Below are 461373 nucleotides of genomic sequence, written 5' to 3' on the forward strand. Positions count from 1 at the left end.
AAATATTGCATAAAAGAATCATAAATCATAAGCTCTCGCGGGAGCACTATGCAATTGTTATTTCGCATGCAAATCAAGCTCTTAAGGAAATTGTTCTTCAACAGTTAAATGAAATAAAGGCAAAGAACCCTGCTAAATTTGAAGCCAATGTTTTGGAAATTCTTAAGGCGTTAAGATTGGATGTTTAATTGTGGTTCATTCGTGCTAGGCACTATTAAATATGCGTTAGGCGCAGTTACATCCCCACTTGTGGGAATCGCGGGAGAGCATTCAGCCGTCCCATTCGGAATCGTTATTTTTACAACCAGTTTACTGGCCATCGTTTCCTATTATGGTACTAGAAGATAGGGACTCAAAGCGATGGCATCAAAAAAGTTAAACAAATGCATAACTAATGGAGGGATTTAGAAAATGGAAATCAGAAGAGTAGGTTCTCAACCTTCAAGTAAAGGGCTATCGGACTATTTTACAGGTACTGTTCGCATCGATCCATTGTTTGAAGCAGCCGATCCTGCACGCGTAGCTGGAGCCAGCGTAACGTTCGAGCCAGGAGCACGGACAGCATGGCATACGCATCCACTAGGGCAAACGCTAATCGTAACGGCTGGCAAAGGGCGAGTTCAACGATGGGGAGGTCAAATCGAGGAAATTAGTCCCGGTGACGTGGTTTGGTTTCCGCCTGGCGAGAAACACTGGCATGGCGCTTCGCCTACCACAGCAATGACGCATACAGCCATTCAAGAACGGCTTGACGGAAAAGCCGTCGAATGGATGGAAAAAGTGAGTGAGGATCAATATAACTTTAAAAACACGTGAGTGTGTCATAAATATCCTTTATTGCCTAAAACTGCAGTAGATATTCAGATGTAACATTGCCGCGTAAATCGCGGCTTTTTTGTTTTATGAGATAAGGTTTCTTGTCAAAACCCTATGATAGGAACCGAAGCATTGTAGGAAAGGTAGAGTTCTTTACGATTAAACTAACGGGCAGGATAGTTCCAATAAAAAATACAGTGACAATATGAAAAGTGATAAGATTAAACCAAATATTTTAATAGAGAAATTGGAGGCCTTCTTTTGAAAAAGCCATTTGAAGAAAAAGCCTTGCCTCTCGATGTAAGAAAGCACTATAAAGAAAACAGGAATGTACCTTCTAACATCTTGGCCTTATTTGGAGGAACACTACCATGATGAACAGTTAGAGAATATGCAGCTCGCACTTTTTTTCAGCTTCATTGAGATTGAATGCGCGACCACAGTTTATGTCGATAAAGTGGGAGATGTCTTGAAAAAGGCTTGGGCAAGACTGGAAAGGTTTTCTGATTCTCCTCAAGTTGCCTCTTTCCTAAGAGAGTTAGAAAAGCTTGAGGGTCAGGAAAAGCGACGGAGAAATCGACTGGACAAGTTGCTAACGATGGATTTCGATTCATTGGACCTGAGTGAAAAAAAGGATATCGCCTATGAGCTGTCGGATTCCAAAAATATGGAATGCAAAGCCCTCGCGGCCCAGTATTTTCTGAAGTTATATCAGGAAACGAAGAACCTCCATCTATTCTGCAATTATGCTTCAACTCTCTTTCGCTCGGGCCAGAAAAGAGAAGCGATGGAAGCGTATGAAAGGATAGAGGAATTGTTCAAGACGGAGGCTTACCCTGACAAGGGTTGGGTCATGATGAAGATCCATGAAGATCGAATGGACTTCTTTAAGGAGGACCGACTTGCCTTCCGAAAGCATTGGGAATCAGCAAAAGCGGATCCTTACCTTAAACAACTTCCTTGTGATTTTCCAGGCTATCTTGGGTACGTGACCAGCTTTGCGGAAGTAAGCTTGCAATATGGCTATTTGGATATATGCAATGAGCTGGTGCCACTTTTGAAAAAGAAAAAGCTGCCAATTCCGTCAAAGGTGAAAGCGCACTACGGAGGGTGATTAAACTAACGGAGAACGATAGCGTAACAGCGGATGCCGATGCATCCGTTTTTTGTGCGTTGAGCGAACGGGCAGGATGATGCTAGGGTGAGTCCAGTTAATATCTGTATAATAATGGTAATCTATTTATTTATGGAAACTTTTCACAGTAATGAGCGTATCCATTTAGGTAGCTCAGGAGGTGAAAGTATGAATGTGTTCGCAACTTTATCATGGTTTAGTATAATTTATTACTTACTACTAGGTATTGGTGGTCCGATTTTCATCATTTGGTTCGCCGTTTCTTATGTTAGAGGTATGAAAGAGCGTAATAATATACTTAAGGAATTGGTCGAAAAATTCACTGATAATACTCGATAAAATACAGAGAATTATATAGTTGCTAACGCTAACGCAGAACAGAGCTCCATAATAAAGGCTACCTTCAGATAGGAGTGATGAGTAATTGAAAAAAATAATTATGAATTCACTTGGAGGAGCAGTTGCCTTCGGATTGGTTTGGAGTTTTGCCTATTTGATATTTGATAATACGCAAACTAATTATTCAGGCATTTATGGAGGCATATGTTATTTTGTATTTAGCAGCATGTTGATATCCCTTATTCGTAGAAGGACTTGAAAAACGGATAATAAGAGTTCCATTCTTAGGTACCAGGGATGCAGAACTATAGTTGAGGGGCTTTGCTTCGCGGCAGCTCCTTTTTTTGTTCATTCAAGTAACGGGCAGATTTGATTTGTTGAATATCTGCTAAAGATATCACATAATAATTGGTGTCATATGGGAAAGTAATAAATATGAATAAATATGAGCATAAATATGAGCATAACCGGTTTTTTCTGAGATAGAAGAAACTGCTGTTTCTGTATAAATCAAGTAGGATTCCGGAACCGCATATTCTTTATGTGATAATACTACTTCTTCACAAAATCCGTATTTTATACATATGTTGTTTCCAATTTCTAAATTAATAAGAATTCCATTATCGTCTGATACTCGTGAGTCATTCCGACCCAAATTCCATAAGATCTGGTGATTCTTGGTAAATGGCTTTGTAAAAAAGGTAAAACAACATGGTTTGGCACAGATATCCCGTTGACCGACACATTTACTTTTTGCCCTATAATCTTCAACTTCCTCGTCCGTCCAATTATTTTTTCTTTTGTTATACATAACCCAATTTTCATTACATTCTTTAAAATCTATAAATATTTCCTTGTCGTAGGTAATTCCCTCTGATGTTACATCTCACTAATCCTCAAAAATGTCTCACCCACTTTTAAATAATTCTTTCTTGCAGCTAACGTTCCGAGTTAGCGCAACGAATCTTTGTGAGAATAAAGTCACCCAATCCACAAAACGGTGTTTTCCGTTTTGAAAGCTAAAGGTAACTCTTTATTGAGCAAATCAATCCTTGTCACCATATATTCCAAATCATTATTCTCTAGATTAGCATGTGCCCATATTTTTAAATTTTTTAGTTCCAGAAGTGTAGATTCCAACTGTTCTTTTCTTAATTCTACTCCATTCTGAATACAATAAATTTTTAACTCCTCAATAGCTGGTTCCCAAAACTTTGTAAAGAATTCTTCATTAGAAATTGGTATTTCAAAACCTAGTTCAAATGAATTATCTTCTTGATTCATTCTAAACACACTAACTGACATTAATTAGCCTCCAAACTCCGCGCTAATTCTAGAAATGATTAGGCTATCGTTCTTCGTTAGCTCAAGTTTTGGAATACTTTAAACTCGAAATCACCACTCTCATATGTTCGAACTATATGTTCAAACCATTTTTGGAAATTGTTTGCAAATATCTCACATTCTTCCTAATCGTGCCACATAGTAATGATTTGGCCAATCTTACCTTCATTGGTTGGTGCTAAATCAAGGCAATGATGATCACCACAACCGTTATACGTTATTGGTATCCATGCAGGTTGCCACCATAAATTTGCTACCCCTTCTTGGGGCTCCACATCCCATTCCTTAAACGATTCTTTGTCATAGAGTTCTTTCCAAACAGTCCATTCATCCAAAATCCGTTGAGTAGAAAGCAACTCCCACCCCGCAATTAGCCATTGGGAGTCACCAGCTTGACCGTTATGAATACGTAGCGATTCTCTAAAGTCCTCTGGTAATTTCACAACCAAACCATTCTCTAATTCTAATATTTCGGACTCGCTTGCTCCAGGATTCAAATCCCCTAATACTTCTGGTGCATGATCTTTAAGCCACTGCTCCATTCTCTCCCAAAATAATTTCACTATTTTCCCATCCCCTTAAAGTTCTTTATTATCTTATTCGTTTTAACTACAAAATTCCCTTTATTTGGAACTATCCTGCACGTTAGGTGAGCGAAAGGCTGCCGATCGTGCCGGCAGCCTCCACATTACTTTATTGAACAAACGTTCCCAGTTAGTTTAATAATTGCAGTATTTTTCCATTCAACGACTCTGCTTCTTCATCAGTAATATTTGCCAATAAATCAATATGGTTTAACTTAATATTTCCTGGTCCCCAATTTATCATTGCAATTGATTTCACATGTATTTTTTGATTAAAATCATCTTTATTCACTAAGATAGACCCATTTTTAAGTGGTACTTCACGTATAAGAATTTCTCCTGAAATCACATAGCCTCGACCTGTTATTTTAAATACATCAACTACTTTAATCTCAAACACACTCTATCCACACCTTTTTTTGATTTAAATATCTTAAAATCCATACTTAAAGTATTCTCGATGTGATTGAGCTATCCTGCCCGTAGCACAATAGGTATGTTCAACTATCGTTCTCCGTTAGCTTAAAAATGCGATGTGGTTGACGATTCTCTGGGTTGTCTGCCTTTATGATTCAAAAGCGATATTTAATTATTTGTTATCTTATTAATCTGATCTTGAGTTATCTCTATATCCCACTTTCTATACCGTACAAAATTATTTAGCGTTTCAATATTAGCTGACCCTATAATATTATATTTTAGTGAATTAGGTACCATAATGCTCACTTCATATTTACCGGGTGCAACTGGTGCAGCGTTTTGATCCGTAAGATCCCAAGCAGGAAGGTACGCCTTATACCATGACATTGCAGGTATTTCACCCTTGAGATCAGATAGTTTATAACTCTTGACGATTTCCTTTCGATCTCCAATTACTTTGTTAATCTGAAACTCAATGGAGAGTGGTTCGATATTTAAGTCATTTTCGCTTTGATTTTTAAATTGGAGACTACCAGAAATGAGAGCTTTTTTGTTTTCATCTATGGAAGGTGGACCGAATGAAATGCCGGCAACATTATTTATTATTCCATCAGAAAAGTAATCTGAATTTGTTAGTCCCCACGAATCTTTGACTACAACTTCAAATGAGTTTGGTGTCCCTTGTGAAAAAATAGGTGCTGAGAAGTTCAGCGTGTCCCCGACTTTTGCTAATGAAATCCCCTCTGTTGTTATCTCCGCACTGGAACCCGTTATCGTCTTATTTGAATCTAAGGCGTGTATTTCGACAACTTTCTCTCGGAGTTCTTGATTTATTGTTATCACTCCTGATACGAAATAACTATTAGTGTCTGATGTGTCTGATGCGATGCTTTCAAGATTGCTGATGGAGACAAAATTGTCAAGGTCTCGTATTACACCTTTATCGTTATCCATCTCAGGAAGCTTGAACCAGACTGGCCCAAGCCACGATTCTGTGCGATACCAATCGCGCCACACTGCATTTACTTTTACTTTTTGGGGGCTCAACGCTGCACCCGTTTCCAACCCAGAGGGGGAACGAAGCAACTTTATCTCATTTTGGAGTTGAACCTCACGCACTACCTCCTCCACATCGTACAACGAATCGTAGCGTGGAGCGATCCACCTATCGCCCTTCTGTGTTTCGATCAAATAACGGTCTCCCCATTTCGACTTGACTTTGACGGTTTGTGGGGCTAATTGAATCCAAGTCGGATTAGTAAGACCAGGATCGAAGTATAACGGCTCAACACCGAATAATTCAAGATTCGCTTGGGACGGAACTTGCTCTCCAAGAGCCGCATTAAATGGCATAATCCACGCCTTGCCGACCCAAGTAGAGATCTGGTAGATAGGTACAAAATACCCTTCCCCATGCCCTACTCTCCTTTGTCTTGTTTTAAGAATTGTAACCGTTTGGGGAGCCAGCATTCCGAACGTATTCCCGTTATCGCTGAGCAGAGGCGTGTTTTCAAACAAGGTAATAGTGTTTTCTTTCGGAGTGTTCGTCTCGGTTGTCATGGCAAAGGCTGAGTACTTCTCCCAGCCCAAATTACCTAATGTTAAAGCCAGAGTTATTACAAGTACCAACCTCTTTTTCATGATCAGCTCACTTCTCCATTCATAATCTGTCTTACAGTTTGAATAATGCCTGATGCATACACTGCTGTACTTGCAGTTAAAGTAATGCCACAGCTTAAACCCAAAATAAACTTTCTCAAAATAACTCCTCTTTTTTATTGTTTGTAATGTAGACGATAATTAAATGAAATAGTTTCCAAAATATGGTCATTCCTTTAAAGAATTATAAGAAACATTATTCAATTAACACTCCCCAATAGCTTAATGAGGCTGCCACTCGCTTTCGCGGAGGCAGCCTCATTTTGTAGTATATTGAAGTAACGTTCTGCGTTAGTTTAATGTCTTGTTCATATTAAATGGGATTTCATTTTTATAAGCTGTAGTGTATTTCTCAATTAGTTCTATTTTTGCTTCTTCATTGGCAATTAAAATGTCGCCGTAAACAGGTACTAAGGTATTCCAATTCTCTTCCTTCAAATGTTTGGTTACAAATAAATATGATTGTCCTTCGTGAAGTAATTGGTCATTTTCAAATAGAATTAATTCATTTCTTTTGAATCCACCTTGTTGATTTACAATTACTGTTCCATTAAATTTACCCTTTACATTATCAGACACTTCTACCTTAAACTGAGTTTCAGGCGTGCTATCTAATGATTTAGTTCCATCCTGTTTTGTCACTTTCCCGACAAATACATTATCTGCCCATCCGACAAGCCTACGTGTATCGCTTACATCAAAAGCGTTGCTGGATGCGACTGTTCTTATAACAGGATTTTCTGGAGGATTGTTTGTAAAGTAGTTAGGTGCAAAAATCGCTAAAGCAATAGAGGTAACTATTATACTGCCTAGAACAAAAGACCAACTACTTTTTGAATTTCTCATTTCTACTCCCCCAGAACGAATTTGTAATTGTGCTATCGTTCTGCGTTAGTTCAACTTAAATTGTTCTTATTATGCAAAGCTAACAACACATTAAGAGGAACTAATCCATCAACTTTCCCACCGTGTTTAAATATTTCTTTCACTAAGCTTGAACTCAAAAATGAGTACTGTGCACTTGTAGGCATAAAAAGAGTTTCAGCAGTTGGGTTTAAATGGCGGTTTCCTAAAGCCATTTGTAATTCGTTTTCATAATCTGAAACCTCGCGAAGTCCCTTTATAATAAATGAAGCACCAACATCCTCGAAATGTTTAACTAAGAGTCCATTAAAAGTAGTCACTTTAACATTAGAAAGATGTTTAACTGTGTCTGTTAGCATCTCTTGCCGTTCCTCAAGAGTGAATAAATGGTTTTTGCTCGAGTTAATCATTGTGGTTACAAATAAAGTATCAAACAACCTCGAGCTTCTTTCAATAATATCCAGATGACCAAAAGTTACTGGATCAAAACTTCCTGGATAGATTGCGATACTGGATATGTTAATCACCTCCAAAATTTAATCTCTCAAGTATCACCAGCCCACCAAATTACTCAACTATTGTTATCCGATAGCGTAATAAAGTTCGGGTCCATTATGTGTCGATAGAGTCTGTCCCTCGTGTTTGGGCAGCTATTATCCGAGCATTATGTATTTTAATATTCTCCCTCTCCAGTTCACTTTGCCTCCGTTGAATCCTGGTTAATTTCCTGACTATGGTTTCCAGCCTGAAAACAACATAAATTGGTAAGAGTAAGGAAAGAAATACAACCGTCCAATTTACCACATCATCAACCTCCCTTTGTTTTTTGAAGAGTATAGTTTGTTATAGCATATGACGGCTACTCCACCACGCATAACTGCCCGTTAACGTAATGGAGGCTGCCGATCATGCTGGCAGCCTCCCATTGGTGTGTTTATTGAACAAACGTTCCCAGTTAGCTCAAAGGTGTCCACCACTGTTTAAAATTACTGGATAACGTTAATCATTATGGTTTTGCAGGATGCTTAATGCTCAGCAAATCCGCTCCCTTATCTAATGAGGTGTATTCATAAGTTGCCAGATACTCTTGATTTTCTTCGATGAGATTCCATGTGTTCTCATTATCTACTATTATTTTGAATTCTTGAGGTTGGCGAGAGTTAGGATCAATAGAACTAGCCCAATATTGCTTCCCAGTAATCCCCTTTTCAGTAATTTTTATATAAGATGTAGTATTTGATTTCGACTCCGAACATCCAGATACGAACGTTATCATCACAATTAGAGGAATCAGAATAAAAAAGCCCCATTTACCCATGGATGAACCCCCATACTCTAAGTAACTTCAAATTAAAATATTCGATTCTCCAATAAAATATCCTCTATTTTCCAGAATAGTTCAAGAAATCTGCCCGTTACTTTAATGAAAACAGGGAACAGCTGCCGTGGCAATCTGCTCCCTGTTTATTGTGCTATAGTGTCACGTTAGAATTCCTGTATGATGTAGAGGCAGGTGTCTCTGCCGCTGTCGTGCAGCAGTACTCGTCGCCGGTTTTGCTTTAGATGTGCATGCAGTAAATATCATCAAACTTGTTAAACAGCATGGGCACAACGATAGTCTTCTTCAAGCTCGTTATACGTGAGTGGCATGCCATAAACGGTTGGAAGATAACAAATGTTGCACGACTTGAGTCAAATTTTATTGACGAGCCGCAGGAGCCGGAGCCGCTCGCTGCGTTTGAATCAGGTTGTCTACATTGGACTGCGACTTATTAATTTGCTCTTGCGTCAACGGCTTGCCAACGCCGAAGCTCTTGACGATTTTCTTCAGCGTATCCGCATCGAAATCATCCATCGCATACATCTCCACCGTAAATCCCTTGTCCTCCCAGATAACAATTCCATTTGAAAAATACAGCTGGGTCCCATCGATCATTTCCGTTTTCACTTCGGCTGTCGTTTCAATTCCGTTCTTGCCGCCTTGCGAAATCAAGAAATTCACGGATTTTTCGCCTTGCGCGTATTGCACCTCTACCATCGTCTTACCGTGAATGACGGTGTTGACATACTTGAAGTCAGCCATCCAGGATGGAGCCGGGAAATTCATTCCCACGGCGGTACGGGCTTCGTCCAAGGTCATCGTCGGCCGCGGCGGCAGCTCCACTCTATCGGTTTCGGAACCTTGCTTCTGGGCGGAGGCATTTTTGGCAGACGCCGGAAGCTCCTTATCGACTTGAACGATGGCCATATTGCCTACATGAAACTTCGCCAAGATCGATTGCATCATACCTTGGGCGTAGGAGGTAGTAGATAGCACTCCGCCAATCAGCACTACACCAAGTACAGCCACAGTAGCCGTTTTCCATGTTCTATTCATCGTTGTCATCCCGTCCCTCATCGTATTTTTCGGTGAAATGGTTTGCGTCTCGATCTTATGTACCAGACGCCTGTGAATCCGCTCTTTCGCCAATGGATTATCAAGCTTTGTATTTTCAAGCAAATCGATCACATCCTCGAATGGTTTGAGGTCTTGTTTTTTTTTCATCCATCAACCCCCCTGTCCCCAAAAATTTATGCAGCTTCTTCAAGCTCCTGTAGACAATTACACCGATCTGGGATTCACTTACTCCCATGAGTGCCGCAATCTCAGAGTTTTTGAGACCGGCGGCAAACTTCATGGCGATGATGTTGCGTTCCTTGTCGCGCAACTTGGCAAACGCTTGAAACAGCGCCTGATGGTCGTCAATCTGGATGGCTAGCTCCTCGGGAGAAGGCTTCGGCCAGATCAACTCGGTAATCGAGTCCAAGGAGAAATGAAATCTCTTTTTCCGGGCGCGAAAGTAATCGGTGACGGCATTCCGTACTATGGCGAACAACCACACCTCGAATACGGCTTTTTCCTCCGAGAAGCTGCCATAATTGACAATAACCCGTTCAAACACTTGGCTGCAAACATCCTCCGCCTCATACTGATTCTGAATCCGGTAGTAAATATACTTGTACACGCGGTTAAAGTACTGTTCATAGATCCGGGAAAATTGTTCGGTTGACAGAACCTCTCCGGCAGCACGGAGTTTGTCCGTTCGCTCCCTGAATATGTTCTTGTTTACTCGGACGCTCTCCATTCACTTTCCTCCTTCCTATGCTTCTATTTCATCCAAGCAAGCCGGTTACGTATGTTAATACGCCGCTTAATGAAATCCATTAACAAGTAGCGGTCGTTTTTTTCTTCAAGTCACTATTATAGAGCATGAAAAAAAATGCGGGCACCAGCAATCGCTGGAAACCCACATCCACTATAACGGCGTTAATTTTTTTTCACGGATTCAAGATTTGATCCACATTCCGCTGGCTAAGTCGGTCCTCAGGGAACTCACCAGTTGCTGAAGGCTGCCCATGTAAGTGGTGTTGCCTTCGACTGGTCCGGTTCCCGCCATCGTTCAGCATCTTTTTGCCGTTACAGTCAGCTTGGGGAGGTCTATCATCATAAGGGTATTGTACTATCCCATATTGTAAGTATCCTGCCCGTTAGTTGAGAAAAGGCAGTCGATACACTGCTAATTGAAATTCTTCGACCTGAGCCATCGGGAATGAGATCAAGTTCTTGTCAAAATCGGGAATGGGATCAAGTTCTTGTCATTGGCTCGTGACAAGAACTTGATCCCATAAAAAAAAAAAGACCGCGTTTTACGCGGCAATTAATGGGACAATGTTCTTGTCACCCGACAATTTTAGGATATTTTTCCTGGATCTCCCAGGGATCACTGTTTCAAACGGAGCGGATAGTATTTGCATGAAACCGATCTCATCAATAACTGTAATCTTCTTTGTATTTATCGATAGGTTTACTGCCTTTAACGCAATATTTTCAAAAGCATCTATGTCAATCCCGTATCTCCCTACTCGTACTGAACTTTCACTACCAACACTTGCAATGCAAGAAGTTTCGCCATAAAGTGTGATGCAATTAATTCCAGTACGATTTGTAGAGTTGCGTATTTCTTCAGTGTAAAAACCACCAAAATATTCAGGACCAATTTGTTGAATAATTCGCTTTATCGCTGTTGATTTTCCTACTCGGGGTTTCCCAGTTAACAAAAAACATGGTTCCAACTTCTTCACTCTCCCTTTATCTAAATAAGAAAGTATTCGTTAAATGGTTAAATTTTCCTACCCAATAGCTTAAAGACAAAAAGAGCAGCTGCCGTGGCGATCTGCTCCCTGGTCTGTTTCAACTAACTTTCCTCGTTAGTTTAATGCGTAATGGTACTGAGTGTTAGAGTTTCTATCTTCCCATTGTATATTGTATTTTATAGTGAGTTTGAAAACGTCATCTGTAGTGAGTTTAATGGTAAAAAACATCTGCATTTGCCTCTGATGAAGTGTGAAAACTTCTAACTCCTTGTAATTCCTCTGGATAATTGCTTTCAAACTTATGTTGAAGTTTTTTGGATACAATGGGTATTGACTATTCCTTATAAATCAAGCTTTTTGTATATTGTGTACGATGAAATCACATTGATAATTTTGAGTTCGCGGTCAAATTTGTGGTCACAAAATTACAGCCTTCGTGGACAAGCTTAACTGTGGTAACAATAAAGCACTGACGAAACAAAAGGTCAGTGCTCTTTTATGTGTCATTTATGGTTTGAGGTAAGCAGTGGAAGAACGGTTTATTTTGTGCTACTGTAACACTTAGATTCCAGCAAGGAGTTACTACAGTCGGAACAATAATTTTTAATAATGTCACTAGTGGTAATACGTATGGTTTCACGGAACTGAGTGAATTCGATAACATCGATGTAATAGTAAATAACACTGCTCCTGGTACTTCTGCTGGAAGAATTAATATGTCTCTTGTAGTTAACTCAGCGTCCTAATCCCTCTTCATGACTGTCGTTTCGATCCACCGATATCGAAATTCACATTTCCACCAGCTTGAACCGTCAGTTGAAACAACTCGTATACTCTTCGGCGCTAAATATGTTACTTTAGTCCCCTCCACATTACTGCCCGTTAGTTGAGTAAAGGCAGCCGTTCAATTAGACGGCTGCCTTCTCCAGTGCTTATTCAACTAAAGTTCCTCGTTAGCGCAATGATTTATATATGATATGGTTCACCTCCACCATGTAAATTCACAACCGCTTGAGGTTGTGGATTTTTTTCTAAATCTATTCACAAGGACAAATCCTTGGTGGTACTATGAGTTTGTAAGAATCGGGATAAAAAGGAGAATCTGCAGCATGTTGCTCATCACTCTCAACTAAGCCGAAGTAACTTGTATAGCGTTCGTACACAGTATGAGAAAATTTGCCAAGGAATTGCAATCCTATACTTCGCTGCGGGTACTGCAATAACTGCGGTTGCGTTAATAGCTATGCTTCGCCCGAAGAAATGAAGCGATTGGGATACCATCAGCAATATGTGAAAAGGAGCAGTTGCCGCGCAGACTGCTCCTTTTATTGATATCTTTTTTGTTTATTGTTGCGTAACCTGCCCGTTACTTGAGAAAAGAAAGAGCAGGCTAGCCTTGGCTACCTACTCTCGATAATATTTTCAGCTATCGTTTCCCGTTAGTATAATGCAAAATTTACTAACCCTTTAACAATTCCCTTAATTTATTTGCAACTACTACAGGAATTTCATAACCTTGATTAGTATTTTCAAGGTCTACCAATAGCCCATTCATATCCCTATTTGTACCTAATGAAAGATCGTAAGTTTTTGTTGTTTGATCCTGAAATTTAATCTTCAAATTGTATTCTGCTGTATAACTAAGCATACCCGGTATTTTCTCTGCACTATCTAAAGCAGTTTTGAAGACTTGGAATGATTGGAGATCATTGAATTGCTGGTCTGTGCATTCATTTGTATTGTCCTGCCGACTACATATCAGATTAACTGAAACTCCACCGTTTTCCTGGATAGAGCCCTGGTTCTTCTCGTTACATCCAAGGATCATAATAAGAGTTAGCAAGAAGAAGGTAAGTAAATACTTTTTCACAATAATCGCCTCCTTAAAACCTCTAATCTATAGACGATATATGGAATTAAAAGGTTGCTAATAGTTTTTTGAGTTGTTCGACTATCCTGCCCGTTACTTCAATGAGCAATAAAGAGCCGCGTTAGAGCAGCTCCTGCGCACATGTTACCCGTTAGCATACCTTCTGGAAACAATTCGTCAAAGTTGCACACTAATTTCTATAACAAAGGGAATCAAACAAACTACAAATACATATAGATGCCTATAAAGTTTTTAATGACAATGTACTTGTTCGGTGCGGCTGTCGTGTCAATGCTGAACTTTTTTAGAAAACAACTTCTCTATCTTCCTGAACAGGTTGCAAACATTTCCGCAAACTTATGCTGCGAGGGAGGTAAGTAATTTGCCGTTTAAACCACATCCCAATAATACTGCTATTGTAATCACAGACCCACAAAATGACTTTATGAGTCCTGGGGGAAGAGGCTATCATCTGACTAAAGGAACTATTGAACGAAACAATACTATACAAAACCTTGAACTATTAATGAGAACTGCCATGAATAAGGGATACCAACTTTTCATATCGCCCCATTATTTATACCCTCATGATTATGGCTGGCAATTTACAGGAAAAGAACAAAAGATGCTATTAGGTCTTAGAATGTATCAAGTGGCAAATGCGTACACACCACCGTCATTTGGAGCTGATTTTGTTCATTCTTTCAAACCTTATATTTTTGATAGAAGAACCGTCATTGCAACTCCTCACAAGGTTGCTAGCCCACAAACAAATGACTTGGAATATCAATTACGACAACATAGAAAAGAGAAGATAATTATTGCAGGAGTACTTTCCAACGTTTGTGTAGAGTCACATATGAGGCATCTAATCGAAACTGGTTTTGAAACAGCTGTTGTATACGATGCCACCGCAACAATTAGTGAAGAGGATTTTCAAGCTGCCGTTACAAATTATAAAGCATTTGCCAGTGCTACTTGGACGACACAGGAGGCTATTTCAAACTTATAAATCAGTATCCCCAATGGTAATTTCCTATACAACTTGTCCGAACTGTCCCCAATTGGTTGCTTGGTCAGAATAACGGATGAATTTAGATAGCACAACCCCCTCCAATCCGTTCGGAGGGGTTATTCTTGCTTGGCACAAACATAAAGGAGCCATTTCCATTCTTCAACTAACCTGCCCGTTAGTTAAACGAGGCTGCCGATTCATTCCGGCAGCCTCTTCTCAGTCACTTTAATATGGTGTTCTGAAGTTATTCACTTCGAAGAGATCCTATCCAAACATTTCCCTTCTTTACTCGATAACATTTTTCTGTTGATTCACCGTTGTTACATGTTACATCTTCAATTATTACTTGAGATTTTTTACTTAATGCAATTTCTTCAGATTCAGTCAATTCATCAAATTTACGGAAGTAAAAATCCTCATCTAAATATGGGTCCCAAATAAATAAGTCCGTATTATTGTCAGTGTTATATTTATTTAAAGGAACGTTGATATCCTGTATTTGTTTATTAAAAGCTCTATCGTAAAAATGAAGATTCTCTCTTATTGCTACTACTACTTCTGAGTTAATAAAGTGAGGATCATATCACCAAAGCTTTAAATAATAGGGTTCTCTTAATTGTTTTAATTGGTTGTTCCAGCTTATATGAATCTCTATTTGAAAAAGGATCACTCAATATAATTCCTCCGAACTTGAATAATTTCCGATAACGTCTTTTTCGCGAACTTCGTAAATCCGCCATATCTAAGGTATTCGCGAGGCCTAGATCGGCAATCGGATCATATTCTTGACATTGAGAAGTGACAAGAATATGATCCGATAAAATAAAAAATCCGCTATTTAAGCGGATCCTAGTCGGTTCAAAGTCTTGTCACCCGACACGACGACACACACACAAACATATGACGTCACAAAATATTTTTAAAGTTTCAGGTAACCAATCTTTCCTTCGAAAACATTTTGATAAAACTAATTTAAAACGTATTGAACCGAACAAACCTCTTCTCATGATTTTCATAATTGGTCTCCACTATTTGATTTCTAATAAAGAGAACGCATTATATTTACTAGTTTTAGCATATATGTAATCTCATCATAATGTATTGGAGAATACTGATATGAACATTTAAATTCCTAATGAGTATTTACTCGCCCAAAAAAATTAAAATAAGCCTGATTCCTCAGGCGTTACTATTAAAGTTTTTGAGCACTATTCTTTGTTGAATTCCTTTGTACTTCTCACGGTGTCTATTGGGCGAACAATTGCTTCTATGGATGCACGTTTAGACTCTAAGAATGGAGGCAAAGATAACTTTTCTCCAAGCGTTTCATAAGACTCATCCCCCATAAAACCAGGACCATCCGTAGCGAATTCAAATAATATTTGCGGTGCCACTCTAGCGTATAATGACTCAAAGAAGTGACGATTTACATAACCGGATGTCTGGAATCCAAAACTACTCAACCGCTCAATCCATTCTTCTAAAACAGAGCGATCCTCTACACGGAAGGCCGCGTGGTGAACTGTACCAAAACCTTGCTGGGCTTGAGGTAGAACTGCATTGTATTCTACAATAACCGCGGCACCATTTCCGCCTTCTCCCACTTCAAATAAGTGGAACGGACCTTCTTTACCCGTTTCTTTAAATAACAGGACCTTTTCCAACATTTCTTTGAAGTATTCAAGGTCCGAAATACGGACAAAAATAGGTCCTAAACCTGTGATTGCATGTTCCAGTGGAATCGGACCTTTTTGCCATGGTACCCCTGAATCTACCCCATTATTGAACTCATCTGAAATCAATTGATATTGCTGATCATCAAAATCAACGAAAGAGAGAGTCCTCTTGCCAAATTGCTCTTTGATGCCAGTATGCATCACCTCTAAACGATCAAAGCGTTTAACCCAATAATCTAATGATGCATCACTCGGTACACGGAAAGATGTCTTCGAAATCTCATTCGAACCATGTACGCCCTTAGGAATACCGGGAAAATCAAAGAAAGTCATATCCGTGCCGGCGCTGCCTTTATCATCTGCAAAAAACAAATGGTAGGTTTGAATATCATCTTGATTAACCGTCTTTTTAACTAAACGCATACCTAACACATAGGTGAAAAATTCATAGTTCTTTTCGGCACTGCTGGTAATTGCAGTTACATGATGTATGCCTTTTAAATGGTTCATTCTAGTTAGCTCCAATCACAATCATTGTCATATCCATGTAAAATTCGTGGTTAGTCATTATTACAACAACCTTCGTCTTCGTTCAAGTGCCCGGACCGATTGATCTTCGTTTTCAAATATTTCTCGTTATATTCGGAGACATCTCCCCAAAGCTGCACCCGATCTTCTACATCCAGACCTGCCTTACTGAGCGCATCTAATTTTTTGGGATTGTTTGTGATCAGTGTAACCGGCTTTGTCCGAAGTGATTTTAAAACCTTTATCGCGTCGCTATAATCACGTGAATCATCAACAAAACCAAGTTGAAGATTGGCATCCACCGTATCGTATCCGTTTTCTTGTAAAATATAGGCAAGAGCTTTGCTAAAGAGCCCGATACCTCGTCCTTCATGATTAGCTAGATAAAATAACGCGCCGCTTCCATGCTCAGCAATATGCTTCAACGACTGATGGAGCTGATATCCGCAGTCACATCGCTTGCTGCCGAAAATATCTCCGGTATGACAGATAGAGTGAAACCGAATCAAGGCTTTATCTGCATCTTGAAAATCCCCATGGACAAGTACACTCGATTGTTGATATTCCGCTAAATTTGCAGAAGATAATTTGGCGACTATACACTCAAAGTCTTCAGTCACTTCGTTGCAATTGAGCCAGCAGTACCATTTAAACTGGACTGTTTCCCCGAATATGTTAACAGGCAGCTTAATGGGTCCGACAAGATATACAGCTCCTTCGTCCGTTTTGATCAGTTTTATTTTCTCTTGTAGGAGTGAAATCACTTTAGGATCAAATCTTTGTATTACAGGCATGGATACTTCTCCTTTTCAATCTGCATAGGAATTCCGACACAATCATCTTCACAACACAACAACCTTCAAATAAATGATTAGCACGATCGCCATGCAGCCAGCGAATTTGTAATTCGGCACGGCCATTTCAAATACTGGCTTCTTAAACAGACCGGCCAATAAATTGTTCACGGCTGAGGCTGGTGATGTAGGATTGGACAAGCTCCAGCTTCCCAACAATAGCACTGCGAAATACAACGGACTGATCTGCACACTCGCCGGATCAATGCCGCCTGCAAGGATAGTTACCGGTACGATTGGATGAAGGCCGATTAACGATGTTCCCGCAATGAGGGCTACCGTGAAAAGCGAAAATGTTAAGGATACCGATAGCGGTATTTGTTCCAGCATGGCCGGAACCGAGGATCCGAACCTGGTTGCCCCAATTGAACCGCTGAAGAAGCCGGCAGCCAAGAAAAGTGTAATTTCCTTCTGCAAGGCGGGTAACGTGACGGTAACATGATTCTTTAACTCTTGTCTGTACACGGCCATCGCCCCCTTAGCCATGCACCAAATTAACGGAAATAATACCGCTGCCATACAAATTAGCATCACCATCGGCAGCTCAATCAACCGCTCCAATATAAATATGGCGATTATAGCGGTTATTAAATATATGCCGAGCCCTATCGGGAAAACCGCCCCCCACTGCTTCTCAGCCAGTTCCTGTTGAGGTGGCTGAGTTTCAGCCTCCTGCAGTTCCCTGAAATCGACCGCTAAGCTTACGACAAGGCTTAGGACAGCCATTCCTAGCATATAAGGAAGAACGGAGGACCAAGGCAACTCAAGCGTTGATGTTACGAGCGTCATCGCAGCGAAATACGGCGACCATTGAATCGCCCCCGCAAATCCCCGGTTTAGCGCATTCGCAAGCAGCCGGGACATACCAGGTTGCGGCTTTACAAAGACTATTTGATATACGACAGGGATCGAACCGACGTTGATAAACACTCCCATAATTTGTGTAAGAAACTGAGTTCCTATGAATAAAGCTACTTTGCTTCGAAAATTTTCTTCGTAGTAACGCTTCAAGGCTTCGACGTATTCAGGAATCCGAACCGGAATCCCAAAAAGCGGTGCGAATAAGAACAGCGTAACGATCGTCACATTTATTCTCGCGGATTCGAACCAAACCGACGCCTCTACTTTTTGAAACAACATGAGGAAAGTCCCGATACCCATAAAGGATACTGTAAGCCAAAAGGTCAACCCTTTCAGATTCGGCAGCAATAAAGCGATTCCCATAAAGACAAGGCAACCCAGTACAGGAGTAAGTAACTCCAACTGCGTCAGCTGCTGTACAATATAAACCGCGGCAATGGAGAAAATGATTAACCTCTCCATTGCCGCTTTAAATGCGGATTTCATCCGATCCGTCCTCTTTCATTTAGCTTTATTAATTAAATTGCCAGCAGTTCAAGCTTAGATTGCCGTATTGGTAGCTGCGTTGAAGCAGTTTCGCCTGACGATTGGCGTCACCAGTTCCCATTGCGAGAAACAGCGGAATAAAGTGTTCATTCGTTGGCACGGCTTCTTGTGCATTAGGAGCCAGTTCATGATATTGAAATAGCGCTTCAGTATCCCATGACTCAAGCTTATTCTGGATCCAGTTGTCGAACTGCTCAGCCCACTCATCGTTTCCTTCAGACTGCCACTTCAATCTTCTTAAATTGTGGACGGTTCCTCCGCTTCCGATAATGAGAACATCCTGTTCCCTAAGTTCCGACAACGCTTTGCCAATTTGATACTGCTGCTCGTTACTCAGATGACGATTCACGGATAGCGCGACAACCGGGATATCCGACTCTGGATAAAGCAGCTTTAAAACCGCCCAAGCCCCGTGGTCAAGTCCTCTACTTTCATTCAGAACGCTCTGAATGCCTTGCTTTTCAAACAGCGCTCGAACATGCTCACTTAGAGCACGATCGCTCTTAGCCGGGTAGGTCATCCTGTAAAGCTCATCCTGAAACCCGCCAAAATCATAAATGGTTTCATACGTTTCAGCCGCGCTGACCGTCTGTACCGACTCTTCCCAGTGAGCGCTAAAAAGCACGATTGCTTTCGGTCTAGGTGTCTTATCCTTAAAGTTTTTAAGCAGTTGTGTATATTCGTTATCCTCAAGCACGATTGATGGCGCGCCATGCGCGAAAAAATAGGAAGGCATCATATCATTTTCACTCCTTAGTTGTAGTTAAAAAGTTAAACCAGCATCCTGCTTAAGCCAATACAGAAAATCAAATTGGTTCTCTTCTGAAACCCCATGGTCCGTCGGATATAAATGAAAGGCTAGACGCGGTGTCTGATCCTTAAAATACGCCGCGGTCTCGTGGCCGATCCGAACCGGGAACACGGAATCGTACTCTCCATGGGAAATAAATACCGATACGTCCTGCACACTTCTCAGTGGATAATCCGTCTTTACAAATTCAGGAACATACCCATTTAGCGCAACTATCCCTTTCAACTCGTCTCCCATCGTAAGTGCGAGTGTCATCGACAGAATGGCTCCTTGACTAAAGCCAAGCAAATACCGTTTGTCTGGATCAATTGGATACTTTTCTGTCACATCATATATGAATGCTTCGAGTTGTTTAACCGCTTCGTCAAACATCTCTCGGATGGGATTGCCCAGACTTTTCAAATCATAATACTGGTACCCGGCTCCAAGCGGTAAATTTCCACGAATACCGATAATGATGAAATCATCAGCCAGCGGAGCGACCAAACCTAACATATTCTTTTCATTGGAGCCTTTGCCATGCAGGGTAAAAACTACGGGATATTTCTTGTCCTGATCCATGTTGGCCGGTAAATGAACGTCATATTGATAAAATGAATTCATAATAATCCTCCTAAAAAGTAAGTTATGCTCAGCGTTTGTTCATAATAAGACGGTCGACTGAGAAAGTCGTCTGCTCAGCAAAAACCAGATGCAACAAAACTAATATAAATCCAAGATCCAACTCATAACCAGCTATTTGCCCATCTCCCAGAAGTCCTACCGAAAGCTTCGTTGTTACAATTGCACCAATTAGCATAATTACAAACAATCCTGATAAATAACGAGTAAACAATCCCACAATCAGCATAATACCGCCGACAAGTTCAAGTATTGCTACGAAATATGCCAAAAATCCCGGTAAACCGATAGAGCTGAACCACGCTTCGACATTGCTGAGTCCCATTTGAAGCTTGTCGATTCCATGAACCATAAAAATGATTCCCATCACCACACGCATAATAATTGAAATAACTGCTGCTTTCGTCATTCGTATTCTCCCCTCCACATAATATTAGTAATAAAGAAATAAATTTTATATAACTAATTTAAAACGAATTACATTGACTTGTCAACGTTAAAATTGCTAATATAAAATTATAATTCCTATTACTAATATTTAAGGGGTGCATTAGAATGGATATCGGCTCCACGATTCGAGCGATTCGGAAGAGAAAAAATATCACCATCGCTCAAATTTGCGAAGAAACCGGCTTGTCCCAAGGCTTCATGAGTCAGGTTGAAACGAATAAAACCTCCCCATCCATAGCAACGCTGGAACATATAGCGCAGTCTTTGAATGTGCCTTTAGCTTATTTGCTTCTAAAGAAAGAAGATCGAATGAATATTGTTCGAAAAAATGAACGAAGAATCACAACAAGCGGTTCCGAGAATCTGAAGGTTGAGCATCTGAGCTCTACAAAGAACGTAAAAATGATGCTTGTAGAGTTTCCTCCCGGGGCTTCGACGGGGGACGTCCCTCATGCTCATGAAGGTGAAGAGGTTCATATCGTCGTTAAAGGAAGCATATACGCAGAGCAGGGAGAGGATGCGGCTGAATTCGGAGAGGGCGATTCGTTCAGTTGGAACTCATGCACACCCCATGTGGTAAGAAATATCGGGGAAGATACGGCAATCGTGCTTATATCCATCTATACAGAAAGTGACAGCGGACAAGACCTTATCTAGATATGTAAGAGAACTATGACCCGCAAGATGGACACTTTAGAAGAGTGCCCTCTTACGGGTCATTTGTGTTTTATTCAAACTATGGGTTAGGGGCGCACGTCTTTATTATTTTCAAAAATCAAGTTGGAAATGCTTCGTTTTTGAAAACGCGTATCACTCCATATGCGCCAGGATAAAAATAGAGGTTAAAAGCGATGTGAACTGGATTGGTTCTTCGGAACGGTTACCGCCAATATTACTTTTTTCTCGTTGCCTGCATAATCCGTAGCGACGTAAGTAATGGTGTATACCCGTCCTCCTCCGCTTCCGGATCGCTCAGCCCTCAAATCAAACATATAATCCGGTGTGTCAAAGTCTGCATTTTGAATATCCTGCGAGGTGTCTCCGTCACCTATACCATCATCCGGCTCGTTGGAGGTGATGGATTTTAAAACAATGGACTGAATGCCGGAAATCGTGTCTATTGTGCCGTAAGTGCCTGCCGTTACGGTCACCATTTTATGATTAGCCGGCCACAGCTCGTTCTTATTCTGTTTCACTTGTATTTCCGGTGCTGTTTTATCTACTTTCACGAATACACTTTTTAGCTCTTCCGTGTTTCCTGCTTTATCTTTGCTTTGATACTCTATCGTATTCGTTCCTTCAGCCGAAACATCGATGGCGCCATCATAGATTAGCCATTGTCCACCATTGATGCGATATAGAACTTTATGGATACCGGATAACGTATCCGACGCATTTAAGGTCAAATTCACATCCGAATGATACCATCCGTTGGCATTGGCCGGAGGTAATCCAACTGTAGTGACCGGAGCCGTCTTATCTATGTTGATAGACACGCTCTTCGGGGATTCCGGGTTTCCGGCCTTATCGACGCTCATATACTCCAGAACGGTATTACCCTCAGCGGAAACGGTAATCAAATTCGAATATGGTTGCCACTGCCCGTCATTATTCCGGTATTGCGTGTTTTCGACACCGGATTGATCGTCAGTTGCCTCCAGCGATACCATTACATCTGTATTCTTCCAGCCAGAAGGCGCGTCATCTGTAGTAACCGGTGGAATCTCATCTTGCGCAGCTCCAGGCTGCTCATATACCTCAAATTCCCAAAGTGAATATCCGTAATCGGTACCTCTTTGTATACCCAGCATCCTTACATACCTTGCGCTAGTTGTCGAGAAAGAGATATCGTCTATGCCTCCATTCCCTGTATTGGTATTGTATACATCGGTCCATTCTACAGCATTGTCCGACACCTGAATCTTATATTCTTTACCGTATGCTGTCTCCCAGTTAAGTCTAACCCTGCTTACAGTCTTCATTGAGCCGAGATCCGTATAGATCCACTCATTGTCGGTATAGTTCGATCCCCATCTCGTAGTTGTCTTCCCATCGAATGCGTTCCCGGTAACTAAAGCAGCCGTTTTGGATGAACTGGCCGTAACCGGTCTGTCCAATGCGAGGTTCACTCCGTAAGTATGCACATTCTCCAAGCCAGCATTGACGATCTTCATGATATTTACCATATCCGTATAGGGCTGATCCTGTTGGTTTACTAAGCCAATATTAAAATTCTCGCCGTCTTTACGCCATGTAACCGCTTGATCGAAGTACGAAAACCAGCCTGAGCCAATAAACAACGGATGTGAAGTTTCGCTTTCCACGAAAGATTTGTAGGCCGTACCTCTATCCGCAATAGTAGCCACACTTGTAGTCCCATTTACGGGTGACAACCCACGCTGGGTAGTACTAAATGTATATTCCAGATTCAATAATGGTTTTCCGAAAGCTTCATATCTGGAAATCCAACTTGGATCGTTCGTGTAATTGTCCACTGAAAATGCATCTACAAACTCCATTGCCGCCGAATCCCATTCCAGACTGGTCCGCCAGGTGGGAACTACAGACGAACCTAGGAACAGATGGTTTGTATCATGTCTTTTGATAATATTTTTGATCGTTGAGAAATAGGTTCTGGACGCTAGCTTGATATATTCCGATACATCCGCAGCAGGCACCTTGGTTATATTGATCGAAATATTCTTTAACTCGTCAAACGATACCGCGCTCGTACCTAAAAGCTGGTTGACGGCAGTAATATCATTGTTGTACCTTGGTGCAAGAAAATTCACGAAAGCGCTTTTAGCCGCAGACGACGAATTATATGTCAGTACATCTTTTACAATATCGGTTGTCCATCCGGCCTCATTATCGTAATTATAACCGATTAGCCACGGGTCATTCTTCGCTTTATCAAGCTGAGGGGTCAATGCGGTCTCTATAATGGCTTCACTCTGCGGGTCAAAAACATCGTAAGTCCATTGAATCCTTTTTAAGTTGCCGGGGTCTTGCAGGACATTAATGTACGGAAAAGTTATATTTTGGGGTCTGGTCCACTTGCTGAAGGCATTAAAGCCCCAATCTAGCAAACGTTTCTTTGTGATATCCTCCCATTTCGACTCATAGTTGCTGCCGTATTTTTTCATAATATTGGCGACGACGAAGCTTACTCTTTCGCCATTAGAATCGTTTACATAGGCAGGAGCATAAGCGACTGGATCGGGAAGTTCCTCAAACACCCCTCTTGGAGTACCGTCAGCTTTTTTAAGCGCCGTACCGTATCCCCACTCCCATATACTTGTGGCATCCACGCCTTTTAGAATAAATTTATTCCCGTCCGGTGAAATAAACCACCATTTGTTATCGATTTGCTGAAGTCTGAAATAACCGCTGCTTGTATAACTTCCTCCACTTTTAATCCCGCCGTACTGATCGAATTTTGCAAGATCAAGTGAAACATTTGACAGTGCATTCGCCTCATTCGTATATTCCTGCTGCATCTGCTCGTCGGATGTTACCTTTCCAGGCCAGGTTTCATAAACCCACTGCCCGTACTTGTCTGCCATTAAGCCGTCTTTTTTTAGTTCGAGAGCCATTTGCCCCGCAGTAAGCGCCGGTCCAGGATTCACGCCTTCCTGTCCGGTCCCTTTATAAATTTGAACTTCGGTGAGGGGGATATGCTGAAAGGCATGAGGACGCTTAATATCGATGACAATAAATCTGGCCGTCTTGTTCGACATCGGTATGTTGACTGAATAATTCCAGGTTGAGCTTGGGCTCGTTGAGACTATTCCAGGTGTTCTGATGTGTTTGTCAGCAATATAATAATAATCCGTTACAGCCTCAGGGCGGTATTTTACCGTAAACTCTTTAAATCCCCAAGCCGAATTGGGTGAATTCAGGACGACGTTTATACGGTCAAGCGGGTAGTCCTTCAGCAGGTCAAATACTACTTGTATAGTTCCTGGGGCAGTCGCGCTCCCCGTCCATCCTGCATATGTTGTCGTTAATCCATCAAGCAGCACTCCATTGGTTGATGATACGAGCCCGGTTGCTCCTTTGTCTGGACTATTGCCTCCATTCGGGGCAACGCTAAAGTAATAATTTCCGGTTTTAAGCAAATTTTCTGCCAATAAGCTGTCTTTGTTCAGTTCGAGAGCCATTTGCTCAGCAGTAAGCGCAGATCCGGGATTCACGCCTTCCTGTCCGGTCCCTTTATAAATTTGAACTTCGGTGAGGGGGATATGCTGAAAGGCATGAGGACGCTTAATATCGATGATAATAAATCTGGCCGTTTTGTTCGACATCGGTATGTTGACCGAATAGTTCCAATCTGAGCTTGGGCTCGTTGAGGTTATTCCTGGTGTTCTGGTGTGTTTGTCAGCAATATAGTAATACTCCGAAGCCTCCGGGCGGTATTTTACCGTAAACTCATTAAATCCCCAAAACGAATTGGGTGAGTTCAGCACGACGTTTATACTGTCCAACGGGTAATCCTTCAACAAGTCAAATACAACCTGTACGCTCCCTGGGGTACCCGTGCCGCTACCCATGAATCCGGCATACGTTGTGGTTGATCCGTCAAGCAGCACGCCATTGGCTGAGGATATCAATCCGGTTACTCCCTTGTCCGGAGAACTGCCCCCATTCGGTGCGACACTGTAGCTATAATTGCCGGTTTTAAGCAGAGTTCCTGCCCCATGAACGCCTCCGGCAGGGATAAACGTTGCTGCCATGATGAGTGCCAGAAATACTGTCAAAACACGGGTTGGATACCATTTACGCCATTTCCCCATCATTTTTAACCTCCTCTTTTTCCTACAAGTTTTTAAGAATTCGCTTACAAACGAAAAAAACTTACTTCGAAAGCATCTGTTTAGTCATCTTTAATGAAAAATTGATTTTGATGCTGCATATCGATCACCTCCTCTCATTCCATCCAGAAATATAAGCGCTTACATAATATTGGGTTTAATCGGCACATCATCGATATCCTCGATTTCCTGCGCCGATTCAATACTTTACTCGTCTGTATTACTCCTCCATCTTCCGACCTTCAGAGTCAAATTGCTTAACATACGCAACCAGCTCAGCGAAATTCACCCAACAAATACCCACCTTTTGATCTGCAGCGCCATAAGACATAATCAGATCATCTCCTGCAATAATTCCACCTGTTGTAAACAAGCAGGGCGAAGGATAATCGCTCGGCATTTCCCAAGCCTGTTGAGCGTACATTAAACGCTCAGAGCATCGATGCGTCACAACCGGGAAGTCGTCACGGAAAGATACAGCTCCCCTTCCACTGGAAATATGCGCGGATCCTCGATGCAACCGTTGGAATAATCGCGCACCCGATTACCGTGTATATCTGTAATGTAGATGTCTTCGAACCCCTCATTCAGAGCAGGAGCAAGTGCTGGCCTGGAAAAGTCGGCATCCCACGTCTTGCCTAGGTCGCTGCTTGCTGCGTACCCCAGAAAGATCGGATATGGGTCGTACTTACCTTCCTTGTGCTTTTGAGACCAAGGACCCGTAGCCCGAAAGAGCATATGCAGCTTATCAGAAGCCGGATCTTTTACAATAGCTGGGTTTAGCACCATTTTGCTTGCCCACTCACAACCAGGAACCGGTTCGAGCACCGGCTGCGGGGAATATCGGAAATGCGGCTTCATGAAGATGTTCCTCCTGTTTTTGAGATTATGAAATCCACAGACTACAATGTGAGTGATCAAAACTATCCCTTGACCGCGCCAATCGTTAAGCCTTTGATGAAATAGCGCTGTAGGAATGGATACAAGAAGATGATCGGCCCGATCGTAATACATACCGTCGAAAGCTGAACACCTGACGCGGAAACTGCAATGTTAACATTCGCATTTAAATAATCCAGATTCTGCGCATTGGACACGATTCTTCTTAACATCATCTGCAACGGATGATTCTCCGGATTGTCAATAAACAACAGCGCATTAAACCAGTCATTCCAGTACGAAAGCGCATAGAACAGGGTGATGGTTGCAATGACAGGCATCGAGACCGGCCAAATAATCCGGAAGAAGATATACATCTCATGCGCCCCATCCATCGTCGCCGCCTCATTTAATTCAAACGGAAGCGTCCGGAAATAGGAGGTCATCAAGAATGCGTTAAAAACGGAGAACATATGCGGCAAGATCAACGCCAATAACGAGTCCCGTAAGTTCAGCCAGTTGGAGATGAGCAAATAATAGCCGACCAAACCGGGTGCAAACAGCAGCGTTAAATAAATATAAAAGGAAAGGAAATTCCGATATTTCACCTTCATATGAGAGGCGACATAGGAAAACATGGAAGTCATGAGCACGGCCCCGACGGTACCGACCACAGTAACGAATATGGAAACAAAGCTGCTTCTGTACACTTGACTGCCTTTAAATAAGAAAAGATAGGAATCAAGCGTAAATTCCGTAGGGAACATTTGGAAGCCTTTAACAATCTGATGCTCCGCTGTGAACGACCCGATATACACAAGCCAAAAGGGAATAAGGCAAATCAGGGCAAAAAAACCTATGAATACATATGCCACAGCGGACACGGTCCATTGAGATGCATCTCGTTGTTTCACTATCATACTTAAGCTCCTCTCTAGAATAACTTTGAGTCATTATCAACTCGGCGGACAATCCAATTGAAGAAAAGAATGGTGATAAAACCCATGGCCGACTGGAATAATGCTATTGCCGCAGCATTGCTGTAGCTGTTCATATTCGAGAAATCCCTTAAGGATCGGTACGTATAAGTATCAATGACATCCGTAGCCTTGTAGAGCAGAGAATTATCTCCAATAATTCCATAAATCAAGCCAAAATCACCGTAAAAGATCCGTCCCAAAGAGAGAAGCGTCAGAACGATAATGGTCGGCCGCAACAACGGCAAGGTAATATGCCAGATCTGCTGCCAGCGTTTGGCGCCGTCAATTCGCGCGCTTTCATAATATTCCTCGGAGAAGCCGGTTATGGTCGCAAGATAAATGATCGAACCCCACCCTGCGCCTTTCCACACGAATATGATCGTCAGCAACATAGGCCAGACCGAAGGGGTCTGAAACCAATCAACCGGCTGAAAGCCAACATCCTTCAGCAGCTGATTGATCATGCCGTCCTGCCCGTTAAAGAAATTAAGGACCATCAGGTTAACGACGATAATGGAAATAAAATGCGGCAAGATCACGAGTGACTGGGTCACCTTCTTGAAGAATACATGTCTTATTTCATTCATCAGCAGGGCAATTAATAAAGAGCTCACTGTACCTGCCGTAATGAACAGAAGGTTCAAAAATACTGTGTTTAAAGTAACCGCCAACCAATCCGGACCCGTGAAAAAAAACATGAGATTGTCGAGTCCCACCCATCTGCTCCCCCAGATACCTTTAACAGGTATAAACTGCTTGAAGGCCAATACATGAGCTGACATCGGTAAATAAGAAAAAATAAAAACGTACACAATTACGGGAAGCGCCATAGCATACAGCCACTTGTTCTTCCTGAGTTCCAGTATCATAATGCTCACCTTTCCTTTCGTATGTGACTGTATCTTACTCATTCGTGGAGCTGGCGTATAGTCTTGCTTTTATCAATGAGTTTGAACTGTAACAGCCCATGCAGGTTTGAATTCTATCACACACGGAAGTCCGGAGTTTACTAATATGAAAAGCCGGCGGACCTTGGGTCAAGGTCGCCGGCTCTTAGGGCAGTTCACTTCTTTTTACTGGCTAGGTACGCATCCAGCTGCTTTTGATACTCAACTTGGACTTTCTTGACATTAGCATAAGCCTTATCCTTAAACTTCGCTAAACCCTCTTTCGGTTCAATTAGACCCAATATAATTGGATCATACAACTCTTTACCCACATTGCTCAATTGTGCAATTTCATTGGATACCGGGCTTGGATCGAAAGTAAATCCGGCAAGAATATCTGTAGTAAAATTGTTAGGATCCCGCTGCCACTTGTTCAACTTGATAACATCTTCAGGCAAGCTGGCATCGATCCGATCCAACTTGGAGTTCCAGCCCCACGCGAAAGGAATACCAGCATAAGGGCTTTCTTTGATGGGTTTGAAAAGTCCCTCGCCCGAATCTTCCCAGTTCTTACCCTTTATTCCGTAGGCAAGCAAGTCGTAATTATCCTTTTGGTTTAACCAATTGACGAATTGAATGGCGCGTTCTTTGTTTTTGCTGACTACCGGGACGGCAATGAAGTTTCCTGCTTTGAAAGTTGAGGCCATCTTCATACTGGGATCATACAAACTGATTGCTTCTGCGGAAGCTCCCGGAACTGACTTTTCTAGAGAAGTTCGGGTGCTAAGAGCTACACCGAAATCATTGAAGGTTGATACAGCTGCTTTTCCTTTAGCAAACTCCGCATTTTTAAGAATGAGGGCATCTTTGGCAAGAATCATATCCTGGTAGAACTTGTGATTTTGTTCGAAATTTTTCATGATCATCGGGTCCATATTATCAAAGATATTATAGGCCTTTCCATCATTGCCTTTGGTATACAGTCCAGGATAATTCGAGATAGCGGCAAGATTGGCTTTCGGATCCAGCATACTTGCCATCTTCAAACCAGTATGTTCGGTGCCGTTCGGAATATACGGGGTGATATCCGGAGCCTTCTCTTTCACAGCGTACATAAATTTGACCAGATCATCGAAGCTCTTGATCGGAGCAATGCCTAGCTTCTCCCGGATGTCCTTGCGTATAACAAACGTCCATGGACGAATGAAATTCACTTCAAGCGGTACCGCGTACAATTTACCGTTCACTTTGTTGGCTTCTAGCAGTTGTGCAGAGCGGTTGCTCTTAATCTCAGGTCCATACTTATCAATGAATGAGTCTAATGGTTCGTAGAGCCCAGCTGCAATATTTTGATACGGGTTATTGTCCCAAATCAGATCGTAATCTTCCGCGGAAGACAATGCGACTTGGCGTTTCTGAAGGACATCCGCCCATGGAATAAACACCACGTTCAGCTTCACATTAAGCGAACCGGCAAGACGATTCTCCATCTCTCCCTTCACTTCACTCCAATTGGCCGGTGGATCTCCCGGGAACATGATTTTCAATGTAACTGGATCTAATTTGGCCAGCGTGGAAGCTGCTGGCTTGCCGGTTGGGGAAGTTGCAGCCTCCTTCGAACCGCAAGCGGCCAATGTTCCTGCCAGTATTAGTGATGTCAACATTAATAAGGTACTTTTACTTCTTAACTTCACTGTTTAACCCCTCCTGTTTTATGATCAACCGAGCAACCACATAACAATCGTACGCATTTTGGTTTCGTGTATCCGGTGTGCTCGGTTCGTACTAGATCATACCCGGATTGTTCAGCTTCCGTACAGTCCGGTATCTATCAATCGGTATGAAATGTTATAAAGGGGGGAGTATCAATTGCCCAACAATCAGAGTACGAATTTCAATGCTCTAAATCATGTTTTTCCCAAACGGTATTGGTTCGGCGTCATCCCGGTCGCTCGCTTGAATGCCGCAAAGAAGGTGCTCTTGGTTTGAAATCCGGACTGTTCCGTTATATCTGCAACGGTCCAATCGGTCGTTGTAAGCAGCTTGATGACATGCTCGATCCGTTGGTCTGTAATATAATCGGATAATGAGCAATTAAACTGATCCTTGAATATTTGTCTGGCATAGTTCACAGACATGGATACATGCGCGGCAATGTCATCCACGGAAAGCATCGGATTGTGAAGATGATTGCGTACATATTCAATCATCTCCGCAGCGACCTCATCCTTTCGGCTCGAGGCATTCTTCTTGCGGTTCTGTTCTATGGTCTGCAGCATCACCTGGTACAGCCACGCTTTCACTTCACCTAAGGTGGCGAATTGTTCCAGAAAAGAATGGATACTCTTCATCCCTTGAAATGTTTTATAATTTTTGAAGCTTTTCATGATGGAATAAATGATGTGAGTCAACTGCAGTTTGCATTCCTGATAGCTTAGTTCCTGCATATGCAAGGTGAGGTGATCCAAATACCCCTCAAGTGCTTTATCATTCTTAAGCTGAACAGATTGAATAACCTGTTTCAGCAATGCTTCATCGAGATCACTGTCTTTGCCTCGCTCATATCGTTCCAAATCATCAGAAGTAAACACCCTATCCTCATGATTAATGAATCCCATTAACGTCAGTTCGTAAAGCTGGTTATAGATAATCTGCAGATTCTCCTCAACATCAAGCACGGAACTGACAGCTGCATGCACTTCCAGCTTAAGCCATCGACTGATCTGAACCTTTACGTCATCCATCGCTCCTATTGCTAGTGCCATTTCTTCCTCTGAAATAGGCAAAGAAATGAGCGCCACAATGTGATCAGAGCCGAAATCGACTGTTTCCGCAACAAACCCGTGATTCGAAAGAACTTCGACCATAATATTCCCTAATGCAAAGCGCAATAATTTGCGCGAAGCAAAGTCAAACTGTTCTTCGAAGCGTCCGTACGATTCCAGACGAATGACCGCCATACGGAATGATCCCGTTTCGAGAATTTGCGTTTGGTTCCTAATAAACTCTTCAATTGGTTTGGATGACTTCGAATTAAGAATCCATTGACGCAAGAAATCATCTTTCACCAGAGCTTTGCTGCTCTTGATCGAAGAATCCAATTGTTCGATCTTCTCCACAAGCGAATGGAAACCGGAATGAATCCATGCCATTTCATTGCCCGCATTTGATGCTGCTTGTAGGATAGCATGTTCCTTGCCTAGCTTGCTTCGTATTTGTGCTACCAAGTCACTAAGAGGCTTTAAGCTGCGGTATGATTGCCAAAACAAATATAACAGCAAGGCTAACAGCATAAAGATCGAAGAACCAATAATTTGGATACGAATCTTAGCAACCTTTGCTTGCCATAAGGAGATCGGCGTCATGTGATATATATTCCATCCTTCTACAGGGAACCGTTCTGACTGAATGGACCAGGTTTCATTGACAGACTTCCATTTCCAACCCTCGTCTGCTGCTGATTTATCTATTTCCATTAACGCTTTGGTTAACGCAGGGTCCGTATTCCCCAGGATGAACTCTTTATTTTTGCCTTCAATATAAATTTTATTAGGATCATCTACTGAAATCTGCAGCATGTTCTCATTCAACAATGGTTTACTGAACAGAATTGCAACAAATCCCTGATAGTTCTGATTAGGTCCGGCAGCTGGTACGACAAGTGCAAGAAACGATTCTCCTCCCACTTCATGGTTAACATACTGCAGATACGGCGTTTTTTGATTCTTAATGTAGTCCAACATCGATTGGTCATAAAAATTCTTTGTCGTATAGATGCTCGATTCAGAAGTGTAGATTTGATCAATATTAAAGTTAATTAAATAAATGCCTCGAATGAAAGGCTCACTGCTCATAAATTCCCTTACACTCGTCGCTGCTTTATCCAATGTCAAGGGGGAATAATTGTCCTTTTCCATGTTCATCCAGAGCGCAATACTTTGATCCGAATAGATTCTTAGCGCAAACTGGCGTATTTTCTGCAGGGTAAATTCCGAAGTTTTAACGATTTGATTAATTTTCACCTGGTTGGACTTATCCATTTCATCCATTGCGCTTTTAGCGAACTGCTGGCTCAGAAACACGGTGAACACTATGGTTAGTAAGCTGACTGCAATGCAGGAATACATAAATATATTTAAATACATCTTCTTCGGCTTTATCCGGCTCCACATGGCACACCCTTCTTTCTCAGTATATCCCACGAAAACAATATGATAGGATTCCTGCTTTGTCCAGTATGAATCTTAACAAAGAAGTGTGAATTTTATTACATGAGCAGAGTTATCTTCGTTTAAATCATTCTACCAAATCCCCCTCATTTTCTGCTGTTGGGAGACAAATATAAGTTTTGAAGTACTTATTACAACAATGTCTGAAAAAATAGATAGCAAATAGATGGAAGCGAAAAATAACGAAAAACGTAGTTTCATTAGTTGCCTCGCATAACTGCCCGTCCCTCGGTTTAGTAACCTGTAATTAGAACAAGCACTAGGCCGGTGACAGGTTGGCCGGCATCTTTCCACATAATGTTTACTTGCATAATTTGCATTCGATAATTAATAACAACATAAAACGAACTCAAATTTGGTGTATAAAAACCCCATAAAGAGTCCTTTTCACAAAATTGAGCTATAGTTATCCGTTAGTTTAATCACCCTCCGTAGTGCGCTTTCACCTTTGACGGAATTGGCAGCTTTTTCTTTTTCAAAAGGGGCACCAACTTATCGCATATATCCAAATAGCCATATTGCAGGCTTACTTCCGCAAAACTGGTCACGTACCCAAGATAGCCTGGAAATTCACAAGGAAGTTGTTTTAGGTAAGGATCCTTTTTTCCACTCAGGTCCAATGAATCGAAATCCATCGTTAGCAACTTGTCCAGTCGATTTCTACGTCGCTTTTCCAGACCCTCAAGCTTTTCTAACTTTCTTAGGAAAGAGGCAACTTGAGGAGAATCAGAAAACCTTTCAAGTCTTGCCCAAGCCTTTTTCAAGACCTCTCCCACTTCATCCACATAAACTGTGGTCGCGCATTCAATTTCTATGAAGCTGAAAAAAGTGCGAGTTGCATATTCCCCAACTGTTCATCATGATAGCGTTCCTCCAAATAAGCTAAGATGTTAGAAGGTACATTCCTGTTTTCTTTATAGTGCTTTCTTATATCGAGAGGCAAGGCTTTTTCATCAAAGGGCTTTTTCAAATGATGGCCTCCAATTCGCTATAGCAGCTTAACTTCTTTTATGATATAGATAGTTGTTTATCCTAAAAGCCAAGCAAAAGGGAAAAACAACCAGTAATCATCAAAAATTGTAATACTAACAATCCAAAATAATATGCCAATAACTATAACGAATCCAGTATTTGAAGGTTTTTTAATCAAACGAAAGGTATGGGCAAATGCCAACGTCCATAAGGTAAAAGGAAAAACAAGCAGATATAGCCCAATTGACATACTGCCTAAAAAACTTGCAATATACCACAAAATACCTGTTAACCAACATAGTTTGGGTTTCACAGTAATTCCAACAATTGTCGTAAAAACCATCGTAATTACTCCAATAATAACCAATCCATAAAATATGATTGTAAACATTATTGTTCACCCCAGAATCTATTTTACCATAAAATTGTAAATCATCCCTATTAATTGCTCAGTCCATTTATTGAATAATCCCGCCTGTTACTTTAATAAACAAAAAAAGGAGCTGCCGCGTGGCAAGCCCCTTAACTATCGTTCTGCGTTAGCGTAACGCACAAGCATGTTACCCTTTGGTTAATAGTAAAAGAAAATAATTGTACCAAATCGTGCTAAGAAGTATATTTATATCCACGTTTGAAACGATTTATTGACCATCTTTACATTGTTCATATTTGCCCAATTCTTTAAATCCGTGATACCTTTATCTTCATCCCTTGAATACCTAAATGCCATATCTAATGGGACAATCTTCCTCCTGTGAGGTAAAATCCCGATTGCAGGTTTAAAGTATCCCTTAGTCATTATCACTTTAATATCCACCGAATTAATTAAAATTCCATTTAATATGATTTGGTCATTGGATAAGCATAACTCGGTTGGTTTCTTGAAGAATGTTCTGTACAATGCGAGTAACAGTACAACTAAACACAGAAGAATCACCGTTAACGAAGCGTAGTATACACTTTTATGATCCCATGATCTCACTACAAGAATAGATTGACTACATATAATAGCAATCATGCCTATAATGGTTCCAATCCTTGAAGGACTCTTAACCAAATGCTTTACTTCCCTCAACATAGCACCTCCCTTGTTCAAATCCCTCATCTAAATATACCGTATATTGGAAGTAATCTACCCGTTACTTTAATAAACAAAAGAGGAGCTGCCGCGAGCAAACCCCTCAACTATCGTTCGCCGTTAGCGTAGCAGTTAGCATGGTATTCAATTTCGATTCAAAATGAAAATTGTTCAGCTACTGTTCCACCAAATAAAATTCCACTAATTGTTATAATACATATCCCCAATATAAACATCCCCCACCGAAAACCAGTACTCATCCCTTTGAAAAAAAATATTTAAGCAAAGACAACAAATAATATATCCAGACCATATAACTAAACATATAAACCATTCCAACTCAGTTGGTGACGGTCCCATAAAATGAAATATAAAGGTAAATCCTAAGATAAAAACAGTTACTGAAAACATTCCAATTATCACATTTAGAATAAGAAATGTTACACACTGAATGTAGAATAAATTAGTCATAATCGGATGAGAATTATTATTCAATAACTTCACTCCCCAGTAAATTTTTCCTGTCTTAATTCTTTCTTACAACAGAACTATACAGTATTTGGGGTTAATTAATTAGTACTATTTTCTTCTAGTACCTGCATCACAAACTGCCCGTTAGCTGAGAAAAGGCAACCGATCATTAGGTCGGCTGCCTTCTCTTGTTGTTATTGAACTAACGTTATCCGTTAGCTTAATGATGCAATTCTGTTAGTTGGTGCTGAGTTGTGCCTGACTCATCTTCCCCGAAATTCCTCGTGCAGACCGTGGGGGCTAGCCCGAAGGATGAGTACAGGGTTATCTGATGCCAATGCCTTCTTGAGATACTTTTTAAAATGTTGTGTTTAATCGTTTCTTCCCCCTTAGATAGATCCTATTTTAGGGGGAAGGGTCTACCGGCCGCGATGCGGTTAGGTGTTCCATTTATTATTTATCAAAATATATTTTTAGTATTTCTTTTCTTGCAATGATTTCATAGGTTCTTATAAAAAACCAAGTAAATCCCACATAGAACCCTATGAACGGATATCTAAATGATGCTGGGCGATTCCCTTCAAAGTAAAAATGTCCTATCCAAGACAATACATAATGTGCAATTGCCAAAATCAAAGTAATCCACAAATTAATAAATAGAAATATCCAACCTAGAAATCCACACATAAAAGCAAAGTAATGTAAGGTTTGATTATTCTTATTCTGATGAGCTTGTAAATAATAAATCATGTCTCTTCTTATATATTTAATCATAATAACTCCTCATTATGGTCTTTAAACGAATTCTCTTCTTGATTTATAAGAACCATGGTTTGCCAGGCTTTTATATAACCTTCTGTTTACGCACTTCACAAATTCTCCAACATTTGAAGTATTCGTGAAGTTATTAAACTATCCTGCCTGTTACACAGTAAAATAGGGATCGTCTGACTGCGCGACAGCCGGCGATCCCTATTTAAGTAAAGTTTCCCGTTAGTTTAACGAACAAAGATATAGGTATTTATCGTGGTTTTAGAATTCTGTTTCGAATAAATAAATAAGTCATTAGTATTGCTGCAAGTAAAATAAACATTGGAATTATCGCAAGAAGACCTATACTTCCCATGTTTGGTTTCCACAAAGAAACAAGAGGTAAACTCAGAAGCAGACTAATGTACATAAAAATTGCCTTTTGAGTAACTGATGAGATTATTGAAAGTAAGCCCGCAGGAATCAATATTGCCGCAAGTCCTCCTATGTCTGACCCATTTTCAATTCTAATGACAATAAACAAGACAATTGTAATAGCCGAAGCAAGAAATCCAGGATAAGAAGCAAATTTATCAATAGGTATTTTACTCATCACTCAAAACCCCTTTCTTTACAATAATACCCATATATAATACGCGTTTATCCGTATATTTGTTGCTGGAACACACCTAATAGTAAAACCTAAACAGCTTGCTACCACCAAGCTCTACTGCCCGTTAGCGGAAAGAAAGGCTGCCAAGCGGCAGCCCTTCAAATGTTTAACTAACGTTTTCCGTTAGTTGAAAAAACCATTTTTCTTGAGATTATTTACTGATTCAGATAATGACTCGCTTGTTTTAACTTCTATTACCACAGACAAATCATTCTTCTGAGCAAAAGCTAATCTCTTGTTTAACGGTACGATTCCTGAATATAAAGATTGATGGTCTGACTTACCATTAAAATCGTGTAGGTGCATATGTCTGATACGATTAATAAAATGTATGAAGATTGGCTCTTCTTCAAAACCTGCAACTGCATCGTGACCGACATCCCAGGTAAGGTAGAAATTATCAAAAACACTTAATTTATCAAGAGCCTTACGAATAAAAGGAATATGAAAATTCCCAGTATTCTCAATACAGAGTTCAACTTCAAAAGAATTAGCTAAATGATAAAGTTCAAGATAAGATTCATAAAGTAATTCTAGAAATTCTGATTCATTCTGTTCATTAATCCAGACCTTTTTTTGTGGGAGGGTGAAATAAACTCCTTTATTCAAGTGCATGTTCAGTGTTTTTATGCCTGATAAATTAGCCCATTCCATTGTTTGTTTACAGCGTTCTAAATGCCCCTGTCTTATTGAAGGGTGAAATGAGGATAAATCCATTTCTTCAGGGAGATGTATAGTAAAATCTAATTCGAATTGTTCTCTAAAATATCTTAGTTCCGAAAAACTTAATTTTTCTGGTACGCATATAGGAAGATTCATATTCAATTCGATAAAGTTCAATCCGAGTGTTTTACACAATTGAACATTCTCAAATATGGATGTATATTCAACCAAAGTAGGCATTCCTAGCCTCATTTTAACATCCTCCTCGATTCGTTCTTTAGTTAACCTCCCTTCAAATTATACCATCAAATGGAACTATCCTGCCCGTTACTTCAACAGACAACGGCAGCGGATCGTGTGCCGGCTGCCGTCATGTCGTGATTGAACTTCAGTTTTCCCGTTAATCATTTTTTTTGGTAAGTGATTCCTTTTGGAGTTTTCATACCCTATCATCTCTGTAATTACGCTTTCTAATTCACCCAACGTAGTTTCTGGTGGAAATTCCTTTATTTTGGTGAGATGTATGAATAAACTCTCCTTCTCATTCCCACATGTAATATCAAATTCGACTACAATTTTGCTCATAATATCAACTCCTTATTACAGCCATTATTGGCATACAAGCATTAAACTAACCTGCCCTTTAGCTTAATAGGCTGCGCTGCAGCCCGTTTTCATGGAGTTCTCCTATCCTTAAGGATAATAAAGCAATCCGTTGATTGCTCTAATACATCATTTACAAATGCCCTATAACGGACAAGCACTCTCCTGATAACTTCATCATATCTTTAAATAACCCAAAAACGCTCATAATCAGTTTGGAATTCATGAATCCTTCCTTTATAACACTTAGTAATATCCTCAATTAATTGTCCTGTTTCAAGGTACATTTTATTAATACAGACTCTATATTTCGAGTAGTTCCTTATCCTTTTCGTTTGTAACATCTATATTGAAGAGTGCATGATCCTGATTTCCTCATTCGACTCGAACATACCAACGCTCCTACAGGTATGACCCAAAATAGTGTAATATAGATATATATTAGCACGGAAGCCAGATACGAAGGTTTCCCTCCGGAAAATTCATAATGCAAAAAGTAAAGGGGGATCTGCGCATGGAGATCATGACATTAAAAAATCATTTACAAGTCGTGCTGAAGCCAGATTCGTCTTCGCGCAGTGCGGTCTTTGCCTACGCGATTAAAGCAGGATGTAACATGGAAGTAGGCGTTCCTGCCGGGACTGCTCATTTTCTCGAACATATGCTCTTTAAAGGCAGCGCCACGAAAACGGCAAAAAAGATTAACCAGGATGCCGCGGACCTCGGTACGCTTCCCAATGCCTATACCTCGGAGGATGAAACCAAGTACTATATCCAGGTGCAAAGCAAGTACGGCATGGAGGCGCTGGACCTTCTATCGGACTTTTTTTGGCAGCCGGCGCTCCCGGAAGAAGAAATCGAAAAAGAAAAGCAGGTCATCATCGAAGAAATTCATATGTATGCCGATCAACCGTCTTCGGTTTCCGGCGAGGTGCTCGAAGGTCTGTTGAAGCGAAGCTCGCTTCTGGGTACTAAGAAAAGCGTGCGGAAGATCCGGCACTCACATCTCCTTCAGTTTTATAACGCGCACTATCACACAGGCGCTGTGATCTTTGTAGCGACGGGCAATTTTGATAAATTTGCGGTGCTCTCCTATTTGGAACGCCTAAAAGTTCATCAGCCGAAGGATCGTGCCGAGCAGGAGAGGCGTGAATATGATCTGCAGCAAAAAGAGGCGGTTGTCAAACGCAGCGTCAAACAGGCGCATATTTCATGGGCAATTCCGGTAGCAGGTTACGGGAGCGGCGATGAGCCGGCGCTTGAAGTTATTGCCACGATTTTAGGAGCGCATGGAAATGCGTCTTCTCGTTTGTATGATGAGATTCGTGAAGAAAAGGGACTCGCGTATGCGGTCGATGTGGATTACGAGTCTTTTCATGACCACGGCTACCTTTTGGGATATATGGGACTGTCGGCAACGTACGTAAACGGGGCAACAAAAATTCTGTTTAAGCACCTGGCGGATCTGGAGACAACTCTCGTCAGTGCTGCGGAGCTCCGCCGCGCCATTGCCTGTTTGACCGGACAGCTGGTAATCGGTATGGATGATGTGCTCACTCAAAATGATTCTCTGAGTTATAGCACACTGTATGGACTGGAGTTTGATGTTGATGCTTTCGTAGCCAAAGTAGAGGCGGTGACCGCAGATGAGGTACTGCGGGTGGCGCAGAAATATGCCTTGGCTGGGAACGTCTATGTGGCATCCGTGGTGCCGAAGACATGGAGCGCCATCGAACAACTTTCTTAAAACCCTGTTAAAAATCGGTGTGATTTATCGCTCCCGTCTTAATCGTTTTTCAATATGGAATAACAACTGAACAACTAATATTGGATTTTTATTAAATACAACTTCTCTTATTGATAATACTGCTGTGTTCTCTGAATCATTGAATTTCCATTTCTTCTTTATCATTTAACTATTAAACTCCCTCTAACAATACCCTTTTTGTTTGAACTAATCTGCCCGTTAGCACAATAGCTGCACGCAGCAGCCTTTTTAAGTTTGTTCAACTATAGTTCTGCGTTAGTTTAATGAACCCCGCCTTTGTTTCTCGGTTTGGCTCTTTAATTACTCGTTCGGTTGCCATATTTTGAGTTTATTTCCGTCCGGGTCACAGAAATCGAATTCTCTAAACCAGCTATGTACTATCAAATCCCCGATACTAATACCTAACGTACGGACATGCTCGTATAATCCATTAATATCGGATGTTCGAAAACAGACAACAGGCATTTCATAACTCTCGCCATCAGCCAGCCACTCGCTTGTGCGAAAGGATAAAACCTGCTGATCTAACCGCTCACGTAGGAATACTTCCTGTCTGCCGGCAAGCAAATAATCTCCGCCATGCTCCATCCCTAGGTGCTCAATATACCATTCTTCGGACTTCTTTCGGTTAGTAACAGGGATATAGACTCCGTCGATTCCGATCAATTTACCTCTTTTTTCTACTTGCTCCATAGTGGATCCTCCTCATACGAAATACAGTTTATAACTATATTCCAAATAAACCAATAATATCCTTTATTTGCACTAATCTGCGCGTTAGTTGAGAAAACGGCAGCCATTTATGCAGGCTGCCGTTCTTCGTTTGTATTGAGCTATCGTTACCCGTTAGTTGAGCGAAGTAAAAGTATTTATTTGCAATTACACTTGGTTGAGCGTTTTTTGTTGACAAAGCATTTATTAAATATACACTCAATCCCGTTCACTTGATTGCACGGGATAATTTCTCTTATATAGGCGGTAAATTGTGGTTCGTCCTCCGAATCTATCCGTATTATTTCAACGAAATCTTTACCTACACGAACAAATACAGCTGTTCTGATTGCAAAGTTAGCGAATACGATTGCGAGTCTGTTTATAATTTTTTGTGCAATGGCAACATCAAGTTCCTGCAAATTATAATCAATAATATTTGAAATTCTCAGTCTGACGCTCCTTGTAGTTTCTCCAAGCGTCATTACCAAGAATGTATTTCCCACCGACCTAATGACACCCAGAAATTTCCCTCTGGTCTTGTGGACTACCTCCACACCTTGCCTTCCAATAAAATTTCTAAGACGTTGTCGAAGTGTTAGATTAGTGGTCACAGGAACACAAAACTTTTTACAAACCATGTTATTCGCTTCCCCTCATGGATGGTTGGTTGCCCTGTCACTTTATGCATAACCATCCATTTGGAGGCACGGCTTATACCTATGGAACGTTCAACTTTTATTAATGGCTCCTCAAATTATGCACTAACACCGTGCTATACTGCACGTTACTTGAATGAACTAAAAGAGTTGCCTCACAGCAAACTATTCGTTTCTCGTTAGTTGAGCAATTTATATATATATTAATTGATCCAATTAGTATCATTATAAATCCAACCAAACCAATCAGTAATGCCCAGATACGGGGATGATTCCAAATGACTGAGTAAGGGAATACAAAAGGACGGCTATCTATAGCCGCCCTAACTGTAAACTTAAATTAAAGGCAACGTAATTAACCACTAAAGTTAAAATAGAGCGGTTTATTTTACTGTCAGTTAACCTACTTGCTCGGTTTTATCTCAACAGTGTTGCTTCTTATAGTACCCGTATTATCTGTAAATTCGACATACGCATAATAGGTTTTTCCGTTCGTAAGTCCCTTGATGTGCGCGCCTTTGGCGTTGTAATTGATATTGCTGTATTCGGCGAATCCTCCATCCTGGCTATTTGCTATAAACACCTTATAACCCTTGCCGTTCGCTGATACAATGGCAAAATTCACATTGCCCTGCCCATTACCCGAGGACACACTTGTAATCGTCATGCCAGGAGGTTGAGTAGGTATGAGCGGTTGTTGCTTAATCAGCACCGATGCCTGACCCACAGAGGCTGCTGAATAGTATTGTGCATCGCCACTATATGTAGCTGTAAAGCTATGTTGGCCCAACGCAAGGTTAGTTGTCGTCAACGTCGCCGTGCCGTTCACCAACGTCACAGGGCTGCCGATCGTCTGGCCACCGTCTAGGAAAGTGATCGTCCCTGTTGGCGTTGGTGCTCCACCGCCGTTTGTCGATGCCACTACCGTCTGCAAAGTGACCGCACTGCCGTAGACTGCCTCGCTTACGGAAGTTGTGGTCGTGACCGTAGGCGTCTGGCGCGCGACCGTCAGTCCAATCTTCTGTGTGCTCACTACAAAATTGTCGATCATACGTGTCATTGACGCTGTCGGCGCCGAGTTGTTGTAGTTTTCCAGCATGATCGTGTTAATCCCATACTCGCTGTAGTTGCCTACCCAGTTCAGATTCGTTTGTCTTGACTGCAGCACATCGTCCACCCAGAACTCGAAGATGCCATTCGACTGCCCCGCATCGTTGAGCTTGATGTGCGCTTCTACAGCCTGCCATTTGTCCCGCATGTCCGTCGCGAAGAACGGCACATTGCCTGGCAGCTTCCCTAGCCAGCGCAGGTTGTTGAAGTCATTGTACTGTGTCGTCTTCAGCGTCCCTGCCGCATCGGTCCCTGATGCCGGGTCCTGCGACAAGTAATTGTTGTCTGGGGCAGCTGACCAGATGTGGCCGATCATCGCCTGCTTCCAGTCCGCGCTTGCCATGATGGTCGCCCGCGACAGCTTCTGCGCCCCGTTCACCGTCCAATTGGGACCGTTCTTTACGTAGAACCGCCAGTAGACCTCACGATATTTCTCGGTCCCCTCGTCAACGGCCTTGAGATAGGTATCCGGTGTCCGACCGAACGCTACCTTCAGGTTGCCCGCATCGCCGCTGCCGCCCGACCATGTCGCTTTCATCCCTTTAGAGCCGGATACACCTACGCCATCCGCTCGCACGAACTTGCTTGTGCTCTGATATTCGAAGTACGAGCTCAACCGGTCGCTTTCGAAATCATCGCACCAAATCCACCCCGCTTGCTTATTGCCACACTCCTGCGTGACTAGACCGGCTCCTGAGCCGTAACCGGTTACAATTAGCACCGATGCCGTTGCTGTCGTCGATGCTGAGTTATACAGCGTATCCCCGTTGTACGTGGCGGTAATGTTATGCCGACCGAAGGCAAGATCGGTTGTCGTCAATGTCGCCGTGCCGTTCACCAACGTCACTGGGCTGCCGATCGGCTGGCCGCCGTCCAAGAAAGTGACTGTCCCAGTTGGCGTCGGTGCTCCGCCGCCGTATGTCGATGCCACTACCGTCTGCAAAGTGACCGCACTGCCATAGACTGACTCGCTTACGGAAGCAGTCGTCGTGACCGTAGGCGTTTGGCGCGCGACCGTCAGTCCGATCTTCTGTGTGCTCACTACAAAATTGTCGATCATACGTGTCATTGACGCTGTCGGCGCCGAGTTGTTGTAGTTTTCCAGCATGATCGTGTTAATCCCATACTCGCTGTAGTTGCCTACCCAGTTCAGATTCGTTTGCTGAGCCTGCAGCACATTGTCCACCCAGAACTCGAATATGCCATTCGACTGTCCCGCATCGTTGAGCTTGATATGCGCTTCTACAGCCTGCCATTTGTCCCTCATGTCCGTCGCGAAGAACGGTACATTGCCTTGCAGCTTCCCAAGCCAGCGCAGGTTGTTGAAGTCGTTGTACTGTGTCGTCTTCAGCGTCCCTGCCGCATCGGTCCCCGATGCCGGGTCTTGCGACAAGTAATTGTTGTCCGGGGCAGCTGACCAGATGTGACCGATCATGGCCTGCTTCCAGTCCGCGCTTGCCATAATGGTCGCTCGCGACAGCTTCTGCGCCCCGTTCACTGTCCAAGTAGGGCCGTTCTTCACGTAGAACCGCCAATAGATCTCCCGGTACTTCTCGGTCCCCTCGTCAACGGCCTTGAGATAGGCATCCGGTGTCCGACCGAACGCTACCTTCAGGTTGCCCGCATCGCTGCTGCCGGCCGACCAGGTCGCCTTCATCCCTTTAGAGCCGGATACCCCTTCGCCATCCGCACGCACGAACTTGCTCGTGTTCTGATATTCGAAGTACGAGCTCAACCGGTCGCTTTCAAAATCATCGCACCAAATCCACCCTGCTTGCTTATTGCCGCACTCCTGCGTGACTAGACCGGCTCCTGAGCCGGCAGTGGGTTCCTCGGCTGCAACTGGTTTCGCAGCGAATGGAAATGGACTTGCAGGCGCGAGTAACAAAGCCACCATAACTAAAATGAATATTCGACTGTACAATTGCGGAATGCCTGGAACATGTCTCAAGGGACCTCTCTCCTCTTTCATTCAGATGTAAGTTTACGAGACTGGACGCCTTAATTATAGAATTAGCCCTACGACACCTGAAATAAATCATTTGTTACTAATCCATACCAATGTTGACATTGAGAAGTAGGCTCAATTTAAGTAGAGGTCTGCACTGGACAAAAGCAAATAAACCAGCTTCAGTAAGGTCGAAGCTGGGTTAAACAATAAATAAGATTTGCTTAATCGACTCTTCGATACCAAGGCAGTCGAGAAATAGGGACATCAATTTCTAGCCTAGTCGGACCCACTACATTTACACCGTCATCACCCAGCCATTCCCCTGGTGGAATGAAGACGATGCGCCTACGTTGTCCCTTATTCACGATTGGAGCTGCCATCAAATGACTGCCAAGCAGAAATTGATCCGACACTTGTTCATAGTCTTGACCGGGAAATTCATAGGCTAAATGACGTAGAATCGGTTCCCCCTTCCTTGCCGAATGCTCGGCAATTTCGACAATCTCAGGACCGAGCCTCACATGTAGTTTGGCCGCATCCATGCAATAATCCAAATGCTCTGGATCTAACACCCGCCATGGAGCTGCGGAAAATTGCATCATCGGGAACAGAGCCGAACACTGGGCATAACGGACAAACAATTCCGCATCCAAGCTATGTTCAACTGAAGTGAATTGGATATATTCGCCTCCACCAATCATATCAGGGCATATAAACGAGTAGCCCAGTAAGCCTTGAGCTAACGCGTCTGGAATCAAAGCCCCTAGGCCGTCTACCTCCCAGGAATGCTTCTTGTCTTTTAAGCGTTGTACCAATGGTTTACCTGCCAACTTCCAGCAAGCTCGAAATTCATTCAACGCATAGGGCAAACCGACTTGAGCCCAGGCTTCACAATGACCATTGGGATGACATGGAGCAGCACTCCAATCACTTTCTTCGTAGAAATTAGGATCCCCAGCATCGAATTTGAAGCCGTCAATTCCATATTTCTCTTGCAGAAAACGTAATTTCAAATGGATCCAATCAACCGCACCTTGATGCGTACAGTCGAGGACGGCGCTATACCCATTCCACCATTTTCGAATTGCGATTTGACCGCTATGATCCTTCAGTAAAAATCCAGTTGGTTCCAATTGCCGGAACGTAAGGCTGTCTGGGCTAACAAATGGGCAAACCCACAGCATGATTTTAAATCCCATCCGATGCAGTTCATCTACCATCGCTTTCGGATCGGGGAATCGACCGGAATGGAATTCCCATGTCCCATAAGGTTCATGCCAATTATCGTCGATCATGATGACTCCTGGGTCCATCCCAATCTCCACTACATCCCGTGCATATTGTAATACCTTCTCTTGGGTAGGGGAGTATAAAAGTTCAATCCATAGGTTATATTGTGGGGCTGTGAACAGCAGACGCTCCGGCATAACGCCAGCAGGAGGGAAATGGGTCTTCGACGACGCCAAAAAAGCTCCACGAAGATCAAGATGCTGATCACTGTAATAGAGTGAGGCACCACAGACGCTCTTCACCTTCAATACTCTGTCTTGAATGGAAAAGTCGAATGGTTCCTCGCTCCAAATATACCTTCCTTTGTTGGATAGGAGCAGCGGACAAGCTTGGTTGGCTAATAAATCGCCGTTCAAGCTTGCCTGGAACTCATGGTCCGCATATGGCATGTGCTGTCCATCGGACACTCTCCCACCCCACCAATATTCGTTAGGCAATAGCTTAAGGCTTATTTCTCTTTCTTCCATGCTTCCCGCTCCTTATCCGTGCCAACAACCTGAAGTCCTTCTCCCGCTCCATCCACCATATCACCTATGTTTTGCCGTCGTAGTTGTTCTACAAACTCTTTCATTCGGATGGTCTGCCCAGTCAGACGAGACTGTTCTGCAGCAAAGGCAATCAGGTGGCTCTCAGCAGAAATCATGCCATAAGACCGCGATGGTTCAGTCTGACCGCTTTGATGGTGATTACGCCTAACGATTTCCCGCATGAGCATGGTATCCGCCCCGCCATGTCCCCCATCCACACTGGCCGGCACGATACGCTCTCTGTGTCCGTTGAAAAGGACCATCTCTAACTCTTCACTTTTGCGATGTCCCGTAATTTCCCCCAATGTGCCCATAATCTTGAAAGTACGCGTGATTTCGCTTGAAAAGGCGGAAATATTGAAGCTGACTGTTACCCCGTTGTCGAATTGCATATTAACGGCCTGATGATCTACAACATCATTATCACAGCGGAACACACATCGGCCATATGGACCTTCCTGTAGCGCTTTCCACCGGGTCGGCAGATCGTTCTGCAACGAGACCACATCCTGAGGCCAGCTGTTACTATCATTGTAATATAGTTTGAGCGCGGAATAAGGACACTCATGCTCAACCTGGCAACCATCCGTGCAACGATCGGTAGATCCTACAGGTGCATGGCGCTCATGAAAATAGGATAAGTCCCCGAAGGAGGAGACGGACTCGCATTGTCCCCCTGCCAGCCATTGAAGCAGATCGAGATCATGACAGCACTTGGCCAATATCATGGCGCTTGAAGAGTTTGACTTCCGCCAGTTGCCTCTAACAAAGCTGTGCGCGAAATGCCAATATCCAATATTCTCACTCCATTGAATGGATACAATATCACCGATTTCTTTCCGGTCCACCAGCTTCTTCAATGTATTGAAATAGAGATCGTATCTAAGCACGTGACATACCGTAAGTCCACGATTCAATCGTTCGGCTTCTTCCGCCAGTCGAAGCGTCTCGAGTGGATCCGGCGACATCGGTTTTTCCAAGACGATATCATAGCCTGCTTGCATGGCCTTCATAGCCGGTTCATAGTGATCCGCATCCTGCGTACAAATGAATAGTGTGTCGCATTGTTTCGGTTTTGAAAGAAAATCATCCCAGTGGACATATTGTTGTTCTAACGGGATTTCATGCAATTTTGCAAAATGAGTTCTTTTCTCTTCATTCGGGTCAGCAACGGCGATAAATTGAATTTCGTTGGGATGTTTTGACGCATACGCGCCATAAGCGAACATACCTCTGCTGCCCGCTCCTATTAGAGCTGCTTTCATCTAAATAGTCTCCTTCCATCTTAGTCATTGCGCTATGAAGCTTGCTGTGGGAGATCTAGAACAGAGGGCCCCATTCATAAATACGGGGAACTCTTTTGCCTACTGAGCAAACAACTTCATAATTGATCGTGTCGATCCAAGAAGCCATTTCATCAATGGAGAGATGTGCTCCTTGCGACTGACCAAATAAGACCACCTCGTCGTCAAGTTGTACATTCGCAACAGTAGTTACATCCAGCATCGTTTGATCCATGCATACACGTCCGACAATGGGAACCCGCTGTCCCCTTACAAGAACAAATCCTTGATTAGACAAAAGCCGTGAAAGTCCATCTGCATAACCTGCAGGCATTGTGGCAATCAGGGATTGTTGCTCGGTTCGCGCCGTACACCCGTAGCTGATCCATTCATCAGTTCCCACTTTTTTTAAGGATGATATAGATGATTTGAATTGCATTGCTTTCTGGAATTCATCGGTTAAGGGATGTTTGACTTCATGTGAGGGTAATAACCCGTATAAGCTAATGCCTACCCGCACCATGTCCAGATGCATCTCCGGAAATTGAATGGTCGCGGCACTGTTACAGCAGTGTTGAATAGGGATTTGAATTTGATGTTGTTCGAGATAGTCGATAACGGATCTGAAGCGTTCAAATTGGTGACGGGTTCGAGCGCAATTTTTACTATCCGCATTTGCGAAATGAGTAAAGATGCCCTCCACACGCACATAGGGGCTAGACACCGCTTTAAGACTTAGGGACAATACTTCTTCTTTGCTGGTGCAGCCTAATCGGGACATTCCCGTGTCCACTTTGATATGAATTTGTGCGGGCTGGCTTAATCGTGCAGTCACCGCAATCAGTTCATCTAAGCTTTGCTCGGAAAAAACGGTTAACGAAATTCGATGTGTCACAGCGATCTCTAAGGAACGAGTTGGGGTACATCCTAGAACGAGGATAGGATGTTCAATTCCAGCTTTTCTAAGCTCCAGGGCTTCGTCGAGAAAGGCTACACCTAGCCAATGGGCACCTGCCTGAATGGCTGTTCGTGCTACCTCAACGGCACCATGCCCATAGCCATCGGCTTTCACTACAGCCATTAGACGACATGAGCTGTGTAGATGAGATCTGAATAAGCTAACATTATGAGAAATGGCATGTAGTGAAACTTCTGCCCACGTATTTCGGAAACCAATCTTAGGAATATCGTTCATATCTTAAAAATTCCTATGATCCGGGTGAGCGCTAACACGTTGATTAATGTTCAATTCGGCCATAAGTACCATGTCTTCCTCACTTAGTTCGAAGTCGAAGATGTCGGCATTTTCTCGTATGCGAACAGGGGAAATAGATTTAGGAACCGTTACGATATCTTGTTGCACAACCCAACGCAATATGATCTGAGCTACACTTTTCCCGTACCGGCTAGCCAGCTTCAACAACAGTGGATGATCCATCAAGCGGCCACGCATTAAAGGACTGTAAGCCTCCAGCTGAATGAAGTGCTGTTTGCAGAATTGGTGCAGGTTAATGGAAGCTAGACTCGGGTGATACTCGATTTGATTGACTGCAGGTTGAATGCGACTCGTCTCCATCAATTCCAACAGGTGGTGCTCCAGAAAGTTACTGACGCCGATCGCCCGCACTTTCCCCTCTTCATACAGCTGCTCCATTGCACACCAAGTGTCCTTATTCATCCCCATAACCGGCCAATGGATCAAATATAAATCTACATAATCCAATCCCAGCCTTTCACGACTCTTCTCAAAAGCCTTCAATGTGGAATCGTAACCATGGTCATTATTCCACAGCTTCGTGGTGACAAAGAACTGTTCGCGTGGAATGCTAGACTTCTGAATAGCCCGGCCTACCCCTTCTTCATTACCGTATGCAGATGCGGTATCAATACTGCGATACCCGCACTCTGCAGCACAAACTATCGCTTGCTCCAATTCCTCGCCGTTACCAGCCTGCCAAACTCCAAGCCCTAGCAACGGAATCTCTACACGATTGTTCAAGGTCACACTGCGCTTATGCAAGTATAGAACCTCCTCATCTTAGGCTTCGCTTAACTAATCTGTACGTCCGTATTTTTTCAGCCCCTATCTATTTACTCCAAAACCACAACCCAGTCAAGCATTACAGGTGGTACAGGCAATACCCATACTCCCTCATCGTCTGGGCGAATGTCACCGATGACATGGGTACTGCCATTCCGAGGATCGATAAAACTGGCTCGGTACGATAAATGAGGATCAAGCCCTCTTACGCTCACAGGATCATTCCAAGGGGTTAACAGAATCGGAACATAGAGCAGAATCGCTTGCCCCGGAATTACAGCGCAGTAAGGGTTAAAGTATTCTTCAGACCCGGCACTAGGCTCAATTGACGCTTGACTAGGCTCCAATCTCCACCAATCAAACCGCTCCAGAATTCGTTTCCCCGCGCCAACATGCGCCGAGCCTAAGAAGTGAATAGCCTGCTCCCATACATGATCATCCCACATCGTTCCGCTAGGATGGGACCCGAATGTGCCATTCTCTGAATTGGTCAACGCTACAGCAATCGTGCCATACGTATGCCCTGCCGACCCAGAAATCAGGCTGCTCCAGAATAGAAACCGCTGCACATCAGCGAAGTTACGGCCCATAATGCCCTCATAGAACGCTTCTGCACTAATAACCGGTACCGAAGGCTTCGCACCTATTATATCGATATAATGCCGTGCAGCTTGATGCAGCTCCGTATATCGACCGGTATCACCATGCCCAGCCTGAGGCAATTCAAAATCCAACAGCGAGCCGTCCTCAAGCTGACTTCGAGATGAGTGAAACGCGTTAGAATGTGTGGTCACAGGGTGTCTATAAGGGTCGGTACGACTCACATAAGCGGCCACATTCGTCCATTCTCGCTTCAGCATGGCGACATCCTGACCTCGCTCCGGCTGCTTGCTCCCATAGAACGGCATGTTGCACTCACCAGCGAGACACCAGAATAGGGGATACCCCCCATAGCGAGCGATTAAGTAACGCCAATGCCGCTCCATCTTCTCGGTTCCCATCCATTTCAGGTAATATCCCCATGAACCGATGAGGCAAGGTACGAGACCGGACTCCACAATGTACTGAATCTTTCGGTCGGCCTCGTCGAAGTATGAGGGTCTAATTCTAGTGAAATCATCTTCCCATGGATACCCGGCTTCGTTCTCATCTCTCGGATCGAAAGCCGGGGTCTCGGGTCCCAGTCCAATACTAATTTCAACGACGGAGAATCCTTTTTCCACTCGATCCGCTATTAGCGTTTCTAGCATACCCGGGGAATCCATGCGCTTCGTCAAGCATGTATACCATGTATCCGCCAGCCACAAGAATGGTGTACCGTCCGCATGCTCGAAATATCGACCATTGGTGCTAACTTGAATGGCTCCGCGCCGAAGCAACGGGCTCAGATGGGCATCATCGCTTGAAACCTCAAGCATCCCATCTACACCATGCAGCTCGTGATTATTCATATCCGAGCAGATCGATCTGAACAAGTAACGCCCCGCAGACGGAGGTGTGAACCGAAGTTTCCATTCACTGGCTCCTGTCCAAAATGCCGGTACTGTCCAATGTTTCCCCTCTTCATCCGTAAGCATCACATCCAGTTCAATCTCATTGAACGGGTCTTGATAAGTTTGTTCGGTTACATACGACCACTCGGCAATCTGATTTCGAATCCCTTGAACCAGAATCATCCTTATCTTCCTCCCCCTGAATGTCCCTACCCTTTTACAGATCCAATCATAACGCCCTTCACAAAGTATTTTTGCAGGAATGGATATACCAAAAGGATCGGCAACGTACTGACAATAATCGTGGCATATTTCAATGACTCGACTACAATGGTCTCGGAACCTGACTTGGCCGCAGCTGTGGATGCGATCGAATCGGCGTTCGAACCGGCAATAATTAAGTCCCGCAGGATGACCTGTAAGGGCAATAAGTCCGGGTTCCTAAGATAGAGCAGCGCGCTATAGAAATTGTTCCAGATCCCTACGGCTACGAACAATCCAATAGAAGCATAAACTGGCTTCGATAGAGGAGCGACGATCCGGGTGAATAATCCAATATCATTCAACCCATCCATTCGGCCCGCATCCTCCAATTCTTCCGGAATGCCCTCGAAGAAGGTACGGAATATCAGCAGGTGAAACGTATTTACCGCCCCAGGAAGCACCATCGCCCAAATCGAATTGACGATCCCCAGTTCTTTAGCAACTAAGTAAGATGGAATCATACCTCCACTGAACAAGATCGTGAAGATGATGGCAAGCGTGAATTGCTTCCCGAAGATCATCTTCTTCTTGGAAAGGGCATAAGCGGCCATCGAGGTAACCGTCAAGGAGATCAAAGTACCTAGTACGACATAAAGTATTGTATTACGATATCCGATCCATATTTTCTTATCGTGAAAAACCAGCTCATACCACTGTGTAGTGAATCCCCTCGGCCAGAAGGATACCCGGTTCTGCAGTACATAGACTTCACTGCTCAGAGATACGTTGATTAAATATATGAAGGGATACAGAGTGACGAAGATCAGGCACAACAAGATGAAGATATTGATGGCGTCGAACAAGCTGAATCTAGTGCGCTTCATCATTCTCACTCCCTACCACAGGCTGACCTGTTTGATTTTTTTCGCTGCAAAATTAGCCAAATACAGCAAGATGAAGCTTGTAATGCCATTGAACATCCCTATAGCCGTTGAATAACTGAAGTTCCCTTGCAGCAAACCAACACGATACGTATACGTCGAGAAAATATCTGCTGTTGAGTAAATAAGAGGATTATAGAGTAAGTACACTTTCTCAAAGCTAGTAGACATCAAACTACCCACATTCAGAATTAATAGAATGAAGATAACGGGAACAATACCAGGAAGGGTAACATGCCACATCTTTTTCCAACGTCCAGCCCCGTCCATCTCTGCCGCTTCATATAAATGAGGATCTATGGCTGACAAGGCAGCCAAATAAATAATGGTTCCCCATCCTACCCCCTGCCATATCCCAGATGTAACGAAGATCGTCCGGAAATATTCAGGCTTCGAGAGAAAATAGATCGCATCCCCTCCAAACCATTCTACGATCTGATTAATCAATCCGCTTGTGGGCGATAAGAACATAATAATCATGCTCACCATAATGACATTCGAGATAAAGTGGGGCAAATAACTTACTGTCTGCACGAAGCGTTTGAATACTGTGGAACGAAGTTCATTTATAAGCAATGCTAGCAAGATTGGTGCTGGGAATCCGAATAAGATACTGTAGAACCCGAGCAGAAGTGTATTCTTAAGCAAGACTAGAAAATCTGGATTTTGGAAGAAAAATGAAAAATATTTAAAGCCTACCCATTCACTCGCCCAGATGCCCTTGAACGCATTATAGTCCTTGAAAGCGATCACGAGCCCGAACATCGGCAAGTAATCGAACAAGATATAGAACACCATTGCCGGTGCAAAAAGGATAAGCAAGTATTTCGCATCCTTGAGTCGCTTCATAAATGATTTGCGATCTCTTATAGCTGCGGGGTGACTACGTTTAGCAGCTTGGATCTCTGTGTTGTTCATCAGGCTCAGCCCCTACCAGTAATTGAATGCCCTCCCTCATCAAGAGGGAGGGTTACTCTCCAAGATTATTTCTTCTTCACGCGTGCATCAGCATTCGTATACATCTTGACCACATCACCTAAACCTAGCTTTTGCAGGCCTTCCACATATTGAGGCCATTCACTAAGTGGACGGCTGCCAATAATGAACTTGGAGATATTCTCTTCCATGTACTTGTTGATAGCTTCACCCTTCAAGTTCACGATCTCTTGTTCAGCATTGTTGAATGCTGGCAGCAACGGACTTGGGCCTGCGAACTTGACTGCTTCGCTTAATGCCGTCTTCGTCTCTGCAGACATCAGGGACATCCCTGCTTCTTCATCTACCCAGATCTTCGTACCAGAGCTGCCTAGACCGTAATTCTTAGCTGCAATCGCAGTCGTTGTAATTTCTGGCATGAACTTCTTCGTGCCATTAGTCTTCGAATATGTTACGCCTTCCAATCCCCAGCTCAACACTTCTTTAGCTTGATCTGTATACAACCAGTCAATCAGCTTCAAGGCAGCATCGAGATTCTTAGATGTCGAGGATACCGTCAGACCTTCGTCGTAGTACGAAGATGTTCCATGGAACGCTTTGCCTGTTGGTCCTTTAGGAGGAGCCATGTGCGCCATTGTAAACTCAGGCGTTGTCTTGCGTACGTTATTGTTGAAGTTATCCAGATTACTTAAATAACCATTGAAGATGAAGCCCTTGCTGTTGGCGATGAAATCGTCACGTTGCTTGCTGTCGAGTGATAGGAACTCGGTCGGCACCAGTTTTTCCGCGTACAGCTTATTCAAATATTCAATCATCTTACGGTAGCTGTCTTCACTTGGGCCGTAAGTCCAAGCTTTGGTTTGCTCATTGAAATAGTAGCCATGGCGCGTATCCCAGCTCGGGGAAATATAATTCAGGGTTGCCAAGCCTTTCTGCCAAACCCATGGTGTACTATCAGGATACAGCTTTTTCAGATCCTTCAAGACCGTATAAAGCTCATCGAAGGTAGCAGGTGCCTTCAGGTTGTTCTTCTTGAAGATATCATCGCGATAGAGCATGATCCCGTTGCCTACTGGTGATGTTGCCCCAGCCGTAGGTGTCAAGAATAGTTTTCCTTCGTTATTGAGCGGCAGCTTTGATTCAACCGGGTGCGTCTCCATCCACTTCTTGAAATTCGGCATTTTGTCCATATGATCTAGGAAGTTGACGAGTGCGCCGCCACCACCGAACTTCTGCACGAAGGAGTAGCCGGACATCCACATGATATCAGGCATTTCATTCGAGGCAATAATGAGCGGTATCGATTCCCACCAGTTGCCTTGGTAACCTGAAACCTTCAGCTTCGTATTAGCGGACTTCTCGAACACTTGCCAAATTGCCCAGTCATCTTTCAATGGTTGTGCGGGATGATTCTGTACCATCATGCTGAGTGTGGCTGGCTGTGTGTTTGTGGACTTAGGTGTTGTGCTCCCTGCTGGTGTCGCGCTGCCTGCTGATGTGGATTGTGGTGTGGAATCGCTACACGCCGCGAGTACACCAGTTAGCAAGGTTGCAGCTAAGATCGTAGAAATCTTTTTCATTTGATTACACTCCCCTTTTAAATATAAGTCTTCGTTAAGACTTGACACCTTAATTATAGGGTTGACTCCTGATCACTTTAAACAGTTCAGTTTTGACTAATGCTAACCAATCTTTACTTATATCGGAATTAGTTCAATTTTCTTGCAAATGAATGGATTGCGCTCGGATTCGGATGGAAGGATCTTCTTGCAGCGAGAACAGCTGTGTGTCCTTGTGCGCAATTGTGCCGACTGGAACAGCATATTCCTTCGAGGAGCGCAATTCCCGGATCCTTTGACAGGATCGATCTGTCTGCAACTGGAAGGAGACAGTCCTCCCGCTCTCATTGGCTACATACACCAGATCTTCGTGCTTACGACGAACGAGTCGAGCCTCTAAGCCTACCACACGATTGCCCTCCAGATCCGTAACCCGCAGCGGACGATCGACCTCAGCGATATTGTACAGTTCATCCAGGAGTTCCATAAGTGATTCATCAGACGGTGTTCCAGCAGCGTACCATACCTTCCCAAGACCGATTTCATGCTGGGATAACATAGTCCGTCCCTCACGGTCCCGAACCATACTCTCCCCTTGAATGAGTTCGACTCTCTGGATTAACCCAGAGTAAGACAGCTGCCCTAGAGTTTGAAAAGCTGGTACAAACTCAGCAGCTTCAGCATCCTTGCCATTCTCATAATAGACCGTCCGCTGTAAATTCTGATCATAGCGCTGCTCCATCTCGCCATAATGGGCGATATCCGGAGCTATCGTCTCCATAATACGAATGCCCCACTGCTGCAAGTAGCTCTGCGGACGACAATACTCATCCCCTATGAGCGACTCCGGCAGGACCAATACATGTCCTCCTGCGCGTACATAACGGTCAAGCGAAGCGAATACCTCCTCAGGCATATACTTGGCAGCAGGTAAGACGATCAGCTTGTATCTTGGTGCAATCCCATTGACTAGCTGCCTCTCGCTTATGAAGGTGACACTTGTATCCAAAGAACGAGCTGAAGCATAGCAGCTGCGCAACGAAGTTAAGTAAGGTGTCGAATCGGCACGCAGTAGTTCAGGCGGCACTTGAAGCATATTCGTCTTCGAATACAGAATCGCTACCTCTTTTGGCATGTCCCAGAACGCCGTGATCTCCTTATTCAATCTGCGGACGTCAAGAGCGGTATAGAGCATCTCAGCCACCTTCTCTGAGGACATATCCCCATGAGCGGGCGAGTTCATCGTACTCATCGGAAATTGACGTGACGGTTGCTTGGGCCACCAGAACTTCGAGATTGAAGTTTTGCCATGCAAATAGTTGAGCAGCCATCGAGAGCTATCCCCTTCCTGCTCAGGATCTACCATAGGCTTGGGACTATCCGCCAATGCTCGGAGAAGGTCGATGCTGAGGAGATCATTGCCCTCGTGCAGAATCACATCGTCTACTTCGTTAATGATCAGCTCCTCATCGATGCCAGTAGTCCCGTTATCCGGACTCATCATGCTATGAGTGCCACCAGCACAGATCGGAATCGTCGCGTGAAACTTACGGATCGACGCTTTCGTCCGAATCAGGTGGTCTGTAAATCTTCTTGTATTCCAATTGGTCCAATCCAGCCATGCGGCTCGGTTAACGTCAAGGTTAGGAGCGAATCCATGGGTCGGAGGCGGTACGATCTCGCTGAACGCTACATACTTCGTGCCCCATCGTTCATTCAATCGATCCAAGCTGCCATGACGCTCCTGCAACCATTCCCTGTACCGCGCTATCGAAGTATTGCAATAACACATATAAGTTAATTCATATCCCAGGATGATATACATCAGGTTGGGCATGCTCAGCCACCCTGGGGCATGTTCAGCATTATACTGATCGATGGCTTCCATGATATGCTCGTTCTCCAAGCAAATAATCACATTTTCCTTCCGACCGCCCATGGCCCACTGATCCTTAATCAGGTGACCGCACCAGCCCTTCCAACCCACCCGTTTCGTGTCTTTATGGCGATGGAACGCTTCATAAACCGGGGACCACTCTATATCGTAACGGGAACCGCCCCCTACGGCGAAAATTTCGGTTTTATGCTGCTCAGGTGAGAAAAACTGCATCAAGGCTCCATCATTATGATAGCTTACTGAACAGATCAAGACTGGGGTCTCTGATGCATCTACATAAGCATTTCCTTTAATGGTTAGCGACTTGAAATCAGGAATCGGCTTCACAAGCGACAGAGGCACATTGGCGTCATCCTCGTCATCCTCGAACTTCTTCGAAGTGGTGAAATGCTCGAGAATCGTCCTTTGCTTGATCACCTCGACCATGGCTCCTTGCATGTTACGCAGCTTGGCTTGAGGTGCGAAGTGCCAAGCAAGCATAGGTCGCAGCTTGAGGGCTATATCAGCCATAAGCTTAGCTGCACGAGCATAATGTGTCTGCTTCCCGTTGATCTCAGCAATCTCGATCACCTTCACCAACCGCTCCAGTTCGTGTTCCAGTTCTTGCTTTAGTTGGACTACCTCTATAGGATCGACATAGTTTTCGGGCTCATACGTATAGCAGTAAATATCCAGATGCTTTAAGAAAATGATGGAATCGCCTGGCTGAACGCATTCATGGCTATCCACCTCTTTTCGCTGATCAGACAGCCGAAGGGAAGAAATGGATATAGGTTCTTCCCCTGTCCTGGGCTCTGGCATGCGAAGCACAACCTTTGCGATTTGTTGCAAATTCAACATGCGGTCCCCTCGTTGAGTCTGGATTGGCGCAATCTGAATGATCACATGTGTCAAACCTTCGCCAAGCATCAGGGCCCTGCCTCTGTCCACTACATCACCAAATTCACGATCCGGACTCGCTAATGATTGCTGGTCGAGCAGCTCAATTCCACCAATAGCTACGCGATCCCAAGGGTTGTAAATCATAAATTGCAAGGACTGGTACCCGCTCCAATCCGCTTCTAATCCAACTGTCTCTGCGATACCTCGGATCGTTCCTCCAAGTAATCCATTCGGAAGCTTCCCCATCCCTTTGTGCAAGTTTCCGGTCCAAACCGTACTCCCTTGCACAAAATCCTCTAGCAAATGCGCCATCATGTCTCGCTCTCCTCCTACTATCTCTATCATGCAGGCTAGGATGCCTAAGCTGATTGTACATTGTCGCCTCTTCCTTCTGGTACTAACGGTTCTTTACTCCAATAAACTACTTTTTACTTTAGTAGAACTCGGTTTACAATTGACAAAAATGGTTTATATAATACGCATTTACAAGTAATCATACAGGAAGGGCTGTCCCAGAAGGTCATCATAGACCTACGAGCCAGCCCTTCTTGTTTTATAAAGACTTATCACGATATTCCTGCGGTGTCATACTCGTGTATTTCTTGAAAAACCGAGCGAAAGCGATGCCCGACAAATATCCAACTTCCTCTGCAATCTCGTGAATTTTCATAGGTGTTCGCAGCAGTTCCTTGGACTTTCTCAATCTAACCTCCGCAATATAATCAGACAGCTTATGTCCCGACAGCTGCTTGAATAACCGGGACAAGTAGGAGGGGTTTATATGGAGATGCTCGCCAAGTTTAGTTAAGGACAGATCACTGCTAAGCTTCTCCTCGATATAGACCTCGATCTCACGAACAATCCGATTCGTGCGCTCCGATAGATTGGAAGATGAGGATGCAAAGACCGTGTCGGCCAACTGCTCAAAGAAATTCAAATACTCCTCCCAACGGCGTTTGGGGTCATAGCCGAATAGCTTATCTACGTTCATCATCGCTGACAGATCTGTGAAAAGCTGCATGCGATTCATGTAGGTAATGAACATAGAAGATAAGAAGTGATAGATCTCCAATTGGGCAGATATGGACGCAGCATTCGATCGGGTATGCTCACACAGTTCACGGTACAGATGCATAAATTCCATTTGCTGACCATTCTGCAACAAATCGATTAACCCACCGTATTGCCCTGGACGAAATTGAAAAGGAATCGCCGTTCGGTGCTCCTGCCCTTCCCCTTCATCTAAGTTCATCTGCTCGAGCTCGCTATCGGTAAACAGCATCCCTGGCGTTAAGCCAAGACCCTGCTCAGCCAATAGCTCCAAGCGGTGGAAGCTGTTGGATAAAGCACGCCACTCCAAAGACTCTGCTCCTAAGAGAAAGGAAACTTCCAATTGGAGCAAGCTCTTGCAAGTATCCTGAACCGACTCCAGCATACCGTAAATATACAGTGGTGCCCGATTCTCCGCGAAGCCCTCTTGCTCCTGACTTCGGAGTTGAAACACGCAAAGCATTTGCACCCGATTGTAAACAATGGTCCTCAGCACGACGGTATCCCGAAAGTATTCATCCATCACATTCTGGGCCGCATCTAGTAACAGCATCCGATCAGACGGATTAAGAGACTGCTTCCAACCATCCAGCCTTGCTAGAGCGATGAAGATCGGAGCTTCATGATTGTACGGCATCTCCAATTGCTCGAATTGCTCTCTCAAGGCGCTAACCGACCACTTTCCTTCAGCCATTTCGTACAAGTACTGCTTCTGCAAAGAATGTATGGCCAGTTTGAACTGATGCTTTGTCTTGTGATTCAGAAATTCCGCTTCCAGCTCGGATTGCAAGGATAGAATCGCCCTGGATACCGAATCCTGAATTTTGGCATCGCCTTCCGTCTTTAATATGTAATCGAAGGCCCCTAAAGAGTACGTCTCTCTCGCATAGTTGAAATCATTAAATCCAGTAAGGAAAATCACCTTGCTTCTTGGCCAGAGTACCCGAATTTCTTTCAATAAATCGATACCTGTCTTGACGGGCATCATAATGTCAGAGAGCACAATATCAATCTTGGTCTTCTCGAGAATCTCCAAAGCCTGCGGTACCGAATAAGCCTTATAAATCTCCAACTCACACGCTTCCTGCTCCTCGAACATTTCGGCTAATCCATCTACGATGATCGGCATGTCATCAACAATCAGCAGCCTGTGCATGGTATCAGTCCTCACTTATCCGTACTTTTATTTCTACACGCAGCCCGCCTATTTCGCTCCGACTGACGTAAATACCTGATCCGTTCCCATATTTAATCTGAATGCGGCGGTGTACGTTAATGAGTCCTGTGCTCTCAGCGGTGCCGTCCGAAGCATCCGCTAAGCTGTTATGAAGCTTCTCGATGGCAGCATCCGAAAGCTCATTTCCGCTATCCTCCACAACAATAGACATACTCCCTGGCAGCGCAACGAAATCAATGTTCAACTTGCCGCGTCCTAACACATGCTGGAATACATATTTGTAGCAATTCTCGATGACAGGTTGAATAATAAGTCTCGGGACAAGCTTGCTTTTCAGCTCATCAGGTACCTCGGCAAATGAAATAGCTACAAGCCCGCTATAACAGACGGATTGAATATCGACATACGTTCTTGCATGTTGAACCTCTTGCTCTAATGAAATCTCTTCCTCGGCATCCCGGGTTACGAACTGAAAGTAGTGCCCCAGAAACGTAGAGAATTTAGTTGCATTCTCCTGATCCCCTCTACTGATCAAGCGAGAGAGTACGAAGAAGTTATTGTATAGAAAATGCGGATTGATCTGCGATTGTAGCCGCTTCAGCTCTGAACGTTGGCTACGAATCTTCTGTTCGTACACTTCCTCAATCAGCACATTCAAATTTTGTGTCATCGTATTGAAGCGTTTGAACAAGTAACCGAATTCATTGTCTTTTCCTTCATATGGAATAGAGAAGTCAAACTTCCCTGTCTCTACCTTTCGAAAGGCGCCTAACAAGGTCCTAAGGGGCTTATGTACAATTCTATAGCTCCATAATAGGAACGCCACCACCACAACCAAGGATATGATCGACATGGCGAGAAATAGAAAATAATACGTTTTCAGTGAAACATAGAGCTCTTCCTCTGGGATGTGAGCTACTATAATCGTGTCATATGTCGGGGAATATTCCATGACTACGAAATGCTTCTGGCTATCCAATGTGATCATTGCGGTTGCACTGGTCTTGCGGGAGAAATCTTGCCCCATTACGAGCTGCTTCAAGGTTTCACTCATCTTGGAGTTTTGGATTCCACCTATTTCCCAACCTTGACTCGGATGAACAATGAAAGCGCCGCTGTCCTTGTAGCCAATAATATTGTCCAGAATGAGGCTGATCTGATCCGGGTATAGCTCAGCGGCCAGGATGAATAATTCATCCATGGTTTGTTGGTTGCTGGTACTTGTATTCGTGTAAGGGACGCTCATGTATAACCGGTTATCGTAGTACACGAAGGGACTATCCGCTGTCTTTTTCTGAAGCCCTTGGAAATCCTCCATGTTTATGGATGGAACCAAATTCTCAACAGATAAAGTTCCCCTCAGATTCGGCAAATAAGCGGTTGTAAGCCTAATAAATCGGCTTGTCCGCTGAACATAATCCAGCTGCTTGCGAATATTCATGACCATGCTTACCCGTTCTAAATCATCTGTGGGGTAGCCAGGCGTTTCTGCATTCAGAACGGCAATCTCGACCGCACTTTGCCTGAGCGCCGTGGAGATCCGTTGGATATCGGTTTCCCATATTTTATTGATGGATTGCACGGAACTAATGAGTGATTTGGTTAGTTCTTCTCGATTTTTCCTAACGCCCATCTCATTCACGGCAAAATTCAAGCCATATAAAATAGTAATAATAAGTAGGAAAATGATCATTAGCTTAGAAAGTATCGACACATAGGGAATTCGAATCATCCTGGATTCCTCTCTTCAACAGGCGGTCTTGCCAATTAGCCGTGTATTTTAAGATATCTCATTATACAATGGGACGAAACAAACCGATATCTACTTATGCAAACCTTTTATTACATACCGATGAGAAAACAAAAAATCGTTCCAATGATGAACGATTTAGCGATTGTTTTATCAACTTTATCTAAGCTCATAAACTTTGTTTCCTTTTACGTAAGTCGCTTGAACTTCCCAAAGCTTATCGACGATAACAAAATCGGCATCTTTGCCGACGGCTATCGAACCTTTGCGATCGTAGTCGCCAATTTGCCGGGCAGGTACCTCCGTCAATGAAGGCAATATCTCCTCTGGCTGCAGTCCCGTGAAATCGAGCATGTTTCGAAAAGCTTGGATCATGGTCAATGAACTACCGGCTAAGCTAGTACCGTCAAGCAAAAGCACTTCCCCGTTCTCCATCTTGACGTGACCGTAAATGCCGTCCGGCATGCCGGCACATCCTACTGCATCCGTTACCAGGCAAACCCTGTTGGCGCCTTTCATCTCAAACAGGAATTTGGCAACTGCTGGATGGACATGGATACCGTCAGCGATCAGTTCGGTGGTCAACTCAGGAAGCATCAGCCCCGCTCCCGCCACGCCAGGTTCCCGATGATGAAATGGGCTCATACCATTAAAATGATGGGTTGTGTGGCAAGCACCATCCTCCACCGCTTCGTATACTTGTTCAAACGTGGCGTCCGAATGTCCGATCGATACGGTAATACCGCGTCCGACAAGCCAGCGAACCATGTCCATAGCGCCCTCTACTTCGGGTGCAATCGTTACAAGCTTGATTGAATGGTCCGCGGACGCATGAAACTGTTCCATTTCAGCAAGATCTGGGAGGCGAATGTTTTCTTGATTTTGAGCGCCGCACCGCTTTAAGTTAATGTAAGGACCTTCCAAGTGGACGCCAAGCAATTCAGCACCTCCGACACTGCGCTTTATCGCGTCTGCTGCATGCGAGAGCGCCTTGCTTATTCGTTCTGCTGAATCGGTATCCGTTGTCGCCAAAAAGGAGGTCGTTCCGTGCTGTGCATGAAAACGGCTCATGCCGTCCAGACTCTCGTAGGTGCCATCCATCATTTGATAACCGCCGCCGCCATGCACGTGCACATCAATAAATCCAGGCAGCACGGCATATCCTGCCAAATCAATCGTATCCATGCCGTTAGGCAGCGCAAGCTCTTCCCCGCCTACAGCTACGATAGTCCCGTCACCACTGATTATCATGCGTCCTCGATTCAGAACGCCTTGCGATGTGTAAACCGTTGCATTTATATACGCTAGTCTAGCGATTCTTTCCCGAATAGCATTCATTTCAACTTAGCCTCCATCGAATATCAATTAATCATCAAAAAAGTCAAATCAGCTGTATGGCGCCATGAAGTCCAGCACTGTCACCGAGCAGTCCGGCACAAACGGGCGGGCTAGATTTCTTGCTAAAATAACCGTTTTCCAATACCGTGCGTATCGGAGCAAGTAGAATTTCACCAGCTGCTGCTACGCCACCGCCAATAATAACAATATCAGGGTCAAGTATATACAGCACTGAAAGCAATTTACGTCCCAGCAGGTTACCTACCCTGTTGAAAATCCCGCAGGCGACAGGATCCCCCTGCATGCTAGCATGGTAAACATCAAGGGCAGTCAATTGATGCACACTTCCACCGAGAGCAAGTGAAGTAACCTCTCCCGATAGGACCGCCTCCCTGGCGAGTCGGACAATACCGGTAGCTGAGGCCACCGTCTCCAAACAACCCGTATTGCCGCAATTACATGGATACGGAATGCCTTCTACAGGTTCATGCCCAATCTCACCAGCATTCCATCTGCCGCCTCTTATGATCCGGCCATCCACGATAAGTCCGGCAGCAAGCCCAGTGCCAAGCGTTAAACATACGATGTTGCGGTACCCCTTACCCGCTCCGGCGATCGCCTCGCCGAGTGCATAAGCGCGTACATCGTTTTCTATCAATACGGGTACGCCGAGTCTACTGCTCATTTCTGCTGCTAATGGAACATCATACCATTCCAGATTGGATGCAGCTTCGACGATACCTCGGTCCATATCGACTCTGCCGGGAACTCCGATTCCAACTTTTACGATTCGTCCATCGCAGTTGGACTTGACTGCCAATGTGCGAATCGATTCGGCTAGCCGGTCGTAAAACTCGCGCGGATTATTCGTTCTCACGAGTCCTGTTGATTGTCCTTCGAATGTAGGAATCGTTGTTTTCGCCATAAGATTTCGATCCTTATCGAATAAACCAATCACTGTATTCGTACCGCCGATATCAATACCGACCCAAACTTGCGTGACATCAGCGCTCATAAACTTTGTTTCCTTTTACGTAACCATTTCATGTGATTTATCTCCATTTTCATTTAGTAACTTCTCTGAATTCTCCGCTCCGCTGTCACGGAGATACAGTCAAAGTGCCGTCATTATTGATCAATAGAACATTAGACGGTTCATCGGACGACCGTCCACCTGTGTTGTCCCATGCCCATATGTCACGGAAATACCAGCGTGCTTCCGGTCCAAGACTGGCTATAACCTCTGGTGAAACATGATTATCACGGTGCCACCTCATACCCACATTGACGAAAGAGAAAAACAACGACACGCGAGGGTGATTCGGATTTTTCCAAATCGGTCCGGCATGACATGTATTTTCACTAAAAAAGAGTACTGAGCCTGGAGAAGCGTCATAGCTTTCAAAGGGAGGTTCATAATCTTTTTTCTCACGTAATGATTCGGGGATAGGGAAATTAGCTTTGTGACTGCCCGGCAAGAATACAGTCCCCCCGTCCTCCTTACTTACTGGATTAAGTTCAATGACCATCCGAACCATACCCGCACGGATTTTTCCATTGGTAAAGTGATAATGGAAATGGGGGTTTGACATCGGCCCTCCCTGATGGGGCCCAAGATTGTGACCCATTCCACGTTCTCTCCACACAGGAAATGTGCTGTCTAACCGGAAATCCGGTCCGATTAATTCCTTCAGCACACCCTTGACTATGGGATTCGAGAACACAGCTTCCGTGGCGCCTCCAGGAATTCCTGGAACATCACCTTTCGCTTTATCGGGGTGTTTCAGCTGATAGACCTGATCCTTCATTGCTTCTACTTGTATAGTGCTGAACACATCGGGTATGAGCAGGTAGCCCTTAAGGTCAAATAGAAACTTCTGCTCTTCCTTCATGACAAATTGAGAGAAATCCATTGTAAACTCCATTTGCACTCCTCCTTTATTCGTAGTTTAGCACTTCCTATTTGGCTTAGTAATAAACCCCTTTTTACATTCCGATACAACTTTCGACTTGGTCCATTAACACTCAACAAAAAAAGTACAACTCCCAGTGGTTTTGGAAGTTGTACTTTTATCATCTGTTCTAATTACGTCCCTGTCGTTGTTATATCCACTTTATCGGTGCTTATGGTATATCCTGTTGAACTACTGTTTTTTGTACCTATCACTCTTACCTTAAGCGTATGCTGTCCGTTTGTCAGAACCGGGCTGGTATATAACAGCACTTGATCTGATCTGGTTGCCGCATACGTATCAACATTGGTTTCTGCTCCGCCATCTATCGAAACGGCCATGATTCCCGTGTGCGACGCTTTTGCAGCATAGACCTTGATTTGCGTTCCATAAAAACGTACCTGGTAATAATTATTTGTGGTGCTCGAAGCATGGTCATCATCATTATACTTGCCAGCTCCTGGCCAATAATCCCAAGTACCTGTATATTCAAACTGGTTATTCCCGGTTCCTATCGTGTTGTCATTCACAGTTGCTGTACTGAATGTGGTTCCCCAAACTTCCGTTTCGTAAATACTGAACCAGTTAGAACCCTGGGAGTTTGCTGATGTCATGGACACCCTTACATATCTCCCATTCATATCGGTAACATCTAAGGTTTGCAGCGCGCTGGTCAATGTCGTTGAACCACTCCATACCTGTGTATAGGAAGATCCGTCACTGCTTACTTCAACTTTCACAGGATATGTCCTTGTTCCTCCGTTATACGTCATCAGCTTAAGTTCTTTTATTATCTTGACCGAACCCAGGTCATAGCGTATCCATGCATTTGCCAGTGTTTCGTCATTTGTCCATCGGGTACCTGTGTCTCCGTCATAGGAGTATGCTCCTAGACCACCTATAAGTTCAGCCCCTACCGTTGAACCCGATATGGTTAATTGGGATACATCGGATGCCGTTGTTATATCCACTCTATCGGAGCTTATGGAATATCCTGTCGAACTACTGTTTTTCGTACCTGTCACTCTTACCTTAAGTGTATGCTGTCCATTGATCAAAACTGGGCTGGTATATAACAGCGCTTGATCTGTCCGGGTTGCCGCATAGACGTCTACGTTGGTCTCTGCTCCGCCATCTATAGAAACGGCCATGATCCCATGGTGTGACGCTTTTGCAGCGTAGATTTTTATTTGTGTTCCATAAAAGCGTACCTGATAATAATTATTTGTGATGCTCGAAGCATGGTCGTCATCATTATACTTGCCAGCTCCTGGCCAATAGTCCCATGTACCTGTGTAGTCAAACTGGTTGTTCCCGGTTCCTATCGTGTTGTCATTCACAATTATTGTATTGGGTGTCGGTGGTGGTGTTGGCGTTGGTGTGGGTGTGGGTGTCGGTGTGGGTGTCGGTGTCGGTGTGGCTGTTGGAGTGGCTGTTGGTGTAGCGGTTGGTGTTGGCGTTGGTGTCGGAGTTGAGGATCCTAGAAGACTGATATCTGCACCCATGTCTTTTCCATCACTGGCAGCGGTTTTGCCGGCTGAACCTGCTGTCAGCGAATAATCCGTAATGAGATTCATCGTACCGGAACCATTGGAAAAACTCGGTGCTCCGGTTATCGACTGACTATCTTTCCCCGAAAAGGTCTTCCACGTTGCTAAAGTATAATTGATTCTATTATTGGTAACAGCGGTTCCGGTTGGGTATAAATTATTATTGAGAGTATTCGTTTGCCAAGTGGTACTGTTTGAATATTGATAGACAAGCAATGGATTGATATATAGATTGTCGCGAATAATATTATTTAGAGCCCTGCCATCTTCAGGATACAGACTCATAGATCCACTATAAATCGTATTATGCGTGATCGTGTTATTATCTCCATTAGCGCCGCCGTTAGAATCATTAATCTTAAACTCGGCGTTATTCTTTCCGATCAGGTTGTCATGGATACTAGCATACGAAGCATTCAAAGACATTGCAAACCTACTGGTATCATGTAAATAGTTGTAAGCGATTTCAATACCTGTGTCGGATGAAGGAAGGAATTGTCCGTGCTTAAAGTAGATCCCTATCGGTACATTGGATATTTCGTTTTTTAATATTTTCAGTCCTTGGGCACTGAATGCTATAATGCCCGCAGTATTAAGATGTACGCCCGAAGTCCCTGGTCCGATGATCCGGTTATTTCTAACTATAATATTTTGCGCAGGACCGTTTACGTACACAAATCCTACATTATCGCCATCTACATAATTATGAGCGTAGTTATTTTCGACAATTCCGCCGTCAATTGTAAGATCTTGCCCAAACTTAAGTATCGTATGGCCGCCTATAAACTCTAAATCTCGAATGATGTTCCAGCTTTTTTCAATTTTGATGACTTCAGGAAGGGTGCCTCCATCAATCTTTGCTTGTTCTTCAGGATAACTTCTAAAGGTGATTGGTTCTGCAGCCGTCCCGCTATACCCATAAAACTTGGTCCAGATCGTTGATGTAACCGAGTAAGTTCCGGCCCGGAAATTAACAGTATCTCCTGCTTGTGCCTCTGTCCAAGCTTTTAGAGGCGTAGCCCACGGGTGACTGATATCGTTCTGATCGCGGGTATAACTGTCACTCCCGTTAGGGGCTACATACAAAGATTTGCCTGCGGCTTTTACAGTAATACTGTAAGATAAACTGGCTGATAGAATAATGGCAACTATCAAGAGAAATAGATAACTCTTCTTCCCTAACCCTTTCATGTGATTTACCTCCATTTTTATTTAATCCGTCAACTGAGAGAAATCCATTGTAACTCCGTTTGCCCTCCTCCTTTATTCGTAGTCTAGCACTTCCTATATGGCTTAGTAATAAACCCCTTTTTACATATCTATACAACTTTTGACTTCGTCCATCCAAACATAGTCTCGGCATGTCAAAATAGGCTATATTCACCTAAGGAGAAAAGTGATTGTAACCTATCGCTCTGTTCATTATTTTGAGAAAGGTTTGAAGCCCATCTTTTTATTCAGAAACATGGATAGCAACTTCATGCTGCTTACAAGCCTGCTCGAACCGACTTTCCGGTTGCATATTCGTGATAACTCCACTCGCTTTATGTAATGGAATGATCGTAAACAAAGCGGTTTTCTTCAGTTTGCTGTTGTCAAATACCGCGTATACTTCGCTAGAGCGTTCCAGAAGCAGCAGTGCAATGCGGGCTTCCAGCTCAGAATGCATCGTGAAGCCATGCTCCAACGAGACACCATCTACCCCTAGAAACATTTTGGTAATGTTAATCTTCTCGATAACACTTTCTGCAAGAGGGCCTATGAGCTCGTAGCTTTTGGCCCGCATTACGCCGCCGATGACAACGACCTGAATATCTTCCGCATCAGCAAGTTCAGAAGCTATGTTCACTGCGTTGGTGACGATTGTAATATTGCGATGCTTTTTAAGCGCTCTAGCAATAAAGAATGTCGTCGTTCCGCCCGTTAGGCATACGACATCCCCCTCTTCAACCAATGTCGCAGCCAGCTCAGCAATTCTCTCCTTTTCTTGCCGCTGGAAGAAACGCTTATCGGCAAAAGGGAGCTCAGATGTCGGCTGCATGAGTGCCCCTTCATAAATCGCTCCGCCAATCGTACGAATAATTTGCCCTGATTTCTCTAGTACATCCAGGTCGCGTCTAGCCGTCGCTTCTGAGCAGCCGATCGTTTCAATAATTTCTTGTATCGATATTTTACCATGCAATTTTATAAGCTCCAGTGCCTTCGATCTACGAAGCTCACTTTTTGAATATTCCATAGATATCTCCTTTGTCAAAGCGCTACCCTAATTCGTTCTGAACTAATTTTGGCTGAAATTGAACTGGATTGCAAGCGGATTCTATATGCGATTTCACCACACTGTAAATGTTCCCCTTCGTTCGCTAAGGAATAACAATCAGTCACAGCCTCACAAGGCTGTGACTTGGATCTCCTTTAGATACGATTGAAACAACGAGTACTCAATATGTCCTGCTTTATCCGACATCGCGTTTGCAGCAGCCGAGGCCGCTGCAAATCGAAGCTTCTCCTGGGCGGATAAGCCGCGCTCATCCGCGAACGCCATGCCTGCCATGAAAGAATCACCACAGCCGACCGTATTCACAGCACGAATGCTTGGCGGGATAACCCGATACCCCCTGCCATCGATAAACGCAACCGCACCTTGCCTGCTGAGCGTGACGCACACTTGGGTGATGCCTTGCTCTGAAAGTCTTGATACAGCTTCCATATAGTTACCTTTTGCAAAAGTTTCCGTTCCAACCCATTGTTCGAGCTCCTGCTCGTTGGGCTTCACGAAATCTGGACACGCTTGCAAGCCGCAGCTCAGCGCCGTACCACTCGTATCAAGAAAGGCACGAGCATTCTGCGCTTGTATAATGCCGATCAGCTCGGCATATAGATCGGCAGATGCACCAGGCGGCAAACTTCCTGAGAGCACGACAATGCTGGAATGCTGGGCAAGGCGGTGAAGCATTTGTTTTAAATCCGAGATGTGTGTTTCGCTGACAATCGGACCTTGCTCCAGCAATTCCGTCGAGATTCCGCTCGACTCATCGATAATGTTTAGACAAACACGAGATTCACCTGGTACACGAACGAACGATGTTGTGATGCCGCGCTCTGTGAGTTGTTCTTCTATGAAAGTGCCGCTGCTTCCGGCAACGAATCCTGTCGCTGTCACTTCACCACCAAGGAGCCGGATGACCTTGGCGACATTATTTCCTTTACCGCCAGGCTCGGCGAGATGCCGTGTTACTCGCTGCACTTCACCTAGGCCGAATTGTTTCACATAATACGTTTTATCAACAGCCGCATTCAGCGTGACGGTTGTAATCATCGCAAATCTCCAGCTCTGCCAATGCATCCGCAGAGCTGCATCTTCTCAATTGCCAGACGCTTCACCGCTTCTTTGGCCGGAACCATATATTTGCGCGGATCGTTCTCGTTTGGATTTACGGTAAATACATGCTTGATCGCATCCGAGAAGGCAATACGCAGCTCAGTCGCTATATTCATTTTGGCCATGCCGAGTGAAACCGCACGTTTCACTTGCTCCGCTGGAATACCAGAACCACCATGTAGTACCAAAGGAACTTCGACACGATCAGCAATTTGTGCGATCCGCGTGAAATCGATGTTCGGTTCTCCTTTATAAATGCCATGGGCCGTACCAATAGCTGGAGCCAAAGTGTACACGCCTGTACGTTCAATAAATTCACGGCATTCGTCCGGATCAGCTAGCAAAGCGTCGCGTTCTTCTACTACGATATCATCCTCGACACCGCCGACTTTACCAAGCTCCGCCTCTACGTTCACGCCAGCCGCTGATGCTACCTCCATCACCTTAATCGTTCGCTCCACATTTTCTTCGAATGGGTGCATGGAAGCATCCATCATAACGGACGTATAGCCTGCACGAATACATTGGATAATCAATGAGAAGTCGGTGCAATGATCAAGATGCAGCGCAATCGGAACCCCTGCTCGGTTCGCTGCAACTGTTGTAGCTGCAGCAATGTAATCCGGTCCAAGATGTTTTACTGTTCCGACAGTGGTCTGGACGATTAATGGGGACTGAGTTTCGATTGCCGCTTCAACGACCGCTTGCAGCATTTCGAGTGTATGAATGTTAAAAGCTCCGACAGCATATTTGTTTTTTCTGGCGAGACGCAACATCTCAGTGGATGAAATTAGCGGCATATAATAACCCTCCTAAAATTGACTGTTTATTTCATTACGTGATTACAATATTATTAAAATATGATTTTTTCAATCTTTTTTTTAATTTATACGCAAATTCATCTTATTAAATAACTTAATTATGATAATAAAAATCATTATTTGATTATAAAAATCATTTTTGTTGTTTTCTTTATTCTTATGTTTTAAACTATGATTACACTCATTTTTTCATATTAGGAGGTAATCGTTCATGAGCTTGACCTACAGTGAAGTTATTCAGCAATATGCTGCCTTGCAGCAAACTTACGACTACATGCTGTCCAGGAGGGACGAAATCGTTACATTCGTCCGTGAACAATCCGTATCATCCATAACTTTCATAGGATGCGGCTCTAGCTACTGCTTGAGTGAATCTGCATCTTTCTCTGCCCGATTGCGCGCAGGTTTGCCGGCTAGCAGCCTCGCTGGAGGCGATCTCATGCTCCACACACAACGATACCGTGGATTAGTAGCGAATACGTTGCTAGTAGCACCATCTCGCTCCGGTTCTACAAGCGAGGTGGTGGAAGCCATCCGTCTGATTCAGACGGATAAGCATGTCCCTTTACTTGCACTTTCTTGTGTTTCCGATTCACCGCTTTCCAAGATTGCCGATTTGTCGCTTGAGTTACCTTGGGCTTTTGACCATAGCGTTTGCCAAACGAGAACCGTAACGAATCTATATACAGCTAACCTACTGCTGGCAGCTTTTCTCGGAAACGACGAGTTGCTAATCGAAGATATCTTCAAAGCAATTCAACATGGCGCTGCCTACATGACACGCGTTGAAGGAATGATTCGCCAAGCGGTCAATTTCACGTGGACAAATGCTATCCTGCTTGCTGACGGAGAATTGCAAGGACTCGCCTCCGAAGGAGCTATTGCCTTAACCGAAATAGCCCAAGTACAGGCGCATTCCTTCCATCTCTTGGACGTCCGACACGGCCCGATGGTTACGATTGGATCAGATACGCTTGTTATCGCCGTTTTAACTGGAGATGGAACATCGCATCAGAGCAATTTGATGCGTGATTTGAAAAATAGAGGCGCGAAGATCATCGCTTTTGCGGATCGCATCGAAGTCATTCCGAGAGAGTACGTAGATCTTGCGGTAACAAGTGACATTGAATTGGATATTGCTGCACAGGGAATTCCTTTCATTTTCATACCGCAAATTGTTGCTTTGTGCAGCGCTGAGCGTCAAGGCATCAACCCTGACCAACCGGATGGCTTGGAGGCATGGGTGAAGTTGTAATTGACCTTTGATTCTTAAAATCTATATTAGGCTGCTTTGTTCATTTTCCTCTTCGAAGTGAAAGATGAAGCAGTCTTATATTTGTTTAACCTTGGTATAGAAAACCATTAAATTAGCCTCTCGGCATTCGGAAGGTTAAATGAACATAAACCAGACTAACTATGGTACAAATGAACGGGAAATCTCTGGTTCAACATGGTGAAGAATGATGGTCCATTTTGTAACTTCTCCCACTTATTGCAGCTATCGTTCACCGTAATCAAGTTAGACGGTGAAAATTTAAATCAGTGTTTTGTATACTTTTCTTTTAACTCCTTTAGTTTCGTATCTGGTTGATCTAGGTTTATTTTTAGTGGACTATTGCCATTAAATTTTCCATCTGCATTCAGATTCATTAATCCAGCGTCTATGACTGCTTGTGCGATATACATCCTTAGTAAAATAAGTTTTAGACTAACCCCAATAAAAGAAACAGAGGCAGCCATGGACGCGAAAATAAAGTCCTAGACTGCCTCTGTTTTACTGAACTATCGTTATCCGTTAGCGGAACGAACTCTTACTTTACAGTACTGTTTACATACCAAAAATATTCTTGTCAGCTTTGGCTTTGGATCTGTTCAGGCGTTAAACTTGGTACACGAAGATTAGAAGTAAGAACATCCCTATGGATATACGCGAGGCCTGCTTACGTGTCATACTGCCGGATTTCAGGAATTTCCAAAATAAAGATGGTTTGAAAATAGCGATCAGTGAATAGATAAAAACAAAGAATACTAGTACGCCTATCATGTGTAGGTACTCCCCATTCGTTATGTAGTTAAAAAATCCCCAGCGATAGTTCCATACGTATTTACTAAATATCATACAATCATTTGAAATTGATAAAAATAATGCATGAGCATGCATTTAAGATGAATTTTCCCGAGTGTTTCAACTATCCTGCCCGTTAGGTGAGCGAAAGGCTGCCGATCGTGCCGGCAACCTCCCGTTGCTGTGTATTGAACAAACGTTCTCCGTTAGTTTAGCAACGCCACCTGTTAATTAAGCACGAAATAGAATATCAATATCCCCATTTACAAACCCAATCCCAATTGCAGAGGCACTTTTGAGGATGTTTTTGTACTCACCTTCTTTAAGATAACGTTCTACTAACATCGTAATGTGACTTAAACCTAGTTCCCAATGTTGAATATCTTCTGTTCTTTTTATGTAGCAAATATCTTCTTCCGAATTGAAATAGTCGGTACAAGCCCAGTCTGAGTCATTCTGATTAAATTCATATGAACCAATTAATTGTATATCGTAAGTATCATCTGAACCTTCATATAAGTTAAAATTGAATGCTTTTATTCCTACAGGGATGTTTTGCTCTAAAATCTGATTTAACCAATTAGAAAACAATCTATAATTCTCCAAATACATTCCCTCACTTTTAATGATGTTATATCGTGTGAAGGGCTACCATGCGGCAGCCCTTCACTGTTTAACTATTGTTCTGCTTTAGTTTAATTCTACCCAACCTTGGAAGATTAAAAGAATTTCCCCTAAGTTTTTAGGACCACCAAACCCATCGAAGTACCCTTCTTTCAACCTGCAATGTATCCAATCATGCTCGGTTCTCTCTTTGACTAAACCTTCAAAAAGTTTGTTTTCTAAAGTAGTTTCTCGCAAATTAATTTTGACACTCCAACCAGGATTATCAAGCGTACTGATTTTCAATCCATAACAATGTTCCCAATCGCCATCACATTGGGATAAGTACCACTCTTCTAACCATTGAATAAGATCCAACTGATTACAATCCTTTGACTACTTTACGGCGATAAACAACCACTAGTTCTGTTTTTAACTCCTAGACTTTAAACAATTGTTGCACAGTAACCTGCTTCCTTACCTTTTTAACTGCATTGATATAACCATCAAAGTATCGTTATCCGTTAGTTCAACAACAACTCCACGCTTGCGATGCTTCAGGCAATCATTCATTTTTGTGATGAATTGTATACCGTATACGATTATAAAAAAAAAGACACCGTGCACATTCCTCAGTGTCATAAAAGTGAATCCAAGTTTACTCATTTAATAATAACCAATCCTTAAAGAAAACATCGTCCTTCATCGCAAATAAGCTTTTGTAAATCTAACAAATTCCTTTGTGTTGACCTGTTTGAACTGGTAGTTAGACCAATAAGATTGCAAAAACTTTATACCCTGTTCTCTGCTAATAAAATTTTCAATAAGCGTCATATATTTCATTACTGGTTGAGCGTATAGACTGTTAATGATATCCGATCCCTGGTAGGTTGATAATGGTAAGTTCGAAGCTTTGGCATTACTTCCATAAAATTTCTCAGCGAATGAGAAATCGTCTAAATATAAAGACGTGGCTAATTCCGATATTCCTTCGTCCAACCATCCATCATGAGAAGGATCATTGCTAACAACACCATAGAACCATTGATGCGCTATTTCGTGAATGAGGCTATGCTTGAGCCCCCCTGTGTTTTCCATTAAACCTACAGTAATAACACCAGGATATTCCATAGATGAAGTTTCACCTACGATCAGATCTAACTGCTTATGTGGATAATGACCAATATGTTGATCAAAGAATTCGAATGCATTTGCTGCAATATCAATCGCATCTTTCAACTTATCTTGATCCTTCGAGTCTCCCCATGCCCTGATTTCAATGTCACCTACTTGTTTAGAAATAGAGGTCATGTCCTTGGTAACAGCTACAAACAATTCTTTTACATTTTCCATACTTAACTGACCAGATGGGCCTGAGGGATCCTTATCGGATGAAGTGATAATCTTGTACCCTTCTGGAAGTCGATAACGTAAAGTGAAATTACTAAAATCCGTTTGATAGGATTCGCTAATCGGGATGTAGGGTTCTTTGTTCCACCCATGGTTGTAGGTTGCTAACATCGGATACCACTGCGCAAGCAAATACGTGTTACCTTGTTTTGAAAAGCGAATTCCATTCTCCGGCACCCTAAAATTATAATTTATCTCAATTGTAGCTTTTCCGTTCGGCGATAGCTTTTGTGGTAAAAGTATAGTCAGTGTATCTCCGTCTAGCTTATAGCTAGTATAATGATATTTCCATCTGGCTCTTTGAATGTGAACTCAGATAGATAAGGATATGTTAGAAATTCCGTTATCATATCAGTTCCTAATTGTTTGATATATTGATGGTGGATTTCCTAAAACATCCGTTACCGATTTATTACTTGAGCTGCTCGCTCAACCCGACGATGATGCCTTCGGGACCGCGGATGTAGGCGAGTCGATTCGTGTCCTCGTATTGCACCACTTCGCCGACCAGTTCGGCGCCATGGGCAAGCAGGCGCGCGACCACGTCATCGATGTCATCGACGGCGAACATGATGCGGCGGATCCCGAGTTCGTTCACCGGAGCCTTCTCGGGCCCAGTTCTGATCGCATCCGGCGTGTGGAACTTGTCCAACTCGATCCGTCCGTGGCCGTCCGGAGTGCACATAAACACGAGGGTAGCACGGACGTTCTGAAGGCCAATGAGACGATCTACTGAGGAGCCCTCGACGGTCGTTTCGCCCTCCAACTCGAATCCGAGTTGGAGAAAGAAGGCTTTAACGGCTTCGAGGTCGTCAACGACGATGAGGACGTTGTCCATTCGTAGTAATTTATTTTTTGTCATAGTTTTATCTCCTTATGAATTAAAAGTAAAGTCACAATCCTCAATTAAGTTTATGTCTAAGCGTCTCTGTCATAAAGTTGCGCATAACGACTTATTTACGAACTTAGTTGGTAATCTCCGCCATTTATCACTCCCTCATAATTATGGTAAATTCACCCATGAATGCAGTACCGAATACATGTTCGCTTGTAAAGAAGATATTTTAATTATCACCACGCATAACTGCCCGTTACTTGAGAAAAGGCAACCACTATCCTTAGGGATGGCAGCCTTTTCATGTTGTAATTGAATTATCGTTCTCCGTTACTTTAACAAGCACTATAAAATATGACCAACCGTGTCTTTCTTGACATAATTAGGCTTATATTTCTCACAAAAGCTTGAATCTGAGCAGATGATCGGTCAAATGTTCCCTCTTTAAGATTTCAATCTGCTTGTTCCCTATTAGGTCGTAATGTGGATATTCATCACGAAGATGTACGTAAACTGGATTTAAACCATTCGCCAAGCACCATTCCTTCAATCGTTCCAGATCACAGCAGCCCACCTTAGTGATCGTCTTCACTCCTGGAAAGCGAGGTTCTACCCAATAATGCGTTAAAAAGGCAATTTTCCCCTGTGAGCATTTGCTTTTCCATTCATTCAGTTCATGTCTGGATATTCCGAAAGCCATGTCATCAATCTCCTATTCGGTGCAAACGTCTTGGAGCATATATGCCCCAATAATTTCATCGGATGGTTTGCAACCTGAATAACACTAAATTCGCTACCCAGACTCCTTTTAAGAGAGTTCTGTTATATTACCACTTGCAAACCGAAATCTGCTAAAAGTATCTCACCATTAAACATAACAGCGGCTTCTTCCTTCAATAACTGAATATCACCAAAATGAGGCAAATGTGATAACAGCAACTTCTTTACATTTGCCTTCGAAGCTAACTTCCCTGCTTCATATGAATTCATATGGCCATACTGAGCTGCATTAAAGTCTGCATAAAAAGAAGATTCAGTAATAAGTAGATCCGCGTCTTTAAGATAAGGTACAAGCGTCTCATCGTAACGAGTATCAGCAGTATATGCTAATACTTTTCCTTCAAATTCAATCCTTACTCCTAAACAATAACCATCATGATTGGTTCGGAAGAAAGTTAACTTTAATCCATCCTCAAATGTTACAGTAGCACTTTCATTAACTCTCATTTCATGAGTGCCTTTCATAACAGGAACTGACCATTCTTCTTCAATCTCCTCCGAAGTTAGGAGTCTCAGCGGCGTATCTCGACGTTGTAGATCCATATCAATTAAACATGCATACTGAAGGCAACCTAAGTCTGCCATATGATCATAATGTCGGTGAGATAGAAATACAGATGTTAAATCTCTTAAGTCAATAAATTTCTGTAAAGCTGCCAATACTCCGCTTCCACAATCGAGTAAAATTTTGTGATTTCCTATTTCTAACAGATAGCCTGAAGTCGCTTCACCAGCTCTTGGAAATGCACCCCATCTTCCAATGACCCTTAATCTCATTTGGTTACTTCCTCTCACTTTTCTATGTCTTTGTGCGGCTGATACCGAAAATCTTAGAAGAACCCCTTCAATAACCCCTGAAGTCCTTCTATTAATTGAACTCTCTTCTCCGTTAGTTTAATCCCATTACGCTACGTTCATCTTACTAGACAATTAGGTTTATTTTAAGTTTTCGATTGCAACTTTAATTTTTCCATCAATTTCGTTGCTTTGATCCTTCCCATAGACATAAAGTATTAACACATTATGTATTTCGAATGCTCTATGTTTTACAAAATCAACAGGTTTATCGTAAAAATCTTTGTAGGCCTTTATCCGTTCTTTCTCTGACTTGAAAATATAAAAATGAATTACGCCTTCGGACAATTGGTAAAGCTTGGGATTACCCCGTTTATTCCTTGTTGGAATATGTTCTCTGCGTTTTCATCTGCTTCATTGAGTTGTAAACCCTCATTTTCAAAAACTTCTAGTAGTTGCTCAAGGGTCAATGCCTTGTTTGAACTAGTACACCCTACGATTATTATCAGCTGGCTAATTGCTGTGCTCAATTCAAAATGCAATACAATCCCTCATTTCATATTTAACAATAATTAATTTTACCATAAATAGGAAAAAAGAGGAGCTGCCACGAAGCAAGCCCCTCAACTATCGTTACCCGTTAGTTCAATGATTTACTCTACGCACCTTAATTAATAAATGAAACAAACAAAACGCCGCCCTGCATGGGCTATTATAGTTTCTAACGTTTCTTTAATCCAATACAACTCTTTCCTTATCCCTTGCCGATTTCAAGATGGCATCGATTACGCGCATATTCTCGACGGCATCCTGCGGTTCGAAAAGTAAAGGCTGTTGTCCTACAACGCTGCGGGCAAATTGGTCGGCTTGAAACGTATATTGATTCAAGTAATCGGACCGAATTTCCCGGCGGTTCCCATTCACGATAACGATATAATCGGCGTGCGCAGGATCAGGACCAAAAGCGCCCGGAATTTCAATCCGGCCATTGGTGCCCAATATTTCGAAAGTACTTCTATAGTCGGCCCACATTCCGCAATCGAACGTCAAGGCTACCTCATCGGTAAATTCGATTAGACCGGAGCACATCATATCGACGCCATCGTGCTCGGCAGAGAAGAAAGCATGCGCGGTAACGGCGACAGGTTCGCTATCCATAATCATGCGAGCGAAGCTAATCGGATAACAACCGACATCGTAAATCGAGCCTCCACCATAGTCTGCCCGGTATCTCACGTTGTTTTTGTCTTGTGCGTTATTATACGTTAAAGCACCGTGCATGCCACGGAGTTGACCGATTTCTCCGGAACGAATGACATCTTTGATCTGCTCCATCCGTGAATGATGACGGTACGCAAAAGCTTCAGCCAGCATGACGTTCGCTTCGGCGCAGGCATCGACCATCTCCTGCGCTTCAGTCGCATTCAGAGCCAACGGCTTCTCGCAAAGCACGTGCTTGCCTGCCTTGGCGGCGTGGATCGTCCATTCTTTGTGCAAATGATTCGGAAGTGGGATATATACCGCATCGATCCGGTCATCTTGGAGGAGCTCTTCATAGCTGCCATAAGCCGTCTCGATATTGAACTTCTCCGCTGCCGCGGTCGCCTTCTGCAAATCTCTGCTTGCAATGGCAATTACGCTCCCCGTCGATGAAGCTTGAATGGCGGGTACTGAGAACTGGTTAAAGAAGGCGGCGCCGATGATGCCCCAACGCAGTTTCTGCTCCAAATGAACTCCTCCATTATTTAGTGTCGTTTTCATTAATTAATTCGGTATTATTCAGATCTATTCTTAGCTTAATAAATTGTAAAAGTACAGGATAGAACAAAAAATCCACCAAGGTCCAGGGCAGGTTTCTTTTCCGCGCCAATTCTTGTAATAAAGCAATCTATGTAAAGATGGCTTCGGCTTCGGAATAAACAAGCATGCAAATAAGCGAACTCAAACGCTACGTGTGAGTTCGCATTTTTTAACGTTGCACTGTTTTATGTATGCATTGCCATCCATCGAGCCCAATGGGAGTATGTTCTGGAGGTGCTCCAAGAAATACTTGGACTTCCATCTCTTGTGTGGATATAGCTTTGGGCAGCGTCCGTTAAGTCTTTATAATTCTGTGCACGGGAATGACTTGAACAGTAGGGAAATGGGTAAGGTTCATTGTACTGAAGATAGGTCCTAATGTGTTTTGAAAGAAATCTTGCTGAGCTTCAGCGGATTCCCAAACTTCAATCACTTGCCATCCTCCATCGTTAGGTCCGGCAAAATGAACGGAACAACCTACAGGAATACCGTTTTGTAGCGCAAGTTGTTGTAAAACGTACTCATATTGTTCTTGGGTAAATCCAGGGTTATCAACGATGACAGCAATTGCCATGTATAATTCCACCTTTGCACCATTTTAGGACATGTGTCCTACTTCAATCATATCGTTTTGGTTTAAAATTATACCAACAATTAAACAGCCATTGAGTAAAGCTAACGGAGGCTACACACCTGTGATTACACTATTGTTTTCCGTTAGCTTAATCAACTCTTGTTCAAGTGTTGACCGTAGCACTGGATAAAATGGACGAAGTTATAAACCTCCGCGAATTCAATAAGTTAATTGTATGCCCAAACTTGTGAGGCGGTCATTACAAGTGTCACGTTGGAATGGAGATTAGATCTCTTCATAAATCTTAAGGTTTTCTTACAAGATTCTTTACGAATAACCTTTATCATAAAGGATGTCGTCGATGACAACCACCCAATAAAAGGAGAGTTAACTATGAAAAAACTAATTCTATCAGCATCTCTTGCAACATTAATTCTAACTACTGCAGCCACAGCCTTTGCCGCAACGAATCCCGATGAATCAACTGCTCCTCTCGCACCATCTGTTCAAGCCCAAACGAATGATTCGAATGTCATTGGATATATCTATAAGGTAGAGAACGATGGGACCTATAAGAAAACGCCACTGACACTAGGAGAATTCAAAAGTACTAGATTAGAGCAAACGCTCGGCATTTACAGCAAATCGATCATCTTAGGTCAAATGTCTCAACAACAATATGATGAAATTAGTGCCCGATTAAAAACGGAATTCGCGAACTGGGACGGGAAAACAAGTACAATTTCCTATGTTGGCATGGATGGCAAAACCTATACAGTGCCGCCATTTAAACAGTGGAATCCAGGAGATCCAGGGGTCGGATAAACTATACGTAGACAACAATAACAAGGACGCAGTGAAACGAACTGCGTTCTTTTTTATTTAAACCTTAAGAAAAACTTATGAATTAGTTAAAAGAAAATTTAACTTATGGTGTTACCCTAACGTTAACAAATAGGTAAGATCGGAGAATTAGATGAATGAAAACGATTTTGGTTGTAGATGACGACAAGGAAATTGCCAATTTGGTTTCGATTTACATGCAGAATGAAGGGTTTAAAATCTTGCAGGCGTATAACGGTGAACATGCGTTAATAGCACTGGAGGAGAATGCGGTCAGTTTGATCATCCTCGATGTCATGATGCCGGGCATAGACGGAATGGAAGTGTGCCGAAAAGTGAGGGAGAACAGAACGATTCCCATTCTCATGTTAAGCGCGAAAACACAGGATATGGACAAGGTGCTAGGATTAATGAGCGGTGCCGACGATTATTTGATAAAACCTTTTAACCCATTAGAACTAGCTGCAAGAGTGAAATCGCTTCTTCGTCGTTCGTTTCAATATAACACCGTACCTAATACGGATGCTGAACATGTCTTGAAAATACATGCCATTGAGATTAACAAGGCAAACCACAAAGTGACCGCGGATGGCAAGGATGTTCCCTTAACAAATCGGGAGTTTGAGATACTTCATCTCTTGGCTGTTCATCCGGGGAGAGTTTTCGGCGCGGAAGAGATCTTTCAGCTCATTTGGCAGGAGAATTATTATTTCTCCAATAACACCGTTATGGTGCACATTAGCAATCTTCGTGACAAATTGGAAAAAGAGCTAGGTTATAAGTTGATACAAACCGTATGGGGAGTAGGATACAAAATTGAAAAATAACCTTTACAAACGAATCGTTACTAAACTGATCATTATGCTTACAATCAGTGCGGTGAGTACGCTGATCTTTATTTTTTGCATCTATATGACATTAAGAATCTTTTTGTACTACGGTGTTAGAACCGTTTGGCTATATTTCAATATTATTGATGAAAAAATCGGTATTCAAAGCTGTTATTTCCTTTTAGGATTTCTATTTTTTATAGGTATTACCCTGGTTTTGAGCTTTAAACCTATTCATTGCTTTATGCGAATCATAGAGAGTGTTAGGGAAATTGAAGCAGGTCATTTCGATCACCGGATTGCGATAAAATCAGATGATGCTTTAAGTCAATTGGCTATGGGGATTAACCGGATTGTTGATAGGCTGCAACGTTCACAGCAAGATGAGCTAAAAGCGGAACAAACAAAAAATGAGTTGATTACGAATGTGTCTCACGATTTACGCACACCTCTTACTTCCATACTTGGATATTTGCGATTAATTAGCGAGGATCGTTACAAAGATGAGGTCGAACTAAGGTATTACACCGACATCGCTTACACGAAGTCACGCAGACTAGAACGAATGGTTAATGATTTGTTTGACTACACGCAAATGAGTTATGGGCAGAGCAGATTAAATCGTTCCAAAATTAATATCACCGATCTCATCAGTCAGTTAGCGGCAGATTTCTCTTTCCAGCTGCGCGAAGCGAATATGGAAATTCGAATGTCGTATCAGAAGGAGTTAGCCATGATCCTTGCTGACGGAGATAAGCTGATGCGCGCTTTGGAAAACCTCATATCGAATGCGATTCGGTATAGTAAGTATGGGAAGTTTATTGATGTCAGTGTTAAACAGAGTACGGAACATGTTATTTTACACATCATGAATGATGGAATGCCAATTCCTTCTGCTGATTTACCTCATATTTTCGAGCGCTTCTACAGGGCAGAAAAGTCTCGTTCGGAGCAAAACGGAGGATCTGGACTTGGTCTAGCGATTGTAAAAAGCATCCTAGATGCACATGAGGGAACAATCACTGTTTCTAGCAGCGAACAACACACAGTGTTTGAAATTAAGCTGCCTTTGTAATTCTAAGTTAAATTAAATGTGTGGGTCGATCTACTTGAAAACCAGGTATACCGAAAACACAAATAAAAAGATCACCAGGATTTACATGTTGTGAATTCATTTTGATACCAGCTATCTTAACGTTCACATCACCACGTACTTCTGGCCGATAGATTAATAACACCGAGGATTTTGCCAATCTCTTGCCAATCCCTCACTCTTGTAATCCTTTCGTGCTGAAACTCTTGATTATATGGCTTATCAATCAACAGTACATTAACTCCCCCTTCAGCTATCGCTAATGCATGAGCTGGATGGTCTTCAATAAAAAGCGACACCCCATTTAATATTGCACATTCTATCTTCCCATTCGGGAATTGTGATGCACATAACGATGATTCAATCATAATATCATTTTCTGTAATCCACTTATTAACGCATTCCATCCATTCAACTGGTCTTCCAGTCATAATTGTAAATTTCACTTCATTGGCGAACCTAGAAAGTGTTTCTTGTAGGAATGGATATGGTTCAATGAGATGTAATTCATCTTGATTACTGACAAAAAATTCTTGAAAATCTTTAAAACTTTGCCCATATAGTTCTGATATTTCATAAATAAGACGGTCGCAGCAGCAGAGAAAACGCGAATAGAATTGCTTAGAGAGGCGGGTCTTGACGAAAAAATACTCGCTTACAAGTCCTTCGAGGCTCTTGCAGAAATTGCGAAAGGTTCTGCGAACAAGGTCTTCATTCCTTCCAAAGTTGTGGAAACACTTGGAACTGTTGGAGCAATTGGTGAAATGTTTAAATCTAAGGAATAAGTACTTATTAAATAATATCCCTGAAATGAAATAAGCTAAGTCAAAGTAGCAGAGCTACCTGACTTAGCTTATTGAACTATTGTTTCCCGTTAGTTTAATTCATTCTTCTTTACAGTAATTCGTAAGTTATAATTTAATTTTTCATAGTTTCAATTATTTTTTTTGATATTATTTCATGACCTAACTCGTTTGGATGCACATCTCCAATCACTGGTAGAAAGTCTCCGTAGTTATCTCTAAAAATCTCATCTGTTGTTACAAATCCCGCCTCTTTCTTTAAAGCTATTTCTTCAAAATTCGTATTAAGTTCTGTATAATCATGATTATATTTTTCACTAACATCGTTTATTTTCAGTGGAAGTAAGTTGTAATACCCGACAATGTAAATTTTAACGGATGGATTTATCCTTTTTATTTCATCAATTATATCAGCAAGATTTCCACTAATTGTTTTTATTACGTTTTGTGTATCTATCACTTTTCGATTATAGCTTTGAAAAAGGTCATTAGCTCCTATTCCGATTGTGACTAAGTTTGCTTTCTGTAATCTATTTCTTATTGGTTCATTCTCTTTGCTGGTATTATTTCTTATATCATTTAGTAAATCTAACGTTGTACTCCCTGGAACTGCATATTTTTTGGTGTATTCTATTTTCCCTTTTTGTCCAAGATACTCTGAAACGAAATCAGGATAGCTTTTTTCATATCTAGTTGATGATGTACCTGAGTATGGCGAAATTCCTGCTGGAATTGAATCCCCCAGAGCAAGATAACTAATCTTATTAACCTGTTTATTGTTGAAAACAAATGCAATTGCTACGACTATAGAAAAAGAAATAAATAAAAGTACATTGATTCTGATTCTCTTTATATTCTTCAACTCCGTTCACGTCCCTTTATATTTCCTATCGTTCTTCTAAGCAATAATAACATAAAATGGTTATCTACTCGGACAATCAATCCTGTAATCTGCCCTATACTTTAATCAAAACAGGGAGCAGCTGCCGCGGCAATCTGCTCCCTGTTTATTGTACTATCATTCTTGCCTTAGCTTAACGTTCTATCGTTACTCAGTATGTAGCTTGAATTTAAGGTGTTACAAACATCTTCTTCTCTTCTGACCATACTTTCCAAAGTACCCCGTCATTACGAACCATCTCTTTCTTTTTCCACTCCTTGATGATGTAGCCCCAAAGTCCATTACGGTGAACTTCATCATCTGTTGGCTCAAATGAACTAAAACTTATTTCTCTTTTCATCGCCTTCTTATTTATATCTTCATATTTTTCGAACTCCACGAAGCATTCAGAACATTTAAATATAAGTTGAGTATGATTTTTCACATGTTTTTTTTATCTCAATCCAGCCTTGATCACAAACGTTGCACCAATCAACCTTGAAATTATATTTTTCCTGCATAATTAACCCCTACTGTTAGAGTATCGTTCAGTAGTTTTCTGCGTAGCCACCACGTTAAACTGCCCGTTAGCTTAATGAAGGCTGCCGAATCATTTGTTCGGCAGCCTTCAAGTTGTTTATTGAGCTATCGTTCCCCGTTAGCTGAATAAAGGATAAGGAATTAAAGAATATCTTGTCAAAATCGGGAATGGTATAAAGTTCTTGTAAATTGGCCATGACAACAACTTTATCCGATTAAACAAAAAAAACTGCGATGTAACTCCCTGTATGTGGGATCAGCTAACTTACGGAACTAGCATAGGTTAAATCGGAAAGGATCAGAGTTCCTGTCCTGCGACCAGTAAACACTTTATCGCTTCAAAATCAGCGTTTATGTTAAGAAAGTTATCTCTCTTGTACATTGATTATAGGCGACTTTATACGTCTTCCCAGCATTAAGTCCCAGCCTACGAATGTTAAGTGGATTTAGGCGGAAATCGTTATTAAAAATGTCCGCTATACGAACATAACGAAGCCGTAACCGCGTTGCACCGTGTTTCAAAGTTAGAAGAGCTCCCCCATCTAAGTAGTTACCCATCGAAATCGCCAGTCCGTCTCCAATAGCTACGTTTCCTAACCTTATATTCGAACTGGAGGCTACCAATACGTTACGGACCGTCACTGGTTTTCGACGCAAGGTTAATGTTTTGTTCGCAGGATTGTATGTCCCTACGAAGCGTGTATTAGGTTTGAATTGAAATGTTTCTGCTAAAACCTTACTTACAAACATAAAGTTAGCAACACATTCACCTGAACCTTCTTGTTTAACCGTCACCTTGCGAGCTATCGTTCCGCGACGCAACGTAATAACGGCACCGTCAGGAATTATACTCAAATTATTTTCAATGGCACCGCCACATTCTGTATCAAGAAGTACTTGCGATTTGAAATCGGTTGCTCCGACGAAAACATCTATTTCTCCGGAAACTGTCTTTTGGACTTGTTTGATTTTTGTCGCCATAGAATTACCCTCCTTGGACATTTCAAATTTCATTACCAAGGATAAGGTATGCATTCTTACAAGGTGAAGCGTGGGATTTAGTTATGGTTTAATCAAATTCGGGTAATTTTTTTCATACTCTCTTTAGGTATCGTTATAAATGACCACTATCAATTTTTTCTATTTTCACTGCAAACACCCTTGACAAAATTATGCCGTATTTATCATAAAGGGTTGCACTAATCTGCCCTTTAGTTCAATAACAAAAAGAGACCCACAGCAACGGGCTGCGGGTCTAAGTTTATATTTTAAAGGGGGTCGGTTTTTATTATAAACTTTAATGATTAATACCAAATGAAAATAAGATTTCAATCGTGTGACATGTACTCAACTCTCGTTCACCCTTAGTAACGATATCTCGAACACCCTTGGCGAAATGCCGATCGCGCGGTGCAAATCCTATTTCGAACTTCTTCGGTTTCTGGAAAAGACCACGAGCGCGGCGATTACCATCGCACCGAATCCCATGGTTTTGGCTGACTCGGATTCCATTCCCAGCAACATGCAAAGATTGGTAACCAAGCTTTTCGTTAGGAGTGCAACCACAATCAGAATGATAGGACGAATAATATTGTACTTTTTCATATGTGCCACCCTTTCTTATGTGTCTGCTAATTTAATTCTTTGCTTCCATTATTTAGCTTGTACATTTCCATTTGACCATTTATCAAAAAAACCTGCCCATTTCTATTATAAACAAAAGAGGAGTTGCCGCGAAGCAAGCCCCTCAACTATCAGTTTCCCGTTAGTTGAATCAACTGGTGGTTATATAATCTGTTTGCACGATTAGATATTGTTGAGAAATTAGCATCGATATATTCAATTAAGTCTTTTGTTAAAAAGTCTTCATAACGTCCTTCATAGCGTTTGTTTGAGCCATCCTCATTCTGACTCCAAATTCTACTTTCTAATGCAGAATTTATACCGTAGCTCCCCTCGTATTAAGGTGCTACAACAATAAGTGGACCGATTTTCTTTCCTCCAATAAGCTTATCAAGTACACTTTCCATCCCGTGAAGAATTAGCATGCTACTTTGATTTCCTGAAAAACCATGCAGCAGATAGAGAACAGGATATACCTCTTCTTCATTATAGAATTGAGGTAAGTAGATTAGAGCTTCCATGTCTTTCTGTAATGAACTACTGTAGAATCGAACCTTTAAATTTTGCGACCTCGTTTTAATAAAATTTTCAAACATAATATGCAGCTCCCCTTTGATAATTTGAACCCCTAATCTGCCCATTTTTAATGTAATTAAGGCAGCCGATCCATTGTAATCGACTGCCTTATCATTCGGTGATAAACTATCGTTATCCCGTTAGTTTAATCATAAGTGAGCAAAAAGCTTTAGAAAATCGGGCTATCTAATGCCTGCTTCCGCCAACTTCTCGTCCAGCTTCACCTTCTGGCGCAAATGGTGCCTGCTGTGCATACCAACCATCTCAAACCAATCACGCGCGTTTAGCCAGCCAAACCAGCCATGGCGCACCTTGCAAGCCGGATTCGCCTCATCTACGCAACCCGACCAGTATGCTAACTTCTCTAGCACCTGCTCCAGGCCAGCTATGATTTCATCCTTACTCTCTGGGTTGCATGTCGCGTTGGGCGGTTCCTCAAGTTTCACTCGGATATTTGGCCACTCTTTTTCGGCAAGCGCCTTGGATCCGACTTCCGCCTTGCCTTCAGGCTCTTCGTGTGTTGCCTTGGTGCATGTTTCAATATGCCCGATGTACTCTTTCGCCACTTCGATAACGTGGATATACATTTGCCCGACCGACCATACGTTTTCTTTGCATTTAAATCGCAACTGCTCTATCGAATATCTGTCCAGATTACGCATGTATTGTTCGATTATAGCCGAAGAATCGTCCAACATCCAGATCCTCTCCCTGCTAATCCTAATTCATTACGCTATTGCGCAATCTCCCACACATGCCCGTCCGGATCGGCAAAACAAGCCGTCCGCCGCCGCCAGGGCCGCGTTATTGGTCTATTCCCTATATAGGATTGTAGTTGTTACTCCGTTTGTGATAACATTTCTCATTAGCGTAAAAAATACGACCAGATCGATCTCGCCACGTCCTTATGCAGTTTTAGAGATGAACTATCGTTCCTCGTTAGCGTAACAACTGGGGTTTGATGAGATCTTTGCCAATAACATTAGCTGACACAGGCTTTTTGCCAACTTCTCTCGCCCAGACCGATAGTTGGCCAATATGGTGGATTTCATGTGCGATTATGTGACGCATTACTTCACCCCACGCATCGACGGCCATTTTCCCGTCCGGTTGGGGATCGTAAAATGGGCGAGTCTCCATACCTACGTCCCAGGAATGTACAAACGGTTGCACTTCAGGCCGGAACGCTGCATCCAGGTTCCGGACTTTCTCCAAACTACTGTAACTTTCAAAACTTTCTTGAAAATCTGATTTTCCCTGCAGGGAACGAATCCAACTCCACTCCACATCGATTATGTGAAAAAGAGTATGCAAAATCCCCCCGACTCCACCTGTACGAGTACGAAGCAGTTCCTCCTCCGGTACGTCCTCACACCACCGGTACCATTCTTCCCTGACCAACCAATTGTAACGGAACATAATTTGCATGATATTCCTCCGCTTCTCTCACGATTTAATTTAAGCTTACTATTCTGTCGAACAAAGAACCTAAGTTGAATCGTCCTTCTCGTTATCTATATATTACCACTTATTGGAACTATTTTCCCGTTACGTTAACGAGGCTGCCTGTTCATGCCGGCAGCCTCATCTTGAGTTCTTATTGAACAACGTTCACCGTTAGCGTAATCCTATATTATTGTTATTGGGACGTTAACCGCTTAAATCCTTGTTCACTAATTATTATTCACTTTAAATACCCCATTATTGGGGGTAATTGATAACATTGTCTTGCATAACACCTTCTGACTATTTCCATCTATGACAGATAAGCTTATCGTAAAGGATTTTTTAATGTCTTCTACTTTTCCATCCTCAACTGCGCTCCATAACACAGATTCACCTTGATTTTTAACCTCTTTCTCATGAGAAGCAAAATCACTAGAAAACTCTCCTTCTTCAGCAGACCAATGGTACTCTAAGTTAGTATAAAGTTTGTTGGATTGAAAATTCGGTGTCATATTAATCCCTCTTACGATAGACATCTCGCTCATATAGAGATTTCTGTCTGTAATAATTTCAACTGTATTATTAGCAGCTTTTTCACAACCAACGAATATAAACAATATTGCTATTAGACATAAACATAAAATCAGCTTTCTCATATTTATCACCTTATCTTACTTTTTACCGCCACTGCACCAATTCCCATATATTAGGACGCTGTAAATAAGTAATCGTTGCGCTCTACTGTCCTTTAGCTTAAAGAAATGGAGCAGCTGCCGCCGGGCAAACTGCTCCTTAATGGGTTGAACTAACGTTATCCGTTAGTTCAATGACAATTACTATTCTAATATTATTTTTCCATCGAACTTTTTATAATCTTTAAATACCCTTTCGTGATGCTTTGCAAAAAGCTCAGTTGAAGCTTCCGGTAGATTATCTAGTGGGTAAAACTTAGCATCCACACTTTCATCTGTCTCTTTTTCAAGTGTCCCCTTCCATTCATCGACTCGAAATAGATACTCTATTATGTGATGCTCGTTACCCCAACGGTCTGTAAATGTTTGTGTTGTTGGAGAAGAATAAATAGCAATTAATGTCGCCTTAAGAACGACAAGCCCTGTTTCTTCTTTAACTTCACGCTTCATCGCATCAAATACTGATTCATCTAGTTCCATGGCTCCTGCAGGCATACCCCACTTTCTATCACCACTACGGTTTATAAACAATGCATGACCTTTTTCATCAAGTAAGATTGCCCGTACTGAGTTTGCGATTATCTTTTGTGTGCCAATGACTTTGCGGAGTTTGCCCATATAAGAGTCGTGCCAACCACTCATTTTTCTCACCCTTTGGATTATTCTGGATGTGATTATAATAATGTTTTAAACCTATCAATAAAACAACTAATTTTAGATGGATTCGTTCTAATATTGATATTGAAGACCAACCACTTTTGTTGAATTTGTATCAACTAACCTGCCCGTTAGCTTAGAAAGGGCCACCGATTCACCGGCAGCCATATTATGGTTGTCTATTTAGCTGTCGTTTCTCGTTAGAGCTTAGCTGCTAAGCATGAGCCAACTTTGGTATACAAAACGCTGGTAGCTTTCCCAAATTAAAAAGCGGTTTAATGAACAAGACATCTTCATGCTTACCAAAGGGTTCTATATAAGCTTTGTCAATGAGTTGATCTGGCGTAAAATGAAACCGAACTTTCCTTGTTTGTTTCGTGGTAATTCGCGAAACCAACGCTTCAATGTCTAACTGTTTGTCGCTAATAACATCGTACAAATGCAGCAACTCACCATCATGCTTGTAAACGATAATGGCATCGTCAGTTCGCGAATAGTATAGGCATTCGGGGAATACGTTCAAAGCGTAAAATTGAAATAAACCTTCGTTGTTTGTGATACCAAAATGTTTTGAAATTGGTTTACGGGAATAAAGCATTTGTTTAATTGAATTCCAATGGTCTTCCTTCGAAATATCCAGTTTATCCAGCAAATTTAGTTTATCTTTAGGTTGAGAAGATAAGTTTAAATAAAATTGATGTTCAGGTAAGGTAGTAAATCCAAATTTGGGATAAAAATCGAGCACAGTGCTGTTCGCAAATAAGTAAAACAAATCGCATGTATCTTCGTAGGCTTCCATTACATACTCCATAAGTTGTTTTGATAACCCCTTACCCCGGTGCTCGGGATGAGTCATTACAGTTCCAATTTGTAGAGCCCTCTTGCTTTCACCATTAATGATCAAGTCCATCTTGCTTACTGAAACATTAGCAATTATTTGGTTATCGGCAACGATTGAATGACAATTATAGCTATCGTCCCAGGCTCCCTTTTGATACCATGCTTCGAAGTCAATACCAAATACTAGCTTGGAAAGTCGATTGAAACTTGCTCGGTATTCATCTCGGTTTTTGAAATCATTACTATGTATCATCATCGAAAGTGTTATCCTCTCTAGGTAAGCGTACTTAATGTTATTCGAGTGATTCCGCATGGTTCCTTCTTCATTGCACAATTTTGCCATTAGTTGAGAATAAGCACCCGATAATCTTGCAGGCCGCCTTCTCTACCCACCACGCAAATCTGCCCGTTAGCACAGAAGGCTACAGATCCATTTCGGTCTGCAGCCTTCACCTGTTGTTTATTCAGCTATAGTTCCTCGTTAGTTTAAAGGATGTTTTGCCATTTGTAGTAAATTGTAAACATATTTATATTCGCAATTGAAAACGATTGAGAATCAAAATTATCTCTACAACTTGGAATTTATCAATTTGACTTTCATAATAGCATTTAACATTATCAATTGTTTTTTACTTTGTATTATGCTCATTTTGTTCGCTCTACAGAATACAGAAAAAATTCCATATCTATATTCCTAAAATTCTTAGTATCTTTATCAATAATATTCATACCGTTTCGAACAGCAACTTTTTGAGAGGCTATATTTGTGTCCCTAATAATAGAATAAACCCTATTTGCATTAAGAACTGAGAAAGCGTATTCCTTGCAAGCATTGCCGCTTCTGTTGCGTAACCTTTGTGCCAATACGCTTTTTGAAACAAAAATCCTATTTCCAAAATTTCTTTTTCTCTCCAGACTTGCTATGTCAAGCCACATTGACCAATCATTTCGTTTGTTTCTTTTAATACAACAGCCCAAAGTCCAAAACCATACTCTTCATATCTTTTAAGATGTCTGTTAAGCCAATTTTGTGCTTCTTCTAAGTTGAATGCACTTTCATAAGCAGCACGCATTACTTCCTCATCACACAATATTTAGTTGAGAAAAGGCAACCGGATCCAAAAGGGTCGGCTGCCTTTTCTTGTTGTTATTGAACTCTCGTTATCCGTTAGTTTAACGACGTACTGCCATCAACGTCAAAAAACTGGGGGTTGTATACCTTACTTTTTATTTTTTTTCGTTTGGTTTAAAATGTTTTGAAATCGTTCACGCTGCTTTGCACTTAATTTCGGATTGTTTTCATTTAAGGCTTCATGTATGGAGATCAACTCCATGTTTTGTATAAAAAAACGATCCCTCTAAATTGGCATATCACACTTATTGAATAATACTGCCCGTTAGCTTAATGAACAAAAAGAGGAGCTGCCGCTAAGCAAAGCCCCACAATTATAGTTATCGGTTAGTTCAATCAATGAAACACAAATTCTGCTACCTGCTCTTCTTATAAAGGTGGCTCAAAAATCGCTCTTGCCGCCGATTTACTTCCCTTTGCTCACCCAGAACGTAATACGGTCGCCATTTTTGACTGCAGTTCCGGGAGTGAGGTCTTGCTTGAATACGACTCCTTTAACGGCGGCGTTCGATTCCAGAATAAACTGGTATCGAAGCCCAGAGGCAATTGTCATCTTTTCGGCATCCTCCCTTGTATGAGCGACCAAATCCGGGACGACGCCAGCCTTGGCTTGTACCCCGTCATCGTCTGCTGGCTGAACTTCGGAGTCTAATGGTTTAGCCGTCGGTGCGTCCATTGGAGTCGGCATCGCGGATGCTGATGCGGAAGGCTTCGAAGTCTCTGTTTGATTCATCAATACTTTCGTGGACTCTGGCGTCGGAATTGTCTGCAGCTTAGAACCGTTCACATGCTCCGAGTGCGGCAGTGACAGCCAGAGTAGCAGAACGAGCACACTGAAGCCAGCGGTAGCAAACAGATGCCATTTTCGTAGCTGGAACGATTCGAGGAACATCCCGCGTAGTTCCGCTATTTTGCGGTTAAAAGCCACATTGATACGCACCTGAGGCTCACCTGCAGTTCGCTCCTCGGCCTTTCTCTCCCTGGTTTTAGACTCTACAAACGCATGTGACTCAGGTACGGCGGTTTTCCGCTTCCGCCTGCTTGAAGCCTTCATATCGTACGCAGGTAAAGCAGATGTAAGTAGTGGCTCCTTCCTTTCGCTGCCGATCCCGAGCAGTACTTCCAGCTCCTGCTGAAAATCGGCAAGCGTGCAAATCCCTTCATATGCCTGGCAGGCCAGAGCTACGGCACGTTCCCGAGTTACATCTGATAAATCCGCAAGCAATCGGTTCAGCTCGAATGAGTAGGCACTAATAGAGGATGTCGGGATATCCGTTTTGGCACCCAACTGATACAGAAGCAGAGCCAGCCCCGGCACACCGCGTCGCCCGTTCTTACCTTCCGTCCAAAAGTTCATGATCCGCAACCTGCCGTTATCTTCAATCCACAGATTATCCGCGTCAACGGAATATTCTGGCAGTCGTTTACGGCGAGTTTCTCGAATGCCCTTTGCTAGCTCGTGCACATACGTGAGTGCCTTGTGTCCGGTTATCTCCAAATCACTCAGCCGATCTGACAAAGGACTTCCCGTTACCGCCTGAAGAACGGCGAACAACGTTCCGTCTTCAGAACCGGCATCCAGAATGTGCATGAAATGCTCGTCGGACATCTGGGACGCTTTTCTCAGCCACCGCAATGCTTCCTGATGCGCTGATTCGTCGGTCTCTTGGAATGTATATAGAAGAACATCACGTTTGCAGGTCAAATCCATACCTTTTAACAACAGCCCATTCGTCAACCGCTTAATCGGTTGATCATGCATATAGCGGTTTCCGATGTTATCCATAGACGTGTTCCCCCTTATACTTATAGTGTATTCGCCTAATATCCATTCTTTAAGTCACTAAAGGTTAAAATTCCAAAAAATACGTTTAATAACGAAGTTCTGTCCAATATTGATAAGAGGTACAAGATCTTGTCACAGGAAAATGACAAGTTCTTATACCTATAAAGAAATAAACCCTAATTTTTGGCGGGTTTTAATCAGCATATATTTTTGTCACTAAGTTGTTGGAAAAGGCAATCGATCCAAATAGGTCGGCTGCCTTTTCTTGTTGTTATTGAACTCTCGTTCCTCGTTAGTCTAATGCTTTTTCCGAAGTCGAAAATAAACTATTTATATAATATCTTAATGTTATTCAATTCACATTTTTGTTGTGAACTAACAACAATTAATCCTGTCATCATTTTGTACAAGGTAGTAACTTCCCTGCCGTAAGTTATGACTAATTTAACTTCCAATTTAGTATTATCATTGGTGCTTTCCAAATCATAATTTAAAATATCTCCTAAGTTAATATCTTCAAAAGCTCGTCCCTCTATCGTCCAGAGCTCTTCTCCTAAGTATTCTACTCTTCCAACAATGAATGCTTCAATTCCATTCATACCGTTAGTTTCCTTCCGTGAGATAGGTTATTAATAAAAAAGACCTCATTACACAGAGAAGGCAACCAGTCTCTTCTCCTATTACTATTGAACTCTCGTTCTTCGTTACTTTAGCCATCAGCCTAAAGTAAGTAAGGATTTACGTACTTATTTAATTTTATAATCTTTTCAGGCTCTCCTTTTGTATTAATGACTTCAATGACTTCCCCAGACTCACTCGTCATGTACTTTCTTTTAATTTTGAATACCGTTCCTTGAAATTCGATGTATTTGGTATGGTCAAGTATAACGGGGCTTGTTACAGACATAAACTGTTTATGGTTAGGCAATTTGAGATTATAACCAATACTCATAAAATCCCTCCCATTATAATTGCCGATAAGATCTTTCAAACTATCGTTCGCTGTTAGTTTTGTTCCCAAACTGTTCCTCAAAGTTGCTTGCCTTATTTAGTTACTCTTTCAGATAGGAATCAATTGGCCCAAAATCTCCGCAAGAAATTATTAGCTCAGCACTGTTGGGCATGGAGAAAAAGCCCATTGTTTGAGAAACATATCCGTTCTCGCTGGGATCGACATGTACGTGATAGCCGTTTGTAAAATCATTATGAGCCAGTCTTAGTAATTCCTGTGCAAAACCAATTAATCCATTTTTACTTAAAGTGATCATCACTCGATTATTACTGATAATTTCAACCTGTCCTACGTTATCTTTGTTTGTAAACTCGGGAGTGTCATCATCAATATATAAATTAACCACTACGGAATCCATACTCTTCACCCCTATACAATGAAAACATGCCATGTATCTCATTTTATCACAATTGAGCGTTGAACTAGTCTGCCCGTTAGCGTGGAAACAGCAGCCGATCGTCATGGCCGGCTGCCGTAATGTGATTATTCAACAATCGTGTCCCTTTAGTTTAACTACAATCTTAGTTTACCTTTAATTACCCTCATCGAGTTCAGGAATAGAGGGTAGTATTCCATTAGGAGCAACTGATACTTTTAACAAGGTCCATTTAGGAAATAATTTATGGAAATTTGATTGGGTATCTACTTTCATATATACATGAAGCGGTCTATTTCCGAAGATGGTAGCTAAATAACTAATTTCTTTGGAACCTCCTTGGAAATCTGTAGTATTGTGTGCCTTCGTATTATTTGGTAATTGTAAAAGATATTCATCTGTTGGTTGATCTAATGAAATTGTTTGAATTTTAGCAGGATCATGTTCATGTATGATGTTTTCTAGTTGATTACTTAATGCGAGTTTGGAATCAAATTGACCAAAACGATATAAAACATAGAAAAATGCTATAACAATAACAATGAGAACGATACTTAGGGTTTTTCTCAATATTTTTTCTCCTCTATAGTAGCTTATGTGATGCTTTAGTTTATTGTTTAGTTGCAGACTGACTCCTCGTCGCTAAAATTCTACGTTGGCGGAATCTATTATGCTCTATCCTTATAATACCATATATTGGAACTTTACTGCCCGTTACTTTAATAACAAAAGAGGAGCTGCCGCGAAGCAGCCCCCTCAACTATCGTTATCCGTTAGCGTAACATTCTAGCTGTGAAATTCTTTAACACGCGTACCTTGATAAGTGAGTTGTAGTCGCTTACTACAATACCGTATCTATCGCTTCTTACCTACATATTCAATGCATGTACGGTTAACTAATTCAAAAGTCACATAGTAATTGGTAGTTTAACTGGATTCCCAGACAATGTTAAAAATAAAGCCCCAAAAAAGTTTGAAGAGTAGAGGCATTTCTTTTATAATTCCAAAGAAGCCAGGTTATCAGGGTATCCACTCATAATATCTCTCCTCAACCAACCATTAGCTCAATTTTCCCCTTATCCATTTTACGCTTCCACAACTTGAAAGGTTGTATCCTGCTCGTTCGTAACAAAGACTGCCGGTAATTTTCCTCCTGCCCATTCGTTCAAAAAAGAGGACGCTCCTTCGCCTACGCTGGGTTACGTCCTCTACATGTTATCAATTTAAGATCATACTCCTCAACCACTTCTACTTCTTAACATTTAGCATACGAACGATCGCCGAAGCGGCCTCCCCGCGGTTGGACAGTACTTGCGGCGCAAATTTATTGCCTGTAATGCCACTCACGATAATGATGCCGTTCTTCTCGGCCGTTGATACGGAGGCTTTTGCCCACTCCGGGATAATGGCATCGTCAGCGTAGCCGGTTGTCTGTGCATTATCAGTGGGGAGACCGGAGGCGCGAACGACCATCGAGATCATTTCGGCATGGGTAATATTCGCGTTCGGTTGGAATGTACCGTCCGCATATCCGCTGATGATTCCGAGTTTCAATGCTAGTTCCACCGATGGAACCGCCCAAGCTTCAATATCACTATTATCCTTGAAGGAAAGTCGTGTACCTTCTCCCATTGGCTTTAGCCCTCTCATGAGCATACTCGTGAACTCCGCACGTGTCACACTCGCATCCGGCCGGAAAGTACCGTCCGGATAACCGCTCACGGCTCCTAGCTTCACTGCGATCATGATATCCGAACTCGCCCAATGTTTATCAATGTCATTAAATTGGATCGTAGGTGTAGCCGTGGTCGGTTTCTGAATATCCGCTACAGTTACGATGCAAACAGCAGTAAATTCCCCACTTTCTGCCTTCACTGTAATTTTTGCCGAACCGGGTGATATGCCCGTCACTTTACCAGCATTATCGACAGTAGCGACTCCCTCATTTTCGCTGCTCCACGTCATCTTCTTATTGGCTGCATTCGAAGGTATAATAGCCGCGATTAGCGCTTCGCTCTCCCCCTGCTTCAGATGGATTGCTTTTTTATTTAACGTGATGCTACTGACGGCCACTTTATCAATATCCAAGATATACATACTCCACTTTTTGGTAAAATCAAGCTCAATTTTCACTTTATTATTGTCAGGTTCAGTAATTCTAGGAAAATTGGTTATGGCGTCGATTGTATCCAGAGGCCTTTTTTGCGCAATCGTTTTTGCTAGCACACTGACAACTCCCGGTCTATTGCTGTCCAGTATATTGAATTGATCAATGACCGGTAGCACTGAGTAAGCGTAGATTGTACTTGTATACTTACTTGTATCTTTGTCGACAAATCTGAGAGGACCCCTATGATCCATCGTATCTTTTACGTAAAATATTTTTGAACCATCAGGCCCATCCCTTGTAATCTGGTAATACGATTCCATATTCGTATTATCGGTCCAATCCAGTAAGATTGTACCATCCGTATTCGCCATTGAAGTTAAATCCGTGATTGAACCAGGCTGCAAAATTTGATATGGGCCGATCTTCACCTCAGAATAGCTGTCGGAGCCGATAACCGGCGAGAAGGAAGCACCTACGCGGAAAATGGCCGAAGTCAACTGTGGATCGATTGGAAAAGTAATTTCATATAAATTATAATTACTGCTTTTTAGGAAATGCCATGTAAAACCGTTATCGGTGGAATAGTCTGTTTGAACGTCCATGTCTGTCGAAATAGCTCTATCGGTAGTGAAGGAAACATAATGCGGTTGGCCTGCGATTAAATAGGAGCTCGAGTTATTGATAGTGAGCTGGTAAATATTCGCTGTTGCAAACGTATGCGGAATCGGTCCTATCGTGCACATAGACATCATATAGACTAAGGCCAGTGCAAGAGACTTTTTTACTGAACCCATTGTTTCTCCTCCCTCAACCGATTTCACATAGCCGTAATATCAATGCTGATCTGCGCTTGCTTGCAGTTGGCTTCGTCATTCGGATCCTTAATGATGTTGATTATTAATTGTCCGGACAACTGCGTTTGGGCTTTCAGAGCTTCGCTTTTATAGGTGTATTTATGCATCTTTGTAGTAGCGTCTTCTTCGTCTTTGATGAATTTGGCATCTTTGGGCAGGAATTGCTTGATGAACGTGAGCGCATCTTCTACGCTCACCTTTTCTTTGCGATCCACGTATGCATTGTAAATCGTATAAGCGATTCCAAAATTCTCAAGAACCCGAAGCTTGCCATCCATATAACCGATGGTCGATTCGTTCTCTTTTTTGACAACGGTGCCGAACTTGGAATCGAAATAGCTCAATTTCGCGCCAAGTACCGCGTCGTCTAATCTACCGGCCTCACTTGAATGAGATGAACTAATGTTTGCGGTTTTTGGCACTTGACTCGCCACAGCTTCCGATACAGACTGGATATCATTGCCTCCACAGCCTGTGATCAGGGTTCCTAAAGTCATTATGATTAGTCCTAAAGCAACTGTTTGCCGTTTCACAATTGCACCTCTTTTTATAGGGAATATTTGAAAGATCAATGAATTAACAGTGCAATAATAAGTAGGCTTAGCCCGATCAGTCCAGCAATCAACCGTACAATATGCCACTTCCACCAGTCATCACGCAATCTCATCCAATCTGCGGGAGGATTATCAAGCAACCAAGACATTATCTTTGCATTAATGGGTTGATTCAGGAAACGTGTAATGATGCCGGCAATGATTAGAAAAATCGCCGAAGCAATCATCATCAACATCCTATAACGATCATCTCGGGAAAGAACAGCTGAAATGACAGTGAGTACGATACCCACTGCTGCCAATAACGGCAATTTAACATTTAAAGATCGAATTAACTTCTGATGATGTTCCAGATAAGCGGGATATGACATTTGCGTAGGATTTATACCAAACCAAACCCCGAACATAGTCCCGACCACAAGTGCCACTAGTAATAAATTAACGGTATAGATAACTGTTTTTATCATTTTTCCTCCTGCATAATAAATAGACTCTCGGCATTTGCCAAGGCAGATGGGATAGAAGATATCCTAGTTACATCATAAAGAAAGAAGCGCTTCAAAAGCGCTTCTTGGTTAACTTTCGCGATTATGACTTTAACTTCAAATAACAATCTATTTCCTTCAAAATGGTTTCGGTGATGCTTTTGTGTTGTGTGACTTCGGCAGCAAACTGCGGCATTGGACGCACCACGGCGGCGACATCGCATAAACCGTTCATTTCGCTGCAACGTACACGATATTCTTCTTTACCTGACTTTCGGTAAAGCTCTTCATTCAAAGATAGCGCATTGATCCGAAATTCTGAGGATTCGGAATTCAACTTCCACATCGCATAGTAAATGGCTGCCTGTTCCTGCTGATCGGAATACTGCTTCAGCAATTTATGAAGTTGCTCCAAGGCCTCAATCGGGTTTGTTCGCCTTAACCCCGCATTCAAATGCAATAAAAGCTTGAGTTGCATATCTCGACGATTAAGCTTATTAGCGATCTTCAGTGCTTCTTCCGCAATTTCCACTGCATGATCGTATTGATTCTGGTGATAACTCTTCACACTCATGAGATAGAGCGCATTACATTCAAAAAAAGGAGAGCGAAGCTGTCGGCTCAGTCGAAGCGAGCGATCAATGAACGGATTCGCTTCCTCAACTCGAAACTGCAACAATAAGTTATGGGCTTCCCATCCGAGCAAGTTGGCAGTAAAGCGCCAATCCTTGACAGCAATTGACTCTTCGAGACAAAAGGCGATGCACCCAGCCGCTATCGTGTGTAATCCCAGAAATCCATAATATTTGCCGAGCATCCCCAATGCGATCGTCAGACCCATACGATCACCGATCACTTGGCTGATTGCAATCTTATCAACGATGCAGTCGAAAGCCAAATCCATTTGATCGGTGTCGAGATAGACAAGCGCCAATCCGCCCAAGGCTTTCGCGATCGCATTCTTATCACGATTTTCAGTTGCGAGCTTGAACTGCTTCTTGTACGCATGAATCGCTTGGTAGAATTCACATTGATGATAGAATAGCCCCCCCATAACGCCGTAGAAACGGCAATCCTCCCTCGTTCGATCTCCGGAAGAAGGCAATTCCATTCTTACTGTCAAATACTGAAGTGCCTTGTCGTTATTTCCCATGTAGTAATGCAACATACCAAGCGTTCCATAGGCAAAGCCAAGACCGGAATGGTCGTCAATCAGCTCAAAATGGCGTCGAGCCCGTTCCAAATGAAAGCTTGCTTCCTCATATCTCCCCTGCAATCGCAGGCAATTGCCCAGCGCAACGTCGCAGAAAGAGCGTTCCTGCAGCTCAGTTGAATTCCCTTCTTGTTCAAGCCATTGTCTGTAAGTCTCCTCCGCTTCGTTCCAATTTCCCGTAATGATTAAAGCATCGCCGAGTTTCATTAGGGTTGGTAGCATCTGTTCGAGAGGCAACAAGGAGATGAGCTTCCGATAACACTGTATCCTGGTTTCATTGGCATATATTTTGTCTGCAACAGATGCAGCCATTTCGTAATAGTGAATAGCCTCTTTTTTCAAAACCGCAAGTTCGTAATGAAAGGCGATTTCCGCAGCAACGGCTTCAAGCCGCTCTTGATGAAAAGCAATCAATCCAATTGCGATTTTCCGGTGGTATTGGCGGCGCAAGCTCTCATTTTTCAGTGTATACGCAGATTCCCTTAGGATATCATGAGTAAAGTCGTACTTCTCGACTTCTGTCTCTTGCATGACTTTCGATTGTACTAAGTACTCCATTTTTTCAAGCATCTCTTCCTCACCCGAGCCTGACAACTTCGCCATAAGTGCTAATGATACAGGTCTGCCGACAGCGGCGAAGATGGATACAAGATGTCGATTATCCGGCGAAAGCTTCTTTAATCGATTTAAAATGATGGATTTCACCAAAGGCGAAAATCGGAATTCCATTTTGTCGCTACCCGTTTGCCATTCTTTCAACGTTTCCATTATATACAATGGATTACCGCCGATTTCCGCATATAATTTGGACGAATGGCAGTCTGCCAACTCATCGCCAACAGTAGCGGCCATCAGCTGTTTCGTTTCGTCCTCACCGAACGGTGCTAGCTCGATTTCCGTCAGCTTCCGTTCGTTTCGAAGCCCGGAGACAAAATGTCCGACGGCATCGCCCGGAGAATCCTCCGTTCTCATTGTCGCGACAACTAACAGCTTTGACTTGGTATCTTTGCGGAGTAGATAAGAGAGGAATTGCAGCGTCTCTCCATCGCTCCATTGAATATCGTCAATGAGGAGGAGTAGCGGTTGCTGACCCAGCAGCATCAGCTCTATCGCTTCATACCATTGGTTCAATTGCCAGTTGTCCTGAATGGGATCCGGCTTCGGCAAGTCCGGGTATCTTTCAAACAACTCTGGCAGTAAACGAGTCAATTCCGACAGCCGGACCGGACCGATCTGCGGTAAAGGAACACTCCTGAGCCATGCTGTGATCGGAGTGTAGGACAACGATCTTACTGACGGGTAGCATCCGGCAATGGCCGTTTGATACCCTTGTCTCTCTACCCATGCTTTAAATTCCAAGGTCAATCTGGTCTTGCCGATTCCCGACTCACCCTTCAATAGCAGGAGGGAATTTCTTCCGATCGTTGCCTGCTTCCAGTCGCTAACAATGTTTCCCCATTCGTTGATTCTGCCGACCAGCGGAGTCTTGCTTTGTTCAGCGGTCGATGACTCGCTGCTTATTTTCGTGAGCCTTTCTACAAGCTGTAAAGTTTCCTCCGCAGGACCAATCCCTAGCTCGTCTTGCAGGATGTTGCCCAGTTGCTGATAAATTAGCACTACGCCCGCCATGTCATTATTCAAGGCATGAAGCCGCATCAGCGTACGGTAAGTTTCCTCCCTTAATTTATTCAGTACAAGCATCTTATTCGCAAAAAATAGGGCCGACGAGTACTCCCGCTGATTTTCCATAATAGAAATGAGCTTGTCGAGTACAGACGAATACGTTTGCGCCAACTGATCCCGCTTCGCACCAAGCCATTCCTCTTGAAGCCCGGGTAGAAGCTCTCCCCTGTACAATTCTTCCGTTTTGCGAAGTTCGTAAAGGGTTTTTCCTTCTGCCCCCTGTTCAAACTCGCGCACATCCAAATAAATGGGTAATTCAAAATTCCACTGAATGTATGCTGGAGTAATTTTGAGATATCGATCGGTTTGTGGAAGACATTCCCGCAGATCGTGAAGGAGTTTCCGTAAATTGGATAGGGCTTGTTTCTCTGTGGAGTCCGGCCAGAAATCAAAGGCAATTTGTTTCCTGGTTTGCGGCATGTCATAAGCTAGAACTAAGTATGCCAGCAGCCGGGCCTTTGCACCGGATGTAGTCGTCGTAAACTCTTCTTTGTCAAAGGTGATTTTAAAACCGCCTAATAGATGAATGCTGCAGCCTGCCAAACCGTCCCCCTCCTTCGCAAATCTTCTCTAAACAATTTATTCTATTTTTGTATCCAAATCCCTCGTGTCAAAAATCGACTCATTTCGAGCCGTCACCATTAAGCTAAAGAAGACTATCACTTTTCTAGTGGCTCTGGCAGGCTAATTACAAAGTGGCAACGCATAGCCTCATCTACGGATCACAAAATAGCCACCAAATTATTGACGACCACATGGTGAAACAAGTCATCCAGATGAACTGCCCCTCAACTATCGTTATTCGTTAGTTGAACGTAGCCGACGACCAGTTATTTCATTAACGGCAATAGGAGAGCTGGTTTCCCTATTCAAGCCAAGCTCATCGGTATTCCGTTATTCTTTTCCGTTATGTGTCGGTAGAGTTCCCGTCCCTCGTTGTTGGTCAGCTATTATCCGAGCATTATGTATTTTTATATTCTCCCTCTGCAGTTCACTTTGCCTCCGTTCGATCTTGGTTAATTTCCTTACTATAGTTTCCAGCCTGAAAACCAAATAAATTGGAAAAAGTAAAGACAGAAATACAACCGTCCAATTGACCATATCAGCAACCTCCTTTACTTCTTTTGGAGAGTATATTTTGTTATAGCATATGACGGCGACTCCACCACACATTACTGCCCGTTACTTCAATAGACAACGGCAGCCGATCGGGTGACCAGCTGCCGCTATATTCAAACCATTTCGCCGAAATATGGAACAATTTATAAGTTTCAAAATATCGGAGCTAAACAGCTCTTTGGTTGAGAAGCGTGCCGATTCTTTTTCTTTCGGCAGCCTTCTAGTTTTGACTATTGAGCTCTCTGTTACTAATGCTTATAGTACCTCAATAGCTCATAACCTGCCCGATTCAACTATCGTTCCCCGTTAGCGTAATCCACTAATGATCTATTCATTTTTTCCCTGAGAAAATAAAACTAAAAAACCGCTCCTCTTAGCATTGATGCAATTAGATTTCCCATCTCACTAGTACCGAGCAACTTTTTACGATCATCACCTTCCCCAAACAAATCTTTTGTACGATAACCCGACTCAAGTACCGTTATAACTGCTTCCTCTATACTTTTAGCAGCAACCTCATCATTAAATGAATAACGTAACATCAATGAAATACATAGAATTGCACTAATGGGATTTGCAAGATCTCGACCGGCAATACTTGGTGCAGAACCATGTATTGGCTCGTAAAGTCCAAATGTTGTATCCCCTAAACTTGCAGAAGGAAGTAACCCAATCGATCCTAGCAATACAGAGGCTTCGTCAGAAAGTATATCCCCAAAAATATTATTAGTGAGAATGACATCAAATTGCTTTGGATTCAATATGAGTTGCATTGCCGCATTATCTACATGAAGGTAGTCATTTTCAACATCTGGATAGGATTGAGCGACTTCATTTACTACTTCTCTCCATAAAATACTACTTCTTAATACATTAGATTTTGCGACTAGAGTGACTTTTTTTCTTCTTTTCTTTGCATACTCAAATGCTTTAAAGGCAATTCGTCGTATCTCTGATTCTTTGTATGATTCAACATCGGAGTACTCTCTTTCGTTATTAATAATCCGCTCTTTTTTTTCTCCAAAGTAAATACTTGATGTCAGCTCTCGAACTATTAGTATATCTACATTGTTTATGATTTGCTTTTTAATTGGAGATAGATGCAATAGGGAATCAAACACTTTTGTTTCTCTAAGATTGGTGAAAAGGTTGAAGTGCTTTCTTAGTGGAAGTATAGCTCCTTGTTCTACTCCAGACCACTTGGGGTGATTTACTTCTTCAGGTGGTCCGCCGAATGGCCCTTTGATTAATGCGTCACATTTTTCTGCTATTTCTAATGTAATAGCAGGGAGATGTGTCCCATATTTATCAAATGCACTTCCACTAGCTTCTAGAAATGTAATTTCAAATTCGTACTCATGCTTTTCTTCGACTACTTTCAATATTTTTAAGTAAAATGGTTTATATTCCCATTTTAACTCAATTCTTTGTTTGACTGAAATATATAGATATAATAATATTTATAGGAAAAAACTATAAACACTAACTATCCTACCCCTTACTTGAATAACTAAAAGAGGAGCTACAGCGTAGCTATCCCCTCAACTATCGTTACTCGTTAGTTGAATGAAAGCAGCTTAACTTTTCTTATGATAGATGTTTATCCTAGAAGCCAAGAAAAAGGGAAAAATAACCAGTAATCATCAAAAGTTGTAATACTAAAAATCCAAAGTAATATACCAATAACTATAACAAATCCAGTATTTGAAGGTTTTTTAATCAAACGAAAGGTATGGGCAAATGCCAACGTCCATAAGGTGAAAGGAAAAACAAGCAGATATAGCCCAATTGACATACTGCCTAAAAAGCTTGCAATATACCACAAAATACCTGCTAACCAACATAGTTTGGGTTTCACAGTAATTCCAACAATAGTCGTAAAAGCGATCGTAATTACTCCAAGAATAACCAATCCATAAAATATGATTGTAAACATAATTGTTCACCCCAAATCAATTTTACCATAAAATTGTAAATTATCCCTATTAGTTTCTCAGCCCATTTACTGAATAATAACGCCTGTCACTTTAATAAAAAAAAGAGGAGCTGCCGCGTGGCAAGTCCCTTAACTATCGTCTCCTGTTAGCGTAATGTTCCCAGTTAGCGTAATAAGACTCCGATCGATAAAGTAGCATTCAAGAGGTTTAATTACCCTTCGATATGCTCCAAATCGCTTCCTGAATATCCTCATATCGGCGAAGTGAATTTTCAAACTGTTTTTTCTGGTTTAAGATCTCGTTGTTCATTTTTACATAGTCTACAATTTTACTTACGTCTGTCTTTAAGATGTACGATTTTTCTTGATCAAGTTCTATAAATACTGCTTTTTGTTCTGTATTAAATTTATTGAGTCCATTCTCAGTATCGATTAGCTTTTGTTTCAATAATGCTCGGGCAATTTCGATGTCAATCAAATGATGTTTCCACAAGATCTGAATAGCTAGTATATCCGTATCTTCAAAAGGATCCATCGTTTGTGCAACTTCACTTAAACTTAAATATAATTGAGAGACAAGTCTCGTTTCCCATTTAATTACAAGTTCTTGTAGAATGTTGTATATCCAAATAGTATCCCTTTGTGTCAAAATAACTTTGATTTGTGGGATAGTCTTCTCCGAGTATTTGAGTAGTGTGCTAACGATTTCTGAGGCCACAGGCCAATTCATGTCTTGTAACCATATCAACAATTCTGGTATCAAGGTGATAACTGCTTCCTCATCTAACTGAATCAGTGCTTCAATACTTTCTATATCGCTTTTATTTTTTGGAAGATACTTATGGAATTGATCCATATAACACACACCCCAATACCGCATTAATTGCAGAATCCCCTATTACTTTATCATCCATTTATTGATATTGGAACTATTCTGCCCGTTAGGCTGGAAAAGGCAACCGGTGTAGTCGGTTGCCTTTTCGTGTACTATTATGAATTAGTACTATCCATCAGTAAGATTGAGTCAGTATAATCAAATTGACAATTAAACTGGGGGTGGAGCTAACCAATTAAAAGCTGGAATATTCCTCAATACTCCAAATGTAGTGGTCAATGATATCATTACGGCCATAATTAGATTGCTTGTATGCCGCATTTGTTTCTTATTTGCCAATGTGTAAGTTACATATAAAGGGAGAATGAACAACAACAAGGGATTATACCTATAAGCCTGAAGGAAGTCTAACTGAAACAAGGAAAAAGCAGCCCTCGTTATTCCGCATCCTGGACAATAGAACCCTGTTAACGCGTGAAAAAAACAAGGAATACCGATTTTTGTTATCGGTAACCATACTTCTAGATACAATAGCCCACCAACGAAAAGCGAGGAACCCCAAACAAGTTTGGAGTTGCTCTGTGTAATCATCTTAAACTTATGCAAGTTTATTGATATCCGATTGAACCAATGCATAGGTTACGATCCCCAATCCGAAGATTGTAAGTATAAGGTAAATAGCTGAATTATCGGATACGAGCGCACCGCGTTGACGCTGTGCTTCTGCGACTTGTTTACCAATTTGATAAGCCCAGACGAAACTCCAAATACCACAAGTGATTAATGATAGGAGAAAGTGCTTTCCACCTGTAAATGAGGAGTCTCCACTCAATTTACCAGTATCATTCGTCATAACAATGAACCAATAGATACCGTAGATACCGCATGTGATAATTGATAGAACGATTGCTAAGCCAACACTTCTTTGTTGAATCATGACACACCCCTGATATTTTATTATTTCAATTATCAAATTCATGCCACGAAATCGAACTCTGTATATTATATACAACACATAATGGCAAAAACCGACACTATTATTATATGAATATATGTATACAAAAACCATAAGTATTTTCACCGTAAGGCCCGTTACAGAGATCCGTATCACAAAGGGAGCGATGATAAATCGTCGTTTCACCACGCTCTACTGCCCGTTAATTGAGAAAAAGCAGCCGTACCATAAAGGTCAGCTGCCATCTCTACTATTATTGAACTCTCGTTCACCGTTAGTTTAGTAAATAATATCGTGTTGTTCCCCTTCTTTTGGGTCGTATATCACAATCCACTGTTCCTCAATTACCTTGAGTTCCTGATTACAATAAACCATAGCTTCATCAAGTGTTTCAAACCATAAGTCCGCGATTCCGCTCTTATTCTCTTGTGTATCATACAAAAAAGCATAAACGCCATTCTCTGAGTCGTAAATCATTACCTTCCTAATGTTATCAACTGGTTCTCTAAGAAGGGCGTACATTCGCATTTCAATACCTCCATAAGGTTCTTTTACCAACATTTTACCATTAAACTATCCTGCCCATTAGTTTAACGAAAAAGGGAGCATCTGCCGCGAGGCGATTTACCCCCTGATTATTACGCTATAGTTCCCAGTTAGATTAACGACCGATAGTTGTATTAAAGGTTACTTTTCTAAATGCTTTGAGACAGATGGAAAACTATTTAATTGAACCCATTTGCCAATACCTCTATCAGTATACTCGTAAGTTATACCTGGCTCATCAGTAAAAACTACAAACATCACATACTTCGGCATCTTACTTTTCTTACCTTTAATACTGGCGATATCGGTTTCTTTATAATTTTTCTCATAAATGAGATAGTTTTTTAAATCTTCTTCCAAAGCATCTATTTTCATTTGAGAGCTAATTGATGATATGACTGGAATTAGTAAAATAACTGTTATCACTATCCACCATGTTTTAATCTTTCTCAATTAATATCCTCCAAACTATAAAGTTGCCAATCAATCACGCGACAGAGCTATCGTTACCCTTTAGCTTAAAGACTGCTTTCCAAATAGCTATTGAATAATGTTAATGAGTGCTCTTTTCCTTCAGTCATAAGGTTTTCTGCAATCTGTTTAATTACTTCTTTATCACGTAGCTCAATTGAATTTGGAACTAACAACTCCAAGGGTGTTATCCACTTAGAATCAATTATTTCACTTAAATCTAATTGAAGGGAGCCCCCGATTATTTCACCAAGAAAATGAAACAAAATAACTTGATGATTTGAACTGCTAATAAAATTATAAATGCCTGTTGTACCCGTAAGTCTAACATCATATCCTGTTTCTTCTTTTGTTTCTCTACGAGCCGCATCTAGAATATCTTCGCCATACTCAATTCTTCCAGAAGGAAAGTTCCACTTATTTTTAACCGATGCTTTGTTTTCTTTGACCATAAGTACTTTTTCTTCACATATTATCGAAACACTTACAACTAGTACAATCCCATTTTGAGTCATGTTAAGAACCCTCCAATTTCAAAGAAACACCACTACAACAGTTAGAACATATGTTCTTTTGTTTGTAAATGTGTACATCAGTTCTTGCCAAGCTAACCTGCCCGTTACATTAATGAAAACAGGGAGCTGCTGTGGTAAGCTGCTCCCCGTTTGTTAGTGTACTATCGTTCCTACGTTAGTTTAAATGACAAGTGCTATTTGAAAATTTTAAAATATCTGCTTTGGGATGATAGTGTAAGAAATGAATCCCGGTGTTGTTGGTATGGAACCAGACATTATTATTTGAAGGTAACTGGAGGAAATTTTCAATGAGTTTCGTAATAGTTCCTCCGTGAGATACAATGGCAACTCTTTTATATTGGCTGCTATTCTCTTTTATGTAAGAAAAGATTTGTTTGATTCGCTCATAAAATTTTATGTCGCTTTCATCAACTTCCTGCTCGCATAGATTATCAAGATATCTCACTTCACAATCAACGATACTCGCTAAAATATCCGCCGTTTGCCTTGCACGTTGAAGTGTACTTGACCAAATAAACTCTGGTGGAAATTCTTTTGAAACACGTGCAGACATTTTTTTGCTTTGCTCAATTCCTAAGCTTGTTAACGGTTCAAGTACATTTACTTTCTCATCCTCTGATTCTCCATGTCGAATTACTAATATCTCCATCATTAGTTTCACCTCAATTAATTGCTTTCACTAATTTTACCATCTGGATGAAATTGTGATCATTATCTTATCAGACCCTAGTTAATCGTACATTACATCTGGATTCTGATTAGAAAGTATTCTGCTTCCTTAGTCAACTATCCTGCCCTTTAGCTTAATGGCCGTGTGAATAATCCATTACAAATCCAACCTTTAATATCACCGCGATTATGCGCATATGTTTGTGTCGCAAAACGATTAAGCACCTATGTTTATGTCGTGACCTCGCGACACAAACATAGGTGCTTTGAAATAAAAAATCCCCTATTGGCGGGGATCTAAAAGCACTCATGTTTGTGTCGCCGGACATTAGAACGGCACCGGAAATTGTTTTAAGCGGAATAAAATTACCATACTGCATTCGGGTGCTACCAGATTTGTCTGCAGCCGATGTGTCAATTTCTTCTCTGGATACCAAAGAATCGATGTAGCAGCCATACACGTGTTACAGTTTTCTGACCTGGAAGTCTTGCATGGTGCATATAGCTTGAATCTGCTGCAAATCATTCTCTAAACCTTGCCCCATTTGGATATCAGTGATCTTTTCCATTGCAATCCCCCCAGTCTTACAGGTTATTTTATCCAATACCTGTTTGACTTTTCAGTTTGAGTGGATATATGCAAAGCAACTATTTAAGAGCATTAAAAAAAGGATAGCTCCGTAACATTCATAAGGGCTATCCTTTTACTATATAATTGGATCATTAAGTATGCCGTCGCATTTGCTTTTGCTATAATTACATGGCATCCAAGATGATGCCTGCCGTTTCCTCAATGGCTTTTTCCGTGACATCGATCACGGTACATCCAAGCTGCTTAAACAAGCCGTAAGCATATTCCAGCTCTTCCGCCACTCTTTCAATTGCCGAATACTTAGCGCCAAATGGCAGCCCTAACGTTTTGAGCCGTTCCGTACGGATCTTAACGAGCTGAGCTGCGCTCATCGTCAAGCCGATCAATTTGCTTTTGTTCAGCGTAAACAAGTCTTTCGGCGGCTTTACTTCCGGTACTAACGGATAATTGGCCACTTTATACCCTTTGTGAGCAAGATAAATACTTAACGGTGTTTTCGATGTCCTCGATATTCCAAGAAGAACAATATCTGCTTGTTTAAAAGCACTAGTGTCTTTTCCGTCATCGCATTTAACTGCAAATTCAATGGCTTCAACCCGCTTATAATAATCTTCATCCATCAGGTGCAGCAAGCCCGCTTGCTTTTTAGGAGAATCTTTAAAATTATCAATGAATGCTTGCATAACAGGACCCAAGACATCTATGCTAGTCACGTTTAAACGAATGGCTTCTTGTCGCATCATCTCTCTTAGTTCTGGAAGAACGAGTGTATAGACGACAAAACCGCTAACCCTTGAAGCTTCTTCCATCATCAATTGAATTTCATGCTCCGTACGCATGGTCCCGAAACGTCTTACATGAACTTGACTAGCGTTAAACTGACGAATCGTCGCTTGAACGACTGTATTTGCCGTTTCTCCAACCGAGTCTGAACAAACGAATATGGTGCGTACTTTCTCTTCCACCCGTGATTCCTCCTAATTCGCTATAGCTACCTTTCTTTCTCCAGGAACGCCGTGTAGAATAAATGCTTGTGCTGCGGCTATTCGTGCCAAAGGAATTCGGTAAGGGGAGCAACTAACATAATCCAATCCAGTTAAGTGACAAAAGAATATTGACTCTTTATCTCCGCCATGTTCCCCACAAATGCCTGTTTTTAATGAAGGCTTAACGATGCGTCCCATATTTACGGCGATGTCAATCAATTGTCCGACGCCTTCCGTGTCGAGCACCTGAAACGGATTATGCGGCAGAAGCTTCTGCTCGACATAATGCGTTAGAAATTTCCCTTCCGCATCGTCACGGCTGTATCCGAATGTCATTTGCGTTAAGTCATTAGTGCCAAAAGAGAAGAAATCGGCATGAGCCACGATCTGGCGCGCCGTTAGGGCTGCACGTGGTACTTCGATCATGGTCCCAACCTTGTAAGTACACCCTCGCAGTTTGTCTATTCCCAGCACCTGCTGAGCAACGAATTCAACAAGATCCCTCATGATTTTCAGTTCATTGGCATGACCAACGAGTGGAATCATGATTTCCGGAATCACTTGGATACCTTTGTCGATACAGCGTGATGCTGCACGGAAGATAGCCTCAATCTGCATATCATAAATTTCCGGATATACAATCCCCAGTCTGCAGCCTCGCTGTCCTAGCATAGGATTCGTCTCGTGGAGAGCTTGCACTTTGCGGAGAAGGTGTGCAACCTCATCTTTTTCCTCGTCTGAGCTCCCTTGATCATACGTTAGTTGCGCATGTCTTTTTTGCAGCTCTTCCAGGTTAGGCAGAAACTCATGCAGTGGAGGATCGAGTAGCCGGATCGTCACTGGGAGGCCATCCATTTCCTCGAACATGCCTTCAAAATCAGACTGCTGCATTGGGAGCAGCTGGGCAAGAGCCTTCAAGCGTTCCTCTTTATCCTCTGCCAAGATCATTTGTTGAACAACAGGCAGACGAGCTGGTGAGAAAAACATATGCTCTGTACGGCATAAACCAATCCCTTCTGCTCCTAATTCTCTCGCCATTTTCGCATCATACGGATTATCCGCATTCGCGAACACCTTCAGGGTGCGAATCTCATCTGCCCATTTCAGCATAACGAGAAGTTCATATGTCATCCTGGCTTCGTGTAATGGGATAGCACCAATTATAACCCGTCCAGTTGCTCCATCCAGTGTAATCCAATCGCCTTCTTCAACGATCCTACTTCCTGCCATCATTCGCTTTTCATCCAGCGCAATTCGGACGTCTTCGCAACCGCATACGCAGGGTTTACCCATTCCCCTTGCAACAACAGCGGCATGGCTTGTCATCCCGCCTCGGCTGGTGAGTACGCCTTCTGAAGCGATCACGCCATGAATATCTTCGGGTGTCGTTTCGGTTCTAGCAAGTATGACCGCCTTGCCGGCACGGCTCCACTCTGCTGCCGTATCGGCGTCAAATACTAGCTGACCAACCGCTGCGCCCGGTGAAGCAGGAAGACCTTTTGCCAGCACATCCTTTATGGATTCTTCGTCGATACCTCTATGCAAAAGCTGATCGAGGTGCGACACTTCGATGCGCTCAACGGCCTCTCGTTTCGTCAATACACCTTCATGGACCAAATCGACGGCGATCTTGAGCGCAGCTTGTGCGTTTCGTTTACCGTTTCGTGTTTGCAGCAGGTAAAGCTTATTATTTTCCACCGTAAATTCGATGTCTTGCATATCTTTGTAATGCTTCTCAAGCTGCTTGGAAGCACTAAACAATTGCTCATATATGTCGGGCATTTCGTGTTTCAGTGCAGCAATCGCTAGCGGCGTTCTTATCCCTGCGACAACATCTTCCCCCTGAGCATTGATCAGGTATTCACCAAAAAACGTATCTTCACCCGTGGATGGATTTCTCGTAAAGACAACGCCGGTACCGCAATTGCCGCCCATATTACCAAATACCATGCTCTGAATGTTGACCGCTGTCCCCTGTTCATCTGGAATTCGATTTATTTTGCGGTAAATCTGAGCACGTTGATTGTTCCAGGACTTGAATACAGCTTCTACCGCCATGCGCAATTGCTCATAGACATGCTGCGGGAAATCAAAGCCTGTTTTCTTAAGAATACACTTTTTGTAATTTACGATAAGGTACTTCCAACCTTCAGCAGTTACATCTTGATCGTTATCCACGCCTTCTTTCTCTTTCAAACGGTGCAACAGCTGTTCGAAATGGTATGATTCGATACCTAGCACTACGTTTCCAAACATCTGGATCAAACGGCGATAGCAGTCGTAAGCGAACTTTTCGTTTCTTGTAAGCGTCGCCAATCCTTGAACAGTTACATCATTGAGCCCGAGATTCAAAATGGTGTCCATCATCCCCGGCATCGAGCTTACAGAACCTGAACGGACGGACACAAGCAGCGGATTGCTTCCATCTCCGAACGTTTGTCCCTTCTGTATTTCTAGCTGCTGGAGAGCTGCTTCGACTTGTTCAAGCAGTTCTTCTGAGATCTGATTGCCGAGCTTAAAAAAGTTTAAGCAAGCCTCCGTTGTAATTGTGAAGCCAGGAGGTACTGGTAAGCCGGCCCGTGTCATCTCAGCAAGATTGGCTCCCTTTCCGCCAAGTAAAGCTTTCATTGAAGCATTTCCGTCTTGAAAGGGTACCACTTGTTTCTGGGTCATCATTTGTTCGCCTCCTTATTTTTATCTATACATTTATTGCACAAACTATAAAATTTCTTATATCCGTTCGTTGGTAGCGTTGCAATCACTTCATTACAGGATTTACAGATGATAACGCCTAGATCATTCGGACGAATGGCAGCCAATGTTACTTGGTTTGTATTAGACATTTCGCTTCCCCCTTTAGATGTGTGCTTTCCGCATGTGACATATAAGAGATTAAATCAATGACTCGATTTGCGTAACCCCATTCATTGTCATACCAAGCTAACAGCTTGATTTGGTTTTCCTGCGTCATTATGCTTAGACCGTCAATAATGGCTGACTTCTCATTGCCGATATAATCCGTAGAAACAAGCGGCAATTCATTGTAGTCAACATAGGTTCCAATTGGTCCGGCAATCGCCTGTTTTATGGCCAATTTCACTTCGTCGACATCTACTTTACGGCCGACTACGACTTGCAGATCGAGCAGTGAAACGTCCTGCGTCGGCACACGTACAGAGACGCCTTGAATATGGGATGCGAGATGAGGAATAACATCAATAAGTGCTTTGCCAACCCCAGTAGACGTCGGAATAATAGAATTCGTACATGCCCTAGCACGGCGAAGATCCTTATGCGGGTTATCCATATGATTTTGATCATTCGTGTACGCATGGACCGTTGTCATCCACCCCATCTCGACACGAAAAGATTCATCCAGAACACGAAGAACAGGTGCGATACAGTTGGTCGTACAAGAGGCTGCGGAAAGTAAGCGATGCTGCATGGGATCATACCGGTCTTCATTCACTCCCATGACAATAGTCAAATCCATGTTCGTACCCGGTGCAGTAATCAGAACCTTCTTGGCTCCCCCAAATAAGTGTCGTTCGGCTCCTTGCCGATGATTGAACTTTCCTGTTGCATCTACGACTAAGTCAACACCATAATCCTCCCATGGCAGTAAATCTGGTTCTCTTTCGCAGATGACAGGTATTTGCTGCCCATTAATTCGAATTAGGTTGTCATGTAACACTTCGATTTTCGCTTCCCAAGTGCCATGAACCGAATCATATTTCAACAAATGGGCTAACACATGAATGGGACTTGTTGAGTTGATCACTACCACTTCGAAATTCTGCTGATTGAGTGTCAATGCTTTTCGTAAACACAACCTGCCAATTCTTCCTGTACCACTAATACCAACTCGCATCTCCATCCCCCCAACCTTATTTAGTATGTCATAAATGTACCACAAGGATTAATAGTACACAATATATAGTTGTACCCTGTAACGAAATCGACACTATTTATTCTAATAGACATAAATATCTTTATATATGACGTCATATATTATTAAAAAACCAGTCAGCAAAAAGACATTGCTATACTGGTTTTTCACACAAATTAATTTGCACCTAATATGAATTTAAGACGACTAATCGGTGTGAAACAGTTCTTCCATCGACGCCCACCACTCGCCACACCTATTGACCCTACAGTATCATGTAAAAGATATAACTTTATTCTCGCCAGGTTTTAAGCAAACTGTCCGGCATTCGAGCCGGGCACTTAACTCCTTTGTTTCAGAAACCTTATTAGAGTGTTCCGCTAGCACTTTGACCTCTGCTTCAAACGATGTGGAATTTGACAAGCGAACGAGGAAGGGGGAATCGGAAACCTTAACCGCCTCCACATGATCGATGGCCATAACAAGTCCAGTATCCAATTGAACATACACGCCTCATGTTCACCCGTTCGCACATCATGCCAGCTGGCAGCTGAACTGGAGTTTCGTCCCAGGACAAGATCGGCCGATCTTCTCTTGACAAATATTGCGGGAGATTATGGGCCGTCTCCCGGATCATTTTAAGATAGAAAGCATTGCCGGTATAACGAAATAGCTTGAACAAGCTATCCCCCGACAACGTACATATACCTGGAGCACTATGTTTGTTCTGCACGTTGGCGATGTCCAATGAATCGAAATCCATCGTTAGCAACTTGTCCAGTCGATTTCTACGTCGCTTTTCCAGACCCTCAAGCTTTTCTAACTTTCTTAGGAAAGAGGCAACTTGAGGAGAATCAGAAAACCTTTCAAGTCTTGCCCAAGCCTTTTTCAAGACCTCTCCCACTTCATCCACATAAACTGTGGTCGCGCATTCAATTTCTATGAAGCTGAAAAAAAGTTTGGTTTAATCAAGTTATCCGTTAGTTTAATGACAGCAGCTTAACTTCTCTTATGATATAGTTAGTTGTTTATCCTAAAAGCCAAGCAAAAGGGAAAAACAACCAGTAATCATCTAAAATTGTAATACTAACAATCCAAAGTAATATGCCAATAACTATAACGAATCCAGTATTTGAAGGTTTTCTAATCAAACGAAAGGTATGGGCAAATGCCAACGTCCATAAGGTAAAAGGAAAAACAAGCAGATATATCCCAATTGACATACTGCCTAAAAAGCTTGCAATATACCACAAAATACCTGTTAACCAACATAGTTTGGGTTTCACAGTAATTCCAACAATAGTCGTAAAAACCATCGTAATTTCACCAATAATAACCAATCCATAAAATATGATTGTAAACATTATTGTTCACCCCAGAATCTATTTCACCATAAAATTGTAAATCATCCCTATAAATTGCTCAGCCCATTTATTGAATAATCCCGCCTGTTACTTTAATAAACAAAAGAGGAGCTGCCGCGTGGCAAGCCCCTTAACTATCGTTCTCCGTTAGCGTAACAATGTGACCAGAAGGTTCTATTAGCAATATTATATCCATTACTACATGCCAAAAGGTGATGATGAAAAGCTATACCGAAATGACTTTCCACTATCCTTTTTTACAAAAATCCAAGGAGCTGGCATATCATCGGGTACTCCTTTAGCTTTATACAATTGAATGCCCTCGCCGCTTTTTTCGTATGTATCAAAGTTATCTGAAAAAGTTCCATTGTACATAAGCAATTGACCTTTTATATGAACTGCCGGGGCGCACCCTCCGAGAGGTTGCAACATTTAGTACCTCATATTGGAACTAAACTGCCCCATAGTTGAAGCAGGCAGCCCCTTCTGATGTAAGCTATAGCTCCCTGTTAGCTGAATTCCTTAAGTAGAAAATTCACTCACTCCTAAAATCATATTTCTCATCTGGCAATCTTAAACCGTGACCGTTAATTCTAACATTATCATCGTCAATCCATTCAATAGATGCATTCTTTTCTCTATAATTCCAATAAATATTCTTTTTCTTCTTAGAGCTTTTGTTGAAAACAAGTTCTGCTCTTACAGCAAAGGCAGTAGTTGCTCCCCCACTAGAAACGTATGCATTAATTGTATATTTTCCGTTTGGAGAGTTTGATTGTTCAATTAAATCACCCGTCGGGAGCCGATTCATGTCAAAGAAAGCCCAATAAATTCCATAACCAATTAGACCAATGAACAGCAATCCAATTGAAAGTAAAAATTTAAGCATATTTCTTTTGGTTCTCTTAATTTCAATAATATTATTTTGGTCATCGTTTGAATGTTCCATTTTCCTCCACTAATAATAACCTTATGCTTGTTCTACTAATAGAAAATTATACCATGCAGATAATGCTCTATCCAAGGTAAATATATCAACGATCGACGACAGGGCACCACGTTAAACTGCCCGTTAGCGGAGTGAAGGGCTGCCACGTGGCAGCCCTTCAAATGTTATTAACTATCTTTTTCTCGTTACTTTAATCTTATTTCATTTCATTGTATAAATCTGCAAGTACTTTTGCTAAAAAGTCCACAGCTCTATATTCCTCCTCAAGACTATTTTCTGGACCTCCAATCTCCATAAACACTGAGTTTGGAGATAAGTCTTGGTTATATGAAAAACTTCCATCTGGTGCTTCTTTTGTTAGAACACCTTTTGACAATCCAGGATATAAATTTTCTAGTTTATTATTAATTTTATTGGCGAATTCCAAGTTTTTATAATAATTCGGGTGAGATTTCGCAATTACAAACTGAATGCGGGCTATTTCTTTATTATTCATATTAACTGTTGTTTTTTCGCGTTTTAGTGAATCTCTATGAATGTCAAATACCATACGTATTTCATTGTTAGTTTTTAAAGTGTTAAGTAATACTTGTCTTGAATATTTGTAAGAGTCTGCATAACTGAAATTTGTTGTTGTCGTGTAGTCTGTTTGGTCCTGAAGCGTATCTATACCAAATTCATTAAGTTTGGTCGAAAGGTATTTTCCAACAAGGGTTATATTTACATCTTTGGAGTTAGCTTTTTCCAAATCCTTTTCATTGGGTATTTCTGGTAAAAAAGATTCTTGATTATGACTATGGAGGATATAGATGAGTGGCTTGTTTTTAAATGCGGTGACATCGTCTCCCTTGAAGAGAGATAGTCCACCACTCACAGTTTTACTAATTACTTGTTGACCATTATAAAAACTAACCCAAACAATAAGGAAAAGCGTTATGATAGCAGAACAAACAAAAGAAAACGTCCTTACAGTACTTCTCCTTTCGGTCATCTCTTTCGCTCTCTGAATTAATTCAATTTCAGTTTTATTTATGAAATCAGGACTAGCATTAACATTAGGAGAACTTTTAAGTGCTTCAATAATGGTTTCTTCATTTATCAAATCCGTTGCCCCCCAACACTGAAAATATTTTATTTTTAAGCGTATTCAAAGCACGATGATAATCTACTTTTACCTTAGATTCACTGCAATCTAATATTTCAGCGGTCTCCTTTATTGACATTTCATTGATGGCTCTAAGTATGATTACTGCTTTATGGTTCTGTTTCAATTTAGACAATTCGTTATGTATGATTTCCAAGGTCTCCTTTTTTTCAACTACTACATGCGGTAAATCTTCTTTTGTAATTAGTTTCTTAAAAAAATCATCTGTGAACAACACGAAGAACTTTTTTCTCCGATAGTGGTCTATTGCAACATGCTTAGCAATTGATAAAACCCAAGTTTTGAAATTAGAGCGTCGGTCGTATCGTGTAATTGATTTTAGAACCCGAATAAATACTTCTTGTGTTAAGTCTTCTGCATCGTTCTTATTTCCAGTGAAACAGGCAAGAAATTTGTATACATCTTTATGATATTGTCGATATATATGCGAGATTGTAATTTGCAAATTTTCCTGTCCAATAACATTGGGAATCGTGTATTCAAATTTTTTTTCTTCAAACAATTCATCCCCTCCTTATCCTTCTTTTGAATTTAACTTCAATTATTTAGTCGTTCGAGTGAAGCAATAGGTTACAATAAAATGTAATTTTATAATCGTTATCAATTGTAATAAATCTTATTTACAGATGAATTCCTTTTACCTGAATAATACAAATAGGAGCAGTCGCAACAGCAAATGCTCCTTTCGTTAAACTATACTTCTCCTGTGCTAATTTAACTAAAGTTATCCGTTAGTTGAATGTCTGACTCATTAAGAACTGACTTCCTCTATCAGTAATGAATAAATTTTTCTCTCCATCATACTGAATATATTCATTTCTTAATAGGAAAGTTCTTGCATTAATCATTCGATTTCTATATGCATATTGTCTTCCGCACTTAACCAATTCTTTCGTATCTTCCTCCGATAGAACAAACAAAATAACTAAATTATTTATTATTGCATCTGTAGTGTAGAGTCCTCGATCATTTAGTAATTGAAGGAACGGAATTACGAAGTCCCTATACGAGGGGATGCCAGACATTTTAGTTCCTCATTTCAATAAAATTCATACGTCAGTTTCCTGGTGTAGCTTGAATCGGAAAATATTTACTTAGCAAAACTGCCCATTAGTTTAAAGGCATCATTAATGTACTCGTCAAGAAACGCGTTATTAAAAAGAGACATATTCTTGCGCATGATTAAATAAGTATGCTCGATCCCAATCTCCTGACTCTTTGTCATTTAAGCCCAGGTTGATTTTATCGACTATATCCATTAATGCCGATTCAATTAATTCCACTCTAACAGGACCCCATGCGTCTTGTTTTAATCGAGGGTAGCTGATGCTTTCAACCAAGGTCAGACCTTTTATTCGCTGGAAAAGTGTTGCCCACTTCGTCAAATCTCCTGTTAGGCTTTTAGTTGAAATCTCAAATTTCCTGAAACCAACTAATCCAATATTTGTGGAAATCGCAATTAACCCGCAAATATCTGTCTCTTCTCGAAGCTGCAACTTTTCTCTAAACTCATGATCAAATCGAAAACATTCTATTCGGGTAATCCTGCAGTTCTGTAAATTAGCCGAACCTTTCAAATCATGCAAAGCAACATGAAGGGAATGAATATTCGGGTTATACTCAACTTTCTGTTCGATCGTATTATTGTTAAGAATCATAATCTGCATATTGTCCTGTTCCTCCTATTTCAATGTTCATTCCGTACATGAAAGCAAAAAATGACCTTCTCTATAATAAGAGAAAGGTCATTAGCATTCGAAGTCATATCCTCACTCTTATCTCCCAGATTCGCTTTGCAAAGCGTTTCCGCAAGAATTAGCACCGTGCATTCCTTTGTTTAACAAAGGTTTGTCGGTTGCCGGGTTTCATCGGGCTAGTCCCTCCACCTGCTCTTGATAAGAAAGTTCCATATATTCAATTATTTCAATAATACTATAAAGGCCTTTGATGTCAAGAAATTTAAGCATTATCATTAATTGCACTATTCTGCCCGTTAATTTAACGGACAACGGCAGCCGATCGTATACCGGCTGCCGTTGTGTTGTGCTTGAACTATAGTCCATCGTTAGTTCAGCGAAAATCCTAATCGTTTGCAAATTGTCAGAGCCCTGGTCGCTTGAATTCGATACGTGCGCGTTCAACACAGCGATCCTTCCCGTGCATTGTTGATGACAGCCTCAATTTTGCTGCGATGCCAGACGATGCCTTCATTCTTGAGTAAACGATCGACGTCCCGCTGAGAAAAATGCGCAATCCTTTCGAAATCGAAATGATGGACTGCTGCGCTCGGAAGTTCTCTACGAGGATCGTACGCCAGCTTAGTCCGGATTGAAAACCTTCAAGACTCAATTTTTCGAACAAGTGATGATCATGATTAACGGGAAAACCCCATTCCATATCATGACCAATCGATGAATCTGATTCGCGAAAAAGGATATGTTGCAATTAGGCAATTAGGTGTGACAAAAGCAAGCATTTTACGATATCCGTATTTTTTGATAAAAGACAGAACATCATATTTAAATACATTAACTAGAAGGATGGGAACAACACAATGAACACTAACTTTACAGAGCATCGCATCGATCGTGGACAAAGCAGCATCTATGCACGAGATTATGCAGGTAAAGGCGGAAAAATCTTATGAACCTAGACACCACAAAGGCGGCAGGAGCCGCAAAATTGGACCTAGCACCGTCGCCAAAGATGGAGATTGACGAGTTGCAGGTCAATTCGGATATCAAGCTTCGTCATTTTGTCTATCGTCCTGTCCATCCAAAGGCTACGGTGTTGTTCCTACACGGCTTCCCAGAGTCGATGTATTCATGGAAGCCGATTGCCGAATCTCTGTCCAGCGATTATGAGGTTCATGCGTTTGACTGGCCCGGTTACGGACAATCCTCACGTCCGAGCGCCGATCGCTTTTCCTACGCACCGAAAGACTATGCCCAGGTGCTGGAACAATATATCCGCGCTTCCGGTATCGACAGCTCGAAGCTGGTGATTTACGCGACCGATATTGGGGCTTTGCCGGTGTTGCTGGCCGCCCTGGAACAGCCACATATCGCGAGGAAGATCATCGTCGGAGATTTTGCGCCGTTCAACCGGCCGCAGTACATGTGGGAAAACCTGGCGGCCCTGAAATCTAAGCCCTCGTCCGATGTCGTGCGTGCTGCGATGAACCAGACCCGAGATGAAATCCTGGCAAACACGTTCTTCCGCGACAATCCGACAGAAGAGCGCTACATGTTGCCCCAGGAGTTTAGGGATGATATAGCGAAAGGGTGGGACGGCGATATCACTGCGGCCGACGCGTTCTATCACTACTACTCTCACTTCACCCGCGACCAGGATTATTTTGAAGCCAATATGACGAAGCTTAAAGTGCCCGTGAAAGTCGTGTGGGGCGAAAAGGATAGCTACGTCATGAAGGAAATGGGCGTCGAGTTCGCTGAGCGTAATAATTTAAAGCTTACGATTCTCCTTGGTCTCGGCCATTATCCGCATCTGCAGGCACCAATGCAGACCGCAGATGAGCTTCGAGCCGAAATCGAGGGTTGATGCTGGCCAAGCTCGCAGCGCGCGCGGACTTTCCGCCACAGGCTTACGCCGATTGCGCCGTGTCGAAATGAGAGCTCTGCCAAACAGTCCCGAGAGCGGACGTCCGTCACTGGCGGGCCATGTGAAAGCAGTCCGGCCGTGCATGACAGATCGCGAGGAGCGGCTCAAAGTTGAAGATTTCTCCGCATTGCCATTAGCACAAAAAAATATAGCAGCAGCTAATTTGGCACAACTTTTTTATTGTGGCTAAAAAATATTCAGCCCTTTACCAACAGGTTGCACCGTCTCTAGGACACGATTGGTCATTTCTGATCCTATTAATGTTTTGATGACCCAGGATGATAGATCCTGTCCTGCGAGACATCCAGCTGCTGTGCTGATGTTACCGTTGTTTACAAAGCTCTCATTGACCACTTCCACTCCAAATGAAGCTAATTGATCTGCAACAGTCGGATACGTTGTAGCCTGTTTTCCAGTTAAGAACCCCATGGCCCCTAATAACAAAGCTCCTGAGCACATGGATCCAATTAATTGCTTGTCTACTGAAAGTTTAAACCGACTAAGATAGGAAGGGTCCTGAAACAACTGCTGGACACCTTTTCCACTTCCAAAGAGAACTGCATCAGACGAATTTGCTTCCTCAATCATCCCATGCATGGGGATTTTAAGACCTGCCGTCGAAACATGTGATGTTTCTGTTCCAAGAATCTTTACTTCCCAATCAGCAATGCCACCTACCAATCTCACCCTGTTTAGCAAGTCCCATGGTAGGAATACATCAAGGTCTGTAAAATCGTTAAAGCAAATTATAGATATCTTCATCACATCAACTCCCTTAAACTCTTACATATATATAAAAGGACACTTCAATAGTTTCTTATATCTTTATTTTAGTTTGAAAATTAGTGAAGTAAAAGATCCAATAATTTATTAAATTTAATGTACCATTTTTAGTTTCTGCCCGTTACTTCAATAATTGCATCCAAATCACTACTCGAATATATTTTCTTGATATTGGAAAATCTAATTTCGATGAAAGGAGGTACATCTATGGTTGAGTACACTAACATTCAAGACAACTCCGAAGAAATAATGAAGTGTATTGTTAACTGCGACACCGAGCAAGATCAGAAAAGTAAAGATAAAAACCTTTTGAACAGCATTCCGAATGAAGAAGAATATATTGATGAACCGTAATTCGTTAACTCTCTAAGATGACGGATATTTTGTGTCGAAAGTTAAGCACTTGGTCACTCTCCTGTTATATTCGATCAATCAAAATAACGTCTTAAATTTTTGCTAACAGTTAAATTGTAAAATATTAAGAGGCAGCTAGGAACATAAAATCAATGTACCTGGCTGCCTCTTACATATTCAACTATTGTTTCCCGTTAGCGTAATGAACTCTGAGAACTCTGTCAAATGCCCCGAAGCATGAAACATGGTGTTATCTGAAGGATACGGCTTCAATGAACTACTAACTCGTACTGCTTCTTTTATTTAGCTTCTTAAAAGCAGAATATTCACGATTTGATCTAATAAAATTTAATATCAAATTGGCGCATTCATCTGGACTCAAGGTTTCAGTATTTAGTTCAAGGTCATACTCATTAAGGCAATAAACTTTATCATACTGTGAGATTGCTAAACCAATCTCTCTATCTCCCCTTAGTTTTTCTCTCCTAATAAGCTCTTCTTTCGAGCAAGTTACTCCTACAAGCAGTACAGGATGATCCATTAATAAACCTAGAAATGTATTAAATCGATCGTCAGTATCATTTACTGTATCTACAACGATATTCGTCCCCATTACCGACATAAATTTAATTGTTGAATAAAACAAAGTAATCAATGGTTCAATAATTATATGGGTTGGGCCTTGCTCATCTTCTGCATATTTGGTGTTAATGAAATCAATGTAGTCATGAAACAATCCATTAAAAAAATCATCAATTGATAAATGATAAAACGAGATTTCATTTTGGTTTAATAGTTTAGTCGATATGGAAGTCTTTCCGGAACTTGAAGTTCCATTTAGAAAAACTATTATCCCTTGCTTCAATTTAATCATCACCTCTTCAAATAATAATCATTGCTTATCTTTCAGATAACGTCTTTTTTGCGAACATAGTAAAATCCGTCATATCTAAGGTATTCGTGTAGTGATTAAGCAATCCTGCCCGTTAGATGAGAAAAGGACTGCAACGTGGCAGCCCTTTTGATATTGAACTATAGTTCCCAGTTAGCGTAATGACTTTTGACCAATGTACATGAGATGTTCTGCTAAACTCATAAATTCTTCTCTTTCACAGACTTGTTCCGCTAAGTCAAGCCATGCTTTTACCACTTGCGGAGCCTGCTGCAGAAGTTCAGGCTCGCGTAAATATAAGAAGCTTTCGCAATTAACCAGATGCAGATGTTCCAAGTCAAATGGCTGGAAGAAGGGAAGTACATCTTTTGGACGGATGAAAAAATTCTCAGAGAATCCGTGTCCCGTAAAACAAAGATCATCCACTATGGTGTTAAGTTGAACTCTTCTTTCTTCGTGTAGGATAAAGCTTGGATTCTGCGTTAAATAGTCCCAAGCGAAAGAGTAGGATGACACAAAGGCTACATAGATTTTTCCGTTTGGTTTCAACTTCTTTAAACATTCATTAATGGTACGAATTCTATCTTGTTCGTTTATTAGATGATACATGGGACCCATACAAAGGATGTGGTCGAATTGCTCATCTTCAACCGCTGATAAATCACGACTGTCTGCACAAAAGCCGTTTAATGGGAGTCCCATCTCAACAGCTTTATTTAAAGCAAAATCAACATTTGTCTGAGATAGATCAGCTAATGTAACGTCGCAGCCATATTCCGCTAGGTGAAGTGAATACTTCCCAGGACCACCTCCAAGATCCAGCACTTTTTCATTGGGCTTCACATAACGATGAATGTATCTCTTTGTAATTTCAAATTCTATACGATGACGATCCAACCGTTTCCACTCATATTTTACGGAGTCATCATAAAATTTTCTAACGATATCTATGTTTTCCATGTTAATCGCTCCTTAAATTGTAGTTCTTCAACATTTGCGACAAACATACGTAAACAACAAAAAAATCCCACCCCCAAGACAATAGTCTCAGGGACGAGATTTAATTCATCGTGGTACCACCCAGGTTTGCTAAAATGTCACCATAATAGCCTCTTCAAGTACGCTATTCTTACGGAATAATTATACTCTAGCCCTATAACAGGAGCACCTGTCACACCGTCCCCATTCAATCAAAAATGGTTCCAATGTGAAGCTCTGAGGCTTTTTTCAATAAAGAACGCTTTACTCCTTTTCACCAGCTGGAGCTCTCTATGAAAGCATTTCATTATCTACTGTCCTCTTCATTGCCTTTATAATTTATTGAAGATATTACCAAGTGATTGAACTTTTGTAAAGCTGTAACTTAATTATGCCCTTTGGTCCAAATCAATCCATTCGGGTAGCCCCAACACTTCAAAGGTAACAATCTTGCCACTTTCATATGCCACAACAGTCCAGGCTGTGAGGTCTGTGCCGCTGCCGATCGCGATGTGCTTAGTCGGTGCGGATGTGTCCCGGGAATTACTTCCTCGTCCCTTGTTTTCCAGGACTGAGGGTCGCCAAGACCCGGAGCGTGAATGCGGTGTTTATATAATGCACCAGACTTCTTCGAGATACTTTCACACTGCTTTTCTGTTTCTATTTTTATTCTAGTAATGTATATTTCAATTAAGTCTTCTTTTAAACGTCACTTATTTATTACCGAGTTGTTCCGCCAAACCGATTAGAAGTCCTTCAATTCCACGAATGTAGCAGAGCCGATACGAGTCCTCGTACTGAACCACTTCGCCAACGAGCTGAGCACCATACTTAGTGAGTCTGGATACCAATTCGTCAATGTCTTCAACGGCGAACATGACGCGTAGATAACCTAGGGCATTTACAGGAGCAGTTCGGTGATCTGATATAGTAGGTGGGGTGAGAAATCGCGAAAGTTCAAGTCGGCTGTGGCCATCTGGGGTAACCATCATAGCAATCTCTACACACTGTGAACCCAGCCCGGTTACACGACCAGCCCATTCACCTTCGACAGTAGCTCGCCCTTCGAGCTTCAAGCCAATCTCCTCGAAGAAAGAGATTGCGTCATCAAGGGATTCTACAACGATGCCAACATTGTCCATTCTTAGTAATTTGTTTTTTGCCATAGTTTTATCTCCTTATGTGTACAAATTTATTACCTGATCATCTTCATATTTATTCTATCAAGAATTACTAATTCCTTCCAAACGATTAACATCTTGTCACAGTTCTGATAACAAAGATAAGTCACAGTATAGTAAAATGTGAAATTTGGTTTTCGGATATGTCATATTAACTTGTATTCTACGAAATTCAATTCGTAGTTACTTTAACAAAATATCTATTCAATATGATCTTCTACTAGTTCAATAATCTCTAAAGTGTCGTATTTTTCTTTAATTTTTTCAGACAGGGACTTCACACCAAAAATCTCTGTGAAAGTGTGACTTCCAACGATCAGGTTCATTTTAATGAACTTTGCATACTGGATTGTGTATAAGATTTTCTCTCCAGTAATATAGACATCGCATTCTGAATAATGGGCATCACGAAGACTTTTTGTAGAGTTTCCTGCCCCTGTAATAATCCCCACTCTTTTTATTGACTTTTCGGAGTTTTTCCACGATTTTATGGTTTCGCTTAGTACCGTACTAACCCGTTCACTTAATTCTTGAAAGCTAATAGGAAACTCGAACTCTCCAATACCAGGCAGACTCCTACCCTCGATTTCAATTGACCGTTGGATAACATTAGTTATTCCAATTGCCTTGAATAATGAAGTACACGTGCCAAATTCAGCATAATCCAATGGCAAATGCACAAAAAAATGACTGATTCCATAGGATGCCAGAAGTTTATGACACGCTTCTTTCATTCCAAAGACAAAATCCCATGCATCATGGTGGGTAACTATAAGATCAACTTTCTTTTGTGCGGCTTGTTCAATAAGTTCGGGAGTAATATTTGTTGCATACCCAATTCGATGAATTAATTCAGGACCATAGTTATAAAATGCAAATTCCTCTCCATATTCAGATTGCTTTAGGAGTCCACCAAATAGGGTTTCGATTAATTCATTAAATTGTTCTGTATTCACTCGTATACCCCCAATAATTAACATTTCATATTAATACTTCTATTCGGCGAAATACTCAACAAACCTGCCCGTTAGTTGAGAAAAGACAGTCTCTCCATTGGCCATTAAAAAAAGTCTCCGACCTGGAGCCGTCGGGTATGAGATGAAGTTCTTGTCAAAATCGGGAATGGAATCAAGTTCTTGTCATTGGCTCGTGACAAGAACTTGATCCCATAAAATAAACGCGAGACAAAACTTGAATCACAGTTTTGTCTCGCGTTTTTACGTTAGCCTATTCATGGGAATCAGACACCCACGCGGGAAAATACCCTATTCGGTGATTTTATAAGTGGCTTAATTCATATAATGCTTTGGCGTAGATGGCTGTCGCTTTGATTAAATCATCGATTTCTATAAATTCATCAATTTGGTGAGAACTATCTACCTTACCAGGGAAAAGCGCACCGTAAGCCACCGCATTTTTCATTAACGTCGCATACGTTGCCCCGCCCGATGTTAAAAGTGTGGGTTCATCTCCTGTAATCGATTGATAAGCCGATTGTAGTGTTTTAATCATTGGATGATCGGCAGGGATATAATGTGTAGAGAATTGCCGCGCATCAGCGATTGTGAAATGGCAGGTCTCAGCTTTTTTCGTGATCATTTCAATGGTATGTTGGTAATCATTATTTAATGGGAAGCGAATGTTCAACTGAATTGAACCACCATCTGCATGATTGTAATTGAAAATGCCGGCATTAACCGTTAAAGGTCCGAGCACATCTTCACTGTATTGGATTCCCAACTTTTCCCCAAAAGGATCTCTATATAGGCAGTTTTCGGCAAATGTGATAAATGATTGGTCACTACCCGCAAAGCTTAATGTGTTTAAGAAATGTAGGCACTCAAGTCCGGCATTCACTCCATTTTGCGGTTCCATACCATGCACGGTTTTACCGTAAAGTGTTAAAGTAATCGTTTCATCGGACTTGCTGACCTCACCATGTAGCCCCTGTTCCTTACAATATGTTTTAAAACGATTCATAAGTTCCTCAGGTTGATTCGTTTTAATTTCAGCATCGACTTGTCCAGGTACCATGTTTCCCCTGTCACCCGAAGAAAAGTTAACTAAAATTGTTCCATGTTGTTCTTCTTCACTGCCACTTAAAGTCAGTTTTACGTTAATTTGCCCTTTTTCGGCGTACACCATCGGAAATACATCATCAGGAGAAAAACCGTAAGTTGGCGCGGGCTCTACGTCAAGATAATGTTTCACACAGCGCATATCACTTTCCTCATCTGTGCCATAGATCATGCGGATCTTCCTTTTTAAAGGAAGGTCAAGGTCCTTCAATATCTTCAACGCATAAAATGCAGCCATTCCCGGCCCTTTATCATCAATGGTACCGCGGGCATAGAGCTTTCCTTCGCGAATACTTGGCTCATAAGGTGGTGTTGTCCATTCTCCGGGAGCTGGAACCACGTCGACATGGGCAAGTACCCCAATATAATCTTCAGACTCTCCCCATTCAGCAAACCCGGCAAAGCCGTCTAAGTTTTTAGTTTTAAAACCCTCATTTTGGGCTAATGCCAAAACATAATCCAATGCTTCGCCAATCTTTTCCCCCATTGGATATTCGGGAGTACTCGTTGTTAAATCCTTAACACTCGCAATACGCAATAAGCCTTCCAAGTCCTTTAAAAGATCATCCTTTCTTTTTTCCACTTCTGCCAGCCAATTGATTTCCATTACACCCTCAACTCCCTTCTCAATTATTTTAATTTTATCAAATTATTTGAAGGAACTGTTTAAAAAATACTTGTTTAAATAAAAGAATATCAAAATAAGGACAAGATCTTGTCCATAATTAATTCTCGCCCATTTCCCTCTATCTTTTTGTCGAATTAAGGATTATAGTTCCCTGGTCGAGCTAATGTCGACACAAGAGCAGCGGAAATAGCCAGGTCATAGAGGTTTCTTAGAGTGTCTTCGGGAACTGTTCTTCTTCGGTAAAGGATTACACTGGAATAATGCAGTAGCATCCTTTTTGGACTCTTCAATATTAATGAGAAACTATAATTCGCTACAATGTAGGTTGATTTGCGCATTTTCAATGGATACAAATCCCCTACATTAAAAATAAATAGCCTGATTTCTCAAGCTTTTCTTCGATATATTAACAGAGAGACTAGAATTTAGCTCTTATTTATCCATTTGTTGCTGCCTAAATTGCACTGGGGTTAAGCCAGTATAACTGCGAAAATGCTTAGTAAAATAACTGGGCGACGTATACCCGATCTGGTCTGCTACAGCATTCACGGGGAGTTCGGTGATGCGCAGGAGTTCTTTCGCCTTCTCCATCCGGCTAAATTGCAGCTTCTCTCGAAAGGTCACACCATAGTAACTCTGCATGAGGCGTTCCAACTGACGTTGGCTAATGCCTATTTGAGCCGCAAGCTCCTTGGAACACATAGCCTTATGCGGGAGTCGGAAATAATCATCAGCCAGGAAGCGTCTGGAATCATTTAGCAGTTTCTTGGGGATATGGTAGGTGGAACGCTTCTCCCCCGTAAAGCTACGTACCGCATTTACGATAATTTGGGTAGCGAGGCTTTGAATCACGGCATATTGACCGAGCCATTGTAGTTCAAATTCGTGCATAATGCTACGAAAAAGATGGACCGTGTCCCGCTCATCCTGTCCGAACCAGAAGGATGTGTTCAACAACGTATTCCATATTTCTTTAGTTTCTTGGGTCAGATACGTGTCGTTCTTTTGCGGTTTCCGCTTTCGCAGTCTTACTTCGAAATTAATACAAAACTCATCCATCGGATTTTCGCTGTCAGCAAGCTGCCGATGATAGACACCCGGACCTGTTAAATAAAAAGTACCCGGCTCTATGCGGAACGTCTTTTCCGATACTTCCAGCGTGCCTTTTCCTCTAGTAATATAGTGCAGCTCATAGCTGCTATGACAATGGTTTGGATATCCCCAAGAAGCAATCGGCGCTTCATAGTTAATATAGATTAGGTTGATCAACATGGGGCCAAGCGTAATCTTAATATCCAGATCGGTATGGCGAATCGGTAATTGTGGCGATTGATGAACTGTGGTAATTATAATCAGCCTCCTCGTATATCTACTATAACAGGGGCGACAATTTTACGGAACAATGTCGTTTCTGTCTCTTTTCAACTAGAGTGTGAGTTTGTATGCTGATAATATCAACTTTAACTAGGAGGCTCACTTACTCATGCTACCCCAATTTCGCTATTCGCCAACGCCTGCGCTCGTACCTCAACCTAGCTGCGACTGGGCTAACAAAATGGTGCTCAACCCCGCTATCGTGCAAGACCCTAAGTCTGACCGGCTTCATATGCTGTTCCGGGCAACCGGACCGTGGTCACAGGCGCGTCAGGAAGGCAAGCATGACCCCTATCCGATTTTTCTCGGATATGCATTTAGTGACGATAATGGACTAACTTGGCAAGCAGACTTCTCTCGTCCTGCTATTATTCCAGGTTTGAAGCAGGAGAAAGAAGACATCTATATTACCGATATTCACGGTAACCGTGTGCGTGATTATTCGAATGGTTGTATTGAGGATCCGCGTATTTTTTATATCGAAAACGAACTCTATGTATCTGTTGCTTGCCGGATGTTCCCTCCAGGCCCTTATTGGTTGGAAGATCAGGATCCACCTATCACAACCAGGTATGAGTATGTGCCGGATTGGGTCCATGAAGGTGAGGATGCCTTCACCCAAACAGCTCGTACGAACGACACCGTAACCGTGCTGTATAGATTGCATCTCGATAAACTTATCGAGGGCGCGTATGAGGATGCGTTCCAGTACGTGTGCCCGTTATCTGAGGGGCATGTCAGTGATAACCGTGACGTATTCTTATTCCCTGAGAAAATGTTGATCGACGGTAAGCATCAATACGTTATGCTACATCGTCCGATGAACCCTAAGACGTTCCCGCAAGGCGACGAAGTGACTCGACCGTCGATTTATTTGGCGGCTGCAGAGAGCATCGAAGATTTCGCATCGCCGAAGGCAACCCATCGGTTGCTAGCCACAACTCTTTTCGATTGGGAGGCTAACAAGGTAGGGGCGTCTTGGCCACCACTTTCGATTGGCGAGAGGGAATGGCTCGTTTCGTATCATGGAAAGAAAGATATTTACTTTGGATATACCCAATCTTTCATGATCGTAAAGGAGCAAGAGAATGACTTCCCTGTCGTGACGCATCGGTGTCCAGATCGGCTTATGTACGCCCAGCAGGATTGGGAAATGCCCTCTGATTACCCGACTCCGTGCTTATTTACAACCGCCGGTATCTTTGTCGGCGAACAATTGATTATGGCTTATGGTGCTGCCGATCAGAAAGTAGGCATCTCTTGGGTAAACCGCGAGGAGCTTATCGAGCACATTCGCCACTACGATTCACAAGGCATTCGAATATACAAATAATAGCAAGGGTGTATACTCAAATGAGCATACACCCTTGGTTTGTTTTGCATTGACACGCTCGATGTCTGACTTAGAGTCAAATTCCTTTATTAGGAAATTAAATTATCCTGCCCGTTACTTGAGAAAAGGCAACCGATCCGCTTGGTCGGCTGCCTACTCATCTTGTTTTTGAACTCTCATTCTCCGTTGAATAGCAAATCACTTGGGCCATCCACCCCATATATCGAGTTTATTACCGTCTGGGTCGTAGGCATAAAAATTAAGGCCACAGCCCTCGTTATCTTCAATCTCCGACACATTAGCTCCATTGTTTTTCATTTGGCTGTAGAGTCCGTGAAAATCATTGACTTCCAAGGTAAGTGCACTTTGTTCTATTCCTTCGGTTTGTGTGTAGTTCAGGGTTGTCCTCACAGGAGTTCTAATCAAAAATATTGCTTGTCCCGAAGGGATACGGAGCTGAGCCTGATTTTCATGGACAGGTCTCATTAACTCCATACCTAAGTTTTGCACATACCATTGGGCCGATTTTTCTGTATCCGTTGTAGGGATGTAAATGCAGTTAATCTCTTTTACAATACTCACTACGTCCACTCCTTGAAATTGAATTGTTACGACTTTTTGTATATCTCACCTAATTCTATCGGATATTTCCATTTTATGGAATAGGGAATACCTAGGGTTTATTCAACTATCCTGCCCGTTAGCGTGGAAACAGCTACCGATCGTCATGGCAATGTATTATCTGTAGTTCTCAACCAGATAAACCGTCTTGTATAAAGGTACAGACGGTTTATTAACAAACAACGAACAAATGAACTGCCGAGCAGATATCGGCAGTTCATTTGTAATTAATCGGGCAAATCTACATTCTCTCGGAAGCTTGAAGCAGATCATGAAGCACTTTCGCCGCTGCCTCACGTGTCGTTGCGTCTGCTGGCCGGAAATAGAACGTGCCTTCCGATTCGTATCCCTCCATCAGTCCAAAATCGGATACGAATTGGATGCTGTTCTCCGCATAATCATTAAATTGTGATGCATCGGCATAAAGATGCTTGCTGGTTTGATTCGGTTTTTGCAGGCCGATGAGTTTGATCGCTCTGGCCAGCATCACCGTCAAATCTTGACGGGAAATGATCTCGTTCGGGTTAAAATGTCGATCATCCATACCTGTGACAAGCCCCGCCTTGTAGGCTGCCGTTACGTCGTGAACGAACCAGTCGCTGGCTTGTACGTCTATGAATGGACTAGCCTCCGCTTGCGCTTGTAAGCCAATTACCCGGACGAGCATGGACGCGAATTGAGCACGAGTCACGTCAGCTTTAGGCGAGAACGCATCATCGGACGTGCCGTTTAGCAGGAATTTGTTGGCGAGCGATTGGATTTTATCACGTGCCCAGGATGAATCAATATCGCTAAACTTTACTTGTCTCTTTGCAGCTGCATATGTTGAGAAGCCTGGTCGGCTTATCGTTACTATGGATGACCCTTCGCTTGAAGGCGTAACTTTAGCGGGTACCGGATAAACGGTTCCTTTGTCTAAGTACAGTGCACCAGCCCCGCTTCCGTCAGTGCCCTTCTCAATCAGGAACGATCTCTTCACGATTTGATCTGGATTCAGCACAAGCGATGCAGAAACGCCGCCTTTCACGCTACTTGCTTCGAAGACATAAGGCGTCCCAAGCATATAAGCACCTTGTGCCTGCTTCGTGAATTCAGATTTGCTATCTGCATTCTTCTTCATTGCGATCACAATGTCCGCATCAGCAGGTAGCTGCTCTAACACCGAAAGTGGCAATGCAACAGAAGCATCGTTCCAAGTGAAAGCAATGGCGCCCTTCAGATTAGCTTCCTTGATCATAGTCGCTTGCTTAGACGTTACTTTCAACTGCGCACTATCGACTTTATCGGAAAATGTCGCTATGGTAAGCGCTACAGATGGTTGCTTTGCTTGATCCAGCACTTTTTGCAGCTCACCATCCGCAATGGACACAGACAATTGGCTGCCTTCCAAGCTCGATTGCGAAGCAATCGCAACACTGGATTGCCCCTTCGCTAGCACCGATGCCGCAACTTCCTTATTATAAGGTGCTTCGCTCGGCTTCGCAGGATCTGGAACATAAACAGGTGGTACGTATGGCGGATTCGGCGGGTTAGGTTCGCTTCCCCCTCCGCTGGAATCTCCGCTCATATAGAACGTTTTAAAAGCTACCGCTTGGTCCACAAGCAGGTAGTTCTCATCATAAATCGATCCGACGAGAGCAAATTTGTATCGACCTTCCGGCAAATACTGCGTAATCTTATTACTGGTGAAATTATCGATGCCAATGGCATAGGACCCGTCAAACTCAGGAATGATGATGTTGGCCGGAAGAGGATTCAACCTGTCCTTTTCTTCATCCAAATCAAACAACTCAGCGACAACTCCTAGCACCTCATTATTCATGTCTAAGACCGCAGCGTATAGGTGATTAATTTCCCTGGTTGGGAGGAATGCCGTAATATCGGTTGGCGCATCATTGTAAACTGTTGTACTGCTGAGCGTCAGATTCTGAATGATGAATCCGTTACCGTCGGACTGGTCGCCTACGTGGATGACGAATGGCAGATGCAAGGAAGGATGCCCATCGCTCTCCAATAGAACCTCCCCCTCGTAGACGCCAACAGGTGCATTCGGAATCGCCTTCCCTGTGAGACGGAAATCATATTGACTTCCCGCATCCACCGTAATTTGACCCGCCACGACCCCGTCCAACCCCATGATGATCGCGCTGGAATCCGGCGATGGAATGGGATGATTCGGATCCGAAGTGACGGATGGGTGCATAACGACTTTCGTTTTGTACGTAACCGGAATATTCGACAAGTTTTTCACGCGAAGAGGCTTCTTCTCCGCTTCAGTTCCGGGATACAGCTTGCCGAAGCTCACACTGGACGATTGACTCGGGATCACTGTCGGATTCATCCGGTCGTCATAAATGGTAATCTCATCGAGTGATTCGATAATAGCTGGTGTATCGATCGCGTTCATGACGTCGACCCGACCCGCTCCCTGCGAATAGACGTCGTACTGCGTACCATTCTCGTCGTGGATTTCTTGTGCCGTATTCGCCAATGCCGCACGAATATCGAACGGTGTCCATGCTGGGTGCGCTTGCTTGAGCAGAAGGGCAAGTCCTGCCACATGCGGTGAAGCCATACTCGTGCCGCTCAATTTGGCATAAGCTTTGTCATAACTTGCATTTGCATTTACTTTCCCGTAAGCGGGTACTGTAGAGAAAATCTGAACCCCAGGGCCGCTTACATCTGGCTTGATGCCGTAATTCCCATCTGAATTGGGTCCTCTGGAGCTGAAATCTGCCATTCGATCCCCTGCTACAAGGATCGATGTAAAATCGTTTTTCATCGTGAACTTCAATTTTTGATCAGGATGAGCCAGTAGTTCGCGAGCTAATGCTCGTCCCATCTTCCCCGGCATATCAAATGTCGGAATATAGTCGTAACCGTCGCCAAGGAACGCTACCGGTCCAATTGGGCCATCACGGGCTGGTATTTCCTCGGACAAGTCGGGCTCGTTACTATTACTTGAAACCTTGTTATTGCCATTGAAAATGATGGCAGCCTTCGCGCCGTGCTTAGCCGCCAGCTTCACTTTCTCGTCGAAGGTGAGAACACCTCTAGAAATAAAAACGATTTTGTCAGCTAAGAAATTCGAATCAAGATCCTCATAATCAGAATCCGCTCCAAGACCGACATACACACCTTGAATTGGTGTGGTGCCAAACATCTGATTAAAGTTTTCTTGACCCGTTGTCCAGCTTATCAAACTCATGTTAACGTCATAAGCTTGGGATGGCACGCTGCCATATACCGCCGAACTAACGGAGCTGTACACAGATCCCGTAACACGATTACCGTCGCTGGTCGCTGCCCCGACAGAAATTGCCAATTGTGAAGATGCCGGCGATCCCATGGAGTAATAGTAATGCTGACCTGTACCTGCATTGCCATTCGCTACGACAGCTACGACACCCGCCAAGACAGCGTTATTCACTGCAATGGCGTCAGGCGAGTCAGGATCTTTCTCCTGATCGCTCCCTAGGGAAAGGTTGATGACATCCATCTTGTCTTCGACGGCATGCTCGATTCCGTCAATTACTTGGGCAGAAGTACCGCCTTCGGGCCCGAGCACTTTGTAGGCATACAATTTCGCGTTGTAGGCAATACCTTTCTGCACGCGGTCGGACGTCGGATTCGAGGCAGTTCCGACGATGGTTCCAGATACGTGCGTGCCATGATGAGAGCCTTCGTAGCTGTCTTTCGGCAAATCTTCGTACGGATCGTCGTCTTGATTGATCGCATCATAACCGCCTGTTTCATAAACGCCGGCGAGATCAGGATGCAGGTAATCGACGCCAGTGTCAATGACCCCGACTTTCAAGCCTTCGCCCGTAAGCCCGCGCTCCCATGCCTTCAGGACACCTATCTGCTCAAGCGGTACCGTATCAAAATTTGTTGAGCCGAGTACCGCTTGATAGCTGTCAAACTCGGCGATCGGATGATACATGACGTTCTTATGAATGGATTTCACGCCTGGTAACTTCGCCAACTGCGGAATCAGATTTGAACGGATCGTAATCTCCATCCCATTCAGAACGGTATTGAATCGCCGGTCGATCTTAAACGGGATACTGCTGGTCTGTGCGCTGCGAACAAAAACGTCCTGCTCTGACTGTACGGTAGCATCGCTGGCTTTCAAGGCCAAAGCGCTGTAACCAAGTCTAGCTGCATACTGCCCGACCGCCGTCGGCTGGCCGCTCAATTGTATGATTACATTGATTTCTTCTGAGGAAGAGGTATTGATATCCTCAGCAACATGCGCTTTATTCGGAACCGTATTTATTGCAACGAGTGGATCGGCTTTCTGCAGCAATCTGGCGATCGATTGTATTCCCTCCTTGTCTATGTATGTGGTATTTTCCCGAGAAGCAGCGTGTGCGGCAGGCAAGCACGTCGTGACAAGACTTCCAGTCAGTATCGAGACTAGCGCGAGCTTTAGCGATTTTTGAATAAGTGATCGATTCACGTTCAGATACCCCTTTTCGGATGAGAATAATAAATTCCTCACAGGCTAGCGTAAATTCAGGACATCCAAACCGTCGATGGCGACGATGCTGTTGCTCGACTTGGGATTAGCTTCCCCTGCATGCACGATCTTGATCTTATGCTCGCTATTCGACAGTTCGCCGGATGTGAAAACAGGCACCTGGTAACGCAGATTCTCGCTGTACAAATCGATCGGAGCAGGCGTCACGGATACGCCGTCGATGTAGATATTTGCCTTGCCACGATTGCTGCCTGTGGTGGACCACAGCGTGACATTCGTGCCCGTGAACGTGAATTCGACGTAACTGCCTGGTGTCGTGGTATACGTCTGTACGCCATCAGGATATTTTATGCCGTATCGATTCGCCCATGGGCCAACATAGTCGGCGGAAGCATGCAGCGGAGATAGTAATCCGGAGACGACGAAGGCATCCACATTAATGCTCTTCTTTTGTTCCCCGCCGCCTGAAGATCGAATGATAACGTCGTGATGCCCGTTAGGCAGCACCATTTTGAACAGTGACTGCTTAGAGAGATGAACCTTGCTGTACAAATCGGCGTAACCTACGATCGATCCGTCAATCCAGATCTCGCCGATGCCCTGCGCATCGTTCTTCGAACCAATCCATTCAAACAGGTTGCCTCTAAAACCAAATTGGACGTAACCTTCCCCAGTGAGCTGTTTCAAGGTTCCATTGGAAAAAGAAGTGCTTGTTTGCGATGTCCAGATTCCGTCGTAGGTGAGCGAGGTGTCATTATCTTCGAGTGGTCCCGACGAATTGCTGTACTTCACATTCAACGAATAGTTGCCTGCGCCAGTCACGGCGTGGGCATTGATGTAATACGTGCCTGCCTTGGTTGCTCGAAACTTGATCGATTCGCTTGACTTACCCGCCGTTTCGGAGATAGCGACCATGCCTTCTCTGCTTTGTACTGTCTTAGCAGATGATTCGTACAAGATGAGGTCGAAATCCGTTCCAGCTGCCCCTGTCAGGGAGATAAGTGCTTCTTCACCCGCATTGAGCTCAATTGCATACACATGATTCGGATCATTCGCGTGATCGAGTCGGGCTGTGACGGAAGGATCTATCAATGACATGCCAGGGATGTCCTTATTCCACAGCGCGTGGTAAGCACTAATCATTTTTCCGCTCACCGTATTCATTTTAAGATCACTGAGCGACTTGCCACTGGTCACGATGCGCTGCTTGATGTCCCGAACGCTCATTTCCGGATTCTTGCTTTCTATCAGTGCGGCTACCCCAGCAGCATAAGCAGCTGCGTATAACGTGCCTTGCGAGTAGGAGTAATTGCCGTTGCTGTTCTTCAAATTGATTTTGGTCATCACGGGATTATTACTGATGACGGTGTCATAAAACAGGGAGAAATCCATTAATTTATACGTTTGACCGTCATAGATTGTGCCTGGAACTCCCCAACCTTTAAATATGTATCCGCCTTCCTTCACGAGCTTAAGTCCTAAAATATTAAGCACGAACGGCGTGTTCAAGCTTTGATCGATGGCATCTTGCCCCGTAAGCATTAAGTGGCCGCCGCTATTGAGATAGCTGGTCAAGTTGGTTTGATCACTATCCGTAAGCAGCTTTTCATTGTTAAAGGTCCCTGCCGTACCAGTGAACCAAACGACGACATTGTACTTCTGCAGCTCCACAAGCGGAGGTCCGTCGAAGGTTTCGTCCTGCGTCTCAAACGTATCATAGGTATAGCCAGCATTTTCAAGCAGTCCTCGATATACGGCCATTGGATCACTCTCGTATAAAGGACCAATGCCTCCGCCTCCGCTTCGTCGACTGTCGTTAACGAGTAAGATTTTGGGTGCAATGCCGCTCGCTGGTTTGAGAAAATCCATCGATCGATTGAACATATCTTGCCGTTGACCGGCATATTCTGGTTGATCTATTGGAATCTCCTCAAAGCCGATGCCATTGTAGTACGCCTTATATGTGCCGTTATCGATTTGTGCCGCATAGCCGGCATTTACGTCGGGCACTGTCGAAATGATTAGTTCAGACGGAGCGGCAACATCAACGGATGCCTGTCCTCGAGCGGCGCCTAAAGCCAGTGTCCCGAGGATATTGACGCCAGTAACGGACAACATATTCGAACTCGGATAGGCTGCTGGATACACAGGCGCGACATCCGCATTCAAAACGTCTCCGTTACTGTCGCCAGCCGGAGCCACGAATAACATGTCAGATGCATCGATAGCATCTTCAATCAGCTTGCTTCTGTAGGTGTAAACGATTCCTAGCGTTGCGATCTTGACGCCTTGCTCTTTAGCATAATGTATAGCTTTAACGACATCCGTGAAGTAACCGCCTTGCTCGGAAGCCACCTTAATTGGCAGCACTTTCACATTAGGTGCGACACCGGCAATGCCTTCCTCATTGTTCATTGCAGCTGCAATTTGCCCGGCAATCGTCGTGCCGTAAACATCGTTAAGACCATCAATTGTATCGAACAGTGTATTGTCGCCATGAGCGAAGTCCCAACCATTTACATCATCGATAAGTCCGTTACCGTCATCATCTGTGTTGTTATCCGAAATTTCCTTGTCATTCGTCCAAATTTGCCCGACCAAATCGGGAACATCGATTTTTACTCCGCTCCCGATAACAGCGACAGTCACGTCTCTGCTGCCCTTGGTAATCTCCCAAGCCTCAGGCAGGTCCATGTCAATATCAGGAGGTCCCCCAGGAACCGCGCCTCCATTGAGATCTTGTCCCGTGTTGTGCAAGGCCCATTGCTCTTTGAACAGTGGATCGTTTGGAAGTTTCGAAGTCCCTCCAACTCTCTCTGCTGATACAGAAGAATTATTCGACAAATCGACCGGGTGGAACGTCTGCGGATTCAGCGCGAGAGATACTTTGTAATCGGGTTCCGCATAAATAACGTTCGGATTTTTAAGAAGGTCTTGAATAACACTTTGAACATCGGCTCCAGACGCGAGCTTCAAAAGCTGCGTATGTGGCACTGCCAACGGGCTGACATCTATGATTTGGGAAGACAACGAATCCGATTTTGCCAATGAGGAAGCCGATTCCGACCGATACTTGATGATGACATGATCGGCAGCATAATCTGGCTTAACAGGTAGCGTACTGATGAAGGCAGGTTGTTGAGGGAAAACTTGAGGTGCAGTATTCACGTTCGAATCATGATCATTTTCCGAGGACTTCACAGCTTGAGCAGACGTTACAACTCCAAATAGGAGCATCATTGCAAGGAGAGCGGGGGCCATTTTTTTCGTATTTCTGGTCAAATCTTGTCACTTCCTCTGCTGAATTAGTTAAAATTAACTAAATGAATTGGTACTAACCGACTAGTAGGTAAGTGTACTTCGACAATAATTCCTTGCACCGCTTTCTTCACACAGTTTAATGGATGCATAACCAGCAATTAATTAACCGCGTGTCAATTTAAGGCGATTGGTAATATTGAAAACGCTTTCTTAACGCAGTTTAATAGAGGTACATCCACCAATTAATTAACCATTTGTCAATTTAAGGCGATTAAAATTACTTATTTACCTGCTAGTAAACAAGTGTATGAGCTGCAACGTCACTGCTCTCACATTTTGCTCATTGGATTCGTGATATCCCCCCCTCTTACTATTTTGCTCTTTCAGAATTTAACGATATGTAATTAAAAGTGACATATCGTTTTCCAAATTCTGAGATGATTATATATTCACTTTTTATATCGAGTCAATAAGTTTATTTTTAGTAGACTAAATGACCATTATGTTATATTCTTTAACACTATCAGTTTGGAACACAAAAAAAATAATCTAAAAATTTTTCTAGGAGGGTGCAACCTTTCATTTTCGATAGCCGTTTAATATCATGTGAAGCTAATTAACACCCCATAATACGAGGTGATTTAGTATGAAAAGAATATCAATATGATTGCTCTTATAATAGCAACTGCTTTCAACTTTAAGGATTTGGAGTTTGTTGCGGCAAAAAGTAAGTTTACACTAGTCAACGGTTTCGAACTCCCCCAAAAATCTCCACCCGAATGCAAGCATTAAACTTGAATAGTTTATCCTAAAAATCACCCGTGCAGATTCAGCTGAAGATCATCATGCCCGCATAAGCGGTTATTCTCTTTGATATATAGCAAAAAAAGCGATGACACTTACCTGTGCCAACGCTTCATACTCACTGTATTACCTCCTTTTGTGATACACAATCCAGTATCACGAATCCTTCCTGAACAATTAATAAAAAAATGCTAATGCTGTTCACGATCGCGGATACGAACTCTGCTCTTGTCGTCTTGATGTAAGCTAACACGCCAAGCTCCTTCAAAGCGACGACAGATCCTTTCGCCCACGTTGGTATAGAATTGTCATCCGTGAAGCCTGTTGACGAATTTGCCTCGCCAGGTGCTTGGAGCGCTCTAGCGACCATGGCAGCCATCTCCGAGAGGTGATCAGCATATCCGGACAGAAGGTATTGTCGGTATAGCCATTGATGATTCCGACTTCAACGGCTTGTGCGACCGCCTTCTGCGCCCAGTCTCCGATCTCCGCCTTATCTTCAAAGGTGGTTGTCACCCCTGCTTTGGTCGGTTTAAGCGCATTCATAAGCATGACGGAGAATTCCGCGTGAGTGACGGAATTCTCCGGCTTGAACGTACCGTCAGTATAACCGCTGACGACTCAGAGGATGACCGCCTGCTTGATACTTGACTCGGCCCAGTGCTTAGCGATGTCAGTGAATTGGATCTCAGGTTTAAGCGTCCATTCGGCGTACAAGATTAGGTTAGACTCGCCTATGGCTAGCTCGGAACATTCCGCATAACTTTCGCCGCTACCGTCCGCCGAAGTATTCCAGCCTGCCATTACCAAGATAAGTCATCTAGACTGTCTTTTCTATGCTGTTCTTCTCTTGTATCTGACCACTCTGCCTTGCCAATCGATAATCTTTTTTCAATATTCCTTATCTCTCCCGTTTTCGATTTGTTTACTCCCAACCTGCTCATTATTTTCTGCTGGAAGTCTGTTATTTGTAGTGCTATAGTTCCTAGTTAGCTGAACGATAGAATTCGTTGGGTTTCACTTCATATTTTTCTTTGCATGGAACAAAACAACTGCTTGAGGTTTAATAAGAGTTCCACCATGTTCTTCAATCGCTGCTTTGATATCACTAAACAATTCAAATCGCACATCTTCGGGAATTAGTCTATGTCTAGAATTAGTGTTTAATAATGAGATATATTCATTTGCAGTATAGCTGTGATTACAAATGTATTGCTTAACTTCCAATTCCTTAAACAACCCATCCTTTAGAGTTAAAACTGACCTTTCTTCAATAATTTTTTCAATGGTTGGTTTTTTGGAATCATCTAATTGAGGTGCAGATCGCTTGTAACTTTCTCTAATTCGATTAGAGACATCATCAAAAGACGGAACATGGACGGTCCAAAAAAATGCAATAGAACCTTCATCACTGAGTAAGTCGAAGACCTTGCGATAGCCATCTTCTTGTGGCTGAATAAAGTGAAATGCTGTACCTGATATAACCAAGTCAAAGCTACTTTTTTCACTTTTCCAAGTTTCAAATGGGGAATTGATTATGTTAACGTTTGGGCTGTTTCTTAATTTTTCACGAGTAAAACGATTCTGGCGTCCCTCAACGGACAACGGCAGCCCATTGTGTGCCGGCTGCCGTTTCTTCATGTTTATTGAGCTATCGTTTCTCGTTAGATGAATAAAATATTAAAATTCACTACAATTATTTGAGTTTCTTTTTAAACCCTCTATTAGTTTGTGGCGTATAACCTACTGACTCATAGAACATACATGCGTCAATCCTATTACTTTCTGTTACAAGTATAACTTGGGTACAATTCTTCTTAATAGCAATTTCTTCAAGCTTGGATATTAATGCTTTCCCTACGCCTTTTTTCCTGTAATTCTTATCAACTATCATGTTTTCAAGAACTAAAAAAGGTTTACAATCACCATATAGTTCCTCACATACCACTCCCATAACAGAACCAATTAGCTTGTTATTTTCTATCGCACTTATGAATATGTACGAATTATTTTTTTGCAATTTATTAAACTGCTTCTGCATTGTTTCAATACAAGATTCTTCGTCCCAAAATTGTTTATATAACTGTGCAAGTTCTGTAATGTCATCTGCAATCATTTCTCGTATAATCATTCTTTTTGCCTCCAACCAATATAACACTCTTATTGGCTATTGATCTTACACTATCGTTCGCCGTCAGCTCAATGGCTTGGCTTTATACCATTTCACTTACTTGAATCCGGCCATTCATCTCCTTCTCTTCTGCTAACCCAATCAAAATACATTTCGGAGCCAAATGGTTCTGTTGCCATCTTTACCCCATTCTTTGTAATTTCAAAGTCTTCAAGGGTAATCTGATCGGTTAAATAAACAAGAACATCATGGATTCCACCATCGCGAGCAGATTGAGCAATTAGTGCAAATACCTCTTTTTGCTCAGTAGTTAGCTCGCCTAAGACTTTGTTGACCTTTTCATTCTCAACCGTTTTAGGCCAACCACCTCCCATTATCCAGCGAGGGAGCACACCTGGGCGTAGCTTGACTAAATCATCAATGAATGTTTTATAAAGTTCTAGTGCTTCCTTGTCCATTCGCTTATCCCCTAAGTTTATGTAGTATCAGGTCTTTGTACTTCTGTAGCACTTATATTCAGCTATCGTTCCCAATGAGCTTAGTAAGTTGACTCGATGCACCAATCATATTACTTCATAACTTAACTGCATTGAAAAATAGTTTTTACCGGCTTAGAGTCACATTTTTTACAAACAAAAAAGTATGTTTTCCCCATATCGCCAAAAGAAAGACCAAGAGGTGCTTGAATGATAACCCGTTCTTCGTAAGGGATACTCCAAAAATTAACGATTTCATTAGGACACCATCGTTCATATGAACCACCATCAAACTCTGTTTCTGAAATGGTGAGAAGAAGCTCCATTTTATTTTTACAATTACATATCGGTGTTTCATCAGACTGAATCCAATTTACATACCCACCGACCTTAGTTCCATCGGCCACACTTAATTGATATTCGTAAATGGCCTCATCTTCTTCATTTTCTTCACCTTTTCCTGATTGCCATTCCATAATAGATCTGCCAAGAGGCTCGTTAATAGATAGTAACTTCTCAATCGAGGGATACTCAAATACAGTCTCAGGGTTTAGCGAAATACAAGTATTATAGCTATATAATCCTTCAGAATTACCCCATACTGCTTTAAATCGCGGGTCTTCTATTTCTTCATGAATTTTTGGGCACGTGAAAATACACAGTAAATCGTGTTGAGTTGGGAAGTCAAGGTCAGGGTAATCTGATTTTAAAATTTGAAGGAGTGGAATATATTGTACCTGGTGTTCCTTACAGGATACCTTGCTTATTACTAATGGTACATTTTCTTTGCTATCATTAGTTCTAACAGGATGTAGTCGAATTGTTTTTTTTCGATACTGAGCTAATTCTGGGAATATATTTTCAATATTATATTTTGGTTGTCGGGTTGTTCTCAATTTATCACACCGCCAGTTACAAATTTTATGTCAACATAACAATTCAATTTTTCAATCATATTTCCTTCTGGAATTAGAACCATTACCATAATGGTTCGATTGAACTAATCTGCCCGTTAGTTGAGAAAACGGCAGCCATTTATGCAGGCTGCCGTTTCTTCGTATTTATTGAGCTATCGTTCTTCTTTAGTTTAGCATTCGAAGCAATTCCACAATTGGATTTACAACAGCGCCACAATGTCCTTCTCTATCTTCTCCGGGGTATTCTTCGGGGCATACCGTTGGATGACTTGCCCTCTCCGGTCGACGAGGAATTTCGTGAAGTTCCACTTCACGCTACTCGTCCCGAAGATTCCCGGCTTAGCGTGTGTAAGATGATCGAATAGCGGGTGAATTCCTCTGCCCCGAACCTCGATTTTGGCATGCAAAGGGAACGTGACGCCGTGATTTAGTTGGCAATATTCCGAGATTGCCGCTTCATCTTTATACTCTTGATTGGCAAACTGGCTACTCGGAAACCCAAGCACGACGAATCCCCTGTCCCTGTACCGATCATATAGCTGCTGCAGCCCGGTATATTGCGGAGTAAAGCCGCATTTGCTCGCAGTATTGACGATGAGCATCACTTGGCCTTTGTAAGCGGACAAATCCTGCTTTTCCCCACGAATTGTCCGTACTTCGATGTCATAGATGGACATGGCGAACGCCTCCTTTAGTAGACCTTATTGACGCTGAGCGTCTGGGAACTTTATCCCTATAGTTCAACAGTGGTTTCGAACTATCCTGCCCAATAGTTGAACAAAGGCTGCCGTTTATACCGGTAGCCTAATTAGGATAGTTCTTCTCCGCATCCATCGCAAATCGCTTAATCCGTTCCATAATTTTGAGCAGACCGGTAGGCCCCTTACCGATAACAAAGGTTTGCTTTTCCGTTATCCCCATAATCGACCAAGTTAGTGTATCCGTCCATCCATCGCACACCATCCCTTGTTCCAGACGCGTATCAACTTCCTGCTCCCACGGGCGGGACAGAATAACCTTTGAAAGGTTTTGGTAGACTCGCTTGGAGGCCATCCAACGGTGTCCGTTTGGAAGGGCGTACGGCAAGTCCTCTCCGTCGCAAGTGTACTCCATCATACCGTCGGGTTGATATCGCAATTTCATGTATCCGTAGGGATAGCCCGCGAAAAACTCCAGTTGAATCCATTCGATACAGCATCACTCCCTCTTAACCAGTAATTCGAGAATCCGTGAGGATCGCAAGGATCGAACTACCCTAACTCAGCTATCCTTTTCATAGTTTCAAAATAACAAGCCCACTAGAAGTAAATCTCCTAGTGGACTTTGTGCTAAGCTCTACTGCCCGTTAGTTTAATGTCACCGCATTTACTATGCCTCCAACATAGTAATCAATTTTTCATTTCCTACCTGCTTTGCGAAATCTATTGGTGACCTAGCCGCATTATTCTTTGTAGTTATATCAGGAGTTTTCTGCAATGATTCATTCCGTTCCACCTTAAGATATCTTAGATGAATATACATTCGGGCAATCAGCTTTTTCTGGTAAACGTGTCTTGTTCAATCCTTTCCCTCCGACCAGCGTAGCGCCTCGATCAGCTCTACAAAATGACGACCGCGCTCTTCAAAGTTACGGTATTGGTCAAACGCAGTGCATGCAGGGCTCAGCAGCACAGTGTCGCCCGGTTCGGCCAGCTTGTGCGCCTGCTCCACTGCCTCTGTCAGGCCTTCGCAACGAACAATAGGCGGGCAACTCGGCACTTTGCGCGCCGCAGCCTCGATTTGACTGGCCGCTTCTCCGATCAACAGCAGCACCTTGACATGATCAGGCAGCAGCCTAGCCATCTCGTCAAACGGTACTTTCTTATCTCGCCCGCCGGCGATTAGCAGCACTCGGCCCACATGTGCATGCAACGTGGCGACGGTACGTGCGGGGCTGGAGCCGATTGAATTGTTGTAATAATGCACGCCACCCACAGTTGCCACCCACTGGTTTCGGTGCTCTACCCCGCCGAAGTTGCGCACCGCCTCCAGGATTGCCTCATCCGACACGCTCCCCCGCACGGCGGTCATAGCAGCCATAACGTTTTCCACGTTATACCACCCCGGCAAACGAATGTCACTGATGGGTAACAGACCGTCGATCACGCCATCGTGGACAGTGTGTCCACCAAAATACTTGGTTCGCCCTCGCCCGTGCAGTGCGGCGGTCGCCGGATTGTCGCCGTTTAGGACAGCAAAGTCATTAGCACTCTGAAAATCCAGTATCCGTCGCTTGGCGGTGATATATTCATTCATGTCGCGGTGCCAGTCGAGGTGATTGGGCGAAAGGTTGGTAATCACTGCCACATGAGGAGAGTGGGTCATGTCCATCAGCTGGAAGCTCGATAGCTCGACCGCGCATACATCCAGCGACGACATCTCGCCCGCGCGCGTCAGCAGTGGCGTACCAATGTTTCCGCCCAGATGTACCGTACGCCCCCCGTTAGCCAACATGTCTGCAATCAACGCCGTGGTGGTAGTTTTACCGTCCGAACCGGTCACTCCGAAAATGGGACAAGGACACAGTGCAAAGAACTCCTCCATCTCACTGGTAACACGACTACCACCAGCGCGGGCAAAGTCCAGCAACGGATGGTCTGGGCGCATGCCTGGAGTGCGGAATACCACGTCACCCACAATGCTATCCAGATAATTCTCCCCTAGATACAACCCGACGCCTAGATCGTCCCACTCCTCCCGGGGCAGGGCCGAATTGCGGTCACGGACACTGACGTTCGCCCCGGCCGAGCACAGCATGCGAATCAGCGGTGAATTACTGACGCCGGCGCCGATGACGGTCACTTCCTTACCGGCAAACGATTGGATATATTTGTCAAAAACAGGATTCATAAGTGCCTCCGCTTAGAAAATGTTATTAAATCAAATATACCATATACTGGGACTATTCTGCCCTTCAGATGTTTAACTATCGTTATCCGTTAGCTCAATTAGTTAGTATTCAATATTAGTTCCATTGCTTTATTAAAAGTAGAAGTCAACCCAAATTGTGTATCCGCCTTTGTTCCAATATACAGATTATGTTCATAAAGTAATATTGGAGTTTATTAAAAAGCGCACTATAAGCTGTGGGAGGAAATTATACTATGACTGTAAATCCAAGATTCCCTGGATGCCCGCTTCCACAAAACATATTATTACGAACAAGACTTCAACAGTTTATTGACCGAGATGTTTTTGTAGTTGCAAGAACGCCTGGTACGAATCACGGCAACGGAACAATCATAAGGGTTGGGGATGATTTTGTTACTATTGACTTTAAAAGAGCTTTAGAGCCAGGTGTGAAAACAATAAAGTTTTCTGAGTTAATCCAGCTTAATGTTGAGGGATTGACGCGCGTACCTCAAAATTTAACACCAATTGAAAAATTAACAGGTCCTCGCTTCCCTTTTGGATATGTATTTGGCGAAGAATTTGAGTTATTTCTGGTGCGCATGGGGAAGGATTATGCTGAGTTAATTGTTAACGATACGTTTGCAAGTTTAATTAATCGAGTGATTATAACTCGCCACTCCATTAGAAGCCTGATATGTGAAGAACACGAAGAGTAGGATTACGTTTATTAGTTGATTAAAGGTCAAAAAGGATTAATCGCTTACAAAAGAAATAAATATAGGAGGCTCTTTTCGAACATATATTGCTCAGATTAAGACATTTTTTATGAAACAAAACCCACCAATTATTGGCGGGTTTTATTGTGCTTTTTAACTATCGTTCTCCGTTAGCTCAATAACTTAATTTAACGAGTGCTAATTAACGGCAACAAGATGACCCTTTTCATATTTATAATGATTATATGATGTCAACCTGATGCACATCTCCTAAACGTCAAGCAAGGCCACCGATTGCTCCCGCTTCAAAAGGCAGCCAAATACTTCTCAATTGAAAAGGAATACTCTCCTTAAGAATCTCAAGAAATTAACGTCCTTAAAAGAATCCATTTGCTTGCTCAGATGGTGAAGCTCCCATTGTTTTCCTGCAAGATGCTTATTTATTTCAGCTATCTCCTTATCGAATTGGTTGAGTTCGTTATTCAGGTTGATTCTGGCAGTATGTTCTTCCCTCTTTAAGAAATCATACTCCAGACTATAGGTTTGTCTTATTTTAGATATCATGTCCTGCGACCTGTTATGATAAGTTTGTTCTAAGTTATTCAATATTGATTTCCTGTCCTTAAATTTTGATTTTATGGCTGTGATTTCACTACGAGGAACGGATTGGGGGGTTTTAGTCCTATACTTGCGTTCTATCTTTTTTTTCCAATCTACCAGAGCTTTCGCTTGGGATGGACTCATTCCTACATGAACCGAGCCCCCGTTTTTTAATATCATATACACCTTTTCAATTTTTTTGCGGCCATAGGACTGGAAGATATTAATGTCCAAAAAATCAGCCGGCGTACGAATTCCGCTCGATCTTAAACGCCGTTTGATTTCGTCGTCTATATCCGGTATTTTTTCTTGGCTAATCCTATGGTTCATTAATTGATCTTCAAGCCAAGTTTTTTGGAAAGAGGCCAGTGCTCCGGTAAGCTCGGTTTTTTCCTCCTGATCTATGATTTGTCTTTCACCCACGATTTCGCTTATATGACTCTGGAGTTCCTTCTGCAATTTTTCCGTTTCATTCTTTTCTCGTTCCGATACTTCCCCTTGCCTTCGTAATATATCGTTTACCTTGTCTTCCTCCATTTGTTGGAAGTTATGCTTTATATCGTTGACTTCCTTCAATTCGCTTATCAGATCGGAAACAACATATTCAAGCTCCTTTATTTTTTCAGGCGTGGTTCTCTTTACTTTAACAATGGGAAGTTTCACATAACACCAGCTTAAAAAGGCCATCTCCACACCTAATCCCAAAGTCGTGCAGGATACTAAAGCTGAAACCGGAGCGTTTCCATACATAACAGTTGCAGCCGATGCTGCGGTAGTTACTACCAATAATGAAATGGTTCTTTCCAACACGAACCTATCTTTTGACAAAGGCTTGCAAGGTAATGCTTCCGTTGTGAGATAATCCAGTACCCACGACGAACCAACAGGATACGATATTTCTGGTTGTGATTGGACAACGGTTGTCCGCATCTTCCTAGAGAGCCAATCAGAGAAGGTTGCTAGATGAGTAATTAATTTCGTTGCAGAGGCGGCTGAGATAGAAGCGGCTAAAGGTTGCTCGGCATCAACCAGTGATTCGGGATCAGGGGGCCGAGGCACCTGCGGCATATCTATTGCCGTAACATCACGAAAGGCGTTTACTAAAAAACGTAACGTTTCATCATCAACAAGTTCCAGAAATTCAAAAGCGCGAGATGCGCCTGGCGAGACAAAGTCTTTCTGACGAAAGAGGAGACATTCTTCACCCTCTCCCGCTCCAAGCGAATTCCATAATGAAGCATCCACAGAAACGGTTGCTATTGAAATCAAAATGACCCACGCTGAAAAGTTATCGATATACAGCCCAAAATGTTCTTCGTTTCTTCCGGGGTGTTGATAATTTCTGTGACCGAGCTCGTTGCTTTTCATGCCGTTTAAGCCTGGTACATACATACCATCATAATCGATTAGAATAATTTCATCATTGTGAATCAATATGTTACCATGCTGCAGATCGCCATGCGCAATATTTGCCATGTGCAGTTCAGTTAGCATTTTTAGCCATTTATTTGCTAGTCCTTTCAATATGTCAACGTTATGCAAATTTCTTTGGATATAATGAAGCAGCGATTCCCCCTCAACCCACTGCATTTTAACGACTGGAAACCAATTGCCGTTTATTTTAATGCCTTCAGAGAGGTACTCAAAAGGGACGATATAAGGGAGATTAACGGAGCTTAAATGCAAGCTGATGGCATCGTAACGGACCTTTTGATCCTTCACGTTATTGGTAAAGCACCTGACCGCCCACTCCGTCTTTCCGCACTTTATTTTGTAAACACTAGCGAAACCTCCCGAAATAGGACGAGGAAGTCCAAACTTATCTAATTCAGGGACTCCAGACTGAAGTACCGGGTCCTTGAAACAAATTTGCGGATTTTGTATCGCTTCCCTATAATCCTGTGGAGTGGGCCATAACATCACCTCACATCCCTTTACAATAGATTTACGCGAATTAATGTAACATCATCATTTTTTAGATAAAAGCCGCCGTCACTGTAAATTAACTTCCTTTCGGACTGAACTAAATTTATGAATTCATGTTCACCGGCTAACCCTTGTATTTTCTTTATTACGCTTGGGTCTTCCTCGTAACGGGTTAATATCCAGCATGCCAGGGCGTCGGTCATTAACAAAAAAGTGTCTCCAGTTTGGGCAGTACCGGTCCATTTATTAATGAACATTTTAAGGTGAATGTTATTGGCTGTGTTACTCGATATAAGAACCGGCCTATTTTGAAAATCATCGATGGAGCTCAAAGGAAAAAAGGCGATAATTTTATCACCCCGAACTTGAAATATACAGCTGTCACCGATCGCTACTGCATCAAACCCCGCGGATGAGGCATCCGTCAAATGAAAAGTGATTCCCGCTAAAGTAGAGAACGCCCCGCTTTTTAGCTTCTCCTCAGCGTACCAAGGAAGGTTTTTGGCATTTAGTTTTCTCTTCCATGCCTTTGACAATTTGGAAACGGATTTATCGATATGTTTACTTTCAAATTTGCCATTGCAATAACCGCTTGCGAGCAAATCAGCCCATATGTCGGCAAACGAAGATTCACTAGCCCCATCGGCTATGGCGAATCTATAATACGCAGTATCCTTACTAACAAAAATGCTGCTATTGAAGGCATCTTCATATTCATCTTTGCGGTTTCCCGCCTTTGGAAATGAAAAACATGTGTATTCTATTTTCACCATAGCCCCCCCCCTACCTAAGATTGGCGGGACGCGTTCCAATGTCAAGCGCCTGGATCACAAGTGTTAGATCGGCATTTAAAACAAATCCCCTTGCTCCATCCGAAAGATTCAATTCATGTTCTTGATTGGCCACCTTGATCATAAATGGTGTCAGCATGCTTGAGCCTTCGTAGAGCATCCTGGAATATTGGTCAGGCAGTCCATCCGAGGTTTCCGGAAAACGCAGTTCAACTGCATTCGGACTGCCCGAGATATGCAAGTTGAACAGCAATACATTTCCATCGTCCGTAGCAAGTAGCCTTATTTGTTCCATTGCAGCAGTCGGATCACCGTCGGTGGATTCTCCGTCGGTAATATGAATGACCACCGGTGGAAAACAATGAACGTATTCACTGATCCATTGACTCAAGATGAGATGGGCTGTATTCAACGCCTGGCACATTGGAGTACCGCCGTTCGCGACAGGATCAAACCAAACAGGAAACTTAACAAGCTGATCTACAAGCCCGCCTGCCCCATCCGGAACTTTCTTCAGACGCTTTTCCAATCTTGACGGATTATCTGCTATTTCACTAATCGGCACTAATTCCTTTCCGGCTAATACACCGCCGAATGCCGGCCCAACGCTGGCGCCATAGCCTATCACACCAACATGATAGTAGTCGCGTATACCTTCCGACTTTGCACACTTTATACTAAGATTTTGTAATAAACGATTTATTGCATCGGAAACACTTCCGGCTTTTGAGCTAGCCCCTAACGGGTCGGACATCGATCCGGACTGGTCAATAATAAACAGAAAACAAGACGGATCTGAACGGTTGATTTCTGCTGAATACATGATTTTTCCTCCTCAAACAATGTACATATTCCCATCATATTCCGACAGGAACGGAGATTTGTACTTTTGAGGAAAAAAAATATTGGATAGTTCTTTAACCCGAGATTAACGGCAAGCGTTTTCAATTAGCTTAACTATCAAATTTGCTTATTCATTAGGAACGTAGTGACTCAAATCAGCTTCGGTAATCCCTTTTTGCTTTCCTTCATCTAAAATTCTGTATCCAAATTGTAGTACGTCATTATGTGCAAAATAAATATATTCAACAAAGGGTTCATCTTTAAAAACAACAACAGCATAAAAAGGTGGTAGTTTAATTCCCCAAACTCCCTTTACAGACTTTATATCCTCCGTTTTGTAACCTTTTTCGTCAATTAGGTAATTCGTTACTCTGGAATCATAAACCATTTTGTTTATTTGAACATATAAAAAAGGAGTAACAATAAGTCCTAATGAAAAAACCAAAACACTTGTAATGATGAATTTTCTAGTTTTACTCATAACTTTGCTCCCCCTTACAGCTACATTTTAACACAATTATCCATTTGATTTAGTAGCCTTAATTTTCGATGTTTTGGTGGGAACTTCACTTCACTAACTGCCCGTTAGTTGAGAAAAGGCAACCGATTACTGGGTCGGCTGCCTTCTTTTGTTGATATTGAACTAACCTTCTGCGTTAGTGTAGCGGTAGCGAGGTCTTATCAAGAAACTCCTTGATCTTCTGCAACATACCAAGTGTGATCTGGTGATTCACTTTCGGATACTCCATCAATTGGATGTAATCTGCTGATTTACCCGCATTTGACATTGCATTAACAAAATATCTCTGGCTATCAATAGGAACCGAAGTGTCATCTTGGCAATGAAGAAGCAATAATGGCTTTTCTAGATTCATGTGAATAATGGAAAGTGGATCGTTTTGTCGTAACGTCTCTTTGTCACTGGCTTCCATTTGATTCAAACCGAGTTTTTCACGATACAGCTCTTCAAATCGAACCCAAGCACAAGACCCATTAATAACAATTGCGGAATGAACCTGTTGATGTTTAGCATATGTTCCTGCAGTAACGAAACCGCCTGTTGAATGACCAATCAATATAATCGGAGTATCGCTATTTTGTAACAGCTCCGTTACGATTTCCTCTGCTTCTTGTACACCTTGAAAAACGACGGGCCAAAAATGAGCTTGTAACGTTATTTCATCAAAATAATTAAGACTTCCACGCTCTCCATGGAAGGGTAGTTCAGGTACAATCACTCTATATCCCCAGTTTGATATCAATGATGCAAAGAACTTGTAGCTTTCAATTGTAGATCCCCATCCGTGATATAATACAACTTGGCCTACCGGTTCCGATGTAGGCTGTAGTACGATGCTTGGCACTCCACAAATGTTGCGATTTTCAAAGTGTTCCATCTTGTTGTCCCCTGTGATTAGTTTATATTCTCCCTTATTTTACCACAGCTCATTGGTATACTCACTTGACTTTCTATAATTTCCTCGAAATAACTTCCATCTACATTGTGCTTATAAATTCTTGAACGTGCTCGTCCTCCTCCTCCACCGCATTCAATATTAATTTTTTCACCATTTTCATATGTCTTTTTATTGAGCAAATCTGCCCGTTAATTTAAATAAACAAAAAGGAGCCCTGCCGCGAAGCATGCTCCTCAACTAAAGTTCCTTGGTAGTTCATTGGATTACCATCAGTATTTAGAACCAACAATATCGTCAAACCGAGCAGTGAAAGGAGGGATATAAGTGATTGATGTAGGTGGTGTTAGAACGTAAGATTGAGATTGATCTGTGTTAATTTGTTTTGGTATAACACATTGTTCTCATATCTATCTCTCAGAGTAATAGGACTCAAAATATAGTGAGCGTTCGCCCCAACTCCCCATAAAGTTCCGTCCAGCATGAGAATTAGGGATTGCCGTCTGCCAGCTTCCACTAACTTGACTGATGGTAGGTTAGGCACCTTTGTAGGTTGTGCTATGCTATCCCCGAACACCATGCTTCCGAGTTGTCCATACTCGTTATCACCCCACGAAAACAGATTGCCGTCTCGATCCACTGCTTGAGCATGGTCATGACCCGCATCAACCTGAATTATATTCGTAAGACCTTCGACACGTTTCGGTTCAGGATTGTCGGCGTTTCCGAAACCGAAGATGCTCTTAACACCCCATGTCCATACGGTGCCGTCATTTTGGAGAGCCACTGCAAAATTATTGTAGTTTGAAACAGCAATGATATCGTGCAAGGTACTCAATTGCTTTAGTTCAGATTTTGTTGGTTGTGTTTGCCAAACAGTACCGTCATTCTTGAGTACTACTGTAAATTCAAAGCCTGGGCTAACAGATCGGACATTTGCCCAAGGCGTCTGATAAGGTTTCTTATAGATGATCTCGCTCATCTTGTACGTTTGCCCCAGCTTACCGTTGTAGTTCGATCCCCATGCGAATACGCGACCGTCGCCATCAACCGCAAAAATACCGGAATGCTTTATTTCTACAGAAACAATATCTTGGAGTCCCTCTACTTGTCTAGGGAGGACGGTTGTTTCATATTTTTGTTCTCCATTGCCCCATAGACTCGCGTTGTTGAAGCCCCAGACCCAAACTGTACCGTCCTTCTTTAAAGCAATACCAGCATCGCTATCCACTTGGGCGTCCACGACATCCTGAAGAATACGGGTCGGCTTCTCGTAAAACTGCCCCCACGTCCATAAATCCCCTTCGGTTGTTACGATCACAACATTGGTACTGATGATGTTCATTTTATGTATTGAGGCGGGGGGAGTAGTTGCTTGCTTTGCCCAGAGACCCTTGTTTTTCTGTATTGCATCGGCCTGTAACGGGTCGAGTTTGCTAGCTAACCCATCTTTTTGAAGATCCAGACTTTTCACTGCATATCCCTCTTCTACAAGCTTTGCATTTAAAAGGGTGTCATCTTTCAAGTACACATTTACATGTAGGTGCTTGTTCCGATCGCGTTCACCCAGAATTTCAATCGACACCTCCGCACCATTCGAAAGCAGCGACCTTAGATATCCCGTTACCTCTTGACCGTTATGAATAGGGGAAATGCCCGCAAAGCGCACGGTATCTTCGGTTCCTTTTTCGGCTCCGTCGGTGTAGCGGATTGTAAGATACATCCCGTCTAAAACTTGCTTGACTTGGATATTACGCTTCACGGAATATTCGATGGATACGGTACGACTAGCCTCATTCCATTCAACCTTCGCTCCCATTGCTTCCGCAATAAAGCGAACCGGCAACAAGGTAGACCCCTCGACAATGCGCCCTTGCGTTTCCAGTCTAAGTTCGGCATTGTTCTTATAAGCGACCTTTTCTCCGATTGCATAAATGAGTTTGATATCACCAAGTTGAGCCACTACAGTCTGAGTCTCTGGGCTCCATTGGATTAATGCCCCCATTCCCTCCAAAATGCTTCGCATGGGTACCAAAATGCTACCGTTGTCCTCAATTGGTGGGGTTTCAAAGCTAAGGGTCTTTCCGTTTAATAAGACTGATATGGGGCGTGGTATTTCGGAAGCCTGTGATTTTGAGATTGGAGATCCTCCGATCAGAAGAATCAAAACGAAAATGAAGATTCGAGTTTTCATAGTAGCGCTCCTAAGATATTTTGGGTAAAAATGTATTATAGTTCTCCGTTAGTTCAATGCCAATCCCATTCCGAGTAATGGTGATTATTAGTCCCTGTTAGAGCCTCGCGAACGTGATGTAATCGACTTGGACAGGCTCTGCCGATTCGATCCGGAGTGCCCGGTTGATCTGTCCCCGGTGATATTGCCCATGTAAGAGGACCTGCAACAGGATGTCCCGAACGGACGTTCGGAACGGAACGCCGCTCTGGTTCGCATAGTCGATCATCTCGTCCAACTCGGATTCCTCGAGCCCTTTGATATAGACGCGATATTGCTCGGCGTTTTCTTCGAACATTGTCCGGATCGCAATCAGGTCTTCCGCTTCTTCCCACAACGAATATTGTTCGCTGCCCTTGCCCTGCAATCGGGACAGCCAGACTCGTTCCGCGACCGCGACGTGCCGAACCAGCTTCAGAAGGTCCTTGTTCTTTGTCTCACTCTCCTCGAGAGCGTACAAGATGCGTCCATCCGCCCAGTACAGGTGGTCCATCATGCACTTGATCGTCTTCATTTCGGTTTCCCCCTCTTCGTCTCATCGCTTACTTAACCTACTTATTCAATGATGCTGGCGAGCCATTTGCATTTCCAAGACGCGGCTTCTGGTGTCGGCAGGTCTGTAGTGTTTTAAGAACCCGTTGTCATAAGTGAAAAATGCATAAGCATCGTTATTGCCGATTTCAATGAAATGCTTCCCCTCCTCCACAAAGAGGGATGAGTAAGAAGGTTCTTCGTTAGGCGTATCAGGGAATAGGCTACTATCCCATTGAAGAACTGTCGTTTCGAAACGATCATATTCTGCGACCCAACGATCGATCTCCAGAGCAGGCGGCACCCAATCCGTCTGGTTTCCGACCCATTCAGGGACACCATCACTGTCGAGATCCATCGGAATGACGGGATGTCCTTGAAAATCTACTATGTTCCATGAATCGGTATTGTGGTGATAAATTAGTAACACATTTTTTGCACCTATCGTGCCAATAGGGATTTCAATAGCCGCGCCAGATACATCCCCGTTTAAGAAATTCAATGGATCGATCGAAGATTGTTTTTCATTAAAACCGGACAAGTCACCCAACTTCCATTCAGTATTTCTCCCCTTGAGAAACACAGTATATCTTGGGGTGATATCACCACCAGTTTTATAAATTTGAACTTCCGCCTCAGAGTGAGATAGAGTTAAGCTTTTGAAAAGCTTTGCCTCAGAAGGAGGTGTACCTAACTCTAATGGTTGTTCCCAACTTTTGCCGAATGGAATAATTGTAACCTCAGGAAACAAGTCAGGTCTATAGACCAATTGATGGTCACTATGTCGAGAGTTTGCTGTTGGCATACTGTTTTGATGAACCTGATCGTTATTACAAGCGAGAATGCCAAGCAATAACGGTATCAATATGGCGGTAAGCCGGATTATGTTCTTTAATATATAAATCTCTCACTTTCCTCTTTGTCTTTCTCATTAAATAATATCCTTTAATTACAAAAAAAGGATGGACTAAAAGGACCATCTTATTCAACTAATCTGCCCGTTAGCGGAGCGGTTAAGTTTCTTTTGTTGGCAAGTGAAAAACTTCTTGAGTGATCCGTTCCGAAAATTGATCTTTTATTTTGTAGGTGAATTTGTCTCGCAAGACTACAATGTTGGGAGATTTGTGCATTTTTTGATGACACAAATCCTCCTACATAAAAATAAAAATGCCTGATTCCTCAGGCATAGTGTCATATAGCACTATTTTTCATGTAATTATTAAAATAAGTAATCAATCCTAATTGCGCTTGCTACTTGTAGTACAAATTATTCTTCATTAAGCTCTGTTTAAAAACAAATTAACATGTTCGGCAAATAAATCTGCATATTGGAACAAGAACCCATGACCTGAATCCGGATAAATAATCAATTGCGCATTCGGTATGCGTTGGGAAACAATATAAGAATTGATAGTCGGAATCATAATGTCATTATTTCCATTAGATACAAGGACGGGCTGCTTGATCTCCCCGAGTCTGTCAAAAGTCGAATCCTTCCCCCACGCCACAACCGATTTTATCTGCGCTTGAACCGACTCAGCCCTAACTAGTGGCGCACGGTCGTCTTCTCTTCTATTAGCAAGCCGGTCTAGGTACTGTAATCCTGACGCTCTGCTTGTTTCTGTCGGTTCGAAGAACAAGTAAAGGAAATCTTCCGGCTCGTTCACCGGCTTAAAAGCAACTTTGAACACTTCAGGCTTACCAGATTGCGTACCTTCCCCGGTCCCGCCCCCTGTTCCTGCCAAGATTAAACGACGGATCAAATCAGGGCGAGCCAATGTCACTATTTGCGCAATGTAACCCCCCATAGAGAAGCCGATGAGATCCACTTGTTTAAGACCAAGCGCTTCAATAAAAGTAATTGCATATTCCCCTGTTTCAAAGAATGATTCTGCAACTTCTCCCGATGTCAATCCGATACCTGCACTATCAAACAGGATGATCGTACGTTCCTCCGCCAAAGCATTGACGAAGGCAGGATCCCAGTCATCCATCGTACCTCTAAAACGTTGGCAGAACACTAGCGGCACTTCAGATGGTTTGCCGAATGTCCGGTATGCGAATCGAATTCCTTTAGCATCAATATATGATGTTTCGACTGTTTCTGCTGTTACTTCAATTGCATTCATGGTATCTTCTCCCTTAGATATTATTTGAATAAACGTTCCTAAATAGTCCAGACGGTTACACGATTTCATGTGTAATGTCTTTATTTAAGATCGATCAGTCAACTATTTTATTTGTACATACAATGAATCACCAATTAATTACTGTGCGACAAAACACAATATGCAAGCCCTGGCAATGCTCCGACGTCGTGATGACAGGCCTCGGGCTCGTCTCGTTAAATCAAGTTTAGAGCCGGTTTTCACTATCGAGATGATTTCGTCAGGGATTCGACATCACCTGCCACGTTTTTGTTATTTTACCCGTGATGTTCCATTTAATTCGGAAATCGAAAACGCGCGGGCGTCGGAAAAGCTTCCGGCGAACTTGCTGCAAGCGCATCGTGATTACTTCGGCGCGCATACGTTTAAGCGCGTTGACCGCGAAGGCACTTTCCACATCCAGTGGATGGATAGTGACAAGTAAAAATGAAAGGTTGCCCTTTGCCATATACGGCAAAGGGCAACCTTTTTTTGTAAGATTTGATTACTTCATCGGTTGAATTGGATTGCTAATCAAGATTTCTTCCACTTCTTGGTAGCCATCAGGATAGGCAAAGTTATAGCGTGCCGGAAGTGCGAACACGTATTTGTCATTGCGCGTCAGTTCGCTTGGGCCGATAGGCGCTGCGCCGATGTGGAATTTATCTTGCTGAAGCTCGTTCCATTGGTCAACAGTAAAGACGAGAATAGGGATGTCCTGTCTAGGCTGTTCAGCGGTCCATTCAGGATGGCGGATGCTGAGTTTCGCACCGCTTTCTACGACCTTTTCGCCTTGCGCATCTCCTACAGAAAGACCCTCCCATTTGTCCGTTACGATCGTGTACCTTTTCCAACTGTCCGGCAGCGTGAAACGGAAGCCATATTGGGTATTCTCATAGACGGTTTGGCCTACTTGACCCGTTTGTTCGCCGACGGGGATCATCGGTTGAATCGGATTGCTCTTCAAGATGCCTTCCACTTCTTGGTAGCCATCAGGGTAGGCAAAGTTATAGCGCGCCGGAAGTGCGAACACGTATTTGTCATTGCGCGTCAGTTCGCTTGGGCCGATAGGCGCTGCGCCGATGTGGAATTTATCCTGCTGAAGCTCATTCCATTGGTCGATAGTAAAGACGAGAATAGGGATATCCTGTTTAGGCTGTTCAGCGGTCCATTCGGGATGGCGGATGCTGAGTTTCGCACCGCTTTCTACACCCTTATCGCCTTGCGCATCGCCTACGGAAAGACCCTCCCATTTGTCCGTTACGATCGTGTACCCTTTCCAACTGTCCGGCAGCGTGAAACGGAAGCCATATTGGGTATTCTCATAGACGGTTTGATGCGGAGTAGGGTGGACGAATTTAAGCGTGTTAAAAATCATCTCAGCGGCTTGCGCGCGTGTAATCTCCGCTTTCGGATGGAATTTGCCGTCTGCGTCGAGCGTTGCAATTCCATTGTAAATAGCGGCTTGGACCGGACCGAGATCGTCAAGGGCAATTTCGTCCTTGTCTTTGATCTCAATTGCCGGGAGCTTCATCATGTGCAAAATGTTATGACCATCAAGCGCAATGAGCAATTCTTTGGTGAAAGTCTCCTTCGTCCATTTCTGATCCGGATCGAGATCGTTTGGAAGCTTCAGGCCGTTATTCGCCGCAATAATGAAACTTTGCGAGTACCATGCGTCATTTTTTGCTTTTGCAAAATAGTCGGTAGCCTGCGGCGCTTTTACAAATCGGATTGCATCTAAGTTCAAACCAAGCGCCTTGACAATCAATTGAATGCCTTGTGCAGCTGAAAGAGTAGCATTGGGCTGAAACAGGTCATTGCTGACACCCGATACAAGGCCCTGTGATTGTAGAGAAATAATTTTATCTTTGGCCGCAACCTGGTCCAGATCGGTGAAAGCTGCAGTTGCAGCAAGGCTTTGCCCAGCTAAAGTAAGAGACAATACGGCAGCAGCGGATAAGCTAAAAAGTTTTTTACGGGATTTCACTGTATATCACCTCGTTGAGTTTTCGCTTACAGTACCTCAAACGTATGATTGGTTGAAATTGTTGCAAAAAAAATGAACTACCCGTTTGCAGTAATTTTTGGGAATTGTTGTGCTAAACTGCCCTTTAGTCTAATAGCCACAATATAAAATAGACCAACTGCGGTAGCAGCTGGTCTGATGTCATTTCAGCTATTGATCACTATAGGACTGACTTTCTTTCGTTATTTGTGTTAATCAAACCAAGCACAGCTTCCCCCCAGAACCTGAACCTAAAACTTAAAAAAACCGGTATACGTCATCCACATACCGGCTTCTCCACTATCTCTTCAACTCCGCGACAAGGCTTGGAGGAATTTCCCCCTGCAAGCCCTTCACCAAATTTTTCGCAGCAAGCATAGCCATATCGAAACGCGTCTGAGGAGTAGCCGATCCGATATGCGGCAGGGTTACGACGTTAGGCATATGCAATAGCTTGTTATCCGGATCTACTGGTTCTTGCTGGAAAACATCAAGACCTGCTCCGCGGATGCTTCCTTTTTCCAAAGCTTCAATTAGTGCTTCTTCATCCACAGTTTGCCCACGGGACGCATTGATAAAGATGGCTGTCTTCTTCATAAGAGCCAGTTCTTCACGGCCGATGAATTGAGTTGTTTCAGTTGTTAATGGTGTCATGACCACTACAAAATCAGACTCTTGCAGCAGCTCCTGCAAGGAGCGGTGGACAACGCCAAGCTTCTGCTCGGCTTCCGTTTTTCTGCTTCGATTGTAGTACACGACATCCATATTGAATCCGAACTTCGCCCGTCTGGCAATCGCTTCCCCAATACGCCCCATACCAATTATCCCAAGTTTAGAATGATGAACGTCTATACCGAAAATGTGCTCTTCGCTTCCTTTTTTCCATTTGCCAGCCTTCACGTAAGCATCGAGCTCCGGAATTCTTCTCGCTGTGGCCAAGATAAGTCCGAAGACCGTATCCGCCACCGTTTCATCCAATACACCCGGAGTATGAGTCCCCATTACGTCCTTGGCCTTCATTGCCTCTATATCGAAATTATTGTAACCAACCGAGACATTACTAACAATTTTGAGCTTCGGTGCATGTTCCAACAGTTCCTGATCAATGCTTCCGCCGGATATTAGTAGTCCATCCGCATCGGACAGCTCCTCTAAAAGCTGTTGACGAGGAATTTCCTCTACCCTGTCCCACATCCGATAATCGCAGTGCTGAGCAATGTACGCTTCCACTTCACTTGGAACTTGCTTTGCAAGAAATACTTTTGGCCGCATCTCCAAAACTCCCTTCCAGTCTATGCATGCATCATACCAAAAAATCAATATTCATAGAAGTTCTTTTTGCCGATCATAAACGGTGTACCATCTCCTAGTAGAAGGTCAGCCAGCCGCAGCCTAGGTTTTGTAGCAAAGTCTCATAATTGAATTTTTAAAATATTTGCCTCTTCCAGGTTCTACTGCCCGTTAACTTGAATGAACAAAAAGAGAGCTGCCGCGCGGCAAGCTCCCTCACTATCGTTTTCCGTTAGTTTAGTTCTTACCAGAGAGAATGATAAAGTTAATCCAAGTTATTATCGGGATAGAAATTACTAATACATAACGATTATAAAAATCAATTCCAAACAATTTTGATTCCTCGTTTAAGTTGTACAGGAACCAATATGCTAAACCCAATATTATTGTGTTGATAACAAAAGCTGATAACATTCCTAACCATTTGCTTTTCCTGTTCCTCATTATAAAGATAGATAAAACCGTTGAAACGATGAAAGAAATTGCTATGATAATGAAGTTCAACCCTGCACCACCTTTTGATTTAAAGAGATTAAACTAACCTGCCCGTTAGCTTAACAAACACAAGGAGCAGCTGCCGCGACAGAACTGCTCCCTGCTTGTTCTACTATAGTTTTCCGTTAATTTAACGCGGGGGAGGGGCTACTCCCCCGATGCAATAGCAGTAATAATTCGAATAACTTGGTATATCATAAATGAGGCAAATACAAGGACAGAGATAGTAGCAGATATTCTCTGAGGGTTTTGATACCACTTTGGAAAATGGTTGAGCCTTTTGGGAACTTGGAAACCCGAAACAATATCGACATGTTTGATTACATTGTTAAAGGGAGCCCTATCTTCAAGGGAATTCGCTTCGGTTTTATTCACACTAAGGTGAAGCGTCTCGTCATCAAATGGATTATAGGAAGTATTTTTCATTTTAGACCTCCTCAAATTTCGCTATCCATATTATAACATTTTTTACAAGTGACAGTAAGGAACTAATAAACGAATCTGCCCGTTAGCTCAACAGGCTACCGCAGATTTTAATCTCGGTAGCCTGTTTTGGTTTATTGAAGCTATCGTTCACCGCTTGCTTAAACATCGATTAACTGTAAATGAACAAATCAAAATCCACGTCCGCATTTATTGAATATGCAAAGCTCTTTTTTATCCCCCAATACCGATCGCTCATTAATCTCATCTAATTTTTATTCCACTAAACTCCCTTTTTATTGAACAAATCTGCCCGTTAGCTTAGTCAAGGTTCGCGAGATTGTTCATGTATTTTAGGAAAAAAGAAACCGATACAATAATTGCGAAAATAACTCTTATAAGCTTTGCTTTGTTTGATTTTCTTTTAAGAAATACAAGTGCAGAAAGAAAATATATAAATACGCCCAATAAGGAAACTGTAATTGTTACAAAAGGAACTCCCCAGAGAACCAAAATTACTTCCCCCTTTATTTTTAGGCTATGTTAAATTTAAGTGTTGATTTTCCTTTTATTGATTGCTCTTAAATGGGTCTGTTTCAACCTCGCCATTGAGATTCAAATATAGTTTTCCTGTCCTATCATCAAAACTCCAAAATAAAGTATTTTAATTTGAAATAGGTTTAAATTTTGAAAAGAATTGATTTCAAGTTTAACTTTGAATCCCTCCGATTCGATTCTTCTAATTATATTTTTCGTAAGTGATAGGTAATTTTACGGTTTCAACTTTATCAATTGAGTGAAATAATACTGCGAATTGTTGTCAATTTTCGTCTGCAAGGTTTCAATTTTCTTTATTCCCTATAATTAATCTTGAAAGGATGGTCTGTATGGATTGGCTTGATCGCATGAACAGCGCAATGGAGTATGTAGAAACACACCTGTCTGAAGCAATTCATTACGACCAAGTGGCTCGAATTGCCTTTTGCTCAACTTACCATTTTCAGCGGATGTTTTCGTTCATAGCCAGTGTGCCTCTTTCTGAGTATATTAGGCGCAGACGGCTGACTCTTGCCGCATTTGAACTGCAACAAAGCGATGTAAAGGTCATCGATCTCGCTTTGAAGTATGGTTACGAATCGCCAGAGGCATTTTCTAGAGCATTCAGAAAAATGCACGGTGCGATGCCAAAGTCCGCGCGCGACAAAGGCGTGGCACTAAAGGCCTATCCTCGGTTATCCTTTCATATTTCGATTCGAGGAGATGTGGAGATGAATTACAAAATCGAGGAAAAACAAGCTTTTGAAATGTTTGGTGTATCGACTGTAGTCAGTATCGATGGGTTTATTGAAATACCCGCTTTTTGGACTAAGTGTGTTTCCGATGGGACCGTTGATCGAATTCGTACTGAAGCGGGCTTGGGTGAAAATGGTCAGATTCATGGGGTGAAATATAACAAAGGCAAGAATTATTCCTACATGATCGGTTATTTTTTACCTCAGAGTGGCCTGCAGGGAGGGTTTGAAAAGCTTCATATCTCACCTCAAACCTACGCAATTTTCTCAACCGGCATCAACCCAGACGGCCAGAGTGGTATTCTTGAATTGTGGAAGCGTATTTGGGGGGAATGGTTTCCAACCTGTAATTACGAACTCGTAAATGCCCCCGAGTTTGAAATGGTTTACGATAGGGGAAACAACATGTATGAAACGGAAATTTGGATTCCTATCGTTAAGAAACTTGGAGCTTAGAACACTGAGAGCAACACGAGTGCATACCACCCGTGTTGCTTTCCTCATTCGCTTTGAACTATTCTCCCGTTACTTGAATGAAAACCAAAAAGAAGTCGCTTCAAAGTAGCAGCTCCTCTTCCACTAATGTTTCTCGTTAGTTTAATCCTTTTTCCGAAGTCGCAAAATAAACTATTTATATAATATCTTAATGTTATCCAATTCACATTTTTGTTGTGAACTTACAACAATTAATCCTGTCATCATTTTGTACAAGGTAGTAACTTCTTAGGATGTTTATAGCCCGTACAAACATATTTAAACCAACTTGAATAAACTGGCTTATGACATTTGATATAAGGAGGAGATCACCGTGCATGTTCATATCTCCCATTTCTTGATTCAAATTGCGGTGCTCATCATATTTGTTATTTCTGCTTATAGAGCCATAAGTTCAGTGAGTACTTGGAAATTATTAGATTTCTTTTTCAATGCTTCAGTAGCGATTGTAGCTTTTGCGTATTTATTTAATTAACGGGGGTATTTCGTTAATCATGTATTTCAGTATTCAAACGCGCCAGTTAGCTTTGCCATAATTTGGCGTCACACTTATTGGAAGCATCCTGCCCGTTACTTTAACGAGGCTGCCTATTTTTGCCGGCAGCCTCTTCTTGATTTCTTATTGAACAATTGTTCCACTTTCCGTTAGCGGAACGGAACTAAGCTGAATTAGGTGTTACGTGTTTTAACACCCTACTTGAAATTAATCGGAATATTATTTATTCTCCATCCCACCCCTAGAACATAGATATAATCAAGAATTACTTCGGCAGGCGGATAATCACTCTTCACAACAAGTGGAACTGTAAATTAATAAGCTATTGTGCCATTTCCCTCATTTATAAACTAGAATAACTAACCACTTAAATTAATTACCGACTAAAACCAATCCAAGAATTACTCAAGAATCCTTATAGCCAAAGTACAAGCTAATTGCTCAAATCCCAGCGATTTAGCAATTGCTACTGACGAACTATTGGACATTAAAGTTTGATAATGCATCGTGAAACCATCTTCTAACCCTTTCCTAGTTAAAGCACTTACAACTGCTTTGGCGTGTCCTTTACCTCGATAATCTGGGTGACTTAAAATACATACGCTAAGAAAACCAGATTCCTCTACTCTCCAAGAACCTGCTGCTACAATTCTTTCATCAGATATCCTTGCTAGTATTGGTTGTCTATTGATTTCTATGGAGCTATGCTCCCACTCTGTTTCAGAGCAAGATTTACGTAAATCATTAAGTAGAGATAGTTGATTTGAAGTTACAAGTTCTACGACTTCAAGGGAAGATGCTTCAAGAAATGAAGCCCTATCCATGTATCCCTGAAATGCAGGACCAATAACCTTGTATTTACCTATATCAATTGACTTTACAAGAAAATTCGCATCAAAAGTTTCCATAGGATGTCTACCACTGATGGCCCTTTTTATATATGAGGTATACTTAGTGGGAGACGATATAATGCTTGTCGTTCCATTAAAAAAGCAATAAATACCATTATATCCTTTCAAAGTCTTGGAGTGTTCACGAACTATGACGTTCGGAATAGTCATTGATGAAATATCACAATCAAATCGCTCTGCCCAATCCTTATTTACTTTAAATCTGGTTTCTTCATCCAACTAACACACCCCCATCTGCTATTTACCCCACACTTCTTCCTTCCTTTCAACCTATACTTTAACGTAAGGAAACGTTCCCCTACTTGGAAAAAAGCCCCTTTTATTTAAAACAGGATTCTTGCCTTTAAATTAAAGTACAGATAGGTACCGATCAGCCGAAATAATCAAATGAAGTTAACCAATCCAAAAGCAAATTTTTTATCACTTCTTGATTTCACAAGAACCTCCAATTTTTTAGAAAAGATTATTTCAGAGAAGTCCTTTCAATAATTGAAATTCTTCCAAAACGTTTCAAATCCCCTCTTCCACCAACCCCCCTTGGTTGAACAACGAAAAAGATGGTCGCGGCCGCAAGCCCATCTTGTGGTAAGCACCCGTTAGTTGAGAAAAGGCAACCGCTCCAATAGGGTCGGCTGCCTCTTGTTGTTATTGAACTCTCTTTCACCGTTAGCATAACAAAATAGCACGATTTAGGATTGTCATGATTGTCAGTCTTATAATTAAGCAGAAGTTGAAAAATAAACTGTAATTATATCGGTAATTGGTTAGATAATTGATACCAACCCTTTGTCCCAATGGAATGTAAAAGTAGTTTTTTTACGGAATCATCAAATTTATCATAGTTATATTCCGACCGCATCTTAATCTCTTTAAAATAAGTTTTGGTTTCGGAGCCCCTTACATAGACAATATCTTTATATTCAGATACATCATTTTTCACGTATTCAAGTTGTAAATAATACACTTCAGTAACATCATTAATCGGAAGTTCTACAGCTTCTCGCATTTTTAGCTTTGAATCGTATTCCATAATTTCATTACGTTCGGAAATCACCGTCACTAGCATTGGTTGCGACTTTACAGAATGTTTAGAGGAGTATAGAGAAACGTTGATGGTTTTTAAACTAGATTTTTCATTAACATCTTTTCCTGTAATTTCACTTGTAGCGGTTTGGTTCTGAGTCACCGTTACCCCTGGATTAATGGTTGAAGACGAACAACCAAATATAAAGAACAGTGTCGTAATGATAAACAACAGATTTTTCACTGGAACACTCCTATCCTAACACCCCATTAGTAATTATTTTCTTCATTATATACTTTGACGCTATAAACCAACGTTCAGTTCTCGATGATTCTATAGTTCACCTCACTTGGGAGAACTCGCTCAAACCGAGGTTAACGATTAAGCCTGGCGACATGGTTACTATGGATTGCCGGGAAGCATCAGACGGTTATATCCGACCGGATCGTCCTATCGAAGAAATGCTCGGTCCGAGGGAAGCGAAAGGACATCCATTAACAGGCCCCATTTTCATTGAGGGTGCAGAACCGGGAGACAGTATCGACGTGGAGATTCTAGGGTTTCAACACAAGGGTTGGGGATGGACCCGTTGTATTCCGTTCGGTGGTCTTTTGCCAGGCGAGTTCACGGATTATATCACCCTATGGGAGCTGAAGGAAGATTATTCCGATTTCAAGCCAGGAATTCGCATTCCTTTGGAACCGTTCTGCGGCTGTATGGGTGTCGCGCCTGCCGAATCTGGTCCGCATGACACAACTCCGCCTCGAAATTCAGGAGGAAACATGGACATTCGCCATCTAGTGGCAGGCTCCATACTCTTCCTTCCGGTATATGTGACCGGTGCCCTTTTCTCTGCCGGAGACTGCCACGCTGCTCAAGGTGATGGCGAGGTCTGCATCACCGGCATCGAGGCACCTATGCAGGTCACAATGCGATTTCAGCTCCGTAAAGGTCATACCATTCCTACACCTCAATTTATTTCGCCTAGTCCACTTACAAAAGCTGACACCAAAGGCTATTTTGCTACGACTGGTATCGAACCTGACTTAATGGAGGCAGCAAAGCAGTCAATCAGATATATGATAGATCATCTTGTGCAAACCTATAATCTGACGCGGGAGGAGTCCTATCACCTATGTTCCGTTGTTGTGGATCTTAAGATCAGCGAGATCGTCAATTCGCCTAACTGGATTGTTTCGGCCTACTTACCTTTAAGCATTTTTATTGAGGTTGGTTCAGCGTAGTTGTGAACCCCGACAAACAACCAACCTTGATTACATACACACGTTAACTGAATTAGGCTGCGTTGCATTATCCTCTCATTAGCTTAGGATGGTCGCCGCGACAACAAATTGAACTATCGTTCGCCATTAGTTAAATCCCTTACTCTACGTTCATCTTACTAGATAATTAGTTATTTCAGGATTGTGATAGCAACTTTAATTTTTTCATCCATTTCGTTGCTTTGATTCTTCCCATAGACATAAAAAATTAAAACATTATTTATAATGAACGCTTTGTGTTTTACAAAATCAACAGGTCTATTGTAAAAGTCTTCATGACCTTTTATCCGTTCTTTCTCTGACTTGAATATATAAAAATGAATTACGCCGTCTGACAATTCGTAATAGCTCGGGGTTACCCCGTTTATTCCTTGCTGGAATATGTTCTCTGCATTTTCATCTGCCTTATTGAGTTGCATTCCCTCATTTTGAAAAGCTGCTAATACTTGCTCAAGGGTCAATGCTTTGTTTGTACTAGTACACCCTATTATTACCAGAAGGAAAAGAGAGATAATTATATGAATTTTCATTTTACCTCCAGAATAGAAGACCTCAATAAAAGTGGATTATTAAGCAATCTGACTACCTCGAATAGGAGCTTGCCCTTATCTATACATCCCGTCAATGCTAGTAATATTACTCTTGTAAAGTAATTTTCAATTTCACTCCACTAATCTGCCCGTTAGCGGAATAGGCCACCGAATTTATCACCGGCTGCCAACTAGATCTTGTTATGAAGCTATCGTTCTGCGTTAGTTTAATCGGCGGAAGTTTCAAGTTCCTCTGGTGAAGGTGGCTCGAAAATTTGAATCCATTCTTTGAGTTTAGCTTTGGGTATAAAAAAAGTTCCCTCTGGGTTCATCACATTTCTAGCTTCTAGACGTTCAAACAATACTTCTTCAGGCACATCAACAAAATGAATTATAAAGTCAGCCCCAAGCTTATTAGCTCGAGAACGAAACTCGTCTCGTTGACTTCGAACCCAACACCCAAAATCCAGAATAACATCAACACCAAGAATTAAAACTCTAGATGCCACTTCCCACATTAGGGATTCCACAGAATCATGTCTAGAGTCATGCTTTGTTTCGTCAGACTCCGTCATGTTATCCCCGAAATCATGCCCAAATAAACGGATATGCCATTCATCGGGAGTAAGGCGAAGTGCAGAGTATTTCGTTTCGAGTTGACGAGCCAAAGTAGTCTTACCGCTACATGGGAGACCAACCATTAAATGAAGGGACGCCACGAGATTCCATCTCCTTTTTTAAAACATTGAATTAATCCGCGCTTTACGCCGGCAGCATCGCCCTGATTTCTTATTGAATAAACGTTCTGCGTTCGTTGAATGACTAAATTTCTTGTTTCCAGGGAAATGATGTTTCACATGTTAACATTACTTTTTTAATATACCTATATATTCTTTCCAAGGCCCAATGTCCGCCCTGTATCTATCGGCCATTACCCGTACGATTTGAGCAATGTGCGCTAAATCATGAACAACCCAGGTAGAAAGTAATTCTCTTAACTTCACTACACCTAATCTAGGGTGTAAACCTGTCAATTCAAGATTCAATTCAGTTTCAATAAGAACCTTAAGTTTGGTTAGATTTTGTGTTCTAAGCGTTTTAAATTCAAGTAACTTTTGTTCAATCGATGATATTTCATTTAAATGAGAATAGCGATCAAATGAGGGGAATGGTTTACTTTCACCTTCCTGAAGAATATATTCTAACCTTGGTATCCAAGTATCTTCCTCTAACTCAATAAGGTGTTCAATTACTTCAGAGACATTCCAGGTTCCTTCGCCTTCATTGCATTTCAACCATGTATCAGATATACCAGATAAAAAAAACTCCAATGCTTGTGGTGTACGTTCCAGAACCTCAATTGCTTCTTTCATATTAAAATTCATATAACTACTCCTTTCTATAATATATGAACAAACCAGCTCGTTACTTCAATAAAAAAGGAACAGCTACTGGCTGAGGCAATCTGCTCCATTATTTTAACTATCGTTCTGCGTTAGCTCTATGTTCAAACTCTGTCTCTATGCCAATTGTTGCGCAATCTCCCATGTATGTCCTGCTGGATCAATGAATGAAGCCGTTCGTACTCCCCACGGCCGGTCGATCGGACCGTTAAGAAGAGCAACCCCGTATTTTTCTAATTCAGCACAGATTGGATCCACTTCATCCACTCGAATGGTTAGCAGGAATCGGGATCCGGATTCACGTGTTGCGATCGTTCCCGGCTTCATCAATTCATATGACTCGGAAATGTCCAGGAGGTTCACGCTCATATTCCCGAAATTAAAAACCGCAGAAACCTCGTCTTCATATACAGCTTGAATTCCGAATACTTCTTGATAGAACGCCTTAACTTTCTGAATATCCTCAACAAACAGCGTAATAACATCCACATTCATTGATCCTAAAGTCCTCATCTGTACACCCTCTCCATTTAAAATTGACATTAAATTTCTAGCATTTGTTCGAGTTCGGCCTTCTGGCGCAGGTGATGGCGATAATGAATGTCGACCATTTCGAACCACTCCCGCGCATTTAGCCAACCAAAACCATCGTGTCTCTCTTTATAGTTGGGGTTAATCGAATCTACTCTTCCTTAAGACAAAACTCCAGGCTCTGATATAACGCATCACATCACCTTTCCACTTGTAAATTTATGTAATCGTTACTATCATACCATATATGAAAATTGACATTTCTTATGAATTGCTTTGTTACATCACGAACTTCACCATATCTACCTACCGCCTAATGTGATGAATCCTATTCCTGTTAGCACAAAAAGGCTGCACGCGGCAGCCTTTTAAGTTGTTCAACTATAGTTCACTGTTAGTTCAATCCATTGAATGCTCCTAACGCTCCAATTCTCAGCGGAATGTACCCTTCATGTTTGTCTTCTTATTTAACAAAAGGGCCATTTCGTTAAAGAACGAAAAAAACTGTAGAATGGTTTCTACAGTTCTCAATAAATGCCCAAGGACAAAAAAGTTTATACAAAAAAGTAAAAAGACAAGAATCAAAGGGCATCTGTTTTTTATAAAAGAACTCTCTTACCAACCTGTCTGCAATCATTAACTAATCCACTGCACAATATCCTTCATGTCTTTTCTTCCTCTAGGGAATACAGGCTCATTTGCTCGGTATCCAAATGCGACCATAGCCGAAACAGCTAAGTGACCATCCTCTAGTAAGTTTTCTTCCGCAAGGAGTTTTTCTACCTTATCGATATAAAATCCTTCTATTGGACAAGAGTCAATTCCTAGTAACGCTCCTACAGTCATCATATTGGCAAAGGGAAGAAAGGTTTGTCTTTTAGCCCAATCCAACGCTTTTTGCTCATTTTCAAACAGATTTTGTTGGTTTACTTGGAAATTTCTAATACCCTCTATTATTTGATCGGATTTTTCATCTGGAACACCCCAAACATTAAGCCAGTGATTTTTTACATATTCTGAGTCGTACCTTGTATCCTTGCTTGTTCTGGAAAGAATGATAACGAAATGGCTCGCAGTTGGCAGATGACCTTGTGCGCCTGGAGAAATTTCTTTTAACTTTTCTCTGAATTCCTGATTTTGGACAACGAGGAATTTCCATGGTTCAATGCCACATGAGCTCGGAGAAAGTCGGGCTGCTTCTAAGATTACATTAAAATCTTCCTCTGAGATTTTTTTAGTTGGATCAAAGCTTTTTATAGCACGTCTAAAATTAAACGCATCAAGAATTTCTTGTCTATTTATCACTTTTTGTGTCATATTCATACACTTCCTTCTTAGTTGTTTTAGATAAGTTAGTCTTTATATGCATTTCATCGATAAGAAAATATATACGATTATATTTACCTTACTTTTGAAGAGATTGACTTACTCATCCAGTTAATCCAACATCTTTTGTTTAAACAATGGATGTTGTATACTCGATTGATTCTAAAGTAGATTTCATTTATTCTCAATCATCAGTATTGGTGTTTTATCGCCTAAACAACAAACAAATTAAATTGTTGTCTATTCACAGAAAAGAGAGGGATAAATATGGAAGAGATGAAAGTAGATCCACCTATTATTCGGACAAGAAAATTGTTAATGGATGCCTCCATTACAGAAGAAATATTAGAAAGCATTGTGAAACACTTGAAGCATTACGATAGGTTACGGAGCATCTGTGGATTGGGAGAATAATAGTTCACTTTCAGCAGAACAATATATAAAAAAAGCCTTACCTTTTATAGTGACGGAAATAAATAATTTAAAAGGATGATTATTGACCGTTTTTTATCACAATCATTGTTTTATTGAACTTGCGTTTGCTAACTTGATTTGGAATTAAGTACCATTACTTTGACGCAACATATAATGGGTGATTCACATAAAATGATTTGTTTCTTAAAGCTTTTCCATAAAAGCTAGCACATGTTCTTTCACCTGTGCTTTTTCTTCCTGTGTCATATTATTTAATTTTAAATTCATTGCATGGTCAGAGGTTATAAGGATTGTGGAGGGATCTTGAAGTTTTCCTTTAAGGGTATTTCCTTCTTCAGTAAGCAACAGCTTAGATTTGTTTGCATAGGAATGGATTATTTCTGTTTGTATATAATTACCTTCCATATCATAAAAATCCTCAATAGATTTAATATCCGATTTCTTATGGGTTTTCCCTTCCTCAATAGTGGTTATTGCATTCACTATCTTGTAACCCGTTCTTTCAAAGAATCCTTTATCATTTTGATTATCATCAAGTGTTTCTATTGCAAAAACTTCAATGGTTTCATATTTCTCTGTTTGACTACATGCACTTATAAGCAGAAAAGTGAACATGAATAAACAAATCTTCACCATAATAATTAGCTTTTTGTTGAAATACATTTCTTCACTCCTATTATGGATTAGTTCTGCATTTTAGATTCCTATTATACCATATTATGGGTATTAATGGTTTTGAAACTCGATATATAGCCTGATATTCCGCTATCCTGCCCAATAGCTTAATGAATGAAAACAAGGAGCAGCTGCCGCGGGGGCTTAACTGCTCCTTGTTTGATTGAACTAGAGTTCACCGTTAGTTTAATCCAGTAATAATTACATTGAAAGCTATACACCCAATGTTTTTGTATGTCATTCAGATTTGTATCATTTCAAGTATGGATAAAATAGTTCGCAGAATAGCTACATACATTTCCAATTAAAAGGAAGGGGATTTTTATGGACTGGTTTTCGGAAACGGAGTATCCTTTTGCCATGTTTACTCCACAACATATTCTTCCGCTTGTTGGAATAGCTTTACTGGTTCTGCTGCTATATCGGTTTAAAAACTCGCTTCGCCAAGACGCCTGGAAGAAAAGAACCAGGTTTGGACTTTGCACACTCCTCATCGGGTTTGAAGTCTTACTGTACGGATGGTATTTTTATTTCGAACAATTTTCCATTGAGCAGTCCCTTCCCCTTCAGCTATGCAGTATCAGCTACATCTTGACCATCGTCATACTGCTTTTTCCATTTTATCGGATTTATGAATTTTTATACTTTGCAGGTGCCGGCGGTGCCATACAGGCATTGCTGACACCGGCGGCCATCCTGTCCGGATTTCCCCATTTCACTTATTTTTACTTTTTTATCGGTCATGGCGCCATTGTATGGGTTGCCTTGTATATGACCTGGGTACATGGCTATCGGCCAACGTGGCGTTCGATTTGGAGAGTGCTTCTGTTTATGAACGGTCTTTTGGTAGTCATCATCCCTGTAAATTGGATAACAGGAGGAAACTACCTGTTCGTCGCAGAAAAACCGTCCGGTGATACGCTTCTTAATTATCTGGGTCCTTGGCCTTGGTACTTGTTATCCCTTGAGGGGGTGGCGGTGATTATCTTCATTTTTATGTACCTCCCCTTTCTGCGCCTTAGGTCTAACACCTAAGCTTCCGCCGATACTTTTTCCAGGCCTTAAGCTCGGTCTTAGCAGAATGAATCTGACCTTGGAATTTAGTCGATTACTTCCTCTTTATTGGAAAATGTAACAAAAAATCTGCACTTCCACGTTCTAATGGTGAATGTATCTTCGAATACATCTCGAACCCATGAGTTCCTGCTTGTTCGTACTCTGAATTCTTTATCCATTCATACAACTCCCCATATGCATCACCAGCTCTGTCAATGTCTCCTTGGTATTCTAAAACAGCATATGTCGCTTTAGGAAGTTCGTATGAAATCATGTCTACTGGCGGTTCTACATCATGTTTAACTTCAACGCCAGCTATCCATGTAAACAGATCAGTATTAGGATTATAATTTGGCGGGTCAATGAAAACTCCATATGTAATCGGAAATCCTACGGTACCATTTACCTCTTCTAATCTTTCATTGAAAGATTGTTGGAGTGTTGGAATTATCATTTGCTCTCTAGTGTCTTGCAGTAATGTTTCCAGTTTCATTCCTATGATACGGGTTTGTTCTCGTCCAATGATTTTTATAGCCATCCTAGACCTCCATAATTAATTCTCAATATTACTTTATTGAACTATCCTGCCTTAGTTGAGAAAGGCAGCCGGTTTATTCGGCAGCCTCTAGTTGATAATCATCTATTGCGTTAAACTGCCCTTTAGTTGAACTGGCTACCGAAAAGCTTGCCATTATTTATTTCTCTATTATGTGAGATTTCAGGGTAGATTTAACGGTTTATATTCAAACGTTTCCGCACTTTCCTGAAGTAATCGGCAAAAAGAACGGTTATGGCCTATGTAAAAGGATGAAAGATCAAATCGATTCCTTGCTGGTTCAAAGGATACTAATACTCGATGGCGCATACGCTTCATGGTTAATTGTATGAATTGCTCAGCTTGCTCTGAGGCTATGATTGTAATATACGCATATAGGGAATGGTCTTCTGGCTCATCTAGCGGGCTAACTCCCGCACAAGAAAACTCAGTCGCTATGTCTTTCTGCTTAAGGGATGTCAACGCGGGAAACAATTGCTGATCCACCTGGACATCTTCAAACAGAGTGGTCATTTTCGCCTGTTTGCGCTTTTTGTCTCGATCTATCCATTGCAGTAATTCCTCCCCGCGACGATGCCACTGTGCTTTGGTTTGATGGCTCATAATGATTTCTCTATCTTCATTGGCATTCGTCCTCATCAGAAATCCAGACCTCCTTTGAATATCTCTTATTCGACTTCTTCAGCAAGCAGAAAACCCGGATATTATAGTCAGGAATCTCCAAGTTAATCTTATATTGTGTTTTACGATGAACAAAAGGCTGCAACGGCACCTTACTAAGATTAAATCGTTTTCCCGTACATAAAATCACCATTAATCGAAAATTATATAACAGTTGTTTAGTACAAATACATTATCTTGGAGGTTCGAAAATTGGCACAACAAATTGATCCAAACCAGTTGAAGAAAGCAGAAGCAGCAACAACACTTGCTAAAAGTCTTATTAGTCAAGCTATTGAACAATCAGCAGCTAATCCTACACTTTGTGAAGAAGCTCTAAAGCAAGCATCAAATGAAATAGCACAAGCTCAAACAATGATTAGTCAAGCTCAATCGACACTACAAAGTTCTTCTCAACAATCTGTGTGAAATAAAAAATATGAGAACATTTACTTTGTATGTAGGTTAACTTAAAAGATTATCTAAACCGTATAGGTTGTCATGCCTACTTAACTGAATATTTCTAAACGTTAATCTGCACGTTATATAAAAAGACTGGTGGGAACAATGTACGTCCCTTCAGTCTTTATTTTTAGTCACAATAACAAGCAGTAGTGAAATGAACTAACGTTCTCCCGTTAGCTCAACAACCTATTTTATCTTATCTTCATATTTTTTTCCATGGGTTTCCCAGTTAATAACGATTGTTACTCTGTCCTCCTCTATAACATCTAATGTAGTAAAATCATTGTCAGATTCCATCAAGGCATATTCGATGATAAATTCATTCGTATTTCGCTTTTTGATTTCATCAATAATAATCCCGTACTTCTCCTCGTATTCTTCCTGATATTCTCCTTTGTTTATCAGTTTCGCTTTATAAGACGGATCATAAATATTTATTATTTGTGTTCCAAATTCAGTCCCTTGTGCAAAGGAAATCATTTCTACTTCGTGAAGATCATCCAAATCACCGGTTGTATTTATACATAATATTAAAAAAATGCGTTCCATCGTGTTCAATAACTTTTTTCTGAATTGTGGCTTTCCATTGTTCACCCTCGGACTGAAAAATTATTTTATCCTCAATTGGCTCTCTACTTGAACAGGTACTTAATAAGAGCAACAAAAAAACACACAAACTTAGTTTTTTCATGAAATTGCTCCCTATTACATTTTCTTACATCATCTATAAAGTTAAACGCTCACACCTTGTATAAGTTTCGTCTTACAAATATCCTTCCCTTTACGTCGCAGTAGATCTCCGATTGATTACCGTAGTGTTGATCTGAACTAAACTGCCATTAGCTTACATGATAGTGTCGGAAAGTCTATTGGATTCGTCCAATCAGACATCTTTTTATAGTCATATATTAGTATGATAGAGATTCAAAAGGAGGTACCGCATTTATGGGGAGTGTTATTCTAGTTAAGAAAGCCATTGAGTCCATAGGTATCAAAAAAATCAAAGAGATTGAAATAAACTATTTATATGGGGATAAATTTGAGCTGTCTTTCAATAAAGACGAAGATGAGGATGAAAGAAAGGATGAACTCAAGACCTTTCTAGAAAGTATTGATTGGAAATGCGTTGTGGAAGTGAAAATAAAGGTTTACAACGGAGATAAGATAAAAATTGAATTTGATGTTGATGACGATCAACATCATGATAAACGGGGGCGAACAGGTCCGACTGGTGCGACAGGTGCTGCTGGAGCCACTGGTACATCAGGTGCTACTGGAGCAACAGGTGCGACAGGAACTACAGGAACTACAGGAGCAACAGGTGCAACAGGTGCAACAGGTGCTACAGGAGTTACAGGTGCTACAGGAGTTACAGGTGCTACAGGAACTACAGGAGCAACAGGTGCAACAGGTGCAACAGGTGCAACAGGTGCAACAGGTGCTACTGGAGTTACAGGTGCTACAGGAGTTACAGGTGCTACAGGAACTACAGGAGCAACAGGTGCAACAGGTGCAACAGGTGCAACAGGTCCTTCTCAGTTACTTGTAAATCAGACGGCATTTGTCGATTCTATGTATGGTAACAACGCAACGGCCATGCTTGATGATATGACAAAACCTTGGCAAACGGCAGCTGCGGCTGTGGCTGCCGCTCCTTCGGGCACAACAATCATAGTACGTCCCGGATCCTATACAGAGACGAATTTGGCTAAAGACGGGATCAGTTGGGTATTTGAAAAGGGAGCCATCGTCACAGCAGTTGCAAATCTTTTTGATGATCTAGGAAGCACGATTGATTTTGATGTACTTGGTGAGGGTCTGTTTTTGAGCAATGCAGCAACAGTTGCTGGCAGTTCCATTCTCCAAAGCACCGGTGCCAGCACGATCCACTTTGATTGTGAATCCATGAGTGATACGGTCGGCATCACGATCAATCTCACCGGAGGAGGCAATTACACCATTAACGTCCAGGAGAGTATCACGAACGGCTTCATCGGAGGTTCTGCTCTTGTAATTTCGAGTGGTACGTTATTTATGAAAGCTTTTGAAATTACAAATGATACCAGCGGTACAGATGACCTCATCATGTTTACGGGGACAGAACCGATAAGCGTGAATCTCGAAGCCACGATGATCACTAGTGGTGGCAGGGCTGTCTTGGTGAACAACAGTGCTCCGAACCAATTGTCGGTTATCACCATGCGAACCCGAATCATACAGGCCAATTCCGGGCTCATTATAGATGTCACTCCTGTATTTGCCGGAAGCTTTATCAGTTACTCCTTAGCTTTAGTAGGCGTTTCTAAAGGGGTATCTATCCAAGGCGGTTCGATTAGTTTGGATTCATTTATTTTGGTCGTGATTAATCAAGGAGCTCCAACACTCTTTCTTGGCGGGTCTGCTCAATTCACGGGTGATTTTGATAGAATATTTAGTCAAGATGCATGTATTTTAATGCTAAATGGAGAGGCAGTTATCCATACCAAAACTATGAACTCCTTCCAGACAATGAGCCCCGCCATCGATCTTCAAGGCGGTCAAATGAGATTGCAGGTAGATCTTATTTCCAGCGAGTCTGGCTGTATTCAAGTAAATGGGGGCAGTCACAAGCTGACAGTTATGCAGATGTCGACCAATGGACAGACGGTTCCGGCAGTACGCGTGGCCAATAATGGCATCTTATTTCTCAATTTCCAAGAGATTACCGGCTCTGTTAACGGACTTATTACTGTGGAGAGCGGTGGCAATTTGAATATGATCGGAGATCGCATCAACACCAACGATACCGGCAGCGGCTTAAAGACAGCCTTACTTTTAGTCGATGGTCAAGTCGATGCGAATGTTAATGTGATCTCTGCATTTGGAAGCTGCATCCATCTATCGTCCGGCGGCGGCAACCCCAATCTGCGTTGTTACGTAAATGAGCTATCCAGCACAGTGAACCCAGACCCTATTTTTGCGGGAACTAGCTTAATTCTTCAAGAAACAGGCAACGCCATCATTCGATTCGATCGGATGGCTGCTTTCTTTTCATCGCAAATGATACGAGTTATAGATGGCAATCTTGAAATAGATGGAGAGCTTATATTCAACCCCTCTGCACCCTCCTCTACAGGAATCGTGGTTTCCGGAGGGACTTTTAATGGCAACATAAAAAAAATTCAACTTGGCACACGGGCATTGGAGGCGAGCTCAGGCAGCGTAACGCTCACATTTGTCGAGATTTCAGTGTTTCAGCCCGACTCAGAACGTATTATCATTGCGCTGGGAGGAAATGTTGCAGCCCGAATCGTCGGCGATTTAATACAGGGCGGTACGGATTATGCAGGAATTATTGTTTCGGACACGGCATTTCTAGAGGCGCATATCAACGAAATGAGAGTGGCTGGTACTTGTCTTCAATATAATTCTACAGCATCTTCAAACTTCTTTTTCGATGTGCTTACTGTAGCGAGCGGTGTAACGCTAATGGATACAGCAGCCATTGCTATGTCCACCGGTACTTTGCAGGTAAAGGGTAGCAGGATTGAAAATGGAACGGGACTTATCACCGGATTTGGTATTCTTCTTGCTAATGATGCCAATTTTATCGGAGATATCGATTACATTCGCTCTTCGAACAATGGGTTACGAACCTCCAGCACAGGCAGAGTTCAATTATATGCAGATGAGGTAGAGTCGTTTGATGTAGGAACTATTCAAATTAGCAACCTGCCTAATGGTAACTCTGCGGACTATACGTTTAAAGGTTTATATCGAACCTTTGGTCCCACATCAACGGTTATAATTGACAGTCCAGAACCGCCAAATATACTTCGGTTCATCAATACGACTCTTATTAGCAACGTTTCCCCTTCCATATTCTCAACAGTTGCTGTAGTAGTCAAGAACTATGGCATTCTTACATCCACGTTTCCAGAGGATGCTACTGTCTCATTCTTATTCCCCATTTCGGTTAATATTGATCCCGCAGTTAATTAAGAGCATATACGTAATGGAGGCTGCCGTTTGTTCCGGCAGCCTCCATTCGCTCTGTATTGATTTATCGTTCACCGATAGCGTAATCGTGAGGTCAAGCTGAATAGTTGTAACCCATTAAAAGAAGGTTTTCTTTTAATAGCTTCAAAACAATCCTCTGTACTTGCGTGTTTTCCTTAAGGTATACCTGGAGTAATTTAATTGCTTGAGTAGCTATACCTTTATTCCTATATTGATAATTACCAATAAGTACGTCCATTTCATATGTCACCAACAATAGTGGTAAACCGTAAATTCCTTTTTCCTTCAGTTCCAATTGATTCCTCATATTCTGTATTCTCGTTGCCTACTTCCTTACTAGTTCAACACCAACTTTGCCATCTTGCACATTCACCTTATACGTTTTTACCCAAATCTTGTCACTAAATAAAGATTTACCTGTTCGAATATCGAATTCCCAGCCATGCCAAGGGCAGCGGAGTATTTCGCCATTTTTACCATACTCATATTCATATACGTCCGAAGGAAGCGTAGTACCAGAAACGAGTCCTGCACACATCGGCGCCCCTTGGTGGGGGCAATAATTGTTTAATGCGAAATATTCGTTGTTTATCCGGTAAATGCCAATGCTCTTCCCTTCGATCGTAACGACGGCATGTCCGCCTTCGGAGACAGCATCTATATCAAGCACATAATGTACCGTCATAAATTCCTCCGTGAGTTAAAGATTATAAAGGCTTTTAGCATTTTCGTAAAAAATTTTACGTTTCGCCTCAGGTTTTAGTCTCCGCAGAATCATACTTGGCGAATCAAAGTCCCAATGCGGATAATCGCTCGAATACAAAATCATATTCTCGGCATCAATCATATTGAACAAATCTATCAAATGCTGTGGATTGTCCGGTTCCTCAATGGGCTGTGTAGTTAAATAGCAATGCTCTCGAATATACTGACTGGGCAACTTCTTAAGCCAAGGGACAGTGGAACGTAAAGCCTTGTAGTTCTTATCCAACCTCCACATCAGGTGTGGCAGCCACGCTATCCCCCCCTCTGTAAGCACCACTTTCAATCTCGGGAACTTCTCAAACACACCTTCGCATACCATGCTGACGAGATGCGCCATAAACATTTGCGACAAGCATGTATGCCACTCGATGTATCGAGAAGGATAACCTGCTGCAGTAGGGGCCGTAGAGCTGCCCCCACCTTCTGCACCAGGATGAATCGCAATAGGTAAACCATTTCGCTCCGCAGCTTCATAGATTGGATGATAAAATCGCTGTCCGAGCGGCGAACGAGCCGCACTAGAAATCATCACTTCAACGATATCGGGATGCCCCCCGACGCGATCGATTTCTCTCGCTGCAAGATAAGGGTCTTGAGTAGCGACAGCCATGGCGCCCTTGAACGCCTTATGCTTACCAAGCCATTCACCAATCAAATAGTCGTTATAAGCTGAACAAATCACTGCTGCATAGTCGGGATCGTGCGTCGTCGAAATATTGTACACAACCCCGGTTAGCACGCAGTATTCAACATTGTAGCCCTCGAGCAGCTGCTTAATCATCAAATCAGGGTCTGAGCCAGCTTTACCACCACCGGCAGGAATGGCATCCTTTTTCATGACACCTACAGGCGAATAGTAGCCAGAACCTGCATATCCAATGCCAGTTGCCGCTACCCGTGAACGCCAAGGTTCAGCCAGATACGGTAGCAAATCTATATCATTTTGTTCATTATGGACATCCACATCAATAACTTTGAAATCTTCAGCCATAAGATTCCCTCCGATCCGGTGATTAAGTAATGTTCACTTCATTACAAAAATGATTATTTCTTCCCGTATGTGCGCGAATAGGAAGCATTGTACATGGCTAGCAATTCGTCAGCTCCGAGTTTCTTTGTCTGATCGATGAATTCTTGATACGTCTTATCGTTGATCGGAGTTTTACCAGAGACGAATTCGGTTAGCTTCTGTTCCAGGTATTTGTTTAGGTTGTTTAGCTTCGATTTCTCCAGCTCCAACTCATCACTTGTCTTAACAATCTGTTTAGGTGCCGGAATAATAAATGGTTCGTATCTCTTGTTAATATCCTTACTCTTGTCGCTTAAGCCACGCTCCCACACCTCACGAGATTTGGCATTATCAAGTGTAACCATGTCGTACCAAACGCCCCAATCCTTGCGTAGTGTTGTGAATGGTGAAGCGCCAAAATCTTTATTGTAGACAGGTTTACCGTTTTCCATCGTATAGGTTTTGCCCTCTATTCCCAACGATAAATAGTTGGAGCCTTCTGCTCCCAGTAAGTAGTCAAGAAATTGAACCGCTCTGTCCTTGTCTTTGACCTTTGCTGAGATTGCCCGGCCGGTAGCACCAACAACCGAACGGGAGAACTGGTAGTTCTTGATGCCGTCTGCAGCAAACTGAGGAATTGCATCGAGTGTGTAATCCGCAATGCCTGCTTTACGCCCTTTGTCCATGAGCGTCTCCAAGTCAGCCTTCCAGAAATACGTGACAAGTGATTTGCCTTTAAGAAGTCGCTCTTCCCACTGTGCTTGCGTAATCATTGAGAATTCAGGATCTAACAGCTTCTCGTTAAACAATTTATTCAAGAAAACAAGTGAATCCTTAAATCCTTTATGATAAGGAGCAAACGCGTACTTATCATTGGATGGGTCGACGTTAAAGAAGCCTTGAATGCCGGTGAAAGCTCTGCCGAAAGTCGTAAATAACCCCGTGTCGCCGACTAGCGCATTATTGATGAGCGGGTAGGTATCTGGCTGTTTGTCTTTTAGCGTTTTAAGGAACTGGTAAAATTCATCCACGGATGTCGGAGCCTTAAGTCCGTACTTATCCATAATGTCCTTACGTGTATACCAGATGAAGTTAAAGCCCTTCCCTTCCGCGTCGCCTTCGATGACAGGAACCGTATAAATACCACCATCAACGCCAGTTGCAACTGCTTTGGCCTCTGGGTATTTGTCGTAGAACGCCTTTAGGTTTGGTGACTTATCCAAGTAATCTTTTAAGTTCAAAAACACTTTATCCGGACCGTGCTGTCTTCCCTCTAAGGTATCTACCTGAATGAAGTCCGTGACTGAATTTGTCGCAATCATAATTTGCTTCTTTTCCTTTAAACCTTCCTGACTAACCACTTGAAACTCTACCTTAACGCCGGTCTTTGTTTCGATTTCCTTGAAAATATCCCAGTCCTGGCGCACTTTTCCTTCCGGGCGGTCGTAGGCCAGCCATGTGAAAGTGATTGGTTTCTTTGACTCGTCTGGTTTCTTTGTTTCTCCTGCTGCGGGAGTACTATTCGGTTCGTTCGAGCAGCCTGCTGCTACAATACCCATGAGCATAACCGTAGTCAATCCTGTTCCGATAGTTCTTTTTTTCATTTGAAAACCTCCCTTTTATGGTGAAAAACATCCATTCCATCTATAGCGATAGATTCCGTAGAATCTAGAACTATCCTTTAATGCCGCCAATCATGGTTCCCTGCACGAAGTATTTCTGAATGAATGGATATACACATAGAATCGGAAGCGTGGCAATGATGATGATGGCGTACTTCATTGTTTGCAGCAGGCTTAGATCCCCTTCACCTTGAATTGTAGTTCCAGCTACAAGAATGTTTCGGAGCATAATTTGCAACGGATACATTGAGCGTTCGTTCAAGTAAATGAGCGCGTCGAAGAATGCGTTCCACTGGTTTACTGCCGTGAATAAGCCAATCGTCATCATTACCGGCAGAGATAGCGGAAGTACGATACGTAACAGTACTTGTAACGAAGAACAGCCATCGATCGTCGCTGCATCTTCAAGTTCTTCCGGCAATGCCTCAAAGAACGTCCGCATAATGAACAAATACCATGTACTAATCAGTGAAGGCAGGACAATGGCCCATATCGAATTCAACATCCCCAACTTTTGTACAACGAGAAACGTTGGGATCATACCACCGCTAAATAGGAGTGTAAAAGCAGCCATCATCAGAATGATTTTACGGCCAGGGAGCCACTTCTTTGCAAGGGGGTAAGCCATTGCCGAGGTTACTAGCAAGGTTAGTATCATTTGAACGATCGTATAACGGATCGTATTCCAATAACTAATCCATAGATCTGGATTGGTGACCAACTGCTTATAAGCAATTAGCGTCACCTCCTTAGGCAAGAGAAGTACATCCCCGCTTGATACAAGGGCGTTATCGCTAATCGAAGCGCTGAATATATAAACCAGTGGGTAGATCATTACGATCATCAACAGGATCATGATTACATAGTTGAAGGTATCAAATACCCTTGAAGCCAGCGATTCTTTGATTTTCAATAGGCTTCCTCCTTTACCATAAGCTCGTTTCTGAATATTTTCTTGCAATACGGTTAGCACAGATCACAAGAATAAGTCCGATCACCGACTGAAATAACCCGACCGCAGTGGCGAAGCTGAAATCCGCATCCAAGATCCCGCGCCTATACACAAACGTGTTGATTACATCCGAAGTTTCATAGTTCATAGAGTTATAAAGCAGCAATATTTTTTGGAATCCTGTTTCCATAAAATGGCCAAGCGTAAGGACGAATAGGATGATCATGACTGGTACCATGCCGACGAAGGTAATATGGCGCATCTGTTGGTATCGGTTCGCCCCATCCATCTTAGCCGCTTCATAAAGTGTTGGATCAATACCGGCAATGGCAGCCAAATACAGAATCGTTCCCCAACCGATTTTTTGCCAAATTTCAGAGCTGACATAGATTGTTCGAAACCAAGAAGGTAACCCTAGGAATAGGACTGGCTCCATCCCAAACATTTTGACAAGAAAAAAATTGATTATCCCGGTTTGAGGAGAAAGAAATGTGACGAGAATTCCGGCAATGACAACCGTTGATAAAAAGTGAGGCATGTAGCTGATACTTTGTACAATTCGTTTGAATGTTTTGTTCTTAAGCTCGTGGAACAAGATGGCTAAGATAATCGGTGCAGGAAAACCAAATAGCAGATCATATACGTTAAGCATGACGGTATTTCGGATCAGCTTCCAGGAATCTGGATTTACATAGAAGAATTCGATAAAATGCTTCAGTCCTACAAACTTACTGCCTAAAATCCCTTTACCGATCGAGTAGTCTTGGAATGCAATGATGATTCCGTACATGGGTACATATTTAAAAATGATGTAATACAAAATCCCAGGTAGCATTAGTAGATATAGTGCTCTGTGTTTCTTTAACATGTACCACATAACATTTCGCTGTGGCATATCACCCACTCACCTCTCTCGGCAGTATTACATGCATCAGTTGATAGCCTAACTATACAGTGTCTACTCCCACCTCCGTAAAGGATACATAATTACCGAACGTCTCATTTTTTGCGTGTTCAGTAATCCTAGGGTTGCCACGCTATATTGAGGGGATGGAAGAAAAAAAAGAGACTTCGGAAAAAATGAAGTCTCTTTTTTTTAATTATGAATCGTCCTATATTTTGCCGGTGTAATGCCCTCATATTTGCGAAATGTTCGAATAAAAGAGTTGCGTCCCCAGTAGCCTACCTTTTCCGCAATGTCATCGATTTTAAAGTCTGTCTCCAGTAAAAATTGCTTAGCCATCTTCAGCCTGTATTTCGCTATATATTCCACGTACTTCTCGCCTACTTCATCTTTGAAGGTGCGGCTGAAATGACCGTTGGACATGTTCAAGAGCCCAGCAAAATATTCGATCGAAAGCTCCTCATTATAATGCGCATGAATATACTCTAAAATCTCAGTAAACTGCTTTGTTCGCTGATCAGGCTCTTCAGTCCGAAATAGGACACTATGTATATCTAGGAAACAGTCCTTCAGTTCATTGCTGGTCATACTGCGGTCAAGCCGCTCGAACAACCTTGAAAAAAACAGCACATTAAAATCATCATGCTCGTTTTCTATAGCACGGATCCAAGTATTGAGAACGTCGGTACATAAATATTTGATTTGGATGGCAGTAACATTCTTTCGTAAGCCGTCTTCCAGCATATCTAACGCGAATTGCAGCAGCTTATCGTATTCACGCGTCTTGTATTGGTTGAAGATGCGATTTACATCCTGAACAGATAAGAAGCTGTCCCAATGCGCGCGATCCGATACGTATGGTCCTCTGCATATCTCCACATCGGAATCAAGTCGCCGATTTTGTAACACGGAAAGCGCAAGCTCATATGACTCATGAAGCACCTCTATGGCGTTCACCGTCTTACCGATGCCTACCGTTGCTTTGAAATATTGGCTGTACTGTTCCAGAACGACGCTGATAATATTACCTGCCTCTTCGGCGCCGAAGTGCAGAAATGGATCATGCAACACGACGCATGCCATGACGTCTGGCTTCGTCTGGCAGAGCCAGACCGGTGATGGGGATGAATGGCATATACGTTCTTTGAGTTCTACGAACAGGAATGACTTCGTGGTCTCCGATAATTGTTCATAGGCCGAATTATGATGAAAGGCTATGCAAAGAACCGTGCGTATCGCATTCTTGTTATATGCAAACGCGATTTCCTTTGCATAATTTTCGATGGTAAGCTCATCCCGATATTCGCCTATAAGCATCTTGGTTATGAAGAGCTCATGCAACACGGGGGACATCCCGCTCACTCTTTGAGACAGTTCTTCATTCGCTTCTGTTATTTCCTTAATCGGACGGTATACACGTCGGCTTAAATAATATGAGATGATGCTGCCCACGACGAGGAAAAAGAAAAGAAACGCCCAGCTGATCATCCGTGTAATATGTGCAGGCTTCATCAGTGTACCTAGATCCGCTATGGTCACGTAATACCACGAATCGTTAAAGCGGGATTTCACAAGCGACATTGCGACTTCGTTCGTGATGAGAAATTGCGAGCCCTTGGAATTAGAGCGTGTATGCTCCAGTACGGCTGCCCCTTCCCTTTCTGTCAGTCCAACCTGATTCAGAATGAAACCCTGACTGCTTACAATTGATGTTCCCGTCACCCATTTTTCTGGATTGCTGATCAACCCCTTCAGCTTGTCCTGATCGAAATCAACGACCAAATATACCTCTGGATTATTGGTGTTAAACGGATAGCTCATAACAGCAGACATGCCATGCGTGTTCGGATCGGTAAAGTCCATCATCTTTTTCCCATTTAAATGAGACAGGTAAGCCTTTCTCTGCTGTTCATCTAACGGATAACTGAAATCAAAGTAATACCTTTTGTCCGTATATATATCTTCATCGACTACCAGGTCGTGATTGACAAAGTATAAGAACACATTTGATACTAATTCATCTGATTGAAGCTTATTCAACTGCTCTCTGAGAGCATGAAACTGCTCCGCGCGCTGTTGGTTTTCTTGCGTTTCATCTACGATGTTGAGCAAACTCGTTAAATTGGACGAGCTTAGCATGTTGATCATATTGCTTTTGAGCGAATCTAATGCTGTATCCGCCTGCTTAGAAAATTGACTAATGATGACGTCGTTCAGCTTCTCGGCATCGTTCTCAATCGTGCGGATCACAAGAACATGAGCTAAAATGCAGGCGACAATAACCGGTACGAGAATTACGATAAAATAGTTGGTGAATAGCCGCCAGAAAAGAGCTAAACGGAATTTGTACACCTTTGACATCGTCATCGCGCTTACCTCCCACTACATATAAACGTTCGCAAAGAGTTACTAGTATAGATACGTAAGTGTAGAATTATTGCTGACTGCAAGATTCGTATATGATTAATAAAACCTCTATCAAGGTCATTCAAGGATGAGCGACCATGTCTAGAGGTTTTATATTATTCATTATTTAAGAAATATAGTTTTATGCCACAAATGATTGAGTTTGATTCGATACCAATTTAATATTAACGAAATATGAAAAGACGGTCAATACTTTTCGGAATATTATGTTAATTTATTGTATATTTTTAATTTTTTATTTTAAAATAAAAATAACGGTTCTTGTGCAAAAAATAGAAATGATATCAACTATCCGACGAATTTACAATGAACAGTTCTTCAATTATTACACTATCCTGCCCGTTAGTTGAGAAAACGGCAGCCCTTATGTCGGCTGCCGTTTCTTCATGATTATTTAACTATCGTTCTTTAATAGTTAGTCCGAGGTTAATTTTCGTAGTAAAAAAGGTACTGCCCTATTATGTGTCATTTATCATTTCCTTTCATTCTTCGGAGTCTTTTGATATAGAATACAATTATCAGAAGGCACACTATCAAGATGCCACCCAAGATCAATACATCATAGTCTTTAACCGTCATAAACCACATTTTATATTCCACATTCACCTGATTTATTGGAGTAATTCCCTCACCAAATTGCTTGTCTATCTGGTTAAGTGACTGTATTTCTTTAACTGGAGCACAAGGACTATTCACTAACTCTCCGTCGAGATTTTTTGTATATAGTAAGTATGATTTTCCTTTTTCAAACGGAAACCCCCAAGAATAATCTGTTGCCACAATTATTTGTGAGGGAACCTCAATGTTCCAGCTTCTTTCAACATCAACCAATATGTATTTAACATACTCCTTAGGACCAAAAAAACCTTTTTGCTTGATATCTCCCTTAATCTGAATTACTTCACCATATACTGCTCCTCCGAAAATCTCCAGTCTCTCCTTATACCCATCTACCTTAACACAAGATAATGCATTCACATCATTTTTTGGGGAAACAAGAAATATAAGACTAACTATTAGTAAAGACAACCAGATTTTAAACTTCAATCAACTCAACCCCTAAATGTGTAAAGTACTTTAAGGTTAAGACGAGACCTCTATCAATATGTTTCAAAAATTATAAAAAAAATCTTTTTGCACTATCCTGCCCGTTAGCTGATAAGGCAGCCGATCTTTTTTCGTCGGCTGCCTTCACTTGTTGTTTATTTAGCTCTCGTTTCTCGTTGTGGCTTAACCAACTTCATTTCCTGTGGTTCCTTTGTAATGATGAGTATGTGGATGCATGCCATTTACAGTTGTAAATCCTTCAAAATAATGAATATGTCCGCCTGTGGGAAGATCGATTGCTGGACCTGTTGCTCCTTCAATAATATGAGTGTGACCGTCATTCATAGAAGTAATTGTATGATAACGATGAAAGTGAGGGACACCTGTCGGAGCTGGTTCAGTAATGCCAATGTATTCGTGTACATGCCCATCATTTAATGATGTGATGCCTGAAAACATGTGCCGATGCAGATATGGCCTGCCATCCCAAGAGGTAATATACAATCCATGCGAATGATCTGATAATGAGTCATTTGAGTGAAATATAAAACCTGTTACTGGTATCTTGTTCATTGACTAACTCCCTTACCCAGTTTAAAACACATTATGACTGTCTAAAGGGTTTTGTGTTCGTTGAAAAATGAAGTTATAGATTGGAGTTGTTGATCCCAAGCGGGTTTTTAAATTACAAAATCGGTATCCTTCGTAAAATAAATAATAGACTAACTAAAATAACAGAAACAGCGTTAGCCATTGACGAGAAAATAAAGTCCTAGACTGACGCTGTTTTATTGAGCTATCGTTTCCCGTTAGCTCAGTGCCCGTGCCCGGATAAGAATTTTTCACTCTATCGCCAGGCAATCCCATACATATAGAAAAAGTGCAAAAGTTTCAACTAAAAATACCCTCAACAGTCTTATACATATCGAATCCCGTGTTCATGAACATGAATAAAATGAAAAGAAAAGTTGCAATACCTGCTCCGGATAACTTCGAAAAAAGGTAAGGTACTACTCGTTGTCCGCGTAGAATGTCCATCTTGATCCCCACTCCTTAAATGGAAGTAGATGTTCAACATTTTCTAAATTTGAATCTTGAAAATAATCCTATTACGAGAATACTGGCTGAAAATAATACTCCAAGAAAATATAAACTTAAATTATCAAATTTAACTGCGTATCCGACCCTAAAGGATTGAATTAACGGGAAATAATCCAAATTGTCCAAATATAGATGAATTACAAATAACGAGAAAAAAGAAAACAGAGTACCACTTACGATGGATATTATCAATATGCTGCCAGTCTCCCCTGCCTTTAATCTTTTATAAAAGACAGAAGGCATAATCAAAACGATTGGGAAGGCACACCAAAAGTAATAAAAAACTGCACCAATATATGGGTTGCCAAATTTATTAGAAAATATAGCCGCTCCAATAAAAAATGATAGTATGAACGATATTAATACTGAGAAACAGCTTAAAAGTAAAACAAAAATTGTAATTTGAATGAATTTATTTCTTTCAAGACCCATTGGTTTTCACTCCTGATACTTTGTTAATTCTATGATAAAAAAGCAATTACTCTCCAAATTCAGAAATTGTACTGCTTCAACGGACAACGGCAGCTAATCGTGCTGGCTGCCGTCGTGTCGTGATTAAACTATCGTTTTCCTGCTAGCTCAATCGATTTTTCACTTAAAATATTTTAGATATCCCCAAAGAAGTAAAATCGGGATAGCTGCAAGAAAACATGCTATAGAGATACTGTCCCTTTGTTTTTTATCATTGGTGGTTTCTGTATTATCATTAGCTCGTTGGCGGTCACCTGATATCAGTGCGCCACTTGTAATAATTGTAGAGATTATTAGAATTAAACCAATGCAGCCCGATATTCGTTGACTAAAGCCACTGTTTAGAAATAATGACAAAATATAAATAATTAAAGTAGCAATGAGTCCACTTAAAAGAGATAATTTAGCGAATTTCAAGTTTAAACGCCTCCCCTAAGCCTTTATCCTCATATTACCACATATTGGAAATAAACTCCCCATTACTTCAAAGAACAACGGCAGTCGTTTGTGTGATGGCTGCTGTTATTGTCTGCAGATGTTCAATTCCTAAATAAGAATAAGTTATCACTTCGCTTTTGGGATTCTGTATGAATGATTCCTTTATTTCTACATCATAATCAACCATGACCCTAATAGCCTTTCTGATAATTAACACCTCCACTTGGTCATGAACCTATCCACTTATACTTGTTCGATAATAGTATGATAAATCATACCCATTTCGCAAACTGCCCAATCGGGATCGGACACAACATTAGTGGCGTCGTCGAAATAGGATCAGGAGTGTGTCTGGTCGTGTCCGGCATTACTTATATCTATTATTTCAGTGACTGTAAGAGTAACGGAAGAATAGTTTTTCAGTGAACCTACATCAACACTGACGGTTTGGATATCACCCGATTTCATCAACTGACCAGTACCAGCTCCTTTTTCAATTAATTTTCCATTTTCATCATAAAAATACAACGTGTAATGTACAGAAGACAAAGGAAATGGAGAATCCTGAAGTTTAAGTTGTGCGGTTACATAATTTGGATAACCATGCACGATTTTTTTCAATTGCAAATTTCCGATACTAACTCGATTTTCCTTTGGGTCTTTAATTAATAATCCGCTATCGGTTGGATAATACATGATATGAATCCATGGTGGCGAGCTCCCCTCCGATTCTTGGTAACTTACAGTCGCCCCCATATTTTCAGCAACCCAACGAATAGGTACATACGTGTGACCATTATGGTTCATAACAACATACTCATTACTATCGACTTCTTTGTTTTCGCCATTAAGCACGAATTTTACTGGAAACAAGTACGCTTGAATTGAGTCAGAGGCATACACGGCAGTTGTCGCTGTTAAACCAATTCCGCAAATTAGACCTATAACAAACTTTTTCAAATTCATCACTCCCAATATTAATTTCTATTGAATTAGACGAAGCGAATAAGTTAAAATGTTCCATTATTAACTTTCTAACTTTCTTACACTAAGCAATATCACTAAACTGCCCGTTAGCGGAGTGAAGGGCTGCCACGCGGCAGCCCTTCAGAGGTTTAACTATCGTTCTGCTATAGCTCAACACATGAGTTGAACTAACACGGGTAGATCTAGATCCCACAATGAAACAAATAAAATGAGCCTTGAGATAATCGATTTGCAAACGAGACAATTTTACCAATTTTATCAAATTGCTTCTGGACTTCATTTGTATTGAAAAATAACTTTTGATAGTGACCAGAATTGATTTGGTCTACATCATCAATAACGAATCATAGTAACCACTACGACCGAATACGCCTCCATTATGCTCATAAAATTCAGGAAGCAGCTGGAATTGCCCGTGAATTGTCTGGATCCAGCTGCCATTGGGCATTGGATGCTTTCCCTTCATAACTTCCCAATTGGTATAGTTTTGTCTTCCGTTGGATTCGATCAAGCCCATGGAGAGTCCGGGCACAGGTAGTAGATGCGCTGCAAGATTCTTATTCCAATCAAGCATAATCGGATTCGCGGTCAAGTCAGCGCAGAAGCAAGGAATACCATGTTCACTTGCTAACTTCGCAATTCGCAAACTCATGCTCATCGTCTTAGCCACCGGCTTTAAGGCAAAGGCCCCGTACCCCATTTGGATTCGCTCCAAAGCATCATTTTCATTATGCACACTTTCATCGCCTGCCACCCTTACCGGAATATCTAATACATCCAAGTGGACATGCTCTGGAAACGGCTCTTCCACCAATAAAATGTGCTCAATAGCCCCTATTCGTTCTGCAGCGTCAACCAACCTCCACAGAAGCTCCTTACTCCCATACCGTCCGTTGATGTCTAGGTAATAGGCAATTTTTCCGTTTGCAGTATGAAGGCAGGCACGGTTTCCTGCTATACGGTGAATCTCTTTCAACCGTTGAATATCCCATTCCATCATTTTCTCGGGATCTCCATCCTGATTCGGATCTGAGCCCAATTTAATTTTCAGCACAAAATAACCCTCGTCAAGCAACGCCACGACATCCGCCTCCGTCATCCCATAAGAAACGACTGGCGTACATGCAAGCCGTTCATGCCGAGACGTCAGCATGGACCTGTACTCCTCAGGGATTAGTTCTGTAAAGAGGGCGCCGGGTGATTTATTGCTTAGCAGCATCCAAGCTGCAAAATCAACAGGAACTAGTGCGTTTAGCGCAAAGGTAGCCCTGAGCGGGTCCCCGCCCCAGACTCGGGAAGCATATTCATAGGCCTGCTCCACCAGCAGATCCAGAATGTCCATAGGTGTATCGAATGGGATATTCTGAGCTGCTAACAACGCATATCTGGTAATCTCATTCATGAATAAATTGCCTCGTTCATTGCCCCATCGTGTATAGACCTGTGGATCAGACCAAAGTATGCTCTGGACACCTAGCCCCACACCAATATCTCCCTCCAGATCCTCCAATGAAACGAAGGATTGCCAGAGCTCATTCACATAGCCGCCTTTGAAGCCGAATGGTGCAAGTAAAGGTTCACGTTCAACCATAAGATTCGTTTTCTTAATCGTTATCATCCTAATGTCCTTTCACTTTCATCCGATACTGTGCAGCGAAAGCGGCCCCTTCGTAACCTTGATCTTCTTCAGATAATTGCTTTAAGGCTACTTGCTGCCCTCCCGACAAGAAAGATTTTCTCACTGCCATCGCAGCAAGTTCCACCTCTAGCAGTTGACTAATTGAAACGAAAGGTTCCGCATCCCCAGTCAAGTAAGGCAAGCTTGCTTCCAAAAAAGAACGATATAATCGGCTGCTATCCACTTGCAGATGCTTAACAGTATGCTCGGTCACAATCGTCGCATAGAAGGGCAAATATCCCTGTGTAGTTCCGACGCTTAGGAATCCCTTGCGCCCATCCTGCCATATAAGTTCAATTTGATGCTGTAGATGTATTCCCGTGGATCGTACGCTTTCGATTCCCGGTCCCATGATCGCTTGCAGTAAGTAAAAAGCATGTATGCCGTAATTAAATTCATCTACGGAACAGCCCGCCAGCACAGTCACGATCTGGTCGTTCGGATCATGCTGCTGATGCCATTCTTTGGCCTCTTCGCATACGCTTAATGAAGAACCGCCTGTAATACGAACACCCCTGCGTTCCCACTCCAGGAGTTGCCGAATATCACGTATGTTACCTGCCATAGGCTTATCAATCAATATAGCTTTTCCCGCTTCGACAAAAGGACGTGCACGTTCAACATGCAAGTCCCAATTGACGCTATGGATAATTACCGCATCTACATGTTGCACCATTTCTTCCAGCGATTCACAAACAACCTTGATTTCGTGCCTCTTGGCAAATTGTGAGGCATACCGTTCCTCATGAACAGTTCCCCCATCAAATACGGCAACCACCTGATGGCCTAATTCCTTGATGATAGGTACCCAATTGTCCGGATGCGATGTGTCCAGATCTACAATGCCAATTCGTAGAGTTTGCATTCTTATGCCTCCTATTCAAGTCTCAATTCGCCGTCACTTCGAAGTTTTTATTCTCTAATCTTGACTTTTCAGCGAGATGGCACATCAAATGGCTTTGAATAGAGAGGTCGATATCACTACTTCCTTGTTTACCACTTGCAACCATCCCTACAAAATCCCTCATTAGAATCTCATCGGCTCCGCTATGCCCGGATTCCGGATGACTCACCTCATACAAGTCTATAGCGCCGCTTGCAAAATGATGAACTTTAATCGTATTATCTTCCATACTTCCAATGATCTCACCCATGGTTCCCATGATGCGAATATCTCTTCCGGTTCTATGTGAAAAGGCAGACATGGTTAACATAACGGTGATATTGTCTTCCAACAATATATTTACGGATTGATGGTCAACTGCGTCATTACCGCAACGATAGACACATCTCCCATAACGCCCTTTTTGCAAAGCTTCGGTTAAATCAGTGAAACCTTCTTTTTCACAAGCCAATTTTCGAAAATCTTCCATTTCACTGTAAATTTTTATTGCATTATAAGGACAGGAATCCTTCACCTTGCAACCATCGGTACATCTTTCCGTACTGCCTTCCGGAGCATTTTCAGGCCTAAAATGTGTCAACGCCCCATAAGAGGATATACTTTTACATGTCTTGCCCGTTAAATAGGCCATCAAGTCCATATCATGACAGCATTTAGCCAATATCATTGGACTCGAAACGGATGTATCACTCCAGTCGCCTCTTACAAAGCTGTGTGCATGATGATAAAAACCCACACCCTCAACATGTATAATATTGATAATATCCCCAATCATTTTGTTATCTAAGAGCTCTTTCATCTTTCTGAAATAAGGTGTATATCTTAAACTATGGCACACTTGAATGTTTACATTATTTTCTTTGGCTGCTTTTAAAAGTTTATAGCTATTTTCGATATTCGGATCAATTGGCTTTTCGAGCAAAATATGTTTGTAACCTTTCTTTATGGCCAAAATAGCCGGTTCAACATGCTGGGTGTCCTGCGTACAGATGATTATGCAATCTGCAATCGGGTCAAGTTGTAACAGATCCTCCCATGAGTGAAACGAATATTCTGGTTTAATTTGATACGTTTTTTCAAATTCATCTCTTAAAAAACCTCGGGTCTCTGCAACTGCAACAAACGCCAATTCAGTAGGGTTTTGAAGAGCGTATGGCGCATAAGCATATTGCCCTCTTCCCCCTGCCCCAATAAGTGCTGCCGTTATTTTTTTCATTGTTCCTCCGTCGTCGTTATTCGTTTATGGGTACAGATCGGTGCTTAAATATTTCAATCCTGAATCGTTAATGGTCAATACAATCCGTGCGCCCTTCTCTCGCGACTTCAGCAGTTGCAAGGCTGCAGCAACGTTGGCCCCGGAAGAAAAACCCGCAAAAATTCCCTCTTCGCGCGCTAATCTCCTACAAGCTTCAATCGCCTCTTCATCGGTAACCGTCAAGAAATCAGAAATCAAGTTTCGATCAACCAATGGCAACTCCATACTATAACCGCCGCCTTGCAGCCTGTGGTTCGGATTGTTCTGCGTTCCACCCGCCAGATAGGGTGACCCTTCTGGTTCTACCAAATAACTGCGAATGACAGGATTATAGGCATTCAACCTTTTGGCACAGCCAGCAAACGTTCCACCGCTTCCTGCAAAGTCAAGAAACACATCGAATTCGCCACTCGTTTGCTCCCATATCTCTTCTGCTGTATGTAACTCATGAGCGAGCAAACTCCCGCGATGATGGAATTGATCCGCACGGAATGCGCCTCGTTCTTGAACGATATGAAGGGTTTCTTCATCTACAAGCGCAAGATCATCGCCAGACACTTGTCCGGGTATTGATTCAGTTGCTTGTTCGACCAGTACGACCTCAGCTCCTAGCGCACGCATCATCCGCGCTCTCTCCATCGAATTCCCTTTCGACATAACAGCAACAAACGGGTACCCTTTCACCGCGCAGACGATCGCAAGCCCAGTTCCGGTATTGCCGCTAGTCAGCTCCACGACGGTCTGACCTGGCGTAAGTGTGCCATCTAGCTCAGCTTCTTCTATGATTTGAAGCGCAATACGGTCTTTCTTGCTAAAACCAGGATTGAGGTATTCGAGCTTGGCATAAATTTCTCCGTCTAATTCCTTGGTTAACCGGCTCAATCTAACCATTGGTGTGTTTCCTATCGCTTGATGAGCGCCATCCAGAATTGCTCTACGATAGTCGACCATTTGCCCCACTCCTTCCCAACTATTTTTCGTAGATTGCATTCTTATGCCTCCAATTCAAAGCTCTATTCGTCCAGGCATGCACCGAGACTCTTCTGATCGACGGAAATAATCATCCATCAGCTCCAGCCCAAACTCTGCAATGATATCTTTCACATTCAAGTCCTCAGATTCGCTAGTTAACAGTACACAACCCAGAAAACCAGGGTCATGAATCTTGACTTTCGTCCCATATTTCTGTTTGATCTTAAGAAAATGTTCACTATTCTCATCAATATGAATGACAGCGTAATCCAAATTGACCTTGGTTGTAATAAATGAGTAGTAATTCGTGCTCTGTGCCGCCACCTCTCCCAATGGCGTTATAACTGTGCAAGGCAATCCCGATATCGCGCCGGCAAAATAAGATCTGCAGGAATAAGCCCAATAGTTTTGCATAATCCCACCATGATACATGGAAGGAAATACGATCAAATCCGGCTTAGCTTTCGCATACTGCTGCCGAAGCTCGTCAAAGTTCAAATCAAAGCATATCGCTGATGCAACTCTCCCAAAATCACATTCAAAGATGGGGGCTTCCTTCCCATACAGAATATGATGCTTGTTATATTCATCAGGAACCAGATAGTTTTTATGGTAGGCCCCCATCACTTGACCCTCGCGATCAATCAACTGCATCGCATTGCGCCAGCTGCCGTCCTCAGCTTCTATATGTGCTGGATACGTAATATAACAACGGTGCTGCTTGGCAACGCCCGCCAGAAAATCGCGGATTTGATTTTTTCGAACCCGATAATAAGCTAATTTTTGATCTTGCGGGAATTTCCTTTGATCCGGCCTGTCACAAGCTTCATGCAGAATAATCAAATCTGGACGATCCGGGAGCACCTGGTCCAGCTGACTCTGCCAATGTTGGATCATCCGTTCCACCACCTCTTGGGCAGGAGTATCTGCCTCAGTAACCAAAGGTCTAGGACCTAAACAACTTATCGTTACATAATTTGCCATAGTTACTCTCCACCTTAAATGAAAAATTGAACAATCTGAAATCATGTGTCCGTTTTATGCCTCGGAGACCCACCAAGCCTTCGCTGTATGAGGTTCCATAATTATTTCTTCTTCTAACACAGGTATAGGTTGCCTGCTCCAAAATTCTTCATGCGATCCTTTCATGCCGGGAAACGGCTGAGGCAGCTTCCTTGGTATATAATCATCGCTAAGATTGAATATGGCCAAAAGTTTGCGGCCATCCCCCTGTGCAACCACAATCGGCAAATCATCTCCATCGTAATCGAAAAGATTGATTGGCACTCCGCGTTTGACCGGTTCCTGAAGAACAGTGGAAAGATGAGCCAAACCCGTTTCATTTAAATGGTTCAGCGCGTCTCCGAGAACCATATCCCCACCGGTCAAATAGCAAGCAAGCAACAGTGTCTGCGCTTCTGCCAAATTCATCTCTCGTCCGGCATACCAATTGGCACCTGATTGCCAAGGCTTTTTGGGCACGCGCCGACTTAGAAGGACATCGTCCGTGGTGCGATCGCACCTGACAATAGCGAAATCAGGATCGGAGTTCCCTACCGTTCCCTGCATCCACCAACGCGCTAGCATCGACCTTATATTTTGCCGGATGTGGCTCCAGTAATGGTGAATGTCTCCCGTCGTTCTGTGGGAATCGGCAATGCCGATGACCGCCTCGTAAGGAGCGCCGCAAGTAAGAAGGTATGCATCTTCCCCAATCGATCCGCGAATAAGACGGAATAGTTCGCGAAGCATGCCGGCCGGCGTAATGTCGTCACGCGAGAAGCGGGAAGCGCCTAGCAGCAACTGTGTAAAGTCGCATTTGAAGTAAGTAAAGCCTGCTTGCCGCAATTGGGTGTATATCGTACATATATGCTCCTGCACTTCAGGTAGGGTGATGTCGAGTTGAGCCATGGAGCCGTACCCAATGCTTACCAGATAAGGGTTACCGGCTTCATCTTCGACAAACCAATTCGGATGCTCCCTATATAAGGAGGTATAAACATTTACCATGAGCGGAGCCGTCCAAATCCCCGGTTCGAATCCTGCCGCACGAATCGTTTCACAAAGCGACTTCAGCCCATCGGGGAATTTCCATCCCGCGTCCCAAATCCCCCACTGGCATTGATATCCTTCGTCGATGACGATATAGCGAATGGTGTCTGCAAATTGTTCTTGTGCCGCACAAGTATTCTCAATGATATCGCGCTGTGAAATAGCGCCAGCGTAATAATCCCATGAATTCCAGCCGGTTACCCGCTGTTTACTCAACAAGGATTGAGGAAGTCGATTTCGCATGAGCTCCGAATACTGTTCCAACAAGTTATTCCCGTCCTTGCCGTAAAGCATGATCAAGTGAGCCAACGCCACCTCATCGTTCGAAATAATTCGGCGAGGCGCGTCTAATTGAACGCTTAAGCCGAAAGCACCGTCTCGATGCACGCTTTCGTGCAGAATCGGGAGGCTAACGAAGCAATCTTCAAATGGTGGCAAAGCCCCAAGTAGCAACGCTTCGCCAGGCAATCTGCGAGATAACACGGTTACCATGGATGAGGCTTCGGCAGGATCCGACCAATCGTTGGGACGATGCACCGGACGTACACCCGCTATCTTTTCGAAACATTGGGAATGATGGAGTTGAACATAGCTTCTGGCATCCAAGTATGGAGAGACATCCATGGGTTTCCACTCCAAACTGATATAACGCAAGTGAATGTCATGAACGCCAATATTTTGAACCGTAATACTTCTGACGACCTGATCTTGACTACAAGTCATAGAGACAACCAAAACATCCCATCGCCATGTCTGTTGGCCACTGTCTTCATCTTCCTCAATAAGAGCGTCGCCACATGTAAACGTTCGACCGGAGCATTCGATCCGCAAAGAAGCCCGATTGAATTGAAACTTATTTAGTAGTTGCAATACCATGCCCCCCATTCATACACACATCCAACATAAACTGGAATACTAACAAAAGAAAAGTGCAAGATCTGCACTTTACTCTCTTATGGAACTGAATGTTAAAAAATCTGACTGTTGAATAACGGCGGTTCACTAAAATATAAATTATGCAGCTTAATTCAGGAGTAAAGTACGGATATTTGACTTTTTATTATTTGGCCTATTGGTAAGTTAGAAGTATGGATATTATCCATAACAATTTATCAAGGAGGACTGTGTAATGCGAAAAAAAACGAAGCTTGGGTATGGCTTGGCGTTAACGTTGACGCTAGGCTTTATCGGCGGGTTGCTGCCCGCACCAAGCGCATTTGCTGCTGCAACGACCTACTACGTAGCTCCGAACGGAAATGACGCTGTAGCAGTGAACTCAGAGGCGACCCCATTCAAAACGATCAATAAATGCGCCCAAGTTATGCTGGCCGGGGACACCTGCATCATCGCATCAGGTACGTATCGCGAGATGGTTACTCCAGCTGCGTCTGGAACTAGCGGCCAGCCCATTACCTTTAAGCCAGCCACGGGCGCAACCGTAATTGTAAGCGGTACCGAGCCGATCAGCGGCTGGACGCAACACGCAGGACAGATTTATAAAGCAGATTTATCTTGGAGCCTCGGGAAAGAAAACCAGCTTTTCGTCAATAATGGCTCGGCTGTTGCTCCTCTTTGGGAAGCGCGTTGGCCAAATATCAGCGAATACACACTGCCTGGCTTAAAAGCAGGTGTTGCCACCGCTGACTCCGGATCAGCCACGTCGATTGTTGATTCGGATCTGACGCAGCCTAACGACTTCTGGAAGAACGCTTTGGTCTGGGAAAGAGGCGGGAATGCCTATCAAGGCATGACCAGCAAGGTAACAGGCTATAATAGCGCGACTCACACCCTTACGTATGAACCGATTACTGGTGACTATCAGGAACTGTATCCCCGATTGGGCAGCACGTACTTCCTTAGCGGAGTTTTGGGCGCATTGGATGCTCCTAACGAGTGGTATGTGGATGAAACGGCCCAAAAGGTTTATTTGTGGGCACCAGATGGCGGGGTTCCCTCCAACGTTGAGGTTAAAAAACGCAAGACCGCATTCAATTTGAACGGAAAATCCTACATCCAAATGAAGGGGATTCGCACCTTTGCTGCTAACATCACGATGAATGGTTCAAGCAATAACGTTTTAGATGGCATACAGGCTGATTATTTGTATTTCTCGAATTATTCCCAGAATACGACGAATGCCGATCAGCTTAATGGCGGAATTAGCATCGTCGGGGATAATAACGAAATCAAAAATAGCAAGATCGCCTACTCCTCAGGAACATTGATCAATATTGAGGGCAACAGCAACCGCATTGTGAACAATTACATTCATGATGGCAGTTATATGGCCTCCTACGATCCCCTGATCAAGCTTTCAAGCGGAACTAGCAACCTAATCAGTTACAACGATATTCGGAATTCCGGAAGATTCAATATTTATTGGAGATCGGGCAGTGGAGAAATCTCCTATAACGACATCTCGAATGGGATGTGGCTTTCCCGAGACGGTGCACTTCTATATAGTTGGGGCCTCGATATGGGTAACAGCAACATTCACCACAATCTGATTCACGACAGCAAAGGCTCTGATATGAGCGTCGGCCTCTATTTCGACAACTATGCGAACAATGTGGTGGCGCATCATAACGTCATCTACAACAACGACGTGGGGATTCAGATGAATACGCCGGGGAATTACCGACTCATCTATAACAACACGGTTGTGAATCATAGAACCAGCAGCATAGGCTTCTGGGGATCTCCACCGTATAACCAAGAGTTGTTTGGATCTAGGGTGTATAACAACATTTTTACGAACAGTGTCGCCTTAACGGCAGATACGGCAAACGGGTACAACACTACTTCGAACGCTGGCGTGAATTTTGTAAATCCAGCTGCCAATGACTTCCGACTAAATGCTGGTTCAACGGCTATTAACACAGGCGCGGTCATTAAGGGAGTAACGGACGATTTCGTAGGTATTGCCCCGGATGCAGGTGCCTTTGAGTTTGGCGGTATTAATTGGAAGGCAGGGCCGGATTTTGTCAATCCTCCAAGCGTGGCCTACACGCAGATCGACACGCCTTATATGAACCTAATTAAGAATAGCGGCTTCAACGGGACGACTGATAACTGGCTGAAATGGACGACGAACGGCACCACTGATGTCCAATCAGTACCCGCATCTCCAGACTGGCAAGTACGAGGTAGGCAATACCGCTTGAAATTGGGACCTGGCGGAGCCGGTGTGGAACAAAAAATTACGGGTCTTAAACCAGACACCGAATATAAATTTGTGGCTTGGGTGTACAATGAGCCTGGGGAATCCATCGTTCTCGGCGTATTTAATTATGGCGGAAATGCAATCGATGTGACCTCGAAAGATACCCAATTTGTTCGCAAAGAGATTACTTTCCGAACAGGCGCTACAAATACGGATGCACGAGTGCGCATTTATAAGCCTGGATCAGCCGTAGGCCTTTCATACGCGGACGATACTGGTTTGATTGAAAACACGCCGTTCGATGCTGGCGTAAGCCAAACCTTCTTGAAAGAAGTCCAGTTCACGACACCGGTAAATCTCTTTACTGTTGGAGAGCAAGGGATCTTGAATTTGACCGGAACACAGCAAAATGGCTCGCCGGCGGATCTGTCTACTGCCGATATCCAGTTGGTCTCCAGCGACCCTCAAGTGCTGCGTATTAATAGCGTAAGCAATGGCTCCGCTTCCGTGACAGCCCTTGCAGCAGGTCAAGTCACCGTATCGGCAACCGTCTCCAAGGACGGCATTACGAAAGCGGCAACACAAATCTCGACGGTCTTCCCTACCGGCGGAACGGATACTGGGCCGGAAGGCTGGGCTCTGAAAACGTACGGTTCTCATAGCAAGGGCTTCGTCACGACGAATCCCGAGGGCACCTATTCGCTCGTAGGCGTAGGGGACAATGTATGGGACAAAACGGATGATTTTGTCTACCTTAGCAAAAACGTTCATACCGCCGATCCTAGCGCTAAAGTCACGTTTACAGCAACAATAGACTCCTTCGATTTCCCGGATCCTGCAACGATCGGCTTGATGTTCCGTGCTAAAGAAACGGCGGATTCGAAGCATGTTCAATTCCGCACGGACGGAACCGGCAAGGTACTAAGGTATGTATTCCGCAACAACGAGAGCTTGCTGGATGCACAGAATCCGCCTGCTCAGCAAAAATACTGGGGCTCGTCGACAGGCCTGCTGCTGGACTATGCGGGCAAAAGCATTAACGCCCCATTCCAAATGAAGTTGGTTAAGGAAGGCAATAAAGTTACTGGATATTACTATAAAGATTCGCAATGGTTATCCATCGGTTCCACGACGGTGGAGTTCGAAGGAAACGACTTCCTTGCCGGGATCGGGATGTTCTCGGGAAGCGGAAAACCGCCGGTGAAGGCCGTCATCTCGCAGTTGGACATACAAGTTGAAGATGTGCTTTCTTCCGTTTCGATGACAGCGGATAAAATGTTTGTAGGAGCTGGAAGCCCGGCCCAATTGTCAGTGACCGGCTATGTTTCTGATGGGTCTCTTGCAGATCTAAGCCAGGCAACATTCTCGTACAGAAGCGACAATAGCGCAGTGGCAACTGTCGATAGCAATGGAATCGTATCCGCAACTGGGGAAGGCATTACTTCCGTTCATGCTTCGGTTACCCTTGGCGCTGTAACGAAGGAAGCGAGCGTAGGCTTCCTAGCTGATCTAAGAGCTCCAATCACAGTAGCTGAGGCTGTCTATGGGACACAGACGATGGTGGTAGCCCTCTCATCAACCGACAATTTGTCAGGTGTCGCGAGAACCGAATATCAGATTGATAACAGTGGGACTTGGAGCACGTATACGGGACTTATTTTATTCGACCAAATCGGCACACACACGGTTCAGTATCGTTCTGTCGATAAAGCGGGCAATACAGAAGCAGTCAAAACCATTGTCGTAGGCTTAATGGATCGGACAGCTCCGGTTCTGACTGTGGCGCTAAGCAAAACTTCGATTTGGCCGGCGAACCATAAGATGGTCGCTATTAATGCCACCTTGAACGCAAGCGATGCGGATTCGGGCGTAGCGTCGGTCATCTTGAGCTCCATTACAAGCAGCGATCCAAACAGCAGTGTAAGCGACATCCAAGCAGAAATCGGTACTCCCGCTACATCATTCAGCCTGCGAGCCGAGAAGGATCGCACCTATACCATAACTTATACGGCTAACGATTACGCAGGCAATAAAACCGTTGTTTCAAGCGTTGTTACGGTCGGGAAATAGCAAAAATTGAAAAGAAACACCCTCGTATCGGATTCGAAACGAGGGTGTTTACTTTGTAGATAGTTATACTTCTTTCTTCCACTCTCACTTTGACATCAAGCTGTTCCAATCAATCTCCAAAGAATGCCCCGAGTCCATGGAAGTATCGGCCCGAAACCCGACAAGGTGACCGACGATACTGTGCTCCAAAGACGTGGAAAATTGGGCGGAAGTGTCTCCTCGCACAACCCGCACAAAATCTTCGACGAGGCGGTGATCGCCGCCGCCGTGCATATCCCGGCTAACCGGAATATCGACGCGGTGCTCACTATAAACGCGGCCATCTCGCAGATGCGGGTGTCGTACCACGAAGAAACCTTCTTCGAGCTCCCCATAGATCTCGCCCTTCGTTCCCGTAATATGCACGGTACGACAGGCTTTCGCCGCTCCGCCAACCAGATTGTGAACGGCAGTGCTTCCGTTCTCAAATTCCATCATCACCGCCTGGTGATCGACGATGTCGTTATCGCACCTCCAGACGCAGCGGCCGAATGGGTTGTCCGTGCGCAGGCTCTCTAGCTTCTCCTCGTCGCTGAGCCGCACGCCGTCCAAGTAACGTGGCCACACATAAACCGGCCACAGCGGCTGGTCAACGTAGAGCTTCTTCGCCGAATACACACAGTTCTCTTCGATTGCGCAGTCCGCCAGGCAGCGGGAGCCCGATCCTTGAGGGGCCCGTGACTCACGAAAATAGGAGCGGCCGCCATAGCTGCTCACCTTGACCGGCCGCACCTTTGATTGAAACCAGGTGATGAGGTCGAGGTCGTGGCAGCATTTTTGCATGAGGAAGGACGAGCCTCCTCGTTCCTTATTCGCGAATTTGCCGCGAACGAACGCTGTAGCCATGTGGTGATAGTCCACATTTTCTTCGGTCTGAATGTGGAGGATGTCCCCAATTGTCCCGGCCTCCAGCTCCCTCTTCAGCTCCACGTAGAACGGGGCATATCGAAGCACATGGCAGATCATGACCTTGCGGCCGTACGCTTGCGCCATGCGATGCAGCTCCAACACCTCATCCTCCGCAATCCCGATCGGCTTCTCCAGCAGCAGGTCGTAGCCTTTCTGCAGCAGCGGCAAACTCGTCGATACGTGCTGCGCGTCCAAGGTCCCGTTAATCGCTGCGTCCGCCAGCTTTGGCCGTGCTACAAGTGCTTCCACATCCGCGAACACCATATCCTCCGCCAATCCATAGCGTTCAGCCGTATGCGCGCGCCGAAGCGGATTCGGATCTACCACCCCAACCACCCGCATCTGCTCCGGATGCTTCAGCGCGTAGCTCGCGTAATTCATACTGCGGCTGCCTGCTCCAACAATAATGACCTCTATCGGTTTATTCTCAGCGTTCATTGTTCTCTCCCCTTTTAATTAACTCCGATGCATCGTTTATCGCCCGATTGACCCGTTCCCGAAGCCCAAGCAGCCATTCCGCATCTGACGGATACCGGCTAAAGCTCAATGGCACTGTAAGTCCCTCTTCAATCAACGTCAGCACCCGCTCGCGCCCGACCAAGTTTTCTAGTAGCTGCAGCGCCCTAAGGTCCTGCAAGCCCTCATAGAATACTTCCATGCGGATCGACTCTACCGGCCCTTCCTCTCCTGGATAGACCAGAAAGGCATCTCCAGATGGGAAGCTGCGGCCAGCGTCTGTCACGCGATAAGGATCGATCGCTTGCAGGGAATACTGCGTATTCCAGAAGTTGTAGCCCCAATGCAAGAAGCCGGCAATCTGGAACTTATATAGCTGAACGCCGATCACTCGATTGCGGGCGGACGGCATGTTGAAGAAACGGTTGGATACTTGCCGGTACTGCACGCAGCAGTAATAAGTCCACAACTCCGGCACTTGTCGCTCTAAGAACGTTTCGATGTGGTCGTTCGCCGGAATCGGACCCTTCACCAGCCCCTGTTCATAGTACCCATAATTGGTCAGCGCATCGATAATCGGAAAGTTACCTAAGTGCGCCTGCATCAGCTCGCTTGCGCTGCGATACCAGGGCATATGCTCAAGCAGCGGCTCATCCGAAATATGGAAATAGCACCGATTCTCAAGTCCTCGCTCTCGAAGTAACGCCGTCAATGCGGGCAAGTATTGAGACAGGAATGACTTATATTCCTCCCCAGTCGCATCTGTTTCCCAGCCGAAAATGCGACGCATCTCTCCCTGCTCCTTTGCGATCACCTTCGGAGCGTGCTTCGCGCCCCATTGGGTGAACAGGTGCGAGAATTCAAAATAAAGGATACCCACCCGATTGCACAGCTCGATCCAACGAACCAGCCGGCCGAAGCCAAATTGGTACGTGCCGTCCGCCTCCTTCCGCACATCCACCAGCTGAACTGTCAGGCGCTCACCGCCCACCTGAGTATCCAGTGGTGGCGTGAAGTGCGGTGTGAGCACCATGTTCATGCCGTGCCGCACGGCGGTTTGCATGTATTGCTCGATGAGCAGCCAATGCGCATCGCTAAAAACATCAACCTTGTAGTAATTCGCCAAGCAATCGACATGAAACCACTCCGTGTGAATCAATGTCTGTGGCGGCAGCACCGCTGGAATGACCTCTAAGTGAAAGCTCTCCTCGCCAATGCTCTCCCCCGTTATCGCAGCAAATTGCACAGTCACGGAATACTCTCCCGCTGGCGTCTCCTCATTCAGCTCTACAGTGACCCATACGCATCTCCACTGATAATGGATCCCCACAACACCTCGTTCTCCATCGATAGGGTACAACGGATCGGGGTAAAGGCCCGGAGTGACCCTCAGCACATTGTCGTCATGGCGACGCTGGCAGGGGAGTTCCGACGGAGCCAAGCCGACCTCCCGCAAGGTAATGACCGCCTGCAAGGTCGAAGTGACGCTCACCCGGATCGGCTTGGTCAATGCAGGCGCCCGATAGGCGACCTGAAAATCGAAAGTCTCTCCGCGTAAGGCGGAGCCCCGTGTATAAGACTCAGCCTGAAGCTCCTCGTCCGGAAATACTTTTACTAAGGAATGGAGACAGCGTGTCTCAAATTCAAATTCATCCTGCATGTGAATTCCCCTTTGTTCTCTCGACTTAGGAACAGCGTAACCCCCAGAAAAAGCAAAAGAAAGTGCAAGATTCGCACTTTCTTTCACCAAATCAATGAACAATTTGAACTTTTATGCACGATGAAGACTCGAAACGGTCTACCTACAACGACAGCGATTTCTTGATGCGGTAATCCTTCGGCGTCGTGCCGAAGCGCTTCTTGAACAGCTTGAAGAAGTAGCTCGGCGAGCTGAAACCAACTTTCTCGGAGATTTCGTTCACCGGCAGGTTATTGTTCTCGAGCAGCATGATCGATTTCAGCAGCCGAATTTCATTGATGTAATCCGCAACTGAGATCGTCTCCTGCTTCTTGAAGATGCGGCCGACATACGCAGAGGACATCCGGAGCATATCGGCAATCTCCTGCAGGCTTAGATTCGGATTGGAGTAATTCGCCTGAATCACATCTTTGATCGTATCGATGATAAAATGATCCTTCGTCTCTGTCCCGCGTTTCTGATCCTCGAAGATCGCGCTGAGGATGGCGCCGAACTCCGCAAAGATTTCGTCTAGCGTCTCCTTCTCGAATACAAGGCGATCGATGGAGCGAAGGTCGATGAGCACCGGCGACAGCTTGTTCTGGTTGATTTCGCGGACCGTCTGTTTAATCAGGATGCCGAGTTGAATCACGGATTGTACGACGGCGTCGGAGCTCATCCCGGCAATTAGTCGACGCAGGTGCTCCAGCTCATGGAAGACGCTATCCGGATGGCTCGCCTTAATCGCCTCTGCGAATTTCCGTTCGAGCTCAATCGGGATCTGCGCCTCAAGATTAGCGAGGTTGCTCTGTACCATCTCCGGCGTGATCACGGAGCCGTGGCCAAAATTCATTTTGTATAGATGGTAATCCAATGCTTTCTCGTAGCGGGCCGTCAGCTCGTGATAGTGGGACGCGACATCACCCAGCGCTACCGTGAAAGTGACGTGGTAGTAATCGCCGATGACTCGCTGCGCCTGCTGCAGCAACTTCGTGATTGCCGTGTAGCTTTCCTTGGGGCTCGCGCCGGCTTCGAAGACCAGCACCAGATGCTCGCCGCGAATGTCGACGACGTCCCCTCGCAGCTCCTCTGAAACAAATTCCCGAATGATATTGGACACGGCAAAATTCAGCAGATTCATGTCCACACCGAGCATTTTTTCCTTCAGATCTTCGTAACGATCAAATTTAAGGACCCCTACGATGCTCTCCTTTTCCAAATCGACGTTCACATATCCGCCTCGCACACACTCGGCCAATTCCTCAGACGTGAAGGCTCGGCTGTCGGTCACGAGCTTGCGCAGATAGTAAGAGCGCACGATCGCTTCGTTGCTGTCGTGCTTCGTCTGTTCGTTCATGAGCTTCTCGATCAAATGATTGTAAATATGCGAGATGTAGCTGATCTCGTCCTGCTCGTTCGTGCGGTCCGGCTCGCCGCCTGACAGCCGCTTCGTCTGTTTGAGCAGCCCATTAATCGGCGAGTATAGACGGTTCGAGATGACCAAAGAAGCAAAGACGGCGATAACGAGACAGATTGCAGCGACCGTGATGAAGACGATCTTCAGCTTATCGACCGCAGCGATCACGCCGATATAAGGTTCGACATCGACGATCACCCAGTTGACGGAACGGTTCACGATGTAGTTGACGATCTGCTTCTCGCCGTTAACCATATACGTAAACTGGGACACCTGGCGGCCCGAGGAAGCGATTTGCCGATACACCTCGTCCTTTAGGTTCCCCAGATCTTGGTTGTCTTTAATGTCCGGACTGTACATTTCTTTATTCTGGTCCAGGACGAATATCCGGTTGGCCCGGTTTGAGGATTGGCGGTTCATCAGCTCCAGTTTCTCAAACAGCCATTCTGGTTTAACATTGATGATCAGAGAGCTCTCTTTCTTCGTATATGCGTCTAGCGAGTCATACATAAACAGGGAGAATACTTGCTGCGAGCGCTCCGGATGCTTGAGGTCTGGGACGTAGCGGAGCGGCATCATTTGCATTTTGAAAATTGGCTTACCACCACTTAGAAATTCACCGAGTCGATTCATTAGATTGCTGGTTGAGCTCGTGATCGCGTCGTCACCGCTCATGAAGAACATGTTTCGCTTGCTATTGTAGATGACAATGGAGTGAATAAAGGAGTTATATGCGATGGTCTTGTTCAACTTGTTTACACGGTTGGTGTCTTCAAAGGTTTCCTGTTCGCCGCTGAATAACAAATGGGCCATATCTGTATCGTAGAACATGGAGATGGCGAAATTTTTCACTGTGTCATTCATGTAAGTGATATTGTAGTTAATCTGTGAAAGCACCTTCTCGTTGGCTTCTTGCTGCGAATCTAAACTAATTTTTTTAGAATACAAGTAAGCGGACAGCAAGGAGGCCAGCATAACGGATATAATAAGCAGATTGATTGACAGAATGATACGCATGAAATATTTCCGTTCCCGGTACTTACGCAAGTAGTTGTTCATCGGTGCATCCCCCCATCTCCAACTTCCTTTCCAGGTTCCAATCGTCTCAACGTCTAGTCCACGCTTAGTTGACCTTTACATATTTCAACATCTAATGCGAATTTCCTTTTCATAGATATACACCCTTCGGATGACCGAAGGGTGTACTTTGGTTAGGCGGGATCTACACTTAGTAATTACGTGTGAGCTGTAGATCCGTTATGATCGCGCCGCCCGGCGCCGGAGTACAGCGCAATCCCCGCGTGAGGGGTGAGACCGGCTCAGTATCCTGATTCGACGGTTGTACGTAGATTAACTGGAAATAATACAGCTACTTTCGTTCAAATCGCGAGAATGGGACCGATAATTGGAAAATATCCAGTTAATTTCTACCCTTTTTACGAGAATGGCGACTACCCTTGAAATTAGCTACATAAAATCCAGTTACTTATTCCATTTCGCATAAATCACCATGATTACCTGTACATTTACCATCTATTTTGGTAGTTGGGGAGCTAGCGCCGCAGATGCAACTCAGACGTTCGACTTCAAGCCAGCAAATGCATCTGCTCTTCTCGAACTTCTCCACACAGGGGGCGACCGTCGAGATACGCCTGCAGGTCGTTCACTACCGATTTCGCGATGCGGCCCATGCCATTATTGACGGCGCCTGCGATATGCGGGGTCAAAATCACGTTCGGCAGCTTACGAAATGGATGTTCCACTTGCGGCGGCTCCGGATCCGTAACATCGAGACATGCGAATAATCTTCCCTTGCTCAATTCAGCTGCGAGCGCCTCCTCGTCGATGACCGAACCGCGAGCCGTATTAATCAGCACACAGTCGTCTTTCATCATCGCCAGCCGTTCGGCGTTAAACATGTGATACGTTTCCGGCAGTGACGGCAAGTGAATGGATACGACATCGCTCACTCGCAGCAGGTCCTCCAGCTCCAGCTTCTGCGCGCCCATCTCCCTCGCTCGCTCTTCACTGACGAACGGATCGTAGAGTGCGATCCTGACATCGAACTGCCGAAGCAGCTTAATGTAGTGGGAGCCGGCACGCCCTGCTCCGACGACCCCGATCGTGAGACCGTATACTTCGCGCACACGCGAGCCATCGCCCCAGCCGCCCGCAGCTGACTCCCGGCTGAGCCGCCACATGTCTTTAAGCGACACAATGGTAAAGCCGAGTGCCGTCTCCGCCACCCCTTGGCCAAGTGCTTCGGTCGCGTTGGATACGCGAACCCCGCGCTGCCACAGCGCCTCCGTCACGATCGGCTTAACAGTTCCAGCCGCATGCAGGACGAGCTTCAAATTCGGCGCGCTCTCCAGCACCCGCTCCGTCAATGCACAGCAGCCCCATGAAGTGATGGCCACATCCGCACCAGCAATTAGTGCACGTACTTGCTCCTCGGTCGGGTTTCCGTTTTGTTCATTTAGTGTAACTTCACCTATTTCGCGGAGCTGAGACAGATGTTCGGGCCCGAATACACGCTCCCGCATGTCTTTTCCTTGCAGTAAGGCAATCTTCACTTGAAGTCCTCCCTTATTCTCTTGTTCCAGATGCTGGAGCAAAACCCATGAAACCTGGACTATTCCGGAAAACATTGCTGTTTTAGGGAGATAGCCCAGGTTATCCACTGGTTCGTTCGCGAAGCTTACTTCTTGCCGTTCGCCTTCAGCCACGCGTCGAGCTGCTTCTGACGCTCAGCTACGATCACATCAGCGCCGGCTTTCTTCAGTTTCTCTTCATAGATAGGCAAGTATTTATCCGTTTCGAGCGTACCCGTTGCAAGAGCGGCATAGTACTCGTCGTTGACCGCTTTGACGTTCGCAGTTTCCGTTTTAACAGGATCCGTATTGAAGACAAATCCAGTGAGTGGGGAAACTTCGCCTTCAGCGTTAACTTTTGATGTCTGCTCCAACTTGTCAGCAGGTGAGCCTTCCGGCAAATACTCGTTGATGATGCTGCCGAAGATCCAGTCCGTGTTCGTGAAGTATCCAGCATCCTGATTAATTTTGATAAAATTGCCTGTTGTCTTCGTATAATGCTTGCCTTCGATACCGTAAACAAGTGTGTTATACAGCTGCTTATCTGTATTCACCAGTTCAAGGAACATCGTCGCTCTCTCTGGATTTTTGGAAGTCCGGCTGATCGCATTCAGGGTGCTCGCCGCACCGCTAAAGACTGCCTTAGCCAGCGGAACAAGCACAACATCGTTGCCGCCGTTCGCTGCCTTGAACTCAACCTCGGAACCCGGTTTGCCAGTAAAGTCGAACCAAACTGCTGTGGTACCCTTGTTATATGCGTCTGCCGCATTTTTCAACGTAGCAGCATCTTTATTAATGTAGCCCTTGGTGTACCAGGAGTTCGCAAGCTTGAAGTTGGTTCTCATTTCATTCGTCACATCTGGAAGGACTTTGAAAGTCGTGTCATTCTTGTAAACCGGCCCTTTCGGATCGATGTTATAAAGGAAGCCTGTATAGAAGCCACGTGTGGTACCGAACGGGACGATCCCTGGCTCGTTATCTTTAATTTGCTTCAGGAACGGCTCGATGTCTTCCATCTTCTTGATGCTGGTTGGGTCCAGTTTATACTTATCTGCAAAACGCTTCTGAACGACTAGCCCCACCCGGGTAGCCGAGATTTGGTAGTTTGGTACCGCGTAGATTTTGCCGTCCAACTTCGCATCGTTCCAGAATTTCTCTTCCATTGTTTTGTATAGCTTCTGTCCTTGGTTCTTCAACAAATCGTCGAGCGGCTGGAACACGCCTTTCTTCTGATTCTGATCGAACTTAAACAGCCAGTTCGACGTCCAGATAATATCCGTCACTTCGTTGGCGGCCACAATCGTGTTCATCTTCTGCTCGTAAGTACCGAAGTCGATGGGCATTAACTTGATCGTTGCGTTGATTTTCTCTTGTGTAATCTTATTAACTGCATCATTTACCAGTTGCAGGTCTGGATTAGCCTTGTTCTGCGGGTAGTACCAAGTTAGCTCGACAGGGTCAAGCTTTTTAGGGGCCGCCGATGCAGATGGAGCTGGTGCTGTACTGCTTGACGGAGAAGGAGTGCTAGTATTGTCTGAACTACTGCCACAGCCGGTTACGGCAATGGCGAGTGCGGAGCTAACTGCTAGTGTGGACATCCACTGAAACCGTGATTTTATGATCTTTTTCAATGAAGAAACCTCCCTTAATATGATTATCAAGCTTATTTATGAAAGCGGTTGTGAAAAGCCGATTCCTACATCCTCTTTGTCCCTCCTTTCAGGCTTTCCCCATCCGAGGCTTGCAACTTAACCTTTAATAGCGCCGATCGTCAGTCCCTTTACGAAAAACCGTTGAAAGAACGGGAATACCAGCAGCATCGGACCAGCTGATAGAACAGCAACAGCAAATTTAGCAGAAGTCTTCGGAAAATCACCCATATCGACATTGAGCGTAACCATGGCTGTGGCGAACTCGGGACGCGATGTGATGAAGTCAAGTGTATTCATGGTTCTCACGAGCAGCAGCTGAAGCGGAACCAGTTTCTCGTTGTTGATAAACAGAAGTGCGTTGAACCATTCGTTCCAATAGTTGAAGAGAATAAACAATCCTAGTGTAGCTAGTGCTGGCTTCGAGAGCGGAAGAATCAACTCCGTGTAAATCCGCCACTCCCGCGCTCCTTCTACTTTCGCCGACTCAATAATCTCGGTCGGGATTTTTGCCATGAAGCCCTTCATAATTAGCACGTAAAATGGACTAAGTAATCCAGGCACAATGAGTGCCCATATTGAATTTTTTAAATGCAGCATCTGGGTAATCATAATGTAGAACGGCACAAGACCACCGTTGAACAGCATTGTGAAGAACACATAGAATGACGTCACACGCTGCAGACCATAATCCCTCCTCGACAGCACGTAACCCATCGTAGAGGTTAGAACTAGACTGATGCATGTGCCAATAACAGCGACGAGAATCGTTATACTGTAGGCCCGTAGGATCGTTTCCGGTGTTTTCAGAAAGTAATGGTACGCCGCAGCACTGAACTGATCCGGAATAAGGCGGAAGCCATTATGCAGAATCGACTGTTCATCAGAAAACGAGATAACGATAACGAGGGCAAATGGAACCAGCATTACGATCGTGAGCAAAATGAATATGGTATGTATGATGAGTTGGCTCCATACCGCTTTGGACTGTTGGACTACCACGAAATGTTCCCTCCTTAGAACAGAGAATTGTCCTCATTAATTCGTCTAACGATTAAATTGGCGCTGACTACGAGAACAAAACCGACGAACGACTGGTACAAACCTACGGCCGATGCCATACTAACGTCCGCAATTTCACTGAGCGCCCGATAGATGTACGTATCGATAATATCCGTTGTCGAATACGTCATTCCGTTGTTGTTCGGGATGAAGAAATGTAAGCCGAAGTCGCCTCGGAACATATTCCCGATACTGAGGATAAGCAGAATAATAATGAGCGGCGTCAACTGCGGGATCGTGATATTCGTCACCATCTGTATCCGCTTCGCACCGTCAATCCGGGCGGCTTCATACAGTTCTCCATCAATTCCGAGAATGCCGGCGTAGTACACCATCGCCGAGAAGCCGATCGCTTTCCACAAATGCACAATGTTTAGAATGTAGGGCCAATATTGGGCTTCGAAGTACCACGAAATTTTTTCCATGCCAGCCGATGCCAGCCAGCTGTTAATAAATCCATTATCGTGATCGAGAAACGCCTGAGTAATGTAGCTCATGACGACCCATGAGAGAAAAAAGGGCAATATCAACGATGTCTGATAAATTTTAAGCCACTTTTTTGCAATTTCATTGAGAAGAATGGCTACGGTGAGTGCTGCGATCGTCGTTAGCACCATATAACCCAGGTTATACACGACCGTGTTGCGGGTGATTCGAAATGCGGTTTCGCTTTTAAACAGAAACTCAAAGTTTTTGAAACCGATCCATTCACTTCCCAGAATCCCCTTGTCATACTTATAATTTTTAAATGCAATGACGACGCCAAACATCGGAATGTACGCCATGATAAAAATATAGATGACTGCGGGAAGCGAGAGCGTAAACAGTTCGATGTTCCTGCCGAAAAACCGGAATGCCTTCTTGCGCCTCATGGGATGCCTTCCTCCTTGCCTGTTACGATTTGCTTGGCTTGCTGCCTGAGATCAATTTAGCTGAAATATCATCTATAAAACAGTGTAAAAACTGTACTTTTGTCGCCACTTCGAGTAAACGATCTGGATTTTACTCACTGAAGTCCAAGCGTGCCGCAGAAATGCAAAAAGGCCGAGAACAGTACAGTGTGATTTACACTGTCGTTCTCAGCCTTACCTAGATACACTTGCGATTACTTCTTTCTTTTCGACTTCAGCCAGTCGTCCAACTGCCTTTGTCTCTCGGCCCTAATTACTTCACTGCCTGCCCTGTTCAGCTTATCCTCGTAGATCGGTAAAAACTTCGCCGGGTCGACCGTTCCGGTGGCGAGTGCAGGATAATACTCGTCGTTCACTGCTTTCACATTGGCTAGTTCCGCCTTCAAATCTTCCGTTTGGAACACAAAATCATAGTAAGGGGATACCGTCGCCTCTTCGTTGATGCGAACCGTCTGTTCGATCTTATCCGCTGGTGCGCCCTCCGGTAAATATTCGTTGCGGATGTTGCCGAATACCCAATCCGTATTCGTGAAATACCCGGAATCCGGATTCAACTTGACGTAGTTGCCATCCGCTCGCGTATAATGCTTTCCTTCAATCCCATAGACGAGCGTATTGTACAGCTGCTTATCGGTGTTCACCAGCTCGAGCAGCTTCATCGCTTTATCCGGATGCTTCGACGTTCGGCTGATCGCGTTCATCGAGCTGACTGCACCGGTGAACGACGGCTTTGCGAGCGGAAGGAGTACGACGTCGAAACCACCGTCGCCAGCCTTAAATTCCGCCTCGGAGCCCGGTTTTCCCGTAAAATCAAACCAAACGGCCGTGTTGCCCTTCTTGTAGACGTCCGCAACGTTCTTCAGGGTAGCCGCATCCTGATTGATATATCCCTTGTCGTACCAGGCGTGAACCAAAGCAAAGTTCTGCCTCATTTCCGGCGTGACATCAGGAAGAACTCGGTGGTTAGCATCGTTGTGATAAACCGACACACGCCAGTCAATGCCATAGATGTGGTTCGTAAAGAAGCCTCTCGTCGTGCCGAATGGAACGATGCCCGGTTCCCCTTCCTTCAGTTGCTTCAAGAAGGGTTCGATATCGTCGATCTTGCGGATCGCACTTAGATCGAGCTTGTATTTATCCACGAACCGCTTCTGAATGACCAAGCTCGGGCGCATAGCGGCAATTTGGTAGTTCGGCACGGCAAACTGCTTGCCATCCAGCTTGCCGTCGTTCCAGAATCGCTGAGGCATCGACGCCCGCAGCTTCTGCCCGTTCCTCTCGAGCAGCTCGTCCAGCGGCAAGAACACACCTTTCCTGGCATTGGCCTCCCACGAGAACAGCCAGCTTGAGGTCCAGACAATATCCATCGGATCACTTGCCGCCACGAGCGTATTCAACTTCTGCTCGTAGCTCGCGAAATCGACGGGCAGCAGCTTGACGTTCGCATGAATTTTATCCGCAATCAGCCTGTTGACCTCGCCATTCACCAGCTGCAAGTCGGCATTCGCCTTGTTCTGCGGATAATACCAGATCAACTCGTCCAGCTCAGTGCCGCCATCGCCGTCCGCCTGCTGCGACTTCGTGCAGCCGCTCACGACGAACATCAAGAACGCAACTAAGCTCAAAATCCCAAACAACCTAAAACGATGTCCAGGAACCGTGCCCCGAATTCTCCCGACGTTTATCTTGTTCAAGGCCATTCTCCCCTCTCCCACTCCGATCTCCAGTACACTACTTCTATTATAACCTGATCTTCTCCTAGTGGACACAATTTGAATCTGATCTCAGAAGCTTCGAAAGGAATAGTTCTCTAACACACACACTTTTTCTATGGGTCGGACATATATTAGATACCCTCCATCATTAGTCTGATGTAATAAACCAATCCGCTTCTTCCGCAATTACCCTCATAATAAGTTTCGCCCCACACCTGCTGAAAAATGTTTTCCGCGCTGAAGACTTTCTTCGGATAACTGGCTAGCAGATACAGAATATCAAACTCTTTCAGAGTTATCTAAATTATCTCACCATAAAGGCTAACGATTCGTTGTTCCGGATTAATGACCATTCCACCTAATCTTATCAAGGTCGGTCGATTTTGCGCTTAAAAAAATGATAGGCAGATGATACTCGGCTCGAATTTGCCATGTAGCTTCATAGCCATTCAATATCGGCATCATAATGTCCAAAATCGCCAAATCAATGGAATGCGTCTGAATAACTGAGATGGCTTCCTGGCCATTAGCTGCTTTCATGCAGTGGTAACCCTCTTTTACTAAATGTAACGCAATCAAATCGGCAATCTCTGGATCATCATCGGCAATCAGAATGGTGATCGACTTTATTTTTCCCATCCTAATCCACCGTCACAATGACACCATCCATATTGTTTCCTGATATTTGATAGCGACCATTCGCTGGCACGGGGATCGTTGTATTTTTGAAGACAGGATAGTAAGAGATCATATAGGTTTGATGATCCACAATCGTTGTAATGGACTTCTTTTCTTTCAAGTAATCCAAATATTCTTCGAGGACAAAATTATTCTCTTGCATAATTGCGCTGTGCGGCAAACCAACATAACGAAAATGCCATGGCTCTGACTGAATACCTGTGATTGCAGTCTTGTCACTTGGATAACGCAAGATAAACCCGTAACGCCATGCGTTTTTTTTCAGCCACTTTCCTTCTGATGCTTTACTCATCTCCGCTTGTGTAGATCCAATATCCAGCGATAACCCCAAATTATGTTCGCTATAGCCTGCTGGCAAAGCATAAGCAGGACCCATTTGTTGATATAATTTATTTTGTTCTTTATTATCCCGATAACCGCTGCTGATTAAAAATCGGTTAACGCCATCATTTTTTGCGGCTTCAATCATTTTTGAAAATTTTTGTACCAAGCTTGGCGACAGCTGAATCGTGTTATCTAGCACAACGAATCCATTCATTAGTTCCTTATGCTGAAAAAGATTGACCGCTTCGGTCTCTTCGCCACCTGGGGGTACAGGATTGTCCTTATTGACCAGCAACAAATCGCCTTTGTAAATTTGATCTTTAGTTACTTTAAACTCTTTCATTTGAGGAGTTACCACTTGAGCTTGATTAGCTACATCCGGTTGCATCTTCTCGTTCATGACATCCTGTTTATATTGAGTAACTCCATAGCCAAGCAGTAAACATATAACAAGCCCAAAAACCCACTTCTTCATCCTTAGTTTCCTCCTAACCATTCATTCACTCTAGGATAAGAAAAACTATTAAAAAAGAAGTGGGGTAAAAAATAAAATTTCCCTTAAACTTGTACATCCATCTTTACAAATACAAAAGAGGAAATGCCGCGTAGCAAAGATAAAAACAAAACAAAAACCGATATTCTCCTTATTTAGGAGCCATCGGTTTTTGTTTGTTTTGTTTTTCACTTTTTGATTAAGCTATTATGTCCCAATAGCTAGATTTAACCGAAGCGTCGACAATGTTTCGGGCATTGTCGAACATTTTTTTGCGATAAGATCCGTATCGTTTTTTTTACATCGGAAACATTGAGGAATGAGGCGTTCTGCTCTCCATCATACATTGCTTTCACTCTTACCCTGCACCAAATTGCGCCGAAGATGCTATTGAATACACCTGGAACATTAGGAGTAATATTTTTTACTTGAACGACTTTTTCTTCTCTGAACTTAATGCCAAAAGACTTTAATATACTTCTGACGATCCAAAGATCGCTCGGGCTTTCCGTATCGGGCGAACCAGCTACGAGCCTAAGACTATTACTGTTGTTATGTTTTTTGATGACATTGATAGCGGTTATATTAACACGTTGCCTCGCAACTCTGGCTAAAATACAACTTAACATACGATCTTTTGCTAAAAAGCTAAATTGTGTACGGATGGAATAGTTGAACTTCAATTCAATCACCCCTATGCATATTTCTGTATTCATCATATGAAATACTGCTAGTGATGATTGTACAAATGAATTGAAAATTTGTTTGGTCATTTGTTGCAGACAATCGTTGTAAGAATGCTGCCTGTTAGCAGAGCGATTAAATTCCGTTATCCCCTTAATCGACGCAATTTCATCAAGTTTGTCCTGATTTAAAAGGGTATGAGTTGCAGTGCTTTTTTCTGAACAAGTCCTTCTAAGGAATGCCGGTACTCCGTCGGAGAAAACTTGTAATACTTCTTGAACACTTTAGCAAAATGAGCATATTCATGGTAGCCGACCGAATAGGCAACCTCATACACCTTATTGTTCGGATCACTCAATAGCTCGATCGCCTTGTCCATTCGTAATTTGGCTATATATTGTGTGTAACTAACACCAACTTCTTCTTTAAATGACTTACTGAAATACGTAGCCGACATCCCTGCAAGTTCAGCTGCGTTCATCATGGAAAACGATTCGTTCGCAAAATTCTGATTGATCTGTTTCAAGGATTCCAACACATTTTTATGCGAACCCCAATTCCGAATACGCCGGATTTCTTCTATTGCACATTGCAGCACCAGCTCAAAGTGAGGTTTCAATTGCTCCGTTTGACCGTTCCATTCATAGTCGGTCAGAGATTTTATTTGAATTCTGTTGCCGCTCAGAATAGCTATTTCCGCTTGCAGCAAGTAAAACAAGTGTATAAACATCTCCTTGAGTCTCATTGAATTGGCTCGATATGTCTGCAAACGTTCGTGTATACCTTTAAGCTGCTCCCAAACGGCAGCCACGTTGAGGACCCACATGTGTCTCGCCATTGTCTCCGCTTCTACCTTACACACAGCGATCCATTCACTCCGCTCAATGATGCCTTTACGTTCATTGCTTAGTTTCTTTTGGGTCAAAGAAAGTACTTTTAATACTTCGTCAACATCAAGCGGTTTAAGCAGATAATTGGACACGCCATGTCGGAGTGCCTGTTTGGCATAGTTAAAATCGCTGTATCCGGAAATAATAATCACTTCAGTGTGGATCCCACGGCTTACGATCTCCTCAGCCAGTTTCAATCCATCCATTACCGGCATTCGAATGTCGGTAATGACAACGTCCGGTAAGGAGTCGCAAATGAGATCCAGCGCTTCTTGACCGTTCTCAGCAAATGCACTTACTTCAAATGAAGAAGTCTCCCGCTCAATGATCGTCTTCAAACTGCGTTTGACTGATGGCTCATCATCCACAATGATTACTTTATACATGCCGTTACCTCCCTGGCTGGCAATGTAATATCCATATGTGTACTGTTTGGCATGTTTTACATGTTAGACATGCTCCTTTAAGTTTTTTTGTATAAGTGGGAGAACCGTTTTGCCAAATCGTTCAGCTTCTTCCACATGTGGAAAACCAGATAAAATAAAATGCGTAACACCAAGGTCGATGTATTCCTTCAAACCTTCCCATACTTGCTGAGGGGTGCCAACAACAGCTGTTCCTGCCCCCTTGCGCACTCGGCCGATGCCTGCCCATTTATATTTATCAAAGCGATAATCGCCCTTAAGCAGTCCGTTCATTCGATTCTGTGCAACCGAATCAGCTTCTTTGAAATAAGCCGCCATCTTGGCCTCAACTTCCGGCTCAATCCCTTCCATCAATTGCTCCGCTGCCTCCCATGCTTCTTCTTCTGTCTCACGAACAATGACATGAATGCGGATGCCCAGCTCGATTGGGCCTCTTTGGTAGGTTTCCGCTTTGCGTTTCAGCTCCGCAATCTGCTGCTTAACAATAGCGACCGGCTCGCCCCACTGGAGATAAATATCTGCATGCTTTGCCGCTACATCCAGCGCTGCGGGGGAGGAACCACCGAAGTATATGGGTGGCTTGCGACCATCAACATGTGAGGGAATGAGTGTGCTTTGCCGAAGCTTGAAGTAGTCACCGTCATAATCTACTGCGCTTTGCTCCCATAGCTTTCGGATAACACTCAAGAACTCATCCGTCCGGTGGTACCTCTCATCATGCTCCGTAAAATCACCATCTTGACCCAATTCATAGGGAGATCCCCCTGTGACCACATTGATCGTTAACCTTCCTTTACTGAACTGATCCAGAGTTGACGCCATCTTTGCGGCCAGAGAAGGAGCTATAAATCCGGGTCGAAAAGCAATCAGCGGTTTCAATCGCTTGGTGTGATGTACGATGGCTGACCCCACCATCCAGGAATCGAGGAACGGTATTCCCACAGGTACCAGAATACCGTCAAAGCCTTGTTCCTCCACGGTCTGCGCAACCTTAACTAAATAGTCAAGTGTCGGCGCTCGCTCCGGTTTTTTCAAACCTAGCTGACTGCCATCTCCATTGGATGGCGCAAACCAATAAAACTGTACTTTCATTCATTTCCCTCTTTTCATAAAAAAAATAGACGCACCCCCTAATGGGGAATGCATCTCCAGTCATCTGGTAGATTCATTTAGAGTTTTGTTAATTTGCATATTTCCGATGTAAATACTGTGATTTAATATTTATTAGTATAACTATAGCATCTTGCAAATTTCTTCGTCAATTCATTTTCTTTTCAGGGGCATCCTTTTTCTCTCAAATATTATTATGTAAATTTAACCACCCACTGCTCAGCAGACTGCATTTTTCTTAACGGCTTTAATTCTGGAGGTAAAGGTAAATTCTTTGAACTTGTTTGTATTAATAGGACAAAACTTTTAAGTTCTATCGCTTCGGGTTCAGTAAGAGTTTCTAAATACTTGGAAGGTGCAACAGCATCATTGAGTTTTTTTATTACTTCGCCTGTTATCCATGCCGGTTTTTGGTCCACAATACTCTTTATCTGATTCACCTTAGTATTTTCTTTTTTTTCTTTCTCACTTTCCTTTCGCTTATTGTAGTTTTGCGTTGATTCCACTCTGTAATTATACATCCCTGTGGCTTTATTTATATTTCCTCTGTCTTCTTCTTCTCCATAATGAATTGTACCAAAATCTTTGGAAACAACTGATGGGGGATCTATATAGTTTATGTCAATGTCGATACCGGGCCATCGGTCTTTAAATTTTCGAGCTACAATCTGGCAAGATGTACATGAACCTTTTGTACTTACCAGTGTTAATTCCCCTGTAATTGCCGAATTATTCTCTTTTACAAGCACATTATCAATTTCTTGAAAAATCTGTACCTCCGAATCATTTTTTTGCGTCGGATACTTCCCTTTCCCAGCAAATTCACGGTAGTTAAAACCTTCTTTCACCGGCTTTTTGACCCTACCGCCGCTTTTATAGACACCTGTATCAAAACTAGTTTTTTTCTTTTTAATAACCGTGTACTCAAGCTTACCTTTTGCAAAATTGTGGCCATCATCATGACCACTTGATGCTTCGACTACTTCTTTTTTTAGTTCCTTCAAATACTCATCTTGCTTATCATTCGTATTTTTCCCACCGACACGTTGAATAACCGTATTGGATTGGGCCGTTAACATTTGCATCGTTCTTCTATTACCAATTGTTTGCTGTAATTGATTTATAAAACTGCTACTTCCAGTCGCCGCGCGCTGAATGAAAGGATTAAACGAGCTACTTTCAGATTGCGAAGCGGTGTTTTTAGGCTGCTGTTGAAACATAAAGATTTCACCCCAAATCAAGAGTTTTTATCTAATGTTTTGCTTTACGAGATTTAAGGATTCCAGCAAGATAAGATTATTCCATATAAACAAGTGAGTGTATAAGTGTCTCCCCTTCTAACGTATCCAACTAGTTTTCTCCTGCGAGTGACGCTATATTTTTTACCTTATATTTCCTATTGTACCACTTCGGAGCAGAAAATAAAGTATTAGACTGACCCTAGAAACTGAAACAGCGACAGCCAAGGACGAGAAAATAAAGTCCTAGACTGTCGCTGTTTCACTGAACTATCGTTTTCCGTTAGTTCAACAATCGTCGAAGTTTGCAAATAGTTGGTCAATTCTTGATCTATCGTATGTTAATATCCATTCGTTATAAACACTATATATGTTTTTTAACGCTTCTTTTGATGAAGCGACTACATCACATCCCCTGTCATCATAAACATGAAATATGGTTCCAGCGGAAATATTAACAAAAAAAACATCATGAGAAATCGAAGGTCTAATTGCAACGTCATGATTACATATTGCCTTAATCAAACTTCCATATTTAATGTTCCTTCCTTGACAATGTAAAATGAACCGATGTGTTTCAAAATCATCTATCTCATAAACATCAGCAAAAACATAAGGAATTACATTGTGCTGTAAATTTTTCAATACCTCTTTTTTGTCTATATATCTTCTATAAACCTTGGGTTTTCGTCTTATTGGATCAGGTTCAGCGGCAAAATGCGCATTAGTTACAATAAATATTTCATCATTATCTTTATGTAAGTGCCTGTAGATACTAATTGCCCTATCATAAACTTGTTGCATATATAATACTTTATCAACCTTGAGCATCGGTGGGTTTCCAAGTTCAAAACGAATGCCATGTTCCCAATTATAAAAAAGAGGTGGACAAAGCTTTAAGTTGGGAAAATACTTCTGTAGATAGTCATACAAAGCCATCTGACACCTCATTCGTTTAGCGGGTTGAAACTTCATAAATCTTTGCAGCATCGCCATTAAACATATAACCAGTAGTTAAATGAGTCCAACCATTTTGAACCCAATTTATTGCCCCTTAACTGGATTTTTTCCTCAATATTACAATATAACCGAAAAAACATCACAATAATAATTCGATATAACTAAAATACCAAACTTTTGAATATAATCTGCCCGTTAATGGAGCGAAGGGCTGCCACGCGGGCAGCCCTTACAGATGTTGAACTATCGTTCACCGTTAGCGCAATGAAGTTCAGTTTATGTGCTTTCAGAAGTAGGCGGATATCGCCCAAGCGCACGCCCCCACGACAGCAATGCATGCCCAAAAAAGGCCGTAAGCCCTCCGAAACGAAGGATTCGCGGACGCATTTCGTAGCAAAATCTCGTTCACGATGATAAGGATGATTCCGATAACTGGATATCCTCCCCAAATCGCAAGCAGCCTAATAGCTGGCTCGCCGGTATCGATGAATAAAAAAGCGAGGGCGAGCAACAGTAGCGCGCCGAGTGTTGCGAGCACAAATATCGCGCGGGTAAAGTAGGCCAGCAGCTTCATGTTTACCTCCATAGACAACATGTCTTTTAATGATACATCTTATGATGCTCTTATTGAGCTAAAAGTACCGCGTTAGTTTAGTCTAGTAACTCTTTTCTAAATGATATTAACCTCAGTTGCTCATCTTCCTTGAAGTTATTACATTTAGACAATTCAACATCAAAGAACTCGTCGTCTCTTTCATGCATTCGAATTTATATCGCTACTGATTATTTGTTTAATATTATATAATTGCTTATTATCAAAAAGATATTGTCCCAGTTTTTCAGATTGTATCATCCCTTCTTCTATAAGTCCTCTTTCACTCCATCCACCACGATAACCATCTTCATCTTGACCATGCCTAACAAGATAGATTGCCATTGATCCTCCTTGAATGCTGCTGAATTAAGGGCTGCCATGCGGCATAAGATGTTTAACTATCGTTTCGATAGCTTAAGATTTGTGGCTTTTAATAATTAAAGTAGAGGGTATAATTCTTGCCTTTGAACCGGAGTACCACTTTGAAGGATTACTGGTATCATTATCATCCACTTTTGAATCCTCGATTACTTTATCTATAATAAACCCAACTTCAATTAGCTCATTACTAATATACCGCCAGGCTTAAGGCTTTGATAAATATTCCTTAGCGTCGACTTCAAATTCACTGTCCATCCAAGAGCATATATGGATATGGCTTTATCGAAGTAATTAAGAGGGAGTCCCGGAATTTCCTCCATTGGAGATTCAATAAATTTAATATCTGTATTCAGATTTGAAACAACTTGTCGTGCAGTCTCAATTTGTTTGCTAGACAAATCTACACCCCATAATTCCTTGGCTCCACGTTTAGCCAAATATTCTAACGTATGCCCACTTCCACATCCAACTTCTAAAATGGTGCTATTATTAATCTCACCAAGTAAATCTAATTCTTCTTCCGTCGGAGCAAACTGTCCGTAGTCTAAAATATCAAAAGAACCCTCAAAAAATTGCTCAGCAACCTTATTCCAGCCATCTTTGTTTATTTGAATAATTTTCTTTTGCTCTAGCATTGTATAAACACCTCATACTATTGTTATTCCCTATATATTTCCACATTTGATATAGCACACCTCCCGGTAGCGGAGTGAAGGGATGCCACGCGGCAGCCCTTCAGATATTTGCTGATATAAACAATGTCGAGTAAAATATTGGAATAACTTTCATTTAAGAGTTGAGTGTTATTCTTCTTAAATAAAGCAATGGAATATTTGTCCACATACTAGACGTATAATAAAACTGAATGATATCGTTAGGGGAGAACCAATCCAATGGAGAGTTCATTACTTAGTGCTTTAAGTATTTCGTTTCTGCTTGTTGCTATGTTAACACCTATTTTAATATGGGCGTTACGTAGTTTAAACCTAACTCAACCTATTAGAGTAGAGTTGCCACCTGACCATCAAGCAAAACGTGGTACCCCGCTGATGGCAGGCATTATCCTACTTATAGGGGTAATTACATCAACATACTTCCATCCTAAGCCACTGGTACTTTTCCTTGGAGCAACTTTTGTTTTATTTGGCATATTGGGGTTCATGGATGATTTTAAAAAGGCTGCTTTTCAAGACCCCTCTGGTATCTCAGGAAAAACGAAACTGATTTTTCAATTCGCTTTCACTATCGTATTGTTATTTGCATTACTTTATCAGTTCAATTTGAATTCAGAAATCACCCTAATTAAAGGCTTTAACCTCCACTTACCAATTTTCGCATATCTAATACTAATGATGCTATTTATTGTGGGGTCAGCCAATGCAATAAATTTTACTGACGGGCTGGATGGACTTCTAATAAACGTTGCAATACCAACTTACTTTTTCTTTTTTGTGATTTCGGAAAGAATTGAAGTACAGACTTTTTCGTTAGTGATGATTGGCTGCTTGTTAGGTTTATTTATATATAATATTTATCCAGCAAAAGCGTTTATGGGGGATACTGGGTCTCTTGCAATAGGTGGTTCTCTTGCTTTCTTGGCTGTAATTGAAAAGGTTGAAATTTTGATTCCGATATTATTTTTTGTTTATTTAGCAGAGCAACTATCAGTCATTTTGCAAGTTTGGTATTACAAGAAAACCAAATTGAGAATATTCCGAATGGCACCTATTCATTATCACTTTAGTTTGAAGTATGGCTGGAGTGAGAATAAAATAGTGATGGTATTCGGATTCATATCTTGGATATCAGCATTTATTTCTTGGGTTATTTGGAAATACATACTATAAATTTATTGATCGTGAATGCAGTGCTAGGGCAATGGTGCACCTACTCTTCTCCACTCTTACTAACTACATTGTAACTCAATTAACTAAGCAGGTAGCCGCGCGCCTGCTTTGTTTGTCTGTCTTTATGCAACTAACGTCATCCGTCTAATCCTATTTCTACTAGTGGCTAGGGCTTTCTTGTTATTCACCCACACCGAGTCTTTTGGTTCCTCATATGTTGTGAGAGTACACACCAATCGAATTGAGGGAGTGATAGCTATGCCTGGACTGCTACGTACAGTCAACGGAACGACCACCCTTTTTGCAACAGCAAGCATAAAATCCAAGCAAGAAGGCATCTTAAGCGCGAATATCGAATTGGTTTTAAACGCCAGTCGAGGTGTCTCCGACATCTTCCTAAACATCACACAGAATGCATGTAACTTAGTAACTTTCAAAATACAATCTCTGAATCGCATAAGCAGCAGACTCACTGCTTCCTTTGGTAAACAAGTGAACGGCGTCTCCAGTGCCAACATCATTCTCCAAGATAAGAACAGCAATATCACTGCTAGAGGATTCATTAATAAGAAAGCAATCGTTCCCGTTAGACTTGAAAGCGGCTGTCAATGTGGTTGCTCTTGCACGCGTACACAAAAAATAAGATTCAAAGATGGCACAACATTAAAGATCAGCATCGATAAATCGCTCCAACTTGCGCTTAAACGACTATTTACTAAACTTGAGCGTGTATTAAAAAAGCTAACTCCGAAGAAAGGCAATGGCGCGACCGCTGATCCCGAATGCAATGCAAGATGTATTCGGATTGGAAACTCTTGCAAGGCTGCATGCGGCATCTTCGCTGTCTTATGCACTCCAATATGCTTGAGCGCGCAGGCGGTTTGCCTCATTAGTTGTTTGCCGACATAGTGGTTGAATCTCACACGTTGCTAAACTTGAACAGGCTGCCAGCATACGGCAGCCTGTTAGTATTGTGCTATAGTTTCTCGTGATGAAAAAGGAAATACTGATCCCCTTAGCTATGTCCCTTACGTCTCTCTTTTCTCTTGTAAAACCTGTCTATGAGAAGGATTAAGATATGTACCATGGTTATAAGCATTGCCATCTGTACAGCCTTAATAAAACTAACCCCTACAAAATAATAAACCATAAGCAAAATGGCACAAAAATTAAAAGCAATCCCTAGAATTGATTTCATCATTTTTACCTCGCTATTGGTAAAGCGTATTTACAATGTTTCTCAGTTATATACCTTCAAATTCTAATTGGCTTAAAAGTTCGTCCAAAGTTAATCCATCTTTTGGGATGAATTTCCGCCAATATTCAACAGACACTTTCATTGTATTGATTATGTCCGTATTTATTTCTGCTGTACCTGAGAAAATCTCAAGTGTAAGGTACAGCGTCTCACATTTAGGAGGCATTCCTTCTTCCGCAGCAGTATCGTATGATTTCTTAATTGCTTGCAATATCCTGTCTCCCTTTATGATCCCTTCCCTATTCGTTTCGTTTGTAAATGGTTTATGTCCTGAAGATTTTCCATCCGTTTGTTGAAGGTGAATAATTGGGGAATAACACCCTATTTTCTCAATCCATAGATAAGGATCTCCATCCTCATACTAAGCGAAAAAATATGGATGCGCCTCCATTTCTTGTTCCATAACAGAAATAATAGCATCTTCGTTATCTGAATTCTTTTGAGCAGCTTGATAAAACATTTCATATCCTGTCTTAGGTCCAAGCCATAAACCACTAATCTCCGCTTCTCTTCTATACGTTGCTAATAGTTCCTTTATTTTGTCTGTATTGGGTCGTAAAAACTTTCTCTGCCCTGACTGATGTCCTGTATCCAGCGTTATATACAATGGACTGTTTCTTCTGCGATATACGTCTTTTTCAAATATTCTGCACCATTGATTGTCCAAGGAATCTGATGCGGAGTGTACATCTGTTCTACTCCAATAGGCGCTATCACGTAACCTAATGTCCGTATGAGCAAGTCCAAGTGTGGCATACGTACCATGCCCTGAATATAAATTAATAACTTTAACCCTTGTTTGTTCTGACCATTGTTTAATTTCAGTTACCCAGTTAGCCAAATATTCGGGTGTCGTATATAATGGCTCACACTCATTATCCGCACTTGCTTCTACATAATTCACGCCTAAGGATTGTATGACTTCCATCCAATGTTTAGGCTTAGTCCAGCGCTTCGATGCAAAACAATTGTCCACAGCCAAATAAATCTTTGGTGATAGCAAAATGTTTATCCCCATTTCATACAGAATTATTAATTAGGTGAAAAAAATTCTACCAACTCTGTTTGTAATATGATCAACAGCATTCAATTTATAATGTTGTTTTCTTATACAAATCGGAATACTTGCCTCATAAATTAGAACTCCCAAAGTTTTTTCGATATCCTTTTTCTTCCATGCTAGTTAAGTAGCATGGTTGGGAAATTTATTTTTTCAAGTGTAAATTCGATGCTATTTCGCATAATTGCCCGTTAATTGTGAAAAGGTTTATCAGGAAAGTCTTTAACCGGACCCGTCGGAAATGAGATAAAGTTCTTGTCAAAATCGGGAATTGGATCAAGTTCTTGTCATTAGGCTTTGACAAGAACTTGATCCAATAAAATAAAAAAGCCGCGATTTACGCGGCATTTATTCAGATAATGTTCTTATCACCCGACAATGATTTACGATCTCCAGTGACGCATTTCTTCGTTTATCAACTGGACTTACTTTACAACCTCACGACGGATTTCATCAATAACAAAGTAAGCGGTGGTTCTTCGCGAACAATGGATGCTTTAAATTTGCTTACAAGTTGCACCAGCGTATTGTCATTTCCAACATTGCCAGGAACCACACAATAAGGAATTTATCACCTATCATTCGTCTGCTCATCAGGTGCATCAACAACCCTCGTCCGGATGATATGTCTGCTGTCATAGGTTCTCCTCATGCTGCTATAGGTCGTATAGGTCGGTATTTTGATGGGTCCATGAATGCTACAGCACCCCGTATTTTTCATAGACTTCCCGAAGCAGCTTGCCTTCCAGAAGCTCCCGGCGTGTGTGGTTTTCTCTTTCGACCTTTAGGATCGCCATCTCTACGGATTGCTCGAATACAGCCGAAGGGATGACGGCTACCCCGTCGTTGTCTGCAAAGATGACATCCCCCGGATGTACCGGCACGCCTCCTACCACAACCGGGCAATCGTAGTCGATCACAAGACCTCTTCCCTTGGAATCGACGGGCTTGCAACCGGTGCAGAAGACGGGAAAGCCCATCTCCAGTATTTTCTTCGTGTCTCGGATCAATCCTTCAACGATGGCCCCCCGGCCTCCACGCATACGGGTTGCGGTCGACAGCAGCTCTCCCCATATTCCATTATTCTGGGATTGGTTGGTGCATACGATGGCCACCTCGTCCGGCTTAATGCTGTCGATAGATCGGATTTCCATTTCATACGGATTCTCATGGGCGTGATACACATCGACAGCCAAGATCGTTTTGGCGCGGCCGACAACAATCATCTCTCTCGTAAGCGGCCGTATTTTCTCATTCATCGCTTGGTTCCGGTATCCTAATTCATCCAACGTATCGCAGATGACTCCCGTGTATAAATGTTCCTCCATTAGCTGAAACAACTCCGCGTCCTTTAAGCCACTAGTCATCAATGAGGCCTCCCTCTCTCGATAGCCGCCTCGTTCACCTTCGTGAGTCGAAGGCTGGCTATTCTTTCCGACGATCCGGACACGCATTGCCTGCCCGTTCGGATACTGCTGTTCCATGTTCACATGGCGCATCGCCCAAGGTGGGTTCGTCACAATGACCGATCGCATCATTCTAATGCCAACTCCCGGCTTCAGGAATTGGGATATACTTCATAATTGAAAAGGTAAGATAGCCGTTTGAAAGTCAACTCTTTTTTTGCTTTCCCCCTGTCGATAAATGAAACTCAACAAATGCTTCAGCCATTGCCTCGACTACTACTTTTAAATACTGATCGCCATGACTGGCACTTCCCCGGTCAGGGCTATCGGTGTAGCCATCGATCTCCTTCCAAAACCCGTGTGATTCTATCCGGGTACCTCGATTAAATCCTCGCGGGTCTGAGCCGGTGACGTTATCACGGTGTGGACAGGGTCCCCTCACCAAGTCCGGACGCAGAGCCATTATGACCGAAGTCTCAAAGAAGCCCGCATGACCAGGGAGATTTCCGGGAACGTGAGCTTGTTCGGCTACTAGGGCGTCCCATGCTACTTTCCAATAAGAAGCAGCGGCCAAGTGAGAAGGATACCTGAGCGCCAGATCTCGGGCTACAAGTTGTACTAATTCATCATTTCCTCCGTGCCCATTAACAATAAAAATCCGTCGAAACCCACTTATGATGAGGGACTCTGTCAGATCATAGATCGTTCGGTAAAAGGTTTCAGTGCTCAGCGACATCGTGCCGCCAAAGGGTAAATGGTGATGAGAACACCCGAAGGGCATCGTGGGAGCCACCACAACGGGAATCTCCTGTGCAGCAATGCCCGCTGCAGAACGAGCGATATACTCCACGGTAAGGGAATCGGTTCCCACCGGAAGGTGAGGCCCGTGCTGTTCGATGGCACCGACGGGCAGTATAATAATGCTCTCAGAGGCCATCACTCTTGCTTCTTCACGGTTCATATCTTGCAATAACCGATAATACATAGATTAAGATCGCCTCCTATTACTTTTTTTGGAAATGGTTAGTTTTCCGCTGCCCATGGGGCGATACGGACGTTGGCTTCGTCAGCTTCCAAAGGAAAACGAAGCGAATAGCTGACTTGCGTCTCAAAGCAATCCTGCAAAGGATTGTAAACCTGGACCATCATCTCTCTGGTTTCGAGGGTGTAGGTTACGATGCGGTAACGCCCTTCCCCTCCTTGGTCCGTAAACTGCCAATTTTGAAACGACTGGAATACAAGATTACCGAGCTCCCCTTGGTCAATGCGGTAGCTTACATTTTCGTAGATATGATGACCCGAATAAATGCTGTGAATGTTTTTTTTGCCTTTCAACCATTTCATCCACATGTCTTCGCCATCGTTCGCTCCGTCTGCGCCCTTGTAAGCTTTCGGATTATGATCGTCACCCAGCTGAGTGCGATTCCCAAACATGTACATATAAGTGTGAGTAGTGATGATCGCTTGATGGTCGGGATGTGCATCCAGAACTTCACCTACCCAGTTCATCACGAAATCGCGGGGGCCAAATTCCAATGCGAAAACCAAAAGCTTGATTCCGCCAATGTCCAATTTAGCGTAAATATTCTCTGCCTTCCCTTCCTTCAGTGCTCCGCCGAACCAGCTTTTATCTAGAAATCGATCCAAGCCAAAGTATCGGTTAAACATTGACGCGTTTCGATCGATGGCAAGCAGATTGTCGTAATCATGGTTTCCTATGGAAATGAGTAGAGGGAGCCCGCTGTTCCATATCGGATCGAAGGCTTGCTTTGCATGCTCGAACTGCTGCTCTTCTGCACTGCCGTTATGCACTACGTCCCCTAAGTGAAGTACCATTTTAATATTCAAGCTTTGGGATTGTTCCAGAATGCGCTGAGTCATCAACCTCAATACCTCAGGGTGATTCTTGGCAAGTATTTGAGTATCCGGGATTACAACAAGGGAGAAACTTTCAGGTCCGTAAGTTATGGTCATAGTTTTCTCCCCATGGCCCAACACCTGCCAGGTGTATCAGTTAGAAACGCTTCAATGTTACCTTGATCGGAGACTGTTATGTAGCAAGTACGACCATCCTCTCCGCCGAAGGTCAAATTCGTGCAATTTTTCCCGTGAAGTGGGATTTCTCTCAACAGTTCCCCTTCGGGAGACACAACTGCAATAACCCCTTTACCCCACCGAGTTACATACAAATTGCCATTTAAGTCACAACGCATACCATCCAAACCGAAATCGTCAAACTCAATCAACAATCGTTTGTTTAGTATCATAAAATCCGTTGTAAGATCATATTTCCAAATTTTACGCTGAAAGGTTTCGTTCACATACAGCGTTTTTTGATCGGGACTGACTTCGATCCCATTGGTGGTTCCCATGTTTGCTTCTAAAAGAATGGTGCCCCCGTTCGAACCAATCCGCCAAAGCTGTCCGCTGCCTTCTCCCCAATTCGGATCGCTGGCGAAAATGATCCCGTTATCCGTAATTGCGATGTCGTTAGGCTGATTCATGGCCGTTTCATGAGCATGAATACAAACCTGTTTCGTTTTCATGTCTACTTTCAAAATATTATGATTAGTATAGTCGGCAATAAACATATCTCCACTCTGATTGAAGCGGATACCGTTCCCGATACTCCCGTCCGGCAATTCCAGAAAAACGGAGCATTTCCCATTGGGTGTGACTTTACCGATCGTATGCTCCCGCTCATAGTTCACGGCGTAAAGATTTCCCTCCCGATCACAGGCCGGACCTTCTATGCCGGAAGTAAATCCACTTGGTTCGGTAAAGCGTTTACTGACGAAAAGTTCCATTTAAATACTCCTTTCGCTTCTACACGTAAGCGACTCTTTATAGACGGTCCTTATCTCCATCCCCGCGAATTTCTATTGCACTTAAATTTGTGCTTCCAGTTTGCTGCTTGCCGCATACAAAAACTCGACATCATGTCTACCCTCTGGAACGTAACAAAAAAACCGGTCGATGCCGTTTTGTTTCCGGATGACACAGTTGTGCGTTTCTCCGTCGAGAATGTACCTCGCTTCATCTACGCTTTGTTCAAGAACAGACATTTTCACAAAAACGCCGCTCTTGCTGGCGGTTTCTACCGTGAAGCTGGCGGATTCTATTTTTCCATGATCCGAACGGCTAATCGCATAATTTTCAACGACAGTCTCGGATCGTTCATTCCACCATAAACAGAGCTGATTAGTGGAGAAGTGTAATACGTTATACTGCTTTTCACCGATGTAACGAAGAATCTCATCTATAGCAGGCAGGCAGTTCTCGTTCCATCCTTCGCCTGCAATGTAAATCGGATGTAGGAATACGTTCATGGTCCAGTTAAAATAGCTGGCGCGGTCGAGTGCTTGCTGGATTCTGCCGACATCTTCAGCGTGTGTCTCGGCAAATATCCGAGGCTCATAAAAGGCGATTGGGATATAGGTGTATGGAATCCGCTTATTACCGTGCTCATGATCGTCATATACGAAATGTGGAAATACCGTACCGAATCCAAAGCCAAGCAGATTAATCGGATTATATGGGGGTGTAAAAGAATGGATGCGGGAATTATCGCCTTTTACCCCGTATTTTGAAGCCCATCGTGCCTGTTCCACCCAGCCGGTATGTGTCGTGAAATGATTAACAGTTGCAACCGGAATTTCACCGAACGCCTCAACATATTGGTCCAATTGTTCCCTGACATCCGCTTCGGTGAAATGATTATGAGGCGTGGCAAAATCATAATGCAGCGATAAACTGTGACCATTGTTTTGGATCGCTCTGTATTCTTCAGTGCTGATGGCAAATTTGCCTTCCTTATCCGGCATGATATTCATGTGATAACCGAGTCCTTTGTCCTTCATATAGTTCGAAGCTTTCACCTGAATGCCGGGCGTGCACTCGTCATCACCGCCGTAATGCAAAAGCATATCCGGAACCGATCCGTCCGCAAGAGGCGGAAGCTGGTGAACGATCGGCTGGGGTATCTCCGTCAATACCCGTTCGAGAAACTGCAGCCAATAATCCGCATAAGGAACCTCCAAACTGATAATTCGGCCTAGTGCAAGAGAATCGCCGACACGATAGTAGCCGTCGCCGTCAATATCTCTAACCACCGGCCTTCCCTGATGCATCGTCCAAAGGGTTTGCAGAAGATGGAAGGTGAAATAATATGTCTTTCCAAGACCGACACTGCGTTTCACAATCGCATCGCCGCCTAAGCTCTTCTGAACGGCATCAAACAAAGTACCGAGGCTTTCGCCGCCTTCTACTTCCACGATTTCGACATCCGAGATGATCGGAAGCTTCGCTCCTTCATAGGAATAATGCGTATCAGGACTGATACCATCATTGGCATTGAAGCGGTAATAGGCAGATACGGTAAATTCATCGTCGGGCTGCTTAAGTGTTCTAATCCGTTTAATCCCAAACAGGTCGTCCGCATCCTTCGTAACAAAGCCAAGCAATACGCCCCCTGCTTCAACCCAACGTTGCAAGACTTGCTTGCTATGGTTGTTCAGATTGAAATCACCGAGAAAAATATACATATATGCAGAGAGGGTCTCATCATTTTCGAGGTCGTTTAGGGAAATTTTAGACGCCCGCAGCCCCATTTCATCGAACATTTCTTCCACGTATTTATACCAATAATTGTTTCCCTTGCGATTGGCTTTTTCACAAAGTGCTTCTTCATAAACATAGGCGGTTAACGAAATATGTTGAGTTTCCATGAATACAGCCTCACTTTCTGACTTAGCTACAAGTGATACCTAAGCCACCAATATTTCAATCTCAGGCGATCCTTGCGGGACGAAGCACATCAGCTATTTTTTTGTGCTTCTTCATAAACGTAACCGGTCAACGATAATAGCTGCTCCATTCGCCATTACACTCGCTTTCTGAAATCGGGTACTTCCTTCAGCGAGCCGCCTTCGTTCGACGATTCCGCAGCTAAAATCGCAGGCGCTGCTGTTTCCACCGCTTTGTAGACATCCATTCCTACTTCAGTGTCTTTCAAAATCGCCGTAATGAAGTTATCGATCGGCCATCCGTCGGAACCGGCATGACCGCTTTCTCTAATGAAATCGCTTGCGCCATCGACTTTCGTACTCCAGTCCATGTCTTTCCAATCCTCGTCGCCTAGCGACCACATTTTCGGGTTGTCGTGCTTGGATCTGCTCCACTCTACGGTGCGCTGAGTACCTTTAACCTGATACCAATGATAGCCAGTTTCCTTTCGCGGGCCGTGCGGAGATGTAAAGCCTGCGGCTACGCGAAAAATCGTATCATTGCTCGTGTGCATCAAAGCAATTTCCATATCCCTTGCCTCGTAATCTTCGACAAAATAGCTTTTCGGCTTAGTCCCCATACAGGAAACACGAGTGACCCGCCCCCCCGTAATACTGAGCAATGGACTGAGCGTATGGGGAAGATAATAGATTGGATTGATGAAGGTCTTGTTGCGCCAAGTCGGATCTAACTCACGACCCAGCGGAGGCTTGGTGTGGCCGTAAATTCTTTCGCCTGTTTTAGGATCGATAAAATAGTCCCAGTCCATATAATGAAGATATTCGCCTTCAGCATAAAGGATCTTTCCAAACTCATTCCGACGAGCCATCTCGCGCCATTCCTGGATGAACCCCCAGTATCGGGTCTGCTCCGAAAGCAGATATTTCACGCCTGTCTTCTCCACAGTATGGACCAGGTCCCAGCACTGCTTTAGTGTATAAGCCGCAGGCACCTCGGTGGTCACATGAATGCCTTTCTCCATGGCGTAGCAAGCAAGATCCACTTGCATGTTCGGCGGAGACGCGATCAGTATGGCATCCAGCTTCTCAGAGGCTATCATTTGCTCAAAGTCCGTATAGAGCTTGACGTCAGGATTCCCAAGCTGAGAAGCGGCCAGCTCAGCGGTTGCCTGAATACGATCGCATATAGCTGTCACTATACAGTTTGGATGGGCGTTATACAGCTTCATCAAACCTCTACCTCTCGGACCCACGCCGACAACACCCAGACGTACTTCCTTCTTTCCCATGTTTCGCCCTCCCTAAGTAACGCCGTATTTGTCTCAATCATCCTTTAACATTTTCCTTGCAAATGTTCGGTTCCAGCATGGTTTTTCCGAGCTGATTAACTTGTAATCTCATACTCCATTCTTTTGCAGAGTCTGAGACTATTGATTCCATCGAGGGCTCCTGGCACACATGGCTCATTGTTACGTATGCTGAAAACAAATCTTTTTAATTGCTCTCGGAAGCAATAGACGCCCCAATCCTCATCTAAAGATACGGTTTCGGTCTCTATACCCGTTTGCAATTTTACGAACATTTGGAATCGATCGAATTTGGCGATTCCTTTCGGACCTACGATTTCGAATTCGCCTTCGGGAAACTTCGGAAAAAACCAGCCAATTTCCACTTTGGCTATATCCCCATTTGCGAATCGGATTAAGGAAGCGTCATAATTCGTTGCAGGAAATTCCTCTCGTGATTTTAGTCCGAAAGCCTTAACTTCGGTAACCGGTGAATCCGCCAAAAAATATAGGAAGTCCGCTACATGCGCGCCGTCGTGAATGGAAGGCGAGCCATGCTCCATGGTCAAGCGGATGCGTTCATAATGTTCGTGATTCCCCGTCGGGTCCCAGATCTCATCAAAGATGCCAAGGCGATACACCAACGGGGAGCCTAGCCTTCCGTCCCGTATCCAATTTCTCAGCGTTTCCATCAGCATGCCATGACGATAGGTGAATCCCAGTTGAAGCTTAGCTCCCGTTTCCTTCTCCGTTTCCATTACTTTTATGGCTGTTTCTTCATCCACTGCCATCGGCTTTTCACACAAAACATGCTTGCCTGCCCTCAAAAAATCCATCGTTATGTAAGGTGTCACCCAGGGAGGAGTGGCGACGATGACAGCATCCAGCATCCGATCCTCCAACAATTCCTTATAGCTGGAAGTGAAATGGGGCACGGAATACTTTGCGGCTAATCGTCCGGCTCTGGTAAGATCTGTATCGCATAGCACTGAAAGGTTCGTATCCGGATTGGCGATGATCGTTGGGATATGCATGGCGGCGGCAATATCCCCGCATCCGATGACTCCGATATTTAGCGGGTTGTTCATTAAATTACCCCCTTACCGCCACGCATTCTATTTCTACCAGCATACCGTTCAATTGGCAGGCGACAACGGTGCGCGCCGGATATGGTGCTGAAAAATATTGGCCGTATACCTCATTAAACGCTTCCCAGTGGGTAATATCGGCTAAATAAACTGTCGACCGGACGATATCATCCATCTGAAAGCCATTATCCTCCAACAAATAGCAGATATTTTTCATGGTCTTATGGGTTTGAGTGACGATATCATCGCCCACCAATTTCTGATCCTTATCAAAAGGACCCTGACCAGCCAAGTAAAGCGTATCATTCTTGAGAATTGCGGATGAATAATTGCCGAACACGGGGGGAATCCGCTCGGATTGAATGGCTGTCTTCGTCATTATTTTTCAAATCCTTTCGTTTGACTGGGTGTATTTAATGAACCCGCATCGAATTTAATTTATCAAAGTCGAGAGTTACACCAAGACCGGGGCGATCGGAAATCTGGAGGCAGCCGTCCCTAATGACCAATTCTTCCTGAGTAACATCCTCTTTGTAACCAGTAAATCCTCGTATATCCGATGCGTGAGAGGCTGCCAAATTCGGCATGGCTAGGGCAACATGCCCAGAAGCGGCCGCTCCGATCCGTCCCTCCGGCATTGAACCAACCGTGCATTCCTTGTCATACAAGGATGCGAGCTCAAAGATCCGTCTCGACGGCATGATTCCGCCCGCTTCAGTAATGTACACATGCAGCATATCTGCAGCATCATTTTCAAGATATCGCTTGGCGTCCTTTACATCCCAAACACCCTCATCAATTAAAATAAATGCCCTTGTATTGTTTTTTAACCATGCTAAATCCGACAATCGATCGTCCGGCATTGGTTGCTCTACAATAGTGACGCCAAGATTGACCATCTCGTCGATCAATTCTTTCGCCCTTTTCGCATTCGTCCAAGCCATGTTTGCATCTACGCGTAGCTTAACCGCATCGGGAACTGCATTTCTAATCCTACGAATCGTCTTGAGATCTCTGTCCTCATCCTCGCCGACTTTCAGCTTTAATTCTTTATAGCCTTCTCCTACCTTTTTCATCGCCCCCTCGACCATATAATCAATCGAGTCATTCATCGAAATGCCGCCGGTCAGAGGAATTTCATCTCTTAGCTTTCCTCCAAGAAGCTGATAGACTGGCAGATTTAACGTCTTGCCGATCAGATCCCACATCGCCATTTCGACACCTGCTTTAGCCAACAGGTGCCTCTTTGAAAAGCTGCAGAACTGGTCCAGTACCGCACTTATTTTCGACATATCGCGGACATCCATTCCAATTAACCGGCATGCCAAATAATCGTTTACCTCTTTGCAAAGACCATGAGCGCCTCCGAACCAGGCAAGCGCAATTTCTCCAGCGCCATATTCCCCTGATTCACCGTGAATAACCACAATCCCATGGTTGGAGGAACTATAACTCCCCCAATGATCCCGAATTGGAGTCATAAATGGTAGATTAATAGGGATAGCCTCAACAGAAACAATTTTCATTGCACTCCCCCCATCATTTGAGACCAAGGATCTCAGGCGTTGACCGGCCAATAATCTTCTCAATGACCCTATCGGGTATACGTGGCAGATTGGTTCCCTCTACCATTTTATTAAGATTATGCAAAGCATCGATCGAACGGTTGACCGTAAAGAAAGGAAAATCCGTACCGAAAAGCAGTTTATCTTCAATTCCATACTCGATCGCTTCCACCAAGGCGTTATACATCTGCCAGGGTCGAGAGCCCAGCGCAGAGATATCCGTGTAAACATTCGGATGCTTTCGCACAACACTGATCGCTTCACCGATCCATGGATGGCCGAGATGTGCAATGATCATTTTCAAATCCGGGAAAGCTCTGGCTACGGGATCTAAATCAGCCGGACGTGATTTCTCAAGTGGTCCTTCTGGAACAAATGAGGTTCCTTGGTGCCACATAATCGGCAGTTTGAGCTCCTGTGCCTTGGAGTAAAGAGGGTAACAGATCCGGTCGAGAGGATGAAAGTTTTGATAGATAGGGGCCAGCTTCAGCCCTTTCAAATTCAACTCGTAAACAACAGACTCTAGGATCCTCTCGGGACTGCTCCGATTTGGATCTACGCTGGCAAAACCGAATAACTTGCCGGGCGACTCCGCGACATACTGAGCAACATATTCGTTTGGCACATTAAAGCCAGCGTAGGGAGCATCTACTGCCAGTACAATAGCACCCGTGCACTCCTTCATGGCTTCCCGATGTTCATCCAGCGTGCAAGCAAAACGGAAGTCGTCGCCCCATGCTCGCTTTGCCGCTCTTAAAAATGAACCCGATATGTGATTAGCTTCCGCAACGTGAGTATGAAAATCGAAAAGCATTATGATCCCTCATTTCAAATCGATCTTCGTCTACTAGGACTCTAATAATTGGTTAAAAGTCTTCTGCAGCCATTGTTCCGATTTTGGAAATTCCCTGTAATTGACGATGGATTGCAGGCGCTCATCATCAGGTCGTATACCTAGCGTTTGCAGAAGTGCATAATCTTGCATGGATTCAGCAAATATTTCCCATCGAATCGAATCAATAGGTCCATGCTGCCCGGGGTAGACAACAAATGCATCGCCATAAGGCAACCTCTGTTTACCGGACCCATCAGTAAATGGATCCAACAGTTCTTGGGATTCAGGATCAAACCCCCCATTAAAGATGTACCAGAAATTATAGCCCCAATGTAGGAAGCCCAGCGTGCGAAGCTTATAAAAAACCCAGCCCTGCATGCGGATTTTATAAAGCGGCGTGTCGAAAAATCGGTTGATATAAGGTCCTAGCGGACTGCAGCAATAATACACCCAATGCGGAATACCCTTCTCTACATAGTTATCGGCGCCATTAGCAATCGGTACCGGATAATCGGTAAGGCCTTCTACGGCATACGCCTCGCTGAATACGGCATCCATTACCTTGATATCAGGAGCGATCTGTTTCAATATTTCCCGGGCTCTTCGATAATTTTCCATATCCTCAGGACGATCGCCCGGCTCATCCGAAATATGGAATAGCGAGCGCTCCAAAATTCCTTCTTCTGATAGAAAACGCTTAAACTCCGGCAAAAACTGACTAAGAAAGTTACGGTACTCTTCTCCTCCACCATCCATTTCCTCCGGAAAAAGCAACTCCAATTTGCCGTTGCGCTCCGTGTAAATCCCAGTGGGTGTTGCCGCTGAGGCAGCGCGATCCTTGTTGTGGCTGTATGCCCATAAATGCGTCCATTCATAATAGTCGAACCCTAACTCTTGGGCCATCCGAACAATCTTGCGAACCCAGTCCCAATTAAACTCATATTTGCCCGGTGCCAGCTCCTTCACCTGCAGAAGCTGTGGTGGCCTTTCCATAATTTCTCGGCGATAGTTAAGGATCGGCATATAGATCACGTTATTTCCATGATCGAGAAGATTCTTCAGGTAGGCCCTGACTCCCCGAAAAAAATCGTCGCCGAACCTGTCTTGTTTATTCCAATCGTAAATACAGTCCGGGAACCACCAATGGGTTATCGGGAAGCTTTCTCGCTGCCTCAGCACAGGCTGTTTAATGTCGATCGTAGCGGTGAGTTCAGCGTTCTGTTCGAAGTTCGTACTCTTAAATACCACTTTCAAGGAATATCTACCCGGATTAATCTCGGCAGACACTCTGATGGTGATCCAAAAGGACTGGTTCGATAAGGGCCACACCTTCGCATGTGTTTCCGGAAATAAAGGGTCCGGCACAAGCCCGGGGATGTATTCCGAGCCCTCCAACTCCTCAAGAGGTGTATGTTGGGACGGATAGGCTTGGGGTACCCAGCCCACTCGCCGCACCTGAACCTGTATTCCTTCCGTACCTTCGACCTCGCAAGTAACATCAATCGGTAACATACCGTTATTATGAAGACATGCCTGGAAAGAGAGCCTGGCATTGCGTGGTGAAACAAGCTCCAGCAACCGTCCGCCTTCAGGCGGTGACTTGGGGTATACGCGTCTCATGGTGCTCTGAAGCCAAAAGCTGAGCTGTGAAGGCTGCGATTCCGTGCCGTAAGGATAACCATTTTCAATCTGCATCAGCAGAGGGGTGGATGATGTTGCGTTCAACAACTCCATACGATCCGACTTCCCTTCTTAACAACTGGCTTCAGCCTTTAATGGAACCAATCAGCAGACCTTTCATAAAATACTTTTGCAGGAACGGATACACCATCATAATCGGAAGAACCGTAACGACCGTCATCGCCATTTTTAAAGACTGCGGTGTAATATTTGGAGTTTTCTCAAATTGAAACTGTTCGATATTCGTAATCGTCTGTAGAGAGTTATAAAGAACATATTGCAAAGGGAATAATTCTGGATTCATTGCATTATAGAACTGTGTATCTATGAATGAATTCCATTGTCCGATGGCGGCGAACAAGGAAACAGCTGCGATGACTGGCCGGCTAATTGGAAACATGATCTTGAAGAAGAGATAAAGATCGTTTGCCCCATCAATCAAGGCAGCCTCTTCCAATTCCTTCGGTATACTTTCAATATAAGTTTTAATTAGAATCATATTGAAGACATTGACGGCCGTCGGAATAACATACACCCAGAAGGAGGAAGTCAGACCCAAACCTTGGATGAGAAGATACATCGGAATAATCCCGCTTGAAAAGTAAAGAGTAATGACAAAGAATTTTCGAAAAAAATTCACCCCGATAAAATCGTCGCGCGTTAAGACATAACCGGCCATGGAAGTGAACAGAATCATCGTCGCTGTTCCCAGCACGGTCCGTGCCACGGAAATAAAAATTCCGTTCCAAATAGCGGGATCTCTCATAAGTGTCGTATAAGAATCAAAAGTAGGATTAATAGGGAATATTAGAAACCTTCCGCTGACTTGAGCGGGATCGCTCAGAGAGTAGTTGACTATGTAAAGAAAAGGAAAAATCATTACAATCAGTCCCAGAGTCATTGCAAGATAATTGAAGACATCAAAAGTCCGGTCTGCATACGAAGTTTTATTCACTTAGGACCGCTCCTTGCCTTTTGGTTAGAAAATAGACTTTCCCGTCGCTTTTTTCGAAATTGAATTTACAAGTGTAAGTATAACGATACTTACAATGGTTTTGACCATACCAACCGCAGTCGCATAGGGGAAATTCAGCTGCTTCAAACCGAATTTATAAATATACATATCAAAAACTTCCATGTTTTCCCAATTAGTCGGATTCGTAAACATAAAGAATAATTCGAAATTTGAGCTTAGGATCCATCCGCTATTTAAAATCAATAATACAATCAATGTCGGCACTAAGTTCGGGATCGTAATTAGCCATATTTTCTGAAACCGGGAAGCTCCGTCTATATCAGCCGCCTCATATTGTTCTGAAGGAATAGAAGAGATTGCCGAGATAAAGATAATGCTGCAATAACCTACGGACTTCCATGCTTCTAACCCGATAGCCAGCACCCAGGAATATTTCTTATCTCCCAAGAAGTTCAGGCCCTCGGAAATTAGGCCAAAATTGACAAGTAATTCGTTCAGGATACCGGTTGACGAGGATAGGAACGCATACGCAATCGAATAAATGATGACCCAGGATACAAAGAAAGGAAAAAAAGAGATCGTTTGTACCGTCTTCATAAAATATTTGGATCGGATTTCATTTAAAAACACCGCAAAAATCAAACCCAAACCAAGATTGATAATGATCATTCCCAAATTCATGATCAACGTGTTCCGCAATAAATAGACATAGTCCTTGCTTTGCGAGAAGAAAACCTTGAATTGATACCAGCCGCTCCACTCTGCGCTCCAAATACTAAGGCCGACTTGATAATTCTTGAAAGCAATCATCCAGCCGAACAGCGGTATGTAGCTGAAAACAAGTACTAAAATAAACGCCGGGGCGAGCATGAGCATAAGATATCGTTGTCTGAATAACTTTTGAGCCATATGGGTGCACCACTTTCTAGCATGGTGATATTTTGCGAAACCTGCCTTAACAGGCAAGTTTCGCAGCATTCAAACTTTACTATTTCGTAAGCTTGCTGACTTCTAGCTTATATTTCTTGTTGTATTCATCGATTACGGTTTGCGGATTTAGTTTCTGATATTCTGACACCAATTCGTTCCAGATCTTCTCGAATTCTGCATCATCCTTGGCCGTTATTAATTTAGGTGTGTTTTTCACCCGGAAGTCGGTCATTTTGGTTTGCGTTTGACCTAAAGGCGTATTGGGATCAATAGTGATGGTATTGATCAAACCGGAACTCGCCCCCTTACTGTTGCTCTTCCAAGGGTCTACCGAAGTTTTCCAGCCTAACTTTTCGACCGCTCTTTTGGTTTCAGGAGTAAGTTCAATCTGATCACGATATTCCCAATCCACGAGGAAGCTATAAGGCTTGCCGTTAGACTTAGAGATCCGTTGGTCGTTACCTAAGAAACTAAAGATGCCGTTAAATCCGACCAGAGAGTCAGGATTTTGCTTTTCCTTGAAGAACAGTTCAGTCGGCTCCCTCTTGCCGTTCTTAACGGTGTAATGCTTGCCTTCGATACCTGCCTGTAGAAGGGTCTGCCCTTCTTCCGAGGTGGCCCAATCAATGAGCTCCATAATCCTTTTGGGATCCTTTGCATTTTTCGTGATCACCGTGTTTCGGTATGGAACGGTATCCAACTCCATAATCAGTTGGGGTTCATTTCTTTTGATCTGGGTCATGCTGCGTACCGGCATGGTAATATATTGCTGCTCCGGGTGACCCGCTGCAATCAACTTATTGTTCGTTGACAATCCGGGTCTAACATACCAGGCACTGAGAGCACGGCCGCTGTCAAATTTCTCCTGAACTTGAGGAATCCGGTCTGTAAAGCTTTCCTTATCCAAGATCCCTTCACGGTACATAGCGTTAAAGAATTTGTAGGTTTCATATACATATTCGTTTAAGAAATAATCACCGAATTCATTCTTATCATGATTGAAGATAACACCCTGATTTCCGGCTATCCCCGTATATCTTCCACCTTTTTCATAGAGTATTCCGGAGATCCCCGCCATTCCCCAAGACTCTCCGAACGGTGCTGTCATGCCTATTGATTTCTGACCGTTAGTCGTCGGGTTGTCTTTAAGAGCCTGTTTTAGGAACTTTATCCAGTCATCTGTAGAAACCAGGTTCGGCCAGCCCTGCTTCTCAAGCAGATCGACCCGAGTCGCAATATCGTTCGTTTTCAGGTTCGTCATGTAATCACTTTGGTCTACTTCCCATTTGTATAGCTTGTTGTCTGGAGAGAGCAGTCTCCATAAAGGGATCTGCTTCTCATATCGTTTCGTGAAATTCGGGGATGCGGCCAAATAATCGTCCAAGGAAACTACTGCGCCTGCTTTCAAATATTTTTGAAAATCATCATTATATTGAATCCATAGGATTTCCGGATAATCTTTGGCTGCTAGCATCAGATTGACTTTTTCTCCCCAATTGCCCCCATAAGGAATAAATTCGAACACGATATTGAATTTATCTTTGATGATTTTACCTATTTCAGTCTCGTCTGACTTTTTGAACTTATAGGCACTGCCCGGATACAAATATTTAATGGTATAAAGGTCTTTTGGACTAGTGGTGCCTGTTGCCGTTTCAGAATTCTTAGTTCCGGTGTTGTTTGCTTCGTTCGCTCCATTGTTGGATGATGAACATGCAGCAATTAATGATGCCAGCAATACGAATATAAGCATGACCGGTAGTAGCTTATTTCTCGTATGATTCATTCAACCACTCCCCTTATTTGAATCTTAATCTTAAACTTAATGGCGTTAACGATTTCAAACTTAACGAAATACTGAACATAAAAATAATCGAACAGATGGCTCATCAGTAACTAGCGTAATAAAAAATAATCAAGGAAGGATTCAATTAACGTTTAAATCGTATCAGACTCCCCAGTCAGTTTTTTTTCAGCCCAGCCCCTCCCTTCACCAAACAACCTCCGTTCAGCACTCAAAACAAATTATGAAAAATTGTTCAAATTTAGAACAAACTCATGAAACCACTTTGTCAATGTTCTGAATACATATATTAAATTCGATGCAAACAAGTATTTTTTACTTTAATATGAGCATATGTTAAGTATGTTCTATATCCAGAACAACTTTCTGAAGGGGGGTCATATTCATGTCTACTCAAAACTCGAAATACTCCGTTCCAGCCTTGGAAAAGTCATTCGCTATCCTTGACTTTCTTGCGCAGAACAAAACGGGATTTTCACTATCCGAACTCAGCCATGAATTAGATATACCAAAAACCAGCGTGTTTTCCATTCTGAACACGTTGGAATCGCATAATTATGTAAGGAAGTCACCTGAGGGTTTATTTCAACTAGGCTTGAAGCTATATAATTTAGGCTTGGCAGCGATTAACCACATTGATATCAAGCAGGTTTTTGTTCCGTATATGGAACGACTGAGAGATGACACACATTTCACAGTTCATATGTGTATTTACGATGACGGGCAAACGGTCTGTATGGAAAAAATCGACGGACCAGGCATGATTAGCTTCAAATCTTTTGTCGGAGAAAGAAAAAAAATGAATACGACATCTGTAGGAAAAGCAATTGCCGCGTATTTACCTGAGAAGGAATTACAAATTATGTTCAGTAAAGGCTTACAAATCTTAACTCCAAACTCCATTTCAAAGGAAAATGACTTTCGGGCACACTTGCAGCAAGTTCGAACATTTGGTTATGCCGTTGATGATGAAGAAGGTGAAATCGGAGTTCGCTGTTTAGGTGTCCCAGTTTTTATTGATGACGGTAATATCTTTGGAGCGATTAGCTTGTCTACTCTAAAAAGCAATCTACCTATGCAAAAGCTCCAGGAATACGGAGAGAAACTAATAACAGTCGCTAACGCGGTCTCCATGCAGCTTGGCTATAAAGGTCCATACCCAAAAAAAGAAATCAAGTAAGACTCCCGTTACTTTAACGAGGCTGCCGATTGATGCCGGCAGCCTCGTCCTGGTTTCCTATTGAACAAACGTGTCCCGTTAGAGTAATCAACGGGGGTGTTCAAGTTCCGTTTTTGCACATCAAACGAGACCGGTTGACGTTTGCAAAGATTTACTCCTTCTTTGCTCTTGGCGTGTTTTCGAAGCCGATCGACTTGTGCGCTCCGTCGCAGAACGGCTTGTTGTTCGATCCTCCGCACCGGCACAACGAGAACGATTCTTTGTGCTCAAACTGGTTACCTTCTGCGTCCACCAACTCGACTGGCCCAGTCACCCGAAGCGATCCGTTGTCGTTCACTTTAATTGTTACTTTGATTTCATCTGCCATTTTTTTACCTCCAATGTACGATAAGTTAATATACAAGTATATCCAGTGATCACCTGAATAAGACGAACCAATCTTCACTTATGGTAGTTCGAAATAACAACCTTGCATTCAACACACATGGAAATAACTGGATTCACCTGAAGCGTCGACAATTTTTCGGGCATTGTCGCACATTTTTTTGCGACAAGATCCGTATCGTTTTTTTTACGTCGGATACATTGAGGAATGAGGCGTTCTGCTCTCCATCATACATTGCTTTCACCCTTACCCTGCACCAAATTGCGCCGAAAATGCTATTGAATACACCTGGAACATTAGGAGTAATATTTTTTACTTGAACGACTTTCTCTTCTCTGAACTTAACGCCAAAAGACTTTAATATACTTCTGACGATCCAAAGATCACTTGGACTTTCCATATCGGGAATGAATTGAAAATTTGTTATATAGGTAGGAAAAGGAAGATAATGAGGCTTGAAGCATAACTTTGCCGTAGCTGCAAGGTAATGCTTTGAAGTACCCGCGGCAAGGTAATGCTTTCAAAATCACAATAATAACGGGATCCGCAGCTGCAGATCCCGTTTCAATTTCAGTGAACTATCTTTTACGCTAAGTTCAGCTTATGTACTTTCAAAAAGAGGCGGAAATCGCCCAAGCGCAGCCCCCAACGACCGCGACGCATGCCCAAAAAATGCCGTAAACCCTCCGAAACGAAGGATTCGCGGACGCATTTCGTAGCAAAATCTCGTTCACGATGATAAGGATGAGTCCGATAACCGGATACCCTCCCCAAATCGCAAGCAACTTATAAGCTGGCTCGCTGGTATCGTTGAATAAAAACGCAAGGGCGAGCAACAGTAGCGCGCCGAGTGTTGCGAGCACTAATATCACGCGGGTAAAGTATGCCAGCAGTTTTTTCATGTTTACCTCCACAGACAACATGTCTTTTAATGATACATCTTATGATGCTTCTATTGAGCTAAAAGTACCGCATTAGTTTAGTATTGATGATATATTCACTGTCGATTAAAATATTGGGAATAACACTCATATAAGCGTAGTTGAGTGTTTGTCTCCTTAAATAAAGCAAAGGAATATTTGTCCACTTACTAGACGTATAATAAAATTGAATGATATCGATAGGGGAGAACCAATCCAAAGGAGAGTTCATTACTTAGTGCTTTAAGTATTTCGTTTCTACTTGTTGCTATGTTAACACCTATTTTAATATGGGCGTTATGTAGTTTAAACCTAACTCAACCTATCAGGGTAGAGTTGCCACCAGACCATCAAGCCAAACGTGGTACCCCGCTGATGGCAGGCATTATCCTACTTATAGGGGTAATTACATCAACATACTTCCATCCTAAGCCACCGGTACTTTTCCTTGGAGCAACTTTTGTTTTATTTGGCATTTTGGGGTTCATAGATGATTTTAAAAAAGGCTGCATTTCAAGACCCCTCTGGTATCTCAGGAAAAACGAAACTGATTTTTCAATTCGCTTTCACTATCGTATTGTTATTTGCATTACTTTATCAGTTCAATTTAAGTTCGGAAATCACCCTATTTAAAAGTTTTAACCTCCACTTACCCATTTTCGCATATCTGATACTAATGATGTTATTTATTGTGGGTTCAGCCAATGCAATAAATTTTACTGATGGCTTGGATGGTCTTTTGATTCCGATATTATTTTTTGTTTATCTTGCAGAGCAACTTTCTGTCATTTTACAAGTTTGGTATTTCAAGAAAACTAAATTGAGAATATTCCGAATGGCACCTATTCATTAACACTTTAGTTTGAAGTATGGCTGGAGTGAGAATAAAATAGTGATGGTATTCGGATTCATATCTTGGATATCAGCATTTATTTCTTGGGTTATTTGGAAATACATACTATAGATATTATGATCGTGAATGCAGTGCTAGGGCAATGGTTCATCAACATTAGCGACTCTAATCCATGGTTTTAATGCGAATTTTATTTCCCCATTCTCCCCATCCAAAAACCTTTGTATAAGCTTTATTTGTTTTCCTTCGTTACCCATTAACATCCAGGGGCTTGAAATAAATAGTTCCTGATCTTTAAGTCGATATCCATTTTCATCAAGATACCAACCATCATGTTCTTCCTCTAACTCCATAAGTTTTTCTTTGATATTATTATTCCAGTTAGAGAATTTTCCCTCAAGGTAGTATTCATTATGTTCCCCTATTAATTCAAACTCAAGACGTCCAGAATAACATAATTTATACTTTTCCAATTATAATCCCCCCCTTTTATAGCGCTTTCTTCATTTTTCGGGTTTCCTCCAGGTTGCTTATTAAATTGTTGTAAACACAACTGCTAATTATAGGTATATATACATTATATTACAATTGGTAAAATGATGGATTCTTAATGCTGGGAATACGCTTTTAACTAAACTTTCCTTTACTAATTTAAGTCCCTATAATGACAAATCAAATATAGTCACAGCAATATGCTGTGACTATATGTTAAATAGTAGGCAACAAAACATCTTCCAAGAGAGACGATTGGTGAATAATTACTTAGATTTCAATATTTTATCTTTCTCGACTGTCCAAAGATTATTTTTCTTTTCAAAATGTTGTCGCATTTGTATGCTGCCCAAGAATGTTTTTCTACTTGTAAGTTCAACAGTGCCGTCAGATATGAATCGGATATTCTCCAAAGCAAGCGACATCCCACCAAATTTACTTTTTGAAAGATTAGTTTCAATGTCAGAATACGTACCCTCGCTAACTTCAACCCCACTTATTTGTTTGATATAGCCCAATAAATCATTTTTTTCGTCAGTCGTAAGTTCATCCAAATTATCTGTTCTTACATATAAGTATGTCAATCTTGAATCGTTATAGAAACTTGCTTCTTGCTCAAATATATTTTTAAAAGCAAGTTTATATATATCTAAATGTTCCTCTCTATCTATTTGGATGTCTTTAGAACACCCAATCAAGATTAGTATCGTTGAAATGAATATTAGAACTATATTTTTCATTTATTCTTAAACCTGCTCCTCGCCTATTTCCATTTATTGTTGATTTATTCATCCTTTTTAGACGCGTAAAATGTTGTGTTTACTCGTTTCGAATATCTAAAATATAAAATCCATATTACTCCTACAGTGCTAATTAGCATCAACTCAAGAACATCAGATTGTCCTCTATTTGATAAAAAGAAATCAATTATAGCAAATATTATCGTTATTAACTCAGTTATGATTGTAATCAATGGCGCACTTTTGTTCTTCGATAATAAATTAAAAAGAGACACGATAATAAGAACTTCAAGTAAAATGTATGAAACAACATCATAGACACTTTCAACATTCCATTCTATTGTCTCTAACATCTTGAGTATGTTATATGGATTGATCAGAACCCCAACAACTGAAGTAATAACATAGAATAGAAGCCAGCCTCTTATACCCACTAGATTTTTCTGGTTTCCTTGCATGTGGACTCTCCCTTACGTAGTGTTCCCGTTATTGTTTCAACAGCGAAATATCCTTTCTCGAATCATAGCAGCAAGTTTGGCAATTTGCACTTCTTGTAAGGCACCCGATGCAATTGATCGAGCAGCAGCAGGTACATACCAAGACTTTATCTCATCTTCTGTTACCCCAGACGACTTACAGTACTCGTCAATGAAAATAAGATATGCCTCTTTACGATTTGCTTGAAAGAATTCAACGACGGCAGCCGGTGTTTCCGGTGGCAAAACGGCATATTCGATCATTACGCAAACTTCCGCGACATCCGCTGCCGGATTGCCAAGAGAGACATGCATCCAGTCAATCATGAACGGGAGGTTGTTTTTTAGTATCAAATTACTCGCATTCGTATCACCATGACAAATATTCGTAGTTGCTGTCTTCATCATCAAAATCAATCTTTTGGAAAGAATACAATCCTTCAAATAACCGATTTATGATTGTCTCCCCGACTATCTTTTCGAATATAATTCCAGGACGACCTTCCCAACTCACTAACTCAAACGGTCTAGCGGCTGGCAAGCCACTCTTCCAAGCCGCGATGCTGTTACGATATTCGAGTTGAACGGCTTCTGCTGGAGTGTTAACATGAAACAGTTTGACGACTTTGTGGTCGCCACCCCATTCATACACTTCGCAACTCGAACCAGTTCCTACACATTTTCCTATCATCGTTTACTGGAGCCCCCCTCAAAACATGCCATATAACACATAGGCTACATTCAAATGGAAATTATTTCTTAAATTAAACTTACCATAATTTAAATTAACCTGTGAAAAGATTTCTTGGGGTTAACTCTTTGTTCTAGTTCTGAAGGAAATAAGATCTAGTTCTTGTCAAAATTGGGCAATTGTACGGATTAAGGCAGAAGTGTACCTATCCACGCTCAGAATTTATCTTATATAATCGGTCGTGTGCAAGTGCGGTAACGCTTACATAAAGAAATCAGTTCAACGACAAAGGAGACAAGTGAAGATGAAAAGCAGATTGCAACGCCGAAGAAAGCTCTGGCTGGGATTGCTGCTCGCCATGTTTGTCATCGCTCAGCTTGGCTACGTCCCGACTGGCGAAGGTACGGTCAAAGCAGCCGACAATGGCTTGGCACAGAAGCCGTATATGGGCTGGAGCAGTTACAGTATGCAGGTCTACGACGGACCATCTGGCAATTGGATTTCCGAAGCAAAGCTTAAGAAGATGTCTGACGCCATGCACGAGAAACTGCAGGCACATGGATACAACTATATTAATATTGATGCGGGCTGGAACGGCAGCATGGACGAGTACGGCAGACCGGTGCCAAGTACGACGTTATATCCGGGAGGTTTTCAGAATCTCGTCGATTACATCCATGGAAACGGGCAAAAAGTCGGCCTGTATCTCATCCCTGGCGTCTCGCCTGACGCGGTAACCCAGAACTTGCCTATTTATAACGCACCTGGCTGTACGATAGGTAATATTGTTGTAAAGCCTTATAAGTACGCTGATTACTGGAACATCGGCTACAAAATCGATTTCAGCAATCCGTGCGCCCAAAAATATGTTGATTCCGTCGCGGATAAGATCGCATCCTGGGGTGTGGATTTTATCAAATTCGATAGTGTAACGCCTGGTTCCGGGCACAATGATGTCAGTATCGATGCACGTGACGACGTCAAAGCCTGGTCAACAGCGCTTAGTAGACACAACATTTGGTTTGAACTGTCCTGGGCTCTCGATCACAACTACGTGGATTACTGGAAAAAATACGCCAATGGCTGGCGGGTCGATTGGGATGTGGAATCTTACGACCCCGAGGTTGGCATGACGCAATGGGCTAATATTGCGCGTTTGTTCCCCGACGCTGCGCTCTGGTGGCGCGATGCCGGACCGGGAGGCTGGAACGATTTTGATTCCTTGAATGTCGGCAATGGCTCTACCTCCGGTTTGACCAAAGACGAAAGACAAACGGCGGCAACATTGTGGGCAGCTTCATCCGCTCAGTTATATACAGGTGATGACCTGTCCAACCTCGACGCCTATGGTCTTGACTTACTTACGAACGACGAAGTCATCGCTGTCAATCAAGCCGGACGACCCGTACACCCGGTATCTACCTCGAGCAACCAACAAGTTTGGTATACCAATAACGGCGATGGCACTTATACGGTAGCTCTTTTCAATCTTGGAAACAAAGCAGCGCCTATTACCGTTAACTGGAGCGACATCGGTCTGAGTGGTTCGGCCTCCGTTCGCGACTTATGGAGCCATACCGAACTTGGCACTTATGCTTCTGGTTATGGTCCAGTTTCCTTGGAGCAACACGCCTCGCGTTTATTCAAAGTAACGGCGCTGGGAGGTAAATCCATCGTCAATGATGATGACACTGGCTTGAGATACACAGGAACATGGACACGCAACGGCGGTAAAGAACTGGCTCGCGACGCCCAAGACTTGTCCATTGCCGTAACAGACTCCTCTTCCGCTACTGCTGCTCAGAGCGAAAATAATGTTTCGGCGCAAGCAAATGTTGGTGACGCTACGGTCACTCATGCCGTCTATCTTAACGACACGGATCCGTTGATCCAATATTCAAACAAATGGGGACATCACGGCGGAAGACCTTTTGGTGACTACCAGGGTGACGTTCATTATGGAGAATCCGACAGCGGCACAGAGCCGGAGTTCAACTTCTCCTTTACGGGTACCGGCATTGAAGTATTCTCTGAACAAGGCACATCCAATGGACGGATGGACGTTTACATCGATGGGCAGCTGAAAGGCACTGTGGACACAGAAGGTGCACAGCAGTCGGGGCAATATTCAGTCTATCGTATCGCCGATCTTCCGCAAGGTGCGCACACATTGAGAGTGGTAAGAAACGGCAGTGGTCAACATTTCCTCATTCTGGACGCTTTGAAGGTGACAACCGAAACGCTTTTAGGTCAACCTTCCGCGAACAATTTTAACAAAGATCAACCTGCTGACATCACCACGAGACTTATCTTTGGTGATAGCTCGCTGACTGGCATCAAGAATGGCTCAGCTTTGCTGCAGCCAAATACAGACTACACGATAAGTGGTGGCAATCTTGTAACGATTAGAAAAGAATACCTGCTCAAGCAGTCTTCAGGGAGCACGCTCCAACTAGACTTCACTTTTGCCGGCGGTGACTCGCAATCGCTACCCATCGCGGTTACTGGAACGTCGCTTAATCCTTCAACCGCCGTCTTTGACAAGAAAACATCCGCACAAGCGGACGTCTCTGCCACGCTAACACTTGGCGGCAGCAACACTCTGACAGGCATTATGAACGGCGCAGCCGCCTTAACGCCTGGACAGGACTATACGTTTACTAACGGTGTAGTGAAAATTTTGAAATCCTATTTGACCCAACAGCCTGTTGGACTGACAAATTTGACTTTCGCGTTCAGTTCGGGAAATCCGCAAACGCTGGCTATAACCATTAGCAACTCGGCATCCCCTGGAAGGTTTACCTACATCAACGACGACAACCCGGATATTCACTTCACTGGGGCTTGGAACCGCAGTACAAATCGTCCTTTTAACGATTACGGCAAGGACGTTCATTATGTAGAGCAAAATAACGACTATTTCACCTATACGTTTAATGGCACTGGCATTACCTATATAACCGAAGTCGATCAGGGTCAAGGCGATGTGGATATCTTTATAGATGGTCAATTACACGGAACTGCTCATACTTACGGAGCGAATTCGCATAACGTTGCCCAACAGGAAGTCTATACCGTTATGAACTTGACGCCTGGCATTCATACGCTGAAAGCCGTCAAAAAGTCTGGGCAGTTCATGCTGCTTGATGCGCTTAAAGTACAGCAATCCGACCTGATTGACGTCTCTGCCGCCGACTTCAACAAAAAAGCAGCTGCAGATGTGAGCATTAACATCATTGGCAACGCACAGAGTTTGCGCAGCATTTCCAACGGTAACACTGCACTCGTAAATCCGACCGATTATGAAATTAACGGCAATAAAGTGACGATTAAAAAAGAATATCTCACTTATCAACCTGTCGGTAACTTGAAGCTTTCTTTTGCTTTTCAAGGTGATTATGCGGATGATGTTCATGCAACGTCCGTGAATGGAGACTCTTTCCTCTATACATTCACAGGAAGCGGAATTGAGATCCTTTCACCAACAGGGCCGGAATTGGGTGACATTGACATCTATATTGATGATCAGTTGAAGGATACTATCCATGCCCATTCGACCACTCGGAGTGCTGGAAACAGTCTTTACCACATCTCGTCTCTTTCCAAAGGCTCTCACACACTGAAAGCGGTCAAAAAATCAGGCAGCTATATGCTTGTAGATGCGTTCAAATTCGATATTGCCACGGTTGACAGCACACCTTCCGCACCGCAAACTGGCGGCGGCTTTGTAAGTGGCAGTACTGACACCAGCGCAGTTAACATCGTGCGTACGACACAAGCTGATGGCTCGAGCAAAGAGGCAGTTAAGCTTTCGGGAGACAATACGAAAATATTAATACAGAAGTCCCAGACTTCTGGCGCCAAATCGGCTGTCATTTCCCTGCCCGATGACAAAGATGTCGTGGCCTTAACCAATGTTGTAGTGAGTAAAGATTCGCTAAGTTTGCTAAGTGAAAGCGGGCTTGGCCTAGACCTCAATACAGCTAATGTCAAAGTCCAAATTTCGAACGACTCGCTGAAGAGCTTGAAAGACGAAATTTATTTCAACCTTGTTCCTGTAAAAGCTTCAGGTGCAGGCAAGGATTTGGAACAGCGCGCCAATGCAGCGACAGTCGTGCTGAGCGTTGCCGGAGGCGGAAAAGCCGCTCTGGTTGGCCGTCCGGTAGACATTGTGACTAACCTGCAAAATCATGAGGTAACCCTCATTCTCCCGCTTCCCGGAGATTTGAGCGATGCCGATATTCAGCAAATCGGTGTGTACATTGAACACAGCGACGGGACTAAGGAGTTTAAAAAAGGTACCGTCACAACGTTCGAAGGCGGCCGTGGCATTCAATTTACGACGAGTAAATTCAGTGCGTTTGCTCTCTTGAAGGTCGATGGCAAGACATTGTCCTTCTCGCACGAAGCGTACATCCAAGGCTACGAAAACGACTTGTTCCATCCAGACAACCACATTACTCGCGCAGAAATGGCTATGATTCTCTCGCGCATAGCGACCAAGCGGGCATCAGGCAACAGCAGCGAATATGTTGACGTAACCCCAGATGATTGGGCGTACAACGCCATCGCCACAGTCTCACGACTGGGATTAATGCAAGGTTACGCAGACGGCACCTTCAAGGCAGAGCAACCGATCACCAGGGCCGAAATGGCCGTACTTGCTGCTCGGTTCGCGGTGAGCCCTAATGGAACTGGAGCTGGCTTTACCGATACGGCCGGTCTTTGGGCCGAAGATGCCATTAAAGCTGCCCAAGGTGCGGGCTACTTGAAAGGTTACGCAGATGGTACGTTCAGCCCTGCCAAACCGCTCACTCGGGCAGAAGCGGTCACCGTAATCAATCGTGTACTCGGTAGAGGACCGCTTTACGGAGTGAAGCACTCGCCTTGGACCGATGTCCCGGACGAACATTGGGCAGTTTATGACATTGAGGAAGCATCCGTCAATCATTCGTTTGAGCCGTTAGCAACCGGTGGAGAAAAAACTGTAGAGTAATCCCAACAGCTATGCAAACATCAGAAAGAGGCAGCCGATTAACTCAATCCGGTTGCCTTTTTCTTATACTCGAAATTCATGTGGTCGTTTAGTACCGTTAGTTCAATGAATCTTGACCTGGTCGAATAAATGAACTTTAACTTTATCCACTTCTTCAGGAGTCCGATGAACGTTTACACATTCATTCACGTCAAATTTATTGCCATCTAGATCATAAAATACAAAATTAATTCCACAGCTCCCGCGATCCACTAGCCCGTCGATTTGTACGTCAGTTGTTTTTAGATGGTCATACAGCACTTCGATCTGCCTCACTTCAAAGGTCAACCTGAACATTTCATACCCCGCTTTATTCGGAAATTGATTGTCGATTGGACCTTCAGTCTCTACCAAGTGCAGCCATTGTCCGTCTGACAACTTTAAGATGACTTGAGCCTCCGCTTCATTGTAAGGAACTGCATACTCTAGCCCGAAATTTTGCTGCCACCATTTCGCAGACTTTAAAGGATTTCTAACTGGTACGTAAATGGAACACACGGCTTTCAACGCATTTCTTAGTATTCCCGACATGCCGATCATCCCCTCATTGTTATTATGACTCCATTTCAAGAAACGTTGAATGAAGCTAAAACCAAACAGTCCCAAAATATTTATTTTGAAATGACGTTGAATAGATTACCGTCAGGATCTCTGAACGTAAAGTGCAACTGCCCGTTTAATGCCTTAAGCTGTGCGAGATGAATACCCTCTTGCGCTAGTCCGATATAAGCACGATATATAGCTTTTGGATCGCATCTTTGAAAAGCGTCAACCAACGCATCGAAATCCACATCAGTTTCCTTTCTTAATTGAACGGCTCTTTTCGTCTTAATTACAGTTGACTCTTGAGCTAACTTTTTTAGCTTAAGTCTAGCGCGTCCTAAGGATATTTGTACTGTGGCTTCTCTCATCTTTACGAACACCGCGGTCTCCTTTGCCGTAAAATTAAATACATCCATTAACAGCAATATTACGCACATCAGCGGTGAAAGTCGTTCGGCTAACTGCTCTAATAGCTCTCGGCTAGATAACAAGAAATCAGGAGCCACTGCTTCATGATTTTGTTCAAACGGTACAGTTCGGATTTTAAGTGCTCGTTGACTATCAATCCATGCATTCTTCGCTATACGGTACAAATAGGCTTTCGTAACAGGTCTTTCTGGGTTCTTTCGAACTGCCTCAATCACTTTAACAATCGCATCTTGCGTTAAATCCTCCGCGTCCCATCGATTGCCGGTTATCCTTAAACTGTACTTAGTCAATATTTCTTTCCAGTCTATTCTTATTAATTCGATCACGGATTTCCGTTCCCCTTACTATTTCTCTTCGATTGGTGTATAAATCTCTAGCTCACTTTCTGGTGATGTCGGATTAAATCTTTCGTCCATCAACTCCACTACCCAACCTTTACTATGTTTGTAGCCATTCTCTTCAATCCAATGGTTAAGAGAACCATAAGCATCACCTATTTTCCAAATCTCACCTTTGTGCGTATAGACAGCATAAGTGCACATAGGAGTAGTCTGGCTTACCATACCTTGTGGAATAGAACCAATCTCTGTGACTTGAGCGGTTGTATAGTAGGTTCCAAGATTGTCGGGTGCATAATTACCTGGTTCGTATAGAGCCAATTTTTCACCAGTTCGATTTTGGATTTCCTCCATACGATTTATTAAAGAATCAAATGATAGCGGAATTACGGTTGGGTATTCTGAATACTTCGCTTCATGCTTTGTTCCAACTGCTGAGAATCCTCTTTTAACCACTCTACACGTGTTATCTTTAGCGCCTAGTTCGCTCATTTCGTTTCTCCTTTCGGTTTTTGAATTGTATAAAGGAATAAATTAACATTTCAATTACTATCTATATTATTCCCTGCTAAAGCACGTCAACCCTTTATAGCAGAACTAACCGTCAGAGCTCTCTCCACTTGTTCTGTGAAAATCAGGTATAACACGACCATCGGCAAGCTCGCAATCGTCATAACAGCACCCATTCCGCCCCAGTCGGTCGCATGAAGCCCTTGGAAATAGACGAGTCCAATCGGCAAGGTCATTAATTGTTCGTTGGTAATCAAGATCGACGCCAAAAAGAATTCATTCCACGTCCCCATAAACTGAAGAATAACAATAGTTGCGATGGCTGGAGTAAGGATTGGCAGAATGATGCGAAAGAAAGCGAGATAAATCGAGGCGCCATCCATACATGCTGATTCTTCCAGCTCTTGTGGAATCCCTCGCAGGAAGCCGTAAAATACCATCGAGGCAAAGGGTAGCCCGAACGCCACGTAAGGGATCAATAGAGCGCCGTACGTATTCGTCAAGTGAAAATCTTTCACGATAATAGCCAAGGGAATGATGATGACTTGAATTGGAATAAACATGCCGATAATCATGTAAATCCGTACCGATTCACGAAATTTCCAGCGAAGTCTGGCAATTGCGTAAGCAAACATAACGGCGAAGATGACAACACCGATTGTCGTAATTGTTGACACAATCACACTATTGGCAATATAGGTGGGGACATTGAATCTGCTCCATGCATTTACGTAATTCTCGATTCTGAAGTTCGTCGGTATTCCAAATGGATTGGTTACGAAAATTTCATCGTTATTTTTCAACGAATAAAAGACCATCCAAATTAACGGATATACGGAAATCACGAAGTAAATCCATAAAAAGGACTGCAGGACGATTCCTACGATTTTGTTCATACTATGACTCTCCTTTATCCCTGTTCCAATCCAGTTTCTCTGCTATCAAAGGCTTTGTTGATAATAATAGTGACGATTAGGCTAATCACAATCAACAATACCGAAATGGCACAAGCATACCCATATTGATTGCCCGAAAAAGCGTTCCGGATGATCATGAATGTAATCGTATAGGTTGTCGTGCCCGGGCCGCCATTCGTCATAATCGCCATCTGCACGTAAGCACCAATCCCTGCTGTAATGGCAATGATTGTGCAAAACTTGAACGTTTCCTTCATCAGTGGGAGCGTGATGTACCAATGCGCCTTCCATTTACCCGCTCCGTCGATTCTAGCTGCTTCCGCATAATGCTCAGGAACGGATTTCACGCCGGCATAGAGCAAAGCAAACTGAAAACCCATATACTGCCAAGCATTGACGAACGCAATCGCAACAATCGAGAAGCTCGGTGAGTTCAACCAATCTTGACGGTAGTCCATCCCTAGTGCCTCAAATAATTTATTGATGATGCCATTCACCGGGTCATACATGGAAAGCCAAAGTTGACACACGACGGTGACCGATAGGACAACGGGAATAAAATAGGCTGTTTTCAGAACTTTTCGTCCTTTCACCGTCGGGTCAGCGCAAATAAGCGCCAATATCGTACCTAGACCAATTTGGAAAATGACCAGAACAATGGCGAATAACATCCCATTACGGAGCGAAGTGGTTAATAAATAATCTTGCGTAAGAACGATATAATTTCTGATGCCGATAAAGGTCGCGGCGCTAAGCCCATCCCATTCAAAGAAGCTACGGTAAAATACTTGAAGAATGGGATAAAACACAATAACGCTATATAGAACAATTGCCGGTGTTAAAAAAATGATAATGGCCTGTTTGTTTCCAAGGTATTGTTTCATTTCCATGCTCCCTTTCTTTAAAAAGACTCACACCGACTTACAAGTCGATGCGAGTCATAAGGTACTGAAGGTATTATTTCTTCAGGATTTTATTAAGGTTCGTTACAAATTGATCCGCTGTAAATCCAGCAACGATTAAGTTCTGTGAGTTGTCGTCAATACTCAGATTAACGTTCGTATCATTCTGCACGGTCGCGAAGCTTGTAATATTCGGGATCACTTCTTTGCCAAGGCGCGTCAACATCGCAGGCACTTGCGCAGTGATTGCCTTATCGACTTTGACGGATACGATCGGTGTGCCAACTTGTGTATATTTGTACTCCGCATATTTACGTGCCATGAACGCAGCTACTTTAGTCGCAACTTCTTTGTTTTTCGTTTTTGCAGACACGGCGAAGCCTCCAGGACCCCCTGCTCCGTTCATTGCAAACTTTGCTTTTTCATAGGTCGCTTCATCTTTCGCTGGGAAGTTCATGAAATCTACGTTGTCTCCCAGATTCTTTTGCGAGCTCGGAATTTCCCATTGGCCATTAACAAACATGGCTGCCTTGCCTTGGTAAAATAACGAGGAAGCTTGATCATAATTCGTTTGGGTCGCATTTTTTGCGAATAATCCCGCGGCTTGCAGCTCCTCTACTTGCTTAGCGGCCAGCTTCAGTGCTGCCGGCGCCTCCATTGCGCCATTCAGAGCGCCATAGCCTTTCGATTCCTCGCGAGTCATGAAACCTTGCAATAGCGCATTGCCAATCCATTTTTCTTTGGAGAAAATCGCAAGCGGAATGATTCCCTTTGCGTTGAATTTTTTAGCGGCATCCTTCAATTGATCAATCGTTTTGATTGGTGCCTGTACGCCTGCTTCCGCAAATAGTTTCTTATTATAATATAAAATGATAAATTCAGTGCCAGCATACGGATATCCATATACGTGACCGTCTGGTGCAACCAATTTTGCTTCATTACCTTTGTTCAAATCTTTCTTGAACTGTGCCGTTTCAGGCGCATCATCTAAAGTCAAAATATTATTCGATTTGCTGCCGATCTGCATGATATCCCAAGAAGTATCGATGATATCAGGCAAGTCTCCTGTTGCCATTTGCGTTTTGAGTTTTTGACCATTATCTTGCAACCCAGGAACCAAAGTAATTTCAACGTTTGGCATTTCTTTTTTCAGCTCGGCGACCGCATAATCATACGGTTTAGATGTGTCATCGTCGAAGTGATTGGTATAAATACTAAGCTTAACAATTTGGCTTGCAGGTGTTGCTGCTGCGGGTGCAGTAGTTGGCGTTGCAGCTGCTGGTGCGGAAGGAGATGGTTTTGCGCTTTCTGCAGTCTTCGATTCCACTCCACACGCTGTAAGTGAAAGTGTCATGATCATTGCGAGTGAGATGCTGCTTAATTCCTTCCAGTTCTTCACTTATTACCCTCCCTTTATAAATTCCAAATTTTTAAAGCGCTTTCATTGTTGATTCTAGGGTAAAATCACGTTCTCAGTAAGGTACGTTTACGTCTTATTGCGTACAAATACGCCGTTTTCCGGGGTACATTTTTCTTTTGGAGGTCCATTAGGTAAGAATTGCATATCGCCAAGGTATCAAATAAGCTTTTTTGTAAAACCTAATTGGTGATGCATGGTCCATTTAGATAACAAAGAAAAAGCAGACCAAGTGTGTTGGCCTGCCTTATCTGTCTGACTTAATTAAGCTTTATTCAAGAAATGATTCACTTCTCCAGCAAATTCGTGTGGGTATTGGAACAGGAAGCCATGATTTGCTTCTGGATAGATGATCAACTCCGCGTTAGGGATGTGACCTGCGAGTAAATAGGAGTTCACGGTCGGAACCATAATGTCGTTGTTGCCGTTAGCGACGAGAGTCGGTTGCGTGATTCCCGCAAGACGTGCTAATTTGCCCATATTGGGAATACCCCAGTGAATAATGGCTTCGTCCTGCGCATCACGCGTTGCCAATGATGGCGTCTCATCTCGATCTTCTGACCGAGTAAAGATACGTCCCACGAATTCTTGGCCTTTGGCTTGACTGTTCTGCGTTTGAGCAAAGAATAGGTAGTAGATGTCTTCAGCGCCTTGAACATCTTTAATCGCATGACTGCGAATGTCATTCTTCCAACCATGCATGTCTCTACCGCCTTCTGGGCCAGTTCCGGCAAGAATCAATCGGCGAACAAGATGAGGACGTAGAAGTGCAACTTCTTGCGCGATAAAACCACCCAACGAGAAGCCGAACAGGTCGATCGTTGTCAAGCCAAGAGCATCAATGAAACCCAATGCGCCGCGGGCCATTTCGGTTATCGTCCTCGGCGTCGTTCCTGTAGAACGTCCTACCCCGCTATTATCAAAGAGAATGACTTCACGTTCAGCGGCAATGTCATCGACTAGCGCCGGATCCCAGTTGTCAATATTGCCACGAAAATGCTGTAGGAACACGACAGGAGTCGTACCAGCTTTGCCAAAACGGCGATAAGCATAGTTAGTTTGGTTATTAGATGTGATCGTTAAAGTTGGAGCAGTGTATTGGGACATGGATGTAATCTCCTTTAATTTGTAATAGATAATAGGCTAACTAAGCAATTAAGCGAATTAAGCAATCGTAATATCTTGGATATCGACAATAATCGGGATAAAACTGCGGTCTACAGTACCGTCTGGATTGCGCGGGTAAATAAGGCGTCGGGTTGGAAATACCATTCCGTCGAACGTTTTGTATTCCTCAATGTAGTGAGCGATAACTGCGTCACCGTTTACGTCCACTGTGTAGTCCATACGTTTAAGCATACCTTCGCTGTCATAATAAAAAGTCTGTTCTGCCGTATGTGTGGCAATGGATTTAGGGAAGGTTACGTGCAGTCTGCGCCATGTTTGTCCGTCCTCATCCCAAGGCTCGATCTCGCGTGTCTCTACACCTGGGAAAGTGAACAAGTATGGTGTAGTAAGGTAATTCCACATCGCGTAGCTAAGGAAATAGCCGACTTGCAATTTGTCCCAAGGTGTGAACATGTCGTAGCCTTCGTATGAAGCACGTGGGTTAGTACGGCTTTCTACTGTCTGACCGTCGGCATATTGCAAGGTAACTCGTTCAGCTTCACCGTCAAAGATTAATTTCTGGTCGGACTCGACCCAGGGTGTAAAAACAGTGTGCTGGCGTTGGACATCGATTACCAAAGTCTCATCCAAGAAAGCGTCTTTGTAGCCTTTGAGTTCCCAGAATGGGCCGCTTGCAGCGAGCTTTGTCGTAAGTGTTTGAATATTCGACCACCGTTTAAGCCCGCCAGAAGCCTCGAGTACTAGTTCTAGCAAGTCATTTTTATGTTGCATGTTGTTATGTTGATTCGTCATGTTTAATTTCTCCCTTTTATTAAAATAGTGTATTGAGAATGATCGTTCTTAAATTGTTAAAAAAAATTATGTCTTCTTTATCATGGACATTGTCGTTTCGATAATTTTATTTAGTTTCTCTTTGTCATCTATCGTCTTCGACATCACTAATAGCCCGGTATATGCATTGTTAAAATAGTAGGACAACATTTCGGCATCTAGTGATAGATCCAATTCACCAGACTGCTGACCTGCCTTAATTAACTCACGTATCAATTGCTCTGAGCTTGTAAAGTTCTGTGTAACCCATAATTTCGACTCAGGATCATGAGTTGCCATCTCTACGGCCGTATTTACCATTAAACAGCCTTTTGGAAGTTCATTTTTATCCTGATTGACAGCCATTTCCAATAACAAACGAATACCTTCTTCGGCTGAACATGCGCCATTGACCAGGCTTCTAACGGATTTCTCTATCATTTCATTGTAGCGTTTTAACGCTTTGATATATAAGGAATGTTTATCGCCATAGGTGTCATACATGCTTCTCTTGTGAACGCCCATTTGTGTGACTAGGTCCATCATGGATGTTTTCTCATAACCCTGCTCCCAAAATAACCGCATGGCTTTAAGCAAAACAGCATCTTCATCAAACTCTTTGGTTCTGGCCATTCCAACGCCTCCTCCTTATGAAGAGTATCTTACCATATTGAGAACGATCGGTAAAGAATTATTTTGCACCGATCGTTCTCATTATGAATCTAATCATCAAAAGCTAGTATATTTGCGTGAAACTATAGGGAAAATATCGTCATCAGTGTTTGTTTATTTCGCGGAGGTTATTCAGCGTCCTCTCTTTTCTTGAAACGAATATATAATAAAGGACCGAGAAACCCTAAGGTTCCCGGTCCTACCTATATCTAATCTATCATTCATTTAATTTAGTTTTTACCGGCTAGCAACGGAGGACCAATGATCCATGTGTCATAGCTTTCTGATAATTCCTGCCAACCTTCGGGCGGAGTAAGCCCAATTTTGGTGAAGAAATCGTCTATCCCGCCAGGTGCAAAGGTAAATAGAATGCGTGCCGTTTCAGATCCGATATTTGCCCATGTATGAGGAAGTCCGCGAGGAACCACGACACTTGTTCCTGGAGTGACATCGAATTCTTCATCGCCGCAATGAAAGCGGAATGTTCCCTCTAGTACTTCAAAAATTTCTTCCCTATCTTTATGAAAATGCTTAGGTGGTCCGCTTAAGGCTGGTACGCGTGCTTCCATTATCGTCACGGCCCCGCCAACCTGGCTGCTATGAATTCGTATAGCCATTTGCTCCCCTGGCATTGTAGTAAACCATTCTAAATCTTTACCATGCGTGATTGCCGCTTGCTTGGTTTCGTTGTTCGGATTCATAAAAAATAAGCTCCCTCATATTGCTGAATTTAAGTGAACCGAGGTTGTCTCGTTCGCTTGGCACACAATATAACTGGGTTTTCGAGCATCCGTCAAATGGGAGGAATTAACGCAAAAGAATAACAAACATTGAATTTGATCGTTTTATTTTCAAAGTACATATAGTAGATTGTCATTCAATTTCGATAGGTTTTTAGTTCATATTTTCCATTATTTACATCCTAAAATACTTCTCTATCTGAGTAGAGTTTGACTTTTGAGAGATAAGCGAATATCAGACAATGCTCCAAACAACATCGGTTAATAAACAAGCGAATACCGTGGATTTGCGGTGTTCGCTTGTTTTATTCTTTAGCCTTAATCTTGGAATGAGTAATGAACCCCTGTCAGCTTCTCAGAAATCTGCCATAGCTTCTCTGAAACATTCTTATCAAACAGCTTATGTATTGAAGTATCGATTGCTGGATGTCCTTTCTTTGCCCCTCGGCCATCAGGTCCAATGTATTCCCCTCCCAACAACGAAGGTTCCGTCGCGGCGTACAAGGTTGGAAGCGAACCCATCGCTGCAGTTTGGAACAACGAGCTCATTATTTTATTTAAGAACTTCATTTCGCGCCCCGAACCCCGGGAAGTGATATTTGTTGCTGCAATGCCAGGATGACATGCGATGCTCATTGTTTTCATCTTGGATGCACTAAGCCGTATCTGCAGCTCCTTGGCGAACAACAGGTTTGCCAACTTACTCTGCCTATAAAAAGGGAATCCTCGATACCCTTTTGCACCGTCCAGATTATCGAAGAATATACGCCCTTTCATGGCAGCTAAGCTGCTGAGCGTTACCACACGAGAGTGTGGTGTGCTGAGCAACTTCGGGAGTAGCAATCCGGTTAATGCAAAATGACCCAAATGGTTTGTACCGAACTGCAGCTCGAACCCGTCCTTTGTCTTCTGGTAGGGCGGCATCATGACGCCGGCATTATTTATTAATATGTCCAAGCTTGAATATTGCTTATTAAAATCTAACGCAAAATTGCGAATGTCGTTAAGATCACCCAAATTAAGCTTCATGACCTTCACGTTTGCCTTTGAATGAAGCAAATTAATTTGTTTTGCCGCCTCCATTCCTTTCTGTTCATTACGAACGGCAAGAATCACTTCTGCACCTCTACAGGCGAGCGCTAGCGCAGTTTGCAGTCCAAGTCCACTGCTGGATCCAGTAATTATGATTGTTTTCCCCGATTGATCAGGTATTGACGTTTCATCCCATTTATACACCATAATATCTCCTGCTCCCTTAATAGTAACAATACTTATTCATTTATATGGTCATCATTTGTTTGTTAAACCATCTTCATGAGCTTGCACTGATCGTCTTCATCACTTCTTTATCATTCAAGCAAATGCACAAAAGTCCTTCCAGATTAATTGATCTAAATGAAAAACGGCATTCAGACATAAGTCCGAATGCCGTTTTTAGCTCATAAATCGAATATTCAATGACTTAGGACAACCCATTCAATGCTTGATCCAAATCATTGATGAGCGAGTCTACAGATTCCAATCCGACCGAGATCCGGAGAAGCCCACGTGGAATGCCCGTTGTTAGTGAATCTTCTTCACTGATGCCGACACCGGGATCAATGATTAAGCTTTCAAAGCCGCCCCAGCTCACGCCATATTCGAAATGACGAAGCTTAGGAATCATATCCTTAATTTCCTGATCGCTGGCCCGAGGGAGAAAGCTGAGCAAGCCGGTATAGCCTGTAAGCAGCTTTCTGCCTAACTCGTACTGCGGATGGCTCTTGAGACCTGGATAATAGACTCGCTTCACCTTGGGATGTCTTTCCAGAAATTTCGCGATCTTCATGGCATTCTCCTGATGCTGCCGCATGCGGACCGGCAATGTGCGCAGTCCCCTTAGCAGGAGCCATGACTGGTGCGGATCCATAATAGCGCCGAATAACGCCCGCTCCTCATAGGTGATCTTCTCCATTGCATCTGCCGTGCCTATTGCAATTCCGCCAACAATATCACTGTGGCCCCCCAAGTATTTGGAAGCGGAGTGAACAACCATATCGATTCCGAATTTTAGAGGTTTACAATACAACGGAGTCGCCCATGTGCTGTCGATGATGGTACTCACGCCATGGGCTTTCGCCAATTGAGCGACCGCCTCTAAATCCTGCATGACAAACAGATTAGAGGAAGGACTTTCCAAGTAAATCAGCTTTGTGTTCGGCCGAATGGCTTGTTCGAAATCTTCAATCCGGTCTCCGTTCACGAAAGTAGTCTCTATGCCAAATCGGTTCAGATATGAATACAAAAACTGCCTTGCTGGCCCATAAGCGCTGCGAACGCAGATAACGTGCGCACCGACTGACACAAAGCTCATGATTGACGCCGAAATGGCTCCCATACCAGAAGAGAAGCATTTGGCCGCTTGCCCTTCCTCCAAGGCGGCGATTTTGAGTTCCACGATCTCTGTTGTCGGGTTACTGATACGGGTGTAAATGTATCCGTGATCCTTTTTTTTCCTCGTAAACAAGGAGCTTTGAAATATTGGCGGAACGATAGCCCCTAAATACCGGTCATAATCATCTCCAAGATGGGTTAAGATATCTTCTTCGTTCATTCCGTCTCTTCATCTCCTATACGGCTAATGGAACCCACTCCTAATCGGATATTCGATTGAATGGTTGTGGAGTAATGCCTAAGGATACAAGACCGGAAAGGCGTCACCTTCAAATAAATCCCCTTCATTTCTATTCAACAGTTTTACGTTAAAATGGAATTCGCCTTTACTGTGTTTCTTGTAACGCGTATCTCCTGTCATCAGATGTACAGCCATAGACCTGCGTGGGTCAGCAGCGTTATTGGCTCCGCTCCCATGAATCGTCAACGCATGATGAAAGCTCACCTGTCCCGCCTTCATGATCAATGGAACCGTCGAAAATATTTCATTCTCAGGTATATCCATTTCCTGCTGTTGCTTTTCCAAGTTCTGCTCAAAGAAATCGCTGACGTTCAGCAGCCCCCACTTATGACTGCGAGGTACGACCTGCATACAGCCATTGCTCAAATCAACATCGGTGAAAGCAACCCAGGCGGTCACCAGCGTTGGTTCCTCTGCGCATTGCCAATAGGAGAAGTCCTGATGCCAGCCCACATTCGCAGTTTCCTTCCCCGTACCTCTTCCCGGCTTATAAAGTAGCTGATCATGCCACAGTCTAATGGTGTCAGCTTTCATCAGACCGGCGACAATCGCTCCTATCGTACGATTCGTAGCCACTGACATCAGTGTTCTATCCGACCAATGTGAATTGTCCGTTTTGCGAAGCGCACTTGGATTCTCCCCTTGCAGCCAGTTGCATACGGGGGCACGTCCGGTTTCATAGCTTCCCTCGTACATCCTATCTTGGTGGTCAATAATTGCTTTTATCTGATCTTCTGTAAAAAGAGGGGGAGATACCCAGTATCCGTTTTGTTCAAAAAATAGGATCCCTTCTTCACCCGGCAAACATTCTTTACGTAATTGATCATCCACGATATGAATCATTCCTCTCCTAGAACACTTGGAATTGTGGCCGAACTCCTTCTATTACAATTTCTGATATTTGAACTCCAGACGCTCTCGGTACTGGGTTGGAGTAATTCCATATTGATTTTTAAACACCTTAATGAAATAACGGTAACTGTGATAACCGATTTCTTCGCCGATTTGAGCTACGGACAATCGGGTCGTTTCAAGCATGCCGAGTGATTTCTCGAGACGGAGACGAACCAGAAAATCAATGAAGCTTTCCCCTTGGGACTTCTTGAAGATCGTGCTGAAATAAGAAGGACTGACACCGACATATTCCGCAATGCTCTGCAGAGAAATATCCCGATGCAAATTCAGCTTCAAGTATTCAATCGCTTGAGCAATTGGATTGCGGCCCACCGCCTCTTGCCCCATCGTCCTTGTGATATCAGTAATTAACTCTTTAACTAATAACTTCATTTCTTCGAATGTTTCAATAGGAGCAAGCATATTGGCATAGCTCGCCATCTTGTCGCTTGGGACAGGAAGAGAACGCAGCTCGCCGAGTTGTTTCAACAATTGGAATAGGAGCTCGCTAACGAGCAGCAAAATCGTTTCTTTCTCTACATTTTTAGCTAGAAGTCCGAACCATTCATCCAAATCGAGAAAAGCGGAATCCATATCGTTCTGCTTTAGACTCGAAATCAGGCGTTTCTCCAGCTCAACCGGAAATGGAACATCTCCCTGTTTCGATACGGCATCTCTATACGTGTAAATCTTGGATATTCCATGGTAGAACTTTGACTCCACAGCTTTCACAGCCTGATCGAAAGAGTCCCGAAGGTGCTCCAAAGTCTCAGCCAGATTGCCCGCTCCCACCGTAACGGTAATTTTAAAAATTTTCATATACTCACGGATCATCTCTTGAAATTGGGTTCCCAAGTCGTTCACGAACGAACCTATGTCTCCCGATTCCGAATCATAATGAAACCAGAACACAAACTTTTTCGGCTCCAGGAAAAAAGCCTCCACACAACCGTGGTTGTTAGCTATTTCTTCCATAATGTTAGAGGCCATCGCTATACAAAGCTTTTGATCTTCCAAGGAGTAAGTCTCGTTATACAGCAGGTAATCATCGATTTCGGCTACCACGATTAAATAAGGCGGCTTAGAAAGCGTAACGCCCAGATAGCTTAAATGGCGTTCAATCGGCTCATACTTCTTCTTACGGGCAAGCCATCCACCCAGCAATTCAGCCTTAGCTCTCCTTGTTTGCTCGTTTTTCAACTGGTTCGCCAGCAGACTTTGACTAGAACTAAACTGCTTCTCATGAAGACGGTTAACGAGCTTAATAAATACGTCTGTGAGTTGCTCTTGAGTAATTGGTTTAAGCAAGTAATCTCTAACCCCCTGCTGAAGGGCCTGCTGAGCATATTCGAATTCCCCGAAGCCGCTTAAAATGACGATTTCCGGTAAGAGTCCGTTCTCTTTTATTTTTTGCAGGAGTTCCATCCCACCCATGAAAGGCATCCGGATATCGGTCATCACTACATCTATCGTACGATCCTCAAGCAGCCGGTTAAGAGCATCTACCCCGTTGTCCACGATTGCGACGAGCTCGATGCCGAGCTCCTCCCACTGGATTTTCCTGGAAAGCCATTTCCGTGTAGAGTATTCGTCTTCAGCTATTAGCAACCGATACATGCTTGATCTCCTCCTGATGCAAAATAGGCAGTCGTATAATCACCGTTGTCCCAATTTCCTCATTCGACTCGATGTTTAGTCCATACCTTTCGCCTACATACAACTTGATCCGGTTTTGTACGTTAGACAGTCCTACACCTTGATATTCCCCAGTACCGTTAAGGATTTCGTCAACGACAGCCGGAGACATTCCAATTCCGTTATCCCTAATGCGAATTTCCACTGCATTGTCTTCTATTTTGCCGTCAATCTGTATGATTCCCTTTGATTTATTTGGCACGAGACCATGAAATATGGCATTTTCCAAAATGGGCTGCAGGATGACCTTAGGCGTATAAACCGGATAAATATCCCGATCAATTCTCCATTCAATCTCATAAGAGTACCCAAATCTGTGCTTAATAATTTCCAAGTAGCAGCGCGCATGATAAATCTCGTCTTCCCATTGAATGAATTCTTTTCCCTGTGAAACCGAAATTCGAAACAAGTCCGCTAGAGAAGTAATCATTTTCACGGCCGTATCCCGTTCATCCAGATCGATCTCGTTCTTAATCGAATCCAATGTATTGTACAGAAAGTGAGAGTTGATCTGATTTTGTAAAAATTTAAGCTCCATTTCACGCTTGTTAAGTTTAACAATATAATTTTCATTGATCAGATTGCCGAGATTTTCAATCATGGAATCAAAGCTCCGATCCAGCACGCTGATTTCATCGGTTCCCGTGTAGACTAATTCAGGTGTATTCAACTCATTGCTGCGGCCGATTCGCAGCACCTTCTTGTGCAGCATTTTCAAACCATTCATGATCTTTTTTGTTATCAAATACGAAACAAGGAAAAAAGCAGCCGTACAAATAAATAGCGTAATAATCAACGTATTGCGGAATTGATCGATTGAGCCAAAAGCAGCTTGCTTAGGCACCAAAGCAATGCTGTACCATTCCAAAGAAGGAATCGGCTTCCACAACACCAGATATTCTTGTTCATCCATCGTATAGGAAGTATTCATAAAGCTCTCATTGGCTTGAACGAGCTCGGTCAAAGCAGGATCGACTCTTGATCCCAGCTTATTTGCATCCGGATGTAGGACAACGGTCCCTTCACGGTTCATAATGAATGAATTTGTGTTCACTTTGCCGAAATCAGATGCGTTATATCCATAATCGTCCGTATTCATAAATAAGGAAGGATCTACTACGATTTGCACATACCCGATTTTATCGAATGTTTTGATGCTGAAAATCGGCTGCAAGAAGGACAAGTAGTGTTTATCTGAAAGCGGATCCGCGATCAATTTCCAGCTCGGCTCGGACACGTTCGTTTCTTCCTGGCTATAAGTATGATTCAAACGGCTCATAGGAAAAATAAATCTCCCATCCGAGGGCACTTGCTCCGACCTGTGAAATAACTGAACGCTATGGATACCAGGTTCACGCAGCGCGTACAAATAACCGATCAAACGATCAATTTCCGTATGCACCATGTAAATATTTTTATCTGCTAACATTTCCGCGGTGCTCTCAAGCAGCTCTTGAATGATAGGAGACAGCACGAATTGAACAGCTAAATTTTCATAAATTTGTTGTTTGTAAAGAATGTTTTTATTTTGTTGTGAAAGCACACTGTCATAAAACTGGCTCAAGTTGCGGGAGGACATTCTCTCGTTGGTGGTGATGAAGTAGGCTGATAAAATCGTCGTGATCAACAGATTCATTAAGAAATAAACGATCATTAATTTGCGATGAATTCTCATGAAGTCTCCTCCTAATGATGCCTGACTATATTGAATTCATTCGCCTTTTTCCTTGCTTTATCCTGCCTGTCATTTCTTTGTGCCAATCCACGTCTTTCCAGTATCCTGTGAAATGGGGGTGACAAAAATTCGAAGTGCAATTGAACGCATATCCGTATGTATTCCCCATTTGGACGCCGATTTCAGCGGTCTCCTTGATCCAATTCCAATCGAGGAACGGATGATCCGCCCAAAAAATCGCCCCCCAACCCTCTGTATTCCCGATCGGCAGTGACCACTGATCCGCAACTCTGCACATCTCGGCAATTTTGCTATCTAGCCATGATATATAATTGGGACGATTCGACTGCCATTTCTCCTGTGTGCGCTGATAAATCGGTCCCCATTCCCGATCTGAATATTGTGCCGTCAAGAATGGATCCGCGTTAGACAAATCCGGGTTATGCACGAACCAGAGATGGATATCCAGCATATCAAAGCCGCTGTAATTCATGTCGATATCCTCAGTCCATACATTTTGAGTTTGGCTGGCGAACCAGTCAGTATCAGGCCAACGTTCCCGTAGGGAGGTGAGTACATGGTGGATGATGGGACGGTAAAATTGTTTTTGCGTGTCATTGGCGGTTCTGCCTTGAATAATAGGTTCCTTCATGGAAGCCATCGTATCTTTGATCCATTTGAACCCGTGAAAATAAGGGTATTCGTTCAGCACATCGATGTACATAACTGGACCTAATGCTCCTTGTTCATCAAGGAAAAGCATCGTTTCGTCCCAGATTCGGATCAGCTCATCAGCTCCCATCAGCACTTCGCTGCGAATCGGATCAGATTCGATCATCCATGTCGAAAGACCTACCCGAATATTCCTTGCTTCGCAAGCCTTTAAGAATAAGACTAACTCTACACGAGGGCAAATATCGACTGTGAAGCTATTGCCCCAGAAGGTGAAGCCGAAGTTTCGCGGATAAATTCGGAAAACCATATCGATATTCCCATTAGAGTCACTAGCGATCATATGTGGGAAGGCATCGATCCTCAAGGCGTTATATCCTCGATCGACAAGCTCATCCAATGCCTGTTCCCAATTCTCGAAACCTCCTCCGCAATATCGGCGTGTCAGCCAGGAGAAATCCCACATCGTTATGGCCAAGGGCTCCTGCAAGGTCGAACATTTCAACATATTGGCATTCGCCTCCAGATGCTATTGACTTCTTTTCTGTGAAAAAACAAGTCGGTAGGTTTCAATTTTCCAAGGTGCCATTTGAAGATCCAAAGTGTGACTGAAAAAGCTGTTGACATCCTCCATGTCTTGTTCGTCCAGATCGACCTTTACGACTCCTGCGAGCTCACGGAAGCAGAAGAGCTTTCCTTCCGCCACTTTATCGGATAAATTGACGAAACGAATGATCAAATCCCCCACTCCACGATCTGGACTTTTTATAATACTGACGCAAATATGATCCGAAACCAGGTTAAAGTAGCTTACCGGAGCTGGAAGTCCAGCCTTATCACCGGATTTCACTGAGAAATAACGCACACCAGCCTGCATCAGATCCTGTAATCGAGTGAGATCCGCAAAAGTCGTATCCGATGATAGTAATCGCAGAGCAAACTGGAAACGTAATGGACCTATCAACTGCCCGCCTTCCTCCCCGTTCGTCATGACAGTTTGCCGGAAGGTGCGGAACATCGTAATCCGGATAGTGCCTTCGGGATCGTCATCCACTGCGCATTCGTGCAGGCCAGAACGTGAAACGAATGCCAATCCAGTTCCACTTTTTGCACGTTTTCCGACGATTCCACCCATTTGCTTCTCTGGTACGTCGCATTCCCGCCAAGTCGCAGTTTCCATCCTGATGCCCGCCTGTCGCTCCACAAAAGCAAAAGGCTGCTTGACGAAATAAGAAGTCTCTTTGATTTGCGTTGGCAGAATTAATCTCAGCCTATGATCCTTAGCGACGTTAATGATTGTAGTCTCAATATCAACTTGCCGAGCGTCCTTTGAGAGTCCGATTCGCGATTCGATTGACAAAATCACGGTATCATCGGATCTCTGGATGCCGTTACGGTCATACACCATCTCGCGTGGCACCCGCATTCGTTTCACGATGCGGAATACAGCACGTACAGGTCCGTTCTCTACTCGCTCCACGATGCATTCACATCCAGCATCACTGATTGTTCGGTCACGAACAGGCCCTGCGTGGTACCAGCCGTCCCCAATTTCACCATCATCGACATATTGCAGCAGTTGGTCATAAACAATTCCGTTAGCTTTATCCATGATGGAAATTGTTCCGTTATCCCGAATTGTGAGCTTCATAAACTCGTTTTCGGCTTCCCTTTCACTACGCGATAGGTAGGACAAGTAACGAGAAGCTTCTTGAAATGGGACTATCGCATACGCAGCCATTCCCATTGCAGGTATATCGACCTCGAAGGAAACGGTATGGCGCGTCACGGTTTCGACATGCTGGTTGTGCCGTCTTACTTTCCAGTTGCGTTTCATATCAACTAATCCGTAAGGACACTCATTTCCTAAGTGATCTACGATTTTGAAGCTATTTTTCAACTCATATCCGAACGGCTCTTGGTAGGTGGTTGGATACTGATGTGGAAAATCCAAATCCATGGTTATCACTTCTTTGCGTGTAAAAGGCAACGGATTGCTGATCAGAATGGTTTGTCTTGATCCATCTTTTGAATCTTGTTGGACTTTGCCACGCCAAAATTCCAATACACGGGATACAGCCTGCTGACCGATCTCCATCGTTTGATCAAACCGATAGCCCATATCTTTATGCACTTGATCGATCGAACAGCCGCAGATCGAATCATGGGGGTGATTCTGCATCAGATGGCTGTAGGCCAGGTCCACGTAGGACCGCTGAATGCGGAGGCCTTCCAGTCGCGAGACGGCAAGCAAAGGCTCCACCCATTTCTCGAGCAGTGCCTGGCATTCATCGTTAGCTTGCTTGAGCGGGTAACGACTGGATAACGTATGTGTAATCAAATGCAAATACGGCGCCTTCATTTTGGCCGGCTCGTATAATTCTCCGGTTCTGGCTGGCATTCGGTCCTTATAGGTCTCCAACAGATCTCGCATTACCGTCAAATCCGCATGATGGATCGCAGCTTCAGGATACAACCGTTTCAGCCGCTCAATAAAATTCGGTGTTTCAGGATGAATCGGTTCATGGTCAAGCCCGTCCATCAACACCACAACTGGCACTGAGCTGCGACCACGTTCAAATTCAATATGAAGCCTCAGCCTCTCGTCCAGCTGTGCTTCAGTCAATTGCCCTTTGGCCGCTGGAATCATAACGTCTGAATAGAACGCTCCATATCCGAAATAATCTGGAAGCTTGAACGTGAGACATTCGCTGCCATCCGGACTACGCCAGCGGAAATGGGCTTCTGTCGTATGTTCGTTTGTTCCGCGTCCCAGCAGAGCATTCCGTATACCAAAGCCGGCGAAAATTTGCGGCATTTGGGCGATATGCCCGAAAATATCACAAATATATCCGTATTTCCATGGTTCCACTCCCCACTCCCTGCACTTCTTATAGCCAGTCGCCAGATTGCGAATCAAGCTTTCCCCGGACAACAGCAGTTCATCAGGCATCACATACCAAGGTCCGATCACTACGCGACCGTCTCGAATCAGCTTGGCCAGTCGATCACGTTGTTCCGGTTCAATTTCCAAATAATCATCCAGCACGATGGTTTGCCCATCCAAATGAAACACTTGAAAAGCCGGATCGCGCTCCAAAACATCGATCATTTGGTTCATCACGTCCACCAACCTCCAACGGAACCCCTGAAAGGTCTGATACCACTCTCTATCCCAATGGGTACCTGAATAGAGGTAGACGTTTAATTGATCGCTCACGGCTTTCCCTCCTTAATGGATTTTAGAAAAAGACCGTCCGGATCGCCGGACGGTCCTTGACTGTATCAATCAGTCTTATATTTGGTAAACGGATCCTTCTTGTCTTCTTCCGTTGCCCATTTCTCTAGCTCTTTAATGCCAGCTTTCTCCAACTCGTTTCGCAGGTTGTTAATCAGCTTCTTGGCCTCTTCTTCTGTTTTTGCATAGTAAGCCTGCTTGGTGACCGGATCGATTTGATCCAACACTGGCTTCAGCTTCTGGTAATCTTTATACTCCGCAATTGCCGGGTTTCTGCCCTGCAGGAGCTCTACGCCATTTTTGCGCATGATCTTCTGAGCGTCCGTTATACGTTTGAACGTTTCGTCATACTGGTACCCGAATGGTCCGCCTGCCAATGAGTACGTGCGGTTCAGACCAGCCATAAATGTATAGATACTTTGATTGCCAAAGCCTTCTTGAAGCAGCGTTCCTGGTGTCGCTTTTTCCTTTTCTACCCATTCTTTCTTTGCTACAGGTTTGCCGTTTACCATATCGTAGTGCACGCCTTCGACTCCGTAGTTGGTTAGCATCCAGCCTGCGTCAGATGCAAGGAACTCAAGCAATCGCAAGGATGCTTCTGGATCCGTATTTTTTTTCGTTAGCGCTACAAGATTGTCGCCTTCTGCTTTAATGGTATGGCGATATGGATCGCCAGCTGCATTATTAAGTGGTCCAAGCGGAACGTAAACCGCATTAGGATTGTCTTTTTCAACAGTTGAAATAATTTTTCGGTTAACTAGATTATACAAGTGTGCAGCAATGACCGCGTAGCGTCCTTGAAGTGCCTTTTCGTCCGCGATCGCCGTCGTTTGTGTATATGCTTCAGGGTCTACTAAGCCTTCGGAAATCAATTTGCGCATGTACAGAATCTGCTTCTCTACTTCCGGCGTCATGAAGCCGTATTGCGCAGTTCCGTTATCCATCTTGAAGCCCAGGAAGTTATAGAACATCTTGTTGGTTAAGAACAACGCCCATCCGTTCGCAGCGGATCCAAGCGGTATAATTGTTTTGCCTTTTTCCTGAATGTTAGCGTCTTTAATTTTCTTGAGGAAGTTGTAAAGCTCTTCAGGCGAGTGCACGCTTTGCGGGTCCACTCCAACCTTCTGTGCAATATCTTTTCTCACATATAAGCCGTGTAGCCAATCCTTAATATCCTCAGGCTTTGCCGGATAACGGTTGTACATGAAGTATTGCTTGTTATTCGCAAAGCTATGATAGGAATTAAATATATCTTTAGGCATTAAGTCATTGCTAACGTTCTTCGTCAGGGTTGGATACTTGCCAAGCTGATTGGAAATTTCGACAATTTGACCCTGCTCTGCGGCTTTTTTCATAATATTGAGCTCGTCGCCCCATGCTGGTCCAACATAGATGTCTGGAAGATCGCCTGTAGCGAACATCGTGTTCAACTTCTCAATGGTAGAAACCTTGGTTACTTCGATTTTTAAAGTAACACCTGTTTTCTCTTTGATCACTTTAGCCACTGGATTGTTGACTTGATCCTTCGAAAGAAACGCATCCCCACCTGGCCAATTCGCCATCACGGTCAAAGTAACGTCTTTCGGCTTGTCAGAAGCTTTCGGCGTATTTCCCGTACTTGGTTCAGGAGTAGCAACTTCATTGCTGCATGCAGACAACATTGTAGCGAACAAACCGAAAATCAGAAGAAATATCGTGCTTTTCTTTGCCCCTTTGCTCACCTTTCTTCCCTCCTTGTTGGTATCAGCTAAATATATGATAATATCCTCTGGTAGAAAGGATCATTATCCTTTGATCGAACCAATCATAGCCCCTTTTACAAAATATTTCTGCAGGAACGGATACACACACATGATAGGTAATACGGCAATGACAAGTGTAGTCATACGCAAGGCCTCAGGCGTCGTCGTCATCGCATCTGCGAATTGCGCTGAAGCGGAACTGTTAGTCCCTGCCGCCGCTTCCGCTAGAGCCTGTGATTGTGTTAGCAGCTGCTGAAGCAGCGTTTGAACCGGAATCAATTTTTCATTATTTACGTAGAATGTACCGGTAAACCAATCATTCCAGTGTCCTACCCCGACAAACAAAGCGATCGTAGCCATAACCGGTCCGGACAGAGGAAGGATAATCCGGAAGTAAATACCGACTTCATTACAGCCGTCGATCCTCGCTGACTCAATCAATCCTTCGGGTAGCTGGTCAAAGAAGGTTCTCAGAATGATGATATGGAAGAAGCTGTACAAGGAAGGAATGATGTAAACCCAGAAGGTATTGATGAGTCCGAGTTCACGGAACAGAATGAAATGTGGGATGAATCCAGAATGGAATAGAACTGGCAAAAAGATCAACATGACGAAAATTTTTCTTCCCGGCATGGAATGCTTGGTCAATGCGTAAGCGAACAAAGCATTTAAAAACACATGCAAGAACGTGCCGATCACGGTTCGGGCTATCGTAATATAATAGGCCTGTAAGATCTTTACATCTTTCATAACGGTAAAATAATTGTCTAGCGTGAATTTCCTGGGCCACAGATAAATTCCGCCTCTCATGGAGTCTGTCCCTTCATTTAACGAGTACACAATGACATAAATGAAAGGATAGAGCGTTGTTACAGAAAGAATGATAAGAAAGGCATAGATTAGAGTATCGCCCAAAGTCCATTTATTTCTCATATAATCCTCCTTACCAGACGGATACTCCGTTTACTCGTTTGCTTATTCGGTTTGTTATGATAACTAGAATAAGACCGATAACACTTTGGAACAGCCCCGCCGCAGTAGCGTAGCCAAATCTGCCTTGCTTCAATCCTGACTGGATGACATGGGTATCAAGAATCGTTCCAATTGAAGCAACGGCCGGATTGCCAAGCAAGTAAAGTTGCTCATAACCGGCATACATGAGCCCGCCTACATCGAGAATAAACAGTGTAACCGCAACCGTCTTTAATCCTGGCAAAGTGATGTGAATCATTTGCTGTAATCGGCTTGCGCCGTCAATTCTGGCTGCTTCATACATTTGAGGGTCGATTCCCGCGATAGCGGCCAAATAGATGATGGAACCGAAGCCAATTCCCTTCCATACGGATGATAGAATGATCATCGGATAGAAGTAGCTTTTTTCCCCCATAAAAAAGATTTTCTCAAATCCTAACGAGGCAAGCAGTTCGTTGACTGGACCTCCATCTGGCGTAAAAATCCGAATCATGAGCGTTGCCACAACTACCCATGAAATGAAGTGAGGCAAGTAGGAAATCGTTTGTACGCTTCTTTTAAAAATAGCGTGGCGAACCTCGTTCAGCAAGATCGCGAGAAATATCGGTGCCGGAAATCCTATCAAAAGCTTCAATCCGCTGATCACGATCGTGTTGCGAATAATTTCCTTGAATTGATAGAATACAAAAAATTCATGAAAGTACCTGAATCCAGCCCATGGGCTGCCGAACATGCCAAGATCGAAATGATAATCTTTAAAGGCCAATGTAAGCCCATACATCGGAACGTATGCGAATATTAGAAACCAGACAACGCCAGGCAGCATAAACATATAGAATACTTTGTGCTTCCAGATCTCTTTTAACAACTTTCCTTTATTCAGGGACAACCCTCTTGTCTGTTGCAATGTCCTTATTTTCTGCAGCATGTTACTTCTCCCTTCTCTCTAAGTTGAATCCGCTTGCATTACTAACTTTATTGTATAGGCGGGTCGTCTTATCTAACAGTTACATTATTTATCGATCAGGTGACACTTTCTTATTGTTTGACCGATTACAGATAGTCGATGTCTACCCCTTAATCTTTCTTCTCGTTCCCCCAAAGAACCGGGCTCCCACCCATAAATTCTCTCCAAGCGTGCCTCCAACGGTGAACATCCCTGGTTGTAACCTCTGGCATGTTCTGCCGTAATATTTTTCCTGGAATAGCCGGGAAAATACGATGCGGCTCTGTCTGGTACCAATAGGAAACGGTGCACAAATCAAGCGTCAGGTTGTTATCATGCCCGTGCTCGATGCTTGCTTTAAGCGATTTTTCGAAGAAAATGGGGTCCTCGAGAAAAAAACGGTAGCAGTGCGTTCTTCCCATCCATCCAAGCTTATCCGGAATACGCGCATAGCCAAAATAGGGATGCTGATAAAGCTCGTTCGGACACCATGAGCTGTTGAAAAAGTCCTCAGTTCCTGTTCCATGCAGTGACCCAGGCCAATCTTCCCCGTCAATGATCCACATATCGTCCCCTTCGCCGTACCACATCGGACCTGGATTATCGACATAATAATGGATACCCACGAAATGCCCTTTGCCGGCAATATCTGCAAAAACATAATTGTTTTTATCGGACTGGTTGCTTCCTTGCGGTGCAATAAGGCCCCATTCCGTCTCCCCCTCGGAAGGATGAACCTCGGTCAATTCCCGATTCCACCAAGCATGAAAACGACCTTCTTCAGCAGGTATAGACTCATGCCGCTCATAATCGATGTAGTAATAAAAGCTTGAAAAAGCGGCATCGGATTGATTTTCGATCGTAATCCTCGCGCCATCTTGAAAAGGCATCGGGAAATAGCAGTTTAGAGCTTTCCCCTGCTTGGGTGCCGCAGCAAACGGAAGCGACAACAGGGAATACTCTTCCCCCCAGCCTTGTCCGAAAAAATCCCCAAGAGGTGCTTCCACGCTTGGATGCTCCTCTCCATCCCAATACATGCGGATGATGCTGTTTCGCCGCATTAACGGGTCAATGCTTCGAAACGTTATCCATATATGCTTAATGATGCCTGCTCCCGAAATATCTGCGATAACGGCGGTTTCTCCTGGTTCAATTTGAATACAGTCTCGGTTGCCTCCGGTTTTGTCATAGCTAGAAATACGTTTCGTTTGAATTCCGTCTTGCAGTCTGGATATTCCGCTTAGGATTCCTTTCATGCTTGATTCCCCTTTCCAGATTTCTTTTGTCCGAAATGCAGTTCCCCAAGTGCAGCTGCAGCTGCCCCATTACCCCAGTCGAAAATCGTGAACTCTCCGATTCCATCAACCGCCGTACGATCATGATGGTTAAAGTTCTCCATGTGAAAGCCGTAGTCCAATTCGTTGAAATGAGGGTGTACATTCTCGTACATTCGCTTCACGATCGGATTCTCTGGACAATACATCATATAGAAGGACGCCTTCATCGCCCAAAGACCTCTTGCTTCGTAAGACGGATTGCCTGTGAGCCTGAAGTAGTCCAAATAAGTGAGGGCAAATAAGCTTTGTCGGGCATCGTTCCATTCATCGTCACAGTTCATAACCCCGAAGCCGCCAATCGTTGGTACTGGGAAGTATGGAGGCTGCCAAATTTGCTGGTACAACGACAATTCAGCCAATACCTGTTCCCCTAGCTCCAAATAATGACGATTGGACGTGACAAGGAAGAGCTCTTTAAAGCCTTCTGCCGTCCAATACATGCCGAAAGTGCACTGATTGTACAGTCCGCTCCTAGAGTCTAACTCGCCATATTGCTTGCCGTCCCACTGCTTGGAACAGGACCAGTAGGTTTCGAAATCTTCCCATCTTCCCTGTGGAAGTATGTGATTACTTATGAACTTTGCCGTATTCTCAGCAGCTTGAATAGCATTAACATCTGGACGTATTTGATGCCACAAGCATAATAGCTGCATGTGGATCGAGCTTTCCGGACTTTCCTGCAAATAAGGCGATGCATACGAAGTGTCCGGATCGATCCAGGCGGGGAAACTGCCATTCTCGTTCTGTAAAGTCATAAGCCGATTGATATAAGCTTCAACATAATCTAGAATCCGCAAGTCTTGCTTCAAATCTCGGTACCATTTTAATAACCAAATACAAGTCCATGAAGAGTCGAGCAAATGAATGAAATTCTCGTGCCCTTGCGGCCTTCTCGGAGGAGACATGATCCATTGCCCACTATCCCAGCGTTGATCTTCTCCAGCCCGGTAATAACCGGGAAACAGCCCGCCTGATTGGGGAGCCTGCAAGGCGAATTCCAAGGACAGCAGCGCTTTGTCTATCCAATCCTGCCTACCTTTGCTTTGTCCCCATAAGTAATAGCCGTAGGAGCTTCGCAGGCTGCAGAACCATGCCTGATTCCATAAGCTTTTGGGTTCACGCCAAATGTGTTCCTGGCCGAGGCCCGGCTTTTGTTTGGCTTTTACGATGAAAACAACGCCGCCAACCTCGTTTCCGTTGAGGGTGAATTGCTGCCAGCAAACATCCTTCCAGCGGTCGAATGCCCACGCATAAGTGTGCATGGCATAAGGCTCTAAATCAGGCAAGGACGGCATGCCGTTATCCAGCATGTTCCCCTTTCCGAATAGCTCCCATAGAGCTTGCTCAATAGGCCGCAAATCTCTTGAGGTGTTAGGGGACTTCGCCCATTCCGCCAAGTAGAAGCGCAGCGTAAGACAGGTGTTGTCCTCTGCAAACGTATGGGGGGTCGGAGTCATGTCGTAGTAGACATGACCTTTCTCTATATAATCCGAGCACCCGTAAAGGAGATAATGACCATCTAATACATAGTCCATAATATTCGGGATCTTTCGATTCTTTGCGAGGTGATCTAGATCTGGAAGCAAGGCGGCAATTCTATTTTCATTCTCCACGACAATGGCAGGGGAACGAAATACCTTGTCTCCGATTGTCATTCCCTCAGTCGGACATAAATGCGGCTTCCAAATACATGACATCGTACCGTCTACAGGAAACTCAGCTTGGATGGCAGCGATTTGCATCGATGCGCCAGGTGTGACATGGATTTCCACAGCGGACATATGTAGTGCACCCGCAATGAGCTGCTCATCGGAGAAAGCTATTCGGTATACCGCTCCATCCGATGTTGTTCCGTAATTGGCATCCGGTTCTGAAGACGACAGTGCGATTCGCTCCCAATGGCCATCCATATAAGCGTTTACCCTCAATTGATCGCTAATCCAATTCGGCCTCATGTTACGCTCCTCCCTGCATGCCCCTCTTGAAACTCTTCCATCAGCCTGTGTAAATTGCTCTCCAGCTCCTTCAAATCCGGTTGGCCAGATAAGTTGACCAATTCCATAGGGTCACTGTCCATATTGTGCAATTGAGCAATTTGTTGCTTGTTGTACCATATATATTTCCATTCGCGCAAACGGACCATGACAGAAGAAAGCCCGGCGTGCGTTTCGCAATAGACGGGACGTTCAGCAGCTTCCTCAGGGTGCTTCAGCAGATCGACTAGCGACCTTCCTTCTACCGAAGGTGGCACTTCAATACCGGCCGCTTCCAGAAATGTCGGAGCCAAATCTGCGAGGCTTACTGGCATTCGAAACGTCTGGTTCCCTTCCCAATGCCCCTTCCACATGGACACCATTGGAACACGTGCCAAATCGTCCAGTGGAACTGGAGGGTCCTTAAGCAACCTTCCGCGATGTCCTAGAAATTCTCCATGGTCGGAAGTAAACACAATTAGCGTGTTGTCGAAATCGACATGGTTCAAAATTTGTTCGATATAATCGTCAATATGAGTGATCGAGCCATAGTAATACGACGTAATTTTTTGAAGCAAGCTTTCGTCCAGCCCCTGCAAATTATAAACTCCGTTGGATGAGCGAATGTTGAAGAACGGATGTGTGTGTTCCGGCAGCGACTCCCAGCCCTTCGACGGATCTGGAACGTTCAAGGAAGCCTGAGGGTACATCTTATCGTATGGTACAGGCGGATTGAACGGATGATGAGGCCTTAGGAAGGAAACCCACATAAAATAAGGCTTCTCGCTCTCTTCTTGCAAATAACGGACTGCTTCATCCCCGATCCAAGACGTACTGTGGAGCGGTTCTGGCAGTTGGAACGGTACCGCCTGCAGGTTCTGTCTGTATTCTTCTGAGGCATTTACGAATCGACTTGGGAACTGCCATTCCTCTTGGATATCCTTCAACCCCTTCTCTGCCAGCTCCCGATGATAGTCATCGTCAACGAAGCAACCAGGCTGGTGCGGGTCGTGTTCAGCAAGTCGCATGACATCAAACCCGTGATCTGCGTACATTGGGAAGAAATGCATCTTGCCAATTGCAGCTGTTCGGTAGCCAGCATCACGCAGCTCACGGACAAATGTCCACTCCCCTTCTTCTAACCCGTTCCGTCCCGCAGTCGCAAAGTTCACCTTATGCGTCCTTCCATACAGTCCGGAAAGAATGCTTGAACGAGCTGGACCGCATACGGGGAACGTCGTATAGGCCGCTTCGAATTTCACGCCATTTTCGGCTAATCGATCTAGACAAGGTGTCCTTACCTTGGTTCGGTCGTCGTAACCGATTGCGTCGTATCGCTGCTGATCGGTAGTAATGAACAAAATGTTGGGCCTTTGATTCAATGACATGGGTTTCCCTCCAGTGCTGGCATATGTTTGCTAATTTCCGATCCGGAAGCTGAGCGGACTGATATTCATACTGTGGCATCGCTGGATCCAGAATTCTGGCGATTCGCCAGTCTTGCTGGCTTCACCCCAACTCACAAAATATCTGAATTCATAAAAGCCGCCGATCGAAGCTTTAAAATTCGTTTCCCAATAGTTATTGAGAACCCAAGAATATAACTGTGCCCTGTCTTGTTCAAGCTCTGGATGCCCTTGCAGCAACCGAGGTCTATTCTCAAGCGGTCCTAGCTGGATAATCGGTGTATCCGGCGTCGCTATGCACAAGCCATGTTCGTCCCCTACAAATGCCAGTCCTTCTTGAATGCAATAAAAGTCGGTTCCTGTTCCTGGCAATTGATCTTTGCGCGGTCGCAGAACGGAGCCTGTTTTCTCAATCCAAAGCTCCGAGGATTTGGAGTCTCCGCTTCGGAAGGGCAGCGCGATGTACAGGTTCTCAGGCTCCCACACGCTGTCCTTATGGAGTCTAACGGCTACATCTACTCGTGGCGAATCCGCATAGGTGGTGAGCAGCATAGAGTAATGGCTGGCTCCTGGCACTTCATACAGCAGTTCCACGGTTCCGAACAATGGCCCGATTGCCGTACGTTTGGCCCGAACGAGACGTCCTGTAGTTCGAATCGCATTGTTGCCCTTACGGTTGCGGCCCATACGGAATCGGACGCCCGTCATGTCATTGGCATGATCGGCTGGGGTTATCTCATAAACCGGCGTAAACGGATTATGCTCCCGATCGTTGCGCAGTAATGATATGTCAGCTTGGACATTGGTCCATTCTGTTATCCCTAATCCGATCTCCCAGGATATACGAACAAAGGGAGTTTCCAAGCCGGTTTCAGTAATATTAAGTTTCGGCTTCACATGAATGCTTGGCATCGGGTTCAAATCCGACACGCCGTCAGCACCATGAAGCACGATGTTGTTCGTTGTAGTCGTCGGGTGTTCGGGTGAAGGTTGGATCGAATACATCTTTTCTTCTCCAGCCTTTAAGCTTACTTGCACGCATACGTTTTTTCCGCGGGCTACTGAATGTACCTGATGAGCTACTACGCTTCCGCTCCCTTCGGATTCCTCCGTGACCTTTAGCCCTTGCTTCAGCTTGGGGAATTCCCAATAATCGATCGGCAGCTGTACGAGATCTTCACATGCCCACGGATGCGGATTCACCACCTTAAAACGCATCGGCCTAGCCAGCTCAGGGGATATTTCCCCTTTGGCAGCTAATACTCGATCCAAAGCAATGCCAGACAATCGTCCGGCTTCAGCAGCATAAGCGTCCTTACGGAAATTAAGAGCTTGTACCAGCGGGTTCCAAGGCTCGTAAACGGATGAAGAATATCCCCAGGTGTGTTCAGCATACATCATGACATTGTATTCGGCTTGGGCCACAGTGCCTTCTCCAGCTACGGCCGACTGCGGGTCCAACTGCCGTACTGCGCGCAATGTACGCTGTGCCTGCCTCATGACCTGAGTGTGCGCTGCCGTGGAAGACACTCCGTCCGCCCACCAGTCCGGCCAATCCCCTTTATGGGTAGGAATGTCGTTTCCGTATTGGCGCAGCAGATCAAAAAACGATTGAAGCGTGCAAATTTGCATCTCCACCTGAGTCTCGTTTCGGCTGTTCCATTCCCTTACGAAATCTACGATTTGACCGTTAGGTGGAGCATTGTCAGTAATCAAGCCAGACACCATGACCGGAACGAAATCCCAAGCGTAGCCTTCGGCATCTAAATTGTTTAGGTACCGAGAAATGCGGGTTTCCGCAATATGCCAATGGTTTTCCGGCTCAGGTGGCGGCGCAAGCTCGTCTCGGATGTTGTAGGAATGGACGGCTAGTGGAGCCACACCTAGATCATTGCCCAGCATATAGTGATCTCCGCTCCATACCAGTACTCGGTCGCCATTCTTTGTTTCCCACCAAAAAGGTGTTTGCTTTCGGAAAAGTGGAAACATCCCGTGATGGGTATGCACGCAGGAAAATAGGTTCTCCATGCCTGCATCGGCCAGACACTGGGCGAACCCCCAGCTATATCCGTTGATATCTGCCGTCATGGCACTCTTCACTTCCACATCCAGAGAGCGTCCATAATCGCTCGCTTTCTTAAGCATGCGGGTTAAAATAGCGTCGTCAATCAATTCCGTCATGTTCAAATATGACCCGGACAGCTCGATGCTGCCTCCCCGTACCGAATTCTCGAAACGGCTGATCCACTCCGGCGATGCTTTTTCTAGGAATCGTTCCACTGCCCAAAATGTTTCACAAGTCCAACGAAATTGGGATCTATCTTCTTTTCCCTCGGTCTCTGCTTTTTCCGCCAGCACGATCGCTTGTTTAATAAAATCCACGTGATAGCGCTCAATCTTCTCCTGACGGTCGGTATACCCGATGTCTGTATGGGAATGGTGAATCAAGAGCAACGTGCGTTTGTTCTGAACATTCAGCATCTAGTTCTCTCCTCATGAAAAAATGTGCTTATAGTTAGGGCTAATACCCTAACTATAAGCACATCATCCGTAAAACTATAGTTATAAAATTTTATGATTGCGTGTCATTTATTTGCACTGACCTACAACTTGAGCTTGATGATGAGGCACACCTATTGGCCGGCGCCTTCAATTTCCATTAATTCCTCATCGTTTGACCTGTAGTAATACCAAAACAACGCCACTGCAGCAATGCAGACGAAGGAGCTGACCACAAACCCTGAACGGATGCCGAACCAGCCGGCGTACAGTCCGCCTAACAGCGAACCCAATGTACGACTGATGGCGTTCATCGTCAAAGAATTCATCATTTGGCCGCTAGCTTTCAACTCTTTGGGCACATGTGTGCTCACGTACTCGGCGAGACATAAGTAAAACAGCATGAACGTCCCGCCGTGCAACACCCACGTTGCCAAATAGACGGCCGGGCTTAGGGAGCCGCTGAACAGTAACCACCGAACGGCTAGGATAATTCCGGAGCAGAGCAAAATTTTAAAGATCCCGAACCTTCGGTAAAGTGGTTGAAAAAACAGCATGAACGGAAACTGACTGACTGAACCTATACTGACCCCAAGGCCGATCAGCGCCGTGCTTAGTCCCTGCTCCTTACTGTAGACAGCTTGAAACGTCGTAAAAAATCCCAGTGTACAGTTTACCACCAGCGTGTACAAGTAGATTAGTACAAGCTTTCTGCTGGTAAACAGTTGTTTCAATTCCACTTTCGCCTTGGTCTGATGTCCTTCCACCTTAGGGATGCTCCAAGCGAGCAGGAAGGCGACGAATACGAGCCCCGAGAACAACGGGAACATATAATGCAGGTTACGGTCCAGCAACCAGCCAGCGATAACTGCCATCAGGGCATAACCGACAGATCCTGCTGTACGGATGCGTGAGAAGTTAAATCCCAACTTGCGGGAAATTTCCAGCGTAATCGTATCGCCGAGCGGGTTGATCACGCATTGAACGGCGCCGAACACAATTGTGCACACTAATAGTAGCCAGAATCGATTACCTGCTGCCGGCAGCGCCCAGACGAGAATAGAAGTCAGCAGCAAGGCCATAAGGAGCAGATGGTTTTTCGATGCAGCTCTATCTGCTGCCAATCCCCAACGTGGCTGAGCGATCATCGCGGTAATCGCTCCCGCGGTCGAGAGCAGACCAATCTGGAAATGATCAAGCTGGATGTCGTTGTAATAGATCGGAATATAGTTACTGAAGGCACCTAGCGCCATAAATATCAGCGAGTAATAGACGGACATGTACACGTACGTTGATTTTACTGCCATCGGATGTTTCGCCTTCCTCATGTTTTAGTAGGTAATGTCTTTACACGGAATTAGCTGTTCTTTTATAGTAACATCTTACATATTCAAACGCGTGCCACGCAGCTGCTTCATATATCATTTTATTTGGTAATTCTTTTTCCTGAATCACTAGATTCATATGTTTATCCAGTGTGTCCCTAATACCGCTAATAATTTCACGGATGGAATCTAAGTAGGTGAAATAGTCCTTTAACAACTCTTGCGCTTGTTCACTACCCTCATGAATAACTAACATCGCCTCGTCTTCTGTTATTTGATAGCATTCTTTCAGAACATATTTGATGCCATCCAATAACTCGGTGTATTCGTCCTCTTGTAGAGTCGCTAAAACGAAAGTCATGCTATGCCCACCTCCGAATGTCTGTAATCCTTATTTCTGTAAGCAATATTGTCACCAATAATGACTACAACGTATAATTAGATGGTATCGACACTACTATCATAGCTTATTTTTTGGTCAGAAAAGTTATATTCATCACTCACAAAATATCACTCAATTGATATTTTTAAAAAGATGGTTGGATGGTGATAAACGTTGAAAAACATAAATCAAATGGATGAACGTGCACAAGTATTTCATGTTCTAAACAACCGAGGGATACGAATTAAATATAGAGATGTTTCCTTAGAGTGTCCCCCCATTACTTACCATTATCATAAAGGGATTGAGGTCTTATTTGTCCATCAAGGAAAAGGAACCCTGACACTAAATCGCAAGATTTACAATTTAGAGGCAGGATGCGTCGTGATTTTACAACCCTTCCAGCTACACCGTATCCAATTTGATGCCAATCCTCAAAATCCATATGTACGAACAGTTTTAACCTTTGAACCCTCCATTGTTGCACCATATCTAAAAAACTTTACTGTGCTGTCTCGTTTTTTTGAGCAGGTATGGAAGGGTCAAATGTCCAATCAGGTGTTCCGTGAGGAACGCGAATCGATTTACTTGTTAGGCGTTCTTGAACGATTCAATGACTTGGTTTCAGTTTGGAACGAAAAGGATGAAGACCACGAGACTGCGTCCATGCTGATTCTCAACATTTTAGACTATCTGATCTCACTACGTATTGGAGGATTTGGAGGAGTCGCACGTCCGGATAGCCATGCTGAAAAAATAATGAATTGGGTCGAAGAGCATTATACGGAACCTTTTGACTTAATTGAATTAGGGAAGGAACTCCATCTATCTAAGAACCATGTCTCTCGGTTATTTCGGAGCGAAACAGGGGGAAGCATCACCGAATATGTGATCGCGCGAAGAATAAGACAAGCTTGCTGGTTGTTAAAAACAGAATCAAAATCGATAGAACAGATCGGTTCTTTGGTTGGCATACCTAATTTTCCTTACTTTTGTAAGATTTTTAAACAGATAACGGGATTTACTCCCATTCAGTATCGTAAAAGCCAGTTAAATTAATTAAATAAGCGTTCACTCTATTGAGTGAACGCCTATTTAATTTCAAAACATATTTGTCAACCAATAAAACAGTTATAGTAGCGATTCAGCGCCGTCAATGAACAGTTCCGTGCCAGTGATATGGTTAGAAACTTCTGAGGCAAGGAAAGCTACCAGATTGGCTACTTGCTCAGGCTGTCCAGGCGCGTGTTCCAATGGCTGGTTACCTTGTGGGTACTTGATTGGAATTTTAATTTTCTCAAGCTCCGGCGTCGGCTGCGTATTTTCTCCAATATTGGTCTTAATTGACCCCGGGCAGATGGCGTTGACGCGTATTTTGTACTGGGCCAATTCTAACGCGGCCATTTTTGCAAATGCAACTTGCCCTGCCTTTGATGTGCTATAGGCTGTCATCCCGAACCCCGAGAAGGAGCGACTTCCGTTAATGGAACTCGTGATGACTATACTGCCGCCAATTTCTTTCATATGAGGAATCGCATGTTTAACGCAAAGGAACGTCCCTTTTAAATTGACAAAAAGCGTACGATCCCAGTCCTCTGGCTTCATGTCTTCGATTGGGGCCAAAACCCCATTGATGCCGGCATTGGCAAAGACAAAATCTAGCCGTCCCCAGGTCTTTACCGTTTGCTCGAACGCCTGTTCAACGCGGTTCGGATCGGAGATTTCGACGTCTACCGTTATAACCTGGCCGCCTGCTAATTCTATTTCTTGTTTCGTCTGCTCGAGCCGGTCGTCCTTCAAATCCACAAGGCATACTTTCATTCCTTGCTGCGCCAATAACACGGCGGCAGCCCGACCAATACCGGATCCTGCTCCGGTAACCAATGCCACCTTGTCCTTTAAATCCGGCAATACCATCAAAGATTTCTGTAATGTTTGCACGCTTGTGGGGGTTCACTCCTAACCTGTATTGGTTGTGCTTGAAAGCAATCCTTCTTGGTTTACCCATTCAGTGCGAAAAACATGTAAAAATATCAAATTATTTCCTTTTTCCCCGATTGCAACAGGATTTCCTGCATGTAATGTAAGTTCATTTAAGCGGTAAAAAAGCCTGATTCCTCAGGCATCATGAACCCACTACACTTTGGCTGTGGACCACATCTATAATACCAAGTCCAGCAGTTTTGGAGAAGGTCATTACTCTCCCGTTATACTCCACACCACCAACCACTATATCTTGAAGCATCATTAACGGAGCATCGAAATCGCAGCGGGTGATATTCTTTTTACTAGCAGCAAGATGAGCTGCAGCAGTTACAGCCACTCGGGATTCGATCATGCTGCCCACCATGCACTCGACACCGAATTCTTCTGCGATATGATTAATGATTTGCGCTTTGTAAATACCGCCGGATTTCATCAATTTAATATTAATTAGGTCCGCTGCACGGAGTTTCAGCACTTCAAAGGCCTGTGCAGGAGTAAAAACACTCTCATCTGCCATAATCAGAGTTTCCACATGATCTGTGACCAATTTCAATCCTTCGATGTCGCCTGCTTTCACTGGCTGCTCAACCAGCTCAATATCAATGCCTAAGTCCTCCATACGGCGGATGGTGCTGATAGCATCTTTCACTTGCCACCCCTGATTCGCATCTAAGCGAATTTTTACACTGTTGCCAACGCAGCTGCGGATTTCCTTGATTCTTTCGATATCCTCATGGATGTTATCTTTACCCACTTTAATTTTCAGTACATTGAAGCCATCCCGCACATAACGAATCGCGTCTTCTCCCATTTCCTTAGGCGAATTGACACTCACCGTGAAGTCCGTTTCTATCTGATCTTTATAACCTCCAAGGAACTGGTACAAGGGCAACCCACAGTACTGCGCGACCAGATCGTATACAGCCATATCCACTGCTGCTTTAGCACTGCTATTGCCCATCATAGATTGTTGAATTTCCTGCAGAATGCGTTCGTAGGCCAGCAGGTTTTTGCCAATCAATAAGGGGGTGAATGTATTTACGATAGCCGATTCAATACTATCCATGCTGTCACCTGTTATGACAATGGTCGCCGGTGCCTCTCCCCAACCTACTCTGCCGTCGTTGGTCTTGATTCGAACAATAATAGACTCCGTTTTATACACGATTCGCAGTGCTGTTTTAAACGGCTTCTTTAGCGGAGTCGACTGCCTCATGATTTCAACACTTTGAATGTTCATGTTTGTTGCCTCCTGAAAGTTTTGTGCAGCTACGCAATCGAAGCAGGCATATGTATGCTAGTTAGTTTGAAGGCCATCCTTTGACAGATGGCCTTTATTTTATAGAAAATCGATGTATGAGTTTATTTCAATGTTGCTTTATAAGCATCAAATTGCTTTTGCATCTCAGCGATAACCTTATCCGATCCTGCAGCTTTTAATTTTGCGATCGCCTTCGGCAAGAACTCATCTGGATCAACAGAACCAGTAAAGAGTGGCGCTTTGATCTCAGCGGATATGTTCGTAATTGCAGCGATCTCATTCTGAACCGGAGTTGGATCGAAGGTAAATCCTACAAGAGGAGATACGATTGCAGAGTCATTGAACTTCTTGAATTGATCCCATTTGTCTATCGGATCGGCTTCGGTCAAGTAAGTCAAGAAACCGTTTCCGAACATATACCATCCTGGTTTCCAGCCTTCACTATATGCCGGAAGCAATTTGATAACATTTGTGGAACCAGCCATTTTCTCATAATGCGTGCCTTCAATCCCATAAACAAACAAGTTGTGCAGGAACACATCCCCGTGCAGTAAATTAATAAACATCATAGCTCTCTCCGGGTCCTGTGAAGTCGTCGGGATCGTGAGCATCGATCCTTCAATGGAAGATGTGTTAACGACAGGTTTTTCAATTGGCGCATACGATACATTAAGTCCTGTATTATTCGACCAGATCACATCAGCCGCTGGGATCCCGAGCATAAGACCAGCTAACCATTTCCCAGCCTTGTCTTCACCCGCTGGGCGTTTATACGTTGCGATATCCGGGCGAATGTAACCTGCCTTGTAAAATTCACGCGATTGGGCAAGCGCCTTCTTAGCTTCAGGCGTTTCCCACATATTAACGATCTTGCCATTCGTCGCCATCGGCTCATACACCATACCAAATGGGACAGCATCATTAAGCACATAATCAAAAGGGATATACCATGAGAATCGCCCATTCGGTTCCAGCGCGTACATCGTTGGATCTTTCTCTTTCATTTGCTTAAGGGCAGTACCCAATCCCCCAATCGAATTAACCGATGACACATCGATGCCATCTTTTTTAGCTAGATCTGTATTAATACGCCAGCCAAATTGAGAAGCGATTTCCTTTGGATTCTGAATCGCATAGTTCTTCCCATTTATCTTAGTCAATTCAAGGAACTTGTTGTACATCGACTTCTGAGCATCCGGCCCATATTTACTTAGCAGATCATTAACAGGAGTTAGTGCTCCCTTGGAGGCCAGAGAAGAATAATAGCCATTATCCGTAAAGAGTACGTCAATTTTCTGACCGGATGCCAGCAAAACCGGAATCTTCTTGCTTACATCTCCGTATGGGACGAAGTTAATCTTTACCGTTGCGTTAATCTTTGACTGAAGATATTTGTTGACTTCTTTCTCAACAAGCTCTGTATCTCTCGGTTGATTACCTCCAAAATAAAGCTGCAATTCATAAGGCTTTAATGTGCTTGGATCTGCTGTTTTTGCAGCTGTCGTCGCAGCCGAGCCTTCTGCAGCCGGACTTGGGGCTGCTTCTTTGTCAGAGCCGCAAGCGCTTAGAATTGTTGTTACTATCAACAATGGAGCTAAGATTCGGCCAATATGTTTCTGTTTGCTAATAATCATGAAATAACCTCCTTTTTTAGTGTGAATCCTTTAAAGCCGGGCTGCTTGTTGCTACCGGTACGTTAAATTTTATCCCTTAACGGAACCTACTGTTAAACCTTGGATAAAGAATCGTTGAAAAAATGGATATGCCAGGAGGATCGGCAGCGTTGCGACGACCACCATAGCCATTCGTATGGATTCCTGTGGCAATTCATCTGCCACTTTCATCGTGTTAATCGTGTTTGTATTCTCTAGCAAATACTGCAAATCATTTTGAATTTTGGTAAGCAAATATTGAAGCGGCATCAAGTGCGGATTATCGATAAACAGCATGGCGTTGAACCAATCGTTCCAATAACCTAATGCGCTGAATAATCCAATCGTTGCAATACCGGGAAGCGAAATAGGCAGCACCGTTTTCACTAAAATCGTGAACTCACCAGCACCATCAATCCTCGCTGCTTCAATCATCCCTTCAGAAATAGTCGTTTTGTAGAAGGTGCGCATGACAATAATATAGAAGGCGTTGACACTAAGAGGGAGAATAAGAGCCCAAATCGTGTCTTTTAAGTGAAGCAATTGTGTGACAACCATGTAGAAAGGGACAATTCCTGCATTAAAAAGCATCGTAAAGAACGCAAGGAAAGTAAAGAATTTACGGTAAGCAAATTCTGGTCTAGAGATCGCATACGCGTAGGGTAGAATGAACAACAGACTTGAGATAACGCCGATCACGGTAACGAGAATTGTAATGAAGAAAGAATTCAACATTTCACCGGAATCCTTGAACAAATAGGTATATGCGGAAATACTCAATTGCTCAGGCCAGAAGCTATAGCCGTTTAAAGCCAGCATCTGTTCACTTGTAATCGAAATCATGATGGTAAACACGAGGGGAAATAAACATGCCAGAACGAGCAATGCAATGATCATATTCCAGAAGACGTTCCATCCTCGCGAAAATGCCTCATGGTTGGTTACATTCGTGGTATGCATACAAGAATCTCCTTTCATTTAAAATAAAGCATCGTCTTTGCTGATTTTTCGAACCCCGTAATTGGCGACTAGAACCAGAATACAACCTACAATGGATTGATATAGTCCTGCGGCAACGCTCATACTAAACATTCCCATTTCCTTCATGCTTCGATATACATAGGTGTCTATAACGTTCGTGACTGGGAATAACACTCCAGATTCTCCAGGCACTTGATAGAACAATCCGAAATCAGAATTAAAAATATGACCGACAGCAAGAATGGTTAGAATAATCATTAGTGGCTTTAAGTGTGGGATGGTTACATGTATAATTTGCTGCCATTTACTCGCACCATCGATGACGGCTGCTTCGTAGTAGGTTCTGTCGATACCCGCAATGGCTGCTATGTAAATGACACTGGAATATCCAATTGTTTTCCACACTTGCGCAAAGGTTAAAATAAAGGGCCAGTATAACTTTTCGGTATACCACATTTTAGGTTCAAGTCCACAAGCTGAAAGAATATTGTTAATGATCCCTTTATCCATGCTCAGGAAAGTAAATGCAAAATAACTAACAACGACCCAGGAAAGAAAATGCGGAAGCATTATACCCGTTTGATAAATCTTAGACATGCGCTTATTTCTTAGACCATTTACAACAACTGCTATGGTAACCGGAAAAACAAGTCCCAGAACAATAAAAACTAAATTGTACAGCAATGTGTTACGAGTAATTATAAAAGCATCATTGGACTGAAACAAAAATTTAAAATTGTCAAATCCTACCCATTTCGCATTCCATATCCCGTGAAACAATCCTTTGCTATCAAACCTGAATTGTTGGAAAGCGATCAAATTCCCGTAAATGGGCAGGTATTTCATTACGAGAAACCAGATTGTCCCCGGCAGCACCATCAATAGAAACGCCCTGTTCCTCAATAACTGCTTCCATGCCAAATGCATTTGTCCACTCCCCTCTTCCTATCTAAGCAGCCTAAGTTGTTGCAGTGATTTCCAGTGAGCCTTTCAACATGCTTTTATTATCCTACGGGATCTTACTTTCAGAAAGTGGAATAATCTAATACGAACCGTTCGATTCTAATAAACCTCATGTAAAAATAAAACACCGACGCCGTATTTTACGGACGCCGGCATATTTAGAAATTTGTTTGATGAAGATTTCGGAAATGAGTCGGCGATACCTCGACTAATTTGGTAAACAGTTTATAGAAATAATTCGAATCCATATACCCGACTTTAGAGGCAATTTCATTTGCTTTAAGATCCGTGTTTAAAAGCAGCTCCTTGGCGATCTGAATCCGATATTGGTTCATATAATTCGTAAAGCCGATGCCCATTTCTTTTTTAAATAATTGGCCCAAATAAATCGGATGAACATGATAACGATTTCCCAATGTTTTCAAGGATAGCTCTGATTCATAATTCGCATGAATATCTGAAACCATTTTGCGTATAACCGGACTCAAATTTTTGTCTTCGAAGTTAATAGCTTCCAACCGCTTATCGACGTATTTCAAGACGAACTGACGTATTTGTTCAAAGTTCCGAATTCTGAAAAGTTGAGAGAACGTCTCCATGAAATGATTCATACCGACTTGTTTACCGATAACGATCAGCAGGTCCAGCGCTCCATCCTGTACATCTGCTAGTGAGATGTCTTTGTGCTCTTTAAGCCTATCGAATGAGTCATCGATCCATCTGTGTATCCCTTCCTGATCACGCTTAGCGAGCAAAGAGGTAAAAGCAAGACGATCCTGAAGCAGCTCAATATTTGGTTTCTTGGCGTATGGCTTTTCACCGTCAAGTATCGTGGCGGCACCTTGAATAGAGCTTCGAATCTGTTGTTCCTGAGCCGTGCGGTAACTCTCAGGCACCTCGGTATGACTTTGAACTGTTGGTCCAATGGAGAACCTCATGCCCACCTGCCACCTATCCATAATAACCTTATGAAGCTCTTTCAACTCTCGATAAAGAACATCGCGCTGCAGGAAGCCATTGGCATCTGAGAATAGAATGACAATATCGGCCTCCTGATTGATGAACCACTGGTTTGTATAGGATAAAAAGGGCTTGGCAGATAACACTTGCGCCTCACCCAATAGTTCGGCTATCATTTCGTTGCGAACTACCTGAGAGAAGGCTTCACCTTCTTGCTCAATCCTTAAAAGGCTCCCTATTACAACTGCATAGGATCGTTCATAAAGCGAAATGTCGATCATTTCTGCTCGATGCATCAGTTCGGACATTGAAATCGACTGACTCATCCAGCGATTAAATACATTATTGCGTAATATTTGCTTCTCTTCAGCGGATCGATTTCTGCGAAGTCCCTCTTGCTCCAGCTTCAGTACGGAGGCTTCGAGCGTTGCTTCCAGTTCTTTGACATCAATCGGCTTGATCAAATAATTCTCAATTCCGAGGCGTATGCCTTCCTTTACATATTGAAAATCGTCATATCCGCTGAGTACGATAAATTTGACGTTTGAATCTAAGGATTTTACGGTTTCTATAAGCTGCAGTCCACTCATATCCTGCATACAAATATCCGTGATAAGTATGTCTACGGGATCTTCCAGAAATCGCTCGAGTGCTTCCTCGCCGCTTTCAGCCTGAGATAAAATGCGTAGCCCGTGACGATTCCAGTCGATAATCGCATGCAGACCTTTTAGAATTAGCGGTTCATCATCGACAATCATTACTTTATACATAGCCTTCTACTCCTTGCTGATATGAGGAATTTTCATAGTTATTGTTGTTCCCGTCCCGCTTGCACTTTCGATACTAATACCATAAGCTTCGCCGTACAACATTTGAAGCCTCATGTTCACGTTATGAAGTCCGATAGAATCCGTTACTGCTTCAAGCTCACTTCTTACCTTCAATGACTCACGAAGTTCCATCAATTTGGTCTCCGGAATTCCTTTGCCATTGTCCTTAACTTCGATCATAATGATACCGGAATCTATGTCTCCCTTAACATGAATCCAGTTATTCTTGCGGTCGCTTCGAAAGCCATGCAGCACGTAGTTTTCGACCAACGGTTGAATGGAAAGCTTTAAAATTTCTTGCTGCTCAATTTCTGAGGCAATATCGAACTGAACCTCTAGACGATCCGGATAACGAAACTGGAACAACTCCAAGTACAAGCGGCAACGCTCGATCTCATCGGCTACTTTTACAATCATTGCACTTTTCATCGAAGTACGGAATAACGTAGCGAGAAGATAAATCATATGACCAACTTCGGGAGCTCCGTGTGCAACCGCATTCATTCGAATCGCCTCTAGCGTGTTGTACAGAAAGTGAGGATTAATCTGCATTTGCATCGCGACAATTTCCGCATTCTTCTGTTTAATCTCTGAGACAAACTCCTTCTCAATATAGTGGTTCACTCGTTCAATCAGTTTATTGAAGTTAGTCGCAATCTGGTATAATTCATCACCTTCGGTTAGCGGAATACGTACACTCCTTTGACCAACGTCCAGATTCTCCATCGCTCTCACGATCACCTTAGTGCGTTTCGAGAACCTTTGTATCAATGTACTCGTCAAAAAAATAGAAGCACAAATAAATGCGAGCGTAAGAAACGCTATCCACCTTTTAACCCCCTTCGTATCGACACTTAGCTCTTCAGGTGAAACTACCTGCGCGACCATAACACTGGCCTTGTTATTCATAGATACCGTCGCGTACAAATTCTGCTCGGAAATCAACCTCCTGTCAGACAAGTCGTTTTCCAACAAATCCGTTACTGGAAATCTGCGGCCGTACCACGTATTGGAAGAATCGTAAATGACATCGCCATTTCGGGTCGTTACCAAAAGATCTCCTTTCAATTCGTTCTGTATGCGCACGTTGGGCTCTATCATGTCATTGGATCTGAATAAGAACATCATGTTGCTAAGATGCTCCAAGGTTTTCGGATTTTTCAACTCAGCTGCAACCGCGTATAGCGGCTCGTGTGTACCATTTGTTTCAGCAGAAATAGGGTAAATCTGACTTTGGTCGCCCCCCACTCCTTGAAAAGGAATCTTATATCCCGTCTCTTCCGGTGGAATAATCTCCAGCGAGAATTGATCATTAACCCGATACAATTCCCCATTCTGCCCCGAGAAAATAATCGATTCGATATTGAACCCGCTATTAAAAAAGGTGGAAAGCTCTTTCAGCGAATTCGTGAGGGACGAATCAACGCTGAGAAATTGATTTAATGTGTAATTTAAATATTCGGAATACCCCTTATTGAGCAAAACCGAAAAATTCTGAAGGAAATAATCGTTGGAATTAAGACTCTGCACGATCATTCTGGAAGCATCTATACGTTGGTCAATATAAGCGTTTACATTTGAGACAGCCTCACGTTCCCGCGCTGCTTCCTTATTCATCATATATTGCGAGAAATACTGATACATAAAAAAAGACAAAGCAACCAACGTAAGTATCACAATTAACGAGTACATCATGAGAATCTTATTGAACATCTTCTGGGCAAAATATTTCTGGTATCCCTCTGTGAGCCGCTTTCTAACTTTTCGTATCATGTTATTCCCCTACCAAATGTTCAGCTTATTCAGAAATGAACAGTTATATTTTCCAATGTAAACTCCCAGTTTCCGTTACAATAATCAATCTTGTGAATACTGGTATTTGATGCTGGGAAAAACTTATTCTTATTCGTCCACTCTATGCCTCTTAACATATGATAAATGATATTTATTACACCGCCATGAGTTACAACTACTACGTTCTCGGTATGGTTTTTTCTTGCTTGGTCATTACATATATCTTCGAAAGTTTCCTTTATACGCGTAAAATTTTCAATTGGACTCTCACCACCAGGATATTTTTCATCCATCTGCAAACTTGAAAAATATAAACCTGGATATTTTACATTCGCTATCTCATTTGGCATCCCTGCCAATACACCATTGTTGGTTTCTCGCCAACTTTCCGAGCTTGTAACCGATAAACTAAGTTTTTGTCCAATAATACTAGCTGTTTCGAATGCCCTTCTCAAATCGCTACTGATTATTTGTTTAATATTATATATTTGCTTATTATCAAAAAGATATTGTCCCAGTTTTTCGGATTGTCTTATTCCTTCGTCTATAAGTCCTCTTTCACTCCATCCACCACGATAACCATCTTCATCTTTACCATGCCTAACAAGATAGATTGCCATTGTTTCCTCCTTGAATGCTGCTGAATTATGGCTGCCACGCGGCAGCATTTAAGATGTTTAACTACAACGGACAGCTTCAAATGTAAGTTAGAATTAGGCTCGTGTTCCCGTTATCCAATTCTAGGTTTCACCAAATCTCTAACATCGAAAGCCGAAAGAGACTTTAGGCCAATTTTATTTAGATAAGTTAAACGTAATTCCAAAACATTAATCAATTCATAATAACGATCTGACACTTGCGTGCCAAGACCATTACGTAAATTTTGGACAAACATTATCGATTCTGAAATCGGCATTCTCAACACATCTGAAAGAGAATTCCCCATAATCATTCGTTCTAGTTCCAACATTCTTCCTGTACAATTTGGGCACTTATCATGTTGCGAGAATAATTTTATTGCCCAAAGGTTTCCTTTACTAGTTGTTCCTGCATCACGCATATATTTCAAATCATATACGCACCCATGATAATAGTTTTGGTGTTTCTTTTTCTTGTGAACGTACGTTACAAGATCCTTTTCATATCCATAAAGTAAAATATCGGTAAATTGCTTATCCTGCTCTGCTAGTGGCTTTTCAAAGTCAATTCCGATCATTTTAGCCAATTCTTTGATCTTTACAACAGGTCCGCAGTTAGTACCCGCCCATAAAAGCACAGCTCCTCTTTTAAGCGAGAGTTCAGTTGCGACCATACGACTTGGATCAATATCACCAATGACCGTGCCTGTGCCGTTACATGTAAGGCATATTGGAGTTGTTTCCTGTTTAGTTACTTTTTTTTCCATGGATTCCTCAATATTCGAATACAATAACGATAGATGTTTTAATACTCCAGTAATTGTGCTAACAAGGGACCCTGGTCTTTTAGTGTTAAACTTGTTATGGGAAAGTTCAAATTCCAATTCATAACCCCCTTGACTATTGTTCTGAACCCCTTTATTATACCGATCACTTATTAACTCTGTAAATATTTACCTTTAAACTATCCTACCCGTTCGTAGTGAGCACGATAATGCGGTTCAAGTTCATATGTGCTTTGAAATAATAAATCCAATATTAAATGCAAAAAAACCGCCGAGTAAAAGGCGGTTAATAATCTCAATCTTATTTTAATATTCAGATTACAGGTTATTACTACTCACATGCCACTCCATCACCATCACGATCGAGTTTACTGCTGTAACCTGGATCATTTTTATATAGTGGTGCCTTGCCTGCCGCTTTCACTGAGGTACAATTTTGATATGTAACATTACCAGGAGTATCCGGTCTTGGAGAAACTTCTTGCGCAGGTGTAGTTGTTGGAGCAGCCGACTGTTCTAAATCAGCCCAAACCCCTCTTTTCGCATCTCTAGCAGTGGTTTGCAAGTAATTAAATAACTCTACCCAACGAACGTTAGGCGGGTATGTTGCCATTTTAGCAAATCCCTCACCAGCTAATGCCGCGTTATATAATGAACCATCTTCTAGGTATACATAGCCAAGTAAACGACCATATTTATCTCGCTCTTCAACATCAAGTTCCACATAAACCGTCTTCCCTGTCAATTTACCTTTAGAAAAGTTGGATGCCAATAACCCGCCATCTGGAACAGGATTGGTCGGATGCACTATCTCAGGTGTATCAATACCAATCAAACGAATCTTTTCCGTATTACCATCCCATGTCACTTCAAAAGTGTCACCATCGACAACACGATTAACTGTGACTTTTTTCTTTGTAATCGAACTAATCGTTATTGTCCGGGAAGCTCCTTCCCATCCGACAGTTGCACCGAGTGCTTCACCTACAAAACGGAGTGGAACAAGCGTAGAACCATCTATAACCTGACCTGCAACTGGGATAGCAGCTGCTTGTCCATCTTTCGTATAGTAGTCATTTCCGACCGTATACACAATAACATTAGTGCCCTTAATTGCTGTTACCGTCTTAGTTGCCTGCTCCCATTCTACTTGAGCGCCCAGAGATTCAAAAATCTTGCGTAACGGAACTAATGTGCTCCCATCAATTATCTGGGGATCTACCTCAAATACTAACCGTTTGCCGTCTAAGAACACAGAAGGTGCAGAATTGCTAGCTGCGCTTAGCACTGGAACAACGGTCAATACCAACGCAAGACATAGGATTAATGGAAATAATTTTTTGAACAAAATAAGTCACCCTTTCTTGAACCTCCAATAGTATTAATTGGAGTTCACAAATCCTATAATATCATACCCTCTATTAATCTGGGTGAATTGGGTGATATTGGATTAATGACTTAAGTGGATACATAAAAAGGTCTCGGTGCCTGTTCAGCTTTGGTAGTATGGGCATAAGCAACGAATTCGTTGTCCCCTTTGCCCTCTACAATGCCAAGCTTCTTCATTGTCTATATACTGTTCAGTATAGGTTTTTTTCCACATGCCATTACAAAGTTCATCATCGCATATGCATCAGGAGAATTATTTATGTTCTCAGAAGCTTGGTTTACCTGATTGAATTCTTCCTTATTGAGGATCCCGTTCTTATAAAAAGCTATAAAACGATTAACATCAAATTGCCGTTTGAAACCCTCAATCCCATGGACGTCACTATGCTGCGTTACGGTATCGAAATCTAAATCAATATAACCTGCTTTTGCGAGAAGTCTAGGCAGACTCCTCCCGATATACCGATTTCCCCCTTTTGATGCTTGATACTTCGCTAGTTTCTGTATAACAGAAGATAGCAAAGTAAAATTGGGTTCAACCACTCCGAAAATTTGGTCATCTATATCTATGATGACCAGCTTCCCTCCAGGCTTCAGCACTCGAAAGATTTCTTCAGCTGCCTTCTCTGGATAATGTAAATGTAGAAAAAGCAATCTTGCAATTGCAAAATCAAATGTATGATCAGGCAATCCAGTATCATATACAGACGAATGCACAAACTGAAGTTTTGATGATGGTATATTGTCTAACCTGCTTTTAGCTACTTCCAAAAGGTCTGTATCAACTTCGAGAGCTGTAATCTTGCTATCCTGTAATTCATTTAAAAGTTGTTCAGTAACAAAACCTGGACCACTTCCCAGCTCTAATACGCTCATGCCGTTCTGTAATCCATACCATCTTAAATTACGGAACTCTTTATCCCAACCCATCATTGCTTGGACTTTCAACCTCTCTACTTCTGCTTGAAAACCTAACTTTGCATTTGCAATATTGTAAGTAGAATTGCGTTCTTTCATTTTTACCCCCTGTTATGAGACACCGCAACCAATCCGGTTATTTCACCCTGAAGGTGCGATGACCGAATCGGCGTACGAGAATTAACGCGGCGGCCAAGTAAACGAGTGTTACAATCAAGACTGCTACAGTGAAAGGGAGCGCCGGGGCTTTCACTCCTATACTGATCCCGCATGCCGCTGACACCAGCAAGTTCACGATATAAAAGATAGGACTTTTCACATTGAGTTCGGTCGAATAGGGCTGAAAGATATAGTACATCAACAGGTGATGGACGGAGAAAAAAACGGACAGCATCAGCAGGCACACCCACAGCAGAAGCAACGCCAGATTTACCGCTGCGCCGGCTGCCAGGGCAATAAGCGTCAGCGCGGCTCCGAGAGCGGCGGCGATCGTCATGTTCAGCCCCATGATTCGGTACAGCCTGATGCGGAAATGCTGATTCGCGGCATTCCGGTAGAAGCTGTAATGCAGCAGGCTGAGATCGCAGTTGTAAAATATAGCGCGGCACACTCTTTCTCCTACAGTCAGGAAGTTCAAAATTATAACCAAAAAAGGAAGAACAGTCTCCAGGTTTGAACTCAGAAGAGCGACCCGTTGACTGTCCAGCGCTGCAAAAACAATGCCGGAGACACCCAAAACGCCAATAATGGCTAGTCTTTTGTAGACAGGTTGTGTGATCAGGCTGCGATGCCGTGCGAAAAAAAGCGCATTCAGATAAGCATAACCTTCCTTGGTTTTGAACTTGTCGGCCTGCATCGTCGTCAAAGCGTAATCGCTGTCTTTGGATCGAACACTCGTTTTCTTCGCATCCGACATCATGCGCCCGATATCCAGCAGCGGGTCGTCCCGTTTCGTTGCGACGTCAACCGCCGTTCGGTAATCGGGATACCGGGCTAGCCGCATCGCAGCGAAAATGCCTAATGCCGCAATGACGAGAACTGCAGGAAAATCAATTAGCATCGAGCCACTATTTGGCGTCCAATTGAGGAGTAGCGGTGCATAAGCGGCCGCACTGCCAAGTCCGATCGTCAACCAGACAAACATGGTGTTTCGGATCAGCTCTATGCCGGTTTTCTCAAACAGCTTCAGATGCAAATATTCGCAGAATACCCGCCAAAGCGTGACTGCAGCCGTCAACGTCAGCGCTTGCAGGATGGAGGCACCCAACAAGGAAGTAAAGAGCAGCAGTGCAGGAATATTATAGATAAAATATGTGCAGTAACGATAACTGAGCAAAGTCCGCATATACGTGGTCGGCGACAGCCGCATCAGCTTCACGGCGATGTATTTCTCCCGTTTCGGCTCCAGCACGGAGGCAGTTGTGCCACCTGCCACCACAAAGCTAAGCAGCAAAAAAATGTGCAAAAACAGCTGCAGTTGGTCTTCCTGAGGCAGCGACCGATTCAGTGCAACGGCAGGCAAATAGACGAGCAGACCTGTATATGCCAGCTTGGAAAACAGTCCCCAAAGCACGTTCAAAATGAGTGAGATAACGGTAACGGTTTTTTTGACATGCAGATTGGCGTAAACGGTGTCCGGTATCCGTCTCCCAATAAGTGGAAGCATTTGCGCATAATAAATAAACCGATTGGCTGCGGAGGATGTCCGGATGGCGAGCAACTTATTAAACGTTCTCAGCATGGCTTTCATCCTTTAACAAATGAATAATGCGCTGTTCGAATTCCGGACTGTGTAACAGCTCAGCCGGAACGTCGGACAGCCGGCCATTGTTCAACACAATAAGCTCATCGCATAGATCGGAAGCCAACTGTAAAATGTGGGTTGAGAAAATGAGGATATGATCGCGCTTCATCTCACGCAACATATTTTTCATCTCCAACGCCACGATGACGTCGAAGGAGGTGAGCGGCTCGTCGAGTAGAATGATCGGTGGTTTCGTAATCAGGAACAGCAACATCTGAATTTTGTTTTTCATCCCGTGGGAGTAGCTTTTGATCAGCCTGTGCCGGTCATCTTTCCCCATGCTCATAATGTCGAAATAAGCGTCAATGCTTAGGTCCGGCTGCAGGTTGTCCCGGTTAATATCCATGTAGAACTTAACGAATTCATAGCCGGTCAGAAACTCGGGCAAAATCGGCAGCGAGTACACATACCCGACATCCTCTTCACGGAGCTCCCGCACGACGCCATTTTCCTCAAGGAGAGCTCGTCCCCCGTCCATTTTCGTCTCGCCGCTCAAACAGTTGAACAGCGTCGTCTTCCCGGCTCCGTTGCGGCCGAGCAGTCCATAAATTTTTCCTTTTTGAAATCTGAATTCAACGCCTTGAAGCACCTTTTTATCGCCGAATTTCTTGACGATTTTGTCCAGGGTCAATTGCAAGTATAACGCCTCCGTTCGCTTCGTATGTTATGCCTTGTCTTCCTTACTTTTTCGATCTTCTGGCTCTCAACGCCAGACCATACACCAGCAACTCTTTGGTACGCACCGGCTTACAAAAAGTTTCTGAACTACCACCAGTAAGGTCATTAAAAATCGTCCTAAAATGAAAAGAACTTGCTGTATTTATAAGCAGGGACTAAACCCTTTTCTTCATCTGCTGGAACTTTCATATCAATAACCAAATCAATTTCTTCACCACTCACGAAGTCGAAACCCAGAAAATTAAAAGCCATATTCATCCCTCTTTTATCCAAAATTTAGATTATGAAGAGATTGACTTATTCACCAACTTGAAGTAAATGGGAAGATATTACAATATGTTTTCTTATTCGGTATTGCGTTTTCATATTCCTTCATTTGTTACGTTAATCTACCCGTTACTTCAATAAACAAAATAGGATCTGCCGCGAAGCAGATCCTAAACTATAATTATCTGTTAGTTAAGCAAACTTAGGGGATTAAATTGTTTGTTTGGATAAGGCATCGAAATATTCTACAACGACCTCACGAAATTCAAGAGCAGCCGGCGATATGTATCGACTCCTGTGCCACAATAATGCGATTTCCCGCACCACTTCGTGCGTCTCTACCTGGAGATATTTGATTTGTGCTCGATCATTCCTTGCTGTACTTGGTATGAAGGCTATGCCAATTTCGGCTTCCACCAGATTGACCAACCTTGCCGGTTCATCCCCCTCGTATACATAAAGAGGTGCAAATCCCATCGATTTGCATACCGCGTCCATTAAATCACGCGTACCGTAGCCGATCTTTAACCCGACAAACCATTCATCCCTCAGCTCAGTCAAGGATACGCTGTTTCGAGTCGCCAGCCGATGCCCCTCTGGAACAGCGACAAGGATGGGGTCGATGAACAGGATTTGACATTCGATGTCCTCCCGTTCGATAGGTGGCGAGGATAAACAATAATCTACCTCACCTCTCTCTAGAAGCATAACCATTTCCTGTGTCGTCAACATTTGAACATGAAATTGAATATTGGGCCGCTTTTTTCGAAATTTCCGAAGAATGTGGTGTAATACGCTTGCGCTAGTCACCCCTAGTTCAAGTGTGCCGTGGTCGGGGCTGGATAAATCGCTAAGCTCCAGCTTCCCCTGTTCCAATTCGAACAAAGCCCTTTCTGCACGCCGAAGAAATCTTCTTCCGAACTCATTTAATTGCAGCTTCCTGCCTACTCGATCGAATAGCGAGACCCCTAAATCTTCCTCCAGGCGCTGAATCGTTTTGCTTAATGACGATTGCGTAACGTGCAGACTCCGGGCTGCTTCGGTCACATGTTCCGAACGAGCTACCGCGATAAAATAGTGCAGTTGAAGAAGTTCCAATTTCGTACACTCCATTCATTCCTTCTAATCAATGTGATTATAGCATGTAATGCGTTGGAATAAATAATCGATTTCAAGTAAGATGACAATTAGATTTAGATTTCAATGAAAGGAATGAACATCATGAATCGTAAACTTCTTGTTTATATTGTTGCGTTTGCTGCATTTCTTGGGCCGTTCACACAAACGATTTACACCCCGGTGTTACCCGAGGTTGCCAGTCAACTACACTCCACCTCATTCGTCGTAAACTTGACGATTTCAGTGTTTACCTTATTTCTTGCCATCATGCAGATGATCTATGGTCCGCTCACTGATTCGAAGGGGCGTCGCAAAGTCATGCTTTTCGGAATATCGCTGTATGTTATCGCTTCGGTCGGGTGTTTCTTCTCCGAAAGCATAGAGCTGCTTATAGTATTTCGAGCTTTGCAGGCTATCGGAATTGCTGCGGGATCAGTTGTTGCCGTTACGGTCATAAGCGACTTGTTCGATGGAAAAGAACGCGGTCAAGCGATGGGAACCTTTCAGATGTTGGTTTCGTTAGGCCCTGTTCTTGGGCCGGTCATCGGAGGTTTTCTTAGCGGGGTGTTCAATTTTCACTCCGTGTTTCTCGCTCTTGCCGCAACGGGTATGGTTGTGTTGATTTTCAACTACCTATATTTGAAGGAAACGAAGCCGGACAACGTGAAAGCTGGCCGCTTTCAACTGCGGGATTTTGCAGCGATTCTTCAGAATCGGATTGGATCGTCCATTATTTATCTAGGATTTATTCAATATTATGTATTTTACGATTTTCTTGTCTTTCTTCCGAACATTTTAAGCGATCGTTACGGCTTGTCGGCCGAGCAAAAGGGACTGGTATTTCTGCCGATGTCGCTTGGCATCGTAGTTGGCAGTTATTTAGGCGGAAAAATCCAAGCAAGGGTAGATGGAGAAAAGCTGCTTGTTCTGACAACTTATCTAAATGCGATTTCGGTTTTGTTTTTCCTCATCTTTTACTCAATTTCATTACCATGGCTGCTGGCCGGAATTATCTTCTTCGGGTTATCCCTTGGGCTTTCGCTCCCGGTGCAGACGACGCTGCTGACTGGAGCTTTCACGAAAAACCGTGCGACAGCCGTCGGAGCGTATAATTTTTTTCGTTATATGGGAATGGCATGTAGCCCGATTGTTGGGAGCCTAATCTACCATATCGGTGGCTATATCCTGTTGTATGGTTTTATAGTGGTCGTATTTCTGGCTTTTGCCTTGCTGTTGTCGCGGCGTCACCTTGGCGCACAAGCAAATAGTCCGTCCCTTGAAAAGGGATGAATTCGGAATTGCCTTGAGTCAGTAATACAATGAATTATTGTTATTATCATCCCACAACCATCGTTTCTAATACGACGATAGTTTTTTGTATCCTTCATGAAACAAATACTGCCTGATGGAGTGACTACGCTCTGGCGGGATTTGTTTTCGCATACTACGTATCTACAAACTAATTGTCAATATCATGCTCATTTACTCAACGCGGCAGGCGTGTTGGATAACGATTTAACACCTATACAAAAAAACCTACAGCATTTGCCGCAGGTTTTTTTATTTGGGCTTGATCAACTATATAGGAAAAATCCTTCTATAGAATGCAACAGTTGATACGAGGGATACGATTCTTGAATATTATGGGTTCACAGCGACACTTCTTGGATTTGATCCTACTGGAATCGTTGCTACAACCGTATTTGTAATTCCGTTAATAACGGAAACATTGTTACTGTTAAAGTTCGCTGCGTAAATTGCGTTTGTTAAAGGATTGACAGCGACACCGAATGGGTGAATTCCAACTGGTGTATTTACAACCACATGCGTAGCCCCGTCTATAATGGAGAGATTGTTGCTGTTGTTGTTTGTTACGTAAATACGGTTCGTATTAGGATTGGCAGAGACACCTTCTGGATTTAAGCCTACTGGAATCGTAACTACAACCGTATTGGTAATTCCGTTAATAACGGAGACATCGTTGCTGTTAAAGTTCGCTACGTAAATCGCGTTTGTCAAAAGATTGACGCCAACATCTCTTGGATTTACTCCAACACCAGGAGAAGCAATAACTGTATTCGTTGCCCCGTCTATAACGGAGACAGTGTTGCTGTTTTGGTTCGCTACATAAATACGGTTCGTGATAGGGTTGACAGCGACTCCAAATGGATTTCCTACTACTAGAATCGTAGTTACAACTGCATTCGTAGCTCCATCAATAACGGAGACATTGAAGCTGTTTATGTTTGCTACGTAAATACGGTTCGTATTGGGATTCACAGCGACACCGAATGGAAGTTGTCCCACTGGAATTGTAGCAATAACCGTATTTGTTATTCCGTTAATAACGGAGACATTGTTGCTGGTTGCGTTTGTTACGTAAATACGGTTCGTGTTAGGATTCACATCGATGCTGACAGGCTGTAATCCAACTGGGATGTTCGTAATGACACTATTTGTAAACCCGTTAATAACGGAGACAGTGTCGGCAAATTGGTTTGTCACATAAATTCTATTAACAGAAGTAGGAATAGTAGGACTCGCCGGTCCTATTGCGCCAGTTGCGCCAGTTGCTCCTGTTTCACCTGTTGCGCCAGTTGCTCCTGTTGCTCCTGTTGCTCCTGTTGCACCTGTTGCACCTGTTACTCCAGTTACCCCAGTTGCTCCTGTTTCACCAGTTGCACCTGTTACTCCTGTCGCTCCAGTTACACCAGTTGCGCCCGTCACGCCTGTCGCTCCTGTTTCACCTGTCACTCCAGTTGCGCCTGTCACTCCAGTTGCGCCTGTCGCTCCAGTTACACCAGTTGCGCCCGTCACGCCAGTTGCGCCTATTTCACCAGTTGCACCTCTTACTCCTGTTGCGCCAGTTGCACCAGTTGCACCTGTCGCACCCGTAGCTCCTGTCGCACCCGTCGGACCTATCGGATATTCAGGAAATTCGATTTCAATTTCTTGTCCATTGTAAAGTTCAATCTCAATTTCCTCGACCTGAATCCAATCAATGTCTTCTAAAAAATCCTCAAGTTTGATTTCTCTTTCAGTTGAGTCAACATCTTCATCGAACTTCAATTTGTATTCGACACCATTAAAATACTCGATCTCAACTTTTTTGATTTTAGTAATACCCGCATCTATTATTACTTCTATTAACTGAGCAAGTTTACTCAAAATCCCAGCACCTCCCTTAGTCCATCATACGTATTCCTATCATATTTGTTTGGACTTAATGGTAATAGAATAGTAAAACCCAATAAAATGCCTTTGACTATTCATATATAGTAAGGTGCGGAGCCGAGTAAACGTTTACGAAATCAAAGAAAGAGTAAAACCCGGGCGTACCCCCAAACAAAAAACACGCTACCAGTAGTAGCGCGGATCATTAATCATCATATAGACTTTCAGTATCTTTGTTTGTACATGAATTCTTTAACACTACTTGAAAAGATTAATACCACGCTTGTTAAAATAGAAGTGACTAACATAAGTATTGTTATGACATTCAATATCATGGGAGCGTTTGAAGCTACTTCTCCTGCAATTAATGTATATATCAAAGTGAAAATATTTAATGTATTTACAACGATGTATATCCATTTAGCAATTTGTCCTCCGTTATAAATAAAAACACAAAGGATAGTCATAATTATTAATCCTATCATATTGTGGGATATTCCATTAAGTAAACTCATAACTAATATCATAATAAAAAGGATTAGATTAGTTAATACAAGTAATTGGAGAATTCTTTTGCCCCTTATTTCCTGCTTCTGAATGAAATCTTCAACTTGCACCCTCGTCACACCCTTCTTTTAGCTCTCGTTAGCTGAATGGGTTGAGCGTTCCTGATTCATGATATTCTCTTGAATAAACGGTAATACACATAAACGCTAATGAAATAAATCGGAAATAAAATTAGCCCTGCAAAAGCAGAAAACAAAACAAATTCAACCTTTTTACTTTCATTATCTGAATCAAAATTTATAAATCCATAAACAACCAAGAAAAACCATAATACGGTTAGTAAATATCCAATTATATAAGGCAGTTTCATTTCTTCACTTCCTTTAGAAATAAACTGGAGAAAGATCTCATTTTTGATTTGAGATATATTTTTTTTCGTAAATACCATGTCAAACAATCCTACCAGTTAGCGTAGTGAAGGGCTGCCACGAGACAGCCCTTCAAATGTTTATAAACTATCAATTCACCATAAGTTTTCTTGTAGAGCGTTACCCGGTCGTTTGAAATACGTATAGTGGCCAACACGATGATCCGCATCACGGTCGGGCAAAATACGTTTGCCTGTAAAGAATCTTTTATTTGGATGGAATGTAAATATCAATTTGACTATCTTTGTTTTCTAATGAATGAATATCGTTCCAATATTCGATATCTATAGGTCTACCACCATACGTTTTATTGATAAAATCATATGTAGTTCCAATTTGGGATTCTGCTCCTTGATGAATAATTTTCATAAAACGTCCAGCCGGTAATGTGTAAGTAATCATATCGTTAGGAATTCCATCGAAAGTTGTCACAGAGTAGGCAATCACATGTTGATATGGTACATCGGGAGTCCAGTGACCGTCATGAGGATATATTTGAATTAAATACATCCCTGAGCTTATCCTATTTTCTATTTCAAACTTTCTTTTATCTAATTCCTCACGTAGAGTTCCGCCAATTCTCGATTCGATGACCTTGTTTAGACTTTCCTTTATTGAAAAGCCAACCAACTTAATCTCTTCTCTCTCCATAGCACTGACTTCGTAAGTAATAATAAAAAATCCCTCCTTATAATGGTAAATATATCCATAACAATTATATGAAATATTTGACACCATGCAAAGATAAATATTTGAGATAGACTGACATTTTAGGATATTGAATGAATAATGTGTTTTTCAAAATAAAGAGCAGGCTGCCGTAGCACCTGCTCAACAAATAGTTGTTGTTAGTAACTTTTTCGTTTGGAAATTGGATGATCTTCTTTCAGCTCTAACAAATCCCATAGGTTACCATATAAATCTTTAAATACTGCAACAATTCCATACGATTGTTCTTTTGGTTCTCTCACAAATTCAATTCCTCTTGAGATCATTTCATTATAATCTTTCCAAAAATCATCAGTGTTTAAAAATAGAAAAACTCTACCACCTGTCTGGTTACCTATAAATGCCTCTTGTTCAGGTTTAGATGCTTTTGCAAGTAATATGGTGGTGCCGACTGAACCTGGTGGAGATACTACAACCCACCGTTTATCTTGTTCTGGCTGATAAGTATCTTCAACTAATTCGAAATTTAGCTTCTTCGTATAAAACTCAATTGCTTCATCATATTCAAACACAACTAGAGCGATATGTACGATTGATTGAACCATTTATTAACTCCCTCCAGTTTGTCCTCGTTAATTTAATAATAAAATAGCTATTTACTAGCTAAAATAGTAAATTCCCATGGAATATTTTCATTATTCCAACCACGATGTTCATCAAATTTTTCTAATTTGAAACCTGAAGTGATTACTGAATTAATAATCTCACTAAGTGTATATAATCTAACAGATACATCTGGAAAATGTTGCTGTTCATTCTCATCAAAGAAACCCTTATATGCTAGGTCTCCATTTCGTAATTCCTTGTCAAAATAATTGACTTCTTCACTACCGGTAACAATACATTTCCTTAAAGGATGGAAATCACTTAAGACCATTTTCCCTTCGTTTTTAAGCAATGAATAAAGAATAGACATGAATTTTTCAATATCATTAAAATAGTGTAATATTCCTCCTTCTAGATAAAGCATGTCAAAATAGCCTCCATATTTTTTTAAGTCTATATCATAAATATCAGTGACTATATAATTAATAGAGGTCCCTGCATATTCTGCCAGTTCTAAAGCATATTTTTTATTTTCTTCTGAAATATCAAATACAGTTACTTCTGCTCCTAATAAAGCTATTGGAACTGCTTTTCTCCCATTTGACCCACAAAGATTGGCAATCTTTTTTTCTTCCATGTATTCGAAATACTGTTTATGCTTTTTAAGACATGCTTTTGGGTTTTCTAATATTTGATTAGCTTTATCTTTAGGAGTGCCGTGACTATTATTCCAAAATTCATATGCTCGATATTCCCAAGCCTTTTTATTTTGTTTGCTTTGCTCATTCATTTTAAATATCCCTCCCTTTTCACAATTGCCCACACCATTTAATTCCATATATCATTGAATTATCCTGCTCATTTTAATGAGCAAAAAGGAGCTGCTTCAATGCAGCTCCTGCGCTATAGTTTTCCGTTTGCTCAATGGCTTGGCTACTCATTACACGCAAGAATCACCCATGGTTGCATAGCTAATGATATGCTGCTGCAAGACTTCTTTACTTTGCTGCCCAACCCAAGTCTCTAACTTATATCCATCTTTAAACAGTATTAAGGTTGGAACACTAGAGACACCGTATTCAGCTGCGAGTTCTTTTTCCTGATTGATATCAACTTTAGTAACGGTAGCCTGATATCTTACTTCTTGAGCCAGCTTCTCATCAATGGGAAGCTGTTCTTGACAAGATTTGCTGCTAGGCTCATAAAAGTCAACGAGTGTGATTCCATGATCGATCTGTGCCCTAAAAGTTTCTTTGCTCAATGAATGGATTTCCATCCCGTAACCTCCTCATAAATTAATTTGTTATTTATAGTTCAATGACTGATCCATCGATCGTTGTTTCAGCGGCTACTTTTATTGCCAATATGAGGACATTGAAAACCCCGCTTTCGACAAGCGGGGTTTTTGAGAAATGAATCGTTAGCCAATCACATTCGATATGACTTCGATATTGCCTTGAGTTGCTCTGGCATAAGGACAAACTTTATGGGCTTCATCGACAATTTCCTGAGCTACACTGATATCTACGCCCTTTACGGTAATGTCGAAATGAACTGCAAGTACATAGCCGTCATTCGCATCCTTACCGAGTGAAACATTTGAAGCTATTGAGATTCCTTCCGTTTTAATTCCTTTTTTCCTAATAATAGTTCCCATTGCACCTTCGAAACATGCAGCAAATCCAGCAGCGAACAGCTGCTCTGGATTGACTCCGTTACCTGGGCCGCCAAGCTCTTTCGGATATCTCAAGTCCAAGTTAAGATTGCCATCGCTCGAAACTGCTTTACCTTCTCTTCCACCTTCAACATTTACAGTAGCCGTGTACAATTTCTTTTCCATTGTTATCATAGTAACATCTCCTTTTGACTGGTTTATTTTTCACAATTTTTGCGCAGCTTATCCAACAATATTCGTTAAAACTTCGTTATTGCCGCGTGCTTCTTCAACTGCACGATCATCGTTTCCCATGCAGGCAGCTCCCACTCCTCATCCCAGTCACGAAGCACATGCCCCAAATGCCAATAAAGGCTGGTGTTAAACCCTTCCGGGATGACCATGCGTTAATTACCGAAAAAATCGTTTAACAGTTTCACGGTTTCTTGTGGGCTCTGCTCTGCGATCCAATGACCCGTTTTATCTAATCTGACCATTTTCATGTCAGGTGCATATTGTTTCAGAAACGCTTCAAGCGTATGAGAAGTGGATTCCGAACCACCAATACCGAGTACAGGTACTGACAGCTTTTTATAGGTTTTCAAATCATCAATATCTTGTCTGAATGTTTTATACCACTCGTTACTTGCACGAATCGCATCAGCATTTGAATAGGCCGCATAGTAAATATCTTTCGTTTCTTGAGTCATAGGCGGTTTGTCATACGCCAGATAATCAAAGATCCAATTCTGATAAATACTCATCTGATTGCCTTTCAACAACAGCTCCGGCAATCCCGGTACCGAATTGAGTGCAAACCACCAAGGAAAAATAGGTCGTTCTTTATTGCTCATATCGTAAACTCCCGGAGGCGGCAAGAGAGGAATACCCAGAAAACCTTCGAATGGATGAGGAACATCCATCATTGCTAGTTTTGTCGTAGCCTCTGGGTATTGAGCTGCGTAAGCATAAGCAACCTGTGCCCCGATATCATGTCCCACCATATGAATCTTGTCATAACCAAGCTCTTTTACCAAAGCATGAATATCTGAAGACAATGTCTTCTTATCATAGCCAGATAGAGGCTTGTCGGAGCTGCCCATTCCACGATATTCAACGACATACACATGATATTTCTTTGCTAGTTCCGGCATAATTTTGTGATACGCATACCAATTCTGCGGCCACCCAGGAAGAAGGAATAGCGGGTCACCCTTACCACCTTCAACATAGTGAAGCTTGACTCCGTTTACCTTTTTGTATCCGTTTTTGAATCCGGGAACCTTCTTAATGAGCTCCTGATCAGAATACATGTTTGTGTCAACTTCGGGTTCGGTATAATGCTGTGTAATGCGAACCATTGTTGGTTGTGTATCAGACATTGTTGAAAGCAGGGAACTTGAAGCCGTCACATTCTCGTAGCCTGCGCAAGCTGAAAGAAAAAACGCCATCATCAGCATACAAGCAGCCAACAATCCGAACACTTTTGCATTTCCGCTAAACATCACAATTCCTCCGCATAAGCGCATCTGTAGATGGCTATTTTATTGATTTTTTTGCTGCCTTCCAGTTGCAACACCATTATTATTGGAAAGATGCACCGTTGTTATTACAATGAGTTCATTATTCCGCTGCTCGCTCTAATTTCGTCGGATTCTATTAGATTTAACCACACATAAACGACAAATAAGGAGCAAACAAGTCCAATACCTTGTCTGCTCCTTTATTTTTCATCAATGCTACTCATATACAAATTCTACCTCTTTGAGCTGAATAATACCCACCATGGATAGGCAGGCACTGGAAATTAATTCATACCCCTGCCAGAGTTCACAATAATAATTTTTCTTTAATTTGTTTTATAGTCAATCCTTCTTCTTCTTTCATTACACGAATTTCCTCGAGTCGCTTTAGTGCTAATTCACGCGGGTATCTTCTTGTCAATCTTATATCCTCTTGCTCAAATGAGATCATATCCTCTTCCGTGTAATATTTAATGGTGCTGTATCGAACTCCAGAAAGTTCAACCAACTCACTGATACTCACATACTCTGATGATAAAATTTTATCTAAGCTTCTTTTTCTCCCCATATTTTTCTCCCTTATGTTACTGCAATACTTGAATCTAATATCCAGAATCAATACTTTGGATAGCTATATCAACCGTTCTAATTTTTTTATAAATGTCCTCTTTACGCAATATCTCTAGTTTTTGCTTTAACGTTTTTTGTTCGTAATCAGAAAAATAATCGTTTAGCATACTTTTAGTGTTTAAAAATAACACCAAGGCTATTGTATGTTCTTCTACATTCCCATGTTCTAATAACTCAGCTCGAATTTTCTCCACGATGTGGTTCCGTGTATTTGCAACATCCGAATATTTTTTTACTGGAACAACAAATAAAACTTCCGTATTTTCAATCTCTAGAACTCCTTTATCTACAAGGCTTTCTACAACCATTTTATAAATTTCTTTGTTAAAGTAAAAGTAAGAAACCCACTTCTTTAGCTTCTTTGGTTTCTCAGCGGCAATAATTTCGAGTAATCTGTCAAGATATTTTTCACCTGTGGATGCTGAGTCAGAAATTCTGACAGTATCATCGTCTTCAAATGTAACGTTGCCATTTATAGAAAGTTCCATAATACAAGCTATAACTGTATACAAGGCAACATGCATACGAAAAATAGACTTTAGTTTATTGGTTTCACGATCTAATGCGAGTAAGACAAACTCTTGGGGAATTGATAAATTTTTTAACATGATAGTATCATCCTTTCGAAGACTTTTAACTTACTACTTACTACTTACTACTTACTACTTACTACTTACTACTTACTACTTACTACTTACTACTTACTACTTACTACTTACTACTTACTACTTACTACTTACTACTTACTACTTATGTTATTGTACTAAATACAAAAAGTCAAAAGGTTTTTTAAACAATTTTCAAATCACATAAATCCTTTTATTCGTCATAACTGCCCGTTACTCCAACGAAATTAAAAAGAAGCCTGCCAACAAGCAAGCTCCTCCAATATCGTTCTCCGTGAGACTAACTCTCCTGAGCAATTAAACTAATCTGATCAAAACGCTTCGCCATTAGAATACTTTATTTAACTCTTGTATGTTTTTTTAATTAACCTGAGATCAAAATAGCCTCTCGGTTTCACTAATAACTACTCGATAACGTACTTCTGTATAATCTCTTCACGGAATTTCAGCCCATGCCCGGGGCGATTCCAAACGGTAACCATACCGTCCTTGATTTGAGGAACCTCTTCAAACAAATCATCGTACCAATCCATGTACTCTATGTAGACTCCGTTGGGAATGGCGGCAAAAACCTGGATTTGAAGTTCCCACGCCAGATGAGGAGTGACCGGGATTCGATGTGCGCTTGCCATATTGGCGATGCGGAGCGCTTCGGTAATCCCCCCTGCTCTGAGGTTGATCATCAGAATGTCTCCGGCTTTCCTGTCAATCAGGTCACGAAACCCATATCCTAAATACTCGGTTTCGCCGGTCGTAATCCGGATATCCAGCGCTTTGGCGATCTCCGCATGACCAATGATATCGTCTGCAGGAACTGGTTCTTCGAACCAATATACGCCCAACTTTTCCAACTCTCTTCCGAACTGAATCGCTGTTGCCACATCAAGCCCCTGATTCACATCAACCATAATGTCAATATCCGCACCCAACGCTTTTCTAACGGCGGCCACCCTTTTCAGGTCGATTCTTAAATCCGGGAACCCTGCTTTCATCTTGAACGCTTTAAATCCACGAGAAATATACCTTTCTGCTTCCTCGACGAGCTCCCCCTCAGTTAATGCCATGAATCCAGCGCTTCCATAGGCTTTAACTTGATCCGTAAAAGGCCCAAGCATCGCATGAATTGACGTGTTCTGAAGCTTCCCTGCCAAATCCCAGAGGGTGATATCCACCGCAGATATCCCGTAAAGTGCAACTCCCTTGCGGCCAATCATGTTGAGCGCCCACCAAAGCTTCTCCCATATCTTATTCCGATACAACGGGTTTTCGCCGATTAGCAAATCGGCAATATCACGATCTATGCATGTTTTGATCGTTTCGCTGCCTTGACCCAGAATGGGCAAATATCCCATTCCAGTTATTCCTTCATCCGTCTCAATCTCAACAATGATTGCATTTCTTTTAGTAATGAAAAACGTCGATACTCGAATGGGGGTCGGGAATGGTACGGAAATAAGCTTTGTTTTAACGGATGTGATTTTCATAGTAACCTCCTGCTTAATAAAAAATAGGCCGTTTTTCTGTCCCTACCTCGGAGCCGTACTTTTATTTACGATATACTTTAAATAAGCCAATTCTATGCCTAATTATTTCAATGTGGCGCAACTGTTCGTTACATCAACGAGGCTGCCTATTGATACAGGCAGCCTCGTTCTTTTATGTATTAAGTTTTAGTTTTAAATAATTATTTTTTATGTAATTATATCCTGAATATACAGTCATGATTAAAGCGAGATACATAAGTAATTGATCTACATGAATGTCTGTTATAAAACTAAATGGACGGTTATTTAACAATACTGCTGTAATTGCAACTACTTGTAACACCATTTTAATTTTACCGAATCGATCCGCTTGCAAAGCAATTTTTTGTGAAGAAGCTACTGTTCTAATTCCCGTTATAATGACTTCCCTGGCTATTATAACTAAAGCAACCCATGTATATAGTCTATGCTGACTTACAAGTAGAATCAAAGCTGCAGCAATAAGTAATTTATCTGCCAATGGATCAAGCAATTTACCGAGATTTGTAATTTGATTGTATTTTCTTGCAATATGTCCATCTAATTTATCTGTTATTGAGGCAATTAAGAATACCAGCGTTGAATAATATATTCCGTACAAATCAATATGCTGAATGAATTTATACTTATTAATTAACCAATCTGGGTGCGTGGGAAATAGGAGAATAAAAACGGGGATTAAAAATATCCTTGCGATGGTTATTTTATTCGCCAAATTCATAAAGTACCTCCATAATTCTCAAATAGTAAATACTTACTTATAATACCATATTGGTCACTCAGGGAATTATTGGATTTAATGTTTTAAACTTATCAAATTCTATTATTGTATAAAGTTTGTATGGACTTTCTGTATTATCCCGTTTGAACATCCCCATGTATCCAACATTTTGAAATACAACATACTCTATAAAAGAAAAATCATCTTGGTGGTTAGATTGCCAATAGTAATGTAATTCACGCGGTGACTTATAATATAACCAATCTAAATCTTCAATTGAATAACCTTTATGAGATAAAACCCAAATTCTAAAAAGCACATGTGGATCAATATTAATTTCTGATTTATTATTTTTGTTTTTAATTTCAAGCGCTTTATTATTCAGTAAAATATTAATTTCAGAGTTAGACTGATAGTTATAAACTGAATTTACTTGATTAAATTGACTTGAATATTCTGCAATTCGTGAAATCTCTCTTACTTGATTGACGGTTACCTTCGGCATATAAAAAGTGATTATTAAACAAGCTAGCCCAAAAATTAGTGATCTAAGTAAGAAATTATCCTTAGTTCTAGAAATATAAATAAATCCCACAATTGCTCCCAGCGGAATTAGTAGTCCCAAAACGTCTAAATATAAACTACATATAATATACCCGAGAATGATTTTAATCCATGCTTTAGCATTTAGACTCTTTCTTTGATCGATGTAGGATGATATCAGTAACAGGAATAAACTCAAGGAAATAATCCAATTCATAAATTCCTCCTCTTTTCATTTTATAAAGGCGTATCCTTCAAAATTTAGACGCTAAATTTCCAGTTAAGTTCCATTTAAACACTAATTTAATCCATTTTCAAGCCGTCGGGAATGAGATCAAGTTCTTGTCAAAATCGGGAATGGGACCTCCACCTCATTCATTTACATCATAACCAATTACTTGTTTCGTAAAAGGATTAAAATAAACTGTTATGGGACCTTGTAAACCTTCATAATCGGTATGAAACAGCACACGAACAGCTTTATCCCCGTTAATCCATAACAAACTACGATTAATTTTTGCAAATGTGGTTCTTTTAGGAAGAAACAATTGCTTGATATGTTTTTCTTGTAAAGAAGTAATAGATACTTCGCCTTCCTGCCAATTAATAATGTGTTTATTTTGATTAGTTTCATCCCAAGACCGTTTCAAATAGGCTTTTTCATCAATGAAAGTTGTTGATATTAAGATATAAGCACCAATAAGAATTACCAAAACAGATGAAAACCAAAATGGTTTCTTTAATCTCAAAATAGCCACCTCCGTGGTAAACTAACAATTTTAATGTCTTAAAAGTAAACTGTTTATTTCAACACCATTATTCAGTATCCAATTTTGGAAATCCTTGAAACTTTCTCACTGTGATTTCGTAAAATTAATTGTTCGACAAAGGAGGGTTAAACTTGTCTAGTAACGTTGCATTTAGCTCAGGTATTATTTTATTATTTGTTTTATCATCCTTTGTGCTATTTTTGGCACACATCGTTTTATGCGTATGGGCATATCGAGATAGCATACGAAGAGGTAAAAGCACGGAATTTGCATTAATTATTCTGTTAGCAATGTTGTTTTTCCCAATCATAGGACTGATTGTTTATCTAATAATTCGTAAGGATTAGTTCCAAATCAAAACAAAACGGCAGCCAATGGCTGTCGTCTCTTCGTGTGGATTGAACAATCGTTTATCGTTAGCTTGAAAATTCTATTTAACGCAAGAATGAATGATTTCTCTTCATTTATTCTTATTTTCGTTTAAAAACTATTCATATATTTCACTAAAAACAAATGAAACAAATTAGGATTGACTAGTAGCAAATGTTGTTGCATCATGTTGTAAATAGGTTTTCTGAATGCATTAAGAATTAATAAATTGAATTAGGGGGCAAACGTTTGAAAAATCTTTGGTCTGCGGCGATGTCCGAATCTTTCATGCTACAATATCCTCTTGTATCTGACATGCCATTTCAAAAGAGTCGATGCTGGAATTACGAGAACGGTTGTATTTTAACCGCTTTTGAGCGGATGTTTCACACAACAGGGGAAGAACCCTACTGGCATTACATTAAAAATAACATGGATTTGTTTATTCAAGATGACGGTTCCATTGCTACGTACAATTTAAACGAATACAACGTCGATATGATCAACCAGGGCAAAACGCTTTTCCTTTTGTTGGAGAAAACCGGGGAACCCAAGTACCGTAAGGCTATTGAGTTATTGGTGACGCAATTGAAGGGGCATCCCCGCACCAAAGAAGGCGGTTTATGGCACAAAAAAATCTATCCGTTCCAAATGTGGTTGGATGGCGTATATATGACATCTCCTTTTTTAGCTCAATTTGCACACGTGTTCAATGAACATGAATGGTTTGATGATATCGCCAATGAAATTTTGCTGATGGAGCGCGTCGTCCGCAATCCACAAACCGGACTGCTCTACCACGGATGGGATGAGAGCCGAGAGGAACGCTGGGCCAATAAAGTAACAGGCTGCTCCGAGCATTTCTGGGGACGTGCTATTGGCTGGTACGTCATGGCGATTGTTGATGTACTTGACTTCCTGCCGCTTGATCATCCGCAGCGCGGTCAAATTATCGGTATTTTCCACCGTTTGGCAAAGGCTATTGTCAAGGTGCAAGACTCCGAGAGCGGTTTGTGGTGGCAAGTAATGGATCGTGGCGGTGAAGAAGGAAATTATTTGGAGGCTTCCAGCACCGCGATGTTTACCTACGCACTGGCTAAGGGCGCAAATAAAGGCTATCTTGAAGAATGGGCAATTGAAGCGGCTCGTAAAGCCTACGAAGGAAGCCTAACAAAATTTGTAGAGCGCGATGCTGATGCTTCTCTGCATCTGAACGGCATTTGCAGCGTAGCAGGCCTAGGTAATACGCCGTACCGCGATGGATCATATGCCTATTACATCAGCGAACCGATCCGACGCGACGATCCGAAGGGCTTTGCGCCGTTTGTCTTGGCCTGCCTGGAGATTGAAGCCTCTTCGAGAAAAGCGTAAAGACAAATGGGCCGTCCCATATAGGATAAATGGCCGTCTTGCCGTGTTTGAACAAACGTTCTTCGTAAGCGTAATGCTTAAATACATAATTCTGGGATATTATTCTTAATCTTACGAAAAATTACCACCTTATGCTGTGTCCAGAGGGACGACTCGAAAAGCTGCCGAATACTCGGCAGCTTCTTTTTTACAGTCATCGATAGCGAGACTTATTTCCATTCAGATTTAATATTGAACTATCGTTTGCCGTTAGGTTAATGCCCCAATGCCCTCATTAGCCACTTACTAAATCAAAGCTTCCCTCTTGTTCATTTTTATAAATCTGTATTGGTTCATAACCATGTGCACTACCAAGTCTGTAGATTCGTGTTGCTTCTTTAAAATACAGACGCTTAGAACAAGTGCAAAGTTTTGCATTTTGGAAAATTACTTACTTCAAGACTTTAATGTCTACAAGTTTAGCTTTCAACAAAATATTGAGGTTGAAATTACCTTAGGATAGTGCTCTAAAATAATCGAAAGCATACGTAGATGTCCAAATGGTTTTAAGGGTAAATTCCCATCAATTTGTTGTCCAAGTATGACTTTTCCACCCAAAGTTTGGAATTCATCTAAAGTTATTGTTTCGGAGCATAGACGAATAACTTCTTTACGAGTTAAGAGCATTAATGCTTTAGTCTCCATACTGGGTACTGGTTCGTCGTCTGATGATGCCAGGAAAATAGGAGTTACGCTTTGTACTGAATTCTGATGTCCCACAATCAATGGACGTGGTTCAGTGCTTACATTTTGAAATTTATCAATAGGTTCCAACTATATTTCAATGTCAAACCTAGTATTAGGACAATAAAAAGTCATTGAAGGTGTTAAAGGAGTTATACGCATCTGAGACTCTTCAAAAACCTCACGTTGGGCACATTCCCAAGCCGTTTCGGCCCCTTCTCTATGCCCGCCAAGTCTAACAATAGCAAGTGCCGATTGATCCACAGTCGGTCCCATCATAAAAGCCATTCTTTTATTGGTTAGTACAAACGCTCCAGCTTTCTGAACAACCTGATCATTCACACTGCCACGCCCCCCAAAAGTGAGTCCAGAATCCCAACAAACAATTTTCAACTTCTGCTTTGGAATGTTGGGGTTAATATCCAGTTCGTCCAATAATCCCAAGTCTTTAAACGTAGGGCTTTTCCATGTCCTACTCCTTCAACCAAAAGCAGATCAGTTTTCTTCGCACCGACAGCAATTAATTGGTTATAAAAATTCTCTGTATGGAAGGAACGAATCGTCATGTCTTCCTTCCCATGAACTAAAAGTAATTTACGATTACGAAGGGTTTCTATATATACAGACGGATTTAGAACACTTTTTCCTTTTAAAAATTCACTCCACTCGCCCTCATCAATATTCCGAAAAACATTTTCATGACATCTCTTTAAATATGGCAGGAGTGTTGTTAGGTCATCTTCAGGCTGAGTTGTATCTGAATTTTGATTCGCTGGTTCAAGTAAGGGGCAAAATATAACCGCAGCTTCAGCTAAGTCTGTCAATGCAAGCGTACTTGCAGCTACTCCTCCACCATAACTATTCCCTACCAACACAAGTCGATTGTATGACCATACGACCTCTTTTTCAGTAGCTAAATCTATTGTTTTTCTTTTAGAGAGAAGTTCTACTCCTTTAATTGCTCCTTCTATTGAGCTTGAAGGACCAAACTTTCCATAACTTTGCCAACTCCCTGGGTACCTTGCTTGTAAAACAAGAAATCCAGCATTTGAAAGAGGAACAGCCATATCTTCAGCTATAGGTGTATTGGGTAAACCTGGGCACCAAACGATTCCAACTCCATTTGCATTCTCTGGTTCGGGTAGAAACAAATCGCCAAGAATGTCGTCATTTCGTACGAACGCATGCAAGGCTATATACACCTCTTTCAAAAAAAATTACATTCATTGTATACTCCCTCCTCGAGCTATCTTATTTCATAACAGTATAAATTCCCAATTATCACCACAATTTCCTGCCCGTTTGCGTAGTGCGTTTATAGAAAATTGAAGCGTTATATATTCGCAAATATGTGCATATGTTTGTGTCGTGCAAACAATTCCGTGTGGGCTCTGTTCAGATATGTTAAAAAAAGGGAGTAATTTCAACACCTGTGCCATACCTGTCACTTTTATTTCAGAGGAGGATTTATGGAACCAAGAGCGCCATACCCCTATTTCAAACCCCGTCGGGTCGCAAGCTGGTGGAGCACGCTGGAAGACATCCTATGGCCCCAAAAGTCAATCAAGGACAAAATAAAACGCCGAGCGGAAGGCTTTGCCGAAGCTGGAATCGACACGGCTCTGAATTTCGGCTTCCATATTCGTTTCGATTTTTCCAACTATTTTGGCCAACTGCACGGTTATTTGAACAACGTCTGCGAGGAATTGCATAAGTACGACATCAAGTTTCTTGACCACTACTCCTGCAACACGATAGAACGACCAAGGGATCCGGTGGAATTCTTGAAGCTGCACATGGCGCAACGGCATCACGTCCTACTCCATCATGATCCGATCGCCGCCGAGTACGCCGGGTATGTCGGTTACCGGTTCAACGACCTATGCCAGGTTGACGTGCGAGACGGAAGCCGGGGCTACAGCCCGTCCTACCAAGCGGAGCTGTTCTGCCATAACAATCCGAATTTCCTGGAAATGCACGGCAAGTACTTGGAGCGGCTGCTCCGTGAAGTCGATCTCGACGGCGCACAGATTGACGACATGGCGGACTACGGCTGGTTCTCGACGTGCGCTTGTGGATATTGCCGTGAGCGGTTCATGCGGGATTACGGGCACGCGTTGCCCGACTTCAGGGACAAGTCATTCTGGGGCGACACGTCCGGCACTCCCATCACTTGGGGCAACTACGACAATCCGGTGTTCCGCGACTGGGTCAGTTGCCGAACGGATATCATCGCCGATCACGTGAAGTTGATCAAGAGCTACTTTCACGACAAGCCGCTCACGACCTGCTGCTCTAGCACCGGTCCGATTATTCTCAATGCCGTCTCGCTCAATCTGGAGAAAATGGTGCCCCACCTCGATTTGGTCATGCTGGAAAATTGCGGCATCGGCACCGGCAGCGTGCACTGGGCCCGCACCGACGCCGAAGCGCTGCAGCAAAAAGACATCGCCGCCCACATGGGCAACGCCCCGGCTATCGCGCTCAGCTACACGATCTATGACAAAGGCGGCTACTTGGGCTGGTGCCTGAGCCGGTTCTGGGGCGTCGTGAACTGGAGCAGTACGCTTCCCGGCCGACTGCAGGAAGATCCATCTGAGATGAAAGAAACCCATGCGATCATCGGACCGATCAACAACTGGGAGAAAGCCTACAGCGATCTGGACGGTCAAGTGGGACGAGACGTTGCGGAGGTGCGGGTCGGGAGCAACAGGTACTGCCGCGACAACGGTTGGCGCGATGCGGAAGGCCGCGAGCACTGGGACTGTGTGCTGCGTTGGTCCTGCGTATTCGTCGAGCGGAACATCGGCTACCGCATCGTACGGACCGATGAGCTGGCCGATGCGGCCGCGCTTCAGCAGGAGCGCACCCCGCTCGTGCTCGATGGGGTTGGCTGCGTCTCCGACGCTCAATTCGCGGCGGTGACGGGGTTTCTGGCCGAAGGCGGTGAGGTGTGGCTGAGCCTGCCGTTCGGCACGCACGACGAGCGCGGCTTCCTGCGCGCTCAACCGCTGTCGGACGCGCTGCTTGCCGCGTCCTTTCCGAGCTTGCGCCTGCTGGATGCGGCAAGCGAGGCCACAGCTGCGGCGGCGCTGCAGCAGCTCATCGCGAGCGGCGCGTTCTCGCCGCGCATCCGTCAAACCGCCGGCGACACCGGCTGGGCGCTGCGTTTGCGCGTGCACGACGATGGCCCAGTGCTGCATCTGTTGAACCGCTCGCTCGAAGCGATTCCCGATCCGCAGCTCAAAGATGAGCACAACCATGCTGTCGTGCTGAAGGACTTTCGCTCGCTAAGCACGAATAACCGGCTGAGCTACGAGATCGACTTTTGCGGCACCGGATGCGTGCCATGGACGAGCGCTATTGTCCGCAGCCCCGAGCTTGGGGCGGAAGCACGAGATTTGGTTGTGGAGCGCCTGTCCGACACGGTAGTCCGCGTTTCGATCAACTTGGATGGCGTCGACCTGTATGGGGTAGTTGGGTAAAAAGGGTTTAGACATGACGACCATTAGGCGTACACAAAAGAGCATGCTGCGATCGTAGGCAGCATGCTCTTTTATTATTGGACTTACCAATTAAATGGCTAATTTCATTCATGTTTAACTCTTCTTTTCTCAATGTCATATTCGCTTAACGCATGCATACGAATTCCGAAAATATACGTTAATCCTTCCGTTAAAATAACGTTTCACGCTAGCGGAATATTCGATTTCTATATCCAATCTTCGAAATGATCTGTTACAAAACGAATCTCACTCTCATAGTGCGCCAAATGACCCTCATCAATCATTTTTTGGAAGGCTAGATTCCCGTCGCTGGCACCATTTCTCAACGTATCACACAGTACTGTCAAACGTTGTATAATCCACTCTCGCAGATTATTAGGGTTGGGAATTCCATACGATTCAAAAAACAAATGAATTCGCCGACGGCGCTCTGTGGCGTGTAATTTATATTGGTATTTTATCGTTGTTCTAGAAGAATGGTCTGGTGCAAAACTCGCAAGCGGTACCGATGTGTAAAGGGTGTATGCAATGTCCCACATACGCGGACCTAGGCCTGCCATGTCAAAATCAATCAGCGCTACAGGTTCCCCCTTTTGAAATACAACATTATATAACGCTGCATCATTATGACAGATCACTTCGTGCTCGGCATCGTCTGAATAGCTAAGCTGCCATCTGTTCTCAGTATTGGGAGTGAACGCTTTAGTCACATCATGGAAATGACGCAAAAGGCGTGCCAAACTCACTAGCGTTTCGTCCGACCACATGTACGGTTCAAGTTTTGGATAATCGTTTCCTGCGACTTCCCCAGAAATAAATGTCAATATTTCACGACCAGAGTCATCGATCCCAAGAAATCTTGGTGCACCCTCAAATCCTTGTTTTTCCAAATGTTTGAGTAGTTCATGAACACTCGCACTCCAATAACCTATAGGGCGGCGAACCGTGTTCGCCATACGGACTATTTGATTTACATTACCGCCTTGTAACACTTCTTCCTGACTCATAAGATATCTTACCTCGCTTTTCAGTGCATTATCTATTGCAGATTTTTGCTTGTTAGTTATGGGAGCTACTTTCCTAATAATAACAAAATGTTATAAGTCATTGCTTATAGAGAACAATTATAACTAAACTCCCGCTATCGGAATAGGCCACCGAGCAATTCACCGGCAGCCTAAAAGAGTACATTTCTATGGAGCTATCGTTTCTCGTTAGCGCAATAATACATTAACTTGTCACTTAAAATTGAACTTTAAGCGTAATTCCAACAAAAATTCGGCTTACCACGCTCTACTGCCCGTACTAGCGCGGTTCCTAGCTTTTATTTCTTGACTAGCTCTTCAGGCATTATCCAAATTTGGTTTGTTTTTGTAATTTTTAAATGGAGTGTCTTTTGTTCACCATTCTTTAACCTTTTATAAGTGGTTCCCATACTAAAGATACTTCTTCCTGGAATGAATTGTAATCCACTAACTTTTCTATTTGTATGTACGGCTAAATATTCGTTAGCTTCAATTTCACCACCCGCAACAAGGTTATAAGCAGATTTATTCCAATCCATTTTTATAATCTTTAAATAAGTAGACACTTTGTCTCCAATAATGTTCTGTTTACCTGTCCCTTCAACTAATACTTCTACATCAGCTGGCGTTGAAATAAAATCATAAATACCTAATTCTTGATTCGTACGATCAAGAACTATCAATCTATTCAATATGAAATAAGTTCCGATAAGTGCACATAAAATGAGTGCTAATGTAATTATTGATCTCACACACAAGGTATTCCTCTAATCTGCCCTTTAGCTCAACGCGGCTGCCGATTCATTCCGGCAGCCGCGTAGTTTTTTGATATATTAAAAAGTTACGGGAACTTCCACCAAATCTTGAATGCTGCCGTCGCGGGCGCTGCGTGTGTACACCATCAATGTACCGTTTGGTGTAGTGGGAGATTGATCAAACTGGAGCTGTACGTCGAATACTCCAAAGGCTGGAGCGCCTTGTGCTGCTGTTGCAGCTCGTTCTTTCGTAATGATACGCCCCATCGCGTCGTGAATTTGGTAATTTATCGTCGCTTCGAACGCTCGAGCGCTACCCGTCAACTGCTGTCCGGGAGCAATCCTCGTTCCAGGCAAAGGCTCTAACACTACGATATTCGTCGAGGACGGAAGCGGCACGACCAAACGGAAACCGGGATAAATGACATCAAGTGAAAATCCCTGGCGGTTTCGGTTGGCTCGAATCAATTCGCTCAGCGGTGTTCCGAAACGGCGGGAGATCCTATACAGTGAGTCTCCCTGCTCTACTTCGTATACGAAGGCCGCAATAAATAGCAGCTGAGCGACTCGGAGAATGTCCGGATGCTGTATTTGGTTGAGTCCGGCCAACATATCAACGCTTACAGAGAAACGTTCGGCGATCCTAAATAGTGTATCTCCCTGCTGAACCTGATATAAAACAGAGCTTTGCTCCGCCATACCTGGCAATCTAGCAAGAAGTACTTGACCTGGAAAGATTCGGTTGGGGTCTGAAACAGATGGATATAACGCATTAATCTGCACTAACGACGGTACGTTGGTACCCAATTGTTCAGCAATCGTATACAAGGTGTCACCCTGGTGAACTGTATACAGCAAGTGGGTCCCTGATGAAATCGGCATGGAAACGCAACTCCTCTTCAAGTAGGTTCATACCCATCATATGCCGTATTCGACCGCTAACGTGATTATCGGGGTTCAAACCGTTGCGTAAATCTGCCCGTTACTTAAATGAAGCACAAAAGAACCTCCCGCGACGGAGGCTCCATCTTTGTGTAATTATTTTCTTAACAGTTTCCGAAATATTATTGATGCTTAGGCCATATTGCTTCCAATTGAATGCCATTGTTATCGAAAAATCCGAAACTTCTTGTCGGTCCATTGCTCATCAGTGCGGTCATTTCCACACTTAATTCCTCCAACCTGCTCCTCATTAGCAGACCGGCAGCTTCATCCTGAAGCGCAAAAGCAATATGCTGCAAAGCACCTGGAATAAAGGTTAAGCGCTGCAGCGCTTCGGGATGCGAATGAATTTGCGCCTCAGCGAGTTCGAAGAAATGTAGCCCCCAAGTTTCAGCAGTTGCCCCTGGCTTAATGAAGGCATGCCTCCCGTGAAAGGGATTTTCCGGGAAGATGTTGCTTGATTGCATGCCCAATACTTCCGTATAAAATTGGATTGTTTTTTCTAAATCTTTAGTAGCCATTGCGATGTGGTGAATGCCATACCACTCCATTGTTTCACGTCCTTTATCGATATGTTCGAACCGCGCAAATATTTTAAAGTCAGTATAAATTGTGTACTCGGAGAAGTCTGTCGATTGCTGGATGTTCGTTCGCTAAAGTGGGATCTGCTTGAGTTGGAAAAAACAAAATAGGATCTGCCACGAAGCAGATCCTAAACTATAGTTTACCGTTAGAGTCTAATGTTTTACTGCAATCCGCCGCGTGAATATGGTGTTAGGTGAAGGTCTTGCTTCCCTCATTTGATTTACTCACACAGTTAATTAATAAATAAATCGTTACATACACGGTTCCAATAAATAAGCCAAATAATAAACAAAAGAAAATCGAATTACTTGTTAAACTTCCTTTTATGATTCCACTTACTTTACTCCAATCAGTTAATGCTTCCCAGCTATTTAATCGATATTCTCTTCCTAACAAAATTCCATACCCACCTGCAACTGAAGCTATAATAACAAAACACCAAGATATTATCTTGTTATATAAACTCATTAAAATGTATTGAATTTGATAAAGTGAGATTGCCCCAAGTAACAAACTAGTCCAAGAAAATAAATTTATTACTATAAAATCAAACCAATAAGCAAAATCGATATTCCCATTATTTGTATATGTATCCTTCCTTACAGTTAAATGAATGAGGTCAGTTATAACGTACGGGGAATTCGGAAAGAAAAGTAACCATAGCATCCCTAATAAAACAAGAAAAATAGACTTCACTTTACTACGCTTGTAAATAAGATACACCAAACTAGACAGAACAAGAGGAATCCAAGCCAAAAATAAATTCCAGTTCAAGAAATCAAAATAGGACTTATTTCTATAACTAATATAAACAACAACGTTTACTAAAGACAGAGTTACTAGAAAAATAAATAGGTTTTTATGGTTTAGATCCTTCATTGAAACCTCCTTCAACAATTAATCGTAATTCCAAACTAGCTGACCTTTTCTAATTTTGGCAGCATAGATGATTTGTCCTGTATGATAATGGACCTCTCTAAACATTGCCATCATAAGATTCAAAGCAGTCGTCTCGTTATTTACCTGGCTATATGTAAGAGGGGGCAGATTAAGGAAGGGTTGTGACATTAATAACTCAGGAGAGGATTTGAGATGTTCAAGATATTGTATAAGAATATCAAAAGAATCTCTGGCTTCTGTTATCGCTTGTTCTTTAGACATGTTCAGCCCTTTTTCAAATTCCTTATCTCTATCTCTTGTGTCAGGAATATTTAGGAGAATTGTTTCAATTCGTGAGTGTACCGCACCTCTAATATGAGCAACTAAGTTAGCAATGCTGTTATTTTCCGGTGCTGGTGAAGAAGTAATATCTTCATCGGATAATTGTTCAATCGCTTGAAGAGTCCATTTTTTCTCTGACCTGAACTTAACTAACATGCTTTCAATTAGCTCAAAGGCGATTTCCATATAACGCCCTCCTAGTAAAAGTTTCCATCTGTTAATATTATCAAACAAATGTTCTCCAGCACAATGGGTCAACCATAATTACTTTTACCAATCTAAACTGCTAAGCTGAGAAGGCTGTTGTTCTTTGCTGCCGGCAGCCTTCTCCCTCCTGATGTCTATTGAAATCGTTGATTTTTTTAAGCGACAGTGTTCCTTTATGCTTTACGTATCTTTTTTAAAAGAAACGGAACCGAACGGACTGTCTTTACTTTTTTCAGGATACGGAAGGTTTTTATGATACGAGGCATATCTTGGTTAACCATTCGCTCGAGCAGACGGAGTGGAACTTCATATTTTTTAATCTTTTCACCGTTATCATTATAAAATTTGGAAGGCGGCTCCCCAGGAGTACTAAGGGAGAACACCCGACCATTCGATTCGGTCAGAAATATCAGATAGCTGCCTTGATAGTACTTCTCCCATTTCTTGTGGGTCATCTGGAACACCGAAATCTCAAAAATATCGCCGTATATCTTGCCTTTATATTTGAACATAAAAACTACGGAGTAAATCGATTTGTCATACAATTGTTTCTGTTTTCTAATGACGTAATACGGTTTCCACCTGCGGGGAATATTCAGAATAAATCCGTATTTCTTATCACGGTATAGAATTGGTAGTGGTTTTTGCGGCATATTATACATTCCCTTCTGTTAAAAAATGATTATATACAATATTCATGAGAAAAAAATATGTCTCCAGCGAATGTCAATGCTGTCGAATACAAAAAAACTGCACCATGAGTTGTTAGAAACTGTCCAACAACTAGTGGTGCAGTTGAAAATGCTATCATCTACACAAGCTTTCAATCGAATCTTTTATCGATTTACGTTTACAGCCTATGGAGATGATTTTCGATAACAAAGAAATGATTGAAAATACCAATTACACGTATGTTATTGTTCTCATCTCCTAAAATATGAGAATCCGCTGTCATAAAGAAAATGAGATGCGTGAGTCTTGACGCCAACATATCATCTATAGTATGAAAGCAATCAGAGCTTTCGGTTGGTTCGCAATTAAGTTCATGGACGTTATGCAAATACATTTGATATTCTTTAGAACTTGGTCTTGTAGAAGCCATTACGAACAATAACAGGACGATTATTAATACTGCATATCTTCTCTTCGTAAAAATCCTTTTCCCTCCTAGCCTTCTAATGTTCCCTTCCGTGTTCATGCTTCATTTGTGAAAGTAACTCTCCCACAATAATCACACCATATCAGGCTTACTCGGATTACTTCATCCCAAATTGGCCTATTTTCTTACTATGTTCCTCGTTTTTCTGTTCTGGTATATCAATTATATCCGAAAGTGTGTACCCATCATTTTTCAAGTCAATTAGAACTAAAAACGTGTGGTCAGTTATATTAGATTTTCGTATGATTAGCATTTTTTCACCCCACTATCTGTTCTTCTCATTCATCCATAAAATGGATTTCAACAAATGATAGAGTTATCCTTCAAATTTCACGTATGTCGGTATCAAGAAGCCAAAAAAGGCGTAATCTAGTAGTTAATCGCCTTTCCTAGTACTTCGTTAAGTTCATATTATAATAGAAAGGAGGGAACATATATGGAAGAGAGTATGATGAACAAATTGAATCAAATTCGAGTACGAAAAAGCGAGACGGTCGTTAACATCGACAATCCGTCCGGCTTCCGTTTAATCGGCAAAGGAAAGCAAGGAGCTGTTTTTCAAATCGATGAGCATCGTTGTGTTAAAGTGTACTATCGCGAAGAAAGTTGTCAGCAAGAGCTACATGGCTTAACACTGGGAGGACAAGCGGGTATTTGTCCAAAAGTACATTTTTGGGGCAGTAATTTTATTGTGATGGACTATTTGACTGTTCCAAGCTTGTATGATTATTTGCAGCAAAATGCGTTGTCTCGATCATTAGCCGCAAGAATTTTTAAACTTCTGGATACGTTTGAGGAGGTCGGATATAACCGGTTTGATCACTCTGCGCGTCATATTTTTTTGATGCCGGATGAGAGCATGAAGATTATCGATGTCGTCCACGTGATTAAGCCGACTCCGGTTTATTTCGCGCAAAAACTGATTTCGGATATGGGACAATACGCTCCGGATTTTATCAACTATGCACGTGACATCAGTCCAAAGTGGTACGATCATTGGGTAAGTCAACCAGATTTTGAACAAGTTATGAGTATGATAAAAGAAAAAAACGCGGATTCAAACGACAACGAATAACTTTGTCCCTCCTTCCTCCCTATACGTCAATCCGATGATCTCAGTATAGGGGAGGTATTATGTATGTAAAATACTCGTTTACGCGACGAAAGCCGCATAAAACGAGTATTTTTTCACTGGTATGCGGTGAAGTAACTCTTAAGACAGATTCTCATGGATAATAATGAAACTAGAATAAGAGCATTAAGAAGAACCGCATAATTTTTTGAATTTCACTAAGAGGTCCGGTAATTTATTTCTTGTGTTTATCAGATGCGATAACAAAGCTTCTCTTTCCGCACCTGACACATCCCAATCCTGAGGAATCGAGAACACAACATGCTTGATGGCTTCATCCGGCAAAGACAGGATCCGCAGCAAATAATCATCCAACTCTCCCCTATTTTTTAAAAGGGAGTAACACCACTGGTGAACCTTCAAATTCAAATTCATCTTCGTGTTTTTCAGCGATTTTGTGGTCCAATTGGAATCGGCAAAGCACCGTCCATGATCGATCATGTAAAAGTAGTGTTCGCTGGCACCTATCGGCTTTAATAGTGTATTTTTTTCTTTACGATCCGTGTTGCTGAGCCAGAGATCAAACAGAATCACCCCGGCAAGCACTTCCCGATTGTGGATCCGTGAGCTGTCTTTTTTGAAAAAATCCGGGGTAAGATAAGTGCTACCCTCAATATACTGACTAGCGAATTGATTGCCGGATTTAAATTTACCTTTAACCATTTCAGGTATGTCGTTGATGAAGGCATTGGAAACAGGGACGACTTGAAACGGGACTACAGGCAGGGAAAGTAGCTGCCCTAAGCTTGCCGCAATATATTCGTTAACCAACACCCTTGTTCCGGTTGGGTTATTTTTGAATTTAACTACATAGCTCATGCCATCGCTAAACTGGATCAATTGGGGCTTCGAATATCCTTCCGGCATACAGCGCATATGTTGAACAGGAAATAAATTAAGACCCATATCCATAATCAACTCCTATGTCAAATGATCCTTCGAGATGTGTCAGCGTTAATCCTATACATACACCATGGCCGAAAACCGGGGACCGGGGAATATTCCATTTTACACCCGAAGTTGTTGGATATACCCAAGTAAACAGGTTTCCGGTGCGGATGCCCCGTTTTCCCCCTTCTGTACAGGAAGCTAACGAAGCTCGCCCCTCCCGTATAATTCGCAGGTAATCGGTAGACATCCCAATATCGAGCGAAAGCGGCAAAATGGAAGGAGGAATATGCTCATACCGGATGCTGATCCGGCTTTCTTCTTTGTTTAACAGGAATCGTTTCTTTAAACCATACGCCGGACTGTTGACCTGCCTGTTCACAAGTACCAACTCGGCCGGGGAGTCTTCTGCAGAAGAAGAACTTTCGATTTCATACACATCATGCTCGTATCCATAATCTGCGAGTGCTCCCGGATGATTCATAGGCGTATCCATAAAGCCGTTCAGTTCCTCAAGCAAGTTCCAATCGTCCGTCGGATTGCCTATAAACATCCTTCCTACCTTCTCTTTGAACGAAAAAGCATACAGAATCCGCCCACCGAACGTAGGACTAATGACCACGGCTAAATCTTGGTTGCGTAAAATCACTTCTTCGTGTCCGTCCTCGTCGATATCCTGTACCTCCAGCTGCAGAAGTCCCGCGCTGTCCGTATCATGCTGCCATACAGCCGCCTTCAGCAGTACATAGGCAGCGCGAGCATGACTCGCAAGCGCACGGGCCCAGGGAGCAGGGGCGGCGTCCTTCCAGGATACTCCCGGGTCGTGCCAGCCCGTTTCATAAGCGGATGCAAGCAAATGCTTGATCGCCAGATCGAGGATCAAGGAGGGTGCAGCCTGCTGCTTTGAAAACGTGAATACTCTCTCCCATGCTTTTTCTAGCATTTGCTGATATGGAGCCCAAGCGGTCGAGCCTGCCCAACCGGAGTAATCCTCTCCGGCACCGAACAGCTCCGCCAGCTCCATGTAGGTGCCCGGGCCAACGGAGCGGGACGGCCAGTCCGTACGCTTGTTGAGCCAAGTTCCAAGCAGAACCGGCTCGACATCCTGCCTGTTTTTCAGCCAGTTCAAAAACAGGTCGTAATGCTGGATAGATCGGGGATCCCACATCGGAGGAATTCCCGCCGCTTTTTCCATATCATCACCGTAGATAGCGATTACATCCTCCCCTCGGTCAACTTCCTGCTGCAATTGGGCCATTAATTGATCCAGCTTCTCTTCATTAAACCTAGTATGGAACGGTATATTCAGTCTCATCTCCGTAGAGATTGGAAGAGCAAGTAAACCGCCTGAGTCTTTCACCGAATATGGCATGTATAAGCTTGGATCGAATCGGCGCTGTTCATCGAAGCTGGTGCGTTCATCCCCTTGCAGAAACAGACGGTCATCCGCCAAAACATACCGGTATCCACCGTTGCAAAGAGCCGAACTCATTACAGTTTCAGCAAGCAGTCCGGTGTCCCAGACACGTTCAGGAATCCAAAGCCCCTTTACTTCGGACGGGTTTGCTCCTAGCCACGAATTATATAACCGCAGTTCTTCTTCCAATTGGAATCGGTTAAAATCACGGCTGAACAGCGTCATTATATTTTGCGAGTAGGTTGAACCCACCAATTCCACCAATCCGGCCTTCCACAAATCGAAGATTTCCTCCAGAAAAAGCGGATCAAACCAAGCGCACGCTTCGATTAAGGTGCCGCTTATATGAAGGTGAAACGGAATGTCATATTTGCTATGAAGTTCCAATATGGCACGCAGTCCGGACGATCCGTTCGTTGGCCCGATTGTTTCCCCGATGCCAGGACGATTCAAATATCCATTGGTTATCAAATACTGGTTCGCATGATGGACAATGGCAATAGGAATTCGGGCGGGGCTCATTCGAAAGCACTTCCCTGCAAAGATAGCTTACATTCTTGAAGGAACGGATCAACGATGTCCAGGGCTCCGGTCTTACATACGCATAATTCATAATGGAGACTTTCAAATAAAGAACGGGAACGGCATTGAGATAAGCGCATTAGGAAGGATTGGTGTTCTGATTCCGGAATCCCGGTAAGGTAAGTATCAATTAACGTTTTCACGACCGGTTGAAAGTATCGGAAATCACCTTTCTTATAAAATGCGCTCAACTGAATCTGGCAGGCATGATAAGCTACGTCCCAAGCCGTGTCTCCGATGAAGTGGTGATCAAAATCAATTGCCGTCACCTTATGACCGTCCCAAAACACATTTTTGATATGGAAATCCCCGTGCAGCATGGCTACGTTTTCTTTCCCGGCTGTTACCGGATGGAGAATCAACTGATTGACAAGCGATTGGAAAGCTGCCTCCTTTTCCGGAACGACCTTGGTCAACTCTGTGATTAAACGGGTAAAATCTACATCCGCCCTCGTCCTTCTGAGCTGCTTGATTTGCATAAGCGGGACTTGATGCAGCCGTTTTAACCAGATGGCCACATGGTAGGCTGCATCAACTGCTTGGTCCGTTTCGTACATCCAATCCCTAATGATTTTCCCGGGTGCTTTGGACATAAGCAGCAGATTATAGGATGGAAGATAGGCAATAGGGCGTACGATCGTATAGTCAACTTCATCATTCATTCCGTATGCCCAGAGATGCCGCATTAAGCGGTAGCCCGCCATTCCTTTTTCCGGGTCCGAAAAAATTTTACCTATGACGGCTTCTTGAACCTCCTCACCATGCTGGTTTTCATACGTTATCGCGTATTCCAATATCCATTTTTTCATCTTGGGCATACACGCTACTAAGGAAAACGATAGGACATGCCTAGGTTCGTCTATAAAATTTGCCTCATAAGCGGCAATGATCTCCTCCATAGGGAGAATAGGAAATTCATCGTTCATGGTTAAGGCTCCTTTCTATCAACATCTGCAGACCACTGCGAATAGAGCAGAATGGTTTGGTCGGCAATCGATTTCCACGAAAAGCGCTGTACTTCTTGGACTCCCCTTTGAGCTAAAGACTGCTGCAGGACGGGATTGTCTAACAAGGTGAGAATGGCTTTGGCCAATTGTTTCGGGTTACCCGGTTCCACGCAGCATACGTTTTGGACGATTTCACTAGCTCCTGTAGTCGTTGTGATGATTGTCGGAATCCCCGAGGCCATAGCCTCTAGCACTGTAATTCCGAACGGTTCCGATATAGACGGAAGTACATAAACCTGGGCATCCTTATAGCATTTCTGAAGCTGTACTCCTTTCACAGTGCCTGTAAACGTTATATGCTCATCGATTTTCCAACGGTGCGCTTGCCGGCGCAGGGGACCGAGCAAGTTGCCGTCCCCTGCGATCATAAAGCGTGTCTCTCTTTCAGCAAGAATCATCCGCGCCGCCTTCAGGAAATCACCGGGTCCCTTTTGTCCAGTCACTCTTCCTAGAAATAATACATACCCTTCGGTTGTTCCGTAATCCCGATCCGCTGCCAAGCTTTGAAATGAGGAGGCATGAATACCGTTATAAATCACGGAGACGGCGCTCGGGTCGGCTCCGTATTTCGAAACCAAGCTTTCCTTAGTACGGGCAGAAACAGTGATCGTATGGGTTGCCGATTGAAACGCTGCCTGCTCGATAGCTAAAATTCCGGGGTGAGGGGGCAATCCGGCCGCCCGGTCGTACTCTGTAGAGTGAACGGTCCAAATTAGGGGAATTCCGTACAGTTCTTGGATACGCATCGCTGGATAAACGCCCATCCAATCATGTGCATGAATTACATCTACTCCCTGTGGTTGAAAAGCCTCCTCAAGGCGGGATCGGAACGAGTGGACACTCTCCCAAACCATATTATCTCCATCGGAATAAGCAGTCGATTGCTGACCGATATCCAAACGGTGCATAACCATCCCCTCCGGGATATTAAATACCGTATCCTCGTCAGTCGGGAGATAATAGTCTATACATACCCCCTGTTTGACCAGCTCTTCAACCAGCGATTGGCAGTGTACGCCTAGTCCTCCTGAAAATTGCGGAGGGAATTCCCAAGCGATCATAGCAATTTTCATCGAGAATCCCTCCTAAGTCGATATCCTTGGAATATATTTCAACGACTCAGGATGATTGATCCATTGTTCGTGCAACTCGGGATCCAGAGCCTCCACGTGTTGGAGAAAAACACCAGTCCACGTCCCCAACCCTTTCAGCAGCTTCTTAGGGGGATAATCCGCAGAGACAGCTTTATCACTGATATTGACAACCTTCAGGGTTCCGTCAGGCATCACATAAATGTCCTCGGGTGAATGACCGGATCCCCATCCCAATTCTTTAGAGACGGTAAGCAACCGCAACAGGCTGATTGTTAATTCCCGTGAAAGTCCGTTCATCTCCATGTAGCTGAGCACTGTCGGGGTCTTCATAGATTCCATCACCAAGAAGGTCGGGCCAAATAAGTAAACATGGGGCGTAATGCCGTAGCCTGCTCCTTTATTAAGAAGGTTGTATTCCTCTTCCGCTCTTCCCTCCTTGGCATAAATCTTAACGATGCGCGTTTCATCCAATTGAAAGCTTGCGCTCTTTTTCCCAATGGCGATCAGTGGCAGGTCTGTCGGGTTATCTACAATTAATTCTTCTGTCGGATCCACCCGGTTCACATTTATTGATTTAATTTTTCTGGTTACGCTTGCCTCCAAAAGCTTTCTCAACTCATTCATCATCGAAAACATACCTATCATCCTTTCCTCTGTTTATAACCGTTTTATTTGATATATTCTTTTGTTGAACTGCATTTTTACAAATAAATAGAATAGTAGTTTTCATTTTCCTGCCTGCGATTTTTAACCAATATTGCATTTTTTTACTTATATTTCCTCATTAGACATAAGAAACTCCCATTTTAGCCTCCTGTATGATTGAATTTACACGATAAACAGTCCCTTTTATTCCTGTCTTACCCTGCTACTTTAAAATATGATTAAGATTTTATTAAGGAACGGCTAATCTATTAATCTATTTGTCCATACGAATCCGGGTCTATTTTCATAGTTTATTAACATAAGGTTGAATTCAATAGTTTTGCTTATTCAAAAATACTAAAAAACCCCTTCAGTCTCTTCACTGAAGGGGCTTCGTATTCAGTTACCTTTATTTCGGCTTTTTCTTATTAATTACAAGCTCTGCAGTCACTGGTAAATGGTCAGCTGCATTCGTGTCAATCACTTTCCCGGAACCAATTTTTACATCTTCAGAAGTAAAAATATAGTCGATGCGACGATTGGGTTTATCTGAATAATAATAAGAGGTATAATCCTCATTTTGACCGAGTTCAGCAAACACGTCTTTATATTGTGCAGTCATCTTAAGAATTTCTGAAGCTTCAGGTGTAGCATTGAAGTCTCCTACGATGATACTTGTTCCTTCATTTTGTTTTGCAAGGTCAAGTATCTCACTGATTTGTAGATCCCTCTGTTCGGCTCTTTTATTGTCAAGATGCGTATTGTAAAAGTTAATATGATTCCCTCTCACGTTTATCACAGTTTTCGCAAGACCTCGCTGCTCAGTAGGGCTCGTTGGATATGGAATATTAGTGAGTAGATGATTTTCGGCAGAAAGTATAGGATACTTACTTATGACGGCCGTTCCGTATTGGCGACGTTGTTCTCCTTCATTTAACGGTTCAAAGTCAAGATTTGCAGCGTAGGCATAATGCATGCCTAAGTAATTTGCTAACCATTTCGCTTGATCTTCGAAATTACTGCGCTGGGAAAAATGATTATCTACTTCTTGCAAACCAATGATATCAGCGCCCAATGTTTTAATAACGTCAGCAATTCTTTGCAAATCTAAAATGTCATCTGTGCCCTGTCCATGATGAATATTATACTGCATAACTTTAATAGCAGTCTCTTTGCCTTTATCAACCATTTGTGGTTCTGCGGCATGAGTTAACGTAGGAATCATGGACAGTAGTAAAATAGAAGTTAAAATAAATGATTTTTTAAACATGCAAAACATCCTCTCGAAGTTATCTACTAAACTACTTCTAGCGATTTGTATGCTTCCTAAATAAATGGCGCGCGGAGACCGGAACGATTAGCTTTGGTTACCTAGTCAAAGTTGGTTTAACCCCTTTCTTTCAAAAATATTTATATTACTATGATTTCATATTATGTTTTTTATTTCCATAGGCTTTAAGATTTAGTTTGTCCAGTAATAATGTTACCCTCTTAGACCCTATTTACAAATTCGTTTCAACAAAAAAAATACGTAACTTGTCGAAATAGCTAATCTAAAGATCAGCGAAAAGGAAAAAGCCGCTCAGGGAGCGGCCGCGACTTGGGAATATTTTGACTAGCGCCTTCTTCATTTGTTCCTCAATTGCTTTTAAGAAGTCGCTGTTAAGCTTCTCCTTCTCCCTTGGCATTAATCTGTGAACCTGTACAGTTGTTCCCTTGTAAATGTCCATTCTGGGGATTTCAACTTCCCCTCAAACGCAGTGGAATACCAAGGATTCCCCTCCCCGTTATCCTCATTCTCCAGAATGTGTATGTCTTGCGCTGGCGTGTAGCCCTGAGCTAAGATAAAGAGCTTCTCACCAGTCTTGGGGTTCTGAGCCATATCCAATACGACGATTGCATGTCCCGGCGAGCCACCTTCCAGAAACACATCTCCAGCCTGCATCTCTGACAGTGGAACCTGCTTCATTTCCTTCGACAAGGACAACGTTCCTGCATACGCAAATACCATGTTCAGATAACTTCGAAACACCTCGTAGCTGTCGGAGGCCGCTCCCCGTTTGGTCCATGAGACCTTGTTGCCGGAAACTTCAATCCGATTCCCTTTCCTCCATGTTGCATAGTCAGCTTTAAATCCATTTGTAAAATTGAAGTGTATCTTATCATACTTGCCACTGCCATACAGGTATTCCGCCCGCAGCCTCATAACCGCATCGGCGCACTGCTGCAGATCCCGCTCTCCTACATCCACATCGAGCACTGCTTCGTAAACCTCTTTAGCCTTAAGCTCCCCATTAAACAAATGTACCTTGGAGCCATGGGGCTTCAGAGGCAGTTTCCGCAAATAATTCCCATATGACCCATTCTCCACAGGAACCCTCTCATAACCGTTAGGAACGACTATCCGTTCCATCACGTTTGTTCCTTCCGCATGAATCAATTTTTGTTTATGGGATTTGTTTCCCGTAACAGCATCCGCGGCTTTCGACAGTTCCTCCCCTGCGGCGGAGCAGGAACTAAGGAGCAGCGAAGAAAGGGCAGTAACCGTTATCCATTTTTTCAACAACAGCAGCAGCTCCGATCATGGACCTTTGTCTATACTCTCTATCCATTTTAAAAATAGAGGCGTCGTTAATTAGACGATCCTCCAGAGCGAATAGTTGCTGCCTGAAGCCCGTTTGAAAATTCTATAACAACCAATCCCCTACAATGCCAGCAATCTCCCACTGTCCGTCTGACCGTCCCAGCAATGAGATTGAATTGCCCTGCACAGCGTTACCGATGAGGGACTTACCTCCATTTGGTGTCAGAATGGTCTTACCTGGCTGTGTTACCAGATTAAGTCGATAAGATTCTTCTACAAAAAAAGTATAAGTAACAGATGCTTTTGCTGCTGGTAGTGTAAGACTTACCTCCCCAGATGCGCCGGCATTGGTGATTTTGAATCCTAAATAGTCGAAGGAGACGACTCCGGAAGACGTGTAAGCTTGAATGGGCAGCGGATGTTTTACTGCATGAAGGTTCTCTGATGCGGGGTCTATCGAATAGATACTTTGGCCTCCACCTTTGATGGAGCAGTTGAAGTATGCCACGTTCCGTATGATTTCTGTCTTGTTTTTCTTTAAAGTAAATCCTCGTTTAATCAGGGGGATTTGACGTGAATCAATGGATTCACAGTCCATATAGACCGCATTTCCTATGACGGTTCTTACCTGTGCTGGCACCGTTGTGAGGATGAACGAGGAACCGTAACCGTAGGGATCGTCTGGCTGATTAATCGTATTGCAGTTGATAGCCTTGCAGCGAATATAAGAACGCTTCGCACTGTCCGCTGAGAAAGATAAGTCAGAGAATCCTGCGTACTGCTCACTGTCGGCGATACAATCGATTAATTTGATTTCACCTTGTACGGCTTTAGCGCCATCTCCTCCATAATTCATGGAGTAACCAAACGAATTGCCTTTCGTGCTACAGCGATCAAAAACGATATCAATGGGCACACTGGCTGCAGTTGGCTTTAACAAGGTGACTAGGAAACCACGACCTGTATTCCCTTCCGCCACACATTGGATGAAGCGTATATTTTTCAGCAGATCCAGTTGGCCGTTCGGCTCAATATCAACACCACTCTGCGGAGCTGTCCCTTTCGTGTTGGTGAAGCGGCAATTTTCCACAGAAAGACCATCTACGGAGATAACGGACAAACCTTGTCTGCGGTTATTGTCCGCTCGGCAGTTGCGGAGCACAATATTTCGACAGAAAGCCACTGTCGATTCGAAATATCCGATATAAAACCCGTCTCCGCCACTGTCATTGGCATTGATATTTTCGATGATAACGTTCTCGGAGCCGCTGATATCGAAAATGTGGGCCTGTTCACCGGACGTATACGCCGCTTTGTTCATACGTAATGTGGAACCATTACCGTTGATATACACATCCTTAACAGTTTTGATCCGAATTAACCGCTCGTAAACGGGGCTCACTCGGCTAAGGGTGTCTATCGCCTGTATAATCGTCCCCGGCTCTAGCTCGATTGCGATTTGGTTCGGAATGAACAGTTGACCCGTTAAGTAAAAACCAACCCGCTGCTTTGGAATAAATAACTTGTGTCCAGAAGAAGCATTTAAAGCTGCTTGTAAAGCCAGCGTATCGTTCGTTACACCATCACCTTGCGTACCGAACCAGGTAGCGATAAGTGTATCCCCGAAGATGCGTTTGAACCGCTTACCGTTAGATGATACAAGTACGGTTCCCGTGTTATCCGCGGTAGTATTGTCAAACGGGTCATATCGGAAGAAACCTTCCTGCATCTCATTCGTTACGTAGTAAGCTAATCTGGGATCAGGATCGAGTTCAGCCCTCAGTTCCTCCAGCTTGACTGCGATGCACAATTGCATGTCCAGCAATTCAAGCAATTCTTTTTTACGATTTTTATTCGCTATACCGTATACGGAACCGGTTACCGTTTGATCTTTGGCGAAGACAGTGGACTTCCCCGCTCCCTCCCACAATCCGGTTGAGATTGCAGCAATTCCCCCCAGCCCTAACGTGGCAAGCAACTTCCTGCGGCTAATTAATGGTTTACTCTGCTCTTCCCGCTCTGTTGTTCCCACTAGGTCCACTTTACTAGCAACTTCTTCTAAATCATTTGATTGGTTAGATTGTTTAGTCATAGCTAGAGTCACTCTCCCTTTCCCACATTCTGGTAATAAGTAGGGTTTCAGTAAATTCAGCCTTTCAATCCAGTGGAAGCGATTCCTTGGACGAAGTATTTTTGAGCAAATAGAAAAACAAAAAGCACGGGCACAATTGTAATAACGGCACCAGCCATGATGAGTGTCATCCGGTTTTGAACTTCGTTTTTCAGAAACAGCAGTCCGAGAGGCAGTGTAAACATATGCTTATCCTGTAAGTAAATAAGTGGTTCTAGTGTGTTATTCCAGGCGCTGATGAAGGTGAAAACAGCTAGTGCTGACAAGGCAGGTTTCGCCAAGGGAAGATAAATCTTGTAAAAAATTTTCCAGGGATTCGCTCCATCTACCCATGCTGCATCATACAACTCTCTTGGCAGCGTCTTAAAAAACTGGTGCAGCAGGAAGATACCAAAGGCCCCACCAAGAAAACTCCGCAGAATAAGTGGATAATACGTATCGAGTGCACCGACGGATTTCCAGATAAAATAGGTTGGGATCATCGTAATTTGGGATGGCAGCATCATCGTACCTAGCATCGCTAAGAAAATAAGGTTCCTACCGCGAAATTGGAAGAAAGCTAATCCGTAGGCTACGATCGCACAGGAGGCTACGGTTCCGACTAAATCCATGATCGTGACAAAAATGCTGTTCATGGTGTACTGCAGAAAGTTGACCTCAATCCATACCTGCTTGTAATTATGCCATACGAACGGTTCCGGTATTAGTTTGGGGGGCAGGGTTAGCTCCGAGCCCGATGCTGTCAAAGATGTCGAAAGCATATAAAGGAAAGGCACAAGCATGATGAAGGACCCAATTCCTAATATCACATAGGCGGTGTTTCTAAGACCGATGTTTGTTTTATTCATAATGCACCCACCTCTTTTCCGTCACCTTCTGTACAATGGTGATGACCAGAATGATCAGGAACAGTCCCCACGCCATCGCTGATGCACTGCCCATCTTGAAGTTAAGGAAAGAATCGCGGTAAATCAGAATGTTCGGCACCATATTCCGGTCTGCTACAGAAATGACGTCGCCTAGCATAACAAGAAACACGTCAAATGCGTGAAAAGCAGAGATAGTTGAGAGGATCATAACCATATACAACATAGGAGACACGATTGGCATGGTTATTTTAGTAAATAACTTCCAACCTGATGCACCATCCATCCGTGCCGCTTCCAACATTTCTTCCGAGATATTCTGCATGCCAGCTAGAATGAGTACCATTGAATAGCCGGCCCCCTTCCAGATGTTAACGAGAGCGATGGACCCAATCACTAACCACCATTTCCCGCTTCGTATCCAATCGACCGGTTGAAGCCCCAACGTATGTAAAATCCAGTTTAACAGGCCATATTCATTGTTATAAATCCATAACCAAATCATCCCCCCTGCGACCCAAGGTGTGATCACAGGGAGAAAGAAAATAATCCGGAACAATGATTTACCTCGAATCTGCTGATTGAGCAGATAGGCCAGAATAAGGGCAACGAACGTCTGAAGCGGAACGAATAATATGGCAAAATAACCGACATTGCGCATAGAAAGCCAGAAGACTTTCTGGTGTAGGAACTGGTTCCAATTACGCAAACCGATCCATTGCGGCGGGTTGAATAAATCCCACTTCGTAAACGTTATATACATTGAAAATACGAAGGGGAACAAGAAGAATATGAGCAGCTGCAGGACAAAAGGTACGGTGAAGGCGAAACCCCACCAGCCTTGTTTGCGCATTGGAACACCCCTTTCCAAGTCCAAGCCAGTTTATTTGTTATCGTCGAGCACTTGTTGGACTTTTTGTTGAATTTCTTTGGCACCATCTTCCGGAGACCGCTTACCATCCATGATATCGTTCAGGATGGGTCCGGCTGCCGCTCTCCATTCGTTCCAGGATGCGTTCTCATCCAGTGTACCACCCGCTTCTTCAATCCCTTTCGTGTAAGCCTTCTTGTTGAGCGGTTTGGTCGTCGATTTCTCGAGCTCTGCCAGAGCTGTTTTCTTCACTGGCAAGCTTGTTCCGCTTTCCGAAAGCAACCCTTGCCCCTCATCACTCAAATAGTACTTGAGGAATGTCCATGCTGCTTCCTTCACTTCGGGTTTCGATTTCGAATAAAGAATCCATTGGTTCACAACCATCGGAACGAAGCGTTTGCCATCCATACCGATCGGCATCTTGACGGTGTCCCAATCAAGATCCGGTTTGTTCTTATTGAGTGAAACCTGAGTTGCATATTGGAAGAAAGTCATCGCAACCTTGCCATTTTCGAAAAATTTGCCAGTGGTTGCAGCTTCTCTAGTGGGACTAACCTTCAGCTTATTGATCGTATCGGACCAGGCTGTTAGTCCTTGAATCGATTTGGGATCTGTGAAAGTCGCTTTGGATAATGTCGAATCGAGAGAGGAACCGCCGTACGCCCGCATCCAAGGCAGCCAGCCTAGCGTGATATTACTTCCTGCCTGGAAGCCGTAAATATCTGCTTTGCCATCTCCGTTGGTGTCTTTCGTCAGCTTCTTAGCCGTTTCAATCATATCATTATAAGTCCAATCGTCCGTTGGAAAAGGAATGTTATTATCTTTGAAAATCTGTTTATTATAGGCTAACGCGCCGGGGTTGATACCGTGCGGAATCCCGTAAATTTTGCCTTCCAATTTGGCAGATGTAAGAGCACTTACATAGTCATCCGTCTTCATGTCGCGCTTGATGTACGGTTCTAAATTTTCCGCAACCCCGCGTTTCCCGTAACCAAGTACAACGGCATTTTCTTGCAGCCATAGATCTGGAGGATTATTTCCAGCAATGCGGGTGACGATTTTGGTAACAAAATCCGCCCATGGCGTTTCCTCGATTTCCAGTGTAATGTTCGGATACTTCGCTTGAAAGTTGGTTATGATCTTCTTGCTAGTGATGTCATAACCGCCGGGCAAGCCAATTTTCAGAGTAACATCTTTTAATGGTGCTGGTGTTGGTGCTGCTGATGCCGTGGCCGTTCCACCTGCACTGCTAGGTAAAGTTTCCGCTGGTTTCTCGTTTGAACAGGCCGTGAGAGAAAGTGCTGCAAGGATTCCAATAACGATTGTCTTTTTGTTCATGAGTATGACCTCCCTTTAAGAACAATTTCGAATCAATGACACGTGTAACTTATGAATTCACATGTAGAATTTGACCATCCATCAATAGCTGTTTTCGCAACAACGTATAATCCAGATCCTGCAAGGCACACTGATGCTGCAGCGCCAAAGCGGCAGCTGTAGCCGCAGATTGGCCAAGAATCATAAACACAGGTTCCATTCGAATGGAACCATAGGCAATATGCGAGGAAGACAAGCATACCGGTACGACAAGGTTTGTGCACTCCTCGCCTTTGGGAATTATTGCTCGATACGAAATCGGATAAGGCCCATTTGGACTGACTTCAACATTTCCTTCATTGATACATCGACCGTCTAGAACCAATCGCCTGCAATTGTGTGAGTCCATGGTATAGGCGGCTAAGCCTACCGAATCCTCCTCAATTTTGAAGTGGCGACAATGATGCTCTGTCATAACAACGTCTGAAATCATACGCCTTGCCTCACGAATATAAAGTTGGTGCGGCCATCCGCCGGTAGTGGTGAACTCATCAGCTGGAAGCCCCCACGTCTTAACCTCCGCTCGAATAGCTGCTGGGATCGTGTCATCATTTGCCAAAAAATAAAGCATGCCCATATTATAATGAAGATGCTCTTGAAAGAGCTGCTCGCGATACGTATAGCTCGCCTCAGGCCAAGCATAATTACGTCCTATATAATCGGTTGAAATGGCTCCCCAATTATTCAAATCACTCTTTCTGTTGGGCATCACTTTATTGAGCTTCAATGCATCCCAGACGCCGTTACGGATATATCTCGCTAGTAAAGCGAATTCATCACGATTGTAGTTAGGCGGTTCTGGGAAAAGAAGCTGATGATCCGGGTTACTGCTCAAACAGATGCGGAAGTTATAAGCCTGAACGGAATCATCTCCCTGTCCTTGCACCCCAGGTGCAGCAGTGGCTATGCCCGGGAGCAGACCACTATCTATTTTACCTTCTCTGACAAACGGGTCTACCCAAGCCGTAAAGTTATGTTTGGGATGACCAAAATGAATCCCGTTCAATATCTCTTTATACTTGGTGTTGGATTCTCTCCCCACATGATAGGAAACGCCAGCCCGAGCAAGCAAATCTCCCTCGTAGGATGCATCTATAAACATAGGTGCTGTGTAGATACTTCCGTCTTCCATTTTGATTTGCCTGATTCGTCCTGATTGAAGTTCTACGGAGTCCAAATGTTGCTCGAAATACACCGCTATCCCATCTCGCTGTAACCACTCCATAAAGATCCGTTCCGCAACGTGAGGTTCCAAGGCCCAGGTCCTGCCATCAGGCTCGTCGCTACCGTAGTGCTTCCCAAGTGCTTGATAGAACTCGCTGGAAATTCCACCAATAGCCATGGTGTTACCTACATCCGTACGTCCGAGACCGCTTGACGTCATTCCTCCTATATGTTGACTGAATTCAGCAATCACCGCTTTGAGTCCCATGCGACTAGCTTGAATAGCTGCTGCTATGCCTGCTGGAGTACCGCCGTAGATGCAAAGATCAGCCTCGATATGATTAGGTTGCCGAGGTAGAGGTTGTTTGGGCTTATAATAATACAAATTTGAAAAAGTACTCATTCTGTATCCTCCTCCATTCAATTTGCATGTGAATTTACGTTAAACACAGCATTCCTTTTATAAAACGATGCTCTCAGGTGGAGAGTAACGGATAGAACGGAGCTGCGGGGAGTCTATCTTTCTTCCTAGATGTAGAGATTCCATGGCTAGATTGATCATTCCGGTTGTGAGAAAAGTCCGTTCCGCACAGACTGGCGAACTCTTGGTCAGTATCATCTGCTCAATTAGACCTGTCAACTTCTCGAAATGGTTGTAGGGTCGCCCCATTCCGCTTTCACAACGAGCCGCTGTAATCACGCCATTAGCTCCACGAAAAGCAAGTCCCCACTCCCTTATAAAACGCTGAAGCTGAAGAACGTAGCCTTTTAAACCGTCGTTATATTCAATAATGAACAAGACAGGTACGTCCACATGATCCCTAGGATGACCGGGTAGAACATCCCTAACTGTGTTTAGTGCCTGAACCATTAGCTCCTCAGGAACCTCCCCGCGATCCATTGCAGCCCAAACAGATCGGCCCTCTAGGGCTTGAACTGAATTGATCCCGGTCTCACCGCCATGTCTTTGTTCGGCTGCGGCTTGCAGAACCTCCAGGCCATGAAAGCCATAAGATTCGACTCCGAGCCAACTGATCACAAAAATCTCCTTCACCTGATTGAGTTGCTTGGGTGAATAACTTGGAACTTGAGGAACATGAGGAATAGAGGATCCTCCGAGAAAGGGCAGTCCTCTCCTCATCAGCTCACTGTAGATCCACTCTGCATCATGCATGAGATAAGACAGATGCTTATCATTAAATATAGGTATAGCAAGTTCTAATCGATCCAACGTGCGAAATGTTTCTTCAAAAAAGCGACGGCGTGGATACTTCTTTTGACGCTTCTCGTTCCATGGGTAGTCCCCATGCTCACCAATCAAAAGAACGCCATCAATCGGAATTCCGAGATGTGGAGCGGTAATAGCCTCCTCGATAGATGTATAGACAGGAATACCTCGCGATTGTGCTTCGGCAGTACCGATATCATTAGAAGGTACCTGATCCAGATAGAGCGAGACCACTTCAATTTGCGGAGCATACCCGAACAAGCCTAGCAGCCGTCCGATAATAACTTCTGCATGGGAATCAGGGCGATATTCAGTTACAATAGCAGCCACTTTTTTTCGTTCGCTCCGCGCGTTCATAGCGCAAATCCCCCGTCAATTGTAATTAGAGCGCCTGTTACATAAGAAGCAGCATCGGAGAGCAGAAAGGCCGCCATCTCTGAAACTTCATCAGGCGTCCCCGAGCGGCCGAGTGGCGTATGCTTGGCAACAGCTTCCTTAAAGGAAGGAGGAAGTGTGCTTAGCGCTTCTTCGGTCTTGATGTCACCCGGCAGCAGCGCGTTAGCTCGAACCCCCCTGTTGGCGTAATCAGCAGCTATGACACGGGTCATCTGATTGACACCTGCTTTGGCAGCACCGTAAGCGAGACAGGTCGGCTTTACCTTGTGACTTAAGACGGAGGAAGAATTAAGAATAACGCCTCCTCCCGATTGAATCAGGAGAGGGAGAGCATATTTATTCACCAGAAATGTACTTGTCAAAGTTCCTAAAAGAACTTGGTTCCATTCTTCTAATGTTAGCTGCATAGCGGGTTTGGATATTTGTGTGTAGGCATTATGATACAAGCCATCCAAACGGCCCCAATGATTCTGAATACTTTCTATCGTCATAGTAACTTGCTTCTCGTCTCGCGCATCAGACTGGAAGTACATCAAATCCATTGGATGAAACGTAGCAATAGCTAGATCGTTCAACCTTTGGTGCGCGTCCTCGGGAGTCGCGAGGTCCGTCGCTGCGACCTTGGCTCCCCTTTCAAGAAATAACCTAACAGCTGACAAACCCAATTTGCCCAGCGCCCCAGTAACTAGAATTACTTTTCCACTTAATTGAGCCACAGGTTGTTCCTCCTATGCCTGTTCCATTAATAGGCAAGCCGTTAATGCGGCTGACCAATGAAAATCTCTAACAACGTCCATCTTTTGACGAATATTATACCTGCCTGTTGGGGGGCCCTTTCGATCGCATTCTGAAGGAGGTACGTGATCCGCAGAATCAAAATACTCAAAAATGACTCCGTATTGTTCATAGTATTTTTGCACCATTTGGATGCTTTGCTGAGCAAGCTTATCTGCTTCCGCTCTCCTTCCTTGCCTCTTAAGCCCGGTATAGACAAGGTAATTCATATTCATCCATACAGGTCCTCTCCACATATCCGTGCTGTACGTTATTTCAGAGGCTGCAGTAGTTGGGATAGGGAATCTTGTTTGAAAATGATTTGGATCCTGCAGCATGGTTATCAATCGGTCTGTACGTTCTTGGGGTAAATGATCTAGGAGCAGTGGTAGAAATCCACTTACCGCCTTCACCCGAGAAAAGTTTCCGTCCATGTCACGATCGAAATAAAAACCCTCTCTCTCATCCCAGAGTAAATCTTGAATTTGATCGTTTAGATCAGCAGCCTTTCGCTGCCAATATTGAGCTAATTCGGTTTCTCCGAGCTCATCAGCGATTAATCCGATGTAATGAGCATCCTGGGCAACGAATACGGAAAAATCTACTGCGTCCAATACAGCTGCACGATCAAATCGGGGGGAATTATCCATTCCGGATTCTCCGGATCGGCATAATGGATTGCCTTCAATCATCCATTCCAGCAGCCCATTCCCATTGCGGTCGCGGTTCGTTACATCCCAATTCACATATCGTTCGAGTATAGGGAGTGCATAACGCAAATGGGAGCTTTGTTTGGTATGACGGTAGTTCTCCCACACGCCCCATGCCAGTATAGGAGGCTGAGTCATGCTAGAGCCTGATCCGTCCACTTTGTATGTATGGGGAATCATGCCATCCTCACGCTGTGTATCCAGTACGGATTTAAGAAAACTCCATGACAGCTCTGGGTCCAACACATTCATAGCAAACGAATGAAATACGGAGTCCCATAACCACATCGCTTTGTGAGGAACACGGTCAGGTGTGGACCAGTGCTGACGGATCACTCCTTCAGGAGCAAGCGTGTTGACTTTCATCACACTAAAGCACTTCAGAAGTAGCCGTTCTTTCAACGGATCATGAAGTCGGGGGGCAAGTTGATAATATTGCAGTCTGGCTTCAGCTTCCTCCCTGGCATCGAATGTCAGCCCCTTCACTACTCGGCTGACAGCTTCTTCAATCTGTCGTCCGTAAGCTAATGCCCATCGTTCCTTGTCTCTTAGCAAAGCGATGACATCCTGTCCATTCGCTGCCTCTGTAATGAAAAGCGAATCCTCTGTCCAAGCTTTGCCTCCATCTTCTTCTTCAAAGCTTAGTTGGATGTCAACCGTCGAAGGAGCCCTTCCAATAAGCGTATGCCAGCTCTGATACACCGCCAGCAGAGGACCTTCTTCCAGTTCGGTTACAAGCACGTCTCCCGTGGCAATTTGAACATCACCTGAATGAGGAACGAGAAATTGCAACGATCTTCTTCGCGGTGTATGAAATAGTAGGCTGTATGCTACCCCCCCCACCGTAGCAACGAATTGAGAATTCGAATCCGTTTGCCCGTCATAACCGGAAAAAGCAAACAGTGCGCCCTCTTTCCATATATTGGGTAAATTTTTCTGAACATTTAGCGCTATCTTGCTCCCTGTCAAATTTGCTCTCTCCCCTATGAACCCGTTTTATTGATTTTATTATCTCGCAATTCAGTTAACAGGTTATATAGAACAATTTGCTCATTCGTTACAAGATTTTGCTCTTTTCCTCATTTCGGTACGGAATTCACTATGGTATACTCAGAATTATCTGATAGTTAAGGCGGGTGAGCAGCAATGGATGTTTTAAAGAAAATTGAACCCTTCGAAGGTAGGCGCTTCCCATTACGAATGACTGAAGTCATTAGCTGTTTTCACTTGGTAAGACCGCACTGGCATGATCACCTGGAATTTATACAAGTTCTAGAAGGTGAGGTTCAAGTTCTTGTCGACAATCGCACTTTTATAGCAAGTGCACCCTTTATACTTTTTATTAATAGCTGCAAGATTCATTCGATGCATTCGTTAAATGGCAAGAGCAGCACCATCCACGGGATGATATTCGACATGTCCTTATTAACTGGCTCCTCTGAGCATTCCGAATTACAGCATTTATTCGCCCACTTCATTCAAACAGCTCCTATCCAAGGTCCCATCCACCCCACACATCCGTTGTGGAATGAACTGAATACTCACTTTGAAATCGCATACAAAGAATATGTGGGTCAAGATATCGGAAGTGAGCTCGTCATCAAGTCGTCGCTCTATCGCATGATGATCCCTTTACTTCGGAGCTTTCAGCAAGAGCTTTCCCTTTCGAAAGACTTGACCAAAAGCTTTGACCAATACAAACGGCTCAAACCGGCCATTGATTTTATAGAGTCCAGTTATGCTCAAAAGATTTATACTGACACCCTCGGTGGGCTGGTCAATTTAAGCCCTTTTCACTTTACTCGTTTTTTTAAAAAGGTAACGGGACTTACCCCGATGAACTACATCAACCGTTATCGGGTAGAAATGGCCAAACGATTATTGATTGAACAAGACTTAAGCATTACCCAAATTGCAGAACGCACAGGCTTCTGTAATGTTAATTACTTCGATAAAGTATTTAAGGAAATGAACGGATTCACTCCGCTGGAGTTAAGGAAGCAATTCACCGATGGATAAACAAAAAATCTGCATCTAAACTAATGCCATAATATACCAAATTATTTTACCATAAATCGGAAAGTATTCGCTACTCAACGGCCAACGGCAGCCGATTGTTTGTCGGCTGCCGTTGGATTAAGATTAAACTAATGGAAAGAGAACAATTGTCGTTCAGGATTTTATCCACGAACTTCAAATCAAACTGCATTAGAGTCTTTTTAACATGTCTTCTACTTTTGCATGCATAGATTGCACCGTTGTTTTCCTATATTGAATACCAAGCCGAATTACCTTCAACTGCTGTCTTCGGGATAGCATGCGAAACCGTGGTTCTTGCTTTAAAAATTTTCGAATAATCGTCCAACTGTTGATTTCAAAACGGTTTGGTTTGAGGTAAGGAACTTCATAAGGCAGTTGTCGTTTTCGAAATCGATTAACAAGATTTCCAAAGTTAGTTGAAATCTTGCTTTCATCTACGAGACATACAGCCCGATTTTTATTGGTGTGCTTTTTGAGGAAAGCGAAATGATGATGTCCGTCTTGGATGATATAGCCACCATCTTTCTTGCTTTTTTGCACAATTAGTAATTGCATAAGGTCCTGTGCAACTTTTTTTAACTCCTTCTTACGTGGTGAGGTCTTAGTGCTGATACTTTCCTGCTTAATCTTACTTAGAGGTATATATTGCACTGTATATCTCAACGCTACCCCTCCTCAACACCGCTGCTTAATGTAATGTATTCCAAGGTATTACAGTGTATGTTTCTACTGCTTGTTAGTTACTCATTTCCGATCTGGTCAGGGTATAAGCAATTCATTCCGCACGTACATAAACAAACGGGTATCCCAGCCAGATGGCAAGTGATACCCGTTATTTGCGACTTACGACGAAATAGTCTGCGACATGTGTTCCCGATACTCCGTTGGTGTTAAGCCTGTATACTTTTTGAAGGTGCGCAGAAAGCTTCTCGTATTTGCATATCCGACCGCTCCCGAAACGTCATTTACTTTAATAGATTTATCCCTCAAAAGCTCCATGGCAGCTTTAATGCGAATCTCGATCATGTAATCGATAAAATTGCTTTCCGTGTGATCCTTAAACAGTCTGCTGATGTAAGGCGGAGTGAGATGAAACATTTCAGCCAACCGGTCTAAGGACAGATCATATTCCTGATAGTGCTCTCGAATATAGTCCAGCATTCGCTCGATCGTCTCATTTTTCCCGCGTTGATTGCGCTTTTCCTCAATTTGTGATGCCAAGCCCTCGAGAGTATCTCCGACTAACCGCTCCGCATCCTTCCAGTTCTCACATTTCCCGATACGATCATAGAAGTTGCTTAGCGGACCCATCGATATTTCCGGCTCAATCCCAATGGATTTGACGGTTTGCAGAGACTTCATCACAAGGTCATAGCATAGCTGCCTAATCAGCTCTGGAGGAAGATTGCTCTCAACCGCTTCACGGAATGTATCCGATAAGTAATTGAGCATCTTGACGCGATCCGTTTGCCTCATGGCTTCCATCACCGGATCGATCATCCGACTGAGCTTATAATAATCCTGTCGGTCTGGCGGCTGTAAATCGTCTACCGATATGACCGAATGCTTACCAAAGATCATTTTGTAATGAAGCGCCTTCTGAGATTCATCAAAGGAGCTCGGAATATCCTTCATCTCCATGCGGCACTTACCGACTCCGACCGTTACCGTTAAGCCAAACTGTCTCTTCATGATATCTAGGATAAGTTCGAGTATGACTAATGTTCGCAAATGGTTATGCTCCGCATCGCCTTCCGCGAAGCTGAGAAGGACAGCCGCCTGGCCACCTCCCAGATCGATAGCCAAACCTGCGTGCTCGGTTCGAATCAGCTCCTCTGCGACATTGCAAAACATATAGGTGTACAACGTTTCATCCCGTGGGGAAAGCTGTTCACCTTCCTTGCCAATCTCAGCCGTACAAACGATAAAGCGCTCGGAATACATGTGAATCCCCAAAAATTCCAAATGATGATACATCGCATGGAAATCGGAACGGTTGCCGTTCAATACATCCATCATAATCTTCCACTTGAGCATAGGCTTCGAATCCCTGACATGCTGCTCCAAATGCTCACGGTCCGTAACCATCTCATCGAATATATGCTCCAGGTTTCTGAGTCCTATACTCTCTTCGCCCTGCCCTCTACGCTTGTTCACGCCAGACAGCTTACCCGCCAAACGATCCAGCGGCCTAAAGGTCCAACGGTTCACATAAAATAATGCGGCCAATGCTAAAAAGAACATCACGACGGCAAACGTGAGCAGCAGATTGCGTGTAACCTTGATCGGTTCAAATACGGCAGACTCTGGCATGATGCTGACAAATTTCCAGCCTGTGTACCCACTAGTCCGGTAAAACACTGACTCTTGAATTCCGTCCAACCTGACGTTAAGCGCTCCGCTGCCTGGATCCTTTAATATCTTTTCTATATACGGCAGCGACTTCATATTGCGGTAAAGCTGATTTTTATCGTCATGAGTGACGACATTCCCTTGCGCATCCAGAATGAAGAATTGACCACCGTGGCCATCCTCATAAATCGTTTTTATCATCTGAAACAACTGAGCCTCTTTGATGCTAATAGCCATGAGACCCTTCCTAAAGCCAGGACTGCTGAGGCTAGGAAAGCTGCGAACCAAGGTAATCACATCTTGGGTCTCATGGCCATCCCATACCTTTTGTGTCGATAGCCACTTAAAATATTCAGGCATATTCAGGTACTGAGCCAACCAATTGAACTCTGACGAAGCTTGCTTTAAATAGGTTTCCTCTGTCATTAAATCGCCACTGATATGTGAGTACGCAAATACCGATGAATAATTGGGATTATTCCAAATAAATTCCTTCAACCTGGTTGTCAATGTATAGTAGATGCTGTATCTGTGCCCGTCATCACTGTAGCTGTTATTCATAAAATAAACAAATTCCAGCCCTTCGGCCATGGAGAGCAGATCCTTCTCCGTCTGGCGAAAGGCTGCTTCTACCTTGGAATCAACCTGCTTCAGCAGTGCAAGATTAGCATCCTCTAAGTCCTTCTGCAGCCTACCCACAGTACCCGTATAGGACAACCAGAAGGTCAGGGTGATGATGAAGAGGAATACAATACCATATATCATCATGGCTTTTCCGGATATGCTGGTTCTCATAGTGGGTGCACCTCCGTTCGGTCGCATTGTTTTGTTCCTATTGTACCATTAACACGACTGTCCGGTAGGGAAAATATGGACTTGCTATCAGTTGATGGAATTTACAGTTACGCCTGCAAGGGAGTAGATAAACACTGGCGCTCCAGTCAGAGGCACGCTAACAACTCCTGATACGGCAGCCATATATTTGTAGCTCCCATCAATTCCAACAATCATTACACCTGGATCAGATGTCGCAATTTGCGCTGTGCGGGAAGGGCTGCTCGTTGTTTTCCAGCTCGCATCCCATAAAGATGTGATGTATTTGTTCTTATTCTCGTCCCAGAATTGATACCCATAATATGGATTGGCCACATTGGATACTACACCCAAATATGTCGAGTCCTTAAGTACCCTAATCAATGTGTAGTAACCATAATAGCTCTCTTTTGGTTTACCGTTCCAGTCGATCAGTCCTAGGTTATGCTCCAAATTGTTGGTCTCTGTACCGTCATCTGCAAAATCATACCAGTGCATCGTCTTGATTCCGTTTGCGATGGCGTGCATGTAAGCTCTAGCCAAGTAATTTCTTTGGGTGGATCGATCCACCGTTTTTAGGTAACTTCCGCCTGTATAAGTACTCCAGCCTAGCTCGGTAACTACGATTGGCTTTTCTCCATCACCATGGCTGGCCATGACGGTTTTCAAATCCTGAAATGATTGGAGCAGCTTTTCAGGTGCACCTTGTTCCAGGCCTGGAACAGCAGGATACTCATATTTAACGTAAGGATGGACATCCATGACGTCGAAATATGTTTTCACCAATGCGCCGTTCTGTCCATCGGAATTATACAAGGCATCCAGCCAATTTAAGCCCTCATCCGCTTTTAATCGATCGATGCCGCCGAGAGCCGGCTCTACAAGTAAGCTCTTGCTGCTGACTGCTTTCAAGCTGTCATGGTTTACCTTGAGCGCAGCTGCTGCAGCAGCTGGATCTCTTTTGGCAAGATCAGGTTCATTGTAAGTAGAGAACGTATAGGCGCCCCCATTATTATCAGACTGAACATTGCCTGGGCCATGATAAAAGTAGTGGAAATTAAGTCCGCTTTTGCCATACAACGTCTTCATAGCACTGCTGTGATCCCACCATCTGTTCTTATTGATTCCTCCAAGGTCTCTTAAAAGACGCAATTTCGTCATCAGGAAAACATCTTCCGTCTCGCCATGGTGCACATAGTTCCCTCCACCGTAAGGGGCATCATTGATGGCAAATATATCGCCGACCTTTTCCCCTCCAAGCACAGATGGCGTGGTAATTGTTAATGTCTCAACATCTTTCCTCTCTCCACCGGTTGAATGAGAGGGGGTTACGGCTACATAATAGGTGGTATCCGGCTTCAAAGCAAAATAGGATAAGTATTTACCGATCTGTTCAAGTGACTTGGCCTCAGCCGTGAATTTCGGCGTCAACCCTGCCGTACTCGCAAAAGGAGTGGTCTCGAGATATACGCCGTATTTGGTCACATTGTTGACGACACTATTATAGCTGGACCAGTCCAGATATAGCGTGCTGTAATTTTTGAGTTCCGCAGTAAACTCAACTTGATCAGGCGTCGTCTTTTTAGGAAGAGTAGAGTCGTACAGCTTCCAGCCCCAGATCGCCACTTCTCCGACCGTTAGGATTTCTGAATTATTCGCATTATGCATAATAATTTTGACGTATTTCGCATGCTTGCCTGGAACGCCGTAGCCTGGTGTATTCACGATCACGTTCGCTGTCCGGCTGCTCGCATTAGGAGTATAACCGAGAGACGTATAGTTCACGCCGTCAGTACTAACGAGAACCTCATACCCGTCCATGAATTTATTGCCGCCAGATGCCAATGTCCATACATCGATTTTCCCGATTTGATACACATCGTTCAAATTGAAAACAACAGCACTATACTTTCCTTTCGAACCCCAGATCGAGTTGGTCGTAGAAGCAGCGTCGGATTCTTTACTGGAACCGTCGATTAAGTCTGGTGCTCCTCCTACCGTGTCATTCTTGGAGCCATCGTTATCGTATTTGATTAAATCCCCATCTGTAACGAACGGTTGATCGGTCAACCACTCATAGGATGCGTCGGTCGCAATCTTAGGAAGGGACGTATTATAATAATAGCCGGAAGACCTCAAATAATTATTGCTCAAGATAGCCATAGGCTCCACAGCTTCGCCGTAAACAGCTGCTTCCCCCAACCTCATGACTTCCTTGGCCAGTTCCTTATGCATAATGACTTTGATATATTGGGCATAAACGGCAGGCTTGACGGCAAGCGTAACGGGGGCAAAACCTGAGCCCAGCACTTTCGCATTGTCTGCAGCTCCCACCCGGTTGTAGGTCACTCCGTCGAAGCTGGCATACACCTCGATATTCTTCATTTGACTGTTATTATCCGTATCGGCCCATACTTTCACCGTTGATACCTTATAGACGGTTTTCAAGTCGTATATTAGCGTTCCGTACACGGCTGAGCCTTCCGCACTCCCCGTTGTACTGCTTGTATTGTCGTCAGGACCATTATAACCGTCGGTCATATCCGGCGCATCGGTGTCATCTGAAGCGATCAGAGCCGGATATGTTGCATGAATCCCTTCAGTCAACCAGGTATAAGATGCTCCCGTTGCAATTGCCGCTGTACCCTCAGGAAAGAGTGCCCCTCCGATCACATTTCCGCTTAGAACCTTCTCACCTGTGTCTGCCTTAACGGTCTGATTTCCCAATGGGATAAAAACGAAAAGCAAGCCGAGCAGACTAGCAAATGCAACAAGAGAACCGCTCTTTTTCATAAATCTCATGGCAAAGCTCCTCTCTGGAATGTGTCGTACAAGATCGGCATAGCTTCGTCGGAAGCAGCTGCAGAAGGCATGTCATCACCTTTTGAATGTGCCTTAACGGTTACTATACTGCTCGCCGTATAACTGCCATCATCAGTCGTAACGGTAATCGTCGCCGTACCCGCTGACATGCCAGTAATGGTTGCATGCTGCTTGTTGACCTCTTGAGAAACACTTACAACCGCCGGGTTGCTCGAAGTGAAGCGGACCTTCTTGTTGCTTGAATTGCTAGGTTGGACTTTTGCGTTCAGGGAAATCTTTTGACCCTCTTTCAAATTTACGGTCGAACGGTTCATTGTAACTCCCGTTACTTGCACCTTGCCGTCTGTTACAGGTGCCTTGATTGTCACTGTACTGCTCGCCGTATAGCCACCATCGTCTGTCGTTACGGTAATCGTTGCCGTACCTGCTGACATACCGGTTATGATTGCTTGCAGACCATAGACCTCTTGGACTACGCTTGCCACAGCTGGATCACTCGATGTAAAGTGCACTTGTTTGTTGGTTGAGTTACCAGGAAGAAGCGTCGCGTTCAGGACGGTCGTTTCTCCCAGATTCAATGATGCAGTCATTGGGTCCATTGTAACCCCTGTTACCCGCACTTCTGGCGCAGCGATTTCGGTGAAAATCAAATCTTCAAACAATTGCGTATTTTTGCTGGAACCAATTCCGCTCATGTATTCAAGCCAACCGCGTCTGGTAGTTCCATCATTCTCATTAATCAACATAGAAAACCCGAAATTGTCTTTGTCCTGTGGCGATTGGCCTTCAGGCAACAGCTCTGACCACGGAATTGCAAGCTCATAGGTGGTGGCGTTGCCGCTGCGAGTAACCACTCCTTGCACAGTCGTCATCTCCCCTGTCTGTTTACCGTTAGCTGACAACCATCTCCAGACCATCGGGCCTTGTTCTCCTAGCGCGATACCGAACTCGTTGTTTTCCGCGCTGCCAATGCCGTTAACTCTTCCCGTATCAATAGCGAACTGTATGCTATCCCCCTGCCACATGTCGCCGCCAGTTCCTTTTTGAACATGGATATTATCTTGAACTTCCATACCGAAGTAGAGATGATTGCGGTCCCACTTCAGATAGCCTTTACCGCTTAAATCCTGCTCACCGCCCCAATTGGCGATGTTCTTATTCTGATCCGCTCGATTGATGACGATAGGCATGCCATTATGCCAGCTTGCCTCTGTCAACTTGCCATCTATGATCGGCGCCGTCTGGTCGTTCACAGCTGCTACAAAATTAAATGGTCTTTCCACGAGCTTTGTAAATCCGCTATCCAGCTCCACCGTGAGCTTTAACTTGGCTCTCGCTTGCTCCGGAAGCTCGATGATCGGAATCGTTATTTTCTTGATTTCCCCGGGCAATAGCCCATTGAAAGCAATCTGGCTGCTTTGTTCTAAGACCAAATAGACAGCCTCGGTAACACTTATCGTGCCGTTAAGCTCTTTGTCCTGAGTCGCATTCTCCACATAAATTGCCGCATTCCATTGGTCCCATTGCCCAGGTACAGCAATCTCAGGCATCATTCGGACTTTGATTGTTTCCAGCACATTGGCCTTTAATTTCACAGATGAGATCAGCGAATTCCCCGAGATCACTTGGAGCGTAAGCTCCTGGACCTTCTCTTCCGCGTTAAGCGGAACGGGAATAGCAATTGGAATGGCCGTTGTTCCCGCTGTAAAGTTCACGTCGCCTTCCAGCTTCCATTCAGCGGATGGACCGATTAGCTCCAACCTTCCATCCAGCTCTGCACCCATTCCGAATCGATTGATCGCAGTGTGGATAACCTCTCCACGTCTAACATCCACCGAGGGAGTCTTTAACACAAACGAATCATCAATGGACGAAATCTCCACGCCCGTGCTTGAGTAAATAAACACAGGTGCACCATTAATCGTTAAGCTTGCACTTCCATCGATAACCGGCAAATAAGTATAGCTTCCGTCAATACCCACAACGGTAAGCCCGGTGTCCTTCGTTTTGAAGGTCGCTGTTTTGGTAGATTCATCCGCCGCCCAGAGCGATGTGATATACTGATTTTTCCCTTCATGCCAATACTCATATCCATAGTACGGGTGTTCGACGTTAGGCTGAGCTCTTACGTATTTGGCGTCCTTCAGTACCTTAGACATCGTATAGTAGGCATAATAGCTTGGTTTCGGAATGCCATTCCAGTCGATGAGTCCCAGGTTATGCTCTAGATTAGTCGCATCGAGTCCGTCATCCTGAAAATCGTACCAATGCATTCTCTTTATTCCGCCAGCAATCGCATGCATATAGGCTCTAGCCAAATAGTCGCGCTGTGTGATTCGGTTTACTGGACGAAGATAACTGCTTCCGGAATAGGTGCTCCATCCTAGCTCCGTGAAAATAATTGGCTTCTCTTGATCGCCATATTTGGCCTTCAGTGCTTGGATGTCTTCAATTTTCTTAATCAGCATTTCCGGCGCGCCTGGGATGAGTCCAGGTAAGCTACCTTCATGGTTTTTTACGTAGGGGTGAACATCAAGTACGTCAAAATAGGTTTTCACTAAAGCCCCATTTAGCCCGTCTGATTTATATAAGTTCTCAAGCCAAGTCATACTTGACGGCTCAGTTCCGCCAAGAGCAGGCTCGACCAGTAAATTTCGACCGTCCACCGCCTTCAAACTCTCGTGGTTTTGCTTAAACTGCAGGGCCAGTGCAGAAGGATTAGTGCCCTTTAAGTCAGGCTCATTTACCGTGGAGAAGGACCAAGTTCCTTGTTTGTTTTCCATCGGAACATCTTGAGGACCATGGTAGAACGTATGGAAACCAACCCCGTATTTATTGGAGAACGCTTTGACCCAAGAATCATGGACCCACCAACGGTTGAAGTTAATCCCTTCGATGCCTCTCGTCAACATAAGCTTGCGGATGATGTTCTCATCTTCTTTACTCCCGTGCTGAACATAGTTGCCTCCGCCATAAGGCGTATCGTTAATAGCGAAGATGTCCCCGACCTTCTCCCCGCCGAGTACACTCGGTGTGGTAATTGTGACCGTGCTGACATCCTTGCGTTCGCCCGTGGCAGTGCTCGTCGGAGTTATCGCAATGTAATAAGTCGTCTCTGGCTCCAAAGAAGAAATGAGCAGAAATTTCCCCTTCTGTTCGACAGATCCGTTATCGGCTGTCACATAAGCAGAAAGCTGATTTGTTGTTGTAAAGTCGCTCTTCCGAATATAGATGCTGTATTTGTTGACCTTGTTAACTACGGCATTATACGCAGACCAATCCAAATACAACGTATTGTAATTTTTCACATAGGTCGTGAATTCGACCTGATCTGGGGTGTCTTTCTTGGCAAGCGTCGCATCATACAGCTTCCAGCCCCAGATTGCGATCTCCCCCGCAATGAGTCGGTCAGAGTCGTTAGCATTGTGCATCACGATTCTTACATATTTCGCATGCTTGCCGGGGATGCCGTAGGAAGGGGTATTGACCATGCCACTTTCATATCGGCTGTTGGGATTGGCGGTGTATCCGCTGGAGAAATAGTTGACATTATCGACGCTTAACAGAACCTCATATCCGTCCATGAAGTTACCGCTGTCTGCTTTGGACCACACATCGATATTCCCGATCTGATACATATCATTTAATGTAAAAGTTACCGTACCGTATTGCCCTTGGGATCCTGCTGCCATACTGGCTACCGTATCTGCCGTTTGCTCTGTGCTCGAACCATCGATTAGATCAGGCAAACCGCTGACGCTGCCATCATTCTTCGCGCCGACTTCATTGTCGCTCGTCATTAAACCAGCTTGAGTCACAAAAGGCTGTTCAGTGCTCCATTTATAGGTTGCCTTTGTATCCAGCTTTGGCATACCTATGGCATAGTGACCGCCAACTTTTAACTGGTTATTGCTTAGAATCGCCGGCGTTTCCGCAGCGTTACCCCATATCGCCACTTCTCCTATGCTCATCTTGAGCTTAGACGGATTTTTGTGCAGGATGACCTTCACATATCTGGCATATGGGGCAGGCTTGATGCTGCTGGTCACCGGAACAATACCTGCGTCATCTCCGTATGTGCTATCGGTAACTGCAACGCGGTTGTAATTCACACCGTCGAGACTTGCATAAATTTCAACCTGCTTTAAACCGCTTGTTTCCGTGAATTCGGACCAAACTTGCAGGGCGGATACGCGGTATACCGCACTCAGGTCATAAACCAGCGTTCCATGAGCTTCTCCTAATTGACTATAGGTTGAGCTGACAACGCTTACAGAACCGTCCGTCATGTGAGCCGCATCATCAGGATCTGCAGCGACAAGTCCGGGATCCGTTGCATAAAGCCCTTCCTGTTGCCAATTATATATAGCTCCAGTATCCATTACCGGTGTATTTTCCGGAAACAAATGGCCTAATGTATTACCACTCAGTATCTTTGGCACATCCGACTCAGCCGCATGCGCGATAGGTGCGAAAGTCGATGCCATACCTATGGTTTGAATAAACAGTAACATTGCTAAGATGATAGGACATACTTTTTTAAGCATTATAGAACTCCCTTCTCCCTATTGAATAGCCTGCTTAGATAATCGATTTATTGCATACAACGAAGTCACACGTACTCTCACCTCCACTCCTTTCTTAAGTTCTATCGCATGATGAGAATAACCTTATCAAATGATGTTGTAATCACAATAGACAGTTTTTGTCGGACGTGGCATTTCTTTCGATCCAACGCTGCACGAGTGCAATTCAACGACGCAAATGAGAATGCCTTAAAAGATGTAACTTGATCCATGAATAGGTCACTTCCTTGAATGGAAAAAATGGAAGGAGACCGTCATATATTTGGCGAGCTCCTTCCTTTTTTGTGTCCGCTAGTTCGGATGTTTGTCATTTGGCTTCAAGGAAATCGACAACTGTTGCTGTGAGCCGTCTGCACGATTGTCACCATAACTCGCTGTCACTTGCTCAGCTTCTTCTTCAATGAGAATCACAGGCCAGTCATTTACCGAGTCACCTATAGCTAACATGAATAAAAATGCAGCTTTGTCCATAGTTTGGAAGTCTATTGTCTGCCGCTCGCCTGCGTAAATAACCAGATCAAGTCCATATGTGTCTCCCTGTTTGCTCCATTCCCAGTCCCAACTGGTGGTTGCGGAAAATACGTATGTATCGCCGCAGCGCCGCTGGTTCTTTTCAGCACCTTCAAAGGAAGCATATAAGCTTTCGAAACGCAGAGGCAGTCCGTCGATCTGCACTAGTGCTACAGAGCCTTCGTGCTCAATGCTCATACGCTCTAAGCAACCGCCAAATTCCATTCGAATTCGAAAATCAGTCGCTTCTATACGGCCTTGAATACGATCCAAATTCGGGTGTGTATCCCCGCCGTTCGTCAGAAAGTTTACACCTAAGAGCATATGGCTGCGGCTGGCTGTAACACTGAGAACGGCCGAGCAATAATCATAACCATCATGTAAGCAGCGCATTTGCAAATAAGTAGGCTGTCCGCCATTATCGAAATAAGCGACCATCCCTCTTGTTTGATTCCACATGATCTCTTTCCTGAACACACCAATCGCGTACTTCGGCGTTAGGTAAGTTTCCGCCCATTTAACGAATCCAGTCTCCTCATTGCGATAATAAGGCTCCTTAAGATCAAGTGCCTCTATTCGTGTAAATTTCTCAATATATGGTTTCGGACATTGGATTTCGCTGCCAAACCACTCCTCATCATAGTCCAAATCGTCAGCGTCAAAGAAAACCAGCTTATTATCTGTTGCCACTTGCAGGAAGGATTTGACCTTATTTGTAAGTAACGTATGATAGCTGCGACTGTGCGGACCAGCCCATTGCTGGGACGCCGGATGGTAATGCTCTACCACCATTCGCCAGACCCTATCTAACAATTCGGCGGCGATGTCCTTTGCACGAGAATTGAGGGCATACTTCCGAATTTTAGACAGCTCCACAATAGCAACGATAGAATAGGTAGGACTGTTGTATTCTTGAAATGTACCTAGATTTACTGTATAACGCTGCAACTTTTCCAGCCGTTCCAACCCATAGTCAGCATAATTCTTCCGATCATACAGCTCACCAGCAATCAAGGTCACAAATGCCCCCATGATCGCAATATTCGTATAGTGCGGTCCTACATTCCGTTTGATGATCGCGTCACATGCAAAGCTTATCGATTCCCGGATCTGATCTTTCAGCTCTCCGGGCAGCTTGTGACCGTGACGAAGTACGGCAAGTAGCAGTTCCTTGCCGCAAAAGTCCGCCCAGTTCCAATCCGGAGGAGCCATCTGAGTAAGTGGCTCTTCATAAAACCAAGGCCATATGCCATAGGTTTCATTTAAAGGATTACGATCCTGCAAGGATAAGAGGCGGCCAAAGATATCATAAGCCCTTTGTTCATATTCCTTCATTTCCGTATTTAGCAAGCCAACCGCATAGAGCAGTGATGCATAAGTCGGATGAGTCATCGGGTGATCCTTCACCGTTAGCGTAGTATGATACCCAGGGCTATGAAAAGGACGACGAAGCATACAAACCTGAGAATCATACTCGCTTTCTTTGACCGTGATGGCCTTTATCAGAAGTGCTTTGTGATCAAGACTAATCTCATTTACGCTCAAGTGAAACAATCCTCTCATTGGGTTTGTAGAACAAAGACGGGAAGGTCTGCCTACTTTAAAAGCATGCAGCCTTCCCGCAGATTCATTTAAACATATTGGGCGTGCACGGATTATTTCAAGAACTCTTTGTTCTTCTCATACCACTCTTGTGCAAGCTTCTCCACATTATCTCCGCCAAGACGCTTCCACTCTTTACGAGCCTCATCCATTGCAGCCTCTGGGGTTGATGCACTGCCTCCGGTTACGGCTTTCACCTCGATTTGCGTAGCAATCGGATGGAACGTGGCGATCAGTTGGCTTACTTCCGGAATATCCGGGCTAAAGGCTATGTCTCTGCGGTATTTGTTTTTGAGTGCCACATCTAGCGACTGTGTTTTCAATTTGGCATATTCCTGGGAGAGTGGATCCTGAGCAGCCATGATCGGGAACCAATCGGATTTCAGGCTAAAATCGGTTACAATCGCATACTCACCTGCATAAGAGACTTCCTTACGGGATTTGTCTGCATCAATGACTTGCGGGATCTTGCCGTCTATTAGCTTGAAATGGACATTTTCCTCGCCATATTTCATCGCCATATCCCCTTTATCCATCATCCAATCGAGGAATTTAACAGCGGATTCGATTTTATCCTCTTTCATTTTACTGTTAAAGGTTACCAAAATATTTGCTGGAAGCTCTTGATATAATCCAGTTTTCCCATACTTACTCGCTACAGGCTCTAAAGGAACCATCTTGGCATCGGGTACATTTTTCTTAAGATCCATATATTCGTTTTGCATATTCCATGAACTAAAATAAATACCTGCTTTGCCAGTTGTCCACATTTGACGAGCGCGTTGGAAGTTGCTATCGGTGATATACTCCTTATCTAGCAAACCTTGATCGAATAATGTTTTCTGATAGGCAATAGAATCCTTGTAACGATCCAACGTTCTGCCAAACTTGAGCTTGCCCTCTTCCAAATACCATTGATTCTCATTAACGGAAAAGAGTGATCGAATGATTTGTACACCGTTCCCATTAAACACAATAGGCACTGTATCTGCTTTACCATTACCGTCTGGATCCGCTTCCTTAAACTTCTTGGCCACCTCGATCAATTCTTCCGTTGTCGTTGGCGTCTTCAAGCCCAACTTATCCAACCAATCTTGACGAATCCACATCCCATGGTTGGCAATTCCGTCTATGCTTCGGCTGCTGGTGACCGCATACATTTTGCCGTTAATCGTCGATGCTGATTTGAGCTCAGGATGCTCCTGCAGATACTTTTTCATAGTCGTGCTATACTTCTCGATAAAACTATCTATCGGTTGTATAGCCCCTTGGTTAGCCAATTGCGCAATATAGTTACGGTCATATTCCCAAATGAGATCAGGTGCGCTCCCGGAAGCCACCAGGGTACTCAGCTTTTGTTGAGCCTGTGCACGAGGCACTGGGATCCAGCTTATCTTAGCGGGCGAATTCTCATTCATCCACTTCGTCCAACGGTTGCTCTCGTAGCTGCCCTCCTCTGAGGCTACTGTTCCACGATCAAATGCAGAAATGCTGATTTCTTTCTTCGGACCTGCCGCTGTTGCCGTAGGAGCTGCACTTCCTTGCGGATTTGCTGAACTGCCACCATCTGACGTTGTATTCGAACTGCAAGCAGCTAGTACTGCTAAAGACATACTTGCTGCAAGAACTGGTTTCCACGTATGTTTAGTCATTTTCATTGGTTCCATCCCCCTAAATATTGTGTGGTATATATCAAGGACTATTTGTCCCAAGATATCAGCCTTTGACTGATCCAATCAAGACACCTTTGACAAAATGCTTCTGCAAAAACGGGTACACGATCAGAATGGGTGTGACTGCAATGACAATCGCAGCCGCTTTAATCCCTTCTGGAGTAAGCGTCATCTCCGCAACGCCCTCGCTGCCGGATGCATGATCTAGTAGATTCTGATCAACCTGCAGGATCATTTGATAGAGCTTTAGTGTTAAGGTTTGTTTGGTTGTTTTGGTAACGTAGAGTAATACATTGAAGTATGAATTCCACCAGCCTACCGCATAAAAGAGTGAGATAGCCGCTATGATCGGTTTACATAATGGTAAAATGATTTGAATCAAAATCCGCCAATCCCCAGCGCCGTCGATAGAAGCTGATTCCTCCACTTCTTCCGGCAAACCCTCCATGAACGTTTTCATCACAAACATGTTGTACGTACTAATTAATGAAGGAAGCCACAACGCCCAATAGGTATCCATAAGTCCTAGTGATTTAACGAGTATAAAATTCGGAATTACACCCGAAACGAACAGCATCGTGAAGGTGATGAAAATGAGCAGTCCATTACGTCCCATTAGTCTTCGTCTGGAAAGTGGGTATGCAGCCAGTAAAGTAAGTGTCATATTGAGCACTGTGCCGACTATGGTTACCAGCACCGTATTCCACATCGCAACAAAGAGCTGCCCATCCTGGAAAAGGCGTTTATATGCCTCTGTATTGAATTCGACCGGCAACAATGTTACCTCGCCCGCTGTAATAGCTCTGCTGCTGCTGAAGGAGGATACAACCTCATACCAGAACGGGTATAAAGCAATTAAGGAAAGAATGCCAAGTATCGCATAATTAGCTGACGTCCCTAGACGGGATAACAGGCTTTGCTTTCTGTATAAACTTTGCATTACTACCATAACCCCCGTTCTCCGAACGCTCGAGTCAATCTGTTTACGCCTACGACCAGTATCAAGCCAACTGCGGATTGGAACAACCCTAAGGCCGTCGTATAGCTGTAGTTCATATTCTGTAAACCGACACGGTAGACGTATGTACTGATTACATCCGCAACGTCCAAGACAGACATATTCTGGAGGACCAGTGTCTGCTCAAGTCCCACATCCATCATGTGCCCCATACGGAGAACAAGCAATATAGCAATTGTGCTTCTAATGCCCGGTAATGTAATATGCCAAATCTGACGCAGCTTCGATGCGCCGTCCATCTTGGCCGCCTCGTATAGCTGCGGATCAATCGATGCCATTGCAGCCAGATATAGAATCGTGCCCCAGCCCGCTTCCCGCCATATACCTGATAACGTGTAGGCAACAGGCCACCAGCTAGAGCTAGCCATGAAATAAATAGGTTCGATGCCAAACACCTTGGTCAGCACCATATTGACAACACCCGTGCTAGGTGAAAGCATAGCAATGAAAATGCCTCCAAGAACAACCCACGAAATGAAGTGGGGCAAGTACAGCAGATTCTGAACAGTCCTTTTGTACCACTCCTTGCGTACCTCATTAAGCAGAAGCGCTAGTAGTATGGGTACCGGAAATCCAAAAACAAGGCTGTACACATTGAGCAGCAAAGTATTTCTTAATACTCTCCAAAAATCGATGCTTTGGAACAAGCTTGTGAAGTGTTTAAGCCCTACCCACTTGCTGCCGAAGATGCCGTCGGCGAATCGGTAATCCTTGAAGGCAATAATTTCGCCAGCCATCGGAGCATATTTAAATAACAGATAAAATACGATCACAGGAAGAAGCATCAGATACAAATGTTTATCCCGTATCAACCGGCCTCGGAATGTCGACGGAATCGGCTTGGTTGGAATTGGCTTACGCTGGCTTCGCTTCTTAATTAATACCGTCCCTCTTTCCTCCATGTTGTGTTCACCCTTTCCAAATGTGAGCCTGCTGAGATGCCGGCGATATCATCGTATCCTGCTGTTACTTACTTGCAAATAGACACGTTTTGCTCTGCTGTCTTTTCTTAATAATTGCCATGTCACCTTACTTAAACTAGGTTCATTTTTCTAAGATGACTTTTTGTTTATTCCTTATATAATGCCATTGTGATCTCATGACACTCCTTTTATGTGTAATATTATGCCTCTAACTCAACCGTGGCAATGTCTAGCGAAAAAGTCAAGAACTTACATCCTTAAAATAAAAAAACCGCGCTGCTCGCGGATCTTTATACATATATATTCTTTTCCTCTTACATCGGGAGAATAAAAAAATCAAAGGGGTGAACCCCTTTGATTTTTTTACCTTATCTAGCCATGTTATTGACTAAGTGCTTGGTATCAAAAACAGAAATGTGGTCTACTTTTCCGGTTGATTTGGGAATAATAAATTTAAGCTGAAACATATCGGATGCTTTATAAATATAAATCATGTCATTCCCGTTTACCTTCGTATCCACTGGCTTTCCTAGCGCTTGTTCAATTTGATTCAATGTTAGTGTTTGCAGCTTTGGATCGTTGGAACGAATATCAATTTGATCGCCTTTATGCTTGTCTTCTGGCGTGTTCACAAAGAGTGAATATTTTCAATGGATATCCACTTTCGATATTACTGGTAATACGTCCGCTTCTTGAATTGATACAGGAAGAATTGCAGGGAAAGAATCAAGAGAGCGAACGCAATTCCTGATTCAATAACGATAAAAGGATAGACTTGGATATACTTCGCTCCGTATGCGATCAACGAGGTCCACTCGCCGGTAGTCGTCAGATAAATAAGATAGGGTACTTTATCTGGCCCCAATTTATCTCCAGTCACCAACGTTTCTGAACCGCCGATGATGATATTGAAAATCGCCAATTGTCCCATAAGGAAGAGTACGATGATGAATTCGCTTATCGCTATATAAAGCAACTCAAGTCTCATACTTAAAAAAATGTGCTTTATGATCCTATGAAATAACGAGCCACCCATCAACCGGGATGCGTCGACGTATGGTTTCGAATTGTAGAAACGGGCTCTTTCAGCGATCTGGTATGCGAGAGGAAAGATGCCTAGAACAGTTACCATGATGATAAAAATGATCGTAAACAGCATCAAGTTGTGAGGATTCGCTTTGTCTACCTCGTTCAAGCCAAGTTTGAAGTAAATGCCGACCAGCGGTGGATACAAAAACAAGAATGCTGGCACGGCAGAGATGACCCATTGCATGGTACGCAACGCGACTCCTCCTCTCCCCGTCGTCCCCGACCACATGCCAAGCGGCACAGCGAAAATGAATCTTAATGCCGTTAATAAAGCGGCATACACCAATGTATATTTAAATCCGTTCAGCAGCAAGCTCAACATATCGAATCCCCTGTGGTCGGTCCCTAGAAGATAAGTTGCATTCGGACGAAGAGGAGGCGTTTCGTAAATCATTTTGCCGTCAATTAGTTTCGTTATCAAGTAGACTTTATCCGCGTTCATAAGACCATGGGGCTTAACCATCCCGCCGAATGTCGCTAATAATACAATGAAAACGATAATCGCACATGCGAAATAAAACTGTATCGAAGTTTTCTTTTTCATTGTCATGCACTCTCCTTTATCTTCACGACAAAGCGCTTGCTGAGCAATGCATAAATGATATGAAAAAGAATGGCCAGAATGACCAGAACGATGCAAAAGATCGGAGTGGCGCTGATATTTTGCACTCTTGGACTTACAATGTATCCGCCGAGTCCAAGAATATCGCACATCGCTTCTGCCACTGCCATGCTTGCGAGTGCCAAAGTCGTCGCTTTGGGCAATACCATCAACAGGTCCTCCATGATGTTCCGGATAACGTGACCACATATTACTTCCCGTTTGGACAACCCTTTGGCCAGTGCTGTCGTGATGTAATCTTGCGTCATCTCACGTTCGATCGCGAGCCGCAGCGTTCCGTAAATCAAAACGCCGGGAATTAAGGCGATCGTAAGAAAGGGAATCATAAACGGGATGTTATTGCCGTAATGCGCGACAAGTATGACGTTTTTTCCCGTCAAACGAGTTAAATAAATGGACACAAGCTGAATGAGAATGATCAGGAGAAAGTCCGGCAGACCACTTAATAAAGCATGGACCGAATCCAACAATCGCCCTAGCGCGCGCCACATCGAAGCCAACAACGAGAACAAGGCGGACAACAAGACTCCAGCGATCAGACCCGGTATTAAATAAGTACAAGTGCGGACGATCGTTTCCTTTAAAATCTTCTTTACCTGAATGTCATAGTTTCCAGTGCGGATCAAACCTAAATCCCCATGCGAGTAGTTAAGTAAGAGTTCCTTAAGGGAAAACAGATAGTAGCGAATCGAAATTTCTGGCTTCTCCAGCTGTATGGTTCTCGGAAGGGAAACGCCGGGAAGTTTACTGGCCAGCTTCCCGTAATCGTCGACTCTGCCGTAAGGTACGGAGAAAATGTGTCTACTCGCATCGACAATCGTGCTTCCGGGAAGCTGGGAGACGATTTCTTCATTCGTAGATTCAGAGCTTAGGTTAATCCGCAACAGATCAGGTGCCTCATGGATGAAGGCTTTGCTGATATTGCTCATCAGAAAGACAGCTGCAATGGTAATGAGACTAAGCAAGCCCCACTTCAGAATGATTTTCAATATTATCGGACTCCTTTCCGCATTAATAAGACAATTGGCAGCTTCAATGTGTGACTTGATTTTTATGGCAATATTTGATTACCCAATATGATAAATAATGCGGTATTTTGTTATTTTGCAAATGAAAAAAGCACCCTATGTCTGATATCATGAAGTTTGAAAATTCATGTTCATCCCCAGAAGTGCTCTTCATTATGTTGTTAAAGTCCCTATGTGTAATATACCTTTATTTCCTGTTTCCCATTTCTGTAATATTCACTTTAACAAGCAAGCTAACGTTCATCGTTTGATATTCTTGTTTCCATTCCTCTTCGTTCCAATTTCGCGTTTTACTTCTAACGAAATCCCCTAATCCGAGCGGGTCGATCCCTTCTTTTTTAAATATTTGTATGAGCTCCACTCCAATTGAAGTTAGATCCTTTTCGAAAAGGGTTTGGATTCTCTCCTTCTCTTGTATTGTTAAGAGATTCCCTTTTGAATCAATTATTTCACCGTTTAAGATAAGATTTATCGTCACTTTTGGACTTTTCGAATCTTTCCCTACTCGATATTTCACTTTTGAACCGACATTTTTCATTGCAATGTATGATCCATTGTCCAGCTTTACTTCAAGAGTATTGTACTTCGCATTTCCTAGAAGAAGTTTCATAACTCGCATCTGCTTTTCACTTAGTGACATTACATATTTGTCATCCTTAAATAAAGCTAAACCAGAAATCATGACTTGATTATTTTGCAAGTTAAGAATCGGCAGAAATGGGTCGATACCTTGGCCTAAATAAGAATATTCAAAATCGTGAAGATTTTGCCTGGGAACAAGCCCGTTCCGCACGTTCGTATCGAGTAAATTGTACAAAAACATCCCTTTTTCCTCATTTGAACTGAAATTCGCTTTCAATATTTCCTTTGCTTTTCCATCGACAATTGCCAAATACATCCTTCGAGAAGCTACTGCATCACGCAAGAACACATCCAATTCATCTATTAATCCGTTTGCCGCCAACTCTTTTCCAATTAAAATCACCGAAAGACTTCCTGGTTTTATAGGCCGGTTTAATTGCATATCCATTATTTCTGCTAAATTCCTAGTGGTGTGGCCTACCTTTGAGTACAATATATTTGAAACGGAACTGGATTTACCAGCTTGAAACTTAGGCGCGGCTATCGTGAATTCGATTTGATCGTTAGGTGCTTCATCTAAGGCGCTGACAAAAGATATCGTTATTTTCTCTAATGTTTGTTGCTTTACGCACCCCGTTAACAGGAAACAGATGAGCAGTACTAAGTAAAAAGTCCGATTCATACTGTTCTTCTCACTTTCATTCTGACAACGTCGACTATGTATAAAAATGGGATGTACACAAAAACAAGGTAAAATCCGATCTCAGATAACATGGTTTGAACAGCTTCAATACGAGTATGATCTGGAATTAGACATACCGCGGTAAAGACCAGAATCAATAATATCGGTAAAGCTGTCAATTGTTTCACAGTGAACATGATTTTACACATTCGGCTTGAAGCCCAAAGACAGAGGCATATGATAGGAATTACCCATAATATCTGTGCAGCAGCGCCTATATACTCAAATCTTTCTATAAAAGGAAAATGAATAAATTTATATTTGGTCAATTGCGGCCATATTTCCTTTGATAATTGTTCAGGCTTGAATATTAATAATGAAAAGAAAATAATTAAAAGATACGATATCGTTGAAATAAAATTGGCCAAATGTGCCCACTTTTGCGATTTTTTTGGAGTTTCGATGAAGGTGTAACAGAAAAATAACATCTCCACGCCTAAATAGGGAAATGTCATCTCCTTTCCTGCTTTGATGATATCGTTCAGCGAATGATCAAAAATTGGCGTTAAATTATTAAAATGAAAATAAGCAACTGGAAAAAACAATGCCAATATGGTTACATATCGTACCAAGCTAAACATACAAATACCCACGATTACTCGAAAACCTCCTGCAACGATGTAATAAACAAGCAGGAGCAGAACCAATGCCAATGGCCATGTGTCTAGATCAGGAAATAACCATACTTGTATAATTTCTATAAATTGCCGTATCAAGAAACTTGCAACCAGCAGGAAGTAAATGATAAAGATAAAGTTAAGAACTCCACCCGCCAATTTCCCGAAAAATTGTTGATGAATATGGATAAGATCCGTCTCATTATGATTGAGAATTCGATACATCATCCAAATAACGACGTGGAAACTGAGACCACATAGGATGACTGAGATCCAAGTATCTTGGCCAGCCAATTGAATCGGCTTAATCGACATGGAAAGATACTCGGGTCCGAACTGCATCGAATGAATCAACACGAATACTAGGAACGGCGAAATAGTAAATCTCGGATGTTCTGTTGATTTCATCTTTGTATCACTCCCAAAGCTGGTTCATTCATCGATGTCTTTTTTAGCATTTGCGTTTTTCTTGTCGAATCTTACTGGTTTTCCTGATCTTAAAAAGGTGTATCTATGATGGAATTTAGAATATGGTGGACGAATTAGAGTATCAAATAAGTCGGGAGTGCGAAACGGATAAAACGGAACCAGGTAAGGCATCCCGAGAGAAGTTAATCGCAATAGATGTGCAACCATGGCTAGGATACAGATGAAAATTCCGAGCAGCCCCCATAATTGCGCAGCGAATATAAATGGAAAACGAAGAATTCGTATAGTCGCGCTCATTCGAAAAATGGGTGTAGTGAAAGAAGCCAATGCGGACAACGCCACAATGATCAATAAAAAGTTGCTTGTAAGCGCAGCTTCAACAGCGGCCGTACCAAGGACAATGCCTCCAACAATACCAATGGTCTGTCCGATTTTCGTAGGCAATCTGGCGCCAGCTTCCCGTAACAATTCAATGACAAGCTCCATGATGAGCACTTCCACGACAGGTGGAAAAGGTACATTGATCCTCGATGAAATAATCGTAGGCAAAAAAACGGGTGAAATACTCTGCCCATGGTACGTGATAACGGCAACATATAAGGGTGAGGCAAATACGGAAAACAACACAGAGAACATGCGAATCAACCGTAGTATGGAGGCAATAATCCATGGCAAATAATAATCTTCGTATGTAATGAAAAATAACCAGAGGTTGACCGGTGCAAAAAACGCAGTCGGGGACCCGTCCTTCAAAACGCATATTTGACCCGATGATACGGCCCAGGCAACGTAATCAGGCCTTTCGGTCCCGATCGTCTGTGGAAAGATCGAGTTGGAATTATCTTCGATCATTTGTTGAAGCAAGGTAGTATCCGTAATTTGATCGAATTGTACATCCTCTATGCGCTGAATGCATGTATTTAAATATTGTTCGTTCGTTAATCCCTCTATGTAAATAATCGCAACTCTCGACTTGGATATACTCCCTGTAGTGAGCTCTTTAATACGTAACTCAGGATAAGGAACTCGCTTGCGAATCAAGTTAAGATTGACGTCCAATGATTCAACAAACGCTTCTTTCGGTCCTTCTACGGTGAATTCGGTTTCAGGTATGGATACGTTGCGGCCCTTTAATGCAGCTGCATTGACCAAAATACATTGATGGCTTTGAAGACCATATTGAATTGCAACATATCCCCGATAAATTTTGTTTTGAATAAGGTCCCAATCGGTGGATACTTCTTTTTCCGCTACGGGGATCAATGGGTACAAATCCTCGAAGGTTATGTCCGAATTGTTGCGAAGACAGCCTAGGATATGCCACTGCAGGACTTCCGGCTCTGTAAGTGATTTAAAATAACCGATGAACAAAGGAATAGCGTTCATTTGATGTTCGTAGCATACGAAATCCGCTGATTCACTAAGCTCCTTCCATAACCGAGGGACTGAATTCACTTCTAATCACTCTTTCTAATCATAATTTCTAGTTCATTGTGTCACTCCAAGCGGATAATTATACAGAATCAAAGCATGAAAAAGGAGCCCCGTAGTACTAGTACCCGGTTCTCCTTCACTTTTCACACAGTTATTGCTTTAGTTGATTACACATGGACTACGGAACGGAACGGTTAAGCCAATCGTTAAAGCGCGTCGTGCCGCGTTGCTATTGGTTGGAACAAGGGATTGATCATTCACTTCTACTGAGCCATAGTAGAGCGCTTTGTCGTCCGTGACAACCTGACTTTTGTGTTTAGTTGCGCTTAAAAATTGTCGAACGAGTTCATCCATACGAATCTGATCTGGTCCAGCCACATCGACAATGCCATTCACTGGCGCCGCAAGTGTGAAATCGACTAACGCGGCTGCAACATCATCCGAAACGATAGGCTGCATAAGGGTGCTGCGTTCAAACGCTTGATCATTCTTTCGCTGAGCAGATCGCAAATAATTCCGTTAAGCTCGAGATCGTGTACGTACTTTGAATAGCCGGCAGGCTTGTTTTCGACGTTCTGTTGATCCAACAAGTATCAATGCCCGCCAGCAGACCGCCTTTGATATCTGTATTTAGTGAATCCCCAATAATAAGTGCTTCTTGTCTATTAAAATTCGAAATGTGATTCATCACGTAATCAAAAAATTCGATGGATGGTTTTTGATAACCAATGCTTTGCGAATCAAAGATGTCTTCAAAATATACATGCAGTCCCGACGTCTTCAATCTCTTGATTTGCGTACTGGTGATGCCATTCGTAACTATAAACAATCGATGGGTTGCAGATAAGCGCTGACAGACATCCAGTGCTCCTTCCATCACAATCTGATTTCCATTTCCCAGTAGTTCTCTATAAAAGTTTTCCCACTCAGGGCCGTCTACGACCTTGCCGAGCTTTAACATCGTTTCCGAAAATCTCGAGTTCAGAACAATGTCGAGTGTAATCTTTCCGTTTTCGTAATCAGCCCATAATTGTTTGTTAACAGAATTATATAATTGAAATAACTCGTCCGAAAATGTAAAGGCATATTGCTGAAATAATTTGCTTAACGAATCCGCTTCATTCGCACCGAAATCCAAGAGTGTATCATCGAGATCAAATAGAAGTATCTTGTAACTCATTTTTTTCTCCATAAATCTGTTATTTACTGACTGCCGGCTGATAATCACCAGGTATCATACCTGTAGAAATCGCCATTCGGTTCCAGCTGTTGATACCGTTAATCGCCATTAGTAAATCAACAAACTGTTCTTCGTCGAAATGTCTACGGATTTGCTCATATAATTCCTGCGGCACACCACCATCTGAAATTCTGGTCACAGCTTCGGTTAATGCTAGTGCGGCTCGCTCCGACGGGGTATAGAATGGAGCTTCGCGCCATGCGTTGAGCAAATATAAACGCTGTTCCGTTTCCCCCATCGCCCGCGCATCTTTTGTATGCATATCTATACAGAAGGCGCAGCCATTAATTTGCGAGGCACGGATTTTAATTAGCTCCCACAGTTTATAGTCAAGACCACTCTTCTTCACATACCCTTCCAGCTTTAAAAGTGTTTGAAAAGATTCCGGACGTACTTTCGTATAATCCAATCTGATTTCCATTTGTCATTACTCCTTTAATTTGTATTTTAAAATTCAATCGACCTTACCTTAGTTCTGTTCAGGAAACATCCCTGTAGAGATGGCGAGTCGATTCCATGAATTAATGGTATTGACCGCCATAATGATCGCTACATATTCTGCTTCGTTTAAGTGTGCTCGAACTCTCTCGTATAAGTCCTGAGGTATCCCCTGGTCGGAAATTCGAGTCACCGCTTCTGTGCGCCTGGACTTACATCGACATTGTTGAATCTAATCTCCATAATAACTCCTCCGTGTGTAGGTATTTTGTCTTATGAAGCATTCATCGACAACTGTTATCGTCGATTAACTACGTCTACAATATAACTCTTCCTTTTTGTGTTGTCAATCAGTGTCCCAATGGTATTTTTTGCGTGCAAGATCCACCCAGACATCTATTTGACAAGGTTTATTAATCTATCTACGAAATATGCTGCGTAACAACAGTTGGCTTAATGAAGAACTCGATCGTGTGTTAACACCTAAGGCGCGCCAAGAAACCCGCGACTTTTTTGCAGGTGGCATTAATGTTTAATGTCATTAGCGTTATTGTAAGTAGTTAGATTCAACTTAAAAAGCCTTAGTCTGGTGGAGTACCGCGGCTAAGGCTTTTTAAGTTTTCAATTTTGCTTTAAACTAATCTGCCGCTATTTTGAAGAAATTTAGAGTAGCAATAGTTCAAGTGTTAATACTAATGTCCGTATGAGCGGTGAGCGGCTTAACGGGGGCTTTTTTATTCCTTGCTCCAGTCAGAAAAGCTGATCTCATACTATCGCAATGAAAATAATCGTTCCTCACTCTTTAAGCGAGAGTAACAAAAAAAGATAATATCAATCAAAGGAGTATTGATAAATGGAAATTAGATTGGATTATACGAAAGTACGTCCAGAATCTTTGCAAACACTTTTAAAGCTAGAAGGGTATGTGAAGAAAAGCGGTCTTGACCATAAACTGTGGGAGCTAATTAAAATTCGTGCATCGCAAATTAATGGCTGCGCCTACTGTCTTGATATGCATACTAAAGATGCGCGGGCGTTGGGGGAAACGGAACAGCGTTTATACTTGCTCAACGCATGGCGTGAAGCTCCATTCTATACCCCATCAGAGCGTGCCGCACTAGCATTGACTGAAGCTGTGACCAAAATTTCAGATGGTGGTTTGCCGCAGGAATTATATGAGCAAATCCGTAGACATTTCGACGAAGAACAGTTTGTTGATTTACTTATGGCGATTAATGGTATCAACTGCTGGAACCGGATGGCGATTTCTACAGGTATGGTACCTGGCGATTATCAGCCAGCCGGAACTAAATAACTCATAGGTGGGAAAAGGCAGTCGATCATCTGGTCGACTGCCTCTTGTTGTATTGAATTAATCTAACGTTCTCTCAATAAATCAAGCATAATCTTTTTCTCTCTGCATTTTGAAAAATAGGTATGATAATCCATGTCCATGCTCATAATAAGCTGTAATTATTACTGAGAGGTGTGTTTCCAATTCCAGAAAATATCTACACGGTTTTGAAAGACACCATCAAATCGAATGATTTGGTGCAATCTTTGCATACGATCCATGGTAAACGGATTCACTTTACATATTGCAAAGCCATTGTAGACCAGGAACTTATTCACCAGAAATTATTGCACCGGATTCAAATTTCAGAAGCAGAAATTAATCATCTTCTTGCGTTAAAAAATTTGATCCCGCTGGAGAATATTACGTTCTCCTCGAATGTGGACGAGGTTTTACAAAGTTTGATTAAAGGCTTCATTTATGTTCAGCTGGAACCTGATTTAAATGAAGGGCTTTTAATTAATATTGCGGATCTAAAGCGCGGGTATCGGAGTAATAATGAAGCCGATAACGAATATAGTGTCATTGGCCCTAAAGTCGGCTTTGTCGAAGATCTCGATACCAATCTAAACTTACTCCGTAAAGAGCTTATCTCTAAGAATTTACGATTTGAGGAGTACATCGTAGGTACAACTTCACAAACAAGAGTAGCGATTGTTTATATGGATGGTGTTTGCAACCCCCAGCATATAAATACAGTAAGACAAAGAATACTAGATGCTAATTTTGACGTGTTATTTGATAGTTCTATTCTTGACCAGGTCATAGCGGATAATGCAAATTCACCATTTCCTTTATTTATTTCTTCGGAACGCGTAGACAGGGCTAAATATAGTCTGTTAAACGGCCAAGTGGTCATATTAAGCGGTGGGTCTCCCTATTTCATTGCCGGACCTACCACCTTATTTGATTTTTTCGTCTCACCGGAAGATTATTATCTGCCATGGATTTTGGGTTCTTTCTTTAGGTGCATAAGGTATTTGGGAGTGGTGTTCTCTATTTTTGCATCTCCCTCCTATGTAGCCATATTAACCTTTCATTATTCCGTCATACCGCAATCTCTTCTAGGCCCGATCATCGAATCTAGAACAAACGTTCCCTTTGCACCCTTTCTTGAAGTATTACTTATGGAATTTACAGTCGAGATGTTACGCGAAGCTGGGGCCAGATTACCTACGAAAGTCGGACAAACGTTGGGGATCGTTGGCGGTATAGTACTAGGTACAGCAGCCGTGCAAGCCGCGCTCACTAGCAACATCTTAATTATCATTGTCTCACTCTCTGCCCTCCCTTCATTTGCCACCCCAATTTTCAAAATGGCTAATACGATCCGTTTTTTAAGGTTTCCATTGATTTTTTTGGCCGCAGCATGGGGTTTGTTTGGGATAGCGATTGGGTTAGTGATTCTTTTAGGCCATTTGTTGCGATTAAAATCTCTAGGTACTCCCTACCTAGTTCCTTTGTACCCATTTCGTCCACAAAATTTCGCAGATAGTTTTATTCGATCTTCGTTAAGCCTTACTACGAATCGACCTAGTTTCTTGCGTCCTCTCAAGCTCACAAGGTATAAGGTAAGTAAGCCAAAAGATACAAGTGATGAATACAATAACGAATAAATTTCTAAGTAAGGGAATTAGCATCAATGAAAAGATATGTCACTCTCCATGTCACTCTCCTTTTCTTTTGCTTCCTATTATCCGGATGTGCAAAAGATCAGATCATAGATCGGATTAAACTCATACAAAGTATTGGCTGCGACTTGCAAGGAGATACATTAAAGGTTAGCGGTACTTATCATGCATATGAAAAGAATATGCGATTGTTTTTGCTTCATGGAGAAGTTAAAGCGCTTAATGAGGTACTTAAACCTTTCACTTCGCAATCGGATGACCCTATCGCAGTCGGTCAATTGCAGACATTAGTACTTAGTGAAAAATTAGCAAAAAGAGGCATTTCAGAGCTTGCTAGCACCATTGTTCGAGATCCTCTTATTAGTAATCGTGCTACGATTGTTATAACAACAGATCAGTCTAGTGATATCTTAGCTGAAACTTTAAAATATCCACCCATCTATTTATCAAATCTGATCAAACAAAATATAGAGAACGGGAATACACCTTCCACAAATGGCCATGTATTTCTTGATCAATACTATGGAAAAGGACAAGATGTATTTTTGCCCATTTTGGTTAAAGGCCCCAAAGATGTTTTGCAAATGGATGGTGTAGGTGTTTTTCAAGGTGATAAATTAAAGCTTCTGCTGACAAATCAAAAAGGTTTATTTATTAAACTCCTTAAAGATGATAAAGTCGACATCCAATCAAGCACATATAACTTCAAGAATGATCAAGACGAACAAATTCAATTTAAAATTATTTACTCAAAAAGAAAAATGATCGTAGAAAATGAAAAAGCCTCAGTTTCACTTATGCTAGATATTAACCTTGGAGAGTATCCAACAAACTTAAATGTTTTTGAAAACAACAACGATATGCTTGATATAAAGAAACAAATCGAGAATAAATTAACAGCCGAAATTAAAGCCATGCTGGAAGATTTCCAAAAGAATCTTGTCGATCCAATTGGGATAGGTAATCTTCATAGTACTCGCCAAAAGGATTGGAATGAGCAACAATTTACTGCTCAAATTTACCCTAAAATTCAATTTGATGTTCAGACAGAAGTTAAAATATTATCATTGGGGGTTGGGCATTAGTGCAGAACGTGGTAAAGGAAAACTACTTGATCTCCGGTTTCTTTGTATTTTTCCTCATCCATGCTTCTTTGGTCGGGGTTGGCGCCTTAAGTTTTCAACATTTTATTTTTGAATTTGCAGGCAACGATGCTTGGATCTCCGTTATTTTAATGGGGTTAAGCCTTCATGTTATCATTTGGATGATATTTAAGATGCTTGGCAATCCAGCCAAAGATGTCATCGACTTACATCGCATCCTTTTTGGTAAATTCCTAGGGAGTGCGGTTTCCTTAGTTATGGTTGGATACTATTTTATATTGGCTTTAACGGTCTTTCGCGGCTACATCGAAATCATACAAGTTTGGATGTTCCCAACCCTTAGAACGTGGATTCTTGCCTTCCTACTCATTTGTATTATCTATTACATCGTCTCTGGAGGATTCCGTATAGTAGCGGGCTATTGCTTTTTTGGGGTCATTTTCTCTTCTCTGCTGCCATTGTTATTGTTCTTCAATATTAAATATGGACACTTAATTAATGTATTGCCTGTGTTTAATCATTCTATAAATGATTTGTTCACGTCTTCTAAAAACTCTGGCATCATGTTTATGGGATTCGAAAGTTTACTCATTTATTTTCCATTTATCAAAGCCCCCGAAAAAAATATAAAATGGGCTCATCTCGGTTTATTCTTAGTCACACTCAAGTACTCCGTACTCATTTTTGTAACCATCATGTATTTTAGTCAGGGGCTATTAAGGCATACCTACTGGCCAACCTTGGTCATGATCAAAGTCATTGAGTTTTCACTTATTGCAAGAATTGAATTTATTTTCATATGCATCTGGTTTTTGATTATTATCCCTATGCTTTGTCTCTCGATTTGGAGCTGTACAAGGATTATAAAAAGAGTTACGAATTTTAAACCCACATTCTCACTAATCCTTATCCTCATTGCAATCTTCCTGACCTCACTTCCATTTAACGATCGCGTTAAGATTGACTGGTTAGGAAAAAATGTTGTTGAGATTGGGTTTTATTTTATATATGCGTATATCCCGCTACTATTTATCCTTTATTTGATTCGCAGTAAAATCTCACAGAAAAAATCAAAGACGATACAACCCAAGAATAAGAAAACCAGTCTAACATGAACCATGTGGACTGGTTTTTAATTTAAACGTACTGCTCCGGTAAAGCTTTAATAATCTCTTCATATTTTAGAGCGATAGTGATTTCCAAAATATGAACTGGATTTTGATGAGCGTAGGCTAACAGCAGTTCTTTATTGAACTCTTCATCGTTCATTTTCAAACTTTTTCGGATTAACTCCATCATTGCTCTTTGACTTCTCGTATTCAACTGCTCAATTTTCTCCACAGCCAATTCAATTTCACTCTCCATAACTACACTCCTAAGTCAGATTAGTTCTAAGTTCTAATATAGTAATTCGGTGCTGTTCCGCGCTTTGTGGCTTGCAGCGTTATGTATTTCGTAGGGACGTGTGACACTGTCGAATCCGCCTTATCAGCTTGCTTTTCTCAATGAAGTGTCATTAATAACAAAAAAGCCGCGATTTACGCGACTTTTTTCATTATATCTACACTTATAGGGTAAATACGTGATTACCAATGGTAATCTTGGCGGCTCTTTTTTTGCTCCAAGATGCCTGGGCAATATCAGGATTGTAAAAATAAAGGGCTCCAGTTGTTGGATCCAAACCATTTAAAGCGGCGCTTGCCGCGCGGTAGGCTGACAAATTTGGTTTAAGGTTAAACTGACCATCATCAACGGCTGAAAATTGACCTGGTTGATGAATAACCTCTGTGATGGAATCAGGAAATTTTTCGGACTGGACTCGATTAAGTACGACAGCTCCCACGGCAACTTGTCCTAAAAAGGACTCCCCTCGGGCTTCGGAATAAATGATTCGCGCCATTTCGTCCAGCACCGTCTGTTTGGGTGAAATCGTATTTTTTAGTTTAGACAGAGTTAAGGAGTCGGCTTCCCCATCAACTGTCAAGCCATAGCTGGCTTGAAATTTCTTAACAGCATTCTTAGTCTGGTTACCGTAATAACCGGTAATTCCTGTTTTAAAGTAACCGAGTGCGCTTAAGCGTTCTTGCAAATCCAGTACTTGATCACTTTGTGTGCCCTGTCCTAACGATTGAGCACTGACCGGTGCGGCCATCCCCATTACACCAAGGGAACTGACCAAGATAAGAGCTTGTAGTTTCTTCTTCATGTTTAAGATAACCTCCTCTTCCTTTTACGCGCTGCATATGGCAACGAATGCAGCATTACAAATTTAGGGGTGTTGATCCGACTCAAGATGTCGCCTTACACGCTCGAAAAATGGCGAACAGCACCAAGCTGTCCCTATAAACTTCGGGAGTAATACCAATTAAGGGTCGCAAAACACAAAAAGTATCCATTCAATAGACTACTACTCATTCAGGAAAGGACAGCCAAAGCTACCTTCCATGTACGACGCATCCGTGCCAGAACGCTTTCATGGCCCTCGAGTTGGTATGCTAGTTCCGATAATGCTCGCTGAACCTGCGGCACAAAATCGTGGAAATCACGATCTGGTTTTAGCTCGGCTCCCTCACGGATAACCGCATCCGATAATCTCAGTGCAGGAGATGTCGGCACGATGCGCATCCTCAGCCGAACCGCAACCCTCCTCAGTTGCTTAGCACACCGGCCACCACCATGACCGCCGTAGGTCACAATCATGACTGGCTTGTCTCGCCACTCGTGGTAAAGATGATCAATAGCGTTCTTCAGGACCGCCGGATAGCCCCAGTTAAACTGAGGCGTGACGAAAATCACGCCACTCGCACTCTTGATCTTCTCGCTCCACGCGTACGTGTGCGGTTGGCTGTAGCCTCCCAATGCGGGAATCCCCGGTTCATCGTCCATCGGCAGCGACCATTTCGCCAGATCGATAATCTCGTACTCGTATATTGAATTCGCTCTGCCCATGGATTCGACCCATGCCGTGATTTTCGGACAATTTCTACCTGCTCGTATGCTCCCCATGACCAGGAGCACTGTCTTCTTCTGAACCATTACTACACCTTCATTTCTTATATTTGCTATGTATTAATCGACACGATAGCCAAGAGCTTTGGCGAGACGAGCCAGTCCACCAAGAAGCACCTTCTGCACAATGGCCGGAGCACCTGCAGCATATCCGTCGCCATATTTCCATATCATCCCGAGCCAAAGAGGATTATAAGGAATTCCCCTTTGACTCAACTTTCCTTCGCATTCCAGTTTGTGATGTAGCAAAAACATTTCCCAGTGGAATCCGGGAGGACGAACTTCGTGTATCCCTATCAGTGTCTCTTGGCCGACGTTAATGAATTGATGCACCTGCTTCGGATTGATTGTCAAACGCTCGCCAGGGCCGAGCACCCTCTCTACGCCATCCACGATCCCTATCATTAAACCTTGTTTCACCTCAAAGGATTCTTTCAAAATTGGATGCCAATGAGGGGGATTCATTGTCCCTTGCTGGGGAATCTGATGCTCAATCCGTAAAAAGTCCCCCCACTCATCATTCCCTTGTACCAATAATGTGACTGTCTTTCCATCAGGAAACCGAAGCTGATTTGCATACTTTCCTTCTGTCATCCTTTAGTCACCTTCTTTTAGCGTTTTTTTGAGATTCGTCATTCGAACGAATCATTGCCTTCTCAAGCATGTTAACCAGAAGCACTGCTGCAAGGGTTGCAACAGCCGCGAAAATGACATCCTTGCCCGCATGAATCCAAAGTATGGGGACCCAGGTGATAGCCAGGTAACGATGAATAACTCTCATCCATGTATTCCGTACTTCCCTAATCAAATATCCGTAACCCACTACTGTAAGCAGGATGATAAAACTGGCAGCTCCAGAGTAAATATGTTGGTCATGAATTTCTTTGAATAGAAAGTAAATACCATGCGCAAACACGAGGACTAATGCTGTCCAGCCCACAAATTGGTGAAGTTTAAGAACCCACTTTCCTATTCGGCGGACGACCATAGACTTCGATTTCAATCCTCGCTTAAACCACAACAAGGACATACATACCGCTCCAAGATACACCCCATACGTTCCAAAATCATTAAATAATATCCCTATTCTAACGGGAAGCTCGACAACACCTTTTTCCATTTGTTCCGTTGCCAAACGTTTTAGATCACTATCTCCGTTCCCGTGCAAGGAAATATAATAGCCAAAATAACCCAGAAAGATCACGGCAATGCCGACAGCGATTATGAAAGGAATCCAAACTCGTTTACTTTTACTCATGCGATATTTCGTCATACCCTCCTGAAGATGAAATATTAGTACGTGATACAAACAATATAGTTTGTGTCACGTACTATGTCAATGACTTTTATGATAAAATAAAAAATGAAAATGACTTGCAGGCTGTTTACGAATATCTGAGCTTATTTGGAGTGAATAATAGTGAACGAAAAAAACTCTGATTTTCAAGAGAACCTCTCAATTATGGATAGTTTGATACAATTATCCTTCCTTGTTCAAGGAATCCTCACCCGAGTCGGAGCGGAATACGATGTTTCCATCATACAGATTCGGTTGTTCGGCATTTTACGTGATCGAGAATTAAGTATGTTACAGCTAGCACAGTACCTCGACCTCGACAAATCCAGCATGACCGGATTGATCAATCGCGCGGAGCGCCGAGGGCTAGTTGAACGCAGTAATTCTCCACACGACGGTCGTGTAATTCATGTAAAGGTGACCGCCGAGGGACAAAAACTCATTCAGGTCGTAAGTAGTAAGATCGGGCGTCAAATTAAAGCAATAACGGATACCCTTAATGAAAAGGAGAGCTCACAGTTCATTGCGCTTGCCTCTAAAATGTTGCTTCCTTTAAGCCAACATTAATTTGGCTGCTTTGAAGAACGTTCCATCTTATCAAGCCCCTTTAACTTTTTCCATGATGTCTTGTCCGTTAACTAAGTGAAAACGGCAGCCAATTGTAGATCGGCTGCCGTTTCGTCTTTATTGTTTTATCCTGCTCGTTAACTTATTACAGTTCCCCGTCTAACTATTTAATTCTCTAAGCGTGGCTACATTGTAGTCAACCAGTCATAACTCTCTCTATAGGATAGTGGATCTTTGCATCCTTTAGGCCGCCGCCAATAAAATACAAGCAGGTCGTTAACCCGATTCTTCCGAGAAACATCAGCAACATCAGTATACATTGCGCAAATATGCTAAGTTCCGGTGTTATCCCCATAGACAAGCCTACCGTCCCAAAGGCGGAGCAAACCTCTAACACTATGGCTATAAGTGGATGTTGCTTGTCGGTAAAGCAAATCGCAATAACCGATAGGCTGCAAAACACAATTGCGAGTAACGTAATAGCCATTGATTTCAAAATGTCATCCGGATGGAGCTCCCGATTAAACACTTTGATGGAGCGGTTTCCTCTCGCAAAGTGATAAATAAAAAGTACATTCAAGGCGAAAGTGGTCGTTCGGATCCCTCCGCCTACCGAATTTGGGGATCCTCCAATGAACATATAGAAACTCATAAGCAGAAGTGTCGGCATTGTAAAGTCGTTAATATTCATTGTCGTTAGCCCGGCGCTTCTTGTGGTTGTCGCTTGGAACAAGGCATAGAAAAAGCTCTCATGCCACGACAGACCCTTGAAATAATATTGATTTTCAAACAGTAAGATAAGGATTGTGCCTATCGCAAGTAAGATGCCATATGTCATCGTCGTTAACTTTGTGAATAATGAAAAACGGAAAGGATACTCTGCCTTCATCCTGCGATGAGATAAGTAGGCCTTCACCTCAATTAACACGGGGAACCCAATGGCCCCAAAAATAATAAGAGACATCGTAACCAGTTGAACAATATAATCGTGAGCATAAGGTATTAAAGATTGCCCTGTGATATCCATTCCAGCGTTCGTCGTAGCACTGACTGCTGCAAACAATCCCTGAAGAAACGCCTCCTGCCAGCTATCATAATAGGCCAAAAAACGAAAACCGAATATAAGCCCCCCTAATAATTCTGTCAGGAGAGTGAACCTCAAAATTTCTTTAACCAATTGAACGAGACCCGATAACGCGAACTGATTGTTATCCACCATAATCATGCGGCGTTCGCGCAATCCGATTTTTCTACCCAACAGAAGCCAGAAAAACGTACTCATCGCCATTATGCCGATACCCCCGAATTGCAATACGAGCATAATGACGAAATAACCGAATACGCTGTAGGATTCAGCAACATTAAATACGCCGAGCCCCGTGTCACTTACGACGCTTACGGCTGTGAAGACGGTATCAAAGAATGTAATTTTAACTCCGGGTTTATGCACCGCAGGAATACTAAACAGTATAATTGATAATAGAACTGCCAATAAATAATAGCCGGTAATCACTTGGGCAGGTGATCGCTTCTCGATCCAATTGCGCATTTTACTCCACATGGGTAAACTGTTCCTTTCATGCTTTCATTACATTGCGAATTTCCATTATTTTGGTTTGCCCATGATGCGGATTGAATATACCCAGTAAAGAAGTCGTGCATCGCGTTCTTCACGCTATATTCTCTATTAAACCTAGTCAAGATGAACTCACCGCAAAGTAAAAAGATCTCCTGATCATGGAGATCTTTTTACTTTTATTCGTATTATTACGACTTGTCATAAGCCTTCTGTATGCCGTACAGCATCTTTCAATTATTCGGGTATCCGCCTCCAGATGGAGCAAACTCTCATTCTGCCGAACCTTTTTGATACTTGGAATTTCCAGTAACATGTATTTATCAAGAAAAACGGCAAATGAAAGGAAGATATGAATGAGTACCCATCCATCTGTTTCGGCCTCATCGTTGCTTAGAAACCGGTTTGTGCAAGCGATTTTAATGTCCACGTTGTTTTTACAAATAGGAATTTGGGTGCGAAATATCGCGATCCTGTTTTATGTAAAAGAAATGACGAATAACGACGCGTTCGCGGTTTCACTTATCTCTGTCTCGGAGTTTGCACCGCTCTTCCTATTTTCATTTATTGGAGGGGCGTTCGCAGACCGTTGGCGACCGAAGAAGACTATGGTCTGGTGCGACCTGTTTAGTGCCATTTCTATTCTTGGGGTGCTTTTCGCTATGACAAACGGTTCGTGGAGAGTTGTGTTCTTTGCGACATTAATCTCGGCCATTTTATCGCAATTTTCGCAACCTGCCGGCATGAAGCTGTTCAAACTGCATGTGCCTGAACATTTAGTACAAAAGGGGATGTCTGTGTATCAAACATTATTTGCTATTTTTATGATTTTCGGTCCGATCATAGGCACACTTGTTTATCAAAGATATGGCATTGAGACTGCGATTAGTATCATGGGCGTTGCCTTCCTTCTATCAGCTGCTTCGCTGTCTTTCCTGCCACATGATCGTCCACTTGATGGTGAAAAAAGAAAATCCCATGTCATGGAAGACATTAAAGCTAAAGCGGGGTTCAAATACGTATGGTCTAGCACGATTCTTCGTAGACTAGGTGGCTGCTTTATTGCTGCAGGGCTTGGCCTTGGACTTATTCAGCCGATGGGAATCTTCCTTATTACGGAACGGCTTGGGAAGCCGGAGGATTATTTGCAGTGGTTCCTTTTGATTAATGGCGTTGCGATGATTATTGGTGGCGTGTTGGCCATGAGTTTCGCGAGCAAACTAACCCCACAGAAGCTCCTAGCTCTCGGTATGACTTTCAGCAGTTTGACGATGATCTCCATTGGGCTATCGACCAATTACTGGTTCACACTTTCGCTCCAGTTCATAAGCGGGCTTGTCTTTCCTTGTATTCAAATTGGCATCCAAACAATGATTCTGAAAAATACAGAGGAATCGTTCCTTGGACGGGTTAATGGTATTCTAAATCCCATGTTCATGGGTTCGATGGTTATTTCGATGATGCTATCTGGCATGCTCAAAAATGCGATTTCACTCGTACCTCTTTACGCGATCGCAGGATTATGTTTCCTTGTAGGTATAACGATCCTTATTCCACTATTTAAGTTGAATGATAAGATTCAACCCGAAACAGTGAATGCTTTAGGCAATTCTAATCTACCCTAAGAAATACAACAAAAATCCCAGCGGGAATGATCCCGCCGGGATTTTGTTTTAAAAATGATCAGAATTCTACTGAATTATCGATTAAGAGTTTTTACTGGATTTCCAAGTAATCAATGTTAGCATCCCAAGTCCCGTCATCGGTTGTTACAACGAGCTGAATCTCTTGATTTCCAGTTCCATGGCTGACATTGTTGAGGGTATAAACCGCAGGACTGCTTCCTCCGAAGTAGAAGGTACCTTTCGTCTGTCCGCCAATTTTCAAGTCAACTTTGGCCATATTGGAGTTATTCGATGATCCACGGAGTAAGAAATTATGGGTACCGCTTGTGAAATTCTGTGTGAATTTCACCAAATCGTTGTTGGCGTATAAAGCAACTCCAGTGAACGGCGAGCTGATATTCGCTGTGTACTGACCACCTTTAGTCATACTCTCAGCTTCCTTTTTCGTACCTGTACTTGGAGGAGGAGTTGGAGATGGAGATGGTGAAGGATTAGATCCGCCGCCGATCGTCAGTGTATTCGTAGTTACATTAGCACTTCCACTGCTTTGATAGCCTTCAAATGTAAATGCCACTTCATACATCTTACCCATTGGCATTCCTAAGCTCTCCCACTTTTTAAAGTGTTCGCTAACAGAAATGGTGCCGCTCGTGCGTTTCGACTGGCGGACACTCCAATACTGCTTAAACGTTGCATTACCTATAATGGATGGTTGGTTTGTTCGAGTAGTCTCATAGATGTCATATGTACCTCCGTCAACAGTAATGGTGCCCTTTTGCGTTCCTGTCGGACGATATGTGCCCCAGTTATCAACGATGTAAAATTCTACAAGCGGATCCTTCGTCCAGCCATAGACTGTCAAATAGGAATTGCCGCCTGGAGTGAAGCTTGCACTGTAATTGATTGAAATGTTTCCAAGTTGAGAGTGGGTCTTGGTCGAGTCGAATTTCTTCCCCTTACGGAATAACGCATTCCCGATATTACTCCACTGCGCACTGAAAGCGCCTCCACTATTGAGCGTCATACTTGTTGTACCGGAATCCTTCCACAGTTCATAGTCGTAACCATCTTGGGTGCCAGTTTGATTGGAAGTGATCGTTGTTGCTGCCTGAACCATTACTGCAGGTATTGTAAGTGCTAAACAAAGTAACATTGCTATAAATAACCTCATTCTTTTTTGGTTCAATTGGTATTCCTCCATTTTGGTTATATTGCAAATAGTTGTACTTTGATGCTGTGCACCCAGTAGCAGGCTGCCCTCTCCACTTCCTTCCAATATCAATTTTTGAAAGCGATTACATATTCAATTTTATCAAAGCATTTCTACATCGTTCACCTGAGAAAATTTAGTATATACTGTAAAAAACTTAGTTCTTTTGGATTTGAAATGGAAATTACATCATAAAGGACAAGTGTCTACTATTGGAAAGGGATATAAGATCTTGTCTAATGAAAAAGACACGAACTTACATCCTTAACATAAAAAAACCGCGCTGTGCACGGAATTTTATGGCTATATGTTCTTGTCACTTACAGGCTAATTCTGTTGCTTATGTATCTTTATTCCACCACCTATTCAACTTTCTCTTTTTGAGCCTTTTTGGGTTCTCTAAATGAACCGATTATGCCTGTAAGTAGACCAATTAACCCAATAGTAACTCCGTATCCAGAAGAACCTTCAGAGGCTAATAACACAATGACTCCGAACAGTGTTATATGAACACCTAAAAGTTGAACTTGAAGAGCACTTGGATTGAAAAAGTCCAATAATACAAATACATGAAAAATTACAATAACTATTAGAATTAGAGCGACCATACACACTAAGCCAAAACTGACCATCTTGACCTCCTCTGAATTCAGACAATTGCTTGCAAACACATATCCCCATGATCGGAGGGTGCCCTCGCCCTCTTCATAGCTTTTGGGACACCCTCTTTCTTATAAGACAAAACTAACTGTTTCACTTCTATTTAATCGATAACCTTAAACCACAATGAAGATTGGTCCTTAGGGTCTCCATTGTAATTAATCAATATCTCTTCACCCGCTTTAATATCTTTATAGGCAAAGAAGTCCATGGTTACATTATTTTTATTTGATAAATATCTCGCATTTGGAGAAAAAGAGTGATTATATAAAACACCGTATCCTAGAACTATAGCTTTATCCTCTCCCCAACGGAAAACATAGTTTTTGAGGATGCTTTCCCTCATTTCTTCCCATTCGTCTTTGGAGACAACGATAATCGGTGCTGACTCAATTAAGTCACCTCTTTTAAAATTTTCGGTTGCAAAAACTCCTCTACCATATTTCCCTGTATTTTTCATTTCAATTTTTTTCAGTGTACTTCCTCCTTTATTCAAGATCCTTTAGATGCTTTCGAAGATAGCCATTGCGTTTTTCGATGAAGCGAAGGATTAATTCTGGCTCACTATTAAATAGCGCAATGGATTCCTTTTTAAATGGATCTAAAGAAATATAGGGGTTTAATTGCTTATGGAGATTTGTCACCATAGGTTCAATAGCTTTAACCGTAAATTTTGTTTCTAAAACTTCTTCCATAATACGACGGTATTGCTGCCGTATTTCCGTTACATCCAGAAGGCGTGCAGTGAGCGTATTATAGCCTTGAATAGGAACTGCATAATATTCCATGATATCGCCATTCCAATTTCGTCCCCAAGTTGCATCGTAATCCCAGGGTATCATCTGAAATAGCTTCGTCTCTTCATTTCGAATTAAAGAATAATTGTGAATAAATCCATCGTAGTTTTGAGTACAAACTGCCCCGCATAACCACAATAAATAATTTTTGATATCCATATCCTTTTTTATTGCTTCACCAAATTGGTCTCGGTTAATTGTATTTATGTTTACAATAAACCTTTCTAAATCTTGTTTATCCTTATCACTACCCAATTTCTGAAAATATCCAGACAGGAGCGATGGTTTTGCTTTTTCCTTCGGTGTTAATAAAGAAAAATTCGCATGGTAGATCGTGGCATAAAAAATAGGACCTGATGGTAGTTCTCTTTTTTGTAAAAAAAATTCATCCACCGATTCAAGTTCTAGATAAATTCCCTTTGTCTCCCCATTCAATTCTAGAAAAACATGCTTACTATTTGGAGCGAAACTCCCTATGCTCTGAAAAAAATCAAAAGAAAGCTTGTTGCGTATTAAAGATGGATCTCGGTATTCAGCATTTAGGTGTATCTCACGTCCAGCAAATTCTTTTTTATATGACCTAAAGTCGATGCTATAGGATTTTTTTCTAAATTTACGGGTATGATCGCCCCGATAGGATATCCCAATCTCATAAGGAATGTTATCTACAATTAATTTGGAAGGAACAGGCTCATCTCTCCATACATCGTTATTTAATACCTTAAGATCTTTCGGCTCAATCGTTATGTCATAGGTAGGAATAGCAGTTTGTTCCATTAAATCATTCCCTTGCTTTTTTTATATCTTATGAAGAAGCAAGTGGAGTTGATAATAAATCTGGACGCAACACTAGAACAAATAAAATATATTTACATAAGATACAACACACCTTGATTTTCAAGGAATACTTACGAAGGGTGGTTGTTCAATATGGGAGAAACTCAAATATTAGATTTAATAAAACAAGCTCAAGATATCGGACTAGATGAGTTCTTTGTTCGAAATCCAGTGTCAAATAAAGGTACTGGTGGTACGGGTGGTACGGGTAAAGGTACTGGTGGTACGGGTAAAGGTTCGGGTGGTACGGGTAAAGGTTCGGGTGGTACAGGTAAAGGCACGGGTGGTACTGGTAAAGGTACGGGTGGTACGGGTAAAGGCACGGGTGGTACAGGTAAAGGTTCGGGTAAAGGTACGGGTAAAGGCACGGGTAAAGGTACAGGTAAAGGTACAGGTAAAGGTACGGGTAAAGGTACGGGTAAAGGCACAGGTGGTACGGGTAAAGGTACGGGCGGTACGGGTAAAGGCACGGGTGGTACGGGTAAAGGTACGGGTGGTACGGGTAAAGGTACGGGCGGTACGGGTAAAGGCACGGGTGGTACTGGTAAAGGCACGGGTGGTACGGGTAAAGGTACTGGCGGAGCCGGTGGTACAGGCGGTACGGGTAAAGGTACTGGTGGAACCGGTGGTACGGGTAAAGGTACTGGTGGAACAGGCGGAACAGGCGGTACGGGTAAAGGTACTGGCAATAGTTAGATTAAGAATAAGACAAAAGCAGGCAATACCATTTGGTTTCAGCTTGAACCCAAATTGTATACAAAAAGGTACCCATAGACTGAACTCCTTTTTTCAAAGTATCCAGTCTATGGGTATCCGTTTACGTTTTTTTGGCCTGCTATTTGAACCATCCCTTCTCTTTGAAGCGCATAATAGCCTCAATTCGGTTACTGACATTGAGCTTATCGAGAATAACGGAAATGTAGTTGCGAACGGTACCTCTTGTAATGTACATGTGATCAGCGATTTCCTTCGTATTTTTACCGTCGGCGATCAGGTTCAGCACCTCCTTTTCCCTCTCCGTCAAAGGATTTTCTTCAGTATAAGTCTCATCTACCAGCTCTGAGGCATAGATTCGCCTGCCAGCCATTACACTCCGAATCGAGGTAGCCAGTTCCTCACTTGGGCTATCTTTCAACAAATAACCGTTGGCACCTGCCTTCACGGCCCTTTCAAAATACCCGTAACGGGCAAACGTGGTCAATATAATGACTTTGCAACCCAATCCCTTTAGTTCCTCCGCCGCATCTAAACCGTTCATTATTGGCATCTCGATATCCATGACACAAATATCTGGCTTATGCAATTTAACCAGTTTCACAGCATCCTCGCCATTGCTTGCTTTACCAACGACCTGCATATCCTCTTCCAAATCAAGTAAGGAAGCAAGTGCGCCCAGCAACATCCGTTGGTCCTCGGCAATCACAATTCGAATCATATCCTCACCTCCCTCTCTGGTGGTATGATGGCATTCGGCACTTTAATAACAATCATTGTTCCATTGTCTGAGATAATTTCCATACAACCGTTTACAAACTCAAGTCGCTCTTTCATGCCCCGTAATCCATTTCCAAGTAACACAAGACATTCTTTCGTCATTCCGATCCCATTGTCCCCGACCTTGATAACGAGATCGCTTGGTGAAGGCTCAATGGAGATCGAACACGTAGTAGCACTGCTATGCTTGATAATATTCGTAATCGATTCCTTCAAGCACATGCTCAACACATTTTCATTTATCAGGGAAGTGTTCGTTAACTTCGGATCTCCCTCCAAAATGAGGTCGATCTCTGCAGCCTTCAAAATCTGTTTGATTCGAAACATCTCTTCCACTAGTCTTGTTCCGCGCATTTGTGTTACTATTTCCCGAACTTCCTTTAACGCGATTCTAGCTGTCTGACGAACATCATTGATTTCTATTTGTGCTTGCGCCGGATTTTTGCTAATTAATTTCCCAGCCAAGTCACTCTTCAAACCAATTAATGAGAGCTTCTGACCAAGTGTATCGTGTAAGTCGCGGGCGATTCTTTGACGCTCTTCTAGCTTTACCAACTCGGAAATCCGCTTATTTGCATCCTCTAGCTGTCCCTGGAGTTTTTCACTCCTATTTCGGTTGAACGTGGTGACTGGAATGAGAATAACGCCAATCACACTAATGATGATAAAAGGCAATTGTGTAAAATACACAGGATTTTGGGATACTAATCCATAGTTAATCGTTACAATCGTGGTGACTAGATGAATGCAGTACAACGTAATAAATCCTGCCCGACTTTTCATGGTGCCAATAAAAAATGCTAAAAACAGCGAGAAGTATACATAGCTGAATACGATAGCCATGATAATCGAAATAATAATTTGTACGCTAGTCCAGAAGTACACAATCCATCCTTTAGACACGAAAGACAGCACATAGCAGCTAAAAAAAACCATAATCATGATTGTGCCTAATACAATTTGGTATGTGGTAGAAGAACGAAATATGAAATAAAAAGGTAGGATATAAAAGACAACCCACACATACGGACTAAGACCGGTGTTTTTGTGAAAAATTTGATACCACTTTTGCATAGTCCGTTTAACCTCGTTTTCTTCAACATAGATTTAATTATATTTTAGCATAAACATAAAACGATGTATTTACTGCCCTTGTAAGCTCGATTTAGGGACTTTTACTTTTATTTGGTTAGCCAAAGGATCATGCTCATCTTCCTTATGGTGCACCTGATTATTATTTTTATAACCGACAAACGTTTTGTTTCGCTCATCCCATAGACGGAAACTTAGCGACTTCAAACTGGTGCCGATTGTAATGGTCGTTGCTTTTTGAAGCGGTGGCGTTGCATTATGCGCCTTTTCCAAATTATAATTTGGCACTTTTGGACTCAAATGATGGACATGATGAAACCCAATATTTCCAGTTATCCATTGCAAAAGTTTCGGCAGCTTATAGTAGGAGCTTCCATCTACCGCGGCTTTCACATAACTCCACTCATCCTCATTCTCGAAGTAGGAGTCTTCAAACTGATGTTGCACATAAAATAGCCAGATTCCCATCAAGCCCGCTACGAACATAATTGGAGCTTGTATCAGAACAAACGACTGCCATCCAACTATCCAGATCAGTAACCCATATAAAGTAAGGATGGAGACATTCGTCATATAAGTACTGATTCTTTCCTTGCGTCTTGCACCTTTCGTATTAAAGCGGTTCGTAAATAGGAACAAAAAGATGGGACCAAGTCCGAACATAATAAATGGATTCCGATATAACCGATATGCAATTCGGACCCAAAAGGAAGAAGACGCATATTCGTCGACGGTAAGTACCCACATATCACCTATTCCACGTTTCTCGAGGTTACTGCTCGTTGCATGATGGATAGCATGACTATTCTTCCATTGCTGATAGGGAAAGAGTGTGAGGATACCCGTAATCGTACCTATTATTTCATTAGCTCTACGGCTTTTGAAGAAAGACTGATGACAACAATCATGGAAAATGATAAAAGTTCGTATAACGAAACCGGAAGCGACGATCGTAATCGGTAGTGTGATCCAATATGATATTGATAGGCTTAGATACGCAGTTAACCATAGAACGAATAAAGGTCCTAAGGTGTTAATTAATTGTTTGATACTAGCCCTCGTATTTGATTTTTCATAAGGGGCAACCTGTCTTTTCAAGTTAGTTAGCGTGGATTGTGTCATCGTATAGTTCCTCCTCGATATGGTGCGCAGGACTTGTTAGCGAATATCAGTTGTAGTATCCTATCTTCATTATAGATATCGCTTTCAATTCGTTGCAGTCATAAACATCATGTAGAGGGTATGACATATGTCATATAGGAAATGGAAAACAATACAAATTTGCTTATCACACTGTTGTGTGCTACCATTAGGTTTATAAACAGCTTTGACATAAACTCACATATTGAAAAAGTGATCATTTGTGTATGGTACCTTTTTCAATGTGTGATTTTTTTTGTTTAAAAAAGCATGTTAATAACAATTTGGAGGTAATTATATTATGGAAACAGGAACAGTGAAATGGTTTAACGCAGAGAAAGGCTTTGGATTTATTGAAATGGAGGGCGGAAATGACGTATTCGTTCATTTCTCCGCTATTCAAGGGGATGGATTCAAATCGTTGGACGAAGGTCAACGCGTTGAATTTAATGTAGCTCAAGGCAACCGCGGTCCTCAAGCCGAAAACGTTGTAAAACTGTAATACACAGTGAACTGTCCTTAACAAGAGTTAAGGGCAGTTTTTTTAATATAAGGAGGAGAAAACTATGTATTTTCAAAGAAAATCGGTAGAGGATCTCATTCAGGAAAACACGAAAGTCTGGGCATGTAATAACGAAGATTGTAAGGGGTGGATTCGGGACAATTTTTCGTTTGAGTACGTCCCAACTTGCCATCAGTGCCTTTCTCCCATGATAAGTAGCTTGAAAATGCTCCCTATAATTTCTAACTCCAATAAAAATATGAAGTCTCTTCATAAAGGCAGACTGATCTCCTAATTGAATGAACTATAAAAGAGCTGCCGCAAGGCAACTCCCTCCTACACTATCGTTTCACGGTAGTGTAATTTTGGTCGTTTCGAACCGAGGGCCGAGTGGCCCAAAGTGGAAAATACTGTTAGCAAAGCAGATATTAGACCATATCAAGCTCGTCATGGTCTAACATGCGTGACATCGAGGTGCATCCGGAGTAGGAGTCCGCCCTTTGAGTTGGCAACACCGATGACGACGAACCCCACCGATTCGTAAAACGCCTTCGCGTGTTTGGCAGACACCTCTATACGAAAACCGCGACGCGCAAAGTCGGCGATCAGCGCACTGGCAACGCCTTGTCGCATCCAGTCAGGATCAGTGAACAGATCCTCGAGTTCGAGAAAGTCGTCGACCGGACGCGCCGATGCGAAGCCGACGACCCGCCCATCTACAACAGCAACATGCGCGAATGGCAGCATCACGTCGTCCCACACGAGCCACTCGGGATTGGCGGCGATTAGGTCGCGGTCGGCTTCGTTTGTCAGCGAAGCTCGGCGATAGACATCACGCAGCATATCGACGTCGTCGATGACTGCTCTCCGAATGACGAGGTCAGACAATGTGGGTCGAGATATCCTTATCCCATTGTCAAACTGATGAATCCACTCTCCTTCTCGCTTGAGGATATCGATCCTGTCTCGGATTAACTCGGAGAAGTGACTCTCGCCTTCTCCAACTACTAATGCTTTCTCTAAAGCCTTAATCTCGATTGAAATGATAAATCGCTTAAGCTCAGCCATATTCATACTGATCCAACGCTCCTTGTCCGACGGTTAAACCGTAACAGCATACTGGATGTATATTATCGCTGAGCATGTCTTAGTCTATCGAGCTGGCCCACACTAGTTTCGACTAGAACCACGCATTCATGTCCGTTAACGTAACGGAGGCTACCATTGTGCTGGCAGCCTCCTTTAGTTCTGTTTTGAGCTATTGTTATCCATTACTCGATTGGCAAAATAACTTCCACCATCGTCCCTTTCCCAACTTCACTTTCGATTCGCATAGTCCCCTTATGATTTTGGATGATCCTCATTGAAACCATTAATCCTAACCCTGTTCCTGTTTCTTTTGTAGTAAAAAAAGGATTTCCAATCTTGGCTATTTCATCTTGTGGGATTCCATACCCTGTGTCATTAATTCGAATGTATATTTTATCGTTCATTTGCTTGGCTTGTATGATCACTTCTCCGCCTTTAGGCATGGATTCAATTGCATTCTTTAAAACATTGATAAATACTTGATTGATACTGCGTTGACACTGAATTAAAGGTAAATTGGCATCTAACTCTTTCTTTATTTGAACATTATAAAGGTTTGCTTGTCCTTCAAATAATCTTGTAACGTGATTTAATATATGTTCCACGTCGCTTAACTCATATACCTCATTTGAAGGTTTAGCTAACACTAAAAGCTCACTTACAATTTCATTGATTCGATCAATTTCTGATATCATGACTTCATTACGTAATTTCTTTGTACCATCCAAATCCTCTTTCATATACATTTGCATAAATCCTCGTAAACTCGTCAAAGGATTTCTAATTTCATGGGCGATCCCAGCTGCAAGTTCGCCAATTAAGGATAGTTTCTCTGATCTGCGGATTAATTCTTCAGAATGTACCCGTTCTGTTATATCACGCCCCATACTGATAACATGTTCAACATCACCTGCAGTATTTCTTATTTTTTTAGAGTGTGCTTCTTGCCATATATAATGACCGTTTTTATGCCGAATACGATAAACAAATATTCGGCTATCAGAATTATCAGAATTACCTTTATTTAACCAGCGACCCTTCAAATCTTCTTGATGCCAATAATCATAGGCTTGTTTTCCGATAAGTTCTTCTGGATCATACCCGAGTTGGTTACGGACAGCTGGCGAGACATATGAGATAATTCCGTTTGGAGTTACACGCAAAATAACGTCCTGTGAATGTTCAGAAATAAGCTTGTGTAGTTCTTCAATCTTCTTGAACTCTTCTTCCTTCTTTTTTTGTTCTGTTATATCTACGATTTGGGAAATAAAGATGTAATTACTCTTTATTCCCATACTGTTCCTTTCTACAGTAACATTTAGAAGACCCCACATGATGGTCCCAGATTTATGTATATACCTTTTTTCTATTTGATAACCATCTATTTCACCCTGTACCAATTTACGCCATAATTCCAGATCTGCTTCTAACACTTCAGGATGTTTGTCAGATGGAACACCGAGACTTATTAACTCACTTTCGCTATATCCTAACATCTTGCATAAAGATGGATTAGCCTTAAATAAACTTCCATCAAAAGATAACAAAGCCATTCCAATTGGAGATTTCTCAAATGCACGTAAAAAAAGACTATGGTCATTGTAATGAGATAACATCCGATCCTCCGTATAAAGCAGTTAAATTAACCTACTAATAAATTTGATTAACCTCATTAAGGAATTATAACAACAATTTTCAGTTATTAGTATCATTTTTCAATAGTACACTTTATCCGATTTTTCGAACTATGGCCTCCACCATATGACTGAAGACCTCTTCCCAGTCAAGGTTTACATTTTCAATTGTATAAGTCGGAAATGGCAGATTATCAAGCAGACTCAATTCGATCCGCTTGCGGTTCTCCATAAACCTAATATTTTGTTCCGTTGCGAAGTGGGGTCTTGAACGGATTGAAGAAATCCAAACCTGCTGCTCCCGCACACTCGGCTGAGTTAAATAAATCACCACGGGCCGCAAAGCAGCAATCTGGTCGGCGATTCCCTGAATATGCTCCTCGATATGGTGATCAACAGCTTGATAATGACCTATCAAATCATGAATCTGATGCTGAAAAAAAACTGCTTCGAGCACATATACCTCATCTGAATTACTAGCAAGCTCAGCGAATCGTGCCCAATGCCGCTGAATCGAATATGTAAACTCTGACAACGAGGCCACAGGCGAATCCGTCCAGCATAACTCACGGGACTTCAGCTCTGAATAGAGCGCATCCAACTCATTGAACTCCTTGACTTCACGATAAGGTATCAGATAATTAATACCATTCTTTATGGCTCTTGAACGGATTTCATTAGCGGTGTCTGGATACCGCATCAGAAGTTCCTTATATTCCTCTTCACTGAAGAAAGCGTGCCAATTCAAACTCGTAGGATGTCCTTTTGCACCTTCGTCATAGAAACGAGAGGAAATGTCTTGCTGTACCAGGAAGCGATGCAAACGTTCTGCTAACGTCGATTTGCCCGTACCGCATAACCCTTCAATCAAAATCAATTTGCAATTCTTTCGCATACGATTTGCTCCCACTTCTTATTTACTTCACAATAGTTTCTCGATAGCGCAATGCTCCTCATGCGAGCCACCTATGTATTTTAATATGACAGCTCCTCAACATGATCGGCTGCGTTTTGATTCTAAAAATAATCACGGTAAAATTGGGAATTCTATATTGAATCGTGAGCCGGGGTTCCGGAATTGCGTCCAGGCGGTTCGGCCATTCCACGTGTATATGCCATTTTGAATCCGGATGTCACAGAAATGTTCCTTCAGTTGTCTACTTGGATGTACAAACTAAAAACAAAGTTTAAGGTGGAAGTATCGATGACGAATTTAATTGCTGATATAAAGATTCCCGATAGCAAACTAGCCGTAGAAGCTGCTGAGTTAATGCGTGAGCATAGCGACGACCTTCTGTGGAATCACTCGAATCGGGTATTTCTGTTTGCGGCTATGAAGGGTAACCTGAATCAAATGAAATACGATTCTGAATTGCTTTATATCAGTTCGCTTTTCCACGATATCGGTCTTACTCCCGCATTCCGAAGCACGGACAAACGCTTTGAGGTCGATGGGGCTAATGCTGCCCGCGATTTTCTTAAAAGTCGCGGAGTCCCGGAAGATTCCATTCGGCTTGTATGGGATGCTGTTGCCCTGCATACAACTATCGGAATCGTCGAATATAAGGAAACCGAAGTGGCACTTATGAATTTTGGCGTAGGTTATGATGTGGTCGGGAAGAACTTCGATCTCATCTCAGCAGAAGCGCGGCAGCAAGTCGTCGAGGCTTTTCCTCGCAACCGGTTCAAACAAAACATCTTACATGCATTCTTGGAAGGCTTCAAAGACAAACCGGAAACAACATACGGAACGATTAATGCCGATGTATGTGAAATGCTTCTTCCGGGATATAAGCGCCCCAACTTTTGCCATCATGTCCTTCATTCCAAATGGGATGAGTAATTGACTTTCCCTACAAGTTTATTAAATCAGAAATGGGATCAAGTTCTTGTCATTGGCTCGTGACAAGAACTTAATCCCATAAAATAAAAAGACCCCGTTTTACACGGAAATTGATGGGACAATGTTCTTGTCACCCGATATAAATGAAATGACAACAAGAAGTTTTTCGACTATCAAATTCATAACCCAGGTTGCCAACCGGCCTGTAAGCCCAAGGCGCTTAGAAGTATTCAATATAATACCCTTCTGTAGTCCAACTATTTTCCATTTCAATATACATGTCATCTATTTTTTGCTTTGATTCCCCGAATCTTCTAATTAATTCCTCCCTATATTGGCTCATTGACCTTCCTTCATATATAGAGTTACTTGCGCAGAACTCATCCGACATATAAATACAGTAACTGGTGTTGAAATAAGAACAAAGTTCTTTACACACATTCCTTAATAGTAGCTGTGACTCCATATCCTTTAGAAAAAAACGCCACCTAATAAAGGACAACAGCTCAAAGATATGTGAGTTAAACTTCATTTCGAGAATTAAACCTGGTCCTCTTAACTTTAATGTGTCGTCACTGATAAGTTCTTCCCAAGTGTTTGAATACTTGTAGCTCTTATGAAATTTAGCTTCATCTACTCTTCTTCTCAAATTGCTTGCCCAGCTGGTTGTTCGTTTTCCGAAGGAACTGGGTAAATTTAGTTCCCGTATCCACTCCCACTGGTCATTTTCATGATTAGTAAATTTATGTATGGCTGGAAATAGGTCAGTTCTATAAATTAAATCCTCTAATAATTTGTCGAGACTACCGTTGTCTCGAAGATTATGTTCAATAACCGCTGAAAAATCGCTCCCATATTATACTCCTATTCTCTTAAGAGTTTAAAAAGTATGGTTTCTTACTTACTCTATATTAACACATATTGGAAATGTCCTGCCCTTTACTTCAATGAGGCTGATAATTGATACCGTAGTCTCGTCCTTATATTATTATCCTTCAACTATTTGATAAAATCTAATATCTCCTCTTTCTGTTTCAGCTATTAGTATGTCATTTCGCTCTTTGACACGAAAGATCTTTGTTCCGACTGCCAGTTTATTTGCTGTTCCGTTTTTAAAGGCTTTACCATTATTACTTTGGTGAGTAATTTCAGTTACTTGTATGTCTTTGGATAGTTTCAACTCATCCACCCAAGGAATTCCTGCATTATATACAGTTTCTTTATACATAAAAACATTAGCATTCGGATCCATTCTTAAAACTTCTTGTGCAGTCGGATTTCCAATTGTTTTAGTCTGTTCTGAAGTCATTAATATTTCATCTTTCGAGCACCCTGTTGTAATGAAACACATTAACAAAAGAATAAACACAACTATTCTCACGCACTTCCCTCTTTCCATGAAATGATGGGATATTATTCTATACATAAGGACGCTAATATTATTTCGAATGTTGCGAAAAGGAACAGCTGCCTCCGTCGGCAGAACTGTTCCTTTATTGTGGTTGGTTGATTTATTTATTCCATGGAGTTTCAGTTTTATGCTCGATGACTTGTACTACTTTTTTTTCAATATTCTTTTTCCATTGCTGAACTATTGCTTTTTTATTTCTTGATAACTTTTCTATTTATCATTCAACTAATCTGCCTGTTAGTTGAGAAAACGGCAGCCCTTATGCCGGCTGCCGTTTTAGCATGTACATTAGATCAGTTGAATTTGTAAATAATCGTTTCTGGTTTCGATTCCAAAGTTGAATGGGATCGGTCAACAGTGAACATCAGTAGTTTACTGTTTGGACTCCAGAACAATTCGCTGCCCGCCACTTGATTGCCGCTTTTGTAGATCATCTTGTTTGCGACCCTCTTCATATCGACCACTTGGACCTCGTATTTGTCGGGGTAGTGTCTCGCCACGACATAAGTCAGTTTCGATTGATCAAGTGACCAAGATACTTTGTTGAAATATTCCCCTGTCTCCAAAATATTCCCTATGGGATTTCCATCTGGATCAAGCAGCAAAAGTTCACTTTTCATCCTGTCTGACTGGCTGCCGAACTTTGTCGTTACTATAGCTATCTGATCTCCATCTGGAGAGGGATAGAATCGATTTACACTTTCACCATATATCGTATGCAATACAGGATTATCCAGCTGTGACATCTCGATATAACTTAATCCACCAACTTCTACAAAGTACAAACGTTCGCCTATTTTCGTTACCTGTTCCACGTTTCTGGTATCCGTATCCTTACGTTCCATCAATTGATTTAATGCAGGCATCGGTGTAATCTTCCCCTGCAAATCAATCTGCACGACGCCTCCATCACCAATTCCACCCCTATACAATATATGCTCATTATCCAGCCATACGGCGCTGCCAGCAACTGCCTGATTGGGGATTTCCTTCACCTCTCCGCCATCTCGGCTGATCATCCGATGCTCGGCAACCAGATTCTCGTCCTCCATATGATTCTGCTTCACATAGATATGCCTTCCGTCGGGAGACACCGCATAAATATCGTAGGAAATGCCAGGTTTTTCTGCTCTTACCTCTCCGGAGATGATATCCTTAATCCCCATCGTATCTTTAAATTTGGGCTCATGATGTTCGTCTGTTCCGATTTTCACTGATTGCACAAACTCTATCTCATGATCGGAGATCCAGCCGGTACCATGAAATCCCTCCAACCGACTGGTAGTCCAGCTATTCGAATCCAAGACAATATCTACGTTTTCTTCCAATGCGTTCTTAGTCGCAACATGCGATTTTAAAGTCACACACGAACTCAACAGTATAGCCATAACCCCCAAACAAACAAGCTGCTTCATCTTTGGTTGTGCTCCTTAATCCTGTGTCTTATAACCGTCCCCGCAATAAAGTCGTAAACAGTTTGATTATTTTTGCTCCATAGCGGACTTATCATGTAAATAAATACCAAACCGTAGACCGTCCCCAATAAAGAATAAATTAAATAATTGGGGTACTCAGAAGGAATTACCATGTGCCAAATGGTGAAATGAGCTAGCTCCCAAGGGATGAATTTAAGGGCAGAACGAACAAGCGAAGATCCGAATCCAATAGGTTGGCCATAAATGCCAGTCACCACAATCCCCATTTTTCGTTTACCCCATGTTGCATGAGATTTCGTTCCCTCACATACGGCAAAATAAAGATATACAGGCAGAGTAATGAATAAAAAACCAGTAATCTCCGCCAACAAGGGACTTGTCGTAAACAATGGAATCAACTGCGGTCGTGCAAGAAAAGATACGCCGATCAACAGGATGATGTAGCCCAAAATGATTATATAATCCAACAAAAATGCGATTATGCGGGTTCCAAACGATACGCTCTTTAGATTTTCATTTATCCGGTCGTCCACTGAGTCCAGCTCCCAACCTAACTCGTCTTTATATCTTCAATCTTTGAAATGGTGAAGGATAATATCTTTTCTTTCAAGTGCATTTTTGTCGTCGTTAAATCAATAACCAACACCCCGATGATACCAACAAGCACTCCGATCGTTATCTTTGTTCGTATCTTGCATGCACCACGTTTCTTCTCATATTAGACGTATATATATATTACATCGTTGCGTAATTCTGCCTAATATTTTTTTACTCATTCGTCAAAATTTTGTTACCTACAAATTTTTCATCAATTCAATTTTCGTAACAATCCAACCTATATCTTCTATTAAATAAACATTATATCTTTGAATGCCTCTGTACCTTTCATTTTTAAAGTCACAATCACATTCAAGCAAATATATACGGTCTCTAAACTTCTTTTCACTTAAATTGACATTAATAATCTTATATTCATTGGTATTGGAGCTTAAATATTGTTCGATTGAAGCTTCAGGACTAGATTTGATGTTTCTTGTATCAAAGAACAATTTTATAATGCTCGCAAAATAGACGATAGACATTAATAAGAAAAATACTAAAAAAACTAATATAATCTTTGTCTTTGTAATTCTCATAAATTCCACCTCGGGTTACCTGACCTAATTCCAAAGTATACCATAATCTGGAACTAAGCTGCCCGATAGGTGAGAAAAGGCCACGGATCCACCGGCAGATTGGTCTGGTCGTTTATTGTGCTCTCTTTTCTCGTTAGTTGAAGCTTGCTAAAATAAAATTACTGTTTAAGTTCTGTTTCATGCCCACAATTTAAGTAAGGCCGGTAACCACTCGAAAAAGAGAGGTAACCGGCCTTTTAATGTGTACACAAGTGAATAGGATGCATCTTAGACTTTAGGTAGAAATATATTAACGCGCTGGGTAGATGCCTTCAACTTGAATGACATAACTTACGCCTGCCGGCGCATAGTCACGTAAATCCGGAATGCCGAACGTTGTACGACCATCCCCTCCGTACATAGTTCCTAATAGGGAGAACAATGCCGTATTGTTAGAGATGGACAGTAGTTGCCCTTCGCAAGCGAGAGTACCGATAGGAGCAAAGTTACCGGCAAACAGCCATACTTCTCCCATAAATTTTTGCACGCTGCTACCACTACTACCTCCCGACATTTGAATGTTGGGGTTGCCGAACAAAGGACCCGAGGTTCCCGGATCACCTTTAGGGCCCTGAGGTCCGGCAGGTCCGACAGGGCCTTGAGGTCCGGCAGGTCCGACAGGGCCTTGAGCGCCCGTTAAGCCGGTAGAGCCTTGAGGTCCGGCAGGACCGGCAGGGCCTTGGGCACCCGTTAAGCCGGTAGAGCCTTGAGGTCCGGCAGGACCAGCAGGTCCTTGAGCACCCGTTGATCCGGTAGAGCCTTGAGGTCCGGCAGGACCGGCAGGGCCTTGAGCACCCGTTGATCCGGTATCACCCTGGGGGCCTTGAGGTCCGGCACCACTAGCAGTGGTATTGCCGTTCGCGTGATCCTCGAACATACCTTTCTCATGCATGTTTTTGATAACGGTGACAACTTCACCACGGGAAATGTTCTTGTCGCCACCGAATGAGCCATCTGGGTAGCCCTCCATAATGCCCTGTTCCCTTGCCCACTCAGCCGCTCCGCTCCACCATCCCGAATCTGTAAAGCTTGATACGCTTGCACTTGCTATCCCTGCTATTAGGAGTAGTCCTGCAATCGTTCCTAGTACTACCTTTTTCAACTTCATGCCTACATTCCTCCTGTGACACTGTTGATTTGTTAAAAAGAATAGGAGCCTGATGAAACCTACTTTTTTCTGAAGGAACGGTTTGATCTCAGCGTAGACGTACTTCCCAATCTTTTCGATACAAATTGTATCACGAAATTAATCGAATGGATACATGATGTTATGACAAACTTCACATTCCAGAGGCGCTGGACGTTCTGACCCAGGGAACTGTAACTTTCCAAGAAATCATTTATAATCTCTCTTTCGCCAGTTTGGTTATTTTTCTAGAAACTCTATCCCAAAGAAAGTCTAAATCTTTTGTACCTATGTGTATATGGAAAGACTCTTCTTCTAATCCTGTCGGGGAATATCCTTTTACAAACATCAGATGATTTTTCTGCTCTTTCATGTGTATATAATTATTATGAGTCATCTTACTAATTATCAATTCATTTACTCCATTTTCCTTTGGAATCTCCACAAGGATATCAATTGTATGCATTTTTAAACTGTGAAGTCCAATTTGCATCGTAAGGAACAACTGTGATTGGATATAATTTCCCAAGCTCATCTTTGTTCATAACTGACTCCTTCATTAATGTAGTATTATCCAATTGGCTATAACACAAATTTCTCAATTGCAACAGCAACACCATCGTTATCATTTGAATCGGTTACGTGGGCAGCACAATTTTTTAGTTCAATTATCGCGTTCCCCATTGCAATCGGTAATCCGCACATTTGGAATAGTCCTAAATCGTTATAGTCATCCCCGAATACCATTACATTTTCTGTCTTCACCCCGATATCATTAAGCACCCATTGCACCGCATCTTCCTTTGATGCTGATTTTTGCATGATTTGAACCAATTCCCCTCCATCGGTTGCGATTACATTCACATGGTCGCCGAATTTCTCAATTATATCCCTCCATGTGCTATAACCTTGAACCAATATTTTGGTTGGGGAGAGTGAACTAATAAAATCGTTATCAATCACCTGGGGGTTCGGATCAGTCGAACGGAGACCGAATTGAGCACGCTGCGAGTCGGGAACTGGTTTACATGCATACCATGAATCATTAACCTCGTATGAAATTAACGATTGAGGAGCATGTAACTCTATGAATTTGTTAATTTGTTGGCTAATCTCACTTGGGATACTAATGTGCCGCTGAGTTTGCTTAGACTTGCATGTTAGTAGTGCACCATTGTAATAAACAAAAAATAGTCTACAAAAGGAAAATTCTCTACAAATTGATTAGCCGCTCTAGGAGGTCGCGCCGTGGCAACAATAATATGTATTCCAGAATCAAAACATCTTTTAACAGCCTTATAATTTCTAGGTGATATGGATTTGTCACTGCCGAGCAAAGTTCCGTCCAAGTCTAGTACAATTGCTTGTATGTCCGACATCTGCATCTCTCCTCACAAATAATTCTTCCAACTATAACCTAATTTCTGGAGAGATGATAGAATCATTATTGAATCTGCGTTTTACTTGAGAAAAGGCAACCGATCCGCATGGATCCGGCTGCCTTTTCATCTAGTTTTTGAACACTCGTTTCTCGTAAGCTTAATAATCATAGTATTTTTTCTAGTTCAATTTCGTCATGAATCGGTATATCGTAATAACCCACTGTGGGAATTGTTGGCTTCAACTTCCTAGCCTCGTCAACTGCGTTTTGATGAATGGCGATTATTCGATACCCACATCGTTGATAAAATCTTAACGAATCCAAATTATCATTTGTTGTGATAAGCCAAATGCGATTTATTCCCGATTGCTTTACCTTCTGTTCCACTGTAGAAATCAATTTACTCCCGACACCAATGCCTTGTACGGTCGAATTAATGCTCACTAACTCGCAATCATTTATACCTAGGCGATAAGCAGCTTCCCCGACTCGTTTATCATCAATCCAGGCAATGAATGCATCCAAGTCATGCATATGGTGTTTCTTACCTTTTGATATTACGGTATCGCCACCCCACTGTAACCACTGTTCTTTCAGCCATTCCCAATCGTTTTCGTTCATAGGAGCAATAATTCTGATATCACCATTTTTACCCATTTCATCACCCCAATTCAGTATATTACAGAAAGAACCGATTATGAACTATTCAACTAATCTGCCCGTTCGTAAACGCCCCCGGGTTGACTGACTCGCTTTCATACTACTAAGGACTTCCTGCATACACGAAATTAAATAGACGTTCACTCAATAGAGTGAACGTCTATTTAACTTCAAAGCATGTTCCTCAACAAAAGGGATAGTTATAGTAGCGATTCAGCGCCGTCAAAGAACAGTTCCGTGCCAGTGATATGGTTAAAAACTTCTGAGGCAAGGAAAGCTACCTGATTGGCAACTTGCTCAGGCTGTCCAGGCGCGTGTTCCAATGGCTGGTTACCTCGTGGGTACTTGATCGGAATTTTAATTTTCTCAAGCTCCGGCATCGGCTGCGTATTTTCTCCAATATTGGTCTTAATTGACCCCGGGCAGATGGCGTTGACGCGTATTTTGAAGCGTACGATCCCAATCCTCTGGCTTCATGTCTTCGATTGGCGCCAAAACCCCGTTGATGCCAGCATTTGCAAAGTCAAAATCTAGCCGTCCCCAGGTCTTTAACGTTTGCTCGAACGCCTGTTCAACTCGGTTCGGATCGGAGATGTCGACCTCTACCGTTATAACCTGGCCGCCTGTTAACTCTAATATCTTGTTTCGTCTGCTCTAGCCGGTCGTCCTTCAAATCCACAAGGCATACTTTCATTCCTTGCTGCGCAAGCAGCACGGCGGCAACCCGTCCAATACCGATCCTGCTCCGGTAATCAATGCAACCTTGTCCTTTAAATCCGGCAGTACCATCAAAGATTTCTGTAATGTTTGCACGCTAGTGGCGTTTCACTTCTAAGCACGAATGATTGGCTGTATTTTTTTGCTCATCTAATCGCGCCTAAAATCCCCACAAGCCATTTACGGCCATGGGGATTTGCATTTGCTATCTATACTACTTCAACAAGTAAGGTTATTTCTTTGACCATAGTTTATTTACATAAAAAGACTCCCGAATATGCCATATGCCGGCAGCCTGCTTTAAGGATAGATATGCAGGTTTATTACAAGGCTGCCGAAGCCTATTAATTGAAGCCCAGAGATCATGACTCAGGGCTTATTCACTCATGTGGTTCATCTTCCTTTAAGAGCGAAGTAAACTGGAAATGATATGGCTGTTGCAATGCTCAAACAAACAAATGAACTGGGGATTATTAATCTTTTCATTTTACAAGGCTCCTTAATTGTTTCAAATTCCATTAGTCATCGATTCCTCTAAGGTGTACCATTATTATGGGTGATGAAGAAATTGTTTATTCCTCCAATGCTTCTCACTTTTAAACCCATGTTCCCAATTCCACTGTTTTCATTTTTAGTCTCCCTCCATTTCACCAAGTTAATAATTATTTTAGTTCAATTTTTGCGAGTGTTAATCATGACTCTGGGGAATTGTTCCAACAGGAATGTGCAGAAGATTTTCACTGATCGTCCATAGCCTTTCTGCCGACGACGAATCGATGGCCCACGAACGAACTCCGCGTTGCAGGGGACTGACTGCCGGTACTACGTCCACGATATCCCCGTCTTCGCAATAGACGCCTCCTTTGTCATTCAGCATCGGACTGACTGCGCACCATACAGATGTAGCGGCGCCTTGCTCGGCGGTTTTGAATCGTCCGGAAGACGTATAGGTGCCGTCTTCGTTCCGTCTTACGCCCCAAGCAGATAAGTCCTCATTACTCAAGTGTCTGGCAAATCCCGACAGGATAGCGCCGGGATGAACCGCAAAAGCGCGCACTCCGTGCTCTCGTCCTCGTCTATCGAGCTCAATAGCAAATAATGAGCATGCGCTCTTAGATTCTCCGTAAGAGACAATCTTGTCGTACGTCCTCGTGAAATGTAGATCGTCAAAATCAATAGGTCCTGTCATATGGCCAATCGACGAAAGAGCAACAACGCTAGCATTCCCTGCTCGCTTCAGCGGTTCCCATAAGTTATTCGTTAATTGAAAATGCCCTAGGTAATTCGTCGCGAAATGGATATCGAATCCCCGCGCATCTTTTAATCGTTGGAGGGAAACTAACACCAGCATTCAAAATTAATAGATCGAGCGCACGATTGGAACTCATGAAGACTGCGGAAAATTCATCGATAGAGGATGGATCCGCCAGATCTAACCGAATCACCTCAACTTGACTTGCTGGAAATGTGTCCTACTGCCGCAAGCGGTATTCCTCCAGTGAGATTAGCACATTTGGTAACAAGCGCATTGCGAGGATTTAAAACTGTTGCCAAGAGCTCAGTCGAGCTTCGCCATATGATTCAAGACTTGCTCCAAATCGTCCTTCCTGTTATTAGGAAAACTAATCATTGAAAATGTTACGCCAATACAACAAAATGGAGCTCAGTATTGTAAGAGGTTAGCCAGTTTTAACTGGTTAACCTCTTTTTTAATGGTGAATGTATCGGTAATCACAACACTAAGACTCTAACAAGCGGTCAGAACCTATTCCCAATTTATCATCCTCTTGAATCTATAAGTGGTTACAACACCATAAAATGGGCAAATTAGAAGTATGATATGTTGCTGGAAAATTTGAAAAGGAGTCATGAAAAGTGAGAACAGCTAACCGCAATCTGTGGTCGGGAATATTATTTGGCCTTGGTTTAGTCGGCTTTATTGATGAAACAGTATTTCATCAACTTTTGCATTGGCATCATTTCTACGACAAAACCACGACCCAAATCGGTTTGATTTCCGATGGTTTGTTTCACGCTTTTAGTTGGTTTGTGACGGTTGGATCGCTATTTATGTTTGCGGATCTTCGACGTCGAAAAGCGCTATACCTAAAACGGTGGTTTGGCGGCATTCTCCTAGGGGCTGGCTTTTTCCAACTATATGATGGTACAATCCAACATAAAATCATGCGACTTCATCAAATCCGTTACATCCCGAATATCTTCATTTACGATACCATATGGAATATCAGCGCTATAATTATGCTTTTCGTTGGAATCATTTTAACTATTCATTCCCGTATTAATGTCCAAGTCGAGAGGGCACCTTCGGATGGCAAATGATCATTTTTCTCATGGCAATGGCGCTTACTCTGACTTTATCCTCATACTCCTATTTTTAGTTGTGTTATTTCTTTATCTGTACGCTGCAGTCAAATCCAGTCGCACCTATAAGCAATGGCCCTTCTCACGTTATATCTACTGGTTAATAGGTTTACTATGTATTGCGCTATCTGTTGTTGGCCCTTTAGCAAATCTTTCACACATAAATTTCACAGCGCACATGATAGGTCATTTACTTCTTGGGATGCTGGCTCCCCTTTTCATTGCACTTGCAGCACCTTTAACTCTTATTTTAAGGACTCTCCCCCTACAATCTGCTCGCTGGATCTCACGGATACTTAGAGGCATGCCGTTTCGTATGTTTAGCGATCCTTCAGTAGCTTCAATATTAAACATCGGTGGACTATGTATCTTATACACATCCAACTTATATTCGAACATGCACAAGTTTTCAATTTTACATTTAATAGTTCATCTACATATATTTATTGCGGGTTACCTATTCACGATCTCAATGATTTACATCGACAAACCACCCCATCGAACTAGCTACGTTTACCGTGGTATTATCTTTGTATTTACCCTGGCCGCTCATGGCATATTATCTAAAACCATTTATGTTAACCCCCCACTCGGTATTTCAGCAATTCAAGCGGAAAACGGCGCTAAGCTTATGTATTATGGCGGTGATGCAATTGACACTTTTATTATTATAATCTTTTTCTATCAGTGGTTTAAAATCAAACACCTCGTAACTCATTAGTCCCTGAAACCTAGCACAACCTCACTATATTCAAGTGAGGTTGTTTGGATGAGTCTATTAAGTTGTTAGATAAATTTATTAACCACCAGAATTAATATTTGCATCATCAATACCGTTATTACTTTGATTTTTGGCACTACTGTTTTGATTGGGTTTTTGGTTTCTTTGTTTTGCTGATTTAACACTCTTTTTTTGGTTCGTCATGACTTTAGCCCACCCATCTTAGTAATTGGAACATCAATATTATATGTTTCTCCGAACAATCTACACCCATCCATTTAGTGGACTTCGCTGGTACTCCTCTCACTCGTATAAATGATTTACATATAGGATAAAACAAAGGTGTCAAAACAAATTGTATGAAGGAGAGAAGCCAAATGAAAAAGAAGGCCTTTATGTTTATTTTAAGTATCTGTTTCATGTTTCTGTTGTGTACAGGGGTATCGAGTGCCGCGGATACTGCAGGTATGACTGGATCGGTAAATAACGGATATGGTTCAGTTAACGGTACGACTACTACCAATAGTTACGGGACAAATTCAACAGCTACTTATAGAACTAATGCTGCTACCGATGACAATGATTCCAATTGGGGTTGGCTTGGCCTTCTAGGGTTAGTTGGTTTAGCTGGTTTAAAAAAGCGGAATCGTGAACATACCTAAAACTATATACAGTTGTCCAAATAACCGTCTTCTCTAAGGCGGTTATTTGATAATTCAGCCTCGAGAATTCAATATCAAAGGAAATGAGTGAATATATGTATTATTATAAAGAAGAACTTATTAATCAAATTGTTCCAGACCAACCAGATCCAGCTGCAGCTAAAGTTTTACAAGAAGCCCTTGGTGGACACTATGGTGAGATGAGAACCATGATGCAATATTTTTTTCAAAGCTCTAATTTTCGAGGAAAAGCTACTCAATATCGCGACTTAATCCGTGGCGTATTTTTAGAAGAAATTGCCCATGTGGAACTAGTTCAAAATACGATAAATCAATTGCTTAACGATTCCGGTAACTCCACAGGTGTAGGGAATGCAGGTATCGATGGCGCACCTCTTGATGAAGCCGTCAAACATGCAAATCCCCACCACTTCATTGTCGGTGCTCAAGCTTCCTTACCCGTCGATGCAGGTGGAAACCCTTGGAATGGCTCATGGGTGTATTCACATGGTAATTTGATTGCTGATTTATTGGATAATTTAGTACTCGAATCTACGGGTGTACTCCAAAAAAGCAGAATTTATGAGATGAGCTCCAATAAAACTTTCCGTGAGACAATTGGGTTCCTCATCGTTCGAGACAATGCACATCAAAATGCTTTTGCTAAAGCTTTAGAAACGTTAGGCGTTGATTGGGGGAAACTTTTCCCAGTTCCTAATTACGATATTAATAAGTATCCGGAATGCAGAAAATTTGTAGATATGGGTTATCATAATATGCAGTTTAACTTCCGTTTAGATGATACGCGCATTGGTGAGGTTTTCCAAGGTTCATCACCAAGTAGAAATATAGGCCAGCTATTAGTTACACCGCCACCGATGGGATTCCCAGTGCCTAACTTACCTGACATGCCAAATGAGCATAGCCCAGGATTGCAAGATATGAATTTTTAAGCTTTCATGCTTTTAGGCTTACTCCTATATCAGCAGGAGTAAGCTTATTTAATTTTGATAGACTTTGGCTAGTTGTTATCATTATTGAATATTTCATCCAGTTCTGTACTATGTTCGTTTGTTGCTGCATTGATTTCTTGATCTACATTATTACTTCCTTGAATTTGCTCTGCGGCTTCTGCTTGATTGTTCAGTTGCTTAACAATTTGTCCAGTGCCATGAGCTCCTTGCTGTCCTCTATTTGATGTCATCCTGTTTATATCCTCCTTTTTCAAAAGATGGACTTATTATGACGCTATTTCCCAGCGTTATTCACGATATCCTGGTTTGACTCCAATAAAAACCTCCATACCTTGAGTTATTTAAATTTTAGGTGAATTTCGGCGCTTGATAATAGTACATATAAAACATTTCGTTTTTTTCCCTTTTAACAATTGCTCATTTTCGCAAAGTAAACAACGCATGTGATCACCTCTGTTGTAATGTGTCCAACAGTAGCAGTCAAAAATTCACTTTTCAGTAACTTTATCCTATATCAGTTATAACTATACCCGCCCACGAGTGTGGTAAGTAGTTTACAAGATTCAGTAATTGCTAATCTATGGATACATGAATCGTAAAGGGACACATGGGTATGATAATCAAGTCATTAAATTAGAATAAAAGGAGCCAAATTCAAATGGGAATTTTAAGCGGTAATCCAAAAGATGAACCTCTACACTACGGGGAAATCTTTAGTGTATGGACAGCATCCACAGTGGCTAAAGGAGCAGTTTCCTGTTATCAAGCCTATTTAAATCATTCAGGAGACAAAGATCTTAAAAAGGTACTCGACGGTCTCATTGATCAAGCAAATCTTGAAATTAAAGAATTAGATAAAGTGCTGATTGATAACGGAATTGCCACAATTCCAGTGCTGCCAGAACGACCATCAGTAAAGCTCGAAGACATTCCTGTCGGGGCAAGATTTGCTGATCCCGAAATTGCAGCCAAAATTGCAGCTGACGTCTCATTGGGATTAGTTGCCTGCAGTCAAGCTATGGGCCAATCAATCAGAGTGGATATAGGTGCTTTATTTGCAAAATACCACATAACTAAAACAGCAATAGGCCTTAAAATATTGGAGATGAGCAAAGAAAAAGGTTGGCTTGTTCCTCCTCCACTACAAATAAAAAGGCCTGAAACAGTAAATGCGTAGTTTTGATTTAAATCTTTAGAGATCATTTCAAAAGTCAAATAAAATAAGTGAGCAGGATTTCTGCTCACTTATTTATTAATCCATATATGCTGCTCTGAGGAGGTTGAATTATGGGTGAAAGAATGGACAAAGGTTGGATTGAGATGTCTAGATATAGGCTAGGTACGGCTAGGTACTGCATTTGAAAGAAAATAAATGGAGCCTTATCTCAATTGCTTCCATCCCATTGATTATGACGTTGGGAAATTCCATGCTTATTCCCGTTCTACCTTCAATTCGTAACAAATTACATATAACTTCGTTTCAAGTGAGCTTATTAATTACGGTTTACTCTACAGTTGCTATCATACTTATACCGATTGCTGGGTATTTGTCGGACCGTTTTGGCAGAAAGATCATCATTGTTCCCAGTTTACTTATTACAGGAATAGGTGGTTTGATTTCCGGATTAGGAGCTTGGTGGCTGGAACATCCCTATGTGGTCATTATGCTAGGACGAGCGTTACAAGGTGTAGGAGCTGCGGGAGCTTTCCCTATTGTATTGCCGCTTGTCGGTGACATTTATAAAAATGAAAGTGATGTCAGTAAAAGCCTAGGCATTGTAGAAACAGCCAACACTTTAGGTAAAGTGCTGAGTCCGATATTAGGTTCTGCGCTGGCTTTCGTTATATGGTTTCTACCTTTTCTTACCATACCGATTCTGTGTGTCTTATCTACAATATTAGTCGCCTTTCTTGTTAAGGCTCCCAAGAAAAAAGATGAGAATGAAGAAAAAGTAACGTTTAGGCACTTTCTTCAAAATCTCAAGCAAATTTTTGTGAACAATGGCCGTTGGTTATCAGCTATTTTCGCTATTGGTTGCATCTGTATGTTTGTTATTTTTGGGACACTGTTTTATTTATCAGACACACTGGAAGACAAATACCATATCAAAGGCATATGGAAAGGATGTGTGATTGCCATCCCTTCAGCTGCTCTATGTCTTGCGTCATTTATGACAGGCAAAAAAATTGGTGAAAACAAGAAATTAATGAAGTGGATTACTTTTTGTGGAGTAGCAATGGTAACTGCCTCTCTTGTTGTTTCTGGAAAGGTTCAATCCTTATACTGGTTAATTACCCTAATTAGTATTGCTGGTATTGGAATTGGGGTCACTCTACCCTGCTTAGATTCTCTAATAACGGAAGGAATTGAAAAAGCGGAGCGTGGCACAATAACTTCCATCTATAGTTCTATGAGATTCACTGGCGTTGCAACTGGCCCCCCACTGGCTTCTATTCTTGTAAAATTTTCACCTCAACTAATGTTCTATTGCATTTCTGGTACTTGTGCGGTCGCAGCACTTCTCGCATTATTCGCTATTAAACCTAGTCAAGATGAACTCTTTGCAAAGTAAAAAGATCTCCTGATCATGGAGATCTTTTTACTTTTATTTCGTATCATTGCTACTTGTTAACACAATGATCTTGTGAATATTTGACCGTAGCCGAAATGGACTTGCTGCTTCCTGCTGTATCCGTGGCCGTGTAAGTTATGATGTAAATACGTAAACTGTCGATTGCATTTAAGGTAGCTGTAACAGTTAATATCATCCCGACCAGGCCGCACAAAAAAGATCTCCTTGTCGGAGATCTTCCGGTTTTAGCAACTCCTCTGTCGATATCAGTTCTATCAATCCGGCACAACCCGATAAACGTTTTTCTTACCTACATTTTGCAAAATGCGGGTTGGCACACGTGACATTTTCAAAACATCCGTTATCCCTTTTGCATTCTTCGTTAAGGTTAATATCAAGATTGTTCCTCGCAGTCTAGCGGTATGCCGGGGAAGTTCGGTGGATACGAAATTTCCTAGAGAAGACGCCGCTACTCGATTTCTAATGCGTCCGTCGATATCCTTCACCTTATACATTCTTATCGGATGCAGCACATGGGGATGCGCTCCCAGCACTACATTCACACCATTATTAAACAACACCTTCATGAGCTGGATTTGGTTGCGGTCTGGAAAAGTTTGAAATTCTTTGCCGAAATGCAGACAAGCGATGATAAAATCTGTTCTACTCTTCATGCTGCGCACGTCTGCTATTATTTTTTTCTGGTTTAGCCGGTTGACTAACCACGGCTCCGAGACGGGGATCCCGTTCGTTCCTTTCGTATAAGCCAATATTCCGATTTTTATTCCCTTTACGTTAATTACCAGTTTCCGGCGGGCTTCCCGGGCAGAGCGATACGTGCCCGTATGTCGCAGACCGTGTCGATCGAGGACGTTTAATGTCCGCTTCAAACCGGATACCTTCCCGTCCATACAATGGTTATTGGCTGTGCCTAATACATCGAAGCCCAAGTTCCGGAGTGTAGCAGCAAATTTGTCCGGCGAGTTGAACAACAGTTTTCCGGGCTCATCGCGAAAATTGTTGCCAGAGAAGGTCGTCTCCAAATTGCCTATCGTTAAATCGGATTTCCGCAGATACGGTTTCACTTTGGAAAAAATAGGTGCGAATCCGCCTTCCCGTGAGGCCGAGGCGATCATTGGCTTTTTCATCAACAAATCCCCGACTGCTGCGATTGTGATTTTCATCAATCAAGCCACTCCTTTCATAATTACACCTTATGCGGCAGAAAAGCGAAATGCTTGTAAGTTGGGCAACCCTCGGTACAGGCAGAAGAAATAAGCTCAAGCCTGGATCGGCTTGAGCTCGAAAACAAAAACAGCCTGCCCCTTTGAAGGACAGGCTGTTTTTGTTTAGTGGCCATTAATTGGATGGAATGATTCGAAAATCCTTATCCAAATTGACAAGCCTCAGAAAATTACGATTGAAAGTAAATATGCGTTTCACCTGATAATAGGACATGGTCACAGCAGTGAATGCTTCGCTGAGCGAGAAACGGAGCTCGGGCCTGTCCATAAGCAGTCTGCGTGATTCACCCTCGAATTCGTGGCCGCTTGAGATTACCGCAAGCTTGCCTTTACTCACTGCTTTATCAATTGCATTCAGAAAATATTCCGCGTGCTCATAGCCGTATTCATTGCGAAGCCATTCGTGAAGATCAAATATGATGGAGTTGGTAGTCATGTAATTACGTTCAAGATCATGCAAATCCAAAAACAGGGTACGAGCTTTCGCATAGTTTGGGTCATCAGGGTTCATTAAAGCAGCTAAAGCTGTTTCATCCAGAAAAATTGCGTCCCGAATGTTCAAGTGGTCATCCATATATCAGCACTCCTCAAACCTCTAGTTTGCAAATACCATCCAAGTACAGCAGCGGGTTATCTTCTTTTTGATCCACTGAGATGGGGGTTGATCCGTTTGTGACTTTTTCCAGAAATTGGACAATGATTCCATTAACGATCGCTTGCACGTTCGTATTTCGCATATCGGCGATTGTTTTCAGCTCAACATAATATTGCGGATTGAGTTCTATAGTGCCTTCTTCTTCTTCTTTTTCACTTCGTGTAGAAATGAATTCGGAAGCAGTGGACATCGCTTTTTCGTATTGATTCTGAAGGAAGCGTTTGTAATTATTCGCCAATGTGTTTCACTCCTTATACATAGCCTTTAAAACGATTCGTCTAATTTTGTTGATATAAGGGGGTACTGTTGATCGGAAAACCAGCTCTTCTTGGTTTCCTATAAGGTTATGTGTGAATAAGTATTACTCAAAAATACAAACAGCGGCTGCCATGGACGAGAAATTAAGTCCATGGCAGCCGCTGTTTTATTGAACTATCGTTCTCCACTAGTTCAATGGTTTATCTATCCTTTGAGGGGGTTGTCATTCCTGTCATTCCTGTCATTCCTGTCATTCCTGTTATTCCTTCACTGCTCCCAGCATTATTCCGGATACGAAATATTTTTGCAAAAATGGATACACGATAAGCATCGGCACCATGGCTATAAAGACCTTGGCGGCATTAAGCGTCCTGTTGGATAACTCAGACAACTTTTTATATTGTTCAGGCGTGAGGTTTGTGCCGACCGGGATGTTAACAACCAACTGCTGGATATAGGTTTGCAGCGGATATTTATCAGAAGTGTTCATCAGCACCAGGCCATTAAAGAACTCGTTCCAGTGATACACACTGATAAACAGCGCCACTGCCGCTAGTACAGGGATAGAACAAGGAATATAGATCCGAAACAATGTTGACCAAGGGCCGGCACCGTCTACAATTGCCGCTTCACTGAGGTCCTTAGGAAGATTCCGAAAAAAATTCATGATCAAAATAACATTAAAGATCGGGACACCACCGCCAAGCACCAGCGCCCAGATGGAGTTGATCAAACCATAATGTTGGATCGTGAGATACCATGGAATTAGACCGCCATTAAAGACCATGCAGAAAACAAGGATCCACATAAACGTATTGCGCGCCTTAAAATCTTTCTTAGGTCTTGCCAGAGGATAGGCCATCAAAATGCTAATCAGCATGGAGAATGCCGTACCTAGCACAGTTCGTTGAATAGAAATCCAGAATGAATTCAAGAAAAGACTATCATTTATGATCTCTTTGTATGAGGCTAATGAGAAACCAATCGGGTAGAGAGTAACCAGCCCTGCGTTTGCAGCTGATTTATCAGAGATGGATACACAGAAGGTATACCATAGTGGATATATGCAGCTAATCAGCAACAAGCCGAGGAGAATCACATTGACAATTTCGAAAGTACGTGATCCTAAAGTCGTATTTCTAACCATTGCAACCCCCCCTTTAGAATACCGTATAATCGGCATATCTGTACGCCAGACGGTATGATATAACAATGAGCACGAAGCTGATGACTGACTTGAACAATCCTGCCGTTGTAGCTAGTGAGAATTGCAGATTCTGCAAGCCTAAACGATAAACCCAAGTGTCTAAAATATCGCCCGTTGAGTACACAAGCGGATTATAGAGATTATATACCTGATCGAAACCCGCATTGAGCACGTTGCCTAGGCTTAGAACTCCCAGCAGTACGACCGTTGTCGTTAAAGCCGGAAGTGTTATATTCCTTATCATCTGCCAACGATTGGCTCCATCGATTGCCGCTGCTTCATACAGATTCATGTTGACACCTGTCAGTGCTGCGAGATAAATAATGGCATTGTAACCGAATTCTTTCCACACATCGGTGCCGATAACCAACTGCCGAAATATACTTGCATCAGCCATAAAAAGCTTGGGATCTCCCCCAAACATTTGAATAACCGTGTTTACTACGCCGTAATAGCCGAAAATGCCGATAACAATCGTCGCCATAATGACCCAAGATAAAAAGTGCGGTAAATAAACGACCGTCTGAACAAACTTTTTGTAGCGCAAGTTGGTAAGCTCATTCAGCAAAATCGCAAATATCAATGGGATTACCAAATTGAACACAATTTTGCCCACGGCGATAATAACTGTGTTCATGATGACCGATTTGCTGTCATTCAGTTGAAACATATATTTAAAATTTTCCAACCCTACCCACTCGGAACCGAAAATACCCATTCCGGGATTATAATTTTGAAATGCCATCACGATGCCGAACATCGGCACAATACTGAACATAATAAGCCAAATCATGCCTGGAAGCAGCATGAAATAATAATGCTTTTGGAAGCCCATTTTCCTCATAACGGTTGTCCCCCATCTCAACAGCCATATTAAAAATTTGCAAAAGGCGTTGAGTCCACCAACGCCTTTTGCAAGTGAATACATGTTATTTTTTTAGGAGATCCGCTACTTCCGCTGTGATCTGATCCCCGCCCTGAGCTTTCCAATCTTTAACAAACTTATCAAAAGTATCGATTGACGCTTGGCCAAGGATGATTTTTAGTACAGTTTCATCCTCCATCTTTTTCAAGTTTGCCCATTTGGTCTCCATCGTCGCTGTTTGGTTATAGGTTACGCTGAACACTTTTTTATTGATCGGGATTGTTGAGAATGAACGGTCGCCAATCATAAGCGAATATAGACGCTGGAAATCACCGAAATTTGTTTTGTCGAAGTTGCTGACATTTAAGTTGTCGTATGGCGGTTTAATAACGTTTTGTACTTTCTTCGCATCCGCATACATCAATTTATACAAGCTATTAGGTACATTGTAATCTTCAGGTTTCTTCTGCCCGTTTAACACTTTGAGAAGCTCGGTATACTCATACTCAGTTTCATTAGCTGCCGCCATCACGTTGCGCAGCGGATACCAACCCACATTGACGGATAAATTAAAAGTAGCCTCATCGCGAACAAGCGCGTTATTCATAATGAGAATAGCTTTGACAACATCCGGTTTCGCGTTTTTACTGATGAGTGTATACGTACTGCCTGTAGTCTTCATATGGGTATTCCATTTGCCATCATCCGTATATACAGGATAGGCTTGCCAATTGGCATTCGGGTCGTTTTTGAAGGAATCGCCATTTCCGTATCCGCCATTCCACCACGGACCAAAGAATATACCTGCCTTGTTCGCATTGATCGGATCCCCTACGTTGTCACGGGTACCAACCTCAGGGTCAATGAGTCCCTTCTTATACCAATCAGCCAGTAAAGAAAGTGTCTTCTTCGTATTGTCCGTAGTCGTTCCATAGGTGACCGAGCCATTTCCATTATCCAGCCAATAGCCCGGATATGCATCTAAAGCGCCGAATAACGGATCGAATCCACCCATGTTATTGGAAGAAACCAGGAAAGTTGCGTAAGGGAACGTATTCTTTGATGGGCCTGCAATGCCGATTGTTTTGTCCCCGCCAAACTTGTTATCGATGAACGCTTTAGCTGTTTTCTCGATATCTGCAACCGTCTTGGGCACTGGCATATTCAGTTTATCGAGCCAATCTTTGCGAATCCACATGATGTGAACGCCATCGGTATCCACTGTGATATTAGGGAGAGATGTCATTTTGCCTTTGAAGCTTGCGTTTTCTAACGCACGTCCTTGTGTGCTTGCCATAATTTCCTTTACTTGAGAAGAGGCATACTGGTTGAACGAATCGGTGATATCGTACAGTAATCCCGAACTGGCGGCTTTCGTCATAAAGGACCGGTCGTCAACGACCATACCGTCTGGAAGTTTGCCTGATGCAATGGATAGGCTAACCTTCTGCTTATAGTCATTGCCAGTTGCTGCCGTCCAATCAACAATAATGTTGATATTGTACTTCTCCTTCAGATAGCGGGTATATTGGTTATTGCCTACACTGTCACCTTGCGGCAACGTTTTGTCTGTCGGATCCACAACCATGCCGATATGAACATCGACCGGAGACGGAAATTTGGAAAAGGCTGCATCATCACCAGTTGTTTGTGCTGTACTTGTAGTTGAAGGCGCTTTCACATCTGGTGTTGAGGAAGCTTTTACATCAGATGTTGATGGCGTCTTCGTTTCCTTTGTTTCATTTGGAGAAGTACAAGCTGCCATGCTAGAAACCAGAAATGTCGTCAGGAGTACGCTTACAAGTTTTCTTTTCAACCTAATCCCTCCCTTGTATCTTTTCATCCCTATTATACATTGAAGGTTTAGATAAAAAGTCTGAAGGATGTATCGTGTTTATAATGAGCTATTGCATGTAAGGGGGGCATTTGTTCGATTTTCAGTGATCAATTCTCCCTATTGAATTGTGCACGAAATTCGGATGGCAGCAGCTGCGTCTGCTCTTGAAAAATCTGCGAAAAGTACTTGGAGTCACCATACCCGACAGCATTGGCAATCCATGTCACTGGCCGATTAGTTTCGCATAAGAGCCGCTCAGCAGCACGGATCCGTTCTTGCCGGAGATAATCGTTGAATGTCGACCCTGTTAACTTTTTAAAGCATTGGCTAAAATAGCTCCGGCTCATATTCACATGTTCGGCAACATCCTCTGCATGCAGCGTTTCAGCCGTATGCTGGCGAATGAACAGCACCGCCTTGAGCATGCAAATCATCGTTTTCGTTAAATCGGATGACTTTGTTACCTGCGAATAGATTAACATCCGGTAGCGGCGAATCCATTCAACCGCCGACCGGATGTCATCGATTTCAGACCAGAACCCCGTATCGAGTTGAGCGGCGATATCAACTTGCGAGATCACTCGCATGAATAACCCCTCTAGACGGCGAACTGAACGATTCGACTCTATTGTTTGCGTGCATAAATGCTGGAAAATAGCATCATTATACAGCCAGTATAACGAGCGCCAATCTTGTTCTAGCTTGCGCCATTGCTCATCATCTCGGAAACCGTTCTCATCTCCAGAAATAGCATTTTGAACAGGCACTGTTGACCCGGTTTTCGGAATATGCTGAGGAAATTCGTCAACCAGTTTATGCCGGATTCGCTTGAGAATTTGCTGGTCATCCTCCAACTCTAATCGCACTTTGGAAATATAATCGAGAACTCCCAATCGGTAAGCTGTTTGCACATTTTCAAAATCTTCATGAAACGTAAGCATCACGGAACGCAAACTCGGGTGCTTTATTCGTGCCGCCTGTATCAGTTCTAATCCTGACATTACAGGCATGGAGATGTCGACAAACATGAGATCCACGGCATGCTGCTCTAGAAATTCCAATGCTTTAGCGCCATTAGCAGCTTCTCCAGCTACCTGCATGCCATGCTCGGACCATGGCATGATTGAAATTAGTCCTTTTCGCGCGAGTTTATCATCATCGACAATTAAAACACTGATCATATCTGTTTCTCCTTTCAATATGGGAGATACATGGTAACCGCCGTACCTTGATTCGGAGTGCTTTCAATATGCAGACTGGCTCTATCCCCATAAAACGCTTCCAACATAGACCGCACATATCGCAGACCGATCCCCCTGCCCCCCTGCTGTTGATCAGGTGATTCACGCTGCAGCAGCGCAAGCGTCTCCTCGCTAAGTCCTTTGCCATCATCGCGAATCATGATTGTGATGACACCAGCTATTTCGTCAGGCGAAATGCGCACTTCCAGCTTGCCGTGTTCATCAAGGCCATGACAGACAGCATTCTCTACAACAGGTTGAAGGATAAACCTGGCGACAGGCGTATCGAGATAGCTGCCCTCAGGAATATCCAAGGTCACTTGGAAATCGTATCGCTTTTGCTGCAGATCAAGGTAGGCGCGCATGACCTTTGTTTCTGTTCGGAGCGTTGCCGTTTCCTGGGTTTTCCCTAAATTGTAACTAAGCAAAAAAATCAGCGTGGACACGAACTTGTCGATTTCAGGCTGCCGATGCATGACTGCCAGCCAACGGACTGAATTAAGCGTATTCATTAAAAAATGCGGGTTTATCTGATAAGCGAGCTTCTCTATTTCTAACTGATGCCGCCGTTTCTCCTTGTGTTCAACATCGATAATCAATTGCTGAATTTGTTGCTTCATTTTATTAAACTGATCAAATAGCTTGTCAAATTCGGAAATGCCTGTACGATATTGCATCGCCCCCATGTGCCCTCTTCCGAGCGCCACCATTTCCGATTCGAACACGCGGAGCGGTCTGTTGATCAATCGCAGAAGCAGCAAAGCGATCGATAAAAGAATAATTAGAGCGATTCCCAATATTAACAACATATGATTTTTCCAAGTGTAAAATTCGTGGTTATAGCTCTCCACGGGTAGCAAAAGAGCGGTATGATAACCGTAATCGCTAACTAACTGATCCCATATGTAACCTTCGGTTATGCCCGAACTCCCACCCAAAACTAAGTTCTGTCCGACTGAAAAAACACTTGGATTGCTGCTGTATTTAACCTGCTCCTCTTGATCGCTCAACACCAGCACGTACGGTAAATTTAAACTGGATGAAAGCTTACTAATGTCGGTCGCGATATCGGACTTGGCTTCGACATAAATGACTTGTTTCGTTCCGTCGGAAAAAGTGATTTCTCGCGTCACCGAAACGACCTGATCATCGCTGAACCTGCAAAGCGACAAATGTGGCGATTGATAGTTGATACTCTCGTTGCCAGCCACATTAGGCAAAGATTGCATTGTAAAATCTTCACGCAATGGCAGATTTGAATAAAGAGGGTGCTTATCCTCGGGGTTATAGTACATCACCAGCTCCATAGCCGGGTTAGAAAATGAGATCAGTCCGATATTATTCGAAACGCTAAGCGAAAGTTGATATCTCTTGTAAAGATCGTCAGTGGAGAAATACGTATCCATGAGGTTGCCGACATTGCCTTGAGGTGTCATTTGTTGTGTGACTTGGAGCAAATTGTAGTAAACTTGCGTGAGCTTCATCGATTGCTGGTACAAATCGAAGGCCATGTTCGTTTTAATTTTGTTTTGCTGCATCGTGTTAATCGCATTGTATGAGACAGCTGCCATTAAAATGGAACACCCTAAGAAGCTAGATATCAGAGTTACGACAATTCTTTTCCTAAGCGAAGAAGTAGCGAAAGGGTTACGTAATAATCTAACAAGAGCTGTCATAATACGAATTGCTCTCACGGTCAATGGGTTAATCACTCTATTGCTACGCAAATTCACCACCCCATAGTTGAAATACCGTTAGTAAGTTTAATCTCCAAATACTTCCTTATACTTCATCGTTATGATTATTCGATATGGATTGTATATCTCCTTCTGATCCAGTTTGAAACATGCACACAAGCTGATACAGTGAAAAACAGAAGAAACTTGCCCTTCATATGATTTCGCTAAATAAAGTAAGAATTCATATATTATTCAAGGCATAGGAATATTCTGAATAAGGGTGGGTTAGTTTGTTTTTTAAAAATGAAAGGCGGCGATTCTCATGAAGAGATATTTATCAATGATGGGAAATTACTTACTCTATTTGACAGTCATCATTCTAGTGATCTTCCTCTATAATAGCGTCATTGATCCTGTATTAGGATGGGGGCAGTTCGGAAAAGGAAAAAACATCCCAATCCAGGTATTCATGGTACTTATAATTACTATCGCTATTTCCGCAATTATTTACGCCATTAAATATCGGCTTTTGAAACAGAAACCGGTAAGCTTCTGGAATCTTAGCAGCTTCTCGCCGATCAGTCCGAGCTTTTCGGTTCACATGATAACAATTGGGCTGGCGTTCACTTTATTAAACGCTGCCTCCATGAAACTACTTCTTTACTACAACTTTACAACGTTCAATGATTTTACAGAAGAATATTTCGCCTCTGTTCCTTTCGTTTACATTATACTTTCCTCCGTTCTCACCACTGCACTTGAACTGATCCTGTTCTTTGGTATCATGTTTAACGAAGCCAGGAAACATGTTCACGTATTTTGGCCAATTCTAGTCATTGCTTTGATTATTGCGGTGCTGCAACCGGGAGGAATTGCGATGCAGCTTCTGGGTGTAGCGTTAGGATTCATTTATGGATCCATCTATGTACGCCTGTCATCCATATGGTCCATTCTTCTGATTGGGATCGTGTTTAACTTCAGTCTGTTCGGCATGAAAAAAATCGGTTGGCTTGATTCCATGGAGAACATGTCGGACTTTACCCTTATACTGATTGCGGCAGTCATGGGACTCTATCTCATCTTTAGCACCCTTTGGTACTGGAGAAAACCCAAAGCTACTTAACGGCCGCAGCCGACGTAGTGCACATTAAGATGCCTTGACAATGGAAGAAGAAGACCCTCTAACTACCGGGTCTCCTTTTCTTTTTCATAAAGTATTCTTGACCATGCAGGTTATTATACCTGACTCATAGAGCGGTTTAACCAATCCTCGAAACGGGTCGTAGCGATGCGCGCATTGCCGCGAGGGACGAGAGAATGATCTTTATCATCTATCTCAACACCATAGTAGCGTGCTTTATCGTCAGTAACCACCTGTTTGGTATCTTTTTTTGCGGTCAGGAATCGACGAACGAGTTCATCGAGACCTAGACGTTCTGGACCAGCCAGGTCAACGATACCATTCACAGGCGCTTCAAGAGCGAAATCCACTAACGCGGCAGCAACATCATCCGATACGATTGGTTGTATTGGGGCAGACGGCATACGAACGATTTCCCCTTCAGTCGAGAATTGTGCAATGGCTTCAACGAACTCGAAGAACTGTGTCGCGCGAACGATTGTATAGGGAACTTTGGAAGCTTTAATCAATTCTTCTTGTGCCATCTTCGCTCGGAAATAACCACTTTCAAGAAGGCCATCCGTACCAACAACCGACAATGCAACGTGGTGTTTCACGCCAGCGGCAACTTCAGCTTCGAGGAGATTTCGAGTAGATGTTTTAAAGAATTCTAGAACTGCGTTGTCCTCCCAAGAAGGAGCGTTCGTAACATCTACAACAACTTGTGCGCCACTAATCGCTTCAGCCAATCCCTCTCCTGTAACCGAGTTGATACCTAAGGAAGGTGATGCTGCCACAACCTCATGGCCTAGTTCATTAAGGTTTTTCACTAGTTTTTTCCCAATAAGTCCACTACCGCCAATAACTACAATTTTCATAATAATCCCCCTAGTTTTAGCCTATTATTTACAGGCTATTGTTGTTTTATAGCAATCTAACAGGTTGTTATTTTGTTTGACACTATTAAGACAATTGGCAGTTTCAATGTGTGACATGATTCAAGTTTTTTTATTATTTCCATAATACAGCATAAAAATCACAATCCTTAAAGACCTTAAATCCAAGAGATAGTGCTCTATTGAACGAATTCATATCGTTTATTTGAATTCATTGCCAGTAAAAGCAATGAGCGAAAGAATGAAGAGCAAGGAAATAAGTGCAAAAACACCCATACAAATTGTAGCGGAAATTTTTTGTGAACGTGGTGAAATCGTAATGCCCCAGCTAATCAGGAATGCCCAAAGGCCATTGCTAAAATGGAATACTGCTGACAACACGCCGATGACGTAAATGACAAAGAACACGGGATTTATGGCAATTTGATGCATCGTCGAACCAAGCTCCTCATGCGTAATATTACCCAAGTAAACTTGAAAACGCGTATTGAAAAAATGCCAGAAAACAAAAATAAACGTAAGAACCCCCGTAATGCGTTGAAGAGTGAACGCCCAGTTACGGCCATATGAGTATTGACCCGAGTTCAGATTGGACTGATAGGCCATGTACAGCCCATAAATCCCGTGAAACAAAATCGGCAGATAGATCCCAAAAATCTCGAGCAACGGTTTAAGCGGCAAACTGTTAATGAGATGCACAAAGGTAGCGAACCCTTCGGGGCCGCGCTCAAACGATTGAAAGTTGATCGATACGTGCACCAGAATAAAACCCCCGAGAGGAATTACCCCGAGTAGCGAGTGCAGTTTGCGCCAGTAATATGAATTTCCTTTCATTTTTCACCTCTATAATTTTTGTCACTACTAAGACAATTGGCTTCTTCATTGTGTGACACGATCAGAGTAAAAGCCGGTCGTATAAGAATACATCAAAAACCCGATAATATTTGACGTAACGAGCGATTGAAATCGGAACAGCCGAAGCGGCATCAATGGATTCTTAGCATATTTTTCAATCAATAAAAAACGGTTAGCTTAATTACAAAAAGAGACCCACAGCAATGGGCTGTGGATCTAAGTTTCAATCTTTTCGATTGTCACAATCGGGACGCATGACTACGCGATTCAATGTACAAGGCAATTCCTGTTGCCAGAGCACCTACGCCCTCCCACACTCCCACTCCGATGAAGCGCATAGGAGCGAGATGAGAAAGTGCTGCTAATGTGAAGACCGTAAATGTGACCATTCGGAATGGGACAGTCCAGAAGTAGAAGGTTTTAAGATTTTTTAATGCAGCTAATATATAATACGCCCCCATGTTAAAGGAAGCCATGGATGAAGCCATCATAAAGACAAGCGTATAATCACCATTGGCACGTGCAGTAGGATCTACTACTGTGAAACCGAGAAGAGTTAATAGAAATTCGGGATAGATCAAGCCCACAAGTCCGAGTAAAAATGCTAGAGCCCCAAAGACGAACATTGTCCAGCCAGAAGCATCTTGAACACGAAGCGAAGTTTTTTTCATAGGATCAAGACTCCTCTCATTGTATGACTCATAAACAGTTATATGGTCACATAATTAAAATGCATCAAGTAGTTTTATCCGTTTCCAAAATTTTTTTGAGCGATTTTAGCATTTCACCGTGTGAAAATTCGATTTGTTTCATCACGAATCTCGCAATTAACGTAGAAACTTCAATGATCACTCGTTCTTCGACCCATGTTTCATTACCCGATTCAGAAAGGGTAATCGTATTTCTAATGTGAATCTTAGGTGAAGTAAACGTCTCCAGTATCAACTGCCGATTCTCCTCGATCGAAGTGAACGAAGCTTCGTACTTTTTATAAAAAGGGATTCGCCCAAACAGCATTATCTTGTCTTGAATTTCGACCCGGGTGCTCCCTGCACTTTCACTTTGAAGTGGATTAACGCCAATAATGAGTGGGTGTAGGTGGGTAAGATGTCCTGGATCCATCAGGTATGCGTAGATATCTGCGGCAGACGCCTGAATGGATATGCGATTTTGAAATGTGATGCTTTTCATGAAGACTCTCTCCTTGTGCCAAGAATAGGTAAACCACAACCGCTTCTTCTTCACTATACCTTCACTTTAATCTCTTCTCCAGACTTTCCCATTATCCTCCCCGTTACTTCAAGTCCATGTCATTATATTACTCAGCACCCTGAAGCTGAATCCAGACAGGTCCCAACCAGGAATCGATTCGACACCAATCTTGCCAAATTTCATTCACCATCACCTTTTGTGGGCTCAAAGCGGATCCCGTTTCCATACCATCTGGAGAACGAAAAAGCTTCGTAGTACTTACTAACTGGACTTCATTCCTGACCTCTCTTACCTCGAATAAAGCAGTGTAACGGGGTTCGATCCACCATTCTCCTTTCATCGTATCAATCAAGTAGCGGTTTTCCCACTTTGCTTTCACTTTTACAGTTTGTGGTGCCAATTGCATCCCTGTAGGATTGGTAAGACCTGGATCGCTATAGAGTGACTCCACACCGAAAATCTCCAATTTCGTATCGACCGACTTTTGATTCCCAAGTAGCGCGTTGTTTGGCATTATCCATGCATTTCCCAGCCAGGTCGAAATCAAGTAAATAGGTACCAAATATCCTTCTCCATGCCCAACTCTCCGTTGCTTGATGTCCAATATTGTAACCGTTTGAGAAGCTAGGATTCCGATAGTCTGCCCGTTTTCACCTAGCAAGTTTGTGTTTTCAAATAAGGTAATTGTCTTCGTTGGAGATGAATCCTCTATTGCAATTGTAGTTGTTGCGGATACCTCTTGAGCCGCCGCACACCCGAATAATGCTATAAATCCTAAAAGCAGCGCTCTTTTTTTCATGTCACAACTCCTTTTTATGTTGATTTTTGTTAGACGCTTCAATATTCAAAAATATTCCAATACTTAACAGAATCCTTCGCCTCCATTATTCCATTATCCTGCCTACAAATTGAATACGGCAGCTGATCTTATACCAGCTGCCGAGCGTTTCCATACAGACTTTGTGAAGGCAACCCGAAATCCTAACCTCTGCAAATTTCGAAATGAAGTTGTACCAAACTCACATTGAGACACAATCAGATTGCACCCTTTTGTTTTCGCATCTTTTAATCACCTATGCAACATGGCTTGTTGTAAACCCTTACCCCTAAATGCTGGAATTGTTCCTGCCATCGCCAGACAGCCTACCCCATCATCTGCCATGTACAACATAGAAAATCCAGCAGGCTCGTTTCCAAGGAATCCTAGGTATAACGACCAAGAAGGGTCGTGTTGCAGAAAGGAGAAAGATTCTTCATTCTGCAATAGTGGGAGGCAATTCTAAGGATTTACAAAAAATTTCACTAAATAATTGAACATCAACATCTTGTACTTTCAGGATTTGAGCAGAAGACTTTTCTATTTCAAATATGTTTGGTGCTGTTGTGTATAGGGCAGTATGAAACCCTTCCTGAAAAAAACCTTTTTGGCTGAGTTTTAATGTCATTTCATCAGATACATTTGTTGGAATGAGATCAATTTTAAAATCAGGATTACGGGAATCGTAAAATTTCAGAATTTGATCCAAAAAGGGCAAATCTGACGCCTCAAAACACCACAATTTGTTGAAATCATTGGGAAGTCCCATGACTGATAAAGCTGTAGATTGTCCAAACTTTCTTACCTCTACTTGATAGGGATTACCACTTCGGCTTCGAATTGCATTCATCCGTCCGAACATCACTTCAAAATCTGAAAGCTCAATGCGCTTAGCCAAATCATTCGTCAAAATTAGTTCCATTCGACCCTCACCTCATTCATATCCCTTTGAAAAAGGAAACCGATCCAACAATAATTTCAACAAATTAGTGGGATCTGCTCATACCAATTATTTCCATATGCTACCAATACTTATGTGATAAGTATTGCAGATATTCAACAAGTTAGTGAACTGATAAGAACTGATCATAAACAGCTTCAACGATATCTAGGAGTACTGTACGTAACCCTTTTCCTTCCATTCTTAAAATCATCTGGCTTGCGGTTTCGATATTCATGATAACACGCCCAGTTGTCTCAAAGCCTTTTGGCATTTCAACATACTCCTTAACTTTTGCTAAAACGAAAACAGTATATGTATCCGTACTTTCCCAATACCACGATGCAATAGGCAGTCTATATGGTTTTAAAATAAGACCCGCTTCTTCGATTGCCTCACGATCAAGAGCAGCATCTAAATCCTCATTATTTTCTATTCTACCACCAATCGTAGTAAGTTTTTTTTCATTTTTATCCCAAACCATAATAAGTGATCCGTCATCTGTTATGGGTATGCTGTGAATGCCCGCTATTCTTTTATCAGTCGGCAATACGCCAAATAATGGTTTCAACATGTACATCCTCCATGAAAAATGCGTCTTGTTATACGATGAAATAATTCCAGCTCGACACTATACAATCCTGCCCATTCGTTTAGAAAATGCAGTCGATCCACTGGTCAGATGCCTCCGCTATATTCCCGGTTTGGCTGGAATTCAAAAGGAGATCGCTACGGGAAGTACCCGAAAAGCGATCTCCAATAGAAACTGAATTAACGATATTCAGCACTTATGTTGAGTTTGCCTGTAAGTCCTGTCAGATCAATTGTCTCGTTATTAGCATTGAATTTGGTGTAGGTCTGACCATTTATCTTGACGCCGATTAGCTGTTTGTTTGCAGGTACCCGAAGCCGCAGCTGTAGTTCGCCAATTGGTTTCTGGCTAGGTATATCCATGTCAGCCGTTACTTGATTATGGTCGATTTTGGACGTAATGGTATAGCTGACAGGTCCGAATAAGGTAGGAGCATCCTTAACTTGAATTTTCTTGCCTTTCTCTAGCCAGCCCCTTGGGGTCGAAAAGCCCAGCTGCAAGCTTTGCGGCTCCCCTTTGTTGTTGGTCACATCATTGATTAGCATAAGCCGCAATAGTCTCAAAAAGAAGCCGTTGTTGGCGGAGTTCGGCGAGAGGTACATTCCCCGGTAATACTCGTTTGATCCCCAGCCGGTATCAAAGCTAGGCGGCGGACAAGGGTCTTTTGCACAGATGCCGAACTGCTTGGGCCATTTGGAGGCAAGTGGGCCAACGCTAGCAGCTTCGCCGGTAATAAAGGTGTTTCTTGTCATACCGTGAGCAAGTTGATTGTAAAGGCTCAGGACCATCTGATCGGATTGGTCGTTATCTGCCAAAAACTTAATGTGCTCAGCCTCGTAAACGTTGTTGATCGCGCCGTCCCGAACCTTTAGCAGCCCCATCAGACGAGATCCATGGTTATAGAGATATTGGAGCGTTGCTTTCGCTTCAGGAGTACCAGGAGCGTATACCTGAGCTGCGAATCCGTAATGAGCAACCAGATTCCAATAACTGCCCAGTACAGTTACTGGCAGATGGTCATAAGGATCTTCCTTATCCAGAAGCATTGCCTGCGTGAATAGGCTGCCATCCGACAATAAAGTGCTAGATTGTTTTATGGCTTTATCAAACCAGCCTCGCAGATCGTCTGCAATCGGGCCGTATTGGTTGGCCAGATCTGTTTGACCCAGTTCTCTCCATACGGAAACCATATTTTGCAAACCGAAGAGCGCCGTCCCAATTTGGTGCAGTCCATAGACTTTGTTCGGAACATCACTGGAGTATTGCTGACGTTCCAGCAGATGATTGGGATCGACAGCATGTTGGGCTGCTAGATCAACTGCATAAGCTTTGTACGCCTCCAGATTTTCGATAATCAGAGAAGGGTCGCCCGTTAATCGGTAATAGTCGGCAGCATAAGAAAGTTTCTCCCCAATTTCCCAGTTGCGACGGGCGATGCCTTTGGATTTGGGCAATAAGTCCTGCAGAGCTTGTTTATAAACGTTGGTGAATCCATAGCGTCCAAGCGTCCCCATTGTGGTACTGCTTTCCGGCTGATAAAAAGCCTCGTAAGCATTTCCCAAGCTATACCGCCAATTCATAAGCAGATCCTGAATCAAAAGGTTACGCTGGGCATCCATGATATTACTCTCAGGGACTTGGAAGAGATTTCCTTCCGACAACCTACTCTCCCAGTATGTCGTAGAATTGTCCCGAGCCTGTTCCTGTCCGCTTTTATCCGCTTGGACTGCGGGAGCATTGGCGATCGGGGTGACCGGTCTCACGACGTAGACGGAATCACCAATTCCATTATTTAGTTTATCAAGGTTGTAGACCAGATCAGAATTGCTGAACGTGGCACCGGGGCTGAAATACAGATAGGTGCGACCCTGATCGTCGATCAATTGATTCCCCTCTTGGTGAAGATTACAGTTGCTACATACCTGAAATCTGATGTTAGTAGGCTTGTGGTCCGTTTTCCCATGGCCGCGTTTGGCTGTAATTTTTATGTAGCTGGCCACAGTATTGGTACCTGGCATGTTGGTTGCGAGCGACTCCTCTTGATACTCGATCCCGTCATGATCGCGATATTGCAGCTGCAGGATCGGAAGATATCCCTTGTATAAGGCAGGAGTGCTTAGGTTGGCTAAACAAGATCCGAATTGCTCTTGACCACTCGCACCAACAAAAATTTTCGTGCTAAGACTAAGGTTATCAGCTTTGTTCGAGATAATCTGACTACCATCAGCTACGGTCAATGCCAAGTCTCCACGCTCGGTCGGCTGTTGCGGCTGCCCAAATGGGATATAGTAGACTCCTGTATCCGTTAAAAATCCTCCCTGCGCAGCCGGGGCAATTGCGTACATAATGGGTGTGAAAAAGTCCTTCACGTTGTCATAAGTGGGTCCTTCAGGTTTGGCAAGAATCTGCTGGCCGTAAACATCTTGTGTCGTAGTCAACGAATCGACTATACGATTCTTGTACTCGGTGCTCAGAGACGGTTCCTCTGTACCGGGCTGGCATCCAATATTTCCAGGTTTAAGTCCTATCACGATAGGCGATTCTGAACCTGCCGCAGAAGCTGGTAAAGTAGACGTCAGGAATAGGCATAGAAGAACGAAGCTCATGAAAAATGATTTGACTAGTTTTTGCATAAGTAAAAATCACTCCTTTACATGATGGACTTATCGTTCAAAGGCAAAAACGACCTATTTTACATGCATGATCACATCCCTTCGCTCGTTCTAAAATCTCGATTCCAGATCATGAAAGCCCCCTTTACCGATATATTCAGAGTAGTCAACGAGACTTGGTTTGAACATGTTCTTTAACTTTAAAACATGTCATTTTGTGCTCTAATTGTATATCTAGAAATCTCCCTGTTTATTTCCATTCTCATAGTTTGAATAAAACATAAATGAGACCCGTAAGAGTGCACTCTTTTCAAAGAGTCCATCATGCGGGTCACAGTTCAATCATTTTAGATTTATGTTCTTGTTCTCTTACAGAATTTGCTGGATAATCTCGTCGTATTCCTAGTAAGCAACTAATAATTTGTCATTTTGCTCGATCACTCGTAAAGTACCCAATTTCAGCTTCTGATATAAAGCGATGTATCTATCCAATTCGTGGCTAATTGCAACAACATTTTCATGTGAAAGATTGCATTGTACTAATGCTTCTTGAACCATTTGAAGACGCAGTGTTTCAATTTTTTCTAAGATGAATTGCTCCATTACATTTCTCCGTTCTTGTTCAATAAGTCGACATAGTTATTATAAAACAGATAGCTATAATAAAGTTGTTACTATTTGTCGAACGCCTAAAATAATATTTCGTATAAATTGTTACCTTTTGAATTTAAGTTTCAAACTATTTTGTCGTAAATTGAAAGATTCATGAAGGGAATAAACCTTGACGCCATTTGGCAATAAAAAAAGGAGCATATCAGCGTGATATGCTCCTCATTTCTTGCCGTGTTGCTTTAATTTTGTTGAACAAGGCTTTTCAAAAACTGTATCGATCGGTTCACGTTCTCTATCATCGATCGCTGTGGGTTCGTCTTGGGAGTATGCCATAGTTCCATGCCCATCCAACCTGTATATCGAATATCACATAGAATGTCGAAGAGCATGGGGATGTTAATTTCCCCATCAAGCAAATCCTCAGTCGGTGTAGTGCCAAACTGATTTCTTAAATGAAATGCGGCTATACGCTTAGGATAATTAAGAACCCACTGAATCGGGTCATGTCCCGCTGTGTGCGCCCAACCCGTATCTACACATAGCCCGACAAGCGGATCGGAAAAGTCGACGACGGAGCGCAAGTCTCCCTCAGCCAATGCGAAAGCAGCTGCATGGTTATGCAAGGAGACTGTTAGACCGAGAGGCTGCACCAAATGAGCAATCCTTGACATATTGTCCCCCTGTCGTTTGAGCTCCTCTTCTGACTTCTTCTGAGGGTTAGCCCACTCTCCCTTAGGGTTCGCGTTAAGAATCAAGTCGGTCCCTCCGGCTGCGACCAACCTATTTGCGGTGGATAAGATGGTTTCCTCGACCTGAAGTGCTTCGTACGGTTCATGCAGGGAAATCCCCAAATATGTGCCTGAAATTTTTAAACCATTTGACTGTACTATGTTTACAATTTCCTGTGTCGGTGTAACTTCAACAGCATCCAGACCCGCCTCTGCACAATCACGAATAATTGTTTCAAGGGACGTATCGCGTCCATCGGTTTTATAACGCTCCTGCCAGACATATAGATTCGAGCTATATCCGATAATGTTCATTGTTCTTACCTCCGCTTCTCAATAAATTGAGGAAATTGTACCCGTCTCAGAAGACTTGTAAATCGAGTCGATAATCATCTGAATGGTCAAGGAATTTTCCAGATTTGTGCCGGGCTGCCGGCGATCCCGAATCGAAGCGGCGAAATCCGTAATAGGGCCAGCATGAACAGCAGACCAGGTATCGGCGCCCTTCCAAATTGTATGCCGAATTACACCTTTCTCGGGGGAAGCCTCATGGAATATGATTTCTTTCTGGTCCGATGGAAGTAAGTGTAAATCTAGGGTTCCTTTCGTGCCAACAATTTGCCACGCATGCTCGCGGTTCCCAGGCATAATGGCACCGCGTTCAAAGTTGATGACCGTACCTCCCTTACATCCGATTAAAGCAATCGCGTGTGTTTCGGCATCCGATTCTTGCGCTATGTAAGATTCATACGGAGGCGAGATGTTCCATATACGGCCGAACACCGTTTCTGGTTTGAGCGACCATCCTGTGATACCAAGAATATAATCCAAATCATACACACCCCAATCGGCCAGGACTCCGCCTCCGTTCACTGATTTGCTGTATTGCCAAACAAGTGGCGGTGTTTTCGTCGGAGTTGCTGGAGCGATATTACGGCACCGGATCACCCGAAGTTCCCCAAGTGCGCCTGTGCTTACAAATGTAGCTGCAGCTTGAGCCGATTCGAAAAAAGTGAACCGAGACGAGCAGCATCCAGCAATTAAATCTCCTCTGGCAGCTATCATCCGGAGAACCTCATCCGTATCCATGCCTGCAGGCTTTTCCAGTAGAACGTGTTTCCCATTCGAAAACGCATTCAATGCAAGCTCATATCTGTATTTCGTTTGTAAGGCAAGCACGACCCCTTCGATTTCGGTGTCTGCTAGAAGCTCATTCGGATCTAAGTATACTTTATTAACTCCGAATTTTTCTGCGGTAGAAGTTGCCGCCATCTTATTGATGTCAGCAACCGCACATACTTGAATGTGATCGGACTCCACAGCATGCTTGATATGGTGCTGGGCGATCATTCCGCATCCAATAATGCCCAACTTAACTTTTCTACTCATGGGTTCCTCCTTCTATCGCAATAGATTTGCCATCTCAAGGACCATATTGCAGAAGTAATCGCGGAGCTAAATCCAGATTATTATGATCAATAGCATAGTCTCTGGAATAATAAATTACCTTTCCGGTTGCACCTTCCTCTGTCTTTTTAATAAGCCACCCAAAGCCTGCACCAGCCAATACGTCTTCAGTAACATCCCAAGTGACTTTACCGCTTAGATCGTTATAGTGGTTAAAACCAGCAGCTGTAGCATCGGCATATTTCCCGCCTTGCTTGCTTACTTTCCCTGGATTGAGCATATCCCATTTGTTACCATCATCATTTTGATTACTTATGTCTGTATCACTTGGACTGTTCCATGTCACTCCATATCCGGTCCCACGAACCTGTTGGTTAACTTCATCATTCGAACCATTTCCCTCCGTCCAATTCTCTAGGAGGCGATGTGCATCTACAGTGCGAGCTTCGTTTCTTCCCCAGTTATCTGAATTGTCCATAATAGTAAGTACGAGTGTGGCACTTCTCAGACCGACCGTACTAACTTGATCTAGGCCGTCAAATCCAACCAGGACACGGTTATTACCACTTGCTTGGAGGGTCAGATTTGGATTTCCACCTTCGTTAGTATTAGGTGAGCCTTGTCGTAAATAGCTATCCTTATTACTGAGGAGATTCCCGTTTACCGTAATTGTAAAACTGCCTGTTGCTGTGTTACCAGCTTGGTCTTGAGCCGAACAGTTCACCGTTGTAATCCCCAATGTGAAGGTGGAATCAGAGCTCTGAATGCAGGCTACAGCGATTGAACCATCCACGATGTCGTTGGCTGTTGCTGTAAAGGACACTGCAGCACCTGAAGGATCGGCAGCCTCAGCAGTCATATTTCCCGGAAGGGATAGCACTGGCGGTGATGCGTCCAGAACACCTTCCGTTTTGAAGGTCGAACCAACGGGTATCGTATTCACAAACGAATACGGGATAGAAGTCGGAGCTGGTCTGACATGTCTTAATACGTTTGGCTGAACTTCAACATAGTAGTCCGTATTCCGTTCAAGTTTATTCGGGAAGCTGACAACTAACTTCTTATCTTTATACGTATAACCTACCCCGGTCTTGAACTTAACCACAAAGTCAGTTCCCTCGACAAATGCTGTACCGTTATTACTTGTTCCTTTGTAAACTTTCACAATCCCTGCGAAATTAGGTCCTTCCAAAACTTGCGGAGTGCTTGTCGGTTCGCTCTTGTTGATGTCGCCAATGCTATCCCTGTTCAGGTACTCGACATTAAAACCGATCTCGATATCTGTTTCTACCGATACCCCGTTCGTGTCGTTAGATGGGGTTATAAACACATCGGGAGTATTGTCAAAATCCCATACATCCGCCCACCTTGCAGCGTCTAACTGTCTTGTTGTCAATACAGCATACGAATTTCCCTTAATACCTGTAACCTTATAGACGCCTCCAGCGGAGTTGGAAGATTGCGCTGACGCTGTACCAGATGCGGCGAGCTCGCCCTTCTCGGTTATCTTGCCATCGCCGTTCTCGTTCCACATATACACGTAGTAGGTCTTGGAAGTGTCAAGGCCTTCGACACTTATGTTGGTTACCGCCGTTGTAGACTGATTCAGAAGGAAGAAACTTTGCTCTAGACCGTCCGGACTCTCAAGGGCCGCGACCATCTTATTATTGGAACCACCGTCCCCAGTACCGCTACGGACTTTTACGTTATTCCAGCCTGATTCCGACGTCATGGATTGAAGCAAGAACGCCCAATATTCAGGACGAAGCTCATACCCATCCCTTGCGTCCCTAATCATGCTGTGGTCCTGGATGTCCCCGTCATATTTGGCATGGTAGATGTCCCACTTGCTAGTGCCGTCAAAGCCTAGCGCAGCCGACATAATGTTAAAACCTGATGTCTCGTAGGCGTATTTGATCAGATTAGCCTGGCTTCCGCTGTAGGCTGCGTTCATATAGCCTTTATTTGGACCAAACTCGGTGATTTGAACTGGCTTGCGTTGGTTTTCGGGCAGAGCGTTAATAATCGCCTGTACAGTAAGCAGCATGTTGTATCTCGTCGAACCGTCGAACCAATATCTGTGGATCGAGTATTCGTCAACCACGTCGTTAAGATTCTCCCCCATCAGCTTAAACCAGGCCGTCTGGTTTCCGGTCAACAGGTCGCCGCCTACAATCTTAACGAGATCTCTTATCCCCTCGTTCTTAAGGGCTATGTCAAGCGCCCTGTAGACTTGCACATACTTATCCATAGGAATGCCGTCGTTCGGTTCATTGTAAATCGTGAGGGCTTTAATGTTGGTATATCCTTTATCTACAATAAGTGTCTTCAGATGTTTGGCCCAACGCGACATACCTGTGCTGATATCCCAACTGGTATCACTGCTAGCCACAATCTGACCGTTCAACTCTGTGGCCGGATGCCAATACGTGAGATTTACGGCCGAGTGAGTGTCCAAAGCAAGCTGTAACGTTTTTTCGAGCGATTCGAAATTCAAGTCGCCGTAGAGCGCTGTATATCCCGAATTGCCGCCAGCCGCGTTATTGACATATGGAATCGCCCTTTGCGGGTCTGGGTCATAGAAAATGCGTGTATACTTCGGATTCAGATTAATGAGTTTATCTTCGAGATTTTTAATATTCGCATCCGTGGCGTCGTAAACCGTCCTATTGAGGTCGGAGAAAAGCTGATGGTTGTACTGTCCGCCCCAACCCATAAAATCTTCAACTAGGATATTGTTGTTGAAATCTTGCGAAACGGCTGGCTTGTAGACAAAGTTTGCGTTGGTCCCTTCAAGGGCCGAATCAGGTGCAGTCGGTGGATCGCCGTCAGGAGCAATAGCCTGTAAGTCAGGTATATTCGCAAGATATGGCTTGGTAATCGGCAACGGCGATAAGCTGAAGTCCGCTATGTTGGTGCCGTTTGCCAAAGTATTGTAAGGATTAGAACCCCATGTGTAAAGAATGTCGCCTTTCCAAGCGATAGCAGTATCATTAATTCCGTAGAAACCTTCTACGTCCGTAAGCGCGGTATTTTCGGTAGCAAACGGAACAACAGAAGTGTTGCTAACATCAGCGATACCAAGACCAAGCTTGGCACTCTGGTTACTGCCCCATACGTAGACCTTGCCATCGGAAGTTTTGACCATATAGGTGACATTGGTACCAGTGCCGAAGGCCAAGATATCGTCAAAAATAAGGCTTTCAGCATTCGGTATGCCGTTTGAAGCGTTGTATATGGCAGCATGCTTCTGTGGAACAAGGCTTGTTTTATTGTTCGCGAAGATACTGGCAAATAAGGCATAGACCTGACCTATATCGTCAAGCAAGATCGCCGTGCCGTTGACTGACGCACTGATCTGGACAAATTTGCGCCCCGATACAGGGTGAGCTACTTTCGTAAAACGATTAGCCGGATCGGATGAGAATTGATTAGTACCTGTACCTCCAAAGGCATAAATGTTTCCGTAATTTGTCAAAATAAGAGCCGAGGTCGTGCCAGCACCTACTACCTCAATAGCTTTTTCATTCGGTTCGGAAGTGAATGCAACTTTTCCGGGCTTGGCCGAATACCATGCTTTACCAGCATCCAAGTATTTGATCCCACTGGAGGCTTGCGCTTCCCAGGTCGATCTTAATACGCCTGGAGCTACAGCAATTCCTGGTAGATCACGACCAAGCCGATAGTCATTTGTCCACCCATTCGACTCATTGCCACCGTTGGCGGCCGATGCCTGACCCCACGACCATACCGCACCGTCCTTGTCTATTACATAAGTGCTGCCAACACTTGCTGTAAGAGAACGGCGACCTCCTGCAAAATTAATGGGAGTACTGTGGAAGGTAGATGGAGTAGCCCACTGAACAGATGCAGCGGAGTTCAAAATACCTGAACGCTCAAAGCCGTTTTTCCCCCAAGCAAACAGTTTATTGTTTTCATCATCCCAAGCATATAACAGGTTGCCCTGTGATGTGTAAATCATATCAATGCTGCTAAGTTCGACGCCCGTGCTCGTATAAGCCGATTTGAATACGCCAGTTAACCCTCCGTTCGGCATTGAAACTGAACCGTTCGCATAGATGCCGTTAGCGTTATTGCCGTTTACATATACTTTGCCGTCGGTTGTTAAAAGCGCAGTCGCGTTACCGTCAGAGTCCGAGCCACTAAAGGTAACAGCCTGCTTGATGACAGTTGACGAGAAGGCGGGCGGCGCGGTTGTTGTAAACTTGAAAACCATGTCTGTCGTTGGATACATGACATTATTGGGATCTTTAAATGCGTTAGCCTTAAGGATAAGAAAATAGTCCGTGTTATAGGAAAGTGCGGATACAGGCAAAATTCTCACCACAGTGTTCTGAGATTCAAACGAAGTGGTTGATTGGACTAGCGTGCCGGCGGACGTGCCCTGGCGCAGCTCGACCGATGAGTTTAAGTTGCCAATGTTTGTTAATGCGCCTGTGAAAGTAAGTGAAGGCTTTATATGGATCGAGACACCCGTTGTATTGTGAGCGGGCTGAGGTACAGCCGATAACTGTCCAACTGTTTTAAAGGTTGACCCTTGAGTTGCAACGGCTGTCCCTTTGAAATCCTTGAGTGTACCCCCTTGAATTTCTATATAATAATCGGATACTTCTTGAAGCGCGTTTGCAAATCTAACCGTGAGTACTTTACCAGAATTGGTAACCGTATAATCACTGGGGGCAAGTAAAGTTCCTGTATGATTCGTGCCCTTATATACCTTTACTGCATCAGCAAGCGAACTTCCGCTGGCAAGATAAAGGATCTTATTAAAGGTAATACTCGGAGCAACATCAAGAGCAGCTCCATTGGTACTATTTGCAGGTAAAAAGGAAACTGCAAGCGGCAATTCGTCGTTCACATGCGCAGCGAGCGATGGAATATTAACAAGTGCCGCTTCGTTAATAGGCTTCGGTGTGCCTTGTGAAGCGGTTGTGCCTATTCCAGAGCCGTTTCCAAGTTGATCAACGCCTGCATTATAACCCCACGTATAAATGACATTGCCCTTTACCGCGGCAGCCGTTGTCCGGTACATACTCATTAATTCAGCATCTTTTAAATAATCATTTTTTACCGCAGTTGTTATGTCTTTGCTTACCGCTGTCCCATCGCCGAAACGTACGCCATGTGGAGCTCCGCCATTTGTTGATGAACCCCATTCATATACCGTGCCGTCGTTTGCTGTGGCGAACATAATATGGTTGTTCGTTGGACCGAGAGCATACACATTTTTAAAGGTAATACCTGAAGCCGCATTCCCGTTAATACCGCCAGTTGTCCCGTTGCCATAGACAGCCGAAGGACGCGTTGCGGTGCTCGTGGCAGCCGAATACACATTATTTGCGCTGCCTGAGTTAAATGTCGTATAGATATAACCCTGATCGTCAAGCAGAATAGCTATCCCACTGGAAGATACACTCATTTTCACAAATTTTCTGCCTACATCTTTGTCAGGATGCTCGACTTTAACAAATATAGCGTTAGCCGAGCTTGATAGCCCTTTACCAAACCCATATAAGCTGCCTGTCTCAGAGAGGATATAATTAACGCCTGGCGTCTCGTCCGTACCGGCAACCGCTATCGCCCGCTCGTTTGGATTTCCGGGATTGAAGATAACTGGAGTTGGCAATACACTGCTAAGTGTCCCGTTCATTGAATAAACAGCTTCAGCAACGCTAATGTCGCGGCCGAGACGAAAGTCATATGACGCCAGGGTACTACTGCCACTTGAGCCCCAGGAATAAACCTTTCCATCGGTTGCTATTGTCAATATCGTACTGGGACTGGTGTTGGCAGAACCAGCTATGCCGCCTAAAGTCTGTTCGTGAGAGCCATCAAAGCTAATTCCAAGTTCCGATAGCGTCTTATTGCCATAAAACATTAATTCGGTTGCATATGTAACATCTGTTGGAGTTGTACCCGTACCACCGAGTACACCCAATTTACCTCCGTAAGCGCGCCCCCATCCATATAGTTTGTCATCGGACTGACTCCACGCGTACATCGTGCCGCTATTTTGGTAAATGCGCGTGATGTTGGTAAGCGGTGTACCTGCACCAGTTAAGACTTTTGTAAAGACTGTGCTTGCACCGCCTGTCGTACCATTCCCAAGCTGACCGTTCACGTTTCCGCCCAACATGTACACACTTCCATCAACCAAAAGTGCCGTACTGCCGAATGTAGCGGTGGAGTTCGAAGTATTCGCAACTACTTGTTGGATATGCTTTGTTGTGCCATCTTCGTTGGATATACTAGGATGCGCCGAGACGGGTATGACCATCGTCATTACAATGGCAATTGCAATGATAATACTAAGTACCTTACGAGTGAAACCTGTCCTCACGTTAAACCCTCCTCATATAATCGTAGTAGAGACCTCTAGCAGACACTTTCACCCCTTATCGTAAATCTCCCTCTTATTTTGAGGTATGGGTGAAACTTCAGAAGCATGGCATTTTATGAATCAATTTGAAGGAATGAGAAAAGGGACGACCCCCTTGGTCATCCCTAGTTCATTTGATCATATTTCATTTTACGAGGACTTCTTTATGTCGTTGACACTTCCCTCATTCGTTTGAAAAGCTTTAGCAATCCGTCTTGATGTTCGTTCATCCATTCCGCCAACTTTTCTCTCATGAACACGAGCGAGGATGCGTATGTTGGATTAGCAACCAGATTGGACATTTCATGCGGGTCCTGATCAAGATCGTATAGTTCGTCCAAGTCACCGCAATTGAAAACGTACTTTAGATTACTGTGCCGTATCATCCGCTGTGTGAAAAGCACATTTTCAAGGCCGGAGCATTCCGTCACAACGCAATCTGGCCAATCGGTGACGGGCTCTCCATCCAAAAGCGGGACGAACGAACGACCGTCCCGGGAGTTTGCCGATTCCCGTGGCACCCCAGACAGCTCTAGAATTGTGGAATACAAATCACAGGAACCGATGAACCGTTTTTCTCTTCGCATCTCTTGTTTGGACCCGGCTGGCTTTACGAGCAGCGGAATGCGGCAAGTCTCTTCATACATGAAGAACGCTTTATCGCTTAAGCCACCGTGTATACCTAGCGATTCGCCATGGTCGGCTGAGAAAATGATCGTCGTATTATCAAACAAATCGTTGCGTTTTAAATAATCGAGAAGTCTCCCTATCTGTTCATCAATCGAGCTCATAAAACCATAATAGTGCTTGACATAAGGTTCAAAAGCCGACCAATCCTTGGAATTGGCCATTCGGGCTTTATGAATCGACGGCTTATTCTCGTTGTTGTCGTAAAAGTTAGGCCATGGTTCCAGCTGCTGATCCCGGTATAGATCGAGATGCTTCGTCGGAGCCATATAGGGCTCGTGAGGCCCCCAAAAATTCAAGGCGAAAAAGAACGGGCTCTGGCGCCGTCGGAAACGGTCGATGTAATGAATAGCCCTCTCGGTTAAATAATACTCTACTGTCGATTCGATTGGAGACACGACCTCCGACGCGGTATGTACGTCAAAATTACCGGATAAAGTGTTTACTGTTTCGAATTTGAGATTATCCTCTTCCAAGTAATGAAGATAGGCCGGATATTCGTAACCGCCGTCCCCATGCCCAGGGAAATCGTCGCCTTCGTACCCCAAGTCGGTGGGCAGGCTGCGGATATTATATTGAAATTCGGGGAACGCAATCGATTTCTTGCCATATCGCCGGAAATCCTCGGTTTCGACAATCTCTTTTCCATGCCCTAGATGCCACTTCCCGGTGTATCCAGCACTATAGTCTTGCTTCAAGAGCTGGCGGCTGAGCAGCATCGGGTCATCAGGCAGCTCGCGGATCAGACAGTGAGCGCCATATGTATTAGCCTGCATGCCAACGTTGAACGGATAATATCCTGTTTGTAAAGACGCTCTGGCCGGCGTACAGATGGGGCAGCTTGCATACGCATTATCAAATACAACGCTTTCTTCCGCCAATAGGTCGAGATTAGGCGTCTGACATACCGTGCCCCCATAGCATTTCATCGTGTCGATTCTCTGCTGGTCGGTCAAAATCAACAAAATATTTTGGCGTTTCTCGTTCATTGCGCTATTCTCCTTTGCCAACGAAATACGAGCTAAGAATGCTACCCTCTGAAGAGATGTATGGGACGGCCTTTAATGCCGATTTTCGCACGGAACAAACCGCCTGCCGATGGTTGTTCTGCTTGGGCATCCTCCGATAAAGGAGAACTGGCTGACGTGATGTACAATTCGTCCATATCCTTACCGCCGAAGACGCACGATGTTACATATTTTACCGGCAATTCAACGACGGCCAATCGCTCTCCTGTAGTAGGATTCCACCTGCTCACTTTCCAGCCCCCCATTCGGCCACCCAGATCATGCCTTCTTCGTCAGAGGTCATCCCGTCAGGTAATATCTCCGTCCCCTGATAAGGGATTACCGTACGTTTATCGGACACTAGTCCCGTTTCTATGTCAAAATCAAACGCATCCACTCGGTAGGCAAGTGAATCGATATAGTACATCGTTTTTTCGTCGATGGACCAAGTAATACCGTTGGAGCAACCAATGCCTGAATCTAATTCCCTGTAACTCCCATCAGGATAGAAAACATACAGTGCCCCATCCCGCAAATTGCCCTTAGATGCAGTTCCTGCAAAAAAACGGCCCTTCGGATCACATTTTCCGTCGTTGAACCGAGTATGGGGAAGGTGGCTTTCGGGATCACATACAAATTCCATAGTTTCGTCTGCAGGATTGTAAAACGCCAATCCTCGTTCACCAGCAAGGAGGAGTCCTTCGCCCATCCTTAGTGCAAATGAAGCTACCTTCATAGGCAGCTTTCGAATGCGGTGAACCCCGCTGGAAGGTATATAATTGTGCAGTGTGCCTTCGTCATAATCAATCCATAGTACCTGTTGCCCGGAAGAGTCCCATACAGGCCCCTCCCCTAAGGAACAATGTGCATCAACAGCAAGTTCAGCCGTGTATCTCATGGCGTCTCCCCTATTTTCAATTTTGACAATACGGTTTCCGCTGTATATTCAAACAATTGCTCGATGTTACGATCCCAACGAGACGGATAACCCCAAGTCCTCCAAGCATCCACTTCGTAGCCCCCCTCATCGTACATGGATCTGCGCGGAATATAGCCGATCTGAGAGTGGCAATAACCTAACGTGATCAAACGTAGTTTGGGATGACGCTCCTTTAGACGCAGACCATATGCAGCTACAACTTCACCAGGATGACCTAGAATGTAAATATCGCCGAGTCGAAGTCCGTGAACGCGTGCTTCGATATTGAGTGGCCAGACGGGTTCTCCTGGAAAGCGCTGCAAAAGAAAGTTCGCCCAGCGGGAATCTCCAGCATGCTCCCCTTTTGCACGTTCTTCAAGTTCAATTCTCGTGGGAAAATGTTCGAAGGTCGGATAACAACTTTCGGAAAGGCCAGCCAGCGTATCGTCGCTCACAGGCTCCATTCGATGTGCTAATGTGAGCAGCACCTTCCAGGCTAGACTCCGTCCGGCAGCCTCTACATCCTCCCACTGATCTTGGAGAAGATAGCGTTCCTTCTCGCTGCTGACTACGCCGACAACGGCATCGGCCCCACAGCCCTGAAGAAACATCGCTCTGCTCCCCGGGATGCGATTCTCAATTAATCTCCGTGCCACACCTGGAAATTCTGCTGAAATGAGAAGCCCATTGGTCATGGTGGGGTGACAGGCATAGCTAAACAGGACGAGTTTGCAGCTTCCGTCGGAACGACTTGCTCTCACCACAGGAACTTCATGATCTACTACGCCGTAAGGATTTGCAGCAAATACATTTTGACCGTCCACAATGAGACGTCGGGAAACCGCTAAATCGCTGCTCCCCGTGCCGAAAAATAACGAGACTGGTTCCATATCGTCCCTGGCCGATCGGCTTAGTTCAATAATTGCCTCTATAAGACCATTGAAATAATCAGATGAAAATACCGCGTGCTCAAAGCCTGGAGTCGGCTCCCGATACAGCGGAGCACAATGGGTGTGTGTCCAGTGAACCAACACTTGATCAGAACGAAGACCCCATTGTTTTTGAAGCCGCTCCTGAAGCGAATCCGTCCAACTTCGGGTTAAGCCAACTTGATCGACTACGATGACTACATGCTCTTCTTCACGATCTGATCTTTGCAGCCACATAACTTGAGCTCGGAGGTGATCTCTCACCCCCGTTGACGGTGACGTCCGGTTGGAAAAACCACCGAGCCAAATCCCAACGGGAGGTGTAACGGTGCACTCCGAAAATCCTAATTTTATCATCCTGTTCCTCCGAGTGCTGATGATATCTGCCCTGCCATATGAATAATCTTAGAGCTGAGCTCGGCAAACCGAGATGTCGGCATGTCACGAGCAAGAGCGATGATACTGATGGAAGCCGTAACATCACCTGTGTGATTCCGTATTGGTGCTCCAATACAGCGTACGCCAAGCACTTCTTCCTCGTCCTCAATCGCATAGCCTGTTTCTCGTACGGTTTGCAGCATCGCCTTTAATTCGGACAAAGTAGTGGCTGCTTTGTCCGTTCCTCCTCCGAGACCTCGAACCGCAATAATCTCATCCGTTTGCGGCTCGGGCAGAAAAGCGGCGATAGCCTTGCCTACTGCTGTTAAGTGCAACGGGGAGCGCTTGCCAATATAAGTGTCGAAGCGGATGAAGCTGGTGCCCTCGACTTTTTCCAAATAAACGACATCCAACCCGTCCAGCGAAGCAAGGTGGACCGGATAACCTGTATCGTCACGTAAAGCCGTCATAAAGGGGAGCGCGATCGCGCGAATATCCATACTTTTCAAAACTTGACTGCCTAAATGAAAAAGCTTCAATGTCGCCCGATATTTACCCTCGGACATCTTTTCCACGTACCCTTTCATCTCCAAGTTATCTAGGAGAACAAAAGCGCTGCTTTTAGCAAGGGAAAGTCGTTCATAAATATCGACAAACCGAAGCCCGTCAGGGGAGGCACTTAAAAGCTCAAGAATTTTGAAAGCTCGATCAACATTTGGGATTAATTGGGATTTTGATACTCGTTTATTCATTTGAACCCACCTTCTCTATCTCTATGATGCAATTAAACCAACGTGCTATCGCCATAATCTCTCACGACTCCTGCTGCAGCGATAACAAGTTGGATCACTACAGAGTAGGGCTGCATCGTCCAAGCGCAAAAGCTCTATCGTGGCAGATATGACTTCGTCGCCCGGTATCCACTGGACTAGCGCTTTGCCTATAAGGCCATCCTGAATGACGCTGCGCTTCCGCAGTAAAGCCTCAATGACGCCAAAAGCTCGGCTGCACCCTGGAGGATCTAGTAATTCCACGTCCATTTGAACGGAACCGAAAATCGGAATACGAGTTGAATCACTTGGACGAAAAGGAATGTCCAAATAGGGCATTTTGGCATAAGCCTCACCTACATGGACCGTTGAATTGCTCGTATGACCAACACCAAGTAAAAGAATTCCGCCGCCCATTTTAGCCACTTGATCTAACGGACTGTCTATACCCAGGCCTGGTTTCAAAAAATGATTCTCGCACAGAGCGGCAGCCCCGTCCCCTATTGCAGTAATGGAATGTGTAGGATGTAGGGACCGCACGGCACCGGGACGTTTGCGAAGCACTTCGGATAATATGCCAGTTTTACTAGGGGAAATAGCTGGATTAAATCCTTCGTTCTGATAGGTAAATGTAGGCATAACAAGCAAGCCTTCGCTGCCGACACAAGATAATAGCGCATCTAGGACGGTATCTGCACCGCCGTCAATAGGCCCAAGATTACGCAAAGAACTATGGACGACAAGACGTGTTCCCGTATGAATCCCCAAGCTTCTAAAAGACTTGATAAGTGATTCTATCGTAAGTGGCTTCATCATCGCACCTCCCCCATTCCGGCTTTAGAAGCTAATTTTGAATCGGTGCATAGGCAACGACGTCAATTTCCACCAACGCTTTGGGCAAATAACTGCCAACAGTTGTCCTAACAGGTTTTGGATCCGAAAAATAACCTTCATATACTTCATTAAAAAGTGCAAAATCACTCATATCTTTCAAATGTACGGTAGACTTCACCACATCTTCAAAAGTTGCTCCGCCTGCCTGAAGAATAGCATGGACATTTTCCAATGTACGAGCTGTTTGCTCCTTTATGCCCTCTGCAAGCTCTCCAGTTACGGGATGACGCCCAACTTGACCTGAAACGTACACGAAATCCCCAACCCTTAACCCTTGCGAATAAGCACCTACGGGTAACGGCGCTCCATCGGTTAAAATGGCTTGTTTTTTCATCGTACCTCCTCCTTCTACTCTAAGAATTTATACTAAATTCAGCTCTGCCAAAATATTATTGTTCAGCAGCGCTTCCATATCTTCTGTCGTAAAGCCTGGAAAAGGCATCTGCCCAGCGTATTCTGTCATTTTACGAAGTCCTTTAACCGAGTCTTCAAAGTTGCAAATCGGATAATCGGTTCCGAAGATCAGCTTTTTCCAAACGCCATACTCTTTGCAAAGCATTAGGGAATTATAAAGCTGCCACGGTCTATAGTAAAGTGCCGATACATCGGCGTACACATTGGGATGTTTGCGAATTACACTGATCGTTTCGGCTTCCCACGGATGACCTAGGTGAGCGATAATGATCCGCAGCTCAGGGTAGGCTAGAGCAACTTGTTCTAATTGTTCGGGGTGAGCCCATTTCATAGGGGCCCTTTGCGGAAATGTCGTGCCTTGATGGGTGAGAATCGGAAGCCCGTTGTCCTCGCAGTATCGGTAAATGCGCAGCATACGCTCATCCATAGGATCGTAAGCTTGATAGATGGGGCTAGTCTTCAAACCCTTCATGCCCAGATTCTGATGGCATTCCTTCAATTCGTCCAATGCATTGTAATCATGGGGGTCGACGCAGGCAAATCCGATCAGCTTCTGAGGGTCCCTTTGGCAATATTCCGCTACATATTCGTTAGGGACATTAAAGCCCAGATGCCGGCTGCGAAAAGCTAGCACAATACATTTGTCCACATTTTTCATCGCTTCATAGTGTTCATCCGGCGTCGTGCGCTGTACTGGCTTGCCTCTCATTTTGAAGCCCTCTGCCAAATACGCTGGGCTATAATGCTTAGGCTCACCCAAGTGAGTGTGATAATCAATCATAGATCCTCGCCTCCATCCTGATATTGTACGTTCCCATCCGGTGTGATCCGTTGCAAATTCCCTTCATAGGCAAAAGCTACCGCGTTAAATGTGACGGATTTCTTTTCGTATGGGGTAAAAAGCGAAGCGGTGCCATTGGCAACCGCGCCAGTAAGTCCTGGCAACTCCGACCCTGGAATGCTGCTGAAAGGCTCAATCCCCATCGTGTAGGCTCGACCGAACCATGGAGCGCCGGTTGTTCCACCGAATTCTTGCCAAATCCACAGATGCGGCCAAACCTCGAGAGGCCAGCTCATGCCAAAGCCCATTCCGAGCTTTGGGTTACATGCTGCTACCCAGCCTTCTTCTAGCTCAGCAGCAAAAAGCATATCAGCAGCCAGCTGCTCGCGAGGCGGCATTTGTCTTAAATCGACTTGCTGACCGTCTCTTCCCGGCAGAAAAGGCCATTCGCCGGATGTCCCAGGCACAACCCGTCCGGGCGAGTCTTCTCCGCCTGGCGAACGGGTAATTCGGCAAGGGGGTAAATGCAGCTCCAATTCCGGACCGAGGAAAGGCTCACCAAGCGCTGGATGTTGACCCCACATGCAATGAACTTCTACGGGGCTAACATTTTCAACCGTTTCCCGAATTTGCAGAGCACCGCTTCCCCGCTTGAGCCGCAGTTCTCTTTCCATTCGGAAAGGCAAACGTTGCGTCTCTACACGCATCAGCAGGGCGACCTCGTCGGGCGTATCCAAGATCACTTCGTACTCCCAAGCCATCAGACTGGCCTCGCCATGCATGCCTTGCTCAGCCCCCTTGTAAGTGGAAGCTGTACTTCCCGCCGGAAAGATCACTTGCCAGCCACCCGGATAATGATCTATCCAGTTACCGCGAGGGTTGGATGTGGTTGGAACCCAGTTCCCCCATGTCCGCATTCCCCAAGGAGCCCGATACATCACATCTACATCCAAGGGTTTGTAACGAAATTCAACAATGCTGCCCCCCTGATCTAAAAGAAGAGTTACAGCTAATCGTTCATTCTCCATTACAGCCATCCGATGCCCCTGATACATGACATCACAGCTGATACGCGCTCCGTTGCTCCTTGGTAAATACACGGTCTCTCCTCCTTGTCCCTCGGGCTTTATTTGACTCGGTAATGCTCGACCTTTTCCTCGTCCAACTTCACGCCTAACCCAGGCCGATCGAGAGGTCTAGCCTCGCCTCCTTGGATTGGCAACGCTTCTTCTAAGAGCATATCTGCATAGAAAAAGGGTCCCAAAATATCACAAGGGTACTCCTCCGCGCCGATCCCCGGAGTAGCCATCGCAAGGTGAATCATCGCGCTGCTTGCTACGCCAAGCTCAAGATTGCTGCCCACCGTACAGGTAAGTCCAGCTGCTTCCGCAACTGCGGCAGCTTTTCTTGCAGGCCCGATGCCTCCGCCTTTTCCAATATAAAGGGAAAATACATCTGCTGCTCCAGAACGAGCTAACGCCAAAGCATCTTGGAGAGAGTATAGACTTTCGTCGGCGATGATCGGTACGTTCACTTGATTTCGCACATCGGCTAACCATGACATATCAAGTGAAGGTACTGGTTGTTCAGCAAAATAGATGCCTTCTTCGGCTAGACGTCTAATCGTAGTAACTGCCGCACGGGGCGACCAACCGCCATTCGCATCAACGCCTAAACGGATTGATGGTCCAATCGCATTCCGAACCGCTTTCACGCGAGCAATATCATTCTCGGGTCCTGTTCCAACTTTGACCTTCATGGTGCGGAAGCCTTGTTCCACAGCCCATACAGCGATTTCCGCAGCCTGCGCGGGCTCAACTCCCGTTATAGAAAATTTAGTAGGCACGAAATCTCGTACGGGTCCTCCTAAGAGTTGATAGATCGGCAAATTAGCGGTTTTCCCTAAAATGTCCCATAAAGCCATTTCCAGTGCTGCCTTCGTGAAAACGTTATGTGCAATACGTTTCTGCATTTTTTGTGTTAACCGCTCAATATGTAACGGATTTTCCCCGATCAGCAAGGGACCCAAAAAATGGCGGATGAAATGAGCCGCTGTAACGCTATCCTCTCCGCTCCAACCTGGGGTGCAGGACACTTCACCGAGACCGGTGATCCCTTCGTCCGTATGGACTTTAACCAATAGAAACGGTGAAACCAGATGGCTTCCCCGACCCGATCGAATGGCTCGTTCCGGATGTATGGGAACCTGAACGGGAATGGTTTCGATATTGGTGATCTTCATATTCATTGTGATCCCTCCTTCCCATCCATCCCTAATAGACGAATGGCATTGGGGCCTAGAATCTGTGTTTTCGATTCTTCAGGAATATCGAGTAATTCAAATTCTCGGAACCGGTAATCGACATACGGTTGTTGCGGCTTATGAAACAATCCTCCGTCTGTGCCGAATACGATCTGCTCTAACGGAACTTCAGCCACAATCTGTTCCATGGCAAAAGGGGGCGTTGAACACATGCACAGGTACACGTTACGGTGCCGTCTTCCTGCAGCTATCGCTTCCAGCCAAAGATCATGCAACCCTGCATGGCCTAGCAACACCTTTAGCTTTGGATGCCTAACAGCCAGCTCAGCGATTTGAAGTGAGGAAGCGTATGGCGGTGTACCGTCGTGAAAAAGGATAGGAATACCCAGCTCTGAGGCTATTTCGCATACTGGTGCCATGAAAGTTTCTAAAGGACTGAACCCTTGCAGCCAGTTGTGCAGTTTCACACCTCGCATCCCTAATTCGGTTACACAGCGATATACTTCCTCAGCAGCTCCTCGCCGCCTAGGGTCTACTGTGCAGAAGGGAACAAGGCGATCCGGGAATGGCGAACACCACTCGGCTAAATAATCGTTGCACGCTTTGGCGTTCTGCCAAAAGCCATCAATGGTAAATATCACACTCATGTCGATGCTGAGCTCGTTCATATACGCAACATACTCTGCTGCCGAAAAGGGATAGGTACCGTCTTCCCGCCTAGCGGGTTGGTGTACGTGAAAGTCTATTCTCATATCATTGTCTCCTGTCAGGGGAGTCGCTTATTGGCGAAATCGTTCAGCTAGCAATTTCGCTACATTTCCACCTAAGATAGCTGCTTTATCTGCGTCGGGCACATCCATGTCACGTACCTTATCGACTTCAAGCCCCATGCGGGCAACAGGGTGATTACTTGAAAAAATCATTCGTTGTGAACCAATCCCTCTGTACATACGCGTCATCCCACGTTCTGGAAAATCATGGGCTGTATCGCCGTATATATTAGGCGCTCTTTCAAAAGCCGGTATGACATCCATCCAAAAGTCAGACTTCCCATTTTTGCCCATAATAAAAGAGACTTCAGGATAATTCAGAGCCAGTTCGGTGAGCTGCAAAGGAAGCGCATTTGCCGGAGTCCCTGTATGCACATAGACCGGCGCACGGTGACGTGCTGCCACTTCGATCAATGGATAGACAAGCTTCTCGAGAATCATAAAACCTTGCAGAGGTGGATGAAGCTTGACCGCCGCCGCACCTTCTCCCAAGGCTCGTTCCAGTTCAGCTACAGCATCAGCCTCATACCATGGATTCGCTGTTGCATAGGCGAGAAACCTCCCTGCAAACTTACGAGATAGAGCTAGCACACGGTCATTACCTACTCGGTTATGAACCGCCATCTCACGATCTATTGGGCTAATTAATGCAATATCAATCCGGCTTCGGTCCATCTGATCGATCATTTGTTCTGGATCCACTTGATGATACTGTCCCACCCCAACTAGCACATGCGCGTCAATAATCAAGGTTCTCTCTCCCCACTTAACCATACCGACTCCCCGGTTTCCATAGCTTGAACGAAGGCTAGCGTCAGAAGCAGGCTTGATATACCTTCCCGGCTGCCAGGTACTGGCGTTTGGCGTAATTCGATAGATGTTAGAAATTTCTGTAACTGAACCCGAAAACAAGAGCTAACTCGGTTCTCGGACAATTGCAGGCGTTCGGTTAACCGATTACTGATCAATACAGCTTCGCCTTTGGCTCGATCTAGATAGGCCATTCCTTTAGGACCAAGAATCTGAAACTCACCTAGAGGAAATCCAGGAAAAAACCATCCGATTTCCAGCTTCGCTTGATCTCCATTAGCGAATTCAATCAAAGCGGAGTTGTAATTAGGTGAAGGAAACTCGGGTCTGCTAGTCAAACCTCGAGCTGTTATCCTAATTGGCGTGGACCCCGTAAGGAAAGCAAGGTGATCAGCTGCGTGAGCACCGTCATGTATACAGGGCGGTCCGTGACGCAAGGTGTTTAAAATTCGCTCATAGTGCTCCTGATTACCTTCAGGGTCCCACTCTTCATCAAAAGTACTTAATCGAATTTGCAGCGGTCGCCCGAGCCTGTCGCTCTCAATCCATTCCCGCAATGCATCCATTAACGGGCCATGTCGATAGGTGAAGCCGACCTGCAGAAGACGCCCGCTCAAGCTTTCGGCTTCAGCCATTTGTTTGGCAGCTTCAAGCGTAGTAGCCATTGGCTTTTCACAGAGTACATCTTTACCAGCCTGTAGAGCCTCAATGGTAATAACTGGTGTTGCCCAAGGGGGTGTACAAACCAGAACAGCCTGCACTTCTTTATCTTCTAAAATTCGTTTATGGTCGTTTGTATGATAAGAGCTGCCGAAAGCAGCTCCTGCAGCAGCAGCTCGAACCGGATCTTTATCACATACCGCCATAACGTGCACAGACGGGTTCTCAAGGAGAATCGGAAGATGCTGCCCCATCACAATGTCTCCGCATCCGATCACGGCTAGTTTTATTACGTTTACGGACAACTGAATCCCCCCTATTATCGGAGCACCGGTACAGCCAAACCAGCCGCCCCAGGCTTAGATATGATGGCTTCGGGATAATAGCGTTCTAAAATTTCCAATCCTAATGCAGCCCGTCGAACCTTCTCCTTACATTGGGCTATGGCCATTTGTTCAATGTGCATACCGCTTGGGTATACATTTGCGGCATTTCGCAGCCCGAATTTCACATAAACAGGTGAAACAACCCGGACAATTTCCGGAATTTCATAAAAGCGAACAGCACCGCCAAAATCATCAGGAGCTTCCACATAGATATCAATTGGCATATCAACAGCTTCACGGATTGCCCCCAATCGGGCTAATGTAAGTGATGTTGGTACATTGTAGGTGTCTGCGCCGAGTGTTTCCATTTGCTTTATGGAGACAGGGTTTGCTGCTCCCAGTGAAACAGAGCCTTTTACGACCAGATCAGCTGGTAATTGTCCCGCCTTCCTCATTTGACCCACAATGGCAAGAAGTCCTTCATCGGCAATGAGTACTCCCCTTAGTCCCAAACGGCAGCCCCGCTTAATATCTTCGACGGCATAGATCAACTGATCCATCCCTTCATGTCGCAACGCTTGACCTTTACCAGCTGGAGTGTGACTAGCTGCCGTTATGTCCCATGTTGTACGTGGTCCTACAAATAGACTGACCTCCACACCATCAGCCACAGCAAGCTCGAGCATCTCACGAATCTCCGAATCGGTATGCATCATAATCCCGCTGCCTTGCGATACACGGTGTACGGTTACGCCGTATTCCTTGGCTGTTTCCAAAGTAGCCGCGAGAGCATTAGGTCCTTCTACACTTGGGATTTCAAATCGAACCTGAGCTCCATCTGGAAAACGTTTTGATGAAGTCGGAAGATGATGAGCATCTCCCATTGGATAACCTAAACTGGCCAAAAACTCACGCGTTTCTTTCATAACAGCACCCCCGGTTTTATTGTAAATAGAACTCACAAATAAATTTGGTTCAGCATATTGAAATTCACTTCAAAAATAATGATAATCCAAGTATAATAGGAGTGAGTTCGGGTGTAAAGGAGGATTTTTCCAAATGTATACGCTATCAGATCGACCAGGAAGTCTGCTTTTTCAAGAATTGAACCGGGATGAAATCGGGAAGTGGGCCCCTGAAGCAACCGTCATCTTACCCATTGCTGCCATTGAACAACACGGACCGCACCTACCTGTTTGGACAGACTCCCTTCTAGCGGAAAGCATTACCCTTCAAGCCGCAGCACGTGCTAGTGATGAGATCCCAATCTTGGTATGCCCCGTCGTAACCTATGGTTCCTCGCACCATCACCTTATCTATCCAGGAACGTTGTCGCTTTCGGCCGATACGTTAATAGGGGTGCTGCGCGACCTGACGGACTCCTTGGTAAGCAGCGGTTTTCGCCGGATTTACTTGATTAATTCTCATGGCGGAAATGAAGAATGTGTTCGACTCGCGGCCCGTGAACTTGCATTACGCCACCCCGTTATAGCTGGAGCCGCCTCTTATTGGACGATCGCATGGGACCAAATCGTACACGAAGGGCAAGCTGGGGGTCTAGGAATCGTCCCTGGCCATGCTGGTGGTTTTGAAACTTCATTACTTCTTGCATTACGACCCGATTTGGTGAAGACCGAATTGCTGCCTTTACCAAACAGCCGCACCCTCCCTTCAACTCCTAGAGATCCTTCTGCTGGCCCGCTTATTCAACGCCATGGTAGTTGGGCAGCGATTGACGGCTACAGCGACGATGCGGGCTCAGCAAGCGCGGAAAGTGGGCAGAAACTTCTCGAAATCATCTCCCGAACCCTTGCTGCTGAATTCGTTAGATTCCATCAACTTAGACTGAACTAAATCAATTATTCTAAATGTTAATCCACTATGGAAGGTGTTGGAATCATTGACAAGTTATCATAATCTTATTGCCGGCCGCTGGGTCGGAGCCCAATCCGGACGTTTGCGTCCTAATGTAAATCCTACTAAATCCTCAGAGATTATAGCTGAATTTCCAGAAAGCGATGGCCTTGATCTTCAGAATGCCATAACAGCTGCCGCAGCTGCTTTCCCCAAATGGCGCAGCATGAGTATAGTCGCTCGCGGTGAGATTCTATACCGTGCCGCCGAATTACTTACAGCTCGTGCTGAACTCATTGCAAAAGATTTGGTTCTGGAAGAAGGCAAAACATTTCCAGAAGCCATTGGAGAAACGATGCGGGCTGCAGCGATTTTCCGCTACTACGCCGGCGAAGCACGTCAGGAAACCGGCGAAGTCTACGCTGCATCGGATCCGAGCACACTTCTTTACACACGCCGTGAACCAATTGGCGTAATTGGTGTCATAACACCATGGAACTTCCCCATCGCGATTCCAGCATGGAAAATCGCGCCTGCTCTCATTTACGGCAACACCCTGGTCTGGAAGCCGGCAGATCTGACTCCGCTGACAGCCTATCATTTGACGAGCGCTCTGGTGGATGCTGGGCTTCCGGAAGGCGTGATCAATGTCGTGTTCGGCCCGGGATCCGTTCTTGGTCCTGCTCTTACCACAGACTATAAAGTGCGCGGAATATCCTTCACTGGCTCCAATGGAGTTGGTCGAAACATCGCTATTGCCAGTGCTGAACTTGGCAAGAAATATCAACTAGAAATGGGCGGAAAGAATGCCGTCGTTGTTCTAGCAGATGCTGACTTGGACTTAGCCGTTGAAATGACGATTCGCGGAGCTATGCGCTCGACCGGACAAAAATGTACCGCTACCAGTCGTGTTATCGTTGAAGCTCCATTGCTGAATACATTTACCGAAGCATTGGCTGAGCGTTGCCGGAACCTTGCCGTGGGTAACCCTTTTGATTCGCAAACTTACATGGGTCCTCTTGCTTCGCTTGATCAGCAACGAACTGTATTGGACTACATCCAAATCGGAAAAGAAGAAGGAGCTCGACTAGTAACGGGAGGAGAAACTCTCGGTTCAGAAGGATTCTTTGTAACACCAACGGTGTTCACAGATGTCGATCCTAATAGCCGTATAGCTACCGAAGAGATCTTCGGACCCGTTGTGTCAGTTGTACCTGCAGCAAATCTTAGCGAGGCCATTGGACTCGTTAACACAAGCCGATTCGGCCTAAGCACAGCTGTGTTCACTCGAGATATCGGTAAGGCCATGCGTTACGTCGACGAGATCGAATGCGGTATTGTGCATGTGAATTCCGAAACTGCCGGTGCAGAACCGCATGTCCCGTTCGGGGGCATGAAGGAATCAAGCTCCAATTCCCGAGAGCAAGGTAAGTCCGCTCGTGAGTTCTACACACAAGTCAAGACCGTCTACTTTGACAAACCTTCGCCTGCATAGGTTGTTTCAATAAAGGTGTCCACTAAGGACACCTTTTCTTGCGCTATAACTCCAAAACTTCCGTTAAGCCTGGCACAAGTTCCATCAACTGCCGATGACCTTCCGTATGCTGAAGCACAATCGAGACACTTTCCTCTCTCCGATTTGTCACATAAAGGCGATCAGCCAGCAATGAAATCTCGATTGTACATGTACGCTCTTGCCCAGACCCCAGAATCTCTAGTATCCAATCACAATTTCGAAATCCGCTCGTAAACGCATCCAAATTGCCGATCCAGAAGTAGGTATGCCCTTCAATCCGATTAATTCCTTCATACAATGGGACTCTGTTTAGGTTCAACTTACTTTCCCTTTTGGCATGGACCCTTAGAGAAGTTGAGTTGAAATTCGCAAATATGAGCTGACTCTCACAACCGAGCAAAACAACATCCACTTCTTCGCAAGTAAAAAGATGTGCAATATTCGCCATAGCTCTCGTCTCTTCTTTGGTTCGGTTTGGCAAGGTGAGCACTACGAAAGGCTCCAGTATACTTGGACCTTTGAACGTTTCTTCGCTGCGTCGATTTAAAATGAGAATATCCTCAACGCCCTTCCATTTCTTATACTCATGCTGATTGATGTAGTGTATTCCTTGCGAACCGAACAGGACATAACCGATATCATCATCCACCTGTATCCATTCGGCAGGGGCAAAGTCTGTAATCTCATTCGGTTCACCCCCATAGAACCCTTTGTAAGTAGCTGAACGATCTGGGAAGTGTAGCGTTCTTCGTCCCTTGGCCAAGTCCGGCATGACACTGTAATGTTCATTGCGGATTCCAATCATTCCCGTATTCATTTCAGCAATCTTACAAGATTTCAACACCTGGATACATTCTATATAGACGCTTTTCCCATCTGGCAAAGAAACGAAAGCTACATCCTGACGAAGCTCTTCGACACCCCGTTTTAGCGTAGCTATCGCACCAAAACCATCCCCATAGTCTCGGATGTTTTCCTTCTCGGTTTGCAGAACATATTGCTCGTTCGAATGTAAGGATCTCTGTGAATCCACCTCAAACTGGGCCGTACCCGTATAACTAGCGGGCAGTGGCGTGATGCTCCAACAGCCTTTTGCAGGAATTGTGAGTCCCATCACACGGTTGCGCCAACTGAAGCTCGAGAAGCTGTTACGCGTCCTGTGAATCACTGAGCACCCATACGGATACACATAAACTCCACTCAGCCTTGTATTCATTTTGTCACCATCGCTGGGCTCCGCACCTACTCCTCCAAACAAATGAAGCAAGCAGGAAGCGACCAAATCCTTCGCGGATGTATGCTCCATATCTTTTGCCGTTTGATAACCGGAGATGATGCACTGCTCCCCCTTTTCCTCTAGGAGGCAGCCCTGCGTATTACTATTCTGAATCCCTTCAATGATGGCTAGAGCCCTGCGTTCTAATAATGATGCATCCCTGTCACTATGAATCACATTCATAAACGCGTGGGTAAATAGACGTTCATGCTGCCTGTTATACCACCAATCCTGACCTTGAACGGGAACAGCCAAGCCGTCAAACTGCGCCCACACTTTAATCGTATTAGTGTAGATACGTTCGTTGTTATACAGCACTGTTTCCGATATGACATCATCCCCTATTAAGGAAAATACGGCATGAATCCCTCGTAGATTAATGCCTGCACAAATATAGCCAGGGTGAGCGAACCCATGGTTTTCCGTTGTAAAGTCAGGGTGAAACGTAACGGTTTTGATCGACTTCGGTTCCCTGGCTCGATCGATTGGTGTCGTGATGGCATTTAGTGACCACGCATCAAAACCTTTTTTCCAAACTTCATGCCGTGGATGCTTAGGAAACAGCGCAAGTGCCGCTGCAATTCCACCTGCCGTCCAAGCATTTTCCTCGGTTTGTGTGTCGTGATAAGCGCCATTTCTTGGATCCTCTTCGCACCAGCGGTCCGCATAATCGGTCAGTACATTTTGGATCAAACCGTGTGTTTCTACGTCTAGTTCATCCCAAAGCAGCCATGCCGATAATCCGAGGGAAGCAACTGTCACGCCGGTTTGACTGGCGGGAAAAAACTTTTGCCCTCTTCCGCCCCATTTCGTCAAGCTGCAAAAACGGTTCCTCCCTTCAGCCCGCACACAATCCTCAGGGCCAGTATCATGGGTGAAACCTAAATAGCGGATCGCTGCAATAGCTTTCCGCTTGACCTCTTCTCGAGGGATTCCAGTTAAGTTTTCCTCATAATTCGGAAGCTTCGCAAGCAAAGCATAGACAGATGCCGTATAGGCGGTTTCAAGCCCATACCAATAAGCACCGCCAAAAAAATGTCCGCACGAAGTGCGCCCAGACCAATCAGCAAACTGCTTGTCGGCATAAGGCAGCCACTTTTGCAAAATACGGCGTATCCGTGCGGACATCTCGTTTTCGGAAGCTTTGTGCCAAGCAATTGTTCGAATATGCATGCTCTCTTCGTTGGACATGAACGAATCCCCCATCTGGAGTACGATGTTAAAGATTGTTTCCTGCTGTATGTTGTACGAGCTCTACACGTCCTTCAAACCCGTTCGGAATCCGTACATCTAATTGAATAAGAGACTGAGCCTCGACCCGAATCATGATCTTTCCCTGTTCCTCCACTTTCCAGAAAACATCAATTCGTCCCTCTACAGGAAGAGGCACACTGCCTCGCGCCCACGCCAATCCGCATGGATTCGGTTCTACGATAATTTCCTGCCAGCCCGGCACCTTGCTTCGAACTCCCAAAACATAAGCTCCCAAAAAATATCCAGGCGCAGCCGACCAGGCATGACAGTGACTGCGGGAAAGAAACTTGTCATTTTGGCGATTGGTAGAATTCGGGAACATTTCCCAACAAGCCGTTGCGTCATGCTCGATCATTTGTCCAAACCTTGTGCGAATGTCTTCTAACATCTGACTGTATAGACCTTTTTGGGCTAACGCTTCATAGTAAAAAAAGGACATGAACGGACTTCCAACCTGCACATACTCAGAAGGTGAATCCTCGAGGTAACGATCGATGATCGCTTCACGCTCTCCTTTTGCAGCCGCACATAATGAAGCCACTATTTGGGTTTGCATGCTGAAGCGGTCCGACTTACGTCCATCTGCATGGATACAGTCTAAATAGGCTTTGCCATCCTCCGACCATAAGTTTAGGTTAATTGCTGTCAACAAATTTTCGGCAGCCTGATTGTAAATCTTTGCTGTTTGTTGGTCACCCGTTATTCGTACTAACTCCGAGGCTTCTTGCAAAGCCTTCATCAAAAATAAATTTTGATGTGTGACAACCCCGTCATTAGGCTGATCAATTTCAGCCCAGTCAAAGAAATTCCAGCCTTGGAAATCAAATAATCCTTGTTCATTCAGATGAGTTAAAAAATGATCTAAGGTAAAGCGGATGTGAGGCACAATCTGCTCCACGAAAGCAATATCAGCCGTACGTTGATAATATTCCTTGCAAGCCGTTACCCAGAAAAACGTCCAATTCGGTATGACGGAGCTCCAACCGCTTGGGACTTGACTGACATAATAAGGTGTTTGTTCGGCAGATCCAGGTACTAAGCTCAGAGAGTGACGAACGAGCGGCTCCGCATCAAACAAGTAATACCCAATTAATGCTTCGTTGCGCGCGTCTCCTACCCAGAACGTCTGCTCATAGGTCGGACAATCCACAAAGGTATCTTCCATACACAATCGGACAGTACGCTGGCTAATATCCCATATTTTTGTAAGCAGCGAATCGGAGCATTGAAACCGTCCAATGTCTGCAACAGGATACGTACTTTGCTTCATTCCAACGTTGTACAGTAGAATGGTTCTTTCACTGTCCGTTTGCCCACGACGTACAGTCACCATCAAATAGCGAAGACCTCTGCGAATCGAAGATACATAGGATTGAAAACCTTCTTGGCACACATAACGAAGTGTATTGTTTAATTTGTAAGTTTCCTGTCGCCATCCGTCTTCCATATATTCGAATCCATAAAAGTCTAGGATCGTGCCGGCAGGACATTCCGCCTCAAATGTAATAAAACCGGAAGTTAATCGTCCGAAATCGATGATCATTTCCGTATCTTGTCCTTTAAACAAGGGAATTTCAGCAGGCATAGGGTTTGCTTTAACCATATTTTGCAGCTGATTCGGAACAGCAAGAACTTCCGTCCGATTTTTCCAAACACTTAGCGTAAACACATTATCCTCATCGACGAGCACCTTCGGTACCGGCCGCAGCCATTGCTGAAAGGCAGTCAACTGTTCTTTGGAAGATAACCCCTTCGCCCGGAGATAATCAGGATGTGTACACACCACTTTTCGGTCGACGGGGCGGCTGGCAACAACATTATACTCAAATGGCCCTAATGTAACGAATGGTGATTCTGATTCTGATCCAGATGAGGTATGTGGGGATATAACTTCGAAAGGCTCCTCACAGTCAATTCCCATGTAAAAGCCTACCGCATGATCAGCACCGGTGATGTCCATATAAAACAGGTTGTCGCCTTCCGATAGCTCAACTGCTACATATTTTTCCGGCGCATCTCCGTAGAACTGCTCGGCTGTAAAGGTAACTCCCCCTAAAGTAAGGGGACCAAATATACTTGAGTTGGGAAAGCCAAGGATGGCTTTCGTCTTTTTCGGAACACGAATGACTGTGGCCAGATAGCCGCCAAATGTGACCGCGTTCATGTGATTCTCACTGCCGGGGACCATATGATTGCGAATGTCGATATAAGCGTTCCATCGAATTGGCTTAACTTTGCTTAAGCTTTCAACTCGCGCCGCATAAATGGGCTCTTCTGTCAGAAAAGGAATATCTCGAGGAACAAGCCGTGTCCACGGTTCTATTCCTACTGGCCCAATTAGGGTCGCTGGCATCCAATCGATGTCGACATAGTCAGGCTTCACCCAAGCGCTGTCCCACTTTCGTGCATCAATTCGTTCTGCAAAAGCGTTCTGCGTTGACATTCTTGGCGCACGGGGGTCCTGCCCCAGATGGCGTGACGTCAGCCATGAAGCATCCGTGCCTATAACTTGAATCGTCTGGGCCTGCGAATTGAGCTCTAGCTGCGCAACCAACCCGCCTCGTCCTCTCAAATAATAAAAGGTGGACAAGCCGAAATGCTGTACTAGAACAGCAACGGTATTACTTTTTCCAGGCTTGAGAAGGCTTCCAATAACATAAATATCATAGAATTGCTCGGAGGGCCATGAGCGAGCAGGTCCACGGCCCAATAACTCCCCGTTTATGTAAAGCACGTATCGCGAATCAGCTGTGATTGCTATCTTAGCTGAATCCCAACCTTTACTCGGTACGTCAAACGATTTGCGAAAACATCTCCACTCGTTGCGTGGACTCTCCTCACCGTCTGACCAGATCCATTGTGCTAAGCCATCCGCTTGAATTTGCATACGAAATCCCCCTAGAGCGATACGGTTTTTCCGCTTACACGACTTTCGTTAACCGCTTCTATGAACCGGATAATTTCCAAAGTCTCCTGCGGGTTAATGCGGGTCTCTCCGGTTCGAAACATATGCAGAATATCCTGCATTAAATTGGCATACTTTCGCAGACCATCAGCAGCTGTGTCAACGTACTCCGAGGATTTGTCTCGGTGAATCCAGGTTCCATGTGTGCCATTGTGTAGATTCCCTC

General features: G+C 43.3%; 418 protein-coding genes, 9 pseudogenes, 1 riboswitch and 1 other annotated feature (2 of these 429 cut by a window edge). Of the genes and pseudogenes, 55 read left to right on the top strand and 372 right to left on the bottom strand.

The window, feature by feature from the left end:
* The 3 genes and pseudogenes from AC58QG_RS02320 to AC58QG_RS02330 all read left to right on the top strand — a co-directional run.
* Positions 1 to 188: pseudogene (locus AC58QG_RS02320) on the top strand (Imm30 family immunity protein) (its annotated part extends 136 nt beyond the left edge of the window); the annotation flags it as partial.
* Between the two features lie 223 nt (positions 189 to 411).
* The gene (locus tag AC58QG_RS02325) at positions 412 to 816 is read left to right on the top strand and encodes a (R)-mandelonitrile lyase (protein ID WP_497360371.1); all 405 of its coding nucleotides are present in this window, start codon (positions 412 to 414) and stop codon (positions 814 to 816) included.
* A 355-nt stretch (positions 817 to 1171) separates the two neighbouring features.
* Positions 1172 to 1930: a hypothetical protein gene (locus AC58QG_RS02330; protein WP_497360373.1), complete on the top strand. Its 759-nt coding sequence runs from the start codon at positions 1172 to 1174 to the stop codon at positions 1928 to 1930.
* A 757-nt stretch (positions 1931 to 2687) separates the two neighbouring features.
* Here AC58QG_RS02330 and AC58QG_RS02335 read toward each other — a convergent pair.
* The 12 genes from AC58QG_RS02335 to AC58QG_RS02390 all read right to left on the bottom strand — a co-directional run bounded on the left by AC58QG_RS02335 (position 2688) and on the right by AC58QG_RS02390 (position 13165).
* Positions 2688 to 3101 (bottom strand): hypothetical protein, encoded by a 414-nt coding sequence (locus tag AC58QG_RS02335; protein ID WP_497360375.1) that lies wholly within the window; start codon positions 3099 to 3101, stop codon positions 2688 to 2690.
* A 170-nt stretch (positions 3102 to 3271) separates the two neighbouring features.
* Positions 3272 to 3595 (bottom strand): hypothetical protein, encoded by a 324-nt coding sequence (locus AC58QG_RS02340; protein WP_497360377.1) that lies wholly within the window; start codon positions 3593 to 3595, stop codon positions 3272 to 3274.
* A 164-nt stretch (positions 3596 to 3759) separates the two neighbouring features.
* Entirely contained in the window at positions 3760 to 4197 is a 438-nt protein-coding gene (locus tag AC58QG_RS02345; RefSeq protein WP_497360379.1) for an SMI1/KNR4 family protein, read from the bottom strand.
* Between the two features lie 151 nt (positions 4198 to 4348).
* The gene (locus AC58QG_RS02350; protein WP_497360381.1) at positions 4349 to 4618 is read right to left on the bottom strand and encodes a hypothetical protein; all 270 of its coding nucleotides are present in this window, start codon (positions 4616 to 4618) and stop codon (positions 4349 to 4351) included.
* 185 nt (positions 4619 to 4803) lie between these two features.
* The gene (locus AC58QG_RS02355) at positions 4804 to 6279 is read right to left on the bottom strand and encodes a hypothetical protein (RefSeq protein ID WP_497360383.1); all 1476 of its coding nucleotides are present in this window, start codon (positions 6277 to 6279) and stop codon (positions 4804 to 4806) included.
* Positions 6280 to 6588: 309 nt separating this feature from the next.
* A complete protein-coding gene (locus AC58QG_RS02360) occupies positions 6589 to 7143 on the bottom strand; it encodes a hypothetical protein (RefSeq protein WP_497360385.1) in 555 nt (184 codons plus the stop codon).
* A gap of 50 nt (positions 7144 to 7193) precedes the next feature.
* The gene (coaD, locus tag AC58QG_RS02365; protein WP_497362763.1) at positions 7194 to 7688 is read right to left on the bottom strand and encodes a pantetheine-phosphate adenylyltransferase; all 495 of its coding nucleotides are present in this window, start codon (positions 7686 to 7688) and stop codon (positions 7194 to 7196) included.
* Positions 7689 to 8167: 479 nt separating this feature from the next.
* Positions 8168 to 8479 carry a hypothetical protein gene (locus AC58QG_RS02370; RefSeq protein ID WP_497360387.1) on the bottom strand — a complete coding sequence of 104 codons (312 nt, stop codon included), beginning with the start codon at positions 8477 to 8479 and terminating at the stop codon, positions 8168 to 8170.
* Positions 8480 to 8860: 381 nt separating this feature from the next.
* Positions 8861 to 9706, bottom strand: a complete 846-nt coding sequence (locus tag AC58QG_RS02375; RefSeq protein ID WP_497360389.1) for a hypothetical protein — start codon at positions 9704 to 9706, stop codon at positions 8861 to 8863.
* Positions 9654 to 10286, bottom strand: a complete 633-nt coding sequence (locus tag AC58QG_RS02380) for a sigma-70 family RNA polymerase sigma factor (RefSeq protein ID WP_497360391.1) — start codon at positions 10284 to 10286, stop codon at positions 9654 to 9656. The genes AC58QG_RS02375 and AC58QG_RS02380 overlap by 53 nt, the downstream gene beginning before the upstream one ends.
* A gap of 562 nt (positions 10287 to 10848) precedes the next feature.
* Positions 10849 to 11283 carry a nucleoside-triphosphatase gene (locus AC58QG_RS02385; protein ID WP_497360393.1) on the bottom strand — a complete coding sequence of 145 codons (435 nt, stop codon included), beginning with the start codon at positions 11281 to 11283 and terminating at the stop codon, positions 10849 to 10851.
* A 1471-nt stretch (positions 11284 to 12754) separates the two neighbouring features.
* Positions 12755 to 13165 carry a YhfM domain-containing protein gene (locus AC58QG_RS02390; RefSeq protein WP_497360395.1) on the bottom strand — a complete coding sequence of 137 codons (411 nt, stop codon included), beginning with the start codon at positions 13163 to 13165 and terminating at the stop codon, positions 12755 to 12757.
* A gap of 382 nt (positions 13166 to 13547) precedes the next feature.
* On the opposite strand from AC58QG_RS02390, the gene AC58QG_RS02395 reads away from it, so the two are divergent.
* Entirely contained in the window at positions 13548 to 14177 is a 630-nt protein-coding gene (locus AC58QG_RS02395; protein WP_497360397.1) for a cysteine hydrolase family protein, read from the top strand.
* A 1211-nt stretch (positions 14178 to 15388) separates the two neighbouring features.
* Here the strand turns inward: AC58QG_RS02395 and AC58QG_RS02400 are convergent.
* From AC58QG_RS02400 to AC58QG_RS02425, 6 genes are read right to left on the bottom strand one after another with little or no spacing between them, the layout of a single operon-like run.
* Complete coding sequence (locus tag AC58QG_RS02400; RefSeq protein ID WP_497360399.1) at positions 15389 to 16366, bottom strand: ring-cleaving dioxygenase; 978 nt, start codon at positions 16364 to 16366, stop codon at positions 15389 to 15391.
* 50 nt (positions 16367 to 16416) lie between these two features.
* Complete coding sequence (locus tag AC58QG_RS02405; RefSeq protein ID WP_497360401.1) at positions 16417 to 17178, bottom strand: GTP cyclohydrolase II; 762 nt, start codon at positions 17176 to 17178, stop codon at positions 16417 to 16419.
* A gap of 48 nt (positions 17179 to 17226) precedes the next feature.
* Positions 17227 to 18585, bottom strand: coding sequence for a hypothetical protein (locus AC58QG_RS02410; RefSeq protein ID WP_497360403.1), 1359 nt, complete (start codon positions 18583 to 18585; stop codon positions 17227 to 17229).
* Between the two features lie 28 nt (positions 18586 to 18613).
* Positions 18614 to 19384, bottom strand: a complete 771-nt coding sequence (locus AC58QG_RS02415; RefSeq protein WP_497360405.1) for a dioxygenase family protein — start codon at positions 19382 to 19384, stop codon at positions 18614 to 18616.
* Positions 19385 to 19408: 24 nt separating this feature from the next.
* Positions 19409 to 20059, bottom strand: a complete 651-nt coding sequence (locus tag AC58QG_RS02420; RefSeq protein WP_497360407.1) for an alpha/beta hydrolase — start codon at positions 20057 to 20059, stop codon at positions 19409 to 19411.
* Positions 20060 to 20087: 28 nt separating this feature from the next.
* Positions 20088 to 20486: a DoxX family protein gene (locus AC58QG_RS02425; RefSeq protein WP_497360409.1), complete on the bottom strand. Its 399-nt coding sequence runs from the start codon at positions 20484 to 20486 to the stop codon at positions 20088 to 20090.
* Between the two features lie 146 nt (positions 20487 to 20632).
* Between AC58QG_RS02425 and AC58QG_RS02430 the strand changes: the two genes are divergently transcribed.
* Complete coding sequence (locus AC58QG_RS02430) at positions 20633 to 21184, top strand: helix-turn-helix domain-containing protein (RefSeq protein WP_497360411.1); 552 nt, start codon at positions 20633 to 20635, stop codon at positions 21182 to 21184.
* Positions 21185 to 21369: 185 nt separating this feature from the next.
* Here the strand turns inward: AC58QG_RS02430 and AC58QG_RS02435 are convergent, their stop codons facing one another.
* From AC58QG_RS02435 to AC58QG_RS02500, 14 genes are all read right to left on the bottom strand, one after another.
* Positions 21370 to 25326, bottom strand: a complete 3957-nt coding sequence (locus AC58QG_RS02435) for a discoidin domain-containing protein (protein WP_497360413.1) — start codon at positions 25324 to 25326, stop codon at positions 21370 to 21372.
* A gap of 235 nt (positions 25327 to 25561) precedes the next feature.
* On the bottom strand, positions 25562 to 25792 hold the full coding sequence (locus AC58QG_RS02440) for a hypothetical protein (RefSeq protein WP_497360415.1): 231 nt from the start codon (positions 25790 to 25792) through the stop codon (positions 25562 to 25564).
* Entirely contained in the window at positions 25789 to 26202 is a 414-nt protein-coding gene (locus AC58QG_RS02445; RefSeq protein WP_497360417.1) for a hypothetical protein, read from the bottom strand. Before AC58QG_RS02445 ends, AC58QG_RS02440 begins: the two co-directional genes overlap by 4 nt.
* A 62-nt stretch (positions 26203 to 26264) precedes the next feature.
* Positions 26265 to 27140 carry a carbohydrate ABC transporter permease gene (locus AC58QG_RS02450; RefSeq protein ID WP_497360419.1) on the bottom strand — a complete coding sequence of 292 codons (876 nt, stop codon included), beginning with the start codon at positions 27138 to 27140 and terminating at the stop codon, positions 26265 to 26267.
* 14 nt (positions 27141 to 27154) lie between these two features.
* On the bottom strand, positions 27155 to 28069 hold the full coding sequence (locus AC58QG_RS02455; RefSeq protein ID WP_497360421.1) for an ABC transporter permease: 915 nt from the start codon (positions 28067 to 28069) through the stop codon (positions 27155 to 27157).
* A 194-nt stretch (positions 28070 to 28263) separates the two neighbouring features.
* A complete protein-coding gene (locus tag AC58QG_RS02460; RefSeq protein ID WP_497360423.1) occupies positions 28264 to 29781 on the bottom strand; it encodes an extracellular solute-binding protein in 1518 nt (505 codons plus the stop codon).
* Between the two features lie 213 nt (positions 29782 to 29994).
* Entirely contained in the window at positions 29995 to 32259 is a 2265-nt protein-coding gene (locus AC58QG_RS02465) for an AraC family transcriptional regulator (RefSeq protein ID WP_497360425.1), read from the bottom strand.
* Positions 32260 to 32738: 479 nt separating this feature from the next.
* On the bottom strand, positions 32739 to 33101 hold the full coding sequence (locus AC58QG_RS02470; protein ID WP_497360427.1) for a hypothetical protein: 363 nt from the start codon (positions 33099 to 33101) through the stop codon (positions 32739 to 32741).
* 26 nt (positions 33102 to 33127) lie between these two features.
* On the bottom strand, positions 33128 to 33286 hold the full coding sequence (locus tag AC58QG_RS02475; RefSeq protein WP_497360429.1) for a hypothetical protein: 159 nt from the start codon (positions 33284 to 33286) through the stop codon (positions 33128 to 33130).
* Between the two features lie 57 nt (positions 33287 to 33343).
* Positions 33344 to 33679, bottom strand: a complete 336-nt coding sequence (locus tag AC58QG_RS02480; RefSeq protein ID WP_497360431.1) for a hypothetical protein — start codon at positions 33677 to 33679, stop codon at positions 33344 to 33346.
* A 1611-nt stretch (positions 33680 to 35290) separates the two neighbouring features.
* Positions 35291 to 35611: an Mpo1-like protein gene (locus tag AC58QG_RS02485; protein ID WP_497360433.1), complete on the bottom strand. Its 321-nt coding sequence runs from the start codon at positions 35609 to 35611 to the stop codon at positions 35291 to 35293.
* Between the two features lie 247 nt (positions 35612 to 35858).
* Positions 35859 to 36200, bottom strand: coding sequence for a hypothetical protein (locus AC58QG_RS02490; RefSeq protein ID WP_497360435.1), 342 nt, complete (start codon positions 36198 to 36200; stop codon positions 35859 to 35861).
* A 183-nt stretch (positions 36201 to 36383) separates the two neighbouring features.
* Positions 36384 to 37175: a sugar phosphate isomerase/epimerase family protein gene (locus tag AC58QG_RS02495; protein ID WP_497360437.1), complete on the bottom strand. Its 792-nt coding sequence runs from the start codon at positions 37173 to 37175 to the stop codon at positions 36384 to 36386.
* Positions 37176 to 37250: 75 nt separating this feature from the next.
* Positions 37251 to 37508 (bottom strand): hypothetical protein, encoded by a 258-nt coding sequence (locus tag AC58QG_RS02500; protein WP_497360439.1) that lies wholly within the window; start codon positions 37506 to 37508, stop codon positions 37251 to 37253.
* A gap of 532 nt (positions 37509 to 38040) precedes the next feature.
* Between AC58QG_RS02500 and AC58QG_RS02505 the strand changes: the two genes are divergently transcribed.
* Positions 38041 to 39273 (top strand): M16 family metallopeptidase, encoded by a 1233-nt coding sequence (locus AC58QG_RS02505; protein WP_497360441.1) that lies wholly within the window; start codon positions 38041 to 38043, stop codon positions 39271 to 39273.
* 321 nt (positions 39274 to 39594) lie between these two features.
* Here the strand turns inward: AC58QG_RS02505 and AC58QG_RS02510 are convergent, their stop codons facing one another.
* From AC58QG_RS02510 to fba, 20 genes are all read right to left on the bottom strand, one after another.
* On the bottom strand, positions 39595 to 39987 hold the full coding sequence (locus tag AC58QG_RS02510; RefSeq protein ID WP_497360443.1) for a VOC family protein: 393 nt from the start codon (positions 39985 to 39987) through the stop codon (positions 39595 to 39597).
* A gap of 1080 nt (positions 39988 to 41067) precedes the next feature.
* On the bottom strand, positions 41068 to 43725 hold the full coding sequence (locus tag AC58QG_RS02515) for an Ig-like domain-containing protein (protein WP_497360445.1): 2658 nt from the start codon (positions 43723 to 43725) through the stop codon (positions 41068 to 41070).
* A 221-nt stretch (positions 43726 to 43946) separates the two neighbouring features.
* Positions 43947 to 45482: a glycoside hydrolase family 31 protein gene (locus AC58QG_RS02520; RefSeq protein WP_497360447.1), complete on the bottom strand. Its 1536-nt coding sequence runs from the start codon at positions 45480 to 45482 to the stop codon at positions 43947 to 43949.
* Positions 45464 to 46807, bottom strand: coding sequence for a Gfo/Idh/MocA family protein (locus AC58QG_RS02525; protein ID WP_497360449.1), 1344 nt, complete (start codon positions 46805 to 46807; stop codon positions 45464 to 45466). Before AC58QG_RS02525 ends, AC58QG_RS02520 begins: the two co-directional genes overlap by 19 nt.
* Positions 46808 to 46862: 55 nt before the next feature.
* On the bottom strand, positions 46863 to 48020 hold the full coding sequence (gene alr, locus AC58QG_RS02530) for an alanine racemase (protein WP_497360451.1): 1158 nt from the start codon (positions 48018 to 48020) through the stop codon (positions 46863 to 46865).
* 3 nt (positions 48021 to 48023) lie between these two features.
* The gene (locus tag AC58QG_RS02535; protein ID WP_497360453.1) at positions 48024 to 48845 is read right to left on the bottom strand and encodes an aldo/keto reductase; all 822 of its coding nucleotides are present in this window, start codon (positions 48843 to 48845) and stop codon (positions 48024 to 48026) included.
* 71 nt (positions 48846 to 48916) lie between these two features.
* The gene (locus AC58QG_RS02540) at positions 48917 to 50542 is read right to left on the bottom strand and encodes an apiosidase-like domain-containing protein (RefSeq protein ID WP_497360455.1); all 1626 of its coding nucleotides are present in this window, start codon (positions 50540 to 50542) and stop codon (positions 48917 to 48919) included.
* A 26-nt stretch (positions 50543 to 50568) separates the two neighbouring features.
* Entirely contained in the window at positions 50569 to 51450 is an 882-nt protein-coding gene (locus tag AC58QG_RS02545) for a carbohydrate ABC transporter permease (RefSeq protein ID WP_497362764.1), read from the bottom strand.
* A gap of 9 nt (positions 51451 to 51459) precedes the next feature.
* The gene (locus tag AC58QG_RS02550) at positions 51460 to 52422 is read right to left on the bottom strand and encodes an ABC transporter permease (protein ID WP_497360457.1); all 963 of its coding nucleotides are present in this window, start codon (positions 52420 to 52422) and stop codon (positions 51460 to 51462) included.
* Positions 52423 to 52487: 65 nt separating this feature from the next.
* Complete coding sequence (locus tag AC58QG_RS02555) at positions 52488 to 54020, bottom strand: extracellular solute-binding protein (protein WP_497360459.1); 1533 nt, start codon at positions 54018 to 54020, stop codon at positions 52488 to 52490.
* A 133-nt stretch (positions 54021 to 54153) separates the two neighbouring features.
* Complete coding sequence (locus AC58QG_RS02560) at positions 54154 to 57093, bottom strand: beta-galactosidase (RefSeq protein WP_497360461.1); 2940 nt, start codon at positions 57091 to 57093, stop codon at positions 54154 to 54156.
* A gap of 238 nt (positions 57094 to 57331) precedes the next feature.
* Positions 57332 to 58984, bottom strand: coding sequence for a response regulator (locus AC58QG_RS02565; protein WP_497360463.1), 1653 nt, complete (start codon positions 58982 to 58984; stop codon positions 57332 to 57334).
* Positions 58985 to 58988: 4 nt separating this feature from the next.
* A complete protein-coding gene (locus AC58QG_RS02570) occupies positions 58989 to 60737 on the bottom strand; it encodes a sensor histidine kinase (RefSeq protein WP_497360465.1) in 1749 nt (582 codons plus the stop codon).
* Between the two features lie 177 nt (positions 60738 to 60914).
* Positions 60915 to 62093 carry an N-acetylglucosamine-6-phosphate deacetylase gene (gene nagA / locus AC58QG_RS02575; protein ID WP_497360467.1) on the bottom strand — a complete coding sequence of 393 codons (1179 nt, stop codon included), beginning with the start codon at positions 62091 to 62093 and terminating at the stop codon, positions 60915 to 60917.
* 43 nt (positions 62094 to 62136) lie between these two features.
* Complete coding sequence (locus AC58QG_RS02580) at positions 62137 to 63108, bottom strand: ROK family protein (RefSeq protein ID WP_497360469.1); 972 nt, start codon at positions 63106 to 63108, stop codon at positions 62137 to 62139.
* An 85-nt stretch (positions 63109 to 63193) separates the two neighbouring features.
* Positions 63194 to 64018, bottom strand: a complete 825-nt coding sequence (locus tag AC58QG_RS02585; protein ID WP_497360471.1) for a phytanoyl-CoA dioxygenase family protein — start codon at positions 64016 to 64018, stop codon at positions 63194 to 63196.
* Positions 64019 to 64179: 161 nt separating this feature from the next.
* Positions 64180 to 66786 carry a right-handed parallel beta-helix repeat-containing protein gene (locus AC58QG_RS02590; RefSeq protein ID WP_497360473.1) on the bottom strand — a complete coding sequence of 869 codons (2607 nt, stop codon included), beginning with the start codon at positions 66784 to 66786 and terminating at the stop codon, positions 64180 to 64182.
* A 262-nt stretch (positions 66787 to 67048) separates the two neighbouring features.
* Positions 67049 to 67831 (bottom strand): DeoR/GlpR family DNA-binding transcription regulator, encoded by a 783-nt coding sequence (locus AC58QG_RS02595; RefSeq protein ID WP_497360475.1) that lies wholly within the window; start codon positions 67829 to 67831, stop codon positions 67049 to 67051.
* A gap of 150 nt (positions 67832 to 67981) precedes the next feature.
* A complete protein-coding gene (locus tag AC58QG_RS02600; protein ID WP_497360477.1) occupies positions 67982 to 68911 on the bottom strand; it encodes a 1-phosphofructokinase family hexose kinase in 930 nt (309 codons plus the stop codon).
* On the bottom strand, positions 68908 to 69774 hold the full coding sequence (gene fba, locus AC58QG_RS02605; RefSeq protein ID WP_497360479.1) for a class II fructose-1,6-bisphosphate aldolase: 867 nt from the start codon (positions 69772 to 69774) through the stop codon (positions 68908 to 68910). The genes AC58QG_RS02600 and fba overlap by 4 nt, the downstream gene beginning before the upstream one ends.
* Positions 69775 to 70006: 232 nt before the next feature.
* On the opposite strand from fba, the gene AC58QG_RS02610 reads away from it, so the two are divergent.
* Entirely contained in the window at positions 70007 to 71050 is a 1044-nt protein-coding gene (locus AC58QG_RS02610; RefSeq protein ID WP_497360481.1) for an SIS domain-containing protein, read from the top strand.
* 284 nt (positions 71051 to 71334) lie between these two features.
* Here the strand turns inward: AC58QG_RS02610 and AC58QG_RS02615 are convergent, their stop codons facing one another.
* The 10 genes from AC58QG_RS02615 to AC58QG_RS02660 all read right to left on the bottom strand — a co-directional run bounded on the left by AC58QG_RS02615 (position 71335) and on the right by AC58QG_RS02660 (position 78657).
* Entirely contained in the window at positions 71335 to 71535 is a 201-nt protein-coding gene (locus AC58QG_RS02615) for a hypothetical protein (RefSeq protein WP_497360483.1), read from the bottom strand.
* A 139-nt stretch (positions 71536 to 71674) separates the two neighbouring features.
* Complete coding sequence (locus AC58QG_RS02620) at positions 71675 to 71839, bottom strand: hypothetical protein (RefSeq protein WP_497360485.1); 165 nt, start codon at positions 71837 to 71839, stop codon at positions 71675 to 71677.
* Between the two features lie 252 nt (positions 71840 to 72091).
* The gene (locus AC58QG_RS02625) at positions 72092 to 72466 is read right to left on the bottom strand and encodes a hypothetical protein (RefSeq protein ID WP_497360487.1); all 375 of its coding nucleotides are present in this window, start codon (positions 72464 to 72466) and stop codon (positions 72092 to 72094) included.
* A gap of 84 nt (positions 72467 to 72550) precedes the next feature.
* The gene (locus AC58QG_RS02630; RefSeq protein WP_497360489.1) at positions 72551 to 72841 is read right to left on the bottom strand and encodes an immunity 53 family protein; all 291 of its coding nucleotides are present in this window, start codon (positions 72839 to 72841) and stop codon (positions 72551 to 72553) included.
* 324 nt (positions 72842 to 73165) lie between these two features.
* Positions 73166 to 74050 (bottom strand): M1 family aminopeptidase, encoded by an 885-nt coding sequence (locus tag AC58QG_RS02635; RefSeq protein ID WP_497360491.1) that lies wholly within the window; start codon positions 74048 to 74050, stop codon positions 73166 to 73168.
* Between the two features lie 235 nt (positions 74051 to 74285).
* Positions 74286 to 74735 carry a VOC family protein gene (locus AC58QG_RS02640; RefSeq protein ID WP_497360493.1) on the bottom strand — a complete coding sequence of 150 codons (450 nt, stop codon included), beginning with the start codon at positions 74733 to 74735 and terminating at the stop codon, positions 74286 to 74288.
* 370 nt (positions 74736 to 75105) lie between these two features.
* Positions 75106 to 75408, bottom strand: a complete 303-nt coding sequence (locus AC58QG_RS02645; RefSeq protein WP_497360495.1) for a hypothetical protein — start codon at positions 75406 to 75408, stop codon at positions 75106 to 75108.
* Between the two features lie 122 nt (positions 75409 to 75530).
* Positions 75531 to 76265, bottom strand: coding sequence for an MBL fold metallo-hydrolase (locus tag AC58QG_RS02650; protein WP_497360497.1), 735 nt, complete (start codon positions 76263 to 76265; stop codon positions 75531 to 75533).
* 750 nt (positions 76266 to 77015) lie between these two features.
* Entirely contained in the window at positions 77016 to 78011 is a 996-nt protein-coding gene (locus AC58QG_RS02655; RefSeq protein WP_497360499.1) for a Gfo/Idh/MocA family protein, read from the bottom strand.
* A gap of 367 nt (positions 78012 to 78378) precedes the next feature.
* On the bottom strand, positions 78379 to 78657 hold the full coding sequence (locus tag AC58QG_RS02660) for a hypothetical protein (RefSeq protein ID WP_497360501.1): 279 nt from the start codon (positions 78655 to 78657) through the stop codon (positions 78379 to 78381).
* A 393-nt stretch (positions 78658 to 79050) separates the two neighbouring features.
* Here AC58QG_RS02660 and AC58QG_RS02665 point away from each other — a divergent pair, with 393 nt between their 5' ends.
* From AC58QG_RS02665 to AC58QG_RS02675, 3 genes are all read left to right on the top strand, one after another.
* Positions 79051 to 79482 (top strand): hypothetical protein, encoded by a 432-nt coding sequence (locus AC58QG_RS02665; RefSeq protein ID WP_497360503.1) that lies wholly within the window; start codon positions 79051 to 79053, stop codon positions 79480 to 79482.
* Between the two features lie 155 nt (positions 79483 to 79637).
* Complete coding sequence (locus AC58QG_RS02670) at positions 79638 to 80327, top strand: response regulator transcription factor (protein WP_497360505.1); 690 nt, start codon at positions 79638 to 79640, stop codon at positions 80325 to 80327.
* Positions 80317 to 81405, top strand: coding sequence for a sensor histidine kinase (locus AC58QG_RS02675; protein WP_497360507.1), 1089 nt, complete (start codon positions 80317 to 80319; stop codon positions 81403 to 81405). Before AC58QG_RS02670 ends, AC58QG_RS02675 begins: the two co-directional genes overlap by 11 nt.
* Before the next feature lie 128 nt (positions 81406 to 81533).
* Here AC58QG_RS02675 and AC58QG_RS02680 read toward each other — a convergent pair whose 3' ends face one another.
* Entirely contained in the window at positions 81534 to 81854 is a 321-nt protein-coding gene (locus tag AC58QG_RS02680) for a hypothetical protein (protein WP_497360509.1), read from the bottom strand.
* 156 nt (positions 81855 to 82010) lie between these two features.
* Between AC58QG_RS02680 and AC58QG_RS02685 the strand changes: the two are divergent.
* Positions 82011 to 82208: pseudogene (locus AC58QG_RS02685) on the top strand (SPFH domain-containing protein); the annotation flags it as partial.
* Between the two features lie 133 nt (positions 82209 to 82341).
* Here AC58QG_RS02685 and AC58QG_RS02690 read toward each other — a convergent pair.
* The 44 genes from AC58QG_RS02690 to AC58QG_RS02905 form a co-directional block, all read right to left on the bottom strand.
* Positions 82342 to 83088 (bottom strand): SGNH/GDSL hydrolase family protein, encoded by a 747-nt coding sequence (locus tag AC58QG_RS02690; RefSeq protein ID WP_497360511.1) that lies wholly within the window; start codon positions 83086 to 83088, stop codon positions 82342 to 82344.
* 208 nt (positions 83089 to 83296) lie between these two features.
* The gene (locus AC58QG_RS02695) at positions 83297 to 83506 is read right to left on the bottom strand and encodes a hypothetical protein (RefSeq protein WP_497360513.1); all 210 of its coding nucleotides are present in this window, start codon (positions 83504 to 83506) and stop codon (positions 83297 to 83299) included.
* A gap of 187 nt (positions 83507 to 83693) precedes the next feature.
* Entirely contained in the window at positions 83694 to 83843 is a 150-nt protein-coding gene (locus tag AC58QG_RS02700; RefSeq protein WP_497360515.1) for a hypothetical protein, read from the bottom strand.
* A gap of 154 nt (positions 83844 to 83997) precedes the next feature.
* Positions 83998 to 84627 carry a hypothetical protein gene (locus AC58QG_RS02705; RefSeq protein ID WP_497360517.1) on the bottom strand — a complete coding sequence of 210 codons (630 nt, stop codon included), beginning with the start codon at positions 84625 to 84627 and terminating at the stop codon, positions 83998 to 84000.
* Between the two features lie 438 nt (positions 84628 to 85065).
* On the bottom strand, positions 85066 to 85251 hold the full coding sequence (locus AC58QG_RS02710) for a hypothetical protein (protein ID WP_497360519.1): 186 nt from the start codon (positions 85249 to 85251) through the stop codon (positions 85066 to 85068).
* A gap of 356 nt (positions 85252 to 85607) precedes the next feature.
* On the bottom strand, positions 85608 to 85865 hold the full coding sequence (locus tag AC58QG_RS02715) for an alpha/beta hydrolase-fold protein (RefSeq protein WP_497360521.1): 258 nt from the start codon (positions 85863 to 85865) through the stop codon (positions 85608 to 85610).
* Positions 85866 to 86027: 162 nt separating this feature from the next.
* Entirely contained in the window at positions 86028 to 86543 is a 516-nt protein-coding gene (locus AC58QG_RS02720) for a DinB family protein (protein ID WP_497360523.1), read from the bottom strand.
* 241 nt (positions 86544 to 86784) lie between these two features.
* Entirely contained in the window at positions 86785 to 87273 is a 489-nt protein-coding gene (locus AC58QG_RS02725) for a DinB family protein (RefSeq protein WP_497360525.1), read from the bottom strand.
* 245 nt (positions 87274 to 87518) lie between these two features.
* Positions 87519 to 87947 carry a hypothetical protein gene (locus tag AC58QG_RS02730; protein WP_497360527.1) on the bottom strand — a complete coding sequence of 143 codons (429 nt, stop codon included), beginning with the start codon at positions 87945 to 87947 and terminating at the stop codon, positions 87519 to 87521.
* Between the two features lie 180 nt (positions 87948 to 88127).
* Positions 88128 to 88625 carry an NUDIX domain-containing protein gene (locus AC58QG_RS02735; RefSeq protein ID WP_497360529.1) on the bottom strand — a complete coding sequence of 166 codons (498 nt, stop codon included), beginning with the start codon at positions 88623 to 88625 and terminating at the stop codon, positions 88128 to 88130.
* 229 nt (positions 88626 to 88854) lie between these two features.
* Positions 88855 to 89736 (bottom strand): GNAT family N-acetyltransferase, encoded by an 882-nt coding sequence (locus AC58QG_RS02740; protein ID WP_497360531.1) that lies wholly within the window; start codon positions 89734 to 89736, stop codon positions 88855 to 88857.
* Between the two features lie 389 nt (positions 89737 to 90125).
* Positions 90126 to 90416 (bottom strand): GNAT family N-acetyltransferase, encoded by a 291-nt coding sequence (locus AC58QG_RS02745; protein ID WP_497360533.1) that lies wholly within the window; start codon positions 90414 to 90416, stop codon positions 90126 to 90128.
* Positions 90401 to 90553: a GNAT family N-acetyltransferase gene (locus AC58QG_RS02750; RefSeq protein WP_497360535.1), complete on the bottom strand. Its 153-nt coding sequence runs from the start codon at positions 90551 to 90553 to the stop codon at positions 90401 to 90403. Before AC58QG_RS02750 ends, AC58QG_RS02745 begins: the two co-directional genes overlap by 16 nt.
* Positions 90554 to 91018: 465 nt before the next feature.
* Complete coding sequence (locus tag AC58QG_RS02755; RefSeq protein ID WP_497360537.1) at positions 91019 to 92398, bottom strand: PASTA domain-containing protein; 1380 nt, start codon at positions 92396 to 92398, stop codon at positions 91019 to 91021.
* 326 nt (positions 92399 to 92724) lie between these two features.
* A complete protein-coding gene (locus AC58QG_RS02760) occupies positions 92725 to 92997 on the bottom strand; it encodes a hypothetical protein (protein ID WP_497360539.1) in 273 nt (90 codons plus the stop codon).
* 122 nt (positions 92998 to 93119) lie between these two features.
* Positions 93120 to 93350, bottom strand: coding sequence for a hypothetical protein (locus tag AC58QG_RS02765; protein WP_497360541.1), 231 nt, complete (start codon positions 93348 to 93350; stop codon positions 93120 to 93122).
* A 100-nt stretch (positions 93351 to 93450) separates the two neighbouring features.
* Positions 93451 to 93768 (bottom strand): Imm32 family immunity protein, encoded by a 318-nt coding sequence (locus AC58QG_RS02770; protein ID WP_497360543.1) that lies wholly within the window; start codon positions 93766 to 93768, stop codon positions 93451 to 93453.
* Between the two features lie 174 nt (positions 93769 to 93942).
* Positions 93943 to 94356, bottom strand: a complete 414-nt coding sequence (locus AC58QG_RS02775) for a hypothetical protein (protein ID WP_497360545.1) — start codon at positions 94354 to 94356, stop codon at positions 93943 to 93945.
* Positions 94357 to 95034: 678 nt separating this feature from the next.
* On the bottom strand, positions 95035 to 96690 hold the full coding sequence (locus tag AC58QG_RS02780; protein WP_497360547.1) for an S-layer homology domain-containing protein: 1656 nt from the start codon (positions 96688 to 96690) through the stop codon (positions 95035 to 95037).
* 23 nt (positions 96691 to 96713) lie between these two features.
* Entirely contained in the window at positions 96714 to 97283 is a 570-nt protein-coding gene (locus AC58QG_RS02785; RefSeq protein ID WP_173120223.1) for a hypothetical protein, read from the bottom strand.
* A 35-nt stretch (positions 97284 to 97318) separates the two neighbouring features.
* Positions 97319 to 97732: an anthrone oxygenase family protein gene (locus AC58QG_RS02790; protein ID WP_497360549.1), complete on the bottom strand. Its 414-nt coding sequence runs from the start codon at positions 97730 to 97732 to the stop codon at positions 97319 to 97321.
* Between the two features lie 160 nt (positions 97733 to 97892).
* Positions 97893 to 101228: an ATP-binding protein gene (locus AC58QG_RS02795; protein ID WP_497360551.1), complete on the bottom strand. Its 3336-nt coding sequence runs from the start codon at positions 101226 to 101228 to the stop codon at positions 97893 to 97895.
* 932 nt (positions 101229 to 102160) lie between these two features.
* A complete protein-coding gene (gene leuB / locus AC58QG_RS02800) occupies positions 102161 to 103186 on the bottom strand; it encodes a 3-isopropylmalate dehydrogenase (RefSeq protein WP_497360553.1) in 1026 nt (341 codons plus the stop codon).
* A gap of 218 nt (positions 103187 to 103404) precedes the next feature.
* The gene (locus AC58QG_RS02805) at positions 103405 to 103740 is read right to left on the bottom strand and encodes a hypothetical protein (RefSeq protein WP_497360555.1); all 336 of its coding nucleotides are present in this window, start codon (positions 103738 to 103740) and stop codon (positions 103405 to 103407) included.
* Positions 103741 to 103948: 208 nt separating this feature from the next.
* Complete coding sequence (locus AC58QG_RS02810) at positions 103949 to 104596, bottom strand: DUF5071 domain-containing protein (protein ID WP_497360557.1); 648 nt, start codon at positions 104594 to 104596, stop codon at positions 103949 to 103951.
* Between the two features lie 189 nt (positions 104597 to 104785).
* Positions 104786 to 105211 (bottom strand): DUF2752 domain-containing protein, encoded by a 426-nt coding sequence (locus tag AC58QG_RS02815; RefSeq protein WP_497360559.1) that lies wholly within the window; start codon positions 105209 to 105211, stop codon positions 104786 to 104788.
* A complete protein-coding gene (locus AC58QG_RS02820; protein WP_497360561.1) occupies positions 105174 to 105512 on the bottom strand; it encodes a DUF4234 domain-containing protein in 339 nt (112 codons plus the stop codon). The genes AC58QG_RS02815 and AC58QG_RS02820 overlap by 38 nt, the downstream gene beginning before the upstream one ends.
* 297 nt (positions 105513 to 105809) lie before the next feature.
* A complete protein-coding gene (locus tag AC58QG_RS02825; RefSeq protein WP_497360563.1) occupies positions 105810 to 106058 on the bottom strand; it encodes a hypothetical protein in 249 nt (82 codons plus the stop codon).
* A gap of 159 nt (positions 106059 to 106217) precedes the next feature.
* Complete coding sequence (locus tag AC58QG_RS02830; protein ID WP_497360565.1) at positions 106218 to 106529, bottom strand: DUF3139 domain-containing protein; 312 nt, start codon at positions 106527 to 106529, stop codon at positions 106218 to 106220.
* A gap of 65 nt (positions 106530 to 106594) precedes the next feature.
* The gene (locus tag AC58QG_RS02835) at positions 106595 to 107062 is read right to left on the bottom strand and encodes an NUDIX hydrolase (RefSeq protein ID WP_497360567.1); all 468 of its coding nucleotides are present in this window, start codon (positions 107060 to 107062) and stop codon (positions 106595 to 106597) included.
* Positions 107063 to 107237: 175 nt separating this feature from the next.
* The gene (locus AC58QG_RS02840; protein ID WP_497273087.1) at positions 107238 to 107735 is read right to left on the bottom strand and encodes a phosphoglycerate mutase family protein; all 498 of its coding nucleotides are present in this window, start codon (positions 107733 to 107735) and stop codon (positions 107238 to 107240) included.
* 773 nt (positions 107736 to 108508) lie between these two features.
* The gene (locus tag AC58QG_RS02845; protein WP_497360569.1) at positions 108509 to 109309 is read right to left on the bottom strand and encodes a pyruvate, water dikinase regulatory protein; all 801 of its coding nucleotides are present in this window, start codon (positions 109307 to 109309) and stop codon (positions 108509 to 108511) included.
* 12 nt (positions 109310 to 109321) lie between these two features.
* On the bottom strand, positions 109322 to 112003 hold the full coding sequence (gene ppdK / locus AC58QG_RS02850; RefSeq protein ID WP_497362765.1) for a pyruvate, phosphate dikinase: 2682 nt from the start codon (positions 112001 to 112003) through the stop codon (positions 109322 to 109324).
* Positions 112003 to 112173 carry a hypothetical protein gene (locus AC58QG_RS02855; protein ID WP_497360571.1) on the bottom strand — a complete coding sequence of 57 codons (171 nt, stop codon included), beginning with the start codon at positions 112171 to 112173 and terminating at the stop codon, positions 112003 to 112005. Before AC58QG_RS02855 ends, ppdK begins: the two co-directional genes overlap by 1 nt.
* Complete coding sequence (gene gap, locus AC58QG_RS02860; RefSeq protein ID WP_497360573.1) at positions 112152 to 113207, bottom strand: type I glyceraldehyde-3-phosphate dehydrogenase; 1056 nt, start codon at positions 113205 to 113207, stop codon at positions 112152 to 112154. The genes AC58QG_RS02855 and gap overlap by 22 nt, the downstream gene beginning before the upstream one ends.
* Before the next feature lie 463 nt (positions 113208 to 113670).
* Positions 113671 to 113982 (bottom strand): hypothetical protein, encoded by a 312-nt coding sequence (locus AC58QG_RS02865; RefSeq protein WP_497360575.1) that lies wholly within the window; start codon positions 113980 to 113982, stop codon positions 113671 to 113673.
* 265 nt (positions 113983 to 114247) lie between these two features.
* Positions 114248 to 114583: a hypothetical protein gene (locus AC58QG_RS02870; protein WP_497360577.1), complete on the bottom strand. Its 336-nt coding sequence runs from the start codon at positions 114581 to 114583 to the stop codon at positions 114248 to 114250.
* Between the two features lie 198 nt (positions 114584 to 114781).
* Positions 114782 to 115015, bottom strand: a complete 234-nt coding sequence (locus AC58QG_RS02875; RefSeq protein ID WP_497360579.1) for a hypothetical protein — start codon at positions 115013 to 115015, stop codon at positions 114782 to 114784.
* A gap of 103 nt (positions 115016 to 115118) precedes the next feature.
* Positions 115119 to 115532 carry a DUF5412 domain-containing protein gene (locus AC58QG_RS02880; protein WP_497360581.1) on the bottom strand — a complete coding sequence of 138 codons (414 nt, stop codon included), beginning with the start codon at positions 115530 to 115532 and terminating at the stop codon, positions 115119 to 115121.
* 196 nt (positions 115533 to 115728) lie between these two features.
* Entirely contained in the window at positions 115729 to 116634 is a 906-nt protein-coding gene (gene spoIIP, locus AC58QG_RS02885) for a stage II sporulation protein P (protein WP_497360583.1), read from the bottom strand.
* A complete protein-coding gene (locus AC58QG_RS02890) occupies positions 116624 to 117199 on the bottom strand; it encodes an RNA polymerase sigma factor (protein ID WP_497360585.1) in 576 nt (191 codons plus the stop codon). The genes spoIIP and AC58QG_RS02890 overlap by 11 nt, the downstream gene beginning before the upstream one ends.
* A gap of 229 nt (positions 117200 to 117428) precedes the next feature.
* Complete coding sequence (locus AC58QG_RS02895) at positions 117429 to 117722, bottom strand: winged helix-turn-helix domain-containing protein (RefSeq protein WP_497360587.1); 294 nt, start codon at positions 117720 to 117722, stop codon at positions 117429 to 117431.
* 129 nt (positions 117723 to 117851) lie between these two features.
* On the bottom strand, positions 117852 to 118364 hold the full coding sequence (locus tag AC58QG_RS02900; protein ID WP_497360589.1) for a hypothetical protein: 513 nt from the start codon (positions 118362 to 118364) through the stop codon (positions 117852 to 117854).
* 105 nt (positions 118365 to 118469) lie between these two features.
* Positions 118470 to 118599, bottom strand: a riboswitch (SAM riboswitch).
* Between the two features lie 198 nt (positions 118600 to 118797).
* Positions 118798 to 119058 carry a hypothetical protein gene (locus tag AC58QG_RS02905; protein WP_497360591.1) on the bottom strand — a complete coding sequence of 87 codons (261 nt, stop codon included), beginning with the start codon at positions 119056 to 119058 and terminating at the stop codon, positions 118798 to 118800.
* A gap of 282 nt (positions 119059 to 119340) precedes the next feature.
* On the opposite strand from AC58QG_RS02905, the gene AC58QG_RS02910 reads away from it, so the two are divergent.
* Entirely contained in the window at positions 119341 to 120258 is a 918-nt protein-coding gene (locus AC58QG_RS02910; RefSeq protein WP_497360593.1) for an alpha/beta fold hydrolase, read from the top strand.
* Between the two features lie 246 nt (positions 120259 to 120504).
* Here the strand turns inward: AC58QG_RS02910 and AC58QG_RS02915 are convergent, their stop codons facing one another.
* A complete protein-coding gene (locus AC58QG_RS02915; protein ID WP_497360595.1) occupies positions 120505 to 121080 on the bottom strand; it encodes a DJ-1/PfpI family protein in 576 nt (191 codons plus the stop codon).
* Positions 121081 to 121308: 228 nt separating this feature from the next.
* Between AC58QG_RS02915 and AC58QG_RS02920 the strand changes: the two genes are divergently transcribed.
* Complete coding sequence (locus AC58QG_RS02920) at positions 121309 to 121455, top strand: hypothetical protein (RefSeq protein WP_497360597.1); 147 nt, start codon at positions 121309 to 121311, stop codon at positions 121453 to 121455.
* 280 nt (positions 121456 to 121735) lie between these two features.
* Here AC58QG_RS02920 and AC58QG_RS02925 read toward each other — a convergent pair whose 3' ends face one another.
* The 6 genes from AC58QG_RS02925 to AC58QG_RS02950 form a co-directional block, all read right to left on the bottom strand.
* Positions 121736 to 122320, bottom strand: a complete 585-nt coding sequence (locus AC58QG_RS02925) for a chloramphenicol phosphotransferase CPT family protein (protein WP_497362766.1) — start codon at positions 122318 to 122320, stop codon at positions 121736 to 121738.
* 180 nt (positions 122321 to 122500) lie between these two features.
* Entirely contained in the window at positions 122501 to 123307 is an 807-nt protein-coding gene (locus AC58QG_RS02930; RefSeq protein WP_497360599.1) for a class I SAM-dependent methyltransferase, read from the bottom strand.
* Between the two features lie 86 nt (positions 123308 to 123393).
* Positions 123394 to 123661: a binding site (T-box leader), on the bottom strand.
* Between the two features lie 377 nt (positions 123662 to 124038).
* Positions 124039 to 124491 (bottom strand): VOC family protein, encoded by a 453-nt coding sequence (locus AC58QG_RS02935; RefSeq protein WP_497360601.1) that lies wholly within the window; start codon positions 124489 to 124491, stop codon positions 124039 to 124041.
* Between the two features lie 215 nt (positions 124492 to 124706).
* Positions 124707 to 125462: a Nif3-like dinuclear metal center hexameric protein gene (locus AC58QG_RS02940; RefSeq protein ID WP_497360603.1), complete on the bottom strand. Its 756-nt coding sequence runs from the start codon at positions 125460 to 125462 to the stop codon at positions 124707 to 124709.
* 322 nt (positions 125463 to 125784) lie between these two features.
* Positions 125785 to 127191, bottom strand: coding sequence for a dipeptidase PepV (pepV, locus tag AC58QG_RS02945; RefSeq protein ID WP_497360605.1), 1407 nt, complete (start codon positions 127189 to 127191; stop codon positions 125785 to 125787).
* A 453-nt stretch (positions 127192 to 127644) separates the two neighbouring features.
* Positions 127645 to 128484 (bottom strand): AraC family transcriptional regulator, encoded by an 840-nt coding sequence (locus AC58QG_RS02950; RefSeq protein ID WP_497360607.1) that lies wholly within the window; start codon positions 128482 to 128484, stop codon positions 127645 to 127647.
* 211 nt (positions 128485 to 128695) lie between these two features.
* Between AC58QG_RS02950 and AC58QG_RS02955 the strand changes: the two genes are divergently transcribed.
* Positions 128696 to 129919, top strand: a complete 1224-nt coding sequence (locus tag AC58QG_RS02955; protein ID WP_497360609.1) for a glycoside hydrolase family 130 protein — start codon at positions 128696 to 128698, stop codon at positions 129917 to 129919.
* A gap of 198 nt (positions 129920 to 130117) precedes the next feature.
* Here the strand turns inward: AC58QG_RS02955 and AC58QG_RS02960 are convergent, their stop codons facing one another.
* The 13 genes and pseudogenes from AC58QG_RS02960 to murD all read right to left on the bottom strand — a co-directional run bounded on the left by AC58QG_RS02960 (position 130118) and on the right by murD (position 145501).
* Positions 130118 to 130501, bottom strand: coding sequence for a VOC family protein (locus AC58QG_RS02960; protein ID WP_497360611.1), 384 nt, complete (start codon positions 130499 to 130501; stop codon positions 130118 to 130120).
* A gap of 280 nt (positions 130502 to 130781) precedes the next feature.
* Complete coding sequence (locus AC58QG_RS02965) at positions 130782 to 135002, bottom strand: S8 family serine peptidase (RefSeq protein WP_497360613.1); 4221 nt, start codon at positions 135000 to 135002, stop codon at positions 130782 to 130784.
* 45 nt (positions 135003 to 135047) lie between these two features.
* Positions 135048 to 138284, bottom strand: coding sequence for a S8 family serine peptidase (locus AC58QG_RS02970; protein WP_497360615.1), 3237 nt, complete (start codon positions 138282 to 138284; stop codon positions 135048 to 135050).
* Positions 138285 to 139352: 1068 nt separating this feature from the next.
* Positions 139353 to 139634 (bottom strand): S-layer homology domain-containing protein, encoded by a 282-nt coding sequence (locus AC58QG_RS02975; RefSeq protein ID WP_497360616.1) that lies wholly within the window; start codon positions 139632 to 139634, stop codon positions 139353 to 139355.
* A 15-nt stretch (positions 139635 to 139649) separates the two neighbouring features.
* Positions 139650 to 139706 (bottom strand): annotated as a pseudogene (locus tag AC58QG_RS02980) (S-layer homology domain-containing protein); the annotation flags it as partial.
* A gap of 3 nt (positions 139707 to 139709) precedes the next feature.
* Positions 139710 to 139892: a hypothetical protein gene (locus AC58QG_RS02985; RefSeq protein ID WP_497360617.1), complete on the bottom strand. Its 183-nt coding sequence runs from the start codon at positions 139890 to 139892 to the stop codon at positions 139710 to 139712.
* A 213-nt stretch (positions 139893 to 140105) separates the two neighbouring features.
* On the bottom strand, positions 140106 to 140729 hold the full coding sequence (locus tag AC58QG_RS02990) for a methyltransferase domain-containing protein (RefSeq protein WP_497360618.1): 624 nt from the start codon (positions 140727 to 140729) through the stop codon (positions 140106 to 140108).
* Positions 140730 to 140784: 55 nt separating this feature from the next.
* Positions 140785 to 141219, bottom strand: a complete 435-nt coding sequence (locus tag AC58QG_RS02995) for a GNAT family N-acetyltransferase (RefSeq protein WP_497360619.1) — start codon at positions 141217 to 141219, stop codon at positions 140785 to 140787.
* 92 nt (positions 141220 to 141311) lie between these two features.
* Positions 141312 to 141677, bottom strand: a complete 366-nt coding sequence (locus AC58QG_RS03000) for a DUF6547 family protein (RefSeq protein ID WP_497360620.1) — start codon at positions 141675 to 141677, stop codon at positions 141312 to 141314.
* Positions 141678 to 141799: 122 nt separating this feature from the next.
* Positions 141800 to 142591: a hypothetical protein gene (locus tag AC58QG_RS03005; RefSeq protein ID WP_497360621.1), complete on the bottom strand. Its 792-nt coding sequence runs from the start codon at positions 142589 to 142591 to the stop codon at positions 141800 to 141802.
* A gap of 221 nt (positions 142592 to 142812) precedes the next feature.
* A complete protein-coding gene (locus AC58QG_RS03010) occupies positions 142813 to 143289 on the bottom strand; it encodes a glutathione peroxidase (protein ID WP_497360622.1) in 477 nt (158 codons plus the stop codon).
* A 127-nt stretch (positions 143290 to 143416) separates the two neighbouring features.
* The gene (locus tag AC58QG_RS03015; protein WP_497360623.1) at positions 143417 to 143755 is read right to left on the bottom strand and encodes a hypothetical protein; all 339 of its coding nucleotides are present in this window, start codon (positions 143753 to 143755) and stop codon (positions 143417 to 143419) included.
* Between the two features lie 414 nt (positions 143756 to 144169).
* The gene (gene murD, locus AC58QG_RS03020) at positions 144170 to 145501 is read right to left on the bottom strand and encodes a UDP-N-acetylmuramoyl-L-alanine--D-glutamate ligase (protein WP_497360624.1); all 1332 of its coding nucleotides are present in this window, start codon (positions 145499 to 145501) and stop codon (positions 144170 to 144172) included.
* Between the two features lie 254 nt (positions 145502 to 145755).
* Between murD and AC58QG_RS03025 the strand changes: the two genes are divergently transcribed.
* A complete protein-coding gene (locus AC58QG_RS03025; protein WP_497360625.1) occupies positions 145756 to 146220 on the top strand; it encodes a hypothetical protein in 465 nt (154 codons plus the stop codon).
* A gap of 327 nt (positions 146221 to 146547) precedes the next feature.
* Here the strand turns inward: AC58QG_RS03025 and AC58QG_RS03030 are convergent, their stop codons facing one another.
* The 9 genes from AC58QG_RS03030 to AC58QG_RS03070 all read right to left on the bottom strand — a co-directional run bounded on the left by AC58QG_RS03030 (position 146548) and on the right by AC58QG_RS03070 (position 156688).
* Entirely contained in the window at positions 146548 to 148542 is a 1995-nt protein-coding gene (locus AC58QG_RS03030; RefSeq protein WP_497360626.1) for a BUD32 family EKC/KEOPS complex subunit, read from the bottom strand.
* Between the two features lie 212 nt (positions 148543 to 148754).
* Positions 148755 to 149519: a protein phosphatase 2C domain-containing protein gene (locus tag AC58QG_RS03035; RefSeq protein ID WP_497360627.1), complete on the bottom strand. Its 765-nt coding sequence runs from the start codon at positions 149517 to 149519 to the stop codon at positions 148755 to 148757.
* A gap of 10 nt (positions 149520 to 149529) precedes the next feature.
* Entirely contained in the window at positions 149530 to 150360 is an 831-nt protein-coding gene (locus AC58QG_RS03040) for a vWA domain-containing protein (protein WP_497360628.1), read from the bottom strand.
* A gap of 147 nt (positions 150361 to 150507) precedes the next feature.
* Positions 150508 to 150861, bottom strand: coding sequence for a DUF3139 domain-containing protein (locus AC58QG_RS03045; protein ID WP_497360629.1), 354 nt, complete (start codon positions 150859 to 150861; stop codon positions 150508 to 150510).
* 175 nt (positions 150862 to 151036) lie between these two features.
* A complete protein-coding gene (locus tag AC58QG_RS03050) occupies positions 151037 to 151777 on the bottom strand; it encodes an alpha/beta hydrolase (RefSeq protein WP_497360630.1) in 741 nt (246 codons plus the stop codon).
* Positions 151778 to 152141: 364 nt separating this feature from the next.
* The gene (locus tag AC58QG_RS03055; protein ID WP_497360631.1) at positions 152142 to 153989 is read right to left on the bottom strand and encodes a stalk domain-containing protein; all 1848 of its coding nucleotides are present in this window, start codon (positions 153987 to 153989) and stop codon (positions 152142 to 152144) included.
* A gap of 97 nt (positions 153990 to 154086) precedes the next feature.
* The gene (locus AC58QG_RS03060; RefSeq protein WP_497360632.1) at positions 154087 to 154542 is read right to left on the bottom strand and encodes a DinB family protein; all 456 of its coding nucleotides are present in this window, start codon (positions 154540 to 154542) and stop codon (positions 154087 to 154089) included.
* 45 nt (positions 154543 to 154587) lie between these two features.
* Positions 154588 to 155424 (bottom strand): hypothetical protein, encoded by an 837-nt coding sequence (locus tag AC58QG_RS03065; RefSeq protein WP_497360633.1) that lies wholly within the window; start codon positions 155422 to 155424, stop codon positions 154588 to 154590.
* Positions 155425 to 155836: 412 nt separating this feature from the next.
* Entirely contained in the window at positions 155837 to 156688 is an 852-nt protein-coding gene (locus AC58QG_RS03070) for an alpha/beta fold hydrolase (protein WP_497360634.1), read from the bottom strand.
* Positions 156689 to 157031: 343 nt separating this feature from the next.
* Here AC58QG_RS03070 and AC58QG_RS03075 point away from each other — a divergent pair.
* Positions 157032 to 157151: pseudogene (locus AC58QG_RS03075) on the top strand (hypothetical protein); the annotation flags it as partial.
* Positions 157152 to 157211: 60 nt separating this feature from the next.
* On the opposite strand, the gene AC58QG_RS03080 reads toward AC58QG_RS03075, so the two are convergent.
* From AC58QG_RS03080 to AC58QG_RS03090, 3 genes are all read right to left on the bottom strand, one after another.
* Positions 157212 to 158696 (bottom strand): S-layer homology domain-containing protein, encoded by a 1485-nt coding sequence (locus AC58QG_RS03080; protein ID WP_497360635.1) that lies wholly within the window; start codon positions 158694 to 158696, stop codon positions 157212 to 157214.
* A gap of 318 nt (positions 158697 to 159014) precedes the next feature.
* Positions 159015 to 159986, bottom strand: coding sequence for a 2-hydroxyacid dehydrogenase (locus AC58QG_RS03085; RefSeq protein WP_497360636.1), 972 nt, complete (start codon positions 159984 to 159986; stop codon positions 159015 to 159017).
* A 660-nt stretch (positions 159987 to 160646) separates the two neighbouring features.
* Positions 160647 to 160925: a hypothetical protein gene (locus AC58QG_RS03090; protein ID WP_497360637.1), complete on the bottom strand. Its 279-nt coding sequence runs from the start codon at positions 160923 to 160925 to the stop codon at positions 160647 to 160649.
* 884 nt (positions 160926 to 161809) lie between these two features.
* Here AC58QG_RS03090 and AC58QG_RS03095 point away from each other — a divergent pair.
* Entirely contained in the window at positions 161810 to 162670 is an 861-nt protein-coding gene (locus AC58QG_RS03095) for an AraC family transcriptional regulator (RefSeq protein ID WP_497360638.1), read from the top strand.
* Between the two features lie 352 nt (positions 162671 to 163022).
* Positions 163023 to 163184: a hypothetical protein gene (locus AC58QG_RS03100; RefSeq protein WP_497360639.1), complete on the top strand. Its 162-nt coding sequence runs from the start codon at positions 163023 to 163025 to the stop codon at positions 163182 to 163184.
* Between the two features lie 422 nt (positions 163185 to 163606).
* Here the strand turns inward: AC58QG_RS03100 and AC58QG_RS03105 are convergent, their stop codons facing one another.
* Positions 163607 to 164335: a GNAT family N-acetyltransferase gene (locus tag AC58QG_RS03105; protein ID WP_497360640.1), complete on the bottom strand. Its 729-nt coding sequence runs from the start codon at positions 164333 to 164335 to the stop codon at positions 163607 to 163609.
* Between the two features lie 529 nt (positions 164336 to 164864).
* Positions 164865 to 165383 (bottom strand): hypothetical protein, encoded by a 519-nt coding sequence (locus AC58QG_RS03110; protein ID WP_497360641.1) that lies wholly within the window; start codon positions 165381 to 165383, stop codon positions 164865 to 164867.
* Positions 165384 to 165475: 92 nt separating this feature from the next.
* Between AC58QG_RS03110 and AC58QG_RS03115 the strand changes: the two genes are divergently transcribed.
* Entirely contained in the window at positions 165476 to 166384 is a 909-nt protein-coding gene (locus AC58QG_RS03115) for an acetamidase/formamidase family protein (protein WP_497362767.1), read from the top strand.
* 170 nt (positions 166385 to 166554) lie between these two features.
* On the opposite strand, the gene AC58QG_RS03120 is transcribed toward AC58QG_RS03115, so the two are convergent.
* The 6 genes from AC58QG_RS03120 to AC58QG_RS03145 form a co-directional block, all read right to left on the bottom strand.
* Entirely contained in the window at positions 166555 to 166953 is a 399-nt protein-coding gene (locus AC58QG_RS03120) for a hypothetical protein (RefSeq protein WP_497360642.1), read from the bottom strand.
* A gap of 227 nt (positions 166954 to 167180) precedes the next feature.
* Entirely contained in the window at positions 167181 to 167672 is a 492-nt protein-coding gene (locus AC58QG_RS03125; protein ID WP_497360643.1) for a P-loop nucleotide/nucleoside kinase family protein, read from the bottom strand.
* 147 nt (positions 167673 to 167819) lie between these two features.
* The gene (locus tag AC58QG_RS03130) at positions 167820 to 168338 is read right to left on the bottom strand and encodes a DinB family protein (protein WP_497360644.1); all 519 of its coding nucleotides are present in this window, start codon (positions 168336 to 168338) and stop codon (positions 167820 to 167822) included.
* 135 nt (positions 168339 to 168473) lie between these two features.
* Entirely contained in the window at positions 168474 to 168869 is a 396-nt protein-coding gene (locus AC58QG_RS03135) for a VOC family protein (RefSeq protein WP_497360645.1), read from the bottom strand.
* Positions 168870 to 169523: 654 nt separating this feature from the next.
* A complete protein-coding gene (locus tag AC58QG_RS03140) occupies positions 169524 to 170204 on the bottom strand; it encodes an NAD(P)H-dependent oxidoreductase (protein ID WP_497360646.1) in 681 nt (226 codons plus the stop codon).
* A gap of 627 nt (positions 170205 to 170831) precedes the next feature.
* Positions 170832 to 171311: a hypothetical protein gene (locus tag AC58QG_RS03145; RefSeq protein ID WP_497360647.1), complete on the bottom strand. Its 480-nt coding sequence runs from the start codon at positions 171309 to 171311 to the stop codon at positions 170832 to 170834.
* A 336-nt stretch (positions 171312 to 171647) separates the two neighbouring features.
* On the opposite strand from AC58QG_RS03145, the gene AC58QG_RS03150 reads away from it, so the two are divergent.
* The gene (locus AC58QG_RS03150; RefSeq protein WP_497360648.1) at positions 171648 to 172358 is read left to right on the top strand and encodes a YwaF family protein; all 711 of its coding nucleotides are present in this window, start codon (positions 171648 to 171650) and stop codon (positions 172356 to 172358) included.
* 73 nt (positions 172359 to 172431) lie between these two features.
* On the opposite strand, the gene AC58QG_RS03155 is transcribed toward AC58QG_RS03150, so the two are convergent.
* Together AC58QG_RS03155 and AC58QG_RS03160 are read right to left on the bottom strand one after the other, a co-directional pair.
* Positions 172432 to 172917 carry a GyrI-like domain-containing protein gene (locus AC58QG_RS03155; protein WP_497360649.1) on the bottom strand — a complete coding sequence of 162 codons (486 nt, stop codon included), beginning with the start codon at positions 172915 to 172917 and terminating at the stop codon, positions 172432 to 172434.
* A gap of 180 nt (positions 172918 to 173097) precedes the next feature.
* Positions 173098 to 173574 carry a hypothetical protein gene (locus AC58QG_RS03160; RefSeq protein ID WP_497360650.1) on the bottom strand — a complete coding sequence of 159 codons (477 nt, stop codon included), beginning with the start codon at positions 173572 to 173574 and terminating at the stop codon, positions 173098 to 173100.
* Positions 173575 to 173808: 234 nt separating this feature from the next.
* On the opposite strand from AC58QG_RS03160, the gene AC58QG_RS03165 reads away from it, so the two are divergent.
* A complete protein-coding gene (locus AC58QG_RS03165; RefSeq protein ID WP_497360651.1) occupies positions 173809 to 174024 on the top strand; it encodes a hypothetical protein in 216 nt (71 codons plus the stop codon).
* Positions 174025 to 174246: 222 nt separating this feature from the next.
* Here the strand turns inward: AC58QG_RS03165 and AC58QG_RS03170 are convergent, their stop codons facing one another.
* Positions 174247 to 174654 carry a hypothetical protein gene (locus AC58QG_RS03170; protein ID WP_497360652.1) on the bottom strand — a complete coding sequence of 136 codons (408 nt, stop codon included), beginning with the start codon at positions 174652 to 174654 and terminating at the stop codon, positions 174247 to 174249.
* 351 nt (positions 174655 to 175005) lie between these two features.
* Here AC58QG_RS03170 and AC58QG_RS03175 point away from each other — a divergent pair, with 351 nt between their 5' ends.
* The gene (locus AC58QG_RS03175; RefSeq protein WP_497360653.1) at positions 175006 to 178041 is read left to right on the top strand and encodes a hypothetical protein; all 3036 of its coding nucleotides are present in this window, start codon (positions 175006 to 175008) and stop codon (positions 178039 to 178041) included.
* Between the two features lie 91 nt (positions 178042 to 178132).
* Here AC58QG_RS03175 and AC58QG_RS03180 read toward each other — a convergent pair whose 3' ends face one another.
* From AC58QG_RS03180 to AC58QG_RS03260, 17 genes are all read right to left on the bottom strand, one after another.
* Entirely contained in the window at positions 178133 to 178354 is a 222-nt protein-coding gene (locus tag AC58QG_RS03180; RefSeq protein ID WP_497360654.1) for a hypothetical protein, read from the bottom strand.
* Positions 178355 to 178384: 30 nt separating this feature from the next.
* Positions 178385 to 178744, bottom strand: a complete 360-nt coding sequence (locus AC58QG_RS03185; RefSeq protein WP_497360655.1) for a Rieske (2Fe-2S) protein — start codon at positions 178742 to 178744, stop codon at positions 178385 to 178387.
* A gap of 15 nt (positions 178745 to 178759) precedes the next feature.
* The gene (locus AC58QG_RS03190) at positions 178760 to 179815 is read right to left on the bottom strand and encodes an amidohydrolase family protein (protein ID WP_497360656.1); all 1056 of its coding nucleotides are present in this window, start codon (positions 179813 to 179815) and stop codon (positions 178760 to 178762) included.
* Positions 179816 to 179868: 53 nt separating this feature from the next.
* On the bottom strand, positions 179869 to 181437 hold the full coding sequence (locus AC58QG_RS03195) for an extracellular solute-binding protein (RefSeq protein ID WP_497360657.1): 1569 nt from the start codon (positions 181435 to 181437) through the stop codon (positions 179869 to 179871).
* A 70-nt stretch (positions 181438 to 181507) separates the two neighbouring features.
* Complete coding sequence (locus tag AC58QG_RS03200; protein ID WP_497360658.1) at positions 181508 to 182368, bottom strand: carbohydrate ABC transporter permease; 861 nt, start codon at positions 182366 to 182368, stop codon at positions 181508 to 181510.
* Positions 182369 to 182381: 13 nt separating this feature from the next.
* On the bottom strand, positions 182382 to 183284 hold the full coding sequence (locus AC58QG_RS03205; protein ID WP_497362768.1) for an ABC transporter permease: 903 nt from the start codon (positions 183282 to 183284) through the stop codon (positions 182382 to 182384).
* Positions 183285 to 183503: 219 nt separating this feature from the next.
* Positions 183504 to 185678 carry a helix-turn-helix domain-containing protein gene (locus AC58QG_RS03210; RefSeq protein ID WP_497360659.1) on the bottom strand — a complete coding sequence of 725 codons (2175 nt, stop codon included), beginning with the start codon at positions 185676 to 185678 and terminating at the stop codon, positions 183504 to 183506.
* Between the two features lie 525 nt (positions 185679 to 186203).
* Positions 186204 to 186785: a hypothetical protein gene (locus AC58QG_RS03215; RefSeq protein WP_497360660.1), complete on the bottom strand. Its 582-nt coding sequence runs from the start codon at positions 186783 to 186785 to the stop codon at positions 186204 to 186206.
* Positions 186786 to 186968: 183 nt separating this feature from the next.
* Entirely contained in the window at positions 186969 to 187358 is a 390-nt protein-coding gene (locus tag AC58QG_RS03220) for a YmaF family protein (RefSeq protein WP_497360661.1), read from the bottom strand.
* 1119 nt (positions 187359 to 188477) lie between these two features.
* Positions 188478 to 188774 carry a DUF5316 family protein gene (locus tag AC58QG_RS03225; RefSeq protein WP_497360662.1) on the bottom strand — a complete coding sequence of 99 codons (297 nt, stop codon included), beginning with the start codon at positions 188772 to 188774 and terminating at the stop codon, positions 188478 to 188480.
* A gap of 360 nt (positions 188775 to 189134) precedes the next feature.
* Positions 189135 to 189755, bottom strand: coding sequence for a stalk domain-containing protein (locus AC58QG_RS03230; RefSeq protein WP_497360663.1), 621 nt, complete (start codon positions 189753 to 189755; stop codon positions 189135 to 189137).
* Positions 189756 to 190107: 352 nt separating this feature from the next.
* Positions 190108 to 191400, bottom strand: a complete 1293-nt coding sequence (locus AC58QG_RS03235) for an enolase C-terminal domain-like protein (protein WP_497360664.1) — start codon at positions 191398 to 191400, stop codon at positions 190108 to 190110.
* 1 nt (position 191401) lies between these two features.
* Entirely contained in the window at positions 191402 to 192325 is a 924-nt protein-coding gene (locus AC58QG_RS03240) for a Gfo/Idh/MocA family protein (RefSeq protein WP_497360665.1), read from the bottom strand.
* Between the two features lie 22 nt (positions 192326 to 192347).
* Positions 192348 to 193580: a Gfo/Idh/MocA family protein gene (locus AC58QG_RS03245; protein WP_497360666.1), complete on the bottom strand. Its 1233-nt coding sequence runs from the start codon at positions 193578 to 193580 to the stop codon at positions 192348 to 192350.
* A gap of 24 nt (positions 193581 to 193604) precedes the next feature.
* Positions 193605 to 194609, bottom strand: a complete 1005-nt coding sequence (locus AC58QG_RS03250; protein WP_497360667.1) for a PLP-dependent cysteine synthase family protein — start codon at positions 194607 to 194609, stop codon at positions 193605 to 193607.
* Positions 194610 to 194624: 15 nt separating this feature from the next.
* A complete protein-coding gene (locus AC58QG_RS03255; RefSeq protein WP_497360668.1) occupies positions 194625 to 195575 on the bottom strand; it encodes a carbon-nitrogen hydrolase family protein in 951 nt (316 codons plus the stop codon).
* A gap of 54 nt (positions 195576 to 195629) precedes the next feature.
* Complete coding sequence (locus AC58QG_RS03260; protein ID WP_497360669.1) at positions 195630 to 197513, bottom strand: alpha-galactosidase; 1884 nt, start codon at positions 197511 to 197513, stop codon at positions 195630 to 195632.
* Positions 197514 to 197772: 259 nt separating this feature from the next.
* Here AC58QG_RS03260 and AC58QG_RS03265 point away from each other — a divergent pair, with 259 nt between their 5' ends.
* Positions 197773 to 201876, top strand: coding sequence for an OmpL47-type beta-barrel domain-containing protein (locus AC58QG_RS03265; protein ID WP_497360670.1), 4104 nt, complete (start codon positions 197773 to 197775; stop codon positions 201874 to 201876).
* A gap of 84 nt (positions 201877 to 201960) precedes the next feature.
* Here AC58QG_RS03265 and AC58QG_RS03270 read toward each other — a convergent pair whose 3' ends face one another.
* From AC58QG_RS03270 to AC58QG_RS03355, 18 genes and pseudogenes are all read right to left on the bottom strand, one after another.
* A complete protein-coding gene (locus AC58QG_RS03270; protein WP_497360671.1) occupies positions 201961 to 203262 on the bottom strand; it encodes a Gfo/Idh/MocA family protein in 1302 nt (433 codons plus the stop codon).
* Entirely contained in the window at positions 203252 to 204940 is a 1689-nt protein-coding gene (locus AC58QG_RS03275) for a DUF4091 domain-containing protein (RefSeq protein ID WP_497360672.1), read from the bottom strand. Before AC58QG_RS03275 ends, AC58QG_RS03270 begins: the two co-directional genes overlap by 11 nt.
* Before the next feature lie 142 nt (positions 204941 to 205082).
* Positions 205083 to 207434, bottom strand: coding sequence for a helix-turn-helix domain-containing protein (locus AC58QG_RS03280; protein WP_497360673.1), 2352 nt, complete (start codon positions 207432 to 207434; stop codon positions 205083 to 205085).
* Positions 207435 to 207961: 527 nt separating this feature from the next.
* Complete coding sequence (locus tag AC58QG_RS03285; RefSeq protein WP_497360674.1) at positions 207962 to 209023, bottom strand: hydroxyacid dehydrogenase; 1062 nt, start codon at positions 209021 to 209023, stop codon at positions 207962 to 207964.
* Between the two features lie 50 nt (positions 209024 to 209073).
* Positions 209074 to 210597 carry an ABC transporter substrate-binding protein gene (locus AC58QG_RS03290; RefSeq protein WP_497360675.1) on the bottom strand — a complete coding sequence of 508 codons (1524 nt, stop codon included), beginning with the start codon at positions 210595 to 210597 and terminating at the stop codon, positions 209074 to 209076.
* Positions 210598 to 210714: 117 nt separating this feature from the next.
* Positions 210715 to 211617, bottom strand: a complete 903-nt coding sequence (locus AC58QG_RS03295; RefSeq protein ID WP_497360676.1) for a carbohydrate ABC transporter permease — start codon at positions 211615 to 211617, stop codon at positions 210715 to 210717.
* A gap of 14 nt (positions 211618 to 211631) precedes the next feature.
* Positions 211632 to 212549: an ABC transporter permease gene (locus AC58QG_RS03300; protein WP_497360677.1), complete on the bottom strand. Its 918-nt coding sequence runs from the start codon at positions 212547 to 212549 to the stop codon at positions 211632 to 211634.
* A 233-nt stretch (positions 212550 to 212782) separates the two neighbouring features.
* A complete protein-coding gene (locus tag AC58QG_RS03305; RefSeq protein ID WP_497360678.1) occupies positions 212783 to 214357 on the bottom strand; it encodes an ABC transporter substrate-binding protein in 1575 nt (524 codons plus the stop codon).
* Positions 214358 to 214491: 134 nt separating this feature from the next.
* Positions 214492 to 214933 (bottom strand): annotated as a pseudogene (locus AC58QG_RS03310) (response regulator transcription factor); the annotation flags it as partial.
* A 10-nt stretch (positions 214934 to 214943) separates the two neighbouring features.
* Positions 214944 to 215801, bottom strand: coding sequence for a M15 family metallopeptidase (locus AC58QG_RS03315; RefSeq protein WP_497360679.1), 858 nt, complete (start codon positions 215799 to 215801; stop codon positions 214944 to 214946).
* Positions 215802 to 216046: 245 nt separating this feature from the next.
* On the bottom strand, positions 216047 to 216592 hold the full coding sequence (locus AC58QG_RS03320; RefSeq protein ID WP_497360680.1) for a hypothetical protein: 546 nt from the start codon (positions 216590 to 216592) through the stop codon (positions 216047 to 216049).
* 98 nt (positions 216593 to 216690) lie between these two features.
* Positions 216691 to 217779: a response regulator transcription factor gene (locus AC58QG_RS03325; RefSeq protein WP_497360681.1), complete on the bottom strand. Its 1089-nt coding sequence runs from the start codon at positions 217777 to 217779 to the stop codon at positions 216691 to 216693.
* A gap of 63 nt (positions 217780 to 217842) precedes the next feature.
* Positions 217843 to 218910 (bottom strand): LLM class flavin-dependent oxidoreductase, encoded by a 1068-nt coding sequence (locus AC58QG_RS03330; RefSeq protein WP_497360682.1) that lies wholly within the window; start codon positions 218908 to 218910, stop codon positions 217843 to 217845.
* A gap of 212 nt (positions 218911 to 219122) precedes the next feature.
* Positions 219123 to 220148 (bottom strand): deaminase domain-containing protein, encoded by a 1026-nt coding sequence (locus AC58QG_RS03335; protein ID WP_497360683.1) that lies wholly within the window; start codon positions 220146 to 220148, stop codon positions 219123 to 219125.
* A 306-nt stretch (positions 220149 to 220454) separates the two neighbouring features.
* Positions 220455 to 221105: a DUF3885 domain-containing protein gene (locus AC58QG_RS03340; protein ID WP_497360684.1), complete on the bottom strand. Its 651-nt coding sequence runs from the start codon at positions 221103 to 221105 to the stop codon at positions 220455 to 220457.
* Between the two features lie 307 nt (positions 221106 to 221412).
* On the bottom strand, positions 221413 to 221712 hold the full coding sequence (locus tag AC58QG_RS03345) for a hypothetical protein (protein ID WP_497360685.1): 300 nt from the start codon (positions 221710 to 221712) through the stop codon (positions 221413 to 221415).
* A gap of 168 nt (positions 221713 to 221880) precedes the next feature.
* Positions 221881 to 222063: a phosphoglycerate mutase family protein gene (locus tag AC58QG_RS03350; protein WP_497360686.1), complete on the bottom strand. Its 183-nt coding sequence runs from the start codon at positions 222061 to 222063 to the stop codon at positions 221881 to 221883.
* A 215-nt stretch (positions 222064 to 222278) separates the two neighbouring features.
* Positions 222279 to 222737 (bottom strand): class I SAM-dependent methyltransferase, encoded by a 459-nt coding sequence (locus tag AC58QG_RS03355; RefSeq protein ID WP_497360687.1) that lies wholly within the window; start codon positions 222735 to 222737, stop codon positions 222279 to 222281.
* Positions 222738 to 222995: 258 nt separating this feature from the next.
* On the opposite strand from AC58QG_RS03355, the gene mraY reads away from it, so the two are divergent.
* Complete coding sequence (gene mraY / locus AC58QG_RS03360) at positions 222996 to 223949, top strand: phospho-N-acetylmuramoyl-pentapeptide-transferase (RefSeq protein WP_497360688.1); 954 nt, start codon at positions 222996 to 222998, stop codon at positions 223947 to 223949.
* 258 nt (positions 223950 to 224207) lie between these two features.
* Entirely contained in the window at positions 224208 to 224858 is a 651-nt protein-coding gene (locus AC58QG_RS03365; RefSeq protein ID WP_497360689.1) for a hypothetical protein, read from the top strand.
* Between the two features lie 335 nt (positions 224859 to 225193).
* Here the strand turns inward: AC58QG_RS03365 and AC58QG_RS03370 are convergent, their stop codons facing one another.
* The 16 genes from AC58QG_RS03370 to AC58QG_RS03445 form a co-directional block, all read right to left on the bottom strand.
* On the bottom strand, positions 225194 to 225418 hold the full coding sequence (locus tag AC58QG_RS03370; RefSeq protein WP_497360690.1) for a hypothetical protein: 225 nt from the start codon (positions 225416 to 225418) through the stop codon (positions 225194 to 225196).
* A gap of 150 nt (positions 225419 to 225568) precedes the next feature.
* Positions 225569 to 226189 carry a hypothetical protein gene (locus tag AC58QG_RS03375; protein WP_497360691.1) on the bottom strand — a complete coding sequence of 207 codons (621 nt, stop codon included), beginning with the start codon at positions 226187 to 226189 and terminating at the stop codon, positions 225569 to 225571.
* A 776-nt stretch (positions 226190 to 226965) separates the two neighbouring features.
* The gene (locus AC58QG_RS03380; protein WP_497360692.1) at positions 226966 to 227805 is read right to left on the bottom strand and encodes an RraA family protein; all 840 of its coding nucleotides are present in this window, start codon (positions 227803 to 227805) and stop codon (positions 226966 to 226968) included.
* A gap of 73 nt (positions 227806 to 227878) precedes the next feature.
* Positions 227879 to 228658, bottom strand: a complete 780-nt coding sequence (locus tag AC58QG_RS03385; protein ID WP_497360693.1) for a creatininase family protein — start codon at positions 228656 to 228658, stop codon at positions 227879 to 227881.
* 38 nt (positions 228659 to 228696) lie between these two features.
* Positions 228697 to 229647, bottom strand: coding sequence for a metallophosphoesterase (locus AC58QG_RS03390; RefSeq protein WP_497360694.1), 951 nt, complete (start codon positions 229645 to 229647; stop codon positions 228697 to 228699).
* Positions 229644 to 230480, bottom strand: a complete 837-nt coding sequence (locus tag AC58QG_RS03395; RefSeq protein WP_497360695.1) for an SMP-30/gluconolactonase/LRE family protein — start codon at positions 230478 to 230480, stop codon at positions 229644 to 229646. The genes AC58QG_RS03390 and AC58QG_RS03395 overlap by 4 nt, the downstream gene beginning before the upstream one ends.
* 81 nt (positions 230481 to 230561) lie before the next feature.
* Complete coding sequence (locus AC58QG_RS03400; RefSeq protein ID WP_497360696.1) at positions 230562 to 232400, bottom strand: type 1 glutamine amidotransferase family protein; 1839 nt, start codon at positions 232398 to 232400, stop codon at positions 230562 to 230564.
* Between the two features lie 155 nt (positions 232401 to 232555).
* Positions 232556 to 233707 carry a Gfo/Idh/MocA family protein gene (locus AC58QG_RS03405; protein WP_497360697.1) on the bottom strand — a complete coding sequence of 384 codons (1152 nt, stop codon included), beginning with the start codon at positions 233705 to 233707 and terminating at the stop codon, positions 232556 to 232558.
* Positions 233708 to 233802: 95 nt separating this feature from the next.
* Entirely contained in the window at positions 233803 to 234792 is a 990-nt protein-coding gene (locus tag AC58QG_RS03410; RefSeq protein ID WP_497360698.1) for a Gfo/Idh/MocA family protein, read from the bottom strand.
* Between the two features lie 4 nt (positions 234793 to 234796).
* On the bottom strand, positions 234797 to 235171 hold the full coding sequence (locus AC58QG_RS03415) for a RidA family protein (RefSeq protein ID WP_497360699.1): 375 nt from the start codon (positions 235169 to 235171) through the stop codon (positions 234797 to 234799).
* 34 nt (positions 235172 to 235205) lie between these two features.
* Entirely contained in the window at positions 235206 to 236318 is a 1113-nt protein-coding gene (locus AC58QG_RS03420) for a mandelate racemase/muconate lactonizing enzyme family protein (RefSeq protein WP_497360700.1), read from the bottom strand.
* 13 nt (positions 236319 to 236331) lie between these two features.
* Positions 236332 to 237171, bottom strand: a complete 840-nt coding sequence (locus AC58QG_RS03425; RefSeq protein WP_497360701.1) for an amidohydrolase family protein — start codon at positions 237169 to 237171, stop codon at positions 236332 to 236334.
* 33 nt (positions 237172 to 237204) lie between these two features.
* On the bottom strand, positions 237205 to 238926 hold the full coding sequence (locus tag AC58QG_RS03430) for a DUF4091 domain-containing protein (protein WP_497360702.1): 1722 nt from the start codon (positions 238924 to 238926) through the stop codon (positions 237205 to 237207).
* A gap of 31 nt (positions 238927 to 238957) precedes the next feature.
* On the bottom strand, positions 238958 to 239827 hold the full coding sequence (locus tag AC58QG_RS03435) for a carbohydrate ABC transporter permease (protein WP_497360703.1): 870 nt from the start codon (positions 239825 to 239827) through the stop codon (positions 238958 to 238960).
* Positions 239828 to 239851: 24 nt separating this feature from the next.
* On the bottom strand, positions 239852 to 240757 hold the full coding sequence (locus AC58QG_RS03440) for an ABC transporter permease subunit (protein ID WP_497360704.1): 906 nt from the start codon (positions 240755 to 240757) through the stop codon (positions 239852 to 239854).
* A 79-nt stretch (positions 240758 to 240836) separates the two neighbouring features.
* Positions 240837 to 242564: an extracellular solute-binding protein gene (locus AC58QG_RS03445; protein WP_497360705.1), complete on the bottom strand. Its 1728-nt coding sequence runs from the start codon at positions 242562 to 242564 to the stop codon at positions 240837 to 240839.
* A 403-nt stretch (positions 242565 to 242967) separates the two neighbouring features.
* Here AC58QG_RS03445 and AC58QG_RS03450 point away from each other — a divergent pair, with 403 nt between their 5' ends.
* The gene (locus AC58QG_RS03450; protein ID WP_497360706.1) at positions 242968 to 243762 is read left to right on the top strand and encodes an IclR family transcriptional regulator; all 795 of its coding nucleotides are present in this window, start codon (positions 242968 to 242970) and stop codon (positions 243760 to 243762) included.
* Positions 243763 to 243913: 151 nt separating this feature from the next.
* Here the strand turns inward: AC58QG_RS03450 and AC58QG_RS03455 are convergent, their stop codons facing one another.
* Positions 243914 to 244129 carry a CDGSH iron-sulfur domain-containing protein gene (locus AC58QG_RS03455; RefSeq protein ID WP_497362769.1) on the bottom strand — a complete coding sequence of 72 codons (216 nt, stop codon included), beginning with the start codon at positions 244127 to 244129 and terminating at the stop codon, positions 243914 to 243916.
* A gap of 629 nt (positions 244130 to 244758) precedes the next feature.
* Complete coding sequence (locus AC58QG_RS03460; RefSeq protein WP_497360707.1) at positions 244759 to 245049, bottom strand: hypothetical protein; 291 nt, start codon at positions 245047 to 245049, stop codon at positions 244759 to 244761.
* 288 nt (positions 245050 to 245337) lie between these two features.
* Between AC58QG_RS03460 and AC58QG_RS03465 the strand changes: the two are divergent.
* Positions 245338 to 246031, top strand: a pseudogene (locus AC58QG_RS03465) (MraY family glycosyltransferase).
* Positions 246032 to 246054: 23 nt separating this feature from the next.
* Here AC58QG_RS03465 and AC58QG_RS03470 read toward each other — a convergent pair.
* From AC58QG_RS03470 to AC58QG_RS03490, 5 genes are all read right to left on the bottom strand, one after another.
* A complete protein-coding gene (locus AC58QG_RS03470) occupies positions 246055 to 246393 on the bottom strand; it encodes a hypothetical protein (protein ID WP_497360708.1) in 339 nt (112 codons plus the stop codon).
* A 285-nt stretch (positions 246394 to 246678) separates the two neighbouring features.
* Positions 246679 to 247152: a hypothetical protein gene (locus AC58QG_RS03475; protein WP_497360709.1), complete on the bottom strand. Its 474-nt coding sequence runs from the start codon at positions 247150 to 247152 to the stop codon at positions 246679 to 246681.
* Between the two features lie 44 nt (positions 247153 to 247196).
* Positions 247197 to 247610: a DUF2569 family protein gene (locus AC58QG_RS03480; RefSeq protein ID WP_497360710.1), complete on the bottom strand. Its 414-nt coding sequence runs from the start codon at positions 247608 to 247610 to the stop codon at positions 247197 to 247199.
* 36 nt (positions 247611 to 247646) lie between these two features.
* Positions 247647 to 248036, bottom strand: a complete 390-nt coding sequence (locus AC58QG_RS03485; RefSeq protein ID WP_497360711.1) for a phosphotransferase family protein — start codon at positions 248034 to 248036, stop codon at positions 247647 to 247649.
* On the bottom strand, positions 247999 to 248319 hold the full coding sequence (locus tag AC58QG_RS03490) for a hypothetical protein (protein WP_497360712.1): 321 nt from the start codon (positions 248317 to 248319) through the stop codon (positions 247999 to 248001). Before AC58QG_RS03490 ends, AC58QG_RS03485 begins: the two co-directional genes overlap by 38 nt.
* A gap of 304 nt (positions 248320 to 248623) precedes the next feature.
* Between AC58QG_RS03490 and AC58QG_RS03495 the strand changes: the two genes are divergently transcribed.
* Positions 248624 to 253315 carry a X2-like carbohydrate binding domain-containing protein gene (locus tag AC58QG_RS03495; RefSeq protein ID WP_497360713.1) on the top strand — a complete coding sequence of 1564 codons (4692 nt, stop codon included), beginning with the start codon at positions 248624 to 248626 and terminating at the stop codon, positions 253313 to 253315.
* Between the two features lie 102 nt (positions 253316 to 253417).
* Here AC58QG_RS03495 and AC58QG_RS03500 read toward each other — a convergent pair whose 3' ends face one another.
* From AC58QG_RS03500 to AC58QG_RS03625, 26 genes are all read right to left on the bottom strand, one after another.
* Positions 253418 to 253885: a VOC family protein gene (locus AC58QG_RS03500; protein ID WP_497360714.1), complete on the bottom strand. Its 468-nt coding sequence runs from the start codon at positions 253883 to 253885 to the stop codon at positions 253418 to 253420.
* 80 nt (positions 253886 to 253965) lie between these two features.
* Positions 253966 to 254652: an RNA polymerase sigma factor gene (locus AC58QG_RS03505; protein ID WP_497360715.1), complete on the bottom strand. Its 687-nt coding sequence runs from the start codon at positions 254650 to 254652 to the stop codon at positions 253966 to 253968.
* Between the two features lie 18 nt (positions 254653 to 254670).
* Positions 254671 to 255156: a GyrI-like domain-containing protein gene (locus AC58QG_RS03510; protein WP_497360716.1), complete on the bottom strand. Its 486-nt coding sequence runs from the start codon at positions 255154 to 255156 to the stop codon at positions 254671 to 254673.
* 86 nt (positions 255157 to 255242) lie between these two features.
* Entirely contained in the window at positions 255243 to 256070 is an 828-nt protein-coding gene (locus AC58QG_RS03515) for a carbohydrate ABC transporter permease (RefSeq protein ID WP_497360717.1), read from the bottom strand.
* A gap of 14 nt (positions 256071 to 256084) precedes the next feature.
* Positions 256085 to 256975 (bottom strand): carbohydrate ABC transporter permease, encoded by an 891-nt coding sequence (locus AC58QG_RS03520; RefSeq protein ID WP_497360718.1) that lies wholly within the window; start codon positions 256973 to 256975, stop codon positions 256085 to 256087.
* A 73-nt stretch (positions 256976 to 257048) separates the two neighbouring features.
* Positions 257049 to 258392 carry an ABC transporter substrate-binding protein gene (locus AC58QG_RS03525; RefSeq protein WP_497360719.1) on the bottom strand — a complete coding sequence of 448 codons (1344 nt, stop codon included), beginning with the start codon at positions 258390 to 258392 and terminating at the stop codon, positions 257049 to 257051.
* Between the two features lie 282 nt (positions 258393 to 258674).
* On the bottom strand, positions 258675 to 259517 hold the full coding sequence (locus AC58QG_RS03530; protein ID WP_497360720.1) for an alpha/beta fold hydrolase: 843 nt from the start codon (positions 259515 to 259517) through the stop codon (positions 258675 to 258677).
* Positions 259518 to 259574: 57 nt separating this feature from the next.
* Positions 259575 to 260330, bottom strand: a complete 756-nt coding sequence (locus tag AC58QG_RS03535) for a hypothetical protein (protein ID WP_497360721.1) — start codon at positions 260328 to 260330, stop codon at positions 259575 to 259577.
* Positions 260331 to 260396: 66 nt separating this feature from the next.
* Entirely contained in the window at positions 260397 to 260981 is a 585-nt protein-coding gene (locus tag AC58QG_RS03540; RefSeq protein WP_497360722.1) for a TetR/AcrR family transcriptional regulator, read from the bottom strand.
* Positions 260982 to 261250: 269 nt separating this feature from the next.
* A complete protein-coding gene (locus AC58QG_RS03545) occupies positions 261251 to 261721 on the bottom strand; it encodes a cupin domain-containing protein (RefSeq protein ID WP_497360723.1) in 471 nt (156 codons plus the stop codon).
* A gap of 357 nt (positions 261722 to 262078) precedes the next feature.
* Complete coding sequence (locus tag AC58QG_RS03550; RefSeq protein ID WP_497360724.1) at positions 262079 to 262999, bottom strand: oxidoreductase; 921 nt, start codon at positions 262997 to 262999, stop codon at positions 262079 to 262081.
* 223 nt (positions 263000 to 263222) lie between these two features.
* On the bottom strand, positions 263223 to 264353 hold the full coding sequence (locus tag AC58QG_RS03555; protein ID WP_497360725.1) for a trans-sulfuration enzyme family protein: 1131 nt from the start codon (positions 264351 to 264353) through the stop codon (positions 263223 to 263225).
* A gap of 78 nt (positions 264354 to 264431) precedes the next feature.
* Positions 264432 to 265277, bottom strand: a complete 846-nt coding sequence (locus AC58QG_RS03560) for a phytanoyl-CoA dioxygenase family protein (RefSeq protein ID WP_497360726.1) — start codon at positions 265275 to 265277, stop codon at positions 264432 to 264434.
* Positions 265278 to 265319: 42 nt separating this feature from the next.
* Positions 265320 to 266945: a response regulator gene (locus AC58QG_RS03565; protein ID WP_497360727.1), complete on the bottom strand. Its 1626-nt coding sequence runs from the start codon at positions 266943 to 266945 to the stop codon at positions 265320 to 265322.
* Positions 266923 to 268698 carry a sensor histidine kinase gene (locus AC58QG_RS03570; RefSeq protein ID WP_497360728.1) on the bottom strand — a complete coding sequence of 592 codons (1776 nt, stop codon included), beginning with the start codon at positions 268696 to 268698 and terminating at the stop codon, positions 266923 to 266925. Before AC58QG_RS03570 ends, AC58QG_RS03565 begins: the two co-directional genes overlap by 23 nt.
* A 25-nt stretch (positions 268699 to 268723) precedes the next feature.
* Positions 268724 to 269878 (bottom strand): cellulase-like family protein, encoded by a 1155-nt coding sequence (locus tag AC58QG_RS03575; protein ID WP_497360729.1) that lies wholly within the window; start codon positions 269876 to 269878, stop codon positions 268724 to 268726.
* A gap of 21 nt (positions 269879 to 269899) precedes the next feature.
* A complete protein-coding gene (locus AC58QG_RS03580; protein ID WP_497360730.1) occupies positions 269900 to 272590 on the bottom strand; it encodes a glycoside hydrolase family 38 N-terminal domain-containing protein in 2691 nt (896 codons plus the stop codon).
* A 65-nt stretch (positions 272591 to 272655) separates the two neighbouring features.
* The gene (locus AC58QG_RS03585; RefSeq protein WP_497360731.1) at positions 272656 to 274329 is read right to left on the bottom strand and encodes a type 2 periplasmic-binding domain-containing protein; all 1674 of its coding nucleotides are present in this window, start codon (positions 274327 to 274329) and stop codon (positions 272656 to 272658) included.
* Between the two features lie 63 nt (positions 274330 to 274392).
* The gene (locus tag AC58QG_RS03590; RefSeq protein ID WP_497360732.1) at positions 274393 to 275283 is read right to left on the bottom strand and encodes a carbohydrate ABC transporter permease; all 891 of its coding nucleotides are present in this window, start codon (positions 275281 to 275283) and stop codon (positions 274393 to 274395) included.
* Between the two features lie 10 nt (positions 275284 to 275293).
* A complete protein-coding gene (locus AC58QG_RS03595) occupies positions 275294 to 276250 on the bottom strand; it encodes an ABC transporter permease (protein ID WP_497360733.1) in 957 nt (318 codons plus the stop codon).
* Between the two features lie 149 nt (positions 276251 to 276399).
* Entirely contained in the window at positions 276400 to 277524 is a 1125-nt protein-coding gene (locus AC58QG_RS03600; RefSeq protein ID WP_497360734.1) for a glycoside hydrolase family 172 protein, read from the bottom strand.
* Complete coding sequence (locus AC58QG_RS03605; protein WP_497360735.1) at positions 277521 to 279560, bottom strand: hypothetical protein; 2040 nt, start codon at positions 279558 to 279560, stop codon at positions 277521 to 277523. The genes AC58QG_RS03600 and AC58QG_RS03605 overlap by 4 nt, the downstream gene beginning before the upstream one ends.
* Positions 279557 to 280966, bottom strand: a complete 1410-nt coding sequence (locus AC58QG_RS03610; protein WP_497360736.1) for a sulfatase family protein — start codon at positions 280964 to 280966, stop codon at positions 279557 to 279559. Before AC58QG_RS03610 ends, AC58QG_RS03605 begins: the two co-directional genes overlap by 4 nt.
* Positions 280967 to 280996: 30 nt before the next feature.
* A complete protein-coding gene (locus AC58QG_RS03615) occupies positions 280997 to 283465 on the bottom strand; it encodes a glycoside hydrolase family 38 N-terminal domain-containing protein (protein ID WP_497360737.1) in 2469 nt (822 codons plus the stop codon).
* A 152-nt stretch (positions 283466 to 283617) separates the two neighbouring features.
* Entirely contained in the window at positions 283618 to 284811 is a 1194-nt protein-coding gene (locus AC58QG_RS03620) for an MFS transporter (protein WP_497360738.1), read from the bottom strand.
* A 19-nt stretch (positions 284812 to 284830) separates the two neighbouring features.
* Positions 284831 to 285169, bottom strand: coding sequence for a hypothetical protein (locus AC58QG_RS03625; protein WP_497360739.1), 339 nt, complete (start codon positions 285167 to 285169; stop codon positions 284831 to 284833).
* A gap of 195 nt (positions 285170 to 285364) precedes the next feature.
* On the opposite strand from AC58QG_RS03625, the gene AC58QG_RS03630 reads away from it, so the two are divergent.
* On the top strand, positions 285365 to 286249 hold the full coding sequence (locus AC58QG_RS03630; protein WP_497360740.1) for an AraC family ligand binding domain-containing protein: 885 nt from the start codon (positions 285365 to 285367) through the stop codon (positions 286247 to 286249).
* A 72-nt stretch (positions 286250 to 286321) separates the two neighbouring features.
* On the opposite strand, the gene AC58QG_RS03635 is transcribed toward AC58QG_RS03630, so the two are convergent.
* The 14 genes from AC58QG_RS03635 to AC58QG_RS03700 all read right to left on the bottom strand — a co-directional run bounded on the left by AC58QG_RS03635 (position 286322) and on the right by AC58QG_RS03700 (position 303194).
* Positions 286322 to 287107: an SDR family oxidoreductase gene (locus AC58QG_RS03635; RefSeq protein WP_497362770.1), complete on the bottom strand. Its 786-nt coding sequence runs from the start codon at positions 287105 to 287107 to the stop codon at positions 286322 to 286324.
* 208 nt (positions 287108 to 287315) lie between these two features.
* Positions 287316 to 288416: a dipeptide epimerase gene (locus tag AC58QG_RS03640; protein WP_497360741.1), complete on the bottom strand. Its 1101-nt coding sequence runs from the start codon at positions 288414 to 288416 to the stop codon at positions 287316 to 287318.
* Between the two features lie 122 nt (positions 288417 to 288538).
* Positions 288539 to 290071: an ABC transporter substrate-binding protein gene (locus tag AC58QG_RS03645; RefSeq protein ID WP_497360742.1), complete on the bottom strand. Its 1533-nt coding sequence runs from the start codon at positions 290069 to 290071 to the stop codon at positions 288539 to 288541.
* Between the two features lie 69 nt (positions 290072 to 290140).
* Positions 290141 to 291049 carry a carbohydrate ABC transporter permease gene (locus tag AC58QG_RS03650; protein WP_497360743.1) on the bottom strand — a complete coding sequence of 303 codons (909 nt, stop codon included), beginning with the start codon at positions 291047 to 291049 and terminating at the stop codon, positions 290141 to 290143.
* Between the two features lie 18 nt (positions 291050 to 291067).
* Positions 291068 to 291997, bottom strand: coding sequence for an ABC transporter permease (locus AC58QG_RS03655; protein ID WP_497360744.1), 930 nt, complete (start codon positions 291995 to 291997; stop codon positions 291068 to 291070).
* A 194-nt stretch (positions 291998 to 292191) separates the two neighbouring features.
* Positions 292192 to 293763, bottom strand: coding sequence for a response regulator (locus AC58QG_RS03660; protein WP_497360745.1), 1572 nt, complete (start codon positions 293761 to 293763; stop codon positions 292192 to 292194).
* 6 nt (positions 293764 to 293769) lie between these two features.
* Positions 293770 to 295596, bottom strand: coding sequence for a sensor histidine kinase (locus AC58QG_RS03665; RefSeq protein ID WP_497360746.1), 1827 nt, complete (start codon positions 295594 to 295596; stop codon positions 293770 to 293772).
* Positions 295597 to 295625: 29 nt separating this feature from the next.
* Positions 295626 to 296237, bottom strand: a complete 612-nt coding sequence (locus AC58QG_RS03670) for a histidine phosphatase family protein (protein ID WP_497360747.1) — start codon at positions 296235 to 296237, stop codon at positions 295626 to 295628.
* A 110-nt stretch (positions 296238 to 296347) separates the two neighbouring features.
* On the bottom strand, positions 296348 to 297139 hold the full coding sequence (locus tag AC58QG_RS03675; RefSeq protein WP_497360748.1) for a hypothetical protein: 792 nt from the start codon (positions 297137 to 297139) through the stop codon (positions 296348 to 296350).
* Between the two features lie 232 nt (positions 297140 to 297371).
* Complete coding sequence (locus AC58QG_RS03680; RefSeq protein WP_497360749.1) at positions 297372 to 298343, bottom strand: stalk domain-containing protein; 972 nt, start codon at positions 298341 to 298343, stop codon at positions 297372 to 297374.
* A 266-nt stretch (positions 298344 to 298609) separates the two neighbouring features.
* Positions 298610 to 299446: a class I SAM-dependent methyltransferase gene (locus AC58QG_RS03685; RefSeq protein ID WP_497360750.1), complete on the bottom strand. Its 837-nt coding sequence runs from the start codon at positions 299444 to 299446 to the stop codon at positions 298610 to 298612.
* Between the two features lie 37 nt (positions 299447 to 299483).
* A complete protein-coding gene (locus AC58QG_RS03690; RefSeq protein WP_497360751.1) occupies positions 299484 to 301088 on the bottom strand; it encodes a hypothetical protein in 1605 nt (534 codons plus the stop codon).
* Positions 301072 to 301788, bottom strand: a complete 717-nt coding sequence (locus AC58QG_RS03695; RefSeq protein WP_497360752.1) for an ABC transporter ATP-binding protein — start codon at positions 301786 to 301788, stop codon at positions 301072 to 301074. The genes AC58QG_RS03690 and AC58QG_RS03695 overlap by 17 nt, the downstream gene beginning before the upstream one ends.
* Before the next feature lie 518 nt (positions 301789 to 302306).
* Positions 302307 to 303194: a LysR family transcriptional regulator gene (locus AC58QG_RS03700; RefSeq protein ID WP_497360753.1), complete on the bottom strand. Its 888-nt coding sequence runs from the start codon at positions 303192 to 303194 to the stop codon at positions 302307 to 302309.
* Between the two features lie 123 nt (positions 303195 to 303317).
* Between AC58QG_RS03700 and AC58QG_RS03705 the strand changes: the two genes are divergently transcribed.
* Positions 303318 to 304505 (top strand): MFS transporter, encoded by a 1188-nt coding sequence (locus tag AC58QG_RS03705; protein ID WP_497360754.1) that lies wholly within the window; start codon positions 303318 to 303320, stop codon positions 304503 to 304505.
* Positions 304506 to 304856: 351 nt separating this feature from the next.
* Here the strand turns inward: AC58QG_RS03705 and AC58QG_RS03710 are convergent, their stop codons facing one another.
* From AC58QG_RS03710 to AC58QG_RS03780, 15 genes are all read right to left on the bottom strand, one after another.
* A complete protein-coding gene (locus AC58QG_RS03710) occupies positions 304857 to 306383 on the bottom strand; it encodes a YVTN family beta-propeller repeat protein (protein WP_497360755.1) in 1527 nt (508 codons plus the stop codon).
* Between the two features lie 679 nt (positions 306384 to 307062).
* Positions 307063 to 307344, bottom strand: coding sequence for a hypothetical protein (locus AC58QG_RS03715; protein ID WP_497360756.1), 282 nt, complete (start codon positions 307342 to 307344; stop codon positions 307063 to 307065).
* A 187-nt stretch (positions 307345 to 307531) separates the two neighbouring features.
* Complete coding sequence (locus AC58QG_RS03720; RefSeq protein ID WP_497360757.1) at positions 307532 to 307975, bottom strand: GyrI-like domain-containing protein; 444 nt, start codon at positions 307973 to 307975, stop codon at positions 307532 to 307534.
* A gap of 197 nt (positions 307976 to 308172) precedes the next feature.
* Positions 308173 to 308598 (bottom strand): VOC family protein, encoded by a 426-nt coding sequence (locus tag AC58QG_RS03725; RefSeq protein WP_497360758.1) that lies wholly within the window; start codon positions 308596 to 308598, stop codon positions 308173 to 308175.
* A gap of 47 nt (positions 308599 to 308645) precedes the next feature.
* Positions 308646 to 309389, bottom strand: a complete 744-nt coding sequence (locus tag AC58QG_RS03730; protein WP_497360759.1) for a class I SAM-dependent methyltransferase — start codon at positions 309387 to 309389, stop codon at positions 308646 to 308648.
* Positions 309390 to 309539: 150 nt separating this feature from the next.
* Positions 309540 to 309875, bottom strand: coding sequence for a thioredoxin family protein (locus AC58QG_RS03735; RefSeq protein ID WP_497360760.1), 336 nt, complete (start codon positions 309873 to 309875; stop codon positions 309540 to 309542).
* A gap of 144 nt (positions 309876 to 310019) precedes the next feature.
* Entirely contained in the window at positions 310020 to 310448 is a 429-nt protein-coding gene (locus AC58QG_RS03740; protein ID WP_497360761.1) for an organic hydroperoxide resistance protein, read from the bottom strand.
* 65 nt (positions 310449 to 310513) lie between these two features.
* Positions 310514 to 310657: a hypothetical protein gene (locus AC58QG_RS03745; RefSeq protein WP_497360762.1), complete on the bottom strand. Its 144-nt coding sequence runs from the start codon at positions 310655 to 310657 to the stop codon at positions 310514 to 310516.
* Positions 310658 to 310660: 3 nt separating this feature from the next.
* Complete coding sequence (locus AC58QG_RS03750) at positions 310661 to 311758, bottom strand: alpha/beta fold hydrolase (protein ID WP_497360763.1); 1098 nt, start codon at positions 311756 to 311758, stop codon at positions 310661 to 310663.
* A gap of 325 nt (positions 311759 to 312083) precedes the next feature.
* Positions 312084 to 312344: a MerR family transcriptional regulator gene (locus AC58QG_RS03755; RefSeq protein ID WP_497360764.1), complete on the bottom strand. Its 261-nt coding sequence runs from the start codon at positions 312342 to 312344 to the stop codon at positions 312084 to 312086.
* 34 nt (positions 312345 to 312378) lie between these two features.
* The gene (locus tag AC58QG_RS03760; RefSeq protein WP_497360765.1) at positions 312379 to 313014 is read right to left on the bottom strand and encodes a GOLPH3/VPS74 family protein; all 636 of its coding nucleotides are present in this window, start codon (positions 313012 to 313014) and stop codon (positions 312379 to 312381) included.
* Positions 313015 to 313436: 422 nt separating this feature from the next.
* Entirely contained in the window at positions 313437 to 314516 is a 1080-nt protein-coding gene (locus tag AC58QG_RS03765) for a mandelate racemase/muconate lactonizing enzyme family protein (RefSeq protein WP_497360766.1), read from the bottom strand.
* A 172-nt stretch (positions 314517 to 314688) separates the two neighbouring features.
* A complete protein-coding gene (gene pgsA, locus AC58QG_RS03770) occupies positions 314689 to 315276 on the bottom strand; it encodes a CDP-diacylglycerol--glycerol-3-phosphate 3-phosphatidyltransferase (RefSeq protein ID WP_497360767.1) in 588 nt (195 codons plus the stop codon).
* A 58-nt stretch (positions 315277 to 315334) separates the two neighbouring features.
* Complete coding sequence (locus AC58QG_RS03775; protein ID WP_497360768.1) at positions 315335 to 316036, bottom strand: hypothetical protein; 702 nt, start codon at positions 316034 to 316036, stop codon at positions 315335 to 315337.
* A gap of 154 nt (positions 316037 to 316190) precedes the next feature.
* On the bottom strand, positions 316191 to 316568 hold the full coding sequence (locus AC58QG_RS03780; RefSeq protein WP_497360769.1) for a hypothetical protein: 378 nt from the start codon (positions 316566 to 316568) through the stop codon (positions 316191 to 316193).
* Between the two features lie 182 nt (positions 316569 to 316750).
* Here AC58QG_RS03780 and AC58QG_RS03785 point away from each other — a divergent pair, with 182 nt between their 5' ends.
* Both AC58QG_RS03785 and AC58QG_RS03790 read left to right on the top strand, forming a co-directional pair.
* Complete coding sequence (locus tag AC58QG_RS03785; protein WP_497362771.1) at positions 316751 to 316936, top strand: PLDc N-terminal domain-containing protein; 186 nt, start codon at positions 316751 to 316753, stop codon at positions 316934 to 316936.
* Positions 316937 to 317231: 295 nt separating this feature from the next.
* Entirely contained in the window at positions 317232 to 318329 is a 1098-nt protein-coding gene (locus AC58QG_RS03790) for a glycoside hydrolase family 88/105 protein (protein WP_497362772.1), read from the top strand.
* Positions 318330 to 318794: 465 nt separating this feature from the next.
* On the opposite strand, the gene AC58QG_RS03795 is transcribed toward AC58QG_RS03790, so the two are convergent.
* From AC58QG_RS03795 to AC58QG_RS03805, 3 genes are read right to left on the bottom strand one after another with little or no spacing between them, the layout of a single operon-like run.
* The gene (locus tag AC58QG_RS03795; RefSeq protein WP_497360770.1) at positions 318795 to 319142 is read right to left on the bottom strand and encodes a hypothetical protein; all 348 of its coding nucleotides are present in this window, start codon (positions 319140 to 319142) and stop codon (positions 318795 to 318797) included.
* On the bottom strand, positions 319143 to 319394 hold the full coding sequence (locus AC58QG_RS03800) for a hypothetical protein (protein ID WP_497360771.1): 252 nt from the start codon (positions 319392 to 319394) through the stop codon (positions 319143 to 319145).
* A 47-nt stretch (positions 319395 to 319441) separates the two neighbouring features.
* Positions 319442 to 320254, bottom strand: coding sequence for an alpha/beta hydrolase family protein (locus tag AC58QG_RS03805; protein ID WP_497362773.1), 813 nt, complete (start codon positions 320252 to 320254; stop codon positions 319442 to 319444).
* A gap of 267 nt (positions 320255 to 320521) precedes the next feature.
* Here AC58QG_RS03805 and AC58QG_RS03810 point away from each other — a divergent pair, with 267 nt between their 5' ends.
* The gene (locus tag AC58QG_RS03810) at positions 320522 to 322537 is read left to right on the top strand and encodes a hypothetical protein (protein WP_497360772.1); all 2016 of its coding nucleotides are present in this window, start codon (positions 320522 to 320524) and stop codon (positions 322535 to 322537) included.
* A 227-nt stretch (positions 322538 to 322764) separates the two neighbouring features.
* Here the strand turns inward: AC58QG_RS03810 and AC58QG_RS03815 are convergent, their stop codons facing one another.
* The 7 genes from AC58QG_RS03815 to AC58QG_RS03845 all read right to left on the bottom strand — a co-directional run bounded on the left by AC58QG_RS03815 (position 322765) and on the right by AC58QG_RS03845 (position 327946).
* The gene (locus AC58QG_RS03815) at positions 322765 to 323565 is read right to left on the bottom strand and encodes an aminoglycoside phosphotransferase family protein (RefSeq protein ID WP_497360773.1); all 801 of its coding nucleotides are present in this window, start codon (positions 323563 to 323565) and stop codon (positions 322765 to 322767) included.
* Positions 323566 to 323882: 317 nt separating this feature from the next.
* Positions 323883 to 324335 carry a hypothetical protein gene (locus AC58QG_RS03820; protein WP_497360774.1) on the bottom strand — a complete coding sequence of 151 codons (453 nt, stop codon included), beginning with the start codon at positions 324333 to 324335 and terminating at the stop codon, positions 323883 to 323885.
* Positions 324336 to 324416: 81 nt separating this feature from the next.
* The gene (locus AC58QG_RS03825; protein WP_497360775.1) at positions 324417 to 325220 is read right to left on the bottom strand and encodes a LysM peptidoglycan-binding domain-containing protein; all 804 of its coding nucleotides are present in this window, start codon (positions 325218 to 325220) and stop codon (positions 324417 to 324419) included.
* A gap of 182 nt (positions 325221 to 325402) precedes the next feature.
* Positions 325403 to 325831: a VOC family protein gene (locus AC58QG_RS03830; RefSeq protein WP_497360776.1), complete on the bottom strand. Its 429-nt coding sequence runs from the start codon at positions 325829 to 325831 to the stop codon at positions 325403 to 325405.
* 223 nt (positions 325832 to 326054) lie between these two features.
* On the bottom strand, positions 326055 to 326744 hold the full coding sequence (locus AC58QG_RS03835; protein WP_497360777.1) for a DUF1361 domain-containing protein: 690 nt from the start codon (positions 326742 to 326744) through the stop codon (positions 326055 to 326057).
* 18 nt (positions 326745 to 326762) lie between these two features.
* A complete protein-coding gene (locus tag AC58QG_RS03840; RefSeq protein ID WP_497360778.1) occupies positions 326763 to 327272 on the bottom strand; it encodes a DinB family protein in 510 nt (169 codons plus the stop codon).
* A gap of 194 nt (positions 327273 to 327466) precedes the next feature.
* Positions 327467 to 327946 carry a hypothetical protein gene (locus tag AC58QG_RS03845; protein ID WP_497360779.1) on the bottom strand — a complete coding sequence of 160 codons (480 nt, stop codon included), beginning with the start codon at positions 327944 to 327946 and terminating at the stop codon, positions 327467 to 327469.
* A gap of 942 nt (positions 327947 to 328888) precedes the next feature.
* Here AC58QG_RS03845 and AC58QG_RS03850 point away from each other — a divergent pair.
* Positions 328889 to 329527 (top strand): hypothetical protein, encoded by a 639-nt coding sequence (locus AC58QG_RS03850; protein ID WP_497360780.1) that lies wholly within the window; start codon positions 328889 to 328891, stop codon positions 329525 to 329527.
* Positions 329528 to 329710: 183 nt separating this feature from the next.
* Here AC58QG_RS03850 and AC58QG_RS03855 read toward each other — a convergent pair whose 3' ends face one another.
* From AC58QG_RS03855 to AC58QG_RS03930, 16 genes are all read right to left on the bottom strand, one after another.
* The gene (locus tag AC58QG_RS03855) at positions 329711 to 330490 is read right to left on the bottom strand and encodes a HipA family kinase (RefSeq protein WP_497360781.1); all 780 of its coding nucleotides are present in this window, start codon (positions 330488 to 330490) and stop codon (positions 329711 to 329713) included.
* Positions 330480 to 332411 carry a polysaccharide deacetylase family protein gene (locus tag AC58QG_RS03860; RefSeq protein ID WP_497360782.1) on the bottom strand — a complete coding sequence of 644 codons (1932 nt, stop codon included), beginning with the start codon at positions 332409 to 332411 and terminating at the stop codon, positions 330480 to 330482. Before AC58QG_RS03860 ends, AC58QG_RS03855 begins: the two co-directional genes overlap by 11 nt.
* A complete protein-coding gene (locus AC58QG_RS03865; RefSeq protein WP_497360783.1) occupies positions 332408 to 333397 on the bottom strand; it encodes an aminoglycoside phosphotransferase family protein in 990 nt (329 codons plus the stop codon). The genes AC58QG_RS03860 and AC58QG_RS03865 overlap by 4 nt, the downstream gene beginning before the upstream one ends.
* 2 nt (positions 333398 to 333399) lie before the next feature.
* Complete coding sequence (locus tag AC58QG_RS03870; protein WP_497360784.1) at positions 333400 to 334551, bottom strand: glycosyltransferase family 4 protein; 1152 nt, start codon at positions 334549 to 334551, stop codon at positions 333400 to 333402.
* A 12-nt stretch (positions 334552 to 334563) separates the two neighbouring features.
* Complete coding sequence (locus AC58QG_RS03875) at positions 334564 to 335199, bottom strand: hypothetical protein (RefSeq protein ID WP_497360785.1); 636 nt, start codon at positions 335197 to 335199, stop codon at positions 334564 to 334566.
* A gap of 427 nt (positions 335200 to 335626) precedes the next feature.
* Positions 335627 to 336487, bottom strand: a complete 861-nt coding sequence (locus AC58QG_RS03880) for an endonuclease/exonuclease/phosphatase family protein (RefSeq protein ID WP_497360786.1) — start codon at positions 336485 to 336487, stop codon at positions 335627 to 335629.
* A 283-nt stretch (positions 336488 to 336770) separates the two neighbouring features.
* Positions 336771 to 336905, bottom strand: coding sequence for a hypothetical protein (locus tag AC58QG_RS03885; RefSeq protein ID WP_497360787.1), 135 nt, complete (start codon positions 336903 to 336905; stop codon positions 336771 to 336773).
* The gene (locus tag AC58QG_RS03890; protein WP_497360788.1) at positions 336905 to 337780 is read right to left on the bottom strand and encodes a DUF4846 domain-containing protein; all 876 of its coding nucleotides are present in this window, start codon (positions 337778 to 337780) and stop codon (positions 336905 to 336907) included. Before AC58QG_RS03890 ends, AC58QG_RS03885 begins: the two co-directional genes overlap by 1 nt.
* A gap of 124 nt (positions 337781 to 337904) precedes the next feature.
* Positions 337905 to 339893 carry a putative phage tail protein gene (locus AC58QG_RS03895; RefSeq protein ID WP_497360789.1) on the bottom strand — a complete coding sequence of 663 codons (1989 nt, stop codon included), beginning with the start codon at positions 339891 to 339893 and terminating at the stop codon, positions 337905 to 337907.
* Positions 339894 to 339949: 56 nt separating this feature from the next.
* Positions 339950 to 340780 (bottom strand): carbohydrate ABC transporter permease, encoded by an 831-nt coding sequence (locus tag AC58QG_RS03900; RefSeq protein ID WP_497360790.1) that lies wholly within the window; start codon positions 340778 to 340780, stop codon positions 339950 to 339952.
* On the bottom strand, positions 340773 to 341651 hold the full coding sequence (locus AC58QG_RS03905; RefSeq protein WP_497360791.1) for a carbohydrate ABC transporter permease: 879 nt from the start codon (positions 341649 to 341651) through the stop codon (positions 340773 to 340775). The genes AC58QG_RS03900 and AC58QG_RS03905 overlap by 8 nt, the downstream gene beginning before the upstream one ends.
* Before the next feature lie 30 nt (positions 341652 to 341681).
* Complete coding sequence (locus AC58QG_RS03910) at positions 341682 to 343007, bottom strand: ABC transporter substrate-binding protein (protein WP_497360792.1); 1326 nt, start codon at positions 343005 to 343007, stop codon at positions 341682 to 341684.
* A 49-nt stretch (positions 343008 to 343056) separates the two neighbouring features.
* On the bottom strand, positions 343057 to 344613 hold the full coding sequence (locus tag AC58QG_RS03915) for an FAD-dependent oxidoreductase (RefSeq protein ID WP_497360793.1): 1557 nt from the start codon (positions 344611 to 344613) through the stop codon (positions 343057 to 343059).
* A 57-nt stretch (positions 344614 to 344670) separates the two neighbouring features.
* Positions 344671 to 345795, bottom strand: coding sequence for a hypothetical protein (locus AC58QG_RS03920; protein WP_497360794.1), 1125 nt, complete (start codon positions 345793 to 345795; stop codon positions 344671 to 344673).
* Positions 345792 to 346550 (bottom strand): SDR family NAD(P)-dependent oxidoreductase, encoded by a 759-nt coding sequence (locus tag AC58QG_RS03925; protein WP_497360795.1) that lies wholly within the window; start codon positions 346548 to 346550, stop codon positions 345792 to 345794. The genes AC58QG_RS03920 and AC58QG_RS03925 overlap by 4 nt, the downstream gene beginning before the upstream one ends.
* A 12-nt stretch (positions 346551 to 346562) precedes the next feature.
* Positions 346563 to 348287 carry an amylo-alpha-1,6-glucosidase gene (locus AC58QG_RS03930; RefSeq protein ID WP_497360796.1) on the bottom strand — a complete coding sequence of 575 codons (1725 nt, stop codon included), beginning with the start codon at positions 348285 to 348287 and terminating at the stop codon, positions 346563 to 346565.
* Between the two features lie 231 nt (positions 348288 to 348518).
* On the opposite strand from AC58QG_RS03930, the gene AC58QG_RS03935 reads away from it, so the two are divergent.
* Positions 348519 to 349337 (top strand): helix-turn-helix domain-containing protein, encoded by an 819-nt coding sequence (locus AC58QG_RS03935; RefSeq protein ID WP_497360797.1) that lies wholly within the window; start codon positions 348519 to 348521, stop codon positions 349335 to 349337.
* A 189-nt stretch (positions 349338 to 349526) separates the two neighbouring features.
* Here AC58QG_RS03935 and AC58QG_RS03940 read toward each other — a convergent pair whose 3' ends face one another.
* The 18 genes and pseudogenes from AC58QG_RS03940 to AC58QG_RS04025 all read right to left on the bottom strand — a co-directional run.
* The gene (locus AC58QG_RS03940) at positions 349527 to 350021 is read right to left on the bottom strand and encodes a hypothetical protein (protein WP_497360798.1); all 495 of its coding nucleotides are present in this window, start codon (positions 350019 to 350021) and stop codon (positions 349527 to 349529) included.
* A gap of 180 nt (positions 350022 to 350201) precedes the next feature.
* Positions 350202 to 352505: a helix-turn-helix domain-containing protein gene (locus AC58QG_RS03945; RefSeq protein ID WP_497360799.1), complete on the bottom strand. Its 2304-nt coding sequence runs from the start codon at positions 352503 to 352505 to the stop codon at positions 350202 to 350204.
* 87 nt (positions 352506 to 352592) lie between these two features.
* Entirely contained in the window at positions 352593 to 355325 is a 2733-nt protein-coding gene (locus tag AC58QG_RS03950) for a discoidin domain-containing protein (RefSeq protein ID WP_497360800.1), read from the bottom strand.
* Positions 355322 to 359893, bottom strand: a complete 4572-nt coding sequence (locus AC58QG_RS03955) for an Ig-like domain-containing protein (RefSeq protein WP_497360801.1) — start codon at positions 359891 to 359893, stop codon at positions 355322 to 355324. The genes AC58QG_RS03950 and AC58QG_RS03955 overlap by 4 nt, the downstream gene beginning before the upstream one ends.
* Before the next feature lie 330 nt (positions 359894 to 360223).
* Positions 360224 to 361987: a DUF8769 domain-containing protein gene (locus tag AC58QG_RS03960; protein WP_497360802.1), complete on the bottom strand. Its 1764-nt coding sequence runs from the start codon at positions 361985 to 361987 to the stop codon at positions 360224 to 360226.
* 110 nt (positions 361988 to 362097) lie between these two features.
* Complete coding sequence (locus tag AC58QG_RS03965; protein WP_497360803.1) at positions 362098 to 363702, bottom strand: extracellular solute-binding protein; 1605 nt, start codon at positions 363700 to 363702, stop codon at positions 362098 to 362100.
* A gap of 58 nt (positions 363703 to 363760) precedes the next feature.
* Positions 363761 to 364666, bottom strand: a complete 906-nt coding sequence (locus AC58QG_RS03970; RefSeq protein ID WP_497360804.1) for a carbohydrate ABC transporter permease — start codon at positions 364664 to 364666, stop codon at positions 363761 to 363763.
* Positions 364660 to 365637 carry an ABC transporter permease gene (locus AC58QG_RS03975; protein WP_497360805.1) on the bottom strand — a complete coding sequence of 326 codons (978 nt, stop codon included), beginning with the start codon at positions 365635 to 365637 and terminating at the stop codon, positions 364660 to 364662. Before AC58QG_RS03975 ends, AC58QG_RS03970 begins: the two co-directional genes overlap by 7 nt.
* 389 nt (positions 365638 to 366026) lie before the next feature.
* Positions 366027 to 366290, bottom strand: a complete 264-nt coding sequence (locus AC58QG_RS03980; RefSeq protein WP_497360806.1) for a YjgB family protein — start codon at positions 366288 to 366290, stop codon at positions 366027 to 366029.
* A gap of 38 nt (positions 366291 to 366328) precedes the next feature.
* Entirely contained in the window at positions 366329 to 367291 is a 963-nt protein-coding gene (locus tag AC58QG_RS03985; RefSeq protein ID WP_497360807.1) for a hypothetical protein, read from the bottom strand.
* Positions 367292 to 367293: 2 nt separating this feature from the next.
* Positions 367294 to 368358 carry an ABC transporter permease subunit gene (locus AC58QG_RS03990; protein ID WP_497360808.1) on the bottom strand — a complete coding sequence of 355 codons (1065 nt, stop codon included), beginning with the start codon at positions 368356 to 368358 and terminating at the stop codon, positions 367294 to 367296.
* 226 nt (positions 368359 to 368584) lie between these two features.
* Positions 368585 to 369661, bottom strand: coding sequence for a Ger(x)C family spore germination protein (locus tag AC58QG_RS03995; RefSeq protein ID WP_497360809.1), 1077 nt, complete (start codon positions 369659 to 369661; stop codon positions 368585 to 368587).
* Positions 369658 to 370746 carry a GerAB/ArcD/ProY family transporter gene (locus AC58QG_RS04000; protein ID WP_497360810.1) on the bottom strand — a complete coding sequence of 363 codons (1089 nt, stop codon included), beginning with the start codon at positions 370744 to 370746 and terminating at the stop codon, positions 369658 to 369660. Before AC58QG_RS04000 ends, AC58QG_RS03995 begins: the two co-directional genes overlap by 4 nt.
* Before the next feature lie 24 nt (positions 370747 to 370770).
* Entirely contained in the window at positions 370771 to 372222 is a 1452-nt protein-coding gene (locus AC58QG_RS04005; protein WP_497360811.1) for a spore germination protein, read from the bottom strand.
* Between the two features lie 138 nt (positions 372223 to 372360).
* Positions 372361 to 372660, bottom strand: coding sequence for a hypothetical protein (locus AC58QG_RS04010; RefSeq protein WP_497360812.1), 300 nt, complete (start codon positions 372658 to 372660; stop codon positions 372361 to 372363).
* A 25-nt stretch (positions 372661 to 372685) separates the two neighbouring features.
* Positions 372686 to 373381 (bottom strand): YjjG family noncanonical pyrimidine nucleotidase, encoded by a 696-nt coding sequence (locus tag AC58QG_RS04015; RefSeq protein ID WP_497360813.1) that lies wholly within the window; start codon positions 373379 to 373381, stop codon positions 372686 to 372688.
* Positions 373382 to 373400: 19 nt separating this feature from the next.
* Positions 373401 to 373862, bottom strand: a complete 462-nt coding sequence (locus AC58QG_RS04020) for a carboxymuconolactone decarboxylase family protein (protein WP_497360814.1) — start codon at positions 373860 to 373862, stop codon at positions 373401 to 373403.
* A gap of 48 nt (positions 373863 to 373910) precedes the next feature.
* A pseudogene (locus AC58QG_RS04025) lies at positions 373911 to 374081 on the bottom strand (carboxymuconolactone decarboxylase family protein); the annotation flags it as partial.
* A 651-nt stretch (positions 374082 to 374732) separates the two neighbouring features.
* Here AC58QG_RS04025 and AC58QG_RS04030 point away from each other — a divergent pair.
* From AC58QG_RS04030 to AC58QG_RS04045, 4 genes are all read left to right on the top strand, one after another.
* Complete coding sequence (locus AC58QG_RS04030) at positions 374733 to 375194, top strand: carboxymuconolactone decarboxylase family protein (protein WP_497360815.1); 462 nt, start codon at positions 374733 to 374735, stop codon at positions 375192 to 375194.
* A 173-nt stretch (positions 375195 to 375367) separates the two neighbouring features.
* Positions 375368 to 376849 (top strand): spore germination protein, encoded by a 1482-nt coding sequence (locus AC58QG_RS04035; protein WP_497360816.1) that lies wholly within the window; start codon positions 375368 to 375370, stop codon positions 376847 to 376849.
* Positions 376850 to 376875: 26 nt separating this feature from the next.
* A complete protein-coding gene (locus AC58QG_RS04040; RefSeq protein ID WP_497360817.1) occupies positions 376876 to 377949 on the top strand; it encodes a Ger(x)C family spore germination protein in 1074 nt (357 codons plus the stop codon).
* A complete protein-coding gene (locus AC58QG_RS04045; protein WP_497360818.1) occupies positions 377949 to 379082 on the top strand; it encodes a GerAB/ArcD/ProY family transporter in 1134 nt (377 codons plus the stop codon). Before AC58QG_RS04040 ends, AC58QG_RS04045 begins: the two co-directional genes overlap by 1 nt.
* 22 nt (positions 379083 to 379104) lie before the next feature.
* On the opposite strand, the gene AC58QG_RS04050 is transcribed toward AC58QG_RS04045, so the two are convergent.
* From AC58QG_RS04050 to AC58QG_RS04070, 5 genes are all read right to left on the bottom strand, one after another.
* Positions 379105 to 379332 carry a hypothetical protein gene (locus AC58QG_RS04050; protein WP_497360819.1) on the bottom strand — a complete coding sequence of 76 codons (228 nt, stop codon included), beginning with the start codon at positions 379330 to 379332 and terminating at the stop codon, positions 379105 to 379107.
* A 202-nt stretch (positions 379333 to 379534) separates the two neighbouring features.
* A complete protein-coding gene (locus AC58QG_RS04055) occupies positions 379535 to 380173 on the bottom strand; it encodes a cell wall hydrolase (RefSeq protein ID WP_497360820.1) in 639 nt (212 codons plus the stop codon).
* 209 nt (positions 380174 to 380382) lie between these two features.
* Positions 380383 to 381003, bottom strand: a complete 621-nt coding sequence (locus AC58QG_RS04060; protein WP_497360821.1) for an NADPH-dependent FMN reductase — start codon at positions 381001 to 381003, stop codon at positions 380383 to 380385.
* 33 nt (positions 381004 to 381036) lie between these two features.
* The gene (locus AC58QG_RS04065) at positions 381037 to 381570 is read right to left on the bottom strand and encodes a cupin domain-containing protein (RefSeq protein ID WP_497360822.1); all 534 of its coding nucleotides are present in this window, start codon (positions 381568 to 381570) and stop codon (positions 381037 to 381039) included.
* 7 nt (positions 381571 to 381577) lie between these two features.
* On the bottom strand, positions 381578 to 382249 hold the full coding sequence (locus tag AC58QG_RS04070; protein ID WP_497360823.1) for a hypothetical protein: 672 nt from the start codon (positions 382247 to 382249) through the stop codon (positions 381578 to 381580).
* Between the two features lie 147 nt (positions 382250 to 382396).
* Between AC58QG_RS04070 and AC58QG_RS04075 the strand changes: the two genes are divergently transcribed.
* Positions 382397 to 382840: a MarR family winged helix-turn-helix transcriptional regulator gene (locus AC58QG_RS04075; RefSeq protein ID WP_497360824.1), complete on the top strand. Its 444-nt coding sequence runs from the start codon at positions 382397 to 382399 to the stop codon at positions 382838 to 382840.
* Positions 382841 to 383036: 196 nt separating this feature from the next.
* Here the strand turns inward: AC58QG_RS04075 and AC58QG_RS04080 are convergent, their stop codons facing one another.
* Complete coding sequence (locus AC58QG_RS04080; RefSeq protein ID WP_497360825.1) at positions 383037 to 384401, bottom strand: TrkH family potassium uptake protein; 1365 nt, start codon at positions 384399 to 384401, stop codon at positions 383037 to 383039.
* 371 nt (positions 384402 to 384772) lie between these two features.
* Between AC58QG_RS04080 and AC58QG_RS04085 the strand changes: the two genes are divergently transcribed.
* Entirely contained in the window at positions 384773 to 386041 is a 1269-nt protein-coding gene (locus tag AC58QG_RS04085; RefSeq protein ID WP_497360826.1) for an MFS transporter, read from the top strand.
* A 91-nt stretch (positions 386042 to 386132) separates the two neighbouring features.
* On the opposite strand, the gene AC58QG_RS04090 is transcribed toward AC58QG_RS04085, so the two are convergent.
* The 4 genes from AC58QG_RS04090 to AC58QG_RS04105 form a co-directional block, all read right to left on the bottom strand.
* Positions 386133 to 387227: a glycoside hydrolase family 11 protein gene (locus tag AC58QG_RS04090; protein WP_497360827.1), complete on the bottom strand. Its 1095-nt coding sequence runs from the start codon at positions 387225 to 387227 to the stop codon at positions 386133 to 386135.
* A gap of 386 nt (positions 387228 to 387613) precedes the next feature.
* Entirely contained in the window at positions 387614 to 387883 is a 270-nt protein-coding gene (locus AC58QG_RS04095) for a hypothetical protein (protein WP_497360828.1), read from the bottom strand.
* A gap of 131 nt (positions 387884 to 388014) precedes the next feature.
* On the bottom strand, positions 388015 to 388407 hold the full coding sequence (locus AC58QG_RS04100; RefSeq protein WP_497360829.1) for an SET domain-containing protein: 393 nt from the start codon (positions 388405 to 388407) through the stop codon (positions 388015 to 388017).
* Entirely contained in the window at positions 388400 to 389485 is a 1086-nt protein-coding gene (locus AC58QG_RS04105; protein ID WP_497360830.1) for a CotH kinase family protein, read from the bottom strand. The genes AC58QG_RS04100 and AC58QG_RS04105 overlap by 8 nt, the downstream gene beginning before the upstream one ends.
* A gap of 153 nt (positions 389486 to 389638) precedes the next feature.
* On the opposite strand from AC58QG_RS04105, the gene AC58QG_RS04110 reads away from it, so the two are divergent.
* The gene (locus AC58QG_RS04110) at positions 389639 to 390241 is read left to right on the top strand and encodes a hypothetical protein (protein ID WP_497360831.1); all 603 of its coding nucleotides are present in this window, start codon (positions 389639 to 389641) and stop codon (positions 390239 to 390241) included.
* A gap of 139 nt (positions 390242 to 390380) precedes the next feature.
* On the opposite strand, the gene AC58QG_RS04115 is transcribed toward AC58QG_RS04110, so the two are convergent.
* The 3 genes from AC58QG_RS04115 to desA all read right to left on the bottom strand — a co-directional run bounded on the left by AC58QG_RS04115 (position 390381) and on the right by desA (position 393253).
* Positions 390381 to 390980: a response regulator gene (locus AC58QG_RS04115; RefSeq protein ID WP_497360832.1), complete on the bottom strand. Its 600-nt coding sequence runs from the start codon at positions 390978 to 390980 to the stop codon at positions 390381 to 390383.
* The gene (locus AC58QG_RS04120; protein WP_497360833.1) at positions 390977 to 392113 is read right to left on the bottom strand and encodes a sensor histidine kinase; all 1137 of its coding nucleotides are present in this window, start codon (positions 392111 to 392113) and stop codon (positions 390977 to 390979) included. Before AC58QG_RS04120 ends, AC58QG_RS04115 begins: the two co-directional genes overlap by 4 nt.
* Positions 392114 to 392182: 69 nt before the next feature.
* Positions 392183 to 393253, bottom strand: a complete 1071-nt coding sequence (desA, locus tag AC58QG_RS04125) for a Delta(5) desaturase DesA (protein WP_497360834.1) — start codon at positions 393251 to 393253, stop codon at positions 392183 to 392185.
* Between the two features lie 319 nt (positions 393254 to 393572).
* Between desA and AC58QG_RS04130 the strand changes: the two genes are divergently transcribed.
* Both AC58QG_RS04130 and AC58QG_RS04135 read left to right on the top strand, forming a co-directional pair.
* Positions 393573 to 393773, top strand: coding sequence for a cold-shock protein (locus tag AC58QG_RS04130; RefSeq protein WP_056625586.1), 201 nt, complete (start codon positions 393573 to 393575; stop codon positions 393771 to 393773).
* 64 nt (positions 393774 to 393837) lie between these two features.
* Positions 393838 to 394068: a cold-shock protein gene (locus AC58QG_RS04135; protein WP_497360835.1), complete on the top strand. Its 231-nt coding sequence runs from the start codon at positions 393838 to 393840 to the stop codon at positions 394066 to 394068.
* Between the two features lie 152 nt (positions 394069 to 394220).
* Here the strand turns inward: AC58QG_RS04135 and AC58QG_RS04140 are convergent, their stop codons facing one another.
* The 3 genes from AC58QG_RS04140 to AC58QG_RS04150 form a co-directional block, all read right to left on the bottom strand.
* The gene (locus AC58QG_RS04140; RefSeq protein ID WP_497360836.1) at positions 394221 to 394841 is read right to left on the bottom strand and encodes a GNAT family N-acetyltransferase; all 621 of its coding nucleotides are present in this window, start codon (positions 394839 to 394841) and stop codon (positions 394221 to 394223) included.
* 203 nt (positions 394842 to 395044) lie between these two features.
* The gene (locus AC58QG_RS04145; RefSeq protein WP_497360837.1) at positions 395045 to 396478 is read right to left on the bottom strand and encodes a PAS domain S-box protein; all 1434 of its coding nucleotides are present in this window, start codon (positions 396476 to 396478) and stop codon (positions 395045 to 395047) included.
* 112 nt (positions 396479 to 396590) lie between these two features.
* On the bottom strand, positions 396591 to 397391 hold the full coding sequence (locus AC58QG_RS04150) for a P-loop NTPase family protein (protein ID WP_497360838.1): 801 nt from the start codon (positions 397389 to 397391) through the stop codon (positions 396591 to 396593).
* Positions 397392 to 397700: 309 nt separating this feature from the next.
* Here AC58QG_RS04150 and AC58QG_RS04155 point away from each other — a divergent pair, with 309 nt between their 5' ends.
* Positions 397701 to 398339 (top strand): HD domain-containing protein, encoded by a 639-nt coding sequence (locus AC58QG_RS04155; protein WP_497362774.1) that lies wholly within the window; start codon positions 397701 to 397703, stop codon positions 398337 to 398339.
* A 988-nt stretch (positions 398340 to 399327) separates the two neighbouring features.
* On the opposite strand, the gene AC58QG_RS04160 is transcribed toward AC58QG_RS04155, so the two are convergent.
* The 11 genes and pseudogenes from AC58QG_RS04160 to AC58QG_RS04210 all read right to left on the bottom strand — a co-directional run bounded on the left by AC58QG_RS04160 (position 399328) and on the right by AC58QG_RS04210 (position 407596).
* Positions 399328 to 399720 (bottom strand): hypothetical protein, encoded by a 393-nt coding sequence (locus tag AC58QG_RS04160; RefSeq protein ID WP_497360839.1) that lies wholly within the window; start codon positions 399718 to 399720, stop codon positions 399328 to 399330.
* 323 nt (positions 399721 to 400043) lie between these two features.
* On the bottom strand, positions 400044 to 401165 hold the full coding sequence (locus AC58QG_RS04165; RefSeq protein WP_497360840.1) for a hypothetical protein: 1122 nt from the start codon (positions 401163 to 401165) through the stop codon (positions 400044 to 400046).
* The gene (locus tag AC58QG_RS04170) at positions 401162 to 401719 is read right to left on the bottom strand and encodes an RDD family protein (protein WP_497360841.1); all 558 of its coding nucleotides are present in this window, start codon (positions 401717 to 401719) and stop codon (positions 401162 to 401164) included. The genes AC58QG_RS04165 and AC58QG_RS04170 overlap by 4 nt, the downstream gene beginning before the upstream one ends.
* Positions 401720 to 401980: 261 nt before the next feature.
* A complete protein-coding gene (locus tag AC58QG_RS04175) occupies positions 401981 to 402322 on the bottom strand; it encodes a hypothetical protein (RefSeq protein WP_497360842.1) in 342 nt (113 codons plus the stop codon).
* A gap of 289 nt (positions 402323 to 402611) precedes the next feature.
* Complete coding sequence (locus tag AC58QG_RS04180) at positions 402612 to 403469, bottom strand: tail fiber protein (RefSeq protein ID WP_497360843.1); 858 nt, start codon at positions 403467 to 403469, stop codon at positions 402612 to 402614.
* A 232-nt stretch (positions 403470 to 403701) separates the two neighbouring features.
* The gene (locus AC58QG_RS04185) at positions 403702 to 403980 is read right to left on the bottom strand and encodes a hypothetical protein (protein WP_497360844.1); all 279 of its coding nucleotides are present in this window, start codon (positions 403978 to 403980) and stop codon (positions 403702 to 403704) included.
* An 89-nt stretch (positions 403981 to 404069) separates the two neighbouring features.
* Positions 404070 to 404708, bottom strand: coding sequence for an HAD-IIB family hydrolase (locus AC58QG_RS04190; RefSeq protein ID WP_497362775.1), 639 nt, complete (start codon positions 404706 to 404708; stop codon positions 404070 to 404072).
* The gene (locus AC58QG_RS04195) at positions 404648 to 404866 is read right to left on the bottom strand and encodes an HAD family hydrolase (RefSeq protein ID WP_497360845.1); all 219 of its coding nucleotides are present in this window, start codon (positions 404864 to 404866) and stop codon (positions 404648 to 404650) included. Before AC58QG_RS04195 ends, AC58QG_RS04190 begins: the two co-directional genes overlap by 61 nt.
* Before the next feature lie 167 nt (positions 404867 to 405033).
* Positions 405034 to 405525 carry a GNAT family N-acetyltransferase gene (locus tag AC58QG_RS04200; protein WP_497360846.1) on the bottom strand — a complete coding sequence of 164 codons (492 nt, stop codon included), beginning with the start codon at positions 405523 to 405525 and terminating at the stop codon, positions 405034 to 405036.
* A gap of 203 nt (positions 405526 to 405728) precedes the next feature.
* Positions 405729 to 406317: pseudogene (locus AC58QG_RS04205) on the bottom strand (SDR family oxidoreductase).
* Between the two features lie 616 nt (positions 406318 to 406933).
* The gene (locus AC58QG_RS04210; RefSeq protein WP_497360847.1) at positions 406934 to 407596 is read right to left on the bottom strand and encodes an SDR family NAD(P)-dependent oxidoreductase; all 663 of its coding nucleotides are present in this window, start codon (positions 407594 to 407596) and stop codon (positions 406934 to 406936) included.
* Between the two features lie 66 nt (positions 407597 to 407662).
* Between AC58QG_RS04210 and AC58QG_RS04215 the strand changes: the two genes are divergently transcribed.
* The 3 genes from AC58QG_RS04215 to AC58QG_RS04225 all read left to right on the top strand — a co-directional run bounded on the left by AC58QG_RS04215 (position 407663) and on the right by AC58QG_RS04225 (position 409348).
* On the top strand, positions 407663 to 407878 hold the full coding sequence (locus AC58QG_RS04215) for a hypothetical protein (RefSeq protein ID WP_497360848.1): 216 nt from the start codon (positions 407663 to 407665) through the stop codon (positions 407876 to 407878).
* 242 nt (positions 407879 to 408120) lie between these two features.
* A complete protein-coding gene (locus AC58QG_RS04220) occupies positions 408121 to 408585 on the top strand; it encodes a DUF2243 domain-containing protein (protein WP_497360849.1) in 465 nt (154 codons plus the stop codon).
* Complete coding sequence (locus AC58QG_RS04225) at positions 408575 to 409348, top strand: cytochrome c oxidase assembly protein (protein WP_497360850.1); 774 nt, start codon at positions 408575 to 408577, stop codon at positions 409346 to 409348. The genes AC58QG_RS04220 and AC58QG_RS04225 overlap by 11 nt, the downstream gene beginning before the upstream one ends.
* A gap of 78 nt (positions 409349 to 409426) precedes the next feature.
* Here the strand turns inward: AC58QG_RS04225 and AC58QG_RS04230 are convergent, their stop codons facing one another.
* On the bottom strand, positions 409427 to 409552 hold the full coding sequence (locus tag AC58QG_RS04230) for a hypothetical protein (protein WP_497360851.1): 126 nt from the start codon (positions 409550 to 409552) through the stop codon (positions 409427 to 409429).
* Positions 409553 to 409725: 173 nt separating this feature from the next.
* Between AC58QG_RS04230 and AC58QG_RS04235 the strand changes: the two genes are divergently transcribed.
* The gene (locus AC58QG_RS04235; RefSeq protein ID WP_497360852.1) at positions 409726 to 410010 is read left to right on the top strand and encodes a WGxxGxxG family protein; all 285 of its coding nucleotides are present in this window, start codon (positions 409726 to 409728) and stop codon (positions 410008 to 410010) included.
* A 95-nt stretch (positions 410011 to 410105) separates the two neighbouring features.
* Entirely contained in the window at positions 410106 to 410963 is an 858-nt protein-coding gene (locus AC58QG_RS04240; protein WP_497362776.1) for a manganese catalase family protein, read from the top strand.
* Between the two features lie 68 nt (positions 410964 to 411031).
* Here the strand turns inward: AC58QG_RS04240 and AC58QG_RS04245 are convergent, their stop codons facing one another.
* A complete protein-coding gene (locus AC58QG_RS04245; protein ID WP_497360853.1) occupies positions 411032 to 411214 on the bottom strand; it encodes a hypothetical protein in 183 nt (60 codons plus the stop codon).
* Between the two features lie 428 nt (positions 411215 to 411642).
* Between AC58QG_RS04245 and AC58QG_RS04250 the strand changes: the two genes are divergently transcribed.
* Positions 411643 to 412161, top strand: coding sequence for a DUF3231 family protein (locus AC58QG_RS04250; RefSeq protein ID WP_497360854.1), 519 nt, complete (start codon positions 411643 to 411645; stop codon positions 412159 to 412161).
* 181 nt (positions 412162 to 412342) lie between these two features.
* The gene (bcbE, locus tag AC58QG_RS04255) at positions 412343 to 413557 is read left to right on the top strand and encodes a bacillibactin exporter BcbE (protein WP_497360855.1); all 1215 of its coding nucleotides are present in this window, start codon (positions 412343 to 412345) and stop codon (positions 413555 to 413557) included.
* A gap of 275 nt (positions 413558 to 413832) precedes the next feature.
* On the opposite strand, the gene AC58QG_RS04260 is transcribed toward bcbE, so the two are convergent.
* The 8 genes from AC58QG_RS04260 to AC58QG_RS04295 form a co-directional block, all read right to left on the bottom strand.
* Positions 413833 to 414741 (bottom strand): CapA family protein, encoded by a 909-nt coding sequence (locus AC58QG_RS04260; protein ID WP_497360856.1) that lies wholly within the window; start codon positions 414739 to 414741, stop codon positions 413833 to 413835.
* Between the two features lie 175 nt (positions 414742 to 414916).
* Complete coding sequence (locus AC58QG_RS04265) at positions 414917 to 415375, bottom strand: type II toxin-antitoxin system VapC family toxin (protein ID WP_497360857.1); 459 nt, start codon at positions 415373 to 415375, stop codon at positions 414917 to 414919.
* 13 nt (positions 415376 to 415388) lie between these two features.
* Complete coding sequence (locus AC58QG_RS04270) at positions 415389 to 415694, bottom strand: hypothetical protein (protein ID WP_497360858.1); 306 nt, start codon at positions 415692 to 415694, stop codon at positions 415389 to 415391.
* Positions 415695 to 415973: 279 nt separating this feature from the next.
* The gene (locus tag AC58QG_RS04275) at positions 415974 to 416861 is read right to left on the bottom strand and encodes a carbohydrate ABC transporter permease (RefSeq protein WP_497360859.1); all 888 of its coding nucleotides are present in this window, start codon (positions 416859 to 416861) and stop codon (positions 415974 to 415976) included.
* 13 nt (positions 416862 to 416874) lie between these two features.
* Positions 416875 to 417765 (bottom strand): ABC transporter permease, encoded by an 891-nt coding sequence (locus AC58QG_RS04280; protein ID WP_497362777.1) that lies wholly within the window; start codon positions 417763 to 417765, stop codon positions 416875 to 416877.
* An 85-nt stretch (positions 417766 to 417850) separates the two neighbouring features.
* Positions 417851 to 419602, bottom strand: a complete 1752-nt coding sequence (locus AC58QG_RS04285; RefSeq protein ID WP_497360860.1) for an extracellular solute-binding protein — start codon at positions 419600 to 419602, stop codon at positions 417851 to 417853.
* A gap of 128 nt (positions 419603 to 419730) precedes the next feature.
* On the bottom strand, positions 419731 to 420804 hold the full coding sequence (locus tag AC58QG_RS04290) for a response regulator (RefSeq protein ID WP_497360861.1): 1074 nt from the start codon (positions 420802 to 420804) through the stop codon (positions 419731 to 419733).
* 14 nt (positions 420805 to 420818) lie between these two features.
* Positions 420819 to 422435, bottom strand: a complete 1617-nt coding sequence (locus AC58QG_RS04295; protein ID WP_497360862.1) for a sensor histidine kinase — start codon at positions 422433 to 422435, stop codon at positions 420819 to 420821.
* A gap of 430 nt (positions 422436 to 422865) precedes the next feature.
* Between AC58QG_RS04295 and AC58QG_RS04300 the strand changes: the two genes are divergently transcribed.
* Entirely contained in the window at positions 422866 to 423666 is an 801-nt protein-coding gene (locus AC58QG_RS04300; RefSeq protein ID WP_497360863.1) for a hypothetical protein, read from the top strand.
* Between the two features lie 113 nt (positions 423667 to 423779).
* Here AC58QG_RS04300 and AC58QG_RS04305 read toward each other — a convergent pair whose 3' ends face one another.
* From AC58QG_RS04305 to AC58QG_RS04425, 25 genes and pseudogenes are all read right to left on the bottom strand, one after another.
* The gene (locus AC58QG_RS04305; RefSeq protein ID WP_497360864.1) at positions 423780 to 424541 is read right to left on the bottom strand and encodes an SDR family oxidoreductase; all 762 of its coding nucleotides are present in this window, start codon (positions 424539 to 424541) and stop codon (positions 423780 to 423782) included.
* A 219-nt stretch (positions 424542 to 424760) separates the two neighbouring features.
* Positions 424761 to 425393: a succinate dehydrogenase cytochrome b558 subunit gene (locus tag AC58QG_RS04310; protein WP_497360865.1), complete on the bottom strand. Its 633-nt coding sequence runs from the start codon at positions 425391 to 425393 to the stop codon at positions 424761 to 424763.
* Positions 425394 to 425653: 260 nt separating this feature from the next.
* A complete protein-coding gene (locus AC58QG_RS04315; RefSeq protein WP_497360866.1) occupies positions 425654 to 426085 on the bottom strand; it encodes a hypothetical protein in 432 nt (143 codons plus the stop codon).
* 64 nt (positions 426086 to 426149) lie between these two features.
* Positions 426150 to 426605 (bottom strand): SRPBCC family protein, encoded by a 456-nt coding sequence (locus AC58QG_RS04320; RefSeq protein WP_497360867.1) that lies wholly within the window; start codon positions 426603 to 426605, stop codon positions 426150 to 426152.
* Positions 426606 to 426732: 127 nt separating this feature from the next.
* Positions 426733 to 427425, bottom strand: a complete 693-nt coding sequence (locus AC58QG_RS04325) for a hypothetical protein (protein ID WP_497360868.1) — start codon at positions 427423 to 427425, stop codon at positions 426733 to 426735.
* A 454-nt stretch (positions 427426 to 427879) separates the two neighbouring features.
* Positions 427880 to 428365, bottom strand: a complete 486-nt coding sequence (locus AC58QG_RS04330; RefSeq protein WP_497360869.1) for a hypothetical protein — start codon at positions 428363 to 428365, stop codon at positions 427880 to 427882.
* Positions 428366 to 428507: 142 nt separating this feature from the next.
* Positions 428508 to 428957, bottom strand: coding sequence for an NUDIX domain-containing protein (locus AC58QG_RS04335; RefSeq protein ID WP_497360870.1), 450 nt, complete (start codon positions 428955 to 428957; stop codon positions 428508 to 428510).
* A 197-nt stretch (positions 428958 to 429154) separates the two neighbouring features.
* Positions 429155 to 431608 carry a hypothetical protein gene (locus tag AC58QG_RS04340; RefSeq protein ID WP_497360871.1) on the bottom strand — a complete coding sequence of 818 codons (2454 nt, stop codon included), beginning with the start codon at positions 431606 to 431608 and terminating at the stop codon, positions 429155 to 429157.
* Positions 431609 to 431989: 381 nt separating this feature from the next.
* Entirely contained in the window at positions 431990 to 432190 is a 201-nt protein-coding gene (locus tag AC58QG_RS04345) for an aspartyl-phosphate phosphatase Spo0E family protein (RefSeq protein WP_497360872.1), read from the bottom strand.
* A gap of 248 nt (positions 432191 to 432438) precedes the next feature.
* The gene (locus tag AC58QG_RS04350; protein WP_497360873.1) at positions 432439 to 433242 is read right to left on the bottom strand and encodes a sugar phosphate isomerase/epimerase family protein; all 804 of its coding nucleotides are present in this window, start codon (positions 433240 to 433242) and stop codon (positions 432439 to 432441) included.
* A gap of 18 nt (positions 433243 to 433260) precedes the next feature.
* Positions 433261 to 434316: a Gfo/Idh/MocA family protein gene (locus AC58QG_RS04355; protein ID WP_497360874.1), complete on the bottom strand. Its 1056-nt coding sequence runs from the start codon at positions 434314 to 434316 to the stop codon at positions 433261 to 433263.
* 34 nt (positions 434317 to 434350) lie between these two features.
* Positions 434351 to 440695 (bottom strand): Ig-like domain-containing protein, encoded by a 6345-nt coding sequence (locus AC58QG_RS04360; RefSeq protein WP_497360875.1) that lies wholly within the window; start codon positions 440693 to 440695, stop codon positions 434351 to 434353.
* A gap of 203 nt (positions 440696 to 440898) precedes the next feature.
* Entirely contained in the window at positions 440899 to 442410 is a 1512-nt protein-coding gene (locus AC58QG_RS04365; RefSeq protein ID WP_497360876.1) for a sulfatase-like hydrolase/transferase, read from the bottom strand.
* A gap of 41 nt (positions 442411 to 442451) precedes the next feature.
* A pseudogene (locus tag AC58QG_RS04370) lies at positions 442452 to 443326 on the bottom strand (SMP-30/gluconolactonase/LRE family protein).
* Positions 443323 to 444633, bottom strand: coding sequence for a neutral/alkaline non-lysosomal ceramidase N-terminal domain-containing protein (locus AC58QG_RS04375; protein WP_497360877.1), 1311 nt, complete (start codon positions 444631 to 444633; stop codon positions 443323 to 443325). Before AC58QG_RS04375 ends, AC58QG_RS04370 begins: the two are co-directional and overlap by 4 nt.
* Positions 444630 to 445406 carry an IclR family transcriptional regulator gene (locus AC58QG_RS04380; protein WP_497360878.1) on the bottom strand — a complete coding sequence of 259 codons (777 nt, stop codon included), beginning with the start codon at positions 445404 to 445406 and terminating at the stop codon, positions 444630 to 444632. Before AC58QG_RS04380 ends, AC58QG_RS04375 begins: the two co-directional genes overlap by 4 nt.
* Before the next feature lie 45 nt (positions 445407 to 445451).
* Positions 445452 to 446240, bottom strand: coding sequence for an AAC(3) family N-acetyltransferase (locus tag AC58QG_RS04385; protein ID WP_497360879.1), 789 nt, complete (start codon positions 446238 to 446240; stop codon positions 445452 to 445454).
* Positions 446241 to 446268: 28 nt separating this feature from the next.
* Complete coding sequence (locus tag AC58QG_RS04390; protein WP_497360880.1) at positions 446269 to 446652, bottom strand: RidA family protein; 384 nt, start codon at positions 446650 to 446652, stop codon at positions 446269 to 446271.
* Positions 446653 to 446679: 27 nt separating this feature from the next.
* Positions 446680 to 447513, bottom strand: coding sequence for an amidohydrolase family protein (locus AC58QG_RS04395; RefSeq protein WP_497360881.1), 834 nt, complete (start codon positions 447511 to 447513; stop codon positions 446680 to 446682).
* Entirely contained in the window at positions 447510 to 448613 is a 1104-nt protein-coding gene (locus AC58QG_RS04400) for a DUF4432 family protein (RefSeq protein ID WP_497360882.1), read from the bottom strand. Before AC58QG_RS04400 ends, AC58QG_RS04395 begins: the two co-directional genes overlap by 4 nt.
* Before the next feature lie 26 nt (positions 448614 to 448639).
* On the bottom strand, positions 448640 to 449761 hold the full coding sequence (locus AC58QG_RS04405) for a mandelate racemase/muconate lactonizing enzyme family protein (RefSeq protein WP_497360883.1): 1122 nt from the start codon (positions 449759 to 449761) through the stop codon (positions 448640 to 448642).
* Positions 449758 to 450528: an amidohydrolase family protein gene (locus AC58QG_RS04410; RefSeq protein WP_497360884.1), complete on the bottom strand. Its 771-nt coding sequence runs from the start codon at positions 450526 to 450528 to the stop codon at positions 449758 to 449760. Before AC58QG_RS04410 ends, AC58QG_RS04405 begins: the two co-directional genes overlap by 4 nt.
* A 27-nt stretch (positions 450529 to 450555) precedes the next feature.
* Positions 450556 to 451296 (bottom strand): amidohydrolase family protein, encoded by a 741-nt coding sequence (locus AC58QG_RS04415; RefSeq protein WP_497360885.1) that lies wholly within the window; start codon positions 451294 to 451296, stop codon positions 450556 to 450558.
* Complete coding sequence (locus tag AC58QG_RS04420) at positions 451293 to 452321, bottom strand: Gfo/Idh/MocA family protein (protein ID WP_497360886.1); 1029 nt, start codon at positions 452319 to 452321, stop codon at positions 451293 to 451295. The genes AC58QG_RS04415 and AC58QG_RS04420 overlap by 4 nt, the downstream gene beginning before the upstream one ends.
* Before the next feature lie 14 nt (positions 452322 to 452335).
* A complete protein-coding gene (locus AC58QG_RS04425) occupies positions 452336 to 453268 on the bottom strand; it encodes a hypothetical protein (RefSeq protein WP_497360887.1) in 933 nt (310 codons plus the stop codon).
* A gap of 133 nt (positions 453269 to 453401) precedes the next feature.
* On the opposite strand from AC58QG_RS04425, the gene AC58QG_RS04430 reads away from it, so the two are divergent.
* Positions 453402 to 454196 carry a creatininase family protein gene (locus AC58QG_RS04430; RefSeq protein ID WP_497360888.1) on the top strand — a complete coding sequence of 265 codons (795 nt, stop codon included), beginning with the start codon at positions 453402 to 453404 and terminating at the stop codon, positions 454194 to 454196.
* Between the two features lie 46 nt (positions 454197 to 454242).
* Positions 454243 to 455691, top strand: coding sequence for an aldehyde dehydrogenase family protein (locus AC58QG_RS04435; protein WP_497360889.1), 1449 nt, complete (start codon positions 454243 to 454245; stop codon positions 455689 to 455691).
* Positions 455692 to 455734: 43 nt separating this feature from the next.
* Here the strand turns inward: AC58QG_RS04435 and AC58QG_RS04440 are convergent, their stop codons facing one another.
* The 3 genes in view from AC58QG_RS04440 to AC58QG_RS04450 are tightly spaced (at most 28 nt apart) and all read right to left on the bottom strand, a layout consistent with a single transcriptional unit that may run on beyond the window.
* The gene (locus AC58QG_RS04440; RefSeq protein WP_497360890.1) at positions 455735 to 458179 is read right to left on the bottom strand and encodes a hypothetical protein; all 2445 of its coding nucleotides are present in this window, start codon (positions 458177 to 458179) and stop codon (positions 455735 to 455737) included.
* A gap of 28 nt (positions 458180 to 458207) precedes the next feature.
* Positions 458208 to 461129, bottom strand: coding sequence for a family 78 glycoside hydrolase catalytic domain (locus AC58QG_RS04445; RefSeq protein ID WP_497360891.1), 2922 nt, complete (start codon positions 461127 to 461129; stop codon positions 458208 to 458210).
* Positions 461130 to 461140: 11 nt separating this feature from the next.
* Positions 461141 to 461373: the 3' end of a Gfo/Idh/MocA family protein gene (locus tag AC58QG_RS04450; protein ID WP_497360892.1), read on the bottom strand. It continues 667 nt past the right edge of the window; 233 of the gene's 900 nt are visible here — the last part of the coding sequence; the start codon falls outside the window, past its right edge; its stop codon occupies positions 461141 to 461143.

It is taken from the genome of Paenibacillus sp. J22P169, assembly GCF_059691995.1.

Bases quoted from the DNA above. Each gene is read 5' to 3' on its own strand.
- AC58QG_RS02325 (WP_497360371.1), top strand. From the start codon at position 412: ATGGAAATCAGAAGAGTAGGTTCTCAACCTTCAAGTAAAGGGCTATCG.
- AC58QG_RS02335 (WP_497360375.1), bottom strand. From the start codon at position 3,101: ATGTATAACAAAAGAAAAAATAATTGGACGGACGAGGAAGTTGAAGAT.
- AC58QG_RS02340 (WP_497360377.1), bottom strand. From the start codon at position 3,595: ATGTCAGTTAGTGTGTTTAGAATGAATCAAGAAGATAATTCATTTGAA.
- AC58QG_RS02355 (WP_497360383.1), bottom strand. From the start codon at position 6,279: ATGAAAAAGAGGTTGGTACTTGTAATAACTCTGGCTTTAACATTAGGT.
- AC58QG_RS02360 (WP_497360385.1), bottom strand. From the start codon at position 7,143: ATGAGAAATTCAAAAAGTAGTTGGTCTTTTGTTCTAGGCAGTATAATA.
- AC58QG_RS02370 (WP_497360387.1), bottom strand. From the start codon at position 8,479: ATGGGTAAATGGGGCTTTTTTATTCTGATTCCTCTAATTGTGATGATA.
- AC58QG_RS02375 (WP_497360389.1), bottom strand. From the start codon at position 9,706: ATGAAAAAAAAACAAGACCTCAAACCATTCGAGGATGTGATCGATTTG.
- AC58QG_RS02380 (WP_497360391.1), bottom strand. From the start codon at position 10,286: ATGGAGAGCGTCCGAGTAAACAAGAACATATTCAGGGAGCGAACGGAC.
- AC58QG_RS02400 (WP_497360399.1), bottom strand. From the start codon at position 16,366: ATGAACCATTTAAAAGGCATACATCATGTAACTGCAATTACCAGCAGT.
- AC58QG_RS02405 (WP_497360401.1), bottom strand. From the start codon at position 17,178: ATGCCTGTAATACAAAGATTTGATCCTAAAGTGATTTCACTCCTACAA.
- AC58QG_RS02410 (WP_497360403.1), bottom strand. From the start codon at position 18,585: ATGAAATCCGCATTTAAAGCGGCAATGGAGAGGTTAATCATTTTCTCC.
- AC58QG_RS02415 (WP_497360405.1), bottom strand. From the start codon at position 19,384: ATGATGCCTTCCTATTTTTTCGCGCATGGCGCGCCATCAATCGTGCTT.
- AC58QG_RS02420 (WP_497360407.1), bottom strand. From the start codon at position 20,059: ATGAATTCATTTTATCAATATGACGTTCATTTACCGGCCAACATGGAT.
- AC58QG_RS02425 (WP_497360409.1), bottom strand. From the start codon at position 20,486: ATGACGAAAGCAGCAGTTATTTCAATTATTATGCGTGTGGTGATGGGA.
- AC58QG_RS02430 (WP_497360411.1), top strand. From the start codon at position 20,633: ATGGATATCGGCTCCACGATTCGAGCGATTCGGAAGAGAAAAAATATC.
- AC58QG_RS02435 (WP_497360413.1), bottom strand. From the start codon at position 25,326: ATGATGGGGAAATGGCGTAAATGGTATCCAACCCGTGTTTTGACAGTA.
- AC58QG_RS02445 (WP_497360417.1), bottom strand. From the start codon at position 26,202: ATGAAGCCGCATTTCCGATATTCCCCGCAGCCGGTGCTCGAACCGGTT.
- AC58QG_RS02450 (WP_497360419.1), bottom strand. From the start codon at position 27,140: ATGATAGTGAAACAACGAGATGCATCTCAATGGACCGTGTCCGCTGTG.
- AC58QG_RS02455 (WP_497360421.1), bottom strand. From the start codon at position 28,069: ATGATACTGGAACTCAGGAAGAACAAGTGGCTGTATGCTATGGCGCTT.
- AC58QG_RS02465 (WP_497360425.1), bottom strand. From the start codon at position 32,259: ATGTGGAGCCGGATAAAGCCGAAGAAGATGTATTTAAATATATTTATG.
- AC58QG_RS02480 (WP_497360431.1), bottom strand. From the start codon at position 33,679: ATGTTTACAATCATATTTTATGGATTGGTTATTATTGGAGTAATTACG.
- AC58QG_RS02485 (WP_497360433.1), bottom strand. From the start codon at position 35,611: ATGATTAAATATATAAGAAGAGACATGATTTATTATTTACAAGCTCAT.
- AC58QG_RS02490 (WP_497360435.1), bottom strand. From the start codon at position 36,200: ATGAGTAAAATACCTATTGATAAATTTGCTTCTTATCCTGGATTTCTT.
- AC58QG_RS02495 (WP_497360437.1), bottom strand. From the start codon at position 37,175: ATGAGGCTAGGAATGCCTACTTTGGTTGAATATACATCCATATTTGAG.
- AC58QG_RS02500 (WP_497360439.1), bottom strand. From the start codon at position 37,508: ATGAGCAAAATTGTAGTCGAATTTGATATTACATGTGGGAATGAGAAG.
- AC58QG_RS02505 (WP_497360441.1), top strand. From the start codon at position 38,041: ATGGAGATCATGACATTAAAAAATCATTTACAAGTCGTGCTGAAGCCA.
- AC58QG_RS02510 (WP_497360443.1), bottom strand. From the start codon at position 39,987: ATGGAGCAAGTAGAAAAAAGAGGTAAATTGATCGGAATCGACGGAGTC.
- AC58QG_RS02520 (WP_497360447.1), bottom strand. From the start codon at position 45,482: ATGGAAGAAAGAGAAATAAGCCTTAAGCTATTGCCTAACGAATATTGG.
- AC58QG_RS02525 (WP_497360449.1), bottom strand. From the start codon at position 46,807: ATGAAAGCAGCTCTAATAGGAGCGGGCAGCAGAGGTATGTTCGCTTAT.
- alr (WP_497360451.1), bottom strand. From the start codon at position 48,020: ATGAACGATATTCCTAAGATTGGTTTCCGAAATACGTGGGCAGAAGTT.
- AC58QG_RS02540 (WP_497360455.1), bottom strand. From the start codon at position 50,542: ATGATTCTGGTTCAAGGGATTCGAAATCAGATTGCCGAGTGGTCGTAT.
- AC58QG_RS02545 (WP_497362764.1), bottom strand. From the start codon at position 51,450: ATGATGAAGCGCACTAGATTCAGCTTGTTCGACGCCATCAATATCTTC.
- AC58QG_RS02550 (WP_497360457.1), bottom strand. From the start codon at position 52,422: ATGAACAACACAGAGATCCAAGCTGCTAAACGTAGTCACCCCGCAGCT.
- AC58QG_RS02555 (WP_497360459.1), bottom strand. From the start codon at position 54,020: ATGAAAAAGATTTCTACGATCTTAGCTGCAACCTTGCTAACTGGTGTA.
- AC58QG_RS02560 (WP_497360461.1), bottom strand. From the start codon at position 57,093: ATGATGGCGCATTTGCTAGAGGATTTTGTGCAAGGGAGTACGGTTTGG.
- AC58QG_RS02565 (WP_497360463.1), bottom strand. From the start codon at position 58,984: ATGCACAGGCTGCTGATTGTTGATGACATGCCGATCATCGTAGATGGA.
- AC58QG_RS02570 (WP_497360465.1), bottom strand. From the start codon at position 60,737: ATGATTCGAATTCCCTATGTGTCGATACTTTCTAAGCTAATGATCATT.
- nagA (WP_497360467.1), bottom strand. From the start codon at position 62,093: ATGAATGCTATTCGGGAAAGAATCGCTAGACTAGCGTATATAAATGCA.
- AC58QG_RS02580 (WP_497360469.1), bottom strand. From the start codon at position 63,108: ATGAGCGCTGATGTCACGCAAGTTTGGGTCGGTATTGATATCGGCGGT.
- AC58QG_RS02585 (WP_497360471.1), bottom strand. From the start codon at position 64,018: ATGGAGTTTACAATGGATTTCTCTCAATTTGTCATGAAGGAAGAGCAG.
- AC58QG_RS02590 (WP_497360473.1), bottom strand. From the start codon at position 66,786: ATGAAAGGGTTAGGGAAGAAGAGTTATCTATTTCTCTTGATAGTTGCC.
- AC58QG_RS02595 (WP_497360475.1), bottom strand. From the start codon at position 67,831: ATGGAATATTCAAAAAGTGAGCTTCGTAGATCGAAGGCACTGGAGCTT.
- AC58QG_RS02600 (WP_497360477.1), bottom strand. From the start codon at position 68,911: ATGATTACAACCGTCACGCTGAATGCGGCTGTTGATAAAACGTATTAT.
- fba (WP_497360479.1), bottom strand. From the start codon at position 69,774: ATGCCGCTAATTTCATCCACTGAGATGTTGCGTCTCGCCAGAAAAAAC.
- AC58QG_RS02610 (WP_497360481.1), top strand. From the start codon at position 70,007: ATGAGCTTGACCTACAGTGAAGTTATTCAGCAATATGCTGCCTTGCAG.
- AC58QG_RS02615 (WP_497360483.1), bottom strand. From the start codon at position 71,535: ATGGCTGCCTCTGTTTCTTTTATTGGGGTTAGTCTAAAACTTATTTTA.
- AC58QG_RS02620 (WP_497360485.1), bottom strand. From the start codon at position 71,839: ATGATAGGCGTACTAGTATTCTTTGTTTTTATCTATTCACTGATCGCT.
- AC58QG_RS02640 (WP_497360493.1), bottom strand. From the start codon at position 74,735: ATGACAAAAAATAAATTACTACGAATGGACAACGTCCTCATCGTCGTT.
- AC58QG_RS02645 (WP_497360495.1), bottom strand. From the start codon at position 75,408: ATGGCTTTCGGAATATCCAGACATGAACTGAATGAATGGAAAAGCAAA.
- AC58QG_RS02650 (WP_497360497.1), bottom strand. From the start codon at position 76,265: ATGAGATTAAGGGTCATTGGAAGATGGGGTGCATTTCCAAGAGCTGGT.
- AC58QG_RS02660 (WP_497360501.1), bottom strand. From the start codon at position 78,657: ATGGCAATTGCTGTCATCGTTGATAACCCTGGATTTACCCAAGAACAA.
- AC58QG_RS02665 (WP_497360503.1), top strand. From the start codon at position 79,051: ATGAAAAAACTAATTCTATCAGCATCTCTTGCAACATTAATTCTAACT.
- AC58QG_RS02670 (WP_497360505.1), top strand. From the start codon at position 79,638: ATGAAAACGATTTTGGTTGTAGATGACGACAAGGAAATTGCCAATTTG.
- AC58QG_RS02680 (WP_497360509.1), bottom strand. From the start codon at position 81,854: ATGACTGGAAGACCAGTTGAATGGATGGAATGCGTTAATAAGTGGATT.
- AC58QG_RS02700 (WP_497360515.1), bottom strand. From the start codon at position 83,843: ATGGCCAATTTACAAGAACTTTATACCATTCCCGATTTTGACAAGATA.
- AC58QG_RS02705 (WP_497360517.1), bottom strand. From the start codon at position 84,627: ATGGCGACAAAAATCAAACAAGTCCAAAAGACAGTTTCCGGAGAAATA.
- AC58QG_RS02710 (WP_497360519.1), bottom strand. From the start codon at position 85,251: ATGAAAAAGTACAATATTATTCGTCCTATCATTCTGATTGTGGTTGCA.
- AC58QG_RS02715 (WP_497360521.1), bottom strand. From the start codon at position 85,865: ATGTTTGAAAATTTTATTAAAACGAGGTCGCAAAATTTAAAGGTTCGA.
- AC58QG_RS02720 (WP_497360523.1), bottom strand. From the start codon at position 86,543: ATGTTGGACGATTCTTCGGCTATAATCGAACAATACATGCGTAATCTG.
- AC58QG_RS02725 (WP_497360525.1), bottom strand. From the start codon at position 87,273: ATGCAAATTATGTTCCGTTACAATTGGTTGGTCAGGGAAGAATGGTAC.
- AC58QG_RS02730 (WP_497360527.1), bottom strand. From the start codon at position 87,947: ATGAGAAAGCTGATTTTATGTTTATGTCTAATAGCAATATTGTTTATA.
- AC58QG_RS02735 (WP_497360529.1), bottom strand. From the start codon at position 88,625: ATGAGTGGTTGGCACGACTCTTATATGGGCAAACTCCGCAAAGTCATT.
- AC58QG_RS02740 (WP_497360531.1), bottom strand. From the start codon at position 89,736: ATGATGATACATAGTAATGATTTCAAAAACCGAGATGAATACCGAGCA.
- AC58QG_RS02745 (WP_497360533.1), bottom strand. From the start codon at position 90,416: ATGTGGCTTGACATAGCAAGTCTGGAGAGAAAAAGAAATTTTGGAAAT.
- AC58QG_RS02750 (WP_497360535.1), bottom strand. From the start codon at position 90,553: ATGCGTGCTGCTTATGAAAGTGCATTCAACTTAGAAGAAGCACAAAAT.
- AC58QG_RS02755 (WP_497360537.1), bottom strand. From the start codon at position 92,398: ATGGATAACATCGGAAACCGCTATATGCATGATCAACCGATTAAGCGG.
- AC58QG_RS02760 (WP_497360539.1), bottom strand. From the start codon at position 92,997: ATGAATGGAATTGAAGCATTCATTGTTGGAAGAGTAGAATACTTAGGA.
- AC58QG_RS02765 (WP_497360541.1), bottom strand. From the start codon at position 93,350: ATGAGTATTGGTTATAATCTCAAATTGCCTAACCATAAACAGTTTATG.
- AC58QG_RS02770 (WP_497360543.1), bottom strand. From the start codon at position 93,768: ATGGATTCCGTAGTGGTTAATTTATATATTGATGATGACACTCCCGAG.
- AC58QG_RS02780 (WP_497360547.1), bottom strand. From the start codon at position 96,690: ATGGGTTCAGTAAAAAAGTCTCTTGCACTGGCCTTAGTCTATATGATG.
- AC58QG_RS02805 (WP_497360555.1), bottom strand. From the start codon at position 103,740: ATGTTTACAATCATATTTTATGGATTGGTTATTCTTGGAGTAATTACG.
- AC58QG_RS02810 (WP_497360557.1), bottom strand. From the start codon at position 104,596: ATGGATCAATTCCATAAGTATCTTCCAAAAAATAAAAGCGATATAGAA.
- AC58QG_RS02815 (WP_497360559.1), bottom strand. From the start codon at position 105,211: ATGCATTGGTTCAATCGGATATCAATAAACTTGCATAAGTTTAAGATG.
- AC58QG_RS02820 (WP_497360561.1), bottom strand. From the start codon at position 105,512: ATGATTCAACAAAGAAGTGTTGGCTTAGCAATCGTTCTATCAATTATC.
- AC58QG_RS02825 (WP_497360563.1), bottom strand. From the start codon at position 106,058: ATGCGAATGTACGCCCTTCTTAGAGAACCAGTTGATAACATTAGGAAG.
- AC58QG_RS02835 (WP_497360567.1), bottom strand. From the start codon at position 107,062: ATGACTCAAAATGGGATTGTACTAGTTGTAAGTGTTTCGATAATATGT.
- AC58QG_RS02840 (WP_497273087.1), bottom strand. From the start codon at position 107,735: ATGATGGAGATATTAGTAATTCGACATGGAGAATCAGAGGATGAGAAA.
- ppdK (WP_497362765.1), bottom strand. From the start codon at position 112,003: ATGACCCAGAAACAAGTGGTACCCTTTCAAGACGGAAATGCTTCAATG.
- AC58QG_RS02855 (WP_497360571.1), bottom strand. From the start codon at position 112,173: ATGTCTAATACAAACCAAGTAACATTGGCTGCCATTCGTCCGAATGAT.
- gap (WP_497360573.1), bottom strand. From the start codon at position 113,207: ATGGAGATGCGAGTTGGTATTAGTGGTACAGGAAGAATTGGCAGGTTG.
- AC58QG_RS02865 (WP_497360575.1), bottom strand. From the start codon at position 113,982: ATGGATTTCGATTCATTGGACATCGCCAACGTGCAGAACAAACATAGT.
- AC58QG_RS02870 (WP_497360577.1), bottom strand. From the start codon at position 114,583: ATGTTTACAATCATATTTTATGGATTGGTTATTATTGGTGAAATTACG.
- AC58QG_RS02875 (WP_497360579.1), bottom strand. From the start codon at position 115,015: ATGTTGCAACCTCTCGGAGGGTGCGCCCCGGCAGTTCATATAAAAGGT.
- AC58QG_RS02880 (WP_497360581.1), bottom strand. From the start codon at position 115,532: ATGGAACATTCAAACGATGACCAAAATAATATTATTGAAATTAAGAGA.
- AC58QG_RS02895 (WP_497360587.1), bottom strand. From the start codon at position 117,722: ATGTCTGGCATCCCCTCGTATAGGGACTTCGTAATTCCGTTCCTTCAA.
- AC58QG_RS02900 (WP_497360589.1), bottom strand. From the start codon at position 118,364: ATGCAGATTATGATTCTTAACAATAATACGATCGAACAGAAAGTTGAG.
- AC58QG_RS02910 (WP_497360593.1), top strand. From the start codon at position 119,341: ATGAACCTAGACACCACAAAGGCGGCAGGAGCCGCAAAATTGGACCTA.
- AC58QG_RS02915 (WP_497360595.1), bottom strand. From the start codon at position 121,080: ATGAAGATATCTATAATTTGCTTTAACGATTTTACAGACCTTGATGTA.
- AC58QG_RS02920 (WP_497360597.1), top strand. From the start codon at position 121,309: ATGGTTGAGTACACTAACATTCAAGACAACTCCGAAGAAATAATGAAG.
- AC58QG_RS02930 (WP_497360599.1), bottom strand. From the start codon at position 123,307: ATGGAAAACATAGATATCGTTAGAAAATTTTATGATGACTCCGTAAAA.
- AC58QG_RS02935 (WP_497360601.1), bottom strand. From the start codon at position 124,491: ATGGCAAAAAACAAATTACTAAGAATGGACAATGTTGGCATCGTTGTA.
- pepV (WP_497360605.1), bottom strand. From the start codon at position 127,191: ATGGAAATCAATTGGCTGGCAGAAGTGGAAAAAAGAAAGGATGATCTT.
- AC58QG_RS02950 (WP_497360607.1), bottom strand. From the start codon at position 128,484: ATGTTGATCAACCTAATCTATATTAACTATGAAGCGCCGATTGCTTCT.
- AC58QG_RS02955 (WP_497360609.1), top strand. From the start codon at position 128,696: ATGCTACCCCAATTTCGCTATTCGCCAACGCCTGCGCTCGTACCTCAA.
- AC58QG_RS02970 (WP_497360615.1), bottom strand. From the start codon at position 138,284: ATGGCCCCCGCTCTCCTTGCAATGATGCTCCTATTTGGAGTTGTAACG.
- AC58QG_RS02975 (WP_497360616.1), bottom strand. From the start codon at position 139,634: ATGAATGCGCTTAAACCGACCAAAGCAGGGGTGACAACCACCTTTGAA.
- AC58QG_RS02985 (WP_497360617.1), bottom strand. From the start codon at position 139,892: ATGGCAGGCTGGAATACTTCGGCGGACGGTAGCGGCGAAAGTTATGCG.
- AC58QG_RS02990 (WP_497360618.1), bottom strand. From the start codon at position 140,729: ATGAAGAAACGGCAGCCGGCACACAATGGGCTGCCGTTGTCCGTTGAG.
- AC58QG_RS02995 (WP_497360619.1), bottom strand. From the start codon at position 141,219: ATGATTATACGAGAAATGATTGCAGATGACATTACAGAACTTGCACAG.
- AC58QG_RS03000 (WP_497360620.1), bottom strand. From the start codon at position 141,677: ATGGACAAGGAAGCACTAGAACTTTATAAAACATTCATTGATGATTTA.
- AC58QG_RS03010 (WP_497360622.1), bottom strand. From the start codon at position 143,289: ATGTCCATCTATGACATCGAAGTACGGACAATTCGTGGGGAAAAGCAG.
- AC58QG_RS03015 (WP_497360623.1), bottom strand. From the start codon at position 143,755: ATGAAATTGCGATATCAACCCGACGGTATGATGGAGTACACTTGCGAC.
- murD (WP_497360624.1), bottom strand. From the start codon at position 145,501: ATGAATCCTGTTTTTGACAAATATATCCAATCGTTTGCCGGTAAGGAA.
- AC58QG_RS03025 (WP_497360625.1), top strand. From the start codon at position 145,756: ATGACTGTAAATCCAAGATTCCCTGGATGCCCGCTTCCACAAAACATA.
- AC58QG_RS03035 (WP_497360627.1), bottom strand. From the start codon at position 149,519: ATGGTGAAAATAGAATACACATGTTTTTCATTTCCAAAGGCGGGAAAC.
- AC58QG_RS03040 (WP_497360628.1), bottom strand. From the start codon at position 150,360: ATGTATTCAGCAGAAATCAACCGTTCAGATCCGTCTTGTTTTCTGTTT.
- AC58QG_RS03045 (WP_497360629.1), bottom strand. From the start codon at position 150,861: ATGAGTAAAACTAGAAAATTCATCATTACAAGTGTTTTGGTTTTTTCA.
- AC58QG_RS03050 (WP_497360630.1), bottom strand. From the start codon at position 151,777: ATGGAACACTTTGAAAATCGCAACATTTGTGGAGTGCCAAGCATCGTA.
- AC58QG_RS03055 (WP_497360631.1), bottom strand. From the start codon at position 153,989: ATGAAAACTCGAATCTTCATTTTCGTTTTGATTCTTCTGATCGGAGGA.
- AC58QG_RS03060 (WP_497360632.1), bottom strand. From the start codon at position 154,542: ATGAAGACGATCAAGTGCATGATGGACCACCTGTACTGGGCGGATGGA.
- AC58QG_RS03070 (WP_497360634.1), bottom strand. From the start codon at position 156,688: ATGAATGCAATTGAAGTAACAGCAGAAACAGTCGAAACATCATATATT.
- AC58QG_RS03085 (WP_497360636.1), bottom strand. From the start codon at position 159,986: ATGCGGCCAAAAGTATTTCTTGCAAAGCAAGTTCCAAGTGAAGTGGAA.
- AC58QG_RS03090 (WP_497360637.1), bottom strand. From the start codon at position 160,925: ATGAAAAATACTTCCTATAATCCATTTGATGACGAGACGCTTCACCTT.
- AC58QG_RS03095 (WP_497360638.1), top strand. From the start codon at position 161,810: ATGGATTGGCTTGATCGCATGAACAGCGCAATGGAGTATGTAGAAACA.
- AC58QG_RS03120 (WP_497360642.1), bottom strand. From the start codon at position 166,953: ATGAAAATTCATATAATTATCTCTCTTTTCCTTCTGGTAATAATAGGG.
- AC58QG_RS03130 (WP_497360644.1), bottom strand. From the start codon at position 168,338: ATGAATTTTAATATGAAAGAAGCAATTGAGGTTCTGGAACGTACACCA.
- AC58QG_RS03135 (WP_497360645.1), bottom strand. From the start codon at position 168,869: ATGAGGACTTTAGGATCAATGAATGTGGATGTTATTACGCTGTTTGTT.
- AC58QG_RS03140 (WP_497360646.1), bottom strand. From the start codon at position 170,204: ATGACACAAAAAGTGATAAATAGACAAGAAATTCTTGATGCGTTTAAT.
- AC58QG_RS03145 (WP_497360647.1), bottom strand. From the start codon at position 171,311: ATGTATTTCAACAAAAAGCTAATTATTATGGTGAAGATTTGTTTATTC.
- AC58QG_RS03150 (WP_497360648.1), top strand. From the start codon at position 171,648: ATGGACTGGTTTTCGGAAACGGAGTATCCTTTTGCCATGTTTACTCCA.
- AC58QG_RS03155 (WP_497360649.1), bottom strand. From the start codon at position 172,917: ATGGCTATAAAAATCATTGGACGAGAACAAACCCGTATCATAGGAATG.
- AC58QG_RS03160 (WP_497360650.1), bottom strand. From the start codon at position 173,574: ATGAGGACGAATGCCAATGAAGATAGAGAAATCATTATGAGCCATCAA.
- AC58QG_RS03175 (WP_497360653.1), top strand. From the start codon at position 175,006: ATGGGGAGTGTTATTCTAGTTAAGAAAGCCATTGAGTCCATAGGTATC.
- AC58QG_RS03185 (WP_497360655.1), bottom strand. From the start codon at position 178,744: ATGACGGTACATTATGTGCTTGATATAGATGCTGTCTCCGAAGGCGGA.
- AC58QG_RS03190 (WP_497360656.1), bottom strand. From the start codon at position 179,815: ATGGCTGAAGATTTCAAAGTTATTGATGTGGATGTCCATAATGAACAA.
- AC58QG_RS03195 (WP_497360657.1), bottom strand. From the start codon at position 181,437: ATGAAAAAAAGAACTATCGGAACAGGATTGACTACGGTTATGCTCATG.
- AC58QG_RS03205 (WP_497362768.1), bottom strand. From the start codon at position 183,284: ATGTGGTACATGTTAAAGAAACACAGAGCACTATATCTACTAATGCTA.
- AC58QG_RS03210 (WP_497360659.1), bottom strand. From the start codon at position 185,678: ATGACGATGTCAAAGGTGTACAAATTCCGTTTAGCTCTTTTCTGGCGG.
- AC58QG_RS03220 (WP_497360661.1), bottom strand. From the start codon at position 187,358: ATGAACAAGATACCAGTAACAGGTTTTATATTTCACTCAAATGACTCA.
- AC58QG_RS03235 (WP_497360664.1), bottom strand. From the start codon at position 191,400: ATGATAACGATTAAGAAAACGAATCTTATGGTTGAACGTGAACCTTTA.
- AC58QG_RS03240 (WP_497360665.1), bottom strand. From the start codon at position 192,325: ATGCAAACTCTACGAATTGGCATTGTAGATCTGGACACATCGCATCCG.
- AC58QG_RS03245 (WP_497360666.1), bottom strand. From the start codon at position 193,580: ATGAAAAAAATAACGGCAGCACTTATTGGGGCAGGGGGAAGAGGGCAA.
- AC58QG_RS03250 (WP_497360667.1), bottom strand. From the start codon at position 194,609: ATGCAATCTACGAAAAATAGTTGGGAAGGAGTGGGGCAAATGGTCGAC.
- AC58QG_RS03255 (WP_497360668.1), bottom strand. From the start codon at position 195,575: ATGGCAAATTATGTAACGATAAGTTGTTTAGGTCCTAGACCTTTGGTT.
- AC58QG_RS03265 (WP_497360670.1), top strand. From the start codon at position 197,773: ATGCGAAAAAAAACGAAGCTTGGGTATGGCTTGGCGTTAACGTTGACG.
- AC58QG_RS03270 (WP_497360671.1), bottom strand. From the start codon at position 203,262: ATGAACGCTGAGAATAAACCGATAGAGGTCATTATTGTTGGAGCAGGC.
- AC58QG_RS03275 (WP_497360672.1), bottom strand. From the start codon at position 204,940: ATGCAGGATGAATTTGAATTTGAGACACGCTGTCTCCATTCCTTAGTA.
- AC58QG_RS03280 (WP_497360673.1), bottom strand. From the start codon at position 207,434: ATGAACAACTACTTGCGTAAGTACCGGGAACGGAAATATTTCATGCGT.
- AC58QG_RS03285 (WP_497360674.1), bottom strand. From the start codon at position 209,023: ATGTTTTCCGGAATAGTCCAGGTTTCATGGGTTTTGCTCCAGCATCTG.
- AC58QG_RS03300 (WP_497360677.1), bottom strand. From the start codon at position 212,549: ATGAGGCGCAAGAAGGCATTCCGGTTTTTCGGCAGGAACATCGAACTG.
- AC58QG_RS03315 (WP_497360679.1), bottom strand. From the start codon at position 215,801: ATGAAGAAGTGGGTTTTTGGGCTTGTTATATGTTTACTGCTTGGCTAT.
- AC58QG_RS03320 (WP_497360680.1), bottom strand. From the start codon at position 216,592: ATGACCAAACAAATTTTCAATTCATTTGTACAATCATCACTAGCAGTA.
- AC58QG_RS03325 (WP_497360681.1), bottom strand. From the start codon at position 217,779: ATGTATAAAGTAATCATTGTGGATGATGAGCCATCAGTCAAACGCAGT.
- AC58QG_RS03330 (WP_497360682.1), bottom strand. From the start codon at position 218,910: ATGAAAGTACAGTTTTATTGGTTTGCGCCATCCAATGGAGATGGCAGT.
- AC58QG_RS03335 (WP_497360683.1), bottom strand. From the start codon at position 220,148: ATGTTTCAACAGCAGCCTAAAAACACCGCTTCGCAATCTGAAAGTAGC.
- AC58QG_RS03340 (WP_497360684.1), bottom strand. From the start codon at position 221,105: ATGGCTTTGTATGACTATCTACAGAAGTATTTTCCCAACTTAAAGCTT.
- AC58QG_RS03345 (WP_497360685.1), bottom strand. From the start codon at position 221,712: ATGGAGGTAAACATGAAGCTGCTGGCCTACTTTACCCGCGCGATATTT.
- AC58QG_RS03350 (WP_497360686.1), bottom strand. From the start codon at position 222,063: ATGGCAATCTATCTTGTTAGGCATGGTCAAGATGAAGATGGTTATCGT.
- AC58QG_RS03355 (WP_497360687.1), bottom strand. From the start codon at position 222,737: ATGCTAGAGCAAAAGAAAATTATTCAAATAAACAAAGATGGCTGGAAT.
- mraY (WP_497360688.1), top strand. From the start codon at position 222,996: ATGGAGAGTTCATTACTTAGTGCTTTAAGTATTTCGTTTCTGCTTGTT.
- AC58QG_RS03365 (WP_497360689.1), top strand. From the start codon at position 224,208: ATGCCTGGACTGCTACGTACAGTCAACGGAACGACCACCCTTTTTGCA.
- AC58QG_RS03380 (WP_497360692.1), bottom strand. From the start codon at position 227,805: ATGATGCGATCGGTCATTGTGACGAACCCACCTTGGGCGATGCGCCAT.
- AC58QG_RS03385 (WP_497360693.1), bottom strand. From the start codon at position 228,658: ATGTATTATCGGTTATTGCAAGATATGAACCGTGAAGAAGCAAGAGTG.
- AC58QG_RS03390 (WP_497360694.1), bottom strand. From the start codon at position 229,647: ATGACCATAACTTACGGACCTGAAAGTTTCTCCCTTGTTGTAATCCCG.
- AC58QG_RS03395 (WP_497360695.1), bottom strand. From the start codon at position 230,480: ATGGAACTTTTCGTCAGTAAACGCTTTACCGAACCAAGTGGATTTACT.
- AC58QG_RS03400 (WP_497360696.1), bottom strand. From the start codon at position 232,400: ATGGAAACTCAACATATTTCGTTAACCGCCTATGTTTATGAAGAAGCA.
- AC58QG_RS03405 (WP_497360697.1), bottom strand. From the start codon at position 233,707: ATGGGAAAGAAGGAAGTACGTCTGGGTGTTGTCGGCGTGGGTCCGAGA.
- AC58QG_RS03410 (WP_497360698.1), bottom strand. From the start codon at position 234,792: ATGAACAACCCGCTAAATATCGGAGTCATCGGATGCGGGGATATTGCC.
- AC58QG_RS03415 (WP_497360699.1), bottom strand. From the start codon at position 235,171: ATGACGAAGACAGCCATTCAATCCGAGCGGATTCCCCCCGTGTTCGGC.
- AC58QG_RS03420 (WP_497360700.1), bottom strand. From the start codon at position 236,318: ATGAAAATTGTTTCTGTTGAGGCTATCCCTATTAATCTACCATTTATG.
- AC58QG_RS03425 (WP_497360701.1), bottom strand. From the start codon at position 237,171: ATGCTTTTCGATTTTCATACTCACGTTGCGGAAGCTAATCACATATCG.
- AC58QG_RS03430 (WP_497360702.1), bottom strand. From the start codon at position 238,926: ATGGAGTTGTTGAACGCAACATCATCCACCCCTCTGCTGATGCAGATT.
- AC58QG_RS03440 (WP_497360704.1), bottom strand. From the start codon at position 240,757: ATGGCTCAAAAGTTATTCAGACAACGATATCTTATGCTCATGCTCGCC.
- AC58QG_RS03445 (WP_497360705.1), bottom strand. From the start codon at position 242,564: ATGAATCATACGAGAAATAAGCTACTACCGGTCATGCTTATATTCGTA.
- AC58QG_RS03450 (WP_497360706.1), top strand. From the start codon at position 242,968: ATGTCTACTCAAAACTCGAAATACTCCGTTCCAGCCTTGGAAAAGTCA.
- AC58QG_RS03455 (WP_497362769.1), bottom strand. From the start codon at position 244,129: ATGGCAGATGAAATCAAAGTAACAATTAAAGTGAACGACAACGGATCG.
- AC58QG_RS03460 (WP_497360707.1), bottom strand. From the start codon at position 245,049: ATGAAAAAACTGCTGGCATACTTTACCCGCGTGATATTAGTGCTCGCA.
- AC58QG_RS03475 (WP_497360709.1), bottom strand. From the start codon at position 247,152: ATGAAAAATATAGTTCTAATATTCATTTCAACGATACTAATCTTGATT.
- AC58QG_RS03480 (WP_497360710.1), bottom strand. From the start codon at position 247,610: ATGCAAGGAAACCAGAAAAATCTAGTGGGTATAAGAGGCTGGCTTCTA.
- AC58QG_RS03485 (WP_497360711.1), bottom strand. From the start codon at position 248,036: ATGATGAAGACAGCAACTACGAATATTTGTCATGGTGATACGAATGCG.
- AC58QG_RS03490 (WP_497360712.1), bottom strand. From the start codon at position 248,319: ATGATAGGAAAATGTGTAGGAACTGGTTCGAGTTGCGAAGTGTATGAA.
- AC58QG_RS03495 (WP_497360713.1), top strand. From the start codon at position 248,624: ATGAAAAGCAGATTGCAACGCCGAAGAAAGCTCTGGCTGGGATTGCTG.
- AC58QG_RS03500 (WP_497360714.1), bottom strand. From the start codon at position 253,885: ATGTCGGGAATACTAAGAAATGCGTTGAAAGCCGTGTGTTCCATTTAC.
- AC58QG_RS03510 (WP_497360716.1), bottom strand. From the start codon at position 255,156: ATGAGCGAACTAGGCGCTAAAGATAACACGTGTAGAGTGGTTAAAAGA.
- AC58QG_RS03515 (WP_497360717.1), bottom strand. From the start codon at position 256,070: ATGAACAAAATCGTAGGAATCGTCCTGCAGTCCTTTTTATGGATTTAC.
- AC58QG_RS03520 (WP_497360718.1), bottom strand. From the start codon at position 256,975: ATGAAACAATACCTTGGAAACAAACAGGCCATTATCATTTTTTTAACA.
- AC58QG_RS03530 (WP_497360720.1), bottom strand. From the start codon at position 259,517: ATGTCCCAATACACTGCTCCAACTTTAACGATCACATCTAATAACCAA.
- AC58QG_RS03535 (WP_497360721.1), bottom strand. From the start codon at position 260,330: ATGACGAATCAACATAACAACATGCAACATAAAAATGACTTGCTAGAA.
- AC58QG_RS03540 (WP_497360722.1), bottom strand. From the start codon at position 260,981: ATGGCCAGAACCAAAGAGTTTGATGAAGATGCTGTTTTGCTTAAAGCC.
- AC58QG_RS03545 (WP_497360723.1), bottom strand. From the start codon at position 261,721: ATGAATCCGAACAACGAAACCAAGCAAGCGGCAATCACGCATGGTAAA.
- AC58QG_RS03550 (WP_497360724.1), bottom strand. From the start codon at position 262,999: ATGGTGTATAAATGGGATGAAACGTCAATACCTGATCAATCGGGGAAA.
- AC58QG_RS03555 (WP_497360725.1), bottom strand. From the start codon at position 264,353: ATGAACGAAGAAGATATCTTAACCCATCTTGGAGATGATTATGACCGG.
- AC58QG_RS03560 (WP_497360726.1), bottom strand. From the start codon at position 265,277: ATGATTCATATCGTGGATGATCAATTACGTAAAGAATGTTTGCCGGGT.
- AC58QG_RS03565 (WP_497360727.1), bottom strand. From the start codon at position 266,945: ATGTATCGGTTGCTAATAGCTGAAGACGAATACTCTACACGGAAATGG.
- AC58QG_RS03570 (WP_497360728.1), bottom strand. From the start codon at position 268,698: ATGAGAATTCATCGCAAATTAATGATCGTTTATTTCTTAATGAATCTG.
- AC58QG_RS03575 (WP_497360729.1), bottom strand. From the start codon at position 269,878: ATGTTGAAATGTTCGACCTTGCAGGAGCCCTTGGCCATAACGATGTGG.
- AC58QG_RS03590 (WP_497360732.1), bottom strand. From the start codon at position 275,283: ATGAGAAATAAATGGACTTTGGGCGATACTCTAATCTATGCCTTTCTT.
- AC58QG_RS03595 (WP_497360733.1), bottom strand. From the start codon at position 276,250: ATGCTGCAGAAAATAAGGACATTGCAACAGACAAGAGGGTTGTCCCTG.
- AC58QG_RS03600 (WP_497360734.1), bottom strand. From the start codon at position 277,524: ATGAAAGGAATCCTAAGCGGAATATCCAGACTGCAAGACGGAATTCAA.
- AC58QG_RS03605 (WP_497360735.1), bottom strand. From the start codon at position 279,560: ATGAGGCCGAATTGGATTAGCGATCAATTGAGGGTAAACGCTTATATG.
- AC58QG_RS03610 (WP_497360736.1), bottom strand. From the start codon at position 280,966: ATGTCATTGAATCAAAGGCCCAACATTTTGTTCATTACTACCGATCAG.
- AC58QG_RS03615 (WP_497360737.1), bottom strand. From the start codon at position 283,465: ATGCTGAATGTTCAGAACAAACGCACGTTGCTCTTGATTCACCATTCC.
- AC58QG_RS03620 (WP_497360738.1), bottom strand. From the start codon at position 284,811: ATGAGGAAGGCGAAACATCCGATGGCAGTAAAATCAACGTACGTGTAC.
- AC58QG_RS03625 (WP_497360739.1), bottom strand. From the start codon at position 285,169: ATGACTTTCGTTTTAGCGACTCTACAAGAGGACGAATACACCGAGTTA.
- AC58QG_RS03635 (WP_497362770.1), bottom strand. From the start codon at position 287,107: ATGGTATTGCCGGATTTAAAGGACAAGGTGGCATTGGTTACCGGAGCA.
- AC58QG_RS03640 (WP_497360741.1), bottom strand. From the start codon at position 288,416: ATGAACATTCAAAGTGTTGAAATCATGAGGCAGTCGACTCCGCTAAAG.
- AC58QG_RS03645 (WP_497360742.1), bottom strand. From the start codon at position 290,071: ATGATTATTAGCAAACAGAAACATATTGGCCGAATCTTAGCTCCATTG.
- AC58QG_RS03650 (WP_497360743.1), bottom strand. From the start codon at position 291,049: ATGCATACCACGAATGTAACCAACCATGAGGCATTTTCGCGAGGATGG.
- AC58QG_RS03655 (WP_497360744.1), bottom strand. From the start codon at position 291,997: ATGCATTTGGCATGGAAGCAGTTATTGAGGAACAGGGCGTTTCTATTG.
- AC58QG_RS03660 (WP_497360745.1), bottom strand. From the start codon at position 293,763: ATGTATAAAGTAATGATTGTCGATGATGAACCGCTAATTCTAAAAGGT.
- AC58QG_RS03665 (WP_497360746.1), bottom strand. From the start codon at position 295,596: ATGATACGAAAAGTTAGAAAGCGGCTCACAGAGGGATACCAGAAATAT.
- AC58QG_RS03670 (WP_497360747.1), bottom strand. From the start codon at position 296,237: ATGGCAATCTATCTTGTTAGGCATGGTAAAGATGAAGATGGTTATCGT.
- AC58QG_RS03685 (WP_497360750.1), bottom strand. From the start codon at position 299,446: ATGAAAGAACGCAATTCTACTTACAATATTGCAAATGCAAAGTTAGGT.
- AC58QG_RS03690 (WP_497360751.1), bottom strand. From the start codon at position 301,088: ATGCTGAGAACGTTTAATAAGTTGCTCGCCATCCGGACATCCTCCGCA.
- AC58QG_RS03705 (WP_497360754.1), top strand. From the start codon at position 303,318: ATGAATCGTAAACTTCTTGTTTATATTGTTGCGTTTGCTGCATTTCTT.
- AC58QG_RS03715 (WP_497360756.1), bottom strand. From the start codon at position 307,344: ATGGTATTTACGAAAAAAAATATATCTCAAATCAAAAATGAGATCTTT.
- AC58QG_RS03720 (WP_497360757.1), bottom strand. From the start codon at position 307,975: ATGGAGAGAGAAGAGATTAAGTTGGTTGGCTTTTCAATAAAGGAAAGT.
- AC58QG_RS03725 (WP_497360758.1), bottom strand. From the start codon at position 308,598: ATGGTTCAATCAATCGTACATATCGCTCTAGTTGTGTTTGAATATGAT.
- AC58QG_RS03730 (WP_497360759.1), bottom strand. From the start codon at position 309,389: ATGAATGAGCAAAGCAAACAAAATAAAAAGGCTTGGGAATATCGAGCA.
- AC58QG_RS03735 (WP_497360760.1), bottom strand. From the start codon at position 309,875: ATGGAAATCCATTCATTGAGCAAAGAAACTTTTAGGGCACAGATCGAT.
- AC58QG_RS03740 (WP_497360761.1), bottom strand. From the start codon at position 310,448: ATGATAACAATGGAAAAGAAATTGTACACGGCTACTGTAAATGTTGAA.
- AC58QG_RS03745 (WP_497360762.1), bottom strand. From the start codon at position 310,657: ATGGTCATCCCGGAAGGGTTTAACACCAGCCTTTATTGGCATTTGGGG.
- AC58QG_RS03750 (WP_497360763.1), bottom strand. From the start codon at position 311,758: ATGTTTAGCGGAAATGCAAAAGTGTTCGGATTGTTGGCTGCTTGTATG.
- AC58QG_RS03755 (WP_497360764.1), bottom strand. From the start codon at position 312,344: ATGGGGAGAAAAAGAAGCTTAGATAAAATTTTATCATCAGAGTATGTG.
- AC58QG_RS03760 (WP_497360765.1), bottom strand. From the start codon at position 313,014: ATGTTAAAAAATTTATCAATTCCCCAAGAGTTTGTCTTACTCGCATTA.
- AC58QG_RS03765 (WP_497360766.1), bottom strand. From the start codon at position 314,516: ATGAAAATCACATCCGTTAAAACAAAGCTTATTTCCGTACCATTCCCG.
- pgsA (WP_497360767.1), bottom strand. From the start codon at position 315,276: ATGAATTTGGCGAATAAAATAACCATCGCAAGGATATTTTTAATCCCC.
- AC58QG_RS03775 (WP_497360768.1), bottom strand. From the start codon at position 316,036: ATGAATTGGATTATTTCCTTGAGTTTATTCCTGTTACTGATATCATCC.
- AC58QG_RS03790 (WP_497362772.1), top strand. From the start codon at position 317,232: ATGTCCGAATCTTTCATGCTACAATATCCTCTTGTATCTGACATGCCA.
- AC58QG_RS03810 (WP_497360772.1), top strand. From the start codon at position 320,522: ATGGAACCAAGAGCGCCATACCCCTATTTCAAACCCCGTCGGGTCGCA.
- AC58QG_RS03815 (WP_497360773.1), bottom strand. From the start codon at position 323,565: ATGAGTCAGGAAGAAGTGTTACAAGGCGGTAATGTAAATCAAATAGTC.
- AC58QG_RS03825 (WP_497360775.1), bottom strand. From the start codon at position 325,220: ATGCCGATTTCATCAGGGACCCACTTGCTGTATACAGTTCACCAGGGT.
- AC58QG_RS03830 (WP_497360776.1), bottom strand. From the start codon at position 325,831: ATGGAGTGGTATGGCATTCACCACATCGCAATGGCTACTAAAGATTTA.
- AC58QG_RS03835 (WP_497360777.1), bottom strand. From the start codon at position 326,744: ATGAAGGATCTAAACCATAAAAACCTATTTATTTTTCTAGTAACTCTG.
- AC58QG_RS03840 (WP_497360778.1), bottom strand. From the start codon at position 327,272: ATGGAAATCGCCTTTGAGCTAATTGAAAGCATGTTAGTTAAGTTCAGG.
- AC58QG_RS03845 (WP_497360779.1), bottom strand. From the start codon at position 327,946: ATGCCGCAAAAACCACTACCAATTCTATACCGTGATAAGAAATACGGA.
- AC58QG_RS03850 (WP_497360780.1), top strand. From the start codon at position 328,889: ATGGAAGAGAGTATGATGAACAAATTGAATCAAATTCGAGTACGAAAA.
- AC58QG_RS03855 (WP_497360781.1), bottom strand. From the start codon at position 330,490: ATGGGTCTTAATTTATTTCCTGTTCAACATATGCGCTGTATGCCGGAA.
- AC58QG_RS03860 (WP_497360782.1), bottom strand. From the start codon at position 332,411: ATGAGCCCCGCCCGAATTCCTATTGCCATTGTCCATCATGCGAACCAG.
- AC58QG_RS03865 (WP_497360783.1), bottom strand. From the start codon at position 333,397: ATGAACGATGAATTTCCTATTCTCCCTATGGAGGAGATCATTGCCGCT.
- AC58QG_RS03870 (WP_497360784.1), bottom strand. From the start codon at position 334,551: ATGAAAATTGCTATGATCGCTTGGGAATTCCCTCCGCAATTTTCAGGA.
- AC58QG_RS03875 (WP_497360785.1), bottom strand. From the start codon at position 335,199: ATGATGAATGAGTTGAGAAAGCTTTTGGAGGCAAGCGTAACCAGAAAA.
- AC58QG_RS03880 (WP_497360786.1), bottom strand. From the start codon at position 336,487: ATGTTTAAAAAATCATTTATTTTAACTTCTATTTTACTACTGTCCATG.
- AC58QG_RS03885 (WP_497360787.1), bottom strand. From the start codon at position 336,905: ATGCCAAGGGAGAAGGAGAAGCTTAACAGCGACTTCTTAAAAGCAATT.
- AC58QG_RS03895 (WP_497360789.1), bottom strand. From the start codon at position 339,893: ATGACTAAACAATCTAACCAATCAAATGATTTAGAAGAAGTTGCTAGT.
- AC58QG_RS03900 (WP_497360790.1), bottom strand. From the start codon at position 340,780: ATGAATAAAACAAACATCGGTCTTAGAAACACCGCCTATGTGATATTA.
- AC58QG_RS03905 (WP_497360791.1), bottom strand. From the start codon at position 341,651: ATGCGCAAACAAGGCTGGTGGGGTTTCGCCTTCACCGTACCTTTTGTC.
- AC58QG_RS03910 (WP_497360792.1), bottom strand. From the start codon at position 343,007: ATGAACAAAAAGACAATCGTTATTGGAATCCTTGCAGCACTTTCTCTC.
- AC58QG_RS03915 (WP_497360793.1), bottom strand. From the start codon at position 344,613: ATGAGTACTTTTTCAAATTTGTATTATTATAAGCCCAAACAACCTCTA.
- AC58QG_RS03920 (WP_497360794.1), bottom strand. From the start codon at position 345,795: ATGAACGCGCGGAGCGAACGAAAAAAAGTGGCTGCTATTGTAACTGAA.
- AC58QG_RS03935 (WP_497360797.1), top strand. From the start codon at position 348,519: ATGACTGAAGTCATTAGCTGTTTTCACTTGGTAAGACCGCACTGGCAT.
- AC58QG_RS03945 (WP_497360799.1), bottom strand. From the start codon at position 352,505: ATGAGAACCAGCATATCCGGAAAAGCCATGATGATATATGGTATTGTA.
- AC58QG_RS03950 (WP_497360800.1), bottom strand. From the start codon at position 355,325: ATGAGATTTATGAAAAAGAGCGGTTCTCTTGTTGCATTTGCTAGTCTG.
- AC58QG_RS03955 (WP_497360801.1), bottom strand. From the start codon at position 359,893: ATGCTTAAAAAAGTATGTCCTATCATCTTAGCAATGTTACTGTTTATT.
- AC58QG_RS03965 (WP_497360803.1), bottom strand. From the start codon at position 363,702: ATGAAAATGACTAAACATACGTGGAAACCAGTTCTTGCAGCAAGTATG.
- AC58QG_RS03970 (WP_497360804.1), bottom strand. From the start codon at position 364,666: ATGGTAGTAATGCAAAGTTTATACAGAAAGCAAAGCCTGTTATCCCGT.
- AC58QG_RS03975 (WP_497360805.1), bottom strand. From the start codon at position 365,637: ATGGAGGAAAGAGGGACGGTATTAATTAAGAAGCGAAGCCAGCGTAAG.
- AC58QG_RS03985 (WP_497360807.1), bottom strand. From the start codon at position 367,291: ATGAAAAAGAAAACTTCGATACAGTTTTATTTCGCATGTGCGATTATC.
- AC58QG_RS03995 (WP_497360809.1), bottom strand. From the start codon at position 369,661: ATGAATCGGACTTTTTACTTAGTACTGCTCATCTGTTTCCTGTTAACG.
- AC58QG_RS04000 (WP_497360810.1), bottom strand. From the start codon at position 370,746: ATGAAATCAACAGAACATCCGAGATTTACTATTTCGCCGTTCCTAGTA.
- AC58QG_RS04010 (WP_497360812.1), bottom strand. From the start codon at position 372,660: ATGCAGCCTATCGTTTCGGATGATGTTGCAGCCGCGTTAGTCGATTTC.
- AC58QG_RS04015 (WP_497360813.1), bottom strand. From the start codon at position 373,381: ATGAGTTACAAGATACTTCTATTTGATCTCGATGATACACTCTTGGAT.
- AC58QG_RS04020 (WP_497360814.1), bottom strand. From the start codon at position 373,862: ATGGAAATCAGATTGGATTATACGAAAGTACGTCCGGAATCTTTTCAA.
- AC58QG_RS04030 (WP_497360815.1), top strand. From the start codon at position 374,733: ATGGAAATTAGATTGGATTATACGAAAGTACGTCCAGAATCTTTGCAA.
- AC58QG_RS04040 (WP_497360817.1), top strand. From the start codon at position 376,876: ATGAAAAGATATGTCACTCTCCATGTCACTCTCCTTTTCTTTTGCTTC.
- AC58QG_RS04050 (WP_497360819.1), bottom strand. From the start codon at position 379,332: ATGGAGAGTGAAATTGAATTGGCTGTGGAGAAAATTGAGCAGTTGAAT.
- AC58QG_RS04055 (WP_497360820.1), bottom strand. From the start codon at position 380,173: ATGAAGAAGAAACTACAAGCTCTTATCTTGGTCAGTTCCCTTGGTGTA.
- AC58QG_RS04060 (WP_497360821.1), bottom strand. From the start codon at position 381,003: ATGGTTCAGAAGAAGACAGTGCTCCTGGTCATGGGGAGCATACGAGCA.
- AC58QG_RS04065 (WP_497360822.1), bottom strand. From the start codon at position 381,570: ATGACAGAAGGAAAGTATGCAAATCAGCTTCGGTTTCCTGATGGAAAG.
- AC58QG_RS04070 (WP_497360823.1), bottom strand. From the start codon at position 382,249: ATGACGAAATATCGCATGAGTAAAAGTAAACGAGTTTGGATTCCTTTC.
- AC58QG_RS04080 (WP_497360825.1), bottom strand. From the start codon at position 384,401: ATGTGGAGTAAAATGCGCAATTGGATCGAGAAGCGATCACCTGCCCAA.
- AC58QG_RS04085 (WP_497360826.1), top strand. From the start codon at position 384,773: ATGAGTACCCATCCATCTGTTTCGGCCTCATCGTTGCTTAGAAACCGG.
- AC58QG_RS04095 (WP_497360828.1), bottom strand. From the start codon at position 387,883: ATGGTCAGTTTTGGCTTAGTGTGTATGGTCGCTCTAATTCTAATAGTT.
- AC58QG_RS04105 (WP_497360830.1), bottom strand. From the start codon at position 389,485: ATGGAACAAACTGCTATTCCTACCTATGACATAACGATTGAGCCGAAA.
- AC58QG_RS04110 (WP_497360831.1), top strand. From the start codon at position 389,639: ATGGGAGAAACTCAAATATTAGATTTAATAAAACAAGCTCAAGATATC.
- AC58QG_RS04115 (WP_497360832.1), bottom strand. From the start codon at position 390,980: ATGATTCGAATTGTGATTGCCGAGGACCAACGGATGTTGCTGGGCGCA.
- AC58QG_RS04120 (WP_497360833.1), bottom strand. From the start codon at position 392,113: ATGCAAAAGTGGTATCAAATTTTTCACAAAAACACCGGTCTTAGTCCG.
- desA (WP_497360834.1), bottom strand. From the start codon at position 393,253: ATGACACAATCCACGCTAACTAACTTGAAAAGACAGGTTGCCCCTTAT.
- AC58QG_RS04130 (WP_056625586.1), top strand. From the start codon at position 393,573: ATGGAAACAGGAACAGTGAAATGGTTTAACGCAGAGAAAGGCTTTGGA.
- AC58QG_RS04135 (WP_497360835.1), top strand. From the start codon at position 393,838: ATGTATTTTCAAAGAAAATCGGTAGAGGATCTCATTCAGGAAAACACG.
- AC58QG_RS04140 (WP_497360836.1), bottom strand. From the start codon at position 394,841: ATGGCTGAGCTTAAGCGATTTATCATTTCAATCGAGATTAAGGCTTTA.
- AC58QG_RS04145 (WP_497360837.1), bottom strand. From the start codon at position 396,478: ATGTTATCTCATTACAATGACCATAGTCTTTTTTTACGTGCATTTGAG.
- AC58QG_RS04150 (WP_497360838.1), bottom strand. From the start codon at position 397,391: ATGCGAAAGAATTGCAAATTGATTTTGATTGAAGGGTTATGCGGTACG.
- AC58QG_RS04155 (WP_497362774.1), top strand. From the start codon at position 397,701: ATGACGAATTTAATTGCTGATATAAAGATTCCCGATAGCAAACTAGCC.
- AC58QG_RS04165 (WP_497360840.1), bottom strand. From the start codon at position 401,165: ATGAAGCAGCTTGTTTGTTTGGGGGTTATGGCTATACTGTTGAGTTCG.
- AC58QG_RS04175 (WP_497360842.1), bottom strand. From the start codon at position 402,322: ATGAGAATTACAAAGACAAAGATTATATTAGTTTTTTTAGTATTTTTC.
- AC58QG_RS04180 (WP_497360843.1), bottom strand. From the start codon at position 403,469: ATGAAGTTGAAAAAGGTAGTACTAGGAACGATTGCAGGACTACTCCTA.
- AC58QG_RS04185 (WP_497360844.1), bottom strand. From the start codon at position 403,980: ATGCAAATTGGACTTCACAGTTTAAAAATGCATACAATTGATATCCTT.
- AC58QG_RS04195 (WP_497360845.1), bottom strand. From the start codon at position 404,866: ATGTCGGACATACAAGCAATTGTACTAGACTTGGACGGAACTTTGCTC.
- AC58QG_RS04200 (WP_497360846.1), bottom strand. From the start codon at position 405,525: ATGGGTAAAAATGGTGATATCAGAATTATTGCTCCTATGAACGAAAAC.
- AC58QG_RS04210 (WP_497360847.1), bottom strand. From the start codon at position 407,596: ATGCTGGTGTTAGTTTCCCTCCAACGATTAAAAGATGCGCGGGGATTC.
- AC58QG_RS04215 (WP_497360848.1), top strand. From the start codon at position 407,663: ATGGATCCGCCAGATCTAACCGAATCACCTCAACTTGACTTGCTGGAA.
- AC58QG_RS04225 (WP_497360850.1), top strand. From the start codon at position 408,575: ATGGCAAATGATCATTTTTCTCATGGCAATGGCGCTTACTCTGACTTT.
- AC58QG_RS04230 (WP_497360851.1), bottom strand. From the start codon at position 409,552: ATGACGAACCAAAAAAAGAGTGTTAAATCAGCAAAACAAAGAAACCAA.
- AC58QG_RS04235 (WP_497360852.1), top strand. From the start codon at position 409,726: ATGAAAAAGAAGGCCTTTATGTTTATTTTAAGTATCTGTTTCATGTTT.
- AC58QG_RS04240 (WP_497362776.1), top strand. From the start codon at position 410,106: ATGTATTATTATAAAGAAGAACTTATTAATCAAATTGTTCCAGACCAA.
- AC58QG_RS04245 (WP_497360853.1), bottom strand. From the start codon at position 411,214: ATGACATCAAATAGAGGACAGCAAGGAGCTCATGGCACTGGACAAATT.
- AC58QG_RS04250 (WP_497360854.1), top strand. From the start codon at position 411,643: ATGGGAATTTTAAGCGGTAATCCAAAAGATGAACCTCTACACTACGGG.
- AC58QG_RS04260 (WP_497360856.1), bottom strand. From the start codon at position 414,741: ATGAAAATCACAATCGCAGCAGTCGGGGATTTGTTGATGAAAAAGCCA.
- AC58QG_RS04265 (WP_497360857.1), bottom strand. From the start codon at position 415,375: ATGGATGACCACTTGAACATTCGGGACGCAATTTTTCTGGATGAAACA.
- AC58QG_RS04275 (WP_497360859.1), bottom strand. From the start codon at position 416,861: ATGGTTAGAAATACGACTTTAGGATCACGTACTTTCGAAATTGTCAAT.
- AC58QG_RS04280 (WP_497362777.1), bottom strand. From the start codon at position 417,765: ATGAGGAAAATGGGCTTCCAAAAGCATTATTATTTCATGCTGCTTCCA.
- AC58QG_RS04290 (WP_497360861.1), bottom strand. From the start codon at position 420,804: ATGATCAGTGTTTTAATTGTCGATGATGATAAACTCGCGCGAAAAGGA.
- AC58QG_RS04295 (WP_497360862.1), bottom strand. From the start codon at position 422,435: ATGGCAGCTGTCTCATACAATGCGATTAACACGATGCAGCAAAACAAA.
- AC58QG_RS04300 (WP_497360863.1), top strand. From the start codon at position 422,866: ATGAAGAGATATTTATCAATGATGGGAAATTACTTACTCTATTTGACA.
- AC58QG_RS04305 (WP_497360864.1), bottom strand. From the start codon at position 424,541: ATGAAAATTGTAGTTATTGGCGGTAGTGGACTTATTGGGAAAAAACTA.
- AC58QG_RS04310 (WP_497360865.1), bottom strand. From the start codon at position 425,393: ATGAAAGGAAATTCATATTACTGGCGCAAACTGCACTCGCTACTCGGG.
- AC58QG_RS04315 (WP_497360866.1), bottom strand. From the start codon at position 426,085: ATGAAAAAAACTTCGCTTCGTGTTCAAGATGCTTCTGGCTGGACAATG.
- AC58QG_RS04320 (WP_497360867.1), bottom strand. From the start codon at position 426,605: ATGAAAAGCATCACATTTCAAAATCGCATATCCATTCAGGCGTCTGCC.
- AC58QG_RS04325 (WP_497360868.1), bottom strand. From the start codon at position 427,425: ATGAAAAAAAGAGCGCTGCTTTTAGGATTTATAGCATTATTCGGGTGT.
- AC58QG_RS04330 (WP_497360869.1), bottom strand. From the start codon at position 428,365: ATGGAACTAATTTTGACGAATGATTTGGCTAAGCGCATTGAGCTTTCA.
- AC58QG_RS04335 (WP_497360870.1), bottom strand. From the start codon at position 428,957: ATGTTGAAACCATTATTTGGCGTATTGCCGACTGATAAAAGAATAGCG.
- AC58QG_RS04340 (WP_497360871.1), bottom strand. From the start codon at position 431,608: ATGCAAAAACTAGTCAAATCATTTTTCATGAGCTTCGTTCTTCTATGC.
- AC58QG_RS04345 (WP_497360872.1), bottom strand. From the start codon at position 432,190: ATGGAGCAATTCATCTTAGAAAAAATTGAAACACTGCGTCTTCAAATG.
- AC58QG_RS04350 (WP_497360873.1), bottom strand. From the start codon at position 433,242: ATGAACATTATCGGATATAGCTCGAATCTATATGTCTGGCAGGAGCGT.
- AC58QG_RS04355 (WP_497360874.1), bottom strand. From the start codon at position 434,316: ATGAGTAGAAAAGTTAAGTTGGGCATTATTGGATGCGGAATGATCGCC.
- AC58QG_RS04365 (WP_497360876.1), bottom strand. From the start codon at position 442,410: ATGAACGAGAAACGCCAAAATATTTTGTTGATTTTGACCGACCAGCAG.
- AC58QG_RS04375 (WP_497360877.1), bottom strand. From the start codon at position 444,633: ATGATAAAATTAGGATTTTCGGAGTGCACCGTTACACCTCCCGTTGGG.
- AC58QG_RS04380 (WP_497360878.1), bottom strand. From the start codon at position 445,406: ATGAATAAACGAGTATCAAAATCCCAATTAATCCCAAATGTTGATCGA.
- AC58QG_RS04385 (WP_497360879.1), bottom strand. From the start codon at position 446,240: ATGATGAAGCCACTTACGATAGAATCACTTATCAAGTCTTTTAGAAGC.
- AC58QG_RS04390 (WP_497360880.1), bottom strand. From the start codon at position 446,652: ATGAAAAAACAAGCCATTTTAACCGATGGAGCGCCGTTACCCGTAGGT.
- AC58QG_RS04395 (WP_497360881.1), bottom strand. From the start codon at position 447,513: ATGATTGATTATCACACTCACTTGGGTGAGCCTAAGCATTATAGCCCA.
- AC58QG_RS04405 (WP_497360883.1), bottom strand. From the start codon at position 449,761: ATGAATATGAAGATCACCAATATCGAAACCATTCCCGTTCAGGTTCCC.
- AC58QG_RS04410 (WP_497360884.1), bottom strand. From the start codon at position 450,528: ATGAGAATAGACTTTCACGTACACCAACCCGCTAGGCGGGAAGACGGT.
- AC58QG_RS04425 (WP_497360887.1), bottom strand. From the start codon at position 453,268: ATGAAAGAAACGCGTGAGTTTTTGGCCAGTTTAGGTTATCCAATGGGA.
- AC58QG_RS04430 (WP_497360888.1), top strand. From the start codon at position 453,402: ATGTATACGCTATCAGATCGACCAGGAAGTCTGCTTTTTCAAGAATTG.
- AC58QG_RS04440 (WP_497360890.1), bottom strand. From the start codon at position 458,179: ATGTCCAACGAAGAGAGCATGCATATTCGAACAATTGCTTGGCACAAA.
- AC58QG_RS04445 (WP_497360891.1), bottom strand. From the start codon at position 461,129: ATGCAAATTCAAGCGGATGGCTTAGCACAATGGATCTGGTCAGACGGT.